Source organism: Enterobacter sp. HK169 (genome assembly GCF_001719105.1).
In the GTDB taxonomy this organism is placed as follows: domain Bacteria; phylum Pseudomonadota; class Gammaproteobacteria; order Enterobacterales; family Enterobacteriaceae; genus Enterobacter; species Enterobacter asburiae_B.
The window spans coordinates 3,700,001-4,160,052 of the sequence record NZ_CP017087.1 but is presented as its reverse complement, the minus strand read 5'-3'; the positions used below and the strand labels follow the sequence as shown (position 1 = coordinate 4,160,052).

419 protein-coding genes, 6 tRNA genes, 3 rRNA genes, 1 other RNA gene, 5 pseudogenes and 1 other annotated feature (2 of these 435 running past the window's edge) are annotated in these 460,052 nt (G+C 55.9%); of the genes and pseudogenes, 174 read left to right on the top strand and 260 right to left on the bottom strand.

The window, feature by feature from the left end; genetic code table 11:
• Both fepG and fepC read left to right on the top strand, forming a co-directional pair.
• On the top strand, positions 1-190 hold the end of the coding sequence (gene fepG / locus EnteroDNA1_RS19710) for an iron-enterobactin ABC transporter permease (protein ID WP_072196612.1). It extends 800 nt beyond the left edge of the window; 190 of the gene's 990 nt are visible here — the last part of the coding sequence; its start codon lies off the left edge, out of view; it ends in the stop codon at positions 188-190.
• Entirely contained in the window at positions 187-987 is an 801-nt protein-coding gene (gene fepC / locus EnteroDNA1_RS19705; RefSeq protein WP_033144891.1) for an iron-enterobactin ABC transporter ATP-binding protein, read from the top strand. Before fepG ends, fepC begins: the two co-directional genes overlap by 4 nt.
• A gap of 108 nt (positions 988-1,095) precedes the next feature.
• Here the strand turns inward: fepC and entF are convergent, their stop codons facing one another.
• The 3 genes from entF to fes are packed head-to-tail and all read right to left on the bottom strand — an operon-like array spanning position 1,096 to position 6,372.
• Positions 1,096-4,953: an enterobactin non-ribosomal peptide synthetase EntF gene (gene entF, locus EnteroDNA1_RS19700; RefSeq protein ID WP_069303798.1), complete on the bottom strand. Its 3,858-nt coding sequence runs from the start codon at positions 4,951-4,953 to the stop codon at positions 1,096-1,098.
• Positions 4,950-5,162, bottom strand: a complete 213-nt coding sequence (locus EnteroDNA1_RS19695; protein ID WP_064673619.1) for an MbtH family protein — start codon at positions 5,160-5,162, stop codon at positions 4,950-4,952. Before EnteroDNA1_RS19695 ends, entF begins: the two co-directional genes overlap by 4 nt.
• A gap of 10 nt (positions 5,163-5,172) precedes the next feature.
• The gene (gene fes / locus EnteroDNA1_RS19690; RefSeq protein ID WP_069303797.1) at positions 5,173-6,372 is read right to left on the bottom strand and encodes an enterochelin esterase; all 1,200 of its coding nucleotides are present in this window, start codon (positions 6,370-6,372) and stop codon (positions 5,173-5,175) included.
• A gap of 146 nt (positions 6,373-6,518) precedes the next feature.
• Here fes and EnteroDNA1_RS19685 point away from each other — a divergent pair, with 146 nt between their 5' ends.
• Positions 6,519-8,759: a TonB-dependent siderophore receptor gene (locus EnteroDNA1_RS19685; protein WP_069303796.1), complete on the top strand. Its 2,241-nt coding sequence runs from the start codon at positions 6,519-6,521 to the stop codon at positions 8,757-8,759.
• Positions 8,760-8,840: 81 nt separating this feature from the next.
• A complete protein-coding gene (gene entD, locus EnteroDNA1_RS19680) occupies positions 8,841-9,497 on the top strand; it encodes an enterobactin synthase subunit EntD (protein ID WP_069303795.1) in 657 nt (218 codons plus the stop codon).
• A 95-nt stretch (positions 9,498-9,592) separates the two neighbouring features.
• Here entD and nadS read toward each other — a convergent pair whose 3' ends face one another.
• From nadS to betT, 3 genes are all read right to left on the bottom strand, one after another.
• Positions 9,593-9,877 (bottom strand): NadS family protein, encoded by a 285-nt coding sequence (gene nadS, locus EnteroDNA1_RS19675; RefSeq protein ID WP_033144885.1) that lies wholly within the window; start codon positions 9,875-9,877, stop codon positions 9,593-9,595.
• A 40-nt stretch (positions 9,878-9,917) separates the two neighbouring features.
• On the bottom strand, positions 9,918-10,265 hold the full coding sequence (locus tag EnteroDNA1_RS19670) for a type II toxin-antitoxin system RelE/ParE family toxin (RefSeq protein WP_069303794.1): 348 nt from the start codon (positions 10,263-10,265) through the stop codon (positions 9,918-9,920).
• A gap of 137 nt (positions 10,266-10,402) precedes the next feature.
• The gene (betT, locus tag EnteroDNA1_RS19665) at positions 10,403-12,436 is read right to left on the bottom strand and encodes a choline BCCT transporter BetT (protein ID WP_029741651.1); all 2,034 of its coding nucleotides are present in this window, start codon (positions 12,434-12,436) and stop codon (positions 10,403-10,405) included.
• Positions 12,437-12,564: 128 nt separating this feature from the next.
• Between betT and betI the strand changes: the two genes are divergently transcribed.
• The 8 genes from betI to EnteroDNA1_RS19625 all read left to right on the top strand — a co-directional run bounded on the left by betI (position 12,565) and on the right by EnteroDNA1_RS19625 (position 21,265).
• Positions 12,565-13,152 carry a transcriptional regulator BetI gene (gene betI / locus EnteroDNA1_RS19660; protein ID WP_032662864.1) on the top strand — a complete coding sequence of 196 codons (588 nt, stop codon included), beginning with the start codon at positions 12,565-12,567 and terminating at the stop codon, positions 13,150-13,152.
• 13 nt (positions 13,153-13,165) lie between these two features.
• Complete coding sequence (gene betB / locus EnteroDNA1_RS19655; protein WP_069303793.1) at positions 13,166-14,638, top strand: betaine-aldehyde dehydrogenase; 1,473 nt, start codon at positions 13,166-13,168, stop codon at positions 14,636-14,638.
• Positions 14,639-14,651: 13 nt separating this feature from the next.
• Positions 14,652-16,316 (top strand): choline dehydrogenase, encoded by a 1,665-nt coding sequence (betA, locus tag EnteroDNA1_RS19650; protein ID WP_069303792.1) that lies wholly within the window; start codon positions 14,652-14,654, stop codon positions 16,314-16,316.
• Between the two features lie 345 nt (positions 16,317-16,661).
• The gene (locus tag EnteroDNA1_RS19645) at positions 16,662-17,225 is read left to right on the top strand and encodes a fasciclin domain-containing protein (protein WP_069303791.1); all 564 of its coding nucleotides are present in this window, start codon (positions 16,662-16,664) and stop codon (positions 17,223-17,225) included.
• A gap of 43 nt (positions 17,226-17,268) precedes the next feature.
• Complete coding sequence (locus EnteroDNA1_RS19640) at positions 17,269-17,823, top strand: RNA polymerase sigma factor (protein WP_069303790.1); 555 nt, start codon at positions 17,269-17,271, stop codon at positions 17,821-17,823.
• Entirely contained in the window at positions 17,820-18,467 is a 648-nt protein-coding gene (locus tag EnteroDNA1_RS19635; protein ID WP_069303789.1) for an anti-sigma factor, read from the top strand. Before EnteroDNA1_RS19640 ends, EnteroDNA1_RS19635 begins: the two co-directional genes overlap by 4 nt.
• Before the next feature lie 329 nt (positions 18,468-18,796).
• Positions 18,797-19,537, top strand: a complete 741-nt coding sequence (locus tag EnteroDNA1_RS19630; RefSeq protein WP_047648462.1) for an SDR family oxidoreductase — start codon at positions 18,797-18,799, stop codon at positions 19,535-19,537.
• Between the two features lie 33 nt (positions 19,538-19,570).
• Positions 19,571-21,265 carry a thiamine pyrophosphate-binding protein gene (locus EnteroDNA1_RS19625; protein WP_069303788.1) on the top strand — a complete coding sequence of 565 codons (1,695 nt, stop codon included), beginning with the start codon at positions 19,571-19,573 and terminating at the stop codon, positions 21,263-21,265.
• Positions 21,266-21,298: 33 nt separating this feature from the next.
• On the opposite strand, the gene EnteroDNA1_RS19620 is transcribed toward EnteroDNA1_RS19625, so the two are convergent.
• Entirely contained in the window at positions 21,299-21,997 is a 699-nt protein-coding gene (locus tag EnteroDNA1_RS19620; protein WP_069303949.1) for a GNAT family N-acetyltransferase, read from the bottom strand.
• A 201-nt stretch (positions 21,998-22,198) separates the two neighbouring features.
• Here EnteroDNA1_RS19620 and EnteroDNA1_RS19615 point away from each other — a divergent pair, with 201 nt between their 5' ends.
• The 5 genes from EnteroDNA1_RS19615 (at position 22,199) to EnteroDNA1_RS19595 (ending at position 27,278) form a co-directional block, all read left to right on the top strand.
• Positions 22,199-23,767, top strand: coding sequence for an ABC transporter substrate-binding protein (locus EnteroDNA1_RS19615; RefSeq protein WP_069303787.1), 1,569 nt, complete (start codon positions 22,199-22,201; stop codon positions 23,765-23,767).
• A gap of 144 nt (positions 23,768-23,911) precedes the next feature.
• Complete coding sequence (locus EnteroDNA1_RS19610) at positions 23,912-24,925, top strand: ABC transporter permease (protein WP_069303786.1); 1,014 nt, start codon at positions 23,912-23,914, stop codon at positions 24,923-24,925.
• Entirely contained in the window at positions 24,925-25,758 is an 834-nt protein-coding gene (locus tag EnteroDNA1_RS19605) for an ABC transporter permease (protein ID WP_069303785.1), read from the top strand. Before EnteroDNA1_RS19610 ends, EnteroDNA1_RS19605 begins: the two co-directional genes overlap by 1 nt.
• Positions 25,751-26,587, top strand: a complete 837-nt coding sequence (locus EnteroDNA1_RS19600) for an ABC transporter ATP-binding protein (RefSeq protein ID WP_069303784.1) — start codon at positions 25,751-25,753, stop codon at positions 26,585-26,587. Before EnteroDNA1_RS19605 ends, EnteroDNA1_RS19600 begins: the two co-directional genes overlap by 8 nt.
• Complete coding sequence (locus EnteroDNA1_RS19595) at positions 26,574-27,278, top strand: ABC transporter ATP-binding protein (RefSeq protein ID WP_069303783.1); 705 nt, start codon at positions 26,574-26,576, stop codon at positions 27,276-27,278. The genes EnteroDNA1_RS19600 and EnteroDNA1_RS19595 overlap by 14 nt, the downstream gene beginning before the upstream one ends.
• Before the next feature lie 69 nt (positions 27,279-27,347).
• On the opposite strand, the gene EnteroDNA1_RS19590 is transcribed toward EnteroDNA1_RS19595, so the two are convergent.
• From EnteroDNA1_RS19590 to budA, 4 genes are all read right to left on the bottom strand, one after another.
• Positions 27,348-27,821, bottom strand: coding sequence for a cold-shock protein (locus EnteroDNA1_RS19590; protein ID WP_023310683.1), 474 nt, complete (start codon positions 27,819-27,821; stop codon positions 27,348-27,350).
• A 131-nt stretch (positions 27,822-27,952) separates the two neighbouring features.
• On the bottom strand, positions 27,953-28,723 hold the full coding sequence (locus EnteroDNA1_RS19585) for a (S)-acetoin forming diacetyl reductase (protein WP_024906954.1): 771 nt from the start codon (positions 28,721-28,723) through the stop codon (positions 27,953-27,955).
• Positions 28,724-28,743: 20 nt separating this feature from the next.
• Positions 28,744-30,465 carry an acetolactate synthase AlsS gene (gene alsS, locus EnteroDNA1_RS19580; RefSeq protein WP_198922085.1) on the bottom strand — a complete coding sequence of 574 codons (1,722 nt, stop codon included), beginning with the start codon at positions 30,463-30,465 and terminating at the stop codon, positions 28,744-28,746.
• On the bottom strand, positions 30,437-31,216 hold the full coding sequence (budA, locus tag EnteroDNA1_RS19575) for an acetolactate decarboxylase (RefSeq protein WP_058841238.1): 780 nt from the start codon (positions 31,214-31,216) through the stop codon (positions 30,437-30,439). Before budA ends, alsS begins: the two co-directional genes overlap by 29 nt.
• Positions 31,217-31,321: 105 nt before the next feature.
• On the opposite strand from budA, the gene EnteroDNA1_RS19570 reads away from it, so the two are divergent.
• Together EnteroDNA1_RS19570 and EnteroDNA1_RS22100 are read left to right on the top strand one after the other, a co-directional pair.
• Positions 31,322-32,203: a LysR family transcriptional regulator gene (locus tag EnteroDNA1_RS19570; protein ID WP_038417608.1), complete on the top strand. Its 882-nt coding sequence runs from the start codon at positions 31,322-31,324 to the stop codon at positions 32,201-32,203.
• 248 nt (positions 32,204-32,451) lie between these two features.
• Positions 32,452-32,700: a hypothetical protein gene (locus EnteroDNA1_RS22100; RefSeq protein WP_071891613.1), complete on the top strand. Its 249-nt coding sequence runs from the start codon at positions 32,452-32,454 to the stop codon at positions 32,698-32,700.
• Positions 32,701-32,781: 81 nt separating this feature from the next.
• On the opposite strand, the gene gstA is transcribed toward EnteroDNA1_RS22100, so the two are convergent.
• Entirely contained in the window at positions 32,782-33,387 is a 606-nt protein-coding gene (gene gstA / locus EnteroDNA1_RS19565) for a glutathione transferase GstA (RefSeq protein WP_064673609.1), read from the bottom strand.
• A 109-nt stretch (positions 33,388-33,496) separates the two neighbouring features.
• Between gstA and EnteroDNA1_RS19560 the strand changes: the two genes are divergently transcribed.
• Positions 33,497-34,381, top strand: coding sequence for a LysR family transcriptional regulator (locus EnteroDNA1_RS19560; RefSeq protein ID WP_081273741.1), 885 nt, complete (start codon positions 33,497-33,499; stop codon positions 34,379-34,381).
• A 291-nt stretch (positions 34,382-34,672) separates the two neighbouring features.
• Entirely contained in the window at positions 34,673-35,128 is a 456-nt protein-coding gene (locus tag EnteroDNA1_RS19555; RefSeq protein ID WP_064673607.1) for a hypothetical protein, read from the top strand.
• A gap of 170 nt (positions 35,129-35,298) precedes the next feature.
• Here the strand turns inward: EnteroDNA1_RS19555 and EnteroDNA1_RS19550 are convergent, their stop codons facing one another.
• Positions 35,299-35,871 carry a flavin reductase family protein gene (locus EnteroDNA1_RS19550; protein ID WP_033144864.1) on the bottom strand — a complete coding sequence of 191 codons (573 nt, stop codon included), beginning with the start codon at positions 35,869-35,871 and terminating at the stop codon, positions 35,299-35,301.
• Positions 35,872-35,999: 128 nt separating this feature from the next.
• Here EnteroDNA1_RS19550 and EnteroDNA1_RS19545 point away from each other — a divergent pair, with 128 nt between their 5' ends.
• The 6 genes and pseudogenes from EnteroDNA1_RS19545 (at position 36,000) to EnteroDNA1_RS19520 (ending at position 39,428) form a co-directional block, all read left to right on the top strand.
• Positions 36,000-36,899, top strand: coding sequence for a LysR family transcriptional regulator (locus tag EnteroDNA1_RS19545; RefSeq protein WP_064673606.1), 900 nt, complete (start codon positions 36,000-36,002; stop codon positions 36,897-36,899).
• Positions 36,900-37,089: 190 nt separating this feature from the next.
• Positions 37,090-37,400, top strand: a pseudogene (locus EnteroDNA1_RS22500) (type II toxin-antitoxin system HigB family toxin).
• Positions 37,397-37,816 (top strand): helix-turn-helix domain-containing protein, encoded by a 420-nt coding sequence (locus EnteroDNA1_RS19535; protein WP_064673605.1) that lies wholly within the window; start codon positions 37,397-37,399, stop codon positions 37,814-37,816. The pseudogene EnteroDNA1_RS22500 and the gene EnteroDNA1_RS19535 overlap by 4 nt, the downstream one beginning before the upstream one ends.
• 69 nt (positions 37,817-37,885) lie before the next feature.
• Positions 37,886-38,296, top strand: a complete 411-nt coding sequence (locus EnteroDNA1_RS19530) for an Imm63 family immunity protein (RefSeq protein ID WP_069303948.1) — start codon at positions 37,886-37,888, stop codon at positions 38,294-38,296.
• Between the two features lie 111 nt (positions 38,297-38,407).
• Positions 38,408-39,001 (top strand): hypothetical protein, encoded by a 594-nt coding sequence (locus EnteroDNA1_RS19525; RefSeq protein ID WP_069303782.1) that lies wholly within the window; start codon positions 38,408-38,410, stop codon positions 38,999-39,001.
• Position 39,002: 1 nt separating this feature from the next.
• Positions 39,003-39,428, top strand: a complete 426-nt coding sequence (locus tag EnteroDNA1_RS19520; protein WP_039264037.1) for a VOC family protein — start codon at positions 39,003-39,005, stop codon at positions 39,426-39,428.
• A 16-nt stretch (positions 39,429-39,444) separates the two neighbouring features.
• On the opposite strand, the gene EnteroDNA1_RS19515 is transcribed toward EnteroDNA1_RS19520, so the two are convergent.
• From EnteroDNA1_RS19515 to EnteroDNA1_RS19505, 3 genes are read right to left on the bottom strand one after another with little or no spacing between them, the layout of a single operon-like run.
• A complete protein-coding gene (locus tag EnteroDNA1_RS19515) occupies positions 39,445-40,308 on the bottom strand; it encodes an efflux RND transporter periplasmic adaptor subunit (protein WP_069303781.1) in 864 nt (287 codons plus the stop codon).
• Positions 40,305-40,520, bottom strand: a complete 216-nt coding sequence (locus EnteroDNA1_RS19510; protein WP_048976666.1) for a DUF1656 domain-containing protein — start codon at positions 40,518-40,520, stop codon at positions 40,305-40,307. The genes EnteroDNA1_RS19515 and EnteroDNA1_RS19510 overlap by 4 nt, the downstream gene beginning before the upstream one ends.
• Positions 40,513-42,495 carry an FUSC family protein gene (locus EnteroDNA1_RS19505; protein ID WP_069303780.1) on the bottom strand — a complete coding sequence of 661 codons (1,983 nt, stop codon included), beginning with the start codon at positions 42,493-42,495 and terminating at the stop codon, positions 40,513-40,515. The genes EnteroDNA1_RS19510 and EnteroDNA1_RS19505 overlap by 8 nt, the downstream gene beginning before the upstream one ends.
• Positions 42,496-42,571: 76 nt before the next feature.
• On the opposite strand from EnteroDNA1_RS19505, the gene EnteroDNA1_RS19500 reads away from it, so the two are divergent.
• A complete protein-coding gene (locus EnteroDNA1_RS19500; RefSeq protein WP_069303779.1) occupies positions 42,572-43,366 on the top strand; it encodes an AraC family transcriptional regulator in 795 nt (264 codons plus the stop codon).
• Here the strand turns inward: EnteroDNA1_RS19500 and EnteroDNA1_RS19495 are convergent.
• The gene (locus tag EnteroDNA1_RS19495; protein ID WP_069303778.1) at positions 43,363-44,253 is read right to left on the bottom strand and encodes an oxidoreductase; all 891 of its coding nucleotides are present in this window, start codon (positions 44,251-44,253) and stop codon (positions 43,363-43,365) included. The genes EnteroDNA1_RS19500 and EnteroDNA1_RS19495 overlap by 4 nt on opposite strands.
• A gap of 105 nt (positions 44,254-44,358) precedes the next feature.
• Here EnteroDNA1_RS19495 and EnteroDNA1_RS19490 point away from each other — a divergent pair, with 105 nt between their 5' ends.
• On the top strand, positions 44,359-45,480 hold the full coding sequence (locus EnteroDNA1_RS19490; protein WP_069303777.1) for a YbdK family carboxylate-amine ligase: 1,122 nt from the start codon (positions 44,359-44,361) through the stop codon (positions 45,478-45,480).
• Here EnteroDNA1_RS19490 and EnteroDNA1_RS19485 read toward each other — a convergent pair.
• From EnteroDNA1_RS19485 to EnteroDNA1_RS19475, 3 genes are all read right to left on the bottom strand, one after another.
• Entirely contained in the window at positions 45,410-48,565 is a 3,156-nt protein-coding gene (locus EnteroDNA1_RS19485) for an efflux RND transporter permease subunit (protein ID WP_069303776.1), read from the bottom strand. The two genes, EnteroDNA1_RS19490 and EnteroDNA1_RS19485, sit on opposite strands and share 71 nt — an antisense overlap.
• Positions 48,566-48,574: 9 nt before the next feature.
• Positions 48,575-49,639: an efflux RND transporter periplasmic adaptor subunit gene (locus EnteroDNA1_RS19480; protein WP_069303775.1), complete on the bottom strand. Its 1,065-nt coding sequence runs from the start codon at positions 49,637-49,639 to the stop codon at positions 48,575-48,577.
• A 159-nt stretch (positions 49,640-49,798) separates the two neighbouring features.
• On the bottom strand, positions 49,799-52,507 hold the full coding sequence (locus EnteroDNA1_RS19475; protein WP_069303774.1) for a cation-transporting P-type ATPase: 2,709 nt from the start codon (positions 52,505-52,507) through the stop codon (positions 49,799-49,801).
• 478 nt (positions 52,508-52,985) lie between these two features.
• On the opposite strand from EnteroDNA1_RS19475, the gene EnteroDNA1_RS19470 reads away from it, so the two are divergent.
• Complete coding sequence (locus EnteroDNA1_RS19470; RefSeq protein WP_013097677.1) at positions 52,986-53,234, top strand: DUF1158 domain-containing protein; 249 nt, start codon at positions 52,986-52,988, stop codon at positions 53,232-53,234.
• Positions 53,235-53,316: 82 nt separating this feature from the next.
• Here EnteroDNA1_RS19470 and EnteroDNA1_RS19465 read toward each other — a convergent pair whose 3' ends face one another.
• Complete coding sequence (locus EnteroDNA1_RS19465) at positions 53,317-53,658, bottom strand: RamA family antibiotic efflux transcriptional regulator (RefSeq protein WP_029741711.1); 342 nt, start codon at positions 53,656-53,658, stop codon at positions 53,317-53,319.
• A 32-nt stretch (positions 53,659-53,690) separates the two neighbouring features.
• Complete coding sequence (locus tag EnteroDNA1_RS19460) at positions 53,691-54,794, bottom strand: MBL fold metallo-hydrolase (RefSeq protein ID WP_069303773.1); 1,104 nt, start codon at positions 54,792-54,794, stop codon at positions 53,691-53,693.
• 190 nt (positions 54,795-54,984) lie between these two features.
• Here EnteroDNA1_RS19460 and EnteroDNA1_RS19455 point away from each other — a divergent pair, with 190 nt between their 5' ends.
• The 6 genes from EnteroDNA1_RS19455 to EnteroDNA1_RS19430 all read left to right on the top strand — a co-directional run bounded on the left by EnteroDNA1_RS19455 (position 54,985) and on the right by EnteroDNA1_RS19430 (position 63,281).
• Complete coding sequence (locus EnteroDNA1_RS19455; RefSeq protein WP_039264021.1) at positions 54,985-55,575, top strand: TetR/AcrR family transcriptional regulator; 591 nt, start codon at positions 54,985-54,987, stop codon at positions 55,573-55,575.
• A complete protein-coding gene (locus tag EnteroDNA1_RS19450; RefSeq protein ID WP_064673593.1) occupies positions 55,565-55,933 on the top strand; it encodes an MmcQ/YjbR family DNA-binding protein in 369 nt (122 codons plus the stop codon). The genes EnteroDNA1_RS19455 and EnteroDNA1_RS19450 overlap by 11 nt, the downstream gene beginning before the upstream one ends.
• A gap of 120 nt (positions 55,934-56,053) precedes the next feature.
• The gene (gene nfsB, locus EnteroDNA1_RS19445) at positions 56,054-56,707 is read left to right on the top strand and encodes an oxygen-insensitive NAD(P)H nitroreductase (protein WP_024906901.1); all 654 of its coding nucleotides are present in this window, start codon (positions 56,054-56,056) and stop codon (positions 56,705-56,707) included.
• A gap of 404 nt (positions 56,708-57,111) precedes the next feature.
• Complete coding sequence (locus tag EnteroDNA1_RS19440) at positions 57,112-59,727, top strand: filamentous hemagglutinin N-terminal domain-containing protein (RefSeq protein ID WP_069303772.1); 2,616 nt, start codon at positions 57,112-57,114, stop codon at positions 59,725-59,727.
• Positions 59,728-59,820: 93 nt separating this feature from the next.
• On the top strand, positions 59,821-61,479 hold the full coding sequence (locus EnteroDNA1_RS19435; protein ID WP_064673591.1) for a ShlB/FhaC/HecB family hemolysin secretion/activation protein: 1,659 nt from the start codon (positions 59,821-59,823) through the stop codon (positions 61,477-61,479).
• Between the two features lie 86 nt (positions 61,480-61,565).
• Complete coding sequence (locus tag EnteroDNA1_RS19430; protein ID WP_166670499.1) at positions 61,566-63,281, top strand: O-antigen ligase family protein; 1,716 nt, start codon at positions 61,566-61,568, stop codon at positions 63,279-63,281.
• A 339-nt stretch (positions 63,282-63,620) separates the two neighbouring features.
• Here EnteroDNA1_RS19430 and EnteroDNA1_RS19425 read toward each other — a convergent pair whose 3' ends face one another.
• From EnteroDNA1_RS19425 to EnteroDNA1_RS19400, 7 genes are read right to left on the bottom strand one after another with little or no spacing between them, the layout of a single operon-like run.
• Entirely contained in the window at positions 63,621-64,595 is a 975-nt protein-coding gene (locus EnteroDNA1_RS19425) for a fimbrial protein (protein ID WP_071891611.1), read from the bottom strand.
• Between the two features lie 38 nt (positions 64,596-64,633).
• The gene (locus tag EnteroDNA1_RS22095; protein WP_083239562.1) at positions 64,634-65,164 is read right to left on the bottom strand and encodes a fimbrial protein; all 531 of its coding nucleotides are present in this window, start codon (positions 65,162-65,164) and stop codon (positions 64,634-64,636) included.
• Between the two features lie 9 nt (positions 65,165-65,173).
• Positions 65,174-65,713, bottom strand: a complete 540-nt coding sequence (locus tag EnteroDNA1_RS19420) for a fimbrial protein (protein WP_064673589.1) — start codon at positions 65,711-65,713, stop codon at positions 65,174-65,176.
• A 14-nt stretch (positions 65,714-65,727) separates the two neighbouring features.
• Positions 65,728-68,364 carry a fimbrial biogenesis usher protein gene (locus EnteroDNA1_RS19415; protein ID WP_073000845.1) on the bottom strand — a complete coding sequence of 879 codons (2,637 nt, stop codon included), beginning with the start codon at positions 68,362-68,364 and terminating at the stop codon, positions 65,728-65,730.
• A gap of 22 nt (positions 68,365-68,386) precedes the next feature.
• On the bottom strand, positions 68,387-69,118 hold the full coding sequence (locus EnteroDNA1_RS19410; RefSeq protein ID WP_231926982.1) for a fimbria/pilus periplasmic chaperone: 732 nt from the start codon (positions 69,116-69,118) through the stop codon (positions 68,387-68,389).
• Between the two features lie 6 nt (positions 69,119-69,124).
• A complete protein-coding gene (locus EnteroDNA1_RS19405; RefSeq protein WP_156779523.1) occupies positions 69,125-69,772 on the bottom strand; it encodes a fimbrial protein in 648 nt (215 codons plus the stop codon).
• On the bottom strand, positions 69,735-70,283 hold the full coding sequence (locus EnteroDNA1_RS19400) for a fimbrial protein (protein ID WP_064673587.1): 549 nt from the start codon (positions 70,281-70,283) through the stop codon (positions 69,735-69,737). Before EnteroDNA1_RS19400 ends, EnteroDNA1_RS19405 begins: the two co-directional genes overlap by 38 nt.
• Before the next feature lie 288 nt (positions 70,284-70,571).
• Here EnteroDNA1_RS19400 and EnteroDNA1_RS19395 point away from each other — a divergent pair, with 288 nt between their 5' ends.
• From EnteroDNA1_RS19395 to EnteroDNA1_RS19385, 3 genes are all read left to right on the top strand, one after another.
• The gene (locus tag EnteroDNA1_RS19395) at positions 70,572-71,246 is read left to right on the top strand and encodes a fimbrial biogenesis chaperone (RefSeq protein WP_231926981.1); all 675 of its coding nucleotides are present in this window, start codon (positions 70,572-70,574) and stop codon (positions 71,244-71,246) included.
• A gap of 12 nt (positions 71,247-71,258) precedes the next feature.
• Positions 71,259-71,816: a fimbrial protein gene (locus EnteroDNA1_RS19390; RefSeq protein WP_166670500.1), complete on the top strand. Its 558-nt coding sequence runs from the start codon at positions 71,259-71,261 to the stop codon at positions 71,814-71,816.
• Positions 71,817-72,115: 299 nt separating this feature from the next.
• The gene (locus EnteroDNA1_RS19385; RefSeq protein ID WP_158002599.1) at positions 72,116-72,724 is read left to right on the top strand and encodes a helix-turn-helix domain-containing protein; all 609 of its coding nucleotides are present in this window, start codon (positions 72,116-72,118) and stop codon (positions 72,722-72,724) included.
• 15 nt (positions 72,725-72,739) lie between these two features.
• Here the strand turns inward: EnteroDNA1_RS19385 and EnteroDNA1_RS19380 are convergent, their stop codons facing one another.
• Positions 72,740-73,609, bottom strand: a complete 870-nt coding sequence (locus tag EnteroDNA1_RS19380; RefSeq protein ID WP_064673585.1) for a helix-turn-helix transcriptional regulator — start codon at positions 73,607-73,609, stop codon at positions 72,740-72,742.
• A 107-nt stretch (positions 73,610-73,716) separates the two neighbouring features.
• Here EnteroDNA1_RS19380 and EnteroDNA1_RS19375 point away from each other — a divergent pair, with 107 nt between their 5' ends.
• Both EnteroDNA1_RS19375 and EnteroDNA1_RS19370 read left to right on the top strand, forming a co-directional pair.
• Positions 73,717-75,153 carry an MFS transporter gene (locus EnteroDNA1_RS19375; RefSeq protein WP_064673584.1) on the top strand — a complete coding sequence of 479 codons (1,437 nt, stop codon included), beginning with the start codon at positions 73,717-73,719 and terminating at the stop codon, positions 75,151-75,153.
• 65 nt (positions 75,154-75,218) lie between these two features.
• Positions 75,219-76,463 (top strand): mechanosensitive ion channel family protein, encoded by a 1,245-nt coding sequence (locus tag EnteroDNA1_RS19370; RefSeq protein ID WP_048978906.1) that lies wholly within the window; start codon positions 75,219-75,221, stop codon positions 76,461-76,463.
• A 104-nt stretch (positions 76,464-76,567) separates the two neighbouring features.
• Here EnteroDNA1_RS19370 and pheP read toward each other — a convergent pair whose 3' ends face one another.
• From pheP to EnteroDNA1_RS19330, 8 genes are all read right to left on the bottom strand, one after another.
• Positions 76,568-77,956 (bottom strand): phenylalanine transporter, encoded by a 1,389-nt coding sequence (gene pheP / locus EnteroDNA1_RS19365; RefSeq protein ID WP_047061279.1) that lies wholly within the window; start codon positions 77,954-77,956, stop codon positions 76,568-76,570.
• 103 nt (positions 77,957-78,059) lie between these two features.
• Entirely contained in the window at positions 78,060-80,243 is a 2,184-nt protein-coding gene (locus tag EnteroDNA1_RS19360) for a TonB-dependent receptor (protein ID WP_069303770.1), read from the bottom strand.
• Positions 80,244-80,428: 185 nt separating this feature from the next.
• Positions 80,429-80,704, bottom strand: coding sequence for a DUF1471 family periplasmic protein YahO (gene yahO / locus EnteroDNA1_RS19355; RefSeq protein WP_033144835.1), 276 nt, complete (start codon positions 80,702-80,704; stop codon positions 80,429-80,431).
• A 149-nt stretch (positions 80,705-80,853) separates the two neighbouring features.
• On the bottom strand, positions 80,854-81,885 hold the full coding sequence (locus tag EnteroDNA1_RS19350; protein ID WP_069303769.1) for an ABC transporter ATP-binding protein: 1,032 nt from the start codon (positions 81,883-81,885) through the stop codon (positions 80,854-80,856).
• A 1-nt stretch (position 81,886) separates the two neighbouring features.
• Complete coding sequence (locus EnteroDNA1_RS19345; protein WP_069303768.1) at positions 81,887-83,461, bottom strand: ABC transporter permease; 1,575 nt, start codon at positions 83,459-83,461, stop codon at positions 81,887-81,889.
• A 24-nt stretch (positions 83,462-83,485) separates the two neighbouring features.
• On the bottom strand, positions 83,486-84,502 hold the full coding sequence (locus EnteroDNA1_RS19340; RefSeq protein WP_039263996.1) for an iron ABC transporter substrate-binding protein: 1,017 nt from the start codon (positions 84,500-84,502) through the stop codon (positions 83,486-83,488).
• A 355-nt stretch (positions 84,503-84,857) separates the two neighbouring features.
• Entirely contained in the window at positions 84,858-85,688 is an 831-nt protein-coding gene (locus EnteroDNA1_RS19335; RefSeq protein ID WP_069303767.1) for a CPBP family intramembrane glutamic endopeptidase, read from the bottom strand.
• 102 nt (positions 85,689-85,790) lie between these two features.
• Positions 85,791-85,867: transfer RNA gene (locus EnteroDNA1_RS19330), tRNA-Arg, on the bottom strand.
• Positions 85,868-86,145: 278 nt separating this feature from the next.
• On the opposite strand from EnteroDNA1_RS19330, the gene EnteroDNA1_RS19325 reads away from it, so the two are divergent.
• The 3 genes from EnteroDNA1_RS19325 (at position 86,146) to fimZ (ending at position 89,030) form a co-directional block, all read left to right on the top strand.
• A complete protein-coding gene (locus EnteroDNA1_RS19325; protein WP_069303766.1) occupies positions 86,146-86,844 on the top strand; it encodes an EAL domain-containing protein in 699 nt (232 codons plus the stop codon).
• A 24-nt stretch (positions 86,845-86,868) separates the two neighbouring features.
• Positions 86,869-87,597: a helix-turn-helix transcriptional regulator gene (locus tag EnteroDNA1_RS19320; protein WP_048975481.1), complete on the top strand. Its 729-nt coding sequence runs from the start codon at positions 86,869-86,871 to the stop codon at positions 87,595-87,597.
• 800 nt (positions 87,598-88,397) lie between these two features.
• The gene (gene fimZ / locus EnteroDNA1_RS19315; RefSeq protein ID WP_033144828.1) at positions 88,398-89,030 is read left to right on the top strand and encodes a fimbria biosynthesis transcriptional regulator FimZ; all 633 of its coding nucleotides are present in this window, start codon (positions 88,398-88,400) and stop codon (positions 89,028-89,030) included.
• A gap of 51 nt (positions 89,031-89,081) precedes the next feature.
• Here the strand turns inward: fimZ and sfmF are convergent, their stop codons facing one another.
• The 6 genes from sfmF to fimA all read right to left on the bottom strand — a co-directional run bounded on the left by sfmF (position 89,082) and on the right by fimA (position 95,093).
• On the bottom strand, positions 89,082-89,603 hold the full coding sequence (sfmF, locus tag EnteroDNA1_RS19310) for a fimbria assembly protein (RefSeq protein WP_039263992.1): 522 nt from the start codon (positions 89,601-89,603) through the stop codon (positions 89,082-89,084).
• Positions 89,604-89,612: 9 nt separating this feature from the next.
• On the bottom strand, positions 89,613-90,620 hold the full coding sequence (gene fimH / locus EnteroDNA1_RS19305; RefSeq protein ID WP_033144826.1) for a type 1 fimbria D-mannose specific adhesin FimH: 1,008 nt from the start codon (positions 90,618-90,620) through the stop codon (positions 89,613-89,615).
• Positions 90,613-93,174, bottom strand: coding sequence for a fimbrial biogenesis usher protein (locus EnteroDNA1_RS19300; RefSeq protein WP_069303765.1), 2,562 nt, complete (start codon positions 93,172-93,174; stop codon positions 90,613-90,615). The genes fimH and EnteroDNA1_RS19300 overlap by 8 nt, the downstream gene beginning before the upstream one ends.
• Before the next feature lie 14 nt (positions 93,175-93,188).
• Positions 93,189-93,881, bottom strand: coding sequence for a type 1 fimbria chaperone FimC (fimC, locus tag EnteroDNA1_RS19295; RefSeq protein WP_032661434.1), 693 nt, complete (start codon positions 93,879-93,881; stop codon positions 93,189-93,191).
• A gap of 34 nt (positions 93,882-93,915) precedes the next feature.
• Positions 93,916-94,461, bottom strand: a complete 546-nt coding sequence (gene fimI, locus EnteroDNA1_RS19290) for a type 1 fimbrial protein subunit FimI (RefSeq protein ID WP_023310642.1) — start codon at positions 94,459-94,461, stop codon at positions 93,916-93,918.
• Positions 94,462-94,529: 68 nt separating this feature from the next.
• A complete protein-coding gene (fimA, locus tag EnteroDNA1_RS19285) occupies positions 94,530-95,093 on the bottom strand; it encodes a type 1 fimbrial major subunit FimA (protein ID WP_023310641.1) in 564 nt (187 codons plus the stop codon).
• A 310-nt stretch (positions 95,094-95,403) separates the two neighbouring features.
• On the opposite strand from fimA, the gene folD reads away from it, so the two are divergent.
• The 5 genes from folD to EnteroDNA1_RS19260 all read left to right on the top strand — a co-directional run bounded on the left by folD (position 95,404) and on the right by EnteroDNA1_RS19260 (position 99,923).
• Entirely contained in the window at positions 95,404-96,270 is an 867-nt protein-coding gene (folD, locus tag EnteroDNA1_RS19280; RefSeq protein ID WP_008499332.1) for a bifunctional methylenetetrahydrofolate dehydrogenase/methenyltetrahydrofolate cyclohydrolase FolD, read from the top strand.
• A gap of 1 nt (position 96,271) precedes the next feature.
• Positions 96,272-96,484 carry a ribosome-associated protein YbcJ gene (ybcJ, locus tag EnteroDNA1_RS19275; protein ID WP_023334767.1) on the top strand — a complete coding sequence of 71 codons (213 nt, stop codon included), beginning with the start codon at positions 96,272-96,274 and terminating at the stop codon, positions 96,482-96,484.
• 234 nt (positions 96,485-96,718) lie between these two features.
• On the top strand, positions 96,719-98,218 hold the full coding sequence (locus EnteroDNA1_RS19270; RefSeq protein ID WP_029741054.1) for a PTS transporter subunit EIIC: 1,500 nt from the start codon (positions 96,719-96,721) through the stop codon (positions 98,216-98,218).
• Positions 98,219-98,304: 86 nt separating this feature from the next.
• Complete coding sequence (gene malI / locus EnteroDNA1_RS19265) at positions 98,305-99,321, top strand: Mal regulon transcriptional regulator MalI (protein WP_023310638.1); 1,017 nt, start codon at positions 98,305-98,307, stop codon at positions 99,319-99,321.
• 74 nt (positions 99,322-99,395) lie between these two features.
• Entirely contained in the window at positions 99,396-99,923 is a 528-nt protein-coding gene (locus EnteroDNA1_RS19260) for a metal-dependent hydrolase (protein WP_069303764.1), read from the top strand.
• Positions 99,924-100,012: 89 nt separating this feature from the next.
• On the opposite strand, the gene cysS is transcribed toward EnteroDNA1_RS19260, so the two are convergent.
• A complete protein-coding gene (cysS, locus tag EnteroDNA1_RS19255) occupies positions 100,013-101,398 on the bottom strand; it encodes a cysteine--tRNA ligase (protein ID WP_047648512.1) in 1,386 nt (461 codons plus the stop codon).
• A gap of 174 nt (positions 101,399-101,572) precedes the next feature.
• On the opposite strand from cysS, the gene ppiB reads away from it, so the two are divergent.
• The 7 genes from ppiB to mnmH all read left to right on the top strand — a co-directional run bounded on the left by ppiB (position 101,573) and on the right by mnmH (position 106,284).
• Positions 101,573-102,067: a peptidylprolyl isomerase B gene (ppiB, locus tag EnteroDNA1_RS19250; RefSeq protein ID WP_023310635.1), complete on the top strand. Its 495-nt coding sequence runs from the start codon at positions 101,573-101,575 to the stop codon at positions 102,065-102,067.
• Between the two features lie 3 nt (positions 102,068-102,070).
• The gene (gene lpxH / locus EnteroDNA1_RS19245; RefSeq protein WP_069303763.1) at positions 102,071-102,793 is read left to right on the top strand and encodes a UDP-2,3-diacylglucosamine diphosphatase; all 723 of its coding nucleotides are present in this window, start codon (positions 102,071-102,073) and stop codon (positions 102,791-102,793) included.
• A 137-nt stretch (positions 102,794-102,930) separates the two neighbouring features.
• The gene (locus tag EnteroDNA1_RS19240) at positions 102,931-103,140 is read left to right on the top strand and encodes a YdgH/BhsA/McbA-like domain containing protein (protein WP_069303762.1); all 210 of its coding nucleotides are present in this window, start codon (positions 102,931-102,933) and stop codon (positions 103,138-103,140) included.
• Between the two features lie 68 nt (positions 103,141-103,208).
• The gene (locus EnteroDNA1_RS19235) at positions 103,209-103,394 is read left to right on the top strand and encodes a hypothetical protein (RefSeq protein ID WP_029741050.1); all 186 of its coding nucleotides are present in this window, start codon (positions 103,209-103,211) and stop codon (positions 103,392-103,394) included.
• A gap of 161 nt (positions 103,395-103,555) precedes the next feature.
• Positions 103,556-104,065: a 5-(carboxyamino)imidazole ribonucleotide mutase gene (gene purE / locus EnteroDNA1_RS19230; protein WP_014882834.1), complete on the top strand. Its 510-nt coding sequence runs from the start codon at positions 103,556-103,558 to the stop codon at positions 104,063-104,065.
• Positions 104,062-105,129, top strand: a complete 1,068-nt coding sequence (purK, locus tag EnteroDNA1_RS19225; protein ID WP_032661448.1) for a 5-(carboxyamino)imidazole ribonucleotide synthase — start codon at positions 104,062-104,064, stop codon at positions 105,127-105,129. Before purE ends, purK begins: the two co-directional genes overlap by 4 nt.
• A gap of 84 nt (positions 105,130-105,213) precedes the next feature.
• A complete protein-coding gene (mnmH, locus tag EnteroDNA1_RS19220; RefSeq protein ID WP_069303761.1) occupies positions 105,214-106,284 on the top strand; it encodes a tRNA 2-selenouridine(34) synthase MnmH in 1,071 nt (356 codons plus the stop codon).
• A 126-nt stretch (positions 106,285-106,410) separates the two neighbouring features.
• Here the strand turns inward: mnmH and EnteroDNA1_RS19215 are convergent, their stop codons facing one another.
• The 3 genes from EnteroDNA1_RS19215 to ybbA form a co-directional block, all read right to left on the bottom strand.
• A complete protein-coding gene (locus EnteroDNA1_RS19215) occupies positions 106,411-107,556 on the bottom strand; it encodes a porin (RefSeq protein WP_064673422.1) in 1,146 nt (381 codons plus the stop codon).
• Between the two features lie 183 nt (positions 107,557-107,739).
• A complete protein-coding gene (ybbP, locus tag EnteroDNA1_RS19210) occupies positions 107,740-110,154 on the bottom strand; it encodes a putative ABC transporter permease subunit YbbP (protein ID WP_069303760.1) in 2,415 nt (804 codons plus the stop codon).
• Positions 110,151-110,837: a putative ABC transporter ATP-binding protein YbbA gene (ybbA, locus tag EnteroDNA1_RS19205; RefSeq protein ID WP_033144812.1), complete on the bottom strand. Its 687-nt coding sequence runs from the start codon at positions 110,835-110,837 to the stop codon at positions 110,151-110,153. Before ybbA ends, ybbP begins: the two co-directional genes overlap by 4 nt.
• Here ybbA and tesA point away from each other — a divergent pair.
• The 3 genes from tesA to EnteroDNA1_RS19190 are packed head-to-tail and all read left to right on the top strand — an operon-like array spanning position 110,808 to position 113,143.
• The gene (gene tesA / locus EnteroDNA1_RS19200; RefSeq protein ID WP_069303759.1) at positions 110,808-111,431 is read left to right on the top strand and encodes a multifunctional acyl-CoA thioesterase I/protease I/lysophospholipase L1; all 624 of its coding nucleotides are present in this window, start codon (positions 110,808-110,810) and stop codon (positions 111,429-111,431) included. The two genes, ybbA and tesA, sit on opposite strands and share 30 nt — an antisense overlap.
• Before the next feature lie 28 nt (positions 111,432-111,459).
• Positions 111,460-112,230, top strand: coding sequence for an SDR family oxidoreductase (locus EnteroDNA1_RS19195; RefSeq protein WP_014882827.1), 771 nt, complete (start codon positions 111,460-111,462; stop codon positions 112,228-112,230).
• Positions 112,231-112,288: 58 nt separating this feature from the next.
• Positions 112,289-113,143, top strand: coding sequence for a co-chaperone YbbN (locus EnteroDNA1_RS19190; RefSeq protein WP_045887953.1), 855 nt, complete (start codon positions 112,289-112,291; stop codon positions 113,141-113,143).
• A gap of 49 nt (positions 113,144-113,192) precedes the next feature.
• On the opposite strand, the gene fetB is transcribed toward EnteroDNA1_RS19190, so the two are convergent.
• Complete coding sequence (gene fetB / locus EnteroDNA1_RS19185; protein WP_233456207.1) at positions 113,193-113,933, bottom strand: iron efflux ABC transporter permease subunit FetB; 741 nt, start codon at positions 113,931-113,933, stop codon at positions 113,193-113,195.
• Positions 113,934-113,967: 34 nt separating this feature from the next.
• Positions 113,968-114,639 (bottom strand): iron efflux ABC transporter ATP-binding subunit FetA, encoded by a 672-nt coding sequence (gene fetA, locus EnteroDNA1_RS19180; RefSeq protein ID WP_069303758.1) that lies wholly within the window; start codon positions 114,637-114,639, stop codon positions 113,968-113,970.
• Positions 114,640-114,782: 143 nt separating this feature from the next.
• Here fetA and EnteroDNA1_RS19175 point away from each other — a divergent pair, with 143 nt between their 5' ends.
• From EnteroDNA1_RS19175 to EnteroDNA1_RS19165, 3 genes are read left to right on the top strand one after another with little or no spacing between them, the layout of a single operon-like run.
• Positions 114,783-115,634, top strand: coding sequence for a hypothetical protein (locus tag EnteroDNA1_RS19175; protein ID WP_048975507.1), 852 nt, complete (start codon positions 114,783-114,785; stop codon positions 115,632-115,634).
• 44 nt (positions 115,635-115,678) lie between these two features.
• Entirely contained in the window at positions 115,679-116,593 is a 915-nt protein-coding gene (locus EnteroDNA1_RS19170; protein ID WP_023310620.1) for an SPFH domain-containing protein, read from the top strand.
• A complete protein-coding gene (locus EnteroDNA1_RS19165; RefSeq protein WP_033144807.1) occupies positions 116,590-117,042 on the top strand; it encodes an NfeD family protein in 453 nt (150 codons plus the stop codon). The genes EnteroDNA1_RS19170 and EnteroDNA1_RS19165 overlap by 4 nt, the downstream gene beginning before the upstream one ends.
• On the opposite strand, the gene cueR is transcribed toward EnteroDNA1_RS19165, so the two are convergent.
• Complete coding sequence (gene cueR / locus EnteroDNA1_RS19160) at positions 117,039-117,449, bottom strand: Cu(I)-responsive transcriptional regulator (RefSeq protein ID WP_039263976.1); 411 nt, start codon at positions 117,447-117,449, stop codon at positions 117,039-117,041. The two genes, EnteroDNA1_RS19165 and cueR, sit on opposite strands and share 4 nt — an antisense overlap.
• Positions 117,450-117,557: 108 nt before the next feature.
• Here cueR and copA point away from each other — a divergent pair, with 108 nt between their 5' ends.
• The 3 genes from copA to ybaK all read left to right on the top strand — a co-directional run bounded on the left by copA (position 117,558) and on the right by ybaK (position 121,580).
• A complete protein-coding gene (gene copA, locus EnteroDNA1_RS19155; RefSeq protein WP_069303757.1) occupies positions 117,558-120,056 on the top strand; it encodes a copper-exporting P-type ATPase CopA in 2,499 nt (832 codons plus the stop codon).
• A gap of 50 nt (positions 120,057-120,106) precedes the next feature.
• Positions 120,107-120,901, top strand: a complete 795-nt coding sequence (locus tag EnteroDNA1_RS19150; protein ID WP_069303756.1) for a TraB/GumN family protein — start codon at positions 120,107-120,109, stop codon at positions 120,899-120,901.
• Positions 120,902-121,100: 199 nt separating this feature from the next.
• Entirely contained in the window at positions 121,101-121,580 is a 480-nt protein-coding gene (gene ybaK, locus EnteroDNA1_RS19145; protein WP_023310615.1) for a Cys-tRNA(Pro)/Cys-tRNA(Cys) deacylase YbaK, read from the top strand.
• 121 nt (positions 121,581-121,701) lie between these two features.
• Here the strand turns inward: ybaK and ushA are convergent, their stop codons facing one another.
• Positions 121,702-123,354 carry a bifunctional UDP-sugar hydrolase/5'-nucleotidase UshA gene (gene ushA / locus EnteroDNA1_RS19140; protein ID WP_069303755.1) on the bottom strand — a complete coding sequence of 551 codons (1,653 nt, stop codon included), beginning with the start codon at positions 123,352-123,354 and terminating at the stop codon, positions 121,702-121,704.
• 169 nt (positions 123,355-123,523) lie between these two features.
• On the opposite strand from ushA, the gene EnteroDNA1_RS19135 reads away from it, so the two are divergent.
• Positions 123,524-124,732: an MFS transporter gene (locus EnteroDNA1_RS19135; RefSeq protein ID WP_069303754.1), complete on the top strand. Its 1,209-nt coding sequence runs from the start codon at positions 123,524-123,526 to the stop codon at positions 124,730-124,732.
• A 229-nt stretch (positions 124,733-124,961) separates the two neighbouring features.
• The gene (gene ybaL, locus EnteroDNA1_RS19130; RefSeq protein WP_047061258.1) at positions 124,962-126,638 is read left to right on the top strand and encodes a YbaL family putative K(+) efflux transporter; all 1,677 of its coding nucleotides are present in this window, start codon (positions 124,962-124,964) and stop codon (positions 126,636-126,638) included.
• 185 nt (positions 126,639-126,823) lie between these two features.
• Here ybaL and EnteroDNA1_RS19125 read toward each other — a convergent pair whose 3' ends face one another.
• From EnteroDNA1_RS19125 to EnteroDNA1_RS19085, 9 genes are all read right to left on the bottom strand, one after another.
• Positions 126,824-128,128: an inosine/guanosine kinase gene (locus EnteroDNA1_RS19125; RefSeq protein ID WP_069303753.1), complete on the bottom strand. Its 1,305-nt coding sequence runs from the start codon at positions 128,126-128,128 to the stop codon at positions 126,824-126,826.
• A gap of 62 nt (positions 128,129-128,190) precedes the next feature.
• Positions 128,191-129,153 (bottom strand): ferrochelatase, encoded by a 963-nt coding sequence (hemH, locus tag EnteroDNA1_RS19120; RefSeq protein ID WP_069303752.1) that lies wholly within the window; start codon positions 129,151-129,153, stop codon positions 128,191-128,193.
• Positions 129,154-129,277: 124 nt separating this feature from the next.
• Positions 129,278-129,922 (bottom strand): adenylate kinase, encoded by a 645-nt coding sequence (adk, locus tag EnteroDNA1_RS19115; protein ID WP_006809841.1) that lies wholly within the window; start codon positions 129,920-129,922, stop codon positions 129,278-129,280.
• Positions 129,923-130,116: 194 nt separating this feature from the next.
• Positions 130,117-131,991, bottom strand: a complete 1,875-nt coding sequence (gene htpG / locus EnteroDNA1_RS19110) for a molecular chaperone HtpG (RefSeq protein ID WP_039263967.1) — start codon at positions 131,989-131,991, stop codon at positions 130,117-130,119.
• A 110-nt stretch (positions 131,992-132,101) separates the two neighbouring features.
• Positions 132,102-132,707 (bottom strand): recombination mediator RecR, encoded by a 606-nt coding sequence (gene recR / locus EnteroDNA1_RS19105; RefSeq protein WP_008499298.1) that lies wholly within the window; start codon positions 132,705-132,707, stop codon positions 132,102-132,104.
• Entirely contained in the window at positions 132,707-133,039 is a 333-nt protein-coding gene (locus EnteroDNA1_RS19100; RefSeq protein ID WP_003858972.1) for a YbaB/EbfC family nucleoid-associated protein, read from the bottom strand. Before EnteroDNA1_RS19100 ends, recR begins: the two co-directional genes overlap by 1 nt.
• 54 nt (positions 133,040-133,093) lie before the next feature.
• Positions 133,094-135,022, bottom strand: coding sequence for a DNA polymerase III subunit gamma/tau (gene dnaX / locus EnteroDNA1_RS19095; RefSeq protein WP_039263966.1), 1,929 nt, complete (start codon positions 135,020-135,022; stop codon positions 133,094-133,096).
• Positions 133,700-133,764: a sequence feature (DnaX frameshifting element), on the bottom strand. (Overlaps the previous gene by 65 nt.)
• A gap of 88 nt (positions 135,023-135,110) precedes the next feature.
• On the bottom strand, positions 135,111-135,662 hold the full coding sequence (apt, locus tag EnteroDNA1_RS19090) for an adenine phosphoribosyltransferase (RefSeq protein WP_069303751.1): 552 nt from the start codon (positions 135,660-135,662) through the stop codon (positions 135,111-135,113).
• Between the two features lie 150 nt (positions 135,663-135,812).
• The gene (locus tag EnteroDNA1_RS19085; RefSeq protein ID WP_033144794.1) at positions 135,813-136,190 is read right to left on the bottom strand and encodes a DUF454 family protein; all 378 of its coding nucleotides are present in this window, start codon (positions 136,188-136,190) and stop codon (positions 135,813-135,815) included.
• A 50-nt stretch (positions 136,191-136,240) separates the two neighbouring features.
• Here EnteroDNA1_RS19085 and priC point away from each other — a divergent pair, with 50 nt between their 5' ends.
• Both priC and rsmS read left to right on the top strand, forming a co-directional pair.
• Positions 136,241-136,768 carry a primosomal replication protein N'' gene (priC, locus tag EnteroDNA1_RS19080; protein ID WP_047061255.1) on the top strand — a complete coding sequence of 176 codons (528 nt, stop codon included), beginning with the start codon at positions 136,241-136,243 and terminating at the stop codon, positions 136,766-136,768.
• Positions 136,769-136,782: 14 nt separating this feature from the next.
• A pseudogene (gene rsmS / locus EnteroDNA1_RS19075) lies at positions 136,783-136,981 on the top strand (pleiotropic regulatory protein RsmS).
• Between the two features lie 11 nt (positions 136,982-136,992).
• On the opposite strand, the gene mscK reads toward rsmS, so the two are convergent.
• On the bottom strand, positions 136,993-140,340 hold the full coding sequence (gene mscK / locus EnteroDNA1_RS19070) for a mechanosensitive channel MscK (protein WP_069303750.1): 3,348 nt from the start codon (positions 140,338-140,340) through the stop codon (positions 136,993-136,995).
• 113 nt (positions 140,341-140,453) lie between these two features.
• The gene (gene acrR / locus EnteroDNA1_RS19065) at positions 140,454-141,107 is read right to left on the bottom strand and encodes a multidrug efflux transporter transcriptional repressor AcrR (protein WP_033144791.1); all 654 of its coding nucleotides are present in this window, start codon (positions 141,105-141,107) and stop codon (positions 140,454-140,456) included.
• A gap of 141 nt (positions 141,108-141,248) precedes the next feature.
• Here acrR and acrA point away from each other — a divergent pair, with 141 nt between their 5' ends.
• The 6 genes from acrA to EnteroDNA1_RS19035 all read left to right on the top strand — a co-directional run bounded on the left by acrA (position 141,249) and on the right by EnteroDNA1_RS19035 (position 148,085).
• The gene (gene acrA, locus EnteroDNA1_RS19060; protein WP_029741963.1) at positions 141,249-142,442 is read left to right on the top strand and encodes a multidrug efflux RND transporter periplasmic adaptor subunit AcrA; all 1,194 of its coding nucleotides are present in this window, start codon (positions 141,249-141,251) and stop codon (positions 142,440-142,442) included.
• A 22-nt stretch (positions 142,443-142,464) separates the two neighbouring features.
• Positions 142,465-145,611 (top strand): multidrug efflux RND transporter permease subunit AcrB, encoded by a 3,147-nt coding sequence (gene acrB / locus EnteroDNA1_RS19055; RefSeq protein WP_029741964.1) that lies wholly within the window; start codon positions 142,465-142,467, stop codon positions 145,609-145,611.
• A 511-nt stretch (positions 145,612-146,122) separates the two neighbouring features.
• A complete protein-coding gene (gene tomB / locus EnteroDNA1_RS19050; protein ID WP_008499288.1) occupies positions 146,123-146,497 on the top strand; it encodes an Hha toxicity modulator TomB in 375 nt (124 codons plus the stop codon).
• Between the two features lie 27 nt (positions 146,498-146,524).
• Positions 146,525-146,743 (top strand): HHA domain-containing protein, encoded by a 219-nt coding sequence (locus EnteroDNA1_RS19045; protein ID WP_008499287.1) that lies wholly within the window; start codon positions 146,525-146,527, stop codon positions 146,741-146,743.
• 205 nt (positions 146,744-146,948) lie between these two features.
• Complete coding sequence (gene maa, locus EnteroDNA1_RS19040; protein WP_047061252.1) at positions 146,949-147,500, top strand: maltose O-acetyltransferase; 552 nt, start codon at positions 146,949-146,951, stop codon at positions 147,498-147,500.
• Positions 147,501-147,617: 117 nt separating this feature from the next.
• Entirely contained in the window at positions 147,618-148,085 is a 468-nt protein-coding gene (locus EnteroDNA1_RS19035; RefSeq protein ID WP_023310598.1) for a YlaC family protein, read from the top strand.
• On the opposite strand, the gene pdxR is transcribed toward EnteroDNA1_RS19035, so the two are convergent.
• The gene (pdxR, locus tag EnteroDNA1_RS19030; protein WP_069303749.1) at positions 148,057-149,517 is read right to left on the bottom strand and encodes a MocR-like pyridoxine biosynthesis transcription factor PdxR; all 1,461 of its coding nucleotides are present in this window, start codon (positions 149,515-149,517) and stop codon (positions 148,057-148,059) included. The genes EnteroDNA1_RS19035 and pdxR overlap by 29 nt on opposite strands.
• Before the next feature lie 101 nt (positions 149,518-149,618).
• On the opposite strand from pdxR, the gene EnteroDNA1_RS19025 reads away from it, so the two are divergent.
• Entirely contained in the window at positions 149,619-150,329 is a 711-nt protein-coding gene (locus EnteroDNA1_RS19025; RefSeq protein ID WP_048975521.1) for a GNAT family N-acetyltransferase, read from the top strand.
• Here the strand turns inward: EnteroDNA1_RS19025 and ykgO are convergent.
• On the bottom strand, positions 150,326-150,466 hold the full coding sequence (gene ykgO / locus EnteroDNA1_RS19020; RefSeq protein WP_003859006.1) for a type B 50S ribosomal protein L36: 141 nt from the start codon (positions 150,464-150,466) through the stop codon (positions 150,326-150,328). The genes EnteroDNA1_RS19025 and ykgO overlap by 4 nt on opposite strands.
• Positions 150,467-150,468: 2 nt before the next feature.
• Positions 150,469-150,729 (bottom strand): type B 50S ribosomal protein L31, encoded by a 261-nt coding sequence (locus EnteroDNA1_RS19015; protein ID WP_047061249.1) that lies wholly within the window; start codon positions 150,727-150,729, stop codon positions 150,469-150,471.
• Positions 150,730-150,948: 219 nt separating this feature from the next.
• On the opposite strand from EnteroDNA1_RS19015, the gene EnteroDNA1_RS19010 reads away from it, so the two are divergent.
• Entirely contained in the window at positions 150,949-152,514 is a 1,566-nt protein-coding gene (locus tag EnteroDNA1_RS19010; protein WP_069303748.1) for an EAL domain-containing protein, read from the top strand.
• Here the strand turns inward: EnteroDNA1_RS19010 and EnteroDNA1_RS19005 are convergent.
• Positions 152,507-152,779, bottom strand: a complete 273-nt coding sequence (locus EnteroDNA1_RS19005) for a metal-sensing transcriptional repressor (RefSeq protein ID WP_023310594.1) — start codon at positions 152,777-152,779, stop codon at positions 152,507-152,509. The genes EnteroDNA1_RS19010 and EnteroDNA1_RS19005 overlap by 8 nt on opposite strands.
• A 133-nt stretch (positions 152,780-152,912) precedes the next feature.
• Between EnteroDNA1_RS19005 and EnteroDNA1_RS19000 the strand changes: the two genes are divergently transcribed.
• Positions 152,913-153,752 carry a nickel/cobalt efflux protein RcnA gene (locus tag EnteroDNA1_RS19000; protein ID WP_069303747.1) on the top strand — a complete coding sequence of 280 codons (840 nt, stop codon included), beginning with the start codon at positions 152,913-152,915 and terminating at the stop codon, positions 153,750-153,752.
• Positions 153,753-153,790: 38 nt separating this feature from the next.
• On the opposite strand, the gene EnteroDNA1_RS18995 is transcribed toward EnteroDNA1_RS19000, so the two are convergent.
• The 3 genes from EnteroDNA1_RS18995 to yczE form a co-directional block, all read right to left on the bottom strand.
• Positions 153,791-156,880 (bottom strand): beta-galactosidase, encoded by a 3,090-nt coding sequence (locus tag EnteroDNA1_RS18995; RefSeq protein WP_069303746.1) that lies wholly within the window; start codon positions 156,878-156,880, stop codon positions 153,791-153,793.
• Positions 156,881-156,982: 102 nt separating this feature from the next.
• The gene (locus EnteroDNA1_RS18990) at positions 156,983-158,053 is read right to left on the bottom strand and encodes a LacI family DNA-binding transcriptional regulator (RefSeq protein WP_069303745.1); all 1,071 of its coding nucleotides are present in this window, start codon (positions 158,051-158,053) and stop codon (positions 156,983-156,985) included.
• A gap of 77 nt (positions 158,054-158,130) precedes the next feature.
• Positions 158,131-158,742, bottom strand: a complete 612-nt coding sequence (gene yczE / locus EnteroDNA1_RS18985; RefSeq protein WP_069303744.1) for a membrane protein YczE — start codon at positions 158,740-158,742, stop codon at positions 158,131-158,133.
• An 86-nt stretch (positions 158,743-158,828) separates the two neighbouring features.
• Between yczE and yczR the strand changes: the two genes are divergently transcribed.
• Positions 158,829-160,250, top strand: a complete 1,422-nt coding sequence (yczR, locus tag EnteroDNA1_RS18980; RefSeq protein WP_064673439.1) for a MocR-like transcription factor YczR — start codon at positions 158,829-158,831, stop codon at positions 160,248-160,250.
• 81 nt (positions 160,251-160,331) lie between these two features.
• Here the strand turns inward: yczR and EnteroDNA1_RS18975 are convergent, their stop codons facing one another.
• The 3 genes from EnteroDNA1_RS18975 to ffs all read right to left on the bottom strand — a co-directional run bounded on the left by EnteroDNA1_RS18975 (position 160,332) and on the right by ffs (position 161,152).
• Complete coding sequence (locus EnteroDNA1_RS18975; RefSeq protein WP_023310588.1) at positions 160,332-160,547, bottom strand: hypothetical protein; 216 nt, start codon at positions 160,545-160,547, stop codon at positions 160,332-160,334.
• On the bottom strand, positions 160,544-160,795 hold the full coding sequence (locus EnteroDNA1_RS18970) for a hypothetical protein (RefSeq protein WP_023310587.1): 252 nt from the start codon (positions 160,793-160,795) through the stop codon (positions 160,544-160,546). The genes EnteroDNA1_RS18975 and EnteroDNA1_RS18970 overlap by 4 nt, the downstream gene beginning before the upstream one ends.
• A 260-nt stretch (positions 160,796-161,055) precedes the next feature.
• An RNA gene (gene ffs / locus EnteroDNA1_RS18965) (signal recognition particle sRNA small type) lies at positions 161,056-161,152 on the bottom strand.
• A 170-nt stretch (positions 161,153-161,322) separates the two neighbouring features.
• On the opposite strand from ffs, the gene EnteroDNA1_RS18960 reads away from it, so the two are divergent.
• Positions 161,323-161,634 (top strand): MGMT family protein, encoded by a 312-nt coding sequence (locus EnteroDNA1_RS18960; protein ID WP_029741631.1) that lies wholly within the window; start codon positions 161,323-161,325, stop codon positions 161,632-161,634.
• A 33-nt stretch (positions 161,635-161,667) separates the two neighbouring features.
• On the opposite strand, the gene EnteroDNA1_RS18955 is transcribed toward EnteroDNA1_RS18960, so the two are convergent.
• Positions 161,668-162,195: a YbaY family lipoprotein gene (locus EnteroDNA1_RS18955; protein ID WP_008503301.1), complete on the bottom strand. Its 528-nt coding sequence runs from the start codon at positions 162,193-162,195 to the stop codon at positions 161,668-161,670.
• A gap of 200 nt (positions 162,196-162,395) precedes the next feature.
• Here EnteroDNA1_RS18955 and tesB point away from each other — a divergent pair, with 200 nt between their 5' ends.
• Complete coding sequence (gene tesB, locus EnteroDNA1_RS18950) at positions 162,396-163,256, top strand: acyl-CoA thioesterase II (protein WP_033144780.1); 861 nt, start codon at positions 162,396-162,398, stop codon at positions 163,254-163,256.
• A 190-nt stretch (positions 163,257-163,446) separates the two neighbouring features.
• Here tesB and amtB read toward each other — a convergent pair whose 3' ends face one another.
• From amtB to EnteroDNA1_RS18925, 5 genes are all read right to left on the bottom strand, one after another.
• The gene (gene amtB, locus EnteroDNA1_RS18945; protein WP_023310584.1) at positions 163,447-164,736 is read right to left on the bottom strand and encodes an ammonium transporter AmtB; all 1,290 of its coding nucleotides are present in this window, start codon (positions 164,734-164,736) and stop codon (positions 163,447-163,449) included.
• A gap of 35 nt (positions 164,737-164,771) precedes the next feature.
• Positions 164,772-165,110, bottom strand: coding sequence for a P-II family nitrogen regulator (gene glnK / locus EnteroDNA1_RS18940; RefSeq protein WP_008503304.1), 339 nt, complete (start codon positions 165,108-165,110; stop codon positions 164,772-164,774).
• Positions 165,111-165,330: 220 nt separating this feature from the next.
• On the bottom strand, positions 165,331-167,112 hold the full coding sequence (locus EnteroDNA1_RS18935) for a SmdB family multidrug efflux ABC transporter permease/ATP-binding protein (RefSeq protein WP_069303743.1): 1,782 nt from the start codon (positions 167,110-167,112) through the stop codon (positions 165,331-165,333).
• Positions 167,105-168,877, bottom strand: a complete 1,773-nt coding sequence (locus EnteroDNA1_RS18930) for a SmdA family multidrug ABC transporter permease/ATP-binding protein (RefSeq protein ID WP_069303742.1) — start codon at positions 168,875-168,877, stop codon at positions 167,105-167,107. The genes EnteroDNA1_RS18935 and EnteroDNA1_RS18930 overlap by 8 nt, the downstream gene beginning before the upstream one ends.
• Before the next feature lie 30 nt (positions 168,878-168,907).
• On the bottom strand, positions 168,908-169,366 hold the full coding sequence (locus EnteroDNA1_RS18925; protein ID WP_023310581.1) for an Lrp/AsnC family transcriptional regulator: 459 nt from the start codon (positions 169,364-169,366) through the stop codon (positions 168,908-168,910).
• Positions 169,367-169,478: 112 nt separating this feature from the next.
• Here EnteroDNA1_RS18925 and EnteroDNA1_RS18920 point away from each other — a divergent pair, with 112 nt between their 5' ends.
• Positions 169,479-170,528: a PLP-dependent cysteine synthase family protein gene (locus EnteroDNA1_RS18920; protein ID WP_231926980.1), complete on the top strand. Its 1,050-nt coding sequence runs from the start codon at positions 169,479-169,481 to the stop codon at positions 170,526-170,528.
• Positions 170,529-170,568: 40 nt separating this feature from the next.
• On the opposite strand, the gene cof is transcribed toward EnteroDNA1_RS18920, so the two are convergent.
• Positions 170,569-171,387 carry an HMP-PP phosphatase gene (gene cof / locus EnteroDNA1_RS18915; RefSeq protein WP_069303740.1) on the bottom strand — a complete coding sequence of 273 codons (819 nt, stop codon included), beginning with the start codon at positions 171,385-171,387 and terminating at the stop codon, positions 170,569-170,571.
• Positions 171,388-171,488: 101 nt separating this feature from the next.
• Between cof and EnteroDNA1_RS18910 the strand changes: the two genes are divergently transcribed.
• Together EnteroDNA1_RS18910 and queC are read left to right on the top strand one after the other, a co-directional pair.
• On the top strand, positions 171,489-173,189 hold the full coding sequence (locus EnteroDNA1_RS18910) for an SgrR family transcriptional regulator (RefSeq protein WP_069303739.1): 1,701 nt from the start codon (positions 171,489-171,491) through the stop codon (positions 173,187-173,189).
• A 66-nt stretch (positions 173,190-173,255) separates the two neighbouring features.
• A complete protein-coding gene (queC, locus tag EnteroDNA1_RS18905) occupies positions 173,256-173,951 on the top strand; it encodes a 7-cyano-7-deazaguanine synthase QueC (RefSeq protein ID WP_023310577.1) in 696 nt (231 codons plus the stop codon).
• Positions 173,952-174,011: 60 nt separating this feature from the next.
• Here the strand turns inward: queC and EnteroDNA1_RS18900 are convergent, their stop codons facing one another.
• The 9 genes from EnteroDNA1_RS18900 to bolA all read right to left on the bottom strand — a co-directional run bounded on the left by EnteroDNA1_RS18900 (position 174,012) and on the right by bolA (position 184,373).
• On the bottom strand, positions 174,012-174,410 hold the full coding sequence (locus EnteroDNA1_RS18900; protein ID WP_069303738.1) for a YbgC/FadM family acyl-CoA thioesterase: 399 nt from the start codon (positions 174,408-174,410) through the stop codon (positions 174,012-174,014).
• Positions 174,411-174,509: 99 nt separating this feature from the next.
• The gene (locus EnteroDNA1_RS18895; RefSeq protein WP_039263937.1) at positions 174,510-174,890 is read right to left on the bottom strand and encodes a helix-hairpin-helix domain-containing protein; all 381 of its coding nucleotides are present in this window, start codon (positions 174,888-174,890) and stop codon (positions 174,510-174,512) included.
• A gap of 147 nt (positions 174,891-175,037) precedes the next feature.
• On the bottom strand, positions 175,038-176,909 hold the full coding sequence (ppiD, locus tag EnteroDNA1_RS18890) for a peptidylprolyl isomerase (RefSeq protein WP_033144773.1): 1,872 nt from the start codon (positions 176,907-176,909) through the stop codon (positions 175,038-175,040).
• A 212-nt stretch (positions 176,910-177,121) separates the two neighbouring features.
• Complete coding sequence (hupB, locus tag EnteroDNA1_RS18885; RefSeq protein ID WP_002444653.1) at positions 177,122-177,394, bottom strand: nucleoid-associated protein HU-beta; 273 nt, start codon at positions 177,392-177,394, stop codon at positions 177,122-177,124.
• Positions 177,395-177,604: 210 nt separating this feature from the next.
• Complete coding sequence (lon, locus tag EnteroDNA1_RS18880) at positions 177,605-179,959, bottom strand: endopeptidase La (protein ID WP_023334706.1); 2,355 nt, start codon at positions 179,957-179,959, stop codon at positions 177,605-177,607.
• Between the two features lie 182 nt (positions 179,960-180,141).
• Positions 180,142-181,416, bottom strand: coding sequence for an ATP-dependent protease ATP-binding subunit ClpX (gene clpX / locus EnteroDNA1_RS18875; protein WP_023310570.1), 1,275 nt, complete (start codon positions 181,414-181,416; stop codon positions 180,142-180,144).
• 126 nt (positions 181,417-181,542) lie between these two features.
• Positions 181,543-182,166: an ATP-dependent Clp endopeptidase proteolytic subunit ClpP gene (clpP, locus tag EnteroDNA1_RS18870; protein WP_010428105.1), complete on the bottom strand. Its 624-nt coding sequence runs from the start codon at positions 182,164-182,166 to the stop codon at positions 181,543-181,545.
• 260 nt (positions 182,167-182,426) lie between these two features.
• The gene (gene tig, locus EnteroDNA1_RS18865) at positions 182,427-183,725 is read right to left on the bottom strand and encodes a trigger factor (RefSeq protein ID WP_023310569.1); all 1,299 of its coding nucleotides are present in this window, start codon (positions 183,723-183,725) and stop codon (positions 182,427-182,429) included.
• Between the two features lie 330 nt (positions 183,726-184,055).
• A complete protein-coding gene (bolA, locus tag EnteroDNA1_RS18860) occupies positions 184,056-184,373 on the bottom strand; it encodes a transcriptional regulator BolA (protein ID WP_021241655.1) in 318 nt (105 codons plus the stop codon).
• 305 nt (positions 184,374-184,678) lie between these two features.
• Here bolA and EnteroDNA1_RS18855 point away from each other — a divergent pair, with 305 nt between their 5' ends.
• The 8 genes from EnteroDNA1_RS18855 (at position 184,679) to EnteroDNA1_RS18815 (ending at position 193,551) form a co-directional block, all read left to right on the top strand.
• On the top strand, positions 184,679-185,257 hold the full coding sequence (locus tag EnteroDNA1_RS18855) for a lipoprotein (protein ID WP_023310568.1): 579 nt from the start codon (positions 184,679-184,681) through the stop codon (positions 185,255-185,257).
• A 46-nt stretch (positions 185,258-185,303) separates the two neighbouring features.
• The gene (gene ampG / locus EnteroDNA1_RS18850; protein ID WP_033144772.1) at positions 185,304-186,779 is read left to right on the top strand and encodes a muropeptide MFS transporter AmpG; all 1,476 of its coding nucleotides are present in this window, start codon (positions 185,304-185,306) and stop codon (positions 186,777-186,779) included.
• A 477-nt stretch (positions 186,780-187,256) separates the two neighbouring features.
• Positions 187,257-188,204: a cytochrome o ubiquinol oxidase subunit II gene (cyoA, locus tag EnteroDNA1_RS18840; protein WP_014882770.1), complete on the top strand. Its 948-nt coding sequence runs from the start codon at positions 187,257-187,259 to the stop codon at positions 188,202-188,204.
• Between the two features lie 16 nt (positions 188,205-188,220).
• Entirely contained in the window at positions 188,221-190,212 is a 1,992-nt protein-coding gene (gene cyoB, locus EnteroDNA1_RS18835; protein ID WP_014168864.1) for a cytochrome o ubiquinol oxidase subunit I, read from the top strand.
• A complete protein-coding gene (locus tag EnteroDNA1_RS18830; protein ID WP_023334703.1) occupies positions 190,202-190,816 on the top strand; it encodes a cytochrome o ubiquinol oxidase subunit III in 615 nt (204 codons plus the stop codon). The genes cyoB and EnteroDNA1_RS18830 overlap by 11 nt, the downstream gene beginning before the upstream one ends.
• Entirely contained in the window at positions 190,816-191,142 is a 327-nt protein-coding gene (locus EnteroDNA1_RS18825) for a cytochrome o ubiquinol oxidase subunit IV (RefSeq protein WP_006176899.1), read from the top strand. Before EnteroDNA1_RS18830 ends, EnteroDNA1_RS18825 begins: the two co-directional genes overlap by 1 nt.
• 11 nt (positions 191,143-191,153) lie before the next feature.
• Entirely contained in the window at positions 191,154-192,041 is an 888-nt protein-coding gene (gene cyoE / locus EnteroDNA1_RS18820; RefSeq protein WP_013095848.1) for a heme o synthase, read from the top strand.
• A 148-nt stretch (positions 192,042-192,189) separates the two neighbouring features.
• Positions 192,190-193,551 (top strand): MFS transporter, encoded by a 1,362-nt coding sequence (locus EnteroDNA1_RS18815; RefSeq protein WP_045887932.1) that lies wholly within the window; start codon positions 192,190-192,192, stop codon positions 193,549-193,551.
• A gap of 32 nt (positions 193,552-193,583) precedes the next feature.
• Here EnteroDNA1_RS18815 and EnteroDNA1_RS18810 read toward each other — a convergent pair whose 3' ends face one another.
• Positions 193,584-194,075, bottom strand: a complete 492-nt coding sequence (locus EnteroDNA1_RS18810) for a YajQ family cyclic di-GMP-binding protein (RefSeq protein WP_033144770.1) — start codon at positions 194,073-194,075, stop codon at positions 193,584-193,586.
• A 121-nt stretch (positions 194,076-194,196) separates the two neighbouring features.
• On the opposite strand from EnteroDNA1_RS18810, the gene panE reads away from it, so the two are divergent.
• Together panE and yajL are read left to right on the top strand one after the other, a co-directional pair.
• Positions 194,197-195,108, top strand: coding sequence for a 2-dehydropantoate 2-reductase (gene panE / locus EnteroDNA1_RS18805; protein WP_064673452.1), 912 nt, complete (start codon positions 194,197-194,199; stop codon positions 195,106-195,108).
• Positions 195,071-195,664 (top strand): protein deglycase YajL, encoded by a 594-nt coding sequence (gene yajL, locus EnteroDNA1_RS18800; RefSeq protein ID WP_069303737.1) that lies wholly within the window; start codon positions 195,071-195,073, stop codon positions 195,662-195,664. The genes panE and yajL overlap by 38 nt, the downstream gene beginning before the upstream one ends.
• A 132-nt stretch (positions 195,665-195,796) precedes the next feature.
• On the opposite strand, the gene thiI is transcribed toward yajL, so the two are convergent.
• Complete coding sequence (thiI, locus tag EnteroDNA1_RS18795; protein WP_069303736.1) at positions 195,797-197,245, bottom strand: tRNA uracil 4-sulfurtransferase ThiI; 1,449 nt, start codon at positions 197,243-197,245, stop codon at positions 195,797-195,799.
• 191 nt (positions 197,246-197,436) lie between these two features.
• On the opposite strand from thiI, the gene xseB reads away from it, so the two are divergent.
• The 4 genes from xseB (at position 197,437) to EnteroDNA1_RS18775 (ending at position 201,504) form a co-directional block, all read left to right on the top strand.
• Positions 197,437-197,679 (top strand): exodeoxyribonuclease VII small subunit, encoded by a 243-nt coding sequence (xseB, locus tag EnteroDNA1_RS18790; protein WP_069303735.1) that lies wholly within the window; start codon positions 197,437-197,439, stop codon positions 197,677-197,679.
• On the top strand, positions 197,680-198,579 hold the full coding sequence (gene ispA / locus EnteroDNA1_RS18785) for a (2E,6E)-farnesyl diphosphate synthase (protein WP_008503332.1): 900 nt from the start codon (positions 197,680-197,682) through the stop codon (positions 198,577-198,579).
• A gap of 24 nt (positions 198,580-198,603) precedes the next feature.
• Complete coding sequence (dxs, locus tag EnteroDNA1_RS18780; protein WP_069303734.1) at positions 198,604-200,466, top strand: 1-deoxy-D-xylulose-5-phosphate synthase; 1,863 nt, start codon at positions 198,604-198,606, stop codon at positions 200,464-200,466.
• Between the two features lie 63 nt (positions 200,467-200,529).
• Entirely contained in the window at positions 200,530-201,504 is a 975-nt protein-coding gene (locus EnteroDNA1_RS18775) for an aldo/keto reductase (RefSeq protein WP_069303733.1), read from the top strand.
• A 61-nt stretch (positions 201,505-201,565) separates the two neighbouring features.
• Here the strand turns inward: EnteroDNA1_RS18775 and thiL are convergent, their stop codons facing one another.
• The 5 genes from thiL to nrdR all read right to left on the bottom strand — a co-directional run bounded on the left by thiL (position 201,566) and on the right by nrdR (position 205,171).
• The gene (gene thiL, locus EnteroDNA1_RS18770) at positions 201,566-202,537 is read right to left on the bottom strand and encodes a thiamine-phosphate kinase (RefSeq protein ID WP_069303732.1); all 972 of its coding nucleotides are present in this window, start codon (positions 202,535-202,537) and stop codon (positions 201,566-201,568) included.
• A 77-nt stretch (positions 202,538-202,614) separates the two neighbouring features.
• The gene (nusB, locus tag EnteroDNA1_RS18765) at positions 202,615-203,034 is read right to left on the bottom strand and encodes a transcription antitermination factor NusB (protein WP_006809908.1); all 420 of its coding nucleotides are present in this window, start codon (positions 203,032-203,034) and stop codon (positions 202,615-202,617) included.
• 21 nt (positions 203,035-203,055) lie between these two features.
• Positions 203,056-203,526 (bottom strand): 6,7-dimethyl-8-ribityllumazine synthase, encoded by a 471-nt coding sequence (gene ribH / locus EnteroDNA1_RS18760; RefSeq protein ID WP_006176874.1) that lies wholly within the window; start codon positions 203,524-203,526, stop codon positions 203,056-203,058.
• An 87-nt stretch (positions 203,527-203,613) separates the two neighbouring features.
• Entirely contained in the window at positions 203,614-204,717 is a 1,104-nt protein-coding gene (gene ribD, locus EnteroDNA1_RS18755) for a bifunctional diaminohydroxyphosphoribosylaminopyrimidine deaminase/5-amino-6-(5-phosphoribosylamino)uracil reductase RibD (protein ID WP_069303731.1), read from the bottom strand.
• 4 nt (positions 204,718-204,721) lie between these two features.
• The gene (gene nrdR, locus EnteroDNA1_RS18750) at positions 204,722-205,171 is read right to left on the bottom strand and encodes a transcriptional regulator NrdR (protein ID WP_008503337.1); all 450 of its coding nucleotides are present in this window, start codon (positions 205,169-205,171) and stop codon (positions 204,722-204,724) included.
• 152 nt (positions 205,172-205,323) lie between these two features.
• Here nrdR and EnteroDNA1_RS18745 point away from each other — a divergent pair, with 152 nt between their 5' ends.
• Together EnteroDNA1_RS18745 and EnteroDNA1_RS18740 are read left to right on the top strand one after the other, a co-directional pair.
• On the top strand, positions 205,324-205,863 hold the full coding sequence (locus EnteroDNA1_RS18745; RefSeq protein ID WP_033146491.1) for a DUF3251 domain-containing protein: 540 nt from the start codon (positions 205,324-205,326) through the stop codon (positions 205,861-205,863).
• A 267-nt stretch (positions 205,864-206,130) separates the two neighbouring features.
• The gene (locus EnteroDNA1_RS18740; RefSeq protein ID WP_039264090.1) at positions 206,131-207,009 is read left to right on the top strand and encodes a nucleoside-specific channel-forming protein Tsx; all 879 of its coding nucleotides are present in this window, start codon (positions 206,131-206,133) and stop codon (positions 207,007-207,009) included.
• A gap of 145 nt (positions 207,010-207,154) precedes the next feature.
• On the opposite strand, the pseudogene EnteroDNA1_RS18735 reads toward EnteroDNA1_RS18740, so the two are convergent.
• The 7 genes and pseudogenes from EnteroDNA1_RS18735 to queA all read right to left on the bottom strand — a co-directional run bounded on the left by EnteroDNA1_RS18735 (position 207,155) and on the right by queA (position 213,820).
• Positions 207,155-207,834: pseudogene (locus tag EnteroDNA1_RS18735) on the bottom strand (helix-turn-helix transcriptional regulator).
• Between the two features lie 14 nt (positions 207,835-207,848).
• Positions 207,849-208,214 carry a VOC family protein gene (locus tag EnteroDNA1_RS18730; protein WP_033144761.1) on the bottom strand — a complete coding sequence of 122 codons (366 nt, stop codon included), beginning with the start codon at positions 208,212-208,214 and terminating at the stop codon, positions 207,849-207,851.
• Positions 208,215-208,356: 142 nt separating this feature from the next.
• Positions 208,357-209,328, bottom strand: a complete 972-nt coding sequence (secF, locus tag EnteroDNA1_RS18725; protein WP_023334689.1) for a protein translocase subunit SecF — start codon at positions 209,326-209,328, stop codon at positions 208,357-208,359.
• A gap of 10 nt (positions 209,329-209,338) precedes the next feature.
• The gene (gene secD, locus EnteroDNA1_RS18720) at positions 209,339-211,186 is read right to left on the bottom strand and encodes a protein translocase subunit SecD (RefSeq protein ID WP_071789390.1); all 1,848 of its coding nucleotides are present in this window, start codon (positions 211,184-211,186) and stop codon (positions 209,339-209,341) included.
• 27 nt (positions 211,187-211,213) lie between these two features.
• Positions 211,214-211,546: a preprotein translocase subunit YajC gene (yajC, locus tag EnteroDNA1_RS18715; protein ID WP_003859109.1), complete on the bottom strand. Its 333-nt coding sequence runs from the start codon at positions 211,544-211,546 to the stop codon at positions 211,214-211,216.
• A 22-nt stretch (positions 211,547-211,568) separates the two neighbouring features.
• Positions 211,569-212,696, bottom strand: coding sequence for a tRNA guanosine(34) transglycosylase Tgt (gene tgt, locus EnteroDNA1_RS18710; protein ID WP_003859110.1), 1,128 nt, complete (start codon positions 212,694-212,696; stop codon positions 211,569-211,571).
• A gap of 53 nt (positions 212,697-212,749) precedes the next feature.
• A complete protein-coding gene (gene queA, locus EnteroDNA1_RS18705) occupies positions 212,750-213,820 on the bottom strand; it encodes a tRNA preQ1(34) S-adenosylmethionine ribosyltransferase-isomerase QueA (protein ID WP_023310550.1) in 1,071 nt (356 codons plus the stop codon).
• 92 nt (positions 213,821-213,912) lie between these two features.
• Between queA and acpH the strand changes: the two genes are divergently transcribed.
• Together acpH and EnteroDNA1_RS18695 are read left to right on the top strand one after the other, a co-directional pair.
• Positions 213,913-214,494, top strand: a complete 582-nt coding sequence (gene acpH / locus EnteroDNA1_RS18700; protein WP_029741678.1) for an ACP phosphodiesterase — start codon at positions 213,913-213,915, stop codon at positions 214,492-214,494.
• A 127-nt stretch (positions 214,495-214,621) separates the two neighbouring features.
• Positions 214,622-215,224: a peroxiredoxin gene (locus EnteroDNA1_RS18695; RefSeq protein WP_014168840.1), complete on the top strand. Its 603-nt coding sequence runs from the start codon at positions 214,622-214,624 to the stop codon at positions 215,222-215,224.
• A gap of 43 nt (positions 215,225-215,267) precedes the next feature.
• On the opposite strand, the gene EnteroDNA1_RS18690 is transcribed toward EnteroDNA1_RS18695, so the two are convergent.
• The 7 genes from EnteroDNA1_RS18690 to phoB all read right to left on the bottom strand — a co-directional run bounded on the left by EnteroDNA1_RS18690 (position 215,268) and on the right by phoB (position 226,501).
• Positions 215,268-216,653, bottom strand: a complete 1,386-nt coding sequence (locus EnteroDNA1_RS18690) for a DUF3999 domain-containing protein (protein ID WP_069303729.1) — start codon at positions 216,651-216,653, stop codon at positions 215,268-215,270.
• Positions 216,650-219,265: a DUF2339 domain-containing protein gene (locus tag EnteroDNA1_RS18685; RefSeq protein WP_069303728.1), complete on the bottom strand. Its 2,616-nt coding sequence runs from the start codon at positions 219,263-219,265 to the stop codon at positions 216,650-216,652. The genes EnteroDNA1_RS18690 and EnteroDNA1_RS18685 overlap by 4 nt, the downstream gene beginning before the upstream one ends.
• A gap of 88 nt (positions 219,266-219,353) precedes the next feature.
• Positions 219,354-221,171: a maltodextrin glucosidase gene (gene malZ / locus EnteroDNA1_RS18680; RefSeq protein WP_069303727.1), complete on the bottom strand. Its 1,818-nt coding sequence runs from the start codon at positions 221,169-221,171 to the stop codon at positions 219,354-219,356.
• Between the two features lie 139 nt (positions 221,172-221,310).
• A complete protein-coding gene (gene proY / locus EnteroDNA1_RS18675; RefSeq protein WP_063429228.1) occupies positions 221,311-222,684 on the bottom strand; it encodes a proline-specific permease ProY in 1,374 nt (457 codons plus the stop codon).
• A gap of 81 nt (positions 222,685-222,765) precedes the next feature.
• Positions 222,766-224,085, bottom strand: a complete 1,320-nt coding sequence (gene brnQ, locus EnteroDNA1_RS18670) for a branched-chain amino acid transporter carrier protein BrnQ (RefSeq protein ID WP_024906795.1) — start codon at positions 224,083-224,085, stop codon at positions 222,766-222,768.
• Between the two features lie 409 nt (positions 224,086-224,494).
• A complete protein-coding gene (gene phoR, locus EnteroDNA1_RS18665; RefSeq protein WP_058841165.1) occupies positions 224,495-225,790 on the bottom strand; it encodes a phosphate regulon sensor histidine kinase PhoR in 1,296 nt (431 codons plus the stop codon).
• 21 nt (positions 225,791-225,811) lie between these two features.
• On the bottom strand, positions 225,812-226,501 hold the full coding sequence (phoB, locus tag EnteroDNA1_RS18660) for a phosphate response regulator transcription factor PhoB (protein WP_008503265.1): 690 nt from the start codon (positions 226,499-226,501) through the stop codon (positions 225,812-225,814).
• A 187-nt stretch (positions 226,502-226,688) separates the two neighbouring features.
• Between phoB and sbcD the strand changes: the two genes are divergently transcribed.
• Positions 226,689-227,894: an exonuclease subunit SbcD gene (sbcD, locus tag EnteroDNA1_RS18655; RefSeq protein WP_069303726.1), complete on the top strand. Its 1,206-nt coding sequence runs from the start codon at positions 226,689-226,691 to the stop codon at positions 227,892-227,894.
• A complete protein-coding gene (gene sbcC, locus EnteroDNA1_RS18650) occupies positions 227,891-231,058 on the top strand; it encodes an exonuclease subunit SbcC (protein ID WP_069303725.1) in 3,168 nt (1,055 codons plus the stop codon). Before sbcD ends, sbcC begins: the two co-directional genes overlap by 4 nt.
• A gap of 120 nt (positions 231,059-231,178) precedes the next feature.
• Here sbcC and mak read toward each other — a convergent pair whose 3' ends face one another.
• Positions 231,179-232,084, bottom strand: coding sequence for a fructokinase (mak, locus tag EnteroDNA1_RS18645; RefSeq protein WP_069303724.1), 906 nt, complete (start codon positions 232,082-232,084; stop codon positions 231,179-231,181).
• Positions 232,085-232,207: 123 nt separating this feature from the next.
• On the opposite strand from mak, the gene rdgC reads away from it, so the two are divergent.
• Positions 232,208-233,122 carry a recombination-associated protein RdgC gene (rdgC, locus tag EnteroDNA1_RS18640; protein ID WP_023310540.1) on the top strand — a complete coding sequence of 305 codons (915 nt, stop codon included), beginning with the start codon at positions 232,208-232,210 and terminating at the stop codon, positions 233,120-233,122.
• A 48-nt stretch (positions 233,123-233,170) separates the two neighbouring features.
• On the opposite strand, the gene ppnP is transcribed toward rdgC, so the two are convergent.
• From ppnP to EnteroDNA1_RS18615, 5 genes are all read right to left on the bottom strand, one after another.
• Positions 233,171-233,458 (bottom strand): pyrimidine/purine nucleoside phosphorylase, encoded by a 288-nt coding sequence (ppnP, locus tag EnteroDNA1_RS18635; protein WP_008503270.1) that lies wholly within the window; start codon positions 233,456-233,458, stop codon positions 233,171-233,173.
• Between the two features lie 71 nt (positions 233,459-233,529).
• A complete protein-coding gene (locus tag EnteroDNA1_RS18630) occupies positions 233,530-234,207 on the bottom strand; it encodes an AroM family protein (RefSeq protein WP_008503271.1) in 678 nt (225 codons plus the stop codon).
• 237 nt (positions 234,208-234,444) lie between these two features.
• A complete protein-coding gene (gene yaiA / locus EnteroDNA1_RS18625; RefSeq protein ID WP_032638425.1) occupies positions 234,445-234,636 on the bottom strand; it encodes a protein YaiA in 192 nt (63 codons plus the stop codon).
• A gap of 44 nt (positions 234,637-234,680) precedes the next feature.
• Positions 234,681-235,205 carry a shikimate kinase AroL gene (aroL, locus tag EnteroDNA1_RS18620; protein ID WP_032639634.1) on the bottom strand — a complete coding sequence of 175 codons (525 nt, stop codon included), beginning with the start codon at positions 235,203-235,205 and terminating at the stop codon, positions 234,681-234,683.
• Positions 235,206-235,348: 143 nt separating this feature from the next.
• Positions 235,349-235,807, bottom strand: a complete 459-nt coding sequence (locus EnteroDNA1_RS18615; RefSeq protein ID WP_010428006.1) for a YaiI/YqxD family protein — start codon at positions 235,805-235,807, stop codon at positions 235,349-235,351.
• A gap of 97 nt (positions 235,808-235,904) precedes the next feature.
• On the opposite strand from EnteroDNA1_RS18615, the pseudogene proC reads away from it, so the two are divergent.
• A pseudogene (proC, locus tag EnteroDNA1_RS18610) lies at positions 235,905-236,713 on the top strand (pyrroline-5-carboxylate reductase).
• 14 nt (positions 236,714-236,727) lie between these two features.
• Here proC and adrA read toward each other — a convergent pair.
• The 6 genes from adrA to EnteroDNA1_RS18580 form a co-directional block, all read right to left on the bottom strand.
• Positions 236,728-237,831 (bottom strand): diguanylate cyclase AdrA, encoded by a 1,104-nt coding sequence (adrA, locus tag EnteroDNA1_RS18605; RefSeq protein WP_047061223.1) that lies wholly within the window; start codon positions 237,829-237,831, stop codon positions 236,728-236,730.
• 102 nt (positions 237,832-237,933) lie between these two features.
• The gene (psiF, locus tag EnteroDNA1_RS18600; RefSeq protein ID WP_023334671.1) at positions 237,934-238,254 is read right to left on the bottom strand and encodes a phosphate starvation-inducible protein PsiF; all 321 of its coding nucleotides are present in this window, start codon (positions 238,252-238,254) and stop codon (positions 237,934-237,936) included.
• 89 nt (positions 238,255-238,343) lie between these two features.
• The gene (phoA, locus tag EnteroDNA1_RS18595; protein WP_069303942.1) at positions 238,344-239,759 is read right to left on the bottom strand and encodes an alkaline phosphatase; all 1,416 of its coding nucleotides are present in this window, start codon (positions 239,757-239,759) and stop codon (positions 238,344-238,346) included.
• 100 nt (positions 239,760-239,859) lie between these two features.
• Entirely contained in the window at positions 239,860-240,120 is a 261-nt protein-coding gene (gene iraP / locus EnteroDNA1_RS18590; RefSeq protein ID WP_069303723.1) for an anti-adapter protein IraP, read from the bottom strand.
• Between the two features lie 210 nt (positions 240,121-240,330).
• The gene (locus EnteroDNA1_RS18585) at positions 240,331-241,545 is read right to left on the bottom strand and encodes a multidrug efflux MFS transporter (protein ID WP_039263891.1); all 1,215 of its coding nucleotides are present in this window, start codon (positions 241,543-241,545) and stop codon (positions 240,331-240,333) included.
• 168 nt (positions 241,546-241,713) lie between these two features.
• Complete coding sequence (locus EnteroDNA1_RS18580) at positions 241,714-242,397, bottom strand: extensin-like domain-containing protein (protein ID WP_069303722.1); 684 nt, start codon at positions 242,395-242,397, stop codon at positions 241,714-241,716.
• A 103-nt stretch (positions 242,398-242,500) separates the two neighbouring features.
• On the opposite strand from EnteroDNA1_RS18580, the gene ddlA reads away from it, so the two are divergent.
• Positions 242,501-243,601 carry a D-alanine--D-alanine ligase gene (ddlA, locus tag EnteroDNA1_RS18575; RefSeq protein ID WP_064673467.1) on the top strand — a complete coding sequence of 367 codons (1,101 nt, stop codon included), beginning with the start codon at positions 242,501-242,503 and terminating at the stop codon, positions 243,599-243,601.
• Here ddlA and EnteroDNA1_RS18570 read toward each other — a convergent pair.
• Complete coding sequence (locus EnteroDNA1_RS18570) at positions 243,598-243,825, bottom strand: DUF2754 domain-containing protein (protein ID WP_033144741.1); 228 nt, start codon at positions 243,823-243,825, stop codon at positions 243,598-243,600. The two genes, ddlA and EnteroDNA1_RS18570, sit on opposite strands and share 4 nt — an antisense overlap.
• A gap of 249 nt (positions 243,826-244,074) precedes the next feature.
• Here EnteroDNA1_RS18570 and EnteroDNA1_RS18565 point away from each other — a divergent pair, with 249 nt between their 5' ends.
• Positions 244,075-244,374, top strand: coding sequence for a DUF2755 family protein (locus EnteroDNA1_RS18565; protein WP_008503287.1), 300 nt, complete (start codon positions 244,075-244,077; stop codon positions 244,372-244,374).
• Here the strand turns inward: EnteroDNA1_RS18565 and EnteroDNA1_RS18560 are convergent.
• The 3 genes from EnteroDNA1_RS18560 to EnteroDNA1_RS18550 form a co-directional block, all read right to left on the bottom strand.
• Positions 244,371-245,468 (bottom strand): DUF1615 domain-containing protein, encoded by a 1,098-nt coding sequence (locus EnteroDNA1_RS18560; protein ID WP_069303721.1) that lies wholly within the window; start codon positions 245,466-245,468, stop codon positions 244,371-244,373. The two genes, EnteroDNA1_RS18565 and EnteroDNA1_RS18560, sit on opposite strands and share 4 nt — an antisense overlap.
• Before the next feature lie 14 nt (positions 245,469-245,482).
• A complete protein-coding gene (sbmA, locus tag EnteroDNA1_RS18555) occupies positions 245,483-246,703 on the bottom strand; it encodes a peptide antibiotic transporter SbmA (protein WP_048975247.1) in 1,221 nt (406 codons plus the stop codon).
• Between the two features lie 115 nt (positions 246,704-246,818).
• A complete protein-coding gene (locus EnteroDNA1_RS18550) occupies positions 246,819-247,352 on the bottom strand; it encodes an isochorismatase family protein (RefSeq protein WP_033144738.1) in 534 nt (177 codons plus the stop codon).
• A 204-nt stretch (positions 247,353-247,556) separates the two neighbouring features.
• On the opposite strand from EnteroDNA1_RS18550, the gene ampH reads away from it, so the two are divergent.
• On the top strand, positions 247,557-248,717 hold the full coding sequence (gene ampH / locus EnteroDNA1_RS18545; protein ID WP_023310524.1) for a D-alanyl-D-alanine-carboxypeptidase/endopeptidase AmpH: 1,161 nt from the start codon (positions 247,557-247,559) through the stop codon (positions 248,715-248,717).
• A gap of 2 nt (positions 248,718-248,719) precedes the next feature.
• Here ampH and EnteroDNA1_RS18540 read toward each other — a convergent pair whose 3' ends face one another.
• Positions 248,720-249,343 (bottom strand): helix-turn-helix domain-containing protein, encoded by a 624-nt coding sequence (locus tag EnteroDNA1_RS18540; protein ID WP_033144736.1) that lies wholly within the window; start codon positions 249,341-249,343, stop codon positions 248,720-248,722.
• Between the two features lie 94 nt (positions 249,344-249,437).
• The gene (locus tag EnteroDNA1_RS18535) at positions 249,438-252,212 is read right to left on the bottom strand and encodes an autotransporter outer membrane beta-barrel domain-containing protein (protein WP_069303720.1); all 2,775 of its coding nucleotides are present in this window, start codon (positions 252,210-252,212) and stop codon (positions 249,438-249,440) included.
• Positions 252,213-252,663: 451 nt separating this feature from the next.
• Between EnteroDNA1_RS18535 and hemB the strand changes: the two genes are divergently transcribed.
• Positions 252,664-253,638 (top strand): porphobilinogen synthase, encoded by a 975-nt coding sequence (gene hemB / locus EnteroDNA1_RS18530; RefSeq protein WP_028017695.1) that lies wholly within the window; start codon positions 252,664-252,666, stop codon positions 253,636-253,638.
• 120 nt (positions 253,639-253,758) lie between these two features.
• Positions 253,759-255,483: a lysophospholipid acyltransferase family protein gene (locus EnteroDNA1_RS18525; RefSeq protein ID WP_069303719.1), complete on the top strand. Its 1,725-nt coding sequence runs from the start codon at positions 253,759-253,761 to the stop codon at positions 255,481-255,483.
• A gap of 69 nt (positions 255,484-255,552) precedes the next feature.
• Here the strand turns inward: EnteroDNA1_RS18525 and tauD are convergent, their stop codons facing one another.
• The 7 genes from tauD to EnteroDNA1_RS18490 all read right to left on the bottom strand — a co-directional run bounded on the left by tauD (position 255,553) and on the right by EnteroDNA1_RS18490 (position 262,100).
• Positions 255,553-256,404, bottom strand: coding sequence for a taurine dioxygenase (tauD, locus tag EnteroDNA1_RS18520; protein ID WP_033144732.1), 852 nt, complete (start codon positions 256,402-256,404; stop codon positions 255,553-255,555).
• On the bottom strand, positions 256,401-257,228 hold the full coding sequence (tauC, locus tag EnteroDNA1_RS18515) for a taurine ABC transporter permease TauC (RefSeq protein WP_010427972.1): 828 nt from the start codon (positions 257,226-257,228) through the stop codon (positions 256,401-256,403). Before tauC ends, tauD begins: the two co-directional genes overlap by 4 nt.
• Positions 257,225-257,992 carry a taurine ABC transporter ATP-binding subunit gene (tauB, locus tag EnteroDNA1_RS18510; RefSeq protein WP_069303718.1) on the bottom strand — a complete coding sequence of 256 codons (768 nt, stop codon included), beginning with the start codon at positions 257,990-257,992 and terminating at the stop codon, positions 257,225-257,227. Before tauB ends, tauC begins: the two co-directional genes overlap by 4 nt.
• A gap of 10 nt (positions 257,993-258,002) precedes the next feature.
• A complete protein-coding gene (tauA, locus tag EnteroDNA1_RS18505; RefSeq protein WP_069303717.1) occupies positions 258,003-258,965 on the bottom strand; it encodes a taurine ABC transporter substrate-binding protein in 963 nt (320 codons plus the stop codon).
• A 178-nt stretch (positions 258,966-259,143) separates the two neighbouring features.
• On the bottom strand, positions 259,144-260,076 hold the full coding sequence (mmuM, locus tag EnteroDNA1_RS18500; protein ID WP_069303716.1) for a homocysteine S-methyltransferase: 933 nt from the start codon (positions 260,074-260,076) through the stop codon (positions 259,144-259,146).
• Entirely contained in the window at positions 260,063-261,463 is a 1,401-nt protein-coding gene (mmuP, locus tag EnteroDNA1_RS18495; protein WP_023334652.1) for an S-methylmethionine permease, read from the bottom strand. The genes mmuM and mmuP overlap by 14 nt, the downstream gene beginning before the upstream one ends.
• 253 nt (positions 261,464-261,716) lie before the next feature.
• A complete protein-coding gene (locus EnteroDNA1_RS18490) occupies positions 261,717-262,100 on the bottom strand; it encodes a GFA family protein (RefSeq protein ID WP_069303715.1) in 384 nt (127 codons plus the stop codon).
• A 168-nt stretch (positions 262,101-262,268) separates the two neighbouring features.
• Between EnteroDNA1_RS18490 and EnteroDNA1_RS18485 the strand changes: the two genes are divergently transcribed.
• Complete coding sequence (locus EnteroDNA1_RS18485) at positions 262,269-263,378, top strand: AI-2E family transporter (RefSeq protein ID WP_069303714.1); 1,110 nt, start codon at positions 262,269-262,271, stop codon at positions 263,376-263,378.
• Between the two features lie 120 nt (positions 263,379-263,498).
• Complete coding sequence (locus tag EnteroDNA1_RS18480) at positions 263,499-265,283, top strand: diguanylate cyclase (RefSeq protein ID WP_069303713.1); 1,785 nt, start codon at positions 263,499-263,501, stop codon at positions 265,281-265,283.
• 12 nt (positions 265,284-265,295) lie between these two features.
• On the opposite strand, the gene EnteroDNA1_RS18475 is transcribed toward EnteroDNA1_RS18480, so the two are convergent.
• Positions 265,296-265,700, bottom strand: coding sequence for a helix-turn-helix domain-containing protein (locus EnteroDNA1_RS18475; RefSeq protein WP_029739732.1), 405 nt, complete (start codon positions 265,698-265,700; stop codon positions 265,296-265,298).
• 123 nt (positions 265,701-265,823) lie between these two features.
• Positions 265,824-266,468, bottom strand: coding sequence for a TetR/AcrR family transcriptional regulator (locus tag EnteroDNA1_RS18470; protein ID WP_048975098.1), 645 nt, complete (start codon positions 266,466-266,468; stop codon positions 265,824-265,826).
• Positions 266,469-266,647: 179 nt separating this feature from the next.
• Here EnteroDNA1_RS18470 and EnteroDNA1_RS18465 point away from each other — a divergent pair, with 179 nt between their 5' ends.
• The 8 genes from EnteroDNA1_RS18465 (at position 266,648) to catA (ending at position 275,889) form a co-directional block, all read left to right on the top strand.
• Entirely contained in the window at positions 266,648-268,144 is a 1,497-nt protein-coding gene (locus EnteroDNA1_RS18465; protein WP_134211242.1) for an efflux transporter outer membrane subunit, read from the top strand.
• 49 nt (positions 268,145-268,193) lie between these two features.
• Positions 268,194-269,336: an HlyD family secretion protein gene (locus tag EnteroDNA1_RS18460; protein WP_069303711.1), complete on the top strand. Its 1,143-nt coding sequence runs from the start codon at positions 268,194-268,196 to the stop codon at positions 269,334-269,336.
• A gap of 13 nt (positions 269,337-269,349) precedes the next feature.
• A complete protein-coding gene (locus EnteroDNA1_RS18455; RefSeq protein WP_069303710.1) occupies positions 269,350-270,894 on the top strand; it encodes a DHA2 family efflux MFS transporter permease subunit in 1,545 nt (514 codons plus the stop codon).
• Between the two features lie 49 nt (positions 270,895-270,943).
• Entirely contained in the window at positions 270,944-271,240 is a 297-nt protein-coding gene (locus tag EnteroDNA1_RS18450) for a hypothetical protein (RefSeq protein ID WP_048979327.1), read from the top strand.
• Between the two features lie 92 nt (positions 271,241-271,332).
• Positions 271,333-272,028, top strand: coding sequence for a potassium channel family protein (locus EnteroDNA1_RS18445; protein ID WP_069303709.1), 696 nt, complete (start codon positions 271,333-271,335; stop codon positions 272,026-272,028).
• A 676-nt stretch (positions 272,029-272,704) separates the two neighbouring features.
• A complete protein-coding gene (locus tag EnteroDNA1_RS18440; RefSeq protein ID WP_039263874.1) occupies positions 272,705-273,199 on the top strand; it encodes a molybdopterin-dependent oxidoreductase in 495 nt (164 codons plus the stop codon).
• A gap of 17 nt (positions 273,200-273,216) precedes the next feature.
• A complete protein-coding gene (locus EnteroDNA1_RS18435; protein WP_064673471.1) occupies positions 273,217-275,148 on the top strand; it encodes a putative bifunctional diguanylate cyclase/phosphodiesterase in 1,932 nt (643 codons plus the stop codon).
• A gap of 63 nt (positions 275,149-275,211) precedes the next feature.
• Entirely contained in the window at positions 275,212-275,889 is a 678-nt protein-coding gene (gene catA, locus EnteroDNA1_RS18430; RefSeq protein ID WP_069303708.1) for a type A chloramphenicol O-acetyltransferase, read from the top strand.
• A 458-nt stretch (positions 275,890-276,347) separates the two neighbouring features.
• On the opposite strand, the gene EnteroDNA1_RS18425 is transcribed toward catA, so the two are convergent.
• The 11 genes from EnteroDNA1_RS18425 to EnteroDNA1_RS22085 all read right to left on the bottom strand — a co-directional run bounded on the left by EnteroDNA1_RS18425 (position 276,348) and on the right by EnteroDNA1_RS22085 (position 283,734).
• The gene (locus EnteroDNA1_RS18425) at positions 276,348-276,818 is read right to left on the bottom strand and encodes a protein-export chaperone SecB (RefSeq protein WP_069303707.1); all 471 of its coding nucleotides are present in this window, start codon (positions 276,816-276,818) and stop codon (positions 276,348-276,350) included.
• The gene (locus EnteroDNA1_RS18420) at positions 276,818-277,126 is read right to left on the bottom strand and encodes a hypothetical protein (protein WP_069303706.1); all 309 of its coding nucleotides are present in this window, start codon (positions 277,124-277,126) and stop codon (positions 276,818-276,820) included. Before EnteroDNA1_RS18420 ends, EnteroDNA1_RS18425 begins: the two co-directional genes overlap by 1 nt.
• A 12-nt stretch (positions 277,127-277,138) precedes the next feature.
• A complete protein-coding gene (locus EnteroDNA1_RS22405) occupies positions 277,139-277,744 on the bottom strand; it encodes a hypothetical protein (protein WP_134934921.1) in 606 nt (201 codons plus the stop codon).
• Between the two features lie 634 nt (positions 277,745-278,378).
• Positions 278,379-278,870, bottom strand: coding sequence for a DNA-binding protein (locus EnteroDNA1_RS18410; RefSeq protein WP_069303704.1), 492 nt, complete (start codon positions 278,868-278,870; stop codon positions 278,379-278,381).
• 35 nt (positions 278,871-278,905) lie between these two features.
• Positions 278,906-279,691: a hypothetical protein gene (locus tag EnteroDNA1_RS18405; protein ID WP_045339030.1), complete on the bottom strand. Its 786-nt coding sequence runs from the start codon at positions 279,689-279,691 to the stop codon at positions 278,906-278,908.
• Positions 279,688-279,861, bottom strand: coding sequence for a hypothetical protein (locus EnteroDNA1_RS22495; RefSeq protein ID WP_197506917.1), 174 nt, complete (start codon positions 279,859-279,861; stop codon positions 279,688-279,690). Before EnteroDNA1_RS22495 ends, EnteroDNA1_RS18405 begins: the two co-directional genes overlap by 4 nt.
• A gap of 412 nt (positions 279,862-280,273) precedes the next feature.
• Complete coding sequence (locus EnteroDNA1_RS18400; protein WP_069303703.1) at positions 280,274-282,037, bottom strand: DNA primase family protein; 1,764 nt, start codon at positions 282,035-282,037, stop codon at positions 280,274-280,276.
• On the bottom strand, positions 282,034-282,348 hold the full coding sequence (locus tag EnteroDNA1_RS18395) for a DUF4222 domain-containing protein (RefSeq protein ID WP_069303702.1): 315 nt from the start codon (positions 282,346-282,348) through the stop codon (positions 282,034-282,036). Before EnteroDNA1_RS18395 ends, EnteroDNA1_RS18400 begins: the two co-directional genes overlap by 4 nt.
• A gap of 10 nt (positions 282,349-282,358) precedes the next feature.
• On the bottom strand, positions 282,359-282,562 hold the full coding sequence (locus EnteroDNA1_RS18390) for a hypothetical protein (protein WP_020686326.1): 204 nt from the start codon (positions 282,560-282,562) through the stop codon (positions 282,359-282,361).
• A gap of 115 nt (positions 282,563-282,677) precedes the next feature.
• Positions 282,678-283,553 carry a tyrosine-type recombinase/integrase gene (locus tag EnteroDNA1_RS18385; RefSeq protein WP_069303701.1) on the bottom strand — a complete coding sequence of 292 codons (876 nt, stop codon included), beginning with the start codon at positions 283,551-283,553 and terminating at the stop codon, positions 282,678-282,680.
• On the bottom strand, positions 283,546-283,734 hold the full coding sequence (locus EnteroDNA1_RS22085; protein WP_071788720.1) for a host cell division inhibitor Icd-like protein: 189 nt from the start codon (positions 283,732-283,734) through the stop codon (positions 283,546-283,548). Before EnteroDNA1_RS22085 ends, EnteroDNA1_RS18385 begins: the two co-directional genes overlap by 8 nt.
• A gap of 132 nt (positions 283,735-283,866) precedes the next feature.
• Between EnteroDNA1_RS22085 and EnteroDNA1_RS18380 the strand changes: the two genes are divergently transcribed.
• The gene (locus EnteroDNA1_RS18380) at positions 283,867-284,058 is read left to right on the top strand and encodes a toxin-antitoxin system HicB family antitoxin (RefSeq protein ID WP_032677338.1); all 192 of its coding nucleotides are present in this window, start codon (positions 283,867-283,869) and stop codon (positions 284,056-284,058) included.
• 48 nt (positions 284,059-284,106) lie between these two features.
• On the opposite strand, the gene EnteroDNA1_RS18375 is transcribed toward EnteroDNA1_RS18380, so the two are convergent.
• From EnteroDNA1_RS18375 to proB, 7 genes are all read right to left on the bottom strand, one after another.
• Positions 284,107-284,679 (bottom strand): BRO-N domain-containing protein, encoded by a 573-nt coding sequence (locus tag EnteroDNA1_RS18375; protein ID WP_047363604.1) that lies wholly within the window; start codon positions 284,677-284,679, stop codon positions 284,107-284,109.
• Between the two features lie 20 nt (positions 284,680-284,699).
• The gene (locus EnteroDNA1_RS22080) at positions 284,700-284,912 is read right to left on the bottom strand and encodes a helix-turn-helix transcriptional regulator (protein ID WP_071891605.1); all 213 of its coding nucleotides are present in this window, start codon (positions 284,910-284,912) and stop codon (positions 284,700-284,702) included.
• A 180-nt stretch (positions 284,913-285,092) separates the two neighbouring features.
• Positions 285,093-285,758, bottom strand: coding sequence for a hypothetical protein (locus EnteroDNA1_RS18370; RefSeq protein WP_063137843.1), 666 nt, complete (start codon positions 285,756-285,758; stop codon positions 285,093-285,095).
• 146 nt (positions 285,759-285,904) lie between these two features.
• Complete coding sequence (locus EnteroDNA1_RS18365) at positions 285,905-287,119, bottom strand: tyrosine-type recombinase/integrase (protein WP_069303700.1); 1,215 nt, start codon at positions 287,117-287,119, stop codon at positions 285,905-285,907.
• A gap of 166 nt (positions 287,120-287,285) precedes the next feature.
• A tRNA-Thr gene (locus EnteroDNA1_RS18360) sits at positions 287,286-287,361 on the bottom strand.
• 111 nt (positions 287,362-287,472) lie between these two features.
• On the bottom strand, positions 287,473-288,726 hold the full coding sequence (proA, locus tag EnteroDNA1_RS18355) for a glutamate-5-semialdehyde dehydrogenase (protein WP_069303699.1): 1,254 nt from the start codon (positions 288,724-288,726) through the stop codon (positions 287,473-287,475).
• Between the two features lie 11 nt (positions 288,727-288,737).
• On the bottom strand, positions 288,738-289,841 hold the full coding sequence (gene proB, locus EnteroDNA1_RS18350; RefSeq protein ID WP_069303698.1) for a glutamate 5-kinase: 1,104 nt from the start codon (positions 289,839-289,841) through the stop codon (positions 288,738-288,740).
• Positions 289,842-290,145: 304 nt separating this feature from the next.
• Between proB and phoE the strand changes: the two genes are divergently transcribed.
• Entirely contained in the window at positions 290,146-291,198 is a 1,053-nt protein-coding gene (gene phoE, locus EnteroDNA1_RS18345; RefSeq protein ID WP_048976529.1) for a phosphoporin PhoE, read from the top strand.
• A 150-nt stretch (positions 291,199-291,348) separates the two neighbouring features.
• On the opposite strand, the gene crl is transcribed toward phoE, so the two are convergent.
• The 3 genes from crl to gpt all read right to left on the bottom strand — a co-directional run bounded on the left by crl (position 291,349) and on the right by gpt (position 293,615).
• The gene (gene crl, locus EnteroDNA1_RS18340) at positions 291,349-291,750 is read right to left on the bottom strand and encodes a sigma factor-binding protein Crl (RefSeq protein WP_023310506.1); all 402 of its coding nucleotides are present in this window, start codon (positions 291,748-291,750) and stop codon (positions 291,349-291,351) included.
• A 57-nt stretch (positions 291,751-291,807) separates the two neighbouring features.
• Positions 291,808-293,052 carry an esterase FrsA gene (gene frsA / locus EnteroDNA1_RS18335; RefSeq protein WP_069303697.1) on the bottom strand — a complete coding sequence of 415 codons (1,245 nt, stop codon included), beginning with the start codon at positions 293,050-293,052 and terminating at the stop codon, positions 291,808-291,810.
• Between the two features lie 104 nt (positions 293,053-293,156).
• Entirely contained in the window at positions 293,157-293,615 is a 459-nt protein-coding gene (gene gpt, locus EnteroDNA1_RS18330) for a xanthine phosphoribosyltransferase (protein ID WP_010427903.1), read from the bottom strand.
• 260 nt (positions 293,616-293,875) lie between these two features.
• Between gpt and pepD the strand changes: the two genes are divergently transcribed.
• Positions 293,876-295,333 (top strand): cytosol nonspecific dipeptidase, encoded by a 1,458-nt coding sequence (gene pepD / locus EnteroDNA1_RS18325; RefSeq protein WP_048976531.1) that lies wholly within the window; start codon positions 293,876-293,878, stop codon positions 295,331-295,333.
• A gap of 77 nt (positions 295,334-295,410) precedes the next feature.
• On the opposite strand, the gene dinB is transcribed toward pepD, so the two are convergent.
• The 8 genes from dinB to EnteroDNA1_RS18285 form a co-directional block, all read right to left on the bottom strand.
• Entirely contained in the window at positions 295,411-296,469 is a 1,059-nt protein-coding gene (dinB, locus tag EnteroDNA1_RS18320) for a DNA polymerase IV (protein ID WP_069303696.1), read from the bottom strand.
• A 108-nt stretch (positions 296,470-296,577) separates the two neighbouring features.
• A complete protein-coding gene (gene nqrM / locus EnteroDNA1_RS18315; RefSeq protein ID WP_023615899.1) occupies positions 296,578-296,781 on the bottom strand; it encodes a (Na+)-NQR maturation NqrM in 204 nt (67 codons plus the stop codon).
• A complete protein-coding gene (nqrF, locus tag EnteroDNA1_RS18310) occupies positions 296,781-298,004 on the bottom strand; it encodes an NADH:ubiquinone reductase (Na(+)-transporting) subunit F (RefSeq protein WP_048979301.1) in 1,224 nt (407 codons plus the stop codon). Before nqrF ends, nqrM begins: the two co-directional genes overlap by 1 nt.
• Before the next feature lie 10 nt (positions 298,005-298,014).
• Positions 298,015-298,611: an NADH:ubiquinone reductase (Na(+)-transporting) subunit E gene (gene nqrE, locus EnteroDNA1_RS18305; RefSeq protein WP_008500255.1), complete on the bottom strand. Its 597-nt coding sequence runs from the start codon at positions 298,609-298,611 to the stop codon at positions 298,015-298,017.
• A 6-nt stretch (positions 298,612-298,617) separates the two neighbouring features.
• The gene (locus tag EnteroDNA1_RS18300; RefSeq protein WP_033144701.1) at positions 298,618-299,256 is read right to left on the bottom strand and encodes an NADH:ubiquinone reductase (Na(+)-transporting) subunit D; all 639 of its coding nucleotides are present in this window, start codon (positions 299,254-299,256) and stop codon (positions 298,618-298,620) included.
• On the bottom strand, positions 299,249-300,043 hold the full coding sequence (locus EnteroDNA1_RS18295; protein ID WP_064673481.1) for a Na(+)-translocating NADH-quinone reductase subunit C: 795 nt from the start codon (positions 300,041-300,043) through the stop codon (positions 299,249-299,251). Before EnteroDNA1_RS18295 ends, EnteroDNA1_RS18300 begins: the two co-directional genes overlap by 8 nt.
• A complete protein-coding gene (locus tag EnteroDNA1_RS18290) occupies positions 300,036-301,271 on the bottom strand; it encodes an NADH:ubiquinone reductase (Na(+)-transporting) subunit B (protein ID WP_029739701.1) in 1,236 nt (411 codons plus the stop codon). The genes EnteroDNA1_RS18295 and EnteroDNA1_RS18290 overlap by 8 nt, the downstream gene beginning before the upstream one ends.
• 3 nt (positions 301,272-301,274) lie before the next feature.
• On the bottom strand, positions 301,275-302,618 hold the full coding sequence (locus EnteroDNA1_RS18285) for a Na(+)-translocating NADH-quinone reductase subunit A (RefSeq protein WP_069303695.1): 1,344 nt from the start codon (positions 302,616-302,618) through the stop codon (positions 301,275-301,277).
• Positions 302,619-302,916: 298 nt separating this feature from the next.
• Here EnteroDNA1_RS18285 and dpaA point away from each other — a divergent pair, with 298 nt between their 5' ends.
• Positions 302,917-303,657 carry a peptidoglycan meso-diaminopimelic acid protein amidase gene (gene dpaA / locus EnteroDNA1_RS18280; protein ID WP_033144698.1) on the top strand — a complete coding sequence of 247 codons (741 nt, stop codon included), beginning with the start codon at positions 302,917-302,919 and terminating at the stop codon, positions 303,655-303,657.
• Here the strand turns inward: dpaA and EnteroDNA1_RS18275 are convergent.
• Positions 303,628-304,395, bottom strand: coding sequence for a class II glutamine amidotransferase (locus tag EnteroDNA1_RS18275; RefSeq protein WP_023310496.1), 768 nt, complete (start codon positions 304,393-304,395; stop codon positions 303,628-303,630). The genes dpaA and EnteroDNA1_RS18275 overlap by 30 nt on opposite strands.
• Before the next feature lie 48 nt (positions 304,396-304,443).
• Positions 304,444-305,022, bottom strand: a complete 579-nt coding sequence (gene lpcA / locus EnteroDNA1_RS18270; protein ID WP_069303694.1) for a D-sedoheptulose 7-phosphate isomerase — start codon at positions 305,020-305,022, stop codon at positions 304,444-304,446.
• Positions 305,023-305,261: 239 nt separating this feature from the next.
• Here lpcA and fadE point away from each other — a divergent pair, with 239 nt between their 5' ends.
• Complete coding sequence (fadE, locus tag EnteroDNA1_RS18265; protein WP_029739697.1) at positions 305,262-307,706, top strand: acyl-CoA dehydrogenase FadE; 2,445 nt, start codon at positions 305,262-305,264, stop codon at positions 307,704-307,706.
• 108 nt (positions 307,707-307,814) lie between these two features.
• Positions 307,815-308,585 carry an amidohydrolase gene (locus tag EnteroDNA1_RS18260; protein WP_047061183.1) on the top strand — a complete coding sequence of 257 codons (771 nt, stop codon included), beginning with the start codon at positions 307,815-307,817 and terminating at the stop codon, positions 308,583-308,585.
• Between the two features lie 51 nt (positions 308,586-308,636).
• Here EnteroDNA1_RS18260 and EnteroDNA1_RS18255 read toward each other — a convergent pair whose 3' ends face one another.
• The 9 genes from EnteroDNA1_RS18255 to dnaQ form a co-directional block, all read right to left on the bottom strand.
• Positions 308,637-310,238, bottom strand: a complete 1,602-nt coding sequence (locus tag EnteroDNA1_RS18255; protein WP_058842160.1) for a gamma-glutamyltransferase family protein — start codon at positions 310,236-310,238, stop codon at positions 308,637-308,639.
• A gap of 9 nt (positions 310,239-310,247) precedes the next feature.
• Positions 310,248-311,123 carry an ABC transporter permease gene (locus EnteroDNA1_RS18250; protein WP_029739694.1) on the bottom strand — a complete coding sequence of 292 codons (876 nt, stop codon included), beginning with the start codon at positions 311,121-311,123 and terminating at the stop codon, positions 310,248-310,250.
• A 2-nt stretch (positions 311,124-311,125) separates the two neighbouring features.
• Positions 311,126-312,067, bottom strand: coding sequence for an ABC transporter permease (locus tag EnteroDNA1_RS18245; protein WP_069303693.1), 942 nt, complete (start codon positions 312,065-312,067; stop codon positions 311,126-311,128).
• 18 nt (positions 312,068-312,085) lie between these two features.
• Positions 312,086-313,600 carry an ABC transporter substrate-binding protein gene (locus tag EnteroDNA1_RS18240; protein WP_023334604.1) on the bottom strand — a complete coding sequence of 505 codons (1,515 nt, stop codon included), beginning with the start codon at positions 313,598-313,600 and terminating at the stop codon, positions 312,086-312,088.
• Positions 313,601-313,602: 2 nt separating this feature from the next.
• Positions 313,603-314,685 (bottom strand): ABC transporter ATP-binding protein, encoded by a 1,083-nt coding sequence (locus EnteroDNA1_RS18235; protein WP_069303692.1) that lies wholly within the window; start codon positions 314,683-314,685, stop codon positions 313,603-313,605.
• Positions 314,682-315,695 (bottom strand): ABC transporter ATP-binding protein, encoded by a 1,014-nt coding sequence (locus tag EnteroDNA1_RS18230; RefSeq protein ID WP_033144691.1) that lies wholly within the window; start codon positions 315,693-315,695, stop codon positions 314,682-314,684. The genes EnteroDNA1_RS18235 and EnteroDNA1_RS18230 overlap by 4 nt, the downstream gene beginning before the upstream one ends.
• Entirely contained in the window at positions 315,692-316,411 is a 720-nt protein-coding gene (locus EnteroDNA1_RS18225) for a FadR/GntR family transcriptional regulator (RefSeq protein WP_023334601.1), read from the bottom strand. The genes EnteroDNA1_RS18230 and EnteroDNA1_RS18225 overlap by 4 nt, the downstream gene beginning before the upstream one ends.
• Positions 316,412-316,790: 379 nt before the next feature.
• Positions 316,791-316,867 (bottom strand) — tRNA-Asp (locus tag EnteroDNA1_RS18220).
• 132 nt (positions 316,868-316,999) lie between these two features.
• Positions 317,000-317,731, bottom strand: a complete 732-nt coding sequence (dnaQ, locus tag EnteroDNA1_RS18215; RefSeq protein ID WP_072196565.1) for a DNA polymerase III subunit epsilon — start codon at positions 317,729-317,731, stop codon at positions 317,000-317,002.
• A 64-nt stretch (positions 317,732-317,795) separates the two neighbouring features.
• Here dnaQ and rnhA point away from each other — a divergent pair, with 64 nt between their 5' ends.
• Complete coding sequence (gene rnhA, locus EnteroDNA1_RS18210; protein ID WP_023334599.1) at positions 317,796-318,263, top strand: ribonuclease HI; 468 nt, start codon at positions 317,796-317,798, stop codon at positions 318,261-318,263.
• Here rnhA and EnteroDNA1_RS18205 read toward each other — a convergent pair.
• Entirely contained in the window at positions 318,260-318,979 is a 720-nt protein-coding gene (locus tag EnteroDNA1_RS18205) for a class I SAM-dependent methyltransferase (RefSeq protein WP_023310484.1), read from the bottom strand. The two genes, rnhA and EnteroDNA1_RS18205, sit on opposite strands and share 4 nt — an antisense overlap.
• Positions 318,980-319,011: 32 nt before the next feature.
• On the opposite strand from EnteroDNA1_RS18205, the gene gloB reads away from it, so the two are divergent.
• Both gloB and mltD read left to right on the top strand, forming a co-directional pair.
• On the top strand, positions 319,012-319,770 hold the full coding sequence (gene gloB / locus EnteroDNA1_RS18200; RefSeq protein WP_069303691.1) for a hydroxyacylglutathione hydrolase: 759 nt from the start codon (positions 319,012-319,014) through the stop codon (positions 319,768-319,770).
• 68 nt (positions 319,771-319,838) lie between these two features.
• Complete coding sequence (gene mltD / locus EnteroDNA1_RS18195) at positions 319,839-321,203, top strand: murein transglycosylase D (RefSeq protein ID WP_069303690.1); 1,365 nt, start codon at positions 319,839-319,841, stop codon at positions 321,201-321,203.
• Positions 321,204-321,255: 52 nt separating this feature from the next.
• On the opposite strand, the gene EnteroDNA1_RS18190 is transcribed toward mltD, so the two are convergent.
• The 3 genes from EnteroDNA1_RS18190 to EnteroDNA1_RS18180 all read right to left on the bottom strand — a co-directional run bounded on the left by EnteroDNA1_RS18190 (position 321,256) and on the right by EnteroDNA1_RS18180 (position 324,217).
• Positions 321,256-322,029, bottom strand: a complete 774-nt coding sequence (locus tag EnteroDNA1_RS18190; RefSeq protein ID WP_033144687.1) for a class I SAM-dependent methyltransferase — start codon at positions 322,027-322,029, stop codon at positions 321,256-321,258.
• 75 nt (positions 322,030-322,104) lie between these two features.
• Entirely contained in the window at positions 322,105-322,905 is an 801-nt protein-coding gene (locus tag EnteroDNA1_RS18185) for an endonuclease/exonuclease/phosphatase family protein (RefSeq protein WP_024909448.1), read from the bottom strand.
• 136 nt (positions 322,906-323,041) lie between these two features.
• Positions 323,042-324,217, bottom strand: coding sequence for an MFS transporter (locus tag EnteroDNA1_RS18180; RefSeq protein ID WP_069303689.1), 1,176 nt, complete (start codon positions 324,215-324,217; stop codon positions 323,042-323,044).
• Positions 324,218-324,321: 104 nt separating this feature from the next.
• Between EnteroDNA1_RS18180 and yafC the strand changes: the two genes are divergently transcribed.
• Entirely contained in the window at positions 324,322-325,227 is a 906-nt protein-coding gene (gene yafC / locus EnteroDNA1_RS18175) for a DNA-binding transcriptional regulator YafC (RefSeq protein WP_069303688.1), read from the top strand.
• 29 nt (positions 325,228-325,256) lie between these two features.
• Here the strand turns inward: yafC and dkgB are convergent, their stop codons facing one another.
• From dkgB to gmhB, 8 genes are all read right to left on the bottom strand, one after another.
• Positions 325,257-326,060 (bottom strand): 2,5-didehydrogluconate reductase DkgB, encoded by an 804-nt coding sequence (dkgB, locus tag EnteroDNA1_RS18170; RefSeq protein ID WP_069303687.1) that lies wholly within the window; start codon positions 326,058-326,060, stop codon positions 325,257-325,259.
• A 160-nt stretch (positions 326,061-326,220) separates the two neighbouring features.
• Positions 326,221-326,297: transfer RNA gene (locus tag EnteroDNA1_RS18165), tRNA-Asp, on the bottom strand.
• A 55-nt stretch (positions 326,298-326,352) separates the two neighbouring features.
• Positions 326,353-326,468: ribosomal RNA gene (rrf, locus tag EnteroDNA1_RS18160) — 5S ribosomal RNA — on the bottom strand.
• 67 nt (positions 326,469-326,535) lie between these two features.
• Positions 326,536-329,440: ribosomal RNA gene (locus EnteroDNA1_RS18155) — 23S ribosomal RNA — on the bottom strand.
• 180 nt (positions 329,441-329,620) lie between these two features.
• Positions 329,621-329,696: transfer RNA gene (locus tag EnteroDNA1_RS18150), tRNA-Ala, on the bottom strand.
• 42 nt (positions 329,697-329,738) lie between these two features.
• Positions 329,739-329,815, bottom strand: a tRNA-Ile gene (locus EnteroDNA1_RS18145).
• 69 nt (positions 329,816-329,884) lie between these two features.
• A 16S ribosomal RNA gene (locus EnteroDNA1_RS18140) occupies positions 329,885-331,426 on the bottom strand.
• Together the 16S, 23S and 5S rRNA genes with 3 tRNA genes alongside form the textbook arrangement of a ribosomal RNA operon.
• A 367-nt stretch (positions 331,427-331,793) precedes the next feature.
• Entirely contained in the window at positions 331,794-332,360 is a 567-nt protein-coding gene (gene gmhB / locus EnteroDNA1_RS18130) for a D-glycero-beta-D-manno-heptose 1,7-bisphosphate 7-phosphatase (protein WP_069303686.1), read from the bottom strand.
• 188 nt (positions 332,361-332,548) lie between these two features.
• On the opposite strand from gmhB, the gene metN reads away from it, so the two are divergent.
• The 6 genes from metN (at position 332,549) to proS (ending at position 338,128) form a co-directional block, all read left to right on the top strand.
• Positions 332,549-333,580 (top strand): methionine ABC transporter ATP-binding protein MetN, encoded by a 1,032-nt coding sequence (metN, locus tag EnteroDNA1_RS18125; RefSeq protein ID WP_023310475.1) that lies wholly within the window; start codon positions 332,549-332,551, stop codon positions 333,578-333,580.
• Positions 333,573-334,226 carry a methionine ABC transporter permease MetI gene (locus EnteroDNA1_RS18120; RefSeq protein WP_014168730.1) on the top strand — a complete coding sequence of 218 codons (654 nt, stop codon included), beginning with the start codon at positions 333,573-333,575 and terminating at the stop codon, positions 334,224-334,226. The genes metN and EnteroDNA1_RS18120 overlap by 8 nt, the downstream gene beginning before the upstream one ends.
• A 40-nt stretch (positions 334,227-334,266) precedes the next feature.
• On the top strand, positions 334,267-335,082 hold the full coding sequence (gene metQ, locus EnteroDNA1_RS18115) for a methionine ABC transporter substrate-binding lipoprotein MetQ (protein WP_014168729.1): 816 nt from the start codon (positions 334,267-334,269) through the stop codon (positions 335,080-335,082).
• A gap of 106 nt (positions 335,083-335,188) precedes the next feature.
• Complete coding sequence (gene rcsF, locus EnteroDNA1_RS18110; RefSeq protein WP_008501883.1) at positions 335,189-335,593, top strand: Rcs stress response system protein RcsF; 405 nt, start codon at positions 335,189-335,191, stop codon at positions 335,591-335,593.
• Positions 335,590-336,297: a tRNA (N6-threonylcarbamoyladenosine(37)-N6)-methyltransferase TrmO gene (gene tsaA, locus EnteroDNA1_RS18105; protein ID WP_039260568.1), complete on the top strand. Its 708-nt coding sequence runs from the start codon at positions 335,590-335,592 to the stop codon at positions 336,295-336,297. The genes rcsF and tsaA overlap by 4 nt, the downstream gene beginning before the upstream one ends.
• A gap of 112 nt (positions 336,298-336,409) precedes the next feature.
• Positions 336,410-338,128 carry a proline--tRNA ligase gene (gene proS, locus EnteroDNA1_RS18100; protein ID WP_033144681.1) on the top strand — a complete coding sequence of 573 codons (1,719 nt, stop codon included), beginning with the start codon at positions 336,410-336,412 and terminating at the stop codon, positions 338,126-338,128.
• Positions 338,129-338,175: 47 nt separating this feature from the next.
• On the opposite strand, the gene nlpE is transcribed toward proS, so the two are convergent.
• The 3 genes from nlpE to EnteroDNA1_RS18085 are packed head-to-tail and all read right to left on the bottom strand — an operon-like array spanning position 338,176 to position 339,873.
• Positions 338,176-338,874: an envelope stress response activation lipoprotein NlpE gene (gene nlpE / locus EnteroDNA1_RS18095; RefSeq protein ID WP_069303685.1), complete on the bottom strand. Its 699-nt coding sequence runs from the start codon at positions 338,872-338,874 to the stop codon at positions 338,176-338,178.
• Between the two features lie 34 nt (positions 338,875-338,908).
• Positions 338,909-339,331 carry an alternative ribosome rescue aminoacyl-tRNA hydrolase ArfB gene (arfB, locus tag EnteroDNA1_RS18090; RefSeq protein WP_069303684.1) on the bottom strand — a complete coding sequence of 141 codons (423 nt, stop codon included), beginning with the start codon at positions 339,329-339,331 and terminating at the stop codon, positions 338,909-338,911.
• Complete coding sequence (locus tag EnteroDNA1_RS18085) at positions 339,328-339,873, bottom strand: YaeQ family protein (protein WP_033144678.1); 546 nt, start codon at positions 339,871-339,873, stop codon at positions 339,328-339,330. The genes arfB and EnteroDNA1_RS18085 overlap by 4 nt, the downstream gene beginning before the upstream one ends.
• 196 nt (positions 339,874-340,069) lie before the next feature.
• Between EnteroDNA1_RS18085 and EnteroDNA1_RS18080 the strand changes: the two genes are divergently transcribed.
• Both EnteroDNA1_RS18080 and rof read left to right on the top strand, forming a co-directional pair.
• Positions 340,070-340,270, top strand: a complete 201-nt coding sequence (locus EnteroDNA1_RS18080; protein WP_008501889.1) for a YaeP family protein — start codon at positions 340,070-340,072, stop codon at positions 340,268-340,270.
• Entirely contained in the window at positions 340,257-340,517 is a 261-nt protein-coding gene (gene rof / locus EnteroDNA1_RS18075; RefSeq protein ID WP_008501890.1) for a Rho-binding antiterminator, read from the top strand. Before EnteroDNA1_RS18080 ends, rof begins: the two co-directional genes overlap by 14 nt.
• A gap of 28 nt (positions 340,518-340,545) precedes the next feature.
• Here the strand turns inward: rof and tilS are convergent, their stop codons facing one another.
• The 20 genes and pseudogenes from tilS to rpsB all read right to left on the bottom strand — a co-directional run bounded on the left by tilS (position 340,546) and on the right by rpsB (position 364,027).
• Complete coding sequence (gene tilS, locus EnteroDNA1_RS18070) at positions 340,546-341,835, bottom strand: tRNA lysidine(34) synthetase TilS (RefSeq protein WP_069303683.1); 1,290 nt, start codon at positions 341,833-341,835, stop codon at positions 340,546-340,548.
• 58 nt (positions 341,836-341,893) lie between these two features.
• Positions 341,894-342,283 (bottom strand): VOC family protein, encoded by a 390-nt coding sequence (locus EnteroDNA1_RS18065; RefSeq protein WP_023334583.1) that lies wholly within the window; start codon positions 342,281-342,283, stop codon positions 341,894-341,896.
• Between the two features lie 65 nt (positions 342,284-342,348).
• Positions 342,349-344,480, bottom strand: a pseudogene (locus EnteroDNA1_RS18060) (lysine decarboxylase LdcC).
• 100 nt (positions 344,481-344,580) lie between these two features.
• Positions 344,581-345,540 carry an acetyl-CoA carboxylase carboxyl transferase subunit alpha gene (gene accA, locus EnteroDNA1_RS18055; RefSeq protein WP_023310466.1) on the bottom strand — a complete coding sequence of 320 codons (960 nt, stop codon included), beginning with the start codon at positions 345,538-345,540 and terminating at the stop codon, positions 344,581-344,583.
• A 12-nt stretch (positions 345,541-345,552) separates the two neighbouring features.
• Entirely contained in the window at positions 345,553-349,035 is a 3,483-nt protein-coding gene (gene dnaE, locus EnteroDNA1_RS18050; RefSeq protein ID WP_069303682.1) for a DNA polymerase III subunit alpha, read from the bottom strand.
• A gap of 38 nt (positions 349,036-349,073) precedes the next feature.
• Complete coding sequence (gene rnhB / locus EnteroDNA1_RS18045) at positions 349,074-349,670, bottom strand: ribonuclease HII (RefSeq protein ID WP_024907528.1); 597 nt, start codon at positions 349,668-349,670, stop codon at positions 349,074-349,076.
• The gene (gene lpxB, locus EnteroDNA1_RS18040) at positions 349,667-350,815 is read right to left on the bottom strand and encodes a lipid-A-disaccharide synthase (protein WP_069303681.1); all 1,149 of its coding nucleotides are present in this window, start codon (positions 350,813-350,815) and stop codon (positions 349,667-349,669) included. Before lpxB ends, rnhB begins: the two co-directional genes overlap by 4 nt.
• Positions 350,815-351,603 carry an acyl-ACP--UDP-N-acetylglucosamine O-acyltransferase gene (lpxA, locus tag EnteroDNA1_RS18035; protein ID WP_023310462.1) on the bottom strand — a complete coding sequence of 263 codons (789 nt, stop codon included), beginning with the start codon at positions 351,601-351,603 and terminating at the stop codon, positions 350,815-350,817. The genes lpxB and lpxA overlap by 1 nt, the downstream gene beginning before the upstream one ends.
• A 3-nt stretch (positions 351,604-351,606) precedes the next feature.
• Complete coding sequence (fabZ, locus tag EnteroDNA1_RS18030) at positions 351,607-352,062, bottom strand: 3-hydroxyacyl-ACP dehydratase FabZ (protein WP_010426706.1); 456 nt, start codon at positions 352,060-352,062, stop codon at positions 351,607-351,609.
• A gap of 102 nt (positions 352,063-352,164) precedes the next feature.
• Positions 352,165-353,190, bottom strand: coding sequence for a UDP-3-O-(3-hydroxymyristoyl)glucosamine N-acyltransferase (gene lpxD / locus EnteroDNA1_RS18025; protein ID WP_032644136.1), 1,026 nt, complete (start codon positions 353,188-353,190; stop codon positions 352,165-352,167).
• 3 nt (positions 353,191-353,193) lie between these two features.
• Entirely contained in the window at positions 353,194-353,688 is a 495-nt protein-coding gene (gene skp / locus EnteroDNA1_RS18020; protein ID WP_032644135.1) for a molecular chaperone Skp, read from the bottom strand.
• 122 nt (positions 353,689-353,810) lie between these two features.
• On the bottom strand, positions 353,811-356,228 hold the full coding sequence (gene bamA, locus EnteroDNA1_RS18015; protein WP_033144673.1) for an outer membrane protein assembly factor BamA: 2,418 nt from the start codon (positions 356,226-356,228) through the stop codon (positions 353,811-353,813).
• A gap of 29 nt (positions 356,229-356,257) precedes the next feature.
• Complete coding sequence (gene rseP, locus EnteroDNA1_RS18010) at positions 356,258-357,610, bottom strand: sigma E protease regulator RseP (protein WP_033144672.1); 1,353 nt, start codon at positions 357,608-357,610, stop codon at positions 356,258-356,260.
• Positions 357,611-357,621: 11 nt separating this feature from the next.
• Positions 357,622-358,479: a phosphatidate cytidylyltransferase gene (gene cdsA / locus EnteroDNA1_RS18005; RefSeq protein WP_023310457.1), complete on the bottom strand. Its 858-nt coding sequence runs from the start codon at positions 358,477-358,479 to the stop codon at positions 357,622-357,624.
• A gap of 12 nt (positions 358,480-358,491) precedes the next feature.
• The gene (ispU, locus tag EnteroDNA1_RS18000; RefSeq protein ID WP_024907522.1) at positions 358,492-359,250 is read right to left on the bottom strand and encodes a (2E,6E)-farnesyl-diphosphate-specific ditrans,polycis-undecaprenyl-diphosphate synthase; all 759 of its coding nucleotides are present in this window, start codon (positions 359,248-359,250) and stop codon (positions 358,492-358,494) included.
• Positions 359,251-359,436: 186 nt separating this feature from the next.
• Positions 359,437-360,636, bottom strand: a complete 1,200-nt coding sequence (gene ispC / locus EnteroDNA1_RS17995; RefSeq protein WP_069303680.1) for a 1-deoxy-D-xylulose-5-phosphate reductoisomerase — start codon at positions 360,634-360,636, stop codon at positions 359,437-359,439.
• 95 nt (positions 360,637-360,731) lie between these two features.
• Positions 360,732-361,289, bottom strand: a complete 558-nt coding sequence (frr, locus tag EnteroDNA1_RS17990; protein ID WP_003856180.1) for a ribosome recycling factor — start codon at positions 361,287-361,289, stop codon at positions 360,732-360,734.
• A gap of 167 nt (positions 361,290-361,456) precedes the next feature.
• Entirely contained in the window at positions 361,457-362,182 is a 726-nt protein-coding gene (pyrH, locus tag EnteroDNA1_RS17985) for a UMP kinase (protein WP_008501910.1), read from the bottom strand.
• A 150-nt stretch (positions 362,183-362,332) separates the two neighbouring features.
• Positions 362,333-363,184, bottom strand: coding sequence for a translation elongation factor Ts (tsf, locus tag EnteroDNA1_RS17980; protein WP_014882627.1), 852 nt, complete (start codon positions 363,182-363,184; stop codon positions 362,333-362,335).
• 117 nt (positions 363,185-363,301) lie between these two features.
• Entirely contained in the window at positions 363,302-364,027 is a 726-nt protein-coding gene (gene rpsB, locus EnteroDNA1_RS17975; RefSeq protein ID WP_003856207.1) for a 30S ribosomal protein S2, read from the bottom strand.
• Positions 364,028-364,348: 321 nt separating this feature from the next.
• On the opposite strand from rpsB, the gene map reads away from it, so the two are divergent.
• The 4 genes from map (at position 364,349) to EnteroDNA1_RS17955 (ending at position 369,237) form a co-directional block, all read left to right on the top strand.
• Positions 364,349-365,143 carry a type I methionyl aminopeptidase gene (gene map, locus EnteroDNA1_RS17970; RefSeq protein WP_069303679.1) on the top strand — a complete coding sequence of 265 codons (795 nt, stop codon included), beginning with the start codon at positions 364,349-364,351 and terminating at the stop codon, positions 365,141-365,143.
• 63 nt (positions 365,144-365,206) lie between these two features.
• Positions 365,207-367,882 carry a bifunctional uridylyltransferase/uridylyl-removing protein GlnD gene (glnD, locus tag EnteroDNA1_RS17965; RefSeq protein ID WP_048978987.1) on the top strand — a complete coding sequence of 892 codons (2,676 nt, stop codon included), beginning with the start codon at positions 365,207-365,209 and terminating at the stop codon, positions 367,880-367,882.
• A 32-nt stretch (positions 367,883-367,914) separates the two neighbouring features.
• Positions 367,915-368,739: a 2,3,4,5-tetrahydropyridine-2,6-dicarboxylate N-succinyltransferase gene (gene dapD, locus EnteroDNA1_RS17960; protein ID WP_008501915.1), complete on the top strand. Its 825-nt coding sequence runs from the start codon at positions 367,915-367,917 to the stop codon at positions 368,737-368,739.
• A 111-nt stretch (positions 368,740-368,850) separates the two neighbouring features.
• The gene (locus EnteroDNA1_RS17955) at positions 368,851-369,237 is read left to right on the top strand and encodes a DUF3461 family protein (protein WP_014168696.1); all 387 of its coding nucleotides are present in this window, start codon (positions 368,851-368,853) and stop codon (positions 369,235-369,237) included.
• Positions 369,238-369,329: 92 nt separating this feature from the next.
• Here the strand turns inward: EnteroDNA1_RS17955 and cdaR are convergent, their stop codons facing one another.
• The 3 genes from cdaR to dgt all read right to left on the bottom strand — a co-directional run bounded on the left by cdaR (position 369,330) and on the right by dgt (position 373,716).
• On the bottom strand, positions 369,330-370,487 hold the full coding sequence (gene cdaR, locus EnteroDNA1_RS17950; RefSeq protein ID WP_023310452.1) for a DNA-binding transcriptional regulator CdaR: 1,158 nt from the start codon (positions 370,485-370,487) through the stop codon (positions 369,330-369,332).
• A gap of 146 nt (positions 370,488-370,633) precedes the next feature.
• Positions 370,634-372,070: a serine endoprotease DegP gene (gene degP, locus EnteroDNA1_RS17945; RefSeq protein WP_024907518.1), complete on the bottom strand. Its 1,437-nt coding sequence runs from the start codon at positions 372,068-372,070 to the stop codon at positions 370,634-370,636.
• Between the two features lie 131 nt (positions 372,071-372,201).
• Positions 372,202-373,716 carry a dGTPase gene (gene dgt, locus EnteroDNA1_RS17940; RefSeq protein ID WP_069303678.1) on the bottom strand — a complete coding sequence of 505 codons (1,515 nt, stop codon included), beginning with the start codon at positions 373,714-373,716 and terminating at the stop codon, positions 372,202-372,204.
• An 82-nt stretch (positions 373,717-373,798) separates the two neighbouring features.
• Here dgt and mtnN point away from each other — a divergent pair, with 82 nt between their 5' ends.
• Genes mtnN through EnteroDNA1_RS17925 form a run of 3 tightly spaced genes read left to right on the top strand, consistent with a single transcriptional unit; the run spans position 373,799 to position 375,941 of the window.
• Positions 373,799-374,497, top strand: a complete 699-nt coding sequence (gene mtnN / locus EnteroDNA1_RS17935; protein WP_069303677.1) for a 5'-methylthioadenosine/S-adenosylhomocysteine nucleosidase — start codon at positions 373,799-373,801, stop codon at positions 374,495-374,497.
• Positions 374,490-375,290: a vitamin B12 ABC transporter substrate-binding protein BtuF gene (gene btuF, locus EnteroDNA1_RS17930; protein ID WP_058840558.1), complete on the top strand. Its 801-nt coding sequence runs from the start codon at positions 374,490-374,492 to the stop codon at positions 375,288-375,290. Before mtnN ends, btuF begins: the two co-directional genes overlap by 8 nt.
• Positions 375,291-375,317: 27 nt before the next feature.
• Entirely contained in the window at positions 375,318-375,941 is a 624-nt protein-coding gene (locus EnteroDNA1_RS17925) for a TRIC cation channel family protein (protein WP_059311937.1), read from the top strand.
• 93 nt (positions 375,942-376,034) lie between these two features.
• Here the strand turns inward: EnteroDNA1_RS17925 and erpA are convergent, their stop codons facing one another.
• A complete protein-coding gene (erpA, locus tag EnteroDNA1_RS17920; protein WP_023310446.1) occupies positions 376,035-376,382 on the bottom strand; it encodes an iron-sulfur cluster insertion protein ErpA in 348 nt (115 codons plus the stop codon).
• Positions 376,383-376,461: 79 nt separating this feature from the next.
• Complete coding sequence (clcA, locus tag EnteroDNA1_RS17915; RefSeq protein WP_039260615.1) at positions 376,462-377,862, bottom strand: H(+)/Cl(-) exchange transporter ClcA; 1,401 nt, start codon at positions 377,860-377,862, stop codon at positions 376,462-376,464.
• A 177-nt stretch (positions 377,863-378,039) separates the two neighbouring features.
• On the opposite strand from clcA, the gene hemL reads away from it, so the two are divergent.
• A complete protein-coding gene (hemL, locus tag EnteroDNA1_RS17910) occupies positions 378,040-379,320 on the top strand; it encodes a glutamate-1-semialdehyde 2,1-aminomutase (protein WP_064673252.1) in 1,281 nt (426 codons plus the stop codon).
• Between the two features lie 96 nt (positions 379,321-379,416).
• On the opposite strand, the gene fhuB is transcribed toward hemL, so the two are convergent.
• The 6 genes from fhuB to hrpB form a co-directional block, all read right to left on the bottom strand.
• A complete protein-coding gene (fhuB, locus tag EnteroDNA1_RS17905; RefSeq protein WP_064673251.1) occupies positions 379,417-381,399 on the bottom strand; it encodes a Fe(3+)-hydroxamate ABC transporter permease FhuB in 1,983 nt (660 codons plus the stop codon).
• The gene (gene fhuD, locus EnteroDNA1_RS17900) at positions 381,396-382,286 is read right to left on the bottom strand and encodes a Fe(3+)-hydroxamate ABC transporter substrate-binding protein FhuD (protein ID WP_033144664.1); all 891 of its coding nucleotides are present in this window, start codon (positions 382,284-382,286) and stop codon (positions 381,396-381,398) included. Before fhuD ends, fhuB begins: the two co-directional genes overlap by 4 nt.
• Positions 382,286-383,083, bottom strand: a complete 798-nt coding sequence (gene fhuC / locus EnteroDNA1_RS17895; RefSeq protein WP_033144663.1) for a Fe3+-hydroxamate ABC transporter ATP-binding protein FhuC — start codon at positions 383,081-383,083, stop codon at positions 382,286-382,288. The genes fhuD and fhuC overlap by 1 nt, the downstream gene beginning before the upstream one ends.
• 50 nt (positions 383,084-383,133) lie before the next feature.
• Positions 383,134-385,383 carry a ferrichrome porin FhuA gene (fhuA, locus tag EnteroDNA1_RS17890; RefSeq protein WP_069303676.1) on the bottom strand — a complete coding sequence of 750 codons (2,250 nt, stop codon included), beginning with the start codon at positions 385,381-385,383 and terminating at the stop codon, positions 383,134-383,136.
• A gap of 235 nt (positions 385,384-385,618) precedes the next feature.
• Positions 385,619-388,144: a bifunctional glycosyl transferase/transpeptidase gene (gene mrcB / locus EnteroDNA1_RS17885; protein WP_069303675.1), complete on the bottom strand. Its 2,526-nt coding sequence runs from the start codon at positions 388,142-388,144 to the stop codon at positions 385,619-385,621.
• A 188-nt stretch (positions 388,145-388,332) separates the two neighbouring features.
• Positions 388,333-390,762, bottom strand: coding sequence for an ATP-dependent helicase HrpB (gene hrpB / locus EnteroDNA1_RS17880; protein WP_069303674.1), 2,430 nt, complete (start codon positions 390,760-390,762; stop codon positions 388,333-388,335).
• Between the two features lie 73 nt (positions 390,763-390,835).
• Between hrpB and thpR the strand changes: the two genes are divergently transcribed.
• The 9 genes from thpR (at position 390,836) to panD (ending at position 397,774) form a co-directional block, all read left to right on the top strand.
• Positions 390,836-391,390 carry an RNA 2',3'-cyclic phosphodiesterase gene (thpR, locus tag EnteroDNA1_RS17875; RefSeq protein ID WP_069303673.1) on the top strand — a complete coding sequence of 185 codons (555 nt, stop codon included), beginning with the start codon at positions 390,836-390,838 and terminating at the stop codon, positions 391,388-391,390.
• Positions 391,380-392,084: a DNA/RNA nuclease SfsA gene (sfsA, locus tag EnteroDNA1_RS17870; RefSeq protein ID WP_033144658.1), complete on the top strand. Its 705-nt coding sequence runs from the start codon at positions 391,380-391,382 to the stop codon at positions 392,082-392,084. The genes thpR and sfsA overlap by 11 nt, the downstream gene beginning before the upstream one ends.
• A gap of 176 nt (positions 392,085-392,260) precedes the next feature.
• Positions 392,261-392,716, top strand: coding sequence for an RNA polymerase-binding protein DksA (gene dksA / locus EnteroDNA1_RS17865; protein WP_001155232.1), 456 nt, complete (start codon positions 392,261-392,263; stop codon positions 392,714-392,716).
• A 59-nt stretch (positions 392,717-392,775) separates the two neighbouring features.
• Positions 392,776-393,666 carry a tRNA glutamyl-Q(34) synthetase GluQRS gene (gene gluQRS, locus EnteroDNA1_RS17860; RefSeq protein ID WP_047060102.1) on the top strand — a complete coding sequence of 297 codons (891 nt, stop codon included), beginning with the start codon at positions 392,776-392,778 and terminating at the stop codon, positions 393,664-393,666.
• Between the two features lie 42 nt (positions 393,667-393,708).
• Positions 393,709-395,106 (top strand): polynucleotide adenylyltransferase PcnB, encoded by a 1,398-nt coding sequence (pcnB, locus tag EnteroDNA1_RS17855; protein WP_072162357.1) that lies wholly within the window; start codon positions 393,709-393,711, stop codon positions 395,104-395,106.
• Complete coding sequence (gene folK, locus EnteroDNA1_RS17850; protein WP_069303672.1) at positions 395,103-395,582, top strand: 2-amino-4-hydroxy-6-hydroxymethyldihydropteridine diphosphokinase; 480 nt, start codon at positions 395,103-395,105, stop codon at positions 395,580-395,582. The genes pcnB and folK overlap by 4 nt, the downstream gene beginning before the upstream one ends.
• 123 nt (positions 395,583-395,705) lie before the next feature.
• Positions 395,706-396,497, top strand: coding sequence for a 3-methyl-2-oxobutanoate hydroxymethyltransferase (gene panB / locus EnteroDNA1_RS17845; RefSeq protein ID WP_014882600.1), 792 nt, complete (start codon positions 395,706-395,708; stop codon positions 396,495-396,497).
• Positions 396,498-396,508: 11 nt separating this feature from the next.
• Positions 396,509-397,360 (top strand): pantoate--beta-alanine ligase, encoded by an 852-nt coding sequence (panC, locus tag EnteroDNA1_RS17840; protein ID WP_023310431.1) that lies wholly within the window; start codon positions 396,509-396,511, stop codon positions 397,358-397,360.
• A gap of 33 nt (positions 397,361-397,393) precedes the next feature.
• The gene (gene panD / locus EnteroDNA1_RS17835) at positions 397,394-397,774 is read left to right on the top strand and encodes an aspartate 1-decarboxylase (protein ID WP_006810068.1); all 381 of its coding nucleotides are present in this window, start codon (positions 397,394-397,396) and stop codon (positions 397,772-397,774) included.
• A gap of 3 nt (positions 397,775-397,777) precedes the next feature.
• Here panD and EnteroDNA1_RS17830 read toward each other — a convergent pair whose 3' ends face one another.
• The 4 genes from EnteroDNA1_RS17830 to EnteroDNA1_RS17815 all read right to left on the bottom strand — a co-directional run bounded on the left by EnteroDNA1_RS17830 (position 397,778) and on the right by EnteroDNA1_RS17815 (position 401,326).
• Positions 397,778-399,025 carry a polysaccharide deacetylase family protein gene (locus EnteroDNA1_RS17830; RefSeq protein WP_069303671.1) on the bottom strand — a complete coding sequence of 416 codons (1,248 nt, stop codon included), beginning with the start codon at positions 399,023-399,025 and terminating at the stop codon, positions 397,778-397,780.
• A gap of 62 nt (positions 399,026-399,087) precedes the next feature.
• Complete coding sequence (locus EnteroDNA1_RS17825) at positions 399,088-399,528, bottom strand: PTS sugar transporter subunit IIA (protein WP_033144654.1); 441 nt, start codon at positions 399,526-399,528, stop codon at positions 399,088-399,090.
• 104 nt (positions 399,529-399,632) lie between these two features.
• Positions 399,633-400,403 (bottom strand): ABC transporter permease, encoded by a 771-nt coding sequence (locus EnteroDNA1_RS17820; RefSeq protein WP_023310428.1) that lies wholly within the window; start codon positions 400,401-400,403, stop codon positions 399,633-399,635.
• Positions 400,400-401,326 (bottom strand): ABC transporter ATP-binding protein, encoded by a 927-nt coding sequence (locus EnteroDNA1_RS17815; RefSeq protein ID WP_032660633.1) that lies wholly within the window; start codon positions 401,324-401,326, stop codon positions 400,400-400,402. Before EnteroDNA1_RS17815 ends, EnteroDNA1_RS17820 begins: the two co-directional genes overlap by 4 nt.
• Positions 401,327-401,433: 107 nt before the next feature.
• Here EnteroDNA1_RS17815 and can point away from each other — a divergent pair, with 107 nt between their 5' ends.
• Entirely contained in the window at positions 401,434-402,096 is a 663-nt protein-coding gene (gene can / locus EnteroDNA1_RS17810; RefSeq protein ID WP_008501947.1) for a carbonate dehydratase, read from the top strand.
• A 62-nt stretch (positions 402,097-402,158) separates the two neighbouring features.
• On the opposite strand, the gene hpt is transcribed toward can, so the two are convergent.
• Positions 402,159-402,695, bottom strand: a complete 537-nt coding sequence (hpt, locus tag EnteroDNA1_RS17805) for a hypoxanthine phosphoribosyltransferase (RefSeq protein ID WP_008501948.1) — start codon at positions 402,693-402,695, stop codon at positions 402,159-402,161.
• 208 nt (positions 402,696-402,903) lie between these two features.
• Between hpt and EnteroDNA1_RS17800 the strand changes: the two genes are divergently transcribed.
• Complete coding sequence (locus tag EnteroDNA1_RS17800; RefSeq protein ID WP_059445810.1) at positions 402,904-405,294, top strand: glucose/quinate/shikimate family membrane-bound PQQ-dependent dehydrogenase; 2,391 nt, start codon at positions 402,904-402,906, stop codon at positions 405,292-405,294.
• Positions 405,295-405,399: 105 nt separating this feature from the next.
• Here EnteroDNA1_RS17800 and cueO read toward each other — a convergent pair whose 3' ends face one another.
• Positions 405,400-406,968 carry a multicopper oxidase CueO gene (gene cueO, locus EnteroDNA1_RS17795; protein WP_064673247.1) on the bottom strand — a complete coding sequence of 523 codons (1,569 nt, stop codon included), beginning with the start codon at positions 406,966-406,968 and terminating at the stop codon, positions 405,400-405,402.
• A 145-nt stretch (positions 406,969-407,113) separates the two neighbouring features.
• Between cueO and EnteroDNA1_RS17790 the strand changes: the two genes are divergently transcribed.
• The 3 genes from EnteroDNA1_RS17790 to speD all read left to right on the top strand — a co-directional run bounded on the left by EnteroDNA1_RS17790 (position 407,114) and on the right by speD (position 409,242).
• Complete coding sequence (locus EnteroDNA1_RS17790) at positions 407,114-407,461, top strand: YacC family pilotin-like protein (RefSeq protein ID WP_014882582.1); 348 nt, start codon at positions 407,114-407,116, stop codon at positions 407,459-407,461.
• Positions 407,462-407,577: 116 nt separating this feature from the next.
• On the top strand, positions 407,578-408,447 hold the full coding sequence (gene speE, locus EnteroDNA1_RS17785) for a polyamine aminopropyltransferase (RefSeq protein ID WP_023310424.1): 870 nt from the start codon (positions 407,578-407,580) through the stop codon (positions 408,445-408,447).
• Positions 408,448-409,242: an adenosylmethionine decarboxylase gene (gene speD / locus EnteroDNA1_RS17780; protein ID WP_032649781.1), complete on the top strand. Its 795-nt coding sequence runs from the start codon at positions 408,448-408,450 to the stop codon at positions 409,240-409,242.
• 31 nt (positions 409,243-409,273) lie between these two features.
• Here speD and yacL read toward each other — a convergent pair whose 3' ends face one another.
• Both yacL and acnB read right to left on the bottom strand, forming a co-directional pair.
• Positions 409,274-409,636 carry a protein YacL gene (gene yacL, locus EnteroDNA1_RS17775; RefSeq protein WP_023310423.1) on the bottom strand — a complete coding sequence of 121 codons (363 nt, stop codon included), beginning with the start codon at positions 409,634-409,636 and terminating at the stop codon, positions 409,274-409,276.
• Between the two features lie 190 nt (positions 409,637-409,826).
• The gene (gene acnB, locus EnteroDNA1_RS17770) at positions 409,827-412,424 is read right to left on the bottom strand and encodes a bifunctional aconitate hydratase 2/2-methylisocitrate dehydratase (protein ID WP_064673246.1); all 2,598 of its coding nucleotides are present in this window, start codon (positions 412,422-412,424) and stop codon (positions 409,827-409,829) included.
• Positions 412,425-412,823: 399 nt separating this feature from the next.
• On the opposite strand from acnB, the gene EnteroDNA1_RS17765 reads away from it, so the two are divergent.
• Together EnteroDNA1_RS17765 and EnteroDNA1_RS17760 are read left to right on the top strand one after the other, a co-directional pair.
• The gene (locus EnteroDNA1_RS17765) at positions 412,824-414,380 is read left to right on the top strand and encodes a DUF3300 domain-containing protein (protein WP_069303670.1); all 1,557 of its coding nucleotides are present in this window, start codon (positions 412,824-412,826) and stop codon (positions 414,378-414,380) included.
• 10 nt (positions 414,381-414,390) lie between these two features.
• Entirely contained in the window at positions 414,391-415,182 is a 792-nt protein-coding gene (locus tag EnteroDNA1_RS17760; RefSeq protein ID WP_064673268.1) for a DUF2950 family protein, read from the top strand.
• Positions 415,183-415,235: 53 nt separating this feature from the next.
• Here the strand turns inward: EnteroDNA1_RS17760 and lpdA are convergent, their stop codons facing one another.
• The 4 genes from lpdA to pdhR form a co-directional block, all read right to left on the bottom strand.
• Positions 415,236-416,660 (bottom strand): dihydrolipoyl dehydrogenase, encoded by a 1,425-nt coding sequence (gene lpdA, locus EnteroDNA1_RS17755; protein WP_003856313.1) that lies wholly within the window; start codon positions 416,658-416,660, stop codon positions 415,236-415,238.
• 175 nt (positions 416,661-416,835) lie between these two features.
• Positions 416,836-418,731, bottom strand: a complete 1,896-nt coding sequence (gene aceF / locus EnteroDNA1_RS17750) for a pyruvate dehydrogenase complex dihydrolipoyllysine-residue acetyltransferase (RefSeq protein WP_064673244.1) — start codon at positions 418,729-418,731, stop codon at positions 416,836-416,838.
• A 14-nt stretch (positions 418,732-418,745) separates the two neighbouring features.
• Entirely contained in the window at positions 418,746-421,409 is a 2,664-nt protein-coding gene (gene aceE / locus EnteroDNA1_RS17745; RefSeq protein ID WP_023310418.1) for a pyruvate dehydrogenase (acetyl-transferring), homodimeric type, read from the bottom strand.
• Positions 421,410-421,653: 244 nt separating this feature from the next.
• On the bottom strand, positions 421,654-422,418 hold the full coding sequence (gene pdhR / locus EnteroDNA1_RS17740) for a pyruvate dehydrogenase complex transcriptional repressor PdhR (RefSeq protein ID WP_008501960.1): 765 nt from the start codon (positions 422,416-422,418) through the stop codon (positions 421,654-421,656).
• A gap of 263 nt (positions 422,419-422,681) precedes the next feature.
• Here pdhR and EnteroDNA1_RS17735 point away from each other — a divergent pair, with 263 nt between their 5' ends.
• The 4 genes from EnteroDNA1_RS17735 (at position 422,682) to EnteroDNA1_RS17720 (ending at position 426,849) form a co-directional block, all read left to right on the top strand.
• Positions 422,682-422,909, top strand: coding sequence for a hypothetical protein (locus tag EnteroDNA1_RS17735; RefSeq protein ID WP_080934400.1), 228 nt, complete (start codon positions 422,682-422,684; stop codon positions 422,907-422,909).
• Positions 422,910-422,955: 46 nt separating this feature from the next.
• A complete protein-coding gene (gene aroP, locus EnteroDNA1_RS17730; protein ID WP_029739677.1) occupies positions 422,956-424,326 on the top strand; it encodes an aromatic amino acid transporter AroP in 1,371 nt (456 codons plus the stop codon).
• A 164-nt stretch (positions 424,327-424,490) separates the two neighbouring features.
• A complete protein-coding gene (locus EnteroDNA1_RS17725; RefSeq protein WP_033144647.1) occupies positions 424,491-425,888 on the top strand; it encodes a glycoside-pentoside-hexuronide (GPH):cation symporter in 1,398 nt (465 codons plus the stop codon).
• 10 nt (positions 425,889-425,898) lie between these two features.
• Positions 425,899-426,849 carry a glycoside hydrolase family 43 protein gene (locus EnteroDNA1_RS17720; RefSeq protein ID WP_064673243.1) on the top strand — a complete coding sequence of 317 codons (951 nt, stop codon included), beginning with the start codon at positions 425,899-425,901 and terminating at the stop codon, positions 426,847-426,849.
• Between the two features lie 18 nt (positions 426,850-426,867).
• Here the strand turns inward: EnteroDNA1_RS17720 and ampE are convergent, their stop codons facing one another.
• Together ampE and ampD are read right to left on the bottom strand one after the other, a co-directional pair.
• A complete protein-coding gene (gene ampE, locus EnteroDNA1_RS17715) occupies positions 426,868-427,722 on the bottom strand; it encodes a beta-lactamase regulator AmpE (RefSeq protein ID WP_033144645.1) in 855 nt (284 codons plus the stop codon).
• Between the two features lie 9 nt (positions 427,723-427,731).
• Positions 427,732-428,283 (bottom strand): 1,6-anhydro-N-acetylmuramyl-L-alanine amidase AmpD, encoded by a 552-nt coding sequence (gene ampD / locus EnteroDNA1_RS17710; RefSeq protein ID WP_024907473.1) that lies wholly within the window; start codon positions 428,281-428,283, stop codon positions 427,732-427,734.
• 87 nt (positions 428,284-428,370) lie between these two features.
• On the opposite strand from ampD, the gene nadC reads away from it, so the two are divergent.
• The 4 genes from nadC (at position 428,371) to hofC (ending at position 432,443) form a co-directional block, all read left to right on the top strand.
• Entirely contained in the window at positions 428,371-429,264 is an 894-nt protein-coding gene (nadC, locus tag EnteroDNA1_RS17705) for a carboxylating nicotinate-nucleotide diphosphorylase (RefSeq protein WP_064673242.1), read from the top strand.
• Positions 429,265-429,438: 174 nt separating this feature from the next.
• Positions 429,439-429,876 (top strand): prepilin peptidase-dependent pilin, encoded by a 438-nt coding sequence (gene ppdD / locus EnteroDNA1_RS17700; RefSeq protein WP_064673241.1) that lies wholly within the window; start codon positions 429,439-429,441, stop codon positions 429,874-429,876.
• A gap of 10 nt (positions 429,877-429,886) precedes the next feature.
• Entirely contained in the window at positions 429,887-431,269 is a 1,383-nt protein-coding gene (gene gspE / locus EnteroDNA1_RS17695) for a type II secretion system protein GspE (protein ID WP_069303669.1), read from the top strand.
• The gene (gene hofC, locus EnteroDNA1_RS17690) at positions 431,259-432,443 is read left to right on the top strand and encodes a protein transport protein HofC (protein ID WP_069303668.1); all 1,185 of its coding nucleotides are present in this window, start codon (positions 431,259-431,261) and stop codon (positions 432,441-432,443) included. Before gspE ends, hofC begins: the two co-directional genes overlap by 11 nt.
• A gap of 43 nt (positions 432,444-432,486) precedes the next feature.
• Here hofC and EnteroDNA1_RS17685 read toward each other — a convergent pair whose 3' ends face one another.
• On the bottom strand, positions 432,487-433,530 hold the full coding sequence (locus tag EnteroDNA1_RS17685) for a GMP reductase (protein ID WP_023310407.1): 1,044 nt from the start codon (positions 433,528-433,530) through the stop codon (positions 432,487-432,489).
• Positions 433,531-433,758: 228 nt separating this feature from the next.
• Between EnteroDNA1_RS17685 and coaE the strand changes: the two genes are divergently transcribed.
• The 3 genes from coaE to yacG are packed head-to-tail and all read left to right on the top strand — an operon-like array spanning position 433,759 to position 435,326.
• Positions 433,759-434,379 (top strand): dephospho-CoA kinase, encoded by a 621-nt coding sequence (gene coaE / locus EnteroDNA1_RS17680; protein WP_033144633.1) that lies wholly within the window; start codon positions 433,759-433,761, stop codon positions 434,377-434,379.
• Positions 434,379-435,122: a cell division protein ZapD gene (gene zapD / locus EnteroDNA1_RS17675; protein WP_023310405.1), complete on the top strand. Its 744-nt coding sequence runs from the start codon at positions 434,379-434,381 to the stop codon at positions 435,120-435,122. The genes coaE and zapD overlap by 1 nt, the downstream gene beginning before the upstream one ends.
• 9 nt (positions 435,123-435,131) lie before the next feature.
• Positions 435,132-435,326, top strand: a complete 195-nt coding sequence (gene yacG, locus EnteroDNA1_RS17670; RefSeq protein WP_023310404.1) for a DNA gyrase inhibitor YacG — start codon at positions 435,132-435,134, stop codon at positions 435,324-435,326.
• A gap of 34 nt (positions 435,327-435,360) precedes the next feature.
• Here yacG and mutT read toward each other — a convergent pair whose 3' ends face one another.
• The 22 genes from mutT to ilvI form a co-directional block, all read right to left on the bottom strand.
• Complete coding sequence (gene mutT / locus EnteroDNA1_RS17665) at positions 435,361-435,753, bottom strand: 8-oxo-dGTP diphosphatase MutT (protein WP_045888157.1); 393 nt, start codon at positions 435,751-435,753, stop codon at positions 435,361-435,363.
• A 57-nt stretch (positions 435,754-435,810) separates the two neighbouring features.
• Positions 435,811-438,516 carry a preprotein translocase subunit SecA gene (secA, locus tag EnteroDNA1_RS17660; RefSeq protein WP_023310402.1) on the bottom strand — a complete coding sequence of 902 codons (2,706 nt, stop codon included), beginning with the start codon at positions 438,514-438,516 and terminating at the stop codon, positions 435,811-435,813.
• A gap of 58 nt (positions 438,517-438,574) precedes the next feature.
• Positions 438,575-439,078, bottom strand: a complete 504-nt coding sequence (secM, locus tag EnteroDNA1_RS17655) for a secA translation cis-regulator SecM (protein WP_033146485.1) — start codon at positions 439,076-439,078, stop codon at positions 438,575-438,577.
• 279 nt (positions 439,079-439,357) lie between these two features.
• Positions 439,358-440,275 (bottom strand): UDP-3-O-acyl-N-acetylglucosamine deacetylase, encoded by a 918-nt coding sequence (lpxC, locus tag EnteroDNA1_RS17650; protein ID WP_008501977.1) that lies wholly within the window; start codon positions 440,273-440,275, stop codon positions 439,358-439,360.
• A gap of 101 nt (positions 440,276-440,376) precedes the next feature.
• Positions 440,377-441,528 (bottom strand): cell division protein FtsZ, encoded by a 1,152-nt coding sequence (gene ftsZ, locus EnteroDNA1_RS17645; RefSeq protein ID WP_008501978.1) that lies wholly within the window; start codon positions 441,526-441,528, stop codon positions 440,377-440,379.
• A gap of 63 nt (positions 441,529-441,591) precedes the next feature.
• Entirely contained in the window at positions 441,592-442,848 is a 1,257-nt protein-coding gene (gene ftsA / locus EnteroDNA1_RS17640; protein WP_023334508.1) for a cell division protein FtsA, read from the bottom strand.
• Positions 442,845-443,687, bottom strand: coding sequence for a cell division protein FtsQ (gene ftsQ, locus EnteroDNA1_RS17635; RefSeq protein ID WP_023310399.1), 843 nt, complete (start codon positions 443,685-443,687; stop codon positions 442,845-442,847). The genes ftsA and ftsQ overlap by 4 nt, the downstream gene beginning before the upstream one ends.
• A 1-nt stretch (position 443,688) precedes the next feature.
• Positions 443,689-444,609 (bottom strand): D-alanine--D-alanine ligase, encoded by a 921-nt coding sequence (locus tag EnteroDNA1_RS17630; protein ID WP_029741229.1) that lies wholly within the window; start codon positions 444,607-444,609, stop codon positions 443,689-443,691.
• Positions 444,602-446,077: a UDP-N-acetylmuramate--L-alanine ligase gene (gene murC, locus EnteroDNA1_RS17625; protein WP_033144631.1), complete on the bottom strand. Its 1,476-nt coding sequence runs from the start codon at positions 446,075-446,077 to the stop codon at positions 444,602-444,604. Before murC ends, EnteroDNA1_RS17630 begins: the two co-directional genes overlap by 8 nt.
• A 56-nt stretch (positions 446,078-446,133) precedes the next feature.
• Positions 446,134-447,198, bottom strand: a complete 1,065-nt coding sequence (gene murG / locus EnteroDNA1_RS17620) for an undecaprenyldiphospho-muramoylpentapeptide beta-N-acetylglucosaminyltransferase (RefSeq protein ID WP_047060136.1) — start codon at positions 447,196-447,198, stop codon at positions 446,134-446,136.
• A complete protein-coding gene (gene ftsW / locus EnteroDNA1_RS17615; RefSeq protein WP_023310395.1) occupies positions 447,195-448,439 on the bottom strand; it encodes a cell division protein FtsW in 1,245 nt (414 codons plus the stop codon). The genes murG and ftsW overlap by 4 nt, the downstream gene beginning before the upstream one ends.
• Entirely contained in the window at positions 448,439-449,755 is a 1,317-nt protein-coding gene (gene murD, locus EnteroDNA1_RS17610) for a UDP-N-acetylmuramoyl-L-alanine--D-glutamate ligase (protein WP_069303667.1), read from the bottom strand. Before murD ends, ftsW begins: the two co-directional genes overlap by 1 nt.
• Positions 449,756-449,757: 2 nt before the next feature.
• A complete protein-coding gene (mraY, locus tag EnteroDNA1_RS17605) occupies positions 449,758-450,840 on the bottom strand; it encodes a phospho-N-acetylmuramoyl-pentapeptide-transferase (protein ID WP_008501985.1) in 1,083 nt (360 codons plus the stop codon).
• Positions 450,834-452,192, bottom strand: a complete 1,359-nt coding sequence (gene murF / locus EnteroDNA1_RS17600) for a UDP-N-acetylmuramoyl-tripeptide--D-alanyl-D-alanine ligase (protein WP_069303666.1) — start codon at positions 452,190-452,192, stop codon at positions 450,834-450,836. The genes mraY and murF overlap by 7 nt, the downstream gene beginning before the upstream one ends.
• Positions 452,189-453,676 carry a UDP-N-acetylmuramoyl-L-alanyl-D-glutamate--2,6-diaminopimelate ligase gene (gene murE / locus EnteroDNA1_RS17595; RefSeq protein ID WP_048979011.1) on the bottom strand — a complete coding sequence of 496 codons (1,488 nt, stop codon included), beginning with the start codon at positions 453,674-453,676 and terminating at the stop codon, positions 452,189-452,191. The genes murF and murE overlap by 4 nt, the downstream gene beginning before the upstream one ends.
• The gene (locus EnteroDNA1_RS17590) at positions 453,663-455,429 is read right to left on the bottom strand and encodes a peptidoglycan glycosyltransferase FtsI (protein WP_033144627.1); all 1,767 of its coding nucleotides are present in this window, start codon (positions 455,427-455,429) and stop codon (positions 453,663-453,665) included. Before EnteroDNA1_RS17590 ends, murE begins: the two co-directional genes overlap by 14 nt.
• Positions 455,430-455,444: 15 nt before the next feature.
• Positions 455,445-455,810, bottom strand: coding sequence for a cell division protein FtsL (gene ftsL, locus EnteroDNA1_RS17585; RefSeq protein ID WP_008501989.1), 366 nt, complete (start codon positions 455,808-455,810; stop codon positions 455,445-455,447).
• Positions 455,807-456,748, bottom strand: coding sequence for a 16S rRNA (cytosine(1402)-N(4))-methyltransferase RsmH (gene rsmH / locus EnteroDNA1_RS17580; protein WP_021240527.1), 942 nt, complete (start codon positions 456,746-456,748; stop codon positions 455,807-455,809). The genes ftsL and rsmH overlap by 4 nt, the downstream gene beginning before the upstream one ends.
• A gap of 2 nt (positions 456,749-456,750) precedes the next feature.
• Positions 456,751-457,209: a division/cell wall cluster transcriptional repressor MraZ gene (gene mraZ / locus EnteroDNA1_RS17575; RefSeq protein WP_021240528.1), complete on the bottom strand. Its 459-nt coding sequence runs from the start codon at positions 457,207-457,209 to the stop codon at positions 456,751-456,753.
• Between the two features lie 598 nt (positions 457,210-457,807).
• A complete protein-coding gene (gene cra, locus EnteroDNA1_RS17570) occupies positions 457,808-458,815 on the bottom strand; it encodes a catabolite repressor/activator (RefSeq protein WP_008501993.1) in 1,008 nt (335 codons plus the stop codon).
• A gap of 179 nt (positions 458,816-458,994) precedes the next feature.
• Positions 458,995-459,486 (bottom strand): acetolactate synthase small subunit, encoded by a 492-nt coding sequence (ilvN, locus tag EnteroDNA1_RS17565; RefSeq protein ID WP_023310389.1) that lies wholly within the window; start codon positions 459,484-459,486, stop codon positions 458,995-458,997.
• A 1-nt stretch (position 459,487) separates the two neighbouring features.
• Positions 459,488-460,052, bottom strand: the final stretch of a protein-coding gene (gene ilvI, locus EnteroDNA1_RS17560) for an acetolactate synthase 3 large subunit (RefSeq protein ID WP_033144626.1). Its footprint extends 1,160 nt past the window's final position; the window shows 565 of its 1,725 coding nt (coding positions 1,161-1,725); its start codon lies beyond the right edge, outside the window; it ends in the stop codon at positions 459,488-459,490.

Genomic DNA, 460,052 nt, shown 5'->3' with positions numbered 1-460,052 from the left:
GCGACTTAGCGGCACGGCGCGCTGGGGATTAACCCAGGCGGCGCTGTGCGGCGCGCTGCTGCTGCTGGCCGCCGATCTCTGCGCCCAGCGGCTGTTTATGCCTTATCAACTGCCGGTGGGCGTGGTGACCGTCAGCCTCGGCGGGATTTACCTCATCGTCTTGCTCGTTCAGGAGTCACGCAGGAAATGACTGATTCAACCACCCGCTTGCGCGGCGAAAACTTAACCCTCTGCTACGGCAAAAAAATCATTGCCCGTGACTTATCCGTCGCCATTCCGGACGGCCATTTCACCGCGATTATCGGCCCGAACGGCTGCGGCAAATCGACCCTGCTGCGCACCCTGAGCCGCCTGATGACGCCGGCTGAAGGCAGCGTGTTCCTCGACGGGGAGCAGATCCAGCGCTTCGCCAGCAAAGAGGTGGCCAGACGCATCGGTCTGCTGGCGCAAAACGCCACCACGCCGGGCGACATCACGGTGCAGGAGCTGGTCTCGCGCGGGCGCTACCCGCATCAGCCGCTGTTTACCCGCTGGCGCAAAGAGGATGACGAGGCGGTGAACCGCGCGATGCTGGCGACGGGCATCACCGATCTTGCCCAGCAGAGCGTGGACACCCTCTCCGGCGGGCAGCGTCAGCGGGCGTGGATCGCCATGGTGCTGGCGCAGGAAACGTCGATCATGCTGCTGGACGAGCCGACAACCTGGCTCGACATCAGCCATCAGATTGACCTGCTGGAGCTGCTGAGCGAGCTGAACCGCACGCAGGGGTATACCCTGGCGGCGGTGCTGCACGACTTAAACCAGGCGTGCCGCTATGCGACGCATCTGATTGCGCTTCGCGACGGTGAGATCGTGGCGCAGGGCGCGCCGAAAGAGATTGTAACGCCGGAGCTGATCGAGCGGATCTACGGCATGCGCTGCATGATTATTGACGATCCGGTGGCGGGTACGCCGCTGGTGGTGCCGCTGGGCAAGCGTGCGGTCTGATGCCCTCACCCCGGCCCTCTCCCACAGGGAGAGGGAGCAAACCCAACAAACATCAACCACGGATGCGTAGGCCGGGTAAGGCGTAGCCGCCACCCGGCGCTTTTGACGTTACCCCAATATCTCCCTCAACACCGGCCCTATCTTCTCAAACGCCTGCGGTGAAATGATATCCACGTGGGCGCAGTCCTGGCTGTACACCTCAAGCTCCGCCACCCACGGCGCCCAGGCGACCTGCGGATCCATCGTTCGCGTGCGCTCGGCGACAAACAGCGTCGCTTTGCCGTCAAAGCGCGCGCTGCGCGCCGTGGTGAGCAGCCGCACCGCGTCGGCGTAGTTGCCCTCGATAGCGTTAAACAGCTCGCTGGAGCCCTGACCCTGCTGGGCGGCGATAAACGCCTGACGCTCGCGCTCGATTTCCGCCAGCACCTCGGGGTCGAGGCCGTTGGCCTCTTTCTCCGACCAGTTCTGGGTTTCCGGCGGCCAGGTGTCCAGCAGGCCGAGGAAGGCTACCGCTTCACCCTGCTCGCGCAGACGGGCGGCAATACCCTGCGCCAGCGTGCCGCCGAGGGAATAGCCGAACAGGTAATACGGCCCCTGCGGCTGCTGCTTACGCAGCGTAGCCAGGTGATGCTCAATCACCCCATCCAGATCCGCACGCTGCTGCATTGGACCGTCCGGACGCGGCGACTGAATGCCGACGATGGACCAGCGCGGGCTGAGGTAGCGTGCCAGGACGCTAAACTGCCAGGCAAAGCCGGACGCCGGATGGAAGCAGAACAGCGTCGGACCGTCGCTTTCGCGCAGCGGAAGAAGGGTTTCATACCCCAGACGCTGCGCCTGCTCGTCGCTCATCTGCGAGTCCAGCAGCGCGCTGAGCTTGCTCACCGTTGAGGCGACCATTATCTGCCCCGGCGTAACCTTGCGCTCGAACTCGCGGCTAAGCTGTGCCGCCAGGCGCATCGCCAGCAGCGAGTGTCCGCCGAGGGCAAAGAAGTCGGCGTCGATGTCGTTGACCTCGCAGCCCAGCAGGGCGGAAAACGCCTGCGCGACGGCGACTTCGGTTTCCGTCTCCGGCGCACGGCCGGAGGATTTACTCGTCAGCTCCGGCAGCGGCAGCGCCTTGCGATCCAGCTTGCCGTTCGCACTGAGCGGCAGCGCGCTGATTTGCAGCAGCACCACCGGCACCATATGCGGCGGCAGCTGTGCTTTTAGTGCTTCCATCAGCGCGTCGAGATCCAGCGGTAAGCCGGATTCGGAAACCACATACCCCACCAGCTGGCGGGCATCGCCGCCGGTGGCTGCCGCCTGGTTGAACACGCAGGCGTGCGCCACGGCCTGGGCCACGTCCGGCAGCGACAGCATCGCCCGGTCGATTTCGCCCAGCTCGATGCGCTGTCCGCGGATTTTTAACTGGTCATCGCTGCGGCCGAGATATTCCACCGCGCCGTTGTCCAGCCAGCGGGCAACGTCGCCGGTGCGGTACATCCGCTCGCCCGGGGCGAACGGGTCGGCAATAAAGCGGCTGGCGGTGAGGTCCGGACGGCCCAGATACCCCTGCGCCAGCTGAATGCCGGTGAGATACAGATCGCCCGCCACGCCGAACGGCACCGGGCGCATCATCGCATCCAGAATGCGCAGCCCCGTGTTCCACACCGGGAAGCCGATCGGCACGCTGTTGCCTTCCACCGCCGCCAGCTCGGGGCCAAACGCCGGATACCAGCTGACGTCCACCGCCGCTTCGGTTGGGCCATAGAGGTTGTGCAGCGGCGCACGGGTGAGCTGCTCCCACTCGCGGCACAGCCCGGTCGGCAGCGCTTCGCCGCTGCAGAACACCTGCTTAAGCGTCCTGCAGCAGTCGACGTTTTCCGGCGTCAGCGAGGCGACAAACGCCGCCAGCATCGACGGCACGAAGTGGGTAGTAGTCACGCCGTACTGCGCGAAGAAGCTCTGCATCGCCTGCGGGTCGCGGTGCGCGTCCGGCTCGGCCATCACCAGCTTCGCCCCGGCGATAAAGGGCCACCAGAACTCCCACACCGACACGTCAAAGCTGCACGGCGTTTTCTGCGCCACCACGTCAGTCGCGTCCAGCGGGTAGTGATCCTGCATCCACTTCAGGCGGTTAACGATGGCGGTATGGCCAACCATCACCCCTTTCGGACGCCCCGTCGAACCGGAAGTAAAGATGATGTACGCCGTCTGCTCCGGCTTCGCCAGTCGCAGCGGTTTTGCATCCGCAGCCGGTAAAAGGGTGTTGTAACTAAATGCACTAATCGGCAGATCGCTAAAGCGCGGAAGCTGCTCGTCGGTGGTAATGAGCAGGGATGGCTTCGCGTCCTCGAGCATCATCCGCAGGCGGTCGTCCGGGTAGCCGGTGTCGAGCGGCAGCCACGCGGCGCCGGCCTCGACGATGCCGTGCAGCGCCAGCGTCAGGAACACCGAGCGCGGCAGGGCCACCGCCACGCTGTCGCCCGGCTTCACGCCGCGCGCGCGCAGCAGGTTTGCCAGCGCCACCACCTGCTCGCGCATCTGGCGGTAGCTGAGCTCAATACGCGCGTCCGCCAGCGCGGGGGCGTCCGGCGTTTTGCTCGCCTGCTCCGCCACCAGATCCGCCAGCGTGGTGGCCGGCAGCGCCAGCCCGGTATCGTTGATGCGCGCAAGCCTCTGGTATTCCTGCTCTGAAACGGTTTCCACTTCGCCGCAGCGCAGGTCCGGGTTGGCCGCAAACTGCATCAGCATCGCGTTCAGGCGCGCGACGTGACGGGAAAGCGTCGCCTCATCGTAACGCTGCTTACTGGCGAGGATCTCAAGGCTCAATCCGCCCTGTTCGTCCGGGAACAGCGCCAGCTCAAGGTCGTTCACCGGGCCGGTGGCCAGCGTGTGGGTGATGGCCTCCACGCCGTCGATATCCAGCTGATAATCAAACACCTTCACGTTCAGCACCGGGCCAAACAGGGCTTCTTCGCCTGCGGCACGCCCGCTGTCGCGCACGATCTGCTCGGCGTCGTAGCGCTGGTGGCGGCGCATTTTTTTCAGCTGGTTGGCCAGGCGCAGCGCCAGTTCCGGCAGGCTCTCCTGCGGGTTGATATTCACCGCCAGCGGCAGGACGTTGAGCACCGGTCCGGTCGCGGTCAGCGCGGCGGAGCCCATGCGGCGCATAAAGATAAACCCGGCGGCGTAGTCCAGCCTTCCGGTCAGGCGGCCCAGCCACAGCGCCACCAGCGCAATAGCCAGATCGGTACGCTGCGCCTGCCCTGCCGCCTGCGCAAGCTGGCTAAAGGCGCGACCGTCGGCGGCGATTTTGAGGCGCAGAATATCGGTAGTGGCGGCGCGTCCCGGCAGCGGCGCGGAAGAGAGCGAGACCGGAGAAGGAAGCTGCCTGCGCTGCTCCGCCCAGAAGGCGCCGTCGCGCTGATACGCCTCGCTGTCGCGATAGCGCTGATACTCTTCCACCACTTCGGCAAATGGCGTAAACGGGGAGTCAGGAGTCGGTTCATCCTTTTTCCACGCGGCGTAAATCGCGGCGATCTGGCGGGTAATGGCCGGGAAGCTGAAGCCATCCACCACCAGATGGTGATAGCGCTGATACCAGTACCAGTGGCTTTCACCCACCTGAATCAGCTGGTGAAACGCCAGCGGCTGACCGCTGTCGACGCGCAGGTTCTGGTGGAGATCGGCCTCCATCAGCGCCACGGCATCTTCGTGAGAGGCAACGCGAACGATGGACGGCTCCGGCAGAATGAGGGTGTCATCCACCCACTGCCACACCTCGCCGTTATCCTCGGCAAAACGCATTCGCAGGGTATCGGCCTCCATCATGCCCTCAGCGATGGCTTTTGCCAGCAATGGCGCGTCGATATCGCCTTTTAGCTCGGTGTAGTGCGCCACGCTCCAGGCGTTTGGCAGGGAAGAAAGCTGTTCCGCCATCCAGATACCCGGCTGGGCGGCGACGAGGGGAAGACGGTTCATGCGCTCCCCTCCGCAAAATGGGACGGTTCAAGCGTGCGCCAGTGCCCGGTCAGCCACTGCTGGCACGCCTCCTGAGACTGCGCTTCGCACACCACGCGCCACCCCGCAGGCAGTTCGCACTGCTGCGGCCACAGGCTGTACTGCCCCTGGTCGTTTTGCAAAATGGCGAACTGTCCCTGCGGATTATCGAAAGGATTGCTGAATTCCATACAGACTCCGTTATTGAATGAGCGGCTGCCAGAGGGTCATCAGCCCCTGCGTCAGCCCACCGCGCCAGCAAAGCGCATCGTGTCCGCCGTCAACCTGACGCCAGGTAACCTGCTGCTGCGCGTGTAGTTCGGCGTAAATCGCCTGATTGGCATTGAAAATCAGCGGCTCGTTGCGCCCGGCTTCGAGGACGATACGCAGCCCGCTCGCGGTCAGCTCACCGGCTCTGAGCTGTTCGATGAGGCACCCTTCCTGCTGCCCACCGCGGTGCGGCCACCAGTACGAGCCGGACTGGCTCAGCACGCAGCCAAAACGCTGCGGCCAGCTGAGGCCAGCATAAAGCGAAGAGAGTCCGCCAAAGCTCTGGCCCGCCACCACGGTGCGGTCGGCGCGGTCGCAGAAGGGGGCGAGATGTTTTACAAGAGGGAGAAGTTCTTCCTGTACCGCCAGCCAGAAATCGGGGTTACAGGGCAATTCGCGGTTGCGGTGTTCCATGTCGATCGCATCGATTAATACGTAGACCGCAGGGGGCAGTTGGCGCCCGGTGGTGAGCGACGTCAGCGCAGGCCAGACGGGCATGCTTTCGGCCCAGAACTGCCCGTCGAGCAGCACCGCCAGCGGGCGCTCGGTGCCGTCGTCCCCGGTGGTAAAAATCCACACGCGGCGACGGTTGTTGAGACGCTCGCTGTTCCACTCAATGCAGACCGGCTGGTGATACTGCGTATCGGGATGGTCCCAGCCGGGCTGAACCGGCGCGTCCGGCATCTCCAGCGCAGAAACGGCATGACCGCGCCCGCCGCGCCAGCTCTGCCGATTCAGCGGGTCGGAAACCGCGTGCGGCAGCAGCCTGCGCCAGCCTTCGCGCAGCGCCATGCGGTCCGGCAGCTCGCCTTCAAACACGGTATCGGCAAAATCGTTTTCATTTACAGAAGGGATAAAACAGTAGCTCCCGCGCCACTCGGGGCTGAATTCGCCCTGCCACTGCCAGACGTCGGTATCCGGGATGCGCTCGAGGGACTGCGGGCGGGCATTTTGATGGTGATCGGTCACGCCGGTAACGTAGAGCCAGACGCGTTTGACCGATGAGGTTTTCTGCGTTCCTGCCGGATCCCGCCACCAGAAGGTGACGCGACAGTTCTCCTTCTGACGTTCCCATTCAGGTCCGTTTTTCGACTGCCACCACGCTTCACTTCCGGTTGTTAACGTCGTCACCCTTATAACCCCATGTTTCACAGTCTTTTTTGTTTTAGAGCAAATTTTATTGATAATATTATTGATAACTATTTGCATTTGCAATAGCGTAATGCCCGCGCTGTGGGAAGCGCGCTCATTAAATAACCATAAAAGCGGGACGTACAATGAATAAGAAGATTCACTCTCTGGCCTTGCTGGTCAATTTAGGGATTTATGGTGTCGCGTTGCCCGCCATGGCAGACGACAACACCGCCTCTGCGCAGCACGAAGATACGATGGTGATCACCGCCGCCGAGCAGAATTTACAGGCGCCGGGCGTGTCGACCATCACCGCCGACGAGATCCGCAAAAACCCGCCCGCGCGCGACGTGGCGGAAATCATCCGCACCATGCCGGGCGTTAACCTCACCGGGAACTCCACCAGCGGCCAGCGCGGAAACAACCGTCAGATTGACATTCGCGGCATGGGTCCGGAAAACACCCTAATCCTGATCGACGGCAAGCCGGTCACCAGCCGCAACTCTATTCGTCTGGGCTGGCGCGGCGAGCGTGACACCCGCGGCGATACCGGCTGGGTGCCGCCGGAGATGATCGAGCGTATCGAAGTGATCCGCGGTCCGGCAGCCGCGCGCTACGGCAACGGCGCGGCAGGCGGCGTGGTAAACATCATCACCAAAAAATTCGACGACCAGTGGCACGGCTCCTGGAACACCTACCTGAACGCGCCAGAACATAAGGACGAAGGTTCCACCAGGCGCACCAACTTCAGCCTGAGCGGCCCCCTGGGCGGCGACTTCAGCTTCCGCATGTTCGGTAACCTCGATAAAACCCAGGCCGACGCGTGGGATATCAACCAGGGCCACCAGTCCGATCGTACCGGTACCTACGCCAACACCCTGCCGGCTGGCCGTGAGGGCGTGGAAAACAAAGACATCAACGGCGTGGTGCGCTGGGACTTCGCGCCCATGCAGTCCCTGGAGTTCGAAGCGGGCTACAGCCGCCAGAACAACCTCTACGCGGGCGACACGCAGAACACCAACAACGACAGCGCGCTGGTGAAGAAGAATTACGGCAAAGAGACTAACCGTATCTACCGCCAGAACTTCGCGGTGACCTGGAACGGCGGCTGGGATAACGGCATCACCACCAGCAGCTGGGCGCAGTACGAACACACCCGCAACTCCCGCCTGGGCGAAGGTCTGGCGGGCGGGACGGAAGGCTTGTTCAACAGCAATAAATTTACCGACACCGACCTGGCCGACGTGATGCTGCACAGCGAAATCAACCTGCCGATTGATTTCCTCGTCAACCAGAACCTGACGCTGGGCACCGAGTGGAACCAGCAGCGCATGAAGGACTCCACCTCCTTCACGCAAACCCTGCAGGGCGGCACCGTTCCGGGCATGAGCAACGACCGCAGCCCGTACACCTCGGCGGAGATTTTCTCCCTGTTCGCCGAAAACAACATGGAGCTGACCGACAGCACCATGCTGACCCCTGCCCTGCGCTTCGATCACCACACCATCGTCGGCAACAACTGGAGCCCGTCCCTGAACCTTTCGCAAGGTCTGGGCGATGACTTCACGCTGAAGATGGGGATCGCGCGCGCCTATAAAGCGCCGAGCCTTTACCAGACCAACCCGAACTACCTGCTCTACAGCAAAGGCCAGGGCTGCTACGCCAGCTCGGACGGCGTGGGCTGCTACATGATGGGCAACGACGACCTGAAAGCCGAAACCAGCATCAACAAAGAGATTGGTCTGGAGTGGAAACGCGACGGCTGGCTGGCGGGCGTGACCTGGTTCCGCAACGACTATCGTGACAAGATTGAAGCGGGCTACGCGCCGATCGGTCACACCTCTTCCGGTAAAGTGCAGACGGATATCTACCAGTGGGAAAACGTTCCGAAAGCGGTCGTCGAAGGGCTGGAAGGCTCCCTGAACGTGCCGGTCAGCGACACAATCAACTGGACCAACAACATCACCTGGATGCTGCAGAGCAAGAACAAGGAGACCGGTGACCGTCTGTCGATCATTCCGGAGTACACGCTGAACTCGACCCTGAGCTGGCAGGTTCATCAGGACGTGTCGCTCCAGTCGACCTTTACCTGGTACGGCAAGCAGCAGCCGAAGAAGTACAACTACAAAGGTCAGCCGGTGACCGGGTCTGAGAAAGACGAAATCAGTCCGTACAGCATCGTTGGCCTGAGCGCGACCTGGGACATGACCAAAAACGTTAGTCTGACCGGCGGCGTGGATAACGTCTTCGACAAGCGTCAGTGGCGCGCGGGTAATGCCCAGACGACCGGAAATGCCACCACCGGTGCGTATATGTACGGTGCTGGAGCGTATACGTATAATGAGCCGGGCCGTACCTGGTACATGAGCGTGAATACGCGTTTCTGATTCAGGCAGTAACTCCCCCCTCTCCCCGTGGGAGAGGGCCGGGGTGAGGGCATCAGGCCGCACAATTCTGAAGGGAAAAACATGCACACAACCCACACCACGTTCATTATTGCCGGCCACACCGTCCACCACGTCACCTTCGCCCCCACCACCTTCACCGACGCCGACCTTCTCTGGCTCCCCCACTACGCTGAGCTTTTAAACGCCGGACGCAAACGCAAAGCCGAGCATCTGGCAGGCCGCATCGCCGCCGCGCATGCGCTCGGTGCGATAAATGAACGCGCGATCCCCGGCATCGGCCCCAGCGGCGAACCGCTCTGGCCGGAAGGGGTTTCGGGAAGCATTACCCACAGCGGCACGCAGGCGATGGCGGTTGCCGTCCGTCATCAAGATGCGCTCGTAGGTATTGATTGCGAAGCCATTCTTCCAGACCACGAAGCCCGCGAAATCCAGGACGGCATCGTTGATGCGCAGGAAGCGATGTACCTGACGCACTCGGGCTACCCTTTTGCGCTGGCGCTGACGCTGGCATTTAGCGCCAAAGAGAGTTTGTTTAAGGCGCTCTTTCCAAAGGCAAATACTTACATGGGGTTTGAGTGGGCGAGAGTCACAGAGTTAATGGAAAAAACAATCACGCTGGCGCTTTCGAACCCGGCTGGAGGCTATCCTGAGGGTAAACGCTTCATCCTCATCTGGCAGAATAATGATACGAGCGTGTTTACGCTGCTAAAAGCCTGATGGCGCTACGCTTATCAGGTCTTCGGTAAAGCGGTGTTGTAGGCCGGGTAAGGCATCGCCGCCACCCGGCATAAATTGTACAGATAGATATCAGCTCACTGCCCCGCAAGCGCTCTGAAAAACGCGGGATTATCTCTAATCACATTTAGCACTTTCGCCGCTAATCCCGTTGGGTTTCGCCGTTTCGACTCCCAGCTTTTAATCGTATCAACGCTTGTACCCAGAGCCTTCGCCATTTCGCTTTGAGTGACATTTAACTGCTCTCTTATCGCCCGAACGTCCGCGACTTCATAGCGAGTGACTCGTGATGGCGTTTTCTTACCACGTTGGATCTCGGCTGCCTCTTCAAGCGAAGCCTTCAGTTCATCAAAGATACTCATTGCCTGCCCCTTCTTGCCTGATGGAGTACATAGTACACCTTTAATTGACGGAACTGGAAGCGCTATTGGTGAGAATAGACGTGAGTTTTCTGAGTTCGGCTTTCTCTACATCGTTTAGGCTGTCCTTCATGCTTTTTGGATAGGCCATGAGGAAAAAAATCACCTCTTCAGTAGCCAGAAAGTAGATGACCCTGGCCCCGCCGCTTTTTCCCTTTGAGCCAACAGCCATTCTTATTTTACGTAGCCCGCCTGTATGCTGGATCAAATCGCCTTTATGAGGCCAGGCAATGAGTTCCTTTTGGAGATCCCTTAATTCATCATCCGTAGCAATACTTTTGAACTGCCGGGTAAAAAGTGATGTTTCGATAAATTCTATCGCGTGGCTCATGCATGATTCCTTCCCTGATGCAGCAAAAGCCTGAATGCTTCAGCATCAGGCTTTTGCTGCAATATGACTCTTCCATGAGTAATATCGCATTGAATAACTGTATTTATATACAGACATATTGTTATTTAAGAATCCGTTTAGACATCCGGGAACATCACGCTATTCCCCGGCGCTTCCCTGTGCAGATGGATAAAGTTCAGGTGCCGTTCATACTGGTCCAGAATGTCCGTAATCACCTGCTCCTTGCTGTAGTCCATCAAATCATTCCCCTGGCTCCCTTCCAGCAGGAAGGTCTCAAGCCGGTAGTAGGTCGATTTCCCGCTGCGCGCCCGGTAGGTAAACCCGGGTACCGAATACTGCTGCGGCCAGATCTGATAAACAAAGTTCTGCTCGTCGCCCATGTGCACCAGCAGATCCAGGTGCCCCAGGGTCTCGCCCTCCTCCGGCGGCAGGTTTTTCAGCTCCACGTACGCACCGCGCAGCTTCAGCTCCTGCGCGACCTCTTCCATCGCCGGGAAGCAGACCGTCTCCATCATCTGTTTGGTGTAGCGCGTGCCCGGGTAGTTCATCAGGCGCGAGAGACGTTTCTTCCAGCTCAGCCGGTCCTGCGCGCCCATCGGACGCGGCGCGGTGTCGCGGCTGGCGCTGACGCGGCGGTAGTCTTCCACCTTGAGCGATTTATACAGCCCGGCCATCACGAAGAAGATGACGAAGCTGAACGGCAGGCCCATGATCACCGTGGTGTTCTGCAACGCCGAAATGCCGTTGGTCATCAGCATGCCGAGCGTCAGCAGGCCGATGGCGACGGACCAGAAGATGCGCAGCCAGTTCGGCGCATCGCTGTTGATGTCTTTGAGCTTCGAGGTGAAGTTGCCCAGCACCAGCGCGCCGGAATCCGCCGAGGTGACGTAAAACAGCAGGCCGGTGATGGTCGCCACGGAGGCGCTAAAGGTAAACGCCGGGTACTGCGCCAGCAGGCTGTAGAAGCCGCGCTCCGGGTGCGCCATCGCTTCCTGCGCGAAGGTGGCATTGCCGTGGATGATCTCATGCAGCGCGCTGTTGCCGAAAATCGACAGCCACAGCAGGGTAAAGGTGAACGGGATTATCAGCGTGCCCATCACGAACTGGCGGATGGTGCGGCCACGCGAAATACGCGCCAGGAACAGGCCGACAAACGGCGACCACGCCACCCACCACGCCCAGAAGAACAGCGTCCAGTTGTTCATCCACTCTACCGGGCGGTCGAAAGCGAAGCTGTTCAGTGTCATGCCCATAAAGCGGTTTACGTAGTCGCCCACGTTGAGCACTAGGGCATTGAGCAGGAACGAGGTATCGCCCATAAACAGCACGAACAGGATCAGGCCCAGCGCCAGCGCCACGTTCAGCTCGGAGAGCACGCGGATGCCTTTATCCACGCCCGACGTCACCGAGATGGTGGCGATAATCACCGACAGCGCTATCAGCGCCGCTTTGGCCGCCATCGAATCCGGGATATCAAACAGCACGCTCAGCCCGTAGTTGAGCTGCACCACGCCAATCCCAAGCGTCGTCGCAATACCAAAGATGGTGCCGATCACCGCCGCGATATCGACGCTGTGGCCAATCGGGCCGTTAATCTTTTTACCGAAGATCGGGTACAGCGCGGAGCGGATGGTGAGAGGCAAATTATAACGATAGCTAAAGTATCCGAGCGCCATGCCCATCAGGGCGTACATCGACCAGCCCGTCAGGCCGTAGTGGAACAGTGTCCAGACCATCGCCTGGCGCGCGGCCTCCATCGTCTGCCCCGCCCCTTCCGGCGGCTGCATATACTGCGTGACCGGTTCCGCCACGGAGAAGAACATCAGGTCAATGCCGATACCCGCGGCAAACAGCATCGCGGCCCAGCTCAGCAGGCTGAATTCGGGCTTGGACTGCTCAGGCCCGAGCTTCACGGAACCAAAGCGCGAGCAGGCAATGCAGACCACGAAGACGATATAGAGCGTCGCGGCCAGCAGATAGTACCAGCCGAAGGTCTTCGACACCCAGTTCAGGGTGCGCCCAATCCACTCGGCAGAAAAATCACGAAAGAAGATGGTCGTCAGGGAAAACAACAAAATCAGCCCGGCGGACGTATAAAAAACGACCGGGTTGATTTTGTCTTTTTCTCTGTCTTGTGAAAGGTCTGTCATCCAGTATCCCCACTGTTTTTGTAACTATTGAAATCCAAATCCGCAACAATTAAGACACATTTTATATTGAACGTCCAATCAAAAACCGCTTTAATGTATTACCAACGCTGATGAATGGAGTGGCAAAAATGCCCAAAGTGGGGATGCAGCCGATCCGGCGCAGGCAGCTTATCGACGCCACGCTGGAAGCAATAAATGAAGTGGGAATGCACGACGCGACGATCGCGCAGATCGCCCGTCGGGCGGGCGTTTCCACGGGGATCATCAGTCACTACTTCAAAGACAAAAACGGTCTGCTGGAAGCGACCATGCGCGACATTACCGGCCAGCTGCGCGACGCGGTTTTGAGCCGCTTACGCGCCCTGCCGGACGGCAGCGCGGAGCAACGCCTGCAGGCCATTGTCGGCGGCAATTTTGATGAAACCCAGACCAGCGGCGCGGCAATGAAGGCCTGGCTGGCCTTCTGGGCGAGCAGCATGCACCAGCCGATGCTCTACCGCCTGCAGCAGGTGAGCAGCCGTCGCTTGTTGTCAAACCTGGTGTACGAGTTCCGCCGTGAGCTGCCGCGCGAACAGGCTGAAGAGGCGGGCTACGGCCTGGCGGCCCTGATCGACGGGCTGTGGCTGCGCGCCGCGCTGAGCGGCAAGCCGCTGGATAAGACCCTGGCGCAGTCGCTCACCAGCCACTTTATCAGCCAGCATTTACCGACCGAATAACCGAGGAGAATTTATGTCCCGAATGGCAGAACAGCAGCTTTATATCAATGGTGGTTATACCTCCGCCACCAGCGGTCGCACCTTCGAGACCATCAACCCGGCCAACGGTGAAGTTCTGGCGAGCGTACAGGCCGCCGGGCGCGAAGACGTCGACCGCGCCGTGGAAAGCGCAAAACGCGGGCAAAAAATCTGGGCAGCGATGACCGCCATGGAGCGCTCGCGCGTTCTGCGTCGCGCCGTTGATATCCTGCGCGAGCGCAACGACGAGCTGGCGAAGCTGGAAACCCTCGACACCGGTAAAGCGTACTCCGAAACCTCCACCGTCGACATCGTCACCGGCGCGGACGTGCTGGAGTACTACGCGGGGCTGATCCCGGCGCTGGAAGGCAGCCAGATCCCGCTGCGTGAGACCTCATTCGTCTACACCCGCCGCGAGCCGCTGGGCGTGGTGGCGGGCATCGGGGCGTGGAACTACCCGATCCAGATCGCCCTCTGGAAATCAGCCCCGGCGCTGGCGGCGGGCAATGCGATGATCTTCAAGCCGAGCGAGGTCACCCCGCTCACCGCCCTGAAGCTTGCGGAGATCTACACCGAAGCGGGCCTGCCGGACGGCGTATTTAACGTCCTGCCGGGCGTGGGCGCGGAGACTGGCCAGTACCTTACCGAGCATCCGGGCATCGCCAAAGTCTCCTTCACCGGCGGCGTCGCCAGCGGCAAGAAGGTAATGGCCAACTCGGCTGCCTCCTCCCTGAAAGAGGTAACGATGGAGCTGGGCGGCAAATCCCCGCTGATTATTTTCGACGACGCGGATCTCAATCTCGCGGCAGACATCGCCATGATGGCGAACTTCTTCAGCTCCGGCCAGGTGTGCACCAACGGAACCCGCGTGTTCGTACCCGCGAAATTCAAGGCCGCGTTTGAGCAGAAAATCGTTGAGCGCGTGGGCCGCATCCGCGCGGGCGATCTGTTCGATGAACGCACCAACTTTGGCCCGATGGTCAGCTTCCCGCACCGCGACAGCGTGCTGCGCTACATCGCCAAAGGCAAAGAGGAAGGTGCGCGCGTGCTGTGCGGCGGCGACGCGCTGAAGGGCGAAGGCTTCGACAACGGCGCGTGGGTCGCCCCGACCGTGTTCACCGACTGCACCGACGAGATGACCATCGTGCGCGAAGAGATCTTCGGCCCGGTGATGTCCATCCTCACCTATGAAAGCGAAGAAGAAGCCATTCGCCGCGCCAACGACACCGACTACGGTCTGGCGGCGGGCATCGTCACTGCCGACCTGAACCGCGCGCACGGCGCCATTCATCAGCTCGAAGCGGGCATCTGCTGGATCAACACCTGGGGTGAATCCGCCGCAGAGATGCCGGTCGGCGGCTACAAACACTCCGGCATTGGCCGCGAGAACGGCGTGATGACGCTGCAGAGCTACACCCAGGTGAAGTCCATCCAGGTTGAGATGGGTAAATTCCAGTCCATATTTTAACCGGGAGGTTTATTTGCAATTTGACTACATCATTATCGGGGCCGGCTCTGCCGGCAACGTACTGGCAACGCGACTGACTGAAGATCCGAATACCACCGTTCTGCTGCTTGAGGCGGGCGGGCCGGATTACCGCTTTGACTTCCGCACCCAAATGCCCGCCGCGCTGGCGTTCCCGCTGCAGGGCAAGCGCTACAACTGGGCGTATGAAACCGAGCCAGAGCCGTACATGAACAACCGCCGCATGGAGTGCGGGCGCGGCAAAGGTCTGGGCGGCTCGTCGCTGATCAACGGCATGTGCTACGTGCGCGGTAACGCCATGGATCTGGACAACTGGGCGAAAGAATCTGGCCTTGAGCACTGGAGCTACCTCAACTGCCTGCCCTACTACCGCAAGGCCGAGACGCGCGACGTGGGGCCGAACGACTACCACGGCGGCGACGGTCCGGTGAGCGTCACCACCTCTAAGCCGGGCGTGAACCCGCTGTTTGAGGCGATGGTGGAGGCGGGCGTGCAGGCGGGCTACCCGCGCACCGACGATCTCAACGGCTATCAGCAGGAGGGCTTCGGCCCGATGGACCGCACGGTCACGCCGCAGGGCAGACGCGCCAGCACCGCGCGCGGCTATCTGGACCAGGCCAAAAAGCGCCCGAACCTGACCATCCGCACTCACGCCATGACCGATCATATTATTTTTGACGGCAAGCGCGCGGCGGGCGTCGAGTGGCTGGAGGGCGAAAGCACTATCCCGTCCAGAGCGACGGCGAATAAAGAGGTGCTGCTGTGCGCGGGCGCGATTGCCTCCCCGCAGATCCTCCAGCGCTCCGGCGTGGGCAACGCGGAGCTGCTGAAGCAGTTCGATATTCCGCTGGTGCACGACCTGCCCGGCGTGGGCGAAAACCTGCAGGATCACCTGGAGATGTACCTCCAGTACGAATGCAAAGAGCCGGTCTCCCTCTACCCTGCCCTGCAGTGGTGGAACCAGCCGAAGATTGGCGCCGAGTGGCTGTTTGGGGGCACCGGCGTGGGCGCGAGCAACCACTTCGAGGCGGGCGGTTTTATCCGCAGCCGCGAGGAGTTCGAATGGCCGAACATTCAGTACCATTTCCTGCCGGTAGCGATTAACTACAACGGCTCGAACGCGGTTAAAGAGCACGGCTTCCAGTGCCACGTCGGCTCCATGCGCTCACCAAGCCGCGGGCACGTGTGCATCAAGTCGCGCGATCCGCACCAGCATCCGGCGATCCTGTTCAACTATATGTCTCACGAGCAGGACTGGCAGGAGTTTCGCGACGCGATCCGCATTACCCGCGAGATCATGCACCAGCCCGCGCTGGACAAATATCGCGGTCGCGAAATCAGCCCGGGTATCGAATGCCAGACCGACGAGCAGCTGGACGAGTTCGTGCGTAACCACGCCGAAACCGCCTTCCACCCGTGCGGCACCTGCAAGATGGGTTACGACGAGATGGCGGTGGTCGACGGCGAAGGCCGCGTTCACGGGCTGGAAGGGCTGCGCGTGGTGGATGCGTCGATCATGCCGCAGATCATCACCGGCAACCTGAACGCCACCACTATTATGATTGGCGAAAAAATTGCCGACGCGATCCGCGGGCGCGAGCCGCTGGCGAAGAGCACGGCGGCGTATTACGTGGCGAACGGGGCGCCGGTTCGACGCTGAGGGTATTTCCCCTCCTCTTAACCCTCTTCCATACGGGGGAGGGATCCCCACAAAACAATGCCTGTACGGACGACTCCCTCTCCCTTGAGGGAGAGGGCTGGGGTGAGGGGGAACATACGGCTGCGGTGGTCATTCCGTTCACTTGACGTTCCTTGCCACTCTGTAACGACGTAACTTGTGAACGTTCCAGGTTAAAAAATGACTGGGGATCTCTCACTCCATACGGGAGAGGGAGTTTATCTTCCCTCCAAAAATTTATTTTCATTTGCCTGCATCCAGTTTCCCCCTTGCCCTCGTATGTGAGTATGTGAGCAACGCCTTTGCTCCTTAATCCGAGGATAAATGATGAAAAAGCTACTCAGTGTTGCATTCGTATCCAGCGCCTTGCTCTTCTGTGCAGGCGCATCAGCGGCCATGACGTCTGGCTCCGTAATGGTGGGCGGAGCGGAAATGTTCCCGAGCAAAAACATTGTTGAAAACGCCGTGAACTCAAAAGATCACACCACGCTGGTGGCGGCGGTCAAAGCGGCCGGGCTGGTGGAGACGCTGCAGAGCAAAGGGCCCTTCACCGTTTTTGCGCCAACCGATGCGGCGTTTGCAAAATTGCCTGCGGGTACGGTGGACAATCTGGTGAAGCCGGAAAATAAAGCGCTGCTCACCAGTATCCTGACCTATCACGTGGTTGCGGGTAATTACGATATGAGAGCGCTGGAGCAGAAAATTAAACAGGGCGGCGGCCACGCGGAGCTGAAAACCGTTAACGGTCAACCGCTGTGGATCATGAGTAACGGCCCGCACAATATTCAGCTCAAGGATGGTAAAGGTAACGTGGCGAATATCAGCACCTATGACGTCCATCAGAAAAATGGCGTGATCGATGTGATCGATACCGTCCTGATGCCTAAGTAGTTGTCTATACTTCGGAAGTGTGACGTTGCCTTCCGGGAAAAACATGGATAACGCGCTGGCTGAACAGCAGTTGAAATTAATGCAGGCGGTCGCAAACGGCGATCGCCGCGCATTTGAACAACTTTACCGACTCACTTCACCGCATCTGTTTGCCGTCGCGCTGCGCATGCTGCGCCATCGCGCCTGGGCAGAAGAGATCCTTCACGACTGTTTTGTCACCGTCTGGAGTAAAGCCGACACCTATAACGCCGCCCTGAGCTCTCCGATGACCTGGCTTACGCATATTGTTCGCAACCGCTGTATTGACTGGCTGCGCAGTGGGCAAACCCGGGCTGCCGCCCGCGAGGAGTCGTATTCCGAAGAGAGTCTGCTTAGCGAAAACAATGAGCAAAACAACTGGTACGATGACGCGCAGGCAGCACGACTCAGGCATTGTCTGGAGCATCTGAGTCAGGAACAGCGCCAGAGCATTACGCTCGCCTACTATCAGGGCATGTCCCACAGCGACATTGCCGACTGGCTCCAGCAGCCCGTGGGCTCGGTAAAAAGCTGGATCCGCCGCGCGATGGATCATCTTCGGGAGTGCGTGGGCCTATGAATGACAGCGAAAAACGCGATGACATGCTGGCTGCGGAGTATGCCCTCGGCACCCTGCGCGGAGGAGCGCGGCTTCAGTTCCAGAAAAGGCTTGCCGCGGAGCCCGTTCTGGCCGCCCGCGTGGCGTACTGGCAGGAGACGTTCAGCACGCTCGACAGTCATCTCGCGCCCGTTCACCCACCCGAGACGGTGTGGAAGAGGATCGCCCTCGATCTGCCGCCCAGGAAGCCTTTGCGCCAAAGCCGGCCCTATCTCGGCTGGATGGTCGCTGCCGGCATTGCCGCCGTTACCGTCGTGACCTGGTATTCCACCCGAACGCCGGAACTCGCACCGCTGATGGTGCTCAACGATGCCCAACAGCACGGGCAATGGATCGTCAGTGCGGACAGCCGCCGCCAGTATCTGAGCATCACCCCTCTCAGACCGAACGCTATTGCGGCGCAAAACAGCCTGCAGCTTTGGCTTATTCCTGCCGGGAAGGCCCCGATATCCCTTGGGCTGCTGCAACGTGATATACCGACTGATGTTGCCCTCAGGAACAACACCCTTACCCCTGACGCGATGATAGCCATAAGCCTTGAACCTAAAGGGGGATCACCCACCGGTCAACCCACCGGCCCCGTGCTGTACAGCGGCAAGATTTAATCCTCCGGCCTTGTTCGCAGGGCCGCGCGCCTCTTAATCTGCCTTCTACGGATTTACGCCCGAACGATAAGAAAAGAGAGATTTTTCAATACTCAATCCTGTACATAATATTGGCTGTTACATATAAGAATTAAATATTAGCACCGCAATGAATTTTATTATTTGAAACTTTATTGACACTCTCCCTGCAACTCCATTAAGTTTAAATCGAATGCTATTTAATTCAATATATACAATATATTTTTAAAAAGAATTAAAGAATTCGTCATCATTCTTTAATCCTTCTCTGCATTTTATTTTTTTGAATCATACAACAGTGAGATAAGATCATGAATAATAGTGCAAACAAAGTTGTTGTTATCACCGGTGCCAGCAGCGGTATTGGTGAGGCCATTGCCCTTCATCTGGCAAATAAACCGTTTTCACTGGTGCTGGTTGCCCGTCGTCTGGAGAGAATTAACGCCCTGGTGGATCGCATTATTCAGCAGGGCGGCCGGGCGATTGCCGTAAAGGCGGACGTGACCCGACAGGAGGAGGTTCAGCGCGCGATTGACGCTGCCGTTGCCGCATACCAGCGCGTCGACGTGCTGATCAACAACGCGGGCTTTATGGCGATTGCTCCCCTCAGCGAGCTGAAAACCGATGAGTGGGACCGGATGATCGATACCAACATCAAAGGCGTGCTGTACGGTATCGCAGCGGCATTCCCGGTATTCCAGCGTCAGGGGAGCGGACACTTTATTAACGTGGCCTCCGTGGCGGGTATCAAGGTCCTTGCCCCCGGCGGCGTGGTGTACAGCGCCACGAAATTCGCCGTCCGCGCCCTGAGTGAAGGCTTACGTCAGGAAGCGGGGAAAACCGTTCGGACGACCCTTATTTCCCCCGGCGCCGTTGAAAGCGAGCTGCAGTTTGGCAGCTCTGATGCCCCGAGCAAACAGTTCCTGCATGAATTTTATAAGCAGGCTATTCCGGCAGAGTCGATTGCCAGAGCCGTATTATTTGCTATCGAACAGCCTGGCGACGTTGATGTAAATGAAATAATTGTCCGTCCTACGCAGGAAGAATTTTAGCATGAGTTAAATAACGCTGATTGAGGTGTCATTATGATTAAATCATTAACGTCCATATCAGATTTAAATATGCGATCGGGTGCCGATATTCTCCTTGAAGTGCTGGAGAGTGAAGGTGTGGAATATATTTTTGGCAACCCCGGAACCACCGAACTCCCGCTCATTGATGCCCTTCTTCGCCATGAAAATATTCACTATATTCTGGCTCTCCAGGAGAGCAGCGTGGTCGCCATTGCCGACGGCTACGCGAAAGCCTCCGGCAAGACCGGTTTTATCAATTTGCATACCGCCAGCGGTCTTGGGCACGGCATGGGGAATCTCATTAATTCGCGGATCATGAAAACGCCGCTGGTTGTCACCGTCGGGCAGCAGGATACCCGGCACTACGTGCGCGACCCGCTCCTGTACGATGACATTGTCTCCATTGGATCGCCGGTGGTGAAATGGGCGCAGGAGGTCACCAGCGCCGACCAGCTCCCGGTTCTTGTGCGCCGGGCCTTTCATGCCGCCAGCTACCCTCCCGCGGGTCCGGTGCTGCTATCACTGCCAATGAACGTGATGGAAGAGCTCAGCGACGCCGGGATACAAACGGCCTCTAAAGTGAACTACCACACCGTGGCGGGCTCTCTGGACGAGCTGGCGCAGGCGCTAAGCGCAGTCACCCCCGGCAGGATCATGATTGTGGCGGGGGATGAAGTTCACTCCAGCGGCTCGACGCAAGAGATTGTCCAGCTTGCTGAAGCGCTCGGCGCCCACGTCTACGGCTCCTCCTGGCCGCTGAATTTACCCTTCCCCACGCAGCACGCGCTCTGGCGAGGGAATATGCCCACCACCGCAAAGGAAATCGCCAGCGTCGTTAATGCCTACGATGTGGTGTTTATCATCGGCGGCAGAAGCCTGATTACCATTTTGTATAGCGAGGGCGAGGCCATTCCGGAAACCTGCGCGGTGTATCAGCTCTCGGCGGATATGAACGAACTTGGCCGCACCTACGCCACCCGCCTCTCGGTGATGGGGGATATAAAACTCTCCCTGAAGGAACTGCTGCCGAAGCTTGAGCAGCGCCGGGTGGCAAGCAAATTGACGCATCAGCGTCTGCTCAAAGCGGCACGCGCTGAACGTGAAAAAGAGTGGCAACTGCAGGAAGAGCGTCTGGCAGCCGAGCGGCTGCGCCCGGCGATTTCGCCGATGGTCGCGGCCTACGAGGTGATAAAGTCCGTTCCGCCGGGCACCACGATTGTCGACGAGGCGATTGCAACGGCCAGACACGTTCGCCGGTTTATTTCCGACCAGCAGCACCCGCGCTACTACTTTATGCGCGGCGGCGGTCTGGGCTGGGGAATGCCTGCGGCGGTAGGGCACTCGCTGGGGCTGGGACGCGAGCCGGTAGTGTGTCTGGTTGGCGACGGCGCCTCCCTGTACTCGCCGCAGGCGCTCTGGACGGCGGCGCACGAAAATCTGCCCGTCACCTTTATCGTGATGAATAACCTGGAGTACAACATCCTGAAAAACTTCATGAAAGGACAGCCGGGCTACAGTTCGACAAAGCTGGGTCGCTTTATCGGGATGGATCTGATTAACCCGCGAATTGATTTCCAGTCGCTGGGCGCCGCGATGGGTATCCGCTGCTGCCGGGTGACCCAGGCCGCGGACATCGCCACGGCGGTGACGCAGGGGCTACAGTCCGGAAAAACCAATTTGATCGAAATTGCCATTTCCGCAGATTGATCGACCGTTTCAGATGTACCCTACATAAAACACTTATAACCGAAACGCCTCAAGCCGCTTAATCTGCCGCCCTTCCCCGTCAAAATTCTTCGCCGCCAGCCAGGCGCGCAGCTCGGCGTCTCTTTGCGGCCACTCGCCGTCAATAATAGAAAGCATATCGCTGTCGCGGTTGCGCCCTTTGCGCACCAGCTTCTGGCGCAGGCGTCCTTCCCAGACAAACCCCAGCCGCTCCGCCGCATTGCGTGACGCAATGTTCATGGAGTCGCACTTCCACTCGACGCGCCGGTAGCCATGCTCAAACGCATTTTTCAGCAGCAGCCACACCGTTTCGGTGCCCATCCGGGTTCCTTTCATCCTGCGCGACCAGGTCACGTGCCCGATCTCCACTGACCCCAGCAGCCGCTCGTTAGCCATATAGCTCACCAGCCCCACCGCGCGTTCGGTGCGTAAATCAATGACGGCAAACGGCACCAGCTCATCGTCCATCACCTTAGCCACGATCCAGTGGGCGGTGGCTTCCACGCTCGCTGGCTGCGTGCTGGCAAGCCACGTCCAGTCGCTGTCGTCGCCCAGCGCGTAGGCCTCGTAGAGATCGGCCGCGTGGCGATCGGCATCCAGCGGCTCCAGGCGGCAATACTGGCCGAACAGCGGCGTGCGGGTTAATACGCGCGCGCCTCTCCAGTCTGGAACGATATCGTTAACGGTTTGACCATGTTGATTGATTTCGGGCACGGCGGTGACTCCCTGAAAGGTAAGGAGTTTGTTATAGCAGGTTAAAAAGCGGGCGAAAAGCAGCACATTTTAATAGCCCAAGCGCATGCGATATTCCCGAAAGGCATAAGCAAAGCTGAATTTCGACTTTGCGGAATGTCAGAGTCGCCCTAACGTAGCGGAGCATAAAACAATCACAATATATTCTTCTCAGGGATCGCTATGACGAAAAAACTGTTGCCGTTACTGGTGCTGGCTGCGCTCTCAGGCGCTGTCCACGCCGCTACACCGCCCACCACGCTGGTTGTTGCCCAGGGGCTGGATGACATCGTGAGCCTCGACCCGGCCGAAGCCAACGAGCTTTCCAGCATCCAGACCGTGCCGAGCCTGTATCAGCGTCTGGTACAGCCGGACCGCGATAACCCGGAAAAAATCACCCCGATTCTGGCAGACAGCTGGGAAGCGGACGCGGCAGCCAAAACCCTGACGATTAAGCTCAAGCCCGATGCCAAATTCGCCTCCGGCAACCCGCTGCGCCCGGAAGACGTGATTTTCTCTTACACCCGCGCCGTGACGCTGAACAAATCCCCGGCCTTTATCCTCAACGTGCTGGGCTGGGACGCGAGCAACATCGCCAGCCAGCTGAAAAAGGTGGACGACCATACCCTCCAGCTTCACTGGACGGCGGACGTTAGCCCGTCGGTGGCGCTGAATATTCTCTCCACGCCGATTGCCTCCATCGTCGATGAAAAGCAGGTTGCGGCGAACGTGAAGGATAATGACTTCGGTAACGCCTGGCTGAAAATGCACTCGGCGGGCAGCGGCGCGTTCAAAATGCGCGTCTATCAGCCGCATCAGGCTATCGTGCTGGAAGCTAACGAATCAGCGCCCGGCGGCGCGCCGAAGCTCAAAAGCATCATCATTAAAAACGTCCCCGATCCGGCTTCACGCCGCCTGCTGATCCAGCAGGGTGATGCGGACGTGGCGCGCGATCTCGGAGCAGATCAGATAAGCGCCCTGGACGGCAAGCCGGGCGTGAAGGTACTGAGCATTCCGTCCGCCGAGCAAAATTACCTGGTGTTTAACACCGGCAACAGCGCCAACCCGCTGCTGAACAACCCGGCGTTCTGGGAAGCCTCGCGCTGGCTGGTCGATTATGAAGGCATCACCAAAAATCTGCTGAAAGGCCAGTACTTTGTTCATCAGAGCTTCCTGCCGGTCGGCCTGCCGGGCGCGCTGGAAGACAACCCGTTTACGTTTGACCCGGCAAAAGCGAAAGCCATTCTCGCCAAAGCGGGCATTAAAGACGCGCACTTCACGCTGGATGTGGAGAACAAGCCGCCGTTTATCACCATCGCCCAGTCGATGCAGGCGAGCTTTGCCCAGGGTGGCGTGAAGGTCGATCTGCTGCCTGCCGCCGGGAGCCAGGTCTATGCCCGCGTGCGCGCAAAGCAGCATCAGGCGGCGATCCGTCTGTGGATCCCGGACTACTTCGACGCGCACTCTAACGCCAGCGCCTTCGCGTGGAACGACGGTAAATCCAGCACCGTGGCCGGGCTTAACGGTTGGAAAATTCCGGAGCTGAACAAAGCCACGCTGGCGGCGGTAGCCGAGCCGGATCCGGCGAAGCGTCTGGATCTCTACAAAAAGATGCAGGAACAGCTGCAGCAGAATTCGCCGTACGTGTTCGTCGATCAGGGTAAAACCCAGATCGTGGTGCGCGATAACGTGAGGGGGTATCAGCAGGGGCTGAACGCGGATATGGTCTGGTACGATCGCGTCACGAAGTAGCCCTTCTCCTTCTCCCGCTCCCGTGGGAGAGGGTTGGGGTGAGGGCAACATCGTGCAACAGAGCCACCTGTTCCCCCTCACCCCCGCACTCTCCCACAGGGAGAGGGGGTCGTCCGTGCATATTTTCAGGATAACGATTTTCCCATGCCACATCTTTCCACCCGCGTGATCCAGGGGCTGCTGACCCTGCTGCTCACGCTCTTCGGGCTGCTGCTCGTCACGTTTGCGCTCTCGGCGTTTTCACCGGTCGATCGCGTGCTGCAGATCGTCGGCGATCACGCCAGCCAGTCAACCTACGATCAGGTTCGCCACCAGCTTGGGCTGGATCGGCCTCTGCCCGTGCAGTTCTGGCACTACCTGCAAAACCTTGCCCACGGGGATTTAGGCACCGCCAGCGCCACCGGGCAGCCGGTGCTGCAGGATCTGCTGCACGCGTTTCCCGCCACGCTCGAGCTGGCGACTTTGGCGTTAATCATCGGCGCCGTGCTCGGCGTGATTGCCGGGGTGCTGTGCGCCCGCTACGCCGGTTCGCCGCTTGATTTAGCCATCAGAACGCTCACCCTGCTCGGCAACTCGGTACCGATTTTCTGGCTCGGCCTGCTGATGCTGGCCCTGTTCTACGCGAAGCTGCAGTGGAGCGCGGGTCCCGGCAGGCTGGATGATATCTGGCAGTTCACCGTCGAGCCGCGTACCGGCTTTGCGCTGGTGGATACCTGGCTTTCCGGCGACCGCGAGGCGTTCCGCAACGCCCTCAGCCACCTGGTGCTGCCGGTGCTGCTGCTGGCCTATTACTCGCTGGCGAGCATCACGCGCCTGACGCGTTCCGCCTGCCTGAGCGAAATGAACAAAGAGTACATCCTGCTTGCCCGCGCCAAGGGCGCCGGGGAGATGACCATCCTGCTGCGCCACGTGCTGCCGAACATTCGCGGCACCCTGCTGACGGTAATCGCCCTCGCCTATACCAGCATGCTGGAAGGCGCGGTACTGACCGAAACCGTCTTCTCCTGGCCGGGGATTGGGCGCTACCTCACCACCGCCCTGTTCGCCGGAGACACCACCGCCGTCATGGGCGGCACGCTGCTGATTGGCGTCTGCTTTGTGCTGATCAATAACCTTACCGACCTGCTTGTGCGGGCGACCGATCCCAGGGTGCGCTGATGCCGTTTTATCTTTTCTTACGCCGCCTGCGCCGCTCCCCCGCCGCGTTTTGCGGGCTGATTGCCATCGCGCTGCTGGTAGCTATCGCCCTGTTCGCGCCGTGGCTCGCGCCGCTTGACCCGAACTGGCAGGACGCCGCCGCGCGCCTGCAGGTACCGAACAGCCAGCACTGGCTGGGCACCGACAGCTACGGGCGCGATCTGCTTTCACGCCTGATTTACGGCACCCGTCCGGCGCTCGGGCTGGTGGCATTAGTTACCGTAATCACCCTGCCCGCCGGGCTGCTGGTGGGGATTTTGTCCGGCTACTACGGCGGCTGGCTGGAGCGCATCCTGATGCGTTTTACCGACGTGGTGATGTCGATGCCGCGCCTGATCCTCGCCTTCGCGTTTGTGGCGATGCTTGGCCCGGGGCTGGTCAACGGCGCGCTGGCGCTGGCCTTAACCACCTGGCCGGCCTACGCGCGTCAGGCGCGGAGCGAGATCCAGCGGCTGCGCCACAGCGACTACCTCGCCGCCGCCGAGATGATGGGCATTCGCGGCCCGCGCCTGCTGGTCGGCCATATTCTGCCCCTGTGCCTGCCGTCAGCGATTGTGCGGCTGGCGCTGGATCTGGCGGGCATTATTCTGGCGGCCGCCGGTCTGGGCTTCCTCGGCCTTGGCGCGCGTCCGCCGATGGCCGAATGGGGCGCGATGATCGCTGACGGCATGCAGGTGATTTTCGACCAGTGGTGGATTGCCGCCATTCCGGGCGGAGCGATTCTGTTTGCCAGCCTCGCCTTTAACCTCCTGGGCGACGGCCTGCGCGACGTACTGGAGCCACAGCATGACTGAACAACGCGTCATCGTCGATGCGCTGAACATCGACTATCCCGCCGCGCGCGTGGTCAACAACCTCAGCTTCACGCTGGGCAACGAGCGGCTGGCGCTGGTGGGGGAATCCGGCTCGGGCAAATCAATGTCCGCCCGCGCCCTGATGGGGCTGGTGCGTAAGCCCGGCATCGTGAGCGCGAACCGGCTTAACGTGCTCGGCAACGACCTGCTGACCCTGAGCACCCGCCGCTGGCAGGCGCTGCGCGGCAACGGGATTGCGATGGTCCTGCAGGACCCGCGCTACGCGCTGAATCCGGCGCAAAACGTCGCCGCTCAGCTCGATGAAGCGCTGACCCTGCACCAGCGCCTGCCCCGCGCCGAGCGCCTGGCGCGCATTCACGACATCATCCGCGCCGTCGGGCTCAACGAACACGTCCTCACGCGCTACCCCGGCGAACTCTCCGGCGGCATGGGCCAGCGGGTGATGATCGCCATTGCGCTGATCAACAACCCGCAGGTGCTGATTGCCGACGAACCCACCTCCGCGCTGGACGCCCGCCTGCGCAACCAGATCCTCGAACTGCTGGTGCAGCAGAGCGAAGAACGCCAGATGGCGATGCTGTTAATCAGCCACGATCTGCCGCTGGTGGCGGAGCACTGTGACCGCGTGCTGGTGATGTATCAGGGCGAGAAGGTCGATGAGATGGCGGCAAGCCGACTTCCGCAGGCGACGCATCCGTACACCCGCACCCTGTGGACCTGCCGACCCAATGCGCAAACGTTCGGCCAGATGCTGCCGACGCTGGACCGCACGCAGTCGTGGAAGGAGGCCGATAATGGCGCTCGTTGAGGTTAAGGATCTCCAGGTGAGATTCGGGGAGAAAACGGCGGTGTCCGCCGCCAGCTTTGGCATCGAGAAAGGTGAAACCTTCAGCCTGATCGGCGAATCCGGCTGCGGGAAATCGACTATTCTGCGCGTGCTGGCGGGATTGCAGCGCGAGTGGAACGGCCATATTTCGATCCTGGGAGACGCGCTACGGCAAGGACGGCGTTTTGAAGGCGAGCTTCGCCGCAACGTGCAGATGGTGTTTCAGGATCCGTGGGCGTCGCTGCACCCGAACCACACCGTTGCGCGCACCCTGTCGGAGCCGTTAAACATCCACGGCGAAACGCGGATTGCCGAAAAGGTAGCGGATGCGCTGCAGCAGGTGGGGCTTTCCGCCGACGCGGGTAAACGTTATCCGCACCAGCTTTCCGGCGGCCAGCGTCAGCGCGTGGCCATAGCCCGCGCGCTGCTGCTGCGCCCGCAGCTTCTGCTGCTGGACGAGCCGACTTCGGCGCTGGATATGTCCGTGCAGGCGGAAATTCTGAACCTGCTCAACCGCCTGAAGGCAGAGCACGGCATGACCTATCTGCTGGTGAGCCACGACGCGGACGTGATTGCCCATATGTCCGACCGGGCGGCGTTTATGGCGCACGGGGAGATCCAGAGGGTGTTTGACCGTGAGGCGATGTTGCGGGGTGAGCACAGGATGGGGTAAGTCGCGTGGCGGCGAGCGCCGCGCGGGTTTTCCAGGCCGGGTAAGGCGACGCCGCCACCCGGCAAAAAATCACTTCAGCAGCTTCACCGTGGCGTCGATGTCGATCTCATCTTCGGTGAAGATCAGCGTCGTATTCTGGAAGGTGGTGATCGCCAGCTTCTTCACCGTGCGCATTTCGCCCGGCTTTTTCTCGGATTTCGGCTTGATGCTGTTCATCAGCAGCCCCACCGACAGCACCGCGTTCTCTTTGTCGATTTTGGTATCAGCCGGCTCTTCTTCGTTAAACACCACGAAGGATTTGATGGAGGAGAGCTTCACGCGCTCGCCCGCAATAAAGAGATGTTTGCTTTCGGGGATCACCTTCACCGCGTAGGCGGAAAGGCCTTTGTTGTTGGTGGTTGGCTCAAAGGTCACCGCGGCATCTTTCTTAATCAGATCGGGGTTCGCGACCTTAATCACATGAAAATAGCGGTTGTCGCCGTTTTCATCTTTGATAAATCCAAAGCCTTTATCTTTAAACCACGTTGTGATTGTACCGTTCATCGCTGTTACCGCCTGTCAGATCGTAATGACTAAAGTTTTGCAGCGCGCAGTGTAATGCACAATGACGGAGGAGACAAAAAAAAGCCCCTGCACGGGTGCAGGGGAAAACTCATGTCAGAGCTTATTAGAATTTAATTAAACACCATCCCACCATCGATGAGCAGAGACTGGCCGGTCATGTAGTCGGAATCCGGTCCTGCCAGGTATGAGACGCAGGCGGCGACATCTTCCGGCTCGGACAGGCGGCCAAGCGTAATGCGTTTGGCAAAGGTTTCGGTCCCGTAGCCAAGCGGTTTACCCGCCGCCTCGGAGACCTGACGGTCGATTTCCGCCCACATCGGCGTTTTGACGATGCCAGGGCAGTAGGCGTTAACGGTGATCCCCAGCGGTGCGAGATCCCGTGCCGCGGTCTGGGTTAAGCCGCGCACCGCGAACTTGCTGGAACTGTAGACCGCCAGTTCCGGGTTGCCGGTGTGGCCCGCCTGGGAGCAGGCGTTGATGATCTTGCCGCCGTGCCCCTCTTTGCGGAAGGCGTCAATCGCGGCCTGGATCCCCCAGATCACCCCTTTCACGTTGATGTTGTAGACCTTGTCGACAATGTCCGGCGTGATGGATTCGATAGGGGTAGACGGCGCAATCCCGGCGTTATTCACGATAACGTTAAAGCCGCCCAGCGCGGTGCGCGCTTTCTCCACCGCAGCAAATACCTGTTCGCGGTCAGAGACATCGACCTTCACGGCGACGGCGTTGCCGCCGTTACGGATGATTTCATCGGCGACGGCTCTTGCCGTCTCGACGTTATAGTCGGCGATGGCGACGGCAAAGCCGTCTTTCACCAGGCGAAGCGCGATCGCTTTACCAATCCCCTGGCCTGAGCCTGTTACGAGAGCAACTTTTTGCATTTCTCTGTCCTTATATTGAGTCACAAAATCTGGCTGAGATGGAGCTGACCCATCAGCAGCGGGTTATCGCTGTAGTCGACGGGAATGGCCACCACGGCCGGGCCATCCACATCCATCGCCGCACGCAGCGTCGGCTCAAGCGCCTCGGCGCTCTCCACGGCAAAGCCTTTCGCGCCGAAGGCGTCGGCATATGCTTTGAAATCGACCGGGCCGAATTCGACGCCGGAAAGCCGCTGGTATTTTTTTTCTTCCTGAATCGCCACCATGTTGTAGGCGTTATCCACCCAGATGATGTGCAGCACGTTGGCGTTGAGGCGCACCGCGGTTTCCAGCTCCATGCTCGACTGCAGGAAGCCGCCGTCACCGGAGACCGAAACCACCTTGCGGCCCGGGTTCACCAGCCACGCGCCAATCGCCCACGGCAGGGCAACGCCCATGGTCTGCTGACCGTTGGAGATCATCACCTGACGCGCCCGGAAGCTGTAGAGGTAGCGGGCGATCCAGATGTGGAAGCTGCCCATGTCCACGGTGAGCGTCACGTCGTTATTCACGATGTCCTGCATGGCGCGCACGATGCGCAGCGGGTGCAGGGCAAACTGGTTGAGCGAGGCGCCGCGGCGGTCGAGGAGATCGCGCTGATGCTGGCGATCGACCAGAATTTCGGAGGCACGCTGGCTCAGCTCGAGCTTACGATCGATCCGGTTAGCGAGCAGGTTCAACGTCTCGGCGATGTCCCCCACCAGCTCCAGATCCGGGACGTAGTTACGCTCTTCATAGGCGGGCAGCACGTCGATATGCACCAGCGTCGCGTCGCCGCTGTTCCACATGGACGGCTCGTACTCCACCGGGCTGTAGCCGATGCAGATAATCAGGTCCGCCAGATGCAGCAGCCGGTCGCCCGCCTGGTTATTGAACAGGCCGACGCGTCCGGCAAAGCGGGTGAAGTGCTCCTGGTTTACCGCCCCGGCGGCCTGATAGGTGCTGGTGACCGGAATGCGGCTTTTCTCCAGCAGCTTGCGCAGCGCGGCGCTGTTCGCGGGCTGGCTGGCCATCAGGCCGAGTAAAATGACCGGATTTTTGGCGTTTTCGATAAGCTTCGCCACGTCGTTAATCGCTGACTCCGGTGCCGGGCCCATCAGCGCCGGGCCGCTGGCGGGTAAAATCGCCCCCGTCGCGGGCTGGTCGACGATATCCTGCGGCAGGCTGACGAATGCGCCCCCCGGCCTGCCGTGCTCGGCGGCGCGAAACGCATTCGATACCACCTCGGCAATCGCGTCCGGCGAGCTGACCTCCACGGCGTATTTAGTGACAGGGCTGAACATGGCGACGGTGTCCATACTCTGGTGCACCAGCTTGGCTTTATCCGCCCGCTTCACCGCCCCGCCCAACGCTACTACCGGGTCGCCTTCGCTGTTGGCGGTGGCGATGCCGGTGATCAGGTTAGAACAGCCCGGCCCGGAGGTGACCAGCGCCACCCCGGCCTTGCCGGTCAGCCGCCCGACCGCCGCCGCCATAAACGCCGCGTTGGCCTCGTGGCGTACCGGGATGATCTCGATGGAGGAGTCCAGCAGGGAGTCAAAGACCTTGTCGATTTTCGCACCCGGGATCCCGAACACCTGCTTCACGCCCTGCGCTTCCAGCTGGCCGACAACCATATCGGCGCCGTGCGCCCACTGACGTGACTGTTTCTCACTGTTCACGGTAGTTCTCCTGTTAGTTTTCGACGGAACGGATCGCTGCATCAAGATTGCTGGGGTGAAGGTTGGCCTGTAAGAACGCGCTGTCGGCGGGCAGATCAATCATCAGCTTGTGAATTTCACCGAAGGTGAGCACGCCGCTCTCCAGCTGATAGTCGAGCAGATGGCCCCCGCCCTGACGGTCGTCGGTGATGAAATGCTCGTGATAGCCGGCCACGTTAATGCCCTGCATATGCTGCGGCGTGCGGAACCCGACCAGCACCCCTTCGCGCTGGTTAAAGCGGAACACCGGCTGGTCGTCCAGCACGTCGGTCATCGCGCGGTACGGCGGCTTCTGGCGCGGTACCGTGCGGGTATGGGCGTGGCGGAAGTTGCCGTCGATGCGCAGCGCGCAGAACAGGTTGTCGGAGGGGATCTGCTGGTCGATAACGTCGTGGATCTGCTGACGGCTGACCGGTGCATCGAAGGTTTTGCGGTACTGCGGCTGGAACCAGGTCATCACCGCGAACGGCGTTTTCTGCTCCGGCTTCGCGGCCCGGGCGCTGCCGTCGGCGCGCAGCTGGTACACCTGGCTGCTGAAGGCAATCATTTCACCGTCCAGCTCGTTGAAGGTGCCCAGACCAAAATCACCATGTGCCAGCAAATCGGCGATGGTGGTCTCTCCTTCGTACACGCCGCTTAGCAGGGCGCTCATTAGCGATGTCTGATAGATCACGCTGTCAGGATGCCGGGCGGAGAACCCCCGCAGGGTCTCGCACAGGCTGGCCTCACAGTCGCAGGCAGATGAATGCATCATCGTGCTCGTCCTCTTCAACTTTATTTAGAAAGGTTAAATAAATGTTGACCCGATTCAGCAGAGAGTTCCAATATAGAAACCATGCTGGTTTGAGACGTTTTAGATATGGAACTTCGTTATCTGCGGTATTTTGTCGCGGTTGCACGCGAGCGACACTTCACCAGGGCGGCCGAAGCGCTGGGTATTTCACAGCCTCCTCTGAGTCAGCAGATCAAACGGCTCGAAGAGGAAGTGGGCACGCCGCTGTTCAGACGCCTGACGCGGGGCGTGGAGCTGACCGAGGCGGGAGAAGCCTTCTACGAGGATGCCTGCAAAATTCTGGCGCTGAGCGATGCCGCGCTGGAAAAAGCCCGCGGCATCGCGCGGGGGCTGAACGGCAATCTGTCGATTGGGATCACCAGCTCCGACGCTTTTCATCCCAAAATTTTCGCGCTGATCCGCCAGTTTCAGGTGCAGAACATGGCGGTGCAGGTTCACCAGGTGGAAGCCAATATGTCGTCGCTGACGACAATGCTGGCGGAGGGTGAACTGGATATCGCCTTCGTGCGCCTGCCGTGCGAGAGCAGCAAGGCGTTCGAGTTAAAAATCCTCGACCGGGAGCCGATGGTGGTGGCGCTGCATCGCGATCATCCGCTGGCGGCGTGCGATTCGCTGGCGTTAGAGCAGCTTCGGGATACGCCGGTGGTGCTGTTCCCGCAGGAGGTCGCGCCGGGGCTGTACGAACGGGTTCACGGCTGCTGCGAGCGGGCCGGAATTGACGTGCAGCACGCGCTGCAGTCGTCGCAGCTTTCCTCCTCCCTGAGCATGGTTTCCGCGGGCGGCGGGTTCGCGCTGGTGCCCAAATCCATGGCGGCCATTTCACCGCCGAATGTCACCTATCACGCGCTGAGCTCGCCGGAGCTTTATACCGATATCGCGCTCTGCTGGCGGCGCTTTGAACGCTCGCGGACGGTGAAGCGGTTTTTGATGATGATGAGCGAGGGGTGACGGCAATAGAGGGGTTTTGGTTTTTGTAGGCCGGGTAAGGCGCAGACGCCACCCGGCAATGCCAGCCTCTGTCGGTTCCTGGAACGGTAAAGGTCATGTTGATGCACGCTTAGGTACTACGTTTTCCTGGTAATTGTCTGCCGCAAACCATCTGTTACTCTGGCTGCACTCAAGGGATGACAAGGAAGAGAGATGCTGAATCCAGGCTGGCAAGATGCCTTGAAATACCCTGAACAATGGAGGTTTTGATGACTACACGAGTTATTGCATTTTTGCTCATACTCGGCGCATTCGCTGTAAATGCTGCCGATGGCGGTAATGGTGGGGATGGCGGAAACGGTTCGGATGGCACCGTCTCAGCTCCGGGCCGTGCGGGTTGTCCGGGCGGAACAGATCCGGACGCGTCGGGAAAATTTTATCTTCCAGGAACAAAACAGCAATGCAATCCGGGGAAGCAGGATGCAGTGAAAAGCGCCAGGCAATCAGATGCAGAGTGACAGTAAGCTAACGCATCCTGGTTCCACATCCTCACTTGCCTCCTGCTTCAGGCATTAATATATGCGGCGGAATACGCAGACCTAGACTTTCGCCTCCGCACGTAATGCGGCCTGCACCGCGGGACGGGCACTGATTTTTTCCCTGTACGCCAGTAGCGCGGGCCAGTCGTTGAGTTCAATTGAGAAGAACGTGCACCATCCCAGCACGGTGAAAAGATAGGCATCTGCCACGCTGAATACCGATCCCGTCAGATAAGCGCTTGTGGAGAGCGTTTCCTGAAGAAAATCGAACCGCCTGAAGAGCTTCTCACGAAAAATCGATTTGGCCTCTTCGGGCAGCGCACGATTAAAAAGAGGTGCCGATCCCGCGTGTATTTCGCTGGTGATAAAGTTTAGCCATTCCTGAAGCCGCACCCGCTCCCAGCCGTCTGCTCGCGGTGCCAGCCCACTTTCTGGCTTGAGGTCTGCCAGGTACTGCAAAATGGCTGGCCCCTCGGTCAGGATTTTCCCGTCATCCAGTTCAAGCGCAGCGACATAACCTTTGGGGTTGATGGTCAGGAAGTCGCGCCCGTCAGCGGTAATCTTGCTCCTGTTGTCCACTTTAACCAGTTCAAACTCAATCGCCAGCTCGCGAAGCACGATATGGGGTGAGAGTGAACAGGTGTCCGGGGCGTAATAGAGTTTCATAATCTCTCCGTTAAAGCGGTTGTGTGATTTACATACACTGTGCTTAAAGCCATTCTCACTGTAAAATTAATGATTCATAAAATAGCTATTAGCTGAGCTACTGATATCCATGATGAATCTTTTACACTGGCGCTTGCTGGTTGCAGTGGCCGATGCCAGTAATATTTCCCGTGCCGCTGAAGAGGTAGGCATGACGCAGTCGGGCGCCAGCCAGGCGATCGCTCAGTTAGAGGCCTCATTAGGATTTGCGGTATTCACGCGAGAGCGGCGCCACATCGGCGTAACGTCGCTGGGTGAGCGGGTTGTCAAAGAAGCAAGGAGTATGCTGGCGCGGCTGGATGCCATCCGTGCACTGGCAGATGAGAGCCGGGGGCTGAGCGGCGGGCGTATTCGTCTTGCCAGTTTTCCTTCGGTGACATCCACATTTTTGCCCGGGCTGCTGCGGGATTTTAAGCGCCTGCATCCTGAAATCGAGGTGGTCGTACTGGAAGGTACGGACCAGGAGGTCGAAGAGTGGCTGGCGGCAGATACGGTTGATGTGGGCGTGGTCATGAACCCTGTTCCCGGGCGTGCTGAAGCGATCTTAGGGCAGGATGCATGGGTCGCGGTGCTGCCAGCCAGTCACCGTCAGGCTCGTTATGCACGTACGCGCGGCATCACCCTTGAGGAACTGGCAGACCAGCCCTTCGTGCTCGCAACGGGCGGTTGTGCCGTCAATGGAAAAAGCCTGATGGAACAGGCTGGCTTGCAGCTGTCTGACGTGCGGGTGACCGTCCGCGACTGGATCAGCGCCTGCCTGCTGGTACGCGAAGGCATGGGCGTCGCGCTGATACCTGAATCCGCCCTGCCGGATGAATTACGCGGTTTGTGCGTCGTGCCCATAGCACCTTCGCTGTGCCGGGAGTTTGGGCTGGTTTGTTCGCAGGCTGGCAAATCCTCCCGCGCGACGCAGGCGTTATTAGAAGGATTGCTCAAAATGAAAAGGTCTGCGTGAAGGAGTAACGGCGGTGCAAACTGTGCCCGGCGGCGCTGCGCTTGCGCGTGCCTACGGGTTGTGTCGCGGGTTGGTTGGCGGTTTTGCCGGCCGGGTAAGGCGTAGCCGCCTCCCGGCAATGCCCCTCTGGAAGCCGCCTCGCAAACTTTCAAGCAACCTTATGTAATTCAGGGTGATCCCTTTCCTTCCCTTTTTCGCCGCCGTAAAGTGCCTGCGTTGCGGCACATCCGTAACCGGGCGTAGGAACCCGTTAGCATAACATGACGTTTTTTTGGACAAAGAGGATGCTAAATGGCGACTACCCCTGGATTTTCTTACGCGCTTTCTGAGGAAAGCGCAGTTCATCACCTCATCAACACTTCAATTTCCGATTCTGCGGATCTCTTCGAACTGGCCGATGCCTGCACTGCGTATGTCAGCGTGCTGGTGGAAACTGACGACGCGGTGACATTTGCCACGCTCTGTAAGAGATTGCTGGTTGCGCTTAAGCGACTGCGGGAGTGCTGTGACTCGGAACTTCCGCCGTACCTAGTTGAACAGTTGATTGCGGGTGAAAAGATAACCTCGTGTGTACCGGACTGCTGGCAGGAGACGACGCTGCAGGTGGATTATGCCGTAGCGTTAACGCTGGCGGTTATGGGCGGAACGTTGCCTGCGAGCGTGGCGAAAGAACTCACCGGGCTGCTGCATGATATGGTCTGGTTGCTGGCGGAATTTGTAAAGGAGCCTTATATTTCGGCACATTGAGGTGGGTGATAGGTGGCCGGAATCCTGCTGGTTAGAAGCAGGATTTCGACCTTACGCTAACGTTGAATGTCTGCTAAAAGCGAGGAGCGGACATCTTAAGTAAGTTGTTTTTTTATGCTACTACCACTATATAGCAATGTTATATGGCTACATTTATACAGAAGTAAGGATTAGTCTTTTCCCGGGCCATAATTGAATTTTGTACCTTTACCAATGGCGTAAAACTGTCCGCCAGCTACGTAATGGACAGTACGTAATTCATCTGGCGCATCATCAAAAATCCAGTGCCCATTTCTGAAAACGCGGTCATCACTCCATGCTCCGACAATTTCCCCCATAAACAAGTTGTGCTGCTTTTCATTTTCTTCATTAGGTATGACCTTACATACTAACCAGCCAGCGCAACCTTCAACTAAAGGCAGATCAAACTCTTTTTGATAAAATAGTGGAATTTTACTGTTTTTATCGGGTGTGTCGGAATAACTGTTGCCTCCAGCATATAAGACCATATCCATCTGATTTACTACTGGGATCTGTACAACGTAATATCCGCTTTTTTCTACAAGCCCGCGAGTAAATGCCTGTGGACCTATAAAAGCCATCACTTTGTTATTGCCTACTAATCCCACCCAAGCCGCTGCCATGACATTTTCAATGCCATCATTTTTAGCCGATATCATCGTCGTTGGCCCGATCTGTAATAGCCGATAGGCTTTGTTTAACTCTACTGGTTGAATTGACATAATTTACTCTTTTGATTTCTGATAAAAAGTAAGACAGGTTACTTATATTATTGTTCGATTATATGACTGGAATAGTTGCAAATTAATTGCTATTATCAAAATATATTAATGCAAATTTCACAACAATCATGAACAAACTTGATGCTCTAAAATTTTTCATCATCGCCTCTGAGACCTTGAACTTCCGCGAAGCAGCAATCAAGCTGTCGGTTTCACCATCAGTAGTAAGCCGAACAGTCGCTGAGTTGGAGAAACAACTTGGTGAACCTCTATTCAAACGCAATACGCGTTCGATCTTTCTCACCAGTTTCGGCGAACTATTTTTACCCCAAGCGAAGCGACTGCTGGAGGATTCAGAAAAACTATTTCAGACGGCAAAAGATGATAATGAAATGAAGGGCATTGTTCGTATCACATTACTTCGACTTCCAAATCATGAACAAATCTTGTATGAACTATTGACTGCACTACGTCCCTATCCTGAGTTATTTATCGACTGGCGTTTAGATATGATGAAACTTGATACTATCGAGCATCGTATCGATATAGGTATACGCGTAGGGCGAGAACCTAATCCAAACTTTATCATTAAAAATATTGGGCAAGTTGAACATATTTTAGTCGCATCCCCTGAACTCATTGCGCGCCTGGGGGCACCTACTGATTTAGAAGATCTTCGACAGCGTTATCCATTTAGTGGTTTAATTAATCCTGAGACGGGAAAATCATTTGAGTTTATGAGTGACGCAGTAAATACTTTTGTCCCTCGTCATATTGAATTTTATACTACAGATCCATATGCCGAAATTCAGGCCGCATTGGCCGGTAAAACGGTTGTACAGTCAAGCGACTTTATCTGTAGAGAGTACTTAGCAAGCGGCCAACTTGTTCCCCCACTGCCAGAATTGCGACAGGAGAAATGGCAATTTTATTTATACCGGCCTTACCAGCTGATTACTCCAAAAAGGGTGACGGTCGTTTTCTCGCTATTAGAAAAGATATTACGCAAATATTTCGAATCAAATTAACATTCTCCTCCACGTCCGCTTCTGGCACAAAGCGGACATTTTTTTCACAGTCACCTCATACAGTGTTCACACTCATTAAATGACCGCCGTCAGCACGAGCATTTGAAAACTGTACTCCATCACTTTTTCCATATTATCAACCCACCAACTATCACCTATTATATTTCCAATATGGAAACACGGGGCAAGGATGCACGTAGTCTCAAGAGCGCCTTTCGACGCGACTACCAGACAATTTCCTAATCAAGCACAAGCCCTGGACGATCTTTACCGAGTACTAAAGAGGAACACTACCCGTCACCGGACGATATGCGAAAACGCTTCCCCAGCCTGGACAGGATGAAGTACCGGGAGAAATGGTGGGTCATTGATGTGGGTGGCGGGCATTTAAGAGTGATGTTTTTTGCTGATTTTGAGCGAGGAAAGATTTTCATCAAACACATCAGCACACACGCAGAATATGACAAGCTCACGGACCTCTACCGGAGAACGAAAGAATGAATTATGCAGCAGCCATCAAAGCGGCAAACGATCTGACAAACGCGCTCCCTTTCCTGGGCTCAAGCCCGTCGCGGCATGATTACGAGGATGCGCTGGCGTTGGTGGAGTATCTGGTCGAACATGAACCCGATAGCCCGCTGGTAGAGATGCTCACCACCAAAATCGATAAGTACGAAAACGAGTCTCCGGAGTTTGCGGAATTTAACGCGCGTGTTGCCCGCATTCCGTCAGGCGTTGCGTTATTGCGAACGCTGATGGATCAATACCAACTCACTCAGAGCGACTTCGAGAACGAAATTGGCAAGAAGTCTCTGGTGAGTCGAATCCTTAATGGACAGCGCACGTTAACGCTGGATCATATGCGTGCGCTGGCGAAGCGTTTTAATTTGCCGGTGATTGCATTTGTGGGGAAGTGATCGAGAGCAGGCGCTTTGTACCCAATCCGCGATAATGCGTCGTTTACATACAAGAACAAAGAGCTATTTATGAAAACAATTGAAGAACTACGAAACGAGCTTCTAAAAATAGGTGAGCAACTAGGGGGAGGCACAAGGCCAAACCATTACTTCTTTATCCCTGACCAACCCGATGGGGCTGCAACTCCCTATCTTGAAATTCATGGCAAAGAATATCATTTTATCGTCAGTGAAAGAGGCCTTGAAATACAGCGAAAAGTAACGCTCAGTGACGATGAAATTCTGTATTGGTTTGTGGAGAGTGCCGTGGCGGGGCTGGCCTCAACCTATGCAGCAAGCCATTCATCTGAACGAGAATTTAGAGAGGTTTATTTCAGAAGGCAATACAGTTTAATGCTCTCTATCAAACCTGAATGGGCAACAAGAAAGCGCAAAGAAATCACTGAGCTCCTCCATTCGCAAAGAAGCGAACGTGGTTAACCCAACCGGCTCGTTACATTTACTTCCCTGTTGCCCTCTCTTTTCCTGGTAATTGCCTGCGACACACCCTCTGTTACTCTGGCAGGACGCAAGGGATGACAAGGAAGAGAGATGCTAAACCCTGGATTCGTTACCCGCAAAGCGCTTGCTCAGTGGAAAGATGTTCCCGCTTTTCTCCCCCAGTTCCAGTTTCATGAAAAACACCTGACGGTCATTCACACTAGCCGCCCTGAAAATATTCTGCCAATGATTGCCAGCTTTGACGTCCGGCAAGATGCCGTGATTCGGCGGTTAATGTCATTGCGTCAAATACCGCAAAAATTTCTGCGCAACCAGAAGCCACAGTCGATCGGCAACTTTGGTTTGCACAGTTTTACCCTTTTGAAGAACTCTGCATCTGAGCTCTGCTATGGCTTAAGAGGGCAATTCTGGCGTACCGATTTCGGTCTGGAAAACGTGCCGGATGCCAGTGTTTTTCAGACCCCAGCCGAGCCGGGCAGCGCGAAACTGTTGCTGCGCTACAAGGTAACGGAGCTGGCGCCCGGCAAACATGAGCTCTCTACGGAAACATTCATCTATTGTCCGGACAGACGCACTCGACTAAAAATGTCGGCTTACTGGCTGATAATACGGGCGGGAAGCGGCTGGATCCGTAAAAGGACGCTGAAGGCTGTTAAATCGAATATTGAAGGACGGGAGTCATAAGATGCTGGCTTATATCACAATAGGTACAAACAACTTTCAGCGCTCCGTGAATTTTTATGACGCAGTTTTTAACGTTCTGGGCTATTCACGTCTGCCGGCATGGACTGAAAGCTGGGCAATGTGGGGAGATGAAAATAATCCCGGCGAGGGCTTCAGCTTCTGTCTTTGTCCTCCTTTTGACCAGCAGCCCGCGACGGCGGGAAACGGGACAATGTTCGCATTCAGTGCAGATAACGCGGATCTTGTCAGACGGTTCCATGCAGCTGGCCTCCTTGCGGGAGGAACGGATGAAGGCGAGCCTGGTACGCGAAGCGCGTACGGCCCCGACTTTTATGTTGCCTATCTGCGCGATCCTGACGGGCATAAGCTCGCATGCGTTTATCAGCATTACTCTCCTGAAGCCGATAAGTTTGTAGAAAAGGAATAGTCGCTTCAATCCTTATCTACCGCCCCACCGCCACGCTCGCCGACAGCCCCGCCACCAGCTCAACCCCCTCCGGCAACCTGTCGATATGAATGCGCACCGGCACGCGCTGCGCCAGGCGCACCCAGCTAAAGGTGGGCTCGACGTCGGGCAGGCCCAGCCCGCCCGCCTCATCGTTGCTGTCCCCGATCCCATGCCCGATGCTCTCCACATGGCCCGTGATGACAGGCTCGTAACCCATCAGCACCACCTGCGCGGCATCCCCGACGCGAATATGGCGCAGCTTGGTCTCCTCAAAGTACCCCACCACCCAGAAGCTGTGGGCATCAACAATGGCGACCTTCGTCTCCCCCGCCGTCGCGTAGTCTCCGGGGCGAAGCCGCAGGTGCGTGACGTACCCCGAGACCGGCGCGCGCACGGTGGCGTGCGCCAGATTCAGCTCTGCCAGATCCAGCGCGGCCAGCGCGCCGTGATAATTGGCCGCCGCGACGTTCGCCGCGCTGCCGGTTTGCTGTAAATCCTCGCTCGAGATGGCGTTTTTAATCAGCGTGCGTCGGTGGGCCGCGTCCTGGCGCATCAGCATCTCATGGCGTTTCGACTCGACGTCCGCCTGCGCGCTGACCACCGCCAGCTTAAGCCAGCGCGGATCGATGGTGTAAAGCACATCGCCCCGGTTCACCCACTGATTGTCCCGCACGGCCACGCTGATGACCGGCCCGGAGACGTCCGGCGCAATCTGCACCACGTCCGCCCGCACGCGGCCGTCGCGGGTCCACGGCGTTTGCGCGTAGTGTTTCCACATCATAAAGGCCAGAAGCGTGGCCGCCGCGGCCGCGCTCAACGTCAGCGCATAGCGAGCCAGTAAAGAGAGCAGTGATTTCATGACAATAACCCCAACGCGATCAGACCCTGCATCAGCAGGAAAAAGGTGACAATCCAGGTTGAAACATCCATCAGCGGGCGAAACGGTAAGCGCCGGTAGAGCCTGCTGAGCGAGAAAAGCGCGACGAGGCCCAGCGTGCAGACCAGCGCCGCGAGGGCGACCATCAGCAGCCCCGGAATAAAAACGCCGCCGATATTGAGATCGTTAACCATGGTCTGGCCCCCGTAATGCACAGTGCAGATCCACCAGCCTGAAGACCAACTGGCGCGCGTGTTCATCTGCCGCAGGCAGATGGCGCGCGATAAGGGCAGCGATGCGTTCGCGTAAGGCGTGGCGGTCCCCGGCGTTTATCCGATGAAAAAGTGCGTCAACCTCCCTGCCGGGCGGTGCGTCACTGCGGCGTAAATGCATGACCGCCAGCCCCAGACGCAGCGCGTGCAACAGCCGATCGAGCGCCTGCTCCGGCGCGCGCGCGCTGCGCGGCAGGCGCGGCAGCAACAGGGCGGTTCGGTCCATCATCAGGTTGATCCAGTGCGTTTCATCAACCCGCAGCGTGCCCTTCACGCTGCGGCGAATGTCGCGCTGGCAGAGGTTCAGCAGACGCGCGATGGCGCCGTCCGCCTGCACGGTTTGCAGCAGGCTCATGCTGACGACGGCAAAGCCGGTGGCGGCAAAGAGCGCGATGGCGGTGTTGGCCGCAACGGCGAAGTCTCCGCTGTAGTGCGCCCCCAGCTCGCACAGAATGGGCAGCGTCAGGGTGATGCCCATCGCCATAAACGTGGTGGGCGGGCGCGCCTGAAGCGACCCGGCCAGCAGATACGCCGGGGCAAGCACCGCCACCAGCACCGGGAAATCGCTCACCAGCGGCAGCAGCGCAAAGCTGTAGAACAGGCTAATGACCACGCCCCAGAATGAGCCAATGATGTATTTCACGATATGCGGTGCCGGGGTGTCGAAGCTGCCAAACAGCGTGCAGCAGACGCCGAGTATCGAAACCGCCGTACCGCCATCCGCCCACGCTGAGAAGATCCAGACCAGACAGCCGCTCAGGATGATGCCGAAAGCCCCCAGCGCCGTGCGGGCGGCAGTAAGAGGATCGCGGTGGAAAACGTAGCCTTTCGCCGCGCGGGTTTGCACCTCACCAAACACGGGTTTTGCACGGTGGATGGCCCCGGAAAGACGTTCGCACTGCTGCAGAAGCGCGATCGCCTCCGAGAGGTAGCGGATAAAACTGACCTGCAGCGCGTCGTCAAACGTCTGCGCCTGCGCGGCATACCGATCGATGAGAAGCGTACAGCGGAGCCGCAGCGACTCTGCCGTACTGCCGGCATCAGCGCCTTCAGCGGCAAGCCAGGCCTGAACGTCGCCCATCAACGCCTGCACGTCGGCGGGCAGGGTTCCGCTCGCTGGCAGGCGATCGTGAAGTTCACAGTTGACGATAACCAGCCGCGCCAGCCGGTCGTGGATCGCTTTTCTGGCCTGCCGCACCGGGGCTGAAAGGGCAAAATCGTACGGAATATGGTGGCTGATGCCCTGCAGGAACTGCAGCGCCAGAGCCAGATGCAGGGGGCCGGAAGCCGCGTCGGGTTTGCCTGATAGGGTGTCCGCCACCCGCCCGCGCGCGGCCTGTAGCGTCTGGGATAATTTAGCGTTGAACTGGCCCGATACGCGCGCGGGCAGCACGTAGCGGTGGATCAGCGCCGCGCAGAAAATCCCAATCGAGATCTCCTGCACGCGGACAATGGCGACGTTAAAGATGCCGCCGGGATCGGACACCGCAGGAAAACCAATCAGGCTCGCGGTGTAGCCCGCCAGCACAAACGCGTAAGCCCGGGGCGTGCGTTCCAGCAGGGAGAGCCACAGGCAGAATACGATCCAGCCCGTCAGCACCACGCTGCACAGGACTGGCGTATTTGCGAAGGCAGGTACAATCACAACGGTCGCGCTGGCACCCGCCACGGTGCCGGCCAGCCGGTAGAGGCTTCTGCTCAGCGATGCGCCGACCGACGTCTGTGACACGATGTAAACCGTAATAATGGCCCACGAGGGGCGTTCGAGGCCGATCGACAGCGCAATATAATAAGCCAGCATCGCCGCGGCAAAACTCTTCGCAGAGTAGATCAGCGCGCCCGCATCGTTTCGCAGCGCGGCGGGGAGACGCACGGGATGAGAGAAAATGTTTTTCATGCCGGGATTATTACCGGCTTGCAGACCCGCTTAAATACTCTATTCTGTCAAAAAATACCTAAATGTTGCCAGAATCGTGAAGCCTCAACCCGCTACAACGCTGTATGACCCCGACTCTACCGCCAGCCCGGCGGTGGCGCGTCATCTGGACTTCGTGGACTACGCCGCGGAAGTGCCGCTGCATACCCACCGCAAGGGCCAGCTGATTATTGCCCGATACGGCGCGGTCAGCTGTTACGCGGAGAATGATATCTGGATCGTGCCGCCGGACTGCGCCGTCTGGATCCCCGGCGGGATCCCGCACAGCGCCAGGGCGACCTGGAACGCGCATCTTAACTATCTGTTTATTGAGCCCGGCGCGGCGGCGCTGCCGGAGAGATGCTGCACGCTGGCGATCTCGCCGCTGATTAAGGAGCTGGTCGATCGTCTGACGCGCGAAGGCGTGGATTATCCCCCCGACGGCCACGTCGCCAGATTGACCCGGGTCACGCTTGACGAGCTCGCCAGCATGCCGCAGCAGAAGCTAAGCCTGCCGGTCTCAACCGATCCGAAAATTCGCGCCATGGCGGACGCGCTGGTCAGCCGTCCTGAGGACAGAAGCACCCTGAAGGACTGGGCGAAACGGCTCGCCCTCAGCGAGCGATCGTTTGCCCGCCTGATGCAGCGCGAAACCGGGCTGAGCTTCGGGCGCTGGCGGCAGCAGCTGCATTTGATTATTGCCCTGCGGGAGCTGGCCAGCGGCGTGCCCGTCCAGAACGTGGCGGCAACGCTCGGGTATGAATCGGTGAATGCGTTTATCACCATGTTCAGAAAAGCGATGGGCAGCACGCCCGCCCACTACTTTGCCGAACGGAAAAACAGCGACCGTTAGCCCGGCCCCTCGCTCCCCGCCGCCAGCAGCGGCACCACCACGTCGCTGATGGGCACCGCAATCCCGTGCTTGCGGCCGTAGCGCTGGATCACGCCGTTGCGGATATCCCACTCCATCGGGCGATCGGCCTGACGGTCGGCCAGGATCGAGGTGCCCAGGTCTTCAGGCGCACGCTGAAAGTTTGCCAGGATCTCCTGCGCCACGTCATCGTCCAGCTTCGCCCCTTCGGCGCGGGCGACGGTAAGCCCCTCGCGCAGGTAGGCCAGCGCAAGCTCGCTGATATCTTCGCGCCTGAACATCCCGGCGCGGCGGTTAGAAAGCACCATCAGCCCGGCGACCGCGTTTTGCAGCAGCTTGCGCCAGGCGACGGAGGCGAAATCTGTCGAGAGCTCAACCGCGCAGCGCGTACCGCGAAGCGCCTCCACCACCCGCTGCGCCTGCGGCACGTCCGGCAGGGTCAGGCGCGGTTTGGCGCGCAGCCAGACGGAGGCATCCGGCTCGCGCTGGGCCGGGAACCAGACCACCGACGGCAGCACCGTCGCGCCGTTAACCCACGGCTCAAGCTGGGCTTTTTGCTCCACGCCGTTTTGCAGGGCGCAGACCACGGTGTTTTCATCGCACAGCGCGCGCAGCCACCCGGCGCTGTCGGCATTTTGCGTCGTTTTTACCGCCACAAAAACGAGATCGACGGGGCGCGTGATGACGGCCGGATCGGTTAATACCGGACCGGGCACCACGGTTTCCCCCTCGTCGTGGCGCAGGCGTAATTCCGCGTGCGCGGTGCGTCCGCACAGCAGCGGCGTGCGGCCCGCGTCATGCAGCACCGCGGCAATGGTGGTCCCAATTGCACCCGGTCCAATCAGCGCAATGGTTGGATAGTCAGACATGAATCACTCCCCTTTTGCTAAGCCTGCTAACAGTTATACCACCCTGAGACGAGCGCGCCACACCCGTTGTCTATACTCAACACACAACAGACAACGGAGTGCGCCATGCCTTTACCCGATTTTAAGTCCTCTGAACCTTTCACCCTCGGCATCGAACTCGAACTGCAGGTGGTTAACCCGCCGGGCTACGATCTGAGCCAGGACTCCTCCGCGCTCATCGCCGCCGTCAAAGACGACATCAAAGGCGGCGAGGTCAAACACGATATCACCGAAAGCATGCTCGAAATCGCCACCGGCGTATGCCAGAACATCGACCAGGCGGCGGCGCAGTTCTCGGTGATGCAGCAGAGCATCCTGCGCGCGGCGGCGGAGCAGCATATCCAGATCTGCGGCGGCGGGACTCACCCGTTCCAGAAGTGGCAGCGGCAGGAGGTGTGCGACGACGAGCGCTATAACGTCACGCTGGAGCGCTTTGGCTACCTGATTTTGCAGGCGACGGTGTTCGGCCAGCACGTGCACGTCGGCTGCCGGACCGGGGACGACGCGATTTACCTGCTGCACGGCCTGTCGCGATTCGTGCCGCACTTTATCGCCCTGGCGGCGGCCTCGCCGTACATGCAGGGCACGGACACGAAGTTCTCCTCGTCGCGTCTCAACATCTTCTCGGGATTTCCGGATAACGGCCAGATGCCGTGGGTCAACAGTTGGCAGGAGTTCGAGGGGCTGTTCCGCCGCCTGAGTTCGACCAGCATGATCGACAGCATTAAGGATCTGCACTGGGATATTCGCCCCAGCCCGCATTTCGGCACCGTTGAGGTGCGGGTGATGGATACGCCGCTGACGCTCGGCCACGCGATTAACATCGCCGGGCTTATTCAGGCGACGTCGCACTGGCTGCTGACCGCGCGGCCCTATAAGCATCAGGAAAAAGATTTTCTGCTGTACCGCTTTAACCGTTTTCAGGCCTGTCGCTACGGGCTGGAGGGAATATTGACGGACGTGCACACCGGCGAGCACAAAACCGTGTCGGAAGACATTGCGTGGCTGCTGGAGCAGGTTGCGCCGTCGGCCGAGAAGCTTGGCGCGACGAGCGCAATCAATGAAATTGCCCTGCTGTTAAAGCAGGGCAAGAGCGAGGCGCAGCGCATGCGGGAGTTTATCGCCGACGGCGGCTCGCTGATTTCTCTGGTTCAGAAGCACTGCGAGCTGTGGGCGACGAGTCCGTAAGACCGTGGCCCCACTCGCGCAGGCGCTGGAACAGCACGAACAGCGCGGGGATAAACACAATCCCCACCACGGTCGCTACCAGCATGCCGCTGAACACCGTGGTGCCGATGATCCGGCGGCTCTGGGCACCCGCCCCGGTCGCCAGCATCATCGGCAGGACGCCGATAATGAACGACACGGCGGTCATCATCACCGCGCGGAAGCGGCGCGAGGCCCCTTCTCTTGCGGCATCGACAATCGCCATCCCGTCCATGCGCCGCGCGCGGGCGAACTCCACGATAAGAATTGCGTTCTTGGCGGCGAGGGCTATCAATAGCACCAGACCTATCTGCACGTACACGTCGTTGGCATAGCCCGCCAGCCACAGCCAGACCAGCGCCCCGCCGATGGCGAACAGCACCGAGAGCATCACGCTCGCCGGGAGCGTCCAGCTCTCGTACTGGGCGACGAGGAACAGCCACGCCATCACTACCGCCGCCAGCACGATCCACATCGCCTGGTTGCCGGTCTGCTGCTCCTGATACGACATGCCGCTCCAGGCGTAGTCGTACCCGGCAGGCAGATTCTGCGCCAGAAGCTCGCCCATCGCCGCCATCGCGGTGCTGCTGCTCACCCCTTCCGCCGCCGAGCCGCTCACCGACACGGACGGGAACTGGTTGTACTGCTGCAGGAACGGCGCGCCGACGCTCGGCGTAATGGTGACGAGGTTGCTCAGGCGCACCCGCTCGCCGCTGTTGCTGCGCACGAACAGCTCGCTGATTTGCCCGGCGCGCTCGCGCCACTGCATCTCATTCTGCATCACCACGTGGTAGACGCGGTTGTTGACGCTGAAATCCCCGGCGCGCGTGCCGCCAAAGGCGGTTTGCAGGCTGCTGAAGATGCGCGACACCGGCACGTCGAGGCGCGCGGCGCGCTCGCGGTCAACGGTCAGCGTCAGCTGCGGCACGTTGCTGCTCCAGGTGGTGAACACGCGGCTCAGCTGCGGGTGCTGGTTGGCTTTGGCCAGCACCTCGCGCGTCACGCGCTCCAGCTCCGCCGGGCTCTGCCCCGCCTGCGCCTGGATGCGCAGGTCGAAGCCGGAGGCGTTGCCCAGCCCCGGCAGCGTCGGCGGGGCGAAGGTCATGATGGTCGCTTCCGGCAGGGCCAGCAGCTGGCGCTGCAGGGTACCCATCACCTCGTCCAGCGGCGGGCGCTCGCTCCAGTCCTTGAGCATGATGGAGATAAACCCGCCGTTGGAGGCGCTGGTGCCGTTGAGAATGTTAAATCCGGAGACCTGAATCACGTCCTCCACCGCCGGATTTTTTGCGATGAGTTCGCGTGCCGTGGTCATCACCGCTTCGGTGCGCTCCAGAGAGGCCGCCTCCGGCAGCTGGACGCTGGCAAAGAAGTAGCCCTGATCCTCCTGCGGCAGGAAGCCTTTTGGCATCGACGTAAAGCTGAACGCCACCACGGCCGCCGCGCCTGCGGTGGCCAGCAGCGCCAGCCACGGGCGAAGGTTGAAGATGGTCACGATGCGGGTGTAGACGCCACGCGTGGCCTCCAGCCCCCGGTTGAACCCACGGAAAATCGCCGCGGGCTTTGCCGGGCGCGGGCGCAGCAGCATCGCGTACAGGGCGGGCGTCAGGGTCAGCGCCACGAGGCTTGAGAGCGTGACGGCCGTCGAGAGCGTCACCGCAAACTGGCGGTACAGCTCGCCGACAATCCCCGGCAGCAGCGCCACCGGCACAAACACCGCCAGCAGCACCAGCGTCGTTGCAATGACCGGCCCGGCGATCTGGCGCAGCGCCAGCGCGGTCGCCGCCGTGCGGCTCTGCCCTTCCGCCATCAGCGTTTCGACGCTCTCCACCACCACGATGGCGTCATCCACCACCATGGTCAGCGCCAGAATAATGGCGAACAGGCTGAGCGTGTTGGCGGAGTAGCCGAGCGTGTAGAGCACCGCGAAGGTGCCCACCAGCGATACCGGAATGGCGAGCGCGACAATCAGCGTCGCGCGCCAGCTTTGCAGGAACAGGGACACCACGACCACCACCGCCAGCATCGTCAGCGCCAGCGAGACGCCGATCTCTTTAATGGTGGCGGCCACAAAGGAGGTGGTGTCGAATTTCACCTCGTAGACCAGATCGTCCGGGAAGCGCGTGGAGAGGCGTTCCAGCTCCGCGCGCACCGCGTCGGCCACGCGCAGGGCGTTGGCGGACGGCGTCGGGTAGATGCCGAGGTAGGCGGAGTCGTGCCCGTTCAGCTGCGCGCCGGAGCTGTAGCTGCGCGAGCCGAGCTCGATGGTGGCGACGTCCTTCAGGCGCACCAGCTGCCCCATCTCGCCCGCGCGGATGATGATGTCGGCAAAGTCTTCGGCCTGGCTTAAGCGCCCCAGGCCGTTGATGGTCAGGGTCTGCTGCTGGCCGTTAAACACCGGCGGCGTACCGACCTGGCCTGCCGCCCCCTGCACGTTCTGCTCGCGCAGCGCCTGCGCCACGTCGTCGGTGGTGACGTTCAGGGCGTTCATGCGGTCCGGACGCAGCCAGATGCGCATGCTGTAGTCGCGCGCGCCAAACATCTGCACCTGCCCGACGCCCGGCAGGCGCGAGAGCGCCTCGCGCACCTGGGTGCTGGCGTAGTTGCTGACGAACAGCGGCGTATGGGTGTTGTTCGGTGAGTAAAGACTTACCCCCATCATCAGGTTGGTGGCGCGCTTGCGCACCTGCACGCCGTTTTGCTGCGCTTCGGTCGGGAGCTGCGCCACGGCCTGCGAGACGCGGTTCTGCACGTCGATGGCGGCGAGGTCCGGATCGGTGCCCGCCGCGAAGGTGATGTTCAGGCTATACGAGCCTTCGTCCGAGCTGGTGGACTCCATGTAGAGCATGTGATCCACGCCGTTCAGCTGGGTCTCCAGCGGCGTGGCGATAGCCTCCGCCACGTCAGCCGAGCTGGCGCCCGGCCAGCTGGCAGACACATTCACCACCGGCGGCGCGATCTGCGGGTACTGCTCCACCGGGATAATCCTCAGCGCAATGGCCCCCAGCAGGGTGATGACAAGCGCAATCACCATCGCGAAGCGCGGGCGTTTGATGAAAAACGTCAGCATGATGGCTCCTTAATTCAGTATCTGGACGGCCGCGCCGCGCTGCACGCGCTGCGCGCCGTCAGTAATCGCTCGCTCACCGGGCTTCACGCCGGAGGTAATCCGGAACTGCTGGCCGATCTGTCCGGCGACCTTCAGCGGGCGCATTTCGGCTTTGCCGTCGGCGTTAACCACCCAGGCAAAGAACCCGTCGCCGTTCTGCTGGACCGCCGCGGCGGGCAGGGTCAGAGCCGGCTGCTCGCTGGCCGGGCGCAGCGTCACGTTCACGCTGCCGCCGGGCAGCAGCTGATGGCGCGGGTTGGCAAACTCGGCGCGCAGCATCACGCTGGCGGTGCGCGGATCGATGCGGTTGTCCACGGACGTCAGCTCGCCGCTGACGCGCTGGCCGTTGCTGTCAATGAACGTCTGCCAGGCCTGCTTCATGGCGCTGATATCCGCATGCTGTCCGGCTTTGGTGGCAAACGCGCCCTCTTCCAGCGCAAAGGCGATGCGGATGGGATCGAGCTGCACCACCTCCACCAGCACGCCGCTGGCAGGGTTGACCAGGCTGCCGACGTGGAACCGGCTGTGCCCCACGCGACCGTCAATCGGCGAGGTGATGCGGGTGTAGTTCAGGGTGACATTACGGGTTTCGAGACGGGCTTTGGCCTGCTCCAGCGCCGCGCTGGCGACGTCGCGCTGCATGCGGGCGTTGTCCACGTCGTGACGGCTAATGGCGTTGCTGCTGCCCAGGCTTTCAAAGCGGGACAGCTGCTGCTGCGCCTGGCGCAGCGTGGCTTCGGCGCTTCTCACCTCAGCCTGCGCCAGACGCAGGGCGGCGCGCGGCTCGGCGTCGTCCAGTTCGAACAGCAGGTCGCCTTTTTTCACGTACTGCCCGTCGCGGAAGTGGATTTTGGCGATCGCGCCTTCGGTACGCGCGCGCAGCTCAACGGTGTGGATGGCTTCGATGCGGCCCGGGATCTGGCGCTCGGCGGCGTGGGCGGTCTGCTCCACGGTGGCGACGCGAACGGGGATGGCGGCAGCGAATGCGGGTTGCAGGGTGCAGGCGAGGAGCGCGAACAGGAGTGGGAGTTTCATGGGAGTACCTCAGCGTTGTTTCTCCCCTCACCCCGGCCCTCTCCCCAAAGGGGCGAGGGAGAAAACCGAGCAGCCCCTTCACCTCAGAGCAGAGGGAGAAAACCGGGCGGTCCCCTCTCCCCTTAGGGGAGAGGGATAGGGTGAGGGGTAAGGTTTTGGTTATGCAGCCTTACGGAACCTGCGGGTCAGTCGCTTCTCGATTTCGACGACGAAGAACATCACGCCCGCTACCGCCAGGGTCACAAACCAGTAGCGCAGCGGCAGCGCTTCGGTGCCGAACAGCATCTGCATCAACGGCAGGTAGATAATCGCCGCCTGGAGCAGGAACAGCACGCCCGTCACCAGCCAGATCCCTTTGTTCGCCAGCAGGCCGCGGTTCAGGGAGAACCCTTCGGTGTTGCGGCAGTTAATCATGTACACCCACTGGGCGCAGACCAGCATCTGCAGCAGCACGGTGCGGATGAACTCCGCGCTGTGGCCGCGCGGGGCCAGCCAGGCTTCCAGCGCAAAGGCGGCGATGGCAATCATGGTGCCGACGAAGGCCACGCGCCACACGGCGTAGGCGTCCATCACGTGCTGCCCGGTCTGACGCGGCGGACGACGCATGATGTTGCGCTCGGCGGCTTCGAAGGCCAGGCCGAAGGAGAGCGTGGCGGAGGTGGCCATGTTCATCCACAGAATCAGCACCGGCGTCAGCGGAATGATGTTCCCCGCCAGCAGCGCAATCACAATCAGCAGCCCCTGCGCGAGGTTGGTCGGCATGATGAACAGGATCGTCTTCTTCAGGTTGTCGTAAACGCGACGCCCCTCTTTCACCGCGCTGGCGATGGTGGCGAAGTTATCGTCCGTCAGGACCATGTCCGCCGCCTCTTTGGTCACTTCCGTGCCCTTAATGCCCATCGCGATGCCGACGTCAGCCTGACGCAGCGCCGGGGCATCGTTCACGCCGTCGCCGGTCATGCCGACGATTTCACCCTTGTCCTGCAGCGCTTTCACCAGGCGCAGCTTATGCTCCGGGCTGGTACGGGCGAAGATGTCATACTTCACCGCCGCTTCCGCCAGCGCGGCGTCGTCCATTTTCTCCAGCTCGTAGCCGGTGACCGCCTGCTCGCTGTTGGCGATCCCCAGCATCTGGCCGATGCTCATCGCCGTCTGCGGGTGATCCCCGGTGATCATCTTCACGCGGATCCCCGCCTGCTGGCAGGCGTTAATCGCATCAATGGCTTCCGGACGCGGCGGATCCATCATTCCGGCGATGCCGAGGAAGATCAGGCCGTGGCTCAGGTCGTCATGGGTCAGTTCCTGCTCGCCGTTCGCTGGCTTAAACGCCGCGGCGACCATGCGCAGCCCCTGACGCGCATAGCGCTCCATCTCGCTTTCCCAGTACGCGCGGTTGAAGGCTTCCGCACCGTTGCGGGTCTGCTGCTGCGCGCACAGGGCGAAAATGACGTCCGGCGCGCCGGTGATCAGGATCTGCTCCTCACCGCCAATCTGGTAGTGGGTGCTCATGTACTTGTACTGCGAGTCGAACGGGATTTTGTTAACCAGCGTGGTCATGACCGGCTCAAGGCTGGCCTTCGCCGCCAGCACCTTCAGCGCGCCCTCGGTCGGCCCACCGGTGATGCCCCACAGGCCGCGCTCGTCCTGAATCAGCTGGCTGTCGTTACACAGGTCGATGGTGCGCAGGTACTGTTCCAGCACGGTGCCCGGCTGGATGTGGACCGGCTCGTCGCTGCCTTCCAGGTAGATGTTGCCCACCGGCTCGTAGCTGTTGCCGTCCACGCGGTAGCAGGCGTCAGCGGTGATAATGGCTTTAACCGTCATCTCGTTCATGGTCAGGGTGCCGGTTTTATCCGAACAGACCACGGTCATCGCGCCGAGCGTTTCCACCGTCGGCAGCTTGCGGATAATCGCCCGCTTGCGCGCCATCGCCTGCACGCCCAGCGAGAGGATGATGGAGATAATCGCCGGCAGACCTTCCGGCACGGAGGCCACCGCCAGGCTAATCAGGGAGAGCAGCAGCTCGCCCATCGGGATCTCGCGGAACACCAGGCTGAAGACAAACAGCGCGGCCATCATCGCCAGAATAATCGCGAAGATCGCTTTACCCAGCTTGTCCATCTGAACCAGCAGCGGCGTGCGGTGCTTTTCGATACCCGCCATCATCTGGTTGATGTGGCCGAGTTCCGTATCCTTACCGGTCGCGGTGACCACGCCGACGCCGCCGCCCGCGCTTACGGTCGTCCCGGAGAAGACCATATTGGTGCGATCGCCCAGCGGCAGTTCGCCGCTCAGCGGATTAATATGTTTATCCACCACGGTGGATTCACCGGTCAGAATCGCCTCTTCCACGCGTAAATTATGCGCTTCGATTAAACGCATATCCGCCGGAATACGATCCCCCGCGCGTAATACAATAATATCGCCCGGGACTATTTCAGTTGTGGGTAGAGTTTCGTGATTGCCGTTACGAATAACGCGCGCCTCGCTGGAGAGCATATTGCGAATACTCTTCAGGGATTTTTCCGCGTTGCTTTCCTGAATATGCCCAATTAAAGCATTGATTACCGCCACGCCCAGAATAACCAGCGTATCAACCCAGTGGCCCATTACTGCCGTTAATACGGCGGCGGCCAGCAGGACATAAATCAGCACATCATTAAAATGGGCCAGGAAACGCAGCCAGGCGGGTTTACCTTTTTTCTCCGGCAGCGCGTTCGGCCCTGTTTTTTGCAGACGCGCCTGCGCCTCTGCACGATCCAGGCCGCTGGCCTGGCTCTGCGTGTGGGTAAGCACCTGCTCTACGGTCTGCTGGTATGCCAGCCCGCCGGAAGGCGGCACGTTTGGGGACAATTTTTTTTCGGTCATCGTATTTTTCCTTCAATATCCGGTGAACAGAAGCCTGAATTCCTTTCTGGCTAAATAAATTCATTTTTAAGTCTTGCGGGTAAAATTGATCTACCGCAATATAATGACTTCTCGGTTATTCAAAACTGATTAAAACTATTTCGATGGCCTGATTTTTACAAAATATTTCTAAACCAACACTAAACGAGGGGGAACCATGTGGGGTATTTATCGCGGACGCCGACTGGTGTTATACGTTATCGCGGCCATTGTTATTGCCACGTTAATTGGTTATAGCACTTATACATTTGTAAAATTATTTTCCTGACAAAGACATTTATTTACATAACGCGATATTAATATAAATGCCGGGTCGTATTTTGTTATTTATTCCCCAAATAATATCTTGGTTTTTATTCAATAACGTCTTAGTCGCTGATATTGCTTTACGTTACAGGATGCCGGACAATGACATTTTTAACTGACGATTAACATTACGATGAAACACCCGTTAGAATCGCTGCTTACGGCAGGCGGCATTTTATTGCTGGCCCTGCTCTCCTGCCTGCTGTTGCCCGCGCCATCGCTGGGTCTGGTGCTGGCGCAGAAGCTGGTTCAGACCTTTCACATGGTCGATCTGAACCAGCTTTACACCATTCTGTTCTGCGTGTGGTTTTTACTGCTGGGTGCCATCGAATTCTTCGTGCTGCGTTTCGTCTGGCGCCGCTGGTTTTCACTGGCGTCGTAAGCCAATAAAAAAGCCGGGTGGCGACTTCGCCTTACCCGGCCTGTGATGGCAATTTTTGTGACCCGCCAGGGCGGAAAACAGCTCAGTGCGCCTGACTGTGGTTCTCCTTGCGGTACGCACCAGGCGGCTGGTTGAACGTGCGGGTGAAGATACGGGTAAACGTCTGCTGCGAGTCAAACCCGTAACGCAGGCAGATGTCGTACACCCGAGCGTCGGATTCACGCAGATCGCGCGCCGCCAGCAGCAGCTTGCGCTCACGGATATAACGCCCCAGGCTCTCCCCTTTGTACTGCATAAACAACCGCTGCAGGTGCCACTTCGAGTAGCCCGCGTGGCGGGCAATCTCTTCTATACGTAATGGCTGGTGCAGATTGTCGTCGATCCATTCGACGATAGTGTCGATGACTTGAGCGGAAATGGTCATGCTGCTGTCCCCCTCTGCTTCTCGCTTAAACATTATTCCCACCACGCGCGAAAGGTTTGCGTGGCGTCATTCACCCGGACGGGCTCGCCCAGCGCCGGTGTCAGTAGCCGATAGTTTTTATCCTTGCTGGCTTTAGCCAGCTGGATCAGCGGATCGTTCCACGTATGTTTCGCCAGCACGAAGCGTCCGTTATGCCCGGGCACTACGGCTTTCGCGTTCAGATCCACCGAGGCCTGCGCCGTTTCCTCCGGCAGCATGTGGATGTACTTCCAGTCCTGGTCGTACTGGCCGTTTTCCATGATGGCAACATCCACGCCATCAAACTGCTCGCCGATGGCCTTAAAGTGCGGGCCGTAGCCGGAATCCCCGCTGTAATAAACCTTCCGATCTGGCGTGACGAACATAAAGCTGCCCCACAGGGTTCGATCGCGCTTGATGCCGCGCCCGGAGAAGTGACGCGCCGGCAGAACATGCACCGTCAGTTCATCGCTGATGCGTACCGACTGGTTCCAGTCGCGTTCGTCAATAATCTCAGGCTTCATCCCCCAGTAGCGCAGATGGGATCCCACGCCCAGCGGCGTCACCACGCGCTTCACCTTCGGCAGTAGCGCCCGGATGGTGGCGTAATCCAGATGATCGTAGTGATCGTGCGAGATAATCAGCAGGTCGATTTCCGGCATGCTTTCAGCGCGCCACGGATATTCCCCGGCAAAGGCTTTATTCAGAAACGAGAACGGCGCGGCATAGTTGCCGAGCACCGGGTCAATCAGGATGCGTTTGCCCGCGAGCTGCAGGTACCACGAGGAGTGGCCGAGCCACACCAGGGTGTCCTGCTCCAGCGGCAGGCTCGCAAGATCGGTTTTCACCAGCGGCAGCGGCTGGGCCGGGCGCGCGTTTTCGGTTTTTTTGGTCAGAAAATCCCACGTCGCGACCAGCATGTTTTTGTCGCCGTTATAGCCCGGCGTCGGCAGCGTATTGTGGAATTTCCCGTCGCGATACTGGGGAGAGGCCTCCACTTCAGTGAGCTGCTCACCCTGCGGCGGCTGGCCGAATCCGGCATTCAGAACAAACGGTAAACTCGCAGCTGAAGCAATAATCATGATTAACACCACGCAGATGAAGAGAGGTTTTTTCATATCCAGACCCGAAAACGCGCCCCATCCGATAGTTTGCGCGGGGTAAACTTGATTATGAGTGAGTAAGCACTCATTATAGATATGATGATAAAGTCGTCAAGACGTTTTCGATCTTTGACATTCCGCGTTGCAGCGTGTCAAAGCACGTGTTTCAATCAGGGTTTTTATAATTGGCAGGGGGAAAAATTTAGTGGCACGTCCGAAGAGTGAAGATAAAAAACAGGCCTTACTGGAAGCCGCAACGGTGGCGTTTGCACAGTCAGGTATTGCCGCCTCAACGTCGTTAATCGCCCGTAACGCGGGCGTCGCCGAAGGGACCCTGTTTCGCTACTTTCCCACTAAAGACGATCTGCTGAATGCCCTCTATCTGCACCTGAAGCAGGATCTCTGCCAGGCCATGCTGGCAAACCTCGATCGCACCATCACGCTGCCCAAAGAACATACCCGCAATATCTGGAACAGCTACGTGGACTGGGGTATTCGTAACCCCGTTTCTCATGCGGCTATCCGCCAGATTGGCGTCAGTGAAAAGTTGAGCGCCGAAACGGAACAGGCGGTGAAAGAGATGTTCCCGGAACTCCATGAACTGTGCCGCCGCTCGGTGCGTCAGGTGTTTATGTCAGATGAATTTAAAACCTTTGGCGATGCGCTTTTCTTATCGCTGGCCGAATCCACGATGGAATTTGCCACTCGCGACCCTTCCCGCGCCGTTGATTTTAAAGCGCTCGGTTTTGAAGTGATGTGGCGCGGGCTGGCCCAGGAAGAGAGCGATGGACAGTAAATCCTTGCAGGAGCACGCAATGCGCGTGGCCCTTGAGTTGCCCTTCACCGAACACTGCTGGCCGTTTGGGCCGGAGTTTGACGTGTTTAAAGTGGGCGGAAAGATTTTCATGATCGCCGCGGTCGCGCACGGGCGACCGCACGTCAGCCTGAAGTCAGACCCGGAGAAATCGCTGTTAAATCAGCAGATCTATCGCGGGATCGAGCCAGGCTACCATCTGAGTAAAAAGCACTGGATTTCCCTTTACGGCACCGACGACGTGACGCCGGAACTGGTTACCGACCTCATCCGTGATTCCTGGAATCTGGTGGTGGATAAGCTGCCGAAAAAAGACCAGAAGTGGATCCGTCCGGTCTGATTGTTCGTCTGAGACGAACAGATTAAGCGCTCGAATTGCACTTATCTTTTTCCGCGTCCCGCTGTAATCTGCTTTCCTTTCGCGCCCGCGAGCGGGCGAATTTCATCACCAGGAGTTGTTATGGATATCATTTCTGTCGCCCTGAAACGCCACTCTACCAAGGCGTTCGACGCAAGCAAAAAACTGACCGCGGAAGAAGCGGAAAAAATCAAAACCCTGCTGCAGTACAGCCCGTCCAGCACCAACTCCCAGCCGTGGCACTTCATTGTAGCCAGCACCGAGGAAGGAAAAGCGCGCGTGGCGAAATCCGCTGCGGGCACCTATGTATTCAACGAACGCAAAATGCTGGATGCTTCCCACGTGGTGGTGTTTTGCGCGAAAACCGCGATGGATGACGCCTGGCTGGAGCGCGTTGTGGATCAGGAAGAGGCCGATGGCCGTTTCAACACGCCGGAAGCCAAAGCCGCAAACCATAAGGGCCGCACCTACTTCGCCGACATGCACCGCGTGGATCTGAAAGATGACGACCAGTGGATGGCGAAGCAGGTTTACCTGAACGTCGGCAACTTCCTGCTCGGCGTGGGCGCGATGGGTCTGGACGCGGTACCAATTGAAGGTTTCGACGCCGCTATTCTCGACGAAGAGTTTGGCCTGAAAGAGAAAGGCTTTACCAGCCTTGTGGTAGTACCGGTTGGGCACCACAGCGTGGAAGATTTTAACGCCACGCTGCCGAAGTCTCGCCTGCCGCTGAGCACGATTGTCACTGAGTGCTGATCTTCTCTGGCACGCTGGGTTCCGGCGTGCCTGTTTTCAATACCGCATACTCCCGTTGTGTATAGATGCATCCGTTAGCAGGCAAATTATTTGTAACAGCATAGAAATACTTATATCGGAAATTTCGCATACAATTTTATAATTAATAATTACGTTCTTTTATGTGATATCAACCAGTTACAGCCTCTCAGCACTCCAATCAATAACCCTCAAAAATATATCCATTTATTTTTTGTCACATTCACGTTAATTATTCCCTCCTGGTGCCGCATTAATTAATGCGCATTTTGTATGAATTGTTACATGTCCATTTTTGGAATCGGGGTTTTGCATGTTTTTATATGCACCCATTTCGCATTAAAAGAAATGGAAACACTTTTTCAAGGAATTACAAGGATAGATATATGAAAAATAAAAGTGCAGTGAGCACTCAGCCTAATACAAAGGTATTACACGCTAAACTGGCGCCGACCTGTTTTGCGACCATGCTTGCACTGGGCATGATCATGCCAGCTCAGGCTGCCATCGTGGCAGGTAATACCGATAAACCGGCCATTCATACGGATGCAAGTGGCGCTACCATTGTTGATATCAACAAGGCGAGCGCAGGTGGGGTTTCCCATAACGTTTATTCCGAATTTAACGTCGACAGCAACGGCGTGATCCTGAATAACAGCGGCACGGCAACCAACACCCAATTAGCAGGCCAGATCAATGGCAACGCTAATATGGCCGGCGGCAGCGCTAAGGTGATCCTGAACGAAGTACGTTCATCCGATCCGAGCCAGCTGAACGGCATGGTCGAAGTGGCAGGCCAGTCCGCACAGGTGATTATCGCCAACCCATCAGGCATCACCTGTGACGGTTGCGGCTTTATCAATACCAACCACGCTACGCTGACCACCGGTACAGCCACCTATGATAACAAGGGTAATGTTAGCGGTCTGGATGTGAGCAAAGGCCAGGTGACCATCACCGGTAAAGGGATGGATACCCGCTCTACGCAGTACACCGACATTATTGCCCGTTCAGTGAAGGTCAATGCGAAAGTTCAGGCTAACGAACTGAATATCGTCACGGGTAACAACCACATCGATAAATATGGTCGCGTGCAGAAGAAGTATGACAGCAGCAATGCCCCTGACGTAGCGCTGGATGTGTCTGCGCTGGGCTCCATGTACGCGAATAAAATCTATATGGAAGGCACTGACGCCGGCGTTGGCGTGCATATCGATCGTGCTGACCTGACGGCATCCGACACGCTGTCAATCAACGTTGAGGGTGTGGTCGAAAACAACGGGGGACATATCAGCGGTAAAAATGCAGCTACCGTAATGGGAAGTGATGTCCTGAACCATAACGGTCAGATTACCTCTGAGGGTATGGTGTCCGTTACCGCAGACAACACCCTGGACAACACTAACGGCGTCATTAAAGCCGCGATGGTGAATGTTTCCGGCAAAAATACCGTTAACAGCCATGGTTCCATTCAGGGCAGCCAGAATACCTTTATTACCGCTGACTCGCTGGACAACCGCGACGGTGAAATTCTCAGCAATGGCGATTTGACGATCGGCCGCGCCTCCTGGAATTACAACGCGCAGGGCGTGAATAATACCCATGGCCGCATTGTTGCTAAAGATGCCCTCAACGTAGATGCTGCCAGCCTGAACAACTCCGCTGGCCGCGTAGAAACCAACGGTGCGATGAGCGTCAATGTCGACACGCTGACGAACGACAACGGTCTTATTTCCGCCGGGAACGGCTGGAACATGATCAACGCCTCCATGCTGAATAACGATAACGGTGTGATTCAGTCTCTGGGGTCTGACAGCCAGCTTCAGGTGAGCGGCAACAACATGCTCTCTAACCGCAATGGTTCAATCCACAGCGACGGCTCTGTTTCAATCAATGGCGCGCTGGATAATATGTCCGGCACCATCGCAGCCGAAAAAGACCTCTTTATGTACGGCACGTCTTACTATTCTGACCTTGCCAGTAAGATGGAAGCAGGCGGCAATATCGACATGACCGTGACCGGTACGTTCCAGAACGCCGGAACCCTCAAGGCGGGTCAGGATATGATGTTAACCATCGGTTCTAATGGCTGGAATAGCTATGGCGGCCCGGCGCAGAACAGCGGTTCCATCGCGGCTGGCGGTCGCCTGGCGCTGCAGATGAACAGCAGCCAGTTCGACAACAGCGGCGACATCACCGCTAATCAGCTGGATCTTCAGCTGGCAGACCTGTCCAACAGCGGCTCGATCGCCAGCAAGAATGACATCAACCTGAACACCACTAGCCTGGAAAACCGGGGTAACGGTACGCTCGTCGCAGACCATAACATCAACATTACCGCCTCTTATCTGATGACCGATGCAGGCAGCCAGATTGCTGCCGGTTCTGATGCCATGCTGTTTGTCATGAACAATCTGGACAACAGCGGTGACATCCGCGCGGCGCATGACATTAATCTCGACGTAATGGGCAGCTACGGCTGGTCTCAGAGTACCGCCTATAACTACGGCACGATGACTGCGGGTAATAAACTCAACGCACAGATGGACCGTGTCAACCTCATTAACGGCGGTACGCTGTCTGCTGATAACGGTATTACCCTGGTCAGCAACTACCTGACCAACAGCGGTAACATCACCAGTGCAAGTGATATTACGCTGAATACTGCCAGCGGTATTAACAACGAAGCCAGCGGTAATATTACCGGCGATCGCGTTTCCACCACAGGTTATGTTAATAACATGGGCGTAATTAACGAGACCGGTGCAGCAAATCAAGACAACGGTAATAACAATAACACTGCTGATGACAACAATACCAAACCAGATTCAGATACCACAGCGGATAATAGTGGAAATACCACTGTTAAGCCAAACGGGACACCTGAAGGTAATGGCGTTTGGGAAAACGGCGTTGTCTATTATCCGGGCGATCTGTATTACGGGTATGTCATTCAGGATATCGTTTATTACCCTGGCGGTTACTCCATTTATACCGCGTAATCATTTGATGTAAACCAAAGCCCCATTCCTGGAATGGGGCTATCTATTTTTTCGCTATATTCAGGATCCTTCGCGGTCCATAAAGTTATTTACATGACTAATTATCGATCTGGCCTCGTTCTGCTATCACTGCTCGCGTCACTTCCCGACACTGTACATGCTGAACCGGCCACCACTCAGCAGCAGGATCAGGCGAGGCACGAACAGCTTGCACCGCCTGGGAAGTCAGTCCTTTCATCAGAAGGCATGCTCGCAACTGATGCGCTTGCTCTGCCACATGAGACAGTGTGCTACGACATTCAGCATCTGAACATCGACAATACGCAGTCGCTTCCTCACTGGCTCACTTTTCGCGATATCATTCGTCAGGCTGAGAATAACTGTATCGGCGTGAAGGGAATTAAAGCCATACATACGGCCGTGCAGAATCGATTAATATCCCACGGATTTATTACTACCCGCGTATTAATACCGGAGCAAAATTTGCACAAGGGAACGTTAACCCTGCGAATTCTGCCTGGACGCGTCAGTGATGTCATTATTCAGGATGAAAGCGGCCTCCCCGTTCATCGCTGGAATAACGTCCCACAAGGGCCGGACGATCTCCTCGATTTACGCGGTCTGGAACAGGGGCTGGAAAACCTGCAGCGTATTCCCGGTTCGCAGGCCAGTATTCGTCTGGTGCCGGGGGAAAATCCTGGCGATACCCGCGTTGAGATCAAGCGCGACCAGCGTAAAGCCTGGCGACTGGGCAGCTGGTTTGATGATTCCGGTAGTAAATACACCGGACGGTATCAGGGGGGCCTGGCGCTGTATCTGGATAACCCCACCTCGCTCAACGATATGTTTTATGCCGCGTATGGCGGTGGTTTCAAGAATGAAAACGGCAAGCGTAACGATAATACCTCGGCGTTTTACTCCGTTCCCTGGGGATACTGGGCGCTGGAACTTTATGCCAGCCAGTACAGAACGACGCAGACTCTCCATAGCGGTGATTTTAACTACCGGTACAGTAGCGATGAAAAGTTAATGACCGCCGCGCTTAAGCGCGTGGTTTACCGCAGCGCGAGCCAGAAAACCACGCTGGGCTTTAAAGGGATCAAGCGGGATTCCCGCTACGATCTTAACGACGTGGAGGTGGAGGTTCAGCACCGGGACACCAGCAGCTGGCAGCTTAGCCTGGAACATTTAGCCTATCTTCCCTTCGGTCAGCTTACGGCAAGCCTCGGTTATCAACATGCCGCACCGTGGTTTGGTGAAGAACCCGATGCTGAAGAGATGGTGGGCAGTGCCGACGCGCAGGCGCGCATTATTACGCTGAGTGCAGACGGTACTTTCCCGTTCAAACTGGGCAAGTTCGCCCTCAGCTATGAACCGCATTTCAAGCAACAGACCACTCCGGACAGGCTGACCCAGCCCGATAAGTTCACCATCGGCAACCGCTGGACGGTGCGCGGCTTTGACGGAGAGTCCTCGTTGTATGCCGACAAAGGCTGGTATCTGCGTAATGATATCAATCTAAATCTGCCGGTATGGGGAATGCAGCCGTATATTGGCGCAGACTATGGCGAAGTCAGCGGCTCAGAAAATGATTACTGGAGCGGGGAGCACATTGCCGGTGCGGTCGCAGGCATACGTGGGGTAAAAGGCCACCTGGGTTATGACCTTTTTGCGGGTGTGCCACTGGCAAAACCGGATGAGATGCATACCAGTCCCGTCACGCTTGGATTTTCGGTGCAATGGCAGTACTGACACTGAAAGTCTAAGAATGGACGCAGGAGCGTTAGCCCCTGTCGGAGGGGGTAAATACAATCATGATTTACCCTCTTCAGGCTCTAATGAACACGCTGACATCCTCCTTGATTACGCTGGCAAATATATTGCTAAAAGCCCGCACGATACGCGTGCTGATACTGTCCACTTTCAGCCTTTACTGGCTGGTGCTACTACATATCCCCTGGCCTAACAACGGAGATTACGGCATGAACCTGCCGATGAACCTGCTGAGCTGGGGCATTATCTCACTGCTGGGTTTGATGGTTTGGCTATTACAGCGGGAAAAAACGGTGCGCTTCACCCCTACCGGTTTGCTGATGCTGGCTAGCGCGATGCTGTTTACCGTTCCGGCTTTCTGGTCACCGCACGAGGCCTTACCCATCGCTCTACCGAGGCTTGTCGGCATCTGGGGCGGAGCGTTGGTTTATATCACGCTTCTGCAGCAACCCATTCGCGAAAATGAAACCGTTGCCCTCTTTTACCTGTTGACCGCCGCAGCTGTTATTGAGTGCACCCTCTCTCTGGCCGGGTTTTACTGTCCGCAATATTTGCCTTTTCCCCTCAATTCGCTGGCGGAAATATATGACGGGTACGCGCCCGGCGTCTTTCAACAGCTCAACGTGACCGCCTCGTTTCTCGCGACCGGGCTTGCCGCCCTGCTCTATCTTCTTGCCGATACGCGGCGCGCGCTTTATCTGCCGCAAGCCGAGCGTGTGCGGTTCGTGGCTATCAGCGTCGCCATTATCGTGATAACGGCGACGCTGGTGCTCTTCCATTCCCGTATTGGCTGGATTGGCGGGTTAACGTCGATAGTCTGCGCATCGGTGCTGTTCGCACAGGCACGTTTTCGACACCGCACTACACGCTGGCGGCGCACGCTGATAATCCTGCAGCCGGTGCTCGGCGGTCTGCTCGGCACGGCGATACTTCAGCAGTCGGTTGTGGCATCGCTCCTGCATGAAGGCTCTAACCAACAGCGCTGGCTGACCCTGGCGTACACGCTGCGCATGATCGGCGTCCACCCCTGGCAGGGCTGGGGGCTGGGGATGTTCGAATCAGCATTTCAGCACTTTATGGCCGCATTACCCGGTGACAACCCGAGCCGCGAAATGATGCAACACCCGCACAATGAGACGCTGTATATCTGGGCGGAGGGCGGCGTGATGGCGCTGGCGGGCGGGCTGTGTCTCCTGTGGGGCTGGATAATTCTTTTCCTGAGGCGAAAAAGCCTGTGGCAATGGGCGGCACTGCTCACCACCTTGCCGATTCTGCTGCACACTCAGGTGGAGTTTCCACTCTATTATTCCGTGGCGCACTATTTTGCCATTCTGATTTTAATGGCCTCGGCAGACGGAGAACTCCGCACACTTCAGGTTCGCAGTTCGCGGTTACGTTGGCCGCTGGTGTTCATCGCACTGTATGGCTTAGTGCTTTCTGCACAGCTTTTTTTTGCCAGCATTGTGCTGGGAAATTTTGAGACGGGCAGACTTGCTTTCCCTGAGAGCATTACCGGTTTACACGTGCCGGGACTCATGCAGATGCGCTATCAGCGTGACCTTAGCCAACTCCATTTGTGGCATTTCAACCAGGCGGGCGATATTGATGAACTGGAAAGATATGCCACAGAAAATGGCGAGTGGATTAGATGGCATATGGAAGAAGATGCCTGGAACGATGAGGTTAATATCTTATTATTTTTAGATCGTAAGATTGAGGCAGATAAATTAAAAAAACAGGCGCATCGGTTAATGCCGTGGGACGATCGCTTTAAACCATAGAGGGTAAAAATATATTCAGCCGCGCTTGTCACCTTGTTTTTTATACGGAAAGAAAAGACTTAAACAGAATTTTCCGTAATCCATCCTGTGAAAAATTGCCAAGGAAAATCAAGATGCTATGCAGTTTGCATGTTAATAAATAAAAACCAAGGGGCTCCTGATCGTAGGCTGCAAATCGACACGCCGCTGGAGATTGAGATCAATGAGAAAAGGGTGTTGGAAGTACTGACTAAGCAATAAATAAACGATGCCCGTTGAGGAATATTATAACTGATGTTCAGATAAATGAGGAGAAGCGTGAGTGAAAGAGCGAGACCGGGCTTCCTGCCCGGCTCAACATTACTGGTACGTCAGGTTAAGTACCGCAGTAGCATTTGCAATGCCCGGTTTAACCTTATCTTTAGTCTGAATATAACGCGCGGTGATAGGGAAGCTTTCTTGTCCTCCCTGGGATTGCTTGAGCACAATTCTACTATTTAATTTTAATGGCTCGTTATTGTATAGAAGTTGAACTCCAACACCTTCGGCAATACCCTCTTGTCCACCATCCGTTGTGAGACTCAATACACTACTATCACTTGTTTCATTGGACTGTACGCCGTTTAAAGTAATGTTAACATTAGCTCCAGCATCACAATCAAGCCCAAGATTTACAGTCCTTGCTTCCTTTGAAACAGTGCCTGGAGCAATAAATTGTCCAGCCATAACATCACCTATTGGAAATGCAAGTGATTCTCCGGAGACAATAGAGCATGCAACTTGGTTAATAGCAGATGATGAAACAATGCTCCATGTTACATGAGAGTTTGCATCAGTATTTTCATTATCAGCAGCTTCATATTTAACTGCCTCTCCGGTCAGCAATACACCAGATGTTATATTTTCAGTTTTAATTAATTCAGCGTTGGCTTCAGAAAAACCAAATCCCCCGGGTTCAGAGGCAGTGAACACGAAACCGCCTGGGGATGGTGCTGCGTAAGCTCCGCCATGATTCCAACTATTTAATCTTATACGAATACCTACCCCTGGAACATTTGTTTTATAAACGTTATCAACTCCAGAAGCTTGTGCACCATTATAGAGCATTACCACATACACACTACAACCATTACTTAAAAAGTAATGTGGATCGCCCGTCAATGTTCCTTTCGCAGAAGTAATTACACTTCCAACGGGAGTATCACGTTGAACTGTAATCGTAGGGTTAAATTTTATGGTTTCATTCGGACTACTAGCTACGTATGCGCTACAACCATATGAATATGTTGACATCATGATTAAAAGTAACGCCAGAGATTTTAGATATATACTCATAACACACCAATTAAATTTACACATAGTGAGGTATTGCGTTAAGAATAGTTCAAAACAAAGGTTGCAATAACATTGGCACTACCTCCAGAAACAACATTGGAAACAGATATATAACGAGCCGAGAAATTTAAATCAATAGAATCTTGCTCCGGATGAATTAGATATCCATTGCTTTTTTTATTTGGCGGTATTAAAACATCTTTATCATCATAAATACCTAAAGCGATTCCTTTTGATGATTCTGTTTCTGAATCAACCGAAAAATAATCAGCATTAAGAGAATTTACCTCTCCAGAAAAAGTTATACTTACCTCACTCGCTGCAGGGCCACAATTTTTAAGATTGATGATAAAAGGAATTGCATTAGATCGCGTACCTGCAATCGTGAATTCTTTGACAGGTACAGCTCCCATGTAAACAAATTTATCTTGTGATTCGCTGGAAATTTCACAGGTGTTATCCTCAATTGTGCCTGATATACTCACTACACCATCATGTGCATTTGCATTGCAAAAACATACCCCACAAAACAAAAATGCAAATAGATAAAAAACCTTCAGGTTTAACATGATTAACACTCACTGATAAGTCAAATCAAAATACATAACAGCAGAGGCTTCTCCAGGAGTTACCACGGCTTTAGTAGACTTGTATCTCATTAAAAATGACAGCGTATTTGTTTCCCCATCCAGTTCATAGATTAAAGGTTTCACACTATCAAAAGGCAATATTTTAAAACTGTTATCCAGTAACTCTATTCCTAATCCCGTTGCTAACAGTTTGCCCTTCCCAGTATCGGTTATTGCCAATAGTGTAGGATTATCACTGTCCGTTTTACCTGAAAAACTCACCTGGACATTCTTTAATTTTGGATAGCAATTTTCTAAATCAATATTCATCGCTTTGAATGAAGAGGTGCTTCCTACCGTAGGAAAATCTTTCCCAGAAAATGCACCGATCATTATAGATTGATCCGGAGATCGAACAGTACAACCACTGGCAGTAATACTACCCGCAATCGATAGCGTCGAATCGGCTGTCAATGCAAGTGGAACAAAAAAAAGATTACCCAAAAGCGTCAGCGTCACGACGTTAAGATATTTCAAATATAGTTTCATCGTTTGCATCCTCTTTAATGACAAAGCTCGTTCATCTGAGTAATGGCGGAATTCTCTGCATAAGCAGGGAACTGATATTTCACCCGGCACGTTTGCTCGGCCCCTTCCCCCCACTGAACCTGCAACTCACCTTTCGGAGCCAACCCGGATAAATAGACCTGCCCGTCATCTCCGACAATACTGCCCGCGCCATCATCATTACGTGTCACTGTCGCCCCAAACGGAACCGGTTTGTTATTGTTCATTAGTGTTAATAACGCCCGGATACCGACATGCGCTTTAAATGTTGCCCTAACCAGCGCGCCGCGCGTAGGCACAACGTCTACCACAGCGTTATCAAGATCAACGCTGTCACCTAAAGTCGTGGTGTCCAGGCCTATCCGGTTTTTACGATAGGTATTCGCGAAAGGAACAACAGCGAAACCACGCCAGTCGGTTTTCACGCCAGTGGAGTTTTCAACTTTAACGTTATCCGCACCCGGCGCTTCAATCAGGACGTTCGTCTCACCCAACGGCTGACTCAGGGTAATGCCGTGTCGATGCGCCACGATGCCCCCGGCAACGCCATAGGTCACCTGCTGAGAATCGCCGTTATCGGTATAGTTGTAACCCACGTTGGCGTTCCCGTACCCGCCCTGATAAGCAAGGCTGGCATTACCGCTATTACCTGTACCCTGATTACCGTAGCCCTGCTGAACGCTGTAGCTCAGGTTATTGCCTTCCAGCAGGGTACCGCTGATCCCGGCATTCTGGGTGACGCTACCGTCGTTATCCTGGTTCAAGCTGTATGTCGCAAACGTATTATTTGGCGACGTGGCACCCTGTGGAGAAAGCCATTTACCGATCGGTAATGACAGGTTGAATGCAATCATTTTGTCGGCTACGGGTTGGCCGGACATCTGGCTGTAGTTATAACTCACACCGATATTAATATCCTTCCAGGTGGTGTTATAACCAAATTGCACCAGCGTATCCTTACCATCGCTATGCCAGTAACTCTGCTGGCTTCCGCTGAGATAAATGGAGCCAAAACCACCCAGTTGTTGAGAAATATTGACCTGCAACTTTCCGCGCTTGGTGTAATAGAGGTTGTAGTAGTCGAACCAGTGCGGCACATCGTTGTTATCATCATCATCCTCGTTCAGCGGATTGCTGTTATAGCCATCCATGTGCTTGTACGTAGTATCCGTAAAGGTGTAATAGCCTGACGTTGAATAGCGATAGCCTAATAACTGGAAGTTAGTTCCTATTTCGTTTAACGATTTTGCATAAAGCAAACGCAATGACTGACCGCTATGCTCGGTCTCATCAATAAGCGTACTTTGGGCGTGAGTGACATCCGCAGACAGCGCGCCCCAGTGGCCCATATTGACCCCCGTCCCGATCGCCATTGCCTTGTAATTGTCAGACAGCTGTGCGCCGCCATACAGCGTAAAACCATGCGGCAAGCCACAGCTTAATGTTCCTTGTGCGAAAGAGACTTGATCTTGCTGTTCGTTGCTGGTGCGGTACTTCGCGGCCGTGGCAGAATATTTCAGACGACCTTCGCGCTGTAGTAACGGGACGGCGGAATAAGGGACAGAATAGGAGGTAATAGCACCATCCTGCTCTTTTACTTCTACCGTCAAATCCCCGCTTGAGGATGTCGGAAAGAGATCGTCTATTGCAAAGGCGCCAGGCGCTACGTAAGTCTGATAAATAACGTATCCGTTTTGTTTGATCGTCACCTGAGCGTTGCTTTTTGCAATACCGCGCACCGTTGGGGCGAAGCCTTTCAGGCTGTCCGGCAACATATTGTCGTCTGAGGCCAGCTGAACACCACGGAAGCTAACGCTGTCAAACACGTCACCACTGGTATAACTGTCCCCCACCGTCAGTTCACTTTTCAGCGAGATGATCGTGCGTTCCAGAAAACCACTAATGTGTTGCCACTGGCTGGTTGTCTCTCCATTACTACTGGTGCTACGGTTAAATGTAGAATAGTCACGATAACGCCATGCTCCCAGGTTAACACCGCCGTTTAGCCCCAGAAAATTGCTGCTACCTTCGCCGCTGCTGTCTTTTCGTCTCGAGCCATTCAGGTTGTAGTTCAGAAGCAGGGCGTTGATCCCCTGATCCCATTTTTCCGGAGGAATGTAGCCCCGTGCGCTATTTTTAAGCGCAACCTGTGGCACACTGAGATCCAGGCGCTGCTTGCTAAAATCAAAACTGGCTTTAGCCCCCTCAATCAAAGTCGCGATGTCGATACACTGCCCGTCTACAGACTGTTTTCGGTCTTGCGGAATACTTAGATCGATACCCAGACCATCCAATACTTTTCCGGATAAACAGGCGGTTAAACCTGTATCATCGGAGGATGACGGGGCGCTGGAATTCTGCGTTTGCCGGGCCTGAAACTCGACATCATGACTGGTGATAAAATCATTATTGAGATAAATGTCTACGCGATATACCCCAGGGGCCTGGCTGCCGTCGTTTTCAAAGCGGGATAGATCGGCAACCTGATTTTTGCCATCCGCTAAAAAAGCCGGATTAAAATAGTTCTCTGCATGCAAAACACTGGAAAATAAACCCGTTCCAATAACTAACGCTAATGGAGATAACCGCCAGCGGACTGCATTAATCATTCGAGCTTGTTTTCGAAGTTTCATAACAACTTATGACCTGTCTGCATTACGCATTGCATGTTAGTGCTGGGGTTACTGCGCCATAGTCATTCATGGTCTGGAAAGAAATACTGCCCTGGGCATTATCCGGCGCCGTTACCTGAAGGTTACCCATTGGGGGAACCATGTTGTTCGGCAATGCTTTCCCTCCAACGCTGAATTTCACCAGCGAAACAAAATAGGGAGAAGGGTTTGTAATGGTGATGCTTTTTCCACTACGCTGGCAACGCAGCGTTGCAGGTGCATCCATTGATTTCATTTTTAAATGCGCAGGGCGAACAAATAATTTGATCACACTTTGCGTAGCGATCTGTAAGGTATTACCCTGGAGTTGTTTTTTATCGAGTGAAGGTATTGCTTTGTTATTGAAGTAAAATACTGACTCGCGATCTTCCGGAAGTTTTGGGCCTACGTACATGATGCGCAGAACGTTCGCTTTTTCAGGCTTCATCACAAACAATGGCGGCGTCACGGTAAACTGTGTGGATTTATTACCCTGAAGATCGGACACCCAAGATTGCACCAAAAACGTCTCTTTCTTATTGGTGTTAACAACATTGATGCTGGTTTGTTTTTCACCCAGCGGATAAATGATTCGGGTGGCCCCCAGCGCGATCCCTTCTGCATAAACTAAATGACTATTTCCCAGGCAGATCATTAATAAGAGCAACGTTGAAATAAAGGTTTTCATTTTAAAAATCCAAAAAAATAAAAAGCATCCTGGTGAGTACTTATCCATTTTTACTTACTGATAAATCACCGAGAAAGTGACGGTCGCACTGGCATCCCCCGCCGTAACGGGCATCGATACAGAGCGATATCGGGCGGTAAACAGTAATGTGTTCTCTCCGGCAATCAGCGGCATTTTTGCGAGAGGTTGGCTATCAGGGATCACCTGGTTGCCTCTCATATCAAAAATACCAATTCCGACGCCCTTTGCAGCACCAGAGCCAAAACCTGCCTGAAAGACCTGTGGATCCTTAAGATCAGCCAGTCCGTTGAAGGTGACGCTTGCCGACTCGCTGGTTGAAGTGGCACAATTTTCAAGCTTAATCCAGAAGGTGACCGGTTCAGCCCAACTTCCTGGCCCTAAGAATGAACCGGTGCGGACTTGACCCATCATGACACTCTGGTCAAAACTCTGCGTATCAATTGAACATGAGCTATTAACCACAGCACCATAGAAATGCACTTTTCCCACGGTTGATATATCGCTACTAATACCTGGCTGAATCAATAGCAGTTGAACGAAAATTATCAGTGCTATCAGACGAAACATGTTTATCTCAATAAAAAAATAATGATGAAGCGCCCGAAATATCCCCCCGGCATTCCAGAGGGGATAAATAAAGCAATCAGGAATAGATGATCTGGAATGTTGCAACAGCTTCAACAGCACCCGCAGTTGGTTTATCGCCAGTTGTCAGATAATCAACACTCATAGGAATGGTGTTGTCGCCTTTTGACAGCGGAATGGTGTCAGATGCGGTACCAGAGTTAACGTCCATCTGCTTACCATCTGGCCCGAACAGGCGCAAAGCCACGCCAGTTGCTGCACCGGAACCTGCGGTGTTAGCCAGCGCACCTGCGGAAGCAGCGTCAGACTGGCCGCTGAAGGTGATAGCCGCATTGGTATAGGTGCTGACATCGCAGTTAGTCAGGGTCACGTAGAACGGCTTAGACTGGCCAGAAACGGCATCTTTAGCGCCGAGGCTTTTCAACGTAATTTGATCAATATGGACAACCTGGTCTTCAGATTCCAGGGCAACAGCGCACGGTGCGTCTACCACAGAACCCATAAACTTAATATTACCACCGTTAACGGTCGTAGTACTTGCCGCCTGTGCACAGGTAGCGCTTGCCATAATAGATGCCATAACTACAGCTAACATATGCTTCTTCATTTAAAACTCCAGATACCTATAATAAAAAAGAAAAATCCTGTTCTCACAAATAAAACATTATTTTTCAGCGAAAAAAAAACACTCAGCATGTTGTAACAATATTTTATTTACAAGGGTATTTTTACAATATTAACTTTTTAGTCAAAGTGAAACATGATCCTTTCTTGGATCCTAAATAGGATATTGTTTAGAAGGACAATACCCTTAGCGGCACTTAGAATTACAGCATCAGCATGGAGAACTGACTTTTCCATTAAGGAGACATATATTATCTCTCGGAGTTTTACCGTGAAAATTATTACTATTTTACTGCTTGGCTGCACTGTCGCCGCCACCTGCCAGATGGCTCACGCAACGGTCAATATTGGCGGAACACGCCTCGTCTATGCAGGTGCAAAAAAAGAAGTGTCACTCAGCGTTCGTAATCCAGACAGTAGTCCTTATCTTATTCAGACGGTTATCGATAATCTTGATAGTAGTCAGCAAAAACCGCCCTTCATCATCACCCCTCCGCTTTATCGCCTTGATGGAGGGAAAGAAAACCTAATGCGCGTTATCCAGTCAGGCAATCTTCCACAAGATAAAGAGTCCATGTTCTGGCTACGTGTTAAGGCGATCCCTTCAGCGCCACGTGAAAAAAATACGCTACAAATTGCGGTATCAACCAGCATTAAACTGATTTATCGCCCGGACTCGCTGAAAAACCTGGACGTAGAGAAAGAAAGCGACAAACTCAGCTGGCATATTTCCGGCAACCAACTGAATATCAACAATCCGACGCCCTGCTACATTAATTTCAATGAAATAAGTGTTGCCGGAAAAAAACTTACGAATGTCTCCTATGCATCACCGGGCAAAACAACATCGTTTACGCTCCCTGCGGGAGTTAATTCCGGAAATATTCAATTCAGCGTCATTAGCGACTTCGGCGCTGTGGGCAAGATGCACTCAAAATCTGCTTAAATGGCCATTACTATGTTCAATGTAAAAAAATTCTTTTTATCATCAACAGCCTGTATTTTTCTTACTGTCGGCTCGGCTCACTCCGCGTTTGCCGCAGACCCAGTACAAATTACCGTAACGGGCAATATTGTCGCCTCACCTTGCGTAATCGATACGGGAAGTGAGTCGTTAAATATTTCTCTAGGCGACCAGTTGCAAAGCGCCGATCTGAACGCAGCAGGAAGCAGTTCTGCATGGGTACCAATTAACGTCGTTTTCAAAAGCTGTCCGGCGGGTACGTCAACGATAACCGCAACATTCCATGGCACAGCCGATGCTGGCGATCCTAACACGCTGTACAGCAACACGGCGGTAGATGCGGGAGAAGACAAAGCGGCTAAAAATATCGCTGTTCAGCTTGAAGGTTTGGCTAATGAAGCTTACGGCAATGGCAAAACGGCGACTATTGATATTGCCTCCGCAGGCACGACACCCACCTTTAAGATGCATACTCGCGCTTTCAGTAAAGACGGTGGCGCGACACCGGGAAAAATCAGCTCCGTTATCACGATGTCATTCACGTATAACTAACAAACGGGTTTTTCTCTCGGATGCGGCTCAAGGATGGTCGTTTCCGGTCTTTTTTTCATTGTAGGGTGCTGAAAGGGATATCATGATTTTCTCTCGCTTTGCGTCTTTGCTGGCTGCATTCAACGCGGTTTCCTCATCGCCTGTACGTTAAACATCCTTCATCCTCTCAGCCTCTATAAGATAACATGTTATATATTGCGTGTGCCCATGGTGTCATTTATAACCTTGTTCTCACTTCCACTACTTTTATCAACCTCTGAAATACTCGTAGTGATATTTCTCAGGGTATGTTGTACGCTATGAAACCTGAAAATTATATTATAAAACTTATACATGAACTCTCTGAACCGGAGCGCGTCAGGGTAGGACACCAACGGCAAATCATTTCATTGGATCAGCATGAAAAACCAATGACATTCATACTCCATTCCGGCATCGTCGCCGTCTACCGCACGAGAGACCGGCTTCTGCTGAAGTTTATCGAAGCCCCGATGATCGTTGGTATGAATAATCTTATTGATACCAATGCGGGATTTTATATGCAGGCCTGCGGTGAAATTAGATATGAAATCAAACCGCTAAAATCTACATTTGCAATTATTAACAATCGCAATCTTTGGCAGGAGGCCGCCTATTCGTATATGTACGCCATTAAACGATTACTGGAAGCTCATGAAACTTCGGTTGGGTTGTCTACTTATGAGTTAATTCGCCTTAATCTTGTGTCACTGATGACAGAGAAGGAAGACCTTCGTCTGTCTGTTAATGCCTGTGACTACATACAGGAAAAGACTCATCTTTCGCGCAGTCGAATTATGAAGATCCTGAGCGATTTGAAAACAGGCAACTATATTAAAATTGAACGTGGGCTCTTAATGGCAATAAACAGGCTTCCGGATAACTACTGACCCGGTAAACCAGGTTTATTTGTTCTGCTCCGCCAACCATGCCATTGCCCTTTCTCCCGCCTCATCCACCGGTAAATACACCAGCAGCCGCGATCCGTTTCGCGGCGCGGAGTACCAGTACATCTGCTGCAGCGTAAAATCCCCCAGCTCGGGATGGGTAAACAGCTTGAGCTGGTTCTCCACGCCGCGCACGTCGTTGCGCTGGTGCCACAGGGTTTTAAACTCTTCCGACACCGCAAAGAAGCGCGCCAGTTTGGCCTCCCACAGCGGATCGCCCCGGTGCTCGGCCATCGCCGCCCGGAAATAGGAGACAAATATGGGCAGCACATCGTCACGTCTGCCGAGACGCGCGCGCCACGCCGGATGGGTGAGGAACAGGTAAATACAGTTACGGTCTTCCGGCGGAATTTCATTGAAATCGACGCCCATAAGGTGCCCGAAGCTGTCGTTCCACGCCACGATGTCGAAATTCGGTTTCTGAATGCTGGCGGGTTTAGGCATCAGCGTATCCAGCAGGCGGCGCGTGCCCTCGCTGATACCCTCGCAGCAGACCGCCTGCGGGGCTTCACCCGGCGGCAGCCCGGCTAACACGAACAGGTGTCGGGCCTCGGTCGGAGTGCATTGCAGCGCTTTTGCCACAGCCGCCATCACCGCGCTGGACGGATTGACGTCCCTGCCCTGCTCAAGCCAGGTATACCAGGTCACGCCCACGTCCGCGAGCATCGCTACCTCTTCCCGGCGCAGACCCGGCGTGCGGCGACGACCGCTGCGCGGCAGGCCGAGACGCTGCGGATCGAGGCTTTCGCGTCGCGCGCGTAAAAATGCCCCCAGCTGTTTTCGGGTGTCATCCTGAAGTGAGACGACGGGTTCAGACATCAAGGCCATAAATCCCCCTGCATGGTAGTGCCAGTACCAGTATAAGCAAGAACTGGTACCCGTTTATCAGATGGTTGATGCTACGACCATCTGTTGAATGACGCAATGGAGTTACCATGAATACGTCAGTTGTTTCACCGGGCCGCGCTGGCCTGATATTGCTGCTAACCGGCCAGATGCTGCCGATGATTGATACCTCAATCACCAACGTCGCGCTGGACGCCATCACCCATTCGCTGAACGCCACCGCCACCGAGCTGGAGCTGATTGTCGCCCTCTACGGCGTGGCCTTCGCCGTCTGCCTCGCGCTCGGCAGCAAGCTGGGGGACAACTTTGGCCGTCGGCATCTGTTCATGTGGGGCGTCGCGAGCTTTGGCCTGGCCTCGCTGCTGTGCGGGATGGCGGGGAACATTGAACAGCTGCTGACCGCGCGCATCGTCCAGGGGGCGGGAGCCGCGCTGATCGTGCCGCAAATTCTTGCCACGCTGCACGTGACGCTGAAAGGTACGGCGCACGCTAAGGCCATCAGCCTGTTTGGCGGCATCGGTGGGATTGCGTTTATCGTCGGCCAGATGGGCGGCGGCTGGCTGGTGTCGGCGGATATCGCCGGGCTGGGCTGGCGTAACGCCTTCTTTATCAACGTGCCGATCTGTCTGGTGGTGCTGGCGCTGAGTCGCCATTTCGTACCCGAAACCCGTCGCGAGACGCCGTCACGCATCGACTGGACCGGAACCGTGCTGCTGGCGATCATTCTTTGCTGCCTGCTGTTCCCGATGGCGCTCGGCCCCCAGTGGCACTGGTCGTGGCCGCTGAAGGTTATGCTTCTCGCCATTATTCCGCTGGGTTGGCTGACGGCGCTGAATGCGCGCAAAAAGGAGCGTGAGAATGCCCATCCGCTGATCCCGCCGCGCCTGCTGCAGCTTCGCAGCGTTCGCTTTGGCATTCTGATTGCGATGCTCTTTTTCAGCGTCTGGTCCGGGTTTATGTTCTGTATGGCGCTGACCATGCAAACCGGTCTGGGGATGGCACCGTGGCAGTCCGGAAACAGTTTTATCGCGCTGGGCGTAACTTACTTTATTTCGGCGTGGTTCGCGCCGCGTCTGATTGCTCGCTACAGCACCAGTACCATTCTGCTGACGGGTCTGGCGATCCAGATTGCCGGCCTGCTGGCGCTGATCGCCACGTTCCGCGTCTGGGGAATGGAGAATACCGCCCTGACGCTGGCACCCGCGACCGGGCTGGTCGGCTACGGGCAGGCGCTGATCGTGAACAGCTTCTACCGCATCGGGATGCGCGATATTCAGCCTGACGACGCGGGGGCTGCGAGCGCCATTCTCAGCACGCTGCAGCAGGCCGCGCTGGGGCTTGGCCCGGCCATTTTTGGCGCGATTTTGCTGCACGCGCTGCAAAACCATCACGGGGATTACACCCATGCGGTTAACGTCTTCCTGATGGTGGAAACGGCGATGATGGTGGTGCTTGCCCTGGCGACGCTGCGCATCCGCCATAGCCTGTGCCTGCCGGTGGTGAAGGTCTGCCAGGCCACCAAATAAGCCTGGGAATTTGCATAATAGATCCGCAGCCGCCATTATGGGGCTGCATCAATACAGGAGACGTTATGCAGGAATTAATTGCTCAGGTTGAAGAGTTAGGCATTGAAATTAATCACACCACCTCTTTAGTGATTATCTTTGGTATTATTTTTCTTACCGCCATCATCGTTCATTTTATTCTGCACAAAGTGGTGCTTCGCGCGTTCGAAAAACGCGCGCAGGCCAGCAGCCATTTATGGCTGCAGATCATTACCCAGAATAAATTATTTCACCGTCTGGCCTTTACCCTTCAGGGGATAATCGTCAATGTCCAGGCGGTACTGTGGCTGCAAAAAGGCAGCGAAGCGGCGGAAATTCTCACTACCTGCGCAAAGCTGTGGGTCATGGTGTATGCCCTGCTCTCCTTCTTCTCGCTGCTGGACGTGATTTTTAATCTGTCGCAGAAAATGGCCACCGCATCACAGCTCCCGCTGAAGGGGATCTTCCAGGGCATCAAGCTGGTGAGCGCCATCCTGGTGGGGATATTGATTATCTCCCTGCTGATCGGCCAGTCCCCGGCGATTCTGATCAGCGGTCTGGGCGCCATGGCCGCCGTGCTGATGCTGGTGTTTAAAGACCCGATACTCGGACTTGTGGCAGGGATTCAGCTTTCTGCCAACGACATGCTCAAGCTCGGCGACTGGCTGGAGATGCCCAAATACGGTGCCAACGGCACGGTAACGGACATCGGTCTGACCACCGTTAAAGTACGCAACTTCGATAATACGATTACAACCATTCCGACGTGGGCGCTGGTCTCCGACGCCTTTATCAACTGGAGCGGCATGTCCGCCTCCGGCGGGCGACGCATTAAGCGCAGCCTGAATATTGATACCACCAGCATTCATTTTCTCGACGAGCAGGAGCAGCAGAAACTTATTCAGGCGAAGCTGCTGAAGCCCTATCTGGCCGCGCGACATGAGGAAATTAGCCTGTGGAATCAGAAGAACGGTGAAGGGGAGTCAGTATTAAATCTGCGTAAGATGACCAATATTGGGACCTTCCGCGCCTACCTGAATGAATATCTGCGCAACCATCCGCGTATTCGCAAAGATATGACGCTGATGGTGCGCCAGCTAGCGCCTGATGCGAATGGTTTGCCGATTGAAATATATGCCTTCACCAACACGGTGGTCTGGGCAGAATATGAGGAGATTCAGGCCGACATCTTCGACCATATATTCGCGGTGGTGGATGAATTTGGGCTGCGTATTCACCAGTCCCCGACCGGGAACGATATTCGATCCCTGGCGGGCGTTATCGCCAGATAATCCGTTTGTAGGCCCGGTAAGCGAAGCGCCACCGGGCGTGAAAGCTGGTGCAGTCTGGTGCCCTCACCCCGGCCCTCTCCCACAGGGAGAGGGAGAAAAGCGGATCACTTTTTGCGGGAAAGCTTAAACGCCACAAACAGGAAGATAACCCACACCGGCAGCAGCATCGCCGAAAGACGCATCTCATCCATAGTGCACATCAGCACCAGAATCAGCCCGAGGAAAGCGATACAGATGTAGTTCCCCGCCGGGTAAAGCAGCGCTTTGAACTGCGTCTCGCGTCCCTTGCGGCGCATCGCGGCGCGAAAGCGCAGGTGCGCAAGGCAGATCATGATCCAGTTCAGCAGCAGCGTGGCAACAACCAGCGCCATCAGCAGGCCAAAGGCTTCTTTCGGCAGCAGATAGTTAATCAGCACCACCAGCGACGTAATGGCGCCGGAAAGTAACAAGGAATTCACCGGCACACCGCGACGGCTGACGCGGGTGAGGAACTTCGGCGCGTTGCCCTGCACGGAGAGGCCGAACAGCATGCGGCTGTTGGAGTAAACGCCGCTGTTATAGACCGACAGAGATGCAACCAGAATGACGAAGTTCAGCGCCGAGGCCACCACGTTGCTGTTCAGATCGTGGAAAATCATCACGAACGGGCTGCTGTCGGACTTCACTTCCACCCACGGATAGAGCGCCAGCAGCACCACCAGCGAGCCGATGTAGAACAGCAGAATCCGGTACACCACCTGGTTGACCGCTTTGGGAATGCTTTTATGCGGGTCGCGCGCTTCCGCGGCGGTAATGCCGATCAGCTCTAGTCCACCGAAGGAGAACATGATCACTGCCAGGGAGAGGATCAGCCCTTTCCAGCCGGTCGCCAGGAAGCCGCCGTGCTGCCACAGGTTGTCGATCGTGGCGCGCTCGCCGCCGTGGCCGGAGAACAGCAGCCACAGGCCAAAGCCGATCATCCCGATAATCGCCAGCACCTTGATCAGCGCAAACCAGAACTCGGTTTCGCCATACAGGCGCACGTTGACGAGGTTAACGGCGTTAATAATGATGAAGAAGGCCGCCGCCCAGATCCACGTCGGAACATCCGGCAGCCAGTACTGCATGTAAATGCCCGCGGCGGTCAGCTCCGCCATCCCCACCAGCACGAACATTACCCAGTAGTTCCAGCCGGACAGGAAGCCTGCAAACGGACCCCAGTATTTATAAGCAAAGTGCGCGAAGGAGCCTGACACCGGCTCTTCAACGACCATTTCACCAAGCTGGCGCATGATCAGGAAGGCGATAATCCCGGCGATACCGTAACCCAGCAGCACCGCCGGGCCAGCCATCTGAATAGCGGGGCCGATGCCGAGAAACAGCCCGGTACCGATCGCGCCGCCAAGGGCAATTAACTGAATATGTCGATTTTGCAAACCACGTTGCAGCGTCGGATTCTGATCCGACGAGGCTTCAGCGCTACCATGGCCTGAAGCGGATGACGCGTCTTTCACGTCCTACCCCTGTCTCTTTTTTAGAAGGGGCACGTTTTAACACTTCATGCTGGAGGTAGCAAGGGATTGGGGCATCCCTGCCCCGGATAACGAGATGGAACGCTTAAAACGCGTAGCCAACCGAAACCTTAAAGGTGCGCGGTTCGCCCTGCGTAATATAGGTACCGGAATCATCCACGCTGGCCCAGTAGTTTTCATTGGTCACGTTGTCGATGCCCGCACGAACCGTCATCTGGTTTTCATTGTGGTTCACCGCGAAGCGATAACGCATCCCCAGATCCAGCGTGGTGTAGCTGTCCAGCTTTTTGGTGTTTGCCAGGTCAGCGTACTGCGCGCCGGAGTGGTTCACGCGGGCGGTGGCGGTCAGGCCGTCAATCGGCTTGATGTCGTACTCAGCGCCCAGCACGGCGTAAAAGTTCGGGATCCCGATCGCATCGTTGCCCTGATTCACGCCATTTTTGGTTTTGGTCAGTTCGGCCTGCAGCCAGGTGGCGCTGGCGTTCAGACGCATCCCCAGCATTGGCTCGCCGAAGACGTTCAGCTCCACGCCACGGTTACGCTGCTCGGCGTCCAGGCCGTAGTGGCCGCTGTCGTCGAGGATCGCCGACGGCATTTTGATTTCGAACAGCGCAAGCGATCCGCCCACGCGGCCGAAGTCCGCCTTCACGCCCACTTCGTTCTGCTTAGAGTGAACGATACCGGTGCTCTGGCCGTAGTTGGTGGCGGTGTTAGGTGCGGTTTTGCCCGGCTGCAGCGCTTCGGTGTGGTTTGCATAAAGGGAAATCGCCTCCCACGGCTTGTAGACCACGCCGTAGGTGGGCATCCAGCGGCTGCCGTCGAAGCCGTCCGCCGCGTTTTCCGCACCGGTGACTTTGTTATACCCGCGAATGACGACTTTCTGATGGCGGGCACCTGCGGTGAACAGCAGCTTGTCGTCCAGCACGCCCAGCGTATCGCTCAGCAGCCAGCCCTGGGTACGGGTGCGCCCGCTGGTCAGCGGATCGCTGTACTTTCCGCCGGAACCGTTGAAGTTGGTGCTATCCGGCATGTCGACGCCGGTGTTGTGGTAGATGTTGGTGGTCGGGTTATCTTTCGTCGCCGACATTTTCCACGCGATTTTTTCATTTTTGGTCATCGCCGAATAGCCAACGTTGACCTTGTGCGAGACGAAGCCGGTATTGAAATTACCGCGAACGCCCGCCATGCCGCTGACGGAATCGCTTATGCGGTTGGTATCAAGACGGCTGACCGTTGCCTTGCCGCTTTTATCCACCAGCTTCGGCGCGCTGTAGATGCCTTCCTCGTGCGCGTGCTGCGCGCCAAGACCGGTATAGGCGGTCCAGCCGTCGGTGATGTCGTACTCGCTGCGCCACATCCCGAATTCGTTTTCGATGTTGCTGTAGGCCCACTTCTGCGAGAAGTTGCGATCGTTTTTCGGCGGCTCCGGAACGAAATCCACCGCGGAAATATTGACGCTGGTCGGGCTGCCGTGGAAGGTTTTCTTCTGATAGCCCAGATCCAGCGAGGTGCGGAAGCGGTCGCCGGTGTAATCCAGGCCGGTAGAGAGTAGCGTGGTGCGGCGGCGGTCATTCGGTATGCCGGTTTCCCCTTCGCGATGAACCAGGTTCACCCGCGCGCCGAACTGGTCGCTGTCACCGTAGCGACGGCCCGCATCCAGCGTGGTGCCAATCTGGGAATCCGAGGTGTAGTCCACGCCGACTTTCGCCTGCGGGAGTTCGCCCGCGTGTTTTGGCTCAAGGTTAATCATCCCGCCCACGCCGGAGCTTGCCGCGCCGTTCATCAGCGAGTTGGCCCCTTTAAAGATCTCGATGCGGTCGACCATCTGGGTATCCACCACCTGGCGCGGCAGCACGCCGGACAGGCCGCCAAAGGTCATGTCGTCGCCGTCGAACTTCAGGCCACGGATGCGGTAGGTCTCCGCGCTGTTGCCGTACCCCTGAACGAACTGCACGCCCGCGTCGTTCGCGACGACATCGGCAATGGTTTTCGCCTGCTGATCTTCCACCAGCTTCGAGGTGTAGCTGATGATGTTGAACGGCACGTCCATGGCGTTTTGCTGGCCCAGCATACCCATGCGCCCGCCGTTCGCCACCTGTCCGTCAAGGAAGGCCGGTACCAATTGGTCGCCGCCGGGTTTGAAATCGCTGGCTGGTGCAGCCTGGACAACGAGGGTGTCCTCTTTTTGATTGTCCGCCGCAAAGGCGGAATGTGTCGCCGCGCCAACGGCGAGCGCCAGCAGCGTCTTGTGTATTTTGGTGTTGTTCATCGTTAACTCATTTTAAAGTGCGCGCAAAAATGACCCGTTGTCGGGCCTTAGAATGTATTGAATGCAATGCAAATGAGAACTATACGCATTATCCATGCGTTAGCAAGCGTAACCGCGTTCATAAGGAGATTTGGCGAGAAAAGAGGGGGAACAGCCACCCCGTTTCGGGGATGGCTGCAATAACATTATTTTTTCTTGTAGATATTGGCCGTACCGTGAATTTTATTGTTGGTGTTCCCTGAAGTGAGCACCAGGACATCCGCACCTTGCTTATCGGCTTTCTCAATCAGTTCTTTTTTCGCATCATCCACCGATACTTCATTCGAGGTGTTTACCGTACCGATTTTTTTATATTGAGATGCAACTTTCTTGAACTCGCTTTTAGTGAGTAGCTGGGCAGCAAAAGCATTGGTCGTAAACAGTAACGCAGTTCCCAACAAAATAGCAGTCGTCTTTTTCATAACCTTTTTCCTTGAGATTAATCAGCAACTACGAAAAACCTCACGCATTGTGGTGAGGTTTTATGAGCATGGTAGAGAATCTCAGGAATTGCCATGCGTTCGGGAAAAATCTTTTATAACAACCCGTTGCATGAAATTACTAACGAATATTAAGAATATTCGAATACCCGCGCGGTGCCAGCAATATCAACGCGTACCGCCGTGCCCGGGTTCCATCCTGGCTGGCTTACGGTCTTCAGAATTACGGGCTGCTGCTGCCCGGCTAATCCCAGGGTGAGCGTCGACAGCTGGCCGGTGAAGTCCACGTCGAGAATCGAGATCGGGCTTTCATGCGCTGCACATGCCGTCACGCGTAATTGTTCAGGACGCATCATTACTCTGCCCTGTCCTGTCGCCTGCGCGTTGTCCGTCGGCACTTCACCCAGCGCGCACACGGCATACCCGGCAGCGAGCTGAGCAGGCAGGATCACGGCATCGCCAAGAAACAGCGCCGTCTCTTCGTCAACCGGACGGGTGTAGACGTCATAAGGCGTACCGACCTGCGTGAAGCGTCCGGAGCGCATGACGGCAACCTGCGTGGCAAAGGACAACGCTTCGTTCTGATCGTGGGTGACCAGAATCGAGGCCACGCCCGCTTCGGCCAGCAGATCGGCCGTTGCCTTACGTGTCATGGCGCGAAGGCCGGTATCCAGCGCCGAGAATGGTTCATCCAGCAGCATCAGTGAAGGACGCTGTGCCAGCGCACGGGCAAGCGCCACGCGCTGCTGCTGTCCGCCGGAAATCTCGTGGGGCCAGTGCGTTGCGAGCTGCCTGTCCAGAGAAACCATCTCCATCAGCGACTCAACGCGCTGGCGCTTCTCGTGGCGAGTGCCGTCCAGCCCCCAGGCGATGTTGTCTGCCACATTGAGGTGCGGGAACAGCGCCCCCTCCTGAGGCACAAAACCGATCCGGCGCAGGTGGGCGGGAACAAAACTGTTTTCATCGAACAGCGTTCTCCCCTGCATGACAATGCGCCCGGTGTCAGGCGTTTCGAACCCGGCCAGAATACGCAGCAGCGTGGTTTTCCCCGACCCGGACGGCCCGACAATCGCCGTCCTGCTCCCCGGCGCCACGCTCAGGTTTAAGCTGTCGAGCACCTGCACATCAGAAAACGATTTAGAAATGGCGGTTAATTCAAGCATGTCATAGCCCTGCAATTTTTTTCGACTGCATATAGAGAATGGCGGTCAGCGGGAGTGAAATCAGGATCATCAGCATCGCGTAAGGCGCGGCGGCAACATAGTCAATTTCACTGGTCAGCGCCCAGAATCCGGTGGAGAGCGTGCGCGTGCCCAGCGGAGAGAGCAGCAGCGTGGCGGTCAACTCGTTGCTGACGCCGAGGAAAACCAGCGCGGCCCCCGCCGCCGCACCCGGCGCGGCCAGCCGCATCGTGACGCTCCAGAGCGCCTTCGCGGGCGTGCTGCCCAGGCTGCGCGCCACGTTCTCCAGTTCGACCGGCGCCTGCGCAATCCCCGCCCGCAGGTTGATGAGCGCACGGGGCATAAACATCAGCAGGTAGGCCAGGAACAGGGTAATTTCCGTTTGGTAAATGGGACGAGCGTAATGAATGGTGACGGTGACCAGCGCCAGCGCCGTGACGATGCCCGGCAGCGAGCTGGTGATATAGATGCACCCTTCCAGCATCCGGAAGATGCGGTGCGGATAGCGGATACCGAGCCACGCGATGGGGATCACGCACGCCGTCGTCAGAAGCGCGCCGCCCACGCCGAGCATCAGCGTCTGGCGCAGGGAGTGCCAGAGATCGGCACTCATCCAGTTTTGCACGCCGCCGAGCCAAATCCAGCGACACAGGACAATTAACGGCACGCCCAGCGCCAGCACGATCAGCACGATGAAAAACAGCTGGCCCAGCGCGGCGGCAGCAGGCTTCAGCGGCCAGCGTTTCTGCTCGCGCGCGGCCCCGGCGCCAATGCGCGCGTAGCGTGCTTTTCCGCGCGTCACGCCCTCCAGCATTAATATAGCCAGACAGCATAAGGCCAGCACGCCCGCCAGCATGTTCGCCGCCGGGCCGCTGAAGGTAGACTGGAACTGGTCATAAATTGCCGTGGTGAAGGTATCAAAGCGGATCATCACGTACAGGCCATATTCCGCCAGCAGGTGCAGCGCCACCAGCAGCGCGCCGCCGCAGATAGCGAGCTTAAGCTGGGGAAGCACCACGCGGAAAAAGACCCGCCACGGCGGCGTACCCAGCGAAGCGGCGACATCTTCCAGCGTCGGGTCAAGGCGACGCAGCACCGCCGCAACCGGCATATAGATAAACGGATAGTAGGCAAGAACCGAGAGGAACACGCCCGCGGAGAGCCCGTGCATGGACGGGACAGCGCTCACCCAGGCGTAGCTTTGCACAAACGCGGGGATCGCCAGCGGGGCGACCGCCAGTGCGGACCAGATCCCTCGCCCGGCAAGCTGCGTGCGCTCCGTGAGCCAGGCGATTGCCACGCCCGTCATGATACACAGCGGAACCGCTAAAGCCGTCAGCCACAGCGTGTTGCTGAGCAACTCAGCAACACGCGGGCGAAACACCAGCGCCTTAATGGTTTCCCAGCCGGTCTCAATGCCAATGGCAATGATAAAACCCAAAGGCAGAAGCGCCATCAATGAAAACAATACAGCTAACGCAACCATCGGCAGTGCAGGACGCCTGCGGGCAGGCTCCTGCACTCTGTTTTTTCCGATGTCGAGACTCAGACCAGACATAAGACGTTCACTTCACTCTCAGGATCACAGCAGGCCGGCTTGCGTCATCAGCTCGATAACTTTTTTACTGTTGAGCGTTGAAGGTTCAACTTTCGGCGCATCAAGATCTTTCAGCGGGACCAGTTTCGGGTTTGAGGCCGCGTTCACGCCCACGGCATATTCAAAGGCGTTGTTGGTCCGCAGGCTTTCCTGGCCTTCTTTACCGGTAATGTACTTGATGAAGGCCTGAGCCTGCGCTTTGTGTTTGCTGGACGCCAGCACGCCGCCGCCAGAGAGGCTCACGAACGCGCCCGGATCCTGGTGTTTGAAGTAGTAAAGCTGGGTGTTTTTGCTGTTTTCACCGGTTTTGGACTGATCGACAAAACGGTAGTAGTGATAAATCACGCCGCCATCAATCTGACCGGCATTGACCGCTTTCATCACGGTGCTGTTGCCTTTATAGGCAACGAAATTGGCTTTCATCGCCTTGAGCCATTCCAGCGTGGCCTTTTCGCCTTTCAGCGCCAGCATCGCGCTCACGATGGCCTGGAAATCCGCGCCTGACGGTGATGCCGCCCAGCGCCCTTTCCACTCGGGTTTTGCCAGATCCATCAGCGATTCAGGCAGCTGCTTTTCGTTCAGCTTTTCCGGGTTATACACAAACACCGTGCTGCGGGCCGCGATGCCAATCCAGCGGCCGTGCGCCGGACGATATTCTGCCGGTACCTGCTTCAGGGTGTCTGCATCCAATGGCGCAAACAGGTTGGCATTATCCACCAGCACCATAGAAGGAGAGTTCTCCGTCAGGAACACGTCTGCCGGTGACGCGCTGCCTTCCTGAACCAGCTGGTTACCCAGCTCGCTGTCATCGCCATTACGCAGAGTGACTTTAATGCCGGTTTCTTTGGTAAAACCGTCAACCCACGACTTCACCAGGTTTTCGTGCTGCGCGTTATAAACAACGATACCTTCGTTGTTATCGGCGGCAACCGCTTGTGTGGAAAGGAAAAGGGATGAAGACAACAAGGCAAGCGAGAAGCAGGACAGCAGGCGAGAATTCATGAACATATCCTTTATAGACCAACGGGATTAACGACTCATAGCTTTGTGGGACAGGATTAAAGCATACAACAACGCTAATGATAATTAGTATCAATCGAATTTAGTCGTAAAAGTGTAAAATTTCTTTTTAGCAGATTTTAGAATGATAAAAATCCAAATTTTAATGAGAGATAATTTTTAGATTAAGAAAACCTTAAGCCTGCCTACAGTGAAATTCATTAGCCTTCTATTCATTATGACGCGAAGGTAAATCTGTTATTCATGCGCCCGGAAGATATAAAAGCCCCGATCTTGCGGGGCTTTTTATGCTTATCCGGAGGTCGCTAAATTTATAAGGCGACTAATTTAAAAAGCATCACATAACCGCATGAGGGGCATACATAGGATAGGTGAAGAACAATAAATGCACGCAGTTCAGCCCAAAATGGAATAACGTTGCAACCCAGAGCCTGCCGCTCCACATCCACGCCAGGCCGTAAATAATGCCGGAGAGGCTGGCAAAAATAATCAGTAGTAAACCGCCGCTATAATGCATCAGTCCAAAGATGACTGAGGCAATCAACAGCGCGACAACAGGATGAATAATACGGGACAAGCGTTGCTGCAGGTAGCCTCTGAACAAGGCTTCCTCAGCCAAAGAGACGAAAAAAATATTCGCAAGGGCAAATTGAGCGAACCATTCAGGCGCATGCGGCTCAATTCTAAGTCCGCCCAACGCAACAGCCAGAAGTAACAGCACGGGTATCGCAAGAACCAATATTCCCCAGCCGACCTTGCCCGCTTTATAGAGGGGTTTTGCGACGAATAACGTTGGCATGCACGTAATTAAAAAGAACGGCACCACTGCCTTGTCCATATTAAAGTACATACTGAACGGTATGCTTTGCGGACCAACGACGACTGCATCCAGCACTTTGGGGTTATGAAAACCCGGGATCAGATGCAAAACCAGGGCAACGGCGATGGCCACGCACAGGCCTTCGACCAGATAGGTATATTTATTATTTTTATTTCGTAGCCATTCAACAGCAGACCAGCCAACAACGATTGATGCAATAACCAGCAGCGCCGGGGCGTCAAGAATGCCCTGTTTCCAGCCGAGAAATGCCGTTAATCCCAGCATTAGATAAGCCAGGCTTTTATTAAGGGAGAGTGCGGCAAGCGAAGTTGCGAGTAGATACCACATAAATGTCCTTCTTGACCGGTAAATTTTAGGGGCGATGTCCCAAATATGTCCCACAACGGAAATCAGGAGGATGTGAAAGAGGCGTAACTCTATGAAATGAAATGGCACGCCCTGTAGGATTCGAACCTACGACCTACGGCTTAGAAGGCCGTTGCTCTATCCAACTGAGCTAAGGGCGCACTGATATGCGTGTACTTCGCGGTGGTGAAACGCGAAGAATTATACGGTCAATGGCAGGTGAGTCAATGCCTTTTCCGTTTTCAGGGCCAATTACCGCTAGCCGATTGTAAATACGGCTATTTTCTCAACATTTCGCCCTGTTTCACCGTAAAATTTAGCGCTGCGAAAAGGCTTAGTTGCATTTAAGTAACGCCTGCTGTTTTCCTGACCGTCAGCTCGTCACACTAGAGTCAGGTATCCCGGCCGCCTGGAGGCTGACAGACAACAGGACAATGGAGTGACAGCGCAAAACCTGATCGATACGCCCCCCCGGTTACAGTACATTTCTCAGGACATCGTCGGCATTAAGCTTGAGCCCATCGTCGCCCTTTCCTCCTTGCGCCAGGTTGGCGTGGAGGTCCTTAGCGTTCTGTCCGACACGCGGGACAGCGAGAACTTTTTTTGCGATCGCTCCGCAGAGTGGTCGATAACGCTGCTTGAAGCGCAGCTTGCCGCGTTAAAAAATACGCCGCACGGTCATAATCTTTTTATTAATCTGCCGATAACCGTCCTGACAGAGCCCGCGTCTTTTCAGCGACTTATCCGGTTGCCAGGCATGCCGCTCAATATTGAGATTGTCGACCTCGCGTCCTTTTTGGCGCTTTCCCTCGTAGAGAAGCAGCATGTCGTTCAAAATTTGCGGCAACTTTGCAAACAGGGACACGCTATCTGGCTTGATGACGTGGATGACGTCACAGTGCAGTCGTTTTTATCCTGCCGACTCCCGTTAAGCGGCATCAAAATAGATAAGGAAGCATTCTGGCGTTTACGCGACACCCCTGCGCTGAGGCAACTGGTTTCCCTTTGCTTTCAGCTTGCCGGGAAAGTGCTTATTGAAGGTATTGAGACTGAACGCGATCGTACCTGGGCACTGCAGGCAGGCGCAGACCTCGGCCAGGGATATTACTGGCCGTCCTGGACATGGCCGGAGGATTAAAAAGCCATTTCCAGGAGGGAGACCATGCGAATGACAGTGCGCCGTTACCGGCGGCGGCGTACAGGAAGTGATGCACTGGGATTTACGCGCTCACCTTTTGCTCCCCCCTTTTTCGACCGGCTCGAATTTTTGAGCCAGTCCATCAGCCAGCCCCGCAAAACCGACGCCCCGTTTATCCTTCTGGTGACGGAGGATCACTACCTGCGCACCGGTTTTCTCCACGGGCAGTTTCCCCTGAGCAGCTGCTGCGACTACGCCACGCTGGACGACGCCCTTATCGCTCAGACGCAGTGGCCCTCAGCCCGTCTGGTCGTGGATATTGAAAGCCGATCCACGGGGCTTCTGGAGAAACTGGATCAGTTGAGACGGCATAGCCTGTTTCCTCCGTTCCTGACGCCCTGGCTGTTGGTCCGGGCCGATAATTACGACACCCGCCTCTTCTGCAAAGCGGCAGGTCCCTTTCATGTACTCGAACGTCAGCTGAACGCCGCCGCGCTCCAGCACAGCCTGCAGGATCCCCTCCCTCCGCCGGGAACCGAGAAAGACTGGTTCTCGCGCAACGAATGGCCCATTCTGCAGGAGCTTTCCCGGGGCAAGACATTGCGTCAGATTGCCCTTATGCAGAATCGCCCCTATAGCCGCATTATCTATCGTCTCAGCTGCATCCTGCTGAAGCTGGGGCTAAGCCATCGCCAGGAATTGCTGCATCTTCTTAATAACCTCTCAGACTGCACGTTTTCACTCACGTCCTAACCCCTTATTTCCTAAAGCGGTTTAAGAATTTACTTACCACTTGCGTTGCGAAAATGTTAATTTTTAACAATATAATCGAATTTATAACTATTCCTAATTTATGGACGCGAACCTTGTGAAATGCCACAGATTAGCGGAACGGCAGCACTTTCCTCCATCCGTTAAGCGAATGCAGAAGGCGTTAACAAGATGATAATGATGTAAAAACAAGCAGCTTAGCGACAACTGCCAGGAGTAAAAAGCAAAGCGGGCAGCACGTTCTCCTGTGCACCAGACGCCGTTATCCGGATCGGCGCAAGCACTTTCAGATGAAGGTCAGACGGCCTGCGAGGGCAATTTTTAACCTCACTTTTGCGGGTTCGTCCCTTTCAAAGAGGCGTATTTTTGTTAACAATTAATCAACATACAGAGATATCTGTTATTTTTTGTTATTACATAAAGATGAAAATATGCGGTAAATGAGATAACAGGATATTTCCGCTAAATTTAAAAAAATAGCGATTAAGATCCAGAAGATAATACAAACCAATACCCTCATATTAATTTACAGGGTTTTCGGAAAAAACTTACCCTGTATAATAAGATGCGTATCAAATATGAATAAGAAAAACCTTTTTGCCAACACCAGCCTAATGAGATGACCGCGCTGAGGCATAGTTCTTTTCATTACGTAAACAAGGATGCTTTCGCTCTTTCCAGGGAAATACTACGGTATAGGGATCTGCACATTATATCCTTCCGGCATTTCGAGAGTTTTACCAAACTCTGCATAACGCTTTTAACAATCTGAGGCATTAAAAATGAAACCGGCATCCGTTATCATTATGGACGAACATCCTATCGTCAGAATGTCGATAGAAGTCCTGCTACAGAAAAATAAGAATATCACAGTCAAGCTCAAGTCTGGCGATAGCCATGAAGTCCTTGACTGTATCCGCAATCACCCTATCGATCTGGTGATCCTTGACATTGAACTCACGGGCACGGATGCTTTCGCTTTACTTAAGAGAATCAGAAACTTAAACAAGAACATTAAGGTTCTGTTCCTCTCGTCTAAATCAGAGTTATTTTACGCGGGTCGCGCCATTCGCGCCGGGGCAAATGGCTTCGTCAGTAAACGAAAAGATTTAGGGGAGATCTACAACGCCGTAGAAATGATCCTGATGGGCTATTCCTTTTTCCCGTCGGAAACGCTGAACTTTATAAACCACCTGGGTTCAGGGAAAGGGATGGCAGTAGATATGCCATTATCGAATCGCGAGGTCACGGTATTACGGTATCTGGCGAATGGATTATCCAACAAGGAAATTGCTGAACAGCTACTATTAAGCAACAAGACCATTAGCGCGCACAAATCCAATATTTATTCCAAGCTGGGTGTGCAAAGCATCGTGGAATTAATTGATTACGCTAAAGCCCACGAGCTGCTATAACCTGAATTCACTCCCTGCAGCTTATCTGAGCTGCAGGGAGTGCGGTCAGTGCTAATTATAATTAATCATGAAGGTGGCATCCGCATCAGCCCGTCCGGGCTGAGGGTTATCGGCAGTGGCAATATAATTGGCATAAAATGACAGAATCGCATTTCCCTGCGCATCAACCGAGACCGGCTGGCTGGCCTGCTGAAGCGCCAGCCGCGTTTTATCCGCATCCCTGATCTCAACGGCGACATGGCTTGCAGTACTGGCGTCATTCAGCGCCAGCAGGCCGCTATTACTTCCGTCGGCTTTACCCGAAAATGTAATGGACGCCGCGCCCGGCGGGCAGCCGGTCAGCTTCAGCGTAAACGGCATCGGCTGCGTGCGGCTCCCGGTGGTGCTGAGCTGTTTCGTGGGCCAGGTGCCCAGCGGGACGGCCTTGTCGCTGTCGCTGCCCTCGGCAACGCAGGTAAAATCGACGATATTGCCGTAGAGCCGAATGTTAATCTCGCCCAACGCGGTGTCCGCCTGAGCCTGCGTGCAAAGCGCAAAGAGCGCTACGGTGAGAAAACGGATCCTGTTTCGCATATCGGCTCCTTAGTCGTAATCCACGCGCAAATACCCGCGCGAGGTGAAACGCCCTTCCGCTGGCTTATTGCCCGTCACGCTCACCGGCCAGACCCGGATCCCGACCTGCGCCTGCGCGCTGTCGTCGAGGCGGAACGGAATTTTGCTCGTCAGGTTGTTGGGCGTCAGCGGCGCCCCGCTCTCGTTGGCGATGATGAACCCCACATCCGGGTTATCCGACACCAGCACATTATCAGAGACTTTTTCCGCCTCGACCCGCATCGTCAGCATGGCGTTCGCCTCCACGTTGGTGCATTTGATGGCGATGGTTTTGCTTTGCGATGAGACCCCCTCCGGCTTGTTACCCACGCCCGCCTTGCTGAACAAGGAGGCGCCAATGTCGCCGAAATCAAACTCCACCACGTTACCGGCATTGATGGCGCAGCTTTGCGGCACCTGAATGGTTCCGCTGTAGCTGATGGTATAGACCGGCGTGGTTAACGGATCGGAAGAGGTAGTGGTGACGTAAACGCGGAACATGGTGGCACGCGGGATCACCACCATGTTGATAAAACGCCGGGTCACCTTAAGACGGAAGACCAGGCTGGAGTCCTGAACGCCAAACGGTTTGTTTTTGGAGACGTTAGGATGGCTCCCCATCTGGATATAGCTTTTTGGCGGGTAAAACACGCCAGCATAGCTGTCCGTGATTTTCATCGCCCCGTCCAGATAGTCGTTAAGCTTCAGATACTGATAGCCATCGCTGGTCCCCGTGACCGGATAATCGGTCACATAGCTGCGCTTGGTGGTATTCCCGGTCGTGCCCTTCGGGCAGACGGCATTCACCCCTACCCACTGCGATTTCTCGCTGAGCGTCACGACCTGCCCAATCTGGTTATTCGAGCTGTTGAATTTATCCGTCAGGTCGTAATGCACTTCCGTCGGCACGCCTTTTTCATTGACGCACACGGTCGCTAATGCGTTTGTCGCGGGCAGTAGCGCCAGCAGCGACAAGGCAAAGAGTTGAGTTTTAATCACAGCCGATCCCCTTAAGTGTGATTGCCTGTTGCAGGCTCTGTTCAGACAAGCTGTAAGGTGCGCGACACTGGGACTGCGCCCCGTCGCCCCACTGGATCAGCAGTTCGCCCTCCAGCGGCAGCCCACTCAGGTAAATTTGCCCGTCATCCCCCACCATGCTCGTCACGCCGCTTTTGGTCTCACGCACCACCGCGCCGAACGGCACCAGCTGGTTGCCGCGCGTTACCGTCAGCAGGGCGCGCACGCCAATGCGGGTATCAAAGCTGGCGCGTACCAGCGCGCCTTTGGTCGGCACCACGCTGCTCACGTTGTTTTCGATATCGGTGTTGTTGCTCATGGTGTTGGTATCCAGCGCCACGCGGTTGTAACGATAGACGGTGGCATACGGCATCACCGCGTAGCCTCGCCAGTCGGTTTTCACGCCGGTCTGGTTTTCAATACTGACGCCCGATGCCCCCGGCGCTTTGATCAGCACGTTGGTGTCGCCCAGCGGCTGGCTGAAGGTCACGCCGTCGGCGTGGCCGACCACCCCGCCGGAGAGCTGCCAGTTGAGATCGTGCTGGTCGCGGGAATAGTTGTAGCCAACGCCCAGCGTGCCGTAGGTCGCCTGCCAGTTGGCGCTGGCGCTTCCGCTTGCGCCGTTGGTGCTGGCGTGTCCCTGGGTCACGCTGTAGTTCAGGTTGCGATCCTCCAGCAGCGTTCCGCTGACGCCGGTTTGCCAGCTTGTGTCGCCGTCGCTGTTTCGACTGGCGGATGCCGTAGCGTAGGCGCGGTCAATCGCGCTGTCCCGGCGATAGCCCTGACGGGTAAAGAGGCTGAACGGCACGGAGACGTTAAACGACGCGATCCGATCGGTGCCGTCTATCCCCACGGATTTGTTCCACGACCACGAGACGGAGTAGTTGATCCCCTTCACGCCGCCCGCATAGCCCAGCTGGTACCAGAGGTTCGTCTCGTCTGTTCCCCAGTAGGTCTGCTCGCTACCGGAGATATAGACCGAGCCGTAGTCCCCCAGCGACTGAGAAACGTTGAGCTGGAAGCGGCCTTTTTTATTCCACGTCAGGTTGTGATAGCTCTGCACGTCCGGCACATCGTTATCGTTCTGACTATCGGCATACTGATAGCCCTCCATTGAGCGCCAGGCGACATCGTCGAGGGTGTAAAACCCTTTTGTGGAGTAGCGGTAGCCCAGCAGCTGGAAGTTAGTGCCGAAGCCGTTAAGGGATTTCGCGTAGAGGAAGCGCAGAGACTGCCCTTCGTGCCTGCTGTCGTCCGCGAGCTGGCTGCGGGCGTGGGTGATATCGAGCGAGACCGCGCCCCAGTCGCCCAGGTTTTTCCCGGCCCCGACGGCCACCGCGGTATAGCGTGACGCCAGCTGCGTCCCGCCGTAGAGCGTGTAACCGTTGGCAAGACCGGTAATCAGGGTGCCCTGAGTGAAGAACGGCGTATCCTGATCGCTGTTCCCGCTGCGGTAATCCCCCGCGACGAGGTCATACTTCCAGCGCCCTTCACGCTGCAGGAGCGGCACGGTGGAGTACGGCACGGTATAGCGCTGCTGGGTGCCGTCTTTCTCTTCGACCGTGACTTCCAGGTCACCGCTTGAGGAGGTCGGGTTAAGATCGGTAATGGCAAATGCGCCCGGCTGCACATAGCTTTGATAGATAACGTAGCCGTTCTGGCGAACCATCACTTTGGCGGGCGTACGGGCGATCCCCCGCACGGTCGGCGCGTAGCCCTGCTGGCTGTCCGGGTACATGCTGTCAGACGAGAAGAGCCGCCCACCGCGAAAACCCATGCTGTCGAAGACGTCATTCCCGGTATTGCTGTCGCCCAGCACCAGTTCGCTTTTGAGCGGGATGACGGTGCGCTGCGCCCAGGTGCCAATATTCTGCCACTCGCTGTGCCGCTGCCCGTTATTCTGCGTGTACCGCCATGCGCCGTTGTTACGTAAACGCCAGGCGCCATAGTTCAACCCGCTCTGCAGGTTCAGATAATAGCTGTCGTCTTCGCTTCCCCGGTTACCGGTGAAGCTGTAGTTCACCAGCGCGGCGGGAATGCCTTCATCCCACTGTTCAGGCGGAATGTAGCCCCTGGCGCTGTTTTGCAACGCCACCTGCGGCAGGCTGACGTCCAGACGCTGAGAGGCAAAATTGAATACCGTTTCGCTGCCGGGTATGGCCGTGGTCAACGGAACGCAGGTGTCGCCCTGCACCTTAGCCAGCTCGGGAAACGCCGCGACATTGACGCCAAAGCGATCGAGCATCGCGCGCGTAATGCACGCCGACAAACCGCCCGCCACCGGCGGCGTGTTCTTGGCCTGCTCGAAACGCACGTCCTGGGTACCGATAAACTCATCGTTACGCCAGATATCCACGCGATAAACGCCGGGTGCCTGCTGGTGTCCTTGTTCAAAACGCGACAAATCCGCCACGCTGGCGGTGTCGTCGGACAAGAAGGCCGGGTTGAAATAACTTTCGCTCCAGCCAGCCTGCGGCCAGAGCGCAGCCATCAGCGCCAGTGCAACCGGGCAGTAACGTCTCTGGTGCTTTTTCATCGCCCTGACTCTGCTCACAGGTTGACGCTACGCGCCGGAGTGATGGCACCGTAGTCATTCACGCTCTGCCAGGAAAGCGTACCGCCAGCACCGGCTGGCAGCACCTGCTGAGCCGAGCTTTTCGGCGCAACCATCAGGTTATCCAGCTGCTGCCCGCCCAGCTTCAGGTTGACGAGGGTGATGTAATACGGGGAAGCGTTGCTGACTTTGAGATGGCTGCCCGCGCGCTCAAACCGCAGCTGGGAAAGCGCCTCTTCCGGCTGCATCGCCAGGTTGTTCGGGCGCACAAACAGCTTGATGCGTGAGAGGATCGCCAGCTGCAGCACGTTATTGTTTTCCGTTTTCGCTTTGTTCACCGACGGGATCGCCTTCACGTTCATGTAAAAGAGCGATTCGCGATCGGCAGGCAGCGCTGGCCCGGCGTAAATAATACGCAGCGTATTTTCACTGTTCGGCTCGCTGACAAACAGGGGCGGAGTGACGGCAAAGGTTTTTTCTTTTTGCCCGCTCGCATTTTCGATCCACGCGTTAATTAAATAGCGTTCCTGTTTGTTGCTGTTGGTGATCGCCAGCGACGTTTGCTTCGCCTCTGCGGGATAAATAACGCGCGTGGCCCCCAGCGCAATACCGCCGGAAGCATTTGCGCAGGCAGAAACCATCATCAAAATAAACGATAAAAAAAGTCCTGGTTTAATTAGGGTATTCATCACAACCGTACCTTTAATAATGTGTTCGCAGGTGTTATGGATAAATCAACGTAAACCAGACATCCGACTGAATTTTGCCTGGCTCGAGGTGTTCGGAAATAGCCCGATAGCGGGCGCTAAAATGGAACGCGAGCTCGCGGGTATCGATCGGCAGCCAGCTGACGGCCGTGGCATTTGGGATAATCTGACGCTGCTGTTCGTCAAAAAGCGCCAGCCCCACGCCGCTGCTGACGGGCGTTTCACCCGGCCGCGAGGTCGCCAGAAAGACCTGCGGATCTTCTGCGGGCGTCACGCCCTGAAACTGGATCCCCACGGTGCGCGAAACATCAACGCTGCAGTCCAGCAGCCGCACGGTAAAAGGCACGTTAACCGTGGAAAAACTGCCCACACCGGAAAATGAATTGGTTCGGTACTGCCCCATGTCGATGCGCATATTCTGGCTGTCGGGCGCCACGGCGCAGCCGCCGTTCACCAGTTCACCTCTGAGATGAACCTTGCCACCTTCGATCACCACGGTATGCGCCGATGCCGGGCAAGCCATCGCAAGGGTTAACAGCAGTAGTGTTCCAGTCCTTGTCATCCTTCGTTCCTGGCATTAGCGTATGACGGGCCTCGTCCGTGAGGCCTGAACATCCCTGTGCGGAGGAATTACTCGTATTTCATTACGAAGGTGGCGTCAGCGTTTGCCTGGCCTGGCTCAGTGGTGGCAGCCGTTGATTTGTAACGTGCGGTGAACTTCAGGGTGTTGGTCCCTTCGATCAGCGTCTGCGCAGCAGAGAAGGTCGCGCCGTCTGGGGTCAGAACGCTGGATTTGCTGTCGAGGATCTCGATACCCACGCCTTTTGCGGTGTTGTCGTTGTTACCGGAAGTCACGGCAAGCAGGGTTTTGTCGGTTGGGTCGATCTGACCGGTGAACGCAACAGCGGCAGTTTTGGCAACCAGCGGATCGCAATCATTCAGTTCAATGTTGAATGGAATATTAGAGGTGGTGTCGCCCACTTTGGTAAATTTCGCGGTGCGATACTGACCCAGATTAACGGTCTGCTCGGAAGAATCAGTATTTACTGAACAAGCCGCATTAACCAGCTCACCTTTAAAATGTACGGTACCGCCATTTACGGAAACCGGCGCAGCAGGATCTGCTGCATTTGCGGCACCTGCAACCAGGGCCAAAGTAGCAATAACAGTAGAAGCAATGTTGCTGAGTTTCATGTCTATTCCTTTAAAATGTAAATAACCCTTCCCGCGAATAATCGGGAATAAGAAATACGTTCAATTGATTAATTGAAAGCTTATTTCGGAGGAGACAAAGTAGCTCAGGACGCGTTTTTTAAATATGTCAAAACGCTGCCATTTCGCCAGGTCACATCCTAATCCCGCCTAAGAAATTGACCATCCCTTAAGAAGGGTTTTTGCGTCTCACTGATAAAAACGCGTAAAGGGTGACTGACAGCGACGCTCGCTTCTGACAAAATACACGCCATCCCCCCTTTCAAACGTTACAGACGGAATCTTCTCTCTGATGGCAGCAAAGATTATTGACGGTAAAACGATTGCGCAGCAGGTGCGCTCTGAGGTCGCGGAAAAAGTGAAGGCGCGTAAAGCTGCCGGAAAACGCGCCCCCGGGCTGGCCGTTGTGCTGGTTGGCAGCAACCCGGCATCGCAGATTTATGTCGGCAGCAAGCGCAAAGCGTGTGAAGAGGTGGGCTTCGTCTCCCGCTCTTACGATTTGCCGGAAACCACCAGCGAAGCAGAGCTGCTGGAACTTATTGACACCCTGAATGCCGACAAAGAGATCGACGGTATTCTGGTTCAGCTGCCGCTGCCGGCGGGTATCGACAACGTGAAGGTGCTGGAGCGTATCGCGCCGGATAAAGACGTGGACGGTTTCCATCCGTACAACGTTGGCCGCCTGTGCCAGCGCGCGCCGCGTCTGCGCCCGTGCACGCCGCGCGGCATTGTGACGCTGCTGGAGCGCTATAACATCGACACCTACGGTCTGAACGCCGTGGTTATCGGTGCGTCCAACATCGTGGGCCGCCCGATGAGCATGGAGCTGCTGCTGGCGGGCTGCACCACCACCGTGACCCACCGCTTCACCAAAAACCTGCGTCACCACGTCGAAAACGCCGATCTGCTGATCGTCGCGGTCGGCAAGCCGGGCTTTATTCCGGGCGAGTGGATCAAAGAGGGCGCGATTGTCGTGGACGTAGGGATTAACCGTCTGGAAAACGGCAAAGTGGTCGGCGACGTGGTGTACGAAGATGCCGCCGCGCGCGCGTCTTACATCACCCCCGTACCGGGCGGCGTAGGCCCGATGACCGTAGCAACGCTGATTCAGAACACGCTGCAGGCGTGCGAAGAATATCACGACGTAGAGGACGCGTAAGATGGCGACTTTTTCATTAGGTAAACACCCGCACGTTGAGCTGTGCGACCTGCTGAAGCTGGAAGGCTGGAGCGAAAGCGGCGCGCAGGCGAAAATCGTTATCGCCGACGGGCTGGTAAAAGTCGACGGCGTGGTAGAAACGCGCAAGCGCTGCAAGATTGTCGCGGGTCAGACCGTGAGCTTTGAAGGGCAGAGCGTAACCGTTACGGCCTGAGCCGTTTTATGCCCTTACCCTAACCCTCTCCCACAGGGAGAGGGGATATAAAATCCCCTCACACCCATCGCGGTTATTTATCGATCAACTTCAAATAATCACTATTTCATCTGTTGAAACATGAAAATTCTGTTGCGCGTTTTTCACTCTTTGCCCACGATAAGTAGAACGTTCTACTAAAACGTTATACTTACAATAACAGCGCCAGAAAAGCGCTACTCGGGGGAAATCAGCATGAGTCTGATATCAGGGTTTGTTAAATCGCTGTCTAAGTTATCGATGATTGGTCGCGCCTTGATGCTGCCAATTTCACTGCTTCCCGCTGCGGGCCTGCTGCTGGCCTTCGGCGATAAGTTCCATCTGCCGCTGATGATGAACGCGGGCGGGGTTATCTTTGATAACCTGCCGATGCTGTTTGCCATTGGCTCCGCCGTGGGTCTGGCGTCAGAATCTGGCATCGCGGCGCTGTCTGCGGCGGTGTCGGTGTTTGTCACGAATATCACCATCAGCACCGTGCTGAGCATCACGCCGGAAATGGCCTCCCAGGGTGGGAAATACGCCATGGTGGTCGGCATCCCGACGCTGCAGATGGGCGTCTTCGGCGGCCTGATCTGCGGTATTCTCGCGGCCTGGTGCTATAACCGCTTCCACACCATGCAGCTGCCGGAGTTCCTGGGCTTCTTCTCCGGCAAGCGCTTCGTGGCCATTGCAACGGCGTTTCTGTCGTTCCTGATGGGGCTGCTGCTGCCGTACGTGTGGCAGCATATTCAGGCCGGTATCGACGCGCTCTCCGTGGTGGTGAACGGCGATAATCAGGCGGCGTCGACCTTTATCTTCGGTCTGGTAGAGCGCGCGCTGATCCCGCTCGGCCTGCACCACATCTGGTATCCGTCCTTCTGGTATTCGTTCGGGGATTACACCACCCAGGCTGGACAGGTGATCCACGGCGACCAGACGATCTGGTTCAAGATGCTGGAAGAAGGAGTGAAGTCCTTCAGCAGCGACACCTACCAAAATGCCGGTAAATTCATGCAGGGCGAATTCCCGCTGATGCTGTTCGCGCTGCCCGCCGCGTGCCTGGCGATGTATCACGAAGCCCATACGAAGAATAAGAAAATCGCGGCCGGTATTCTGTTCTCTGCGGCGCTGACCTGCTTCCTGACGGGGATCACCGAACCGGTCGAGTTTACCTTTATCTTTGTGGCGCCGATCCTGTACGTCTTTAACGCCATCATGGCGGGCCTGGCCTACATGACCATGTATCTACTGCATGCGCATATCGCCAAGTCGTTCTCCGCAGGCTTTATCGACTATCTGTCATTCGGGATCCTGCCGTCCTTTAACGGCTACAAGACCAACTTCCTGAATGCGATTATCATCGGCATTCCAATGGGTCTGATTTATTACTTCACGTTCCGCTTTGTGATCCGTCGTTTCGACGTGAAAACGCCGGGCCGCACTGAAGTGACCGCCAACGCGGATGATAAGTCTGATTCAGAACTCGCGACCGAGATCATCACCCTGCTGGGCGGGGCGCACAACATCGACTCCGTCGGCGCCTGTATCACCCGCCTTCGCCTGGAAGTGGCAAAAAGCGAGGTGGTCGATAAGGACGGCCTGAACGGACTGGGTGCGCGCGGCGTGGTCTTCGTCGGCGACAACGGTATTCAGGTGATATTCGGTGCCAGAGCACAGTTTATCGCCCAGACCATGTCCACCATGATCGGCAAATAATAAGATGCCTGAACGACGCGTCTCCTGTAGTCTGGGAGACGCATTGTCGTATCTGACTGATAATCGGTGAATTTCAGGGAGCGGTTTTGAAGAAAGTCAGCATTATTGATGTCGCAAAGCACGCGGGCGTATCGGTCTCAACCGTCTCGCTGGTTTTGCGCCAGAAAGGGAAAATCTCAGAGGCAACGATCGAGAAGGTCAACGCTGCCATCAATACGCTGGGCTATGTTCATAACGTTGCCGCTGCCAATCTCCGCGCCAATACGTCCAATCTGATTGGCCTGATCCTCCGCGACTTTAGCGACAGTTTCTCCATCAAGGTGATGGCGAGCATCGTCCAGGATCTTGAAAAACAGGGGTATATGGTTTTTCTCGGCCAGCCCCAGAACGACCATGACCATCTTGAGCGCTGCCTGCTGTCGTTTAAGCAGCAGGGCGTCGCCGGGGTTATCTATCTGGCCTCGGATACCCGCACCTCCACCCTGCCGGAGCAAATTCGCCGCTGCCCGCTGCCGCTGGTGGTGGTTTCTCAGTCGCTGCTGGATGAAAAATGCAATCTGGTGATGCGCGATAACCGTCAGGCGGCAAACCTGGCGGTGCGTTATCTTATCGAGCGCGGCCATCGCAATATTGCCTACATTGGCGGGCGTGAAGGCTGCCTTATCCGCGAGCAGCGCCTGCTCGGTTTTCGCAGCGCGATGACGCAGAACGGGCTGGTCTGGCGGGATGAATACTCTCCGGCCTGCAGCGATGACACGCTGGCGGCGGGTTTCGCCACCCGCCAGCTGCTGGAAAAAAACAACACCATCACCGCCCTGCTCTGCCACTCTCCGGATGCCATGATCGGCTCCATCTCCGGTATTCATCAGGTTGGACGAACGGTGGGTAAAGATGTGTTTCTGACGCAGCAGGTCGCGCTGGTCGGTTTCGAAGATATGCTCCACGTTAACCTCACCTCGCCGTCCTTTACCTACGTCTCGTCCGCCAGCGAAGAGACCGGGCGCCAGGCTGCCGGGCTGATTATTCGCACGCTGAAGGAGCCGACGCTGCAAACCCAGCGCATTACGCTTTCCGGGCAGCTTATCGCGCGCGAGTCGGCGTAAAAATAAGAATTTGACGCGGGTCTGCTGGTGCGGGATTGCTGCTATATTTCCATGATTTGCCATGGATAATCGCAATGCCTACCGTTATTACACACGCTGCTGTTCCGCTTTGTCTGGGCTTAGGCCTCGGAACCAAAGTGATTCCTCCCCGCCTGCTGTTTGCCGGGATTGTCCTCGCCATGCTGCCGGATGCCGACGTGCTGGCGTTCAAGTTCGGCGTCGCGTACGGCAATGTTTTCGGCCATCGCGGCTTTACCCACTCCCTGCTGTTCGCCTTTGTGGTGCCGATACTCTGCGTGCTGACTGGACGACGGTGGTTCCGGGTCAGCCTGACGCGGTGCTGGCTGTTTTTGACCGTGTCATTGCTTTCGCACAGCCTGCTGGATTCGATTACCACGGGAGGGAAAGGCGTCGGCTGGCTGTGGCCGTGGTCAGATGAACGCTTCTTTGCGCCGTGGCAGGTCATTAAGGTCGCGCCGTTTGCGCTATCGCGCTATACCACGCCGTACGGGCATCAGGTGATCGTGTCAGAACTGCTGTGGGTGTGGCTGCCGGGAGTCGTGCTGATGGGGTTGCTGTGGTGGAGGAAACGTGCGCGCTGATGCCCTCACCCCGGCCCTCTCCCACGGGGAGAGGGAGAAAACCTAACAATTCCCTCTCCCTGCGGGAGAGGGTTAGGGTGAGGGGAAAATTACTTACGGCGCCAGGTGGTGCCCTGCGGGCCATCTTCCAGAATGATACCCATCTCGGTCAGACGGTTGCGCGCCGCATCTGCCGCCGCCCAGTCTTTTGCCTGACGCGCTTCCAGACGCGCTTTGATCAACGCTTCAATTTCAGCCACTTCACCGTCGTCCGCCTGCGCACCGCTCTGCAGGAACGCGTCCGGCTCCTGCTCCAGCAGGCCGAGCACGGAGGAGAGCTTACGCAGATGGGATGCCAGCGCATTCGCCGCGGCCATATCTTCTGACTTCAGGCGGTTCACTTCGCGCGCCATGTCGAACAGCACGGAGTACGCTTCCGGGGTGTTGAAGTCGTCGTTCATCACCTCAACAAAGCGGGCTTCGAACGCTTCGCCGCCTGCAGCAGGAACAGACCTGTCGGTACCGCGCAGCGCGGTATACAGACGCTCCAGCGCAGAGCGCGCCTGTTTCAGGTTCTCTTCGCTGTAGTTCAGCTGGCTGCGATAGTGGCCGGACATCAGGAAGTAGCGCACGGTTTCCGCGTCGTAATACTTCAGCACGTCGCGCACGGTGAAGAAGTTACCCAGCGATTTAGACATCTTCTCGCGGTCAACCATTACCATGCCGGAGTGCATCCAGTAGTTCACGTACTCGCCGCCGTGGGCGCAGGTGGACTGCGCGATTTCGTTTTCGTGGTGCGGGAACATCAGGTCTGAACCGCCGCCGTGGATATCGAAGTGCTTGCCCAGCTGCTTGCAGTTCATCGCGGAACATTCGATGTGCCAGCCCGGACGGCCTTCGCCCCACGGTGATGGCCAGCTTGGCTCGCCCTCTTTGGACATTTTCCACAGCACGAAGTCCATCGGGTTACGCTTCACGTCAACCACGTCAACGCGCGCGCCGGCCTGAAGCTGGTCCAGATCCTGACGGGAAAGCGAACCGTAGGTTGGGTCCGTCGGCACCGAGAACATCACGTCACCGTTGTCCGCAACGTAGGCATGACCGCGTGCGATCAGCTTTTCGGTGATCTCGATGATTTCGTGAATATGGTGGGTCGCGCGCGGCTCGCTGTCCGGGCGCTGAATATTCAGGGCGTCGAAATCTTTGTGCATTTCGACAATCATGCGATCGACCAGCGCAACAAAGCTTTCGCCGTTTTCATTAGCGCGCTTGATGATTTTGTCGTCGATGTCGGTGATATTACGCACGTATTTCAGGGTGTAGCCCAGAAAACGCAGGTAGCGTGACACCACGTCAAAAGCGACAAAGGTACGGCCATGGCCAATGTGACAGAGATCGTAAACCGTAATACCACACACGTACATGCCGACTTCCCCGGCATGGATAGGTTTAAATTCCTCTTTCTGGCGCGTCATTGTATTAAAGATTTTTAACATCGAAGATTCCATGTAAACACGTGTGTGGTTGAAAACCGGCTATTCTACCCGTAATTCAAACCCGAAGCAGCACACAATGCAAGGTGATCGCATCCTGTGGTTATGCTATAACAAGCCCCTATAGATGACCCGAACGCGGGTCGACGTACCACAATAACGGAACAGGATGCAAAAATGGTTACTTTCCACACTAATCATGGCGATATCGTAATCAAAACCTTTGATGACAAAGCGCCTGAAACAGTTAAAAACTTCCTGGACTACTGCCGCGAAGGTTTCTACAACAACACCATTTTCCACCGCGTGATCAACGGCTTTATGATCCAGGGCGGCGGTTTCGAACCTGGCATGAACCAGAAAGAGACCAAAGAAGCGATCAAAAACGAAGCGAACAACGGTCTGAAAAACACCCGCGGTACGCTGGCAATGGCCCGTACTCAGGCTCCGCACTCTGCCACCGCGCAGTTCTTCATCAACGTGGCTGATAACGACTTCCTGAACTTCTCCGGCGAAAGCCTGCAGGGTTGGGGCTACTGCGTATTCGCAGAAGTGGTTGAAGGTATGGACGTGGTTGACAAGATCAAAGCCGTCGCTACTGGCCGCAGCGGTATGCACCAGGACGTTCCTAAAGAAGACGTTGTGATTACAAGCGTGACCGTCAGCGAGTAATTCGTGGCGACACTCTTTATTGCGGATCTGCATCTGCAAACAGAAGAACCGGCGATAACCGCCGGTTTTCTGCGTTTTTTACGCGGTGAAGCGAAAAGCGCCGATGCGCTGTACATCCTGGGCGACCTCTTTGAAGCCTGGATTGGCGACGACGACCCTAACCCGCTGCACCGTGAAATGGCCGCCGCCATTCACGCGCTCGTGGATTCCGGCGTCCCCTGCTACTTCATTCATGGCAACCGTGATTTCCTGATCGGCAAGCGCTACGCCCGCGAAAGCGGCATGACGCTGCTGCCGGAAGAACAGGTGCTCGACCTTTATGGCCGCAGGGTTCTGATCATGCACGGCGACACGCTCTGCACCGACGATACCGGCTACCTGGCGTTTCGCGCCAAAGTCCACACCCCGTGGATCCAAAAGGTGTTCCTTGCGCTGCCGCTGTTTATCCGCAACCGTATCGCCGCCAGAATGCGCGCGGGCAGTAAAGCCTCCAACAGCAGCAAATCCATGACCATCATGGACGTGAACCCGCAGGCCGTGGTGAGCGTGATGGAAAAGCATGGCGTTCAGTGGTTGATCCACGGTCATACCCATCGTCCTGACGTCCATTCCCTTATCGCCAACGGCGAACCGGCCCATCGCGTGGTATTAGGTGCCTGGCACACCGAAGGTTCCATGGTCAAAGTCACGCCAGAGGGCGTGGAGCTGATCGCCTTTCCGTTTTAACCCCTCGCACCATCATTCTATTTTTTTGAACAATATCGGCAAATTGTTTCGATTTTAATCAGCCCGTGGGCGGCCTATTATTTATCACATCAGGGCAACACGCCCTATCCCAGATAAAACACTTAAGGAATACGACCATGAAATCCATCAAAACTTTCGTTGCAGCTGCCGCTCTTTTCCTGGTTTCTTTCGGTTCTTTCGCTCAAAGCGTGAGCGCAACCGCCTCTACCCTTGACCGCGCAGAAGCGAAAATTGCCGCGCAGGCCGCCGAGCAGAATGCCTCTTATAAAATCACGAGCGCGAAGGTCAACAACCGCGTGTACATGACCGCAGAACTGACTAAATAAAAACCCTGATTGCCGTGCCGCCAGCGAAGACGTGCGACAGCGACAATACGATGAGGAAGGAACAGAGAATGAAAAACATCAGCATCGTAAGTACCCTGCTGCTGGCAGTCGTGGTGTCCACTGGCGCACAGGCCGCGGAGAATCGCTTCTCCGTGCCAAAATCGGGCTCGAATGCCGACACCAGCATGGTGAATCATATCGATGTCAGCCGCGCGTTCGACAACGAGAACCTGTCCGCAGGGGATCTTCAGTAACATCATATAAAAGACCGCCATCGAGCGGTCTTTTTTGTTATCGCTTTCTCGCCATAACTGCTCGCCTTTTAACCGCGCAACCGTTTTCCTTGCCCGTATAACATGCTATTCTCTGTGCCCTCGAAAGCAGTGTGTTTCGCACCACAGGAGTTTTAAGACGCATGTCTTCCCGCAATAATCCGGCGCGTGTCGCCATCGTGATGGGGTCCAAAAGCGACTGGGCTACCATGCAGTTCGCCGCCGAAATCTTTGAAATCCTGAATGTTCCGCACCACGTTGAAGTGGTCTCCGCGCACCGTACACCGGACAAACTGTTCAGCTTCGCCGAAAGCGCCGAAGAGAACGGTTATGAGGTGATCATTGCCGGCGCGGGCGGCGCAGCACATCTGCCAGGCATGATTGCCGCCAAAACCCTGGTGCCGGTACTGGGCGTTCCGGTCCAAAGCGCCGCGTTAAGCGGTGTGGATAGCCTCTACTCAATCGTCCAGATGCCGCGCGGTATTCCTGTCGGCACGCTGGCGATTGGTAAAGCGGGTGCTGCCAATGCCGCCCTGCTGGCGGCGCAAATTCTTGCGACGCACGATAAAGCATTACACCAGCGTCTGGCGGAGTGGCGTAAAGCCCAGACAGACGAGGTGCTGGACAATCCGGACCCGCGGGGTGCGGCATGAAGCAGGTTTGCGTCCTCGGTAACGGCCAGCTAGGCCGCATGCTGCGTCAGGCCGGTGAGCCGCTGGGTATTGCCGTCTGGCCCGTCGGGCTGGACGCCGAACCGGAAGCCGTACCGTTCCACCAGAGCGTGATCACCGCCGAGATCGAACGCTGGCCAGAAACGGCTCTGACCCGCGAGCTGGCGCGTCATAACGCCTTCGTTAACCGCGACGTGTTCCCGATCATCGCCGACCGTCTGACGCAAAAGCAGCTGTTCGACAAGCTCGGTCTGCCGACCGCGCCGTGGCAGCTCCTGTCCGATAAAAGCGAGTGGAATGACGTTTTCGCGATGCTGGGCGAGCTGGCAATCGTGAAGCGCCGCGTGGGCGGCTATGACGGCCGCGGCCAGTGGCGCCTGCGTGCAGATGAAACGGCAGAACTGCCGGACGATTGCTACGGCGAGTGCATCGTTGAGCAGGGCATCAACTTCAGCGGTGAAGTGTCGCTGGTTGGCGCGCGCGGGCACGACGGGCATACCGTCTTTTATCCGCTGACGCATAACCTGCATCAGGACGGCATTCTGCGCACCAGCGTCGCCTTCCCGCACGCCAATGCTGACCAGCAGGCGCAGGCGGAAGATATGCTCTCTGCCATCATGCACGAACTCGGGTATGTGGGCGTCATGGCGATGGAGTGCTTTATCACCCCGTCCGGTCTGCTGATCAACGAACTTGCGCCGCGCGTGCACAATAGCGGCCACTGGACGCAAAACGGCGCGTCCATCAGCCAGTTCGAGCTGCACCTGCGCGCGATTACGGACCTGCCGCTGCCGCAGCCGGTGGTGAACAGCCCGTCGGTGATGATCAACCTGATCGGCACCGATCTGAACTACGACTGGCTGAAGCTGCCGCTCGTGCATCTGCACTGGTATGACAAAGAGGTACGCGCGGGTCGTAAGGTCGGTCACCTGAACCTGAACGACAGCGACACGGGCCGCCTGAGCGCCACCCTGGAAGCGATGATCCCGCTCCTGCCGCCGGAATATGCGAGCGGTATTGTCTGGGCACAGTCTAAGCTCAAGTAAGACATCTGCGCCGGGGAGTTGATCTTCCCCTTCCCCGGCGTACAATCCCCGCCCATTGCTGCTGAGTTTTCTTCTGGAACAACCATGAACGATGGAACGGACTATCGCGCGATCCTCGCGTCTGATACCCCTTTAATCGACGTTCGCGCGCCGATCGAATTTGCCCAGGGCGCGATACCTGCGGCGATCAACCTGCCCTTAATGAACGACAACGAGCGCGCCGCCGTCGGTACCTGCTATAAACGCCAGGGCCCCGAGGCCGCGCTGGCGCTCGGCCATCAGCTGGTAAGCGGCGAGACGCGTGAGGCACGCATCAACGCCTGGCGGGAAGCCAGCCTTGCCCATCCTGAGGGCTATCTCTGCTGCGCGCGCGGCGGCCAGCGCTCGCATATCTCGCAGGCCTGGATGAAAGAGGCGGGCGTTGACTACCCGCTGATCCGCGGCGGCTACAAAGCCCTGCGTCAGACGGCGATTCAGGTGACCATCGAGCAGTCGCAAAAGCCGATGGTGCTGATTGGCGGCTGTACCGGAAACGGTAAAACCCTGCTGGTGAAGCAGCACGCGCAGGGTATCGATCTGGAAGGGCTGGCGCACCACCGAGGTTCGTCGTTTGGCCGCACGCTCACGCCGCAGCTTTCCCAGGCCAGCTTTGAAAACCACCTTGCGGTTGAGCTCCTGAAAAAAGACGCCGCGCGCTGGGTGCTGGAAGACGAGGGCCGGATGATTGGCTCCAACCACCTGCCGGAGTGCCTGCGCGACCGCATGGCTGAAGCCCCTATCGTTGTCGTCGAAGACCCGTTTGACGTCCGCCTTGAGCGCCTGCGCGAAGAGTATTTCGACCACATGTGGGCGGACTTTTCTGCCGCATACGGCGAGGAAGCGGGCTGGAAAGAATACAGCGAGTATCTGCACCACGGCCTGTTCGCCATTCGCCGCCGTCTGGGGCTGCAGCGGTATGCAGAATTCACCGCGCTGTTAGATTCCGCGCTGCTGGAACAGCAACGCTCCGGCAGCACTGACGCGCACTTCAGCTGGCTTGCGCCGCTGCTGAAGGACTATTACGACCCGATGTACGGCTATCAGCTGGAGAAAAAGGCGGAGAAGATTGTGTATCGCGGGACGTACGAAGAAATTGCTGAGTGGCTTGATCGCTGAAAAATAAAGCCGGGTGGCGAGGTAAAAGCAAAACGGCAACCAGGGTTGCCGTTTTTAATGTTTGTTCCCTCTCCCCGTGGGAGAGGGTCAGGGTGAGGGCATCAGGCCGCAACCCTACAAGACGACTTAGAAGTCGTAACGCAGACGCACCAGGTTCATGTCGCCCAGGTTGTCGGTGCTGGAGGTGAACACGTGTTCGTAATCCACGCGGAAGCCGTAATCCAGCTGGAAGCTGATACCCACGCCGTTGTCGATGCGCTGGTAGTTACGGCCGTTCACGTACTGAATGCGGTCGCCCATGAAGTATGGCTGGATGGATTTAACCGCGTACTGACCGATTGGGAACTTATAGCCCGCAAAGTATTCAATACCCCATGCATCACCGGCGAAGTAGTCGTTAACCGACACCTTTTTGGTGGTCAGGAAGTTCTGGTACCAGCCGCCGCCAGCGGAGAAGGTCCAGTTGTCCGGGGTCCAGCTCAGCGCGGTACCGAGGATGTTCTGGTCGTAGGTTTTGCTGTCGCCGTTATCCGGGTTACGCATGTCCGCACGGGTGTAGTTCCACGCGGCGCCCCAGGTCAGGTCGGTGGTCAGGTGGTAATCCAGACCCAGCGAGCCGCCGCCTTTACGCTTGTAGCGCAGGCCGTTGCCCGGCAGGTATTCGCTGTCTTCAAACAGGTAGGATGCATAAATGTCGGCATCACCCACGGTTTTCTTATATTTCAGCATCTGGCGTGAACGGTAAGAACCGTCGTAATCGCCGTTGATCCCGTTACCTGGCGCCTGACCGATCATGTCGTAGTCCCAGATATCGGTTTTCGCGCCCACCACATCATAGTAAACGCTGTTCTGTTGACCGAAGGTCAGCGTACCCCAGGTGTCGCTCTTCAGACCGGTGTAGAGCATACGACGCGTGGTGTCGTGTGCGCCGTCGGCGTAGTGGTGATCCCAGTTGAACTGTGCAGGAATATTCACACCCAGCTCGTAGTAGCTGATCCAGCTGATGTCATCAAACAGGTAGTAATCAGCCGCGAAACGGAAACGGGTGCCGCCGTCAAAGCCGTTACGCTTGTAGCTGTTTTTACCGTCGTCGCCGGTCATGTTCTGGAACTGAGGACGAATACTGCCGCCAACGGTGAAGTTCAGACGGCTCAGCGGGTTACCCGCCTGAGGATCCTGCTTAAGAACGGTGATTTCCGCCTGAGAAGCGAAGGTAGTCAATGCCACTGCCGCGCCGATCGTTACCGCCAGCGCTGATTTTTTTATAGTCATTATTTTTCCTTAATAGACACGCTGCTAAATATTTAGCGGGTGAATATTAACTGGAAATAATCGGGCTGTGTGGTCGGGTTTTTAATGTTTTGTGCTACTAAATGAGTGGGTATTATCACTTTGTGCTATTTAAACGCTGCGCACCGGCATTAAAACCCGGTGCGCAACTATCACGGCTCTAAATCAACTCGCAAACTGACGGAACAGGGCTTTCCCCTTTAACAGCCGCGTGCCGAGCCAGCCTCCGCAAAGAGAAAGCAGCACCGCGCCGCTGAGAGGCAGGATCAACCAGAGGCGCCAGTCAGGCTCCCACGGGAAGTCGAAGACCTTTGTCTGCAGCACCGCCAGCGCCGTTTCCGCGCCAATGGCCGCTACCAGACCCGCCACCAGCCCCAGCAGCGCAAACTCGCTCCAGAGCGTCATCCGCAGCAGCCGCTTTCCAGCCCCCAGCGTGCGGTAGACCACCAGCTCCTGATGGCGCTGGCGCATGCCCACCTGCACCTGGGCCAGCAGCAACAGCACGCCGCAGATCGTCACCAGCACCACCATCACCTCCAGCGCGCGGCTCACCTGCTCCAGCACCTGCCCCACCTGCTTCAGGATCGCGCCAATATCCAGCAGGCTGACCGTCGGAAACTCCCGGTTGAGCTGGGTCAGCATGCCGTTGCCGTTTTCCCAGCGGAAGCTGGTCAGCCAGCTCTGCGGCTGACCGTCCAGCGCGCCCGGCGGGAAGATAAAGAAGAAGTTGGGCCGCAGGCTTTCCCAGTCCACCTTGCGCAGGCTGGTGACTTTCGCCGTGAAATCCTGGGTATCGCCGGTAAAGGTCACGCTGTCCCCGAGCTTCACGTTCAGCCGCGTCGCCAGCCCCTCTTCCAGCGACACCTCACCCGCTTTCGGCGGCCAGGTGCCCGCGGTTATCGGGTTGTGGTCAGGGCGTTTCTCCTGCCAGGTCAGGTTCAGCTCGCGGTTCAGCGACTCGTCCTTGTTTCCGTCCGTTGGCTGGCCGTTGATCTGCGTCAGACGCGCGCGCACGATGGGATAGAACGACTCAGGGATAATGTGATGCTCCGAAAGGAAGCCCTTCAGCGGCGTGACCTGCTCAGGGGCAATGTTGATCAGGAAATAGTTCGGGCTTTCCGGGGGAAGCTGCTGCTGCCAGCGATCGAGCAGATCGCCGCGCAGCACTAACAGCAGCGCCAGCAGCATAAACGACAGCGAAAACGCCGACAGCTGGCTGAGCGTTGACCACGGCTGATGCAGCAGGCGGTTGACCGCCAGGCGCACGGGCAGCGATTTCACCGTGAGCCGCTTCAGGACGTTGAGCAGTATCCAGCCCAGCACGCCGCACAGCAGCGCCAGCACAACCGCCCCGGCCAGTACCGCCCACAGCAGCGTGCTGCCCCCCATCAGCCACGCCAGCAGCCCCACCGCTACGGCAATAATCACCGGAAGGTAGAACTTCAGCGGCCAGACGTTCGCCACCACATCGTTGCGAAGCACGCGCAGCGGCTGCGTCGCGAGCAGCAGGCGGTAGGGGCGTAGCCCCACCAGCAGCGAAATCACCGTCATTGCGCCCATCGCCCACAGCCACGGCCAGAGGCTGGCTGGCGGCAAGGCGGCCGGGAGCACCGGTTTCAGCATCACCATCAGCAGTTTTTCAAACAGCAGCCCGATTATTCCGCCGGTCAGCGCGGAGAGGACCAGCAGCATCAGCCACTGGCCGACGATCAGCTTGCGCAGCTGCGCCCTGCCCGCCCCCAGGGTTTTGAGGATCGCCACCAGGTCGTAACGGCTGCGGCAGTAGTGCCCCATCGCCACGGCAACCGCCGCCACCGCCAGCAGCAGGGTCAACAGTGCCGAAAGCAGCAGGAACTGCTGAGAACGTTCAAGTGATTTACCGAGCGCCCCTTCGTCCTGCTCCAGCCCGTACCAGCGGTGCTCTGGCTTGAGCTGCGGCAGAAGCCATTTTTCGTACGCGTCAAGCTGGGCAGGCGTGCCGCCAAACTTATAGCGCCAGGTGACGCGGCTGCCCGGCTGTACAGCATGGGTTGCCGCGACATCCGCGGTGTTCATCAGCAGGCGCGGCGCGAGCTGGAAGGGGTTAAAGCCGGAATCGGGCTCCTGCACCACTTCCCCGGCAATGTTGAGGGTGGCGTCGCCGACGTCGATGCTATCGCCGGGTTTCAGGTTCAGAAGCGCCATCAGACGTGATGCCAGCAGCACCGTGCCGGGCTTTGGCTTCAGCCCTGGCGGGTTGGTCTGCAGTTCGCCGTACATCGGGTAGATATCATCGACGGCTTTAACGCTGGCGAGCTGCGGCGTGTCGCCCGCAAACGTCATGGTCTGAAAGCTTATCTGCTCCCCCACCTTCAGCCCTTGTTTACGTGCTTCGTCAATCCAGCCCGACGGCACCGGGCGGGAGCTTTGCAGCGCCCGGTCACCCGCCATAAACTCCCGGCTCTGCTGGCTAAGCCCTTTTTCCATGCGGTCGCTGACGCTGCCGAGCGCCAGCACGCAGGCCACCGCCAGGCTTAGCGCCAGCCAGACGATAAGCAACGAGGGCGAGCGCCACTCGCGCCAGAACCAGCGGGTAATCATGCCTCCTCCTGAAGAATACCGTTCACCAGCCGCAGGCGGCGGTCGCAGCGGGCGGCGAGCTGCGGATCGTGGGTGACGAGGATCAGCGTGGTGCCGTGCTCGCGGTTGAGCGAAAACAGCAGATCGGCAATCCGGTCACCGGTTTTACGGTCAAGGTTACCTGTGGGCTCATCGGCAAACAGGACTTCGGGACGACCGTTAAACGCCCGCGCCAGCGCCACGCGCTGCTGCTCACCGCCGGAAAGCTGTGCGGGAAGGTGGTCGAGACGCTTGCCCAGACCGAGCTGCTCCAGCAGCGCCTTCGCGTGCGCCCGGCTTTCACGGCTGTTTTCACCGCGCAACAGCGCCGGGAGTTCGACGTTTTCCAGCGCGTTCAGGGTTGGGATCAGCATAAAGGACTGGAAGACAAAACCAACGTGACGCGCGCGCAGCGCGGCCCGCGCCTCTTCATCAAGCTGGTGCAGCGGGTGCCCGACAAGGTGGACCTCGCCGCTGCTGCCGTCGTCCAGACCGGCCAAAATCGCCAGCAGCGTGGACTTGCCAGAGCCGGATTCGCCAATCAGCGCGATGGTTTCAGCGCGTTTGACAACGAGTTCAACTCCAGTAAGGATGGAAAGCTCGTGTTCCCCCTGACCGACGGACTTCTTAAGATGATGAACTTCAACACTGTTTTCCGCTGGCATTTGCCCTTCCTGTTTTTGATTCTGATGACCTTCCGCGCGGCGGCAGCGGACACGTTACTGGTTCTCGGCGACAGCCTGAGCGCAGGCTATCGCATGGCGGCCAGCGCGGCCTGGCCCGCGCTGCTCAACGACAAATGGCAGAGCAAGACGTCGGTAATCAACGCCAGCATCAGCGGTGATACCTCGCAGCAGGGCCTGTCGCGCCTGCCTGCACTGCTCAAACAGCATCAGCCGCGCTGGGTGCTGGTGGAGCTTGGCGGTAACGATGGATTGCGCGGTTTTCAGCTTCAGCAAACCGAGCAAACGCTGCGCACCATTTTGCAGGATATCAAAGCGGCAAACGCCCAGCCGCTGCTGATGCAAATTCGCCTGCCCGCTAACTACGGTCGTCGGTATAATGAAGCCTTTAGCGCGATCTACCCTAAGCTTGCCAAAGAGTTTGATATTCCGCTGCTGCCATTTTTCATGGAAGAGGTCTATCTCAAACCCCAGTGGATGCAAGACGACGGGATCCACCCCAATCGCGATGCTCAGCCGTTTATTGCCGACTGGATGGCAACGCGGCTGGCTCCTTTAGTTAAACATGACTCCTGATTAAGCGGAGATCCTGACAGGTAAAGTTATGCAAAAATCGGTCTTAATTACAGGATGTTCCAGTGGAATCGGCCTGGAAAGCGCGCTCGAACTGAAGCGCCAGGGGTTTCGGGTGCTGGCGGCGTGTCGCAAACCCGACGATGTCGAACGCATGAACGGGCTGGGCTTTACCGGCGTGCTGCTGGATATGGACTCGCCGGAGAGCGTTGAACGCGCCGCCGATGAGGTGATCGCGCTGACCGACAATCGTCTCTACGGGCTCTTTAACAATGCCGGCTACGGCGTGTATGGCCCGCTGGATACGCTCTCCCGCGAAACGCTGGAGAAACAGTTTTCGACCAACTTCTTCGGCGTGCATCAGCTCACCATGCGCCTGCTCCCCGCGATGCTGCCGCACGGTGAAGGGCGCATCGTGATGACATCGTCAGTGATGGGGCTGATTTCCACCCCGGGCCGCGGCGCCTACGCCGCCAGCAAATATGCGCTGGAGGCCTGGTCCGACGCCCTGCGCATGGAGCTGCGCCACAGCGGCATCAAGGTCAGCCTGATTGAGCCCGGCCCGATCCGCACCCGCTTTACCGAAAACGTGAACCAGACCCAGGCGGATAAGCCGGTCGAGAACCCCGGCATTGCCGCACGTTTTACCCTCGGGCCAGAGGCGGTGGTAGCCAAAGTGCGCCATGCTTTTGAGAGCGAACATCCTAAAATGCGCTATCCGGTGACGCTGGTCACCCATGCCGTAGGCTGGTTAAAACGCCTGCTGCCGGGCCGGATGATGGACAAAATTTTGCACGGTTGAGTTGAAGCGACGACGCTCATCCCCATGTAAAGAACAAACCGACAAAAGAGAAAGCCGCATGTCCGTACAGAATATCGTCAATATTACAGAAGCTAACCTGCAACAGACCCTTGAACAGTCGATGACCAAACCGGTCCTGTTCTACTTCTGGTCTGAACGCAGCCAACACTGCCTGCAGCTGACGCCGGTGCTGGAAAGCCTTGCCGCGCAGTACAACGGTCAGTTCATTCTCGCTAAGCTGGACTGCGACGCCGAGCCGATGGTGGCGTCTCAGTTTGGTCTGCGCGCCATCCCAACCGTCTATCTGTTCCAGAACGGCCAGCCCGTTGACGGTTTCCAGGGGCCGCAGCCGGAAGAGGCTATCCGCGCCCTGCTGGATAAAGTGCTGCCGCGTGAAGAAGAGCTGAAGGCGCAGGAAGGCATGGCGCTGATGCAGGAAGGTAAATACGACGAGGCGCTGCCGCTGCTCAAAGAGGCGTGGCAGCTGTCGAATCAGAACAGCCAGATTGGCCTGCTGCTGGCGGAAACGCAGATCGCCCTGCACCGTTCAGAAGACGCGGAAGCCGTACTCAAGACGGTTCCGCTGCAGGATCAGGACACCCGCTATCAGGGTCTGATCGCGCAGATTGAGCTGCTAAAACAGGCCGCGGACACCCCGGAAATTCAGCAGCTGCAGCAGCAGGTTGCCGACAACCCGGCCGACGCCGCGCTGGCAAGCCAGCTGGCGCTGCAGCTGCACCAGGTGGGGCGTAACGAAGAGGCGCTGGAGCTGCTGTTCAGCCACCTGCAAAAAGACCTGGCAGCCGCAGACGGTCAGGCGCGCAAGATGTTCCAGGAAATTCTGGCCGCGCTGGGCACCGGAGACGCGCTGGCGTCGAAGTATCGTCGTCAGCTGTACGCGTTGCTCTACTAACAAAAAAATGCCCGGTGGCGCTAACGCTTACCGGGCCTGGAAAACAGGCTTAACCCGTTTTCTTTAATTGCGTTACCACCAGCTGGTGGCGCGCGTTGTAGAACTTCCGATAGGTCAGGTAACAGGCAATGATGGTTGACAGGCTTGCCGTGGAGAGCAGCATAAACGTCACCATGATCTGATACTTAATCGCTTTGACCGGATCGATACCGGCAAAAATCAGCCCCGACATCATGCCCGGCAGGCTCACCAGCCCCACCGTTTTGGCTGAATCGACCGTTGGGATCAGCGATGAGCGAATGCTCTCACGGATCAGCCGCGCCGAGGCCACTTTAGGCGTCGCTCCCAGGCTTAATTTCTCCTGCAGCTGCTGCTGTTCACTGCTGAAGCGCTGGCCGAGATTGTTATAACACAGCCCAACGGCCACCATGGCGTTCCCCGCAATCATCCCGGAGATAGGGATAACCTGCATCGGCGTAAAGGCAATCGAGCCGGAGAGCACCAGCACCGCCAGCGTGAGCGCCGTCCCGGTGGTAATAGCGATAAACGACGAGATAAACGCCTTATCAATGTATTTACTGCGCTTTTTCGCATTCCACGCCGCGTTGAAACAGATAAAGAGCACCATCAGCAGCGTCAGCACAGCGTGGTTGACGTTAAATATATACTTCAGCACATAGCCGACGATGATGAGCTGAACCACCGCGCGGCAGATACTCCACAAAATATCTTTTTCCAGCCCCAGCTTTTCCCGGTAGCTGACCACAATCGCAATCAGCACCAGCACCATCGAAAACGCCAGTGATTCATTGGTAATGTTATGCTCACCCACGGTTAGCCTCCTGCATTTTCCCGCCGTGCGGCTGAAGCGTAATCACGTCATCCGCATGGGTTATTTCGCTAGCGTCGTGCGTCACCCACAGCACGGCAATGTTCTGCTCCCAGGCGTAGCGATGAATAATCTCGTTAACGTTGCGCTTGTTGACGTCATCGAGCGCGCTGGTAATTTCATCCAGCAAAAGCACCTTCGGTAAAAACTGCAGGTTGCGGATCAGCGAGACGCGCTGCTTTTCTCCGCCCGACAGCGCGGTGATGGATTTGGTTAACGTCTCCTGCGCCAGGCCAAAGCGGGCGAGATCGCTGATAAACTTTTCCGGCTCCGGCGTTTTATTGCGGATTTGCCACGGGAAAATCAGGTTGTCATAAACCGTATCGCCAAAAAGCGCGGGGGTTTGCACGCAGTAGGAGACCTGCTGGCGATAGCTTTCCGGGGAAAGCGACGCGATATCCTGTCCTTCAAACAGAAGGGTGCCCTCCGTCGGGCTGAGGAGTGAGGCCACAATTTTCAGCAGCGTGCTTTTACCGCAGCCTGAAGGGCCCGTGATTAATTTAAACTCGCCCGGCGACAGGCTAAACCCGACGTGCTGAAGAATAATGTTTTCTCCAACACGAAATCCGATATCCCTGAGATGTAATAGTTCTTTTTTATCGTTCATTACGCTTCCGTTAACCGCTTCGTGTAATAACCGCCTGTAGCATAATCCTTTCGTGCGCACAGAGCGAATAGCCTCACGCTAAAGCAAGTGTTAAACTTTTTGTTTGTCATTTGTCTCCACCATCACTACAGGAAGTAAGCAGCATGGCACATATCTTTTATGAGTTTCCTTCCCTGAAGCCTGGTGTTCCTGATGTCGAAACATTAATGGAAGTCATCAAATCGTCGGAACTCACGCGTTTTGTCATCGGTGCAGAGGTGGTGGATTTTGTTAAGAAGGCGCTTATCGTGAACACCACGATCGGCAGTTTCAAAAATTGCTATTTCGCCTTCGACAACGGGACACACTTCCTGGAATTTGACGGCAAGGGAAAATCCAAACGTTTCAATGAGGTACCCGACTGGTTCGTCTCTCCGGCTGAATTTTCTCGTACCCAGTGGCTTATCAACCACGATCTTGCGGATGTAAAGGCCACCCAATTCATTGACGTGCTGATGTCCTACCCGCTGAAAGAGCGCCGTGCGCACTGTAATTTGTTATTCGGGCTGGAGCTGGAAAAGGTGAATGCGGTTCCGGCCGCAGCGTCAGCCGCAGGGAAAATCGGCAATAAAAACGGTAAAACGACCAAACCGCGCGTGACCGATCTGGGATCGTTTGAATTGTTCAGCCAGTTCTTTGCGCGCATGAAAACCGCCGTGCTGGCCGATGAGTTTCCCACCCTGCAGGTTCTGACGGGCATGGATAACCTGACTAAAGCGCCGCATAATTTAAAGCAGGGTATCAGAACGTGGTTCAAGGCCATCGCGGGCGACCTTCCCCCTAATAACAAGCGCGTTGAAGCGGGGAATGCCGTTCTGTTCTGCGCCCCCATTCGCGAACAGATCCAGCGTATCGAAGCGCTGGGGCTGGAGAAGTACTACCAGGGATTATCCAAAGCCATTGCCGAAGCGGGTGATGGATTCATCTCTGACTTTACCTATACTTACGAGCAATAAACACACACTTTCACTCATCACAGCATGCAAAACAGGAGGTTTTTATGCTTATCGTTGTTCCTGTCCTTATTTTCGTTGCGCTGGTTATTGTGGGCGCAGGCGTCAAAATTGTCCCTCAGGGCTATCAGTGGACCGTCGAGCGTTTCGGTCGCTACACCAATACCCTCCAGCCAGGCTTAAGCCTGATTGTTCCGTTCATGGATCGGATTGGTCGCAAGATCAACATGATGGAGCAGGTACTGGACATTCCTTCTCAGGAGATCATCTCCAAGGATAACGCCAACGTCACCATCGACGCCGTCTGCTTTATTCAGGTGATTGATGCGCCGAAAGCGGCCTATGAGGTCAGCAACCTGGAGCTGGCGATCGTCAACCTGACGATGACCAACATCCGTACCGTGCTCGGCTCGATGGAGCTGGACGAAATGCTTTCCCAGCGCGACAGCATCAACACCCGCCTGCTGCACATTGTCGATGAGGCAACGAACCCGTGGGGGATCAAAGTCACCCGTATTGAGATCCGCGACGTGCGTCCGCCGGCTGAGCTGATCGCCTCCATGAACGCCCAGATGAAGGCCGAGCGAACCAAGCGTGCCTACATTCTGGAAGCCGAAGGGGTACGCCAGGCGGAGATCCTCAAAGCGGAAGGGGAAAAACAGTCGCAGATCCTGAAAGCGGAAGGCGATCGTCAGTCCGCTTTCTTACAGGCGGAAGCGCGTGAACGTTCAGCCGAGGCGGAAGCCCGCGCCACCCAGATGGTGTCCGAGGCGATTGCCGCCGGTGATATCCAGGCCGTGAACTACTTTGTCGCGCAAAAATATACCGACGCGCTGAAACAGATCGGCTCGGCGAACAACAGCAAAGTGGTGATGATGCCGCTGGAGGCCAGCAGCCTGATGGGCTCTATCGCCGGTATTGCCGAACTGATTAAAGACAGCGGAAACGAGCGTAAAAAATGATTGAGCTGATCGCTGCACATCCTCATGCCTTCTGGCTAAGCCTCGGTGGCTTATTGCTGGCGGCGGAGATGCTGGGCGGCAACGGCTACCTGCTCTGGAGCGGTGTTGCCGCCGTCATTACGGGCCTTCTGGTCTGGATCCTTCCCCTGGACTGGGCGTGGCAGGGTGCGCTATTTGCCGTGCTGACGCTGGTGGCCGCGTGGCTGTGGTGGCGCTGGCTAAACCGGCGGGTTAACGAGCAAAAACCGCTGGACGCGCACCTCAACCAGCGCGGACAGCAGATTGTCGGCAAGCGTTTTACGCTCGACACCTCGCTGGTGAACGGGCGCGGGCATATGCGCGTGGGCGACAGCTCGTGGCCGGTGGTCGCCGACGACGACCTCAGCGCCGGCACGCGGGTTGAGGTCATTGCGGTGGAAGGCATTACCCTGCGGGTGAAGGCCTGTTAGACAGAGGCCTTACGATGACAGCAGCCGGCAAGATTATCGATAATCGGGCAGTCGGCGCTGTCATCCCCCGGACAGGATTCAGCGAGCTGCAGCAGCTGTTCGCGCATCGCCTGCAGCTCGATGATGTGGCGTTCGATCTCGGCCACTTTTTCCAGCGTGCGTTTTTTCACGTCGGCGCTGTGACGCTTCGGATCGTTAAACAGGTTCACCAGCTCGCCGCACTCTTCCAGATTAAACCCCACCTGTCTTGCCTGGCGCAGCAGCGTCAGTTCATCCAGATGCAGCTGCGTGTAGCTGCGGTAGCCGTTTTCACTGCGCAGCGGTGGCGTTACCAGCCCCTTCTCTTCATAAAAGCGGATTGCCTTGCTGGTTAAGCCAGTTTTTTTTGCCACGTCACTGATATTCACATTTCCCCCTTGACCTTCCCCTTGATGGAAGGTTTAACCTTTATAACAGTCAGTGAAAAGCACTGTATCGGTCAACAACTGACCAGATCATTATACGGGAGTTTTACTATGTCTCACACTATCGACCTGACGCTGGACGGCCTCTCCTGCGGCCACTGCGTCAAACGCGTTAAAGAAAGCCTGGAACAGCGCCCTGACGTTGAAAGCGCTGACGTGACTATCGATCATGCTGCCGTGACCGGCAGCGCCAGCGCGGATGCGCTGATCGATACCATCAAGCAGGCCGGTTACGGGGCGGAGTTAAGCCACCCAAAGGCTAAACCGCTGGCAGAGTCATCATCCCCGTCGGAAGCACTGACAGCGGCCACTCCTGAGCTTCCGGCAGCTGATGATATTGACGACAGCCAACAGCTGCTGATCAACGGCATGAGCTGCGCCAGCTGCGTCTCCCGGGTACAAAACGCCTTGCAGGCCGTACCGGGCGTTGCGCAGGCACGGGTAAACCTCGCGGAGCGCACTGCGCTGGTGATGGGCAGCGCCTCCGCCGCAGATTTAGTGCAGGCCGTTGAGAAAGCGGGCTACGGGGCGGAGGCCATCGAAGATGATGCCGAGCGCCGCGAGCGCCAGCAGGAAACGGCTATCGCCACCATGAAGCGCTTCCGCTGGCAGGCGATTGTCGCCCTGCTGGTGGGTATTCCGGTGATGGTGTGGGGCATGATGGGTGACAACATGATGGTCACCGCTGACAACCGCACGCTGTGGCTGGTGATTGGTCTGATTACCCTTGCGGTGATGGTGTTTGCAGGCGGGCATTTTTACACCAGCGCCTGGAAGAGCCTGAAAAACCGCACCGCGACGATGGATACGCTGGTGGCGCTCGGAACCGGCGCGGCGTGGCTCTATTCGATGAGCGTTAACGTCTGGCCGCAGTGGTTCCCGATGGAGGCGCGCCATCTCTACTATGAAGCCAGCGCGATGATTATCGGCCTGATTAACCTGGGCCACATGCTGGAAGCCCGCGCCCGTCAGCGCTCCTCGAAAGCGCTGGAAAGATTGCTTGATTTAACCCCGCCGACGGCCCGCGTGGTCACGGACGAGGGAGAGAAAAGCGTCCCGCTGGCGGAAGTTCAGCCCGGCATGACGCTGCGCCTGACGACGGGCGATCGCGTTCCCGTTGACGGCAAGATAACCCAGGGCGAAGCCTGGCTGGATGAAGCGATGCTGACCGGCGAGCCCATTCCCCAGCAGAAATCAGACGGCGACGCCGTTCATGCGGGTACGGTGGTGCAGGACGGCAGCGTGCTGTTTACCGCCAGCGCCGTCGGCAGCCACACGACGCTGTCGCGTATTATCCGCATGGTGCGTCAGGCCCAGAGCAGCAAGCCGGAAATTGGCCAGCTTGCCGACAGAATCTCGGCCATTTTTGTGCCGGTGGTGGTCGGCATTGCCCTTCTGAGCGCGGCTATCTGGTATTTCTTCGGCCCGGCACCGCAGATTGTTTACACCCTGGTGATCGCCACCACGGTGCTGATCATCGCCTGTCCTTGCGCCCTTGGCCTGGCGACGCCGATGTCGATTATCTCCGGCGTAGGCCGCGCGGCCGAATTTGGCGTACTGGTGCGGGATGCCGACGCGCTGCAGCGGGCCAGCACCCTCGACACGCTGGTGTTTGATAAAACCGGCACGCTGACCGAAGGCAAACCGCAGGTGGTGGCCGTCACTACCGCAGGCATTGCGCAAGAGGAGGCGCTGCGCCTCGCCGCCGCGCTGGAGCAAGGCTCAAGCCATCCGCTGGCGCGCGCCATTCTCGATAAAGCAAATGCTTCTGCCCTGCCGCAGGTCAGCAATTTCCGCACCCTGCGCGGGCTCGGCGTCAGCGGTGAAGCAGAAGGCCACGCGCTGCTGCTGGGTAACCAGGCATTGCTCAATGAAAATGGTATTGATACCGCCGCGCTGGAAAGCGAGCTGAAAGCGCAGGCGTCTCAGGGCGCTACGCCGGTTCTGCTGGCGGTGGATGGCAAAGCCGCCGCGCTGCTGGCCGTGCGCGATCCGCTTCGCCAGGACAGCGTGGACGCCCTGCAGCGTCTGCACCGTGCCGGCTATCGTCTGGTGATGCTGACCGGGGACAATCCGACAACGGCCAACGCCATCGCGAAAGAAGCCGGAATTGATGAGGTCATTGCAGGCGTACTGCCGGACGGTAAAGCGGACGCCATCAAGAAACTGCAAAGTCAGGGCCGTCAGGTGGCGATGGTTGGCGACGGCATCAACGATGCCCCAGCGCTGGCCCAGGCGGACGTCGGGATTGCCATGGGCGGCGGGAGCGATGTCGCCATCGAAACCGCTGCCATTACGCTGATGCGCCATAGCCTGATGGGCGTTGCCGACGCGCTGGCCATTTCAAAAGCCACGCTGCGCAACATGAAGCAGAACTTACTGGGAGCGTTCGTCTATAACACCCTCGGTATCCCAATCGCGGCCGGTATTCTGTGGCCGCTGACCGGCACGCTGCTTAACCCGGTGGTCGCGGGCGCGGCGATGGCGCTCTCCTCCATTACCGTGGTGAGCAACGCCAACCGGCTGCTGCGCTTTAAACCGAAGGATTGAACCTTGTACCCGTACGCGCTAGCATGAACCTTTCCATTCATGGAGCGCGTATGGGTCTGTTTAATCGTATAAAAGCATCGTTTCGCGCCCTCTTTCCTCGCCGTTATGCATGGCCCGGTCTGGATATCTCTCTCCCCGGCGGGCAACACCTGCACCTGGTTGGCAGTATTCATATGGGTACGCAGGATATGTCTCCCCTGCCACCCGGGCTGATTAAACTGCTGAAACGCGCCGACGCGCTGGTCGTTGAGGCGGACATTTCGGGTCAGGAGTCGCCGTTTGTCGGGCTGGAAAGCGATCTCAGCCTGGCGGAACGTCTGGATGATGCCCGGCTTGCCGAACTGACGCGCGTCGCGGATGAAACCGGCGTGTCGCTCTCCATGATTGACACCCTGCCGCTCTGGCAAATTGCGATGGTGCTGCAGGCTACGCAGGCGCAGCGTCTGGGACTGCGCGGTGACTACGGCATTGATTACCAGCTGCTGAACGCGGCAAGGGCCCGCAGCCTGCCCGTCATTGAGCTGGAAGGGACGGACAGCCAGATTGCGCTTCTGCGCCAGCTTCCCGACGACGGCCTGATGCTGCTGGATGATACGTTGACCCACTGGCACACCAACGCGCGCCTGCTGCAGACCATGATTGGCTGGTGGCTGGACGCGCCGCCTGAGGACAGTAAGCTGGCTTTACCGTCGACGTTCAGCGAATCGCTGTATGATGTGCTGATGAATGCGCGCAACAAAGCCTGGCGGCAGACGCTGCATGCGTTACCTGCGGGGCATTACGTAGTAGCGGTTGGGGCGTTACATTTGTACGGAGAAGGGAATTTGCCGTCACTGTTGAAATAAAAAAATGGCCAATATTTCTATTGGCCCGTCAAAGAGGAATTTCATCGTTTTTATTATGCCGAAGGAGACCTTCGGTTGAGCCGATTGTCGCTCAAAGTGACCATCACTGCCAATACTATTGCGCAAGATGGTGCTATTTTTTAGACAAACGTCAGGCGTATGCTGATGGCATGATTTGTCTGTCGTAAGAAGGATAGCTATGACTCCCGCCGTTAAATTACTCGAAAAAAACAACATTTCTTTCCGGATCCACACTTACGATCACGATCCGAATGAAACTAACTTTGGTGATGAAGTGGTGCGCAAGCTGGGGCTGAACGCGGACCAGGTTTACAAAACGCTGCTGGTTGCGGTGAATGGCGATATGAAACACCTCGCCGTTGCGGTTACCCCGGTGGCGGGACAGCTGGATCTGAAGAAAGTCGCCAAAGCGCTGGGGGCGAAGAAGGTGGATATGGCGGATCCGATGGTGGCGCAACGCACCACGGGCTATCTGGTGGGCGGGATCAGTCCGCTCGGGCAGAAAAAACGCCTGCCGACGCTGATTGATGCCCCTTCGCAGGAGTTTGAAACCATCTTTATATCCGGCGGCAAACGCGGGCTGGATATCGAGCTGGCGGCGGGCGACCTGGCGAAAATGCTGGACGCGAAGTTTGCGGATATTGCGCGCCGGGATTGAGAAAATTGCCCGGTGGCGGCTGCGAGGTAAAAGCAAAACGGTAACAGGCGTTACCGTTTTTTGTGTTCGCGCCCTCTCCCGGTGGGAGAGGGTTGGGGTGAGGGCATCAGGCCGCACACCACTACTGCCAGCTCACCTCACCTTTCGGTTCATACGCATTCACATCAATCGGCGAATTCTGCTCGATGAACTGCTTCAGCACTTCCGCATCGATAAAGCCGGTATTCACGTATCCCGGTTTATTATCGATATGCGGATAGCCGTCGCCGCCGGTGGCGTTGAAACTTAAGGTCGCCAGACGGTACGTTTTAGCCGGATCAACCGGTTCGCCTTTGATCTTCAGGTCGTTAAGCTTGCCGTCTTTCGCCACAAAGCTGACGTTGGCAAACTGCGGATAGGCCCCGGAATCCGGCTTCATCTGCGCCACGGCGGTCAGGTAGTCAATCACCTCTTTCCCGCTCATGTCCGCATAGACCACCACGTTGCCGAACGGCTGCACCTTCAGGACGTCCTTATAGGTAATGTTTCCACCTTCGATGGAATCACGAATACCGCCGCCGCTCATCACGCCGAAGTCGGCGCCGGTGCGCGCCATTTGCGCCGCCAGCACCAGGTGGCCCATGTTGGTCTGCACGAAGCGAACTTTACTGCGGTCTCCCTCCAGACGACCGTTCAGCGTGCCGATTTTCACGTCCAGCTGCGCCTTGCCCTTGTTCTGGAACGGCGTCAGCAGGGAGAGCATCTGCTGGTTTTCAGCGATCTCCGGCGTGTAGAGTACGCGCTCACTTTTCCCGTCCGGGTAGGTGACTTTCTTCTTCAGGTTGACCGGGATGAGCTGATAGTGAACCAGCTTCATCTCGCCGTTACGGAACTCAAAATCCGCCCGGCCGACGTATTTGCCCCACTCGTGCGCCTGAACAATCCAGATACCGTTCTGACGGTCCGGCGCGCACGGCGTGCCCGGCACGTAGTCCACCTGCTTTTTGTTCTCCGAGGCCATACACACCGGATCCTGTGAGTGACCGCCCACAATCATTGCCAGCGAGCCCGCAGGCAGGCTGCGCGCCATTTCCACGTCGCCGGGCGCGTTAGCGCCGTGCTCGCCGTTGTCGTAGTGCCCCATGTGCGTGGTGGCGATAATCACGTCCGGCTTCTCGTTTTGCTGCAGCTCCTGAATCACCAGCTTCGCTTCGTCTGCCGGTTTGCGGAATTCGATATCGGTAAAGAACTCGGGGTTACCAATTTTCGCCGTGTCGTCAGTGGTTAAGCCGATGACCGCGATCTTCAGATCCTGACGCTTAAACAGCGCCCACGGCTTAAACAGGCGTTCGCCGGTGCTTTTCTGGTAAATATTGGCGGAGAGGAAGGGGAATTTGGCCCATTTTTCCTGCTGACGCAGCACGGTCAGCGGATTATCGAACTCGTGGTTACCCACGGCCATCGCGTCGTAGCCAATCAGGTTCATGCCGCGAAAATCAGGTTCCGCGTCCTGTAAATCGGATTCCGGCACGCCGGTATTGATATCGCCACCCGACAGCAGCAGCACGCTGCCGCCCTGGGCAGCCACCTCTTTGCGGATGCCGTCCACCAGCGTTTTTTGCGCCGACAGGCCATATTCGCCGTATTCGCTGCGCCAGAAATGACCGTGGTGATCGTTGGTATGCAGAATAGTGATTTTATAGGTTTTGTCTTTTTCATACGCCTGCGCGGGCAGGCTTACCAGGCCCCATGCGGCGATGAGCGCCAGCGCGACGCCCCGCTTCATTAACTTCATCTTCTCTCTCCCTGACCAATAGACAAAGGCAAAAATTACAGTGACTAACAAGAATAGACAAATAAGTTTTCAGAATTGCGACTTTCTTCAAATGTCCCGGACGGGTATGTTAGTCGGATAATAATTACACCCTGCATCTCTAATAACGAAAGACGTGGTACTTCTCTCTATGGCAATCAGTGAATCAACCCAGCCCGTTCCGGGCGCGCCGGCGTCGCGCACCTCCTTTAAAGTCTTAGGCGCAATCAGTCTCTCGCACCTGCTCAACGACATGATCCAGTCGTTGATTCTGGCAATTTATCCGCTGCTGCAGTCCGAGTTTTCGTTAACGTTCGTGCAGATCGGGATGATCACCCTGACCTTCCAGCTGGCTTCCTCACTGCTGCAGCCGGTGGTGGGCTACTGGACGGATAAATACCCGATGCCGTGGTCGCTACCGATCGGCATGTGCTTTACCTTAAGCGGGCTGGTGCTGCTGGCCATGGCGGGGAGTTTTGAAGCGGTGCTGATTGCCGCCGCGCTGGTGGGCACCGGCTCGTCCGTTTTCCATCCGGAGTCCTCCCGCGTGGCGCGTATGGCCTCCGGGGGACGTCACGGTCTGGCGCAGTCTCTCTTCCAGGTGGGCGGTAACTTTGGTAGCTCTCTCGGCCCGCTGCTGGCCGCGGTGATTATTGCCCCTTACGGTAAAGGCAACGTGGCCTGGTTTGTGCTGGCCGCACTGCTGGCCATTATCGTGCTGGCGCAGATCAGCCGCTGGTATGCCGCTCAGCATCGCGTGAATAAAGGGAAACCTAAAGCGAAGGTTATCAATCCCCTTCCGCGCAACAAGGTTATCCTGGCGGTTTCCGTGCTGCTGGTACTGATCTTCTCGAAATACTTCTATATGGCGAGCATCAGCAGCTATTACACCTTTTATCTGATGCAAAAATTCGGATTATCGGTACAGAATGCGCAGTTCCACCTGTTTGCCTTCCTGTTCGCCGTTGCGGCCGGCACGGTCATTGGCGGGCCCGTGGGTGATAAGATTGGGCGTAAATACGTCATTTGGGGCTCTATCCTCGGCGTGGCGCCGTTTACCCTTATTTTGCCGTACGCGAGCCTTGAATGGACGGGGATTTTAACCGTGATCATTGGTTTTATTCTCGCATCCGCGTTTTCCGCCATTCTGGTCTATGCCCAGGAGCTGCTGCCTGGCCGTATCGGTATGGTTTCCGGGCTCTTTTTCGGTTTCGCCTTCGGTATGGGCGGGCTTGGCGCGGCGGTGTTGGGGATGGTGGCGGATCACACCAGCATCTTCCTGGTCTATAAAATCTGCGCTTTCCTGCCACTTCTTGGGATGTTGACCATATTCCTGCCTGATAACCGTCATAAAGCGTAAATTACGGGTAGCCAAAGTTTAACTTTGGCTACCTGATACCCTGATGCCATAAGGGTTTCTTCTTCTTCCCCTCGCTGAATTTATCAAAACGCGCTTTTTTACGTGCATATTGCTGTTTTATTCAAACTTCAACAATAATTCATAAACATAAGGGTAAAAATTGTCATAAACTATTACTCGGTTTTTTGGTTTTCGCCAAAAAGGAACACCCACAACGAAAGGAGACGGAATGCACCACGCCACACCGCTTATCACCACCATTGTTGGTGGACTTGTGCTCGCTTTTATCCTCGGCATGATTGCCAATAAGCTGCGTATTTCTCCTCTTGTCGGCTATCTGTTAGCGGGTGTACTGGCGGGACCGTTTACGCCAGGCTTCGTGGCGGATACCAAGCTGGCCCCTGAGCTGGCGGAATTGGGCGTGATTCTGCTGATGTTTGGCGTCGGCCTGCACTTCTCCCTGAAGGATTTGATGGCGGTAAAGTCGATCGCCATACCGGGAGCGATCGCCCAGATTGGGGTGGCGACGCTGCTGGGGATGGCGCTTTCGGCGGTGCTGGGCTGGTCGTTAATGACCGGTATCGTATTTGGGCTGTGTCTCTCAACCGCCAGTACCGTGGTGCTGCTGCGCGCGCTTGAAGAGAGACAGCTGATAGACAGCCAGCGCGGGCAAATCGCGATAGGCTGGCTGATTGTTGAAGACCTGGTGATGGTCCTGACGCTGGTGCTGCTGCCAGCCGTCGCCGGGATGATGGAAAAAGACAACGTCGGCTTTGCCTCGCTGGCGCTGGATATGAGTATCACCATCGGTAAGGTGGTGGCATTTATCGCCATCATGATGCTGGTGGGACGCCGTCTGGTGCCGTGGATCATGTCCCGCAGCGCGGCAACCGGCTCCCGCGAGCTGTTCACCCTCTCTGTGCTGGCGCTGGCGCTGGGTATCGCTTTTGGTGCCGTAGAGCTGTTTGACGTCTCCTTTGCCCTGGGCGCGTTCTTCGCCGGGATGGTGCTGAACGAGTCCGAGCTGAGCCACCGCGCGGCGCATGACACTCTGCCGCTGCGCGATGCCTTCGCCGTGCTGTTCTTCGTCTCCGTCGGGATGCTGTTTGACCCGATGGTCCTGATTCACCAGCCGCTGGCCGTGCTGGGCACGCTGGCGATCATCATCTTTGGTAAGTCGCTTGCCGCCTTCTTCCTGGTGCGGATGTTCGGCCACTCCCCGCGCACGGCGTTGACCATCGCCGCCAGCCTGGCGCAGATCGGTGAGTTCGCCTTTATTCTGGCCGGTCTGGGCATGGCCCTGAACCTGCTGCCGCAGGCGGGGCAAAACCTGGTGCTGGCGGGGGCGATCCTGTCGATTATGCTGAACCCGGTGCTGTTTGCCCTGCTGGAAAAATACCTCGATAAAACCGAAACGCTGGAAGAACAGACGCTCGAAGAGGCCATCGAAGAAGAGAAGCAGATCCCGGTCGATATTTGCAACCACGCCCTGCTGGTAGGCTTTGGCCGCGTGGGCAGCCTGCTCGGTGAGAAGCTGATGGCGCAGGGCATTCCGCTGGTGGTGATTGAGACCTCACGCACCCGCGTCGACGAGCTGCGCGAGCGCGGCATTCGTGCGGTACTGGGCAATGCGGCAAACGAAGAGATCATGAATCTGGCGCACCTGGACTGCGCGCGCTGGCTGCTGCTGACCATACCTAACGGCTATGAAGCGGGCGAGATTGTGGCCTCCGCACGCGAGAAGTGCCCAACGATTGAGATTATCGCCCGGGCGCACTATGACGACGAGGTGGAGTACATTACCGAGCGCGGTGCGAATAAGGTGGTGATGGGCGAGCGCGAGATTGCGAATACGATGCTGACGCTGCTGGAGAAACCGCCGGTTGAAGAAGGGGTGACGGGGTAGGTTTGTGCGGCCTGATGCCCTCACCCTGACCCTCTCCCACAGGGAGAGGGAACGAACACTAAAAACGGCAACCAGGGTTGCCGTTTTGCTTTTACCTTGTGCGGTCTGATGCCCTCACCCTGGCCCTCTCCCACGAGGAGAGGGAACAAACACTAAAACGGCAACCACAGGTTGCCGTTTTGCTTTTATCTGTCCCAGTAGGCCTCTTCGAGGCTGTCTTCTCTTTCAGGCAGACCGCGCGTTAAGCGCGGAGAATGCTGGTTCAGCACCTGATAGCTCACGCGGTTGGCATATTTACACACCTGTGCCAGCGAGGAATAGGTCAGCCAGCTGAACTTGTGCTTGCTGGAGTTCGGCACGTTGGTTTTATGGTAGGCGTTAGCGGTGATGTCGTGCAGCAGTGCGGCCAGCGCGCCGTCGCCCGCACCGTTGGTGTTCATAATCTTCTCCGGCCCGCCCATATACGGCGCGATATGAGAGTAGATTCGCAGCGGATTCACGCAATCTTTGTAGCGCATGCCGCGGCTGAACTCGTACTGGTTGAACTCGGCAATCGCACCGGGCAGCAGCGGGTGCTGGGTTTTGCGCTTGCTCTCTTCTTCCGTGAAGCCCGCCATGTACAGCCCAACCGGGCCGGCGGTACAGAGCACCAGATCCACCCAGTCCAGCGCTTTGTCAGACGCCAGCAGCGGATCGCTTTCGCCGGTCAGCGCTTCGGCCTCTTCTTCGTTCATCGCCAGAATCGAGACGTGCTCTTTCAGGAATGCCTGCCACCACTCCGGGTTATCGGCGATAACGAATTTTGTGCCCAGCGTCAGAACGACCGGCACGTTGTATTTCTTCGCGTACTCGATCGCTTTCATGGTCGCTTCCGGCATCGGCTCGCCCGGCTTACAGCGCACCAGATAGGAAGTCAGCACCAGCGCCGAGGCGCCCGCGATCACCTCTTCCGGAATACTCTCGGCGCGCAGCTTGTTCATATGACCCGGGCTGATGGCAAAAGTACGCTCGCCGGAATCGCTAATCAGCGTAAAGCAGCGGCCAATAGGCCCGTCGACGCCCTGAAGGTAGTTCAGATCGGTACGGCTGGAGGTGTTGCAGAGATAGCGGTAGGCATAGCCACCGATTTCGATATTGCTGCACATCACGCCGAGCAGCACCGAGCGGTCGTCGGCCAGCACGGAGTAGTTATGCATGGTATTGCCGATGGTGCCACCGGCGAACTGATGGGTAATCAGGCTTTCGCGCACCAGCTCCTGATACAGCGCTTCGGCAACGTCGTCCTCAATCACCAGCGAGTGACCGGCGCTCAGACCGTAACGGGCGACAAACGCATCATCCACTTTCGCTTCAATGTCCACCAGCGTCTGATCGATACCGACGACCCATGCCGCGCTGGTTTCGTTTTCTGGCTGGATTTGCTGCAGGAGCGGGTCGCGGGCATCGACGGGGAAGTAGTGTTTGGATTTGCGTTTACCGGGAAATTTCATGGTCTGAACTGTACGAAGAATATGGGCCGGGAATGGTAGCACAAACCCGGCCCGGAGTGCGATCAGCGGCTGTTCGTTACCAGCGAGACCATCATGTCGATATGCTCAGGCGAGTCGTTAAGCGCCGGAATGTACTCGTACTTTTCGCCGCCAGCCTCAAGGAAAAATTCCCGGTTTTGCACCGCGATCTCCTCCAGCGTTTCCAGACAGTCAGCCGAGAAGCCCGGCGACATCACCTGAATGTGCTTCACGCCCTTCTCACCCAGCATTTTGAGGGTTTCATCGGTGTACGGCGTCAGCCACGGCTCGCGGCCGAAGCGCGACTGGAAGGTCATCATCACCTTATCCGGCGGCAGGCCAAGGGCAGAGACCAGCTCGCGCGTGGTATCGCGGCAGCGCTGTGGATAATCATCCCCTTCATTGGCGAAACGCTGTGGGATACCGTGATAGGAAAGGAGCAGCAGATCCGGCTCGCCGTGCTTTTCAAACGACGCGCGCGCGCTGTTGGCAAGCGCCTTGATGTAGAGATCGTTATCCGCGTAGTCGCGAATAAAGGTCACGCCCGGAATGCGGCGGCGGGTCGCCAGAATGCGGGCAAGCTCGTCCCAGACGGCGGCCACCGTCGAGCAGGAGTACTGCGGGTAGAGCGCCAGCACGACGATATGGTCCACGCCCTGCGCCAGCAGTGATTCCACCGCGCTTTGCAGGGACGGTTTTCCGTAGCTCATGCCGAGCGCGACGGGCATATCCGGCAGGCGGGCGGCCAGCGCTTTTTCCTGGCGACGGCTGTAAACCATCAGCGGCGAGCCCTCTTCCATCCAGACGGACTGATAGAGTTTGGCGACGCGCGGAGAACGAATCGGCAGAATGACGCCACGCAGCAGCGGCCACCACAGCAGTCTCGGGAAATCCACGACGCGCGTGTCGCTTAAAAATTGTCGCAGGTAGCGTTTTACCGCGTCTGATGTAGGTGCTTCTGGAGTGCCCAGATTGGCAAGCAGGATGCCGGTTTTCGCCTGACTCATTCACGCCTCTTAACCATTTGATAGGTTGTCAATTGTAGCGGAAATGCGTTTAAACGAAACCCATTGCTGTAATAGGTAAGATGAGAATATTTCTCACCCGGGAGCCCGGGTGAGAGGCGCGCGATTAGCCGAGGATTTTTTCCAGCTCTGCACGTACGTCAGCCACGGCTTTGGTGCCGTCAACTTTGGCGTATTTGGTGTTACCCGCCTGCGCTTCTTTGGTGTAGTAGCCGATCAGCGGCGCGGTCATCTGATGGTATTCCACCAGGCGTTTACGCACGGTCTCTTCCTGATCGTCTTTACGGGTGGTCAGCTCTTCGCCGGTCACATCGTCTTTGCCTTCAACCTTAGGCGGGTTGAATTTGATGTGGTAAACGCGGCCAGAAGCAGCGTGTACGCGACGGCCAACGATACGGTCAACGATCAGCTCGTCCGGTACGTCGAACTCCAGAACGTAGTCCACGTTGATGCCCGCTTCTTTCATGGCGTCAGCCTGAGGAATGGTGCGTGGGAAGCCGTCCAGCAGGAAACCGTTACGGCAGTCTTCCTGCGCAATGCGCTCTTTGACCAGAGCAATAACCAGCTCGTCGGTCACCAGCTTGCCTGCGTCCATGATGTCTTTCGCTTGTTTACCCAGCTCGGAGCCAGATTTAACAGCGGCGCGCAGCATGTCACCGGTGGAGATTTGCGGAATACCGTATTTCTCCATGATGAACTGAGCCTGAGTTCCTTTACCCGCGCCCGGAGCGCCAAGCAGAATAATACGCATTGCGAAAATCCCCTCAAAAGTCGTTTCAATTTTTCAAAAGCGCTAAACAATACCACCAGAACGGGCATCGCTCAAGGAAGGCGGGAAGGCTGAAACGGTTAACGGGGGGAGATTATTTGGGTTAGTGCGGTCTGGTGCCCTCACCCCGGCCCTCTCCCACGGGAGAGGGAGAAGACCAGGGGAGGCGTGTTCAATTACGCCAGCAGCAGCGCATTCACACGTTTAATGAACAGGTTAGGATCTTCCAGCGTGCCGCGCTCGGCCAGCAGGGACTGATCCAGCAGCAGTTCAACCCACTCGGCAAAGCGAGCGTCGTCCTGGGTATCCGCCGCGCGTTTCACCAGAGGATGATCCGGATTAAGCTCAAAGATATATTTCACTTCCGGCATCGCCTGGCCCGCCGCCGCGAACAGTTTCGCCATCTGGGTGCTCATTTCGTCCGCATCGGTAGTGACAATCGCCGGGGTGTCGGTCAGACGGTGCGTGAAGCGCACCTCTTTCACGCGCTCGCCCAGCAGGGTTTTCACGCGCTCAACGAACGGCTCCAGCGCCTTCTCGGCTTCTTTCGCGCTTTCGTCCACTTCATCCGCCAGCTTGTCGATGGACTCGTCGGCTTTGGCTACGGACTGGAAGGATTTACCGTCGAACTCGGTCAGGTAGTTCATCATCCACTCGTCGATGCGGTCAGAAAGCAGCAGCACTTCGATGCCTTTCTTACGCAGCAGCTCCAGGTGCGGGCTGCTCTTCGCCGCCGCGTAGCTGTCGGCGGTGATGTAGTAGATCTTCTCCTGCCCTTCTTTCATGCGGGAGACGTACTCTTCCAGCGACACGGTCTGCGCGGAGGAGTCGGTGTGCGTAGAGGCGAAGCGCAGCAGTTTGGCGATCGTTTCAACGTTCGCGGTGTCTTCTGCCGGGCCTTCTTTCAGCACCAGGCCAAACTGTTTCCAGAAGGTCTGATATTTTTCCGCATCGTCTTTCGCCAGTTTTTCCAGCATCTGCAGCGCACGTTTGGTCAGGGCGTTGCGCAGGTTACGGGTGACGGTGCTGTCCTGAAGAATCTCACGGGAGACGTTCAGCGGCAGATCGTTGGAATCTATCAGACCACGCACGAAGCGCAGGTAGTTCGGCATGAACTGCTCGGCGTCGTCCATGATGAATACGCGCTGCACGTACAGCTTCAGGCCGTGCTTGTGATCGCGGTTCCACATGTCCCACGGCGCCTGTGCCGGGATGTACAGCAGGCTGGTGTACTCCTGCTTACCTTCCACGCGGTTGTGGCTCCAGGTCAGCGGGTCGGTAAAGTCGTGGGCGATGTGCTTATAGAACTCGTTGTATTCGTCGTCTTTAATTTCAGACTTGTTGCGCGTCCACAGCGCCTGCGCCTTGTTGATCTTCTCCCAGGAAACCACGGTTTCACCGTCTTTCTCTTCCTGTTTTTCAATCTCTACCGGCAGGGCGATGTGATCGGAATATTTGCTGATGATGGAGCGCACGCGCCAGTCGTTCAGGAAATCATCTTCCCCTTCACGCAGGTGCAGGGTGATTTCGGTGCCGCGATCCGCTTTGGTGATGTCATCAACGGTATATTCGCCTTCCCCTTTGGATTCCCACAGGACGCCGTTCTCGGCGCTGTCGCCTGCAGCACGGGTACGGACGGTAACTTTGTCGGCCACGATAAACGCCGAGTAGAAACCGACGCCGAACTGGCCGATCAGCTGGCTGTCTTTCGCCTGGTCAGAGCCCATGGACTCAAGGAACGCTTTGGTGCCGGATTTGGCGATGGTGCCGAGGTGGTCGATCACCTCGTCGCGGTTCATCCCGATGCCGTTATCGGCGATGGTCAGGGTGCGGTTCTCTTTATTGAACGAGACGCGCACGCGCAGCTCGCCGTCGCCTTCATACAGGTCCGGGTTGGACAGCGCGCGGAAGCGCAGCTTGTCCGCCGCGTCCGAGGCGTTGGAAATCAGTTCACGCAGGAAAATTTCTTTGTTGGAATACAGGGAATGGATCATCAGGTGCAGAAGCTGTTTTACTTCTGACTGGAAACCACGGGTTTCTTGTCCTTTCATCTATGTCGACCTCAACAATGCCATTTAATGGGGTTTTAAAACGTTGAGTGAGAGATGGGGATAAGGGGGGAAATTTTCAAGCGGAGGCCGCGCGCGCAGCCTCCGTTTGGTCAGAAAATAATCTTGTGACGCCCGGCCAGAGAGTGCGACAGCGTGGTGCCGTCGACCATTTCCAGCTCGCCGCCCACCGGCACGCCGTGGGCGATGCGGCTGGCGTCAACGCCGTACTGCGAGCACAGTTCGGCGATGTAGTTGGCGGTTGCCTCCCCTTCCACCGTTGGGTTGGTGGCGAGGATCACCTCTTTGATGGTTTCTGACTCAAGACGCTGTTCAAGGCGGTCAAGACCGATATCATCCGGGCCAATACCGTCCAGCGGGGAGAGATGCCCCATCAGCACGAAGTAGCGACCGGAAAACTGCCCGGTTTGTTCGATGGCGTAGATGTCCGCCGGACTCTCCACCACGCAAATCTGACCGTTTTCCTGACGACGCGGGTTCGTACAAATGTTACACACGTCCTGCTCGGTAAAGGTGCGGCAATCCGCACAGTGACCAATTTCTGACATGGCGCGGGTTAAAGCCTGCGCCAGGCGCATCCCGCCGCTGCGGTCGCGCTGCAATAGCGTAAACGCCATGCGCTGCGCCGACTTCGGGCCAACGCCCGGCAGGCAGCGCAGTGCTTCCATTAACTGCGTGAGCAGCGGACTGGTTTGCATCAGAATGGCATCTTGAAGCCAGGCGGCAGCTGCATACCGCTGGAAACAGAGGCCATTTTCTCTTTCTGAGTTTCGTCGATACGGCGAGCGGCATCGTTAAACGCGGCTGCAACCAGATCTTCCAGCATCTCTTTGTCGTCTTCGAGCAGGCTCGGGTCGATTTCCACGCGACGGCAGTTGTGCGCACCGTTGATGGTCACTTTGACCAGACCGGCACCGGACTCACCCGTGACTTCCAGCTGAGCGATCTCTTCCTGCATCTTCTGCATTTTTTCCTGCATCTGCTGAGCCTGCTTCATCAGGCCACCCAGACCGCCTTTTCCACCAAACATAGGCTTCTCTCTTCTTTCACGTTTAAGGATTACAACCGTAAGTCAGACTCACGATCAAATGGGGCGAATACTCTCTTCATCCAGATCGGCGTCGAAGAACCGGCGCAGGGTCTGAATGTTGTTATCCGCAATAATCGCCTCGCGCGCCTGCGCGAGCTTTTCTTCATAAATGGCCTGACGCCACTCGAGCGGCGTTTTCACTGCCGGATTATCATCTTCAATGATAGTCAATTCAACCGGCGCACCCTGTAATGCAGTGAGCGCCTCGGCCAGCGCCTTTTGCGCGCCAGGGGAATTGAGGTGCCGCTGGCCCGGACGCAGGTGCAAACGCACCTGATTGCCGTCCTGCTCTTTCCAGGCATTCAGCGCGACCTGCTCGACCAGCTTCGGCAGCTGGAGTTTGCTGACCTCGGCGGCCCAGGCGTCGCGCGCAATGGACTCTTCAGCAAGCTTCGCGGAAAGCTCCGGCGTTTTCTCATGCTCCAGCGCCTTTTTCAGCGCTTTCGGCGTGGCGACCTCTTCCTTCACCTCTTCGGTGATAGTGGTTGCCTTCCAGCGGTAAGCCTCTTCTTTCACCGGGGCTTTCTGCTCAAGCGCGGACGGTGCCGGACGCGACTGTACGCGCTCCGTTACCGAGGCCAGTCGTTCAAGCGCGGCGTTGTTCACCGGCCGCGCTCTTCCTGGCGCTGCCGGTTCACTCTTTTTTGGTTTGGTTACTCCCTGCGCACGCTGCAGCTGGCTGCGTGCGGCAAGCACCGAACTGGTGGCATCCGACAGCGGCACGTTTTGCTGCGGCGGCGGTGTCGGCTGCGGTGGCACCTGCTGCGGCGACATCACCGCCGTAGGGGCGACCGGCGCGAAAGACTGCCGCGGCGCTTCCGGCTCCGGCAATGGCATGCGCGGGTGGAACGCCAGCGCGCGCAGCAGCGTCATTTCAACGCCCATTCGTGGATCCGGCGCGAACGGTAACTCTTTGCGGCCAATCAGCAGCGTCTGGTAGTACAGCTGCACGTCGGCAGGCGGCACGGTGCGGGCAAGTTCACGCATCCGCTGTTCAATGGCGGCCATATCCGCTCCGATGGCGGACGGTGAAAGCTGCAGCATCGCCACGCGGTGCAGCAGGCTGAGCATCTCAACCAGCAGTCCTTCCCATTCGATACCCCGGGCAGCGGCCGCGTTCACCTGCGACATCACGCGTTCGCCGTTGGCGGCAATCATCGCCTCGATAAGCGACAGCGCCTGATCGTCATCCAGCGTGCCGAGCATGGTGCTGACCGCCTCGGTGGAGAGCTTGCCGTCACCGCTGGCAATCGCCTGGTCGGTCAGGCTGAGCGCATCACGCAGGCTGCCGTCCGCCGCGCGTGCCAGCAGCTGCAGGGCGCGCGGTTCGTGGACAATTTTCTCTTCATCAAGAATGTGCTCAAGCTGCGCGCGGATCTGCTCAACGTCCAGCGCCTTCAGGTGGAACTGCAGGCAGCGCGACAAAATCGTGACCGGCAGCTTTTGCGGATCGGTGGTCGCCAGCAGGAACTTCACGTGCGCGGGCGGCTCTTCCAGCGTTTTCAGCAGGGCATTGAAACTGTGGCGCGACAGCATGTGCACTTCATCGATCAGGTAGACCTTGAAGCGGCCGCGTGCCGGGGCGTACTGCACGTTATCGAGCAGATCGCGGGTATCTTCCACTTTGGTACGCGAGGCGGCGTCGATCTCAATCAGATCGACAAAACGCCCCTGCTCGATCTCCCGGCAGTTATCGCACACGCCGCACGGCGTGGCGGTGATCCCGGTTTCGCAGTTGAGACCTTTTGCCAGCAAACGGGCAATAGAGGTCTTACCGACGCCGCGGGTGCCGGAGAAAAGATAGGCGTGATGGATGCGACCTAGCGACAAGCCGTTCGCCAGGGCCGTCAGCACATGTTCCTGACCGACAACGTCAGCAAAGGTTTGTGGTCGCCATTTACGGGCTAACACCTGATAACTCATGGGCAGGCTCTGCAACGCTGGAAGGTGAATTTATGGAGGGGAATGCTATCACAACCTCACCCATTGAGCGAGGTTGTGAAAACCGGGATTAATGACCCGGGAAAGGCACCAGGCTGTAGCTGGTGATGCCCTGTTTTTCCAGGCGCTGCTCACCGCCGAGATCGAACAGGTTGATGATGAATGCCGCGTCGGTCACTTCACCACCCAGACGACGGATCAATTTCACGGTCGCTTCAATGGTACCGCCGGTTGCCAGCAGATCGTCCACCACCAGCACTTTGTCGCCAGGCTTGATCGCATCAATGTGGATCTCCAGCTGATCGGTGCCGTACTCCAGCTCATAGCTCTCAGCAATGGTTTCACGCGGCAGTTTGCGCGGCTTACGCACCGGCACAAAACCCACGCCCATTGCCAGCGCAACCGGTGCGCCAAACAGGAAGCCACGGGCTTCGGTACCTACTACTTTGGTGATCCCGGCGTTTTTATAACGCTCGACCAGCAGTTCAATGCTGAGCGCGTACGCTTTCGGGTCTTCCAGCAAGCTGGTGACATCACGGAAAAGAATGCCAGGCTTTGGATAGTCCTGGATGCTTTTGATGCTGTTTTTCAGATATTCAAGCTGCTGTGCAGTTGCGGTCATCGGTTTTGCCTAAATGAAACAGTGTTACTCACAGCGCGCAACGAGTCGGCCAAGGCAACAATTGATTAACCTTTGACCAGGCGCACCTGTGCTCGAAAACGGTCGAATTTACTGGCTGCGCGTGATAATTGCAACAGCCATGATGAGGCTTCAGTGCTTTTGTTGCTTTTCATCAACCACGGGGATCCGCCACATGAAGAAAAGCAGGCAGGAGAGGATCGCCAGCAGCAGAATACGTACCCACATCATTTTCACCAGCCATAATGAAATAGCGAAGGTGATGAGGATCACCGCGATCGCGCGCGGCTTCGCGCCGGGCGGCATGGCCCGGTGTTTTTGCCAGTGCCGCAGATAGCCGCCAAACCACGAGCGATAGAGCAGCCAGTGGTGAAAACGCGGCGACGAGCGGGCGAAGCACCAGGCCGCAAGCAGGATAAACGGGGTGGTCGGCAGCAAGGGTAAAAACACGCCCAGCGTGCCAAGCACTACCGCGAGCCAGCCAATGATGATTAAAATAGTACGCTTCATAATGCGAATCGTTATCAAACTGAACGGCTACTTTACCACTGGAGAGCGCCTTGAAAACAGCACTGCTTCTTGAGAGGCTGCAAAATCAGCTTAGTGCTCTGCGGGAGCAGGCTACACCGCTGATGGGCCACGCCACGCTGAAACCGCGCTTTGACCGGCAGCTTTTTCGTACCCGCAGCACCGTCATTCAGGATTACCTGGCGGAAGCGCAGACGAACCTCGACGAGCTTCGCCATGCGGTTGAGAGTGAACAGCAGGAACAGGTGGCGTGGCTCGCAGAGCATCTCACAGAGCAGATCACCGCTCTGCATCGCGAAATCGCCGCCTGGCCGCTGCGCGCCTGGGACAGCGCCTCGCCGGGACTCGGTAAATGGCAGCGCAAGCGGCTGGAGAACCAGGAGTTTGAGCGCCGGCTGTTTGAGATGAAGCGCGAGCGCGAGACGCGGCTGAACAACAGCGAGACGCTGGAAGAGCAGCAGCTATTGATGCGCGAGATTAGCGCGCTGGAAGGACGTATCGTCCGCTGCCGTCAGGCGCGGGATGAGATTGAGCGCGTCATTGAACGTTTGACCCGTTAACAGGAGCCACACCCATGTCGCTGGAAAATGCACCCGATGAGGTCAAGCTGGCCGTCGATTTGATTATGCTGCTGGAGAATCATGAGATCCCGGCGGAGACGGTGCTGAAAGCGCTGGAGATTGTACGGCGGGATTTTGAAGGTAAATTACCCTCACCCCAGCCCTCTCCCTGAGGGAGAGGGGGAAAATCGCTCCCTCGCCCCTGAGGGCTGAGAGAAAATAGATTAAGCAGGTGTAGGATCGTCACCCTTAATGTCGCGCTTCACTTCCGTATGCTCATCACCCTTCTCGTTACGCAGGTGAACCTCAAGCTGGTTGAAGGCGATATTAATATCGTTTTCACGACACAGACGATCGATAGAGCGGTTGAGTTCATCCACCGTGTAGCTGCGGTCACGCAGCTCGCGCACGTATAAACGCAGCTCGTGATCCAGCGTACTCGGCCCAAAGGTGGTGAAGAAGACCGCCGGAGCCGGATCGTGCATGACTTTCGGGTGTTCTGACGCCGCCTTGAGCAGCACCTCTTTCACCTTCTCCAGATCCGATCCATAGGCTACGCCCAGGCGGATCACCACGCGCGTCACCGTATCGGAGAGCGACCAGTTGATCAGGCGCTCGGTCACGAACGCTTTGTTCGGGATGATCACCTCTTTGCGATCGAAGTCGGTGATGGTGGTGGCACGAATGCGGATCTTGCTGACCGTACCGGAGAAGGTGCCGATGGTGACGGTATCGCCGATTCGTACCGGACGTTCGAACAGGATGATCAGGCCGGACACGAAGTTACCGAAGATCTCCTGCAGGCCAAAACCAAGACCGACCGAGAGGGCGGCCGCCAGCCACTGCAGTTTATCCCACGAGACGCCAAGCGAGCCGAAGACCGTCATCGCTCCAACAATAATGATCACGTAGTTGAGGATCGTGGTAATGGCGTAGGACGCCCCCTGGCGGAGATTCAGACGTGACAGGAGCAGCACTTCAAGCAGGCCTGGCAGGTTGCGAATCAGCGCCCAGGCCACCACCGACGACACCAGCGCAAACAGCAGGCTACCCATGGTCACGCTTTTCATGACCGCCGCGCCCGCTTCGGTACCGTTGTATTGCCAGAGGGTAATACTGTCGAGATAGGCGAAAACGGTAATAAGATCGGACCAGATAGCCCAGAACATCACCGCAAACAGGGCGATCATCACCAGCATGGTGATACGCAGCGTCTGCTGGTTAACCTGCTCCAGGGCGATGGTCGGCTCTTCCTGCGGCTCCGCGCCTTCGGCCCCCTCTTTCACCTGATGCTGACGACGCGCGATAGCACGGCGATAGGCGATGCGGCGAGCCGCCACGCTCAGGCCGCGCAGCACGGTCTGATAGAGCAGGTTCCAGACGATCACCAGATAGACCGTTTCAATCCAGCGCCCGGACAGGCGCAGCGTGGTATAGAAGTAGCCCGTTGCCGTCAGCACCATTAGCGCCAGCGGAATGATCGCCAGCACCGTCACGGTGGCCAGGCGAATATTGTGGGACTCTTTATCACGCCAGCTGTCGCGGCACATCGGCCACATCAGGATCGCAATCAGCAGCAGGTTCAGCAGAATGACCAGCTGGCCCAGCACGTCATCCATCAGGTGCAGCGGAGAAAGCTCAGAGACAACCGACCAGAAGTGCAACGGCAGGAGCGCCAGGCTGATGCGCACAATCTGACGACGCCAGTGGCTGGTCAGCTGCGCAGGCATGTTGAAATGACGCACCGCCACGCCGTCTTTTTCCAGCACCTTCCAGCACACGCCAAAGACCAGCCAGAACAGCGCCAGTTTTTTACTGAACGCCCACAGCAGGTCGCTGACGTTGAGCTGCATCGTGAGCAGAATCAGGCCCACGGCCAGAATAATCAGGCACACCGGCAGGGCGCGGATGAGATCGATCAGAATCGCTTTTGGCGTATGGAGCTGGCTATCGTTGCGCAGCTGACCCACTTCGGAGGCCAGCTTCGCCTGGTATTTTTTCAGCCAGCCCAGACGCCAGCGGATCAGGCCTGCAATCAGCAGCAGCGGTAATCCAGCCAGCAGGGCAATCGTCACCGCAGGCCAGGCTTTCTCCCAGTTTACGGTGACCTTCATGCTCTTAATTTGCGTTTTCAGCGTCTCCGGGAAGGATTTGACCCAGTCCCAGTCCATCGGCTTGTTGCTGTTCACCCAGAAAATCTGCTGGGTCAGGATCTCCTGCAGACTTTTCGAGACGCTCACCAGCTGCTGCTGGTTGATTTGCAGGTTAATGGCCATCATCAGCTGGTTGCCCAGCTGTTTGTTGAGCTGGTCCAGCAGCTCGCGACGCATATCGACGACCTGGAGCAGTGCGTCATGCACTTCCGGGTTCACGTCGCTGGAATGCCCCTCTTCAATTTTGGCGACAAAGGCATCGCTCTGGAAAAGGGCATCGCGCTGCTGGTTGACGTCAAACTGTTCCAGACGTAAATCCGCAATGCGGTTGGTCATGTCCTCCAGCTCATCGGCGGACGGGAGCGTCTGCTGCTGCTGGTAGAGAATACGCGACAGCAGGAGGCTGCCCTTCAGGACCGCAATCTGCTCTTTGATGTTGCGCTCAGCCTGCAGCGCGCGATCCAGCCAGTTCTTCACTTTGATATTTTGCTGAACCAGCGAGTTGCCGTTTTCCGTCGCCAGTATCAGGCGCTGGCTAAGCTGGTGGTTGGCCTCGAGCTCCTGTTTCACCAGCGGATTCGCCTGAATGCGGGCGGTTTCGTCAGGCGATACGGCCTCCTGGGCGGTTTTTTCCGTCAGGGTCAGGCGTTTGCTGTTTACCGCCTCCTGCAACAGCTGAAGCTGGTGTTCCAGGCGGTTAATATTCGCGGTGACGTAATCACGCTGTTTCTGAAGCGTGTCCTGCAGCACCGTATTCCCTTCCAGGCTTTTACGCTGCTGTTCGATTTGCGCATTGAGCAAGGTCTGCTGTACCAGCAGCAGGGTTTGCTGCGTCGGGCGCAGCGTGCCTTCGCCTACCGTCGTGCCGTTCAGACGGTTGCGGATCTGCTGCAGCTGCTGAGACGCGGCGTACATCGCGTTTTGCACGCGCTCGGGCTGGGTCTGCAGCGAGACAAGCTGGCTGTTATAGGTTGCGAGATCCGACTGCGCGGTTTGCAGGTCGTCAAGCAGCTGCGCGACGCGGGACTCCAGCTGGCGTAAAGAGAGCGTCGAGAGCGTCTTGCGCGTCTCGTCATCGTTATCCACATCGCTGAGGGCATTCAGCGCGTCGGTGGCCTTACGCATGTTTTCAGGCGCCTGCGCCACCTTCTGGCGAAGCTGGACGGTTTCCGCTTTGATGCGTTCAATTTTATCCAGCGTTTCCAGCGTTTCCGTCAGATCCTGCTGGACGAGTTTCTCCTGAGGGGAGAGATCTTTTTGTTTGTTCAGCGTGTCGAGCTGCGACTGAACATCGCCGCGCGAGGGAATATCATTGCTGTTATCGGCGCGGGCCCAGGTCAGCGGCGCCGTGGCGAAGAAAAACAGCATCGCAAAGAGCAATGCAAAAACAGGATGTTGCGAGCGATTGATGGGCAGCATAGTTGTGAATGATGTCAGAAGATGACCGAAAATAGTCCGGCGTGAAGAATATCACGCTCGCTGAAAGCAGAATAGCGCGAACGTTATCCTCTGAGATAAATCCTGGAAAGGGATCAGGCCGTTAGCGAAGGCGCGTCGCTGCGCAGCGTGGGGCAGAGCTGTAGCATTTCCAGTAAAATCGCCACGTAGCTGCGGGCTTCCTCTTTGAGGTCAAAGGATTGCGGCGAGAAAAGCCAGTTTTCCATCAGACCTGAAATGTAGCTGCGCATCAGGATTGCCGCCCGTCGGGTCAAGAGATTGGCCGGTAAGAGTTTTGCCTGCATACACAGGTTCAGATTCTGTTCAATACGATCATAGCTCTCCAGGCTAAGGCTGCGTTGCGCCTGCTGCACCACCGCCATCTCGCCCACGAACTCGCATTTATGAAAAATAATCTCCATCATTAATCTGCGACGTTCTTCAACTACCGTTGCTTCAAGGATATATACTAATATTTCTCTCAATACTGAGAGTGGATCGTCAGGGAATTTTGCCCGATACTCACTCTCGAGATCGCTAATGCTGGACTCTGAAAGCTCCCAGATTTCACTGAACAGATCTGACTTATCTTTAAAATGCCAGTAAATCGCTCCTCGCGTCACACCGGCAGCCTGAGCAATCTGCGCCAGCGAGGTGGATGAAACACCCTGCTGCGAGAACAAACGTATTGCCACATCCAGAATGTGTTGTCGGGTTTCCAGCGCTTGTTGTTTAGTTTTTCGTGCCATAGGTGGGTGAATTTACAGGAGTCAGATTTACATACATTTGTGAATGTATGTACCATAGCATGACGATAATATAAACGCAGCAATGGGTTTTTAGACTCAGGACCCTTGATCAATTTGAAATCGGACACTCGAGGTTTACATATGAACAAAAACAGAGGGTTAACGCCTCTGGCGGTCGTTCTGATGCTCTCAGGCAGCTTAGCGCTAACAGGATGTGACGACAAACCAGCTCAACAAGGAGCTCAGCAGGCGCCAGAAGTAGGCGTCGTGACGCTCAAATCTGAACCTCTACAAATCACCACCGAATTACCAGGCCGTACCAATGCTTACCGCATTGCGGAAGTGCGTCCTCAGGTCAGCGGCATTATCCTGAAGCGTAACTTCACCGAAGGTGGTGATGTGAAAGCCGGTGAGTCTCTGTATCAGATTGATCCAGCAACCTATCAGGCCTCTTATGAAAGTGCGAAAGGCGACCTGGCGAAAGCACAAGCCGCAGCCAAAATTGCTCAGCTGACGTTGAACCGCTACCAAAAGCTGCTCGGCACCAAGTACATCAGCCAACAGGATTACGATACCGCCCTGGCAGACGCACAGCAGGCTAACGCGGCCGTGGTGGCAGCCAAAGCGGCCGTCGAAACCGCGCGCATTAACCTGGCCTATACCAAAGTGACCTCCCCTATCAGCGGTCGTATTGGTAAATCTTCCGTCACGGAAGGGGCGCTGGTGCAGAACGGTCAGACCAATGCGCTGGCAACCGTGCAGCAGCTTGATCCGATCTACGTTGACGTGACGCAGTCCAGCAACGATTTCCTGCGCCTGAAACAAGAGCTGGCTAACGGCACCCTGAAACAGGAAAACGGCAAAGCCAAAGTGGAACTGATTACCAATGACGGTATCAAGTTCCCGCAGGAAGGAACCCTGGAATTCTCTGACGTGACGGTCGACCAGACCACCGGTTCCATCACCTTACGTGCGATTTTCCCGAACCCTGACAAAAATCTGCTGCCAGGTATGTTCGTTCGCGCGCGTCTGGAAGAAGGAACGAATCCAACCGCACTTCTGGTTCCACAGCAGGGTGTGACCCGTACGCCACGCGGCGATGCGAGCGCGCTGGTTGTTGGGGCTGATGACAAAGTCGAAACGCGCAATATCACCGCCACCCAGGCGATTGGCGATAAATGGCTGGTGACGGAAGGTCTGAAAGATGGCGATCGCGTGATTGTTACTGGTTTGCAAAAAGTTCGTCCTGGCGCGCAGGTTAAAGCACAGGAAGTGAAATCTGACGATAAACAACAAGCTTCGGCCGCTGGCCAGTCAGAACAAACCAAGTCTTAACTTAAACAGGAGCCGTTAAGACATGCCTAATTTCTTTATCGATCGCCCCATATTTGCGTGGGTGATCGCCATAATCATCATGCTGGCCGGGGGACTTGCGATCCTGAAGCTGCCTGTTGCGCAATATCCAACGATTGCGCCACCGGCGGTGACAATTTCCGCAACCTACCCGGGAGCTGATGCGAAAACGGTGCAGGACACCGTCACCCAGGTTATCGAACAGAACATGAACGGTATCGATAACCTGATGTACATGTCCTCAAACAGTGACTCCACCGGTACGGTGCAGATCACCCTGACCTTCCAGTCAGGTACGGATGCTGACATTGCGCAGGTTCAGGTGCAGAACAAACTGCAGCTGGCAATGCCTTTGCTGCCGCAGGAAGTACAACAGCAGGGTGTGAGCGTCGAGAAATCGTCCAGTAGCTTCCTGATGGTTGTCGGCGTTATCAACACCAACGGCACCATGACGCAGGAGGATATTTCCGACTACGTGGGCGCCAACATGAAGGACGCCATCAGCCGTACTTCCGGTGTGGGTGACGTGCAGCTGTTCGGTTCTCAGTACGCGATGCGTATCTGGATGGATCCGAACAAGCTGAACAACTTCCAGCTGACCCCGGTTGACGTGATCAGCGCGATTAAAGCGCAGAACGCCCAGGTAGCGGCCGGTCAGTTAGGCGGTACGCCGCCGGTGAAAGGCCAGCAGCTTAACGCCTCGATCATCGCGCAGACCCGTCTGACCTCTGCCGATGAGTTCAGCAAAATTCTGCTGAAAGTGAATCAGGACGGTTCGCAGGTTCGCCTGCGCGACGTGGCGAAAGTTGAGCTGGGCGGTGAGAACTACGACATCATCGCGAAGTTTAACGGTAAACCGGCTTCCGGTCTGGGTATCAAACTGGCGACCGGCGCTAACGCCCTGGACACCGCCACGGCGATCCGCGCAGAGCTGAAGAAGATGGAACCGTTCTTCCCGTCAGGTCTGAAAATCGTTTACCCGTACGACACCACGCCGTTCGTCAAAATCTCGATTCATGAAGTGGTTAAGACGCTGGTTGAGGCGATCATCCTGGTATTCCTGGTGATGTACCTGTTCCTGCAAAACTTCCGCGCGACGCTTATCCCAACGATTGCCGTGCCGGTGGTATTGCTCGGGACCTTTGCGATCCTGTCGATATTCGGCTACTCGATAAACACCCTGACGATGTTCGGGATGGTGCTCGCCATCGGCCTGCTGGTGGATGACGCCATCGTCGTGGTCGAGAACGTCGAACGCGTGATGGCGGAAGAAGGTTTGCCGCCGAAGGAAGCGACCCGTAAATCAATGGGCCAGATCCAGGGCGCGCTGGTCGGTATCGCGATGGTACTGTCTGCGGTATTTATCCCGATGGCCTTCTTCGGAGGCTCTACCGGTGCGATTTACCGTCAGTTCTCCATTACCATCGTTTCCGCGATGGCGCTGTCGGTGCTGGTCGCGTTGATCCTGACTCCTGCCCTGTGTGCCACCATGCTGAAGCCAATTCAGAAAGGCGGTCACGGCGAGCACAAAGGGTTCTTCGGCTGGTTTAACCGCATGTTCGATAAGAGCACGCACCACTACACCGACAGCGTGGGCAACATCCTGCGCAGCACCGGTCGTTACCTGCTGCTCTATATCATCATCGTGGTGGGCATGGCTTTCCTGTTCGTCCGTCTGCCAAGCTCGTTCCTGCCAGATGAAGACCAGGGCGTGTTCCTGACGATGGCACAGCTTCCGGCGGGTGCCTCGCAAGAGCGTACCCAGAAAGTGCTGGATGAAGTGACGGACTACTATCTCACCAAAGAGAAAGACAACGTTGAGTCCGTGTTTGCGGTTAACGGCTTTGGCTTTGCGGGTCGTGGTCAGAACACCGGTATTGCCTTCGTTTCTCTTAAAGACTGGTCTGAACGTCCAGGCGAAAAGAACAAGGTTGAAGCCATCACCGGTCGTGCAATGGGCACCTTCTCGCAGATTAAAGATGCGATGGTCTTTGCCTTTAACCTGCCAGCGATTGTTGAACTGGGTACGGCGACCGGTTTCGACTTCCAGCTGATTGACCAGGGCGGTCTGGGTCACGAGAAACTGACTCAGGCGCGTAACCAGCTGTTTGGTGAAGTCGCTAAACATCCTGACCTGCTGGTTGGCGTGCGTCCAAACGGCCTGGAAGATACGCCGCAGTACAAGATCGATATCGACCAGGAGAAAGCCCAGGCGCTGGGCGTATCCATCAGTGACATCAATACCACGCTGGGCGCAGCCTGGGGCGGTAGCTACGTTAACGACTTCATCGACCGCGGTCGTGTGAAGAAGGTGTACGTGATGTCAGAGGCGCAGTACCGTATGTTGCCTAACGATATCAACAGCTGGTTCGTGCGCGGCAGCAATGGTCAGATGGTACCGTTCTCGGCGTTCTCAACCTCACGCTGGGAATACGGTTCGCCGCGTCTGGAACGCTATAACGGTCTGCCATCGATGGAGATCCTGGGTCAGGCTGCTCCGGGCCGAAGCACCGGTGAAGCCATGAACCTGATGGAAGAGCTGGCAAGCAAACTGCCTGCGGGTATCGGCTACGACTGGACCGGTATGTCCTATCAGGAACGTCTGTCCGGTAACCAGGCCCCTGCCCTGTACGCCATTTCACTGATTGTGGTCTTCCTGTGTCTGGCGGCACTGTACGAGAGCTGGTCGATTCCGTTCTCCGTTATGCTGGTGGTTCCGCTCGGGGTTATCGGTGCGCTGCTTGCGGCAACGTTCCGTGGACTGACCAACGACGTTTACTTCCAGGTAGGCCTGCTGACAACCATTGGCTTGTCGGCGAAGAACGCGATACTTATCGTTGAATTCGCCAAAGATCTGATGGAGAAAGAAGGCAAAGGTCTTATTGAGGCGACGCTTGAAGCGGTTCGTATGCGTCTGCGCCCAATCCTGATGACGTCGCTGGCGTTCATCCTCGGCGTACTGCCGCTGGTTATCAGCTCCGGTGCGGGCTCCGGCGCGCAGAACGCGGTAGGTACAGGCGTGATGGGCGGTATGGTTACCGCGACCGTACTGGCTATCTTCTTCGTACCGGTGTTCTTCGTGGTGGTTCGCCGCCGCTTTAGCCGCAAGAATGAAGATGTTGAACACAGTCATTCGGTAGAACCTCACTGATACCGGTTCCACATGATAAAAAGGCCGCATTAGCGGCCTTTTTCATTTTCAGAAAAAATCATAAATTACGCTTATTGTGGCTCTATTTATTTTCTGCCATCTTAAATAGACATATCATAATTAACTGATACCTTAATCGGTGAATTCAGGATTTTTTTAATTTCATTTCCCCGCTTAAGCTATTAGGAATATTCCTAATAAGAAGTTCTTACAAAGATAAGTCTGAATCTGAACTTTTCTCATCATTTTTGCTAAGCCGATGAAACGTAAGGAAGCGATAAAACCCCGTCGTTAATTTGGATAAAAACGTTGAGTCCAGGGTGACCATTTGCGTACACGCTCCCAGCCTGCGGTTTTTATTTGTAATTTTTCGTAATAGCGCGGTGAAATCCAGGAAGGAGTGGCTTATAGTTAGGTTATCAGGAACACAGCACTCATGTAGCTAAGTCAGTTGTATCCATCCCGACAATGATGTTCGGTGAGTAAGAAATCACTCAGAAGGGGATGCGCTATGGACGAGTACTCGCCAAAAAGGCATGATATCGCGCAGTTGAAATTTCTCTGCGAATCCTTGTACCATGACTGCCTTGCCAATCTTGATGAAAGTAACCATGGCTGGGTAAACGACCCAACATCTGCCATCAATTTACAGTTGAATGAGCTGATAGAGCATATCGCAACCTTCGCACTTAATTATAAAATTAAGTACAATGAAGATAATAAGCTCATTGAGCAAATTGATGAATACCTGGACGACACCTTTATGTTGTTCAGCAGTTACGGCATTAACGCGCAGGATTTGCAAAAATGGCGTAAATCGGGAAATCGGCTATTCCGCTGTTTCGTCAACGTGAGCAGAGCTAACCCGGTGAGTCTTTCCTGTTAAAATTATTACAATTACTAAGGTGAATTTATGTCTGATAAACCACTCACAAAAATCGATTATTTGATGCGCTTACGACGTTGTCAGTCAATTGATACGCTTGAGCGCGTCATTGAAAAGAATAAATACGAGCTTTCTGATAATGAACTGGCGGTATTTTATTCAGCCGCTGACCATCGTCTTGCTGAACTGACAATGAATAAACTGTATGACAAAATCCCTACTTCTGTGTGGAAATTTGTCCGTTAATCTTTGAAGGGTGTCTGTAGAGTTCTACGCCTCGTTCTGAGTATTTACCTGTCCCGTTATGCTCCCTGTGCCCAGGCCAGGTCTCCGTGTAAAACGTGTTCATCAGCAGCAATGTTGTGACGTCAGTCACATCGGCTTTTCGGGAACGTTCCCCTTCTGGCCTGTTCCGATTACCCTTCGGTAATAACATCCAGAGAGGTTTCCAATGAGCTTAGAAAAACAGAAAATGATTGCCGGTGAACATTACCGCCCCGGCGATGAGACGTTACGGGCTGACCGACTGCACGCCCGCCATCTGGTTTACCGCTATAACCACACCGCGCCTGATGAAAAAACAGAACGCCAGAACATTCTGGCGGAACTTCTGGGACAAAGCGCAGGCGCTTATATTGAGCCGAGCTTCCGCTGCGACTACGGATATAACATTTATCTGGGCAAAAACTTTTACGCTAACTTCGACTGCGTGATGCTTGATGTCTGCCCTGTTCATATTGGCGATAACTGCATGCTCGCGCCGGGTGTTCATATTTATACGGCTACCCATCCCCTGGACGCGGAAGAACGAAACAGCGGCGTGGAGTTTGGAAAACCCGTCAATATTGGCAATAACGTCTGGATTGGCGGCCGGGCTGTCATTAACCCTGGCGTCACCATTGGTGATAATGTGGTGGTGGCCTCCGGCGCCGTCGTGACGAAAGACGTCCCGGCTAACGTCGTCGTTGGCGGCAATCCGGCAAAAATCATCAAAACGCTGTAAGGTTGCGGGGAGTCAACTGTTATAGTCTTTTAGCGCCAGACTGTTACTTTTTTCAGCCTGATGGCTCCCCTAAAATTGGCAGACCCCCTGTATTGTCAACTCTTATGAAGGCAAAAAATGACCGAGATACAGCGCCTGCTTACCGCCACCATCGACGATCTTAACCTCCGCGAAAAGCGCGACAATCGCCCGCGCTTTAGCATTAGCTTTATTCGCAAACATCCTGGACTGTTTGTCGCCATGTATGCCGCCTGGCTGGCGACGCTGATTGTGATGCTGAAGTCCGAAACGCTGGTGGACTCCGTCTGGCTGCTGGTTGTACTGTTTGTCGTCTTTAACGCCTTTTTCTTTTTCGACGTGAATCCGCGCTACCGTTACGAAGATATCGACGTGCTCGATTTCCGGGTCTGCTATAACGGCGAATGGTACAACACGCGTTACGTGCCAGAGGAGCTGATCGAAAACATCATGCATTCACCGGCGGTAGAAGCCGGGCAAAAAGAGAAGCTGCAGAAAATGGTCTCCACCAAAGGTCAGCTCTCTTTCTATGATGTCTTTACCCTTTCCCGCCCTGCTGCTGCGTAATTAACGCCTGCAGACGTCGGATCCCCGGCGCAAACTGAGAAGCAGAGGTATTGCCGTAACCTAAAACCAGACCGGTTTGCCCCTGCTTCGCCTCCAGGTAGTACCCGCTCAGCGCAGCGGGTGCCAGCTGAAACGCCCTCGCCTGCTCCACCAGCTTCTGGTCGTCAATACCGTCTATCGCCAGCGTCAGATGCATTCCCCCTTCGCCTGCCAGAATGCGATGCGGAGAATGAAGCTCTGCGCTCAGCACCTCCCGCAGCTGGCGGTAGCGTTTACGGTAGAGCCGACGCATGGCGGCAAGGTGACGGGCGTAATGACCTTCTTCAATAAATAGCGCCAGGGTACGCTGCTCCGCACGATGTCCCCCGCGCAACAGCGAGCCGATGGCCGGACGAGCCGCTTTCGCCAGCGCTGGCGGTAGCACCATGAACCCCATTCTGAGCGAAGGAAACAGCGTTTTACTGAACGTCCCCAGATACACAACGGGCGCATTGTTGACCATTCCCAGCATCGCCGGTACGGGCTCACCGGCATAGCGGAACTCGCTGTCGTAATCGTCTTCAATGATCCACGCGTTGTGCTGCCGGGCCAGCTCCAGCAGCGCCAGCCGCCGCCGCGCGCTGAGCACGCTCCCGTAAGGGAACTGATGCGAAGGTGAGGTAAAAATCATTGAGGGCGCAGGCGCATCCAGCCCTTCCCAGCACATTCCCTCGTCATCTACCGGTATTCCCGTCATTGCCAGGCCAGTTTTAACAAACGCACTCTTTGCCCCGCTATAGCCGGGGTTTTCTACCCAGGAGACATCGCCAGGCTCGCTTAACAGCATCGTGCAGAGGTTGACGCCTTCAAGCGCCCCTTCGGTTATCGCAATCTGGCTGGAGTCGCAGTCGATACCGCGGGACAGGGCGAGATGCCGGGCAATCGCGGCGCGCAGCGACGGCTCGCCGGCCGGGTCGCCATAGCCTAACAGGGCGCTTCCCTCCTCGCGCAGGACACGATCGTACAATCGCCGCCACAGCGGCAAGGGGAAATAGTTAATGGCTGGCGTTCCCGGCGTAAACGCCATCACCGGGGTGTCGCGCGGCACGGGCGCGGGCAGCAGGGCGACCCGTTTTGTCAGCCTGATGTCAGGATCCGGCAATGCCCGGGCAATCGTACGATGAGCGAATTGCCCCACCCGCGTTCCCTGACGGTTACGCAGTAAATAACCTTCGAGCGTGAGCTGGTCCAGCGCGGCATTGACGGTGTTTCGGGAAACCGAGATCTGCTGCGCCAGCGTTCGCGAACCGGGCAGCTGGCTGCCGGACCGAAGCCTTCCGCTCAGTATGGCCTCCCGCAAAGCGAGATAGAGCGCGCGCTGAAGCGTCTCTTGCCCACGCTTTTTCAGCGCAGCATGGAGCAAAGTGTAAAGCTCATCACCCGGTATATTCATCTTCCCTCCTTGTGGTACCAGAAAAACATAGCCTGGTGGTTCTTTTTAAGGAACCAGCAATTCACTAATCTGGAGATCTTTTCAACGTCATGGAAATAAAGATGAATACATTCAACGAGTTTGGACAGCCTGTAGGCGAAGCCCTTATCGACTGGCAGCCTCGTCAGCACCCGTCCCGGGTGGTCCTTCAGGGTCACTATTGTCGGCTTGAGCCGCTGCGCGTGGAGCATGCCCACGCGTTGTTCTCCGCCTATTCCCTGGCCGAAGATACCCGCAGCTGGACGTGGCTGCTGCGTGAACCCGATGCCACCGCAGAGGAGTTTGCCGACTGGGTGGCGAGCGTAAGTGAGTTATCCGATCCCATCCACTTTACCGTTATGGATAACCGGACCCAGTCTCCTGTCGGGACGCTGTCCCTGATGCGGATCGATCCTAAAAACGGGGTCGTGGAAGTGGGTCACGTTCACTTCTCTCCTCTGTTAAGCCGCACGCCAGGGTCGACAGAAGCGCAGTATCTGCTGATGCGGTACGTGTTCGATACCCTGGGGTACCGGCGTTATGAATGGAAGTGCAATAGCCTGAACGAGCCTTCCCGCAAAGCGGCGCTGCGTCTGGGCTTTCAGTTTGAAGGGCGCTTTCGTCAGGCGCTGGTCATAAAAGGCCGTAACCGGGATACCGACTGGTTTTCGATTCTCGACAAAGAGTGGCCTGCGCTGGCGAGCGCCTTTGAAAGCTGGCTTGCCACCGACAATTTTACCGCCGATGGCAAACAGAAAAGATCCCTGGAAAGCTGGCGAGAAACGCGCGTTTAGCGTCTTTTTTTACGTCCCTGAACCGCCTTAAAGCGCGGATTAGATTTGCAAATTACGTATAAGCGTCCCTTGCGTTTGACTATCTGGCAATCCGGGTGACGCTGCTTTGCACTGCGTAATGAGTTAAGTACCTGCATGGTTAGCTCCGCTTCGCATTGAGAAAACCGCCAAAACGCTTGCGGAAGCGCGCTGCGCTGCCGTCCGTGGAGAACGTTTTCTGCTTACCGGTATAAAACGGGTGCGATTTTGAAGAAACCTCGATGGTGATGTACGGATACGTTTCACCGTCGAGTTCAATTTCGCGGTCGGTTTTAATGGTTGAGCCGACTTTGAAGTACTCATTAGCGCTGGTGTCGTGGAATACCACGGTGCGATAGGCTGGGTGGATATCGGGTTTCATCGTAAATCCTTTATGTTTTGTTATAACATAACAAAATAATATCCAGGCGAGGTTGAAAAAACAACCCCTCTCTTCTGACGATAATTTCTCGTATGCCTGAGATAAAATGAAAACCATGCCAACCTCGTGCTATAACTATATCATTTCGCGGTAAAATCTTTCTCTTCAGGCAGGGAACTCAATGCCCAGGAACGGGTATACGAGGAAGGACACGACAGCATGAAAACCCGACATCTGGTCAGTCTGGTGACTGGCGTACTTATCTTTTCTGTGCTGGTCCCCATTTGCCTGAGCATCTGGCTGGCCCACCGCCAGGCGGAAGATAAATTTGCCGATGCGCTGGATAACTATGCCTCCCGCGTGCTGGTACGCACCGACAGGGTTGTGGATCAGGCAAAAGAAGCGCTCGATCACCTGCAGGCTTTTGAGGGAGTGCCGTGTAGCCCCTTGCAATTGCGGGAAATGCGCCGGGTCGCTTTCTCGTGGCGATATGTCCAGGAAGTGATTTATATCGACAACCTTCGACCGCTCTGCTCCTCCCTGGAGCAAACCAGCCATGCGTCCCCTTTTCCCCCTCCAATGCGCATTACCGAAGATGGTTACAGCGCGTGGCTGACCACGCAAAACGATCTTGGGTTTAACCGCTACATGACGGTGCTGGGAAAAGGCCACTACCTTGTCATGATCGATCCTGCCTCGCTGGTGGACGTGATCCCTTTCGGCGAGATAGCGATTGATGCCGCCCTGGTAGGAAGCGCAACGCACCGCATATTCGCCAGCAGCAGCAAGCTCGACTCTCACATCCGCGACATGGTTCAGGAGCGGGGTGTGAAAAGCGTGCAGTACAACGGTTCAATGTACGTCATGAAGTCTGTACCTGAGCTTGGGTTTACCGTTGTCGCATGGGCAACGCTCAAACCGCTGGCTGAAACCTGGCACCGGCAGCTTCTTTTCTGGTTACCGTTCGGCATGTTGATAAGCCTGCTCGCCGCACTGTTTGTCCTGCGGATCCTGCGGCGTATCCAGTCGCCGCGCAATCGCCTGCTTGACGCAATTAACAGCCGGGATTTTGTGGTCCACTATCAGCCCATCGTGGCGCTCTGTAGCGGAAAAATTGTGGGCGCTGAGGCGCTAACGCGCTGGCCGCAGCCGGACGGAAGCTGCCTCTCGCCGGATATTTTTGTCCCCCTTGCCGAGCAAACGGGGCTCATCTCGAAGCTGACACAGTTAGTCATCGAAAAGGTGTTTGAAGATATGGGCCACTGGCTGCAACGCTATCCGGATCAGCATATCTCCATTAACCTCGCCCCTGCCGATTTAACCTCCGGCATCCTGCCGCCTCTGCTGAGCCAGCTCCTGAACAAGTGGCAAATCCACCCCCGGCAAATCGCCCTTGAGCTCACCGAGCGCGGCTTTGCCGATCCCAAAATTAGCGCACCGGCTATCGCCGCATTTCGTCGTTCGGGCCACCCTGTCTATATTGATGATTTTGGCACGGGCTATTCCAGCCTGAGCTATCTGCAGGATCTGGACGTCGATACGCTAAAAATTGATAAATCGTTCGTGGATGCGCTGGAGTATAAAAATGTGACGCCGCACATCATTGAAATAGCGAAGTCGCTGAAGCTAGCGATGGTAGCGGAGGGCGTCGAAACCGCAGGGCAACTCGCCTGGCTACACCGCCACGGCGTGCAGTACGGGCAGGGGTGGTACTACAGCAAAGCGCTGCCAAAGACGGAATTTATTCTTTGGGCAGAAAATAACCTCGGCATGCATTCTACTTAAGATAGGATTTCATCACCCGCAACACCACGCCAAGATCGGCTTCACGCTGCGCTTCTTCAGGCTCTTTCACCACATGATCGGTTAAATGCCCTTCGATCACCTGCATCATCATGCCATTGACCGCCCCGCGGATCGCCGCCAGCTGCTGTAACACCTCGGCGCATTCGTGATCGCTGTTGAGCATTTTTTCCAGCGCGGTGCTCTGCCCCTGAATTTTCTTCAGGCGAGTCAGTAGCATCTTCTTGTCTCGAACGGTATGTGACATCTCTGTACCCCTTATTTTTTGGCTTTTAAAGCATACCACGCGCTACTCCCCCTGAGTATTTTTCTACTGGGGGGTAGTATTACGCTACTGGGGGGAGTAGTATCTCCGCACGCTTTCCACTCCGGAATTTCCCATGACCGATTTTGCTTCACTCCTTCAGCAGGGCAACGCCTGGCTGTTTGTTCCCAGCGCTATCCTGCTCGGTGCGCTACATGGCCTGGAACCGGGCCATTCAAAAACAATGATGGCCGCCTTTATTGTTGCCATCCGCGGCACGCTGAAACAGGCGGTGCTGCTCGGCCTGGCGGCCACGCTCTCCCATACGGCGGTGGTCTGGCTCGTTGCGATGGCGGGATTATGGTTTTGTCGGGGCTGGGATGCACACACGTCCGAACCCTGGTTCCAGCTGATTTCCGGGGTGCTGATCGTTGCGATCGCCCTGTGGATGGCGTGGCGAACCTGGAAAGAGAGCCAGCCGCACGATCATCATCATCACGACCATGATCACCACCACCACCACCATGACCATGTCCATGACCACCATCATGATCATCATCACCATCACCACGAACACTCGCTGGTTGAAGAAGAGTGGCAGGACGCCCACCAGCGCGCTCACGCGCAGGATATTAACCGGCGCTTCAGCGGTCAAAACGTCACCACCGGACAGATCGTGATGTTTGGCCTGACCGGCGGGCTTATCCCCTGTCCGGCGTCCATCACCGTGCTGCTGATCTGCCTGCAGCTAAAGCATTTCGCCCTCGGCGCGACGCTGGTGTTCAGCTTCAGTATTGGTCTGGCGTTAACGCTGGTCGCTTCCGGCGCGATTGCCGCCTTAAGCCTCAAGCACGCGACCAAACGCTGGCCCGGGTTTAGCGAATTCTCCCGTAAAGCGCCGTGGATCTCCGCTGCGCTGATTACCGTAGTAGGGATTTACATGATCCTGCATGGCCTGAGCGGCATTCTGGCGTAAGACTGCGGCCACGCTCTGTGGCCGCATCTCTTGGTCAGTTAAGGGTTCTGCTGCCAGCTGAAGGTATAGCGAAGCTGGCGTGTCTGCAGGAGGAATTCCGGAGAGACGCTGGGGCTCCAGGAGTCGTCGCCGCCCACGCCCATATGGAACGCATCGAGATTGAGCCAGCATCCCGGCTCTTCGCGCAGCAGATGATGATGGGTTGTCTCACGCAGCTGCTGCTGGCCGTAGCGGCTCACCGAGAAATGGAACCGGCCGTTCAGCTGATGCGTTCCCACCACAAGTTCCCGGGTATCGCAGCGCAAACCATTTTCCGTCGGGAAGATATACGGCGTGTGCATGGCCTCGAGAGGTAATGTCCAGCGACCCTGCTGCGCCGCCAGCTTTCTGTCCGGGTAGTTTTCATGCGGCCCCAGCCCCAGCCAGTGAACGTTTTCCGGCGTTTCGGCAAGATGAACGCTCAGGCCAACGCGCGCGGGTTCAGGAATATCAGACGCAACATCAATCTGAATATCGCCATGCAGAACGCCCCGATCGTCCACCCGCCAGACTTTACGGCTCATGAACAAGGCTTTGCCGCGATACTCAAGCACGTGCTGGGTTGTGACCACCACGTCGCCTGCGTGCTGCTGCGCCTCACAGTGCAGAACGCGCGAGGTGAGTTCATACATGCCCGCCGCTTTCCAGCGTTCAACCCAGGCGTTCGGATCGATCTGCGTCGCTTCACTCACGCCAATGTCGTTATCCAGCGGCGCGCGGCTGACGTTATCCGTCAGAGGTGAAAGCAGCGTTTCAACGCCGTTTCGCCACCATTGGGACAGGTTTCCGGTTGCGCGATCGAACTGCCAGCGCTGTTGACGATGGGCGATCTCCAGGATGCGATCGTTTTGCGTTAACACCGGCGGCTCGCCCGCCGGGACTGGCGGAGCAATAAAAAGGGGAGCCGGAAGCGGCCACTGCTCCCACGCGCAGCGGTGGTCAGCCGGAGACCACGGCGTTGCCCGCGGCTGGCGTACTTCAACGTTCAGCCAGACCTCACCCGGCACGGCTTTCAGCGCCGGCAGGTCAATCTCCAGACGCTGGGTGCCTTCAGGCGCCATCGAGAGCGTCACCTCGCCCGCGGCCAGCACGTCCCCGTCCCGGGCAACCGTCCAGTTCAGCACTTCGTTATCGGTGTGGCGGAACAGGTAGCCGCTTTGCACCTCAATCACCAGCGGAGAGGTGCTGACCCGCGTAAAGGTAAAGAACTGCTGGGCACGCTGCGCCTCGTACAGCGCCGGATGCGGCGTGCGATCGGGGAACACCAGCCCGTTAAGACAAAACTGCCGATCGTTCGGCTTATCCCCGAAGTCTCCGCCGTAGGCCCAGAACGCGTTGCCCTTTTCATCCCGTTTCGTCAGGGCCTGATCGACCCAGTCCCAGACAAACCCGCCCTGCAGGCGAGGATGGCTGCGAAACGCTTCCCAGTATTTCGCAAACCCGCCGAAGCTATTTCCCATCGCGTGGGCGTATTCACAGAGGATCAGCGGGCGCGTTTCGTCCGGCATGCCGATCCATTTCTTGATTGACCATTTAGGCACTGCCGGGAAGGGCTGATCCCGATCGACCCGGGCGTACATCGGACAGACAATATCGGTCGCCGCCGTGTTCGCGCCGCCGCCTTCATACTGCACCGGACGCGTAGGATCGGTGGTTTTCAGCCAGCGGTACAGCGCATCGTGATTCGCGCCGTGGCCCGACTCATTGCCCAGGGACCAGATGATAACCGAGGGATGATTACGATCGCGCTGCACCATGCGGGTCACGCGTTCGCTCATGGCGGGCAGCCAGCGCGGATCGTCAGCAAGGCGGCTCATCGGCACCATGCCGTGCGTTTCGATATTGGCTTCGTCAACGACGTACAGCCCGTAGCGGTCGCAAAGCCGGTACCACATGGGATGGTTCGGGTAGTGCGAGCAGCGCACGGCGTTGAAGTTGTGCTGCTTCATGATTTCGATATCGCGGCGCATGGTCGCTTCGTCCATCACCTGGCCGTTTTCCGGATGATGCTCGTGTCGGTTAACCCCGCGGATTAGCAGCGGTTTACCGTTAAGCTTCAGCAGGCCATTGCCGATCTCAACGCGGCGGAAGCCCACGTCGCACGCCTCAACCTCCAGCACCTCACCCTGCGGGTTAAGAAGCGCAATCGTCAGGCGATACAGTTCTGGCGTTTCAGCGCTCCAGAGCGCGGGCTGGTCGACGGGGATCGCCGTCGTTAGCCGCTCTGCCCAGCTGCCGCGCTCGTCGACGATGGCAGATCCTGGCCGCCGGGAAACGCTGGCGCATTTTTCACCCCTGCGCCACAGGGTCATGACCACCTCGCAGTCTGCAAAGCCAGCGCCTGTCAGCGCGACATCCATCTTCAGCACCGCGCGGTCCAGCTCCGCATTCAGGTCCGTCACCACGTGATAATCGGCAATCTGCGTCTTGGGTTTATGCAGCAGCGTCACATCGCGGAAGATGCCGCTCATGCGCCACATGTCCTGATCTTCCAGATAGCTGCCGTCGCACCAGCGCAATACCATGACCGCCAGGCGGTTCTGCCCGGGGCGCAAGGCCGCCGAGAGGTCAAATTCGGCGGGCAATCGGCTGTCCTGGGAATAGCCCATCCACTGTCCGTTGCACCAGAGATGGAACGCGGAGTTCACGCCGTCGAAGATGATGCGGGTCTGCCCGCTCTGAAGCCAGGCGTCATCCACCTCAAATGTGAGCGAGTAACAACCGGTCGGATTTTCCTGCGGCACGAAAGGCGGGTTAACGGGAATGGGATAGGTGACATTGGTATAGATGGGCGTGTCGAAACCCTGCATCTGCCAGTTAGACGGCACGGGCATCGCAACGGCATCGGCGCAATCTTCGGTTACCCATGCCTGAGGAACCTGCTCCGGCGCGGTAAAGAAGCTAAACTGCCACACTCCGTTCAGAGAGTGCCTGCTGGTCGATCCAGCGTCCTCTCTGGCAGAGTGTTCATTGCGCCAGCTGTGCAACGGCGCGTGTGCGGCCAGACGGTTCCACTGGGTGACGCCAGGATTTTCCCAGTCCCGACGGGCCAGAATGGCGCTGAGGGTCAGCGGTGAAGTGGTGGACATAGTAACCTCTTTGCGAAGCGCTCACAATTTTGGTTAACATGCCCTGGCACCGGGCAACGGTAAAGCGTTCAATCGCGGGGTAGCGAGTCCGATCACAAAGTTTTATTTGCGGGCAATCTGCTCGGCAAGGAGTGCCAGGCTTCTGAGCTGCTGCGCCAGATCCTCGCGTTCGGCCTGCTTCGGATTGCGGCGCGCGCTGGAATGACGGGTAACCAGCGTCACCGGCAGCTGAACCTGCCGGCACGCTTCGCCCCCGGAAGGCGCCAGCAGCCACTCCACGCTGCGTTCGCCTGCCTCGCGAAACGCCTGACGAATGGTTGTCAGCGGCGGGGAAAACCAGGCGCTGTCGGCCGTATCGTCAAACCCAACCACCGAAAGCTGGCCAGGTATCGCGATCCCTTTTTCCGCGCAGGCGCGCATCGCCCCGAGCGCCATCTGATCGTTCGCCACCAGAATCGCGTCCGGTAATGCCGCACCCGACAGCAGCACGTGTCCCTTCTCATAACCGCTGGCCGCGCTCCAGTCACCGTAGGCCACAGCCGTCGCGTTAAGACCCGCCAGCGCCAGCGTCGCTTTCCAGCCCGCCAGGCGCGCCCGCGCAGAGACCGAGCTTTCCGGCCCGCTCAGCAGGGCAATGCGCTGATGCCCCAGAGAAAGCAGATGCTCAACGCCCAGACGCGCCCCCTGCTCCGCGTTAAACACGAGGCTGTTTACCCGCGCTGAGGGCGATACATCGAGGAACAGCACCGGGACGGGCGACGCCAGCGACCCGAGCTCTTCGGCGTGCGGATCGTCAAGCGGCACATTCACCAGCAGCGCGTCCACCCGCTGTGCCAGCAGCGCCTGAAGCGCGGCCTGACACTGCTGGGGTTGCTCCACCATGGAGATAAGGACGCTCGCCCCCTGTTCCGCCGCACGCGATTTGACTGCCGACACAATTTGCGAAGGCGCGTGCAGGGCCAGGTCGGTGGTGATGAGGCCCAACGTACGGGTGCGTTTCCCCGCCAGCTGCTGCGCCCGAAGGTTAGGAACGTAGTGCAGCTCCGCCATCGCCTGCTGCACCTTTTCTCGCGTGCGGGCAGACACATGTTCCGCGTCGTTAATGACGCGGGAAACGGTCTGATAAGAAACCCCCGCAAGGAGGGCGACATCATAGAGAGTGATTGCTTTCATGCTTTCTGGCATCGCGATTTTCGAAGCGTCTATTCTGGCACAGCGACGCCGTTAAAACATGTGAGCGCTTCGCAAAATTAAACAACCCGCTCCGGCTGGACTATTTCCGCAATGCGCGGCTTCTGGCGGAACCAGGGCAGGCAGAGCTGGATAAGCGGGCCAATGGTCAGTGCATACAGTACGGTTCCCACCCCAAACGTGCCGCCAAGCACGCACCCAATCAGCAGAACGGACACCTCAATTGAGGTACGCACGCTGCGAATGGACCACCCCAGTCGGGCGTGAATGCCGGTCATCAGGCCGTCGCGCGGGCCTGGCCCGAAACCGGCCCCGATGTACATGCTGGTCGCAATCGCGTTCATCACGATGCCCGACACCAGGAAAGCAATTCGAACGGGTAACGAATCCAGCTCCGGGATAAGCGCCATGCTGGCGTCCGCCGCCAGGCCGATACAAATCACGTTGCTGATCGTGCCAAGGCCCGGCATCTGGCGCAGCGGGATCCACAGCAGCAGCACCGCCGCGCCGGTCACAATGATCACCGTCCCGATAGTCATCCCCAGCTGCATCCCCACCCCGAGGTGAAACACATCCCAGGGATCGACACCCAAATCGGAACGAATAAACATTGCGGTGGAAAGGCCATACAGTCCTAAACCGACATAGAGTTGTAGCAGACGACGTACCATTTTTATCTTCTCCAGTGAACCAGGCTTTCATCCTGACCTAAAATGGCACTATGATTAATGTCCAGTTTTCAAATAGTGGACTGCATATGTCATCACGTCGCTTCGGAAGCCAGTCTCTGGTACGCCTTTTAGGCCACTGGCAGCAAGCCTCATCCCGCACCCCGCTCTGGCGACAGCTGGCCGACGCGCTGCGTTTGTTAATTCTTGATGGGCGTCTGGCACTGAATACGCGGCTGCCGGGCGAGCGTGAGCTGGCCACGGCGCTGGACGTGAGCCGAACCACCATCAGCAGCGCGCTCGCCCACCTGCGTGAAGAGGGGTACCTTGAAAGCCGCCACGGCAGCGGGTCACGGGTCATTCTCCCTGACACGCGCGCCGTTCCCACCCTTTCCGCGGCGAGCGCCGCACTGGATCTCTCCACTGCCGCCCTGAATGCCGGGCCGGAGATCCATCAGGCTTATGCCCATGCGCTCACGGCCATTACCCCGCTTCTCTCGCTGACGGGCTACGATCAGCTGGGGCTACCGACGCTGCGGGAGGCCATCGCTGCGCGCTATACCGCGCGGGGCCTTCCCACCCGCGCAGACGAAGTGATGGTGGTTAATGGCGCCGTCAGCGGCTTTGCGCTGGTGCTGCGGATGATGACCGGGCCGGGGGACCGCGTCGTGGTCGATCATCCCACCTATCCGCTGGCGATTGCCGCCATTCAGGGGGCGCAGTGTCGGCCAGTCGGGGTGTCGCTGCCGGAAACCGGCTGGGATACGGATGGCTTTGCCGCAACGCTTGCCCAGACGGCGCCGCGCCTGGCCTACCTGATGCCAGATTTTCATAATCCGACCGGGCGCTGTATGGATATCGCCACCCGTCAGGCCATCACGGATATTGCAGCCCAAACCCGCACGGCGCTGGTGGTGGATGAAACGATGGTGGATCTCTGGTTTGATGCGCCTCCCCCGCCACCGCTGGCCGCCTTTAACCCGCAGGCCACCGTCATCACCTTAGGCTCTGCCGGAAAAAGCTTCTGGGGCGGGCTGCGTCTCGGCTGGATCCGCGCCTCATCGCGCATCATCGCCACCCTTGCCCAGACGCGGGATACTCTGGATTTAGGCTCGCCGCTGCTCGAACAGCTGGCAATGCGGTGGCTCATTAACAACAGCGAGACGTTTCTGCCCGCACGCCGGAAGATGCTGGCGGAACGGCGCGATCGATGTGGTGACCTGCTGCGCGAACATTTCCCGGAGTGGAAATTCCACGAGGCGGAAGGCGGGCTCTCTTACTGGATAGAGCTTCCAGGCATGCTGGCGACACAGCTTGCCGCGCGGGCAGAAATAATCGGGATTAACCTGGGAACCGGGACGCGATTTGGTTTATCGGGGGCGTTTGACCGCTATTTACGTATGCCCTTCTCGCTGGAATCGACAGAGCTTGAGCAGGCGTTGCTTAGGATCAAACCGTTATGGCTCGCCCTGAATAAAAACGTGCCATCGTTAAAACGCAGCGTGATCTGATATTTAAATATTTGAAGCAGATCATAAAATAAAAACTGCTGACTGTAATATATGCAGTCAGCAGTTTTCACTGGTCAGGGTTTAATGCTGAGGAGGAATAGGAAAGCCTTTTAGTGAAATAACGAAGTTATCACCGTCTTTCTTTATTTTTGCACCGGTATCACACCAGTCAGACGCAATACGAAAGAACTCATCGCTTCCAACATTCCAGCCAAGACGTACATGCTTCACGTAGCCTGAACGCAACAGATCGCAGGCCTCGTTGTAGTCACTGGCGGTTGACAGTTGTTGTTTCATTTTCTCTTCTTCAGAAGTTTACGTAGAGCCTTGATTTCTTTAGGAGTAAAAGGAGAAACACTCTCTTCTTCCGTATGCTGATTATCAATATCCTCTTCCGATACTCCCGCCTCTTCTACTGCTTCGAACGCCAGCAGCAGCAGTTTCTCTGTCGTCACGCTTAAATTCTCGTTATTGACTTCCGCATAGTGGCGAAGTCTTTCTTTTAGAGCGTCATCAATCTTAACGTTTAATACCGCTGTAGCCATGTTTGTCACTTCCCTTCGGAATAAGTACTTTATTTAATACACGAACTTAACAATGTTATCCAGATATATATTTTTTTGAGTTATGGAAGAAAATAACCGTCCGATTATAAAATGACAGTCTATTATTACAGGTTTATGACAATAATATTTCAGTGCAATGAAATATATATTACACGATACAGGCGTAGTTTTATTGTGGAGTAATGCTTTGAGGGAGAGGTGAAGCTGAAGAATCTTAGGAGGTCACAAATGGGTGGGGGCCCTGCCAGCTACATCCCGGCACACACGTCGTCTGCCCTGGCTGCTTCCTTCCGGACCTGACCTGGTGAACAGAGTAGCGTTGCGGGAGAACCAACAGAGCCCCCATTGAGAGCGTTGATAACCAACGCGCTGGCGCATTATCCCTGTGCTAAAGCCCAATTGCAAGCGACCAGCAACCGGATGCTGGTTTCTTGCGCAAACAGGCGCAGCAATCATGAAGATCTTCGTTTACCATAGCTTTCCAGAAACTCCCCACAGGTAAAGGTATGGACGAACACGACTCCTTTCCACAGCGCGTATGGCAAATCGTGGCCTCAATCCCGGAAGGCTACGTCACCACCTATGGTGATGTCGCGCGTCTGGCCGGTTCCCCGCGCGCGGCGCGACAGGTTGGAGGCGTCCTGAAACGGCTGCCGGAAGGCAGTACGCTGCCCTGGCATCGGGTGGTGAACCGTCATGGCGCCATTTCACTCACCGGGCCGGATCTTCAGCGTCAGCGTCAGGCGTTACTTTCAGAGGGTGTGCAGGTGTCAGGGTCGGGTCAGATCGATTTGCAGAAGTTTCGCTGGGTATATTGACCCCTCTCCCGGAGGAGAGGGGAAATGCAGAAATTACATCTGAGTCGGTGGAGTTGGCAGAGACGGCTGATTGGTCTGCGGTGCGACCGGCACTTCGGTCTGCTGCACCGGCACCAGGTTCAGATCGATTTTTGTCCCACCGTTGTTGATCGCTTCCTGGACCGTATCGGTGATAAAGACCAGCTTGCCGTTGATGGTTACCGCTGCGCTCAGCAGGATACGGGCGTTAGGCTGCACGTCCGACGGGTTATACGGCAATACGAAGCTAAACGGCGCCTGCTTGCCTTCAGTACGAACGGCACGCTGGGCAACGACTTTCGACGGCGCGTCGGCCAGAGAAGCATCAGACAGCGTTACGGTTAATACCGCATCCGGCGGCAACGCCACTTTCTGTTTAATCCAGATGGTACCGGAAACATTAGGCTGCTGAATGGATTGCTGTGAAAGGGTATTAATCCCGTTCGGGTCGGCTGCTGGTACTGGCACTTGGGCGCTTTTACCGGCACAGGCGGACAACGCCACCGCAATAGCTACACCACTTAGCATGGGCACGAGTTTCATTGAAGTCTCCTTATCAATGCACCAGCGGGATCGATCCCATCCGATGTCGTTTCAATCACATAACGTATTCAAGTGTGGCACAGATCACCGATTTATGCCTGAAAACGTGCCGATATTCAGATTATTCTACCCATCGGACCACTTTCATTTCTGCGTTATACTCTGCCTATCTTTCGCTACGGCGTTTATTGAGGACAACTATGAGTCAGGCACTGAACAATCTGCTGACATTACTGAATCTGGAAAAAATTGAGGAAGGACTCTTTCGCGGACAGAGCGAAGATCTCGGCTTACGCCAGGTCTTCGGGGGGCAAGTCGTTGGACAAGCTCTGTACGCAGCAAAGGAGACTGTCCCGGCAGACCGTCTGGTGCATTCGTTCCACAGCTACTTCTTACGCCCTGGCGATAGCGCAAAACCGATTGTGTATGACGTTGAAGTCCTGCGAGACGGCAACAGCTTCAGCGCGCGCCGCGTAGCAGCCATTCAAAACGGCAAGCCGATCTTTTACATGACCGCCTCTTTCCAGGCGCCGGAATCCGGCTACGAGCATCAAAAAGTGATGCCCCCGGCTCCGTCGCCCGACTCTTTAAAATCAGAGACGGATATCGCCCGCGCGCTGGCGCATCTGCTTCCGCCGCAGGTCAAAGAGAAATTTCTCTGCGATAAGCCTCTGGAGATCCGCCCGGTTGAGTTCCACAACCCGATGAAAGGCCATACCGCCGAACCGAAGCGCCAGGTCTGGATCCGTGCCAACGGGACCGTGCCGGAAGATTTCCGCGTGCATCAGTATCTGCTCGGCTATGCGTCAGATTTCAACTTCCTGCCGGTGGCGCTGCAGCCGCACGGGGTTGGTTTCCTGGAAAAAGGGATGCAGGTCGCGACGATCGATCACTCCATGTGGTTCCACCGTCCGTTCAACATGAATGAGTGGCTGCTTTACAGCGTGGAGAGTACCTCAGCGTCGAGCGCGCGAGGGTTTGTGCGCGGGGAGTTTTATACTCAGGATGGCGTGCTGGTCGCGTCTACGGTGCAGGAAGGGGTAATGCGTAATCGCGGGTGATTGTGTGCGGCCTGATGCCCTCACCCTGACCCTCTCCCACGGGGAGAGGGAATACACATTAAAAACGGCAACCGAAGTTGCCGTTTTGCTTTTGCCTTGTGCGGCCTGATGCCCTCACCCTGACCCTCTCCCACAGGGAGAGGGGATACACATTAAAAACGGCAACCAAAGGTTGCCGTTTTGCTGTTTATCAGGCGTTATACGCATTCTCGCCGTGGCTGTTGACGTCCAGACCTTCGCGCTCCTGCTCTTCCGGTACGCGCAGACCCACCGTCATATCCGCCAGCTTATAGCCAATGAAGGCCACAACGGCAGACCAGACAACGGTGATTGCAATACTTTCCAGCTGCACCAGCACCTGATGAACCATGGTCACGCCTTCTGCGTAGCCCACGCCACCGAGCGACTTCGCGGCAAAGATACCGGTCATGATACAACCCACGATACCGCACACGCCGTGAACACCAAACACATCGCATGGGTCGTCAACGCGCAGCACACGTTTCAGTGCGGTCACGCCCCACAGACCCGCCAGACCGGACACCAGGCCGACAAGCAGCGCGCCACCCACGCCGACATAACCGCATGCTGGCGTAATGCCAACCAGACCGGCAATGGCACCCGAGCAGGCACCCAGCAGTGACGGTTTACCGCGTACCGCCCACTCGCCAAACACCCAGGAGAGGATTGCACCCGCCGTGGCCACAACGGTGTTCACGAAGGCCAGCGCGGCGATTTCGTTTGCTGCACTTGCCGAGCCGGCGTTGAAGCCAAACCAGCCAAAGTAGAGGATAGCCGTACCGGTAAACACCATCGGCAGGTTGTGCGGTTTGAACGCTTCTTTACCGAAGCCCACGCGTTTGCCAATCAGGTAGGCACCCACCAGACCCGCTACCGCGGCGTTGATGTGTACAACGGTACCGCCCGCGAAGTCCAGCGCGCCGTGCGTTGCCAGCAGACCGCCCCCCCAGACCATGTGCGCAATCGGCACATAGGAGAGCGTCATCCAGACCACCACGAAGATCAGCACGGCAGAGAAACGAATACGCTCGGCGAGCGCGCCCACAATCAGCCCGACGGTAATACAGGCGAAGGAGCCCTGGAACGCAACGTGGATGTACTGATAGAAACTGCCCATCAGCGCGGTCAGCTCAATATTTTTCAGCATCACCCAGTCGAAGTTACCAAAGAACGCGTTACCCGTGCCGAACGCCAGCGAGTAACCGTAAACCACCCACAGCACGCAGACCAGTGCGAACGTCACGGCAACCTGCGTCAGCATGGAGAGAACGTTTTTGCCACGGATCAGGCCGCCGTAGAACAGCGCAATGCCCGGAATTGACATGAACAGCACCAGCGCGGTGCTGATCATCATAAAGGCGTTATCGGCTTTGTCGACCACCGCAGGGGTAGCAGCCAGCGCCAGGCCCGGCAGCAGAGCCAGCGAACCCAGACCCGTTTTAAGTGTTGCTATCTTCATTTTCTCGATCCCTATCACTGTGTGCCAGGCGTTATTTACAATGCCGCTTCGTCAGATTCGCCGGTACGGATGCGAATGACGCGCTGCAGTTCGGCAACGAAAATTTTGCCGTCGCCAATTTTGCCGGTATAGGCCGCTTTGCTAATGACATCAATGACTTCATCAAGCTGATCGTCAGCAATCGCGACATCAATTTTTACTTTTGGCAGAAAGTTAACGCTGTATTCCGCCCCGCGATAAAGCTCGGCATGACCCTTCTGACGACCAAAGCCTTTCACTTCGGTGACAGTCAGTCCCTGAATACCCATTGAAGACAACGCTTCACGCACGTCTTCGAGTTTGAATGGTTTGATTACAACCGTAACCAGCTTCATAGATCCCCTCCAGTCAGAATTCGGTAATGGCCGTAGCTTACGCAGAAGGTATTGCAAGGGGTGTGCCAGAAATGAAAACGAGGGGGAACGGCGGCGCACAGAGCATTACGCGGCCGTAATAAACGAACAGGCGAAAAAAAACGCACCATGCCGGTGCACGGTGCGTTTCAGTTTTGCACCAACAGGAATGACTGTTAGCGCGTCGCCTCATTTTGGTGCATCAGGTGCTAAGCGACTCTTCATCACGCACGCTGGCCGCCAGCTCTTCGCCCGCCAGCTGCAGCTGGTACATCTGCCAGTAGCGCCCTTTTGCTTCCAGCAGTTCACGGTGCGTACCGCGTTCAACGGCCTGTCCGCGATGTAGCACCAGAATGGTATCGGCATCGACGATGGTGGAAAGACGGTGGGCAATCACCACCAGCGTCGTATGGTCGCGTACGGCGGCCAGCGCCTGCTGAATGGCCTGTTCGGTGCCGGAGTCAATACTGGCCGTGGCTTCATCCAGAATCAGTATCTGCGGCGTTTCAATCAGCACCCGCGCCAGCGCCAGGAGCTGCTTTTGCCCGACGGAGAGATTGTTCCCCTGCTCGCCCAGTTTGGTATTGATCCCATCGCTAAACCCGCGCGCCAGCTCTGCCAGCTGCACTTTTTCCAGCACGTCCCAGACCTGCTCCTGGGAGTAGTCTCGCCCCAGGGTCACGTTGGCGTAGAAGGTATCGGCCAGCACGACCGGATCCTGCTGCACCATCGCGACGCCTTTACGCAACACGGTGTGGCTGAGAGACGCGAGCGGGCGCCCATCGAGGCGGATTTCGCCGTGCGTGACCGGGTAATAGCCCATCAACAGGCTGGCAAGCGTGCTCTTACCGCTGCCGGTATGCCCTACCAGCGCCACGAAACCGCGCGACGGAACGTCAAGCGTGATGTCCTGCAGCACCAGCCGGTCTTCGCGATAGGCAAACGAGACGTTATCAAAGGCGATAGTCCCGCTTTGCAGAGGTCGCTCGTCATTGCCGTAGGCCTGGCGCGGCCTGTCCATCAGCTCAAACACGCGCTCACCGGCGACCACCGCCTGCTGCAGCATCGATTGCTGGGTGGTAAGCTCGATCAACGGCTCGTTAAGACGCCCGAGATAGCTGATAAAGGCGTACAGCACGCCCACTTCAATCGTACCGTTTGAGCTCAGCCCAAAGAGCATCAGCAGCCCGCAAAGCACCAGCGCCGAGAAAAGGCTCAGCAGCGGACGCAGCAGGAAACCATCAAGCCGCAGCGTCTGCATACGCGCCATGTAGTGCGAACGGCTGGCTTCACCCATGCGTTCGCCAAAGCGCGCCTGCTGGCGGAACTGCTGGATGACGCTCATGCCGTTGATCACTTCGTTGAAGCCATCGTTAATGTCGGCCAGATACGCGCGCACCCGACGCACGATCGGCGTGCTGTAGCGCTGGTAAATGACCATGACAATCAGCACCGCCGGGAAGATGGTGATCGCCACCAGCGCCATGCGCCAGTCGAGGCTGAACATCGCCACCAGCATCGCGCCAATCAGCGCCGCGCTGCGTAACACCGTCGCGACCACGGTAACGTACAGATCGCGGATCACCTCGGTATCGTTGGTCACGCGCGAAATCACCTGCCCGACCGGCTGGATGTCAAACTCGCTGAGCGGCTGGCGAAGCGCCGCGTCCATCACATCCGTACGCAGCTGCTGAACGACGCCCACGGCTGCGCGGTTAAACAGCAGCGACTGCGCATAGTGCAGCCCTGCCGCCGCCAGCTGCAGGCCAACGTAGGCCACGCCTAAACCCGCCACCAGCCCCAGCGGAAGGTAGCTTTTGGCGACCATGTTGTCGATAAAATAGCTGATGAGCAGCGGACCGCTCACTTCAGCAATCGCCGCAATCCAGAGTAGAAGCACGGCCACGGAGAGCGGTTTACGCCACGGCGAGCCGTAGGCCAGCAGACGTTTGAGCGTCGGCCACATCGTTCCGAGCTTACGCATTGGCGGCCTCCTCATCCTGCTCCGGCGCATCATCCAGCGCCGCCTCAAGCTGTTGATAGCGGTACATATCGCGATACCAGCCCGGCTGCTCGGCAAGCGTTTCATGCTGCCCGCGCTGGGCAATGTGCCCGTGCTGTAAGACCACAATTTCGCTGGCTTCGGTGAGCGCCGACAAACGGTGGGCGCTGATAATCACCGTGCGTCCGTCGCCCCACTGGCGCAGGTTATGCAGAATTTGATGCTCGGTACGGCCGTCCACGGCAGAAAGCGCATCATCCAGGATCAGAATTTCAGCATTCAGCAGCAGCGCGCGGGCAATCGATATACGCTGCTTTTGCCCGCCGGACAGCATGACGCCGCGTTCCCCGACTTCCGTTTCGTACCCCTGCGGCAGACGCAAAATATCATCATGAACGCTGGCCAGACGCGCCACATGTTCAATTTCTTCCTGCGTCGCCCCGGGGCGTCCCAGGGCAATGTTGTTCGCCACGGTGTCCGAAAATAAAAACGGCGTCTGGCTGACGACCGCCAGGCGACCGCGCCACTCGTCCAGCAGCAGTCTGGTCAGGGGAATATCGTGAAAGCGGATATCGCCCTCGGTGACGTCAAAGTGGCGCTGAAGCAGAGAGAGTACGGTACTTTTGCCGGATCCCGTCGGGCCGCAGATCCCCAGCATCTGGCCCGGCTGAAGCGTAAAGCTAACTTTCTCCAGCACCGGATGCTCCGTATGCGGGTAGACAAACTTGCGGACGTCGACGGTCATGGCGCCGCGCCCTTCCGGTACGGCCTCGCTACCGTCGATGACCACCGGCGCTTCGGCCAGCATGGCGCGAATGCGGCTGTAGGCAGCGCTGCCGCGCTCCACGATGTTAAACATCCAGGCCAGCGCCAGCATCGGCCAGATCATGAGCCCCAGATACATCGCAAAGCTGGTCAATTGCCCCAGGGTAAGCGTGCCCTGCACCACCATCCAGCTTCCGCCGCCAATGGCCAGCATATTTGCCATGCCGATTGCGATATAAATCGTCGGGTCAAAACGGGCGTCGATACGCGCGACGCGCATGTTTTTCGCCCCGGTGTCTGCCGCATCGGCGGCAAACAGCGCAGACTGACGGTCCTCCAGGCCAAACGCTTTGATCATGCGGATGCTGGTCATGCTCTCCTGGGTGCGATCGTTCAGAGACGAAAACGCCGCCTGCGCCAGCTTGAAGCGCTCGTGCAGCTGTTCGCCATAGCGATTGATCGCCAGCGCCATGATCGGCATCGGCAGCAGGGCGAGCAGGGTCAGCTGCCAGCTGATCTGCGTGGACATCACGATCAGCACCGCACAGCCCATCACCAGCGAGTCCACCAGCGTCAGCACCCCTTCCCCGGCGGCAAAGACCACGCGATCGACGTCGTTTGTCGCGCGGGCGATGAGATCCCCGGTGCGATGACGCAGATAAAATTCGGGATGCTGTCGGCTCAGCTGGCGGTAAAAATCTTCACGCAGCTCAACGGCCAGCTGATAGGACGCACCAAACAGCAGCACGCGCCAGACGTAGCGCAGCAGATAAACAATGACCGCCGTCAGCACCAGCGTGCCGACCCACATCAACACCCGTGCGGTGGTGTAATGCTGCTCGGTGACGCCATCCACGACGTACCCCACCACTTTCGGCGGGATCAGCTGCAGGATGGCAATAATAATAAGCAGGGCGACTGCACCGAGGTAGCGTTGCCACTCCCGACGAAAGTACCAGCTTAGTTGGGCAAATAATCGCACGCGGTTTGTTCCTGAAGGTATTTTACGAAGTTATTCAATGGGTAATGCTGTGGTGTATTTAATCTGTTCCATGGCGAAGCTAGAGGTGACGTCCGACAAACCCGGGACGCTGTTCACCAGCCGCTTGTAGAAATCATCATAGCGCTTCATGTCGGCCACCTGGACGCGCATCAGGTAATCATACTCTCCGGCCATACGCCAGAAACCGAGCACCTCGGGCATCTCAGACACCTGAGTAACGAAGCGGCAATACCACTCGCTGCTGTGATGCTGGGTTTTTATCAGCACAAATGCCGTCAGCCCAAGCCCCAGTTTTTCGGGATCTAACAACGCGACGCGCCCCAGAAGAATGCCGTCATCTTCCAGCTTCTTAAGCCGCTTCCAGCACGGAGTGGTGGTCAGATTAACGGCATCTGCCAGCGCCTGCAAAGAGAGGGTACAGTCATTTTGCAGCAATGAAAGGAGCTTGCGGTCAATTTTATCTAGCATACCCACCTCACAGAGAAAATTTTTCTCTCTTCATTCTATTTTAAAGGCCAGATAGCAACAATTTTTTCTGTGCTTTTCGCTATCCTAGGCACAAAATGACAAACGGATAACGATGATGAATAGCACCTGGGTTAAACATGCGATCAGCGAAATCAATGCCGACTATCAGCGCTCGGCGGATACGCACCTGATTCGCCTTTCCCTGCCGGGATTTGACGGCATTCAGCTCTATCTGAAAGATGAAAGCACCCATCCCACCGGTAGCCTGAAGCATCGCCTGGCGCGCTCTCTGTTTTTATACGGTTTATGTAACGGCTGGATTAAAGAAGGCACCACTATTATTGAATCTTCGTCCGGTTCAACGGCGGTGTCAGAAGCCTATTTCGCCCGCCTGCTGGGCCTGCCGTTTATCGCGGTAATGCCGTCCTGCACCGCAAAACGCAAAATCGAACAGATCGAATTTTACGGCGGACGCTGCCACTTTGTGGAAAGCGCCTGCGAAATCTACGCCGCCTCCGAAATGCTGGCCCGTGAGCTGAACGGTCACTATATGGACCAGTTCACCTTCGCCGAGCGCGCGACCGACTGGCGCGGCAATAACAACATTGCCGACAGTATTTTCCGCCAGATGACCCACGAACCGCATCCGGTTCCGTCCTGTATCGTCATGAGCGCCGGTACCGGCGGCACGTCAGCCACGATTGGACGCTACATCCGCTGTCAGGGATACGATACCCAACTGATGGTGGTTGACCCGCAGAACTCCGTGTTCCTCGACTACTGGCAAAACCGCAATGCGCAGCTGCGCAGCCCGGTGGGCAGTAAAATTGAAGGGATTGGCCGCCCGCGCGTGGAGCCCTCTTTCATCCCCGACGTCGTGGATGAGATGATGCGCGTGCCGGATGCCGCAAGCGTGGCAACGGCGCACTGGCTGGAAACGCAGCTGGGGCGCAAAGTGGGCGCATCGACGGGCACAAATATGTGGGGCGCACTGCAGCTTGCCGCCCGTATGCGCGAAGAGGGCCGTACCGGTTCCATCGTCACGCTGCTGTGCGACAGCGGCGAACGCTACCTTGAAACTTACTACAACGCGGAGTGGGTGCAGGCCAACATCGGCGATATCGCTCCGTGGAAAGCGCAGATTGCAGAACTGGTGAAATAAAAAAAGCCAGACCGAAGTCTGGCTTGCTGGAAGGGTCTCACTATTCGGGGGAATACGGGAGATTGTTGTTGTCCAGCCAATGCGTCAAAAAATGGGACACTGCTTCATTGCGGCAGTGGCCAATAACCGGCAGATGGGGAAGTTCTGCTTTCAGCTGCGCCATCGCATTCCCCATGATCAGACCGCGACCTACGCTACCCAGCATTTCGCGGTCGTTCATGGCGTCACCAAACGCCATACACTCCTTCAGCGTTAAGCCCAGGTGGTCGCTCAGCACCGCCAGAGCGGAGCCTTTGTTACAACCCACCGGCAGCACTTCCAGACAATCCACCGCCGAGAAGGTCAGGTGCGCCCGGTCGCCCAGCGCCTCATTCAGCTGAATCCTTAAGCGGCACAGATCGTCATGATCGCCGCAGAAGCAGATCTTGGTTACCGCATGAGCGGGGATCCGACGCAGATCGATAAGCTGATATTTGAAACCGCTGTATACATGCGCGTGCAGCAGTTCAGGAATTTCACGTCCGGTAAACCAGCCCCGATCGTTAAAGACGTGGATACTGGCCTGCGTGTCCCAGGTGCTGTGCAGCACGATGTCCGCCACTTCCGGGTTGAGATCCTGCCGGTGCAGCACATCGCCTTCTAAGGAGTGAATTCGCGTCCCGTTGCCGGTGATTAGAAAGGCGTCGAGGGAAAACGCGCCCAGCAAATGGCGCATCTCCAGCACATGGCGGCCAGTGGCAAACGTCAGGGTGACATCACGCTCGCGCAGGCGCTTCAGCGTGTTCAGGGTTTTTTCCCCTAAACGGTGATCCGGCATTAACAGCGTACCGTCCATATCAAATGCAGCGAGCCGAGCCATGATTACTCCCGAAATGTGATGCGGTTAACTTGTGCAACAGTATCGTGTGAGATATACGGAAGTAATAGTGAATAGATGAAAATTATTGTTCCGGGTTTCTTATGCGCCAGCTCAATCGACTCAACCAGTATCACCGCCTCTGGCAGCCTTCGCAGGGTGCAACGCAACAGGTCACCATCAGCGAGCTGGCCGCCCGCTGTTTTTGTAGCGAGCGGCATGTCCGAACCCTGCTGCGCCAGGCCCAGGAGGCGGGCTGGCTCAGCTGGCGAGCGCAGTCTGGCCGCGGTAAGCGCGGTGAGCTCACGTTCCATGTCGCCCCGGAGTCACTGCGCAATGCGATGATGGAAGAAGCGCTGAAAAGCGGGCAGCAGCACAACGCGCTGGAACTGGCGCAGCTTGCCCCTGAAGCGCTGCGGTCATTACTGCATCCTTTTTTGGGCGGGCAGTGGCAAAACGACACGCCGACGCTGCGCATCCCCTACTATCGCTCGCTGGAGCCGCTTCAGCCGGGTTTTTTACCGGGCCGGGCAGAGCAGCATCTGGCGGGAGAGGTCTTCTCAGGCCTGACGCGTTTTAACGGTAATAGCAGTGAACCTACGGGCGATCTGGCGCATCACTGGGATGTCTCTGCTGACGGCCTGCGCTGGCATTTCTACATTCGCTCCACCCTGCACTGGCATAACGGCGATAAAATAGAAACGCCGCAACTCCAGCGAAGTCTGACAGCGCTGTTGACGCTTCCTGCCCTGCGCACTCTGTTTCAGAGCGTCTTATGTATTGAAACAACGCATCCTCAGTGTCTGACGTTTACGCTGCATCAACCGGACTACTGGCTGCCGCACAGGCTGGCAACCTACTGCAGCCGTCTGGCGCATCCCGACCATCCTGTGGTTGGCAGTGGCCCGTTTCGGCTGGCCGCCTTTGAGCCCGACCTGGTTCGTCTGGAAAGCCATGAGCAGTATCACCTGAGCCATCCGCTGCTCAAAGCCATCGAATACTGGATCACTCCCCAGCTTTTTGATTACAGCCTGGGCACCAGCTGTCGTCACCCGGTGCAAATCGCGATTGGCGAGGCCGACGAGCTGGAAAGTCTGCGGCTGGTAAGCAGCAGCACCAGCCTGGGGTTCTGTTACCTCACGCTAAAACAGAGCGCGCACCTGAGTGAGATCCAGGCAAAGCGGCTTATCAATATCATTCATCTCTCCAGGCTTCTTCACACACTTCCGCTAAACGAAGGGCTCATCACGCCCACCCAGGAACTGCTTCCCGGCTGGACCATCCCCGAATGGCCTGATTTATCGGACGTCACCCTCCCTGAAGCGTTGACGCTGGTTTACCATCTCCCTGTTGAGCTTCACACCATGGCCAGCCAGTTGAAGGCATACCTGGCGCTACAGGGGTGTGAACTGACCGTCATCTTTCACGACGCCAAGACGTGGGACGGATGCCTGGAGCTTGCCGATGCAGACATCATGATGGGGGACAGGCTGATTGGCGAAGCGCCGGAATATACGCTTGAACAGTGGCTGCGCTGCGATGCCCTCTGGCCGCACGTTCTTAGCGCACCGGCTTACGCCCATCTGCAAGCCACGCTGGATGCGGTACAGACTCAGGCCGAGGCTCGGGATAGACACGCGGGACTGCAAGCCATCTTTAACCGGTTAATGGAGAGTGCGGTGCTGACGCCACTCTTTAATTATCAATACCAAATCAGTGCTCCGCCAGGCGTGAATGGTATACGCCTCAATACCCGCGGCTGGTTTGACTTTACCGAAGCCTGGCTGCCCGCTCCCAAATCGTGAAGAAGCTGGTCGCCGTCGTGGTCTGACGGTAACATAACGTTTTTACCGTAACAGTCGAGATGATTTATGAAACGTGCCGTCGTCGTGTTCAGCGGAGGACAAGACTCTACTACCTGCCTGGTCCAGGCCCTTCATCAGTACGATGAAGTTCACTGTGTCACTTTCGATTATGGTCAGCGTCATCGCGCTGAAATCGACGTTGCCCGTGAACTTGCCCTGAAACTGGGCGCACGCGCGCACAAGGTGCTGGACGTTACGCTGTTAAATGAACTGGCCGTGAGCAGCCTCACCCGCGACAGTATTCCTGTGCCAGACTATGAACCCGATGCCAGCGGCATTCCAAATACCTTCGTGCCGGGCCGTAATATCCTGTTCCTGACTCTGACGGCGATCTACGCCTACCAGGTAAAAGCCGAAGCGGTGATCACGGGCGTGTGCGAGACCGACTTCTCCGGCTACCCGGACTGTCGTGATGAGTTCGTGAAAGCGTTAAACCACGCCGTTAATCTGGGGATGGCGAAAGAGACGCGCTTTGAAACTCCGCTCATGTGGCTGGATAAAGCCGAAACCTGGGCGCTGGCGGACTACTGGGGCAAGCTGGACCTTGTTCGCAGCGAAACGCTCACCTGCTATAACGGTATCAAAGGCGACGGTTGCGGCCAGTGTGCGGCCTGTAATCTGCGCGCTAACGGGCTAAACCACTATCTTGCCGATAAATCCGGCGTGATGGCCGCGATGCAGAAAAAGACCGGTCTTAAATAGGGCTACTTGACCGTGCTGTCGCAAACAGGTGTCGACAGCACGAGTACGCCTTAACATGTCTTACACGATCATCAACTCCAGCTTTTCCCGCAATTCCCCTTCCAGCGGTAGCGCTTTCTGCGTTTTCAGATCGATACAGACAAAGGTGATCATTGCATCTGCGACCACCTGCCCTTCTGGATCGAGCGTCACCACCTGGCTTAAGACCCCGCTTTTGCCATTGATCTGTTGCACCTGGCTGGTGACCGTGAGCACGTCACCCAGCACGGCCGGACGGCGGTAGTTGATGTTGATATTGACGACCACAAACGCGATGTTGTGCGCGGTCAGCCACTGAAAGCTTTCGCTGTTTTCCAGCCCGTCCCAGCGCGCTTCTTCAAGAAACTCAAGATAGCGAGCATTGTTCACATGCTGATAAACGTCGAGATGAAAACCGCGTACTTTGATTTTTGTCTGCATAGCGCAATAGCCTTTACTGTTATTGTAGGAAGAGAGGTCATAACTGGTATGACCTCTTTATCCTGGCAAAATTTTGCCGCAGTGCAAGAAATTGCGTAATTACAGCGTCAGGTGTGAGAGGTTGCGCTCAACCAGCGCGCTGCCCATGCCCGGCACCTGCTTGAGATCGTCGACCGTTTTGAAAGGACCATACTCTTCGCGGTAGCTGACGATGGCCTGCGCTTTTTTCAGGCCCACGCCGTTCAACGCACGGGCGAGATCTTCCGCTGAGGCCGAATTGATACTGACCCGCGTACCTTCATCATCCGCATTTTTACCGGCATCTGTCGCTTTGGTTTGCCCTTGCACCGGCGCTGCCGCGTCGGACTTGCTCTGGGTAGCCTGTGCTTTGGCGGCAGGCGTCGCCGCCAGCGCGCCCGCGCTCATCCCGGTGGTGGCAATAGCCAGCGTAATTAACAGTGCTTTGATTCCACATTTCATGCTGTATCTCCTTGTTTGTTGACAGCCAGGTCACAATAGCCGCCAGATAAAACCGGCACAAACAGCAGATTGCAGAAATGGAAAAGGCCGCGAAAGCGGCCTTTAGTTTTTGCAGAGCGTTACGAAAATCTGCGAGCAGACACGTAATTACTGCTGCTGAGTCATTACATCACCCAGCTTGATTTTGGCTTCTTTACGCAGGTTGCTCATCATGGCTTCGAAGGCAATCTGAGCATTGTTCTGGGTAATCCCCTGAACCATCGCTTTCTTCTGCGCTTCTGGCAGGGTACCGGCTTTCACTTCATCCAGCGCCAGCAGAACAACGTTACCCTGCGTATCGGTGGTGGTACCAAAGCTTGGCTTGTCCTTCGCAGGCAGAGTCAGACCAAACGCGGCCTGGCTGATTGGGTCCTGGCCGGTACGGCTCAGCGTTTTCGCTTCACCGAAGCTCAGGCCAGCCGCTTTCAGCGCATCTTCTTTACCCGCTTTCAGATCGGACAGAATCTTCTCAGCATCCAGTTTCGCCTGCTGTTCCGCTTTGTTGTGCTTAACCTGAGCGACGACCTGATCCTTCACTTCCGCCAGCGGTTTGACCGCTTCTGGCTTGTGCTCGCTGACGCGCAACACAAACGCACGATCGCCGTCGACGGTAATGATGTCAGAGTTACTGCCCGGCGTGCCGTTTTCGCCCACCAGACCACCGTTGAAGATGGCATCGGAAACCGGTTTGAAGTTCAGCTCTTCCGGAAGGTTGTCACGACCAAACCAGCCCGTCTCAACCGCCTTCACGCCCGCCGCCTGCTCTGCACCTGCCAGAGATTCGTTGTCGTTGCTGGCAGCATCGCTTACCTTCTGCTGCAGCGCGTAGTAGGCATCCAGCGCTTTTTCCTGTTTCACTTTCGCCGCGATATCATCACGAACGTCAGCCAGCGGCTTGGTTTTCGCCGCGGTGATGTCGTCCAGACGCACGACCAGGAAACCAACGGAAGACTTAATGACGCCAGAAAGCTGGCCTTTCTCTTTCAGACCGGCATTTTTCAGCTCGTCAGGCGTGGTCGCATCTTCCAGCCAGCCCATATCACCGCCGTTCTTCGCAGAGATAATGTCGGTGGATTTCGCTTTCGCAACGGTCGCGAAATCAGCGCCTTTGTTCAGCTCATCCAGCGCCGCTTTAGCATCAGCCTCGGTTTTCGTCTGAATTACGCTGTAGCGGTTACGCTGCGGCTGAGTGAACTGATCCTGATGCTGATCGTAGTAAGACTGGATTTCAGCATCAGACGCGGTTTCCTGCAGCGCGGCCGCATCCAGCTTGATGTAGCTCACGCGGAACTGCTCTGGAGAAACAAAGGAATTCTTGTTCTGCTCGTAGTAAGCGTTAACGTCAGCGTCGCTCACCTGCTGTTTCGCCGCCAGGGCGTTCACATCAATGGTCGCTTCGCGTACAACACGCTGCTGCGCCACCAGCGCGGCCAGTTCATCCGTTTCACCTTTGAGCATGAAATCGGTGCCCACGACGGCATTGATGAGCTGCTGGGTGGTCAGCTGGTTACGCAGCGCCTGAGCGTACTGGTCGGCCGTCATCCCCATTTGATTGACGATGCTGTTGTAACGCGCGTTGTCGAATTTACCGTTAGACTGGAAGGCTTGCGTGGAGAAGATGGCTTTTTTCACCTGCTCATCGCTGATGCCAAGGCCCAGTTTTTTGGCATACTGATCAAGCAGCGCTTCGTCGATAAGACGGTTCAGTGTCTGTTGGCGCAGGGTCTTCATGTACCCTTCGTTCGCCGCCAGTTCAGAGAATTGGTCGCCCAGCTGTTGCTGCATACGGTTACGTTCACCGGCAAAAGCATTCTCGAACTGACCACGGCTGATTTCCTGGCCATTCACTTTTGCGGCATAGTTTGCGCCACCGCCAATAAGGTAACTGCTCACGCCGGTCAATATGAACGACACGATAATGATACCGAAAATAATCTTGAGCACGAGACTGTTAGCAGCCGTGCGTAAGCTGTCCATCATGGTGTAACAACACTCCGCTGTAGGTGACTGGTTACCTGACGCTGACGGAAAATCCTGCCCGTCGCGCGTGAAGGCGTATTGTGACAAGAAAACGGGGCGATTGTCAGCCCACAACTCGCATAAACTCGCACAAATCAGGTCTGGACAAACAAAAAAGGCACATCAAATGATGCGCCCTTGTACTTTCCGGCTTCCCTGAAACGGGAAAGCAATCAGTTTACTGCGTCTTTCAGCGCTTTACCTGCACGGAAACCCGGCACTTTAGCAGCAGCAATGGTGATCTCTTTACCGGTCTGAGGGTTGCGGCCAGTACGGGCAGCACGCTCTTTAACAGCAAAAGTACCGAAACCTACCAGTGCAACGTCGTCCCCAGCCTGCAGAGATTCAGTAACAGAAGCAATTAAGGCATCTAACGCACGTCCAGCTGCAGCTTTAGAAATATCAGCACCCGCAGCAATTTTGTCAATCAGTTGAGATTTATTCACTGTTCTCTTCCTCTCTTTATAATTTATATCGCGCCTGAATCCTTCACAACGCGACCGCGCAGCAGTTATATCAGGCCTGCCATGACCTTACAACACCCGTTGTTGATGACGGACCTAATCAGCAATCTAAATTAGCTATACAAAAAAAGGCTGGCAAGTGCGAAATGACTTACCAGCCTTGTTTTTATTGACGCTCTTTGCGCGAGGTCACTATTTTGCGGTTACAACCTGCATTCCGGAGGGTTCATTCTGAAGTGCGAGACTGAGAACTTCCTCAATTCGCTTCACAGGATGGATCTGCAGGTCGGCAATCACATTGTCCGGAATCTCTTCCAGATCGCGTTTGTTTTCGTAAGGGATCAATACGGTTTTGATCCCACCGCGGTGTGCCGCCAGCAGTTTTTCTTTTAAACCACCAATCGGCAGAACCTGACCACGCAGCGTAATTTCACCGGTCATTGCCACATCGGCACGCACCGGGTTACCTGTCAGGCAGGAAACCAGAGCGGTACACATAGCAATACCCGCGCTTGGGCCATCTTTCGGCGTCGCCCCTTCCGGAACGTGCACGTGGATGTCGCGTTTTTCGTAGAAATCAGGGTTGATACCCAGTTTCTCCGCGCGCGCGCGCACCACGGTCAGCGCTGCCTGGATGGATTCCTGCATCACTTCACCCAGAGAGCCGGTGTAGGTCAGCTTGCCTTTGCCAGGGACACAGGCGGTTTCGATGGTCAGCAGATCGCCGCCCACTTCCGTCCATGCCAGGCCGGTCACCTGGCCAACGCGGTTTTCGTTGTCCGCTCGACCGTAGTCGAAGCGCTGAACGCCGAGATAGGCATGCAGATTGTCGCCGTTAATCACAATGTGCTTCAGGCTCTTATCCAGCAGCAGCTGTTTCACCGCTTTACGACACAGTTTCGAGATTTCACGCTCAAGGCTACGCACGCCCGCTTCACGGGTGTAGTAGCGAATGATGCCGATAATCGCGCTGTCCTCGACGGTCAGCTCGTTGGCTTTCAGCGCGTTACGCTCAATCTGTTTCGGCAGCAGGTGCTGCTTAGCGATGTTCAGCTTCTCATCTTCGGTATAACCGGAGAGACGGATCACTTCCATACGGTCCAGCAGCGGGGCCGGAATGTTCATGGAGTTGGAGGTCGCCACGAACATCACATCGCTCAGGTCGTAGTCCACTTCCAGGTAGTGATCGCTGAACGCTACGTTCTGTTCTGGATCAAGCACTTCCAGCAGTGCAGACGCAGGGTCGCCACGCATGTCCGACGACATCTTGTCGATCTCATCGAGCAGGAATAGCGGGTTTTTAACCCCCACTTTCGCCATCTTCTGGATCAGTTTACCCGGCATAGAACCGATGTAGGTACGGCGGTGACCGCGGATTTCCGCTTCATCACGTACGCCACCCAGCGCCATACGGATATACTTACGTCCGGTCGCTTTGGCGATGGACTGACCCAGAGAGGTTTTACCCACCCCCGGCGGTCCAACCAGGCACAGAATTGGGCCTTTAATTTTGTTTACACGGCTTTGTACCGCGAGGTACTCAAGAATGCGGTCTTTCACGCGTTCCAGACCGTAGTGGTCGGTATCCAGGATTTCCTGCGCCTGACGCAGGTCTTTTTTGACCTTGCTGCGGGCGTTCCACGGAACCTGCACCATCCACTCAATGTAGCCGCGAACAACGGTCGCTTCAGCCGACATTGGAGACATCATTTTCAGCTTCTGCAGTTCTGCTTCAGCCTTCTCTTTCGCCTCTTTCGGCATCTTCGCCGCGTCGATCTTACGCTTCAGCGCTTCGTTTTCGTCCGGCGCGTCGTCCATCTCGCCCAGTTCTTTCTGAATGGCCTTCATTTGCTCGTTCAGATAGTACTCACGCTGAGATTTCTCCATCTGCTTTTTGACGCGGTTGCGAATGCGCTTCTCAACCTGCAGCAGATCGATTTCAGACTCCATCATCGCCATCAGGTATTCCAGACGTTCGTTAACGTCGGACATTTCCAGCACGGACTGCTTGTCAGCCAGCTTCAGCGGCATATGTGCAGCGATGGTGTCCGCCAGACGCGCAGGATCGTCGATGCTGTTCAGCGACGTCAGCACTTCTGGTGGAATTTTCTTGTTCAGCTTGATATAGCCTTCAAACTGGCTAATCGCGGTGCGAACCAGCACTTCCTGTTCACGCTCATCAAGCTCAGGCGAATCAAGGTACTCTGCCTTTGCAGAGAAGTGCTCGCCGTCGTCTGACAGAGTGGTAATACGCGCACGCTGCAGGCCTTCTACCAGCACCTTCACGGTGCCGTCAGGCAGCTTCAGCATCTGCAAAATAGAGGCCACGGTCCCGACGGTGAAAAGATCGTTTACACCCGGCTCATCCGTTGATGCTTCTTTCTGCGCGACCAGCATGATTTTTTTATCATGATCCATGGCGGCTTCGAGGCAACGGATAGATTTTTCCCGCCCTACAAATAAGGGTATGACCATGTGCGGATAAACCACCACATCGCGCAACGGCAATACGGGGATTTCAATGCGTTCAGAACGCTCAGGATTCATAGAGCTCTCTCTTAGTTAGTGTCCGCCAGGTAAGCTGGTCATGTCACTGTGCTTCACATAACCATTAACATGTATCCAGTATATGGGGATGTTTCCCACACATTCAACGCTATGAATACGGAAAAAGTAAAGGGGAGATAAAATCCCCCCTTTTTGATTAACTGCTTGTATGATTTGGTTAATTATTCGCCAGATGCCTGCTGCGCTTCCGGTTTGCCGTAAATCAGCAGCGGCTTGGTTTGACCGCTAATGACGGACTCGTCAATCACCACTTTCTCAACGTCTTCCATCGACGGAAGATCGTACATGGTGTCGAGCAGTGCCGCTTCAACAATTGAACGCAGACCACGGGCACCGGTTTTACGGACCATCGCTTTCTTGGCAATAGCATCCAGCGCTTCGTCGCGGAATTCCAGATCAACGCCTTCCAGATTGAACAGCGCCTGATACTGCTTGGTCAGCGCATTTTTCGGCTCTTTCAGGATCTGGATCAGCGCGTCTTCGCTCAGCTCATTCAGCGTTGCCACAACCGGCAGACGGCCGATGAATTCAGGGATCAGACCGAATTTGATCAAATCTTCCGGTTCAACCTGAGACAGCAGTTCGCCTTCGTTTGGTTTTTCGGACGTCGATTTCACCGTTGCGCCAAAACCAATGCCGGAGCCGGTTTCAACACGGTGGGAGATGACTTTGTCCAGACCAGCAAACGCGCCACCACAGATGAACAGGATCTTGGAGGTATCAACCTGCAGGAACTCCTGCTGCGGATGTTTACGACCACCCTGTGGCGGAACGGCAGCAACCGTACCTTCAATCAGCTTCAGCAGTGCCTGCTGTACGCCTTCGCCCGATACGTCACGGGTAATGGACGGGTTGTCAGATTTACGGGAGATCTTGTCGATCTCATCGATGTAAACAATCCCGCGCTGGGCTTTCTGTACGTCGTAATCGCACTTCTGCAGCAGTTTCTGAATGATGTTTTCGACGTCCTCACCCACATAACCGGCCTCGGTCAGGGTGGTGGCATCCGCCATCGTGAACGGAACATCAAGCAGGCGCGCCAGGGTTTCAGCCAGCAGCGTTTTACCGGAACCGGTTGGGCCGATCAGCAGAATGTTACTTTTACCCAGTTCTACGCCATTGCTGGTGTCGCCGTTACGCAGACGTTTGTAGTGGTTATAGACCGCTACCGCCAGCACTTTCTTGGCCTGCTCCTGTCCGATGACGTAGTCGTCAAGGTGATGACGAATTTCATGCGGCGTTGGCAGCGCGCTGCGCTCACGGTGCGGTGCGACTTCTTTAATCTCTTCGCGAATGATGTCGTTACATAAATCGACACATTCGTCGCAGATATACACGGACGGCCCGGCAATCAGTTTACGCACTTCATGCTGGCTTTTGCCGCAAAAAGAGCAGTACAGCAGTTTGCCCGAACCATCTTTGCGTTTATCTGTCATGAGTCCAAACCTCTTTTTAAGTTCTTTGTGCCGCACATGACGACGCAAATGCCATTCTAAGACGCAAGCTGCAATCAGCAGCGTGCCGCCCTACCTTAGTATAGCGGCACACTCGCGTCGCGGGCATCAATTACGATGGGTCAACACGGAGTCGACTAAGCCGTACTCAACTGCCTCTGGAGCAGAGAGGAAGCGATCGCGCTCGGTATCGCGCTCGATCTGCTCGAGTGGTTGACCCGTATGCTGCGCCATAAGTTCATTCATGCGCGCTTTTACTTTCAGAATTTCGCGGGCGTGGATTTCGATATCCGTCGCCTGCCCCTGGTAACCGCCCAGCGGCTGGTGAATCATCACGCGGGAATTTGGCAAGCAGAAACGCTTACCTTTCGCCCCTGCTGTTAACAGGAACGCGCCCATTGATGCAGCCTGACCCATACAGATAGTGCTTACATCAGGCTTGATGAATTGCATGGTGTCATAAATGGACATTCCTGCTGTAATCACGCCACCCGGGGAGTTAATGTACAGGTAAATGTCTTTTTCCGGGTTTTCCGCTTCCAGAAACAGCATCTGCGCCACGATCAGGTTAGCCATGTGGTCTTCCACCTGGCCGGTCAGAAAGATAACGCGTTCCTTGAGCAGACGGGAATAGATATCAAAAGAACGCTCACCACGTGAGGTCTGTTCAATAACCATTGGCACCAGAGCCATATGGGGTGCAAAGTTATCTCGTTCGCCACTGTATGACATTTCCGTCTCCTGGATCAAAATTGAAAACACCTGCTGTACTGATTGTAACCTTACGGACGGATTATCAGCCAGTCTCATTCATCATGATTACGTACTTATGGGGTTCACAGTGCCCTATTTCAAGCATAACAACCTTTTGTTGTTACGCTAACACCGAAAGGGCGTTTTAGCACTCTTCCTGGGCTATCGCTGCGATAAAAAAAACCCGCTGCCGCAAGGCAACGGGTTTTCTGTTCAAACTTTAAACCGTTGGGGCGAAATTACGCCTGCTGGTTCATCAGTTCGTTGAAAGAGGTCGCTTTTTCGGTCACTTTCGCTTTCGCCAGTACCGCTTCAACAGCCTGCTCTTCCAGGGCAACGTTGCGCATGTTGTCCATCAGCTCTTTGTTCTTACCGTAGAACTCGATCACTTCTGATGGATCTTCGTATGCAGAAGCCATCTCTTCGATCAGGCCTTTCACACGCTCTTCGTCAGCTTTCAGCTCGTGGGTACGAATTACTTCGCCCAGCAGCAGGCCAACAACAACGCGGCGTTTCGCTTGCTCTTCGAACAGCTCGCGTGGCAGTTCCATCGCTTGCTGCTGGTTGCCACCGAAACGCTGTGCAGCCTGACGGCGCAGAACGTCGATTTCGCTGTCGATCAGGGCAGCTGGAACGTCGATTTCGTTGGCTTTCACCAGACCTTCGATCGCCTGAGATTTCACACGGTTACGTACAGCGCCGTTCAGTTCGCGTTCCATGTTCTTACGCACTTCGGTACGCAGACCCGCTACGGAACCATCTTCCACGCCGAAACGCTTGATGAATTCTTCAGTCAGTTCTGGCAGTTCGCGCTCTTCAACTTTTTTCAGGTTGATAGCGAACTTCGCTGCTTTCCCTTTCAGGTTTTCAGCGTGGTATTCTTCCGGGAAGGTCACGTCGATGGTGAACTCTTCGCCAGCCTTGTGGCCTTTGATACCGTCTTCGAAGCCTGGGATCATACGACCCTGGCCCATCGCCAGTACGAAGTCAGACGCTTTACCGCCTTCGAACTCTTCGCCGTCTACAGAACCGGTGAAGTCGATGGTGACACGGTCTTCAGCGTCAACAGCGCCTTCTTTCTCTTTCCAGTTCGCCTGCTGTTTGCGCAGGGTATCCAGCATGCCGTCAACGTCTTCGTCAGTCACGGAAACAACTGGTTTTTCAACTTCGATAGATTCCAGACCTTTCAGCTCAACTTCCGGGTACACTTCGAACTCAACGGAGTAGGTGAAGTCTTCGCCCAGTTTGTATTCGCCTGGAACGTAGTTAGGCGCGCCGGCCGGATTGATTTTTTCTTTGATGATCGCATCAATAAAGTTACGGCTCATCAGTTCACCCAGCACATCCTGACGCACGGAAGCGCCATAACGCTGAGCAACAACATTCATTGGTACTTTGCCCTTGCGGAAGCCGTCAATACGTACTTTTTTTGCTACGTTGACCAGCTCGCTTTTCACAGCAGTTTCGATGCTGTCAGCAGCGATAGTAATCGTTACACGGCGGCCAAGGCCTTGAGTGGTTTCAACTGAAACTTGCATCTTGTTACCTCAAAAAAATCACAGTGCTCGGTCAACTCTGAATCTGTCTGTTATACCGGGATGCTCTCTTAGTGCAGATTCACATTCCCTGTCGCCAGAATCATCCCGAAGACATTCAATAAGACGCGGCATTATAGCGGCATCACTTAGGTGAGTCGAGAACGGTTGGGGCATGTTGCTGCGGCTTTTTTCACACTTTAAGGCTATTTTTAGTCTTAAAATCGCTCCATTCGCTCAAAACTCAGACAAAACAAAACGGCCCGGAGGCCGTTTTGAGGAAATCTGTAAGCAACATACTGGAAAAGCTCCAGCCGTTGCAAATCCGATTTATCAGGCGATAGTGCCTGCACCGCGACAGGGCGGCGATGCGAAAACCGTATCCTGCAGGCCTTCCCATTCCTTAATGGTGTAGGTATGCAGTGCCAGCGCATGCACGGTCGTGGAGAGCTCTTCCGTCAAGGTGCTGTAGATCAAGCGGTGTCGATTCAGGAAACGTTCTCCCGTGAAGCGATCGCTAACCAGAACCACTTTAAAGTGGCTTTCAGAACCTGCCGGCACGTTATGACGATAGCTTTCGTCGACGACTTCGAGGAACACAGGGTTGAACGCTGCCCTTAATTTATCTTCTATATGCTCACGTATCATCATGAAATTACTCCTCCGACAACGCCAGGATGTCACCCATCCCTTTAAATGTTAGCCGCTTTTACCGTTTCCATTACACCTTGACAACAAATATTTAGCTTTCGTCTGATTTTCTCATTCAAACGAATGAAGTTCACTGTGAGACTCATACGTTTTGTCATACACGGATTGGGAAAAAGGGTGATCTGGTCAGTTTTCGGACAAGGCGATGAATTTACATGCGTTGACCACTTCCCCTCGCCGTTGGCGATGTTATGATGGCGGCAATTTTTCTCTTTATATGCTTACGATTCGTTGAGAACCCGAAAATGTTAAAAAAACTCTTCTTTCCGTTGGTAGCCCTTTTTATGCTGGCAGGCTGTGCTACCCCACCTACCACCATTGATGTCTCACCAAAAATCACCCTGCCTCAGCAGGATCCAAGCCTGATGGGCGTCACCGTGAGCATTAACGGTGCCGATCAGCGTCAGGATCAGGCGCTGGCTAAAGTGACCCGCGATAACCAGCAGGTTACTCTCACCGCGTCCCGCGACCTGCGCTTCCTGCTCCAGGAAGTGCTGGAGAAACAGATGACCGCTCGCGGCTACATGATTGGCCCAAGCGGCGCGGTTGATCTGCAGATCATCGTGAATAACCTGTACGCTGACGTGTCTCAGGGCAACGTGCGCTACAACATTGCGACCAAAGCGGATATCGCCATCATTGCCACCGCGAAGAATGGCAACAAGATGACCAAAAACTACCGCGCCAGCTACTCTGTTGAAGGTGCCTTCCAGGCTTCTAACCAGAACATTGCTAACGCCGTGAACAGCGTGCTGACCGATACCATCGCCGATATGGCGCAGGACACCAGCATTCACGACTTCATCAAGCAGAACGCGCGTTAATCCCGCTCGCTGACCCGGTGTATCACCGGGTCAGTTTTATAAGAACATGTCCAGCCATTACTTACGCATTTTCCAGCAACCGAAATCAGCGATCCTGCTGATCCTCGGCTTCGCCTCGGGTTTACCCCTCGCGCTCACTTCCGGCACGCTTCAGGCGTGGATGACGGTTGAGAACATCGATCTTAAAACCATTGGTTTCTTCTCGCTTGTCGGCCAGGCCTATGTCTTTAAATTCCTGTGGTCTCCGGTCATGGATCGCTACACGCCGCCTTTCCTCGGACGTCGACGCGGCTGGCTAGTGATGACGCAGATCCTGCTGCTGCTGGCTATTGCGGCGATGGGATTTCTTGAACCCACCACCCAGCTTCGCTGGATGGCAGCGCTTGCGGTGGTGATTGCCTTCTGTTCCGCCTCTCAGGATATTGTGTTCGACGCCTGGAAGACGGACGTGTTACCTGCTGAAGAGCGCGGCGCTGGTGCAGCAATCAGCGTGCTGGGCTATCGCCTCGGGATGCTGGTCTCCGGCGGGCTGGCGCTGTGGCTGGCCGACCGTTACCTCGGCTGGCAGGGCATGTACTGGCTGATGGCCGCCCTGCTGATCCCCTGCATTATCGCGACGCTGTTCGCGCCCGAACCGAGTGACGTTATTCCGGTTCCCCGCTCGCTGGAGCAGGCCGTCGCCGAACCGCTTCGTGACTTCTTTGGCCGCAACAACGCCTGGCTGATCCTGCTGCTCATCGTCCTTTATAAGCTGGGCGATGCCTTTGCCATGAGTTTGACCACCACCTTCCTGATCCGGGGCGTCGGTTTTGACGCCGGTGAAGTGGGTGTGGTGAATAAAACGCTGGGGCTGTTTGCGACGATTGTCGGCGCGCTTTATGGCGGCGTGCTGATGCAGCGCCTGACGCTGTTTCGCGCGCTGCTAATTTTCGGCATCCTTCAGGGCGCCTCTAACGCAGGCTACTGGCTGCTGTCGATTACCGACAAACATACGATCAGCATGGCCGCGGCGGTGTTCTTCGAAAACCTCTGCGGCGGCATGGGAACAGCGGCGTTTGTCGCCCTGCTGATGACCCTGTGCAATAAGTCGTTTTCCGCTACCCAGTTCGCTCTGCTCTCGGCGCTTTCCGCAGTTGGCCGCGTGTACGTTGGCCCGATTGCCGGCTGGTTCGTGGAAGCCCACGGCTGGCCAACATTTTATCTCTTCTCGGTCGTGGCTGCCGTGCCGGGGATTTTATTGCTGCTGGTCTGCCGTCAGACGCTGGAATATACCCAGCGGACAGAACATTTTATGCCGCGCACCGAATATCGCCGCGCCTACCGTTTTGCGCTGCGTCTGTTAATGGCGGGTTGCATTGCTCTGGCGCTCTGGCTTGTGGTGCTTATTATCAATGCCAGCACCTCTCTGGTACTCCCTTTCGAAGCCCTTCTGCTGGACGCAGGCGCCCTGCTGGCTATCGCCGGGATCCTGACCGGAGGTCTGCTTGATTTCATGGCGTTGCGTAAAACGCAGATGACCTGAAGAAAAATGCGAAAGGTTATTTCCCGTTGTAATCACTAACCGAAATTATAACGGCGAAATAGCCGCCAGGCGCAAAAAAAATATTTGTTGTTTTGTGCGGGATAGGATTTGGAAATTATTGGCTCCAATTCCAAAACGCTATTTTTCATTAAACGATTCAGCATACGAGAGTTTGATTTTTCGTTTTTCAGATGTCTTTTAATTGATAATTAATTGTTAATTTTTTGTTTATTTTCAACAATGGTTATACCAATTGCCCCTTTTAGGGTATGCTTGGGGGTCCTTTCGTTATAAAGCCCATGCCATGCGGCTTCGGTCATAAAAACCGACATAATTTGCAACACTTGTGACACGTGCGGCAGAACCCGGTAACACCTTCCTGACACAGGCCTAATGATGTTTACAGTAATGTAACCTTCCCGTAAAATGCCCGCACACTTTAAACGCCACCAGACTCCGTGGAATTGAGGTCGTTAAATGAGACTCGGGAAATACAATAAAAGTTTGGGATGGTTGTCATTATTCGCGGGCACTGTATTACTCAGTGGCTGCGATTCTGCACTACTAGACCCCAAAGGACAGATTGGACTGGAACAACGTTCACTGATATTGACGGCTTTTGGCCTGATGTTGATTGTGGTTATTCCTGCCATTTTGATGGCTGTTGGTTTCGCCTGGAAGTATCGTGCGAGCAATAAAGATGCGAAGTATAGCCCTAACTGGTCACACTCCAATAAAGTGGAAGCTGTGGTCTGGACGGTACCTATTCTGATCATCCTGTTCCTTGCCGTACTGACCTGGAAAACCACTCACGCACTTGAGCCAAGCAAACCGCTGGTTCACGATGAGAAACCTATTACCATTGAAGTGGTCTCCATGGACTGGAAATGGTTCTTCATCTATCCAGAGCAGGGTATTGCTACCGTGAATGAAATCGCCTTCCCGGCGAACACTCCGGTTCAGTTCAAAGTGACCTCCAACTCCGTAATGAACTCCTTCTTCATCCCACGTCTGGGTAGCCAGATTTACGCGATGGCCGGTATGCAGACCAACCTGCACCTGATCGCGAATGAAGCAGGCACCTATGATGGTATCTCCGCCAGCTATAGCGGCCCGGGCTTCTCAGGTATGAAGTTCAAAGCTATTGCGACGCCAGACCGTGCCGCTTTCGACCAGTGGGTTGAAAAAGCGAAGCAGTCTCCAAACACCATGTCTGACATGGCGGCGTTCGAAAAAGTGGCTGCACCAAGCGAATACAACAAGGTGGAGTACTTCTCTAATGTGAAACCAGATTTGTTCAAAGACGTTATTGGCAAATTTATGGATCACGGCAAGAGCATGGACATGACCCAGCCTGAAGGCGAGCACAGCGCGCACGAAGGTATGGAAGGCATGGACATGAGCCACGCGGAAACCGCTCACTAAGGGGCCGAGGAAGAAAATGTTCGGAAAATTGACACTGGATGCAGTGCCCTACCATGAACCGATTATCGTGGTTACGGTGGCTGCAATTATCATTGGTGGCGCGGCCTTACTGGCCCTGATCACTTACTTCGGTAAGTGGAGCTACCTGTGGAACGAGTGGCTGACTTCGGTTGACCACAAAAAACTCGGTATCATGTACTGCATCGTCGGTATCGTCATGTTAATTCGTGGCTTTGCGGATGCGATCATGATGCGTAGCCAGCAGGCACTCGCTTCTGCGGGCGAAGCCGGCTTCCTGCCACCGCACCACTACGATCAGATCTTTACCGCCCACGGCGTTATCATGATCTTCTTCGTGGCGATGCCGCTGGTTATCGGTCTGATGAACGTTGTCGTTCCGCTGCAAATCGGCGCGCGCGACGTGGCGTTCCCGTTCCTGAACAACCTGAGCTTCTGGTTCACGGTTGTCGGCGTTATCCTGGTTAACCTGTCACTGGGTGTGGGCGAATTCGCGCAGACCGGCTGGCTGGCTTACCCGCCGCTGTCAGGAATTGAGTACAGTCCGGGCGTTGGCGTCGACTACTGGATTTGGGCGCTTCAGCTCTCCGGTGTCGGTACTACCCTGACCGGTATCAACTTCTTCGTGACCATTATCAAGATGCGTGCCCCAGGCATGACCATGTTCAAGATGCCGGTATTTACCTGGGCATCTCTGTGCGCCAACATCCTGATTATTGCCTCCTTCCCAATTCTGACCGTCACCATCGCGCTGCTGACCCTGGACCGCTACCTGGGCACCCATTTCTTCACGAATGATATGGGTGGCAACATGATGATGTACATCAACCTGATTTGGGCCTGGGGTCACCCGGAAGTGTACATTCTGGTTCTGCCTGTGTTCGGTGTGTTCTCCGAAATCGCGGCAACCTTCTCGCGTAAACGTCTGTTTGGTTACACTTCTCTGGTGTGGGCAACCGTGTGTATTACCGTTCTGTCGTTCATCGTTTGGCTGCACCACTTCTTCACCATGGGTGCGGGCGCGAACGTAAACGCCTTCTTCGGTATTACCACCATGATTATCGCCATCCCTACCGGGGTGAAGATCTTCAACTGGCTGTTCACCATGTATCAGGGCCGTATCGTGTTCCACTCAGCGATGCTGTGGACCATCGGCTTCATCGTGACCTTCTCCGTAGGTGGGATGACCGGCGTACTGCTGGCGGTACCAGGTGCTGACTTCGTTCTGCACAACAGCCTGTTCCTGATTGCGCACTTCCATAACGTTATCATCGGTGGCGTGGTCTTCGGCTGCTTCGCTGGCGTAACCTACTGGTGGCCAAAAGCGTTCGGCTTCACGCTGAACGAAAAATGGGGTAAACGCGCGTTCTGGTTCTGGATCATCGGCTTCTTCGTAGCATTTATGCCGCTTTACGTGCTGGGCTTCATGGGTATGACCCGTCGTCTGAGCCAGCAGATCGATCCGCAGTTCCACCCAATGCTGATGGTTGCAGCGGGCGGCGCCGTGCTGATTGCCTGCGGTATCGCGTCTCAGCTGATTCAGTTCTACGTGTCTATTCGCGACCGCGATCAGAACCGTGATCTGACCGGTGACCCATGGGGTGGCCGTACGCTGGAGTGGGCAACCTCTTCTCCACCTCCTTTCTATAACTTTGCCATCGTGCCGCAGGTTCATGAACGCGACGCATTCTGGGAAATGAAAGAGAAAGGTGAAGCGTACAAGCAACCAGCTCATTACGAAGAGATCCACATGCCGAAAAACAGCGGTGCGGGCATTGTCATTGCCGCTTTCGCAACGGTATTTGGTTTCGCAATGATCTGGCACATCTGGTGGATGGCGATTGTTGGCTTCGCCGGCATCGTAATCAGCTGGATTGTGAAGAGCTTTGACGAGGACGTGGACTACTACGTACCAGTCCGTGAAGTTGAGAAGCTGGAAAATCAGCATTTCGACGAGATTTCTAAAGCGGGGCTGAAAAATGGCAACTGATACTCTGGCGCACTCAACTGCCCACGCGCATGAACATGCGCACCACGATACAGGACCGACCAAAGTCTTCGGTTTCTGGATCTACCTGATGAGCGACTGCATTCTGTTCTGCTGTCTGTTCGCGACCTATGCCGTTCTGGTGAACGGCACGGCGGGCGGCCCGGCTGGCAAGGACATCTTTGAACTGCCGTTCGTTCTGGTTGAAACCGCACTGCTGTTATTCAGCTCCATCACCTACGGCATGGCGGCTATCGCCATGTACAAAAACAACAAGAGCCAGGTTGTGTCCTGGCTGGCGTTGACCTGGCTGTTTGGTGCTGGATTTATCGGGATGGAAATCTATGAATTCCATCACCTGATTCTGGAAGGTTTCGGTCCAGATCGCAGTGGCTTCCTGTCCGCGTTCTTCGCGCTGGTCGGTACCCACGGTCTGCACGTCACCTCTGGTCTGATCTGGATGGCGGTACTGATGTTCCAGGTATCCCGTCGCGGCCTGACCAGCACTAACCGTACCCGTATCATGTGCCTGAGCCTGTTCTGGCACTTCCTGGACGTGGTGTGGATCTGTGTGTTCTCTGTTGTATATCTGATGGGGGCGATGTAATGAGTCATTCAAACGATCATGGCGCTTCCCACGGTAGCGTAAAAACCTACATGACAGGTTTCATCCTGTCGATCATCCTGACGGTGATCCCGTTCTGGATGGTGATGAGCGGTTCTGCGTCTAAGCCGGTTATTCTGGGTGCAATCCTGGTGACCGCGGTGATTCAGATTCTGGTGCATCTGGTTTGCTTCCTGCACATGAACACCAAGTCCGATGAAGGCTGGAATATGACCGCCTTTATCTTTACCGTGATTATCATCGCTATCCTGGTAGTCGGTTCCATCTGGATTATGTGGAACCTCAACTACAACATGATGGTTCACTAAGAGCGGCGAGTATGTTTAAGCAATACCTGCAAGTAACGAAACCAGGCATCATCTTTGGCAACCTGATCTCCGTGATCGGAGGGTTCCTGCTGGCCTCTAAGGGCAGCATTGATTACACCCTCTTTATCTACACGCTGGTCGGTGTGTCACTGGTTGTTGCGTCCGGTTGTGTATTTAACAACTACATCGACATGGATATCGACAAGAAGATGGAAAGGACCAAAAATCGGGTGCTGGTGAAAGGCCTGATCGCCCCTTCCGTCTCGCTGGTGTACGCCACCTTGCTGGGTATTGCTGGCTTTATGCTGCTGTGGTTTGGTGCTAACCCGCTGGCCTGCTGGCTGGGGGTGATGGGGTTCGTGGTGTATGTGGGCGTCTACAGCCTGTATATGAAACGCCACTCCGTCTACGGCACGCTGATTGGTTCTCTCTCCGGCGCTGCGCCGCCGGTGATTGGCTACTGCGCGGTCACGAACGAGTTCGACAGCGGTGCGCTGATCCTGCTGGCTATCTTTAGCCTGTGGCAGATGCCGCACTCCTATGCCATCGCGATTTTCCGCTTTAAGGATTATCAGGCAGCGAACATCCCGGTTCTGCCGGTCGTGAAGGGCATTTCTGTTGCCAAGAACCACATCACGTTGTACATCATCGCCTTTGCCGTGGCAACGCTGATGCTCTCTCTGGGTGGTTACGCCGGGTATAAATATCTGGCGGTAGCGGCTGCGGTGAGCGTCTGGTGGCTCGGTATGGCGCTGCGCGGTTACAAAGTGGAAGATGACAAAGTCTGGGCGCGCAAACTGTTTGTGTTCTCGATTGTGGCCATCACCTCGCTGTCCGTAATGATGTCCGTGGACTTCATGGTGCCAGATTCACACAACCTGCTGACTTACGTCTGGTAAGCCAAACAGGTCAATAAAAGGGTGCTTCGGCACCCTTTTTTATTCACTGAATCTACTAATAACGCATGTAATATTTGTTAAATAACCCATTATTTACCACGCCCCTTCCCCGCACTACACTATGGCCTGCTTTTGAACTGAGGTGGTAATGAACGATTATAAAATGACGCCAGGCGAGCTACGCGCGACCTGGGGCTTAGGGACTGTCTTCTCGCTACGGATGCTTGGCATGTTTATGGTCCTGCCTGTTCTGACCACGTACGGTATGGCGCTGCAGGGGGCCAGCGAGGCGCTGATTGGGCTCGCGATCGGCATCTACGGTCTGGCGCAGGCGGTTTTCCAGATCCCCTTTGGCCTGCTGTCTGATCGGGTGGGCCGAAAGCCGCTGATCGTCGGCGGGCTGCTGGTCTTTGTGCTCGGAAGCGTGATTGCCGCCCTCTCCCACTCCATCTGGGGGATTATTCTCGGCCGCGCCCTGCAGGGTTCCGGCGCGATTGCCGCCGCGGTGATGGCGCTGCTGTCCGACTTAACCCGCGAGCAAAACCGTACTAAAGCGATGGCGTTCATCGGCGTGAGCTTTGGCGTGACCTTTGCGATTGCGATGGTGCTGGGCCCCATCATTACGCACACGCTGGGTCTGCACGCCCTGTTCTGGATGATTGCCGTGCTGGCGACCATCGGTATTGCCTTAACCCTGTGGGTCGTGCCGGACAGCAAGAACCACGTCCTGAACCGTGAATCGGGGATGGTAAAAGGCTGCTTCAGCAAAGTGATTGTCGAGCCGCGCCTGCTCAAGCTGAACTTTGGCATTATGTGTCTGCACATCCTGCTGATGTCCACCTTTGTCGCCCTGCCCGGCCAGCTTGCCGCAGCGGGTTTCCCGGCGGCTGAGCACTGGAAAATCTATCTGGTCACGATGCTGATTTCGTTTGTCTCCGTCGTGCCGTTCATCATCTACGCCGAAGTGAAGCGCAAAATGAAGCGCGTCTTCGTGGGCTGCGTGGCGGTCCTGCTGATTGCCGAAATTGTGCTCTGGGGTGCTGGCCCGCACTTCTGGGAGCTGATTGCCGGCGTGCAGCTGTTCTTCCTGGCCTTTAACCTGATGGAAGCGCTGCTGCCGTCGCTGATCAGCAAAGAGTCCCCCGCCGGTTACAAAGGCACCGCGATGGGCATCTACTCCACCAGCCAGTTTCTCGGCGTGGCGATCGGCGGCTCGCTCGGCGGCTGGGTGGACGGCCTGTTTGATTCACAAACCGTGTTTCTCGCCGGTGCGCTATTGGCGACAGTCTGGCTGCTGGTCGCCAGCACCATGAAAGAGCCGCGCTACGTGAGCAGCCTGCGCGTGGAAATCCCGGATGATGTGGAAATCAGCGATGTGCTGAAGCAGCGTCTGGAAGCCAAAGAGGGTGTGACAGAGGTGCTCATCGTCCCGGAAGAGCGCAGCGCTTACGTCAAAATAGACAGTAAAATGACCAACCGCTTCGAGGTCGAGCAGGCGCTCAAAGCGTGAAAAAAAGCCCGGTTAAACCGGGCTTTTTTATATCAATCGCGGAAGTTTTTAAACTGGAACGGTTGCCCCAGATCGCCGCCGCGCACCAGCGCCATTACGGACTGGAGGTCATCGCGGGACTTACCGGTCACGCGAATTTCTTCGCCCTGGATCTGCGCCTGCACCTTCAGCTTGCTGTCTTTAATAAGCTTAACGATTTTCTTCTGCACCGCGCTCTCGATGCCCTGCTTCAGCCTGGCTTCAACAAACCAGTTTTTACCGCTGTGCACAAACTCTTCCGGCACGTCCAGAGACGTCCCTTCGATGCCGCGCTTTAACAGCTTGGCGCGCAGAATGTCGAGCAGCTGATTCACCTGGAAATCAGACTCGCTCAGCACCTTAATGGTCTTATTTGCGTCGTTCAGCTCAAACGACGCCTCAACGCCACGAAAATCGAAACGTGACTCAACTTCGCGGGTTGCGTTCTCAACGCCGTTGCGAACTTCCTGGATATCAACTTCGGAAACAATATCGAAAGATGGCATCTTTTCTTCTCCCTTCACTTTTGTTGCGTTGCATAATACCCGCTACGAGGCATAACTCAACAGAAGCTTAGCTGTATAATTAAGCTGTAACACCTGGCGCAGTTGCAGGTGAGGAGGAACAATGAAAATTACGGTGCTCGGATGCGGAGCGCTTGGTCAGCTGTGGCTGACCGCGCTGTGCAAGCACGGACATGAGGTTCAGGGCTGGCTGCGCGTGCCCCAGCCCTATTGCAGTGTAAACCTGATTGGTGAAGACGGAAGCATCTTTAACGAATCCCTCACCGCGAACGATCCTGACTTCCTGGCGCAAAGCGACCTTTTACTGGTGACGCTCAAAGCGTGGCAGGTCTCAGACGCGGTAAAAACGCTGGCCGCGCAGCTCCCCCCCACTTCGCCCATACTGCTGCTGCATAACGGCATGGGAACCCTTGATGAGCTGAAAAGCGTCCCGCAGCCCCTGCTGATGGCGACGACCACGCACGCTGCGCGTCGCGACGGCAACATCATCGTGCATGTCGCCAGCGGCGTGACGCACATCGGGCCCGCCAGAACTCAGGATGGAGATTACAGCTATCTTGCCGATGTGCTGCAGAAGGTGCTGCCGGACGTCGCCTGGCACAACAACATCCGCCCTCAGCTGTGGCGCAAGCTGGCGGTAAATTGCGTGATCAATCCGCTGACGGCGCTGTGGAATTGCCCGAACGGGGAGCTGAAAAATCATCCGCAGGACGTTGCGATTTTGTGTGCGGAAGTCGCGGCGGTCGTTGAGCGGGAAGGCCTGCATACCTCGGCCGACGATTTACGCTGTTATGTCGAGCAGGTCATTGAGAGCACGGCAGAAAACATCTCCTCGATGCTGCAGGATGTTCGGGCTTTACGCCACACGGAGATCGACTACATTACCGGCTATCTGCTCAAACGCGCCCGCGCGCACGGCATTTCCGTGCCGGAAAACGCCCGTCTGTATGACCTTGTTAAACGTAAGGAGAGTGAATATGAGCGCGTCAGCACTGATCTGTCTCGCCCCTGGTAGCGAAGAGATGGAAGCGGTCACCACCATTGATTTGATGGTGCGCGGCGGCATTAAGGTCACCACCGCCAGCGTCGCCAGCGACGGTAATCTGGCAATCACCTGCTCGCGCGGGGTGAAAATCCTTGCGGATGCCCCCCTCGTTCAGGTGGCTGACGGCGATTACGACATCATCGTGCTGCCCGGCGGCTTAAAAGGCGCGGAATGTTTTCGCGACAGCCCGCTGCTGGTCGAGACCGTGCGTCAGTTTCATTTATCCGGCCGCATCGTCGCGGCAATCTGTGCCGCAGCAGGAACGGTTCTGGTTCCGCACGATATCTTCCCCATCGGCAACATGACCGGCTTCCCGGGGTTGAAGGATACGATCCCGGAAGAGCACTGGGTGGATAAACGCGTCGTCTGGGATCCGCGCGTCAACTTGCTGACCAGCCAGGGGCCAGGCACCGCGATTGATTTTGGCTTAAAGATTATTGACCTGCTGGTCGGGCGCGAGAAAGCGTACGAAGTGGCGTCGTCGTTGGTGATGCCGGCGGGGATTTATAATTACTATGAAGAGTAGTGCATAAAAAAGCCGGGTGGCGCGAGGTCAAAGCAAAACGGCAACCAAAGGTTGCCGTTTTTAATGTTTGCGCCCTCTCCCTGTGGGAGAGGGTCGGGGTGAGGGCATCAGGCCGCACACTTCCGCAAGAAACTACGGGCGATACACCTTCACATTCGCAAAGCCCTGCTCGCGCAGATACAGCGCCTGCAGGCGGCTCATCACCCCGCGCTCACACCAAAGCAGATACGTTTTGCTCTTGTCGAGATCGCCAAACTTCGTGCTCAGCTTGTAGAACGGCAGAGAAACTACCTCCACGCCTTCGACGTTCAGCGGGCTGGCGTCCTGTTCATCAATAGAACGAATATCCACAATCACATCGCTGGCACCAAAACCGCTCACGGTTTCAACTTCAACGACTTCCTGCTCGGTCTGCTGGGCAATCTCGCGGATGTCGATGTTGGACGCTTCATCCACCACTTTTTCCAGAATGCTGAAATCGAAGTTCTCTTCTTCCGCTTCGATCTTCGCCTTCACCGCCTTCACCGTTGGGCTTTTTGAGATCACGCCGCAGTATTCCGGCATGGTGCGGGCAAAATCTTCGGTGCCGATTTCGCGCGCCAGATCGATGATGTGCTCTTTATCGTGGGAGATCAGCGGGCGCAGGATCAGCGTATCAGACACGTTGTCGATCAGACGCAGGTTAGTCAGCGTCTGGCTGGACACCTGGCCCAGCGCTTCACCGGTGACCAGCGCCTGTACGCCGTAGCGCTCGGCAACTTTGGACGCCGCACGCACCATCATGCGCTTCAGCACCACGCCCATCTGGCCGTCGTCCACTTTTTCGAGGATTTCGCCGACCACAGGTTCGAAGTTGATCGCCACGAAACGCACGCGGTGGGAGCTGCCGAAGCGGTTCCACAGGTAATGCGCGACCTGACGAACGCCGATTTCGTGCGCCGCGCCGCCCAGGTTGAAGAAGCAGTAGTGCACACGGCAGCCGCGACGCATCAGCATATAGCTAGAGACGCCGGAGTCGAAGCCGCCGGAGATCAGGGACAATACGTCTTCCTGGGTGCCAATCGGGAAGCCACCGATACCTTCATAGCGCCCTTTCACCAGCAGCAGGCGATCGTTTTCGATCTCCAGGTTCACGGTTACGTCCGGGTTGGTCAGACGAACGCGCGCCGTTTCAACGTGCTGGTTCAAACCGCCGCCGACGTAACGTTCCACTTCAATAGAGCTGAACTCGTGCTTACCGCGACGCTTCACGCGCACGCAGAAGGTTTTGCCTTCGATCTGGTCGCGGTACTGGACCAGCGCTTTCTCGAAGATGTCGTGCATATCGCTGAACGGAACATCTTCCACTTCCAGGATATGGTGGATCCCCGGAATACGGGTCAGCGCGTCGCGAATATCCTGACGTTTATTTTCGTCTTTGGCGCGCACTTCAACGTGGTCCCAGTGGCGCACCACGGCGAGGGTTTCGTCGTAGTGCTTTAATACGTTACGAATGTTCCCGGTGAGAATTTTAATAAAGCGCAAACGCACAGATTGGCTTTTGATGGTGATTTCAGGGAACAATTTAATGATAAACTTCATGGCGGCAATGTTTCTTAGGCAAGCGTATTAAGGCTTGTAATGGAAAAGAGTACAGCAGCCCACACCCGTGGCTGCATCCAGGCGCGCAAGTATACCACCATCGCGCCGCTCCTGTGCACATTGCGCGTTATTTGATAATTGCCCTGAGTCCGTTACCATGTCGGGGCTGAGAATATAAGAGTCAATTCACTATGCCGAAGAAGAACGACGCACCGGCCAGTTTCGAAACTGCGCTGAATGAACTGGAGCAAATCGTTACCCGTCTTGAGAACGGCGATCTCCCGCTGGAAGAGGCGCTCAACGAATTCGAGCGTGGCGTACAACTGGCGCGCCAGGGGCAGGTCAAACTGCAGCAGGCCGAGCAGCGCGTGCAGATCCTGCTTTCCGACAGCGAAGACGCGAAAACCACGCCTTTCACACCGGACGCCGAGTAAATGGATTTTGCCAACGAGCTTCAGGCGCGTGTCGTACGCGCCAACGACGCCCTGCGCCGTTTTATTGCGCCACAGCCTTTTCAGAACACTCCACTGGTTGAAGCCATGCACTATGGCGCACTCTTGGGTGGAAAGCGCCTTCGCCCGTTCCTGGTCTACGCCACAGGCAATATGTTTGGCATCAGCGATAACACGCTGGACGCCCCGGCAGCCGCCGTTGAGTGCATCCACGCCTACTCGCTGATCCACGACGATCTCCCGGCCATGGACGACGACGATTTGCGTCGGGGTCAACCCACCTGCCATATCAAGTTTGGCGAGGCGAATGCCATTCTGGCGGGTGATGCCCTGCAAACGCTGGCATTCTCGATTCTGAGCGACGCGCCGATGGCGGAAGTGGCCGACCGCGACCGCCTGGCGATGATCTCCGAGCTGGCAATGGCCAGCGGCGTGGCCGGCATGTGCGGCGGACAGGCGCTGGATCTTGAAGCGGAAGGACGTCAGGTTAATCTGGAACAGCTGGAGCGTATTCACCGCCATAAAACCGGGGCGTTGATTCGTTCCGCCGTTCGCCTGGGCGCGCTGAGCGCGGGTGAACAAGGGCGCAAAGCCCTGCCGATTCTGGACAGATACGCAGAAAGTATCGGTCTGGCATTCCAGGTTCAGGATGACATTCTGGATGTGGTGGGCGATACTGCAACATTGGGTAAACGTCAGGGTGCGGACCAGCAGCTTGGCAAAAGTACCTACCCCGCCCTGCTGGGTCTTGAGCAAGCCCAACGTAAAGCCCGGGATCTGATTGACGATGCCCGCCAGTCGCTAAATGAACTGGCCGCGCAATCGCTGGATACCTCGGCACTGGAAGCGCTAGCGGACTATATAATCCAGCGTGATAAATAAACTATATATCTCGATGAGCCTTTGATGAGTTTTGATATTGCCAAATACCCGACACTGGCGTTAGTTGACTCCACCCAGGAGTTACGTCTGTTGCCGAAAGAGAGCCTGCCGAAGCTGTGCGACGAGCTGCGTCGCTACCTGCTCGACAGCGTAAGCCGCTCCAGCGGCCATTTCGCCTCCGGGCTTGGCACGGTAGAGCTTACCGTGGCGCTGCACTACGTCTATAACACGCCGTTCGATCAGCTCATCTGGGACGTGGGCCACCAGGCCTATCCGCACAAAATTCTGACCGGACGTCGCGATAAAATTGGCACCATTCGTCAGAAAGGCGGCCTGCACCCGTTCCCGTGGCGCGGTGAGAGCGAGTATGACGTGCTGAGCGTCGGCCACTCCTCCACCTCCATTTCTGCGGGCATCGGTATTGCCGTTGCCGCCGAGAAAGAGAACAAGCAGCGCCGCACCGTCTGCGTGATTGGCGACGGCGCCATTACCGCCGGTATGGCCTTCGAAGCCATGAACCACGCGGGCGATATCAAGCCGGACATGCTGGTTATCCTCAACGATAACGAAATGTCGATCTCAGAGAACGTCGGCGCGCTGAATAACCATCTGGCCCAGCTGCTCTCCGGCAAGCTTTACTCCTCGCTGCGCGAAGGCGGCAAGAAAGTCTTCTCCGGCGTACCGCCGATTAAAGAGTTGCTCAAGCGTACCGAAGAACACATCAAAGGCATGGTGGTGCCGGGCACCCTGTTTGAAGAGCTGGGCTTTAACTATATTGGCCCGGTTGACGGTCACGACGTGCTGGGACTGGTGACCACGCTCAAGAACATGCGCGACCTGAAAGGCCCGCAGTTCCTGCATATCATGACCAAAAAAGGGCGCGGTTACGAACCGGCGGAAAAAGATCCGATCACCTTTCACGCGGTACCGAAATTTGACCCGTCCAGCGGCTGTCTGCCAAAAAGCAGCGGCGGCATGCCGAGCTATTCCAAAATCTTCGGCGACTGGCTGTGCGAAACCGCAGCCAAAGACAACAAGCTGATGGCGATCACCCCGGCCATGCGTGAAGGTTCCGGCATGGTGGAGTTCTCCAGAAAATACCCTGACCAGTATTTTGACGTCGCCATTGCCGAGCAGCATGCGGTGACGTTTGCAGCGGGCCTGGCGATTGGCGGCTACAAGCCCGTTGTCGCTATCTATTCCACCTTCCTGCAGCGCGCCTACGATCAGGTGATCCACGATGTGGCGATTCAGAAGCTGCCGGTACTGTTTGCTATCGATCGTGCGGGCATCGTCGGTGCCGACGGCCAGACGCACCAGGGCGCGTTTGATCTCTCCTTCCTGCGCTGTATTCCGGATATGGTTGTCATGACGCCAAGCGACGAGAACGAATGTCGTCAGATGCTGTTTACCGGCTATCACTATCAGGATGGCCCAAGCGCCGTTCGCTACCCGCGCGGCAATGCGGTGGGCGTTGAGCTTCAGCCGCTGGAAAAACTGCCGATCGGTAAAGGGGTGGTTAAGCGTCGCGGTGAGAAAGTGGCGATCATGAACTTCGGCACGCTGATGCCCGAGGCCGCGAAAGCGGCTGAAGCGCTGAATGCCACCCTGGTGGACATGCGCTTTGTGAAGCCGCTCGACGACTCTCTGATCCTGAGTATGGCTGAGACGCATGATGTGCTGGTCACGCTGGAAGAAAACGCCATCATGGGCGGCGCGGGCAGCGGCGTGAATGAGGTGCTGATGGCGAACCGTAAAGCCGTGCCGGTGCTGAACCTCGGCCTGCCGGATCGCTTCATTCCGCAAGGTACTCAGGACGAAGCCCGTGCGGCGATTGGCCTGGACGCCGCCGGTATCGAAGCCAAAATCCGTACCTGGCTGGACTGACCCCTCCCCCTTTTCCGCTCCTGCTATGCTTAAACCTGGTGTTTAAACAGCAGGAGCGGAACCGTGCAATACACAACATTAGGAAAAACGGACCTTAAGGTTTCCCGACTTTGTCTGGGATGCATGACCTTTGGCGAGCCCGATCGGGGAAACCACGCCTGGACGCTACCGGAAGAGAGCAGCCGTCCGATTATCAAACGCGCCATCGAGGGCGGCATTAACTTCTTTGACACCGCCAACAGCTACTCAGACGGCAGCAGCGAGGAAATTGTCGGCCGCGCACTGCGCGACTTTGCCCGCCGTGATGACATCGTCGTCGCCACCAAAGTCTACTACCCGGTGGGCGACCTGGCTGAGGGCCTTTCTCGCGCGCAGATCCTGCGCTCCATTGATGACAGCCTCAGACGCCTGAACATGGATTACGTCGACCTGCTGCAAATTCACCGCTGGGATTACAACACGCCGATTGAGGAGACGCTTGAAGCGCTGAACGACGTGGTCAAAGCCGGGAAAGCACGCTACATCGGCGCATCGTCTATGCACGCGTCGCAGTTTGCTCAGGCGCTGGATCTCCAGGCGCAGCACGGCTGGGCGCGCTTTGTCACCATGCAGGATCACTACAATCTGATCTATCGTGAAGAAGAACGCGAGATGCTGCCGCTATGCCATCAGGAAGGCGTGGCGGTGATCCCATGGAGCCCGCTGGCGCGCGGTCGCCTGACCCGTCCGTGGGGTGAAACCACGGCTCGGCTGGTATCGGATGAAGTGGGAAAGAATCTCTATGGCGGTACAGAAGCCAGCGATGCGCTGATTGCCGAACGTTTAGCCGGAATCGCCGACGATACCGGTGCAACCCGCGCTCAGGTGGCGCTGGCGTGGCTGCTGGGCAAGCGCGGGGTCGCGGCACCGATTATTGGAACGTCGCGGGAAGAACAACTTGATGAGCTGCTGAATGCGGTGGATATCACGCTGACGCCGGAGCAGGTTGCCGAGCTGGAAACACCGTATCAGCCCCACCCGGTGGTGGGGTTTAAGTAAGCCCATCTTTTGTAGGCCGGGTAAGGCGAAACCGCCCCCCGGCAGTACAGCGCGCACAAACTCACGCGAAGTGATCGTATCCTTTCCAGTCCAGCGTAACGGGCGCACCGTCTTTCACAAACTTCAGCCCTTCACTCTCCGGCATGATCTGACCGATGCAGGTAAATTTCGCGCCGAGATGCGCTAACGCCACGTCCAGCGTTCCACGGTTGAGCTCTGGCACCGTGAAGCACAGCTCGTAGTCTTCACCACCGGACAGCGCCCAGCGCAGGGCCTGCTCAGGCTCTACATGGCGAAGCAGTTGCTCCGACAGCGGGAAGAGATCCAGGTCAACGCGCGCGCCTACGCCGCTGGCCTTCAGGATATGCCCGAGATCCGAGATCAGCCCGTCAGAGAGATCGATAGCCGAGCTTGCCCGTTCGCGCAGCGCCTGGCCGTGCAAAATACGCGGCGTTGGCCGCAGATGGCGTTTCACCAGATACGCCGCGTCGTCAGCATCATCAACCGTTAAACGGTTTTGCAGGATCGCCAGCCCTGCCGCGCTGTCGCCCGGCGTACCGGTTACGTAGATCCAGTCGCCCGGTTTTGCACCTGAGCGCTTCAACGCGCGGCCGAACGGCACGTAGCCGTGGATCGCCAGCGTCATCGACAGCGGACCGGCAGTCGTATCGCCGCCAATCAGCTGCATATCGTAATAGCTAAGCTGCTCAAACAGCGCATCGCTAAAGGCTTCCAGCCAGGCTTCATCCACCTCTGGCAGGGTCAGAGCCAGCGTCAGCCACGCGGGATCGGCACCCATCGCCGCCAGATCGCTGACGTTAACCGCCAGGGCTTTATACGCCAGATCGGCAGGATCGATATCCGGTAAGAAATGACGGCCGCACACCAGGGTGTCGGTGCTGATTGCCAGCGTCTGTTTTTCGGGAATATTGAGAAGTGCACAGTCATCGCCAATGCCGGTTTCAACATCAAGACGAGAGGTTCTGACACGGTCGAAATAACGGGCAATCAGGGAGAATTCGCCGCATGCCATACGTTATGCCTCAGCAAATAAAAGAAAAAACCGGAGCCGCACTGCCCGTCAGGCAATGCAGGACTCCGGTTTGCGGATCACTTTTTGTGGGGACGGATCGCAGGTGCTGCTTTATCAAGTACGCCGTTTACAAACTTGTGGCTGTCTTCAGCGCCGAAGGTTTTCGCCAGCTCGATCGCTTCGTTGATGGCCACTTTATACGGCACATCATCACGTTTAGACAGCTCAAACAGCGCGATACGCAACACTGCTTTTTCCACCTGGCCCAGCTCTTCGAGCAGACGGGACAGGTATGGCTTCATCAGGCCATCGAGATACGCGCTATTAGTCGCCACTCCCGACAGCAGTTCGCGGAAGTACAGAACGTCAACGTCTTTTACGTCCTGTTCTGACAGGAACTGGTATTCGACATCAGCGATGTCGTTCTGGGACAACTGCCAGGAGTAAAGTGCCTGGACGGCACATTCACGGGCGCGGCGACGAGCAGCAGGTTTCACGGAATTCCCCTTACAAAAAAATCAGGCCTTGATGGCTTTCAATACATTGATCATTTCAAGCGCGGTCAGTGCAGCTTCTGCACCTTTGTTACCGGCTTTGGTGCCAGCACGTTCGATGGCTTGTTCAATACTTTCGGTGGTCAGCACGCCGAACGCGACAGGAATTTCAGCATCCTGCGCAACGTGTGCCAGACCGTTGCTTGCACCGCCCGCAACGTATTCGAAGTGCGCAGTGCCGCCACGAATAACGGTACCCAGCGCAATCACCGCGTCGTATTTACCGGTTTTCGCCAGCGCGCCCGCCGCCAGTGGCAGTTCGTAAGCGCCTGGAACCCAAACAACGGTAATGTTGTCATCTTTAACCTGGCCGATACGTTTCAGGGCGTCAATCGCACCTTCCAGCAGGCTGTCGTTGATGAAGTTGTTGAAACGCGCAATGGTGATGGCGACGCGAGCGTCCGGGGTAGCTACAGCAGCTTCAATAATGTTCATACTCTTCCTTTACGGGTTCATTTGGCCCCGCAGGGGGGCGGATTTTATCATAATACTTTGCGCACTGCTTCCCTATTTCAGGAGCAATTACGCTGTCGTTAAGTGGAGGCAGACATCCGGGCCTACCGGACGAATCTCGCTAAATTTGAGTTGCGGTGCGTCGGCCAGTTTTTCAAGGCCGGGCAGCACAAACAGGCCGCGCGCGTCGTGACCTAACAGTTTAGGCGCAACGTAAACAATCAGTTCATCCACCAGTCCGGCCTGTAAAAGCGCACCGGCGAGCGTTGGCCCCGCTTCCACCCAGATGCTGTTCACCTGCTGCTTGCCGAGCAGCATCATCAGCACTACCAGATCCAGATGACCGTTATGCTCCGGCACCATAATGCTGCGCACGCCTTCCGGCCATTCGCGCGTATCTTCTTTAGTGCGGGCAATCCAGGTTTCACCCGGCTGCTGCACGATGCGGTGCTCCGGCGTCACGCGGTTCTGGCTATCAATGATAATACGCAGCGGCTGGCGCAGGTTCTCCTGCGGGTACAGCGCCTGGGTATCGGCATTCAGTTCGTCCCAGCGCACGGTCATGGCCGGATCGTCAGCCAGAACGGTTTCACTGCTGGTGAGGATAGCATGGCTTTGCGCGCGCAGACGTTGCACATCGCGCCTTGCCTGTGGAGAGGTAATCCACTGGCTTTCGCCGTTTGCCATCGCCGTACGACCGTCCAGCGAGGCGCCCAGCTTGAGCTGAATATACGGGAACCCCGTGCGCATGCGCTTCAGAAAGCCTTTGTTGATCGCTTCCGCGTCCTGCATCATCAGCCCATGGCTGACGTCGATGCCTTCCTGCTGCAGGCGATACAGGCCGCGTCCGGCAACCTGCGGATTCGGGTCCTGCATCGATGCGACCACGCGTGAAACGCCTGCCGCGATCAGCGCTTCGCAGCACGGCGGCGTACGCCCGTGATGGCTGCAGGGCTCCAGCGTGACGTAGGCTGTGGCGCCGCGCGCCTTCTCACCCGCCATGCGCAGCGCATGAACCTCGGCATGCGGCTCGCCGGCACGATAGTGAAACCCCTCCCCTACGATCTCGCCATCTTTAACGATAACGCACCCGACGTTCGGGTTGGGATGGGTGGTAAAACGACCGCGCTGCGCCAGCTTCATGGCTCGCGCCATGTAAATCTCATCCTGCATGAGCTTAATCCTGTAAGCGGGCGATCTCTTCGCCAAACTCTTTGATGTCTTCGAAGCTGCGGTAGACCGAGGCGAAGCGGATATAGGCAACCTTATCGAGCTTTTTCAGCTGCTCCATCACCAGGTTACCGATCATTTTGCTCGGCACTTCACGCTCACCCAAACCACGAAGGTAAGATTTTATGTGGTTTAACGCCATCTCAACGTCATCCGCGCTGACGGGACGTTTTTCCAGGGCCTTCAGCATCCCGCTGCGCAGTTTCTCTTCGTTAAACGGCTCGCGCACGTCGTTGCTTTTCACCACGCGCGGCATTACCAGCTCTGCAACCTCAAAGGTCGTGAAACGCTCGTTGCACACCAGACACTGCCGACGACGGCGTACGGATGACCCTTCGCCCACAAGACGAGAGTCGATGACTTTGGTATCCACAGCGGAGCAGAATGGGCAATGCATACGGTATCCCTGTTATGTGGTTAACTAATTTTCATTTTACCCTGATCTGGCCTGACAACAAAGGAAGAGCTTTTTGAGACAAAGGATCTATGTCTGAAACGTCGAGGCTGGCTACCATTAAGGCGATCCGTTATTTCAAGGAAATAAACGCAATGACAAGACGTTACCTTAAAATTTTGCTGGTGGGGAGCCTCTTCACCCTTAGCGCCTGTGCACAGCAAACCGAAGTCCGTCAGATGAAACAGAGCGTGAACACGCTCAATGCGGCGATGGACAAACTGAACAAAGAAACGGTGAAGATCACCCAGCAAAACGCGCTAAACGCCAAATCCAGCAGCGGGGTTTATCTGCTGCCGGGAGCGAATACGCCTGCGCGTCTCAATAGTCAGATTGGCACGCTAAAAATGTCTCTGGTGAATGTGGCGGCGAATGCAAATGGTACTCGCGCAACATTACGCATTCAGGGCGAGTCCAACGATCCGTTGCCTGCCTTCAGCGGCACCGTCGAATGGGGACAGATCCAGGGCACCACTGAGAGCTACCAGGAGGTGAATGTTAACAGTCAGCTGTTCACCGCACCGGCCAGCGTGCTGGCTCCGAGCGATGTTGACATTCCGCTGCAGCTTAACGGACTCACTCCGGATCGGTTAGGTTTCATCCGCATTCACGATATCCAGCCCGCCGCGCAATAACCCTCCCTTTAGCGGAGTGAAATGTCACTCCGCTAACATTTACATTTCGTATGGATTGGCAACATAAATGATTGCCGCTACAATCCCGCCCGTTTAAAGTACGCAAACGTGAACGCAATCGATTACGCGTATGAGAGATATGTGAAACAACACATATTTTTGTGAGCAGGGATTCCTATAATAGGCACCGCAGAAACACGAAATATTTAGAAACGCAATTCGCGCATTTTTCACTCCCGGAAGGGAATTTCAATCAGTGGCATGATTATGAAAAAAACATTACTCGCAGCCGGCGCTGTACTGGCACTCTCCTCTTCTTTCACTGTTAACGCAGCGGAAAACGATAAACCACAATACCTCTCCGACTGGTGGCACCAGAGTGTTAACGTGGTCGGCAGCTACCACACGCGTTTCGGACCTCAGATCCGCAACGATACCTACCTGGAGTACGAAGCATTCGCCAAGAAAGACTGGTTTGATTTCTACGGCTATATGGATGCACCGGTCTTCTTCGGCGGTAACTCGCAGGCTAAAGGTATCTGGAACCACGGTTCTCCACTGTTCATGGAGATCGAACCGCGCTTCTCCATCGACAAGCTGACCGGCACAGACCTGAGCTTCGGCCCGTTCAAAGAGTGGTACTTCGCGAACAACTATATCTACGACATGGGCCGCAACGAGTCCGGTCGTCAGAGCACCTGGTATATGGGTCTGGGTACCGACGTTGACACCGGCCTGCCAATGAGCCTGTCCCTGAACGTGTACGCGAAATACCAGTGGCAGAACTACGGTGCCGAAAACCAGAATGAGTGGGATGGCTACCGTTTCAAAGTGAAATACTTTGTGCCAATCACTCAGCTGTGGGGCGGTAACCTGAGCTATATCGGCTTCACCAACTTCGACTGGGGTTCAGAGCTGGGCGATAAGAGCGGTTACGCAGAGAACGGTATCAAGCAGCGTACCAACAATTCCATCGCCTCAAGCCACATTCTGGCGCTGAACTACGATCACTGGCACTACTCTGTTGTTGCGCGTTACTGGCACAACGGCGGTCAGTGGAACGACGACGCGAAACTGGTATGGATGAACGAAAACGTCCGTTCTACCGGTTGGGGTGGCTACCTGGTTGTAGGTTATAACTTCTAACCTGTTCGGGACTGTGCGGGCTGATGCCCTCACCCTGACCCTCTCCCACAGGGAGAGGGAACAAATACAAAAAACGGCAACATTCGTTGCCGTTTTACTTTTACCTCGCCGCCGGGCAAAAAAAGCCAGCTCAAGAGCTGGCTTTTTACTGCTTAACCTTCCGCAAAAAATCCGCCAGCGATCTGTCCGCACTCTCGCTAAACCGCCTCTCCGTCTGCACAATATTGAGACAGCGGTCGAGCCGGAAACAGCGATAGTCGTCGCGCCGTTCGCACCACGCCGCCAGCAGCCAGCGCTCCCCCAGAAGAACAAGCCCAGCGGCTGAACCTCGCGCTTTGAGAGCTGTCCGGCTTCATCACGGTAATGCAGCGCCAGCACGCGCTGGGCGGAAATCGCCTGATGGATCATGTCAAAATCGCTGCGGGAGTGGCTTTGCATGCAAAAATCCGGGGCGTAGATCCGCGTCTGCTCCGCCTTTCGACGACTCTCCTCGGGCAGGATAGCCAGCACCTTCTCCTGAGCCGACTCCAGCTCGCGCGAAAGCGATTCCCCTCCCCAGGTTTTGAGCAGGCGAATCGCGACGATCAGCGCCTCTGACTCCTTATTTGTCAGCATCAGCGGCGGCAGGTCAAAACCCGACATCAGCCGATATCCGCTCCCCGCCTCACCTTCCACCGGCACGCCGGAAAGCGACAGATCGCGGATATCGCGGTAGACCGTGCGCTCGGACACGCCAAGCCGGTCCGCCAGATGCGCTGCCGTTGTCAGACGCCTGCCCCGCAGGATCTGCACAATCTGAAACAAACGGTCAGCGCGTCGGGTCATATCTTATTCCGCTCTCAGGCAGGTTGATGGAGGCCGACGCGGTTACCCTCGCTGTCGGTAAACAATGCGATAGTGCCAATACCATGCGGCAGTTCCAGCGGGCCAAACACGCACTCGCCGCCCGCGGAGGCGATGCGATCGAGCGTGGCCGCCAGATTGTCAGTATGCAGGTAAATAATAGCGCCCTGCAAAGACGGTGTAACGCCGTCAAATTTTGCCAGCGCCCCGCCGGTATACGGATCCTCATGCGGGAAAACGGCCAGCTCCGCACAGTCCATTTTCTCGCGACGCAGCGCGAGCTGCATCACCGGCTCATAAAATTTGATGGCGCGATCCATATCGGCGACCGGAATTTCAAACCAGTTAATGACGCTTTTCATATATTCTCCTGCCAGTTGTTTGGGTTCAGAAGAAGTCTACGACAGGGCTCCTGACAGCATACTGTCAGGAGTGTTTGTCAGGAGCAGATAAAAAAAATCCCGGTCAACAGACCGGGATTTCGATAACGCGCTAAACGTCGCCTTACGGCAGAATGGACGGCTGATCCGCCCCTTCTTTCTCGACTTTCTGCTGGAGCAGGTGCTCGCGCTTCATGCCGAGTTTCAGTGCCAGAGCGGATGCGACGTAGATAGACGACGCCGTACCGATGGTGACACCAATCAGCATGGTCAGCGAGAAGCCTTCCAGTACCGGACCACCGAAGAGGAACAGCATCAGGATCACCATCAAAGTGGTACCGGATGTTATCAAGGTACGGTGCAGCGTCTGGGTCAACGACACGTTAAAGATTTCGTACGGCGTACCGCGACGGATCTTACGGAAGTTTTCACGGATACGGTCAGATACCACGATACTGTCGTTCAGTGAGTAACCGATAACGGACATCAGGGATGCCACAATCGTCAGGTCAATCTCAATGTGGAACAGCGACAGTATGCCCATGGTGATCACCACGTCGTGCGCCAGAGCGATAACCACACCGGCCGCCAGTCGCCACTCAAAGCGGAAACCGACGTATACCAGAATGGAGATCAGCGCCACCAGCAGCGCCATCGCACCGGTCTGCGCCAGGTCAGCACCCACGCTTGGGCCGACGAACTCAATACGCTTGACCGCCGCGTTCTGGCTGGTTGTTTCGTTAATCACGCTAACAACCTTGCTGCCCAGCTCCTGGCTGCCGTTGGCATCGTGCACCGGCGGCATACGCACCATGATGTCGCGGCTGCTGCCGAAGTTCTGCAGCAGCGGCTCTTCAAAGCCCGCTTTCTGCAGAGACAAACGCATCTGGTCCATATCGACCGGCTTTTCCAGGGAGATCTCAATGACCGTACCGCCGGTGAAATCCAGACCCCAGTTAAAGCCTTTCACGCTCATAATGCCGATGGACAGAATCAGCAGTAAACCTGAAATGCCGAAGGCCCAGTAGTCCCAGCGCATAAAGTCCCAGACTTTACGGCCGTGGTTCAATTGTTCAACAGTATATTCCTGTGCCACAACGCACTCCTCAGATAGACAGCTTTTTGACGCGCTTGCCGCCGTACAGCAGGTTCACGATGGCACGGGTGCCGACAATAGCGGTAAACATTGACGTTGCGACACCGATACCGGTTGTAATCGCAAAGCCTTTGATCGCGCCAGTACCCACTGCATACAGGATAAGAACCTTAATCAGTGTTGTTACGTTCGCATCGAAGATGGAGCTGAACGCGCCTTTATAGCCTTCGTCAATCGCCTGCTGAATAGAGCGACCGTTGCTCAACTCTTCTTTGATACGTTCGTTAATCAGTACGTTGGCGTCGACCGCCACCGCAAGGGTAAGAACGATACCCGCAATGCCCGGCATGGTCAGCGTCGCCCCCGGCAGCAGGGACATAATGCCGATGATCAGCACCAGGTTGGCGATCAGCGCGGAGGTCGCAATCAGACCAAACTTCTTGTAGAAGAAGATCATGAAGAGGATAGAGACCACCAGACCGGCCAGACACGCTTCCAGACCCTGCTGGATGTTTTGCATACCCAGAGTTGGACCAATGGTACGTTCTTCAACAATCTGAATTGGCGCAATCAGCGCACCGGCACGCAGCAGCAGAGAAAGCTGACGCGCTTCGTTCGGGTTGTTGATACCGGTAATACGGAAGCTGTTACCCAGACGAGACTGGATGTTGGCGATGTTAATCACCTCTTCCTCTTTCACCAGTACCGCACGACCGTTTGCATCTTTCTTGCCGCTGTCTTTGTACTCCACGAACAGGGTCGCCATCGGTTTGCCGATGTTGTCCTTGGTGAAGTTAGACATGATGTTACCACCCGCGCTATCCAGCGAGATGTTAACCTGCGGCTGGTTGTATTCGTCCTGGCTCGACGTGGAGTCGGTGATGTGGTCACCGGTCAGAATCACGCGTTTGTACAGCACTACTGGCTGACCTTCGCGGGTCTGTTTCACTTCGGAGTCACCCGGAATACGCCCTGCGGCGGCAGCGGACTGATCGACGTTGGAGTTCACCAGACGGAATTCCAGGGTTGCAGTCGCACCCAGAATCTCTTTCGCACGCGCGGTATCCTGGATACCCGGCAGTTCAACCACGATACGGTCAGCACCCTGACGCTGTACCAGCGGCTCAGCCACGCCCAGCTGGTTTACACGGTTACGCAGAATGTTGATGTTCTGCTGAACGGCATATTCACGCGCTTCTTTCAGACGCGCATCGGTCATCACCGCGCGCAGCTGGTTGCTGCCCTGAGAGGTGATCACCAGGTCACGGTGACGTTGAGTCAGGTAATCTACAGCCTGATCGCGCGCCGCGCTGTCGCGGAACGTGATGCTCATGCCGTAGTTATCTTCTTTACGCACGGTGGTGTAAGCGATGCCTTTGTCACGCAGATCGCTGCGCAGGCTGTCGATATTCTGTTCCTGCAGCTTGCCGAGCGCGGTATCCATATCCACTTCCATCAGGAAGTGAACGCCGCCACGCAGGTCAAGACCGAGTTTCATTGGCTCTGCTTTCATCGCAGCCAGCCAACGCGGGGTTGCAGGGGCAAGGTTAAGCGCCACGACGTATTTGTCACCCAGCACGCCCATCAGCGCTTCGCGAGCGCGGAGCTGCGTGTCGGTGGTGTCGAAGCGAGCAAGAATTGCACCCTCTTCCAGAGCCACAGACTTAGCGGTAATTTTTTCTTCTTGTAACGTTTTCTGGACCTGGATCAGCGTTTGCTCACTGGCGGCGACACCGCGCGCGCCAGTGATTTGAACAGCCGGATCCTCACCATACAGGTTGGGAAGCGCGTACAGCAGGCCGACGAGAATCACGACGACCAGCATGATGTACTTCCACAAAGGATAACGGTTTAACACGGCAGTTCCCTTTGGGAAAAGTTGGGATTACAGCGCCTTCATGGTGCCTTTCGGCAGAACGGCAGCTACGAAGTCACGTTTGATGACCACTTCAGTGGTGTCGTTCAGGGCGATAGCAATGTAGCCGTTTTCAGCCACTTTGGTTACGCGACCCACCAGACCACCGTTAGTCAGTACTTCATCGCCTTTCGCAATGGAGTTCATCAGGTTTTTGTGCTCTTTGGTGCGCTTCTGCTGTGGACGCAGGATCATGAAGTAGAAGATCAGACCGAACACAACCAGCATCAGAATCAGAGACATCGGGCTGCCCTGCGCTGGAGCACCTGTTGCCGCTACCGCATCAGAAATAAAAAAGCTCATTCAAATTCCCTCATTATTAAAATTAATCAACGTTCAACGGTGGAACATCCCGCCCCTGACGTTGGTAGAAATCGGTCACGAAGCTCTCTAATTTACCCTCTTCGATAGCCTTACGTAAACCAGCCATTAAGCGCTGATAATAACGAAGATTATGAATGGTATTGAGACGCGCGCCCAAAATCTCGTTGCAACGATCGAGATGATGCAGATACGCGCGAGAATAATTGCGACAGGTATAGCAATCGCACTCGGAATCGAGCGGGCTGGTGTCACTCTTATGCTTCGCGTTACGGATTTTCACCACGCCATCGGTAACGAACAAATGGCCGTTACGCGCGTTGCGGGTTGGCATGACGCAGTCGAACATATCAATGCCGCGGCGTACGCCTTCAACCAGATCTTCTGGTTTACCCACGCCCATCAGGTATCGTGGTTTATCCGCCGGGATTTGCGGGCAGACATGCTCAAGAATGCGGTGCATGTCTTCCTTCGGCTCACCCACAGCCAAACCGCCGACAGCGTAGCCATCAAAACCTATCTCTACCAGACCTTTAACAGAGATATCGCGTAAATCTTCGTAAACGCTGCCCTGGATAATGCCGAACAGTGCATTTTTGTTCTGCAGCGAGTCAAAACGGTCACGGCTACGCTTCGCCCAGCGCAGAGACATCTCCATGGAGCGTTTTGCGTAATCCCAGTCGGCCGGATACGGCGTACATTCGTCGAAGATCATCACGATGTCAGAGCCGAGATCGTACTGAATCTCCATCGATTTTTCGGGATCGAGGAAAATCGGATCGCCGTTGATCGGGTTACGGAAGTGTACGCCCTGCTCGGTGATCTTGCGGATATCGCCCAGGCTGAAGACCTGGAAGCCGCCGGAGTCGGTCAGGATTGGGCCTTTCCACTGCATGAAATCGTGCAGGTCGCCGTGGAGCTTCATGATCTCCTGACCCGGACGCAGCCACAGGTGGAAGGTGTTGCCGAGGATAATCTGTGCGCCAGTGGCTTCTACTTCTTCCGGCGTCATCCCTTTTACGGTGCCGTACGTGCCCACAGGCATAAACGCGGGGGTTTCCACCACGCCGCGATCAAACACCAGGCGACCGCGACGCGCGCGGCCATCGGTGGTATCGAGTTCAAATTTCATTTTTTCTCCGACGTCAGAAAAACAGTCCAACGTTGTAAAACGGTGCCGCGGACTTATTCCCCGACACGCTCATTCAAAGCCAGCGGATTGTACGTGATAAACATCGCGTCCCCGTAGCTAAAAAAGCGATATTTTTGTTCTACCGCAGACTTGTAGGCCGCCATCGTATGCTGATAACCGGCAAATGCCGACACCAGCATAATCAGCGTTGATTCAGGCAGATGGAAGTTGGTCACCAGCGCGTCAATCACTTTGTACTGATAGCCCGGGTAGATAAAGATCTGCGTATCGCCAAAGAACGGCTCGATAAGATCGCTCTTCGCGGCTTGCGCGGCGCTCTCGAGTGAGCGCACGGACGTTGTACCGACCGCCACGACGCGGCTACCGCGCGCTTTCGCCGCCAGCACCGCGTCCACAACATCCTGAGGCACTTCAGCATACTCAGAGTGCATGATGTGATCTTCAATGCTGTCCACGCGCACCGGCTGGAAGGTTCCCGCGCCGACGTGCAGCGTCACGAACGCCATCTCCACGCCCTTCGCGCGCAGTTTCTCCAGCAGCGGCTCATCAAAATGCAGGCCTGCGGTCGGCGCAGCGACGGCGCCAGGCTTCTGGCTGTAGACGGTCTGGTACAGCTCGCGATCGGCCTCTTCGTCCGGACGCTCAATATACGGCGGCAGCGGCATGTGGCCGATGGCGTTCAGGATATCGAGCACCGTACGCTCGTCGTCGAACGCCACTTCAAACAGCGCATCGTGGCGCGCGGTCATGGTCGCTTTGATGCTCTCATCATCGCCCAGCAGCAGTTCAGCGCCCGGCTTCGGCGCCTTAGACGCGCGAATATGTGCCAGAATACGTTTATCATCGAGCATACGTTCGACCAGCACTTCAATCTTGCCGCCGCTGGCTTTACGGCCAAACAGGCGCGCCGGGATCACGCGGGTATTGTTAAAGACCAGCAGATCGCCAGGGTTGAGCTTGTCGAGCAAATCGGTGAAAGTACCGTGCGTCAGCTCGCCCGTTGGCCCATCCAGTGACAGTAAGCGACAGCTGCTGCGCTCAGGCATGGGATAGTGAGCAATCAGGGATTCAGGTAGTTCAAAGGAGAAATCGGCGACGCGCATGACGTATACTCGTGACTTAAAAACAGGCGGCATAGTCTAGTGCTCACACCCTTTTGCTGCAACAACTAGCCGCCCCCGGACAAATAAAACGCATGAATTTTCTCGCTCACCTGCATCTCGCTCACCTCGCTGACAGCTCCCTGTCCGGCAATTTGCTGGCCGATTTCGTACGCGGCAACCCCGCTGAGGACTATTCCCCTGAGGTTGTCGACGGGATTTTTATGCACCGCCGCATCGACGTGCTGACGGATAAGCTGCCGGAAGTGACGGAAGCTAAAGCGTGGTTTCGCCCTGAAACGCGCCGCGTTGCGCCGATCACGCTCGACGTGATGTGGGATCACTTTCTGTCGCGCCACTGGGAACAGCTGTCGCCGGAGATGCCCTTGCCGGCGTTTGTGCGCTATGCCCACCAGCAGGTGTCGATCATTCTGCCCGACTCGCCGCCGCGCTTTGTGAATCTGAATAACTATTTATGGTCGGAACGCTGGCTGGAGCGCTATCGCGAGATGGATTTCATCCAAAACGTGCTGAACGGGATGGCGAGCCGCCGACCGCGACTGGATGCGCTGCGGGATTCCTGGTATGACCTGGATGAACATTACGATGCCCTGGAAGCGCGTTTCTGGCAGTTTTACCCGCGGATGATGGTGCAGGCGAAAAACAAACAGCTCTGACAGAATTCACATTGATAGGTAAAAGCTGGCGGAACGATTGTCACCACCTCTTTGTCTTATCCATGAACACTCTCTATACTGGCTCGCGTTGCGTTCCAAATAACCTTAGTATCTACAGGAGAATCATATGGTTCTGGTAACTCGTCCGGCTCCGGATTTTACAGCTGCAGCAGTTCTGGGCAACGGTGAAATCGTTGAAAACTTCAACTTCAAACAGCACACCAACGGTAAAGCGACCGTTCTGTTCTTCTGGCCAATGGACTTCACTTTCGTTTGCCCGTCTGAGCTGATTGCCTTCGACAAACGTTATGAAGAATTCCAGAAGCGTGGCGTGGAAGTTGTTGGCGTCTCCTTCGACTCTGAATTTGTACACAACGCATGGCGTAACACCCCTGTCGACAAAGGCGGCATCGGTGCGGTGAAATACGCAATGGTTGCGGACATCAAACGCGAAATCCAGCAGGCTTACGGTATCGAACATCCGGACGCTGGCGTTGCGCTGCGTGGCTCCTTCCTGATCGACGCAAACGGCATCGTTCGTCACCAGGTTGTGAACGATCTGCCGCTGGGTCGTAACATCGACGAAATGCTGCGCATGGTTGACGCGCTGCAGTTCCACGAAGAGCACGGCGAAGTGTGCCCGGCTCAGTGGGAAAAAGGTAAAGAAGGCATGAACGCGTCTCCAGACGGCGTGGCTAAATACCTGTCTGAGAACGTATCCAGCCTGTAATCGGCACGGTTTACGAAAAAGGCCCGCTTATGCGGGCCTTTTTTTATGCCTTACGCTGCGTCTCTCGCCAGATACGCCAGGCCATGCCCGCCAGCAGAATCACCCCCGCAATCAGCACGCCCCATACCAGAAGCGTGTTCATCCTGCTCTCCCGCTCAGCCGCAGAGGTAGCGGTCAGACGCCCCTCGCCGCCTAACGCAACATCATCCAGAATGTCGGCCTGCGGCAGGTTCGCCATATCATAGGTCTTGCGCAGGTCGGCCGGGATCAGCATGCCGGGCTCCACGCTGGCAGGCTTCGCGGCGCCGTTGCCCCAGGCGAGCACGTACGGCGCTTTCCCCTGCGCGTTGAACACCAGGTCATAGCGGTCGCGATGTCCCGTGACGCTCGGCAGGTATTCTGGCAGACGCGCATTCAGCGTCGTGATTTTCAAGGCCTGCACCAGCCCCCCGTTAAGCGAAACCGGTGGCGACGTTTTTCCCTCAAGACGGTAAAGGACCTCTTTCTTCAGAGGATGCCATGCGTCTTTTTCCGTACTCCGCCACGCGATCTCCACGGGAAGGACGCCATCGCCATTCAGTGAGAGGCTGACAGCACTCAGCGGCTGCGGGCGCGCCCAGTGCCACTGCGCTTCGCTTGTCGATAGCTGCTCCCCTTCGCCCTCAAGGTCGACCGCTTCCGGGCCTGCCTGCGCGGGTGCGCTGATTGCGTTTACGCCGGTCAAAGTTATCCCCTGGCTCTGCGCATTCAGCACCACCATGAGATAGCGATTTGCATCGGGAGATAAAACGGTATCGGTATCGATCCGATCGAGCTTAAGACGATCCTGACCGCTGACGACGTCCAGCAATGGCATATCCTCGCGTAGGGTATACCAGCGCTTAAGATCCTCGCTGTAATAGACCGACGCCGTTCCCTGCCACGGCGTCTGCGGGGTATTCCAGAGCAGCTGCAGCTGGGATATAGCGATCTCGCCCGTCGCCTGTTCCGGCAGGGTCAGCAGATAATGTTGCCCGGCTGCGGCGGCTTTTTGCCCCTCCAGCACAATCTCAACGCCGCTTCCGGAACGAAGCAGGATCTTATCGCTATCACCGGATCCTCGAGAAGCCACAAGCGGCGAGGCGTCCAGCGGGAAGAGGCGCAGCGCGGTGGATTGCGCTGGCACCTGCGGACGCGTCGCGCTGACCAGGCTGAAGGGAACCGCCTCGCCCGACTGGTTAAAGACGCGGACATCATGCAGATCCGGCGACGTGCTTTGCTCATAGACGGCGAGCGGCAGCATCACCCGATACCACTGGGAAGGAACAGACGTATCCAGTGAAAGACCAAAGGCATAGTCCCGGGGCGATTCCGTTTGTCCCTCGCCGCAGAACGCCGGGCCGGAAAGCGCCAGCAGTGCGGTACAGGCTACCGCTTTCATCCATTTCATTTTTCATCTCCTGTTTTGGGCGGTAGCGGTGAGAAATACCCCACGATCAGAACCAGTATCGCCACGCCGATAAACGCCACCGCGCGCGACAAACCGCCTCCGCCCGCGCTGTCCACCAGCATCAGTTTAACCATCACCACGCCCAGCAGCGCGGCACCGCAGAGCCACTCCTGCCGGGAAGCCCGACGGGTGGCATGGATCATGACCACCAGCGCGCTCAGCATCCAGAACAGGGCAAAACTGGTCTGGATAAGCCGCGAATCCCACAGCGATGCCATATTCCAGGCCACGTCGCCGTACCAGGCCAGGGCGCGCATCAGCGCACCATTAAGCCACCAGAAGCCAAACGCCATCATCGCGACGGCAGGCCACGGACGGGCCTGCGAGAGCCACGCCGGGTAGTAGCGATCCACCGCCCGATAAAAGACCACCAGCCCCAGCAATGCGAACGCCGCGCCTTCCTCAAGCGGGTTTACCACCGGCAGCCAGGTCTGACGATAGACCACGCCGTCCTGGAAATTGGTCACCACCAGCAGTACCAGCAGCGCCACGACCACGGGGATCGGTGCCAGGCAGGCGTAGAGCGCAGGCCACTCCCGGAACGGCCACCCCCGACGCCGTACGGCTGCAGAGAGCCCCATAATCACCCCGCCGCCTGCTGCCATCGCCAGTCCGCTGCCCCAGGCCGCCATGCCCCACGGCAGCGAACGGGTAAACCAGTAAAGCTCCGCGGCCAGCGCCAGCAAAATCATCCAGAACAGCGACAAATGCAGCCCCATCGCGATGCGCGGCGGGAGTCTTTCACCGTCGCGCCGAAGCAGCATCAGCGCGGCAGGAAGCGCAACGCACCAGGCGAGATTTGACCAGCCGGCGGCAACGATCTGCTGGTGCCAGAGCTGATAACCCACCATCAGCAGCATAACCGGCCACAGCAGCCATTTGCTGGCATCCAGCTCCCGCCACGCCAGACGAGCAGCCGCCTGCCGCCAGCCCCAGACCGACGCCGCCGTCAGCGCCAGCACGCCCGCCAGAATGGGTAATTCCTTCGTCAGTGCCAGCCGCGATGCGCCCAATAGCGCCACGAGCCAGAACAGCAGCCCACCTGCCAGCAGCGCCCGGCTGACCGGCAGAAAGAGAGTCCGCCACAGCCAGGCCGCAGCCAGCCAGCAAAGGCTGAGGATGGTGAAGATCAGCAGCAGGCTGAGGGACGTAACGCCGTTCGTCTGCGCCCACAGCGCGCTGCCGAGCGCCAGCACCAGCAGCGCCGTCCCGCTATAGCACATGCGACGCTGGTGCTGCTGTACGCCCAGCCAGAGGATACCCAGCCCTTCCAGCGCCCAGGCCATCGCCGTCCAGCGCGCCGACAGCGCCAGCGGAATGGCGAGCGTGGCAAATCCGCCGCCGATTGCCAGCGCCGCCATGACCAGCGGTCGTCCGATGGAGGGATAGCGCCGCAGCGCAAGGAACGCGAGGGTAAGATAAAATGCGCCGTATCCCAGCGCGCTCAGGGCCGGGCCATACTCCCAGTGCCGGGTCATGCCGTACTGCATCCCGAAACCGATCAGCGGCGGGGCAAACAGCAGCACGCCGTCAATAATTTGCTTCCCTTTCTCCTGCGCCCGCAGCGACAGCGCCACGCTCAGGACGCCGAATATCAGCGTATTGGCAATCAGGAACAGCTGACAGACCCAATAGTCTTCAGGCTGGTAGTCATTCAGCCCCCACAGGCCGCCCACGCCGAACGTAAACAGCAGCCCGAGCAGGTTCAGCTCGCGCCAGTGCTGCCAGATGCTGATAGCGAGAATGCCGATGGAAAGCAGGAGATAGAAAGAGAACAGCGCCACAAAGCTGCCGCCCCCGGTGGACAACAGCAGCGGCGCAAGATACCCGCCGAGGCTCGCCAGCATGGCAAGGCTCAGCGCTTTCTGCAACACGGCCAGCCCAACGCTCGCGGCGCAAATTACCACCAGCAGCGCAAAGGCCAGCGTCATCGGCAGCATTTGCCAGAGCCGGAATGCGCCAAACACCGTCAGGTAGAGCACGCCGGTCGCCCCGCCCTGGAGGATCAGCGCATAGACGCGCTGCTTATGCCGCAGCCGCCACCCCACCGCCAGCAGAACGATGGCAAACAGCGCCGTTGCCACGAGGCGCAGCTCAAGCGGGAACAGGGAATGTTCCACGGTATAGCGCAGCAGGAATGAAAGACCGAGGAAGAGAAGCAGGATCCCAAGCTTCGCCAGCGGGTTACCCTGCATAAACCAGCGCGCCAGCGACGTCAGGATACCGCCAAAGGCAGAAGGCTTTTTTGCCGCAGGCGTCGGGGCCGGAGCGGGTTCTGCCACGGCTGCGGGAGTATCGGAACGCCAGGGGTCGACAGGCGCGGGAGCATCTTCAACCACCGGCGCGGTCACGTCCGCCGGAGCGGCAGACTGCACCGGCTCTGGCGCTATCTCATTCGCGCCGCGCAGCTCAAGCGCCTCAATGCGCTGGCGTAGCCGGGCGATCTCCTGTCGAGCCGCCGTACTTCGGTTAAAGCCGATAACCGCAAGCACGGGTGCCACCACCAGCGCAAATACCAGGAACAAACAGCCAAGGATGTAAAGCTCGTCCATGTTTCCACCTTCACCGTAAACGATCCGTTAAGATTGACACAAATAGTTGCATTTGCGCCATCTTAAAAGGTGGAAACATTAGCAGGTCTTAACTGCCGAACCAGATCGTCGCGGATACCGCAGGCAGCGCCAGCACGCCGTCCTGTATCGTCGCCTTGCCCTCTTTATTCTTCCACGCAGCCACCTTCAGCAGCGGTGAATCATCCAGCACCACTTCGCAGGCCTCGCCCCGGTTAACGGCGACCAGCACGCGCTGCTGATTGTAGACGCGAGCAAACACCACGACGTTATCGTGCGCATAGACTACCTGACAGCCGCCGTAGCGCAGGGCAAGACTCTGCTTACGCAGCTTCGCCAGCCGCTGATACAGGCTGAACAGCACTTTGTCATGCTTCTCTGGCTCCCACGGGAAGGTTTTGCGGCAGAAAGGATCGTTGTTGCCGTCCAGCCCCACTTCGTCTCCATAATAGATGCACGGCACGCCCGGCCAGGTGAAGAGCCAGGTCACCGCCAGCGGTAGACGCGCAACATCCTTGCCGAGCAGGGATTTAAAGCGAGCGGTATCGTGGCTATCGAGCTGGTTGAACATCCGCAGCTGCTGCTGATGGGACAGACCGGCGCGATAGTTCTCCATCCACGCCATGCAGGTTTCAGCGTCGATATGATTCGGATCGTAGGAGATATCGGTGTTAGCGAGGAATCCCCACAGCGGGAAGGTAAAGCCGCGATAGTTCATCGCCGCATCTTCCGCATCGTTCTGCAGCCACTGGCGCGCGTCGCCAAAGTGCTCGCCAAAGACGAACGCCTCCGGCTGGGCCGCTTTCGCCGAGCGCGTAATCCCGGCGACGTGCTGAAGGTTATTCCGCGCTCCGCCGGCTTCACCGAGCATATGCACCACGTCCAGCCGCCAGCCGTCCATATTCCACGGCGCCTTCAGCCAGTGACGGACGATGCTGTCTTCACCGCCGTAGATTTCATTCACGAGCGTTGGCGACTGGAAATCCAGCTTCGGCAGGCTCGCGTAGCCCAGCCAGTCCAGCGCGCGGCCCTCCTCGTTAAAGCTGTACCAGTCGCGCTGCGGCGAGTCCGGGTTATGACACGCCCCGCCCATCGACTGGTTATGGCGGTCAAACCAGGCGTGCGAATCTCCACTGTGGTTGAACACGCCATCCAGAATCAGGCGCATGCCTTCGTTTTGAGTGTTCTTTCGCAGGCGCAGCAGCGCCTCGTCACCGCCAAACTGTTCGTCAACGTGGCGATAATCTTCGGTATCGTATTTGTGCACGCTCGGGGCTTTAAACACCGGGTTGAGATACAGCGCCGTCACGCCGAGCTTTTTCAGGTACGGCAGCTTTTCGCTGATGCCGTCGAGATCGCCGCCGTAAAACGTCGAGCCGCCAGCCTGCGCCGTCACCGGGTCATTCCACGCTTTCATAATGACGTCGTGACCCGCCGCGTGGTGGTAATAAACCTTATCCTGCTGCGCAGTACGCTTTTCGCTGCGCGCAAAACGGTCCGGGAAAATCTGGTAAAACACCTGATCGTTAACCCACTGCGGGCCGTTATCCGGGTAATCGACCGCAAACTGCTCCAGCCGTGCGGGCGGGAAACGGCTAAACCCCTGCGGGGTAAACCACAGCTGGCGGTTATTCCACAAAAGCTTAAAGCTGTAACGGCGGCGCGGCTGCCCAGTATTCAGGTCGATATTCGCCCGCCACGCCGTGATTCCCGGCTGCGGCTGGCTGCGCAGCTTGTGCATTTTCAGGCCGGTCTCTTCGTTATCTATTTCGGCGCGGAGCGTCACGCGTTCAGGCTGATTTTCCCCCGCCAGCCAGAGCGTAATCACAAGGTTGTCTTTGTTTTGCTTAACAAATGGGGCAACCGGAAGGTGCCAGGCGTTTAACATCACGAATCCCCTCTGATGAAATTGACGTCACCTTGCCACAGGGTGGTTAAGGATAGCTCATCACGTTCGGGATTATTGGGGGAGGAGAAAGGAGGATGAGGCAAAATTCCCTCTCCCAAGGGGAGAGGGGAAAAGGATATTACTGCGCTTCCGCCAGCTGACGGTCACGGCGGCATTTAAACATCCAGCCCACCAGCAGCAGGACGATCCACGCGCAGCCCACGTACAGGGAAATGCGGGTATCCGGATGGTAGCCAATCAGGCCAATGATAAACACCAGGAAGATCAGCCCGACGACGGTCGTCGCAACGCCGCCCGGTACTTTGAACTTCAGCGCTTTCGCCTCATCCGGCGACAGACGACGGCGGAACGCAATCTGCGACAGCAGGATCATAATCCACACCCACACCGTCGCGAAGGTCGCCAGCGATGCGATCACCAGGAAGACGTTCTCCGGCATGATGTAGTTCAGGTAAACCGAGAACAGCAGCGCTACGGTCATCACCACAACGGTTACCCACGGCGTGCCGCGGCGTGAGGTTTTGGCGAACACCTTCGGCGCACTGCCCTGCTCCGCCATGCCGTGCAGCATACGGCCCACGCCAAAGACGTCACTGTTGATCGCGGAGAGTGACGCGGTGAGCACCACAAAGTTCAGAATGCTGGCCGCAAAGGCAATTCCCATATGCTGGAAGGTCAGAACAAACGGGCTACCGTTGGTGCCGACCTGATTCCACGGGTAGATGGACATAATCACGAACAACGTGCCCACGTAGAACACCAGAATACGCATCGGCACCGAGTTGATGGCGCGCGGAATGGATTTCTCCGGATCTTTCGCTTCCCCGGCGGTGATACCGATAATCTCGATACCGCCATAGGCGAACATCACCATCTGCAGCGACATGACCATTCCGAGCCAGCCGTTACTGAAGAAGCCGCCGTTGCTCCAGAGGTTATGGATGCCGGTCGGCTGACCGCCGTTACCGATTCCCCAGATGATGATGCCGAAACCGGCCACGATCATGATGATGATGGTGGCGACCTTGAAGAAGGAGAACCAGAATTCGAGCTCGCCGAACACCTTCACGCTCATCAGGTTGACGGCGCAAATGATCAGCACCACGCTCAGCACCCAAATCCAGTGCGGCACCGCCGGGAACCAGACGCCCATATAGATGCCAAACGCCGTCACGTCGGCAATCGCCACAATCAGGATTTCAAAGCAGTAGGTCCAGCCGGTGATAAACCCGGCCAGCGGGCCGAGGTTTTCCTGCGCGTAGCGGGAGAAGGAGCTGGCGGACGGGTTGTGAACCGACATTTCGCCGAGGGCGCGCATGATGATATACGCCGCCACGCCGCCGATGATGTACGCCAGCAGAACGCTGGGACCGGCCATTTTGATGGCATCTGCCGAGCCATAAAAAAGACCGGTGCCGATAGCAGAGCCCAGCGCCATAAAGCGGATGTGGCGCGTGCTCAATCCACGTTTAAGTTTGTTAGTGCTTTCCATTTAAATCTTGCCATTCAACACGAAAAAAACAAAAAACCACGGGGCCTTAAGCCCCGTGGTTAAACAGTTTGTTGCCGTTGATTAATGAGCGTTCGATGCAACCTGACGCCCTGCAGCACGGTCCCAGATAATCGCCAGAACCAGTGCAACAACGGTAGGCATCAGCCAGGCCAGACCCTGCTCGGACAGCGGCAGACGCTGTGTCCATGCCGGCAGTATGTGCGCGAAAGCTGATGCTTTAATCCCGTCAAGGATACCAAAAATCAGGCTGATAAACATGGCTGGCGCAATAATTCGTGAAGAGTTGTTCCACCACGGGCGAGTAAAGCTCAGCACCACCAGCACGATACACGGCGGGTAAATAGCCGTCAGCACCGGAATAGAGACCTGAATCAGGTGGCTCAGACCGAGGTTGGACACCGCCATGGAGAAGATACCGAGGATAAACACCAGGGTGCGGTAAGAGAGCGGCAGATACTGTGCAAAGAACTCTGCGCAGGCGCAGGTCAGGCCAACCGCCGTCACCAGACAGGCAAGGAAGATGAGCGCTGCCAGCAGCATACTGCCCGCACCGCCGAAGGTGTGCTGAACGTAGGCGTGCAGGATAGCCGCACCGTTGGCGTTCTGATCGACCAGCATGGCGCTGTCGGAGCCCAGACGGAACAGCGCCAGATACAGCAGCGTCAGCCCCACGCCGGCCATCAGGCCAGCCCAGATGGTATAGCGGGTCAGCAGACGCGCTTCGGTCACACCGCGGGAACGCGCAGCGTTAACGATAACGATACCAAACACCATCGCGCCCAGCGTATCCATCGTCAGGTAGCCGTTCACAAAGCCGTTAGAGAACGCGGCATTTTTATAGGCGTCCATCGCGTCGCTAATCGGGCCCGCTGGCCAGACGATGGCCGCAACAGCCAGAACAATCAGCGCCACAATTTTCAGCGGAGCCAGGAAGTTACCCACGGTATCCAGCAGCTTGCCCGGATAGAGGGAAACCAGAATCACGATCGCGAAGTAGATCAGGCTGTAGATAAACAGCGGCATCGCACCGTCACCGGTCAGGGGAGCAATACCCACTTCGAAGGACACGGTTGCCGTACGCGGGGTCGCAAACAGCGGGCCAACGGCCAGATAGCAGACGGTTGCCAGCAGAACGCCCGCCACTTTGCCAATCGGGGTGCTGAGGCTATCCACACCGCCGCCGACTTTCGCCAGCGCGACGACGGTCAGAACCGGCAGACCCACGGCAGTAATCAGGAAACCAAACGCGGCGGTCCAGACGTGTTCACCCGCCTGTAAGCCAACCATTGGAGGGAAAATGATGTTGCCTGCGCCAACGAACAGCGCAAATGTCATAAAGCCCAGCGCGATGATGTCACGCGATTTTAAGTGATGGGTCATAAAACCTTACTGCCTGTGGATGTGGTGTTGAAAACATTGAGATTTTCGATATCCCTGACGGGACGATACAGCCGAAAATTTGCTCAATTTCAGCGGGAAATGCTCCCGTCCTGGCGTGGAGAAGAATAGTTTTTCGATTTACCACGCAAATACAGTCGGTCTGACAGTATCTGGGGCGCAATTTAAACGCTTATAACGTTTAAAGGCAAGGTGGGATCGTAAAACCAGAACAATATGCCAGCATGAAAATACACGTCAGAACAATACGCTATTTATAAGAAAAACCCATGGCTAATCATGCGAACAAAAAACAGTCAGCCGTATAAAATTCATCCGCGTTTCGCTTGACTGCAAAGCAAACGGGCCAGCAGACGCTGACCCGTGGAAAGGTAAAATGACACGCCTGCCGTCAGGCGATCTTTTTGGCAATTAATCGTTCCGGAATAACGAAACTGAAGCGGGTTCCTTTACCCAGCGTACTCTGAATATCGAGACGGCTTTCATGGTGATTCACCGCGTGTTTCACAATTGCCAGCCCCAGGCCGCTTCCGCCTGTTTGCCGGGATCGCGCTTTATCCACACGGTAAAAGCGCTCGGTCAGACGCGGAATATGCTCAGGCGCGATCCCCGGCCCGTTGTCTTCCACGCTAAACTCAGCCCCCGTTGGGGCATGGTGCCAGCGCACCACGATATTCGTCCCCTCCGGCGTATGATTCACCGCGTTATACACCAGGTTGGAAATGGCGCTCCGCAGTTCATCTTCGCTGCCCAGCACCTTCAGCGTATTGTCGACCTCAAAAGTCAGGTGATGCTTTTTGTGGCTTAACGTCTGCGCTTCACGCTCAACGACCCGCAGCATCATCGGCACATCAATGGTGTCATTTAGCGCGAGCGACGGCGCCGCTTCAATCTTCGAGAGCGTCAGCAGCTGCTTCACCAGCCCTTCCATCCGGTGCGTTTGCTCGCGCATGGTGTGCAGCGCTTTTTCACGCGGCGCGCCTTCAAGCGTTTGCTCCTGCATCATCTCCAGGTATCCCTGAAGCACGGTCAGCGGTGTACGCAGTTCGTGACTGACGTTGGCGAAGAAGTTGCGACGCGCCCCTTCCAGCTGGTGCATCTGGGTGACATCGCGCGCCACCATCAGCCACTGTTTATCGCTGTAGGGCATCACGCGGATTTCCAGATGGCGACCATTATTGAGCTTCAGATTATGCGGGCGGGTAAAATCACGCTTTTTCAGATACAGCGTAAATTCGGGATAACGCAGAAGGTTGAGGATATTCTGACCATTATCATCGGGCCAGCGCAGGCCCAGCAGCTGTTGCGCAAGGCCGTTACACCAGAAGATCGTCCCTTCTTCGGTCGTCAGAATAACGGCATCCGGCAGCGACTCTGCACCGCTGCGAAAACGCTTAATCAGGCTTCCCAGCTCGCGGCGACGCTTTTTATTACGCATCTGCATCTGATGCAGACCGTACAGCAGCGGCTCCCAGCTGCCGCTTCCCGGCGGCGGCGTCATACTTCGGTCAACCCACAGCCACCAGGAGAGGCGCAGCAGGTTCCAGAAATGCCAGATCAGCAGCCCGGTGACCGACGCCAGCAGAAACCACGGCAGGTGTCCAAGAAAGGCCCCCAGAAGGAAGGCCGGAATACAGCATAAGATCAGTTCAAAGACGAGCCTTTTCCATGACAGACGTTCCAGCACGCGTCACACTCCTGTCATTGTTCAGAAACGGGTAGAAAAACGATAACCCGTGCCGCGGACCGTCTGCACCATGCGATCGTGGCCGCTCAGTTCCAGTGCTTTTCGCAGGCGGCGAATATGTACGTCAACCGTCCGGTCTTCGACATACACGTTAGTTCCCCAGACGTTATTCAGCAACTGCTCGCGGCTGTAAACGCGTTCCGGGTGGGTCATAAAGAAGTGCAGGAGTTTAAATTCGGTAGGCCCCATGTCGAGGGGATTCTCACCGGTCATGACGCGGTGTGAGGTGGGGTCAAGGCTCAGCCCCTGCATCTCAATCACCTCTTCCACCGCCATCGGCGAAATACGGCGCATCACGGCTTTAATGCGGGCAACCAGCTCTTTTGGAGAGAACGGTTTAGTAATGTAATCGTCCGCGCCGGTCTCCAGACCGCGCACGCGATCCTCTTCTTCTCCGCGCGCCGTGAGCATCACAACCGGGATGTCGCGGGTCAGCGCTTCACGCTTCAGGTGTTTGATAAACTGCAGTCCGGAGCCGCCGGGCAACATCCAGTCCAGCAGAATCAGATCGGGCCAGGGTTCATTCAGCTGGTTCACTGCGCTGTCATAATCTTCCGCTTCAACCGGCTGGAAGCCGTTTTGCTCGAGCACGAAGCACACCATTTCACGAATTGGAGCTTCATCTTCTACGACCAGAATACGTCTCGCCATACTTTGCCCTGTCTTATCTTATTTAAGTTACAAGTTTGTAATTCGGCGCCATTATGCGTCAGATTTATGACAGATTTATGAAAAACAGTACCACGATAACGGGCAAACCGTTGTTTTATTACAGCGGTTATTTTCCCGTCTCTGAACGTTTATAATCCTGCTTTCTCTTTTTTGCCACGGATCAGCTATGCGCATACTTCACACCTCGGACTGGCATCTGGGTCAAAATTTTTACAGCAAAAGCCGTGCGGCTGAACATGAAGCCTTCCTGAACTGGCTGCTGAAAACGGCCCGGACGCACGAGGTGGACGCGATTATTGTGGCGGGTGACATCTTTGATACCGGCTCGCCCCCCAGCTATGCGCGTGAACTGTACAACCGCTTCGTGGTGAATTTGCAGCAAACCGGCTGTCATCTGGTGATTGTCGCCGGCAACCATGATTCCGTCGCGACGCTCAATGAATCTCGTGACATCCTGGCATTTCTCAATACCACCGTCGTCGCCAGCGCCGGGCACGCCCCGCAGATCCTGAAAAAACGCGACGGCACGCCGGGGGCGGTGCTGTGCCCCATTCCGTTTTTGCGTCCGCGGGACATCGTGCAAAGCCAGGCGGGGCTGTCGGGTGCGGAAAAGCAGCAGCATCTCCTGCAGGCCATCACCGATTATTATCACCAGCAGCACGCCGATGCCTGCGCCCTGCGCGGCGACCAGCCGATTCCGGTGATTGCGACCGGGCATCTCACCACCGTCGGGGCCAGTAAAAGTGACGCCGTACGTGACATCTATATCGGCACGCTGGATGCCTTTCCGGCGCAGAACTTCCCGCCAGCCGACTACATTGCGCTCGGACATATTCACCGGGCGCAGATCGTCGGCGGCAGCGAGCACATCCGCTACTGCGGCTCGCCAATTTCGCTCAGCTTTGACGAAACGGGCAAGGCCAAATCCGTCCATCTGGTGAGCTTTTCCGACGGAAAACTTCACGCCGTCGAGACGCTGGAGGTCCCGGTCACCCAGCCGCTGGCGGTGCTGAGGGGCGATCTTGCCGCCATTACCGCCCAGCTTGAGCAGTGGCGCGGAACAGCGCTTAACCCGCCCGTCTGGCTGGATATCGAAATCACCACCGACGACTACCTGCACGATATGCAGCGTAAAATACAGGCGCTGACGGAAGATTTACCCGTCGAAGTCTTACTGGTACGCCGCAGCCGCGAGCAGCGCGAGAAAATTCTGTTAAGCGCTCAACGTGAAACGCTCAGTGAGCTTCGGGTTGAAGAGGTGTTTGAACGCAGGCTCTCGCAGGAGGAAATTGACGACGCGAAGCGCGCAAGACTCAGCGAACTGTTCAGCCATACCCTGCATGCGCTCAATGATGAGGAAGAAAACGCATGAAAATTTTGAGCCTGCGCCTGAAAAATCTCAACTCCCTCAAGGGCGAGTGGAAAATTGACTTTACCGCGGAGCCGTTTGCCAGCAACGGGCTGTTTGCCATTACCGGCGCGACCGGGGCAGGTAAAACCACCCTGCTCGACGCCATCTGTCTGGCGCTTTATCACGAAACGCCGCGCCTGCAGAAGGTCTCTCAGGCGCAAAACGACCTGATGACGCGCGACACCGCCGAGTGCCTGGCGGAAGTGGAGTTCGAGGTAAAAGGCACCGCCTATCGCGCATTCTGGAGCCAGAACCGCGCGCGCAACCAGCCGGACGGCAACCTGCAGGCGCCGCGCGTGGAGCTGGCGCGCTGCGAAGATGGCAAAATCCTGGCCGACAAAGTGACGGATAAACTGGAGCAAACCGCTGCGCTCACCGGGCTGGACTATGGCCGCTTCACCCGCTCGATGCTGCTCTCACAGGGGCAGTTTGCCGCCTTCCTTAATGCCAGGCCGAGCGATCGCGCCGAGCTGCTGGAAGAGCTGACCGGCACCGAGATCTACGGACAGATTTCCGCCATGGTGTTTGAAAAACATAAAGCCGCCCGCAGCGTGCTTGAAAAGTGCGAGGCGCAGGCGGCGGGCGTCGTGCTGTTGAGCGAAGAGCAACAGCAGCAGTTGCAGCAAAGTTTGCAGGCGCTTACTGACGAAGAGAAAATCCTGCTGGTTCAGCAGCAAAGCCAACAGAAAGATTTTCAGTGGCTTACGCGCCATGATGAGCTCGTGCTTGAGCAACAGCGCGTCACCGCAATGCAGCAGCAGGCGCAACAGGCGCTGACGAACGCTGCGCCAGAGCTGGCAAAGCTCCAGCTTGCCCTGCCCGCCGCCCAGCTTCGACCGCTTTGGGCGCACCAGCAGGAGCAAACCGCGCGCCTGACGCAAACCCAGCAGCGAATTGTTGAAGTAAATACTCGCTTACAAGCCAAAACCGCACTGCGCGCGCGGATCCGTCATACCGCCCAGCGTAATCATGAGCAGCTTCAGACCGAACTGAAGGCGCTGGCGCAGTGGCTGGCGGAGCACGAGCGCTATCGCCTGCTGGGGCAGGAGATTGCCGGCTGGCGTGCCCAGTTCTCACAGCTTAACCGCGACAAAACGCAGTTAGCCTCGCTTGCTGCGCGGATGGGTGAACTACGCAACAGGCTGGCTGAGATGCCGGAAAATGCGCTGACGCTGACGGCGGATGAGGTCAGCGCGGCCATGGAGCAGCAGTCACGGTCACGCGCGCTGCGCCAGTGGCTAACGTCGCTGCATGCCCGCTATCAGCCGCTGCAAAAGCGCCTGCGCCAGAGCGGTGAAAGCGTGCAGAAGGCCCAGGCCGATCAAAACAAACTCAATGAAACGCTGACGCTGCGTCGCCAGCAGTACAAAGAGAAACACCAGCACTTTCTGGATCTTAAAGCCCTCTGCGAACGCGAAGCGACGATTAAAGACCTGGAAAGCTATCGTTCCCGGCTTGAGGCCGGCAAACCCTGTCCGCTGTGCGGCTCCAGCGAGCACCCCGCCGTTGCGCAATACCAGTCGCTTGAGCTGACGGATAACCAGCGCCGCCGCGATGTCCTGGAAAAAGAGGTCGCCGCCCTTAAAGAGGAAGGCCTGCTGGTGCTGGGACAGGTTAATGCCCTGACGCAGCAGATCCAGCGCGAGACAGACGAAGCGCAGACTCTCTCTCAGGAAGAGCAAGCACTCACTAAAGAGTGGATGGAAGCCTGCACTTCCCTGAACATCGCGTTGAATATTCAGGAAGATATCACGCCATGGATGAACGAGCAGGAACAGTACGAGCGCCAGCTTTATCAGCTCAGCCAGCGTCTGACCCTGCAAAACCAGCTAAACGAGCAGGAAGTGCAGGAGCGACAGTATCAGCAGCAGCTGACGGCCGCGCGCCAGGCGCTGGAAAACACCCTGCTCTCGCTATCGCTTAACGTACCTGAAGACGGCAATGAAGCCGCCTGGCTGCACGCCCGCGAAGCGGAATTCGCGCAGTGGCAGGAGAAACAAACGCAGCACGGCGTGCTTCTGGAACGCATAAACGCGCTGAAGCCGCTGCTCGACACGCTTCCGGAAACGAACGGCGAAGAGGCCGAACCGGCCATTCCTGACGGCTGGCGCGACGTTCACGATGAATGCGTGTCGCTACAAAGCCAGCTCAGCGCGCAGCAGCAGCAGGAAAAGCTGGAGCAAGAGCGCCTGCAGCAGTCGCAGACGCAGTTCACCACGGCGCTCGCAGCGAGCTGCTTTGCCGATCGGGACGCGTTCCTTGCCGCGCTGCTGGATGACGACGCTATTCGCCACCTCGAACAGCTGAAGCAGTCGCTGGAAAGCCAGATACAGCAGGCCGCGGCCCTTTCCGGCCAGGCTAACCAGCAGCTGCAGGCTCATCTGGCGCTGCGGCCGGAAGGGCTCAACGCAGATGCTCCTGCGCTGCAAAGCCAGCTGCAGCAGCTGGCGGAAAGGCTTCGCGAGAACACCACGCATCAGGGCGAGATCCGCCAGCAGCTTAAGCAGGACAGCGATAACCGTCAGCACCAGCTGGCGTTGATGCAGCAAATTGAAGAGGCCGCGCGCCAGGCGGACGACTGGGGTTATCTGAACGCGCTGATCGGCTCCAGCACCGGCGACAAGTTCCGTAAATTCGCGCAGGGGCTGACGCTGGATAATCTCGTCTGGCTTGCTAACCAGCAGCTTAACCGTCTGCACGGGCGTTATCTGCTGCAGCGCAAGGCCAGCGACGCGCTGGAGCTGGAAGTGGTCGATACGTGGCAGGCGGACGCGGTTCGCGATACCCGAACGCTCTCGGGCGGCGAGAGCTTCCTGGTCAGCCTGGCGCTGGCGCTGGCTCTTTCCGATCTGGTGAGCCATAAGACGCGGATCGATTCCCTGTTCCTGGATGAAGGGTTCGGCACGCTCGACAGTGAAACGCTGGATACCGCGCTGGATGCGCTCGACGCGCTGAACGCCACCGGGAAAACCATCGGCGTGATCAGCCACGTAGAGGCAATGAAAGAGCGCATTCCGGTGCAGATCAAGGTGAAGAAAATTAACGGGCTGGGTTATAGCAGGCTGGATAAGGAATTTGCGGTGGATGGAATGGTAGGTCGGTGCGGTCTGATGCCCTCACCCTAGCCCTCTCCCACAGGGAGAGGGTAAAAACACCAAAAACAGCAACTTGCGTTGCTGTTTTGCTTTTACCTTGCCCCACCCAGGCCCTCTCCCACAGGGAGAGGGAATAAACATTATTTGCTTTTATTCCGGCCACAGCCACGCCGCGCCGCGCACGCCGCTGGAGTCACCGTGGACAGCTTTGCGGATCGGGGTTTCACACTCGCCGCCAAACACCCACTGTTTCACCAGATTCGGTACCGTGGCGTACAGCCGGTCGACGTTGCTCATGCCGCCGCCGAGCACAATCACGTCCGGATCGAGAATATTCACCACGTGCGCCAGGGATTTCGCCAGCCGCATTTCGTAGCGGCTAAGGGCCAGCTCGGCGACCGGATCCTGTTCTTCGACCAGACGCATGATTTCGTTGCCCTTTAGCGGCTGGCCGCTTAAGCGGTGGTAGTCGGTCGCAAAACCGGTGCCGGAGATAAACGTCTCAATACAGCCCTGCTTTCCGCAGTAGCACGGCACCTCAGCGCGGTATTTAAGCTCGTCTTCATCCATCCACGGCAGCGGGTTGTGTCCCCACTCGCCCGCGGTACCGTTACCGCCGATATGGGCGCGCCCGCCGAACGCCACGCCCGCACCGCAGCCGGTACCGACGATCACGGCAAACACGGTCTGGGCACCGGCCGCCGCGCCGTCGATGGCCTCAGAGACCGCCAGACAGTTAGCGTCGTTGGCCAGACGCACTTCCCGGTTCAGACGTTGGCTCAAATCTTTATCTAACGGCTGACCGTTGAGCCAGGTGGAGTTGGCATTTTTAACCACCCCGGTATACGGGGAGATCGACCCCGGGATCCCCATACCGACGCTGCCGGTTTGGCCTGTCGCCTGCTCTGCCATCTCAACCAGGCTGGCAATCGTCTCGATAGTCTGGTGATAATCATCGCGCGGCGTCGGCAGACGGTGGCGGAACAGCTGCTCCCCCTGCTCGCTCAGTGCGATGACTTCTGTTTTGGTGCCGCCCAAATCGATCCCAATACGCACAAGACTCTCCTCATTATTTTGATTATCAACAGAGTAGAAGCACGCTTCCCGATTAGCAATGCAAGCGATGCGACAATTCGTTATCATGCCCGCTGATTTAACGACAAGGCCGTGGAAATTATCATGCTGTGGTTCAAAAATTTGATGGTTTACCGTCTCAGCCGCGACGTTTCGCTGCGTGCAGAAGAGATGGAAAAACAGTTAGCCGCTTATACCTTTTCCCCTTGCGGTAGCCAGGATATGGCGAAAACCGGCTGGGTTCCGCCAATGGGTTCACAAAGCGATGCACTGACCCACGCCAGCAGCACGGGTCAAATCATCGTCTGCGCCCGTAAAGAAGAGAAAATCCTGCCGACGCCGGTGGTTAAGCAGGCGCTCGAAGCGAAAATTTTCAAGCTGGAAGCCGAACAGGGCCGCAAGCTGAAAAAGACCGAAAAAGATTCGCTGAAAGACGAAGTGCTGCACTCCCTGCTGCCGCGCGCCTTCAGCCGCTTCAGCCAGACCATGATGTGGATCGACACCGTCAACGGGCTGATCATGGTGGACTGCGCCAGCGCCAAGAAAGCAGAAGATACGCTGGCCCTGCTGCGTAAAAGCATCGGATCTTTACCAGTCGTTCCGCTGGCGCTGGAAACGCCGATCGAGCTGACGCTGACCGAATGGGTACGCAGCGGCGCTGCGGCTCAGGGTTTCCAGATCCTTGATGAAGCCGAGCTGAAAGCCCTGCTGGAAGATGGCGGCGTGATCCGCGCGAAGAAGCAGGATCTGGTGAGCGACGAGATCGCCGTCCACATCGAAGCGGGTAAAGTGGTCACTAAACTGGCGCTCGACTGGCAGCAGCGCATTCAGTTCGTGATGTGCGACGACGGCTCCGTGAAGCGTCTGAAGTTCTGCGACGAGCTGCGCGATCAGAACGAAGATATCGACAGGGAAGATTATGCCCAGCGCTTTGACGCGGACTTCATCCTGATGACCGGCGAGCTGGCCGCGTTGATTCAGAATCTGGTGGAAGGTCTCGGCGGCGAAGCGCAAAGATAACAGGCAAAACGCAGGCCGGGTAAGCGTTAGCGCCACCCGGCTTATTTTTTATTTCAGGTAGCGGCACAGATAAGAGGTAGGTTCAGCGACCTGCAAATGGAACTCGCTGTGGCCAGGGACGTTGAAAACTTGCCCGGCAGCGTAAACTTTCCATTCCGTTTCACCCGGCAGTAAGACGTTCAGCGCACCGCTGACGACCGTCATTTCTTCAGCTTCCGCCGTGCCAAAGGTGTATTCCCCTTCCGCCATAACGCCGACACTGGCGCGGCCAGTGCTGCTGCTGGTAAAACCAATGGATTTCACTTTACCGGAAAAGTATTCGTTACTTTGAAGCATGAACTGGCCCTTATATTTATAGATAAAAATTCACTATAGGGGCCATGCTCATCACCTGTCACGCAAAATCATTACATGAGCAGTTCCGAGGCCAGGCGAGCCATCAGAACGTTGGATAACAGCACGGGCACATCCAGCGCTTTTTGCAGCAGATCACGATGGTGCTGATGGAAACCGAGGCAGTCCAGAATCAAGACATCTGCTCCTCTCTCAAGCAGTTCCTTCCCGGCAGCAATAAGTTTTGCCTCACTGTCCCAGAACGGATTTGCCAGCGCATACAAGGGCACTTTTTCCAGCACGTGCCATTTTGCTTCCTGGTTATCCATGAGCTCCTCAATGGGCACAATCACCCCCACCTGATGACCATCCACGATGGAGGCCACCAGCGGTGGAATGATCCGCATCGGCTCAAGCAAAATCGCATTACGCGCCGTAAGCCCCTTAATGGGCGCGGTGCTCATCAGCAAAATAACGTCATAACCTTGATTATCGAGCACTTCTATTACGCCCTGCAGCGAGCGCTCGATTTTCTGACGCGAAACGTGCGCCAGTTTACCGTCGCTTAATAACGTCGCCAGGGGATCCTCCCCCGCCTCGACAGCGTAGTCTTCCATGACCTCTTCCCGACTCATCTTCCCCAGCAGGCTAAGATGCGTTATCTGTTGTTCAGATACATGCTCGGTTAAGAGCGGTAACACTTCGCTTACAGGGACCACACCAATGGTGAGGATCGCCAACGTTGCCTTCATCTTGATCGCCTTCCATTACTCCAACATCGTGCACACAGGTACAGGCTCACTACGCTGCACAGTTCATTTTTTCAACAAAACAGCACCAAGCGTAGCAGGTGATCCCGACATCGAAATGTAAAGATCGCCTGCCGATACCGGAGTTACTTGTAATAACTAAATATTAACTCCTGCTTAACTTTCCCGATGAATAAAAAGTGTGATTCAGGCACGATACTGGAACGTTTAGGAAAAGGGTCAGGTTTTATCGGGATCTTCATAGCGCCGTTTCGCGTCCAGCGCTTCCTGTTCAGTCTCGTGTTCACTGATCAGCGAGTCCGGCTTGGGGTGATCGGCACGCAGTTGATACCAGGTCACGGTATGACCCGTCTGGCCTTTTTCAACGGTAACAATACGTGCTTCACGCGGATAGGGAGGTCTGGTTGGCATAGCTCATCCTTTTTTTATGTCTGAGCTATAAGTATAGACGCCGGTTAGCTGGCACAAGCCAAACGCAGGGCGGTAATAATCTGAATCACAACGTCTTCGGGAGAGGCTGACGCATCCACCACGTGGTGAGCCGCTTCGCGGTATAGCGCATCGCGTTCGGCCAGCACTTCGCTCACCTCTTCGTTGAGCGGCCTGGAGGTCAGCGCGGGACGTTGCCCCTCTTCCGGAAAGGCTTCCAGCCGCCCTACCAGAGCCGACACCGGCGCGCTGAGATAAATCACAATCCCCTTTTCGCGCATAAAGTGGCGATTACACTCCGCCAGAACGATGCCTCCGCCGGTCGCGATCACGGCTGACGGGGTCGTGACCGCTTTCAGCGCGGCGGTTTCGCGCGCGCGAAAGCTCTCCCATCCCTCTTGCTCAACAATCTCGGCGATGGTTTTTCCGGCCTCGGTTTGCAGCCAGTGGTCGGTATCAACAAACTGGCGATGACACACGCGTGCCAGCTCCAGGCCAACGGTGGTTTTCCCACAGCCGCGGGGGCCAACTAAAAAGATGGGTTGGGTCATGCCAGGTGTTCCCCTTGATGCCGAATGGCTGAAGAGTGTAAAGAAATAATTGCAGAAGATGTTGCGATTACTTTACTGCAAAGCGGTACGGGATGACAACCCTGTGGAGGCCACACTGTACCACAAATTGACAATAATTATCATTACGCTGTGCGGCGCTTCACTTCCAGCAGCCATTTATCCAGCTCGGCAGCGAACTGCTGGCGATCGCGCTGGGACAGGCTGTCCGGTCCACCGGTCTGCACGCCGCTGGCCCGCATCGTATCCATAAAATCGCGCATGGTGAGCTTCTCGCGAATGGTCGAAGGCGAGTAACGCTCCCCGCGCGGATTGAGCGCCGCCGCCCCTTTCTCCAGCACTTCGGCAGCCAGCGGAATATCCGCCGTGATCACCAGATCCTCCGCGCTGCACAGGCGAACAATTTCGTTATCCGCCACGTCGAACCCGGCCGGCACGCGCAAGGAGCGGATGAACCGCGAAGGCGGTACGCGAATATTCTGGTTCGCCACCAGCGTCAGCGGCATTTGAACGCGCTCGGCGGCGCGAAATAAAATCTCTTTAATCACGTTCGGACACGCGTCCGCATCAACCCAAATCGCCATATTGTCTCCCCATAATGAGTCTGCCGACTATTGTCGCCTGCATTTCGTTGTTAAGCTATCAATCAGAGAAAACAACGCATAATGACGGAGAATCGTGATGGACAAGAAAATCGGGTTTATCGGCTGCGGTAACATGGGCAAAGCCATCCTGGGCGGTCTGATCGCCAGCGGGCAGGTGCTGCCGGGTCAGATTTGGGTCTATACCCCGTCACCGGACAAAGTCGCCGAGTTGCGCGATCAATATGGGATCAACGCCGCCGAAAGCGCGCAGGAAGTTGCCCAGGTCGCCGATATCGTCTTTGGCGCCGTCAAGCCGAACATCATGATCAAAGTGCTGAGCGATATCACCTCCAGCCTGAATAAAGAGACGCTGGTCGTGTCGATTGCCGCAGGCGTCACGCTCGATCAGCTGGCGCGCGCGCTGGGTCACGATCGTAAAATCGTCCGCGCCATGCCCAACACCCCCTCGCTGGTCAATGCCGGAATGACCTCCGTCACGCCTAACGCGCTGGTGACCACAGAAGAAGTGGCCGACGTGCTGAATATTTTCCGCTGCTTCGGTGAGGCAGAAGTGATTGCCGAATCGATGATCCATCCGGTGGTCGGCGTGAGTGGCTCAGCCCCTGCCTATGTGTTCATGTTTTTAGAAGCGATGGCCGACGCCGCCGTGCTTGGCGGAATGCCGCGCGCGCAGGCGTATAAGTTCGCCGCGCAGGCCGTCATGGGCTCCGCCAAAATGGTGCTGGAAACCGGCAAACACCCGGGTGAACTGAAAGATATGGTCTGCTCCCGGGCGGTACCACCATTGAAGCGGTGCGGGTGCTGGAAGAGCGCGGATTCCGCTCGGCCGTCATTGAAGCGATGGCAAAATGCATGGAAAAATCAGAGAAGCTGAGTAAATCCTGATTTCTGACCGGGCGTCAGGCGGCCACTTCGGTGCGGCCGCGCCCGGCATTTTTCGCCCTGTACAGCGCCACGTCGGCCGCCTTCAGCCATTCCCGATAATGTCCAAACTGCGGCCCCCAGGGGGCAACGCCTACGCTGATGCGCAGCGCTTCTTTTGGCGCGCACGGCAACGTCAGTTTTTCCAGCCGCTCATGCAGTCGCGACATCACGGCGATGGCGCTTTCCGCCGCGGTCTGCGACATAATCACCGCAAACTCATCCCCGCCAAACCGACCGATCGCATCGCCTGACCGTACCGACCGCTGGAGCTGACGCGTAATAGCAATGATCGCCTCGTCGCCCACGTCGTGCCCCCAGGTGTCGTTGATGTTTTTAAAGTGGTCGATATCAATCAGCAATATCGTGGCGGTGCTGTGGTCGCGCCGACAATGCTCAAATTCATTTCGCAGCAGCATTTCCCAGTGCCGACGGTTAAAGACCCCGGTCATCCCGTCGCGGGTGCTCATCATTTCCAGCCGCTGCTTATGTTCCGCAAGCCTGACGGCGGTTCGGTGGCTGAGCCAGGCAAACAGCATGGGATACAGCACGAGCACGGGTAACGTTAAGCCCCACTCCACGAGGTCGGGGTTGAAGACGGCCACTTTCCCGACGAGTGGCAGGGTCACCAGCGCGGAGAGCAGCGTCAACGCGATCCCCGGGATAAACAGACGACAGCCGCCGGAACCCATCATATTCATCCCCACCATCATCACCAGCGCTGCGGTGGGTAACGCATTCATCCCCATCACGCCTATCCAGAGCCCGGCGATAATGGCATCGATTTTAAGATTGAAAATTTCCTGCTGATGAGGTGAAGCGGCACGGCAGGACAGCTGCCAGGCAAAATGGGGCCAGACGAACGACCACCCCACCAGTAAAAGCCACCAGCCACCGGGTAAAAAATGGGTGACCAGCATCCCCGCAACGGGGAAAAACATCGCCGCCAGCCCGACGGCGCGCGCCAGCCGAACTCGCCGGGCAAACTGAATGCCGGCGCGGTGAGGGTCATCCTGAGAAAGGGTTAGATTCCACTCTTCCCGAATGCGCTTTTTGTTGTAATACGTTTCATCATTCATCATTTTTGGGAATATTCTGAAACATTTTCCCAAATTATAGAGAGGGGGTCTGCGGGGAAAGTATGAAATTTCGGGTGAGCCGCCGGAGCCGCTCACCCGTTTGAACTACACTTTTTTCTTCAGGCACGCGCTCATGAACTTGCTGCGGTCGTCCCCCTTCAGGGACTGCTCGGTCGCTTTCGCATTACACTCGCGCATTTTTTGCTGCTGCGGCGTCAGGCTTTTTTCAGCCGGTTTCGCGGCGCCATTTTTAAGGCAGTCGCTCATGTAGGTCTTGCGGGCATCTCCCTTCAGACTCTGCGACGTCGCCTGTTGATTACAGGTGGTCATACGCTGTTGTTGCGGCGTTAGCGTCTTCTCTTCCGCGTTCGCCGATGCGACCAGGAACAGGCCGGAGAGCAGAGTAACCAGTAATGTTGTTTTCATTGCACCATCCTTTTGTGAACATTCCCTGTAAGTCTGGTTCGTGACAGGAAAAAAACCAGCCGACAGATGTGATTTCCGCCGGGATTTTATCATTTAAGACCCAGCGCCGCCTTCATGGTGTAGAACAGATCCGTTTGATCGGTCAGGCCTACCACATTTGCCGCGTGCGGACCGTAGGCTGCAATGCGCAGCTGGGTGCCGGTGTGCTCCATGGACTCTTCCTCAGAGTTGCCGTAGCTCAACACCATAACGGCGCCATCTTTGGTATTCAGCGCCTGCGTCAGGCCCGGGGCTTTGGTATCTGCCGGGATGATCTGGCTGGCGTGCGCATGGTCCGCGGTGACGATCACCAGGGTGTTACCGTCTTTTTTCGCGAACTCAAGCGCCTTCTGCACCGCTTCGTCCAGATCGACGGTTTCGCCAATCTGACCGCACGGATTCGCCGCATGATCCTGCTTATCGATCGACGCGCCCTCAACCTGCAGGAAGAACCCTTTTTCGCTCTTGCTCAGCAGAGAGATGGCTTTATCAGTCATCGCCGCCAGCGTCGGTACGCTGTCCGTGCGTTTCGGGTTAGGCGTACAGGTTACGGCAGGTTTATCGATATTGCCGTGATAAGAGGCTTTTGGTCCTTCCCAGCGCACGGGCATGTTGCCGTCAGAGAATAGCCCCAGCAGCGGCTTGTCCTGGTTCGCCTCGGTGATGGCTGCCAGCGAACTGGTGTCACTCACCAGCTGATAGCCGCGGGCCTGCGCCTGCTCGCGCAGCGTTTTGCCCTGCCACTCGCCCGCCGTCGCGGTTTCTGCGAAGGTTTTCGCGCCGCCGCCCAGGGTCACGTCAGGACGCGCGTTCAGCAGCTGTTCCGTAATCGAGCCTTTGCCGCCTTTTTCCAGCGCGTTCGTCGGGCATTTTTCGCTGGTCACTGACGGACCGTAGCATTTACGCGAGGTCACGTGCGCCACCAGCGCCGCGGGCGTTGCATCCTGAAGTTCAGCGGTGGAGACGTTGCCGGTCGCCAGGCCCGCCGCTTTTGCCATCTCCAGAAGGGTTTGATGATCTTTTTCGTGAATATCCACACCCAGCGCGCCATTATAGGTTTTCACGCCGGTGGACCACGCCGTAGCAGAGGCCGCGGAGTCCGTGACGTAATCCGGTTTACCGGTTTTTTTATCCAGCGCGTAATGGGTATATTGTCCGGTCAGCGGTAATGCGTCGATGCCTTTAAAAAAGCCGCCCGCACCCTCGGCATAATTTCGCGCCGCCGTGATTTCGGAATCCCCCATTCCATCGCCAATAAGCAGAATAATATTTTTCGCCGGCTTATCATTCAGCGAAGCGCGAATAGCGGCAGTTTGATCTTCTGATAAACGGCGTGCGCCGCCAGGCTGGGTGATATCCCCTTTTGCCGCGCGATTATCCAGCACGCTGGTTTGGGCAGTATCGGCATAAACGGCAGGGGTAATTAACAGGGGAAGTAATGCGATGAAAAGTGCGCTCTGTTTCAATTTATTTTCTCCATGTACAAATACATAAAAAATAAAAACAGAGCGACTATAGGCATCCTGCATGACAATTCTATGACACGTCGTTACGTCCTGTGACGGTTTAGCTGCGCGGATGCCTTAACAGCTTCTTTACGTACTGGTGGAGCATCTCGGCATCCTCAACCGGAACCTGCGATTCAGGCCTGACGCTGTCCAGCGCGCCTTCCACGCTCTCAATCAACGCCTGTTGTTCGGTTTTCGCCATTTGTCGCAGCAGCGCGGTGACCACAATTTCCAGCGCTTCGACCTGGGCTACCAGCTCTTTTGACTCCTCTTCCTTTTGTGCCAGCTTGACCAGCAATTCAGCAATGAGATTTTTCATCGTGCCAGTTCCTTTTTCAGTTTTGTCTGAAGTTAGCATTCTGAATCCATAATGCAAAGAGAAGAAATTTATTATGGTATGCAAAAGTGATGCAGGAATGGAAATAAAGGACCGCCGCGGTGAGCGAAACGTTTTTCTATAAAAAAGCGCCGCATTTTGTTATATAAAAATGCGGCTACCATAAGAATATATAATACATCAACGAAACGATTATCTCGCCGATTTCGCTTCCGCCATTTGTCTGCGGCGACGCAGCGCAATAGCCAGCTGGATAATATTGATTAAAACGACAATCGCCGTGGCCGCAAATACCCAACGAAAACCGGCCATCGCGGAAACGGATGCGCCTATAAGCGGACCGGCAACATTCCCCAGATACATAAATGACTGGTTATATCCAAAAATACGCCCCGTCACCTGGTCGCTGGAATATTTAACCAGCAGGGTCTGTACCGCAGGCAACATTGCACCATCAGCAAACCCGAGCAGGAATCGCAATACGCCAAGCTGAAGCGGAGAGGTGACAAACGACATCGCGAAGAAGAGCACGACCGCAAAGATCAGCGTCGCCATCAGGATGCGCGCCGTGCCGATCCTGTCACCCAGTTTTCCCAGACGCGGCGCGGAAATCAGAGCGGATACGCCCGGCACGGCGGCAATCATGCCGCTCAGAAAAGCGATATTTGTACTTTCCGGCTCCATCGACTTGATAAACAGCGCCAGAATCGGACCGACCGAACCGTTACAAAGCTGGATAACCATAGTGGTCACAAACAGGCTGATCATCAGTCCCGGATAGGGCAGCGAGGCGAAGACGGCCTTGCCGCTCAGGCGTTCAGATTTACTGATAACCGGGCGGCCCCCCTCTTTGATAAGAAAGAGCGTGACCAGAAAACTGACCACCAGCAGGATCGCGGTGATGATAAATACGGCGCGCAGCCCGACGTGGTCCGCCAGAAAACCGCCCAGCAGCGGACCGCCGATGACGCCGCTGATCTGGGCCGTGGAGAGCGTACTCAGCGCCCAGCCGCTACGCTCGCGCGGCACCTGAGAGGCGACCAGCGCCATGGCATTCGGAATGTACCCTGACGTCAGCCCCATCACCGCACGCAGGAAAAACAGCTGCCAGACGTTGGTGGCGAAGGCCTGGAGCAGAATAGCAATCGCCATCCCGAGCGAGGCGCGCAGCAGCATCAGTTTTCGGCCTTTCCGATCCGCCAGGCTGCCCCACATCGGTGACACAATAGCGGAGACCAGAAACGTGACGCTGAACGTCAGGCCGGACCACATGGAGAGCGCTTCATGCGAGGTCACCCCCAGCTGCGAGACGTACAGCGGCAGGAACGGCAGGATCTGGCTAATGGCCAGCCCGGTAAAGAAGCAGCCGAACCAGACCGAGATGAGATTAACTTTCCAGGATTCCATAAAGAAATAGTCTTCATTTTTAGGCGAATTCGCCGACAGATTAGCAAGTTACGCGTTTTGACGTCGCACCAGAGATGCGGCCCGACTGACTTTGGTGTTTTATCTTCCCAGTCATCATATTTGTGAAATAAGTCACAATTCATCCATTTTCTGGCGGAATATTATGCTTCACCGACAGAGTCCGAAACCGCGCATTCCCAGATGAAAATGGTTGGCATGCGCCGCGTTATACTCCGGCCCCAGGCCGTTTCCGTAGTAGCCGCAGCTTGCCGCCAGCATGGCCTTCAGCCATGGCTGCGTTGTTGCCGCCTTCCAGCCGTTCAGTACCGTGACGCGTTCCCCGTTCGCCAGCCGAAAGGCGGCGATATCCAGCGCCTCCGCCGTGGCATGCTCACTGCGTCGCGCGTCAGGGCGGTGGTAAATATTGCGGCAGGCAAAGCTGCCGAGGTGGTCGATACGCGCCAGGTCGCTGCCCGTATAGCGTTTTGTCAACGGCCGGGCCTGCTGGCTGATAAACAGCGCAGAGCTGAGCGCCAGCGGACAGCTGGCAAGAAAACTGCTGTTCAGGCCGACCGGGCCGAAGTCACGCACGCGCACGACGTTGTTGAGCGGACACGCGCCGCCGCTGTCGGCCACCGGCTGGGTGCGGATGAGAGCTCTTTGGTTAGCCTGCGAAAGCAGGCTTGCGCACGCCTGGGGTGTTAGGCGCCGAAGCTTATACTGGGTGATACGGCCCGGCGGGTCGTCAAGCGTCAGCGGCATAAAAGGGTTGTAGTAAGGCGGCAACCAGCGGTAACCCACCGTTGCAACGGCCACAATGATGAAAACGGTCAGCAGCGTTTTTCCTTTCACTCTCCCCCCTCAACATTCCCCAAAACATTATGGCAGAAGGCCGCGAAACCCGCCGGGCATCGTGGTATGTTATTGGCTTTTCGTCAGACTGGAAGAGAGTGAGATGGCTAAGCAGCGCGTAGGTATTGTCTTTGGGGGAAAATCAGCGGAGCACGAAGTGTCATTGCAATCGGCCAAAAATATCGTTGATGCGATCGATAAAAGCCGTTTCGACGTGGTGCTGCTGGGCATTGATAAACAGGGGCAGTGGCACGTTAACGATGCCAGCCAGTATCTGCTGAATGCTCACGATCCGGCGCACATCGCCCTTAATCCTTCGGAAGTGAGCGTCGCCACCGTACCCGGCGTCGTGAAGGGGCAGCTCATCGACGCCGGCAACGCGCAGGCACTCGCCCAGATCGACGTTGTCTTCCCTATCGTTCACGGCACCCTGGGCGAAGATGGTTGCCTGCAGGGGATGCTGCGCATGGCCAACCTGCCGTTCGTCGGCTCGGACGTCCTCGGCTCTGCCGCGTGCATGGACAAAGACGTCACCAAACGCCTTCTGCGCGATGCCGGGCTGAATATTGCGCCATTCGTGACCCTCACCCGCGCCAACCGCGACAAGCACAGCTTCGCGCAAATTAGCGGAGAGCTGGGTCTGCCGCTGTTTGTGAAGCCGGCAAACCAGGGCTCCTCCGTGGGCGTCAGCAAAGTCACCAGTGAAGCAGAGTTCACGCAGGCTGTCCGTCTGGCGTTTGAGTTCGACCATAAAGTGGTGGTTGAGCAGGGCATCAAAGGCCGTGAAATTGAGTGCGCCGTGCTGGGCAATGATTTTCCACAGGCGAGCACCTGCGGCGAAGTGGTCTTAAACAGCGACTTCTACTCGTACGACACCAAATACATTGATGACAAAGGCGCGCAGGTTGTCGTTCCTGCGGATATCGATCCGGCGATTAACGATAAGATCCGGGCGATCGCCATTCGCGCTTATCAGACGCTCGGCTGCTGCGGCATGGCGCGCGTGGATGTGTTCCTGACGCCGGAAAACGAAGTGGTGATCAATGAAATCAACACGCTGCCGGGGTTCACAAACATCAGCATGTATCCGAAACTGTGGCAGGCCAGCGGCCTGAGCTACCCGGAACTGATCACCCGCCTGATCGAACTGGCGCTGGAGCGTCACGCCGCCGACAGCGCGCTTAAAAGTTCCGTAAACGGTTAATCGGCGCGCTTCGCCTCATCCGCTGTCGTCTCTTCAGGACGACGGCGGATAATCAGCCCCGCCAGCCAGAAACTTATCACCCAGGTCACCAGCCCGACGGCATAGGTTTGCCATCCTTTAGCTTCAAAACCCAACAGGCCCACGACACCGTTAAGAATAAAGATCAGCCCGATGGCAAAGGCGTAGTAGTGCCAGTCACGGCGTAGTTTGGACGTGAGCTTCATAACAACTCCGGCAGGAAAAAAAGACATCCTCTCACAGTTTTACGGCCAGGTCTGTGGCAGATACGGAAATTCTGAAACGCGACGCAATTTCACTTAAGTGATGAAATTGTGATGTGCTGCAGAAATCGACAATCCAGGAGGATTCCGGCGCGTAAATTACCACGATTCTGATATTGACAAATGCGATGACCTGTCAAACTCACCCCGTAAGACGCGTATTAAAACAGAGTGATACCACGGGAGGTCAACATGGCTGACTTTACATTGTCGAAACCGATTTTTGGCGGCAAACCAAAAACCTCCACGGCGGGTAATATCGCTTATGCCCTGTTTGTCCTGTTCTGCTTCTGGGCCGGCTCACAGCTGCTCAATATGCTGGTCCATGCGCCGGGCGTTTATGAACACCTGATGCAGGTGCAGGATAACGGACGCCCGCGAGTTGAGATTGGCTTTGGCGTCAGCACCCTGTTCGGCCTGATCCCCTTCCTCGCGGGATGTATGATTCTGGGCGTTGTGGCGTTAGTGTTGCGCTTTCGCCGTCGCCGTTAAAGCCCCATACAGCGCGCCCGACGATCGTCCACGCGTTTTGCGAACCATGCGGTGGTCAGGTTACGCGTGATCTTCGGGCTTTCCAGCTGGATCCCCGGCAGGATCGCCCTCGGTAACGCTTTCCCACTCTTCTTCTCTGCAAGCGCAAACACCTTGTTGTACAGATCCGTTTTCTCAAAGGCCAGGCTGTCGCCTTTCTCAAGCTGACGGCGAATGTCGCTGTTGCTGAAGCCAAGCGTGGTGGATAATTTCCGTACTGCCAGCTCGGTGCTTCCCGCCTCGCTGCTGCCGTAAGCGATGAGATCGCCGTCCAGCGCGAGCTTAACGCCGCTTGCGCGGCTGACTGCACTCTGGAATGCCGCGTTACGGCTGGCGTACCAGCCCGCGTTAAAGTCGGCAAAGCGGTACAGCGGCTCATCATAGTTCGCCGGATAGTTCAGCAGATGATACGTGCCGAACCACAGCCCACCGCGCAGGGAGAAGACCTCCTGACGCACCGTACCGTCGATTTTCCACGGGTAGCCGTCGGTATGCTTCTCCGCGAACGCAATGCTCACCTGCATCGGGCCACCGGTATGTACCGGGTTCAGCGAGCCAAACAGCTTCTGCCCCATCGGGACCATACTGATGAAATCATCAAAGATGGCGCTAAGCTGTTTTTCGGTTTTCACCGCATCCAGCCGTTCGCTGTAGCTTTTTCCGTTCGGCGAGGTGATTTTAAGCGCGGTATGCACGAGGAAAACCGGGATATGCATGGATTCCGCGCGGCGGTCGATCTCTTTCCAGGCAATTTTGTTCAGGCCCGGCACCACCGGGTCTGACTGGTACATCGACTCCTGCTGCGCCACCGCCAGCACCGAGCAGATATTCTCCTCGGTCGGCGCGATCTTTTGGCTTTCAAAGGTTTTTGCCAGCGCATCTGCCCACGCGTTGCGATCCTTCACGCTGGCGGGCATTTTCTGCCGCACAACGCTCGCCACATCGACGGGCTTCTCCCCCTTTTTGAGCGGAGCGGCCCCTTTTTCGGCACAGCCTGCCAGCACAAGAGCGGCCAGCAAGGACAACGGTAACGCGCGCGGTACGGCAAAAGACATAGCAACTTCCTGTATTAGCTAAATGTGTTAGTGACTTCCTGCAGGTCACGATCGTCCAGCTCACGTTCAAAACTGCGCAGACGTTTGTAGATGGACATCAGTTCTACCAGGGTGGTCCAGGAGCTGATCAGGTACTGGAACGACCCGCGAACCTGACCGAAAACGTTGGTGATCTGCGTCATCAGACCGAGCGTAATCGTACCCGCAACAATCGACGGGAACAGCAGGAACAAACCGAAAACGTTATCGACCTGCAGATACAAAATACGGGCAATGTTGAAATACATATAGTGGAAGTAGAGTCGGAAGTAGTTACGACGCACGGCGCCAAACAGCTCGCGGACGGTTGGCGGCGAGGCGCGGTTGGCGTCATCTTCGCCGTAAACCAGTTCTTTACGGTAAGCGGCTTCCACGCGTTGATTTTTAAACTCCAGGCCCGGCAGTTTGATCCCCACCACCGCCAGCAGGCCCGTGCCCATCAGCGACCAGACGATCGCGGCAATCACCAGACCATAAGGAATATGGCCGACAATCGGCAGATCCGGCACGTGCGCCGAGAGCGTTACCAGCACGGGCAGGAAGGCGATCAGCGTCATGATGGCGTTGATAAAGCTGACGCCCATGTCTTCAAGGGTGGAGGCAAAACGCATGGTGTCTTCCTGCACGCGCTGCGCGGCGCCTTCGATATGGCGCAGGTGCTGCCAGTGCGCCATGTAATGTTCATTCATCGCGGTACGCCAGCGGAAAACGTAGTGGCTGACGAAGAAGTTGTTCATCACGCCGATGATCACCGCAATAAGGGCGATACCGAGGAAGATCCCGACTTCATGGTAGAACTGGTTGATGGTCACCTTATGCGGCGAGCTCAGCGCGGTCTGGATCAGATCGTAGAACGGCGCATACCAGGCGTTCACCGCCACGCCCACCTCCACGAGGAACCAGGTGACAAAGATAATTAGCGATGTGCCGAGGATAGACCAGTACTGCCAGCGGTGCGGAGAATACATAAACCAGAACAGCGCAAACAGCCCCACGCATACCGTGTAATAGGCGTAAAACAGCAGATAGCTCAGCGACCAGAAGCGCGCCGCGCTAATCGGCACCTCGCCCGTTGCTCCCGTGATGCGCGTCAGCCATGCGCCGCCGCCCGCCTGCCAGAAAATGACAGCGATGAGTGCCCAAATAAATGCCGACAGGAAAAAAGGCCCCGGCTTTGGGAAAAAAGACTTAAACATAATGCTTCCTTCTTGTTGTTATGGCTGTTGCTGTGCACAACACGTTACCACACGAAAAACCTGCCCGAGCCAGCCTCCCGACTCAGGCAAAAAGGTCAGACCCGAGGGTTGATTATTAGTTCGCTTTCCAGTTTTCGAGAATTGTTTCGGTGCGTTTCACCGCGAGAGGATTCGCCGGCGCGATGAAGTTACGCCAGACGTCGTTGTGGTGGTTAATCAGGATCCGCGCATCTGCCGCCGGGCGATTGGCGGTAGTATGGGCATCTTCCGCCACGGTGATGTGATAACCCCGGCTAACGCCGTTCTTGATCGTCGCATCGACGCAGTAATCGGTGGCGCAGCCGCAGATGACAAACTCGCGAATGCCCTGCTCACGCAGCAGCGCCTCAAGCACGGTGTTATAGAAGGCATCACAGGCGGTTTTGGTCACATATAGCGCGTCAGCTGGCTGATGGAGTTCAGGCAGTAGCGCAAACCCTTCACTTCCCTCTTCCAGGCCCCCTGCCTCGGTATGCTGAATAAAAATGACCTTGTCGGCTGCCTGCGTAAGCTGGTTGATCAGAGAGACACATTTTTCGCGCTGATGACGAGGGGTTTCAAATACCCCGTTCTGCATATCGACAACCATAACCACACGCTTCTCAGACATACCGTTCTCCGTAAGATTGAGTGACACTGGTGCCTATCATAAGCCCGATGTCACAAAATGGGAGATGGCTCGTAAGTAAATTGTTCATATTTACCCATGGTTACGTTTTTCTCGCTATCGTTATGCAATTCGGGGCATTGCGCGGTACCGATTAGTAGTATAAATACCCATTACTTTCTTCATTCACTTCATGGATGCTTTTCGTTGAAACGTTGTCTGCTCTCTTTTGCCGCGCTGTGTGCGGTGAGCTTTTCTACCGCCCAGGCAGCCCAACCGCTGACGGCGCCCGTTTTAGCTTCAGATATTGCCGATCGCTACGCGAACCTTATCTATTACGGCAGCGGCGCGACCGGGATGGCGATGGTCGTCATCGACGGCAACCAGCGTGTATTCCGCAGCTTTGGCGAGACGCGCCCAGGAAATAACGTTCACCCGCAGCTGGATTCCGTTATCCGCATCGCGTCCTTAACCAAGCTGATGACCAGCGAAATGCTGGTGAAATTGCTCGATCAGGGCGTGGTAAAACTCGACGACCCGCTCAGCAAATACGCGCCTCCAGGCGCCCGGGTTCCAACCTATCAGGGTACGCCGATTCGGCTTGTGAACCTTGCCACCCACACCAGCGCCCTGCCGCGTGAGCAGCCAGGCGGGGCGGCGCACCGTGACGTATTTGTCTGGCCAACGCGCGACCAGCGCTGGAGCTACCTGAGTACCGCCACGCTGAAGGCGGCGCCGGGTTCACAGGCCTCTTATTCAAACCTGGCCTTTGACCTGCTGGCGGACGCCCTTTCAACGGCGGCTGGCAAACCCTACACGCAGCTTTTTGAAGAGCAGATAACCCGTCCGCTGGGTATGAAAGACACCACCTTTACCCCATCTCCGGATCAGTGTCGTCGCCTGATGGTGGCGGAGAAAGGCGCTAGCCCCTGTAATAATACGCTCGCGGCCGTGGGCAGCGGCGGGGTCTATTCCACGCCTGGCGACATGATGCGCTGGATGCAACAGTTCCTTTCCTCAGATTTCTACGCACGCAGCAGCCAGGCCGATCGCATGCAGACCCTGATTTATCAGCGCACTCAGCTGCAACGCGTCATCGGGATGGACGTGCCGGGTAAAGCCGACGCGCTCGGTATGGGCTGGGTCTATATGGCTCCGAAAAATGGCCGTCCGGGTATTATTCAGAAAACCGGCGGCGGCGGCGGATTCATCACCTATATGGCCATGATCCCGCAGTCAAACGTGGGCGCATTTGTGGTGGTCACCCGCTCCCCGCATACGCGTTTCGTCAATATGAGTGACGGGATTAATAACTTAGTGGCTGAACTGAGCGCCAATAAAGCCCAGGTTCTCACCGCGTCTAACTAATTTTAATATTCCGTGGGCAAGCGGTTGATGCTGACCAGCTTGCCCCGGCTCATGTTGATATAATTTCCCTGCCTCAGGGCGGCAAGCACCTCGGCAACAACGGAACGTGAAATTCGTGTGCTCTGTTGAATATGATTCATCACACCGATTTTTGAACGCAGCGTTTCATCCCATTCCGCCATATTCAGCAGCATCGAGCGGATCTGATGATAGGAATTATTTCCCACCAGCTGCTTATCGCGTTTCTCGAGAATGTAAGTTATCCAGGATAACCAGCAGAAGGCCTCTTTCCAGAGTGAATACTGCTGGATGAGTTGACGGGTGGTTTCCGTGGGCAAATAAAAACCGGTACAGGCCGTTTTAGCAATCACCCTGTATTCGTGAGAGTGATTAATCACCACCGTAGACAGCCCGAATATAAAAGGGGCAGTCGCAATCCCCACCAGCAATTCATCAGAAGTTCGATAAACCTCAATAACGCCGGTTTGTAATACGATCGTACAAGGCTCATTCCATTCGCCTGACGTAATTAATTGCTGGGGCGCACATGTAAAAGGGGTACTGGCCGCTGTTAAATACTGTTCGAGCCGGCGTAATTCAGAAAGCGGTTTCGCATTAACGTTCATGCAGACCTCAAGTCATCCGTATTTGTCGGTCCAATATTATTTTTATTGCTTCTATAAAAAGCGGGGGAGATAACCACTCCCCCGCTTTTATTCATTACCAGGTATATTTCACGCCCAGATTTGCGCCCCAGTTCTGATCAACGTCGCCGCCGCCCAGATAAGTGGCATCGGTGTACGCACTGAAGTTCTTCGTGAAGCTAAACTGGGTGCCCAGCCCTACCCGCACAGCGGAGCCTTTCACGCCGTTATCAATGCTGTCACCGTTAATATCGGCATTGTTATCGGCATCGTCATAGACGTAGGCCAGTTTGAAGTAAGGCGTCAGAGCCTGTTCGCCGCCGTAGTTGAAGGTGTAACCCGTATCAACACCGAGTTCATAACGCAGGCTATCGTATGATTGTCCATCTACGCGCATGTCATTGCTCAGACGATAATCATCGCCAGACTGGAACAGGCCAGATACGGCTGCATATGGCGTAACGTAGCCAGAGAGGTTTGGTTTCCAGTCATAGCCCAGCTTCAGCCCAAAACCAACAGCATCATTCGTGGTATTGCCGTCAACATACTTACCGTTGCTCATGTTGGCAGAGAGATCGCTGTTGAAGCGGGTGTAGCTCAGGGAGCTGTCGAGGAACAGATCGTTCATGAACTTCGCTGACGCATAGATCATCGCAGTCTGGCTATCCTGATCGACCTGACCGGTACGATCGCTGATATCACCCTTCGCGAAACCTGCCGCACCACCGACGATCCACTTCGCGTTATTACCGTCAATCTGGGTGTCCAGACCCACCATAATGCCGCTCACGTCCTGATCGTAGCTGATAACGCCATTGTCACCGTCGAAGTTGCCACCGAAGTAGCTCACCCACGCCCCGCCGTTATCCGCCAGGCCGTGACGGCTGTTGGTCAGACGCGTGCCGACGGTATCCTGCTGCAGATTCCAGATATTGGTATTGGCAGATGGGATGCTCAGCGCCATATTGGCAGAGTCGGTCAGCTCTTTCTGCTGAAGGACAACGGCGTCACCCTGCTGCTGCGCCTGATAGGTGTAAGCACCTAAATCGGCTTTGTTTGCGGCAGTAAAGCTGGCTGTGGTATCCGCGTTATTGTCATAGACGCGAATAATCTCTTTGTTTTTGTAATCGGCAACGGAACCGGCACCGGTCGCATCGTCGATGCGCACCTGGTAGTTACCTGCAACGTCACCGTTTACTGACAGATGGCCATTAGAGTTAATCGCCACAACACCGTAGTCGTAATCGGCATTGTACTTATCGTTAGTGATATAGCGTGCGTTGTTCAGATCGCTGTTCAGGACGTAATCACGACTGGCAACGTTCAGCACCCCGCCATCGGTCAGTTCCATATTATGCGTATCAACCTGACCCAGCCCCAGCGCCAGCTCAGCACCGTTATCCACGGTGATGGTGTTGGCATACAGTTGGGCCGTTTCTTCCGTCAGTGCCGCACGGCTATAGCTGTCCAGATACAGATGGTCGGTCGCCACAGCACCGCTGTCTCCAATATTCATTGATGAAGCATTGGTCAGGGTGATGGAGTCCGCCAGCAGATCAGAGTCTTCAACGTTAACCTGAGACTGGTTGTTTACCGTCAGCGTGTCGATGTTTGAAAGCTTGCGGGTATCCCACTCAGAGCCATTATCCAGCGCGATGTTAAACAGCCCGCTCTGATATACCGCTTCACCCGTAACGTGTCCGTTGCTGTCATAAATGGAATCCGGCCAAATGCTGTTAGGGGATAAGCTACTCCAGTCTACGTTGCTGTAGCCCAGGCCATACATCTGCGCTGGGCCGATAGCCTCGACGCTGGACTGTGCTGCACCGACCCATTTGCTGCCGTTGGTCAGGGTGACATCCAGCTTATCGGTGCCATCCCAGCCGTTGGTGGTTGGGTTATAGACACCGTCTGCACTCGTATCCGTTGCCGGATCGCCGTTCGGATAGAAGTTGTTGTCGAAGGTGCTGGAGAACAGAATATCGCCAGTAACGGTGGAATGATCGAACGTGGCAGTGGTCTGCATCGCGTTATCAGACGCGCTAGCGGCAACGATCAGCGCCGCATCATCTGCTGGCGTGGCATTCGTTTCACCGTAGTCGCTCGGTTTCGCGGTTTGACCGTAGAACCCGCTGGTTCCCAGATCGCTGTACGCGCCTGAGGTCAGAACGGAGTCTTTCACCACCAGCGTGTCGGTAAATACTTTGCTGCTGTTGGCTACGCCTTCAACACCGTCGTAAGGAGTGTTATCCGACTCCTGATAACCCTGCGTCAGGGTAATACCGGCAATGTGGGAATTATTCTGGATAACAATATCGGACTCTACATCCAGGGTAATCGCATTACCCAGATTATACGTGTCCAGATAGTGTCTTTCCGTATTTTCCCCATTCACGACATCATACGCATAATGCTCATAGGTATCGTTAATGGTGGAATTATCTACGGTCAGGCTAAAACGATCGTATTGAGAATGGTTGGTGCCATCGGTATCCAGGCCGTCAGCACACGAGGGGGTCATACACTTAGAGGTAATCATGCCATTAATGGTACTGTTGGAAATGCTTAACGCATTCGCCCGCCCATTGATGCCATCATCCAGATAGTATGTTGAAATAACACCATTCACGGTGCTTTTATTAATCACCGGATAAATATCACCGTCATGGGTAGCGCCTGAGTAATCCCAGTCGGCATAGCCATAATACCAGGGGGTGGAAGCGGTATTATCGTATCCGAATGTATTATATGTCGTACCGGAAATATCCTTCGCATTTGCCTGAGAAGCGATAGCCAGGGTGCAGGCTAATGCAAGTTGAGATACAACGAGTTTCTTTTTCCATGTTTGCATTGGGTCATCCCTCCTCAGGGACGTAAGCAAGTTTGTCCATCAATGATTTTGCAATGTTTAATTGCGGAGGGAATTATGCATTTTCATTTCGAAAAGGTTCAATGAATGTTTCCATTAAGTCCGTATCCAGACTAATAACACATCAAAACCGAGAAAGCATCTGTCACTACAGATAAATATTATAAAAACAAAGCATTAAAATACAGACACAACAATAAGACACATATAAAAATATATAATGAATCATTTTCAATGATGTTTTCTATTTAATATAAAAACAATATGAATAACTCATCTCCATTTCGGCGTTATACTGCCCTGCATTATATATTGATGCCAGAAAGCCAGACCCATCACATTTTACAAAAATAAAATGCCCACTTTTACCAAAACACCTGTCTTCACTTTGAGGTACACTAGCCTTCTTTGTTCCACAAACATCAGGCATACCATGACCGATTTAATTGCACGTCCCCGCCGCCTGCGCAAGTCACCTGCACTGCGCGCTATGTTTGAAGAGACAACCCTGACCTTAAACGATCTGGTGTTGCCGATTTTTGTCGAAGAAGAGATCGATGACTACAAAGCCATCGAAGCCATGCCGGGCGTAATGCGCATTCCGGAGAAATATCTGGCGCGTGAGATTGAACGCATCGCCAACGCGGGGATCCGCTCGGTGATGACCTTCGGCATCTCTCACCATACCGATGCCACCGGCAGCGACGCGTGGAAAGAAGATGGCCTCGTTGCCCGCATGTCGCGCATCTGCAAAGAGACCGTGCCGGAAATGGTGGTAATGTCAGACACCTGCTTCTGCGAATATACCTCTCACGGCCACTGCGGCGTGCTGTGCGATCACGGTGTCGATAACGATGCCACCCTGCTGAACCTCGGCAAACAGGCGGTCGTGGCTGCCGCTGCGGGTGCGGACTTCATCGCGCCCTCTGCCGCAATGGACGGACAGGTTCAGGCGATCCGTCAGGCGCTGGACGCGGCGGGCTTTACCGACACCGCAATCATGTCTTACTCCACCAAATTTGCCTCCTCATTCTACGGCCCGTTCCGCGAAGCGGCCGGTACGGCGCTGAAGGGCGATCGTAAAACCTATCAGATGAACCCGCTGAACCGTCGGGAAGCGATTCGCGAATCCCTGCTCGACGAAGCCCAGGGCGCAGACTGCCTGATGGTGAAACCAGCGGGCGCGTATCTCGATATCCTGCGCGACATCCGCGAGCGCACCGAGCTGCCATTGGGCGCTTACCAGGTCAGCGGCGAGTACGCGATGATCAAATTCGCCGCGCTGGCCGGTGCGATTGACGAAGAGAAAGTGGTCCTCGAAAGCCTCGGCGCCATCAAACGCGCAGGCGCGGATCTGATCTTCAGCTACTTCGCGCTGGATCTGGCCGAGAAGAAAATTCTGCGTTAATCCGCTTTAGCGCCGGGTAGCGGCTTCGCCTTACCCGGCCTGCTCTAATCTTCACCAAACTGCAATACAACCGACATCTGCTCCTTCTACTGTCTTCGCAAGACGGCAGGAGGAGTAACCATGTTTAGCCTCGATAGCGTTCTCGACGATCTTTGGCCTCAGGCGAGGCCTGCACCCTGGCAAAAAAGTCTGTTAAAAAGACTGTTTTACGAAGACGAATTTCAGCAATTTGCCGCAGCACACCGCCACCTGAAAGGACTGGATATGGTGGAGCAAGTTCTGGAACACCTTGATATTCTCTGCACCGTTTCCGCCCGCGATCTTGAACAAATCCCCGAACATGGCCCGCTGGTCATTATTGCTAACCACCCGACGGGCACGCTGGACGGCCTGGCGCTGATGTACGCCGTCTCCCGCGTGCGACGCGACGTTAAAGTCGTGACCAACCGGATGCTGACCCACCTTGAGCCCCTCAGCTCGCTGTTTATTCCGGTGGATAATATGGGCGGCAGGACGGCGAAATCGTCCCTGGTGCAGATGGAACAGCATCTGCAAAACGCAGGCGTGCTGATCTTCTTCCCGGCCGGAGAAGTTTCCCGCCCCACGCGCAAGGGCATTCGCGATAAAAAATGGCACTCTGGCTTTATCAAACTCGCCAGCAAGCTGCGCGCCCCGCTGCTGCCGGTGCATATTCAGGCGCATAACAGCCTGCTCTTCTATGCCAGCACGCTGGTCTCCCCGACGCTGTCGATGCTGTTGCTGATGCAGCAGATGTTCCGCCGCCGCCACAGCCAGCTGCCGATTAAAATCGGCCAGCAGATTGCCTGGCATCACTGGCACAGCGCCACCCTTTCGTCGCGTGAGATGGCCGAACAGTGCCGTCAGCACGTGATGCGTCTTGGCAAGGGATTGCCTGGCGTCTTTAAAACCCAGTGCGCCATTGCCCGTCCGGAAGACCGGGCCACCCTGAAACGCGCGCTGGCGCAGGCCGAATGTCTGGGCAATACCAGCGACGGTAAAACCATCTATCTTTGGCAGCGCAACGGTCAGGAAGACGCTCCGCTGCTGCGCGAGCTTGGCCGCCTGCGCGAGATTGCCTTTCGCGCGGTCGAGGAGGGGAGCGGCAAACGCCGTGACACCGACTGCTACGATGATGATTATATGCATCTGATCCTGTGGGATGATGAGGATCTGGAGATCGTCGGCGCGTATCGCTTTATGCCGACCGCCAGACAGGTTGAACGTCGCGGTCTGGAAGGGTTGTATAGCTATAGCCTGTTCCACTACGACGACAAAATGCAGGACGTACTGGAGCACGGCATTGAGCTGGGGCGCAGCTTTATTCAGCCGCGCTACTGGGGACGCCGTGGCCTGGACTATTTATGGTCCGGCATTGGGGCCTACCTGGCGCGTTATCCGAACTACCGCTACCTGTTTGGCCCGGTCTCCATTTCCGGCGGCTTACCGCCTGCCGCGCGGGATCTGCTGGTGGCCTTTTACCGCCTGTGGTTCCCGGCAACGCATCCGCTCGCCGCGTCACGTCAGCCGTATCCCGCATCACTGCCGGACGTGCTCGCGCAGTTTGGCGGCGTGGATTACGTGGACGACCTGACAAAGCTGAAATCCCTGCTCGGCAATCTGGGCTGCGGCATTCCGCCGCTCTACAAGCAGTATTCCGAGCTGTGTGAACCCGGCGGCGTGCAGTTTATTGATTTTGGCAGCGACCCGGCGTTTAACGACTGCGTCGACGGACTGGTGCTGGTGGATTTGTGTTACCTGAAGGCGAACCGCTATCAGCGGTATATAGAGGCGCATTTAATACCCTCACCCCAGCCCTCTCCCTAACAGGGAGAGGGTGAAAACCGCACCGGGCAGTCCCCTCGCCCCTTTGGGGAGAGGGTTAGGGTGAGGGGATCAAGGCGCACGGTAGAACGGCTTATCCCCCAGGATCGTCGCCCGCTGCATAATCCGGCGCTGCGGAAGATAGTCCGCATTGGCGTAGTGCTGCGTCACGCGGTTATCCCAGATCGCCAGGTCATTCTCCTGCCAGCGCCAGCGCACCTGAAACTCGGGCCTGGTGATATGCGCGAAGAGGAAGCTTAACAGCGCCTCGCTCTCTTTCTCCGTCACATCCACAATGCGCGTCGTGAACCCTTCGTTCACGAACAGCGCCTGCTTGCCGGTGACCGGATGGGTCCGCACGACCGGGTGCAGCAATGGAGGATGTTTCGCAACCGCCTCCTGCCAGCGCTGATGCTCCTCTTCCGTTTTGCGGTACTTGTACTCCTGGAACGATTTTTTGAAGTCGTGCTCCGCCCGCAGCCCGCTCAGCAGCGTCCGGAACGGCGCGGAGAGCGCCTCATACGCCGCAATCCCGCTGGTCCACAGCGTATCCCCCCCGGTTTCCGGCAGCAGCTTCGCCGCCAGAATCGCCCCGGCGGGCGGCGTCTCGATAAAGGTCACGTCGGTATGCCAGTTGTCGTTGTCCGGCGGGTTATCGTTGTGGGTGTCCAGAACGATAATCTCCTCCACCCCCTCCGCATGCGGATAGACAGGGTGGATATGCAGATCGCCAAAGCGCAGGGCCAGAGCGCGCTGCTGCTGCGGGGTGATCGCCTGTTCGCGCAGGAAAACAACCTGATGGCGCAGCACCGCGTGGTACAGCTGCTCGAACTGGTTATCGCTCAGCGGACGGGTCACATCCAGGCCCGATACCTGCGCGCCAATGTACGGCCCCAGCGGGGTAATGGTCAGACGTTCACTCATTGTATTTCTCCATGCCAGGGCGTAAGGCGACGCTGTAACGCGCGCAGCCCCAGTTCTAATCCGAAGGCGATCGCGGCGATCACCGCGATCCCTGCCAGCACCACGTCAGTCGCCAGGAACTCTCCCGCCGACTGCACCATAAAGCCAAGGCCGCGCGTGGCCGCAATCAGCTCTGCCGCCACCAGCGTGGACCAGCCCACGCCGAGGCCGATGCGCAGCCCGGTTAAAATCTCCGGCAGCGCGCCCGGTAAAATCACGAACAGCAGCACCTGCGTGCGGCTGGCACCCAGCGACTGCGCCGCGCGGATCCGCACCTGCTGGGCGCTCTTCACGCCCGCCAGCGCCGACATGGCAACCGGGGCGAAAATGGCCAGATAAATCAGCAGGATTTTTGACGTTTCACCGATGCCGAACCAGATCACCATCAGCGGCAGATAGGCCAGCGGCGGCACCGGACGGTAAAGCTCAATCAGCGGATCGAGAATACCGCGCACCGTCGGGCTTAAGCCCATCGCGATCCCGACCGGTATCCCGATAATTACCGCTGCCAGCAGCGCCACCAGAATACGCGCCAGACTGGCTCCAAGGTGCTGCCAGAGCGTGGCATCCATAAAGCCCTGCGGCCCGGCGATGGTAATGAGTTTGGCCAGCACCTGGCCCGGCGGCGGCAGAAACAGCGGGCTGACCCACTGCTGGGCAGCAACCGCCCACCACACCGCCAGAAGCACCAGCAGCGTACCGACGCTCAGCGTGATTTGGCGCGAGAAAGGCCAGCGCAGCGCCAGACGCGTGCGGCGCGTTTTTTCACTGAAGACGATGCTCATGAGAAAGCCTCCCGTTGTTCAAACACGCGGCTTAAAACGTATTCACGCTGTTCGATAAACAGCGGATCGGATTTGATGCTGCGCACGGGCTCTCCCGCGACGTAGCGGCGGGCGAAATCCAGCGGCAAGCGCTCCAGCACGCGGCCCGGCCCCGGCGAGAGCAGCACCAGCTCCGTCGCCATAAACACCGCCTCTTCGATATCGTGGGTAATCAACAGCACCTGCTTGCCCGTCTCGTGCCACAGGCGCAGCAGCAGGGTTTGCATCTGCTCGCGGGTGAAGGCATCCAGCGCCCCGAACGGCTCGTCCAGCAGCAACAGCTGCGGATTCGCGGCCAGCGCGCGGGCAATACCGACGCGCTGACGCTGGCCGCCGGAAAGCTGCCAGATAAAGCGTTTTTCCGCCCCTTCCAGCCCCACTTTTTTCAGCATCGCCCGCGCCATTTCCAGCCGCTGTTCGCGGTTGATGCCCGCAAGCTGTAGCCCAAACGCCACGTTTTCCTGCACGTTGCGCCAGGGAAGCAACCCTTCGTTCTGGAAGACCACGCCGCGCTCGGCGCCCGGGCCTTCCACCTTTTTGCCTTCCAGTTGAATGGTGCCATGCTGATAAGGGACAAACCCGGCGATCAGATTCAGCAGCGTGGTTTTTCCGCACCCGGACGGGCCCAGCACCACCAGCAGTTCACCGCTGTCCAGCGTCAGGTTGATGTCCTCCAGCGCGGGCTTACCACCGTAATCGGCGTACAGGTTCGTAATATTCAGCATGGCGTACTCCTTATTTCACAAAACGATCGGTCACGTACTGGCTGTAATCCGCCGCTACCGCAGGCACTTTGCCCTGCTCTTTCAGGAAGGTGGCGGTATCCACAATCGCTTTGTTCACCGGCCCGGTCAGCTGCTGCACCTGCTGCGCGGGGGTCAGATAGGTATTGCCTTTCACCAGCCCCGGCACGTCCGCTTCCGGCACGCCGCTCAGGCGGGAGAGTTTTTCCAGGTTGGCGGGCTGCTTCAGCCATTCATCCGGGTTAGAGATGTACGGCTGCTGGGCGTCAATCGCGCTTTTGGCGAAGGATTTCACCACTTCGGGATGTTTCTCGGCGAAGTCCTTGCGCACGACCCACACGTCGAGGGTTGGCGCGCCCCACTGGCCCACTTTTTCAGAGTCGGTCAGCACGGTGCCGTCTTTTTCCAGTTCGTTCACTGCCGGAGCCCAGACGTAAGCCCCGTCAATATCGCCGCGCTGCCAGGCGGCGATAATCGCCGGCGGCTGCAGGTTGATGATTTGTACCTGACCCGGCTTGATGCCCCAGTGTTTGAGGGCCGCCAGCAGGCTGTAGTGGGTGGTGGAGATGAACGGCACGGCAATGCGTTTGCCGATCAGATCTTCCGGTTTGGTGATGTTTTTCTTCACCACCAGCGCTTCAGAGTTACCGAGCTGCGAGGCGAGCAGGAAAACCTCGATCGGCACCTGCTGGCTGGCCGCAACCGCCAGCGGGCTGGAGCCGATATTGCCGATCTGCACGTCGCCGGAGGCTAACGCACGCACAACGGACGCCCCGCTGTCGAACTTGCGCCAGTCGACTTTCGCGCCGCTCTCTTTCGCAAAGGTGTTGTCCGCCTGCGCGACTTTCGCCGGTTCCGCAGAGGTTTGATACGCGACGGTGACGTCCACCGCCTGCGCCTGAAATGCCCACAGCGCCAGGGCGCCGAGAAGTGTGATTCGCGATGAAATTGCCATAATGTCTGCTCCCCTTGTTGTTATGAGGGCAGTATTTCCGGCGCGGGAATTTTGATAAAGGAATAAAAATGAATCGCTCATAACGATTCGTTTTTAGATAAAAAGCGGGAAAGGATAGTTGGTTTTGTGCGGTTCGTTTTTTCCCCTCTCCCTGTGGGAGAGGGTCAGGGTGAGGGCATCAGCGCTGCGCGTTCAGCTCAGCAATATCCTTCGGCGTGGTGCGACAGCATCCACCAATCAGCTTCGCGCCGGCTTCCAGCCACTGCGGCAGATACCCCGCCAGCGTCTCGCACGCTTCACCGTGGTGGTGCCAGGTTTTGGTTACCGCGTCATAATGCTCGCCTGAATTCGGATAGACCACCAGCGGCAGCGACGTCAGGCTTTGCAGATGCTTCAGCGCCGCCGTAGTGTTTTCCAGGGCGATGCAGTTAATGCCCAGCGCGACAATCTGCGGAGAGTTTGCCAGCGCGCTGACCACCTCACGCAGCGGCGTGCCGTCGCTCAGGTGTTCGCTGTCGCGCAGGGTAAAGGAGAACCACGCCCGGGCGCGGGGGTACCCGGCCAGAAGCGCCGCCAGCGCCTTGATCTCCACAAACGAAGGCAGCGTTTCGCAGGCCAGCAGGTCAGCGCCCGCATCCAGCAGCGCTTCCACGCGCGGGCGGTGGAAGGCAGTAAACTCCCCGGCGCTGCGCACGTAGTCGCCGCGATATTCTGAGCCATCCGCCAGATACGCGCCGTACGGCCCCACGGAGCCCGCCACCAGCAGCGTGCCCGCGTGCGGGTTTTCGGCCAGGTACGCTTCGCGCGCCTTACGCGCCAGCTCCACGCTTTTACCGATCAGCGCGCGGGACTGCGCTTCGTCCAGACCGCGCGCCGCAAACCCCGCAGGCGTGGCCTGATAGCTGGCGGTGATCGCCACCTGTGCCCCAGCCCGGTAGTAATCGAGATGCACTTCACGGATGAGTTCCGGGTTTTCCACCAGCACTTTGGCTGACCAGAGGCTGTCTGCCAGGTTACAGCCGCGCGCTTCCAGCTCCGTCGCCATCGCGCCATCCAGCACCACAAACGGCTGTTTTTCAAGGATGGCGGTAAGCGGGTTATTCTGCGACATGTTCAGGCTCCTGCGATGTCATATTTCGGGTCAGGTAGTACGCACCATAACACAGGGCGACAAACGGAAGCCCGCAATAAAGGGCAATGCGCTGGCTTGGGTCAAACCACAGGCCGACACAGGCCACCACGCAGAGGATAAAACCGAGCACCGGCACCAGCGGATACCACGGCGCGCGGTACTGCAGCGCAGAGAGCGGCTGGCCGGACTGCAGATGACGGCGACGGAAAACGAAGTGCGACGCGCAGATGCTGATCCACACCGCCACCACCGCAAAGCCAGAAATCGCCGAGAGCGCGACAAACACCGTGTCCGGGGCCACGACGCTGGAGAACAGCGCCAGCACGCCGCCGAGCATAGAGACCGAGAGCGCCGTCAGCGGCACGCCGTTTTTGTTCACGCGGGCAAAGCAGCGCGGCAGCGTTTTCTCATTCGACAGCGACCACAGCATGCGCCCGGAAGCGTACAGGCCCGAGTTCGCCGCCGAGAGGATCGCCGTCAGGATCACGAAGTTAACGATGTCTGCCGCGTAAGGAATACCAACCTTTTCAAACACCAGCACGAACGGGCTCTTTTCCACGCCCGCCTGCTGCATCGGGATCAGCGCCGCCAGCACAAACACGGTGCCGATAAAGAAGATAATCAGGCGCGCAATGGTGGTGCGGATCGCAACCGGAATCACCTTGTGCGGATTTTCCGTTTCGCCCGCCGCGATGCCGATGAGCTCCGTCCCGGAGAAGGCAAAGTTCACCGCCACCATGGTCATCAGGATCGGCAGGCCGCCGTGCGGGAACCAGCCTTCGGCGGTGATGTTGCTTAAGCCCGGCGCGGGGGAACCGTCCTGCATCGGGATAAAGCCAAAGACCGCCGCCCCGCCAAGGATAATAAAGGCGATAATGGTGATGACTTTGACCAGAGAGAACCAGAATTCGCCTTCCGCAAAAAAGCGCGTAGAGATGACGTTCAGGCCAAAAATCACCACGCAGAAGACCACGCACCATGCCCAGACGGGCACCTGGGGGAACCAGTACTGCATGCAAAAGCCCGCGGCGGTGAAGCTGGAGCCGAGCGCCACCGTCCAGGTGAGCCAGTAGAGCCACGCCACGGTGTAGCCCGTCGCCGGGCCAAGATAGCGGGCGGCATAGACGTGGAACGCGCCGGTTTCCGGCATCGCCACGGAGAGCTCGCCCAGACACTGCATCACCAGCCAGACCACCAGCGCGCCTATCAGGTACGCCAGCAGCGTGCCCGCCGCCCCGGTCGTTGAAATGATGTATCCGGTATTGAAGAATAACCCTGTCCCAATCACGCCACCCAGCGAGAGCATAATCAGGTGGCGTGTTTTCATGGTGCGCTTAAGCTGCCCATTTTCTTGTTGTGTTTGCATATTACCTTCTATACGTATGGACATCTAAACATCCAAAGAGGGTGTGTTATACCGCGATTGTTAATAAAAAGCTAGATGACCAGACGCAAACGGGCACGCCTCGCGCTGAGTCTGGGGTGGGTCGTGAGGATCACATAGAGAATCGGACGCCAGGCCATAAGCACCTCCGCAAGCAGATACTTACAGCATGGTGCGGGAAGCGGCGATCTTCGGTCAGTCGAAAGTGGTAACGATGAACCCTCGGATCATACTTTTACGCTTCCCTCATGGTATGTCGCCACCAGGCAGGCATCATGTCGTCGAAGGAGTGATTTTCCGGGGCAAACTCCGGCTGGTCCGGATCGTCAAACACGCCAGTAAATAAGGCAACGGTGGGTGAATCATCAATCGCGCCAATTGAACTGCCGCAGGTGGGGCAAAACGCCCGGCTGGAGTAGTACGACGATCGCCATGTCGCCGGACGTCCGCCCGGACCGATCCACTGCACGTTTTCCGCCGGAAACTCAATCCATACGACGGTTTGTGCGCCGGTGTGTTTCTGACAGATATCGCACGAGCAGGTGTGCACATTGCCCCCATTCGCAGCGGTAAAGCGAACCGAGCCGCATAAGCACCCACCTGAAAAGACCTTTTCCATGCTGTCGTCCTGAGCTGTTTAAAATCTCATCAAAACATAACACATTATTGAGGTCTGTATGCCGGGTCAGACGCGAAGCCATCGCCCGGCACGCCAGCGGCAGAATTATTGGTAAATCCTCAAATCAGTTCTATAGTCGACTCTGCTTATTCGTTACCAGGAATCACTATGCGCTTTAATGGACTGACCAAAGGTTTCTTCATTTTTATTCTCGCCCTCGTCACCTGGGCCTTCTTCGACATACTGTCGCCCTACTTCTCCGCGATACTGTGGGCCGCCATTCTGACCGTCATCTTCAATCCGGTAAAAAACAGGCTGCGCGCCGCGCTGGGGGATCGCAACGGGCTCGCCTCGCTGTTGACCATTGGCATTATCTGCCTGATCGTTTTTATTCCGTTGATGGTGATCCTCTCCTCGCTCGCCATTGAGCTGAACGTGGTTTACACGAAGCTTCAGGAGAACAACACCCAGTTCCCGGAAGTGGTGGCGAGCATCTTTAACCATCTGCCTGACTGGGCCAGCGGCTTCCTGGCGGATCACAACCTGACCAACTCGGCGCAGATCCAGAAAAAACTCTCTGATGTCGCCCTGCAGGGCGGGCAATATCTCGCCGGCAGCGCGTTCCTGATTGGCAAGGGCACGTTTGGCTTTGCGATTAGCTTCGGCATCATGCTTTATCTGCTGTTCTTCCTGCTGAAAGACGGCCCGTATCTGGTGCGCCAGATCCTCGACTCCCTGCCGCTGTCTGATTTCGCCAAGCAACACCTGTTCGCCAAATTCGTCGGCGTGTCGCGTGCCACGGTAAAAGGAACGGCGGCGGTGGCGGTGGTTCAGGGCATCCTCGGCGGGATTGCGTTTGCTATTGCCGGTATTGACGGCAGCGTGCTCTGGGGCGCGCTGATGGCCTTCCTCTCGCTGGTGCCCGCCATCGGCTCGGCGATTGTCTGGGTGCCCGCCGCCATCTTCCTGTTCGCCACCCATCAGCTTTGGCAAGGGCTGTTTATTGTCGGCTTCTTCGTGATTATCGTCGGGCTGGTGGACAATATCCTGCGCCCGCTGCTGGTCGGGAAAGACACCAAAATGCCGGACTACCTGATTCTGATCTCCACCCTCGGCGGCATGGAGCTGTATGGCATTAACGGCTTTGTGATTGGGCCGCTCATTGCCGCGCTGTTTATCGCCTGCTGGAATCTCTTCTCAGGGCGCGATCACGAAGGTAACGCCGAAGAGCTGGACCCCGACTTCATCGAAGAAGGAAAAAATCCTCCAGAATTGTGAGGATGTGACGATATAGACCACACCAGGCGGCGCTGTGCCGCCTTTTTTTTCGCCTTAAATCAAACGTTTTCTATAATTTGAAAGAACGCCATCCTACTCATGTCGTAAAAGGATCATCAGGTGCGAATCGCAACGATAACAAACTGGGCCTACGGTGCCACGGTCTGCCTGACCATCGCCTCCGGCATCATCATGCTGATGGCGTCCAGTGCTGATACCCTCGAGCGTCAGGCCGTTGAACAACGGCAGAAATTTGATCAGCTAACGGAAGATATCGAAACCGATATCTGGGCCCAGTCTGATTTAGCACGGCTGTACGTCATTAAAAAAGATCCTCAGGTTCTCAAGGAATATGACCAGGCGGAAAACAGCCTGAAGAGCATCGAGCTTCGGCTGGAAAAGTTGCAGGATAACGGCGCATCGGATGAAGAACTGGCCCTGCTGCATGAAGGAATAAAGATCGTCGATGAGCTGCAGGACGAACAGCAAACCGCCCTTTCCAGCCTTGAGCGAGGAGAAGACGCGCAGGCCGTTGCGCTACTCTACGGTGCGCCCTATGAGCAGGAGCTGGAGCGCGCGCAGAACCAGCTCGATCACTTCCGCCAGATACTCGACAAACGCGTCATCGCCTCCGTTCAGGACGCGACAAAAAAATCGAAAGCGCTGCGTACGGCCTCTGAGCTGATGGTCGGCCTGACCGCCCTGCTGTTCCTGTTTGTTCTCGGCTTTATATTGAAGCGCCGCGTGCTGCGCCCCGTGGTGCGCCTGAGCGACGTGGTGCACCGCCTGGCATCCCAGGATTACGCGGTTGAAACGCCCAATTTCAACCAGATTGATGAGATTGGCGATATGGCCCAGGCCATCCGCATCTTCCGCGAAAACGGCCTGGCGCGACAGCGTCTGGAAAAAGAGCGCGATGCCGACTGGGCCATCCGCGAGCTGCTGGCGCGCATGACCCAGCGGCTGCAGGGGTGTGAGAACTTTAACGATGTGATTAACGTGGCGGAGCTGTTTGCGCCTAATATCGCGCCGGGGATCGCGGGGCGACTTTACGTCCTTGACCGGGAGCCATGGCAGATGCGCTGCGTCGCACACTGGCTTTCACCGGTTGGGGAAGAGACGAGCTTCCACCCGGACGAGTGCTGGGCCGTGCGCCGCGGGCAGAGCCACCCGCCGGTAAACGGTGAGCCGGATATCGCCTGCTACCATCTGCCGTCCTCCCAGGCGGAAAGCTCGCTGTGCGTGCCGCTTATCGCCCAGGGCGAGGCCATTGGCCTGCTCTCCTTCCAGAATATTACGGCGGACAACGCCCCTTCCCGCGCCTATCTGGAGCTGATGGCCGAAGCGCTCGGGCTGGCGCTGGCCAACCAGCGTCTGCGCGACGCGTTGCTGGAAAAAGCCTTGTTCGACCCGCTCACCGGCCTGCGTAATCGTCATCATCTGGAAGATACCCTGCAAACCCAAACGGCACAGGCGTTGCGCACCGGCGAACCGTTAAGCTGCATGATGATCGACATCGATCACTTCAAGAGCATCAATGACCGCTTCGGCCATGAAGCGGGCGATCAGGTGATTAAAAGCGTGGCGTCAATTGTTCAGCGGGCCGCACATGACAACGGACTCGCATTCCGCTACGGGGGCGAGGAGTTTCTGGTCCTGCTTCCCGGTGCCGATGAACCAGAGGCGCACGCCTGCGCGCAGAAGATTTACAATAGCGTGCATGAGCTGTCGCTTCGCTACGGGCTGACCGAGATTGGGCCGGTGGATGTGTCGATTGGCATTGCCAGCTACCCGCAACATGCCCAGACTGACAACCTGCTGCGCGCCGCGGATGTGGCCTTGTACCGGGCGAAAGAGCTGGGCCGCGCGCGGATTGTGAGCTTTGGGATGCTGGAGGCGGGTTAGCGGATTATCGCTTTATTCGCGCGTTACCTCAGTAATCAACATCGACAATCCATTCATGTAGTGACTTTTTTTAGCCTGCTCGCGGTATTTGGTTGGGGAGAGCCCATATTGATTCGAGAAGGCTCTGCTGAACGTTGACGGCTCCTCGTACCCTAACATCGTGAATATATCTGAAACAGAGAGCTGCGTATGTCTGAGCATATGCGCGGCTTTTTCAAGTTTCCGGCTTCGGATATAGAGACCTATACTTATGCCACACTCCTGGCGAAAGTTCCGTTGAATGTAAGCCAATGAATAACCGGATTTCCGCGCCACATCTAAAACGGTAATGGGTCTGTATAAATTCGAGTCAATCCAGTGAGTAAGAGACTTAATTACAGCTTCACGATCTTTTAAGAGAGTAAACTTTATACACATAAGTATCCACGAAATTTTATTTACAAGAAGGCCGTTGGCAAAGTCATCCAATGACAATTGAAAATAAATATTCCTAAAAGAAAAATCACCCTAATAATAGGGTGAAAGAACGCTTACTGTATTTTATAAAGATGTCTTTGCTACATCCTCAATTTTTTCAGGACCATACAGTTTCATAAACGCATTAACGGAGGCCTGCGCTTTCATGACGATTTCACTTTCGTCAGGCTGATCCTTTCTTGCTTTTAAAAGCAAGGGCTCCAGTATGTCGGCCTGGAGAAGAGAACGAAAATACTCGGCCGCCAGCACAGGATCATCTTTTCTTAAAATATTTTGATTCATTAAATCGGTAAAAAGCGCCGAAACATTTGAACGCAGTTTTTGCATTCGCGCATAATATAATTCTCCGATACCCGATCTTCCGGCCTCGGAAATCATTAATCTTTGCAAATCCACAATATCCGGAGAGCAAATATAGCGTAAAAAGGCAACGGCAAATTGCTCGATGACCAGCTGTGGTGATTTTCTGAAAAGGCGCACCTGCCCCGCAGTTTCAATAGTCATGCTCTTTATATACTGTTCAGTTTCTGAAGACATGCATTCTACAAATAGCTCTTCTTTCGAAGAAAAGTGACTGTAAATTGTCGATTTTGAGCCACCAACAATCGCGTTAATCTCCGAGATAGACGTGGCATCAAATCCCTTTTGTCGAAACAGTCCGGATGCGACTTCCAGAATCTGTTGCCGTTTAAGCGCTCTTTTATCCATATGTTTCCTCGTTAGTTTAGGTGTCTGGCCGGGGCCAACACTTTTTGTTCTCTGATTTCGGAATCACGTCAGATAGTAGGGTTCGTAATCGTACTGACGAGTACATTTTCATTTGACGGCGCTCAGAAGTCAAGATATAAAGTGTACCGTACTGTACAGTACTGCATTTGGACTTCCCTATGACCAGCATGACGAGCGTACTGATGAAAGGTTTTCAGGAGACACTTCCGAGGTGTCGTATTTCCGGTTTAACCCGGTCCAGGATAGTGATGAGCTGTGTTGTCATTTCCGCCATCAGTATGAGCGGATGCGCCATGATCCCCGATCCTGGCACCCCACCGCCTATGAAGACGGTCACACAACTTAAAAGCGATCAAAGTTTCCCGCACCAGAACGGCCAGTGGCCGAAAGATTACTGGTGGAAGAAATACGGTGACGAGCAGCTCAACGGGCTGATTGATGACGCGCTTAAAAATTCCCCCACGCTTAACATCGCCGAAGCTCGCGTGAAACAGGCGCAGGCGATGACGCAAAGTGCGAGCGGTTCGCTTTTCCCTGAGGTCACCGCAAACGCCAGCTTTATGCGGGACAAAATGAGTTACAACTATGTGACGCCTGAAAGCGCAACGCCTCAAAACTGGAACAGCTATGGGCGCACCACGCTTGATATGAGCTGGGAAATTGATTTTTGGGGTAAAAACCGCGCAGCGCTCGCGGCTGCGACGTCTGGTGAAATGGCGGCGGTAGCGGAAGAAGCACAAACAAGGCTGGTGCTCTCTTCTTCTATTGTTACCGTTTACGCGGAGCTGGCGCATTTATACACCGTTCGCGAAACGCTTAACGACACCCTCACTATACGAACCAGTACGCTCGCGTTGTTCCAGCAACGGCATGACGCGGGGCTTGAAGATTTATCCAGCCTGCAACAGGTTGAGACGCGTCAACTCAACGCAAAAGCAAACCTGGTGGCAATAGATGAAGCTATTGCGATCAAAAAACATGAGCTCGCTGCCCTGATCGGCGATGGGCCTGATAGATCGCTGGCAATAACCGCGCCTAAGGCAACGCTTTTAGCGCATGAGGAACTTCCTCCCAATATTGCGCTGGATCTGATTGGTCGCCGTCCTGATATTGTCGCGGCACGTTTACGCGCCGAGGCGGCAGCAGAGCAAATCAAACAGAAAAAAGCCGGTTTTTACCCCAGCGTTAATCTGGTTGCCTTTGCCGGGTTCCAGTCATTGGGTATTAACAACCTTACCCGGAGTGGCTCAGCAATTGGCAGCTTTGGCCCGGCCATATCGTTGCCAATATTTAATACGCAGAAGCTCCAGGGTGATTTGAAATACGCCAGCGGTGAATATGACATTGCCGTGCAGGTTTATAACGACACGTTAACGAATGCACTTCGGGAAGTGAGCGATGCGCTCACCAGCAGAGCCTCTCTTAAAGACGAGATGCTTTATTCTCAGGGCGCAGTCACGTCGGCAGAAAAGGCGTATTCCCTCACCAGACAAAGGTATGAAGGAAAGGTTGCTGATTATCTGGACGTGTTGTCCTCGGAAGATGAGCTGGTCGCGGCCCGCCGAAAATTAGCCGACGTAAATTCTCGCGCTTTTACGATTGACGTCGCATTAGCGCGTGCATTGGGCGGCGGATATACCTCGAGCAAACAGTGATTTTTTAACACCAGGTTAATTACTAAATAGTGGAAAGAAAGGAAATAAAATGAGTCATTCTGCAGCTATTGAAAATCAAAATATTGAATCATCCGATATCAAAAAGAAAAAAAGAAAACGTTTATTCTCTTATCTCGCATTAAGCATCGCGCTGGCAGGCGCAGGCTCGTTCGCCTATTGGGAATTAGTGGGTTCCCGATATGTTGAAACCGATAACGCCTATACCGATGTCGAGTCCGCGCAGCTCTCTTCTGCGATCACCGGTACGGTCAGTGCCATCCTGGTCACGGATTCTCAGGTGGTAAAAAAAGGCGATGTTCTGATCCAGCTGGATCCCACTGACGCAGAGTTAGCGCTTAATCAGGCGGAAGCAAACCTGAACCTGGCCATACGGCGGGTAAATGGATACAAGGCCACCGACACAAAACTCGGCGCAGAAGTTGTGGCGAATGAAAAAGAGCAAAAACGCCTGCTGGCCCAGGTTGATGCTGCAAACGCTGACTTCCAGCGCGCGACGGTTGACCTCAAGCGACGCGAAGCGTTAATGCAGACGGGTGCGATTTCAGGCGACGAACTGACGCGAATTCAAAACGTTTACGCTTCCGCACTGGCAAACCTGAATGCAGCTAAAGCGGCCGTGGCGCAAGCAGATGCAGCAAGACAGGCGGCTGTGGGCGCAAGACAGGCGAATGCCGTGATGATTGATGATGCAAATACCGAAACCAACCCGGAAGTTGCTCTCGCCAGAGCCAAGCGCGATCAGGCCAGACTGGATCTGGAAAGAACCGTGATCCGTTCGCCTGTCGATGGCGTGGTTGCTCGTCGCCAGGTCGAGCTTGGACAACGCGTCCAGCCTTCCACACCGTTATTGTCCGTGGTGCCGGTGCAGCAAATTCACGTCAATGCCAACTTCAAGGAAGTTCAGCTCCAGCATGTGAAAGTGGGACAGAAGGTAGAACTGGTAAGCGATCTGTATGGCGATAGCGTGCCTTTCCATGGAACGGTCGAAGGCTTTGATGGCGGCACCGGCGCAGCGTTTTCAATTATTCCTGCGCAAAACGCAACGGGTAACTGGATCAAGGTTGTTCAGCGTTTGCCGGTGCGCATCAAACTCAATGCTGATGAGCTTGCTGCACATCCGCTGCGGGTTGGTCTGTCCATGAAAGCGACAGTTAACTTAAAAAGTGAATAACGGAAACCAGGCCATGTCTACATTAGTTATCGATAATGAGCCGCCATCGCTGAAAGGCGGTATGTTATGGATTGGTGCCCTGGTACTTGCAATGGCTAACTTTTTAGCCGTGCTCAACATGACCATTGCAAACGTCACTCAACCCAACATGGCTGGTGCCCTGGGCGCAGGAACCAGCCAGGGCACGTGGATCATCACGGCCTATGCCGTGGCTGAAGCCATTACGGTACCACTATCAGGATGGTTAACCACACGGTTCGGCGGCGTACGCGTTTTCTCCGTTTCCGTGTTCATGTTCGGTATTTTCTCTTTGCTTTGCGGCCTTTCCACTTCGCTGGGAATGCTGCTGCTGATGAGGGTTTTTCAGGGCATGGCGGGAGGCCCCCTGATGGCCTTATCACAAACGTTACTGCTGCGTATTTTCCCGAAAGAAAAATCCATGCAGGCGACGGGATTATGGGCGATGACAACATTGCTGGCGCCCGTAATAGGCCCGGTACTGGGTGGCTGGATTTGCGATCATTACAGCTGGTCGTGGGTGTTTATCATCAACGTTCCGATGGCAATCGCTTTTTCAGTCGTGGCGTGGTCAGTACTGAAAATCTTCGAAGATACGCTGGTTAATAACTCTATTGATATCGTTGGGTTTATTTTATTGGTGATCTGGGTTGGTGCCCTGCAGATCATGCTCGATGAAGGGAAAGACCTTGACTGGTTTGCCTCAGAAGAAATTTGCGTTCTGGCGATTATTGCCTGTATCGGCTTTTTAAGTTTCTGTATCTGGGAGCTGACCGCTGAGCATCCGATCGTCGATATCAGAGTGTTTCGCCATCGCGGTTTTTCGGCCAGCATGTTTGTGCTCGCACTTGCGTTTGGATGTTTTTTTGGTCTGAATGTCCTCACGCCTTTGTGGCTACAATATAACTTAGGGTATACAACAACATGGGCAGGGATTGTGGTGGCCTGGGGCGGACTTTTGCAGGTGGTATTTTCTCCGGTTGCCGCTAACCTCTCCAACAAAATCGATCCGCGCATTCTTATCTTCTTTGGCTGCGCCTGGCTGGGTCTCGACACCTTCTGGCGATCCTATGCGACGACCGATATGGACTACTGGTCCATCTGCGTACCTTTGTTATTCATGGGCGTTGGAATGCCGCTGTACTATGTCCCGATTACGGGGCTTGCAATGGGCTCTGTAGATGAAACGGAAATGGCTTCAGCCGCGGGGCTAATGAACTTTGTTCGAACGTTATCGGGTGCATTTGCCACATCGCTCGTAACGACGTCATGGCAAGACCAGCGCTATATTGCGCATGACAAACTGGCGTCCGTCGTCGACCCTACTGGCGATGTTTCGCACTACATTAGTTCGGCCCCTCAGCAAGGTGGACAATTTGTGCGTGAGCTTTTTGACAAGATGGTAAACAGCCAGAGCATGATGCTGTCGACCAATAATCTGATGATGTCGATCGGCGTGATATTTTTTATCGCTGCATTTGCAATTGCATTAGCGCCTAAACCTTCGCGCGTGGTGGATGCCGCGTCTGTAGGACACTGATATTTATTCAGCACAAGGACGTGAGTATCAAAAAAACAGAGAAAATCTGATGGACAGTAAATCATATACGCCGGGCAGTCGGGATATTTTGTACAAGAAAATATTCCTTTCAATTTCCGAAATGAAATATCTTGAAAGGGAAATAAAAAAGTTCAACTGGCTAGAACGTACTTTTTTAAGGAAAAAAGAGTTCTATAAAATGCAATATCACAAAAGCAAATGTGACAGCAATTTCTTTAGATTTATCAACAGCGGGCAAGACAACCAGAATACGTTAATTCATATCCTTGAACAATTACCTGAGAACCATCCTGACCGAACATGGCTGACGGGCTTTCTGCTTTGAAACCATCGGGCAAGTAACGTAATAAGCCGTTTCCCGGCTGATTAACATTCCGGATGTGACATATATAAAAACGCTAAATTCAGGTTAACATCATGAAAATGAGTGACTTTCAATGTCTTATTGAAAAGAATAGCGATTATAAGGATGTTTGTCTCACCATTCTTCTAATACTGCAGGTTTTAACTATTTTTATCATTTCCCCTGTGACGGAGAGCGAACATAAAAACTATCACTGGCTAAACAATGCATTGTTCTCAGCGATGGCCTTGATTTCGGTATTCATTGTTTCGAAGGATATAAAAAGGTATCTGGCTATCCTCAGTTTTTCTTTTTGTCTGGTCGGGTTGGCCGTCGGGTCAACAACGACCACGCACAAAACCACAGGGATACTGGTTCTCCTGTCAGGGATTTTTTTCTGTCTCAACGTTAGCTGGATTGTGGCAAAACAGGTTTTCGATGAGGGTGTTGTGACGCTTCATCGCATTCGCGGCGCCATGGTTATCTATCTGAATATCTCACTTTTGTTTGCGCTGCTGGACTGTTTACTGGTGGGATTCATTCCAGATGCATATACAGGAATATCGGACGATAACTCAATTGAAACGATGCTTTACTTCAGCCTGACCATGCTAACCACCCTTGGCTATGGAGATATTCTGGCAATACATCCTTTTGCACGTAATCTGGCGATGCTTGAAGCGGTGATGGGTCAATTCTATATGGGTACGATGATCGCTATTTTAGTCGGTTTACATATAGCACAGAGGGCTCCTGCGTCAAAAAAATGAATAAACGCTATTTTTAACATGCCGGATATATATCTTTTTGCTGGCAGAAAAAAGTGGACGCTTCCCAGTGGAAGAAGCGTCCAAAAATCAGGCAATTATTCAGACACAGATTGAAACCGTAAACTGACGATCTCATCGATAATATCTCACACCCTCTTCTCTTCATTATTTACATTTTCTGCCATGGCATAAGAAAAAACTCATTCTGCAGGCGTTAGCGTTTTTAGCGGGCGTGTTACCCGCGCAAACCGGCAGGATAGTATTCATCCCGTCGGAGCTACGTAACCAGTGGCTTTTCACGTGAGGTGGACGAATTGTGCACAGCGCAGGCCGCACCACTTTCAGGAGGGCGATACCCGCGAAGGACAGATGCTGAGCGGTTGCACGCTCGCTGTTTCAACACAGGTAAAATCAATGGTGTAAGATGATTACAATCAATTAAAGCGATCATTTTTTAAACACAAGAGAGCTTATGCAAGCAACTTTAGCTTTTTTCAAAAAGTTAAGCGTCATCACACTGTCTTACACCCTCTCAACGCAAATCAATAACTTATTGATTTTATTGAAATAAAACCAATAAAAATTCTAAAAACCATTAGTACTCAACAAAATATATAAACTCGTGTGATATCTAAATTATAATTCTTATACTTATGTTCAAAAGGTGGAGGTCAAAATGCGATTAACCCTACTGCTGTTATGCTGTCTCGTACAAAGTGTAACCTGGGCTGGCGACCTGCCAAAACCAGTTGGTAAACCCATTTTAACGATTTACGGTAATATAGAAAATACCAATGAAAATGGAAAAGCAGTGTTTGATCTCGCCAGCCTTGAAAAACTCGGAGTAGTGAGTTTCGAGACGACATCTCCCTGGTATAATGGTCGTACGAAGTTTGAGGGTGTTCCAATGAACAAACTCATGGAGTATGTGGGTGCGAAGGGAACTAACGTTAATGTTATTGCGCTCAATGATTACTCAACCGTGATCCCTCTCAGCGACTTTAAAAAATACAACGCCATACTTGCCTTAAAGGTCAATGGCGAATATATGCGCATCCGCGATAAAGGCCCATCGTTCATTGTATACCCCTATGACAGTCTTCCTGAGTTGAATAATCAGATTTATTACTCACGATCAGCATGGCAGGTTAGCAAAATGAAGATTGAGTAGTCGTTCAGGAGAACATAATGAACAGGATACTGGTTGGTATCATTTTTTCTCTTTTTATCACGACAGGATATATTGCATTCCTTGTTTACGATCGCCAGCAGGAATTGCAAAAACTGACTCAATACACTGAGTCCTGGTCCGTGGCACAACTGGTATCAGAGTATTACCGTTTTGAATCATGGCTTGGTCTATACGCAACCGATACCGATGACGTTACGATAGACCAGGTCCGCATGCGTCTTGAAATTATGCTCAGCCAGAGCGATTTAATGAAAGGGGGTGATTTAGGTCGCTATATTGACAGTGATAAAGCGCATCAGGAGCTCGCTTTGCGCTTAGAGAAAATACTGGCCTATCTGGATAGCCATCTTGAAAAAATGAGCCACCCAGAACTACAGGCATACCTGACAAATATGCATGACCTTGATGCGCCGCTGAGCCAGCTTTCTGCAACGGCATTGACGAAAGATATTAACACGGTTAATGAATCCAACCATAAAATACAAATCCTGTATTATATTTATTCGGTACTTTCATTATTACTGGTGATATTAAGCTTTATTCTGGGTTTCTTAATGATCTACCAGAATAAAAACATTCTCAAAGCGCACATGCAGGTTAAAAGCCTTGCTGACGAGCTTCAGATATCAAAAGAAACGCTGCAAATTCAGAACTCGAAGCTGGAATATGATGTTTATCATGACTCCCTCACCGGCATGAAAAACCGCCTTTTCTTCTGGGACGATCTCAACAAAATTAATCTTCAGGCAGATAAAAACCACATCCCCGTCACGGTGATGTTATTTGATTTAGACCGCTTCAAAGAGGTCAACGATACCTATGGCCATGATGCCGGAGATTTGCTGTTGAATCAGGTATCCAGACGCCTCACCTCAATGAGCAGCGCCACTGATACCTTTTACCGTTTGGGCGGAGACGAGTTTGCCCTGCTTTCCAGTGGACTCACTGAAGCAGCCGCCGTTTCGCGTGCCAAAGAAATCAGCGAACATATCAGCCAGCCCTATACGATTAATAACCAGCTGATAAAAATCGCCACCTGTGTGGGTATCGTTTTATCTGATAATGAACGGCGCTCTGACTACCTTTATAAATTTGCCGATCTGGCGCTCTACGAAGCCAAAAAAGAGGGTTCACAGCAGATAAAAGTTTTCCGTCAGTGGATGCTGCAAAAGTTGCAGGAAAGCAGAACCCTTGAACATGATATGGCACTGGCGATCGATAACCATGAATTCGTTGTTTATTACCAGCCTATTGTCGATTCATTCAGCAATGAAATTTACGGCTATGAAGCGCTTATTCGCTGGATACACCCGGTGAAGGGGATACTGTCACCCGATTACTTTATTTCCGTCGCTGAAAAAACGGGGATGATCAACCAGATCGGCAAAACCGTGCTGGAGCTTGCCTGCCGGGAAGCGGTTTCCTGGGCGGTTCCGGCAAGGATCTCTGTGAACGTCTCACCCGTTCAGCTGGGCACGAAATCCTTTACGGCGATGGTACAGTCCATCCTGAAGGAGACAGGACTTCCGGCAAACCGTCTTGAATTAGAAGTTACGGAGTCATCGCTCTTCAGCGACAGCAACACGCCGCTCACTATTCTCAAAAAGCTGAGAACGCTGGGTGTAAGAATTTCAATCGATGATTTCGGAACGGGTTATTCGTCGCTCTCACGTCTGAGTGAACTGAATTTTGATAAAATTAAAATCGATAAATCCTTCGTGAACCCGATATCCACGCAGGATGATGCCCTTAATATCGTTAAATTGATAACCGGCATGGCGAAGAGCCTCAATATGAGGGTCATTGCAGAAGGTGTTGAAACCGAAGCGCAGCTTGAACGTCTTCAGGCGCTTGGCTGCGATCTCGTCCAGGGATACCTGTTCGGAAAACCACAGGCTGAGATTGACAGGAAGATTAGATACGGTTGAAATGGTTGCGCGGCTTTTTCTGGCCTAAAACCCTTTAGTCGATTGATAATCAAAGGTTAAACAATGAAAAAAACAGCCCCGGCCTATACACCTGTTGATTTATCTCGCTGGGCCAGGAAGGAGCATTTTGAAGTATTCCAGTCATTTGCTGAGTGTACCATTAACCAAACGGTTCTGATCGACATCACCGCGCTGCGAAAACATATCAAAGAGGTCGGCTGGAAGTTTTACCCGACGATTATTTTCCTCCTCTCTAAAATCATGAACCGGCATCCGGAATTCCGTATGGCCATGAAGGATAATGAGCTTGTCATATGGAATGAAATTCATCCCAGCTATACCATTTTCCACCCTGAAACAGAGACCTTTTCATCATTGTGGAGCCACTTCGACGGCAATATTCAGCACTTCCAGAATACGTATGCGGAAGACGTTGCCCGCTATGGCAATAACCTTTCTTACTGGCCGAAGGAAGAGTCCCGGGAAAATGTCTTTTTCGTATCGTCTATTCCCTGGGTAACGTTTACGAACTTTACGATGAACATTGCGCACATGAAGAACTTCTTTTCCCCGATGTTCACGTTTGGAAAATACTACGAACAGGATGGGAAAGTGCTGTTGCCGCTCGCGGTGCAGGTTCATCATTCCGTGTGCGATGGTTTCCATGTGGCAAGGATGTTTAATGAGTTGCAGGAGATGTGTGATGGTTTGCCGGAGCTGTCGGAGGGGCTAAATAGCTGATACGCCGAAGGCAATTTTAAAAGAAGGGATAATAGGAACAAATATAAACAAATAACATCATGATTTTTAAGTATTTATAAGGAAACGCAATCAAAGATACCCCCAAAAGTACCCCCAAACTCTTGTTTGCTATACTTTCAAGTCACTCTTCGATTACACATCTAATTTCATTTTTGGATAAGTAACTCCAACTTAGCTCATCTCCTAACTCTATGTTAAAAGAAAAATCTGGGATGATTTATTACAGCCAACCATAACAACAAAAATACTTGCCCCCTGCTTCAGAGGAAATTAGTTGTAATCAGTTCGTCAAAAGAACGCTTTTTGGGAGCAGCGACTCATTGAACTTATGTATGACATAACTAAAATCATTATCTTTTTAATAGGGGTGGCAGCAGGTCAATCGCGGAATGTATTAAAGGATTGAATTTTAACGAAAATGGCCCGTGTGTGGGCCATTATTTTTTGACGATTCTAAAAGAAGGAATCTCAAGGAGTGGCAGAAGCAGTGGTTTAATGCCCACACGAGTGGATAACCCATACACCTGTTCACGAACATATGGATAAATGATAAGAGGAGCGTTAAATTCAGCCCAATGAGGGATGTGTTCAACAGCGAATTCTTCAGTATCAACTGTAAAAACGCCTCCCACTTCAACCCATATAGAGACAGGTTGGTTCTCATACTCTTCGTTATCAGCCTCAGAATTATCTTCATCTACAGCAAATCTACCAGCACGAACCCTCATACTGACATGTATAGTTGATGTAGCTGTGTCAAAATCTGAATGGCCTGCTTCCATAGCGTAGCTACCGGCTTGATAGTCTGCCGAATGTGCAGTCTTAACGTCATGCACTTCAATACTCAGCTTCAAAACTTGCAACGAACGGAGCTGCACTGCATGCGCTCGAAATGACTTATTTGACATTAGGCCGCCAGTGCAAATTCAGGTTCTGATTCAATAGCTAAAACCGTTTCAGCGTTCAAGGATTTAGCAGCATTCAGCTTCACAGTAGCAAACAAAGTTACCAGATCTTCTGTCATGACTTCTGAAAAGTGCAAAGACAAAGGTTCCAGCATGTTCACATCAAAATCTTTGAACTTTTCGCTTTTTTTCAAAAAAGAGAAAACATCCCCTTCTCTACATTCCCTGGCTTCTTTAAGGAACTCTTCAGGTGTTAAAGACAAGATGTCTTGTAACGCCGCGTCCAATGCAGCCTTCATTCTACGGTTCATAGTGGAACCCCTCTAATTTTTAGTTATAGCAAGATAATCCAGATTTCTAACTATCACAGCAAACGGCGCTCCAACATACCCAGCCAGTTGGTCTGGCATTTTAGGTGGTTGCTGGACGGTGGCTAACACTACGCCAACTGGTATGCCTTCAGTTTCTTCAGTTCGATTGATGAGCATTTGGTGTACTGCACAAATGAGATCTTCTCTCTCATCAACATCCTGGGCATTTATAGTTGGCCAAAGACCATCGAGCGCTCTTCTTAAAGTTACTCTAAACTCGGGACTTTCTAGGTTTAAAACCTCTTCATCAGGTGCCTTGACGTACCCCCAAAGTACAGCGCAACCTTTGTCAGCTTCGTCTGAATACTCACCTCTTTTTTCAGCAGCAGCAAACCAACTTTCTGCAAGTTGAGTTGCATATTGGCATCCTTGTTCAGCAGCATGCCAAAGATAAGCTCCCACACCGCGCCGACCACCGTCTCCAACTCTGAAACCATGCTCCAGAATTGATGCAGCTCTTGAGCAGCAAGTTCCATGGGAGCCATGCGCTTCGAAGAAGGTAGTTTCAACTGATTCATCATTAGCGGCTTGATCGGAAACTAAACTTAACATATTCATTTAGTTACCATTTATCCGTTTCTTAGTGTTCTTAGCCAACTAACTGAACCTTCTTCAGTGGACGTTAGTAGACAAACTATAGGACAAGTTTATCCGATTATAAAAACAACACAAGCTATCTGATGAATAGGCTGATCCCGTTTTTAAGTAGCTAGGTCAGTAAACAACAATTACTTACTGAAGCAACTGTAACTTAGAGCGCGTTCTGCCAAAATTCCCCACTGACGCTGCCGGTGGGTGACAACTTTTGACAACTCAATCTGAACGCCAGCGTCCGGGCAAACCAGAGCAGCGACTTGAAAGAGGCTCGAGGATGGTTGCAAAGGGGGAGTGCTTAACACCTCCCCTCCTGTGTTCCCGCACCTGAAGTTTTCTGAAGCGGTAGCGGTTGACACTTTACCCCTAGTTTTCCCTAGTAAGGCATAACAAACCATAACAGGCTGGCACCTGCCCTGCTCCGCATCAGGATTAACAAAAGTTAACAGTCAAGGCTCAACAAATCTCAACGCCAGCCCTTTACACTTCTGCTGTAGATGCTGTTCGTAGGCGTCAGGATCCGTTAGGTTGGGTTGACACTTTTCCCTGTTTTTCACGAAAAAGTGTCAAGTTAGAGGAGTTAGGTTTGGCCGGGGGTTTACAGTTTTTCACCTGCCAGCAGACAGAGTGCCTTTAATCCTGTTTCGCTCCAGTCATCCTGGGTGTCGGGGTGCATTGTGGCAACGTAAGCCAGCTCAGAACGAAGAAACCGTAAAGCGCCTGCTGCATGGTCTTTGCCATAGAAGCTGTGGGTTTCTTCATCCTGCCGGAAGAGAATCAGCAGTTTTTCATCGGGCTCGTGCCGAACTTCAAAACCCAGCTCAGCGGCTGCGACCTCTATTCGCTGGCCAGCATTATTATCAGCCGGCAGCTCTTTCCCGCCGTCATGCCCCCATACCCACGCGGCGGCTTGCGCCCACGTCATCTCAGTCTGGTGTTCGCCAGCACCAGCAGAATTTTGTTTAGCCTGCGATGCGTCAACATCCACTTTATCGCCTGAAATTACAATTTCACCGCGGGCTATCCAGCCGTAAACAGTTTGCCGGCTGACGCCCATATGCCTGGCGTAGGCTGATTTACTTAATAGCATCGTGATGTTTCCCTCCGGGCAGAAAAAAGCCGCCCTCAGGCGGCCTGCTTCTCTTCTGAATGTGTCTGCCGCTGGCTGCCTTTGAGCATCGCGCTGACATGTTCGCTTAACTGATCAAGGCCGGTCATGCGGGGCAGAACTTCTGATGGATCGTCGTTCTTCCCGTAAACGAGATTGTTATACCAGGTTCGGACAGCTGTAATTTGTGCGACGTCCTTCCTTACCGCGTCGACCAGATCGGCAACCGCGCTAATTACCTGCCCGTTCTCTGATGCTATACGGGAAAAGCCGAGACGTTTTAGCTGTTCCGTATCGAGCCCCGAACACACCGCGTGCGCCCTCAGTAAGGCGTCCGCCAGCTCCTGATGCTTTCCACTGTGCATCGACAGCAGCATTTTTTCCTGGCTGCGGCGATCCAGTCGGGCGAATGCCTGGCGCATCTCGCTGTCACGCATGAATCCCTGAACATCATCAGATGCCAGTGGATTAACCGGAGCGAGCTTGTTCTTCAGGTAATCGAGAATATTTGCGGCCTGCTCGCTTACGGCTGCCACCCCGCGGGTAAAGTCTTTAAGCGTGTCCGGGTTCCGGGCTTCACCTGCCCTGCGGTTTTTTGCCTGTTCGTTCAGATCCGGATCGTTGCGGATAACATCCAGCAAATCCGCCTCAGCTTCGGCCTGCTGCGCCGTTGTCCTCAGGCTGGTGAGTTCGCCCGCCATGCCACGAAATAAAGCGGCCATCTGAGTATTTGGCGCAACAACCTTACCGGCATAACCCGCCAGCTCGATGCTGTGTTTCCCAATTTTGATTGAGTAGCTCACTGGCCAGCCTCCATTTTTGACAGCCCTGCATCAAATATCTTGCGTGCAACAGCATGGATTGACGGCGCGATCCCCATGCCCGACTTCTGGCGCTCCCTCTCCTGAATGGTTTTCAGAGCCTGAATCTGATCCCCGTTCAGCAGAACGGGCTTAACGTTAACCTTGCTCATGATGCCCCCACTAATAGCGACCGTTAAAGTTTCATTAATCGCAACAATCCAATAATCAATTGCGATTTATGAAACGATATTAATGAAATAGCAGGGGTTCACAACGTGAAAAAAGTGGATGCGTTTTAAAGAATTTGCCCTCAAGGTATACACGGTCTACATAAAAACGATAAAACTCATATAAAACATACAATTGAACCGTGTACACCAGTCTACACTTTGCCATTTCAGGTATGCACGGTATACACGTTTTTGCTTATTAACTAATCATTATAGAAATGTAATTGTGTAGACCGTGTATACCCTGTGTATACCCTATAACAAGGTATACACAGCATATATTATTGATTTTAATAACTTTTATTAGAGTGGTGTATACCGTGTATACTTTTCCCCATATTTAGTTAAACATTCATTCCTTTTTCTCAGCTAATGGGTGCGCCTGCGGCAGCCAGTCCTCCGCGCTTTCCGAAAGCTCAACGTTAGTCACCATGCCCCGATTCTTCCTCTCCTTACGATATTCATGATTAAACTCCCGCATGGCGCTTTCCATCCCCTCAGCGAATTTATTCAGCGTCAGCGGCTTGTCGAAACCGTTGGCCTCCAAGAATGCCAGGTAAGCGTGATAAAGATAAATGCGCGGATAGTGTGGCGGGTTACGGTTGCCCACCATCATTCCCGCACAATCAGCCAGCCGCTCAAGATGCGCGCAGAAGGCATACAGCGGATCCGTTTTCTGCTTCACCTCGAGTGCTTCTTCGCTGTTCCGTTGCTCCAGCAGCAGCACCCGCGCTTTTTCCGGGTTCGCAAAGTTCGCCAGCAGCCGGCGAACAATCACCGGAATTTCAGCGGATATCTTTTCTGCCAGGTCGGGATCCTTATCCTCTTCGCTGACGCGCCGGTTAAACTGGAAAATTACGCGGCGCCGGGAAACGCCGCCGGCACGTTCGGTGAAAATCATCGGCGTGTTGTTCGTGGCCACAACCACCGCCCGCAGAACAGCGGTGTACTGGTGCTCGTGTTTCGGGTCGATCTCCACCGCATCCCCGCCGGTTATCGCTTTTATCCCGGTACCCTCTCCTGAATATTTGGGCTGATCAGGTAGCGTTATCATGCTTTTCCCGACGAACTGCGCCCGCCCACGCGCGCTGTCGAGCGCCGCCATGTTCCCGCTGGCGGTGTTATGCGCACCGGCCAGCATCGTGGCGATGTGGGTAAAGACGCTTTTCCCGCTGCCGCCCTCCCCGGTTATCTCGAGGAACAGCTGCCAGTCATACCGGTTCGCCAGCACCATAAAGAGCGCTGCAGCGATGCGCTGCATCTTAATTGCGTCTCTATCTGATGCGTAACTTAGCCATTTATGGAAGTTCGGCGCGTGGTCGCGGAGGTTTTCGCCCGGCACCGCCGGCGTGTAGGTCACGCCGTTATGGTTGGTCAGCCAGTTATCCTGGCTGTGTTCGGAGAAAACGCCGGTTTCCATATCATAGACGCCGTTTGCAAAGGGGATCAGGCTGCGCCGCGGCTCCCCCATTACCGGGATAACGATTTTCAGGGCGTCGATAACGTTGTTGATCGCGCGCTTGCTGAAGTTAGTTTTGTTCTCGTTGTAGATAGCCACCATTTCGCGGCTCAGCTCGAGCAAAGACGTTTTCTCCCAGATGCCGGTACGGTAGACGTACACGCCTTCGCTGTTTTCATGGATCGCAATGCCGGTGTAACGCGCGGCCAGTATGAGCGCCTTTTCGTTATCAGCCAGGTCGCGAAGGTTTACATCCGTCAGCGGTTTGCCAATCACCATGCTTTTGCCAGCTTCCGCATCGGCTTTCAGGCGCGGCAGCTGTGGCGTCCAGTCCTCCAGAAGCTGATAACCCTCAGAGTAGAATTGCGCGCGCTCCACGCCGGCCACCGCCAGCTTTGTCGCGAGAATGGTTATCTGCCGTTCGGTCAGATGCCCGCCGCGGCAAACCCGGGCATAGACACGGCCATCATCAACAATGCGGATATTCTCCAGCTCCGCCAGCTGCTTTTTATCCAGCACAACCGGCGGTACCGTATCGCCAATCGGGTTCATTTCCTGCCATGCTTTGGCGAACGTCCAGGCATCGGCGCCGGCAAAGATAATTGACTCCTCCATGAGATCCGCCGGCTGCTTTTTAAGGTTTGGTGCATTCTTCATTTTCTGTTCCCTCGCTCCCTGATGATTTCCCGCATGACACGAATTCGCTCGATGCCCTGTACCCGCATAATCCGATCGATATCTTTTTCGCCGGCGACCGGTGCGGAAGAAACAAATTCAAATTCCCGCACCAGTCTTTCTGGCGTGCAAAAACACGGTGAGCTGTACCCCTCGCGGCAATATGTCACTCTGTCGAATCGGTAACTTTCGATAATTACGATGTTGCCCCGGCCGTCCTTCCATTTATCGCACGGCCTGATTTCAGGGTGAGCGCGGCCACCAGCAGCTAAGCCGGAATTTTTAATCGTCATATTTTTTACCTCACGCCGCTGGCGGGATTACCTGATAACCAATTTTCCTCAGAAAGCGCGCGGCACTCTCCACCGTAAAAATGATCTCGTCGTCCATAAGGGGGCGCATCGACTGCAGGCCATTTGACGTGTCCACCAGATAGCGGCCGCCGGCCGGGAAACTGAAAACGTTTTTGCCGTCGGCCCGGCGAACCAGATCGTAAACAGGAGTCATAATTTCCCCTCCCCGTCCCTTAATAACTGGCTGGCAAAAAAAAATCGCACGCTATTTAATTGCGCAGGGATGTGATCGGCGAAAGCACCGAGACAGCAAATTGGGATAACCGTTGTCATACAGATACCTCCATGGCCAGACGGGATTGAATGGCGGAGGCCTTGCTGCCTAACTGGAGGTAAGTTCGGGTGATTGCCGGGTTACTGTGCCCGAGCATTTCAGAGGCGACCAGCAAACCCTGTTCGCCCCCGGCGGACATGAGATTAAAGGCGGCAATCTTGCGGCTGGAATAGGCGCTCAGGCGCAGACGCGTGTTTACCACTCGGGTAAACCACACCATTACGTTATGCAGTTTCTTCCAGATCGTCTGGCGGCTCACGCTACCTTCCAGAGACTGGCAACGGTTACTTTCGATCTGGCTGCGGGAAAATACCAGGTCGTCACCGATAAGATTGCGCTCCATGCGTTCGCGCAGCCGCTTGATGATGCCCGGCGGCAGCTGTTTGGTATCGTGCTTAACTTCAGCCTTTGCCACCAGCTCAAACACGATCGCCTGTTCTTCTTCCGTCATGCCGGCGGCCAGTTCGTCGCAGCTCACGCTATCCCATTGCATGTAAGCAATGTGATCGCCAGCAAGCCGGGCGGCGTCCTTGCGCCGCTGGCGTACAATCTCGATCCCCTTCCGGGTCGCTCTGGCTTCTGCTGCTTTGGTCTGCTTCGCTACGATAATTGTTGCTATGCCGGTTTCCCAGTTGATGCAGGAGTAACGGAAGTTGCACACGTCGCTGGTACGCCAGCCGGTAACGGTCGCAATATCCCACCAGAGTAAAACCCAGTCCGGCTGGGTCTGCTGGATGCGCTCGCGCAGTTTGCGCTGCTCTTCCCGTTCGTAAACGGGGGTCATGGTGCGGGTGCCTTTCGTGGTAGTGGCTTTTACCACGTTACCGCGCAACTCGCGTGCTTTTGCTGTAAGGGTTTGGAGGTTAAACATGCTGTACCTCCTCAACGCGAAAACGACACGCCAGAATACAGACACATCCTGCGGGCGTTTTTTCGCGTGCTTCGCGCTCGGTGGAAGCAGTAACATTGACGATCTGATTTGTGAATTCGCCCAAGGTGAGAAAACGCCATGTAAATTCAGGGCGTGTTTGGGTAGACTTAGTGCAAGCCATAATGTTACCTCAACTAACGTTTTGGTTAGACGCCCCGGTACTGCTCCAACAGTCTGGGGCGTTGTCTTTTCAATGTACGCCGTGCTAACGTACGTACATAACAAAAACCATACTATGAGGTTATGTACGTACGTGTCAACTGCAAAACGAGATAAAACACCTAAGGGTGAGGGCTGGTCGCCTACTTTCCAGATTCGAATTAATCCAGAACTGCGCCAGCAATTGAATGAAGCAGCTGAGCGCGCAGGTATGAGCCTTGGTAATTGGATGAAGGAACTTGCCCGCGCTGAGCTCCGTAAACAAGGCATAGAGCCTAAAGGCTGATCCATCAGCCTTTGAGCCGGGTAATAATCCCGGCTTCTTCCTGCCTTTTTAATCATCGCTATTTTCCTTCAGTAACTCGGGTTGATACTTACGCCACAGCTGAATCTCCTCTTGTTCAAGAGCTTCTTTTGCCCCCTTACACTGCTGCAACTTATACCCGCGTTTGCTGGCCTCCTGCTGATAAGCCGCCATGCGCCGGCTAAAATCGTTCAGGAACGCGAACGGCACACCATAAGAGCCAGTCTTGCGGATAGAAGGGATAACCTCGCGAAATACCCAATTACTGAAACGATGGGCGAATGTGCCCGGCGTAATAGCTTTACGGCTGCGGGCGATCAGCTTGTAGAAACCAGATTCAGAGACAGCGCTATGATTTGGGTTCCCGCGAATACCGTAAGTTAAAGTTACGGTATTTCTCTCGTCATCATCCAGAGCCTGCAACGCCATGCGTGAATTGGATAGTTCCAGCGCCGCGCAAACATCTTTTGCAACGAACCACGGTTCACCGTTGATCTTAACAATACGGACTTTCGCGGCCTCAAATTTAATGACCGAAATATCATCGCTGCTGTTTTCAGGTTGAGCGAAACCCTGCCCGGCTAGGGCATTTTTGTTAGTCATAATAAATTTCCCGGTCTAAGTTACAGTTGAGGTTTTGTGGAAATTAATGCATCTCGTTCTTCGATACGCTGGCTTATCCAATCATCAACTTCACTTTCAACAAATGCGATGGCTCGAGAACCAATCTTGACCGATTTAGGAAAGCGATTGTCTTTAAGAAGACGATAGATCCAAGCCTTGCTATATCCAGTGCGTTTTTGTACTTCAGCCAATCTGATTAAAGAGTGGGACATATTTACCTCATAACGTCTATTGTGGTGTACGAGATAAATTCAACCAGATATCAGATTAGCTGTGTGGAAGTCGGTATGATTTTAATTGGAAGTGACAACTGCGAGAGTGGATCCGTTTTACAGGTTTTTTTAGAACCTGTAAAACAAGGTTTGGAAGTGCGGCGTCAGTTTTGGAAGTCTTTACTTCGAAATTTTGGAAGCGTGAAGCTCAAGAGCTTCATCTATCAACATAATCAGTGCCTTACTGGTTACATCGATACCGTCTCCATGATCATTAATCAGTTTAGTCGCAGTCCTTGCCACCTCAGATTTGTTTAATTTGCCACCACGTAGATATTTCCCCTGACTTTTCTCGAGAGCAATTGCCATTCCGGCTATCAATTTGAGTGCTGTGTCTTTGCCAGCGAAGTTGCCCCACTGGGTGGGTTCGTGTAAATCTTCATTGCACTGCTCGGAATCTAAATCAGCGGAGTGGCTATCAATCATCCTTAAACCACTCTCAATTTCATTAGCAACCCAAGGCCAGATATCCTTTGCGAGGAAGGTTGCATTAACAATCGGAGTATCCAGAGTTATAGATTCAACATCTACTTTTAATCTGACGGCCTCAGGTAGACCATATTTATAATCAGCTAACTTGAAAGCTTGAAGTGGCTTTAATTCCTTTAGCTGAATGGCTTGTATGATAGTTTCCTTGTAAATAGATGCCTGTTCATGTCCTATATAATTCCCTTCTACTGCTTTTTGTACGCTATCAACCTTTTCAGATATTCCAGCCATAACTAAGGCTGCCTGATCTAAAGATACAATTCGCAAGCGTCCAATATGCACCGGTAAATCGAACATTACGTCACCTCACGCCCTCTATTAATTGAGCGGCTATGCCAGCCCGCAGAGGTGTACGGGTTTTCGGGGATCAGCCTAGACATAGCCTATTCTTTGTTCGTCTACCGAAGTCTACTACTGTCAATTAGCACTGTCTATACATACAGTTAAGCGCTTTTTCCAAACGTTCCATGCACTACATTTTCGCCGTTTTCCAACGCTTCCATATAGTCGGCATACCACTGAAGCATTTCACGCCGGCCGTCTATGTACTGAGCGTGGTTGTACGTCCCTCGAATAGAGTTTTTATCGACGTGTGCCAGCTGCGTTTCTATCCACGCGGTGTTGTAGCCCTGTTCGTGCAGGATGGTACTCATAGTGTGCCGGAAACCGTGCCCGGTGACTTTTCCGTCATAGCCAATCCGCTTAAAGACTTGGTTTATGCTGGCTTCACTCATTGTTTTTCGCGGATCGTTACGGCCAGGGAACATAAGCGGGTAATTGCCTGTTAGCTCTTGGAGCTGGCCAATAAGCGTAAGAGCTTGACTGGACAACGGCACCACATGAGGGCGACGCATTTTCATGCGTGAGGCTGGTATTTCCCAGACCGCCTTACTGATATTGATTTCATCCCAAAATGCCCCGCGGAGTTCGCCGGTACGCAAGCCGGTGATAATCAGCAGACGAGCGGCCAAAACTACTAAAGCGCTTCCTGTATATACTGACAACGCCTTGAAGAAATCAGGCAATTCTTTCGGTGTGAGGAAAGGATAATGATTGGACTCATGCCCTTGCATGGCGCTGGTGAGATCCGGAGCGGGGTTATACTCAGCACGGCCGGTGACTATTGCGTAACGGAAAACTTCCCCGCAGCGCTGCCTAACTTTTTTGGCCTTTTCTGTAGCGCCGCGCCCCTCAATGCGCCGCAGCACATTCAACAGTTCAAGCGGTTTGATATCAGCTATTGGTTTTTTGCCAATGTAAGGGAACACATCTTTGTTGAAAGCCTCCAGGATGTCTGAAGCATACCCAGCAGACCATTTTTTTAGTTTGCTGCTGTGCCACTCAAGGGCAATATCTTTGAAGGTGTTGTTTAACTGCGTTTCGCGGGCGATCTTCTCTTCCCGTTTCGCTTCCATAGGATCGATACCCCCAGCGATACCCCTTTTGGCTTCTACACGTTTTGCCCGAGCATCGGCCAATGTGACTTCAGGATACACACCCAGCGCTAACAGCTTCTCTTTGCCGGCTACACGATACTTGAGCCGCCAGTATTTGCCGCCATTAGGTTTAATCAGGAGATACAAACCACCACCATCAGCCAGCTTGTAAGGCTTATCTTTAGGTTTGGCGGTGTCCACCTGCCGGGCGTTTAGTTTCACTTGGGGGTACCTCCTCTAGACCGAACAGCAAATACCCCCATAAGTACCCCCAAACGACCGTAGATTTCAGGGAACTTTAGTAGACGTAGAAATACTAAAAGGGGCTGCAAGTCGCAGAGTATAAGGGGTTTCAGTGAACTTTAGTAGACTTGGGGAGACGTTAGAATGGTGCCGATAATAGGAGTCGAACCTACGACCTTCGCATTACGAATGCGCTGCTCTACCAACTGAGCTATATCGGCCCTGAGAGGCCGGTTACGAGCGTAACCACGGGGCAAAAGGTTAGATCTATCCGGGTGATGCGTCAATGCCCTTTTGAATCAAACGGCTATTTTTGCATCACCCGTGATTATTTACGCACGAATCGTATCGTCACCGAAGCCGATCCACTTGTACGTGGTCAGCGCTTCCAGCCCCATCGGGCCGCGCGCGTGCAGCTTCTGCGTGCTGACCGCCACCTCAGCCCCGAGGCCGAACTGGCCGCCGTCGGTGAAGCGGGTGGAGGCATTCACATATACTGCTGAAGAATCCACTTCGTTCACGAAGCGATCGGCATTGCGCAGGGTACGCGTCAGGATCGCGTCAGAATGCTGCGTGCCGTGTTCACGAATGTGCGCAATGGCGTCGTCGAGATCGGCAACGATTTTCACGTTTAGATCCAGTGACAGGAACTCGTCGTCGTACTGCTCCGCTTTTACGGGAACAACGTTAGCCGGGCCATCCTGAAGCAGTGCGAGCGCGCTGGCGTCAGCATGCAGCGTCACGCCGCTCTCTGCCATCTGTTTGCTCAGGGCCGGCAGGAAGCTGTTCGCTATATCCTGATGCACCAGCAGCGTTTCTACGGTGTTACAGGTGCTTGGACGCTGGGTTTTCGCGTTAACGATAATCTTCAGCGCCGGTTCAATCTCCGCGCTGTCATCCACCACGATATGGCACACGCCGATACCGCCGGTGATCACCGGAATCGTTGACTGCTCGCGGCACAGCTTGTGCAGGCCCGCGCCACCGCGTGGGATCAGCATGTCGATGTATTTGTCCATGCGCAGCATTTCGTTGACCAGCGCGCGGTCTGGGCTCTCGATCGCCTGTACGGCCCCCGCCGGTAAGCCACACTCTTCCAGCGCCTGCTGAATGACTTTCACCGTCGCGGCGTTGGTACGCCAGGTCTCTTTCCCACCGCGCAGAATAGCGGCGTTACCGGTTTTCAGGCACAGGGAGGCGACATCCACCGTCACGTTTGGACGGGCTTCATAAATAACGCCGATGACGCCGAGCGGCACGCGGCGGCGCTCCAGGCGTAAACCACTGTCGAGCAGCCCGCCGTCGATCACCTGCCCTACCGGGTCGGCCAGATTGCAGACCTGACGCACATCGTCGGCGATGCCTTTCAGGCGTGCCGGGTTCAGCGCCAGACGGTCGAGCATCGCTTCGCTCAAGCCGTTGCGATGCGCTTCCAGCAGATCCTGCTCGTTGGCGAGCAAAATTTCCTGAGACTGGGATTCCAGATAATCAGCGATTTTTTCCAGCACGCGGTTTTTCTCGCGGCTGGAAAGGAGCGCCAGTTTGTAAGAGGCAGCCTTCGCGGCAGCGCCCATTTGTTCCAGCATGTTCTGGCTCCTTAACGAATAATCATGTCATCGCGATGCACGGCAACCGGGCCATATTCATAGCCCAGAATGGCGTCGATCTGCTGCGAGTGGTGACCCGCGATGCGGCGCAGCGCGTCGCTGTTGTAACGGCTTACGCCGTGGGCGATGTCGCGGCCTTCGAGGTTACGGATACGGATCACTTCACCACGGGAGAAGTTACCTGTCACGCTTTTAATTCCTTTAGGAAGTAATGAACTTCCTCGTTCCAGAATCGCGGCGGTTGCCCCTTCATCGACGACGAGTTCGCCAGCAGGAGGCGCGCCAAATATCCAGCGCTTGCGGTTTTCCAGCGGGGATTCCTGGGCGTGGAAGCGGGTGCCGACGGAGATGCCTTCCATTACGTCGCCAATCACGCCGGGGCGGCTGCCCGCCGCAATGATGGTGTCGATACCGGCGCGGCATGCGACGTCAGCTGCCTGCAGCTTGGTCCCCATTCCGCCCGTTCCGAGGCCTGAAACGCTGTCGCCGGCGATAGCGCGCAGCGCATCGTCGATGCCGTGAACGTCGGTAATCAGCTCGGCTTGCGGATTCGAGCGCGGGTCGGCGGTGAACAGCCCCTGCTGATCGGTCAGAAGCAGTAATTTATCGGCACCGGCCAGAATCGCAGCCAGCGCCGAGAGGTTATCGTTATCACCCACTTTGATTTCAGCGGTGGCAACGGCATCGTTCTCGTTAATGACCGGAACAATGTTGTTGTCCAGCAGCGCGCGCAGAGTATCGCGGGCGTTCAGGAAGCGCTCTCTGTCTTCCATATCCGCACGCGTCAGCAGCATCTGCCCGACGTGAATGCCATAGATGGAGAACAACTGTTCCCAGAGTTGAATGAGTCGGCTTTGCCCCACGGCGGCCAGCAGCTGTTTGGAAGCGATCGTCGCGGGGAGTTCGGGGTAACCCAGGTGTTCACGCCCGGCGGCAATCGCCCCGGAGGTCACAATCACAATACGATGCCCTGCGGCATGTAGCTGAGCGCACTGACGTACAAGCTCAACAATGTGGGCGCGATTTAGGCGGCGCGATCCGCCTGTTAAAACACTGGTACCGAGTTTTACCACCAGCGTCTGGCTGTCACTCATGATTCTCTGCCGTTCAACGATAAGGGAAAGTAATGTCGAACGAACGTTTTAACAGGAGTCAGCCCCGTTGCCAACTGCCTTAGCACATCGCGAAACACTTTGTTGCGCGGGATCAGGAAGCCTAGCGGGAAATTTTGACACTTTTATTACCGAAATAATAAATCACAGTTTTTTAAAATTATTCTTAGTTTGTCATAAAAGTTTCATTCCAGAACGATAAAACCCTTCCTGTTTTTTCACGGGACTTAAGCATGAGCTTATCGTCCAGCGAATTTTTTAGCGCGTTTATAAGACAGGATCGAAAATGAAAAAGAGCACTCTGGCATTAATGGTTATGGGCGTAGTGGCTTCTGCATCCGTTCACGCAGCTGAAGTTTATAATAAAGATGGTAATAAACTGGACGTGTACGGCAAAGTGAAAGCCATGCACTACATCAGTGATGATGCCACCAAAGATGGCGATCAGACTTACGTTCGTTTCGGTTTTAAAGGCGAAACGCAGATTAACGATCAGCTGACGGGCTATGGCCGTTGGGAATCTGAATTTGCAGGTAACAAAGCCGAGAGCGACTCTACTCAGAAAACGCGTCTGGCGTTTGCGGGCCTGAAGCTGAAAAACTTTGGTTCACTGGATTACGGTCGTAACCTGGGTGCCCTGTATGACGTCGAAGCATGGACCGATATGTTCCCTGAGTTCGGCGGCGACTCTTCCGCGCAGACCGATAACTTCATGACCAAGCGCGCTACCGGCCTGGCCACCTACCGCAACACCGATTTCTTCGGCGTGGTTGACGGTCTGGACATGACGCTGCAGTACCAGGGCAAAAACGAAAACCGTGACGCCAAAAAACAGAACGGTGACGGTTTTGGTACCTCTCTGACCTATGACTTCGGCGGCAGCGACTTCGCCGTCAGCGGCGCCTACACCAACTCTGACCGCACCAATGCTCAAAACCTGCTGGCGCGTGGCCAGGGTCAGAAAGCAGAAGCCTGGGCAACCGGTCTGAAATATGATGCGAACGATATTTATCTGGCTGCAATGTATTCTGAAACCCGCAATATGACGCCAATTTCCGGCGGCTTTGCAAATAAAGCGCAGAACTTTGAAGTTGTCGCACAATATCAGTTCGACTTTGGTCTGCGCCCGTCCCTGGGCTATGTCCAGTCTAAAGGCAAAGATATCGAAGGTATTGGTGACGAAGATCTGGTGAAATATATTGACGTTGGCGCGACCTATTACTTCAACAAAAATATGTCCACCTTTGTTGATTATAAAATCAACCAGATTGACGACAAAAATAAACTGGGCGTGAGCAGCGATGACATCGTTGCTGTAGGTATGACCTACCAGTTCTGATGACGTGAAATAAAAAAACCGGCTTGATGCCGGTTTTTTTATTGTCGGGATTAATGCGGTCTGGTGCCCTCACCCCGCCCCTCTCCCACAGGGAGAGGGGGAATTTGTAGGCCGGGTAAGGCGAAGCCGCCACCCGGCGCTGTGACACCATCAGGCAGTCAGCTTCACCGCTTCGCTGGAAAAGTCATCCGCCGGTTCGAACTTGAGATCCAGGGTAGCCAGCAGTGCACGTGCCTTATCGTGAAACTCTTTTAGCGTATATTCCAGGCGGTCAATCACTTCCTGATCTTTAATTGTGGTCGCCTGCCAGTTGCCGTCTTTATTAAACAGGCCAAACTGGTAGCTATACGTAAAGCGTTTTTCCTCTGCTTCCATTTCCATCCACCAGCCCCAGAATTCACGTTTTTCGGGTGCAGGCTTCACGTTGACGCATACAGCCAGGCAGTCGAAAAAAAAGCGATTCTCTTCACACTGCTCTTCTCGAATATACGGGCCGAGAGCCATAAACTTCTTAATCAGTCTACTTTTCGGGTGTCCACTCGGTAACGTCATTGCGATCTCCTTTTGTGAAGCCACTGTTTTACCAAACCAGCGAAATTTAGCAATCTATTAACACAATCTCTGAGCGATCCAGCGCGTAATCTCTTTCAGTGATTTGTCGAAATTCTGATAGACCGGGCTGAACGGCACCTCAAGCAATTTGCCATCCGCAGATGACGAAGTGATTAATCGCGACTCTTCTTCCGGGCTGAACGGATCGTTTTTCCAGAACCCTGACAGCATCGGCGTTGGGCAGCGACGTCCCAGCAACCCCTGCGTTTTTAACGAGTAGCGATTGAGCTCAACGCGCAGCGCTTCGTCTGATGCATCATGCATGCCAAGACGGCTGGCCAGCACATCAAGGTACATTTCAGGTACGCTCCCCTGGCGTGCAGGATCGCTGAGCAGAGCGTGTACGACCGGGCCGAGGCAGGCGACGGCTTTCAGACGAGAAGATTCAAGATAAGCCAGACGCACCGCGACGTTCGCGCCGAAACGGAAGCCGAATGCCGCCACGCGGGTGTGGTCAACCCACGGAATATTTTCCAGCGCTTTTAGCGCATGCTGGTGCAGCAGGCTGGAATCCTGAGTCAGTTTCCATTTGGATGAGAAACCAATTGAAGGCATATCAAGCGTCAGCATCGCGATCCCTTTTGGTGCGAAGTAACGCTCATACAGGCTGTAATAATCAATTTGCAGCGAATCCAGCCCGCCGCACATGAGGACGGTCGGGAACGGGCCGTCGCCTTCCGGCATATGCAGGAACCCGGTGACGGGTGCGCCACCTGGAATGCTGAACTCAAGCTCGCGCATTTGGCCCGGCAAACGCTGCGCCGCCTCTTCATAAGCACGGTTCGCCAGCGCCTGGGCCTGCTCCGCCAGTTCATCCCCTTTTAAATGGGGGTAAGCGGCAATGCCGTAAAGATTAGCAGCGTGCAGCCAGTGCTTGCCGCTGCGCGTGGCATCCTCTTCCTGGCTGGCTTTTTGCTGCCAGAGCATCGCCTGCTTAGACCACTCGTAGATCCAGTTTCCGCCACGGTAGCCCACCACCGTATCGTAAAGCTCGCTGTCGGTGCGTTCAGATTCACTCATCACGATACGTGCCTGCACATCAAGGATTTCACGGGGATCAATACCGCGCCAGATCCACATCAGACGGTTAATCATGCGATACCAGTGAGGCACGTTTTTACCGTCTAACGCGGACTGGACGGCAGGCTGGGTACCCGGATTAAAGCGACGCACCAGCGTCGACGTTTCAGGGTGTTTGAAACGGGGTTTGAAGAGAGTCTCGGTGAGATTCGCCTGCGTCATTGCGTTGCCTCCATGAATACGTCGTATAGAGACTATTGTAACGCGTGGCAGGCCAAAAAGAACAACGCCCGACATAGTCGGGCGTGTAAAGTTACGTACTGGTATTAACGGCCTGAAATAGGCGGTACGAAGACCACGCCCATATCCCATGGCTGTTCAATCCAGGTGTCCTGCGGGATATCAATCACGTAATCGTCAACCAGCGGGCGGCCAGCAGGCTTCGCGAAGATAGTGACGAAATGTGCTTTCGGATACATTTCGCGGATAGCGACCGCAGTACCGCCGGTATCCACCAGGTCATCAATAACGATGAAACCTTCGCCGTCGCCTTCCGCACGTTTCAGCACGGTCAGCTCGCGCTGGTTGTCATGGTCATAGCTGGAGATGCAAACGGTATCGACATGACGAATACCCAGCTCACGTGCCAGCAGCGCCCCCGGTACCAGACCGCCACGGCTGACGGCAATAATGCCTTTCCACTGTTCGGAAGGCATCAGACGCGCAGCCAGTTTGCGTGCGTGAATCTGCAACATGTCCCAGGTGACGACGTATTTTTCGCTCATGTGAAGTGTCCCAGCCTGTTTTTATACGGCTTAAAAAGTGTTCGAGGGGGAAATAGGTTGCGCGAGATTATAGAGATCTGACGCACTAAAAACCAGTGTTTAGCGCCCTCTGCCTGAGTTTTTACATGCTTTATGCTACCAGCCAGCAGAGAAAGTGGTATTCTCAGTTTCATCTCGCAAGCCTGACTTGTGGTAACTATTAACCTGCTAACCCTGTGACCTGCAACCCTGTTTGCAGCGCCTCGACAAGGAGACTTATCGTGTCTGAACTGTCTCAATTATCTCCGCAGCCGCTGTGGGATATTTTTGCGAAAATCTGCTCCATTCCACACCCTTCCTACCACGAAGAACAGCTTGCCGAACATATTATGGGCTGGGCGAAGGAAAAAGGTCTGCATGCTGAACGTGACCAGGTTGGCAACATTCTGATCCGCAAACCGGCTACCGCAGGCATGGAAAACCGCAAACCGGTTGTGCTGCAGGCGCACCTGGACATGGTGCCACAGAAGAACAACGACACCGTTCACGACTTCACCAAAGACCCGATTCAACCGTACATCGACGGCGACTGGGTGAAAGCACGCGGCACCACGCTGGGCGCGGATAACGGCATCGGTATGGCATCTGCGCTGGCCGTGCTGGCCGACGACAGCGTTGAGCACGGTCCGCTGGAAGTGCTGCTGACCATGACCGAAGAAGCGGGCATGGACGGCGCGTTCGGTCTGCAGGCGAACTGGCTGCAGGCGGACATCCTGATCAACACCGACTCTGAAGAAGAAGGCGAGATCTACATGGGCTGCGCGGGCGGGATTGATTTCATCTCTACCCTGCCGCTGAAGCGCGAAGCGATTCCTGCTGGCTTCCAGACCTTCAAGCTGACGCTGAAAGGGCTGAAAGGCGGCCACTCCGGCGGTGATATTCACCTGGGTCTGGGTAACGCCAACAAGCTGCTGGCGCGCTTCCTGGCAGGCCATGCGGCCGAGCTGGATCTGCGTCTGGTAGACTTCAACGGAGGTACACTGCGTAACGCGATTCCGCGCGAAGCCTTCGCCACCGTAGCGGTTCCAGCGGCAAAAGCGGACGAGCTGAAAAAACTCTCCACCGTGTACCTGGATATCCTGAAGAACGAACTGTCGGCGAAAGAGAAAAACCTGACCGTGGTGCTGGAATCTGTTTCTACAGATAAAGCCGCTCTGACCGCGCAGTCTCGTGACACCTTCGTTCAGCTGCTGAACGCGACGCCAAACGGCGTGATCCGCAACTCTGACGTGGCGAAAGGCGTGGTGGAAACCTCACTGAACGTGGGAGTGGTGACCATGAGCGACGACAGCGCGGAAATCATCTGCCTGATCCGCTCCCTTATCGACAGCGGTAAAGAGTACGTGGTGAGCATGCTTGAATCACTGGGCACGCTGGCGGGCGCAAAAACGTCTGCAAAAGGCAGCTACCCGGGCTGGCAGCCGGATGCAAGTTCTCCGGTGATGGCGCTGGTGCGTGAAACCTATCAGCGTCTGTTCAACAGCACGCCGAACATTCAGGTGATCCACGCCGGTCTGGAATGTGGTCTGTTCAAGAAACCGTATCCGGATATGGATATGGTGTCCATCGGGCCAACCATTACCGGTCCGCACTCGCCGGATGAGCAGGTTCATATCGAAAGCGTCGGTCACTACTGGACGCTGCTGACTGAGCTGCTGAAAGCGATCCCAGTTAAGTAATACCCTCGCCCCAGCCCTCTCCCACAGGAAGAGGGTGAAAAACGTAGGCCCGGTAAGCGTAGCGCCACCGGGCTTTTTTACAATCCCAGAACCAGCTGGCGCTCTAGCTGCGGATCCAGCAGCGTAACGTGTAATCCCACCAGCCTCACCCCTCGCCCGCCCCGGCGCTCTTCCCATGCCTTTTTCGCCGTCGCGATAAGATCGTCTTTATTCAGACGCGGCCAGACGTGTTCCTGCGTTGTCTGCTGGAAGTCGTTGAATTTAAGCTTGATGCCCTGACGGGCGATGAGCAGATCCGGCTTCACCTTGCTTAAGCGTCGTTCCAGCTCCGGGTAAAGCTGTTCCGTGATAATGGTTTCGCATTCGGACCAGTCATGAATATCTTCAATGAGGGTGCGCTCAACGCCGACGGATTTCCGTAGCCGTTCGCTGTTCACATCGCGATCGTCAATTCCCTGGCTGCGCTCCCACAGCACGCGGCCAAACTTTCCAAAGCGCTTGAGCAGCATAGCGAGATCGCTTCGCTGCACGTCTTCGCAGGTCCGTAGCCCCATGCTTTCCAGCTTTGCGGCGGAGACTTTTCCCACGCCGGGGATTTTGCCGAGCGGCAGCGTTTTCAAAAACGCCGGCACCTCGTCAGGCGTGATGACGTATTGACCGTTGGGCTTATTTAAATCGGAGGCGATTTTGGCGAGGAATTTAACGGGCGCGACGCCCGCCGATGCCGTCAGATTCAGCTCGTGGAAAATCCTCTGGCGGATCTCCTGCGCCATCAGCGTGGCGGAGCCGTGGCAGTGCACGCTGTCGGTCACATCCAGATAGGCTTCGTCCAGCGACAGCGGCTCTATCAGAGAGGTATAGCGGGAGAAGATTTCCCGAATATGGAGGGAAGCCTCTTTATAGGCTTCAAACCGGCCGGGCAGAAGCGTGAGATGAGGGCAAAGCTTTAAGGCCATCGCCGTCGGCATCGCGCTGCGCACGCCAAATTTGCGCGCAGGATAGTTGGCGGTGCTGATGACACCACGCTGAACGCGGCTGCCGCCAATGGCGATGGGAATATCCCGCAGCGCCGGGTTGTCACGCATCTCCACTGCGGCAAAAAAGCAGTCCATATCGACATGGATTATTTTGCGCATAGTAAGCCCTCACTCATCACTGGATAAGTATACAGTAAACAAATGAGGATTGAGAAGCAGATGTGAGAACGCCGGGTGGCGGCTTTGCCTTACCCGGCCTGCAAAAAATTAAATAATGCGCTGCTGCTCGCGGGCCATCCTTTTCTTCCGCGCATCGCACGGTTCCGGACAGTCGCAAACCTTTTCCATCCCAATAGAGGAAATACCGCCGCAGCTGCCCTGAATGCTTTTCCGCTTAACGATCCAGCCTAACGACATGCCGAAGATGACAAGCACAAACACCACAAAAGTTGCCAGAAACGTCAGCATCATCAGCCTCCAAAGTCATCGAGCATGATGTTCTCATCTTCGACACCGAGATCTTTCAGCATCTTAATCACGGCGGCGTTCATCATCGGCGGACCACACATATAGAACTCGCAGTCCTCAGGCGCCGGGTGCTGTTTGAGGTAGTTTTCATACAGCACGTTGTGGATGAACCCCGTATAGCCCGTCCAGTTATCTTCCGGCTGCGGATCGGAAAGCGCCACATGGAAGGTAAAGTTCGGGTTTTCACGCGCCAGCTGTTCAAACTCATCTTCATAGAACATCTCGCGCAGCGAGCGCGCCCCGTACCAGAAGCTGATCTTACGCTGGCTACCCAGCCGCTTGAGCTGGTCAAAGATGTGCGAGCGCATCGGGGCCATACCGGCACCGCCGCCGATAAAGACCATTTCCGCATCGGTATCTTTCGCGAAGAACTCCCCGAACGGGCCGGAGATCGTCACCTTATCGCCAGGCTTCAGCGACCAGATGTATGACGACATGACGCCCGGCGGTGCATCCGGCACATTCGGTGGCGGCGTGGCGATACGCACGTTGAGCATGATGATGCCCTTCTCTTCCGGATAGTTGGCCATCGAGTAGGCGCGCAGCGTCGGCTCTTTCACCTCAGATACAAAGCGGAAGAGATTGAATTTGTCCCAGTCGGCGCGGTACTCATGCGGCACGTCAAAGTCCGCATAGGCCACAGCGTGCTCCGGGCACTCGATCTGAATGTAGCCTCCGGCGCGGAACGGGACATGCTCGCCTTCCGGCACCCGCAGCTTCAGCTCTTTTATAAAGGTGGCTTTGTTATCATTAGAGATAACCTCGCACTCCCATTTTTTGACGCCGAAGATCTCTTCCGGCAGCTCAATCTTCATGTTCTGGCGCACCGCGACCTGGCAGGCCAGACGACAGCCCTCTTTTGCCTCACGCTTTGTGATATGCGCCAGTTCGGTTGGCAGAATATCGCCACCGCCCTCTTTTACCGTCACGCGGCACTGTCCGCAGGAACCGCCGCCGCCGCAGGCTGAGGAGACAAAAATGCCGTTACCGGAGAGCGTGTTGAGCAGCTTGTCTCCCGCCGGCGTGCGGATCTGATTCTGCGGCTCGTCGTTAATATCAATGACCACGTCGCCGGAATTTACCAGCTTCGCGCGCGCCGCCAGAATAAGCCCTGACAGCACAAGTACAATCAGCGTGAACATCACCACGCCAAGGATAATTTCCATCTGTTTGCCCTTATAGCTGCACACCGGAGAAGGACATAAAGCCCAGCGCCATCAGCCCGGTGGTGATAAAGGTGATCCCCAGGCCACGCAGACCCGCAGGCACGTTGGCATATTTCATTTTCTCGCGGATCCCCGCCATGGTGACAATCGCCAGCATCCAGCCGATGCCGGAACCAAAACCGTACACCACGGATTCGCTGAAGTTGTAATCACGCTGCACCATAAACGAGACGCCACCGAAGATGGCGCAGTTCACCGCGATCAGCGGCAGGAAGATCCCCAGCGCGTTGTAGAGCGACGGGAAATACTTATCGAGGATCATCTCGAGGATTTGCACCAGCGCCGCGATCACCCCGATAAAGGTGATGAAGTTCAGGAAGCTGAGATCAACCCCTTCCACCAGCGCGCCGTCCCGCAGCACAAAGTTGTACACCAGATTGTTGATCGGTACAGATAAGCCGAGCACCACGGTGACCGCGATACCGAGACCAAATGCCGTCGACACTTTTTTGGAAACCGCAAGGAACGTACACATGCCGAGGAAAAACGCGAGCGCCATGTTTTCAACAAACACCGCCCGCACAAACAAACTCAGGTAATGAGCCATCGTCGGTTACTCCTTTTCCTGCTGTTCTGGCTTCAGCGTACGAATCAGCCAGATCAACAAACCGATAATGAAAAATGCGCTAGGGGCCAGCAGGAACAGGCCGTTTGGCAGATACCAGCCGCCGTTCTGCACCGTGTCCAGCACCGTGATGCCAAACAGCTTGCCGCTGCCAATCAGCTCGCGCAGGAACCCCACGGTCAGCAGGATCACGCCGTAGCCCAGGCCGTTGCCGATGCCGTCCATAAAGCTCGCCAGCGGCGGCATTTTCATGGCGTAGGCTTCCGCACGCCCCATGACGATACAGTTGGTTATAATCAGCCCGACAAACACCGAGAGCTGTTTGGAGGTTTCATAGGCAAAGGCGCGCAGCAGCTGATCGACCACGATCACCAGCGAGGCGATGATCGCCATCTGCACGATGATCCTCACGCTGTTGGGGATGTGGTGGCGGATCATCGAGATAAACATGCTGGAGAACGCCGTGACCAGCGTGACCGCCAGCGTCATCACGACTGCCGTTTCCAGCTTGGTCGTCACCGCCAGAGCAGAACAGACACCCAGCACCTGGAGCGTGATCGGGTTATTGGCTAACAGTGGGCCAACGAGCACCTTTTTAACTTCTTTCAGTTCACCGGTATCAGCCATTGTTCAGCGCTCCTTCACGTACGTTTTTCAGGAAAGGACCAAAGCCCAGCTCGCCCATCCAGAAATCAAAACTGTGCTGCACGCCTTTTGAGGTGAGCGTGGCGCCGGAAAGCCCGTCAACGGCGTAGTCGTCACCGGGACGTGCCGCCCCTTTCATCACCTTCAGCGCAGGCAGGCCGTTATCGTCGAGCACTTTCTTGCCGACAAACTGTGCCCGCCAGTTAGGGTTTTCAACTTCGCCACCCAGCCCCGGCGTTTCGCCCTGGTCGTAATACGTAATGCCTTTGACCGTGCGCCCATCGGTATCAAGGGCCACAAAGGCATACATCATTGACCACAGACCGTTACCGTAAATAGGCAGTACCACTTCCTGAATACGTTTTTGGGGGTCGCGAACCAGATAGATTTCGGCCAGGTTGCTGCGACGCTTAATCCCGGCGGGATCTTGCGATGCCTCCAGCGTCAGGCTCATCTGCGGATCTTTCAGCGCCAGCGCCTGGTTGAATTTTGCCGGGTCTTTATCCAGCAGTTCACCCGTTTTTAAATCCACCAGACGCGCCGAAATACGTTCAGCAAAGACGGCCGAAACCTCGTCCGCGCTCATTCCTTCCTGCATCAGCCCGGCGACGGCCAGGATGTTGCGCTGTTTATCCAGCGCACGTTGCTCCTGCTGCAGGGGTTTTAACCCCACGGCAGAGCCGGCCACGACAATAGAACAGACCAGACAGAGCACCAGCACCACCAGCAGCGTTTTGCTGATGCTGTCGTTATTTTTAACCTCAGCCACGCGCCTTCCTCCGCTTGATATTGGCCCGCACCACCAGGTAATCGAAGAGCGGCGCAAACAGGTTGGCAAACAGAATGGCCAACATCATCCCTTCCGGGTACGCCGGGTTGACCACGCGGATCAGGACACACATCGCGCCAATGAGCACGCCATAGCTCCATTTACCTTTGTCTGTAAACGAGGCAGATACGGGGTCCGTCGCCATGAACATCATGCCGAACGCGAAGCCACCCAGCACCAGATGCCAGTACCAGGGCATGGAGAACATCGGATTGGTGGTCGAACCGATAACGTTGAACAGGGTGGCGGTCAGCACCATGCCGATCATCACGCCCGCAACGATCCGCCAGGAGGCCACGCGACCAAAAAGAATGATCGCGCCGCCAAGCAAAATCATCAGCGTGGAGACTTCACCGATGGAACCGGGAATGTTGCCAATAAAGGCATCAAACCAGGTGACTGGCTGACCCGTCGCGTTGTTAACCAGCGTTTCGCCGCCGTGTGCCGCCCACTGTGAAAGCGGCGTCGCGCCGGAAAAACCGTCTGCCGCAGTCCACACGAGGTCGCCCGAGATTTGCGCCGGATAAGCAAAGAACAGAAACGCGCGTCCCGCCAGCGCCGGGTTGAGGAAGTTCCGCCCGGTGCCGCCGAAGATCTCTTTGGCAATCACCACGCCGAAGCTGATGCCAAGCGCCGCCTGCCAGAGCGGTAGCGTCGGGGGAACAATCAGGGCAAACAGAATAGAGGTCACGAAGAAGCCTTCGTTGATCTCATGTTTACGGATGATGGCAAACAGCACTTCCCAGAAGCCGCCCACGACAAATACCGTGATGTAAATCGGCAGGAAGAACACGGCACCCAGCGTCATCATGCTCAGCCAGCCCGCGTCTGCAGCGAAGCTTACCCCTAACGACTGGGCCAGACGGTAGTGCCAGTCGGACTGGATCACCTGCGCCAGCTGCTGTGCATCGTACATGTGGTGCAGCGCCGGAATGGTCTGCAGGCCGACGTTGTACATTCCCCAGAACATCGCCGGGAAGACCGCAAACCACACCAGGATCATCATGCGTTTCAGGTCGATGGCATCGCGAACGTGCGCCGCCCCTTTCGTCACCAGCCCCGGCGTGTAGAAAATGGTCGTCGTTGCTTCATACAGCGGGTAGTACTTTTTGAGCTTTCCTTCGGTAAAGTGCGGCTCAATTTTTTCAAAGAGGTGTTTTAAGCCCATCGGTTATCCTTCCTGCTCAATGCGGGTTAACACCTCGCGCAATACCGGTCCATATTCATATTTGCCCGGACAGACATAGGTACAGAGCGCCAGATCTTCTTCGTCAAGCTCCAGACAGCCCAGCGCCTGCGCGCCGTCGGTATCGCCAGCAAGCAGATCGCGCAGCAGCACGGTGGGCAGAATATCCAGCGGCATGACGCGCTCGTAGTTGCCAATCGGGACCATGGCGCGCTCGCCGCCGTGCGTACTGGTTGAGAAGCTAAACAGCTTATTACGCAGGAAGTGTCCCAGCGTGGTTCGGGTGACGGAGTATTTTTCCGCGCCTGGCAGAACCCAGCCAAACAGCTCTTTCTCACGCCCTTCCTGCACAATGCTGACCTGCAAATGGAAGCGTCCCAGGTACGCGTGCGCATTGGCCGCATGGCGGCCGCTGAGGACCGAGCCGGAAATCAGGCGGTTTTCGCCCTCTTTCGTTTCCCCCACCAGCAGTTCGTTGATGTCAGCACCCAGCAGCGTCTTCACCAGGCGCGGATTTGCAGCCTGCGGTCCGCCGATGGCGATTATCCGTTCAGCGCAGAGCTCACCCGTAGTAAAGAGCTTACCGATGGCGATGACGTCCTGATAGTTAAGGTGCCAGACCTGTTTCGTCAGGCTGACTGGCTCAAGGAAATGGATGTGCGTCCCGACCAGCCCCGCCGGATGCGGGCCAGAAAATTCATTAAACGTGACCTGCCCCTGCGGATGCCCGCCAGGCTTGCCGCCGCCGGCCTGGCAAACGTGCACTTTTCCGGGCGTGAGGCGGGTTAGAATAGTGAGTCCTGCATCAAAAGCTTTTCGCTGCGCCAGGATAACCGGTTCCGGGTCCACGCTGAGCGGGTTGGTGTCGATGGCCGTGACGAAAATCGCGGCCGGTTCCGTGCCCGGAACAGGGGATTTGCTGAAGGGGCGCGTACGAAGCGCGGTCCATAAACCGGATGCCAGGAGCTGATCCTGAACGGCGTCGCGGTTCAGCGACGCGAGTTCTGCTATATCGTAATGGGCAAATTCACGCTTTTCATCGCCCTCAATGCGGATAACCACCGACTGCAGAACGCGCCGTTCGCCACGGTTGATGGCCACAACGGTGCCGCTCGCGGGGGCCGTGAACATCACGCCGGGATTTTTTTTGTCCTCAAAGAGCGCCTGTCCTTTGATAACGCGATCGCCCTCCTGTACCAGCATTGAAGGACGCATACCCAGGTAGTCTTCGCCCAAAATGGCGACATGACGGACACTTGCGCCTGTCGAAACGTGCTGCGCTGGCACGCCTGCAATCGGCAGATCAAGTCCTTTTTTAATTTTAAACATGTGGTTAGCAGGTTTCCATGAACAACAATCCAGTGGGCGCAAAGTGTAACATTTTCCCCTTCACGCGGGCAGGGAATCCGCCGTCACGCGCGCCAAATTGCGAGCTAATGCGCAAAGTTCCTGGAGCCATCGCAATTTTGATGGTTTATAAAGTAAAACTAATTTGTAAACTCACCGCCCGGCTCTTGCGAAAATCTATAGCGGTGCTAATGTGAGCGCTCCTAACAGAATAATCTGATTTCGGGTCTCTTTTGCCGTCCTGGCAAGTTGGTCATGGTTTTATCAAGGAACTAGTAGTATGCGTAAAATCGCATTGTTCATTGCGATGCTTCTGATGCCGTGCATGTCGTTTGCCGGACTGCTCAGCAGTAATAGCTCAACGACGCCGGTCAGCAAGGAATATAAACAGCAGTTAATGGGATCGCCGGTTTATATTCAGATCTTCAAGGAAGAGCGCACTCTCGATCTGTTTGTCAAAATGGGCGAGACATATCAGCTGCTTGATAGTTACAAAATTTGTAACTACTCCGGCGGACTGGGGCCAAAACAGCGTCAGGGCGACTTCAAAAGTCCGGAAGGGTTCTACAACGTTCAGCGCAGCCAGCTCAAGCCTGACAGCCGCTTCTATAAAGCCATTAACATCGGCTTCCCGAATGCCTATGACCGTGCACACGGTTATGAAGGTAAATATCTGATGATCCACGGCGCCTGCGTGTCTATCGGCTGTTATGCGATGACCGACTCCGGCATTGATGAGATTTTCCAGTTCGTGACGGGCGCGCTGGTCTTTGGGCAGCCTAACGTACAGGTCAGCATCTATCCGTTCCGCATGACGGACGCCAACATGACGCGTCACAAGTACTCATACTACGCGGATTTCTGGAAACAGCTGAAGCCGGGTTACGACTACTTTGAGCAGACCCACAAGCCACCAGTGGTCTCTATCGTCGATGGCCGTTACGTGGTCAGCAAACCGCTGAGCCACGAAGTCGTCCATCCACAGCTGGCGTCAAATTACACGGTCCCCGAGACAAAATAGCACCCACTCGCCTGGCATAATCTTTTGCCAGGTTTCGTTGCCCGTCAGCGGCTGCGTTGCGATAACAGTGACCACATCGTTCGGTGTGGTCTCCTTCTGAAAGTCTATCTCCACATCCTGATCGAGCAGCGTCGCAACGCCAAACGGCGCACGGCGGGTGATCCAGAACAGATTCGTCGAGCAGAACGCCATCACATAGCGGCCATCAGAGAGCAGCATGTTGAACACGCCTTTTTCACGCAGTTCAGACGCCAGCGTCGCGATGTATTTGAACACGGCAGTCATGTTGCCGGGCGTGCGGGGATAGCGCTCCGTCAGCTTGTGCAGCAGCCAGCAGAAGGCTTTTTCGCTGTCCGTCTCGCCGACCGGGCGGAAATTGCCCGTCTCCAGCGACTTATAGCCCGTGAGCTGCCCGTTGTGCGCATAGGTCCAGTTACGGCCCCACAGTTCACGGGTAAACGGATGGGTATTTTCCAGCGCCACTTCGCCACGGTTGGCCTGACGGATGTGGGCGATTACCGAGCGGGACTTGATCGGGTAGTCCTGAACCAGTTTGGCAATCGGTGAGTTAAAGCTGGGCTGTGGATCTTTGAACGTGCGACATCCTTTGCCTTCGTAGAAGGTGATGCCCCAGCCGTCTTTATGCGGCCCGGTTCCTCCACCGCGCTGAACCAGCCCGGTGAAGCTAAAGCAGATATCGGTTGGCACATTGGCGCTCATCCCGAGCAGTTCGCACATACAACACCTCCACAACAGCGGGGGGCACCGGAGCCCCCCAGCGAAGTCTTACTTAACCATCTCTTTTTCGATCAGCTGGATCAGGATGTGGATCACTTTGATGTGAATTTCCTGAATACGGTCAGCATAACCGAAGTGCGGAACGCGAATTTCGACATCCGCCGTACCGTCCATCTTACCGCCATTTTTACCGGTCAGGGTGATGACTTTCATCCCTTTTTCACGCGCGGCGGCGATCGCTTTGATCACGTTACCGGAGTTACCAGAGGTAGAGATCCCCAGCAGCACGTCGCCTTCACGGCCTACCGCTTCAACGTAGCGGGAGAAGATGTGGTCGTAACCGAAGTCGTTGCCTACGCAGGAGATGTGGCTCACGTCTGAAATCGCAATCGCCGGGTAGCCCGGGCGGTTTTCGCGATAGCGTCCGGTCAGCTCTTCTGCGAAGTGCATAGCGTCACAGTGGGAGCCGCCGTTACCGCAGGAAAGCACTTTGCCACCGGCTTTGAAGCTGTCGGCCAGCAGGACCGCTGCGCGCTGAATAGCGTGAATATTGGCATCATCTTTCAGAAAGTTCGCCAGCGTTTCCGCCGCTTCGTTCAGTTCGTTACGAATAAGATCCTGGTACATGAGGATAATCCTTCAGTATTGATGAAATAACACAGTGGAGTGTACCGGATAGCGGGAAAAGCGAGAAGCTAAAGCCATGCGAAACGTCCGGCGTTTTGATTTTTTGTGCCGGCTAAAACGCGAACAATGTGAACCAGGTTGTAATTATTTTGTAAACACATTGCTAAAGGAAATAACATCAACTACAACCATATCATCACAAGTGGTCAGACCTCCTACAAGCAAGGGAGCTTTTCTTTATGATGATTTTGAGCATTCTCGCAACCGTTGTTCTGCTCGGTGTGTTGTTCTATCACCGCGTAAGTTTATTCCTGAGCAGCCTGATTCTTCTGGCCTGGACGGCTGCGCTTGGCGTCGCAGGTCTCTGGAATATCTGGCTTTTAGTCCCTCTTGCCATCATCCTTCTGCCGTTTAACCTGGCCCCGATGCGTAAATCAATGATCTCTGCGCCGGTGTTCAAGGGCTTTCGCAAAGTGATGCCGCCCATGTCGCGTACTGAAAAAGAAGCGATTGACGCGGGCACCACCTGGTGGGAAGGCGATCTGTTCCAGGGCAACCCGGACTGGAAAAAGCTGCATAACTATCCGCAGCCGCGTCTGACCGCTGAAGAGCAGGCCTTTATTGACGGCCCGGTGGAAGAAGCGTGCCGCATGGCAAACGACTTTGCCATCACCCATGAAATGGCCGACCTGCCGCCGGAGCTGTGGGCGTATCTGAAAGAGCATCGCTTCTTCGCGATGATCATCAAGAAAGAGTACGGCGGACTGGAATTCTCCGCTTACGCTCAGGCTCGCGTCCTGCAAAAGCTGGCAGGCGTCTCCGGGATCCTGGCGATTACCGTTGGCGTGCCTAACTCCTTAGGCCCGGGCGAACTGCTGCAGCATTACGGTACCGAAGAACAGAAAGATCACTACTTGCCGCGTCTGGCACGCGGTCAGGAAATCCCTTGCTTCGCGCTGACCAGCCCGGAAGCGGGCTCCGATGCGGGTGCGATCCCGGATACCGGCGTAGTCTGCATGGGCGAGTGGCAGGGCGAGCAGGTGCTGGGTATGCGCCTGACCTGGAACAAGCGTTATATCACCCTGGCGCCAATCGCCACCGTGCTGGGTCTGGCCTTTAAGCTCTCTGACCCGGAAAAACTGCTGGGCGGCGAAGAAGATCTTGGCATTACCTGTGCGCTGATCCCAACCTCTACCCCAGGCGTTGAAATTGGTCGCCGTCACTTCCCGCTGAACGTGCCGTTCCAGAACGGTCCGACCCGCGGTCAGGACATCTTTGTGCCGATTGACTACATCATCGGCGGTCCGAAAATGGCCGGTCAGGGCTGGCGCATGCTGGTGGAATGTCTGTCAGTGGGCCGCGGCATTACCCTGCCGTCGAACTCAACCGGCGGTCTGAAGTCGGTCGCGATGGGGATTGGCGCTTACGCCCACATCCGCCGTCAGTTCAAAATCTCCATCGGCAAGATGGAAGGTATCGAAGAGCCGCTGGCGCGTATCGCGGGCAACGCCTACGTGATGGATGCCGCGGCTTCTCTGATTACCTACGGCATTATGCTGGGCGAAAAACCGGCCGTGCTGTCCGCGATTGTGAAGTACCACTGTACCCACCGCGCGCAGCAGTCGATCATTGACGCGATGGATATCGCGGGCGGTAAAGGCATTATGCTCGGCGAAGGCAACTTCCTGGCGCGCGGCTATCAGGGCGCACCGATTGCCATCACCGTGGAAGGGGCAAACATCCTGACCCGCAGCATGATGATCTTTGGTCAGGGCGCAATTCGCTGCCATCCGTACGTGCTGGAAGAGATGGCTGCCGCGCAGAACAACGACGTGGATGCCTTCGATAAGCTGCTGTTCAAACATATCGGTCACGTGGGCAGCAACAAGGTGCGCAGCTTCTGGCTGGGCCTGACGCGCGGTCTTACCAGCGCGACGCCGACCGGCGATGCGACCAAACGTTACTACCAGCATCTGAACCGTCTGAGCGCCAACCTGGCTCTGCTGTCTGACGTCTCCATGGCGGTGTTGGGCGGTAGCCTGAAGCGTCGCGAGCGTATCTCTGCCCGTCTGGGGGATGTGCTGAGCCAGATCTTCCTGGCCTCTGCGGTCCTGAAGCGCTACGACGACGAAGGCCGTCAGGAAGCGGATCTGCCGCTGGTGCACTGGGGCGTTCAGGATGCGATGTATCAGGCTGAACAGGCGATTGACGACCTGCTGGCGAACTTCCCGAACCGCTTCGTGGCGGGAGCCCTGCGCGCGGTGATCTTCCCGACCGGACGTCACCACCTTGCGCCGTCCGACAAGCTGGACCACAAGGTGGCGAAGATCCTGCAGGTACCGAGCGCAACCCGCTCCCGTATCGGTCGTGGTCAGTATCTGACGCCGACACCGCATAACCCGGTGGGTCTGCTGGAAGAGGCGCTGCTGGACGTGATGGCTGCCGATCCGATTCACCAGAAGATCTGTAAACAGCTGGGCAAAAACCTGCCGTTTACCCGTCTGGACGAACTGGCAAAACAGGCGCTGGCCGGCGGCATTATCAATAAAGATGAAGCCGCTCTGCTGGTGAAAGCCGAAGAGAGCCGTCTGCGCAGTATTAACGTGGATGATTTCGAGCCGGACGAACTGGCGACGCAGCCGGTAAAGCTGCCGGAGAAGCACCGCAAGCCTGAAGCGGCGTAACGCGTTTCGCTTATACAAACCCCGCCCCGCGCGGGGTTTTTTATTGCCACATTTTCTCGTAATGACGTGCTACAGTGTCAAAAAGCGGTCTTTTGAGGAGTCTGTATCGTGCCTGGTTTGAAGATTTCTATTTTGCAGCAACCTTTAGTGTGGATGGATGGCCCCGCCAACCTGCGCCACTTTGATCGTCAACTGGAAGAGATTACCGGGCGTGATGTGATTGTCCTGCCGGAGATGTTCACCACCGGCTTCGCCATGGAAGCGGCACAACAGTCAATGCCGCAGGATGAGGTGGTCGCCTGGATGCATGCCAAAGCACAGCAGACCAACGCGCTGATCGCGGGTAGTGCTGCGCTGCAAACGGATCGCGGGCCGGTGAACCGCTTCCTGCTGGTGGAGCCGGAAGGGAAAGTGCATTTTTACGATAAACGCCACCTGTTCCGCATGGCGGATGAGCATCATCACTATGAAGCGGGTCACGAGCGCGTGGTGTTCGAGTGGCGCGGCTGGCGTATTTTGCCGCTGGTCTGCTACGACCTGCGCTTCCCGGTGTGGTCGCGCAACCGCAACGATTACGACCTGGCGCTGTATGTTGCCAACTGGCCTGCACCGCGCTCCCTCCACTGGCAGTCGCTGCTGGTAGCGCGCGCGATTGAGAACCAGGCGTACGTGGTGGGCTGTAACCGCGTGGGAACCGACGGCAACGGGCATCACTACCGCGGCGACAGCCGGGTGGTGAATCCGCAGGGCGAGATCATTGCCACCGCCGAGCCGCATCAGGCGACGCGCATTGATGCCGAGCTGTCGTTGACGGCGCTGCAGGAGTATCGCGAGAAGTTTCCGGCCTGGCAGGATGCGGATCCGTTTAGCGTTGGGTGAAATTTTCCCCTCACCCCGCCCCTCTCCCAACGGGAGAGGGAGGATAAAACATTAACTCACCAGCGCCTGCCCGTCTTTACGGCTTTCCGTCGCAGCCACGTAGTGCCCTTCCGGCAGGCGATAAATCACCTGCGCCCCGCCGAAGTTGTAATCCTGAAGCGGATCTTCCACCACGATCTGATGACCGCGTTCGCGCAGCGCGGCGATGGTATTGCGATCGAAGGTCGATTCAACGATCACCTCCCTGCCCTGCACCACGCGCCAGCGCGGGGCATCGATTGCCGCCTGCGGGTTTTGCCCGTGCAGCATAATGCGCAGCGCCATCTGCATGTGCCCCTGCGCCTGCATCGGCCCGCCCATCACGCCGAAAGACATCAGCGGCTGGCCGCTGCCGTCCATCGCAAAGCCCGGAATGATGGTGTGGAACGGTCGCTTGCTGCCCGCCAGCGCGTTCGGGTGATTGGGATCCAGCACAAACCCGCAACCCCGGTTTTGCAGGCTGATCCCCGTATCCGGCACCACAATGCCTGAACCGAAGCCCATGTAGTTGGACTGAATAAACGAAACCATCATCCCGCTGGCGTCGGCGGTGCTGATGTAGACCGTGCCGCTCTGCGTCGGGGAACCGTAAACGAAATCAGAGGCGTGCTCGTGATTGATAAGCGCCGCGCGCGACTTCAGATAATGGTCGCTCAGCAGCTCTTGCGCCGCGAACGCCATATGGTCTTCATCCGCCACGTAGCGGTCGAGATCCGCCAGCGCCAGCTTCATCGCCTCAATGGACAGGTGCAGGGACTGCACGGAATCCGGGTGATGCTTCTCAATGCCGCACTGCTCCAGAATGCCGAGCGCAATCAGCGTGGCGATCCCCTGGCCGTTTGGCGGCAATTCCTGCACCGAACCGCCCGCAAAGTCGCGCGACAGCAGCTCTACCCAGTCCACGCGGTGGTTTGCCAGATCTTCAGCCGTCAGGTGCGCGCCGTGTTCTTTGGCAAAAGCGGCAATTTTCTGCGCCAGCTCGCCGCGGTAAAAGGCTTCACCGTTGGTGCGGGCAATCAGCTCCAGCGAGTTCGCCTGCGCCGGGTTACGGAAGATTTCCCCCACGCGCGGGGCGCGGCCTTCCGGCGCGAAGCAGGCGCTGAAGCCCGGCTGATCTTTCAGCTTGCTATAGCCGCGCTGCCAGAGATGGCCAATCAGCGGAGAAACCGGAAAACCGTTGCGCGCGTAGTCAATGGCAGGCTGCGCCAGCGTGGTCAGCGGCAGCGTGCCGAAGCGTTCCGCCAGCGCGACCCAGCCGGATACCGCGCCCGGCACGGTCACCGCGTCCCAGCCAATTTCCGGCACCGCGGTTTTACCGGCAAACAGATCCGCATGCCAGCTCGCAGGCGAACGACCGGACGCGTTCAGGCCGTGCAGCTTTTCACCGTCCCAGACGATGGCAAAGGCGTCGCTGCCGATCCCGTTGCCGGTCGGCTCAACCACCGTCAGCGCCATCGCGGTGGCAATGGCCGCATCCACGGCGTTGCCGCCCAGCTGCAGCATTTTCATTCCCGCCTGCGCCGCCAGCGGTTGCGACGTGGCGACGGCGTTACGGCCCATCATTGGCGGGCGGCGTGAAGCGTAACCGGATGTAAAATCAAGCGCTTTGGTCATCATGACTCCTTAGTCGTGGCGCGGATCGAGCGCATCGCGCAGCCCGTCACCGAGTAAATTAAAGCCCTGCACGGCAAGGAAAATCGCCACGCCGGGGAAAACGGACATCCACGGCGCCTGCTCCAGAAACCCTTTCGCGGTGTTGAGCATAGAGCCCCAGGAAGGATTGGGCGGCTGCTGCCCCAGCCCCAAAAACGACAGGCTGGCTTCGGCGATAATTGCCGAGGCGATGGCCAGCGTGGCCTGCACCAGGATCGGCGACATCACGTTTGGCAGGACGTATTTGATGATGATCCAGCGGTCCGGCAGGCCAATCGCCCGCGCGCCGTCGATGTACTCTTCGTTGCGAATGGCGATCACCTGCCCGCGCGTCAGGCGGGCGAAGATCGGCATCGCCGAAAGACCGATGGCAATCATGGCGTTGGTCAGGCTCGGACCCAAAAATGCCCCCAGCGCGATCGCCATGATCAGGAACGGACAGGCCAGCAGCGCCTCGATAAACCGCGAGATCACGCCGTCCCACATCTTCTGGAAGTAACCCGCCACCAGCCCCAGCGGCACGCCGATGACCACGGCAATCACCACAGACATACAACCTGCCATCAGCGAGGTGCGAGCCCCCCAGATAATGCGGGATAAAATGTCGCGCCCCAGCTCGTCGGTGCCGAACCAGTACATCGCCGACGGCGCTTTGCGCACCGCCAGGAAGTTGGCTTTGACCGGGTCGAACGGGGCAATCCACGGCGCCAGCAGCGCCACCAGCACAAAGAATCCCACCACCACCGCGCCAATCACCGCACTTTTGTTGGCAAGGAATTTCTTCAGCACCCGGTTCTGCGCGCGCGGCAGCGCGGGCGTAACGGTTTGCGTCGTCAGTTCCGCCATGGTTAACCTCGCATTTTCGGGTTGATAAGGACGTAGAGCACGTCGGCCAGCAGGTTGAGCATCAGGAAGCCGATCGCCACGATCAGCACCACGCCCTGCACCACCGCGTAGTCACGGTTAAATACCGAGTCGACGATCATCTTGCCGAAGCCCGGAATGGTGAAGACCTGCTCGGTCAGCACCGCGCCGCCCAGCAGCTCGCCGAACAGCAGCGTGGTGAGGGTGATGACCGGCACCAGCGCGTTGCGAAACGCGTGCTTCAGGATCACCGCCTTCGGCAGCAGCCCCTTAGCGCGCGCGGTGCGGATGTAATCCGCCTTCAGGACCGCAATCATCGAGGCGCGGGTATGGCGCATCAGCGTCGCCGCAAGGCCCGTTCCGAGCACGGACGCAGGCAGCAGCAGCGTGCGCAGGTTCTGGAGCGGCTCTTCACTGAACGGCACGTAGCCGGACGCGGGCAGCCACTGCAGGTTCACCGAAAAGACCAGAATCAGCAGGATCCCCAGCCAGAAGTGCGGGATCGAGATCCCCGAGATCGCCACGAAATTCGCCCCGTGATCGACCCAGCTATTTTTGTTCACCGCCGCGAGGATCCCCATGCTGATGCCAAACACCAGCGCGATAATCATCGCCAGCAGGGACAGCTCCAGCGTGACCGGCAGCTTGCTGGCGATCAGCTGCGTCACCGGTTCGTGCGTGCGTAAGGAGACGCCCAGATCGCCCTGCAGCGCGCGCGTCAGCCAGTGGAAATACTGCACGGGGATTGGCGCATCGAGGTTCAGTTCCGCGCGCAGCTGGGCGATGACCGCCGGGTCGCGCTCCTCCCCGGCCATGGCGATCAGCGGGTCGCCGGGCAGCAGCTTTTGCAGCCCGAAGACCATCATGCTCACCAGTAGCAGGGTTGGTATAGCCAGCAGCAGACGTTTGCAAATCAGTTCCAGCATGGGTTCTCCTCGGGACCTTTATTTCGCCAGCGTCAAACCCGCCAGACGCACGATGCCGTCCGGGTACGGCTTAAAGCCCTGCACGCTTTTGTTCAGCCCGAAAATGCGCGGCTCGAAGTAGAGGTAGGCAATCGGCATGTCGGTTTGCAGCTGCTTCACCACCTTGTCGTACAGCGGCTGGCGTGCGGCCTGGTCGGTGCTCTGGCGCGCCTGGGTCAGCCACTCATCGACCTGCGCGTTGCTGTAGCGGCCGTCGTTGAGCGTGCCTTTGCTGTTGATAAAGCCGTAGATGCTGCCGTCCGGATCCGGGCGTCCCGACCAGCCGGAGAAGCTCAGCTGATAGTCGCCGCTCTGCTGGCGGTCGAGCAGCGTGGCGAATTCGGTCATCTGCAGGTTCAGGTTAAATCCGGCCTCGGCGACCATCGCCTGCAGCACCTGGCCCACCTGCTGCGAGGTTGGGTTGTTCGGCACCAGCAGGTTGACGGTCAGCGGCGCGGTGACGCCTGCCGCCTTCAGCAGCGCTTTGGCTTTGTCAACGTCACGCGGCGGGACCGGCAGGTTAACGTGATACGGGCTGACCGGGGAAAACGCCTGGTTTGCCGGGGTGTAAAGCCCTTCGAAGACCACCTGGTTTAACGCATCGCGGTCGATGGCCTGAGAAAACGCCTCGCGCACGCGGGCGTCCTTGAACGGATCGTTGGCCGGCACCTTGCCGTTGTTGATGTTGAAGGTAATGCCCTGATAGCCGAGACCGGTTACCTTCGCCAGCGCCAGCTTGCTGTCGGCTTCGACCGTTTTAACGTCGCTGGCGGCGATGCCTTCGGTCAGGTCAAGATCGCCCGCGCGCAGGTTCGCGAGGCGCACGGAGGCGTCCGGGATCGGCAGATAGATAATTTTGTCGAAGTGGTAGGCGTCTTTGTTCCAGTAGTTGTCGAAGCGGGTCAGCACGATGCGATCCTGGGACACGCGGCTGTCGAACTTGTACGGGCCGGAGCAGACCGGGTGGGCGGCAAAGTCAGGCTTTTTCGCCGCCTCGGGGGCCATCATCGCGCCCGCGCGGTCGGTGAGCTGCATCAGCAGCGCGGCATCGGGGGTCTTCAGGTGCAGCGCAATCTGCATCGGGCCGGTGACCTCGACCGATTCAACGGAGGAGATCTCGCTCTTACGCAGGGAGCCTTTCAGGGTCAGGGCGCGGTCGAGGTTGTATTTTGCCGCGGCGGCATCGAATTTCTCACCGTCGTGGAAGGTGACGCCTTCGCGCAGATTGAGCGTCAGGGTTTTACCGTCGTCACTCCACGCCCAGTCTTTAGCCAGGCCGGGGACGACCTTCAGGTTTTCATCCACGTCCACCAGCCTGTCGCACAGGGAGGCAAACACGAAGCGGCCATAGTAGGTGCGCGCCAGATGCGGGTCGAGCATGTCCGGGTCAGCGCCCAGGCCGATTCGCAGCACGCTTTCAGAATGGGCGGGCAGCGCCGCGCCAAGCAACATAACACTTCCCAGTACGGTCAAAAGAGAATTACGCATTGTCATTATCATGAGTTCCTTGAAGGAAGGGACGAGTGAGTGGCCGCGTGTTCAAACAGCGCGCGGCGGCGCAGAAAGGCGGCGGATGGCGGTGCGATCTGAATAACGCTGCGATCGCGGTTGATCTCCTGCCAGCGATGACAGGCAACCTGACGCCCGCCGTCGAGCACCTGATTGATCGGCTCAACCTGGCGGCATTCATCGGTGACGTACGGGCAGCGGGTGTGGAAACGGCAGCCGGACGGCGGGCTGGCCGGGTTGGGCAGATCCCCCTGCAGCAGCAGTGCGTCGCGCTCAACGCCCGGCTGCATCTGCGGTGCCGAGGCGATCAGCGCCTGAGTATAGGGATGCAGCGGCGCGTCAAAAATCTCGTCGACGTTGGCAAGCTCGACGATTTGCCCGAGATACATGACCGCCACGCGGTCGCTCATATGGCGGATCACCGCCAGGCCGTGGGCGACAATCACCATCGTCAGCCCCAGCTGGTGCTTCAGGCTCTCCAGCAGGTTAACCACCTGCGCCTGAACGGAGACGTCCAGCGCGGATACCGGCTCGTCCCCCAGCAGCAGCTTCGGTCCCGAGGCCAGCGCGCGCGCAATGCCGATACGCTGGCGCTGCCCGCCGGAAAACTCGTGCGGATAGCGCCCGGCCCAGGCGGCAGGCAGGCCCACGGTTTTAAGCAGTTCGGCGACGCGGTACTGACGGTCCGCTTTTTTCATGTTCTGATGCAGCCACAGCGGCTCACCGACGATCTGCTCCACCGTCATGCGCGGGTTGAGCGAGGCGAAGGGATCCTGAAAGATGATTTGCAGCTCGCGCCGGAGCTGGTTCAGGCGGGCACCGGAGGCGTCGGTGATCTCCTCCCCCTGATAAAACACGCGCCCTTCGCTGGCGGCCAGCAGGCGCAGCAGCAGACGACCGAGCGTAGATTTCCCGGAGCCGGACTCGCCGACAATCGCCAGCGTTTCGCCCGGCATCACGGCAAGCGAAACGCGATCGACCGCCGTGACAAAGCGTGCCGGAGTAAAGAGTTTTTTGGGGCCGGGGAAAAGCTTGCTGAGGTCACGGGCTTCAAGAATGGGCGTGGTCATGCGGTCTCTCCCAGGGCAATGTGGTGTTCGAGCGGCACGCGGAAGCAGGCTACCTGATGGCCCGCGCCGAGCGCGGTGAGTTGCGGTTTTTCATCATGGCAGCGCGACTGCGCAAACGGGCAGCGGGTGGCAAAACGGCAGCCTTTCGGCATGGATTCCGGGAGCGGGACCGCGCCGGGAATTGTGGAGAGCTGGCCCTTGCGTGCGCCCAGCGAGGGGATCGACCCCATCAGGCCGATGGTGTACGGGTGCTGCGGGTCGGCGAATATTGCCTCCACGCTCCCCTGCTCCACCACCTGTCCGGCATACATCACGGCGACCTGCTGGGCGACTTCTGCCACCACGCCTAAATCGTGGGTGATCATCAGCACCGCCGTGCCGGTTTCCTCTTTTAAGGCGTTGAGCAAGGCGAGGATTTGCGCCTGGATGGTGACGTCGAGCGCGGTGGTTGGCTCGTCGGCAATCAGCAGTTTAGGGTGGTTAATCAGCGCCATGGCAATCATCACGCGCTGGCGCATGCCGCCGGAAAGCTGGTGGGGATATGCTTTCAGGCGCATCTCTGCCGCCGGGATCTGCACCTTCTCGAGGATCTGCAGCGCGACCTTCATCGCCTCTGCGCGCGAGACGTTCTGGTGTCGCATAACCGCTTCGCTCAGCTGATCCCCCAGCGTGAACGCCGGATTGAGCGAGGTCATCGGCTCCTGGAAAATCATCGCCAGCTCGCTGCCGCGCAGATCGGCATACTCGCGCGGTGAGAGCTTTCGAAGGTCGTGGCGGCGAAACTGCATCTCGCCGCTGACAATCTGCGCGCTGGCGGGCAGTAACCCCATCAGCGCCAGTGAGGTGATACTTTTCCCGCAGCCGGACTCCCCCACCAGCGCCAGCGTTTCGCCCGCCCTGACGGCCAGCGAGATACCATCAAGCACGCTAACCGGCGAGCCAGCAAACGTAACGTTGAGGTTTTGCACCCGCAATACGGGCGCGGCGTCCTTAAAGGGTATTGTCGTCATGGCGTGAAGTCGTCCTCAAGGTGGATCGCCTGAATCAGGGCGGTTTGCAGGCTGAGCAGGTGTTCGCGCATGGCGGCCGCGGCTTCATTAGGCTGGCGATGGATAATCGCAGACATGATCTTATGGTGGTGGTCGTTATAGCTGTCGACACGTTCGGGCGTGCGGGCTAATTCGCGCAGATGCTGCCAGCCCGGTTCGCGCCGAACGGCATCAATGGCATCAAACAGGCCGAGCATCAGACGGTTGCCCGCCGCCTCGGCAATCGCCCGGTGAAAGGCGCTGTCCCAGAGTTCGTTGAGATCGCGGTCGTCCGGGCTGACCTTGTCGATGCGTTCCAGCATGCGCTGCATAAGCGCGAGGTTTTCCCTGGTGGCACGCAGTGCCGCAAGCCGGGCTAAGCCGGGTTCGAGCTGTAGACGAGCTTCCATCACTTCCAGAAGGTTGGTCTGCTGAACCAATCCCTGAAGGGCCAGCGGTTCAACAGGTGCCGCCGGGCCAATAAAGGTCCCTTTGCCCTGCTTACGCCAGATGCGCCCCTCTTCTTCCAGCACGTCCAGCGCACGACGTACTTCGCGTCGTCCTACGCCGAGAGTGTCCGACAGCTCACGTTCCGTGGGCAGCGGTATGCCTGGTGTTGACTCATGCTGGTTGATAAGCCCGCGCAACTGCTCAAGCGCGGTGCTGGAATTGGCCAGAAACCGTGACGGTTTTTCCATATTGGTTCGCTCGCTTTCATCATGACTTTATTTTTATTAACGATAAGTTATTGATATGGAATGAAGCTTATCGTGCTAATGATTAAGCAATAACCAAACCAATACGCAATTGGTTCGGTATATTTTTGGAAAGCAGGAGATAACCAGATGATTCTGCGTGAATTATTTTTACAGAAAGAAACATTCTGAATGAGGTGCGAAGAGAGGAGTGATGGAGAAATGCACAATTACAGTGCAAATAATGCACTATATCCGTGCAATTGTTAATAAATTGCACTATGAGCATTAAATTTTTGTTAACGACAAGGGAGAGAATGAGATTACTGAAGGCTGAAACGACGAAAGCCTGAATCATTTCTGATTCAGGCTTTCTGAATAGTGGCGGAACGGACGGGACTCGAACCCGCGACCCCCTGCGTGACAGGCAGGTATTCTAACCGACTGAACTACCGCTCCACTGTTCCCGCTTGGGGAACGAGGCGCATATTACGGTGCGCCTCCGATCTCGTCAACGCTTTTTCTCACGTTTTGAATCGTTTGCTGCAAAAATCGCCCAAACGATGATTTTACAGGCATTAAGGCGTTTTTTCAGGCGCGCCACAAACAGCTGCCGCCCTTCTTCTGGACCAGATCAAGCCGGGATTCGTGGTTAAGAAGCTCTTCGTCACTGGCTAAAATAACCCGCAACCGACTGGCCTGACGGACAACGCGCTGAATGCCCGCTTCGCCTTGCGTCTGCTGGGATTCACTTTCCATACTGAACTTCATTGACGTCTGCCCGCCGGTCATCGTCAGATAGACATCGGCCAGGATCTGGGCATCGAGCAACGCCCCGTGGAGCGTTCGCTTGGTATTGTCTATCTCGTAGCGCGAGCAGAGTGCATCCAGGCTGTTACGCTTGCCGGGGAACATCTTCCTTGCCAGCGCCAGGCTGTCCGTCACCTTACAGAAGGTGTTCGTCTTCGGAATATCACGATTAAGCTTGCTGAATTCATAATCCATAAAGCCGATATCGAACGATGCGTTATGGATGACAAGCTCGGCACCCTTGATGTATTCCAGGAACTCGTCAGCGACATCCGCAAAAGTCGGCTTATCCAGCAAGAACTCATCGGCAATACCGTGAACGCCGAACGCTTCCGGATCAACCAGCCGATCGGGTTTGAGGTAGACGTGGAAGTTGTTCCCCGTAAGACGACGGTTCACCACTTCAACGGCGCCGATCTCGATGATCTTATGCCCTTCGTAGTGCGCGCCGATCTGGTTCATACCGGTGGTTTCGGTATCGAGGACAATCTGGCGAGTAATTGCAGTGCTCATAGCGGTCATTTATGTCAGACTTATCGTTTAACTGAACGTTTCGAATACAGGAAGTCTACCAGAGATGCGTAAACAGGTAGAAATTTTCACCGATGGATCTTGTCTCGGTAACCCAGGACCCGGCGGCTACGGCGCGATTATGCGCTATCGCCAGCACGAAAAAACCTTTAGCGAAGGCTATTTTCTGACCACCAACAACCGGATGGAGTTGATGGCGGCCATCGTGGCGCTGGAGGCGTTAAAAGAACATTGTGACGTGGTGCTAAGCACCGACAGTCAGTACGTGCGTCAGGGGATCACCCAGTGGATCCATAACTGGAAAAAACGCGGCTGGAAAACCGCCGATAAGAAGCCGGTCAAGAACGTCGATCTCTGGAAACGTCTTGATGCTGCGCTGGGCCAGCACCAGATTAAGTGGGAGTGGGTTAAAGGCCACGCAGGCCACCCGGAAAACGAACGCTGCGACGAACTGGCGCGTGCTGCGGCATCCAATCCCGCACATGAAGATGCGGGCTATCAGCCCGACGTCTAATCGGTTTTTTTGTACTGCCGCGTGGCGCCCACGGTCTGGCGGATGGGCGTTTTCGACTTGCTCTGCTTCATGGGGTTAAGCGTAAGGGGAATGGTTCGCTTACGCGCAACGATAAACTGCAAACAGCCCAACGCGGGGAGATGGGTGCTCAGTACCACGCCCCCCTGCCGCGCCCAGGGCAGCACCTGAAAACCACCGTAGCAGAGCACTTCAAAATTCAGCAGTGAAAGCCAGTCGAGCTGACGCATCATGGTGAACATCCGGCTGTTGTAAGGTGGAGTCCGGCGTAGCACCGGTACCAGCTTACGCAGGCCCATCAGGCTTAGCGGATTGAATCCGCTAAGTACCAGCCAGCCGTCATCAATCAGCACGCGATCGGCTTCGCGAAGCAGACGATGCGGATCGCTGCACCAGGGTAGCGTATGTGCGAGCAAACACGCATCGACGGATTTTTCCGCAAACGGCAGATGCAGCGGGTCTGCTTTCACCTGAACCGGCGATCCGCCGAGAGAGACGTTAACCTGATGCGAGATAGCGCAGCTTTCGGTATTGATTTCCGCGCTGAGATTGCCAATCTTAAGCAGGTGAAAGCCATACATTTTCGCGAGCCAGGGCTTCAGCTGCTGTTCTAACGCTTCGCGATAGTATTCACCCCAGGGCAATTCCGCCCAACGTTCCGGTGCTGCGACAGTCTGAGGTATCCTTGCCGGTTTCATCAAAACACCCGCCACGCTCTAAGAGGTAATGTATGAATCTTATCAGTATTCCAGCGTTTCAGGACAATTACATCTGGGTTTTGGTTGACGACGATCGCCGCTGCGTCATTGTCGATCCCGGAGAATCCGCCCCTGTACTGCACGCCATAAAAGAGAACGGCTGGCAGCCAGAAGCCATTCTGTTGACGCATCATCATAGCGATCACACTGGCGGCGTGCCTGAACTGCGCGCTCATTTTCCGCATCTTGTGGTTTACGGACCGGCAGAGGCACAAGATAAGGGAATCACGCATGTAGTCGAAGAAGGCGAAAATATCCTCATACGCGAGTGGGAGTTTTCCGTATTTGCTACACCGGGTCACACTTTGGGACATCTGTGTTTCTACAGTAAGCCTTATCTTTTTTGCGGCGATACGCTCTTCTCTGGAGGCTGCGGAAGACTATTTGAAGGCACGCCAGCTCAAATGTATCAGTCTTTACAGAAGATTAACGCGCTACCCGATGAGACGCTCATTTGTTGCGCCCATGAGTATACATTAGAAAATATGAAGTTTGCCGTGAGCCTCTTACCCGAGGATCGAGCGATTCAGGATTATTATCACAAAGTGAAGGAGTTACGTGCAAAAAACCAAAAAACACTCCCCGTAATTCTGAAAAATGAGCGCCAAATTAATTTATTTTTACGCACAGATGATATTGATTTAATTAATAAAATTAACCAAGAAACAAATTTGCAACAACCAGAACAGCGATTTGCATGGTTAAGGTCAAAGAAAGATAACTTCAGATAATTGCGGGTTGCCTTTTCAAAATTTCGCCGTTATCATCGCTCGTCTTTTAAGCAACTATTGACACACACATGAAGGCAAAAGCGATATTACTCGCCTCTGTCCTGCTTGTAGGTTGCCAGTCGCAAAACGGCAGCAACGTACAACAGCACGCACAGAGCCTTTCTGCAGCTGGTCAAAGGGAAGCAGGGAAGTTTGCAAGTTCGGCGCGTTGGATGGACGATGGAACATCTTACGCGCAGGATCAAGACTTGTGGACCTCTATTGGCGACGAGCTAAAGATGGGAATTCCGGAAAATCCCCGGATTCGCGAACAGAAACAGAAGTATTTAAGTAATAAGAGCTATCTCCACGATGTAACGTTACGGGCAGAGCCGTATATGTACTGGATAGCCGGGCAAGTTAAGAAACGTAACATGCCTATGGAGCTGGTACTCCTACCCATAGTGGAGAGCGCTTTTGACCCACACGCGACGTCTGGCGCCAATGCCGCAGGCATTTGGCAGATCATTCCGAGCACCGGGCGAAACTATGGTCTGAAACAGACCCGCAACTATGATGCGCGTCGCGATGTTGTCGCTTCAACGACAGCCGCTCTCGACATGATGCAACGTCTGAACAAGATGTTTGACGGCGACTGGCTGTTAACGGTCGCAGCGTATAATAGTGGCGAAGGTCGTGTACTGAAGGCAATGAAAGCGAATAAAGCACGGGGTAAATCCACCGATTTTTGGTCGCTCTCACTGCCACAGGAAACAAAGATTTACGTACCGAAAATGCTGGCATTGAGCGATATTCTCAAGAACAGCAAGCGTTACGGTGTACAACTGCCAACACCAGACGAAAGTCGTGCACTGGCGCGTGTTCGCCTCAGCAATCCAGTTGATATTCAACAGGTTGCTGATATGACGGGTATGTCGGTAAGTAAATTGAAAACCTTTAATGCTGGCGTTAAAGGCTCAACCCTGGGGGCAAGTGGCCCGCAGTATGTAATGGTTCCGCAGAAACATGCCGAGCAGTTACGCGAGTCTTTAGCTTCTGGTGAAATCGCCGCCGTTCAGTCAACGCTGATCGCGGATGCATCATCAGTTAACAGCCGCAGCTATAAGGTTCGTTCAGGTGATACGCTTTCGGGCATTGCGTCACGTCTTGGCGTGAATGCGAAAGATCTGCAGCAGTGGAATAATCTGCGCAGTTCCGGCCTGAAAGTGGGTCAGACTCTGACGGTAGGTGCAGGTAGCAGCGCACAGCGTCTTGCCAGCAACAGCGATAGCATTACCTATCGCGTACGCAAGGGCGATTCACTGTCCAGTATCGCAAAACGGCACGGCGTGAACATCAAGGATGTGATGCGCTGGAACAATGATACTGACAATCTGAAACCTGGCGACCAGCTGACGCTGTTTGTGAAGAACAGCGCGACGCCAGACTCCTGATAGCACGATCGAAAGATAAAAAGGCACCGATTCCCCTCGGTGCCTTTTTTGTTTATTCCGCTTTTTGCGCTTCAGCCATGATGGTATCGCTGGTAAACGAGCCATCGTCCTGCAGTTCAAAGTACGCCTTTACCTCCGCGGACGCACTCTCCTGATACAGTCTGATCGCCTGGCTCAATGCTTCCGGGGTGCGCATACGCGCGATCCAGGAGCTGAACTCCAGCGGTAAGCGATCGGTAATCAACGCGCGCGCGATCAGCCCCGCTTCAGTGATAAGCGACAACCACTCTCCGCTGGCGTAATTTTGCACGTGCGAGGTATCGCGCAGCGCTTCTACCGTCTGCAGCCAGATATTGCGCACCGGGTGTCCGGGAGACATCACATCCATAATGATGAAGGTGCCGCCCGGCTTCAGAACACGTTTGACCTCGCGCAATGCCTGGCCGACATCGTGCCAGTGGTGCGCGGAATAACGGCTGATCACCACCTCAAACGATGCATCATCGAACGGTAAGGATTCGGCATAGCCCTGGCGCGTATTGATGTTGTTCAGCCCTTTCGCTTTTGCCGCCCCGGCAACGACGTCCAGCATCTGGCTGGATAAGTCATACGCGGTAACGTGCGCGACCCGCTGCGCAGCGGTAAAGCTGGCATGCCCTGCCCCGCAGCCTAAATCCAGCACGTGTGCCTGCGGGAACGCCGCCAGACGTTCACCGAGACGCACCAGATCGCGGCCAGAAGCATGCACGGCGCTGCTCAAATAGGCACTTGCCTGAGAACCAAACTGTTTTTCTACGTTGTCATGATGGGAGCGTGTTGTTGTCATCGTACTGTCCTTTGTGAGTGAAAAATAAAGGGCAGCACCCGCACAGGCCTGCCCCACGGCAGACCTGACACACCATTATTTATCAGGTTTGCCGGGACTGAATTCGACTAGTAGAGGGTTATGATCCGAGGCGCGCGTCACCAGAACCGAGGCATCATGCACGCTCAAACCACGATAGAAGACAAAATCGAGAGGACGACCAAAGGCTTTTTTGCGCTGGTCATCGCTAAAACGAACTTCACGCAGCGACATTTCGCGCGCAAAGCGATACAGCGCATTCATGCGCGGACGACTCCAGGCATTGAAATCGCCGGCCATAATGATGGGCCCGCTGTGATGGGCAATCTGATCGCCGATCGGAAGTAACTGCTTACTGTAGACATCCACGCCCAGACTGAAATTTACCGCATGGATATTCACGACCATCAGCATTCGGGTATCCGGCAGCGGATAGACCGTCACCAGCGCCGATTTTGCCAGACGCAGGATAGGTTCACGTTCGCGCAGTGGACAACAATAGACCGGATGTGCTGCTGAAAGCGTCATCACACCTGAGGGGTGTTGTGGCAGGACAAACGCAGGCACCTGGTCGGCGGCAAGATAGTTCGTGGTGGCAAAGCGTACCAGTTCAGGGGTGGTTTGTGCCTCCTGGAGCAGAACCAGGTGGGCATCTTTTCCAAAATTCTTGAGTACCGATAACCATTCGGCACGCTGCTGCTTAAAGATATTCCACACCAGTACACGGATTTTCTCATCGCTGCTTAACGGTGTGCCGGCGGGTAATGCCTGGCTTATGCTCGCAAATGACCCCGGAGGCAAGATCCTCTCCGCGGGCATTCCGGCAACATAACGCATGGCATAGGTATTTTTTCGCACTTTTGGAAACAGCCTCTGTAACATGAACCAGCCCGGAAAACGGACTGGTTCTAATGTTATAGGGACTTTAGGTCATACTTTCAACGCAATTTCTGAGAAACCGCTTTCCAGTTTTGTAAGCAAGCACTTACTGATGTTAACCCAGCGCGTCCCTGGCTGGCTTATCGAGACGTCCACTCAGTCCAATCAGCAGGAAGGCGACCAGGACAATCACCGCGCCAATCCACGGGGTCTGGGCTAATCCAACATGCGCTACGGTTTTCCCGCCAATGATGGAGCCCAGCGCAATGCCGATATTAAATGCGGCAATGTTCAGACCGGACGCCACATCCACGGCATTTGGCGTATAGAGCTCGGCTTTCTGGACAACGTAAACCTGAAGCCCGGGGACATTACCAAAGGCAAAGATCCCCATGACCAGCACAGTGACCAGCGCGGCGTAGTGTACCGAAGCCGTGAACTGGAAAATCATCAGCAGAACCACCAGGGCGGCGAAGATGAATTTCAGCGCCGGTACCGCACCATGCTTATCTGCAAGCTTGCCGCCCCAGATATTGCCAATGGCAACGGAAATACCGTATCCCAGCAAAATCCAGCTCACGGCATTGGGTGAAAAGCCTGCCAGATCCTGCATCATCGGCGCCAGGAAGGTGAAAGCCGTGAATACGCCGCCATAGCCCAATGCAGTTACCGCGTAGATAATCAGCAAACGGGGATGCGTGAGCACCTTCAGCTGATCGCGCAGGCTGGCGCTCGCCCGGCCAGGGATGTTCGACGGTACCAGCAGCAGGCTGGTCACCAGGGCGATGACGCCCAGTAAGGAGACGGCAAGGAACGTTTCACGCCAGCCGAAGTGTTGTCCGATAAACGTTCCCAGCGGTACGCCCGTAACGAGTGCGACGGTCAGCCCACCAAACATGATCGCAATAGCTGAAGCCGCTTTCTCTTTGGGCACCAGGCTGGTTGCAATGGTGGAACCAATCGAGAAGAACACACCGTGTGCAAGGCCGGTTAACAGACGCGCAATCACCAGCGTGGTGTAGTCCGGCGCCTGCCAGGCCAGAACGTTGCCGGCGGTGAACAGCACCATCAGCGCGACTAACAGCTGCTTACGCGGAAAACGTCCGGTCAGGGCCGTCAGCACTGGCGCACCGACGGCGACGCCCAGGGCGTAGATTGATACCAGCAACCCCGCAGAGGGCAACGAGATCGCAAGCTGGTTAGCAATAGTGGGAACCAGACCCACGATAACAAATTCGGTCGTGCCAATTGCGAAGGCACTGATCGTCAGGGCAAGTAGCGCCAGTGGCATAAAATACTCCGTATCATCAGGATTAAGATGACAGGCAGTATGCGCCAGTGCTTAAATAACAAAAATGGTCAAAATATCAATAGAATTTTGCAGGTGGTGCAAAAATGAAAGCAACATCGGAAGAGCTGACAATCTTTGTCGCCGTCGTTGAAAGCGGCAGCTTTAGCCGCGCGGCCGAACAGCTGGGTCAGGCTAACTCAGCCATCAGCCGTTCGGTAAAAAAACTGGAGATGAAGCTTGGAGTGAGTCTGCTTAACCGAACGACGCGGCAGCTGAGCCTGACGGAAGAGGGAGAGCGTTACTTCCGCCGCGTGCAGTCGGTATTGCAGGAGATGGCTGCAGCGGAGACGGAGATTATGGAGACCCGCAGCACGCCGCGTGGTTTGCTGCGCATTGATGCGGCCACGCCGGTTGTGCTCCATTTTCTGATGCCGCTGATCAAACCTTTCCGCGAGCGCTATCCGGAGATGACGCTATCGCTGGTCTCCTCAGAGACGTTTATCAACCTCATCGAACGGAAAGTGGATGTGGCTATCCGGGCGGGAACCCTTACAGATTCAAGCTTGCGTGCCCGCCCTCTGTTTGCCAGCTACCGCAAAATTATCGCATCGCCAGAGTATATTGCCGAACATGGTAAACCGGAGACGGTTGAAGAACTGAAGCAGCATCTGTGCCTTGGCTTTACGGAGCCGGTGTCGCTGAACACCTGGCCTGTTGCCTGCCATGATGGTCAACTTTATGAAATTACCTGCGGATTATCGTCTAACAGCGGAGAGACGCTGAAACAGCTGTGTCTCGAAGGAAATGGTATCGCCTGCTTGTCAGACTATATGATTAATAAGGAGATAGCCCGGGGTGAACTGGTGGAGCTAATGGCCGATAAACGTCTGCCGGTCGAAATGCCTTTTAGCGCGGTGTATTACAGTGACAGAGCGGTGAGTACGCGCATTCGTGCCTTTATTGACTTCCTGAGTGAACATATAAAAACAGCTCCCGGAGGAGCTGTGTGAGGGTTCAGGTTACAGAGGGTGGGTCAAACTTAATCCCAGTCAGGAGCTAAACCTTCCGGGCTGACCAGGCGATCGTTGCACTCCAGCGCTGCGATCGCTTTTTTATCGTCTGCATCCAGATGAAGATCCGTTGCTAACAGGTTGCTGGCCAGGTTTTCACGCTTAGTTGATGATGGGATCACGGCATAACCTTCACCCATTGCCCATGCCAGAATCACCTGCGCAGCAGTCGCGTTATGCTTCTCTGCGATACGCGTAATCACTTCATTTTTCAGCGCCTTACCGTAGGCCAGCGTCATGTATGAGGTGATGTGGATCCCGTGCTGTTTTGCCCATTCCACGACTTTGCGGTTTTGCAGGTATGGCGACAGCTCAATCTGGTTGGTTGCAATATTTTCTGCACCAACAGCAGCAATGGCTTTTTCCATCAGCGGAATGGTGAAGTTGGAGATCCCAATTTCGCGGGTTAAGCCCTGCTTTTTCGCTTCCAGCAGCGCCTGCATGAATTCCTCTACTGAGACGGCATCATTCGGTGATGGCCAGTGGATCAGCGTCAGATCTACGTAGTCAGTACGCAGTTTTTTCAGGCTCTCTTTCAGGCTAGGGATCAGCTTATCTTTGCTGAGATTCTCAATCCAGATTTTCGTGGTGATAAACAGTTCGTTACGCGGCACACCACTCTCTTCGAGAGCTTGTCCAACGGCAGCTTCGTTTTCATAGATCTGTGCCGTATCAACTCCACGATAGCCCAGTTCGAGTGCGGTTTTAACCGATGCGATAACAACGTCGTCTTTCAGGCGGAAAGTGCCAAGACCAAATGCAGGGAGAGTCATACTATTCCTCAATCATTATGTTCGTAAACTGAGGAAGATTATCGCTGGCGTTGTTATAGAGAAAAAGATCGCAAAACGCAGAGGATTTTTGCTAATTTCGCAATAATTAAACGTCAGATAAGAAAAAAGCCCTGAGCGTGAGCTCAGGGCTTTTAATAAGTGGCGGAACGGACGGGACTCGAACCCGCGACCCCCTGCGTGACAGGCAGGTATTCTAACCGACTGAACTACCGCTCCACCGAAGACTGCTGTAACCACCGGATTTATGCACCGGCTTACTACTTAATTTGATGCCTGGCAGTTCCCTACTCTCACATGGGGAGACCCCACACTACCATCGGCGCTACGGCGTTTCACTTCTGAGTTCGGCATGGGGTCAGGTGGGACCACCGCGCTAAAGCCGCCAGGCAAATTCTGTTAATCTGTATCAGGCTGAAAATCGTGTCTGTCTTCGCCGAAACAGCTTCGGCGTTGTAAGGTTAAGCCTCACGGTTCATTAGTATCGGTTAGCTCAACGCATCGCTGCGCTTACACACCCGACCTATCAACGTCGTAGTCTTCAACGTTCCTTCAGGACCCTTAAAGGGTCAGGGAGAACTCATCTCGGGGCAAGTTTCGTGCTTAGATGCTTTCAGCACTTATCTTTTCCGCATTTAGCTACCGGGCAGTGCCATTGGCATGACAACCCGAACACCAGTGATGCGTCCACTCCGGTCCTCTCGTACTAGGAGCAGCCCCCCTCAATTCTCCAGCGCCCACGGCAGATAGGGACCGAACTGTCTCACGACGTTCTAAACCCAGCTCGCGTACCACTTTAAATGGCGAACAGCCATACCCTTGGGACCTACTTCAGCCCCAGGATGTGATGAGCCGACATCGAGGTGCCAAACACCGCCGTCGATATGAACTCTTGGGCGGTATCAGCCTGTTATCCCCGGAGTACCTTTTATCCGTTGAGCGATGGCCCTTCCATTCAGAACCACCGGATCACTATGACCTGCTTTCGCACCTGCTCGAGCCGTCACTCTCGCAGTCAAGCTAGCTTATGCCATTGCACTAACCTCCTGATGTCCGACCAGGATTAGCTAACCTTCGTGCTCCTCCGTTACTCTTTGGGAGGAGACCGCCCCAGTCAAACTACCCACCAGACACTGTCCGCAACCCGGATTACGGGTCTACGTTAGAACACCAGCCATTAAAGGGTGGTATTTCAAGGTCGGCTCCACGCAGACTGGCGTCCACGCTTCAAAGCCTCCCACCTATCCTACACATCAAGGACCAGTGTTCAGTGTCAAGCTATAGTAAAGGTTCACGGGGTCTTTCCGTCTTGCCGCGGGTACACTGCATCTTCACAGCGAGTTCAATTTCACTGAGTCTCGGGTGGAGACAGCCTGGCCATCATTACGCCATTCGTGCAGGTCGGAACTTACCCGACAAGGAATTTCGCTACCTTAGGACCGTTATAGTTACGGCCGCCGTTTACCGGGGCTTCGATCAAGAGCTTCGCGTTACCGCTAACCCCATCAATTAACCTTCCGGCACCGGGCAGGCGTCACACCGTATACGTCCACTTTCGTGTTTGCACAGTGCTGTGTTTTTAATAAACAGTTGCAGCCAGCTGGTATCTTCGACTGATTTCAGCTCCACCCGCAGGGGCTTCACCTACATATCAGCGTGCCTTCTCCCGAAGTTACGGCACCATTTTGCCTAGTTCCTTCACCCGAGTTCTCTCAAGCGCCTTGGTATTCTCTACCTGACCACCTGTGTCGGTTTGGGGTACGATTTGATGTTACCTGATGCTTAGAGGCTTTTCCTGGAAGCAGGGCATTTGTTACTTCAGCACCGTAGTGCCTCGTCATCACACCTCAGCGTTAATAAGGTACCGGATTTACCTGGAACCTCCGCCTACATGCTTAAACCGGGACAACCGTCGCCCGGCTAACATAGCCTTCTCCGTCCCCCCTTCGCAGTAACACCAAGTACAGGAATATTAACCTGTTTCCCATCGACTACGCCTTTCGGCCTCGCCTTAGGGGTCGACTCACCCTGCCCCGATTAACGTTGGACAGGAACCCTTGGTCTTCCGGCGAGCGGGCTTTTCACCCGCTTTATCGTTACTTATGTCAGCATTCGCACTTCTGATACCTCCAGCATGCCTCACAGCACACCTTCAACGGCTTACAGAACGCTCCCCTACCCAACAACACATAGTGTCGCTGCCGCAGCTTCGGTGCATGGTTTAGCCCCGTTACATCTTCCGCGCAGGCCGACTCGACCAGTGAGCTATTACGCTTTCTTTAAATGATGGCTGCTTCTAAGCCAACATCCTGGCTGTCTGTGCCTTCCCACATCGTTTCCCACTTAACCATGACTTTGGGACCTTAGCTGGCGGTCTGGGTTGTTTCCCTCTTCACGACGGACGTTAGCACCCGCCGTGTGTCTCCCGTGATAACATTCTTCGGTATTCGTAGTTTGCATCGGGTTGGTAAGCCGGGATGGCCCCCTAGCCGAAACAGTGCTCTACCCCCGAAGATGAGTTCACGAGGCGCTACCTAAATAGCTTTCGGGGAGAACCAGCTATCTCCCGGTTTGATTGGCCTTTCACCCCCAGCCACAAGTCATCCGCTAATTTTTCAACATTAGTCGGTTCGGTCCTCCAGTTAGTGTTACCCAACCTTCAACCTGCCCATGGCTAGATCACCGGGTTTCGGGTCTATACCCTGCAACTTAACGCCCAGTTAAGACTCGGTTTCCCTTCGGCTCCCCTATACGGTTAACCTTGCTACAGAATATAAGTCGCTGACCCATTATACAAAAGGTACGCAGTCACACCACAAGGGTGCTCCCACTGCTTGTACGTACACGGTTTCAGGTTCTTTTTCACTCCCCTCGCCGGGGTTCTTTTCGCCTTTCCCTCACGGTACTGGTTCACTATCGGTCAGTCAGGAGTATTTAGCCTTGGAGGATGGTCCCCCCATATTCAGACAGGATACCACGTGTCCCGCCCTACTCTTCGAGTTCACAGCCTGTGTGCTTTCGTGTACGGGACTGTCACCCTGTACCGTGCGACTTTCCAGACGCTTCCACTAACACACAAGCTGATTCAGACTCTGGGCTGCTCCCCGTTCGCTCGCCGCTACTGGGGGAATCTCGGTTGATTTCTTTTCCTCGGGGTACTTAGATGTTTCAGTTCCCCCGGTTCGCCTCGTTAACCTATGTATTCAGTTAACGATAGTGCAACGAATTGCACTGGGTTTCCCCATTCGGACATCGCCGGGTCAAAGGTTCATATCACCTCGCCGGCGCTTTTCGCAGATTAGCACGTCCTTCATCGCCTCTGACTGCCAGGGCATCCACCGTGTACGCTTAGTCGCTTAACCTCACAACCCGAAGATGTTTCTTTCGATTCATCATCGACTTGCGAAAATTTGAGAGACTCGAACACACATAACATATGTGTCGTTTCAATTTTCAGCTTGATCCAGATTTTTAAAGAGCAAAACTTCGCAGTGCACCTTTTCAGGTTCACTCTGAAGTTTTCTTGTGTTCGCAGTAAAAGATGGTGGAGCTATGCGGGATCGAACCGCAGACCTCCTGCGTGCAAAGCAGGCGCTCTCCCAGCTGAGCTATAGCCCCATCGTTTATCATCTCTGTACCGCTCATCCTTTAAAAGGAGTTTGGTAGGCCTGAGTGGACTTGAACCACCGACCTCACCCTTATCAGGGGTGCGCTCTAACCACCTGAGCTACAAGCCTGCAGAGATTTTTACTGCTGTTTTTCATCAGACAATCTGTGTGAGCACTGCAAAGGCAGGTTCTTTAAGGTAAGGAGGTGATCCAACCGCAGGTTCCCCTACGGTTACCTTGTTACGACTTCACCCCAGTCATGAATCACAAAGTGGTAAGCGCCCTCCCGAAGGTTAAGCTACCTACTTCTTTTGCAACCCACTCCCATGGTGTGACGGGCGGTGTGTACAAGGCCCGGGAACGTATTCACCGTAGCATTCTGATCTACGATTACTAGCGATTCCGACTTCATGGAGTCGAGTTGCAGACTCCAATCCGGACTACGACGCACTTTATGAGGTCCGCTTGCTCTCGCGAGGTCGCTTCTCTTTGTATGCGCCATTGTAGCACGTGTGTAGCCCTACTCGTAAGGGCCATGATGACTTGACGTCATCCCCACCTTCCTCCAGTTTATCACTGGCAGTCTCCTTTGAGTTCCCGGCCTAACCGCTGGCAACAAAGGATAAGGGTTGCGCTCGTTGCGGGACTTAACCCAACATTTCACAACACGAGCTGACGACAGCCATGCAGCACCTGTCTCAGAGTTCCCGAAGGCACCAATCCATCTCTGGAAAGTTCTCTGGATGTCAAGAGTAGGTAAGGTTCTTCGCGTTGCATCGAATTAAACCACATGCTCCACCGCTTGTGCGGGCCCCCGTCAATTCATTTGAGTTTTAACCTTGCGGCCGTACTCCCCAGGCGGTCGACTTAACGCGTTAGCTCCGGAAGCCACGCCTCAAGGGCACAACCTCCAAGTCGACATCGTTTACGGCGTGGACTACCAGGGTATCTAATCCTGTTTGCTCCCCACGCTTTCGCACCTGAGCGTCAGTCTTTGTCCAGGGGGCCGCCTTCGCCACCGGTATTCCTCCAGATCTCTACGCATTTCACCGCTACACCTGGAATTCTACCCCCCTCTACAAGACTCTAGCCTGCCAGTTTCGAATGCAGTTCCCAGGTTGAGCCCGGGGATTTCACATCCGACTTGACAGACCGCCTGCGTGCGCTTTACGCCCAGTAATTCCGATTAACGCTTGCACCCTCCGTATTACCGCGGCTGCTGGCACGGAGTTAGCCGGTGCTTCTTCTGCGGGTAACGTCAATCGACAAGGTTATTAACCTTATCGCCTTCCTCCCCGCTGAAAGTACTTTACAACCCGAAGGCCTTCTTCATACACGCGGCATGGCTGCATCAGGCTTGCGCCCATTGTGCAATATTCCCCACTGCTGCCTCCCGTAGGAGTCTGGACCGTGTCTCAGTTCCAGTGTGGCTGGTCATCCTCTCAGACCAGCTAGGGATCGTCGCCTAGGTGAGCCGTTACCCCACCTACTAGCTAATCCCATCTGGGCACATCTGATGGCAAGAGGCCCGAAGGTCCCCCTCTTTGGTCTTGCGACGTTATGCGGTATTAGCTACCGTTTCCAGTAGTTATCCCCCTCCATCAGGCAGTTTCCCAGACATTACTCACCCGTCCGCCGCTCGCCGGCAAAGTAGCAAGCTACTTTCCGCTGCCGCTCGACTTGCATGTGTTAGGCCTGCCGCCAGCGTTCAATCTGAGCCATGATCAAACTCTTCAATTTAAGTTTGATGCTCGTGAATTAAACTTCGTAATGAATTACGTATGTTCACTCAGAGACTTGGTATTCATTTTTCGTCTTGCGACGTTAAGAATCCATGTCACTTTGAGTGCCCACACAGATTGTCTGATAAATTGTTAAAGAGCAGTGCAACGCGGCTTTCGCTCACCGTTGCGAGGTGGCGTATATTACGCTTTCCTCTTTCAGAGTCAACCCGTTATTTCAGAATTTTTCTCTTCAACCGACCGCGTTGTCTGTGAAGTGATTCACATCCGCCGTGTCGATGGAGGCGCATTATAGGGGGCCGCCGAGGAATGACAAGCGGAAAAATGCATTTTTATTTCAACCGCTCATCTTTTCACCAAAAAGGCTATTTTTGGTGCTTTTTAATCTCTTTTGGCAGATCGGCCAGACTATTAATCACCCAATCCGCTGCATTTTCTGCTTCTGGCGTCACTGGCTTACCGGTGCGAACTAATATTTTGGTTCCTACATCCGCTGCGGCGGCTGCCTGCATATCTTCCAGTTTATCGCCCACCATATAAGAAGCAGACATATCAATGTGCAGGAACTCCTGTGCAGAGATGAACATCCCGGGATGCGGCTTACGGCAGTCACAGGTCTGGCGATACGCATCAACGGTTCCCTGCGGGTGGTGCGGACAATAGTAGATGCCGTCGAGATCCACACCGCGGTCGGCCAGCGACCAGTCCATCCATTCCGTCAGCGTCTCGAACTGCGCCTCGGTGAATTTACCGCGTGCAATACCGGACTGGTTCGTCACAACCACCAGCGCATAACCCATCTCTTTCAGCTGGCGCATGGCATCTATTACGCCCTCGATAAACTCGAACTCATCAATCTCATGAACATAACCGTGATCCACATTAATAGTGCCATCACGATCGAGAAAAATTGCGGGTACTGATTTTGCCACCGGTTTGCTCCTGAAAAAGGCATGTTCGACTAGTATCTCATGAATCGCAGCGCAATAAAGTGCTCATCGTACAGAGTTGGATTGATTTAGACGTCTGGATGCCTTAACATCCGTTTTGTTTACGGTCATCACCCGTATCTGGCAGAAGAAAATGCCACGGCTAACTTACATACGATAAAAATAATCTAATGATTAAACTTTCCAATATCACCAAAGTGTTCCAGCAGGGGAACCGAACCATTCAGGCGCTGAACAACGTCAGCCTGCATGTTCCTGCTGGTCAAATTTATGGCGTCATTGGCGCATCGGGTGCAGGTAAAAGCACGCTGATTCGTTGTGTTAACCTGCTTGAGCGCCCAACCCAGGGCAGCGTAGAAGTTGGCGGCCAGGAACTTACCGCCCTCTCAGAGAAAGAACTCACCAAAGCGCGTCGTCAGATTGGCATGATCTTCCAGCACTTTAACCTGCTGGCTTCCCGCACCGTGTTCGGCAACGTTGCCCTGCCGCTTGAGCTTGATAACACGCCAAAAGAAGAAGTGAAGCGTCGCGTCACCGAGCTGCTCGACCTCGTAGGTCTGGGCGACAAGCATGATAGCTACCCGGCAAATCTGTCCGGTGGGCAAAAGCAGCGTGTGGCCATTGCCCGCGCGCTGGCAAGTAATCCTAAGGTACTGCTGTGCGATGAAGCCACCAGCGCACTGGATCCGGCAACCACGCGTTCGATTCTGGAACTGCTGAAAGACATTAACCGTCGCCTGGGCCTGACGATCCTCCTTATTACACATGAGATGGACGTGGTGAAACGCATCTGCGACTGCGTGGCGGTCATCAGCAACGGTGAACTGATCGAGCAGGACACGGTAAGTGAAGTCTTCTCGCATCCGAAGACGCCGCTGGCACAGCAGTTCATCCAGTCCACGCTGCATCTGGATATTCCGGAAGATTATCTGGAGCGTTTGAAAACCGAACCCGCAGCAGACAGCGTCCCGATGCTGCGCATGGAGTTCACCGGTCAGTCCGTTGACGCTCCCCTGCTTTCCGAAACCGCGCGTCGCTTTAACGTAAACAACAACATCATCAGCGCGCAGATGGATTACGCCGGTGGCGTGAAGTTCGGCATCATGCTGACAGAAATGCACGGCACACAAGAAGAAACCCAGGCCGCGATTGCCTGGCTGCAAGAACACCACGTAAAAGTAGAGGTACTGGGTTATGTCTGAGCCGATGATGTGGCTGCTGGTTCGCGGCGTTTGGGAAACGCTGGCAATGACCTTTGTCTCTGGCTTCTTTGGTTTTGTGATTGGCCTGCCGGTCGGCGTACTGCTGTATGTGACGCGTCCGGGTCAAATCATTGAGAACGCGAAACTGTACCGTACGCTCTCTGCGCTGGTGAACATCTTCCGTTCTATTCCCTTCATTATTCTGCTGGTGTGGATGATTCCGTTTACCCGCGTGATCGTCGGAACGTCTATCGGTCTGCAGGCGGCCATTGTTCCGCTAACCGTGGGGGCTGCGCCGTTTATCGCCCGTATGGTGGAAAACGCCCTGCTGGAGATCCCAACCGGTTTGATCGAAGCCTCACGCGCGATGGGCGCAACGCCGATGCAGATCGTCCGCAAAGTCCTGCTCCCGGAAGCACTGCCGGGCCTGGTGAACGCGGCAACCATCACGCTCATCACGCTGGTCGGTTATTCCGCAATGGGTGGCGCAGTTGGCGCTGGCGGTTTAGGCCAGATTGGTTACCAGTACGGCTATATTGGATATAACGCTACCGTGATGAATACCGTTCTGGTATTGCTGGTTGTTCTGGTTTATTTAATCCAGTTCTCTGGCGATCGCATCGTCCGGACCGTTACTCACAAATAACGTTACACACAACACAAACTCTACGAGTTAAGGATAAAACATGGCGTTTAAATTAAAGACCTTTGCAGCAGTAGGCGCGCTGATCGGCTCTCTGGCACTGGTGGGTTGCGGTCAGGACGAAAAAGATCCAAACCACATTAAAGTGGGCGTTATCGTGGGTGCAGAACAACAGGTTGCTGAAGTTGCTCAGAAAGTGGCGAAAGAGAAGTATGGCCTGGACGTTGAGCTCGTGACCTTCAACGATTACGTTCTGCCGAACGAAGCGCTGAGCAAAGGCGATATCGACGCTAACGCCTTCCAGCATAAGCCATACCTGGATCAGCAGATCAAAGATCGTGGCTATAAACTGGTGGGTGTTGGTAACACCTTCGTTTATCCAATTGCCGGTTACTCTAAGAAAATTAAATCGCTGGACGAGCTGCAGCCGGGCTCTCAGGTTGCCGTGCCTAACGACCCAACCAACCTTGGCCGTTCCCTGCTGCTGCTGCAGAAAGTGGGCCTGATCAAACTGAAAGACGGTGTTGGCCTGCTGCCAACCGTTCTGGATGTCACCGAGAACCCGAAAAATCTGAAAATTGTTGAACTGGAAGCACCGCAGCTGCCACGTTCTCTGGACGATGCGCAGATTGCCCTGGCCGTGATCAACACCACTTATGCCAGCCAGATTGGCCTGACGCCGGCTAAAGACGGTATCTTCGTTGAAGATAAAGACTCCCCGTACGTTAACCTGATCGTGACTCGCGAAGACAACAAGGACGCGGAAAACGTGAAGAAATTCGTTCAGGCTTATCAGTCTGATGAAGTTTACCAGGAAGCCAACAAAGTGTTTAACGGCGGCGCTGTTAAAGGCTGGTAATCTCACCTCAGTGTAATATCATCAGGACGGGCTTATGCCCGTCTTGTCATTTGTGCAGTCAACTGATTCAATATCTGACGTTTTGATTATCCATTGAGGAACTATTATGCGTGCTTTACCGATCTGTCTTTTAGCACTCATGCTGAGCGGCTGTTCTATGCTAAGCAGATCTCCCGTTGAACCTGTTCAAAGCACGGCAACCCCGCCAAAAACCGAGCCTGCAAAACCGAAAGTGGTTCGCCCTGCGCCGGTTCGCATTATCACGAAAGCAGACGAACTCGTCGGTAAACCGTTCCGTGAACTGGGCGAAGTGAGCGGCGAATCCTGTCAGGCAACCAATCAGGACTCACCACCGAATATTCCGACAGCGCGTAAACGTATGCAGATTAATGCCGCAAAAATGAAAGCCAACGCGGTTCTGCTGCACAGCTGCGAAGTCACCAGCGGCACGCCGGGCTGCTACCGTCAGGCGGTTTGCATCGGTTCAGCGCTGAACATCACGGCGAAATGAGTGCATTTCAGTTCGAGCAGATAGGCGTTATCCACTCTCCTTATAAAGAGAAGTTCGCCGTCCCCCGCCAGCCCGGTCTGGTCACCAGCGGAAGCGGTGAGCTTCACCTGATTGCGCCTTACAATCAGGCCGATGCGGTACGCGGGCTTGAGGCTTTCAGCCATTTATGGGTGGTGTTCGTGTTTCACCAGACGATGGAAGGCGGCTGGCGTCCGACCGTGCGCCCTCCTCGTCTCGGCGGAAATGCGAGAATGGGCGTGTTTGCAACTCGCTCGACTTTCCGCCCAAACCCGATTGGAATGTCGCTGGTTGAACTGAAAGGCATACGCTGCCAGAAAGATCGGGTGATACTGGAGTTAGGTAGCCTGGACCTGGTAGACGGCACGCCGGTAATCGACATCAAACCCTATTTGCCCTTCGCCGAAGCCCTCCCGGACGCGCGTGCAAGTTATGCTCAGGACGCGCCACAGGCGGACATGCCTGTTTATTTTACGCCTGAGATAACCGCGCAGCTCGGTCAGCTGGAGAAACGCTATCCTCGCTTACGGGATTTCATCACTGAAGTTCTGGCACAGGACCCGCGTCCGGCCTACCGTAAAGAAGAGGAAGAAGGAAAAACGTACGCCGTCTGGCTGCTCGATTTCAACGTTCGCTGGCGCGTCACCGGGGCAGGTTTTGAAGTGTTTGCCCTTGAACCCAGGTAATTTTGTTCTCCTCTCTTTTGGCATCTTTGCCACACTGGTAAACTAAACCACTTTTTTTGTGTCAGGCTGGTGTTTCAGCCTGTTCCAATCGTCGAAATGGAACCGTAACAACATGCGTACTAGCCAATATCTGCTCTCCACTCTGAAGGAGACGCCTGCCGACGCCGAAGTGATCAGCCATCAGCTGATGCTGCGCGCCGGGATGATCCGCAAGCTGGCCTCCGGGTTATATACCTGGCTGCCGACCGGCGTGCGCGTCCTGAAAAAAGTCGAAAACATCGTGCGTGAAGAGATGAACAACGCCGGTGCTATCGAGGTGTCCATGCCTGTGGTTCAGCCCGCTGACCTGTGGCAGGAGAGCGGCCGTTGGGAACAGTATGGTCCTGAACTGCTGCGCTTTGTCGATCGCGGCGAGCGTCCGTTCGTTCTCGGCCCAACGCATGAAGAAGTCATTACCGACCTGATTCGTAATGAGCTGAGCTCTTACAAACAGCTGCCGCTGAACTTCTTCCAGATCCAGACCAAGTTCCGTGACGAAGTTCGCCCACGTTTCGGCGTCATGCGCTCTCGCGAATTCCTGATGAAAGATGCTTACTCTTTCCATACCTCTCAGGAATCACTGCAAGAGACCTACGACGCAATGTACGCGGCGTACAGCAAAATCTTCTCTCGCATGGGTCTGGATTTCCGTGCTGTGCAGGCTGATACCGGCTCCATCGGCGGTAGCGCATCCCATGAGTTCCAGGTCCTGGCGCAGAGCGGTGAAGACGATGTGATCTTCTCTGACTCTTCAGACTACGCGGCGAATATCGAATTTGCAGAAGCGCTGGCGCCAAAAGAACCACGCGGGGCGGCAACGCAAGAGATGACGCTGGTTGATACGCCAAACGCTAAAACCATTGCCGAGCTGGTTGAGCAGTTCAATCTGCCTGTCGAAAAAACCGTGAAAACGCTGCTGGTGAAATCCACCGAAGGCAGCGCTTACCCGCTGGTTGCCCTGCTGGTGCGTGGCGATCACGAGCTGAACGAAGTGAAAGCCGAGAAGCTGCCGCAGGTAGCCAGCCCGCTGACCTTCGCAACGGAAGCGGAAATCCGCGCCGTGGTGAATGCGGGTCCAGGTTCACTGGGTCCAGTCAATCTACCGGTGCCTGTTGTCATTGACCGCACGGTTGCGGCAATGAGCGACTTCTCCGCAGGTGCGAACATCGACGGTAAACATTACTTTGGCATCAACTGGGATCGCGACGTGGCGACGCCGGAAGTGGCTGACATCCGTAACGTGGTTGCAGGCGATCCAAGCCCGGACGGCCAGGGTACCCTGATGATTAAGCGCGGCATCGAAGTGGGTCATATCTTCCAGCTGGGTGATAAATACTCTCGCGCGCTGAACGCGGCCGTTCAGGGTGAAGATGGCCGTAACCAGATCCTGACCATGGGTTGCTACGGTATCGGGGTGACGCGCGTGGTGGCTGCGGCGATTGAGCAGAACTACGACGAACGCGGCATCGTCTGGCCGGACAATATTGCGCCGTTCCAGGTGGCTATTCTGCCAATGAACATGCACAAGTCTTACCGCGTGCAGGAGCTGGCCGAGAAGCTGTATGCCGAGCTGCGCGCTCAGGGTATCGAAGTGCTGATGGATGACCGTAAAGAGCGTCCGGGCGTGATGTTTGCCGATATGGAACTGATCGGTATCCCGCACACCGTCGTCATCGGCGACCGTAACCTCGACAGCGATGAGATTGAATACAAATACCGTCGCAGCGGCGAGAAACAGATGATCAAGACCGGCGACATTCTTGATTACCTGGTGAAAGCCATCAAAGGCTAAACAAAAAACCCCGCTCAGGCGGGGTTTTTTAATGGCTCAGCGTCGGCTTATTTACTGTTACAGTCTTTACCCGCAACAAACTTCGCGTCTTTATCTGCCACCAGCGTTTTCACCATCTCCCCGCTATCCGGGTTTGGCTCCAGCGTAAAGTGACCGTCAACCGTCAGCAATACCGGCTTGCTGTCATTGCCGCGTGCCACAGCGTAATCACGTTCAAGCTGCGCATTGTTTGCCACGCTGACCTTCCTGCCGGTTGCGCAGTCGGTAAAGATCGCCGCATCCGCCATATAGAAGTACATCCCCCGCATTGCCATCGGCGTGGCAGGCAGAGCCGCTTTTACCGGCGCAAGCGTGTAGTTGAACTGGGATTCAATCGGGTTGCCTTCGCGGTCGAGCATCTCCATCCCCTCACCTTTGGCGCGGAAAAAGGTTTTCTCACCGGAGGTATCCGTCAGGACCAGCTTCTCCGCCGTACGCGCCCAGGTTCCATAAGTGGCAAAAGAAGAAGGCTCTTTAGCGCCCTGATAGCGCTGATTCATCACCCAGGTGCCATCTTTTTGCAGGAACAGAGACGTTTCAATGCCTTCGCAGTCCGCGCAAGGCAATACGCCGCGCCAGCTTTGCTGCATCGGTTTTAATTCTTCCGTTTGCGTGGGTTGTAAAACCTGCGTTTCGGAGCGGTTGTTACACCCAAAAAGCGCAAACAGCGTACTCACTGCCAGCGCTGACCATAATGCTTTTTTCACAATGAATTCCTTATGAAAAGTGTGTTCCCTTTCGTCACTCTGTCGGGCGACGAACTTTACCGCGTAGTGCTTTCACTGTGGATTTTTGGGCCTTCGAGGACAACCGACGCTCTTTCGATGCGCGGGTCGGCCGCGTTGCCCGGCGGCTTTTTTGTACTGCCGTTAGCTCTTTGATTACCGCCACCAGCCTGGCTATCGCCGCTTCCCGGTTGAGCTCCTGGCTGCGGTACTCCTGGGCTTTGATCACAATCACGCCATCGCTGGTGATCAGGTGATGGCTGGCGGCAAGCAGGCTTTCTTTATAATACTCTGGCAGGCTTGAGGCCCGAATGTCAAAACGCAAATGGATAGCCGTCGACGCCTTGTTGACGTGCTGCCCGCCTGCTCCCTGCGCACGGATGGCGATGATCTCGAGCTCGCTGTCAGGGATGCTGACGTTTCGGGACAAGACGATCATGACGCGGGTTGCCACGCCGTTAAATGAATTTCCAGATTATTCTGAGAATCAGAGAGCCAGATGGCGCCATCCTGAATCGTCGCCTGCAAAACCATGGTCCGGCTGGCAAATTCGCTCAACTGCGCCAGCTGCTCATCATCCAGATACCAGACCGTGAGATTTTTAAACTGTCCGCACTTGCTCTTGTTTTGCTGCCACCAGATCTCCGCAGCGCGCTGATTATATGCGAATAAGGCCACTTCAGCGGACTGGGTGCAGGCCTTCTTAATTCTGCGCTCGTCAGGTAGGCCGAGTTCGATCCACAAATCGATACCCAGATGATCGTTGCGCAGCCAGGCTTCAGGCTCGTCTTCTGCGCTTAACCCACGGGAAAACTGCAGACGCTCGTCGGCATACTTAATCCACGCCAGCAGGCGCAGCATCATGCGCTCCTGGGTTTCGGAGGGGTGGCGTGCCAGCGTAAGCGACGCGTCGAGGAACTGGTTGCGATCCAGATCGGCCACATTGACCACAGCTTTATAAATTGTCGCTTTCAGCGCCATGAGAGAACTCCATTCGAATCAGGCGCACATTGTAGCGAAAACCGCGGCAAAAGGCTGTTACAGGGTGTTAAATACACCGCTATCAAGGCCCTGATATTGCTTAAATGAGTATGGTATAGTCACCTTGCTAAACCGAGTTTATCTTCGTAGGCTTAATGATATCTCACAGTAAGTCAGTGCGCTGGCGGGAGGGGATGTGAATAATTATTGTGAGTTAATTCGCAAACGGTATGCGGAAATCGCCAGCGGAGATCTGGGGTATGTCCCGGACGCGTTGGGCTGTGTATTGAAGGTGCTTAATGAAGTGGCCTCTGATGAGAGCCTTTCAGAGTCGGTCAGGGAAAAAGCAGCGTATGCTGCGGCGAATTTACTGGTGAGCGATTATGTCGATGAATGATACTTATCAACCCATCAATTGTGATGACTATGACAACCTCGAACTCGCCTGCCAGCATCATTTATTACTGACGCTGGAGCTAAAAGATGGCGAAGTGTTGAAGGCGAAAGCCAGCGATCTGGTTTCACGAAAGAATGTGGAATACCTGATAGTGGAAGACGCCGGGGCGACGCGTGAGCTGCGTCTGGACAAAATAGCCAGCTTCAGCCACCCCCAAATCGGCACCGTCGTGGTGAGCGAATCCTGATGACACTAACGGGCAGCCTGGCTGCCCGTTACGCTTTCTTCCACTCAAAACGGACACCCTCTTCTGACCACCCCTCTTCCGTAATGAACACCCCTGCCGCAGCGATCAGCGTTTCACCGTAGAACAGTAGCGGCGTGGTGTCGCGCAGCCACGGCGGCACGTTGCACTCCTGCCATATTTTCTTCAGCTTTCGTCCCCCGTTGCGCCCGACGATATGCAGCAGGCCGCCAGCCTTAAAGCGCACGGTGACCGGTTCACCGGGCTTCGGCAGCCGCACATGACCAGACGACAGAAGAGAAACGCGTCCTGCCTCACAGGGCAATATCAGGGGCGCGTCAGGAGAAAGCCAGTCGAGCACCACATCGGTCAGCGAGGGCATGGATTTTATCCACCAGAGCTCCCCTTTATAGCGTCTAACCTCAAAACCGTTCAGGTGGACGCACGGAGAAGCATCATCCCGCGCCAGTGCGACTTCGTCCCAGATACGGCTCAGCATTGTCCTCGACGGCATCGCGGCGCGATGAAAGGCCAGCCAGCGCCGTAACAGCGCGGCGCGACGTACCGGGCTCATCGCTTTCATCGGTGCGATCGCCAGCGCCCCGTCTGCAGAAATAAGCCCAGCCAGCTCGTCTCTCAACAGCTCATCCAGCAACGACTCCTGTTCGGCGCACAGCATGGCGCTTCTTGCCGTCGCGTCGGCGAAATGCGGCCAGCGCTCGCTGAGCAGCGGGAGAACGCGCAGACGCAGGAAGTTACGGTCGTAGCCGTCATCCTGGTTACTCTCATCTTCGATCCAGTTCAGCTGATGTTCTCGCGCCCAGGCTTCCAGCGAGGCACGCGTCTCGCCAAGCAGCGGACGCAGTAGCGTTGTGTCGGCAAATTCAGAACGCGCCGGCATGGCAGAAAGCCCCGCCGGCCCGCTGCCCCGCTTAAGAGCCAGCAGAAAGGTTTCACACTGGTCATCAAGATGCTGAGCCGTGACCAGCGCTTCTCCAGTACGTAATGCCCCGGCAAATGCGGCATAGCGGGCTTTCCGCGCCTGCGCTTCGATGCCCAGCCCCTCCTCCGCAAGCGTGACGCGCTCAACGATGAGCGGGATCGCCCAGGCCGCACACAAGGCTTCACAGTGCACCACCCACGCCTCTGCGTGAGGACTTAATCCGTGGTGAATATGCATCGCCCGAAGCTGGACGTCAGGTTCCCGATCGCGCCAAAGCTTAAGGCGATGCAGCAACACGGTAGAATCCAGGCCACCGCTAAACCCCACCAGCAGCTGGCGGTACGGTGAAACGGCTTGTGCGATAGCGGGTAAGGTCATAGGAGATTACACATAAAAAATGCCCAAACTGAGCGGGCATTATCACACAGGACAACCATTACTGCTGATAAAGCTCCAGCGGCAGGCCGTCCGGATCGTTGAAAAAAGTAAAGCGCTTGTCGGTGAACGGATCGACGCGTATCGCTTCGCACGTCACGCCGTGCGCTTCCAGATGCTTAACTGCGCTATCCAGGTCATCGACGCTGAAGGCAAGATGACGCAGGCCGCAGGCTTCCGGGCGGGAGGGACGCGCAGGCGGAAAAGGAAAAGAGAACAACTCAATCACATATTGCCCGTTTAACGCCAGATCGCCCTTCCATGAATCGCGCTCCTCGCGGTAGGCCTCGCTCATGAGCGTAAAGCCCAGGATGTCGCAGTAGAAGGCCTTACTTTTCGCGTAATCGGTCGCAATGATCGCAATATGATGAACAGCTTTTAAACCCAGCATAGCTTCTCCTTTTTATGATGCCTGAACGTTACAACCGAAAACCCGCGCCAGGCAAGCGGTCACCCTTATTTTAGGACTCGCACCCAGTAAACGCCGCTCTCGTCGCGCTTCGCACCGTGGATATCCGTCTCAAAACCGGGATAGTGCCGCCCTACCGAACAGAGCATCAGCAGGAAATCAAGCACCGCCCGACTCTCTTCGGTAATCATCTCTCCCGGCATCAGGAGCGGAACGCCCGGCGGGTAAGGCAGGATCATGTTAGCCGATACGCGGCCGACCAGGTTTTCCAGCTCGACGGTTTCGACCTCCCCTTTCACCTGGCGCTGCCATGCCTTGTGCGGGGTAAACTTCATCTCCGGTAAGACATCGAACGCCTGAAGCATCAGACGCGGCAGATCGTGCTGACGGATCAGCCTGTGGATCCCCTGGGCCAGATCCTGAATGCGCATATTTCGATAGAAGTCGGGATCCTCCGCGTAGAGATCCGGCAGCATGTTCTTTACCCGCAGGTTAAGATCGTAGGCCCGCTTAAACTCCATCAGGCCGCGCAACAACCCCATCGCCCGGGTTTTGTCGATCCCGATGCTGAACAGGAACAGCAGGTTATAGGGACCGGTTTTCTCCACCACCACGCCACGTTCATCAAGGAATTTCGCGACCAGCGCGGCCGGAATACCTTCATCGCTCATCTTGCCCTGCTCATCCATGCCCGGCGTCAGGATCGTCACTTTTACCGGGTCGAGGAACATATGGTCGCTATCGGCATCCCGGAAGCCATGCCAGCCTTCGCCGGGCGAGACGGGCCAGCATTCTGCTTCATCAATCTCTTCCGGCTGCCAGATATCAAAGAACCAGCCGTCGGCTTCATCTTTAAGCCGCTGAACCTCTTTGCGGAAATGCAGCGCGCGTTCCACCGAACGATTGATGAGACGCTTACCGGGATTGCCGCGCAGCATCGCCGCGGCCGTTTCAATAGAGGCCACCAGCGGGTAGCTCGGCGAGGTGGTGGTGTGCATCATAAAGGCTTCGTTGAACGTGTCTTCGTCGTACTCGCCTTTGATGTGAATAAGCGAAGCCTGGGAAAACGCCGCCAGCATTTTATGCGTCGACTGCGTTTCGAAGAACACTTTACCCGGCACGCGTTCACCGCTCATGCCGCTTTTACCGGCGTAAATCGGATGGAAATTAGTGTAAGGCACCCATGCGGAATCGAAGTGGATCGACGGCACGTCCAGCGTCTCTTTGATCCAGTTTGTGTTGTACAGCAAACCGTCGTAGGTGGAGTTGGTAATCACCGCATGGACAGGCCAGCTTGCGCCAGGAATTACCGCGACCTTACTTTCAATGGCGTCATGGGTGAACTCACGGCGCGGAATGCCGCCAAGAATACCGAGCGCGTTACGCGTGGGCGACAGCCAGAGCGGTACGACGTCGCTCATCATCAGCAGGTGTGCCAGCGATTTATGGCAGTTACGGTCAATCAGCAAGGTGCTGCCAGCAGGCGCAGCGTACATCCCGACAATTTTGTTCGAGGTCGACGTGCCGTTGGTCACCATATAGCTCTGCTCGGCGCCAAAGGTGCGGGCGATATACTCTTCGGCTTCAAGATGCGGGCCGGTGTGATCCAGCAGGGAGCCTAGTTCGGTGACTGAAATCGACACGTCCGCTTTTAGCGTGTTGCCACCGAAGAAATCATAGAACAGGCAGCCCACCGGGCTTTTTTGATAGGCCGTTCCCGCCATATGACCAGGCGTACAGAAGGTATATTTGCCCTCCTTCACGTAGGTGAAGAGCGCGCGGGTAAAGGGGGGGTGATGTTATCGAGATATTCATTCGTGTATTGCTGAATGCGGGTCGCAATATCTTCCGCCACGCCGAGCGAATATTCAAAGAACCACAGCGCCATACGCATATCATTGGCGCTGACGTCCATGGTTGAGTGAGTATTAATAAACGCGTACAGCGGGAGGTATTCGTTCAGCTTGTTGATATCGCTGCACAGTTCGAGATCGTATTCGTCCCAGTCGAAGATCACGCCGCAGATACGAGGGTTATGCTCGATGAACTTCAGCAGGTCGGCGCTGTTGTGCGGCCAGATTAGCTGATACCCGCGCGACTGCAGGGCTTGCTCAAGCTCCTTGATGGGCTCGTCTTTATAGAAGACGCCGTGTGGCCCCATAATGGCAATGATATTCATGGGCTTCCTCCTTAAAAAACATTAGCTAAGCATAGTCCGGCTAAACCGCAGGTATAAAAAAAGCCGCAACATTGTGCGGCTTTTCAGATAATTGTGAAGCTTACGCGTAACCGTAGGTCATCAGACGCTGGTAGCGGCGGTTGAGCAGATCGTCTTTGCTCAGCACGTCCAGATCCGCCAGGTCAGCCAGCAGCTGCGCTTTCAGAGAAGCCGCCATTACTTCCGGCTTACGATGCGCACCACCCAGCGGTTCCGGAATGATGGAATCGATCAGCTTCAGCTCTTTCAGGCGTGGCGCAATGATGCCCATTGCTTCTGCAGCCAGCGGCGCTTTGTCGGCGCTTTTCCACAGAATGGACGCACAGCCTTCCGGGGAGATAACGGAATAGGTGCTGTACTGCAGCATATTCACTTTATCGCCCACGCCAATCGCCAGCGCACCGCCGGAACCACCCTCACCGATAACGGTACAGATGACCGGCACCTTCAGACGAGACATCTCGCGCAGGTTGCGCGCGATGGCTTCAGACTGACCGCGCTCTTCCGCGCCCACGCCAGGGTATGCACCCGGGGTATCGATGAAGGTGATGATTGGCATGTTGAAACGCTCAGCCATCTCCATCAGACGCAGGGCTTTACGGTAGCCTTCTGGTGCTGGCATACCGAAGTTACGACGGATTTTCTCTTTGGTTTCACGACCTTTCTGATGACCAATGATCATCACCGGGCGTCCGTCCAGACGCGCGATACCACCAACGATAGCTTTATCGTCAGCGTATGCGCGATCGCCTGCCAGTTCGTCAAATTCGTCAAACGCCAGGCGGACATAATCCAGGGTGTACGGACGCTGTGGATGGCGAGCCAGCTGGGCCACCTGCCATGCGCCGAGATCGGCAAAGATTTTGCGCGTCAGCTCTACGCTTTTCTCGCGCAGACGATGCACTTCTTCGTCGATGTTAATATCCAGTTTTTCATCCTGACGGCTTACCGCTGTCAGAGAATCGATTTTCGCTTCCAGCTCAGCAATCGGCTGTTCGAAATCAAGGAAATTCAGACTCATAGTATTCCTGTATTAGTCAAACTCCAGTTCCACCTGCTCCGAACCAATGAGGCCACGGAGATCGTTCAGTAAACGATCGCTCGGAGAGACACGCCACGTTGCACCAAAGCGCAACCGCGCACGTGCATCCGCCCTCTGATAGTAGAGATGTACTGGAATTGTCCCCGAGCGGTGGGGTTCCAGAGACTGACGGAGTCGGTTTAAAAGCTGGTCATCAATTTGCCTGTCCGTCAGCGAGATAGCAAGCCCGCGAGCATATTTTTCCCGGGCTTCGTCAATGTCCATCACTTCGCGGGCGGTCATTTTAAGCCCCCCACTGAAGTCATCAAAGCTGACCTGTCCGCTGACGATAAGTATGCGGTCTTTTTCCAGCAATTGCTGGTATTTATCCAGCGCGTCGGTGAACAACATCACCTCCAGACGCCCGGAACGGTCATCCAACGTACAGATGCCGATACGATTGCCGCGCTTGGTGACCATAACCCTTGCGGCAATCACGAGCCCCGCAGCCGTGGTGATTTTACCACGTTCTGTCGGATGCATGTCTTTAAGCCTGTGGCCGCCGACATAGCGCTCAATTTCTTTGATGTACTGGTTGATTGGGTGCCCCGTCAGGTACAAGCCTAACGTCTCACGCTCCCCATCCAGTACCACCTGTTCTGGCCACGGCTGGCAGTTGGAATAAGATTGTTCGATCTGCTCTGGCTCTTCCGCCAGCACGCCGAACATATCCGCCTGACCAATGGCTTCCGCTTTTGCGTGCTGATCCGCCGCTTTCAGGGCGTCGCCGAGGGAATTCATCAGCGCGGCGCGGTGCGGCCCCAGCCTGTCAAACGCGCCGGACATGATCAGTTTTTCCAGCACGCGACGGTTCAGTTTTTTGGTGTCGGTACGGGCGCAAAGATCGAACAGCTCGCGGAAATACCCGCCGTTGTTACGCGCTTCGATGATCGCCTCGATCGGACCTTCGCCCACGCCTTTGATCGCGCCGATCCCGTAAACGATCTCTCCGTCGTCGTTAACGTGGAAGTGGTAGAGCCCTGAGTTAATATCCGGCGGCAGGATCTTAAGCCCCATGCGCCAGCACTCATCCACCAGGCCAACCACCTTCTCGGTGTTGTCCATATCGGCCGTCATTACCGCCGCCATAAATTCAGCAGGATAGTGCGCTTTCAGCCACAGCGTTTGATACGACACCAAAGCATAGGCGGCGGAGTGGGATTTGTTAAATCCGTACCCGGCGAATTTCTCCACCAGGTCGAAGATTTTCATCGCCAGCTCGCCGTCAACGCCGTTTTTCTTCGCCCCGTCTTCAAAGATGGAGCGCTGCTTGGCCATCTCTTCCGGCTTTTTCTTACCCATCGCGCGACGCAGCATGTCCGCGCCGCCGAGCGTATAGCCGGAAAGCACCTGAGCAATCTGCATGACCTGTTCCTGATACAGGATGATGCCGTAGGTTGGTTCCAGTACTGGCTTCAGGCTTTCATGCTGCCACTGAACGTCCGGGTAAGAAATCTCTTCGCGACCGTGCTTACGGTCGATAAAGTTATCTACCATCCCTGACTGCAGTGGGCCCGGACGGAACAGGGCGACCAGTGCGATCATATCTTCGAAGCAGTCGGGCTGCAGGCGTTTAATCAGATCTTTCATGCCGCGGGATTCAAGCTGGAAGACTGCGGTGGTCTCCGAGCGCTGCAGCATGTCGAAACTTTTCTTGTCATCCAGCGGGATGGCGGCAATGTCTATCGGCTCAAGGCCCTGCTTTTCCCGGCGCGGGTTGATCATCTTCAGCGCCCAGTCGATGATCGTCAGCGTACGCAGGCCGAGGAAGTCAAACTTCACCAGCCCGGCGTATTCTACGTCGTTCTTATCAAACTGAGTAACCGGGTGCTCACCCGCTTCATCGCAGTAGAGCGGCGCGAAGTCGGTAATTTTGGTCGGGGCGATAACCACGCCCCCCGCATGCTTGCCGGCGTTACGCGTGACGCCTTCCAGCTTGCGCGCCATGTCGATCAGCGCTTTCACTTCTTCGTCAGCTTCGTAGATTTCCGGCAGCTGAGGTTCGGCTTCAAACGCTTTTGCCAGCGTCATGCCCGGATCGGGCGGCACCAGCTTCGAAATACGATCGACAAACCCGTACGGGTGGCCCAGCACGCGGCCGACGTCACGAATAACCGCCTTCGCCGCCATCGTACCGAACGTAATAATCTGCGATACCGCATCACGGCCGTACATATCGGCAACGTGCTCGATCACCTGGTCGCGTTTCTCCATGCAGAAGTCGACGTCAAAGTCGGGCATGGAAACACGTTCCGGGTTAAGGAAACGTTCGAACAGCAGGTCGAATTCCAGCGGATCGAGGTCGGTAATTTTAAGCGCATAGGCCACAAGCGATCCCGCACCGGAGCCACGTCCCGGTCCAACCGGTACGCCGTTATCCTTCGACCACTGGATAAACTCCATTACGATCAGGAAGTAGCCCGGGAAGCCCATCTGGTTGATGACCTGGAGTTCAATATCCAGGCGTTCATCGTACGGCGGCCGCTTCTCTTTGCGAACGGCCTCATCCGGGAACAGGAATTCCAGACGCTCTTCCAGACCTTCCTTTGATTTCACGACCAGGAAATCTTCCGTGGTCATGTCCCCCGTCGGGAACTGCGGCAGGAAGTATTCACCGAGGCGGACGGTAACGTTACAGCGCCTGGCGATCTCTACGCTGTTTTCCAGCGCTTCGGGGATATCGGAGAAGAGTTCACACATCTCCTCCTCGCTGCGCATGTACTGTTGAGCGGAGTAATTACGCGGCCGTTTCGGATCGTCGAGCGTGAAGCCATCGTGGATCGCCACGCGAATTTCGTGAGCGTCAAAATCTCCCGGCTCGAGGAAGCGTACATCGTTTGTCGCGACGACGGGCAGCCCGCGTTCTTCCGCAAGTGCGACCGCCGCATGGAGATAGCTCTCTTCGTCCTGGCGACCGGTGCGGATCAACTCCAGATAATAACGATCCGGGAAATACTCCTCATAGAACGAGACGCACTGATCCACCAGCGCGCTATTGCCGCGCAGCAGACATTTACCGACATCGCCCATACGGCCGCCAGAGATCAGCAGCAGCCCTTCGTTCAGCTCAGCCAGCCAGTTCCTGTCGATCCACGGGCCCAGCGCACCATATCCGCGCTGATAAGCTTTTGAGATAAGCAGAGTGAGGTTTTGATAGCCCGTGTTGTTCATTGCCAGCACGGAGATTTGCGTCATTTCATCGCCGACAAGATCGCTCTGGACATGAAAATCTGCGCCGACGATAGGCTTCATTCCCGCACCGTGCGCCGTTCCGTAGAACTTCACCAGGCCACACAGGTTGGTAAAATCGGTGATCGCCAGCGCGGGCATGCCAAGGGAGGCAGCCTTTTTTACCAGCGGCCCGGTCTTCGCCAGCCCATCGATCATGGAGTAGTCGCTATGCACCCGCAGGTGTACGAAACGTGGTTCAGCCATCTTCAGATTCCGCGTTACTTAATTGCTTGCGTATTGATTCAGGACACCCGTCCCAGCGCGCGTTTCACCGGGCCAAAACTGCGCCGGTGGTGTTCGGTTGCGCCATGTTCAGCCAGCCTTTCCAGATGGAAAGGTGTGGGATAACCCTTATGCTGGGCGAAACCATACTGAGGATAAGTGAGGTCCAGCGCGGCCATTTCGGCGTCGCGCGTCACTTTGGCAATGATAGAAGCTGCGCTAATTTCTGCGACCCGACTATCGCCTTTGACGACCGCCATTGAAGGCATGGGCAATGCCGGACAGCGGTTGCCGTCAATCAGGACATATTCCGGGGAAATTTTCAGACCTGCTACCGCACGCTGCATCGCCAGCATCGTGGCATGCAAAATATTCAGCTCGTCTATTTCATGCGGTTCAGCGCGCCCCAGGCTCCAGGCCAGCGCCTTCTCCTGAATCTCACTGAACAGCGCCAGACGGCGTTTTTCAGACAATTTTTTTGAGTCGTTCAGCCCGATAATCGGGCGAGCCGGATCGAGGATCACCGCGGCAGTCACCACAGCCCCGACCAACGGGCCACGACCCACTTCGTCCACGCCCGCCACAAGGCGAGTGTGAGGATAAACAAATTCCATCATTTTGCTAACTCCAGCACCGCATCAGCCGCTTGCTCATCAGCATTACAGCGGATCAGTTGATGCAGTTCGCGGAAGGTATTGTGCATCTGGTGGCTGGTCTTGCCGTTGGCGAGCAGCGGCAGCAGTGCATCGGCAAGCGCCTGCGGCTGGCACTCATCCTGCAGCAGCTCTTTCACCAGCTCGCGCCCGGCAAGCAGGTTTGGCAGGGAGACATAATCCGTTTTAACCAGACGTTTTGCCAGCCAGAAAGTGAACGGCTTCATGCGATAACCGACCACCATCGGGCATTTCGCCAGCATGCATTCCAGCGCCGCCGTGCCGGAGGCCAGCAGCGCGGCATCGCTCGCATACATCGCTTCCCGCCCTTTCCCGTCCAGAAGACGGACGTGAAGATCCGGGGCGACTTCCGCTTTGATGCGCTCAAACTGCTCACGGCGTTTGGCATTTACCAGCGGAACAACCACTTCAAGATCCGGATAGGTCTGGCGAAGAATTTGCGCAGTTTTGAGGAAATCGGCGCTCAGCATCTCAACTTCTGCGCCACGGCTGCCCGGTAGCAGTGCCAGACAGTGCACATCGTGCGGGATGCCCAGCGCGTCGCGCGCCGCGTTTTTATCCGGATCCAATGGCATCGCATCCGCCATGGTATGACCGATAAAACGGCACGGAACATTAAATCTGTCGTAAAACGCTTTTTCGAAAGGCAGGAAAGCCAGCACCAGGTTGGTGGACCGTCCGATTTTGAAAACGCGTTTCTGTCGCCACGCCCAGACGGACGGACTGACGTAGTGAATCGTTTTGATACCCTGCTTTTTCAGATTCCCTTCGAGGGTAATGTTGAAATCAGGTGCATCAATACCGACAAACACATCGGGTTTGAGTTCGGTAAAACGGCGGGTGAGATCGGCGCGGATGTGCAGCAAACGGCGTAGCCGTCCCAGCACCTCAACGATGCCCATCACGGCGAGTTCTTCCATTTCATACCAGGCTTCACAGCCTTCGGCCTGCATCAGCGGGCCAGCAACGCCGACAAAGCGAGCATTGGGTACACGCGCCTTAAGCGCGCGGATGAGACCGGCACCAAGAATATCGCCGGAGGTTTCTCCGGCGACCAGGGCTATCGTAAGCGGACGACTGTCGACCATTAACGAATCAGACCCCTTGTTGAACGGTCAAAGAATTCCATGAACGCGTTCACTTCCGGGTGCTTATTCGCCAGCTCGGCAATTTCCGGCTTCGCCTCTTCCAGCGTTTTACCGCTACGGTACAGCAGTTTGTACGCGTTGCGGATGGCAGTAATCGCTTCGCGACTAAAACCACGACGCTTGAGGCCTTCGATGTTCACGCCAAACGGCGTGGCATGGTTGCCCTGCGCAATCACATACGGTGGGACGTCCTGCGCCACACCGGAGCATCCGCCAACCATCACGTGCGCACCAATGATGCAGAACTGATGGACTGCGGTCATGCCGCCAATAATTGCGAAGTCATCAACCGATACGTGTCCTGCCAGCGTTGCGTTGTTGGCAAGAATACAGCGGTCACCCACGGTACAGTCGTGCGCAATATGCGCATTAACCATAAACAGGTTATCGCTGCCCACCTTCGTCAACCCACCACCCTGTACTGTTCCACGATGAATAGTGACGCTTTCGCGAATACGGTTACGATCGCCAATTTCCAGACGGGTCGACTCACCAGCATATTTCAGATCCTGGTTAACTTCGCCGATGGAAGCGAACTGATAGATCTCGTTATTGCAGCCAATGGTCGTGTGACCATTCACGACAACGTGAGATTTCAGTACTGTACCCTCACCAATTTCGACATGGGGTCCAACAATACAAAACGGGCCAATGTGGACGTTAGCGCCAATGATGGCACCGGTTTCCACAATAGCGGTAGGATGAATAAAGGCGGATTTATCAATCACGTATCAGGACTCCCGGCTACGAGCACACATCATCGTCGCTTCGCAAACAACTTTGCCGTCAACCAGCGCTACGCCTTTGAAGCGAGTCAGGCCACGACGCGTTTTTTCAAAAGTGACTTCCATGATCATCTGATCACCAGGCACGACAGGGCGCTTAAAGCGCGCTTCATCAATACCCGCGAAGTAATACAGCTCACCTGGCTCCAGTTTGCCAACGCTTTTAAACGCCAGAATACCGGTAGCCTGAGCCATCGCTTCCAGAATCAACACACCCGGGAAGATAGGCTTACCAGGGAAGTGTCCCTGGAAAAACGGCTCGTTCACGGAAACATTTTTCACTGCGCGCAGAAAACGACCTTCTTCAAAATCCAGCACACGGTCTACCAGCAGAAACGGGTAGCGGTGCGGCAGAAGTTCTAAAATCTCTTCAATATGCAGAGTATGAGTGTCAGTAGTCAAAATACTCTTCCTGTCAAAATGTACTGATAACAATAATAACACGGCCTGCCGGTTTATTAGAAAGCCGACAGGCCGGGAAAAATAGCGTTAAACGGATGACGCTTAATCTTGTTGATCGATCTTACGCTCAAGGGACTTGAGGCGCTTGCTCATATCATCAATGTTCATCACCAGAGCTGCTGTTTTACGCCATACCTTGTTGGGTTGTAGCGGAATACCTGAGGAATAGACGCCAGGTTCAGTGATAGGACGCATTACCATGCCCATTCCCGTCACAGTCACCTTGTCGCATATTTCCATATGGCCATTAATCACGCTCGCGCCGCCAATCATGCAATAACGGCCAATTTTCAGGCTGCCTGCCATAATGACGCCACCCGCAACCGCGGTATTGTCGCCAATCACAACGTTATGCGCAATCTGGCACTGGTTATCGATGATAACACCATTGCCAATGATCGTGTCGTCAAGCGCGCCACGGTCAATGGTGGTACAGGCGCCGATCTCTACGCGATCGCCAATAATAACGCGACCAAGCTGCGGGATCTTAACCCAGTTACCACGATCGTTAGCGTAACCAAAGCCATCAGAACCAATAACGGTGCTGGACTGGACGAGGCAATTTTCGCCAATTTCAACATCATGATAAACGGACACATTGGCCCATAAACGGGTTCCGGCGCCGATTTTCGTATTTTTCCCAACGAAGCAGCCCGGGCCAATGACGACGTTATCGCCCAGCACAACGCCGGATTCGATAACTGCATTCGCGCCAACGGCGACGTTGTTACCAAGCCTGGCCGTCGCATCAATCGCTGCACTGGCCGCAATGTTCTGGGCCGGCTGCGGCGTGGTATCAAGAATTTGAGCCATGCGTGCATACGTCAGGTAGGGGTTTTTCACTACCAGCGCGCTTACAGTGGCAAATGGAAGATCGTCCTGCGTCAGTACAACAGCTGACGCCTGGCATTGAGCCAGTTGCTCACGGTACTTAGGGCTTACCATGAAGGTAATCGTGCCAGCTTTAGCAGATTGCATGGACGCAACAGCGGTGATGACGATATCGCCATCACCGTGTAATTCTGCATCCAACTGCTGAGCTAAATCAGCCAGTCGAATTGAAGGCATTACTTATTTAACCTGTTTCAGAACATCAGCAGTGATGTCTTTAACATCTTTGCTGTTATAAGCAACGGCGTTCGCATCTACAACCAGATCGATACTCTGATCGGCAGCCACTGCTTTAACAGCAGTCTGAATGCGAGTTACCAGCTTGCCGCGTTCTTCGTTAGAACGACGCTGACGATCCTGCTCGAAAGCCTGCGCTTTCTGGGAGAACGTCTGGCGCTGAGCCATTACGTCTTTTTCCAGCTTGCTACGGTCGCTTGCTTTCATGGTAGAACCATCACGCTGCAGACGCTGCATTTTGGACTGAAGATCGTTTTCCATACCCTGCAGTTCGCTTGCACGGCCTTTGAATTCGTTTTCCAGAGTCGCAGAAACACCCGTTTTCTGTGCAACCTGCTGGAACAAATTACCCATGTTGACGATTGCAATTTTGTCTGCTGCCTGAGCAGAAGTTGCCATCGCTAAACCGAGACCTGCAGCTAATAACCACTTTTTCACAATTAACTCCTTACCATCCCATTGGCACCAGAAGGTACCGTTCTTTGCGTGGCAAGGCGACCGTGTAACCGATCGCCAGTTGTCAGCGCTACACTGCCAACGCATTCCTTTGCAGCGGATTATTACCAGGTTTTACCAATGTTAAACTGGAATTGCTCCGCTTTGTCTCCATCATATTTCTTAAACGGCTGGGCGTAGGAGAAGACCAACGGCCCCAGCGGTGACATCCATTGTAATGCGATACCGGCAGACATGCGAATATTGCTCGGATCGCTGTAGTCAGGAATGCCTTCTGCGCGCATCTGGGCAGTATTCTGCCAGTTGGTATCCCACACGGTACCGGCATCCCAGAAGAAGGACGTACGGACCGAGTTCGCATATTTATCACTGATAAACGGCGTTGGCGTGATGAACTCCAGGCTGGCAACGGCCATGGCGTTACCGCCCACCGCGTCATTGGAGCTACAGACTTCTGACGAGGAAGACTTATCACAGTTATCTTTGTCGTTTCCGCCGTAGTAAACCGCTTTCGGACCAATGTTGTTGGACTGGAAACCACGAACGGTGCTGGAGCCACCCGCATAGAAGTTTTCATAGAACGGCAGTTCTTTGCTACCCAGACCATCGCCATAGCCCCAACGGGTACGACCCAGAACCACCCACTTATGATCGTCATCGATCGGGAAGTAGGACGCGGTATCCAGCGTGACCTTATAGAACTCGTTATCGGAACCCGGCACGGTAACTTTACCGTTCAGGTTGACGCGAGAACCTTCCGTTGGGAAGTAACCACGGTCGAGACGGTTATAGGTCCAGCCGTAGTTAAAGGTGAAGTCATCCGCCGCGAAGCCATTGTCATTACCATTTTTACTGGTTGACTGGCCGATAGAGTCCAGATAACGCCACATCGCCACCTGCGGTTGCATGTTGGACAGGTCGTTATGCACGTAACCCAAGCCTGCACGCAGGGTGTTGTATTCGTTAACCGGGAAGCCAAGCGTACCGTCTACACCGTAACTCTTGTTGGTGTATGAAGACAGGTCCGCGTCATCTGCTTTAAAGTCGTTATAGAAGATACGACCGCCCAGGCTCACACCGTCTACGGTGAAGTATGGGTTAGTCACAGAGAACTCAGAGTAGGTCTGGTAGTCGTTTTTGGTGCCGTTAATACCGACAGAGTAACCCGTACCCAGCCAGTTATCCTGCTGTACGCCGACCTGGAAGCTGACGCCGCTTTCAGTACCGTAACCCACACCGAAGTTGAAGCTACCGGTGTTGCGCTCTTTCACTTTATAAACGACATCAACCTGATCCGGGCTGCCCGGTACGCGCTGGGTATCGGTATCCACCGTTTCAAAATAGCCCAGACGGTTCAGACGCTCTTTACCCTGATCAACGAGGTCGCTTCCCAACCATGCGCCTTCCATCTGACGCATTTCGCGACGCAGAACGGAATCTTTGGAGGTGTCGTTACCGACGAAGCGGATCTTACGCACGTAGAAACGGTTGCCCGCATCAACATTCACGTGCAGCTTAACGGTTTTATCTGCGTCATTGATTTCCGGCTGAGTCTGTACGCGCGGATAGGCATAACCGTAGCGGCCGAGCAGCTTCTTAATGCTGTCTTCCATTTTGGTTACCTTGGAACCGCTATACAGATCGCCCGGCTGAATTTTGGTCAGCGATTCGATTTCAGCAGAATGCCCCGCCAGGTTACCACTCACTTCAACACCAGAAAGCTTGTACTGCTCGCCTTCAGTGATGTTAACCGTAATGTAGATACCTTTTTTGTCCGGAGTCAGACTGACCTGAGTCGAGTCGATGTTGAAACGCGCATAGCCACGATCGAGATAGTAGCTGCGCAGGGTTTCGAGGTCGCCCGCCAGTTTCTGTTTCTGGTATTTGCGATCGCCCACCACGTTCCACCATGGCACTTCATCGCGCAGCTGGAAGGTGGAGATCAGTTCGTCGGTGCTGAACGCGTGGTTGCCGACAATGTTGATCTGCTGGATCTTCGCAGAAACACCTTCCTGGAAGACCAGCTTCAGGTCAACACGGTTACGTGGCAGCGGAGTGACAACCGCTTTCACGCTGGCGCTGTATTTACCGACGCTGTAGTAGAAGTCTTCCAGACCTTTTTCAATGTCTGAAAGGGTTGTGCGGTCCAGGGACTCACCCACACGAACACCAGATGCTTCAAGGTTCTGCTTGAGCATGTCATCTTTCACCGACTTGTTACCGGAGAAAGTGATACTGGCGATCGTCGGACGTTCTTTTACCTGTACCAGCAGCGTATCACCATCGCGCAGGACGCGGACGTCCTCAAAGTTGCCGGTGGCAAACAGAGCACGGATGGTGTTACTGATATCATCATCATTAACCGTATCGCCGGGGCGTACAGGCATACTGAGGAGGGCCGCACCAACGGCGACACGCTGGAGGCCTTCGAAATGAATGTCTTTCACTACGAACCCGTCAGCACCGTATACGGTGGCGCTGCTAAACAGCAGCGACGCTATGAGCAACTTTTTCATCGCCATCGTTATTATGCGTTCTTCCTAACACTCTCTTACAACCGAGAGAAATCATTGAAAAGTGCAAGCCCCATTAACAGCACCAGCAAAATCGAGCCAATGCGATAACTAAAGTCTTGAACTCGCTCGGATACCGGTCCGCCTTTTAGCTTTTCAATCGCCAAAAACAGCAGATGACCCCCGTCTAAAACGGGAAGCGGGAACAGGTTGATTATCCCAAGGTTCACGCTAATGAGCGCGAGGAACATGAGATAGTAAATCACCCCGAATTCCGCTGACATCCCAGCCCCCTGAGCAATCGAAATTGGCCCACTGAGGTTGTTCAGTTTCACATCACCGGTTATCAATTTCCCCAACATGTTGACCGTCAGCTTCATCAGTTGCCATGTTTTATCCGTGGCTTCAAGGATGGCGCTGAACGGCCCATACTGGCGTATTGTCTTGTACTCATCTGGCAGCGGGATCACTTTTGGCACAACGCCTGCAAACCCTTCTGCCTTTTTGCCGACCGACTTCGTATCCGGGATCAGCGTCAGCGAAAGCGGACTGCCCTGCCTTTCAACTTCCAGCGCGAGAGACGTTCCCGGATTATCGCGCACCAGAGTAACAAAGGTCATCCACTCTGTTAATGGTTGACCATCGACTTTAACGATCCTGTCGCCCGCTTGCAAACCCGCTTTGCTCGCCGCCGAATTTGCCTGTACTTCGGCTAATACCGGCTCAATCTGCGCGCCGCGTGGACGAATGCCCAGCGCAGCGACGGGATCCTCTTTGTCTGGCTCGAAACGCCAGTGACGTAAATCGAGTACTTTGTCCTGACGCGTATCTGAACCAAACGGCGATACGCTGATGGTGGTCTGCGCATCGCCAATTTTGGCTACCAGCTGCAGTCGCACGGCATCCCAATCAGGGGTTTCGATGCCATCAATCGCTTTAAGTTCCATCCCGGATGTAATTTGCGCACTCGCCGCGATGGAATTGGGGGCAATTTCACCCACCACCGGACGTACGCCAGGGACGCCGATGATAAACACCAGCCAGTAAGCGAAAATCGCAAAGATGAAGTTGGCTACCGGTCCGGCAGCAATGATGGCGGCGCGTTGTCCAACGGTTTTATTGTTGAATGCGCTGTGTCGCAGCTCAGGAGCGACAGGCTCGACGCGTTCGTCGAGCATTTTGACGTAGCCGCCCAGCGGGATAAGGGCGATGACAAATTCCGTGCCGTGGCGGTCGGTGCGCGTCCAGAGTGATTTACCAAAACCGATGGAAAATCGCTCTACGCGCACGCCACAGCGGCGAGCAACCCAGAAATGGCCAAATTCATGCACGGTAATCAGTACACCCAGTGCAACAATGAACGCCGCCAGATTCCAGAGAATGCTCAGCATAAAACCTTCCGTTAAATCGTCCCGAATACCAGTAAAAGCAAACACGCAAACACTGGAACAGCCGCTGTCAGGCTATCAATGCGATCCAGTATACCGCCATGCCCTGGAATCAGGTGTCCGCTGTCCTTAATCCCTGCTTCACGCTTAAACATACTTTCGGTTAAATCACCGAGCACGGAGGCAAGCGCAGCAAAAATTGAGCACACCAGCAGTATTGACGGTGCCACTTCAAGATTCGCCCAGACGCCGTAGCCCCAGGAGATGATCGCTGCCGTAAACAGGCCGCCGATGAATCCTTGCCAGGTTTTGCCCGGAGAAACCTTCGGTGCCAGCTTATGTTTGCCAAACAGTTTACCAAACATATAGGCCCCGGAGTCAGCCCCCCAGACCAGAATCATCACATAAAGCAGCCAGATCGCACCGCTGTAGTGGTTTTCGTCGTAGTGCCAGGCTCGCAGCGCAACCATACCCCAGAAAAAAGGAATAATTGTGAGCAAGCCAAAAATCAGTCGCAGCACTTTTGAATTACGCCACAATGCCGCGGAACCCGGATAAAAAAGAACCAGCAACAGCGCGGCAACCCACCAGGCCAGCGATATCCATAAAGAACCGGCAACCAGGGGCTGATGAATATCATGGTGATATTCAGGCAACGTAAACAGCATTATGGCCAGGATAAAGCCACAAAGTACCGCAAGCCATACTCGCTGAGTGCGCGAGGTAAAGCCGCTAAACTGTCCCCATTCCCACGCGGCGAGCATGCACACCACCAGCGTGACAATAGCGAATCCCACCGGGGGCAGTAAAAACAGCGCCGCAATGACAATGGGTATTAATACAAAAGCGGAAATCAGGCGATACTTCAGCAAAAGCTACCCCCATCAGGCTTTGTCGCCACCAGGCTCGGTGCCGCCGAAACGACGCTCTCGATTGGCAAAGGCATGCAGCGCACCTTCAAAGTCTTGTTCATCAAAATCGGGCCAAAGAACATCCGTAAAGTAAAGTTCGGCATAGGCAATTTGCCATATCAAAAAGTTACTTATGCGATGTTCCCCCCCTGTCCTAATTACCAAATCCACAGGTGCCTGTTCATTCATGCAGATTTGCTTGCTCAGCGCCTCTTCATCAATTTGGTCGGGTCTCAACAGCCCTTCCTGAACCTGTTCGGCCAGATGCCGAACGCCCTGGATAATATCCCAGCGTCCGCCGTAATTCGCCGCAATATTCAGCGTCAAACCGGTATTATTTTCCGTCAGCGCTTCAGCTTTGCGAATCCGTTCCTGCAAACGTGAGTTAAAACGACTGGTATCGCCAATGATACGCAGGCGGACGTTGTGGCGGTGCAGGCTTTTTACTTCGCTGTCTAGCGCCCACACAAACAATTCCATCAACGCAGTCACTTCCTGCAGAGGTCGATTCCAGTTTTCACTGCTAAAAGCATAGAGCGTTAACGCATCAATGCCGTTGTTGGCGGCAAAAGAAACGGCGCGACGAACGGATTTCGCCCCCGCTTTATGCCCAAAGGCTCGTATCTTCCCTTGTCTTTTCGCCCAGCGGCCATTGCCATCCATAATGATTGCTACATGACGGCAGCCATGAGCTGGCAAATTTTCGCTTATTGGTTGATTCGCAGACAACATAACGCGTTTTTTGTCCCTGAAAAGGATTTAACGGTACTCAGGAATACTGAAGCCTATACATAAAAAAGCCGTGTCAAACCACGGCTCACCTGACCACATTAAGTCAAATACCTGCGATCAGGTGGCGCAGACTATATCACTGAAGCCCAACGCTAACAAATAGCACGACGACTAGTGCTTGCTTTATCACCAGCTTGCGAGACGTGTCACCTGTTGGCGCGCAATATTACGCGCAGCTGCATCCACCGCCAGCACCTCTTCCACGCTTTGTGGTTCGCGCAAATCCATCATCTCAAGTACCGATAAATTAAGCGACGCGATATCGGTAAAACGAATTTGCTGATTCAGAAATGCCTCAACGGTAATTTCATTAGCTGCATTAAGTGCCGTCGTCGCCGCCTGCCCCTGGTCAAAGGCATTCATCGCAAGCTTCAGACAAGGATAGCGGTCGTAGTCTGGTTCACTGAACGTCAGGGAACTTAGCTTGCAGAAATCAAGCGGCTTCACGCCGGATTTCACTCGATTTGGCCACGCCATTGAATGGGCAATCGGCGTACGCATGTCCGGCTCGCCCAGCTGTGCCAGCACGCTGCCATCCTGATAACGCACCATCGAGTGAATCACCGATTGCGGGTGAATCAGTACTTCCATCTGTTTCGCTGACGCATTAAACAGCCAGCGCGCTTCAATGTATTCCAGACCTTTGTTCATCATGGTGGCAGAATCAACGGAGATTTTACGCCCCATCGACCAGTTCGGATGACGGCACGCCTGATCCGGTGTCATCGCACGCAGTTCAGACAGTGGCGTTTCACGGAACGGGCCACCAGACCCGGTAAGCAGAATAGACACCACGCCATTCTGCTCCAGGTCAGCGTACCCCAGGTTCTGTTGAAAAGGTTGCGGTAAACTCTGAAAAATCGCGTTGTGTTCGCTGTCGACCGGCAGAAGACGCGCGCCGCGCTGCTTCACCGCATCCATAAACAGGCGTCCACAGGTGACCAGCGACTCTTTATTGGCCAGCAAAACATCCTTACCGGCATCAATCGCAGCAAGCGTGGGCAGCAGCCCTGCCGCGCCGACAATGGCCGCCATGACCTGATCCACCTCATCCAGCGCCGCCATCTCGCAGGCCGCCTGCTGGCCGCTCAGCACCTCGGTTCGACTGCCCTTTTCACGCAGCTGTGCTTTCAGCAGACGCGCGCTCTCTTCGTCATCCATCACCGCATAGCGGGGCGCAAACTCCAGGCACTGTTCGACCATTCGCTGCACATTCTTACCGGCCACCAGCGCTGTCACGGTGTAAAGTTCAGGATTATGGCGAACGACGTCGAGAGTGCTGCAACCGATAGAGCCGGTTGAGCCGAGGAGTGTTAAATGCTTCATGAGATGCCCGAAAAAAGTTAGACCAGATAAAAGCAAAACGCCGCCAGCAAGACCCAAAGTCCTTCTGAACGGCGTTTATCAGTGTACGACAGAAATCAGAACTGCATCAGTTCCGCTTCTTTTTCTGCCAGCGCCGCATCAATTTTCTTGATGGCCGCGTCGGTCATTTTCTGAATGTCGTCCTGAGAACGACGATCGTCATCTTCGCTGATCTCTTTTTCTTTCAGCAGTGCTTTCACTTTATCGTTCGCGTCGCGACGGACGTTACGCACGGATACACGACCCTGCTCAGCTTCGCCACGAACCACTTTGATAAGATCTTTACGACGCTCTTCCGTCAGCGGAGGCAGTGGAACGCGGATGTCTGCGCCCGCAGAGCTTGGGTTCAGTCCAAGGTCAGAGGCCATAATCGCTTTCTCAACGGCCGGGCTCATAGAGCGGTCGAAGACGTTGATTTTCAGCGTACGGGTATCTTCAACCGTCACGCTCGCCAGCTGGCGCAGAGGGGTTGGCGTACCATAATATTCTACGATGATGCCATCCAGCAGGCTTGGGGAAGCACGGCCAGTACGGATTTTGCTGATTTGGTTTTTGAACGCTTCTACGCATTTGTCCATGCGTACTTCAGCATCTTTTCTGATGTCGTTAATCACGTTACGAATCCTTGAAAACTTGTCTCAGGCAGACTATCCGCCAGCACAGCGCTACAGGTGTGCTAAGTATAGTCGCGTTTAATTCATGACAGCGCCAAAGGCGCGTCCGGGTAAGATACCACTACAAAATAAAGCGGAATCTTACCTGTATTTATCGTCAACGGAAATTATTCCGTGATCAAAGTGCCTTCTTTTTCGCCCATGACCACGCGACGCAGTGCGCCAGGCTTGTTCATGTTGAAGACACGGATCGGCAGTTTGTGGTCGCGAGCCAGCGTGAAGGCGGCAAGATCCATCACTTTCAGCTCTTTATCCAGCACTTCGCTGTAGCTCAGCTGATCGTACATGGTGGCAGAAGGATCTTTTGCCGGGTCGGCAGTAAACACGCCGTCTACTTTGGTCGCTTTCAGTACCACATCGGCTTCGATCTCGATACCGCGCAGGCAGGCAGCGGAATCGGTCGTAAAGAACGGGTTACCCGTACCGGCGGAGAGGATCACCACGCGGTTATTGCGCAGCAGGCTGATGGCTTCTGCCCAGCTGTAATTATCGCAAACGCCATTCAGGGGAATCGCGGACATCAGGCGGGCATTCACATAGGCGCGATGCAGTGCATCACGCATTGCCAGGCCATTCATGACGGTTGCCAGCATACCCATGTGGTCGCCCACAACGCGGTTCATCCCCGCTTTCGCCAGACCAGCACCACGGAAAAGGTTGCCACCGCCAATGACCACGCCAACCTGGATACCCAGTTCGACCAGTTCTTTGATTTCCTGTGCCATGCGATCAAGGATGCTTGCGTCAATACCGAAGCCTTCCGATCCCTGCAGCGCTTCGCCACTCAGCTTAAGCAGAATGCGTTTGTACACGGGTTTTGCATTGGTAGCCATGTTTCTTTCCTGAGACTGTCAACGATTAAGATGGGGGTTAATTCTGGCGACATGATATGCCGCAAATCAGCACAGCGATACTGGAGCCTGTCTGATTTCCTGTGACGGGTGACAAAAAGAAGCCGCCCTCAGGCGGCTCCTTTTCAATCATTAAGACTGCTTGGACATTGCAGCAACTTCTGCTGCGAAGTCAGTCTCAACTTTCTCGATGCCTTCGCCCACTTCGAAGCGGATGAAGCCAGTTACGTCAGCGTTGTGCTCTTTCAGCAGCTGCGCAACAGACTTGCTTGGGTCCATTACGAATGGCTGGCCAGTCAGAGAAACTTCGCCGGTGAATTTCTTCATGCGGCCTTCAACCATTTTCTCTGCGATTTCTTTTGGCTTACCAGACTGCATCGCGATGTCCAGCTGAACCTGGTACTCTTTCTCTACCACTTCAGCAGACACGTCTTCTGGCTTAACGAATTCTGGTTTGCTTGCAGCGATGTGCATAGCCAGCTGTTTAACCAGCTCTTCGTCAGCGCCTTTAGCCGCAACCAGAACACCGATACGTGCACCGTGCTGGTAAGAGCCCAGAACGTCGCCTTCCAGAGAAGATACGCGACGGATGTTGATGTTCTCACCGATTTTAGCAACCAGCGCAACACGTTCTTCTTCGAACTGTGCTTTCAGAACTTCAACGTCAGTGATTTTACCCGCAACAGCTGCGTCCAGAACTTTGTTAGCAAATGCCTGGAAACCGCCATCTTTAGCAACGAAGTCAGTCTGGCAGTTAACTTCCAGAATGATGCCGTAGTTGCCGTCGATCTTAGTGATGATCACGCCGTCAGCAGCAACGTTGCCTGCTTTTTTAGCTGCTTTGATCGCACCGGATTTACGCATGTTTTCGATTGCCAGCTCGATGTCGCCGTTCGCTTCAGTCAGCGCTTTTTTGCAATCCATCATGCCTGCGCCAGTACGCTCGCGCAGCTCTTTTACCAGGGATGCGGTAATTTCAGCCATTCTTAAATCCTCGGGAGATGTGAACTGCCCGGCCGGGGGCCAAACAGTGTAAATTGAAAAAAGGGGCCGGTAATGGGCCCCTATTCATACACGGTACTAATAAGGGGTAAAACCTTATTATTCAGCTTCTACGAAGCTTTCTTCCGCCTGAGAAGCCAGATCCTGGGAACGGCCTTCACGAACGGTAGCAGCTACAGCGCTCAGGTACAGGCTAACAGCACGGATTGCGTCGTCGTTACCCGGGATAACGAAGTCAACACCGTCCGGATCGGAGTTGGTATCAACGATAGCGAATACCGGGATACCCAGGTTGTTAGCTTCTTTGATTGCGATGTGCTCGTGGTCTGCATCGATTACGAACAGCGCATCTGGCAGGCCGCCCATATCTTTGATACCGCCCAGGCTGTTTTCCAGCTTGTCCAGTTCACGAGTGCGCATCAGCGCTTCTTTCTTAGTCAGCTTGTCGAAAGTACCGTCCTGAGACTGGGTTTCCAGATCTTTCAGGCGTTTGATGGACTGACGAACAGTTTTCCAGTTGGTCAGCATGCCGCCCAACCAGCGATGGTTCACGAAGAACTGGTCGCAGCTGTTAGCAGCATCTTTCACAGCTTCGCTTGCAGCGCGCTTAGTACCAACGAACAGAATCTTACCTTTACGGGAAGAGATCTTGTTCAGCTCAGCCAGGGCTTCGTTGAACATTGGTACAGTTTTCTCAAGGTTGATGATGTGAACTTTGTTACGCGCGCCGAAGATGAAAGGCTTCATTTTCGGGTTCCAGTAACGGGTCTGGTGACCGAAGTGAACACCAGCCTTGAGCATGTCGCGCATGGAAACAGTTGCCATGTTTAAAACCTCTATATTGAAAGTTGGGGTTATGCCTCCACGTATCCCATATTACCGACCCCGAAGGGCACCCCGGAATATGTGCCGATACGTGTGTGTTGTTACACAAAGTGAGATTTGTCGCTTCCGTCCAGCCTGTGTATCTGAGATGGATCGGAAGTCCGGCGCGCTTTATACCACAAAACACGACCAGAAACCAACAGTTGTTGGCGGAGTGTGCTGTTAATGATTCTCAATTTGGCACGGAGCGTGCCTGACTGATACCATTGACGACACTTAGACTAGTATTGTCGAAAAAATCGACACCGATGGACAGATTACATGGCTATCTCTATTAAGACACCTGAAGAAATTGAAAAGATGCGCATCGCCGGTCGTCTGGCCGCGGAAGTGCTGGAAATGATCGAGCCGTTCGTGAAGCCGGGCGTCAGCACCGGTGAACTGGACCGTATCTGTAACGACTATATCGTGAACGAGCAGCACGCGGTTTCCGCCTGCCTCGGCTACCACGGTTTCCCGAAATCCGTCTGCATCTCTATTAATGAAGTGGTGTGTCACGGCATCCCGGACGATGAAAAACTGCTGAAAGATGGCGACATCGTCAACATCGACGTAACCGTCATTAAAGACGAGTACCACGGTGACACCTCAAAAATGTTCATCGTTGGCAAGCCGTCGATTCTTGGCGAGCGTCTGTGCAAAGTGACGCAAGAGAGCCTCTACCTGGCGCTGAAAATGGTTAAACCGGGTATTCGCCTGCGTACCCTCGGTGCGGCAATCCAGAAGTTTGTGGAAGCCGAAGGTTTCTCCGTGGTGCGCGAGTACTGCGGTCACGGCATTGGTCGCGTCTTCCATGAAGAACCGCAGGTCCTGCACTATGATGCAGATGACGGCGGCGTGGTGCTGCAAAAAGGCATGACCTTTACCATTGAGCCGATGGTCAACGCGGGTGATTACCGCATCCGCACCATGAAAGACGGCTGGACGGTGAAAACCAAAGACAGAAGCTTGTCTGCGCAGTACGAGCATACTATTGTGGTAACAGACAACGGCTGCGAAATTATGACGTTGCGCAAGGATGACACCATCCCGGCGATACTGACGCACGATGAATGATAAAAAAGCCGGCAAATGCCGGCTTTTTTAATGGCTATAGCTTTTTCTTATGGGTGGCGCACGATGAGTAATCTTTTACCCGAACAGTATGCTAACACAGCACTTCCCACCCTCCCCGACCAGCCCGATAACCCGGGCGTCTGGCCGTCGCACGAGCTGACCTGCGCGCATATTAAAGCCCATATGGATGTTTTCCATCGCTGGCTGGGCAGCGCGTTTGACGCAGGCGTGTCGGCCGAGCAGCTCATTGAAGCGCGCACCGAATTTATCGACCAGCTGCTGCAGCGCCTGTGGATCGATTACGGATTTGGGCAAATCAGTGATGTTGCGCTGGTTGCCGTCGGGGGCTATGGCCGCGGTGAGCTGCATCCGCTTTCCGATATCGATCTGCTGATCTTAAGCCGCAAAAAGCTGCCGGACGAACAGGCGCAAAAAATTGGCGAACTGCTGACGCTGCTCTGGGACGTAAAGCTGGAAGTCGGCCACAGCGTGCGTACCCTGGAAGAGTGTCTGCTGGAAGGGTTATCGGACCTGACCGTCGCCACCAACCTGATTGAAACCCGCCTGCTGATTGGTGACGTCGCCCTGTTCCTGGAGCTGCAAAAACACATCTTCAGCGACGGCTTCTGGCCGTCAGAAAAGTTCTTCGCCGCGAAGGTCGAGGAGCAAAATCAGCGCCACCAGCGCTACCACGGCACCAGCTATAATCTTGAACCCGATATTAAAAGCAGCCCCGGCGGCCTGCGCGACATCCACACCCTGCAGTGGGTCGCCCGCCGCCATTTTGGTGCCACCTCGATGGACGAGATGGTCGGCTTCGGCTTTTTAACCGAGGCCGAGCGTAACGAGCTGAACGAGTGCCTGCACCTGCTGTGGCGCATCCGGTTTGCCCTGCATCTGGAAGTCACCCGCTACGATAACCGCCTGCTGTTTGACCGTCAGCTCAGCGTGGCTCAGCGCCTGAATTATCAGGGCGAAGGCAACGAGCCGGTTGAGCACATGATGAAGGATTTCTTCCGCGTCACCCGCCGGGTGAGCGAGCTGAACCAGATGCTGTTGCAGCTGTTCGACGAGGCCATTCTGGCCCTGACGGCGGACGAAAAACCGCGCCCGATTGATGACGAATTCCAGCTGCGCGGCACGCTTATCGACCTGCGCGACGAAACGCTGTTCATCCGCGAGCCGGAAGCGATTCTGCGGATGTTCTATACCATGGTGCGCAACAGCACCATCACCGGGATCTACTCCACCACTCTGCGCCATCTGCGCCATGCGCGCCGTCATCTGACGCAGCCGCTGTGCTATATCCCGGAAGCGCGTTCGCTGTTCCTGAGCATGCTCCGCCACCCGGGCGCCGTCAGCCGCGGCCTGCTGCCGATGCACCGCCACAGCGTGCTGTGGGCCTATATGCCGCAGTGGTCGCACATTGTCGGGCAAATGCAGTTCGATCTGTTCCACGCCTACACGGTGGATGAACACACGATCCGCGTGATGCTAAAGCTGGAAAGCTTTGCGAGAGAAGAGACGCGCTCCCGCCACCCGCTCTGCGTCGAACTGTGGCCGCGCCTGACCCATCCGGAACTGATCCTGATTGCCGCCCTGTTCCACGATATCGCCAAAGGTCGCGGCGGTGACCATTCGGTGCTGGGCGCGCAGGACGTGCTGAAATTTGCCGAACTGCACGGCCTGAACTCGCGTGAAACGCAGCTGGTGGCCTGGCTGGTGCGCCATCACCTGCTGATGTCGGTCACCGCGCAGCGTCGTGACATTCAGGATCCGGAAGTGATCAAGCAGTTCGCTGAAGAGGTTCAGACGGAAAACCGTCTGCGCTATCTGGTCTGCCTGACGGTGGCCGATATCTGCGCCACCAACGAGACCCTGTGGAACAGCTGGAAGCAGAGCCTGCTGCGCGAGCTGTACTTCGCCACCGAAAAACAGCTGCGTCGCGGGATGCAAAACACCCCGGACATGCGCGAGCGCGTGCGTCATCACCAGCTGCAGGCGCTGGCGCTGCTGCGGATGGATAATATTGATGAAGAGGCACTGCATCAGATTTGGGCCCGCTGCCGCGCCAACTATTTTGTCCGCCATAGCCCAAACCAGCTTGCGTGGCACGCGCGGCATCTGCTCAAGCACGATCTGTCCCAGCCGATGATCCTGCTGAGCCCGCAGGCCACCCGCGGCGGGACGGAGATTTTTATCTGGAGCCCGGACCGACCTTATCTGTTTGCTGCGGTCTGCGCCGAGCTGGACAGGCGTAACCTGAGCGTTCACGACGCGCAGATTTTCACCACCCGCGACGGCATGGCGATGGACACCTTTATCGTGCTTGAGCCGGACGGCAGCCCGCTCTCGTCGGACAGGCATGAAGGGATACGTTTTGGTCTGGAACAGGCGATTACCCAGCGCAGCTGGCAGCCCCCGCAGCCGCGTCGCCAGCCGGCGAAATTGCGCCACTTTACCGTCGATACCGAGGTCAATTTCCTGCCGACCCACACCGACCGTAAATCGTTCCTGGAGCTGATCGCGCTCGACCAGCCAGGGCTGCTTGCCCGCGTCGGCCAGGTTTTTGCCGATCTGGGAATTTCGCTCCACGGCGCCCGAATTACAACGATTGGCGAGCGAGTAGAAGATTTATTTATAATCGCAACAGCGGACCGGCGTGCCCTTAATAATGACCTGCAGCTTGAAGTGCAACAACGGTTGACAGCAGCCCTCAATCCAAACGATAAAGGGTGATATGTTTTTTAGTGAAATGGAAAGAGTAAACAATGCAGCAGTTACAGAACGTTATTGAGTCCGCTTTTGAGCGTCGCGCCGAGATTACCCCGGCAAATGTGGATACCGTGACCCGTGAAGCGGTAAACCAGGTGATTTCCCTTCTGGATTCCGGCGCGCTGCGCGTGGCAGAAAAAATCGACGGTCAGTGGGTCACTCATCAATGGCTGAAGAAAGCCGTGCTGCTCTCTTTCCGTATCAACGATAACCAGGTTATCGACGGAGCAGAAAGCCGCTACTTCGATAAAGTGCCAATGAAATTCGCTGACTACGACGAAGCGCGTTTCCAGAAAGAAGGCTTCCGCGTGGTACCGCCTGCGGCGGTTCGTCAGGGCGCGTTTATCGCACGCAACACCGTGCTGATGCCATCCTACGTGAACATCGGTGCCTACGTTGACGAAGGCACCATGGTTGATACCTGGGCGACCGTCGGTTCCTGCGCGCAAATCGGTAAAAACGTTCACCTTTCCGGCGGCGTGGGCATCGGTGGTGTTCTGGAGCCACTGCAGGCTAACCCGACCATCATCGAAGACAACTGCTTCATCGGCGCGCGTTCTGAAGTGGTTGAAGGCGTGATCGTTGAAGAAGGCTCCGTGATCTCCATGGGCGTTTACATCGGTCAGAGCACCCGTATTTACGACCGTGAAACCGGTGAAGTTCACTACGGTCGCGTTCCGGCGGGCTCCGTGGTGGTTTCCGGCAACCTGCCGTCAAAAGATGGCAAATACAGCCTGTACTGTGCGGTTATCGTGAAGAAAGTGGATGCGAAAACGCGCGGTAAAGTGGGCATCAACGAATTGCTGCGCACCATCGATTAATCGGGTATAACAAAAAGCGGGGGCAACCCCGCTTTTTTTATATCTGAGGGTGGCGAAAATAGATTTTTTCGTTAATTATTCAAAGGTTATGTTGAGATCAAGGGTACCGCTATGTACGATAATCTGAAAAGTCTGGGCATTACCAATCCTGATGAAATTGATCGTTACAGCCTCCGTCAGGAAGCCAATAACGATATTCTGAAAATCTATTTTCACAAGGACAAAGGAGAGTTTTTCGCCAAAAGCGTGAAGTTTAAATATCCACGCCAGCGTAAGACCGTTGTGGCTGACGGTGTAGGACAGGGCTACAAAGAAGTACAGGAAATCAGCCCTAACCTGCGCTATGTGATCGATGAACTCGATCAGATCTGCCAGCGCGACCGCACCGAAGTCGATCTCAAGCGTAAGATCCTTGACGATCTGCGTCACCTTGAAAGCGTTGTAACAAATAAGATCAGCGAGATTGAAGCGGATCTTGAGAAATTAACGCGGAAATAAAAGCAAAACGGCAATCTTTGATTGCCGTTTTTAGTGTTTGCGCCCTCTCCCAGTGGGAGAGGGATGGGGTGAGGGCACCAGACCGCACTCAGTCATCTCTGTTCGTCCAGCTGCAGCGCCACATACAGCAGCAGCCTGTCGTCAAAGTTTCCCAGATCCAGACCCGTCAGCTCTGAAATCCGGTTTAACCGATACTCAAGCGTATTGCGGTGAATAAACAGCGCCTTCGAGGTCGCCAGCGGCTGCACGTTATGGCGGAACCACGCCTGCAGCGTCCGGCGCAGCAGGCCATTGTTGTCCATGGCTTTCAGACGCGCTAATGGCCGCGCCAGCTCATTGGCCTGCCAGCCCCCGCGCAGGCTGTCGAGCAGCACCGGCAGCATCAGATCCTGATAGAAATAGCTGCGGCTCTCCGGCATCCGCTGCTTGCCCACCATCATGGTGGTGCGCGCGGTACGCCAGGAGCGGGCGATACTGCCCGGCCCGGTAAAGTAGTTGCCCAGCGCAACGCGAAAACGCAGCTGGCCGTTCTCCTCCATCCGGGAGATCAGCTGCTCCACGCGACGACGATGATCGTCGGCATCCCAGCGGCCGAACGCATTGAGCGCCGGTTTGAGGACCACCATTTCCGTCAGAGAAACGATCGCCACCAGGTTATCGCGCTCCGGCGTCGCCAGCGCATTTTGCAGCTGCTGCAGCTCGGCCATCGCGCTGTCCACGCCAAGCTGGCCGCTATCGACCTCAATGACCGCCACCACGCGCGGCTGGTTTAAATCGATCCCCAGACGCTGCGCCCATTCGCTGAGCGCAGGCGTATGCTCTTCCGCCTGAATAAGGTTCATTACCAGCTCTTCACGCAGGCGGCTGTCCTGAGCGAGCAGGTGCATCAGGCGCGACTGCTCCAGCATCATCTCTGCCGTCATACAGACCAGCTCACCGTATTTTCGCAGTGACTCGGGCTCGCCGGTGAGGCCGATTACCCCCACAATTTCGCCTTCAAGACGCAGCGGTAAATTGATGCCCTGACGTACGCCGTGCAGGTGTTTCGCTACCGCATCGTCGATATCCACGACCCGCCCCTGAGAAAGCACCAGCAGCGCGCCTTCGTGCAATTCCCCAATACGCTCGCGATCGCCGCTGCCAATAATGCGCCCGCGGGCATCCATCACGTTGATATTGGTATCAATGATGCGCATGGTGCGCGCCACGATATCCTGCGCCATTTTGGTATCAAGATGCCAGCCAGCCATGTAACCCTCCCGTGAGCAGAGCTCAAGCATAGGGAAGTTCAGCGACGACTGCATTGTGCGAATGCACAAAGAGAGAGGAAGAAGTATGGAGTTGTGGCAAGAATCACAGAAACGAGAAAGCCCCCGCGAACAGGGGCTTCAGAGGATTACTGCATCAGCAGATAAAGAGAGGTATCACCACGCTGGATATTCAGCGCCAGCACGGAAGGCTTGCTGTCGAGAATTTTGCGCAGTTCAGCGATATTTTTCACCGGCTGCTGGTTAGCGCCCATGATCACATCGCCTTTTTTCAGGCCGATACGGGCTGCCGGTGAATTCGCTTTCACGTTGTTCACCACCACGCCTTTGTCTGCGCCTTTATTGCTCATCTCGGCACCTTCAATACCGCTGAAGATGGTGCTGGAATCCACCTGATTCTGGCTGCTCTGCTGCAGCTCCAGGCTCACGTTAACCGGCTTACCGTCGCGCAGCAGGCCGAGGGTCACTTTACTGCCAATCGGCATCGAGCCCACTTCGGCACGCAGGGCGGCAAAGCTGCTGATCGGTTTACCGTTCAGGGAGGTGATCACATCCCCCGCTTTAATGCCCGCTTTCGCCGCAGAAGAATTCGGCATCACCTGGCTGACGAATGCCCCGCGCTGAGCGTCAACTTTCATCGCCTTAGCCAGTTCGGAGTTCAGCTCCGTACCGAGGATACCCAGCTCGCCGCGTTTCACCTGGCCATACTGCACCATCTGCGCGGTCAGGTTTTTCACCATGTTACTCGGGATAGCAAAACCGATGCCGATGTTGCCGCCGTCCGGTGCCAGTATAGCGGTGTTGATACCGATCAGCTCACCGTTCAGGTTCACCAGCGCACCGCCGGAGTTACCGCGGTTGATAGCCGCATCCGTCTGGATGAAGTTTTCGTAGTTTTCCGCGTTCAGGCCGCTACGACCCAGCGCTGAGACGATACCGGATGTCACGGTTTCACCCAGACCGAACGGGTTACCGATCGCCACGGTATAGTCGCCCACGCGCAGCGCGTCGGAGTCGGCAATTTTAATCGCCGTCAGGTTTTTCGGATCCTGAATCTGGATCAGCGCAATGTCGGAGCGCGGGTCTTTACCCACTACTTTGGCGTCGAACTTACGGCCATCGCTCAGCTGAACCTTAATGCTGTTCGCGTTATCGACAACGTGGTTGTTAGTGACGACGTAGCCTTTCGCCGCATCAATAATTACCCCCGAGCCAAGCGCCATGAATTTCTGCTGCTGGCCGCCGCCCTGGCTGTCATCCCCGGCACCGCCGCCCTGACAGAACGGAGAGCTCTGGAATGGCGAACCGTCCTGGCAGAACGGCGAGTTGTCGCCGAAGAACTGCTGGAAGTTACGCGGCATACGCGGCGTATTGACGGTCGTGCTGCCCTCAACGTTAATACTCACCACCGATGGCATCACTTTTTCGAGCATCGGTGCCAGGCTTGGCATCTGCTGCGCGGTTGCTGCCGACGACGCGGTCTCGGCTGCAGTAGCAGTCAGAGGAGACAGCGCTAAACCTAAACTCAGAGCCAGTGCACTCATTGCTAATGTGGTTTTTTTCATGTTTCTCAATCTCGATTTACAGGTAACGCAAAATTGCTGTGTAACTCAGATTCGTTTTATACCGCTTAGTTCCGGCGATAAGTTTATGGAAAAGGTAAAAATTTATTGGCCGTCTTTACAAAACTCCGGAATTATTCCACCGCCATCAGCTTGCGGTATTCATCCCAGGCATACAAATCCGTCATGCCGCTGATATAGTCCTGGATAAGACGGCAGCGATAATAATATTCCATCACCGGCCATTGGGGAGAGTGGCGTTCCAGCTTGCCAATCGCTTCGACATACGCCAGACGATGCCGGGTAGAAAGTTTCTGATAAAGCCGCGATTCGATGGGTATTCTGCGCACGCGCTCGTGTTCCACCAGTTCGCTGAATTCATCGACCGACAGCTGAAGCAACGGGGAATAAATTTCCAGTAACCCACTGATTACCCGATAGCCCTGCAATTCCAGCTGCTCGACATCCGGATGGCTGAATACATGCCGCATCGCCACATGTTTATAAAGCTCAAGGAGTTGACTGAAACTACTGTCATCTTCCAGCAGCGCGTGGTTGAATTCCCCGCTGAAAATGAGCGGCAAATTATCAATAAAACGCGACGCCGCATACGGCACCAGTTTATTTAATGTATTGACCCGCAAATACATAAAGAACTGGTCTTCCGTACTGCGGCTTAATGTATTTGAGCGCGATTTTTCCCAGGCATTTTCGACAACCTGCGCAAACAGCGAACCTTTTTCATGGGTACCCCAGGACGCATAAAGATGTTGATAAAGCTCCTCGACGCTGAAGATTCTTTTCTCCACGGCATCTTCCAGATCGGCAACGCAATAGGAAATATCGTCGGCGGCTTCCATAATCCAGGTCAATGGAAAGCGGCCGTTTGGCGTCAATGAAAGTTCTTTACGTAACCGTTCAATATAGGCCTCTTCGGAAAGGTAATAGCCCGGTTTTTTCATTAAATAGCTGTGGGACGCGGGCGTATCCCCCATCCACCACGCGGGACGCGTGTATTTCAGAATGCAGCCGACCTGTGCCCAGGTCAGGTTCATGCGCATCAGGGAATGAACCAGCCGGATCCCCTGCGCGTTGCCCTCGAAGTGACACAAATCCTGGCGCACTTTGCGGCGCAGATCGTTCAGCCCCTCTTCACCTTCACGCAGGCGTAAATCGCGTACGATGCAGCGGTCATCGCTAAGGGGCTGGCTTACCGCATCCGAAGGATAAAGCCGCTGCTTAAACCAGTCATTGATAGCCGCCTCACCAAAGTGGCCGAAAGGCGGGTTGCCGATGTCATGCATCAGGCAGGCCATCTCAACAATGCTCTCGAAGGGCCCCGTCAGCTCGTCCAGACCATAGGCTTCCAGTAAACGCTGCTCTTTGAGACGGCTCAAAATCTCTTTGGCAATGTAGCGCCCGACCTGCTGCACTTCCATCGAGTGGGTTAAGCGCGTGCGCACCGCGGCGTTACGCTCCAGCGGGAACACCTGAGTTTTTTGCTGCAGACGGCGGATGGCAGGCGAGTTAACGATCCGCCCGCGATCGCTTTCGAAGATACGCAGGATCTCATGTTCGCTCTTGTCGCCCTGCGGCGAACGGAAACGTCGGTGCCAGTTTATTTTGGTGCGAAAATCGATTGGTGACATGTGCTCCCCCGCGTGAGAATGCGTTTCCCCTTAACCGCATGATAGACTATGCATCTTAACAAGGCACATCGCGAGTAAATCTATGAAAATCGGCATTATTGGTGCAATGGAAGAAGAAGTTACGCTGCTGCGTGACAAAATTGAGAACCGTCAGACCCTCTCTCTGGGAGGTTGTGAGATCTATACCGGCCAGCTGAACGGTGTTGACGTGGCTCTGCTGAAATCAGGCATCGGTAAAGTGGCTGCTGCGCTGGGTGCAACCCTGCTGCTTGAGCGCTGCAAGCCGGACGTGATCGTGAATACCGGCTCTGCGGGTGGCCTGGCGCCGACGCTGAAAGTGGGCGATATCGTTGTTTCCGACGAAGCGCGTTACCACGATGCCGACGTCACCGCGTTCGGTTACGAGTACGGCCAGCTCCCGGGCTGCCCTGCTGGTTTTAAAGCTGACGACAAACTGATTGCGGCGGCAGAGACCTGCATCGCAGAACTCAACCTCAACGCGGTACGCGGTCTGATTGTCAGCGGTGATGCCTTTATCAACGGCTCCGTTGGGCTGGCGAAAATCCGTCATAACTTCCCTCAGGCGGTTGCCGTTGAGATGGAAGCGACCGCGATCGCTCACGTTTGCCATAACTTCAGCGTACCCTTCGTGGTGGTTCGCGCCATCTCTGACGTGGCAGACCAGCAGTCCCACATCAGCTTCGACGAGTTCCTGACCGTTGCGGCAAAACAGTCCACCGTGATGGTGGAGCGCCTGGTGCAGAATCTGGTACGTGGCTAAACATACCGTCAGGGCGCTGGCCGCCCTGCTTCTTCTCGCACCGCTGTGGCTCTATGCGTTACCGCGCGTGATTACTCTCTCTCCCGCAAATACGGAACTGGCGTTTGCCGCCGGGATCACGCCCGTTGGCGTGAGTAGCTTTTCGGATTACCCACCGCAAGCCGCGGGTATTGAACAGGTGGCAACCTGGCAGGGGATGAACCTTGAGCGCATCGTGGCGCTTAAACCGGATCTCGTGCTGGCCTGGCGCGGCGGCAACGCCGAGCGGCAGGTCAACCAGCTCACCTCGCTTGGCATAAAGGTCATGTGGATTGATGCCGTCAGCATTGAGCAGGTCGCTCAGGCGCTACGCGCCCTGGCACCCTACAGCCCTACGCCCAAAAAAGCCGAGTCTGCGGCGAAACAGATGCTGAGCGACTATGCCGCGCTGAAATCCCGATACGATACCCCTGTTAAAAAGCGCATCTTCCTGCAGTTTGGCAGCCAGCCGCTGTTCACCACCGGAAAAGGGTCGATTCAGAACCAGGTGCTGGAAGTCTGCGGCGGTGAAAATATCTTTGCTGCCAGCCGGGTACCGTGGCCTCAGGTGAGCCGCGAACAGGTGCTGGCGCGCCAGCCGCAGGCCATCGTCGTGGTCGGAAATGCGAGCGAGATTCCTAAAATTGAACAATTCTGGCAAAAGCAGCTAAAAATTCCGGTGATCCCGCTCAACAGCGACTGGTTTGAACGCGCCAGCCCGCGTATTATCCTCGCCGCAAAACAGCTCTGTGCCGCGCTGGCAGAGAGTCACTAACATAAGACCCTTTTCGAGGATTTAACGATGCTCGTTTATTGGCTGGATATTCTTGGCACAGCCGTTTTTGCTATCTCCGGCGTTCTGCTCGCCGGAAAACTACGCATGGATCCGTTTGGCGTGCTGGTGCTGGGCGTCGTGACCGCCGTCGGCGGTGGGACTATCCGCGATATGGCGCTGGCAAATGGCCCGGTGTTTTGGGTGAAAGATCCTACCGATCTGGTGGTCGCGATGGTCACCTGCCTGTTGACCATTGTGCTGGTTCGCCAGCCCCGCCGCTTACCCAAGTGGATATTGCCGGTACTGGATGCCGTGGGTCTGGCCGTGTTTGTCGGTATTGGCGTCAATAAGGCGTTTAATGCCGGTACCGGCCCGATGGTGGCAATCTGCATGGGCGTATTAACCGGCGTGGGCGGTGGGATCATACGCGACATTCTGGCGCGTGAAGTGCCGATGATCCTGCGTACTGAAATTTACGCGACGGCCTGCATTGTGGGCGGGATTGTTCACGCTACCGCGTACTACACCTTTGCCCTCCCGCTGGAAAATGCCGCGATGCTGGGGATGCTCGTGACGCTGGTGATACGCTTAGCGGCGATACGCTGGCACCTTAAGCTGCCGACGTTTGCGCTGGATGATAATGGCAGGTAAAAGCAAAACGGTAACCGCAAGGTTACCGTTTTTAGTCTTTTCTCCCTCTCCCTGTGGGAGAGGGACGGAGTAACGGCATCAGCCCGCACTCTTTTAGATGCTGAACGAAGATCCACACCCGCAGGTGCTTGTCGCATTCGGGTTCGTGACCACAAAGCGCGAACCTTCCAGACCCTCGGTGTAATCCACCGAGCCACCCACCAGATATTGCAGGCTCATCGGGTCAACCACCAGCGCGACGCCCTGTTTCTCGATAGTCATATCGCCATCGTTAACCTGATCGTCAAAGGTAAAACCATACTGGAAGCCGCTGCAGCCGCCACCGGTAATATAAACACGCAGTTTCAGATCCGGATTGTCTTCGTCGGCAATCAGGACTTTCACTTTGTTGGCTGCTGCTTCGGTAAATTCGAGCGGTACAGCTACTACGTCATCACTCATCTTATGCTCCCATGAATACTGCCATTGGGTAAAATTCACCCAATTCTTTGTCTCATTATCTAATACCCTGGTAATTCATTCAAGTATTCTGCGTGGCGGCCCGTTCAGCCTCTTGTTTCGCCAGGGTACGCGCGAGGATGGTGGAGTATAGCGGTTTTCCACCCAGGAACTGGGCTAATAGTGTCGCGCCGAGACAGGTAATGATCATTGGCAAAATGAGCTGGTAATTGTCCGTCATCTCCAGCACCAGTACGATCCCGGTCAAGGGCGCGCGCAGGGACGCGGCCAGCAGCGCCCCCATTCCGGCCACCGCAAAGGTCCCGGCTTCAAGATGATAGGCGGGAAAGCCCACTTCAGCCGCCATACCAAACGCGGTGCCGAGCAGCGTACCCAGCGCCAGCATCGGGGCAAAAATCCCCCCGGGCGCGCCGGAAGAGAAGCACAGTACCGTCGTGATAACCCGGGAGATAAACATAAACAGCAGCAGACCCACGCTGAAATTCCCCGCCGCCGCAATGGGAATCAGCCCGAACCCGCCGCCTGCGGCATTCGGCTCGATAAACCCGAGTACGCCACACATTCCGCCCAGCAGACCGCCCATCAGCACCCATTTCGTGGTGTTCCCGCCGTGAATGCGCTGGAACATATCCTGAGCGCGCAGGATAAAGGTGTTAAACAGCGGCCCCACCACGCCAAAAATCATGCCGAGGATCAGGTAAAGCCACAGGGTGTTGACCGGCGCGTTGGTCAGTTTACCCACCTCAATGACCGCGCCCTCGCCATTAAAGATGCGAAACACGATGCTCGACATAATGACGCCGGTGAATACCGCTTTAATTGAGATCAGGTTGTAGCGGAACTGCGCGCGCATCTCTTCGATAATGAACAAAATGCCTGCCAGCGGCGCGTTAAACGCGGCGGAAAGCCCCGCCGCCGCGCCGGTTGCCAGCAGCGTATGGCGCGCTTCGGCGCTTCGCATCCGAAACAGATCGCCCACCATGCGGCCGACGTTTCCCCCCAGCTGTACCGTGGGTCCTTCCCGTCCAAGCACCATTCCCGCGCCCAGAGTCCCCATGCCGCCGATGAACTTAACCGGAATCACCCGCCACCAGCGCACCGGACGCAGCTCCTCAAGCGCGCCTTCAATTTCAGGGATGCCCGATCCCCCCGCTTCCGGCGCGAATTTACGCACCAGAAAATACCCCACCATGGCAAACAGCGCGGACAGCCCGAATGCCCACACCCAGACCAGCCATTCGCTGTCGGCGAAACCGGCCACGGTGCCCACTCGCCAGTTGAGTACGGCATTAACCGCTTTTTCAAACGCTACGCCAACCAGGCCCGCGAGAGTGCCCACCACGGCAGCGGCCAGCAGGATCGCCAGCGGCGTTTTATCGCGATTGAGCAGCCGCCGAATGCTGATTCGGTGCTGGGCGCGCGTAAACTGTTGTTCTTCAAAAGACGGAGAATCTGATTTCATGTCCTGTTCTTATTTGTCACACAAAAAGCCGCGAGGATTTTACCAGAGACGGCCCTACCGTCTCCTGAAAATTACTTAACAAATCTTAAAGCATTGCCCGGCTAAAAATTTCATAACCTTCCCCGAATCACATAGAATAGTGGGCTTAACCATTTTATTCGAACCAGGAACGACGCCATGAGCAAGTCTGAAAACCTCTACAGTGCAGCCCGCGAGCTTATTCCGGGTGGCGTGAACTCACCTGTGCGCGCCTTCACCGGCGTGGGCGGTACGCCGCTGTTTATCGAACGTGCTGACGGCGCGTATCTGTATGATGTCGATGGCAAAGCCTATATCGATTATGTGGGTTCCTGGGGACCGATGGTGCTGGGGCACAACCACCCGGCCATTCGTAACGCGGTAATTGAAGCCGCCCAGCGCGGCCTGAGCTTCGGTGCGCCAACCGAAATGGAAGTGAAAATGGCGGAGCTGGTGACCGAACTGGTGCCTACCATGGACATGGTGCGTATGGTGAACTCCGGTACCGAAGCCACCATGAGCGCCATCCGCCTGGCGCGCGGTTTTACCGGCCGCGATAAAATCATCAAGTTTGAAGGCTGTTACCACGGTCACGCCGACTGTCTGCTGGTGAAGGCCGGTTCCGGCGCGCTGACGCTCGGCCAGCCGAACTCGCCTGGCGTACCGGCAGATTTCGCGAAGCACACCCTGACCTGCACCTACAACGATCTTGCTACCGTTCGCGCGGCGTTCGAGCAGTATCCGCAGGAAATCGCCTGCATCATCGTTGAGCCGGTTGCCGGCAACATGAACTGCATCCCACCGCAGCCTGAGTTCCTGCCGGGCCTGCGCGCCCTGTGCGACGAATTCGGCGCGCTGCTGATCATCGATGAAGTCATGACCGGCTTCCGCGTGGCGCTGGCGGGTGCCCAGTCTTACTACGACGTCGTGCCGGACCTGACCTGCCTCGGCAAAATCATCGGCGGCGGCATGCCGGTCGGAGCATTCGGTGGTCGTAAGGACGTGATGGAAGCCCTGGCGCCAACCGGCCCGGTTTACCAGGCGGGCACGCTTTCCGGTAACCCTATCGCCATGGCGGCGGGCTTTGCCTGCCTGACCGAAGTGGCTCAGCCGGGCATTCACGAAACCCTGACCGACCTGACCACGCAGCTGGCAAACGGTCTGCTGGAGGCCGCAGAAGAGGCCGCTATCCCTCTGGTGGTTAACCACGTGGGCGGCATGTTCGGGATTTTCTTCACCGATGCGAAAACCGTGACCTGCTATCAGGACGTGGTGAAGTGCGACGTTGAACGCTTCAAGCGCTTCTTCCACCTGATGCTGGAAGAAGGCGTGTACCTGGCGCCGTCCGCGTTCGAAGCGGGCTTTATGTCCGTGGCGCACAGCGAAGATGATATCAACAACACCATCGACGCGGCGCGCAAGGTGTTTGCGAAGCTCTAAGGGCATTGCCGGGTGGCGCTAACGCTTACCCGGCCTACGATGTTCTCCCTCTCCCCGTGGGAGAGGGTCGGGGTGAGGGCAACAGGCCGCACCTGACTACCGACTCTGCTTTCTCAACAGATAAATAAAGTACGGCGCACCGATAAAGGTCGACAGCAGACCCGCCGGGATCTGATACGGGAACAGCACCATTCTTCCGCACCAGTCCGCGAACACCAGCATCACCCCGCCCGTCAGGGCCGACATGACGATATGCGGCATCGTCCGCCGGAATCCCATCATTCTGGCAATGTGCGGCGCCATTAATCCGACAAAACTCAGCGGTCCAATCGTCAGGGTTGCCACAGCCGTCAGGCACGCCGCCAGCAGCAGCAGGGCCACGCGCGCTGGCGTCAGCGCCATTCCCACCGCGCGCGCGGTTTCGCCGCCGAGCGGTAGAATGGTCATCCAGCGGCGGCACAGCGGCACCATCGCCAGCAGCACGAGCATCGCGATCCCGGACCAGACCACCTGGCTGCCGGTGGCGTTGTAGGTTGAGCCGGAAATCCAGGTCAGGATCTTCGCCATACGCGGATCGCCGCTGGCCTGCAGCATCATCAGCAGCATGGTAAATGCGGTGCTGAGCGCCATCCCGGCCAGCAGCATGCGGTGCGGCGAAAATCCGCCGCGACCGGCGGCAATCAGGATAATCATCAGCGTGACTGCCGCACCGATACTGCCGGCTGGCATCAGCCAGCCAAACGCATTCCCCGGCACAAAGAACAGCATCAGCACCACGCCAAAGGCGGCGCCAGAGCTGATCCCGAGCACTTCAGGGCTTGCCATCGGGTTGCCGGTCAGACGCTGAATAATGCACCCCGCCACTGCCAGCATCACCCCTGCGATCAGCGCAGCGAAGATACGCGGCCAGCGCCATTGCACCAGTTCATTGAGTAAATCACCCGTTGCCCAGTGCCAGCCCATGGCATCGCGTCCGAATGAGAGCGCCGCGAACGAGGCGATAATCAGCACCGCCAGACCGGCAAGGCTAAACCACAGCACCGACTGACGTTCAGCGTAGACTTTATCGCCGGCGTCCATCGCCGGTGCGCTCATGCTGCGCAGGCGCGGCAGCAGCCACAGCAGCAGCGGCGCCCCGATAAGCGCGGTCACAGAGCCGGTGGACACTTCCCTCCAGACCTGCGCCAGCCAGAGAATAAGCTGATCGGAAAGCCAGAGGATCAGCGCTCCAATCAGCGGCGCCAGCATCAGACGCGCCAGCAGGCGACGCGCCCCGAGCATTTTCGCCAGCAGCGGCGCAAACAGGCCGATAAACCCGATGATGCCAACCGCGTTGACCAGCAGGGCACTCAATACAATCGCCAGCGTCAGCGCCGCCAGACGAGCCAGCGACAGCGCCAGCCCCAGGTTACGCGCCACGCCATCATCCAGCCCCATGAGCGTCAGAGGGCGCAGGAGCAGCAGCGTCAGCACGACGCCGCCAGCCAGCTGCGGCCAGAGGTGCTCTACAACGCTCCAGTCGGTCTGGGTGAGCGTGCCGGTACTCCACAGGAACATGCTTTGCAGCCGATCGTGATGGAACAGCACCAGCAGCTGGTTAATCGCCCCGCAGTACAGGCTCACCACCAGCCCGGCCAGAATAAGCGTCACAGGAGAAAGGCGCTTGCCCCAGGCCACGCCAAAGACCAGCGCGCCCACCACGCACGCCCCCGCGAGTGCCGCAAACTGCGAGGTTAACGCTCCCGGCAGCGCCCACAGCGTGGTGATGGTGATCCCAAGCTGCGCGCCGGTCGCGACGCCGAGCGTGGTTGGCTCTGCCAGCGGGTTACGTAAAACCTGCTGGAACAGCACGCCCACCAGCCCTAAGCCGGCCCCGACCAAAAGGGAGATCGCCAGACGCGGCAGCAGGCTGTAGTGGAACAGCATCTGCTGAATATTGTCGATATCCGGCGAGGCCAGAGCGGCCCCCCACTGCGCGCGCGGTAAGGCCGCGGAGAGATTGAAGCCGGTTAATACCAGCGCAACCAGAAAAAGCAGGGATAACAGCAGCGCCGGGAAGCGGGCGATACGCGTACTCATGCTTTACCTCCCAGGGCGTTATCCAGCACGCGGGCAAAATGCATGGCCGACAGCGTCGCGCCGTAGAACCAGACAGCCGGGGCGCGCTGGAAGCGCTTCTCGCGTACAAACGGCATCGCCTGCCAGAGCGGGGTCGCCATCAGGGTTTGCATGTCGCGTTCATTACCGTGGTCGAAACAGAGCACGTCCACATCGCGAAACGCCGCCAGGCGGTCGATACCCACGGCGGTACTGCCCCAGAAGGTCATCTCCCCTTCCCAGGCGTTGCGAATGCCGAAGCTGTCCAGCACCTCCTGGAAAAGACAGTTTTTACCGAAGACCAGCATATGGCGGGCATCCAGCAGCGTCACCATCAGCAGCGGACGATCGCCCCGGTGAGCAAAGCGCGGCTTCAGGGAGTCTATCAGGGCATCAAATTCGTCGAGATGCTTTTTGGCCTCCGCTTCGCGGTTGAGGAAATGCGCCATCTCGTTAATCGAGTTTTTCGCCACGGCCAGCGGTTTTTTACCGTCGCTGAAAGCAAATCCACGTCCAGGCGCAATGCGCGCCATGGTCTCCTCTGACGGGCCGTAGCCCGCTGACCAGAACAGGAACGAGGGTTTCATCTGGGTCAGCAGCTCAAGGTTTGGCTCCGTACGCAGGCCGACGTCGATTACCGAGTCCGGCAGCTTTGGCTCGTTCACCCAGAGGTTATAGTTAGGAATGTCCGCCACGCCATAGGGCGTGACGCCGAGCGCCATCATCAGTTCGACCGGCAGCCACTCCAGAGCCACAATACGATGCGGATCGACGGCGGCGGCACGCGCCGTATTCATTTTTAACAGCAGCGGCGAGAGCGCCATCGCCGTCAGCAGGCGACGGCGGCTAATGCGTGTGTTATTCAGCATCAGTAGACAAAGCTCACCGGTGCAGCCCCGGCCGGGTGAGGCAGAATACCCATCGGAATACCGTAAATATGTTCCAGCGTTTCGCTGCGCATCAGCTCTGCCGGTGTCCCCTGAGCAATCATCTCGCCCCCGCGCAGCGCGACGAGGTAGTCACAATAGCGCGCGGCCATGTTGATATCGTGCAGAACCGCGATGACCGTCAGGCCACGCTGCTGGCTCAGGCGATGCACCAGAGCCAGGACGTCGACCTGATGGGCGATATCCAGCGCAGAGGTCGGTTCATCCAGCAGCAGACAGCGGCTGTCCTGCGCCACCAGCATCGCGATCCACGCGCGCTGACGTTCGCCGCCGGACAGGCTATCCACCAGACGGTGCGCCAGCGGTTTTAGCCCGACCAGCGCAATCGCCTCTTCCACCTTCTCTCTGTCGGCGACGCCGAAGCGCCCAAGCGCTCCGTGCCACGGATAACGCCCAATCGCCACCAGCTCGCGCACCGTCATCCCTTCCGCCTGCGGCAGCTGCTGCGGCAGATAGGCCACTTTGCGGGCAAAGGCTTTACTGCTCCAGCTCTCCAGCGGTTGGTCATCCAGCAGAATATCGCCTTCTGAAGGCGGCTGATGGCGCCCCAGCATCTTGAGCAGCGTGGATTTACCGGAACCGTTGTGACCAATCAGGCCCGTCACTTTACCGGCCGGAAACGTCAGAGAGAGCGGATGCAGCAGCGTGCGCCCGGGTACGCGAAATGAGAGATGGTTGAGCGTAAAGGTGGTGTCGGGTTGCGTTTGAATATCCTGCATATCAGCCAACTTAAATAAAAAGGGCACGGCGAACCGTGCCCGAAGAGAGATTAGAAGCGGAAGGTCGCGGTGGCAACAACCTGACGTTCAGCACCCCAGAAGCAGCCGTAGGTATTGAAGCAGCTGGCAACGTACTCACGATCGAACAGGTTGTTCACGTGCAGCGCCACGTTTGAGCCCGCCATGCCAACGCGTGCCAGATCGTATCTGACCAGCGCATCGACAACGGTGTAGCTGCCCACCTTGAAGGAGTTCGCCGGATCGCCATAGCTTGAGCCCGTGTAACGCACGCCGGTACCCAGCGTCAGACCCGACAGCGCACCGTCAAACAGGGTGTAATCACCCCACAACGATGCCATGTGTTTTGGCACCTGAGCAGGCGTGTTGCCTTTGTAGGTGGTGTCCGTGGTGTATTCCGCATCGGTGTAGGTATAAGAACCCACCAGGTTGACGCTTGCAGACAGGGCCGCTTTCGCTTCCAGTTCTACGCCACGCGCGCGGATTTCACCGCCCTGAACCGAGAAGAAGGAGCCCGCCGGGTCCGCCATCAGGTTGTTGGTTTTGGTCAGCTGGTACAACGCACCGGTGACGACGATCGGACGATCGTTAGGCACGTATTTCACGCCCGCTTCGTACTGTTTGCCTTTAGACGGGGAGAACAGCTTGCCCTGGGCATCGGTCTGCGAAGCCGGTTCAAACGATTCGCTGTAGCTAAAGTACGGAGTTACGCCGTTATCAAACAGATAGTTAACGCCACCGCGCCAGGTGAACTGGGTATCATCACGTTTGGAGGTGGTGTTCGTCACGCGGTTGTAGGATTCCTGATCGGCCCAGTCATAACGGCCGCCCAGGGTTACCAGCACTTTATCCCACTGCGCCTGATCCTGAACGTACAGCCCCGTCTGTTTCTGACGGTTGAGGATCTGATATGGGCCGGAGGTCGCGGGATCTTTTGAGCCGAAATCAAAATCGCTGTTCACCGGGTTGTAGAGATCCAGCAGCGGAACAGAGTCGTCGTAACCGAACCAGGAGTTGATGTCATTCCGCATGCGCATAAAGTCAACGCCGGTCAGCAGGATGTGGTCCACCTCGCCGGTTGAGAATTTGCTCTGCAGCTGGGTATCAACGGTAAAGTTCTGCAGCTTTTCGTTATCGACAACGTATTTACGCGCCAGATAATGGCCTTTGTCCGATGGCGCTAGCGCGGCACACTGTTTGTTGCCGCTGTTTGCCGGATCGGTACAGACGCCATAGCCATATACGCTGTTTTGCGAGGTTTTGTTCTCGGCAAAGCGCAGGTTCTGACGCACGGTAAAGGTATCGTTGAACTCGTGGTCGAAGCTGTATCCCACCATTTTCTGGTTACGGGAATAGGTATTGTTCTTCGCGCCTTCGTTGAAGTTCGTCGGCAAACGATCGCCGTTCGGCAGCGGCTCAACCGTTCCCTCTTTTGGCAACCAGCCGTAGTAGCCCGTTTCAGGCTCGTTCTGGAAGTAGGAGAGGAACGTGAAGGTGGTTTTATCATCCGGACGCCATGAGAACGATGGCGCGATGGCGTAACGCTGCTCTTCCGCACGCTCCTGCTGAGCGTTATTAGAACGCGCAACGCCCGTTAAGCGATAAGAGTAAACGCCGTCGTCGTCGATCGCATCGCTAAAGTCAAACCCGGTCTGGAACAGGCTATCCGTGCCGACTTTGAACTGGATCTCTTTCAGCGGCTCGGTTGTTGGGCGCTTACTGACCATGTTCAGCAAACCGCCCGGGCTGCTTTTGCCGTACAGAACGGAAACCGGACCGCGCATGATTTCGGCGCGCTCCAGCATGTAAGGATCAATTACCGCGTCGTTATAGAAGTTCCCCTGCATTTTCATGCCGTCGAGGTAGTTATTCTGCGTCTGGCCATCGGCCGCGAAGCCGCGGATGATCAAATAGTCATAGGTGTTAGACGCGCCGCGCGTGCCTACCGCAACGCCCGGCGTGTAGCTCAGGGCTTCTTTCACCGAGCGCGGCTGATGCAGCGCCATCTCTTCGGCCGTGACCACAGAAATAGACTGCGGAACCTTTTGAATAGGGGTATCCGTTTTGGTTCCGGTCGCGGATTGCCGTGCGGCGATGGTCGCAGCAGGCCCCCAGGCACTTTCCTGTGCCGCAGGTGCTGCGGTAACCGTAATGGTTTCTTCTTTTTTCGGGGTTTCGGCCGCGTGAGCATAAGCAGACATGCCGGCAACCGCTGTGGCGACGACGACCGCGAGCTTACGCAGCGACGTGTTCATTGGCTGAGCAGTATTGGAAAGCGCCATGTTGAATCTCTGATGTGAAAGTGAATGATAACGTAAACGAGAATTATTATTATGAGCGCCAGAATAATATGCGAAACGCTGGTTGCATAGCAAGCAGTAAGCGGCCCTATGAGAATTAAGGGTTTAAGAAATCATCAAGAGAAAACGAAGGGTTAATCAGAGTTAAAGAGAGGGTTAACGAAATGAGGTTTACGGGTAAAAAAAGCCCCCTTCCAGGGAAGAGGGCTTTAAAAGCTTAGTTACCGCCGAACATGTCTTTAATCCAGCCCGCGACACCGTCGCTGTCTTTCTTCTCATTCTGCTGCTGCGGCTGTTGCTGCTGCGGCTGCTGTGGCTGAGAAGACTGGTCGAACGGATTACCCGTTGGCTGTTCTGGCTGGCTTTGCTGGCACAGCGAGTCCGGGTTTGCGGTCCAGACAGGCAGCGTACGCATCCCGCCGCCGCAGACGAAGTTACCGGAGCTGTCCACGCCCATATCGACGATATCTTCCGGCGCAACCAGATTCAGCGGCACAGGAGACTGATTTGCCAGATAGCGCTGGTAAATCGACATCGCCCCGCTCGCGCCGTACAGCTTGGTTGGCTGGTTGTTGTCGCGGCCTACCCAGGTGATCACCACTTCACGGCCATCAATACCGGCGAACCAGGTATCGACGTTGTTGTTGGTGGTCCCGGTTTTACCCGCCAGATGCAGACCCGGATACTTCGCGCCCAGCTGACGGCCGGTACCGCGCTGCACGACCTGCTGCATCGTCCACAGCGTCATATAGGCGGCCTGAGCGGGAACGGCACGCTCCGCCTGCGGGAAGCTCTGATAAAGCACGGAACCATCTTCGGCAATCACTGAGCGCAGGGCAGACAGCGGCGCGCGGTTGCCCCCGCTGGCAATGGTCTGGAACGCCTGCGCCACTTCGATCGGCGTCAGGTTAAGCGCGCCGAGGATCATCGCCGGCACCGGATGCAGCTGATCTTTCGCCACGCCCAGCTTTTGCCAGGTATCGACAATCGCCGGCAGTCCCAGCGACATGCCCAGGTTCACCGTTGGCACGTTCATGGAACGGGTCAACGCATCCACCAGCATGACCTGACCGCTGAACTGTTTATCATCGTTCTGCGGTGACCAGACCTGGCCGTTAGGCTGGCGCAGGGAGATCGGCGCATCCGCAATCCAGGTATTCAGGCGATACTGATTTGGCTGGCTCAGGGCTGTGAGGTAGGTTGCCGGTTTTGCCAGAGAGCCGATTGAGCGACGCGCCTGCATCGCACGGTTGTAGCCTGCAAACTGCGGCTCGGCCCCGCCCACCATCGCGCGCACTTCGCCGGTGTTACGGTCAACCACCACCATCGCGGTTTCAAGATCGGAGAGCTTACGCTGTTTCTTCAGCGCCGGAATGCCTTCCACAGCCGCCTTTTCGGCCGCATCCTGCGCCACGGAGTCAAAGGTGGTGAAGATCTTCACGCCGGAGAGATCTTTGACCTTATCGCCGAGCTTGCTTTGCAGCTCCTGACGCACCAGCTGCATAAACGCAGGCTGAGGCGAAATCACGCCGCCGCGCGGCTGAACGCCGAGCGGACGCGCGCTCAGCATGTCGTACAGCTCCTGGTCAATCACCTGCTGCTGTTGCAGCAGACGCAGAACGAGGTTACGACGCTCCAGCGCCAGTTTCGGGTTACGCCACGGGTTATAAATGGACGCCCCTTTCACCATGCCCACCAGCAGCGCCTGCTGGTCCAGGCTCAGCTCTTCCACCGGACGGCCAAAGTAGTACAGGCTCGCCAGCGGGAAGCCGCGGATTTCGTTATCGCCGCTCTGACCGAGGTACACCTCGTTCATGTACAGCTCAAGGATACGATCCTTGCTGTAGCGCGCATCCATCAGCACGGCCATGTAGGCTTCGTTCGCTTTACGCCAGTAAGAGCGTTCGCTGGAGAGGAACAGGTTTTTCACCAGCTGCTGGGTCAGCGTACTCGCTCCCTGCACGGTGCGACCGGCAGTCAGGTTAGCCAGTACCGCACGGCCAATCGAGTAGAGGCTAATGCCATCGTGCTCGTAGAAGTGACGGTCTTCGGTTGCCAGCAGGGTATCAACCAGCAGATCCGGGAAGCCGTTACGCGCCACGAACAGGCGCTGCTCGCCGTTTGCTGACGAAAGCATGGTGATCAGACGCGGATCGAGGCGGAAGAAACCGAACTGACGGTTGTTATCCATGTTCTCGATGGTGTCCAGACGATCGCCGTCAAAGGTCAGACGCGCGCGCACCTGCCCCTCTTTGCTGTCCGGGAAATCAAACGGACGACGGATCATCTCAATGCTGTTGGACTGCACGGTAAATTCGCCAGGACGGGTCATTTTAGACACCTGACGATACTGGGTGGCTTCCAGCAGTTTAACCATCTCGTTTTTGGTGATGGACATATCTGGCTCAAGGTTCACCATACGGCCATACACTGCCGCAGGGAGCTGCCAGACTTTACCGTCGATACGGCTGCGGATCTTCTGATCCAGATACACGCCGTAAATTGCCATCAGGACAACAAAAACAATAAACAGCTTCAGCAGCAGCCAGAACCAGCCGCGCTTGCCCCGAGGCTTACGCCCTTTGCCTTTTCCATTACGCGGCATCGGTTCTTCATCCTCATAATCGTCTTCATAGTCATCGTCATAGTCCTCATCTCTGAGGCGACGACGGCTTACCTTTTCTTTCGCCGGACGCGCTGGTTTTCCCTTACGTCCTATTGGCTCGCGGTCATTCCCCGCCATGCTTTTTCTCCGCAACTTTCAGGCGCAAAGGCCAGATTTTCTTTTCTTTCACAGGCCTGTGAAAGAAGAAATCTCTCAAAATAAACAGCAAGACTTTCCTGTCAGGAAAGTCTTTAGTGTTTTCTCCCTCTCCCCGTGGGAGAGGGCCGGGGTGAGGGCATCAGGCCGCACTCCCTCTTTCACCTAACCTACGAATATTTCTTCGTTCGCCGCGTCGGCGCCGTATTCGCCGGATCGTCCGGCCAGACATGTTTGGGATATCGCCCCTTCATCTCTTTCTGCACTTCACGGTAGCTTCCCGCCCAGAACGCTCCCAAATCTCGGGTGATTTGTAATGGACGATGCGCAGGCGACAGCAGTTCAAGCACTAACGGCACACGCCCTTCCGCAATGGACGGCGTGGTGGCTTCACCAAACATCTCCTGCATCCGAACCGCCAGCGCCGGCGGATTATCCTCATGATAACGGACGGCAATCCGGCTTCCAGTCGGCACAGTGTAATGCCCTGGCAGTTCACTATCCAGACGTTGACGTAATGACCAGTCCAGTAAATTCTGTAACGCGGTCTTAACATCAAGCGCCTTAAGGGCTCGCAGAGAGTGTACGCCGCTCATTTGCGGCAGTAGCCAGCGCTCAAGCGTAGCGAGCAGCGTCTCGTCATCCACCGCAGGCCAACCGTATTCCGGTAGCCACTTCGCGGCGCAGTGCAGACGAATGCGGTACTGCTCCGCTTCCGGCGTCCAGTTCAGGGCGCTCAGCCCTTTTTCCCGAATACCGTTCAGCATCGCCTGATGAAGCTCGTCTTCCGACGGCTTCGCCAGCGGCTTCGTCCCAAGCGTCAACTTGCCAATCTGGCTGCGACGAAAGGCCTTCAGCGTGCCCTGGGCGTCATCCCATTCCACGGTATCAGATTGCTGAAGCAGCTGCGGACAGGCACGCGTCAGGGCGTCAATATCTACGGCTATCGCCAGCAGGATACGCGCATCCGGAGAATGGCTGCCCTGCAGCAACAGCGGGGCGATCAGCCATTCGTGACGCGTCAGCGCATCATCGCTGTCCAGCATCGCTCCCATGCCGTTTGCCAGCTGGTAGCGACCATCCAGCCCGCGCCGACGCGCGATCCTGTCCGGGAAAGCCTGGGCCAGCAGGAAGGCAATCTTATCGCTGTCAGGCGCACCTCCCCGGCTATTCAGGCGTTTGCCCAGCTGCTGCGCCCGCTGCTGCCAGTTCCCCTGGTTGCGCGAAAACGCCTGACCCAGATCGCTGCTGCCACCGCGAGGCGGCTCCTCAAGAATAGCCGCCAGTTTTGCCGCCGTGGCAATTTCATCTTCCCCTTGCGCGGCCACCAGCATCGCGGCCAGACGCGGATCGTTGCCCAGCGCCGCCATTTTCTGGCCGCGCGCCGTCAGACGCTCGCCTTCCAGCGCGCCAAGCTGCGTCAGCAACGTGCGCGCAGCGGTGAGGTTTACGACAGGAGGAGGATTAAGCCAGGTGAGCTGCTCAGGGTTCGGGCAGCCCCACTGGAGCAGATCCATCACCAGACCAGACAAATCGCTTTGTAAAATTTCCGGCGTGCTTTGCTGTGCGGCGCGTTCAGCCTGCTCCGCGCTGGTCAAATGCAGGCAGATGCCCGGCTCAAGACGCCCCGCACGGCCCGCGCGCTGCACCATCGACGCCTGGCTGATGCGCTGCGTCAGGAGTTTAGTCAGCCCGGTACGAGGGTCAAAGCTTGCCACCCGCTCCTGCGCGCTATCCACCACCAGGCGAATACCTTCAATGGTCAAACTGGTTTCAGCAATGTTGGTTGCCAGCACCACCTTGCGCTGCCCCGCCGGCGCGGGAAGGATCGCTTTACGCTGATCCTGTAGCGACAACGCGCCGTAGAGCGGGCAAAGCAGCACGTCGCCGCCTGCGCGGGTAGAAAGCTGCTCCTGCACGCGCTGAATTTCACCGACGCCCGGCAAAAACAGCAGCAGGGAACCGGCTTCCTGGCGCAGCAGCTCAGCGGTGGCAATGGCGACGGCCTCGTCAAAACGCTGGTGGGAGGGAAGCGGCTGATAGCGGCGTTCAACCGGAAACGCCCGCCCTTCTGAGCTGATGACCGGCGCACCGGGTAATGCCTGTCGTAGCCGCTCGTTATCCAGCGTGGCCGACATAATAAGCAGCCTGAGATCGTCGCGTAGCCCCTGCTGCACGTCCAGCAACAGGGCGAGGGCCAGATCCGCCTGCAGGCTGCGCTCGTGGAATTCATCGAGGATCACCAGCCCGACGCCGTTCAGCTCCGGATCGTTTTGCAGCATGCGGGTGAGAATACCCTCGGTGACTACTTCAAGACGCGTGTTCGGACCAACGCAGGCCTCGGCACGCATCCTGTAACCTACCGTTTCGCCCGGTTTTTCATTCAGCAGTTCCGCCAGACGCTGCGCCACGTTGCGCGCGGCCAGCCTGCGCGGCTCCAGCAGGATAATTTTCCCGCGGATATTTCCGTCTTTCAGAATCTGCAGCGGCAGCCAGGTGGACTTGCCCGCGCCCGTAGGGGCATTCAGCAAAACCTGTGGGGAATGGCGTAAGGCAGCGAGAAGCTCAGGAAGAATGACGGCGACCGGCAATGAGGACACTAACAGCTCCAGAGGGTTAACATTAGTCGGCGTACATTGTAGCATCGGCGCATATCATTACCGAGTCCTCCGTATGCCTGAGTCGAAACGGCTGTTTTTTGCCATTGAATTGCCCACCACCATACAGCGTCAAATTGTTCGCTGGCGCGCCGATTGCTTTTCGCCGGAAGCGGGCCGCCCTGTCGCGGCGGCCAACCTGCACATGACGCTGGCCTTTTTGGGCGACGTTAGTGCCGAAAAACAGCGGGCGTTAGCCGCAATGGCCGGGCGTATTGCCCAGCCGGAATTTACGCTGCATCTCGACGACGCGGGTCAGTGGCCGCGTTCGCGCGTGGTCTGGCTGGGAACGCGCCAGCCGCCGCGCGGATTATTGCAGCTGGCGAATATGCTGCGCGCCCAGGCGGCGCGCAGCGGCTGTTATCAGAGCCCACAGCCGTTTCATCCACATATCACGCTGCTGCGCGATGCCGGTCAGGCCGTTGCCATCCCGCCGCCGGGTTTTCACTGGGCCTTTCCGGTCAACGCATTCGCGCTTTACGAATCCGTCTTTGCACAGGGACGCACCCGCTATACGCCGCTACAGCGCTGGACGCTGGGCAATACTGAAAGGAATTCTGATGAAGTTTAGTCCTCCCCTGCAGCACGCTACGCTTATCCAGCGATACAAACGCTTCCTCGCCGACGTGATCACCCCCGAAGGGGTTCAGCTCACCCTGCACTGCCCCAATACCGGCGCCATGACGGGGTGTGCGACGCCGGGTGACAGGGTCTGGTATTCCACTTCAGAAAATAGTAAACGCAAATATGCCCATACCTGGGAAGTGACCGAAACCCAAAACGGGGCATTTATTTGCGTTAATACCCAGCGCGCAAATCAGCTGGTTAAGGAAGCGCTGACCCTTGGCGCCATTCCCGAACTGGTGGGATATGGCACGCATAAAAGTGAAGTGAAATATGGCGATGAAGGCAGCAGAATTGACTTCATGTTACAGGCGGAAGACAGGCCCGAGTGCTATATTGAAGTAAAATCAGTGACGTTAGCGGAACAGGAAAATGGCTACTTCCCGGATGCGGTAACGCTGCGTGGCCAGAAGCATCTGCGAGAGCTAATGAGTGTTGCGGCGGCGGGCAAACGCGCCGTATTGCTGTTTGCGGTGTTGCATTCAGCCATTGAACGTTTCTCCCCTGCCCGCCATATTGATCCTAAATACGCGCAATTGTTGCATGAGGCACAAAAGCAGGGGGTAGAGGTTTTCGCTTATAAAGCGGAACTTTCTGCCGATAATATGACTCTGAGATCCTCTCTTCCCATTGTCTTGTAAGGGATTAGACGATTGTCGAATAAGTGTTCTGGCCGCGTGCGCAAATACGCTTTTCCTCACAGGCTTGTCAAGTGTTACGTTTAGATAATTGCCTTACGGAAAAGCATCTGCTATTTATAGCGACCTGATTTTTCCCCCAACACGGGGATCGATAGTGCGTGTTAAGGAGAAGCAACATGCAAGAAGGGCAAAACCGTAAAACATCGTCCCTGAGTATTCTCGCCATCGCTGGGGTGGAGCCGTATCAAGAGAAGCCGGGCGAAGAGTATATGAACGAAGCCCAGCTGTCGCACTTCAAGCGTATTCTTGAAGCATGGCGTAATCAACTCAGGGATGAAGTCGATCGCACCGTTACTCATATGCAGGATGAAGCTGCCAACTTCCCGGATCCGGTAGACCGTGCCGCTCAGGAAGAAGAGTTCAGCCTCGAACTGCGTAACCGTGACCGCGAACGCAAACTGATCAAAAAGATCGAGAAAACGCTGAAAAAAGTCGAAGACGAAGATTTTGGCTACTGCGAATCCTGCGGTGTTGAAATCGGTATTCGTCGCCTGGAAGCGCGTCCAACCGCCGATCTGTGCATCGACTGTAAAACGCTGGCCGAAATCCGCGAAAAACAGATGGCCGGTTAATACCAGCGCTGTTTACACACTCCAAAGGCGGGAGTCTCTCCCGCCTTGTTACTGTTGATATGTCTGAATCACACTATATTGGGCGCTTCGCGCCATCCCCTTCCGGTGAATTACACTTCGGCTCATTAATTGCCGCGCTCGGCAGCTACCTGCAGGCTCGCGCCCGCCTGGGAAAATGGCTTGTCCGCATTGAAGATATTGACCCTCCGCGTGAAGTTCCCGGTGCTGCAGACACTATTCTGCGTCAGCTGGAACATTACGGTCTTCACTGGGATGACGAGGTGCTCTGGCAGTCAAAACGTCACGATGCCTATCGGGAACGTCTGGCCTGGCTTCGCGATCGGGGGCTTTCCTATAACTGCACCTGCACCCGCGCGCGTATCCAGAGCGTGGGTGGCGTCTATGACGGCCACTGCCGCACGCTTAATCTTCCCCCGGAAAATGCCGCCGTACGTATAAAGCAGCGCTCCCCGGTGACGCACTTTAACGATCTCCTCTCCGGTGAGATTCATGCCGATGAACGTCTGGCGCGTGAGGATTTTATTATTCACCGCCGTGACGGCCTTTTCGCCTATAACCTGGCGGTGGTCGTCGACGATCGTTTTCAGGGCGTGACGGAAATTGTGCGCGGGGCGGATCTGGTCGAGCCGACCGTGCGACAAATATCGCTGTATCACCAGTTTGGCTGGACGGCCCCGGACTACATTCATCTGCCGCTGGCGGTCAATGCGCAGGGCTTTAAATTGTCAAAGCAGAACCACGCCCCGGCCCTGCCAGACGGCGATCCGCGTCCTGTTTTGATCGACGCGCTGCGATTTCTCAACCAGAATGTAACCAACGAATGGCAGGATCTGCGTATTGACGAACTGCTGAAAATGGCCGTTGCCAACTGGACGCTCGCGGCAGTGCCAAAAATCCAGCATTCTCAAATGCGTTGCGCTGAGCTATGATTAGCCGCTTTTTTCATAACAAAACACACTACGAGGTGTACCATTTTTACCCGAGTCGCTAATTTTTGCCGTAAAGTGCTAAGCCGCGAAGAGAGCATGGCGAACGATGCTATTGCACAGCCACACATGTCGGTTATTCCGCGTGAGCAGCACACTATTTCCCGCAAAGATATCAGTGAAAATGCCCTCAAGGTGCTCTATCGTCTGAATAAAGCGGGCTACGAGGCCTATCTCGTGGGCGGTGGAGTACGTGATTTACTGCTGGGCAAAAAACCAAAAGATTTCGACGTGACGACCAGCGCCACGCCTGAACAGGTGCGCAAATTATTCCGCAACTGCCGTCTCGTTGGCCGCCGTTTCCGTCTGGCTCACGTGATGTTTGGGCCGGAAATTATCGAAGTGGCGACCTTCCGCGGCCACCACGAAGCGGGCGCATCCGATCGCACCACGTCACAGCGCGGCCAGAACGGCATGCTGCTGCGCGACAATATCTTCGGCTCTATCGAAGAAGATGCCCAGCGTCGCGACTTCACCATCAACAGCCTTTATTACAGCGTGGCGGATTTCACCGTGCGTGATTACGTCGGCGGCATGCAGGACCTGAAAGAAGGTCTGATCCGTCTGATTGGCACGCCGGAAACGCGCTATCGCGAAGATCCCGTGCGTATGCTGCGCGCCGTGCGTTTCGCCGCCAAGCTCAATATGCGCATCAGCCCGGAAACGGCAGAGCCGATTCCGCGCCTGGCGACGCTGATTAACGACGTGCCGCCTGCCCGCCTGTTTGAAGAGGCGCTGAAGCTGCTGCAGGCTGGCCACGGCTTTGAAACCTACAACCTGCTGCGCGAATACAACCTGTTCCAGCCCCTGTTTCCGACCATTACCCGCTACTTCACCGAAAGCGGTGACAGCCCAATGGAGCGGATGATTGCGCAGGTGCTGAAAAATACCGATACCCGTATTCGCAACGACATGCGCGTCAATCCGGCGTTCCTGTTTGCGGCGATGTTCTGGTATCCGCTGCTGGAAACGGCCCAGCGAATTACCCAGGAGAGCGGGCTTGCCTATTATGACGCCTTCGCGCTGGCCGCAAACGACGTGCTGGACGAAGGGTGCCGTACGCTCGCTATTCCAAAACGCATTACCACGCTGGTGCGCGATATCTGGCAGCTTCAGCTGCGCATGTCCCGTCGTCAGGGCAAACGCGCCTGGAAGCTGATGGAGCATCCAAAATTCCGCGCCGCCTTCGATCTGCTGTCGCTGCGTGCTGAAATTGAACGCAACCAGGAGCTGCAGCGCCTGGCGCAGTGGTGGGCCGAATTCCAGGTTTCCGCACCGCCGGAGCAAAAAGATATGCTCACCGGGCTGGATGAAGAGCCGGAACCGCGTCGCCGCCATCGTCGTCCGCGCAAACGCGCGCCGCGTCGTGAAGGGACAGCATGACCCTCGCGTATATCGCCATCGGCAGCAATTTAGCCTCTCCGCTGGAGCAGGTGAACGCTGCCGTACAGGCGCTGGGGGAGATCCCGCAAAGCAAGCTCGTGGCGGTCTCCTCTTTCTACCGCACGCCGCCGCTGGGCCCGCAGGATCAGCCTGATTATCTCAATGCCGCCGTGGTGCTGGAAACTGCCCTTGATGCCGAAACGCTGCTGGATAACACCCAGCGCATCGAACTGCAGCAGGGCCGCGTACGCAAAGCCGAGCGCTGGGGACCGCGCACGCTGGACCTCGACATTATGCTGTTTGGTCACGAAACCATTAACACTGAACGTCTCACCGTTCCGCATTACGACATGAAAAACCGCGGGTTTATGCTCTGGCCGCTGTTTGAAGTCGCACCCGATCTCATCTTCCCGGATGGCATCCCACTCCGGACCATTCTGGACAACCTCAACGCGGAAAGACCCGCCCGCTGGTGATCCGGTTCCCCTGCCTATTAGCCTCAAAATAATTGTGGCTAATCGGTTACCTAAAATCATTGTTCCCCCGAATGTTACTGTTAGAATGCGCAAAGATTCGCTTTTGGGCTATCAGGAAACAGTATGAAACCAACCACCATCTCCTTACTGCAGAAATGCAAACAGGAAAAAAAACGCTTCGCCACCATCACCGCGTATGACTACAGCTTCGCCAAACTCTTTGCCGAAGAGGGTATCAACGTCATGCTGGTCGGAGATTCGTTAGGGATGACGGTACAAGGACATGATTCCACCCTGCCGGTCACGGTTGAGGATATCGCTTACCACACCCGTGCGGTGCGCCGCGGGGCTCCAGCCTGCCTGCTGCTCTCCGATCTGCCGTTTATGGCCTATGCCACGCCGGAGCAGGCATTCGAAAACGCGGCAGCGGTCATGCGTGCTGGCGCTAACATGGTCAAAATTGAAGGCGGTGCCTGGCTGGTGGATACGGTGAAGATGCTCACCGAGCGCGCCGTGCCGGTGTGCGGCCATTTGGGCTTGACGCCGCAGTCCGTCAACATCTTTGGTGGATATAAAGTGCAGGGCCGCGGTGACGCCGCCCAGACGCTGTTTGATGATGCCCTGGCGCTGGAAGCCGCAGGCGCCCAGCTGCTGGTGCTGGAGTGCGTGCCGGTTGAGCTGGCGAAGCGTATTACTGAAGCCCTGTCGATTCCGGTGATTGGTATTGGCGCAGGCAACGTGACCGACGGTCAGATCCTGGTGATGCACGACGCCTTTGGCATCACCGGCGGGCATATTCCGAAGTTTGCCAAAAATTTCCTCACCGAAGCGGGCGACATGCGCGCTGCGGTCAGGCAGTATATTGCCGACGTTGAATCCGGTGTTTACCCGGGTGAAGAACACAGTTTCCATTAAGGAGTCTCGTTGTGCTAATCATTGAAACCCTGCCGCTGCTGCGCCAGCATATCCGTCGCGCGCGTCAGGAAGGTAAACGTATCGCACTGGTCCCGACCATGGGCAACCTGCATGACGGCCATATGAAGCTGGTTGACGAAGCAAGAGCCCGTGCAGATATCGTGGTGGTCAGTATCTTCGTTAACCCAATGCAGTTTGACCGCGCCGACGATCTGGCACGCTATCCGCGCACCCTGCAGGAAGATTGCGAGAAGCTCAAAAAACGCCATGCGGATATTGTCTTCTCTCCGGCACCGGCGGATGTCTATCCTCAGGGTACCGATGAGGCCACCTACGTTGACGTACCGGGCATTTCCACCATGCTGGAAGGCGCAAGCCGCCCGGGTCATTTCCGCGGCGTATCGACCATCGTCAGCAAGCTGTTCAACCTGGTGCAGCCGGACGTTGCCTGCTTCGGTGAGAAAGATTTCCAGCAGCTGGCGCTGATCCGCAAGATGGTTGCGGATATGGGCTACGATATCGAGATTGTCGGCGTACCGATTGTACGCGCGAAAGACGGTCTGGCGCTCAGCTCGCGAAATGGCTACCTGACCGCGGACCAGCGTAAAATCGCGCCGGGCTTAAGCAAGGTCATGAACACCATGGCAGAACAGCTGCTGGCGAAAGAGTTAACGGCCGAAGAGATTATTGCTCTGGCTGAACAGGCGCTGAACGATAAAGGCTTCCGCGCTGATGATATTCAAATTCGCGATGCCGACACGCTTCTGGAGCTTACACAGACCAGCAAACGTGCGGTCATTCTGGTGGCGGCATGGCTCGGTCAGGCCCGCCTAATCGACAACAAAGTGGTTGAACTGGCGTAGGTTTCTCTACCCGGAAGATGAAAGGTAAACGTAATGATTCGCAAAATGCTGCAAGGTAAGCTTCACCGTGTGAAAGTCACCCAGGCCGACCTGCACTATGAAGGCTCCTGCGCCATCGACCAGGATTTCCTTGATGCTGCGGGCATCCTTGAAAACGAAGCGATTGATATCTGGAACGTTAACAACGGCAAACGTTTCTCCACCTACGCCATCGCCGCCGAGCGCGGGTCTAAAATCATCTCCGTTAACGGCGCGGCAGCGCACTGCGCGGACGTGGGCGATATTGTGATTATCGCCAGCTTCGTGATGATGTCTGATGAAGAAGCGCGCCGCTGGCAGCCGAAAGTTGCATACTTTGAAGGCGACAACGACATGAAACGTACCGCGAAGGCGATTCCGGTTCAGGTTGCATAAGCACTATCCCTGCGGCTGATTGCTGATCAGCCGCGACATGGTCTCCAGCGAATCCGTTCTTAAGATGTACAGGCGTTTCAGTAAGAACGGATTATCCCCCGGCTTCACCTTCCCTTTCACCGTCGTCACCGCCAGATGGAAACCGGCATCATTCGCCGCCTTTATCGCTTTATTGTCGTAGCCGCCAAACGGATAGGAAAGATAGAGCACGCGTGGATTAAACTGCGCCAGCGCGCGACGCGAGCGTTCAAAATCAAACAAAATCACGTGATAGCTGCGGCTCAGTAAAATCGGGTGCTTATACCCATCCACGCGGTGCAGGAAGTGGGTGTGGGACTGAATATCGAACACATCCTGAATCCCCTTAATCTCCTGCACGCTCATAAACTGCAGCGATTTTGGATCCCACTTCTGCGGATGGCCTTTTATGCGGGAAGAGATAATAAACGCGGTTGCCTTGAAGCCGTACTCTTTCAGCACAGGATAGGCATAGCGGCTGACGGATTTCAGGCCATCGTCAAAGGTAATCACCACCGATTTTGCAGGCAGGTTCATTTTGTTACGCACGTACCCTTCAAGCTGATACATCGTCAGGGTGGTATAGCCCTGATCGCGTAGCCAGGCCATCTGGTTGTTGAACGCACGTACGCTTGTCGTTGTGGACGTATGTCGAAAGCGCGTGTTTTCTTCATCACGCAAAATATGATGGTAGGTCAGAACCGGAAGGCCGTTATCTTCCTGCGCGTCCAGGCTGCTGATCCACGCCAGACGATTGCCGATGCGGATTTGGAACCAGGTCTGATTCAGACGGTCTTTCAGTTTATTCAGTATGGGGTAGCGCAGATTGGCGCTTAACGTGCCGAAAGGCGCGCTGCCGCTCGACGGCGCGTTATACACCGGCGTGTCTTTCCAGGTAATGAGGTTCTGATTGCTCAGGGGCTTATTGAGATCCCCGAGGCTGTCCTCGACGCGCTGTTTCCCCTGAACCGGCTCCAGGTGGCCCTTGTCGATAAACCCCGTGCCAAAACCGAAGCGAAATTCGTAGTAGTCCGCCGCCGCGGGCACAACGGCCAGGATCTGCCCGGCGCGCACGTTACCGACGTTGATCAGGCTGTTCCCCACCTGCGCCCAGATCGCCGCGTCTTCGGTGGTTTGCATGTACTGGGCAGGCAGCGTGTGCTGACTGAGTAAACTGGCTGAGCTGACGCCGGAAATGAGCATCAATAGCAAGAAAAGAATGCGCGGTAGCATGGTGTCTTAATCGGTGCGGAAAACTGCCGCTATTGTAACAAATGAGACATCAATACCTACGTTTAATTCTTATACAAATCGTGGAGCAGGACGAAGGGAGGATTTTTTTGCTGCTGATGCCACAAGCTGCTGACGCCCGGAACGCCCTGCGCCACGATGGCCTGGCGAAACTCTGCGCTGCTTAAGGATCCACGCTGCGGATACATTAACGCCAGCAGGGAGAAGTTAATACCCGAGATCACTTCACAGCACGCGTGCTTATGACTCAGCAACGCGGCTGCGCGGTAAGGCGCCGCGCCCGATTTATCGGTAAGAAAAATCACGCCATCCCCGGTGTCCGTTTCATGCAGGGCATCGCACATCATGCGGCTCAGCATATTGGTGCTCAACCCGCGCCAGTAGTTTACCGCCCGGCATTGCACCAGCGGGCCAAATCTGGCTTCAAGCTTATCCAGCATTTCCTGCGCCTGTTCATCGTGGCAGGTGATAACCCATCCCAGCATAACTCCCTCCTTAGCAGGCAAGTAGTTTAGCGGAGTGAAGGTTAGCTTACGGTGATAACTGTCAAAGAAAGTGCCCGGCAAACAGAGCGTCGCCGGGCAAAAGATTAGCTGCGCAGCCCGCGTCCGCGCTGGATCAGCGACCAGCAGAGCAGGTAGAAGGCGATGATGAACACCACCAGTACCGCCACCGTGGTAAACAGCGGCACATCGGTGATGCCGAGGAAGCCAAAGCGGAACCCGCTGATCATGTAGACAATCGGGTTCAGGTGCGACAGCGCCTGCCAGAACGGTGGCAGCAGCGTCAGGGAGTAGAACACCCCGCCGAGATAGGTCAGCGGCGTCAGCACGAAGGTCGGGATCAGGCTGATATCGTCAAACGTTTTGGCGAACACGGCGTTCAGCAGACCGGCCAGCGAGAAGAGGATCGCCGTCAGAAGCAGCGTCAGCGCGACAAACAGCCACGAGTGGACCTGGAACGGCACGAAGAACAGCGAAATCGCCGTGACCAGGATCCCCACGCACAGCCCGCGCGCCACGCCGCCGCCGACATAGCCCGCGATAATAACGTGCGTCGGCACCGGCGCGACCAGCAGCTCTTCAATATTGCGCTGGAACTTGGCGCTAAAGAACGACGACGCCACGTTGGCGTAGGCATTGGTGATCACCGCCATCATGATCAGGCCCGGCACGATAAACTGCATATAGGTAAAGCCGTGCATCTCACCAATTCGGGAACCAATCAGGTTACCGAAGATAATGAAATAGAGCGTCATCGTGATAACCGGCGGCACCAGGGTTTGCACCCAGATACGCATAAAGCGGTTGATCTCTTTCGCCCAGATACTTTTCAGCGCGACCCAGTAAAGATGCGTCATGCCTTGTCTCCTTGTTTGTCATGTACCAGAGAGACAAACAGCTCTTCCAGTCGGTTCGCTTTGTTACGCATACTTAAAACCTGAATCCCCTGCGCGCTCAGCTGTGAGAACACGCTGTTAATCCCCTGCTCGCGCAGCACTTCCACTTCCAGCGTTGAGGTATCTACCAGACGATAGTTGTAACCTTCAAGTTTTGGCAGCGCGCTTTTCGCCGCCAGATCGAGAATGAAGGTTTCGGATTTCAGCTTGGAGAGCAGATTCTTCATCGAGGTGTTTTCCACCAGCTCGCCGTTCTGAATGATGCCGATATTGCGGCACAGCATTTCAGCCTCTTCCAGATAGTGGGTGGTCAGAATAATGGTGGTGCCTTTGTCGTTGAGATCTTTCAGGAAGCCCCACATGGAGCGACGAAGTTCGATATCAACACCCGCTGTCGGTTCATCGAGGATCAGCAGCTTTGGCTCGTGCATCAGCGCACGGGCAATCATCAGGCGGCGCTTCATCCCGCCGGACAACATGCGCGCGCGTTCGTTACGCTTTTCCCACAGATCGAGCTGCTTAAGGTATTTTTCGCTACGCTCGAGGGCCTCTTTACGCTCAACGCCGTAATAGCCCGCCTGGTTAACGACAATTTGCTGCACCGTCTCGAATGGGTTGAAGTTGAACTCCTGCGGAACCAGCCCCAGCTGGCGCTTGGCGTTCACCACGTCTTTTTGCAGGTCGTACCCAAAGACGCTCACCCGGCCGGACGTTTTATTGACCAGCGAGCTGATAATCCCAATGGTGGTCGATTTCCCCGCCCCGTTCGGCCCCAGAAGCGCGTAAAAATCGCCGGCCTCTACTTTCAGATCTATTCCGCGTAGCGCCTGAACGCCACCCGGATAGGTTTTTTTAAGCTGCTCAAGCTCCAGTGCAATTGCCATGAAATTAACTTACCTTCAGTTCTTACACACGTTGTGTGGTTTCATTAAAAGTCGGGTTACCCTATAGTAGCGCAACGCAATAACTCGGTTACAGGTCGCTAACCTCCATGAACAACATAGATACACTCATCAGCAACAATGCACTATGGTCAAAAATGCTGGTGGAGGAAGACCCCGGATTTTTTGGAAAACTCGCGCAGGCTCAGAACCCACGCTTTCTCTGGATTGGATGTTCCGACAGCCGCGTACCGGCGGAGCGCCTGACCGGCCTTGAACCCGGCGAACTGTTTGTTCACCGCAATGTCGCCAATCTCGTGATTCACACCGATCTCAACTGTCTTTCTGTTGTTCAGTATGCCGTGGACGTTCTGCAAGTCGAGCACATCATCATTTGCGGCCATTATGGCTGCGGCGGCGTGCAGGCGGCGGTTGAAAACACGGAACTGGGGCTCATTGATAACTGGCTACTGCACATCCGCGATATCTGGTTCAAACATAGCTCACTGCTGGGCGAAATGCCGCAGGAGCGTCGCATGGATACCCTTTGCGAACTCAACGTGATGGAGCAGGTGTATAACCTGGGCCACTCAACGATCATGCAATCAGCGTGGAAACGCGGGCAGAAGGTCTCTATCCACGGCTGGGCGTACGGGATTCACGATGGCCTGCTGCGCAATCTGGAAGTGACCGCCACCAACCGCGAAACGCTGGAGCAGCGTTACCGTTCGGGGATTGCCAACCTTCAGCTTAAGCATGTAAATCATAAATAAAGCCGGGGATTTTCTCCCTCTCCCTGTGGGAGAGGGCCGGGGGTGAGGACATCAGCCCTCGATTACTCGTCCAGCAGTACCACTTTCCCCACATACGGCAGATGACGATAACGCTGCGCGTAGTCAATGCCGTAACCGACGACGAATTCGTCAGGAATCGAGAAGCCCACGAACTCTACCGGCACCTGCACTTCGCGACGGTCAGGTTTATCCAGCAGCGTACAAATCGCCAGAGATTTTGGCTCGCGCAGGCTCAGGATCTCGCGCACTTTTGACAGCGTGTTGCCGGAGTCGATAATGTCCTCAACGATCAACACATCTTTGCCACGAATATCTTCATCCAGATCTTTCAGGATTTTCACATCACGGGTAGTGGACATGCCGCTGCCGTAGCTGGAGGCGGTCATAAAATCGACCTCATGGGGCACATGCACCTCACGGCACAGGTCTGCCATGAACATGAAAGAGCCGCGCAACAGACCGACCAGCACCATTTCGCTGCCGCTGTCCTTGTAATGTTCGGTGATTTGACGACCCAGTTCGGCGATACGCGCTTTGATCTCGGCTTCCGGGATCATCACTTCAACAGTATGTTTCATATTACTAACCAAATGATTTTAGTGAAAATCTCTCAATACGGATGAGTTAATATCCAGCACTGATACGCAAGCCAGCCATTATATCAGCAAATGGATAAGCCTGGCGTATGAGTTATAAAAAGCAAATATTGTGATTCCGATCACACTTGTTAATACCTATAATTAGTTGCTAGCAAATTATTAACAAAAACTGACGAGTACACTTTCTATGGCTGAAACAAACTCTAAACAGCCGCGTCTACTGGTGACATTAACAGCCGCATTCGCAGCCTTCTGCGCGCTGTATCTGTTAATCGGTGGCGTCTGGCTGGTCGCTTTAGGCGGCTCCTGGTACTACCCGATTGCGGGTCTGGTTATGGTTGCCGTAACCGTCCTGCTGTTGCGTAGAAAACAATCTGCACTGTGGCTGTATGCCGCCCTCCTTCTTGCCACCATGATCTGGGGCGTCTGGGAAGTCGGGTTCGACTTCTGGGCACTGACGCCGCGCAGCGACATCCTGGTCTTCTTCGGTATCTGGCTGATCCTGCCGTTCGTCTGGCGTCGCCTGATTGTGCCGTCCAGCGGTGCGGTGGCGGGCCTGGTTGTTGCCCTGCTGATTACCGGCGGCATTCTGACCTGGGCCGGTTTTAACGACCCACAGGAGATCAACGGTACGCTGAACGCAGAATCCACGCCTGCTGCGGCTATCTCGCAGGTCGCTGACGGCGACTGGCCTGCGTATGGTCGTAACCAGGAAGGTCAACGCTACTCTCCGCTGAAGCAGATCAACGCGGACAACGTTAAAAACCTGAAGGAAGCCTGGGTATTCCGTACCGGCGATGTGAAGATGCCGAACGATCCGGGCGAGCTGACCAACGAAGTGACGCCGATTAAAGTCGGCAACATGCTTTATCTGTGTACGGCGCACCAGCGTCTGTTCGCGCTCGACGCGGCCACCGGTAAAGAGAAATGGCACTTCGATCCGCAGCTGAATTCCAACCCGTCCTTCCAGCACGTCACCTGCCGCGGCGTCTCTTACCACGAAGCGCGCGCCGATAATGCCAGCCCGGAGGTCATTGCCGACTGTCCTCGCCGCATTATGCTGCCGGTGAACGATGGTCGTCTGTTCGCCATCAATGCCGAAACGGGCAAGCTGTGTGAAACCTTTGCCAACAAAGGTATCCTGAACCTGCAGACCAACATGCCGGACACCACGCCGGGTCTGTATGAGCCAACCTCACCGCCAATCATCACCGATAAAACCATCGTGATTGCCGGTTCGGTAACGGATAACTTCTCCACGCGTGAAACCTCCGGCGTAATCCGTGGTTTCGACGTGAACACCGGTAAACTGCTGTGGGCCTTCGACCCGGGCGCGAAAGATCCCAACGCGATCCCGTCGGACGAGCACACCTTTACCTTTAACTCGCCAAACTCCTGGGCGCCAGCGGCGTATGACGCGAAGCTGGACCTGGTCTATCTGCCAATGGGTGTGACCACGCCAGATATCTGGGGCGGTAACCGCACGCCGGAGCAGGAGCGTTATGCGAGCGCTATCGTGGCGCTGAACGCGACCACCGGTAAGCTGGCATGGAGCTACCAGACCGTTCACCACGATCTGTGGGATATGGATATGCCGTCCCAGCCGACGCTGGCGGACATTACCGTTGACGGCAAAACCGTTCCGGTGATTTACGCGCCGGCCAAGACGGGCAACATCTTCGTGCTGGATCGCAGCAACGGTAAGCTGGTTGTGCCAGCACCGGAAAAACCGGTTCCGCAGGGCGCGGCGAAAGGCGATTACGTCAGCAAAACCCAGCCGTTCTCTGACCTGAGCTTCCGTCCGAAGAAAGACCTCAGCGGTGCGGACATGTGGGGCGCCACCATGTTTGACCAGCTGGTGTGCCGCGTGATGTTCCACCAGCTGCGCTATGAAGGCATCTTCACGCCGCCGTCTGAGCAGGGCACGCTGGTCTTCCCGGGTAACCTGGGGATGTTCGAGTGGGGCGGGATCTCCGTTGACCCTAACCGTCAGGTGGCGATTGCCAACCCGATGGCGCTGCCGTTCGTTTCCCGCTTGATCCCACGCGGTCCGGGCAACCCAATGGAGCAGCCGAAAGACGCGAAAGGCAGCGGTACCGAAGCCGGCATTCAGCCGCAGTACGGCGTGCCGTTTGGCGTGACGCTGAACCCGTTCCTGTCGCCGTTTGGTCTGCCGTGTAAACAGCCTGCCTGGGGTTATATCTCCGGTCTGGATCTGAAGACTAACCAGATCGTATGGAAAAAACGTATTGGTACGCCACAGGACAGCATGCCGTTCCCGATGCCGGTTCCGGTGCCGTTCAATATGGGTATGCCAATGCTGGGTGGCCCAATTTCCACCGCCGGTAACGTGCTGTTCATCGCGGCAACCGCAGATAACTACCTGCGCGCGTACAACATGACCAACGGTGAAAAACTGTGGCAGGGCCGTCTGCCGGCGGGTGGCCAGGCCACGCCGATGACCTATGAGGTGAATGGCAAGCAGTACGTTGTCATCTCAGCGGGTGGTCACGGTTCGTTTGGCACCAAGATGGGCGACTACATCGTCGCGTATGCGTTGCCTGACGAAGGCAAATAAAAGCAAAACGGCAACTTCGGTTGCCGTTTTTGTGTTTGTTCCCTCTCCCTGTGGGAGAGGGTCAGGGTGAGGGCATCAGGCCGCACCTGCGACCACCCGGCTTTTTTATACCGTGAACCCCAGCATCATCCCCGTATCCTCATGCTCCAGCAGGTGGCAGTGCGCCATATAGGCAAACTCCTTCGGCGCCTCGTGGTCAAACTTCACCAGCACCTCGCTGACGCCGCCTTCCACTCTCACCGTATCTTTCCAGCCCGCGCGATGCGCATCCGGCGCTTTGCCGTTCTCTGTGAGAATGCGGAACTGGGTGCCGTGGATATGGAACGGGTGCAGCATCATGTCCCCTTCGCCTGAAATCACCCAGCGCTCGAGCTGACCTTTTGTCGCTGCAAACATCGGCGTGTTCATGTCGAACGCTTTGCCGTTGATCATGTTGGCGTTGTGGAAATCAAAGCCATGGTCGCCGTGATTCATATTCCCCATGCCGCCCATTTTGCCGTGGTCCATATTCATGTGGCCCATCATCTGGCCGTGCTGCATCCCCGCCATCGCCTTATCGCCATATTTCGCCATCAGCGCCTGCATGCCCATCATATCGAGCATCGGGTTCATGGAGAGCTGCAGCTTGCGCTGCGTAAGCCCCTCCAGCGACGGGAGGGCTGGCAGGGTGGTTAACGTATCAGGCAGCGTGCCGGATGCGGCCACCAGCAGCGGCTGAATACGCAGCACCGGATGCGGCTTATCAAACGGTGCGACCGCCATCCCCATCTGGCTCACCGGCAGCGTCACGAGGTCAAACGGCTTACCGTCGCTGATATCCACCAGCACCTCAAAGCGTTCGCCCATGAGCATCGGCAGCTCGCTCACCTTCACCGGCTCCGGCAGCAGGCCGCCGTCGCTGGCTACCACATACAGCGGGCGTTTATCGCTGGCGGCGAAATTCAGCGAGCGCGCGTTACAGCCGTTGAGCAGGCGCAGGCGCAGCCAGCCTTTCGGCGCGGCATGCTGAGGGTAAATGGCGCCGTTGGTCAGCAACGTGTCGCCAAACCAGCCTACCGCCGCGCTCATCACGTCCAGCTGGTAGTCAATTTGCCCGTCAGCGTTGAATTTCTTGTCCTGCACAATCACCGGTACGTCGTCGATGCCCCACTGTTTCGGCAGGCGCAGCAGGCGGCTTTCGTCGTCTTCAATCAGCACCAGCCCCGCCAGCCCCATCGCCACCTGATGGCCCGTTTTGCCATGCTGATGCGGATGGAACCAGCAGGTCGCCGCGCGCTGATCGGGCGTAAAGGTCACGCTGCGCGTACCGCCCGCTTTGATGATGCCCTGCGGCCCGCCGTCCACCTCGCCCGGCACTTCCAGCCCGTGCCAGTGCAGCGTCGTCTCTTCGACGAGCGTGTTGTGGATATCCACCGTCACCGCTTTCCCTTTACGTAGCTGAAGCGCCGGACCGAGCAAATTGCCGTTATAGCCCCACGTCGTGGCGTTGTGCTCGCCGAACGTCGTTTGACCGGCCTGAACCACAAGCTGGATACGGCTGCGGGCGTCAGCGGTCAGTAAGTCAGGAATGGGTAAGGCAGGCCTGTCGGCCGCGAAAACCGCGCGGCTCCAGAGAGGTAATGCGCTGGCAGCCCCCAGCACAGCGGAATATTTTAAAAAATCACGACGTTGCATGTTCATTTCCTTATTTCCAGCAGGCGATCTTTTGAGCATAAACCCTCCCCTTACCGGAAGGTCAAGTAAAGCGGCAATAATAAAGATCGTCGCACCGGCATCAAGTATGCTAACGTTAATTTTCCGTGAAGAAGTGGTAGAAGCAATGAAGACGTTTTTCAGGACAATTTTGTTCGGAAGCCTGATGGCAATGTGTGCGAACAGCTATGCGCTAAGTGAAAATGAAGCGGAAGATATGGCCGATTTAACGGCGGTTTTTGTATTCCTGAAAAATGATTGTGGCTACCAGAATTTACCCAACGGGCAGATTCGCCGCGCGCTGGTCTTTTTTGCCCAGCAAAACCAGTGGGATCTCAGCAACTACGACAGCTTCGACATGAAGGCCCTCGGCGAAGACAGCTACCGTGACTTGAGCGGTATTGGTATTCCCACTGCCAAAAAATGTAAAGCGCTGGCTCGCGACTCACTCAGCCTGCTCGCCTACGTCAAATAACCTTCCCGACGCCCCCCTGTTGAACCTATAGCCGTGCAACCACGGTTATAGTTAGCTATCATGTTTCGCTCATTTTTTGTGAGCGTAACGGATGTTAACAAAGGAGGAGTCCGCGTATGGCCGACCACACGTTGTGGCATGAAACACTGCATGACCAGTTTGGTCAGTACTTTGCCGTTGATAACGTGCTCTATCATGAGAAAACCGATCACCAGGATCTCATCATCTTCGAAAACGCCGCCTTTGGCCGCGTGATGGCGCTGGACGGCGTCGTGCAAACGACCGAGCGCGACGAGTTTATCTATCACGAAATGATGACCCACGTTCCGCTGCTGGCGCACGGTCACGCGAAGCATGTCCTGATTATCGGCGGCGGCGACGGCGCAATGCTGCGTGAAGTGTCCCGCCATCGTTCCATTGAAACCATCACCATGGTGGAAATCGATGCGGGCGTCGTCTCTTTCTGCCGCCAGTATCTGCCCAACCACAATGCCGGTAGCTATGACGATCCGCGCTTTAGCCTGGTGATTGACGACGGCGTTAACTTTGTTAACCAGACCTCGCAGACCTTTGACGTCATTATCTCCGACTGCACCGACCCAATCGGCCCCGGCGCGTCGCTGTTTACCTCCTCCTTCTACGAAGGCTGCAAGCGCTGCCTGAACCCGGGCGGGATCTTCGTCGCACAAAATGGCGTCTGCTTCCTGCAGCAGGATGAAGCGCTCGACAGCCATCGTAAGCTGAGCACCTATTTCGATGATGTCAGCTTCTATCAGGCCGCTATTCCGACGTACTACGGCGGGATCATGACCTTTGCCTGGGCGACGGATAACGACGTATTACGCCATCTCTCCACCGAAATTATTCAGGCCCGCTTCCATCAGGCCGGTCTTCAGTGCCGATACTACAATCCGGCAATTCATACCGCAGCGTTTGCCCTGCCGCAGTACCTGCAGGACGCATTATCCACTAAGGGGGTGAGCTAATTGAAAAAGCTTAAACTGCATGGCTTTAACAACCTGACGAAAAGCCTGAGTTTTTGTATTTACGATATCTGCTATGCCAAAACAGCGGAAGAACGCGATGGTTACATCGCCTATATCGACGAACTCTACAACGCCAACCGTCTGACCGAGATCCTGTCAGAAACCTGTTCCATTATCGGCGCAAACATCCTGAACATCGCCCGACAGGATTATGAACCTCAGGGCGCCAGCGTGACTATTCTGGTCAGCGAAGAGCCGGTCGACCCGAAGCTTATCGACAAAACTGAACATCCGGGCCCGCTGCCGGAAGTGGTCGTGGCCCACCTGGATAAAAGCCATATCTGCGTGCACACCTACCCGGAGAGTCACCCGGAAGGCGGGCTGTGCACGTTCCGCGCCGATATTGAAGTGTCGACCTGCGGCGTGATTTCCCCGCTGAACGCACTGAACTATTTAATCCACCAGCTGGAATCGGACATCGTCACCATTGATTATCGCGTGCGTGGTTTTACCCGCGATATCAACGGCATGAAGCATTTCATCGACCACGAGATCAACTCCATCCAGAACTTTATGTCCGAGGACATGAAATCGCTGTACGACATGATGGACGTGAACGTGTATCAGGAAAATATCTTCCATACCAAGATGTTACTTAAGGAATTCGACCTTAAGCACTATATGTTCCACACGAAGCCGGAAGATTTGAGCGAAGAAGAGCGTAAGGCGATTACTGACCTGCTCTGGAAAGAGATGCGCGAGATTTACTACGGCCGCAATATTCCGGCCGTGTAAGAGCAAGCCGGAGCAGGGATGCTCCGGGCTGTTATTTCTGTTTCATAAAGTCGCGGTAGGCATTTACCACCTGAAGGAAATCCTCTACGCCGCACATCGACAGGCTTTCTTCGTCATAGTAGCTCATCCCCTCTTCCATCTCGTCACCTGAAAACTCGAGCTGGTTGGCACGCACCATGACCTCTTCACCGTCCATCCACAGCGTATATTCATGCCCGGCGCGCTGCCAGGATCGTTCACTGCCTTTCACCGTATTTGCCGCCTGTTCAACCTCATCAAGAAGTGCGAGATTTTCTTTCACCTCTTCGTTAAACCAGTGTCCAACGGCTTCGTGGCCCATCGACATACGCACTTTCACCACTCCAGTGATGTCGCGCAGAAATTCGTAATCCATAGTGTTTTCCTCTGCAAAGCCATTACGGTAATTATCGCAGCAGCGAGGAAGAAAAAAAGCGTGAGAGGTGGGAGGAATGAAAATAAAAAGGTGAGAGCAAGACCCTGCGGCCTGATGCCCTCACCCCGCCCCTCTCCCACGGGAGAGGGTGCAAACACTAAAAACCGTCTCATGGAGACGGTTTTGCTGTTTATACCGCCGTCTGGAAGATAACCCCGTCGGCCTTCTCGGTGTACTGAGAAAGCTGGTCGAAGTTCAGATAGCGATAGGTATCCACCGCGGTCTTATCCACCTGAGCCACAAAGGTCTGGTACTCTTCCGGCGTTGGCAGTTTGCCAATCAGCGCCGCAACCGCCGCCAGCTCCGCAGAGGCCAGGAAGACGTTCGCACCGGTACCTAAACGGTTCGGGAAGTTACGGGTAGAGGTGGAAACCACCGTCGCACCGTCGGCTACGCGCGCCTGGTTGCCCATACACAGGGAACAGCCAGGGATTTCGATACGCGCCCCGCTCTTACCAAACACGCTGTAGTAGCCCTCTTCGGTCAGCTGAGCCGCGTCCATACGGGTTGGCGGCGCCACCCACAGACGGGTTGGCAGCTGGCCTTTGTGGGTATCCAGCAGCTTACCGGCAGCACGGAAGTGACCGATGTTGGTCATACAGGATCCGATGAACACTTCGTCGATCTTCTCGCCCTGAACCTCAGACAGCGGACGCGCGTCGTCCGGATCGTTCGGCGCACACAGGATTGGCTCTTTGATATCCGCCAGATCGATGTCGATCACCGCCGCGTACTCTGCGTCAGCATCGGCTTCCAGCAGCTGCGGATCGGCCAGCCATTTTTCCATGCCCTGGATACGACGCTCCAGCGTACGACGGTCGCCGTAGCCTTCTGCAATCATCCACTTCAGCAGCACGATGTTGGAGGTCAGATACTCAATAATCGGCTCTTTGTTCAGCTTGATGGTACAGCCAGCCGCAGAGCGCTCGGCGGAAGCATCGGTCAGCTCGAACGCCTGCTCCACTTTCAGATCCGGCAGACCTTCAATTTCCAGAATGCGGCCAGAGAAGATGTTTTTCTTCCCTTTCTTCTCAACGGTCAGCAGGCCCTGTTTAATCGCATACAGCGGGATCGCGTGAACCAGGTCGCGCAGGGTAATACCCGGCTGCATTTTACCTTTGAAGCGCACCAGCACCGATTCCGGCATATCCAGCGGCATCACGCCGGTCGCAGCAGCAAACGCCACCAGACCGGAGCCCGCCGGGAAGGAGATACCGATTGGGAAACGGGTATGGGAGTCACCGCCGGTACCGACGGTATCCGGCAGCAGCATGCGGTTCAGCCAGGAGTGGATTACGCCGTCACCCGGACGCAGGGAAACGCCGCCGCGGTTCATGATGAAGTCTGGCAGCGTGTGGTGCGTGGTCACGTCAACCGGCTTCGGATAGGCCGCCGTGTGGCAGAAAGACTGCATCACCAGATCAGAAGAGAAGCCCAGGCACGCCAGGTCTTTCAGTTCGTCACGGGTCATTGGGCCAGTGGTGTCCTGAGAGCCCACGGAGGTCATCTTAGGCTCGCAGTACGCGCCAGGACGAATACCGGCTACGCCGCACGCGCGGCCCACCATTTTCTGCGCCAGCGAATAACCGCGGTTGCTTTCAGCAACGTCTTTCGCCTGACGGAAAACGTCAGAGTGCGGCAGACCCAGCGCTTCACGCGCTTTGGTAGTCAGACCACGACCGATGATCAGCGGGATACGGCCACCGGCACGCACTTCGTCGATCAGCACGTCGGTTTTCAGCTCGAAGCTTGCCAGCAGCTCGTTGGTCTCGTGGTTGCGCACTTCGCCTTTGTACGGGTAAACGTCAATCACGTCGCCCATGTTCAGGTTAGAAACGTCCACTTCGATCGGCAGGGCGCCCGCATCTTCCATGGTGTTGAAGAAGATTGGCGCAATTTTGCCGCCGAGGCACAGGCCGCCGCCGCGCTTGTTCGGCACGTGCGGAATGTCGTCGCCCATGAACCACAGCACGGAGTTGGTTGCGGACTTACGGGAAGAACCGGTACCCACAACGTCACCCACATAGGCCAGCGGGAACCCTTTTTTCTGCAGGGCTTCGATCTGTTTGATCGGGCCGACGCTGCCCGGCTGATCCGGCTCAATACCTTCACGGGCGTTTTTCAGCATCGCCAGGGCGTGCAGAGGGATATCCGGGCGAGACCACGCGTCCGGTGCCGGAGAGAGGTCATCGGTGTTGGTTTCACCGGTCACTTTAAAGACGGTAACGGTGATTTTTTCAGCCAGGGCTGGACGGTTCAGGAACCATTCGGCATCAGCCCAGGACTGCATCACCTGCTTCGCATAGATGTTGCCCGCTTTGGCTTTTTCTTCCACATCGTAGAAGTTATCGAACATCAGCAGCGTGGAAGAGAGCGCTTTAGCGGCAATCGGTGCCAGCTTGTCGTTATCCAGCGCGTCAATCAGCGGATGAATGTTGTAACCACCCTGCATGGTGCCGAGCAGTTCAATGGCTTTTTCAGGAGTAACCAGTGGGGAGGTGGCTTCGCCTTTGGCGATAGCAGCAAGGAATCCGGCTTTTACGTAGGCAGCTTCATCTACGCCAGGCGGTACGCGGTTGATCAGCAGATCTAACAGGAATTCTTCTTCGCCCTTAGGCGGGTTCTTCAGCAGCTCGACGAGCGCGGCCATTTGGGTTGCATCTAAAGGTTTGGGTACAATTCCCTCGGCGGCACGTTCTGCTACGTGCTTACGGTATTCTTCTAGCACGACGGTTCTCCTCGCTCTCATTGTCATATGCGGCGGGCGTTCTCTTCACGCTCCTGTGAGACAGCAGTTTGTAGGGTAAATGCCCGATACCGCGTCGGGCAGCATAGCAGGATTTCTGCACAGTGTTAATCCGTTTACAAAAAAGCAACATTAAAAAATTTGCTGAATCGTTAAGCATGGTGTAGCGGGGATTCAGGGCATCTTTTTGCGGTATCTTCGGCACCGTGACGCTTCAGTTTTTTCTTCATCAGATATAATTGTGTAATAAATACTCACACTCTTTATCCGGACGTACCGGACGCTTCCCAATAAAAGTCAAAACAGTAAAAGACGGGTGAATAATACTCACGCCAACCGTAACGCCTCACGGCACAGCGCTTGTCTCGTTGGAGTCATTTTATGAAGTTGCCCTTTAAGCCACATCTGCTCGTCCTTCTGTGCAGTGCCGGGCTGTTTGCCGCCTCGGGCGTCATGTTTGTCAAAGGCCGCGCCACGGAGCCCGCTGCGCCGACTCCCGTCGCACAACAACCGGCTGCACCAGCGCCTGCCGCAGCCCAGCCCGCACCTGTTGTCGCGCCAGCCTACACTGCCGCGCAAATCGATCAATGGGTTGCTCCCATCGCGCTCTACCCGGATGCCCTGCTGTCGCAAATTTTAATGGCGTCGACCTATCCGGCCAACGTGATCCAGGCGGCGCAGTGGTCCAAAGACAACCCTAAAATGGAAGGGGATGCCGCGATTCAGGCCGTTGCCAGCCAGCCCTGGGATCCCAGCGTAAAATCGCTGGTCGCGTTTCCTCAGCTTATGTCCCTGATGGGTGAAAACCCGCCGTGGGTACAAAATCTGGGTGATGCGTTTCTCGCGCAGCCGAAGGACGTGATGGATTCCGTACAGCGCCTGCGCGCGCTGGCGCAGAAGACCGGCGCTTTACAATCCACGCCCCAGCAGACGGTCACCACCGTGACTAAACCGGCGCCAGCGAAAACCAGCACCGCCGAGGCGACGACCGCCACGACGTCCGCGCCCGCCCCAACGGTAATCAAAATTGAATCTGCCGATCCGCAGGTTGTTTACGTCCCGACCTATAACCCCAATACGGTTTATGGGACCTGGCCAAACGCCGCTTATCCGCCCACCTATCTCCCGCCTACGCCCGGGGAGCAGTTTGGCAACAGCTTCGTAAACGGTTTAGGCTTCAGCCTGGGCGTCGCCACAACCTATGCCATCTTCAGCAACATCGACTGGGATGATGACGATGACTGGGATCATCACCATGGCGACTGGGATAATCACGGCGGCTATAACCGCAACGGCGATAACAATATCAATATCAACGTTGAGAACTTCAATAAAATCAGCGGACAGCGCCTGACGGACACCAACCGCACCTGGCAGCACAACCCGGCCTATCGGGAAGGCGTGCCCTATCCGACTAACCAGCTCAACACTCGCTTCCACTCCACCAACGCGGCGACAGGGCTCAGCTCAACGCAGCAAAAACCGGTTAACCGCGATAGCCAGCGTCAGGCCGCGCTAAGCCAGATGGCGAAATCCACGGGTAAAACCTTCCCCCAAACGGCGCGCTCCGGAACGAAAGACGTGCAGCGTCAGGCCTCAGGTGAACAGCTGAAGCAGATTTCACAGCGCAATAACTACCGCGGCTACGACACTAAACCGCAGACGGCGAAGCGGAGCACCGCGCAGCAGCGAGAAAATCGCCAGACCAACGCGCAGAGACAAGAGAAGCGGGCTTCGCAGCCCGCGCAGCAACGCTCTCTCCAGCAGCGAAGCAGCCAGCCCCGGGCCAATGCGCTGAGCGGTAACGACAGCCGCTCGGCGAACTGGCAGGCGCAGCAGCAGCGCGGTGCGCAAAGCAGACAGCTCGCTGCGCGCCAGCAGCAGCCACGTCAGGCGTCTGGTGGACGTGCTGAACGCCGTGAAATTCGACATCGCTAAGGGAACCGACATGAAACGTAAACTACTCAGCGGAATGGTGTTATTTATGCTTTCGGCCTCGGTGATGGCGCAGCAGTCTTTTAGCACACCCGCTCAGGCAACCGATGCGCTGACCAAAGCCATCCGTGAGCAAAACGAGAGCGCGATGACCAACCTGCTTGGAGAGAACTGGCGCGATTTTCTGCCGCCTGAGGGCGTTGATCCGGATGCTGTCGATCGCTTCCTGCGCGACTGGAACGTCCGTCATACCACGGTTGTCGAAGGAGATACGGCACACCTGGTTGTCGGAGACAGCGGCTGGCAGCTTCCCATCCCGGTGATCAAAACCTCGGCAGGCTGGCAGTTCGACATCAAAGAAGGGGCAGAAGAGATCCTGACCCGCGAAATCGGGCGTAACGAGCTCGCCGCCATTGAAGCCTTACATGCCTATGTTGATGCGCAGCAAAGCTATTTTGCGATGAACCAGAAATACGCGCAGAAGATTGTCAGCTCGAAAGGCAAAAAAGACGGTTTGTACTGGCCAGCCTCGCCCGGCGAAGCGCCCAGCCCGCTCGGCCCGGCATTTAGTCCGAAAGAGCCAGGTACCGGCTATCACGGCTATCGCTTCCGCATCCTGCCGGATAATCACGGTTTCGCGATGGTGGCCTGGCCGGTCAGCTACGGTCAGACGGGCGTCATGAGCTTTGTGATAAACCAGGACGACAAGGTGTACCAGTCCGATCTCGGCAGCGATTCAGAGCAGAAAGCCCGGGCGCTAGCCGCCTATAGCCCTGATAAAACCTGGCAGCCTGTGGCCCCCTGAACGCAGCGCATAAAAAAAGCGGCCATTGGCCGCTTTTTTTCATCTGAAGAAACTTATTTCTTCTTCGCTTTCGCGTTTGGCAGGTCAGTGATGCTGCCTTCAAACACTTCTGCCGCCAGGCCCACGGACTCGTGCAGAGTCGGGTGAGCGTGGATGGTCAGCGCGATGTCTTCAGCGTCACAGCCCATTTCGATAGCCAGACCGATTTCACCCAGCAGCTCGCCGCCGTTGGTACCGACAATCGCACCACCGATGACGCGGTGAGTCTCTTTGTCGAAGATCAGTTTGGTCATACCGTCAGCGCAGTCGGAAGCGATAGCACGGCCAGAAGCAGCCCACGGGAAGGTGGCGGTTTCGTAGCTGATGCCTTTCTCTTTCGCTTCTTTCTCAGTCAGACCGACCCATGCCACTTCTGGCTCGGTGTACGCGATAGATGGAATGACTTTCGGATCGAAGTAGTGCTTCATGCCGGCGATAACTTCAGCGGCAACGTGACCTTCGTGGACACCTTTGTGCGCCAGCATTGGCTGACCGACGATATCGCCGATAGCAAAGATGTGCGGCACGTTAGTGCGCAGCTGCTTGTCAACGCGGATAAAGCCACGGTCGTCCACTTCCACGCCAGCTTTGCCCGCGTCGAGGTTTTTACCGTTCGGCACACGGCCGATAGCCACCAGCACGGCGTCGTAACGCTGTGGTTCGGATGGGGCTTTTTTGCCTTCCATGGAAACGTAAATACCGTCTTCTTTCGCTTCAACGGCAGTCACTTTGGTTTCCAGCATCAGGTTGAATTTCTTGCTGATGCGTTTGGTGAAGACTTTAACGATGTCTTTGTCGGCAGCCGGGATAACCTGGTCGAACATTTCAACCACGTCGATCTCTGAACCCAGCGCATGGTACACGGTACCCATTTCCAGACCGATGATACCGCCGCCCATGACCAGCAGACGCTTAGGAACGGTTTTCAGCTCCAGCGCATCGGTGGAATCCCACACGCGTGGATCTTCATGCGGAATGAATGGCAGTTCGATTGGGCGAGAGCCTGCCGCGATGATCGCGTTGTCGAAGTTGATCACGGTTTTGCCGTTTTCGCCTTCCACTTCCAGGGTGTTCGCACCGGTGAATTTACCCAGACCGTTTACCACTTTCACTTTACGGCCTTTGGCCATACCCGCCAGACCGCCGGTCAGCTGAGTGATAACTTTCTCTTTCCAGGTACGAATTTTGTCGATATCGGTTTTCGGCTCGCCGAAGACGATACCGTGTTCAGCCAGCGCTTTGGCTTCTTCGATAACTTTCGCTACGTGCAGCAGCGCTTTAGAAGGGATACAGCCGACGTTCAGACAAACACCGCCGAGGGTGCTGTAACGTTCTACGATGACGGTTTCCAGACCTAAATCCGCTGCACGGAATGCTGCGGAGTAACCTGCCGGGCCTGCCCCAAGTACTACGACCTGAGTTTTGATTTCTGTGCTCATCATGACCTCTTAATTTATACCCGTCGTCCACCGGGTCGTTCTATCCGCCCGCAGTTTACAAAATTGTTAACAATTTTGAAACAACAAACGGCTCACGAATTGTCGCTTTCGCCAATAACCTCACAAACACCATGAGATTATCAGAAAAAAGCCGGCCGACTGGCCGGCTTTTCGATTACATCACCAGGCGGCGAATGTCGCTCAGCATGTTGTTGATGATGGTGATGAAGCGCGCACCATCAGCACCGTCGATCACGCGGTGGTCGAAGGAAAGAGAGATTGGCATCATCAGACGCGGCACGAACTCTTTGCCATTCCACACCGGCTCCATCGCGGACTTGGACACACCGAGGATAGCCACTTCCGGCGCGTTAACGATCGGCGCGAAGTGGGTGGTACCCAGGCCGCCGATGCTGGAGATAGTGAAGCAGCCGCCCTGCATTTCGCCGGCAGTCAGCTTACCATCACGCGCTTTCTTGGAGATCACGGTCAGTTCACGGGACAGCTCAGTGATGCTCTTCTTGTTCACGTCTTTGAAGACCGGAACAACCAGACCATTTGGCGTATCAACCGCAACACCGATATTGATGTATTTCTTCAGCGTCAGCTTCTGGCCGTCTTCGGACAGGGAGCTGTTGAAGCGTGGCATCTGCTCAAGGGCAGCGGCAACGGCTTTCATGATGAAGACCACTGGGGTGAATTTCACGTCCAGTTTGCGCTTCTCAGCTTCAGCGTTCTGCTGTTTACGGAACGCTTCCAGATCGGTGATATCGGTTTTGTCGAAGTGCGTAACGTGCGGGATCATCACCCAGTTACGGCTCAGGTTAGCACCAGAGATTTTCTGGATGCGGCCCAGCTCCACTTCTTCGATTTCGCCGAACTTGCTGAAGTCCACTTTCGGCCATGGCAGCATGCCCGGGATACCGCCACCGGCGGCTGCAGCTGGTGCAGCTTCGGCGCGTTTCACCGCGTCTTTCACGTAGGTCTGAACGTCTTCGCGCAGGATACGACCCTTACGGCCGGTTCCTTTCACTTTCGCCAGGTTCACACCGAATTCGCGCGCCAGGCGACGAATCAGTGGGGTAGCGTGGACGTAAGCGTCGTTTTCAGCGAACTCAGATTTTTCTACTTTAGCAGCAGGGGCAGCGGCTGGTTTAGCAGCCTGAGCCGGTGCAGCAGCCGGTGCTGGAGCAGCCGCGGCAGCCGGAGCTGCGGCAGGCGCAGCGCCTTCCACTTCGAAGACCATGATCAGAGAGCCGGTAGACACTTTGTCGCCGGTGCTGATCTTAATCTCTTTAACGGTACCCGCGAACGGCGCTGGCACTTCCATAGAAGCTTTGTCGCCTTCAACGGTGATCAGTGACTGTTCAGCGGCAACTTTGTCGCCCACTTTCACCATCACTTCGGTCACTTCAACTTCGTCACCGCCGATGTCCGGTACGTTAACGTCTTTCGCGCCGCCAGCAGCTGCTGGTGCAGCAGCCGGAGCCGGAGCAGCGGCCTGCGCAGGCGCGGCAGCGCCTTCTGCACCCGCCACTTCGAAGACCATGATCAGGGAGCCGGTAGACACTTTATCGCCGGTGTTGATCTTGATTTCTTTAACGGTACCCGCGAACGGAGCCGGCACTTCCATAGAGGCTTTGTCGCCTTCTACGGTGATCAGTGACTGCTCGGCCGCAACGGTGTCGCCCACTTTCACCAGGATTTCAGTGACTTCAACTTCGTCACCGCCGATGTCAGGCACGTTCACTTCTTTCGCGCTCGCGGCAGCTGCTGGAGCAGCGGCGGCCGGAGCGGCTTTCTTCTCTTCCTGCGCAGGTGCAGCAGCTGCTGCACCGTCGGCGGAATCGAAAATCATGATCAGTTTGCCGGTCTCGGTTTTATCGCCAACAGAGACTTTGATCTCTTTAACGATGCCAGCCTGAGGAGACGGGACTTCCATAGAGGCTTTATCGCCTTCTACGGTGATCAGCGACTGTTCAGCTTCAACTTTGTCGCCTACTTTGACCAGGATCTCGGTGATTTCAACTTCATCAGCCCCGATGTCCGGTACATTGATTTCGATAGCCATTATTCTTTTACCTCTTACGCCAGACGCGGGTTAACTTTTTCTGCATCGATGTTGAATTTGGTGATTGCGTCCGCAACCACTTTCTTATCGATTTCGCCACGTTTAGCCAGTTCGCCCAGTGCTGCTACAACCACGTAAGAAGCATCAACTTCGAAGTGGTGACGCAGGTTTTCGCGGCTGTCAGAACGACCGAAGCCGTCAGTACCCAGTACGCGATAATCATCAGCTGGAACGTAAGTACGAACCTGCTCAGCGAACAGTTTCATATAGTCAGTAGACGCCACCGCTGGCGCGTCGTTCATCACCTGAGCGATGTACGGCACGCGTGGAGTTTCCAGTGGGTGCAGCATGTTCCAGCGCTCACAATCCTGACCATCACGCGCCAGTTCAGTGAAGGAGGTCACAGAGTACACGTCGGAACCCACGCCGTAGTCTTTCGCCAGGATCTGCGCTGCTTCACGTACGTGACGCAGGATAGAGCCGGAGCCCAGCAGCTGAACTTTACCTTTGCTACCTTCGATGGTTTCGAGTTTGTAGATACCTTTACGGATACCTTCCTCGGCACCTGCTGGCATTGCCGGCATGTGGTAGTTTTCGTTCAGGGTGGTGATGTAGTAGTAAATGTTCTCTTGCGCTTCACCGTACATGCGCTGCAGACCGTCATGCATGATGACTGCCACTTCGTACGCGTAAGACGGATCGTAAGAGATACAGTTAGGGATCGTCAGAGACTGAATGTGGCTGTGGCCATCTTCGTGCTGCAGACCTTCACCGTTCAGAGTCGTACGACCGGAGGTACCGCCTACCAGGAAGCCGCGAGCCTGCTGGTCGCCTGCCTGCCAGCACAGGTCACCGATACGCTGGAACCCGAACATGGAGTAGTAGATGTAGAACGGGATCATCGGCAGGTTGTTGGTGCTGTAAGAGGTCGCAGCAGCCAGCCAGGATGCGCCTGCGCCCAGCTCGTTGATACCTTCCTGCAGGATCTGACCTTTCTCGTCTTCTTTGTAGTATGCAACCTGCTCACGGTCCTGCGGGGTGTACTGCTGGCCGTTCGGGCTGTAGATACCGATCTGACGGAACAGACCTTCCATACCGAAAGTACGCGCTTCGTCAGCGATGATTGGAACCAGACGATCTTTGATCGACTTGTTCTTCAGCATCACGTTCAGGGCACGAACGAAAGCGATAGTGGTAGAGATCTCTTTGTTCTGCTCTTCCAGCAGCTGAGAGAAGTCTTCCAGCGCTGGCAGTTCCAGCTTCTCGGTGAAGTTAGGCTGACGAGCTGGCAGGTAGCCTTTCAGCGCCTGACGACGTTCGTGCAGGTACTTGTGCTCTTCAGAACCTTCCGGGAAGGTGATGTAAGACAGGTTTTCTACCTGCTCATCGGTCACTGGAACGTTGAAACGGTCGCGGATATAACGCACGCCGTCCATGTTCATTTTCTTAACCTGGTGAGCGATGTTTTTACCTTCTGCGGTATCACCCATGCCGTAACCTTTGATGGTATGGGCCAGGATTACAGTCGCTTTACCTTTGGTTTCACGCGCTTTTTTCAGTGCAGCGTAGACTTTCTTCGGATCGTGACCACCGCGGTTCAGAGCCCAGATCTGCTCATCAGTCCAGTCTGCAACCAGTGCTGCGGTTTCAGGGTATTTGCCGAAGAAGTGCTCACGCACGTAGGCACCGTCTTTGGATTTGAAGGTCTGGTAGTCACCGTCAACGGTTTCGTTCATCAGCTGGATCAGCTTACCGCTGGTGTCTTTACGCAGCAGCTCATCCCAACGACCGCCCCACATGACTTTGATCACGTTCCAGCCAGCACCAGCGAAGATGCCTTCCAGTTCGTTGATGATCTTGCCGTTACCGGTTACCGGACCATCCAGACGCTGCAGGTTACAGTTGATGATGAAGCACAGGTTGTCCAGCTTCTCACGGGTAGCGATGGTGATCGCACCTTTGGATTCTGGCTCATCCATTTCGCCGTCGCCCAGGAAGGCGTAAACGGTCTGCTCAGAGGTGTCTTTCAGACCACGGTGTTCCAGGTATTTCAGGAATTTAGCCTGATAGATCGCACCGATTGGGCCCAGACCCATAGATACGGTCGGGAACTGCCAGAATTCAGGCATCAGTTTAGGGTGCGGGTAAGAAGACAGACCTTTACCGTGTACTTCCTGACGGAAGTTGTTCATCTGCTCTTCAGTCAGACGACCTTCCAGGAATGCACGTGCATAGATGCCCGGAGAGATGTGGCCCTGGAAGTACACCAGATCGCCGCCGTCTTTCTCGTTCGCTGCACGGAAGAAGTGGTTGAAGCACACTTCGTAAACGGTCGCAGAAGACTGGAAGGACGCCATGTGGCCACCCAGTTCCAGGTCTTTCTTGGATGCGCGCAGAACGGTCATGATGGCGTTCCAGCGGATTGCAGAACGGATACGACGTTCCAGATCCAGATTGCCCGGGTATTCCGGTTCGTCTTCGACGGCAATCGTGTTTACGTAGTTGCTAGCCCCTGCACCTGAAGCAACCTTCACACCGCCTTTGCGGGCTTCAGAAAGCAGCTGATCAATCAGATACTGAGCGCGCTCAACACCTTCTTCACGGATGACCGATTCGATCGCCTGTAGCCAGTCGCGAGTTTCGATCGGATCCACGTCATTTTGGAGACGTTCTGACATGGGGGTATTCCTTATCTATCTAATACGTTGATTTGTCTGGAACCTGTCCCATTGTGCTCTTTGTTCTTAATATTTCGGGTTATCTCTTTGTTGGCTGCGCTTTCTCACCCCGGTCACATAGTTCGCTATGCTCCCGGGGATTCGCGCGCTTGCCGCCGCGATATAACCCGAACTATTTGAACAACCAAAAGCACAATAAGACAGGTTCTGCGTTTAGTTGCCGCGCTCTAAAAGTACCTGGCGCTTAATCCTTTCGTTGCTGTATGCGGCGTAATGAACGTTCGCGACGCGATTGTTCACGGCTGCGGTCCAGCAAGATTTCCTCAATGAAAGCCAGATGTCGGTGCGACGCTTCGCGCGCCTGCTCCGGTTCCCCGGCCATTATCGCCTCGAATACTCGGGTGCGATGGTTGCTTACCAGTGGGAGCATGTCCCGACGGGCATACAACAATTCAAAATTCTGACGAACGTTCTGGGCCAGCATCGGCTCCATGCAGCGTAGCAGATGGAGGAGCACCACGTTGTGGGCCGCTTCGGTGACGGCGATTTGATACTGGACGACGGCGCTGGACTCGGCGTCTAGATCGCCGGACTGCTGTGCCCGTTCAATGGCCTGATGCAGTTCGCGGATACGCACGCGATCTTCATCAGTGCTGCGAAGGGCGGCGTAATAGGCCGCAATACCTTCAAGCGCGTGACGGGTCTCAAGCAGGTCAAACTGGGATTCTGGGTGGTCAGAGAGAAGTTCTACCAGCGGATCGCTGAAGCTCTGCCACAGGCTGTTTTGCACAAAGGTTCCGCCGCCCTGGCGACGAAGCAGCAAGCCCTTTGCTTCGAGACGCTGAATCGCCTCACGCAGAGAGGGACGTGAAACGTCGAACTGTTTTGCCAGCTCGCGTTCTGGCGGAAGTTTCTCACCCGGGCGCAGAGTCCCTTCGAGGATTAAAAACTCCAGCTGCTGCTCAATCACATCAGATAGTTTTGGTTGGCGAATTTTGCTGTAGGCCATATTCCCTGTCTTACGCCTTTTTGCCCGGAGTCAATTGGTCTTACCAATTTCTATTTCGTATCGCTAAAGTAACAAAGTATTCACCTTCTGTCCATATTGGTTTTGATTGAAATCAGTAAACCCTGCACATTTTAACAACCTTACAGAAATAACGTTTCAGAAATGTAACTTTGCACAAATGAGTTGATTACTCCTTAAGAGGGAGTTTTAACCATAATGAAACGAGGGTTTTTGCAATCTGAAGCGATTCAACAAGGCAAATAATGAAAATTCGCCCACTTACGGAGCATTTCTATTCTATAGGTTGGGTTAGGAAGAATGAGCGGGCCGATTTACAAATGCTTTCTTTTTATTCAAGTCGTCATCACCCCTTCATAAAGCAGGTGCATTCGCAGGCGCTTACCACTATTCTTGCGCTTACGGAAGTCATGTCCGCTTTTTTCGGTCTCGTTAACCGTAAAGAAATAAATACAGAATATGGATTTTCATAATTACACACGCACAGCGTGAACATAACAACCACACACGAGGTTTCAAATGGAAGCTCAACAGCACGGCGATCAGCTAAAGCGCGGGCTTAAAAACCGCCATATACAGCTGATCGCACTGGGCGGTGCGATTGGTACCGGCCTGTTTCTGGGCAGCGCATCCGTTATCCAGTCAGCCGGTCCCGGCATTATTTTGGGTTACGCGATTGCCGGCTTTATTGCCTTTCTGATTATGCGCCAGCTGGGTGAAATGGTCGTTGAAGAGCCGGTCGCAGGCTCCTTCAGCCACTTTGCCTATAAATACTGGGGCAGCTTTGCCGGTTTCGCCTCGGGCTGGAACTACTGGGTGCTGTACGTTCTGGTTGCCATGGCCGAACTTACCGCCGTCGGGAAATACATTCAGTTCTGGTATCCCGAGATCCCAACCTGGGCCTCCGCAGCGGCTTTCTTCGTCATTATTAACGCCATTAACCTGACCAACGTAAAAGTGTTCGGTGAGATGGAGTTCTGGTTCGCTATCATCAAGGTCATTGCCGTTGTGGCGATGATTATCTTCGGCGGCTGGCTGCTGTTCAGCGGCAACGGCGGCCCGCAGGCAACCGTGCGCAACCTCTGGGAACAGGGCGGCTTCCTGCCTCACGGCATGACCGGTCTGGTGATGATGATGGCCATCATCATGTTCTCCTTCGGCGGCCTGGAGCTGGTGGGCATCACCGCTGCTGAAGCCGACAACCCGGAGCAGAGCATTCCAAAAGCCACTAACCAGGTTATCTACCGCATTCTGATCTTCTATGTGGGCTCGCTGGCCGTGCTGCTCTCCCTGCTGCCGTGGACGCGCGTGACCGCCGACACCAGCCCGTTTGTGCTGATCTTCCACGAGCTGGGCGATACCTTTGTAGCAAACGCACTCAACGTGGTTGTTCTGACAGCAGCGCTCTCCGTTTACAACAGCTGCGTATACTGCAACAGCCGTATGCTGTTCGGCCTGGCCCAGCAGGGCAACGCGCCTAAAGCGCTGCTCAACGTCGATAAACGCGGCGTGCCGGTAAACACAATTCTGGTTTCGGCGGTTGTGACCGCGCTGTGCGTGCTCATTAACTACATGGCTCCGGAATCGGCGTTTGGCCTGCTGATGGCGCTGGTGGTCTCTGCCCTGGTCATCAACTGGGCGATGATCAGCCTGGCGCACATGAAGTTCCGCCGCGCCAAGCAGCAGCAGGGCGTCACCACCCGCTTCCCTGCCCTGCTCTATCCGCTGGGCAACTGGGTGTGCCTGGTGTTCATGGCGGCCGTGCTGGTGATCATGCTGATCACGCCGGGTATGGCGATTTCCGTCTACCTGATCCCGGTCTGGATTGCGATCCTTGGCGTGGGCTATCTCTTCAGCCAGAAAAGCCGTAATGCCATGAAAGCACACTAAGCCTCTCTCCGCGGCGCCTGCTTTTGCGGGTGCCGCGCGTTGTTACCTCCCTCACACTTTCACGCCCACAGCGCATTTATCCATATCACCGCCCTGATACTGCAACGCATATATTCCTTTGCCAGCAAATAATTCTCTCCATACCGTAAACCGGAGAGCTGTCGATGGATAACAACACACTGTCAGTAAAAGAAAAGATCGGCTATGGGATGGGCGACGCGGGATGCAATATCATCTTCGGCGCCATCATGCTGTTTGTTAACTATTTTTATACGGATATTTTTGGCCTCGCCCCTGCGCTGGTCGGCGTGCTGCTGCTTTCCGTGCGCGTGATTGACGCCGTAACGGACCCGATCATGGGCGCGATTGCTGACCGTACCCGCAGCAAATATGGTCGGTTTCGTCCATGGCTGCTGTGGATCGCTTTCCCCTACGCGCTGTTCAGCATTCTGATGTTCACCACGCCGGAGTGGAGCTATAACAGCAAAGTTATCTATGCGTTTGTCACCTACTTCCTGCTCTCTTTAACCTATACGGCCATCAACATTCCCTACTGCTCGCTGGGCGGGGTGATCACCAACGATCCAAAAGAGCGCGTGGCCTGCCAGTCGTATCGCTTCGTGCTGGTCGGCATCGCCACGCTGCTGCTCTCATTAACGCTGCTGCCGATGGCCGACTGGTTTGGCGGGGATAACAAAGCCAAAGGTTACCAGATGGCGATGACCGTCCTGGCGCTGATTGGCACCTGCATGTTCCTGTTCTGCTTCGCCACCGTGCGCGAGCGCGTGCGTCCGGCGGTACAGACCAACGACGAGCTGAAAAACGATCTGAAAGACGTGTGGAAGAACGACCAGTGGGTACGCATTCTGCTCCTGACCCTGTGCAACGTCTGCCCGGGCTTTATCCGCATGGCGGCCACCATGTATTACGTCACCTGGGTGATGGGCCAGAGCACCCATTTCGCCACGCTGTTTATCAGCCTGGGCGTGGTCGGCATGATGCTCGGCAGCGTGCTGGCAAAAGTGCTGACCGACCGCTGGTGTAAGCTCAAGGTCTTCTTCTGGACCAATATCGTGCTGGCGATTTTCTCAACCGCCTTTTATTTCTTCGACCCGAAAGCCACCGCCACCATCGTGGTGCTCTACTTCCTGCTGAACATCTTGCACCAGATCCCGTCTCCGCTGCACTGGTCGCTGATGGCCGACGTGGACGACTACGGCGAGTGGAAGACCGGTAAGCGCATCACCGGGATCAGCTTCTCCGGCAACATCTTCTTCCTGAAGCTGGGGCTGGCGATTGCCGGGGCAATGGTCGGCTTCCTGCTCTCCTGGTACGGCTATGACGCGGGCGCAAAAGCGCAGAGCGCGGACGCCATTAATGGGATCGTGCTGCTCTTTACCGTCATTCCCGGCATTGGATACTTAGTTACCGCTGGCGTAGTGCGCCTGCTGAAAGTGGACCGCGAAACCATGAAGCAGATCCAGTCCGATCTGGAAAAGCGTCGCAATAACTACCGCGAGCTGAATGATTATCAGGAACTCAAAGCCGCAGAGACAAAATAAGGAAAGCCGAATGCAAACCTGGCCAAACCCGTTTATTGAACAACGCGCCGATCCGTACATTTTACGCCACGAGGGGCAGTATTATTTTATCGCCTCCGTGCCGGAGTACGACAGGCTGGCGATCCGCCGCGCAGAGTCTCTGGAAGGCTTACGTAATGCCGAAGAAGTGGTGGTCTGGCGCAAACCCAACACCGGCCCGATGAGCCAGCTGATCTGGGCGCCGGAACTGCACCACATCGACGGGAAGTGGTACATCTATTTTGCTGCGACGCACACCCAGGCGCTCGACGCGCTCGGAATGTTCCAGCACCGTATGTTCGCCATTGAATGTGCCGACGGCGATCCGCTCACCGGCACGTGGGTGGAGAAAGGGCAAATCAAAACGCCTTTCGATACCTTCGCTCTGGACGCCACCACCTTTGTTCATCAGGGGAAACGCTGGTATCTGTGGGCGCAAAAAGCGCCGGACATCACCGGTAACTCCAATCTTTATCTGTGTGAAATGGAGAACCCGTGGACGCTGAAAGGCGAGCCGGTGATGCTCAGCAAGCCTGACCACGACTGGGAGCGTCGCGGGTTTTGGGTCAACGAAGGCCCGGCGGTACTGGTTCACGGCGATAAGCTGTTTATCAGCTATTCCGCCAGCGCTACCGACGAGAACTACTGCATGGGTCTACTGTGGATAGACCTGAATGCCGATCCGCAAAAACCGGCAAACTGGCACAAATCCCCCCATCCGGTGTTCGTTACCAGCTACGAAAATCGTCAGTACGGCCCGGGCCACAACAGTTTTACGCAAACGCCGGAAGGGGAAGATGTGCTGGTGTATCACGCGCGGAATTACACCGAAATTGAGGGCGACCCGCTGTACGATCCGAATCGCCATACCCGACTGAAGCTTGTCCGCTGGAATGAAAACGGGATGCCTGATTTCGGCATCCCGCCCGCGGATACGCTTTAGCCTTTGCGGCGCGCTGGCCTACACCAGCGTGCCGTAAATCGTCAGTAGCGCCACGATCACCACCACCACAAACGACGTTTTCTTCGCCATGGAGACAGCGGCTTTCGGCGTTTCAATCTTGTCGGTATGCGGCTCACGCGCCAGCGAGAACTGCGCCAGACGCGTTAGCACCTGGTACTGCGACGTATGGCGATCGGCAAGAGAAGCGAACCATGCGGGCAGCGCTTTTTCACCGTGACCAATTAACGCGTACACCACGCCGACCAGACGCACCGGGAGCCAGTCGATCACGTGCAGGATGGCGTCAATACCGGACTGCAGGCGTTCATGCGGCGTCAGATAACGGGCAAGCCAGGTCTGCCAGGCGCGCAGGAACGCATATCCCATCAGCAGTACCGGCCCCAGCGGACCACCCACTACAAACCAGAACAGCGGCGCAAGGTAGTAACGGAAGTTAATCCACAGCAGCGCGTTTTGCAGCTCGCGCAGGAATTCGCGCTCGTCACAGTCCGGCGGCACGCCGTGGATCATCGTCAGCTCGCTCGCCATGGCACCGCGCGCATGGGCATCGTCACGGGAGGCGGCTTTCAGGTATGCGTGATAGTGTAAACGCACCTTGCCTGCGCCAATGCACAGCACCCCAAGCAGGATCCACACCACCAGCAGCGGCACGTTGAAAAAGAGTCCGTACAGCGAACGCAGGAGCAGGAACGTAATGACCATCACCCCTGCCATCATCAGCAGCGTGCGCAGCATGGAAAAATGTTTGATACGGCGGAATAATACCTCCAGCCGGTGATCCAGATGCCAGTGCTCGCCGAGCTTGAACAGGCGTTCAGCGATGATAACCAGCAGCATGGTAAACAACGTCATGGTATCTCCTTATTCTGACGACGCGGTGAGCATGGCGCGAAACCGGGGCCAGTCAAAGGCCGGGCCGGGATCGGTTTTTCTCTCCGGGGCTATATCACTGTGTCCCGTGATATTGTCGGCGATAGCCGGGTAGAGTCCGATAAGCGTGCGGGTCACTGCCGCTAGCTGTTGATACTGTGAATCGGTGTAGGGCGTCGTATCCGTGCCTTCCAGTTCGATCCCGATAGAAAAATCGTTGCACCGTTCGCGCCCGTGATACATCGACACGCCGGCATGCCAGGCGCGCTTATCAAAGGGAACATACTGAACCACTTCACCATCGCGACGAATCAGGCAGTGAGCCGATACGCGCAGATGTGCAATTTCAGCAAAGAAGGGATGAGCATCGGGATCAATCGTTCCCGTGAATAACGCATCGATCCACGGGCCGCCAAATTCACCCGGCGGGAGACTAATATTATGAACCACCAGCAGTGTGGGCTTTTCATCCTCCGGGCGGCAATCGTGGTGCGGCGAGGGCACGTGCCGCGCATCCACCAGCCATCCGTTTTCTAACAACATGCTGGAACTCCTTCTGTATGGTGCAATGACTCGGTTCAGAGTAGCATGTTTCAATATTATGATTCGTTACCAATTTGGAGTTTTATCATGCCGCCTCGCCGCTACAACCCCGACCACCGACGTGAAGCGCTTCTGGAACGTATTAATATGGATATTCCGGCAAGCGTCTCCCATGCTTTGAAAGAAGATCTGGGCGGTGACGTTAACGCTGATAAGGATATTACCGCACAATTGTTGCCAAAAGAGACGCGCTCGCACGCGGTCATTATCACCCGTGAAGACGGCGTTTTTTGCGGCAAGCGTTGGGTTGAAGAGGTCTTTACCCAGCTGGCGGGTGATGATGTGCAGATTATCTGGCACGTTGAGGACGGCGAGGCAATTACGGCAAACCAGCCGCTGTTTGAACTGGACGGTCCTTCCCGCGTCTTGCTGACCGGCGAACGTACCGCGCTCAATTTTGTACAAACGCTCTCTGGCGTGGCCAGCGAAGTGCGTCGCTACGTTGACCTGCTGGTCGGTACCCGCACCCAGCTGCTGGATACCCGCAAAACGCTGCCGGGCCTGCGCACCGCGCTGAAGTATGCGGTGCTGTGCGGCGGCGGCGCAAACCATCGCCTGGGCTTATCCGACGCCTTCCTGATTAAAGAGAACCACATTATTGCCTCTGGCTCCGTGCGTCAGGCGGTGGAGAAAGCCTTCTGGCTGCACCCGGATGTGCCTGTCGAGGTAGAGGTCGAAAGCCTGGAAGAGCTGGAGCAGGCGATCAAGGCCGGGGCCGATATCATCATGCTCGATAACTTCGAAACAGAGCAGATGCGCGAGGCGGTAAAACTGACTAACGGCCGGGCCCAGCTTGAAGTATCCGGGAACGTCACTTTCGAAACGATCCGTGAATTCGCCGAAACCGGCGTGGATTACATCTCCGTCGGCGCGTTGACTAAACACGTTCGCGCCCTCGACCTCTCAATGCGCTTCAAATAACGCATTCTCCCCTCTCCACCCGGAGAGGGGAATTTCAGCCCCGCTCGCAGATCCGCTGTTCTTCCCTGCAACACTGAATAAATTCTCTGAAGCCTCCTTCCCGTTCCCTTTTTTTCCTCTCGTTTCTCCTCTTTCCCGCTGACAAAGTAGCGCCACTTTGCATAAGGAGCAGATATGAACAGACAACAAGGCTTCACACTCATTGAGCTGATGGTGGTCATTGGCATCATTGCGATTCTGAGCGCTATCGGCGTTCCCGCCTATCAGAACTACCTGCGCAAGGCGGCGCTGACCGATATGCTGCAAACCTTCGTTCCCTACCGCACGGCCATCGAGCTTTGCGCGCTGGATCACGGTGGCGTGGAGAGCTGCGACGCCGGCAGTAACGGTATCCCTTCCCCCACCACGACACGCTACGTTTCAGGAATGAGCGTGGCGAAAGGGACCGTGACCATAACAGGACAGGAGAGTCTTAACGGGCTGACGGTAACCATGACGCCACGGTGGAGCGACGGCAACGGTATGACGGGCTGGACGCGCGACTGCAACATCAGTGCTGACAGCGCCCTGAAACAGGCCTGCGAAGACGTTTTCCGCTTCGACAATAACTGAGGAGCGGATAATGAATACCGATCAACTCGTGGCGCTTTGTCAGCGCCATCACGCACTGCTGCTCACCAGCGACAGTGACATGGTCAGCATCGCCGTCGTGGGCAGCCCCGCGGCTGAACTCATGGAGGCGCTGCGCTTCGCGACCCAGAAACGGATTGATATTGAGTGCTGGAGCGCTGAGCGCATGGAAAAACACCGGCAGCTAACGTCACAATCGCATCTGCCCGTCGTTTCGCAAACACACTCGACGGTGGATATCCTCAACCACACGCTGCAGCAGGCAATCAACCAGCGCGCCTCCGACATTCATATCGAACCGATGGAGCATGCATGCCAGATTCGGTTACGCATCGACGGGGTTCTTTGCCCCCAGCCTCCGCTTTCCGCCTCGCTTGCAAGCCTGTTCAGCGCACGTTTAAAGGTGCTGGGTAATCTGGATATTGCAGAACGTCGTTTACCTCAGGACGGTCAGTTTACGATTGAGCTGGCAAACGAGCCGGTCTCGTTTCGGATCGCGACGCTTCCCTGCAGCGGTGGTGAGAAAATTGTGCTGCGTCTCCTGCATCAGGTTCAACAGGCTCTTGAGCCGAAAGCGCTTGGCATGAGCGCAGAACAACTGGCCTGTTTCAATGAGGTTCTCCACCAGCCGCAGGGGCTCATTCTGGTCACCGGCCCCACCGGCAGCGGCAAAACCGTGACGCTGTACAGCGCGCTGCAGGCGCGTAACACCCCAGACGTCAACATCTGTAGCGTGGAGGATCCCATTGAGATCCCCCTTGCGGGATTAAACCAGACGCAGATTAATCCCCGGGCGGGTTTAACATTCCAGAGCGTGCTGAGAGCGCTGCTGCGTCAGGATCCAGACATCATTATGGTCGGCGAAATCCGTGACGGTGAAACGGCAGAAATTGCCATTAATGCCGCCCAGACCGGTCATCTGGTGCTGTCAACGCTGCACACCAACTCGACGACGGAAACCCTGATTCGCCTGGAGCAGATGGGCGTCGCGCGCTGGATGATATCTTCCGCGCTGTCGATGGTGATTGCCCAGCGGCTGGTCCGGCGTTTGTGCCCGCACTGTTGCCGGGAAGCCAGCGAGCATGCTGAATTACCGCGCGCCGTATGGTCAAGACCGCTTCCACGCTGGCAGCCCACCGGCTGCGATCGCTGTTATCACGGTTTTTATGGCCGCGTTGCCATTTTTGAAGTACTGGCGATCGACAATGCCCTGCGCCAGGCCATTGCCAGCGGGGCGGGAATCGAAGTGATAGAGGCGAGCGCCCGGCAGGCGGGAATGATTTCTCTTTTTGAGCACGGCTGCATGGCCGTCGAAAAAGGGCTGACCACGATCGAAGAGCTGGTGCGCGTGCTGGGAATGCCGGATGGCTGCTAATCAGCTCTGGCGCTGGAGAGCGCTCACCAAAGAAGGTGAACCCCAAAGCGGAACACTCTGGGCCACAGACCGCAATGCCGCCTTCACCAGGCTGATGCGTAGCGATCTCCATCCTCTGGCGCTGACCCGATGCGCTCAGCGGCACCGCTGGCGGCCGCATCACTGCTACGAGATGTTTCGCCAGCTCGCGACTCTTCTGCAGGCGGGGCTGACGTTGTCCCACAGCCTGCAGATGCTGGCAGAGCAACATCCGTTAAAACCGTGGCAGGCGCTGCTGCAAAGCATTGCCGATGAGCTCAGTGAGGGATCCCCCTTTTCTGAGTCGCTAAAAAAGTGGCCAGCGGTGTTTAGCCCACTGCATGTCTCGATGGTGAAAACCGGTGAGCTCACAGGGAAACTGGAGGAGTGCTGCCGCCAGCTCGCGCAGCAGCAAAAAGCGCAGCAGCAGCTCAGAGAGAAGGTGAAAAAGGCCCTGCGCTATCCGGCGATCGTCCTGACGCTGGCCGTACTCGTGGTGCTGGCGATGGTCATTCTGGTCTTGCCCGAATTTGCCGCGATCTACAAAACGTTTAACACGCCGCTTCCGATGCTGACACAAATGGTCATGGGGATGGCCGCATTTATCCAGTCCTATGCCCTCGCGTTGTTCGTCGCGTTATTAATGCCCTTAGCCGCCGCCTGGGCTCTGAGGCAGAACCCTCGCTGGCAGCGCATACTGATCCATACGCCCGTGATGGGCGCGCTGGCAAAAGGCCAAAAGCTGGGACACATCTTTACCGTGCTGTCACTCACGCAGCAGGCAGGTATCCCCTTTTTACAGGGCCTGGAGAGCGCAGAGGAGACCGTTGAAAGTCGCTATTGGCGGGGAATACTCCGCAGCGTTCGCGAGGACATTGAAAAAGGTCTCCCCGTCTGGTCATCCTTTCAGAAAGCGGCCATCTTTACCCCGCTGTGTATTCAGCTTTTACGAACCGGCGAAATGTCAGGTGCGCTGGACATCATGCTGGAAAATCTCGCCCGGCACCACACGGAACAGACCTTTCAACGGGCAGATAATCTGGCGGCACTTCTCGAGCCAGTGCTTCTGATTGTGACAGGGGTCATCATCGGCACGCTGGTAGTGGCAATGTACCTACCGATTTTCCATCTGGGAGATGCGATGAGCGCGGGTTAGGGCTAAACAGTGCTGGCGCACGGGCATGCGCCAGCAGAAGCCATTACAGGCTATTGAATACGCGGTTTTCCTGTTCCTGAACGCGAATAAACGTCGTACGTTTCGTCAGCTCTTTCAGGCGGGATGCCCCAACGTAGGTGCAGGCCGAGCGCAGGCCGCCGAGGATATCGCGCGCGGTGTATTCAACCGGGCCGCGCAGAGGTAGCTTCACGGTTTTGCCTTCTGCCGCACGGTATTTTGCCACGCCACCGACGTGACGGGTCATCGCGGATTCAGAGCTCATGCCGTAGAACAGCATAAATTTCTCTCCATTTTCTTCAACAACGGTACCACCGCTCTCTTCGTGTCCAGCCAGCATACCGCCGAGCATTACGAAGTCTGCGCCGCCGCCGAAAGCTTTCGCAACGTCGCCCGGCATGGTGCAGCCGCCATCGCTGATGATCTGGCCGCCCAGACCGTGCGCCGCGTCGGCGCATTCAATGACTGCAGAGAGCTGCGGATAACCGACGCCGGTTTTGACGCGGGTCGTGCACACGGAGCCCGGGCCAATACCCACTTTCACGATATCTGCACCGGAAAGGATCAGCTCTTCACACATTTCACCGGTCACCACGTTGCCCGCGATGATGGTTTTCGTCGGCCAGGCTTCACGCGCCTTGCTGACGAACTGCACGAAGTGCTCGGAGTAACCGTTCGCCACGTCAATACAAACGAAGTTGAGCGCCGGGTTCGCGTTCAGGATCTGTTTGGTCTTCTCGAAATCCGCATCGGAGGTCCCGGTAGAAACCATCACATGCTTCACCACGTCAGCAGACGCGGACGCAACAAACGCATTCCACTCTTCAGGGCTGTAATGTTTGTGCACGGCGGTAAGAATGTCGAACTGTGCCAGGGCGGTTGCCATCTCAAAGGTTCCCACAGTATCCATGTTGGCAGCGATGATCGGCACGCCAGACCAGGTCTGACCGGAATGCTTAAAGGTGAATTGACGTTCGAGTTCAACGTCTGAGCGACTTTTCAGTGTAGAGCGTTTAGGGCGGATAAGAACGTCTTTGAAACCTAACTTCAGATCTTCTTCGATACGCATGTGCGGATTCCTGGGGTTAGAGGCAAATATGTTAAAAGCACAACTCCAGTGACGTTATCATACGCACTAATACCTGCTCCGCAAGACTGCGAAATTCTCTTTTTTTACGCTACAATCCTATAAATTTACCTGGTAAAAAGCCGGTAAACAGGGCCAAACAGTTGCCAGCGCACCTAATAGTTTTAAACAACTGATTTTAATAATGAATAATTCCCAGGATTTGAATTAATGGGGTATATCGTCGCATTAACCGGCGGCATCGGTAGTGGCAAAAGTACCGTTGCGGACGCGTTCTCTCGTTTGGGTATCACGATTATTGATGCCGATATCATTGCCCGCCAGGTGGTAGAGCCCAATACACCCGCGCTAAAGGCCATCGCAGAACATTTTGGTCAGGCAGTCATCAGTGCCGATGGCACACTGAATCGCCGTCAGCTTCGAGAATGTATTTTTTCTGATTCTGCGGAAAAAGCCTGGCTTAATGCCCTGCTCCACCCCATCATCCACCAGGAAACTCAACGTCAGATAGCCGCAGCCCGCTCGCCCTATGTCCTGTGGGTGGTTCCGCTACTGGTTGAAAATCAGCTGCAGAAGAAAGCCGATCGTGTGCTGGTGATTGATGTCGCGCCCGAAACGCAAATCCAGAGAACCATGACGCGCGATCGCGTCTCTCGGGAGCATGCTGAACAAATTCTTGCCGCTCAGGCTACGCGCGCTCAGCGCCTTGCCGTGGCGGATGATGTTATTGATAATAACGGCGCACCAGATGCCATTGCATCGGATGTTGCCCGTCTGCACGCGCAGTATCTGACGTTCGCCGCGCAGGCCGTTGCACAGGAAAAACCATAATGTCGACACACATCCTTTTTGAGCATCCGCTCAACGAAAAAATGCGCACCTGGCTGCGCATCGAATTCCTTATTCAACAACTTTCACAACATCTGCCTGTTAACGATCATGCCACCGCGCTGCACTTCTTCCGCAACGTAGGCGATCTGCTGGATGTGATTGAACGCGGCGATGTCCGCACAGAATTACTCAAAGAGCTGGAGCGCCAGCAGCGTAAATTGCAGGCATGGACAGAGGTCCCCGGCGTAGATCAGAGCCGTATCGACGCGCTCCGCCAGCAGTTGAAAAGCAGCAGCGCCGTCCTGATGGCCGCGCCGCGCGTCGGGCAGTTTTTGCGTGAAGACCGCCTGATTGGCCTGGTGCGCCAGCGTCTGAGCATTCCTGGCGGCTGCTGCAGCTTCGACCTGCCGACGCTGCATATGTGGCTACATATGCCACAGGCGCAGCGTGACGCACAGGTGAACAGCTGGCTGGCAAGCCTGGAGCCAATGCACCAGACGCTATCGTTGATCCTCGATCTGATCCGTAACTCTGCGCCGTTCCGCAAGCAAACCAGCCTGAATGGTTTCTTCCAGGATAACGGTGATGATGCCGATCTTCTGCGTCTCAATCTGTCTCTCGGCGAACAGCTTTACCCACAGATTTCCGGGCATAAGAGCCGCTTTGCGATTCGCTTTATGCCGCTGGACAGTGAAAATGGCACCGTGCCGGAACGTCTCGATTTTGAACTGGCCTGTTGTTAAGGAGTGCCGATGTCTGATGTCACCACCGTAAGCTGCCCAACCTGTGGCAAAACCGTTGTCTGGGGCGAAGTCAGTCCGTTCCGCCCATTCTGCTGCAAGCGCTGCCAGCTCATTGACCTGGGCGAATGGGCGGCGGAAGAGAAACGCATACCTAGCGAAGGCGATCTCTCGGACAGCGATGACTGGAGTGAAACCCAGCAGTAATCTGTAAAGCCTGCTGGCGCTTCGCTCAGCAGGCCTACGGTTGTGCGACTAACCGCAGGATCACGGGTTCATTAGCTGGCGGGAATTTTTCAGCATCACTTGCCTGAAGTTCCACCCAGTTACCCGGCTGTCCCTCTTTTCCCCAGGGTTCTCCCTCCCAGTTTTCCACCAGCCAGAACCACAGCGTAATGTGCCTGTCCGGAAACTGGTACTCAAGCTTATCAAACAGCGTTGCGCTAAGCGGGGTGATCCCCACCTCTTCCTGAAGCTCCCGAACCAGCGCCTCTTCCGGCGTTTCACCTGACTCGATTTTACCGCCTGGAAACTCCCACTTGTTCGCCATATGGGCATCGGCAGCGCGCTGAGTGATGAAGATTTGGTTTTGCGGGTTGCGAATAATCCCGACGGCAATTTGCAGTATTTTCATATTGTCACTTCCATAAAAAAGGCGCAGATATCTGCGCCTTTTTGTTTTTTTATGAACTTAGCTCAGGCGGCCGTGGCACGCCTTGTACTTTTTACCGGAACCACACGGGCAAGGATCGTTACGACCCACTTTACGATCGCCGGTCTGCGCGGCGATCGCCGCTGCGGCTTCGCTGTCGTCGGTCTGATGACTCAGCTGTTGCATCTGTGCCAGACGCTCGGCTTCTTCACGACGCTGCTGCTCCATCGCTTCCACTTCTTCCGGCATACGCACCTGAACCTTGCTCAGGGTGCTGATCACTTCGTACTTCAGTGATTCCAGCATCGAGGCAAACATGGAGAAAGATTCACGCTTATATTCCTGCTTCGGATCTTTCTGCGCATAGCCACGCAGGTGAATACCCTGACGCAGGTAGTCCATCGCCGCCAGGTGCTCTTTCCACAGGGAGTCCAGCGTCTGCAGCATCACGCCTTTTTCGAAGTGACGCATCATTTCAGCGCCAACAACCTCTTCCTTACGCTTGTAGACGTCCAGCGCGGTTTCAAAGATACGTTCACGAAGGGTCTCTTCGTGCAGCTCAGGCTCTTTATCCAGCCACTCTTTGATTGGCAGATCGAGGTCAAAGTCATTTTTCAGACGTTCCTGCAGGCCTTCGATATCCCACATCTCTTCCAGAGACTGCGGTGGAATATGCGCGTCGATGGTGGCTTTAAACACATCTTCACGAATGCTGTTGATGGTTTCGCTCACGTCGGACACGTCCAGCAGTTCGTTACGCTGGGTGTAGATCGCGCGACGCTGATCGTTAGCCACATCATCATATTCCAGCAGCTGCTTACGAATATCAAAGTTGCGGCTTTCCACTTTACGCTGTGCGTTAGCGATCGCTTTAGTCACCCACGGGTGCTCGATGGCTTCGCCAGGTTTCATCCCCAGCTTACGCATCATGCCGGACACGCGGTCGGAGGCGAAAATACGCATCAGCGCATCTTCCATAGACAGGTAGAAGCGGGATGAACCGGCATCACCCTGACGACCCGCACGGCCACGCAGCTGGTTATCGATACGACGAGACTCGTGACGCTCTGTACCGATAATGTGCAGACCGCCGGAAGCCAGGACGGCGTCATGACGAACCTGCCAGTCGGCTTTGATCTGCGCAATCTGTTCTGGCGTTGGGTTTTCCAGCTCCGCCACTTCAGCCTGCCAGCTACCGCCCAGCATAATATCGGTACCACGACCCGCCATGTTGGTGGCAATGGTTACGGCAGCCGGATAACCCGCCTGCGCAACAATGTCCGCTTCTTTGGCGTGGAATTTGGCGTTCAGAACGTTATGTTTGATACCTGCTTTAGTCAGCTCGTGAGAAACCACTTCAGATTTCTCGATGGAGATGGTCCCCACCAGAACCGGCTGGCCATTGGCAGTGCGGTCGCGAATATCTTCGATGATCGCCTGAATTTTTTCCGCTTCGGTCATGTACACCAGATCCGGCATATCCTTACGGATCATCGGACGGTTGGTTGGAACGACCACGGTATCCAGCTTGTAGATGGAGCTGAATTCAAACGCTTCGGTATCAGCAGTACCGGTCATCCCCGCCAGCTTCTCGTACAGACGGAAGTAGTTCTGGAAGGTGATAGACGCCAGCGTCTGGTTTTCATTCTGAATATCCACACCTTCTTTGGCTTCCACAGCCTGGTGCAGACCGTCAGACCAGCGACGTCCCTGCATGGTACGGCCGGTGTGTTCATCGACGATGATCACTTCACCGTCTTTAACGATGTAATCGACGTCGCGGGTGAACAGCGCGTGGGCGCGCAGTGCAGCGGTCACGTGGTGCATCAGCATAATGTTGCTCGGAGAGTACAGGGACTCGCCCTCTTCCATGATGCCTTCAGCTACCAGCAGCTCTTCAATTTTCACCAGACCACGTTCGGTCAGGTTCACCTGGCGCGCTTTTTCATCTACGGAGAAGTGACCTTCACCCTGGAAGGTATCCGAGTCCTCTTTCTCCTGGCGCAGCAGGTGTGGAATGATTTTGTCGACTTTACGGTACATCTCGGAGCTGTCTTCAGCCGGGCCGGAGATGATCAGCGGGGTACGCGCTTCATCGATCAGGATGGAGTCAACCTCATCCACCAGCGCATAGTGCAGCTTACGCTGTACGCGCTCTTCCGGGCTGAACGCCATGTTGTCACGCAGGTAGTCGAAGCCGTATTCGTTGTTGGTGCCGTAGGTAATATCCGCGTTATACGCTTCGCGCTTGGCTGGCGCAGGCAGGCCGGACATGTTGATGCCGACGGTCATACCGAGGAATTCGAACAGTGGACGGTTGTTTTCGGCGTCACGCTGCGCCAGATAGTCGTTGACGGTAACCACGTGAACGCCTTTACCAGTCAGCGCGTTCAGGTAAGCCGGCAGCGTTGCGGTCAGGGTTTTACCTTCACCGGTACGCATTTCCGCGATGCAGCGCTCGTTGAGCACCATACCACCCAGCAGCTGGACGTCGAAGTGACGCATGCCGAATACGCGCTTACTCGCTTCGCGCACGACAGCAAACGCTTCCGGGATCAGACTTTCTAAGGTTTCACCTTTTTCCAGACGCGCACGGAATTCCGCCGTTTTCGCTTTTAGCTCGTCATCAGAGAGCTTCTCCATCGCCGGTTCCATACCGTTGATGACGGCAACAGCTTTGCGCATACGGCGCAGGGTACGATCGTTACGACTACCAAAAACTTTAGTTAACAATTTGATTAGCATAATAAATTCTCAAACGCCCCATTGTGGGCAGATAAATTAAGGTATTGAAAAAGTTAATTTAGCTGAGGCGTTGCGGCCCGGCGCGAATGCCGTGAGCCTGGCTAATCCAGGTTGAAACAGAGAATGAAGCTGGTGAAACAAACGCACGCTGCGTTGTCTGACGAACCATGACCGGCGGCTGGCTGTCCTGCGTGAGCAGCGCGTTGAGCGTGTCCAGCAGGGCAAGATGCTGAGCCTGCACCGGCAGCGCCTCTTCCGCAACAGGCATGGCCTGCGGTGCCATCGCAAAGGACAGATGGCGGATAACGGTGCGGATAGCGTGCTGGTGCCAGTAATCGACGGTGAAGTTTGGGCGGCGACTGGCTTCAAGCCACGCGAGGTTAGTGAAGTTAACCCGCGTGCTGAGATCGTGTTTAGTGGTGGAGGTTTTTGCGGGCGTCGCCGCTTCGGCACTGTTGCTGAGCGCAGGCAAGCCGAAACTCGCCGCGACCATCCCTAATAAGAGATGCGGCCAGAAGTAACGTCTGCCAAATTGTCGCCAGCGCGTCAGTATTCCGCTCACCTGCTCCACCCAATAAGCCAGCCTTGCAGAGGCTGAGTTCAGTTATTCATTTTAGCGCCCAGATAGTACCACTAAAGCCAATATACATCAGCAGGAATGAGGTGCCGCCGCGGAGAAAAACGGTCAAGAATGCAGCTAACGCACATATTTTCTGAGTAAGACAAACGAGAGATACCGCAGGGGTAAACGAAGAAGGGTAAAAATAAAAACGACTGGTCTTCCTGGTCGGAGAGAGTACCAGGTTAACCAGTCGATTTTTTTACGAAACGGTTTGAACCGTTACGCCAGAACCATGCTTGGTGCTTTGAAAGCCAGCGGCAGTTCAGCTTCGTCTTCGAAGGTCACATATTCCCAGGCTTCCTGTTTTGCCAGGACGGCCTGCAACAGTTTGTTGTTCAGCGCATGACCGGATTTGAACGCGGTAAATGCACCAATGATGTTGTGACCACACATGAACAGGTCGCCGATAGCATCCAGCATTTTGTGACGAACGAATTCATCTTCGAAACGCAGGCCGTCTTCGTTCAGTACGCGATAATCGTCAACAACGATGGCACAATCGAAGCTGCCGCCCAGGCACAGGCCGCGGGACTGCAGATATTCGATATCACGCATGAAGCCAAATGTACGGGCTCGGCTGATCTGGCGCATAAACGCATCGGCAGAGAAGTTCATCGCATAGCGCTGGGTGCTGGAGTCAATCGCCGGATGGTTAAAGTCGATGGTAAAGTCCAACGAGAAACCATTGTACGGTTTGAATTCAGCCCACTTGTCGCCATCTTCGACGCGAACGGTCTCTTTGATGCGTACAAATTTCTTCGCGCAGTTCAGTTCTTCGATGCCGGCATCCAGCAACAGATAGACGAACGGTGCAGCACTGCCATCCATAATCGGGATTTCTGGCGCATCGACTTCAACAATAATGTTGTCGATACCCAGACCCGCCAGGGCGGCGTTCAGGTGCTCTACGGTAGAAATCCGCACGTCATGCTCGTTCACCAGACAAGTACAGAGCATAGTATCACGCACAGATTTGGCATCGGCCGGAAAATCTACCGGTGGATTCAAGTCGGTGCGACGATAGATGACCCCGGTATTGGCCGGCGCAGGGCGTAACGTCAGCGTGACTTTCTTGCCGGTATGTAAACCGACACCAGTCGCCTGAACGATACGTTTAAGTGTCCTTTGTTTGATCATCGTATAATCTCGCCAAATTAACTATCCAACCGAGAGTGTATATCACTAACGGTGGGCCAGTTTAGCACAAAGAGCGCAAATCCCCTAATTCCAGCCAATTCTTAGTCAGCTTGCTTACGCAGGAACGCCGGGATATCCAGATAATCTGGCTCTTTCGCCGTTTGCGGCGTTGGGTCGTTCACCACTTTCGCGGCCGGTTTCTGCTCCTGAGTCAGAGGAGACATACCGTGCTGCTGGTAACGATCCATTACCGGTTGCTGAGTCTGCTTGTTGGTCACCAGGGTGATCTCAGGACGCTTGTCCATACCGATACCGGTCGCAACAACGGTAACACGCAGCTCGTCGTTCATTTCAGGGTCAAGGGAAGTACCGATTACCACGGTAGCGTTGTCAGAGGCGAACGCACGGATGGTGTTACCCACGGTTTCGAACTCATCCAGACGCAGGTCAAAGCCAGCGGTAATGTTGACCAGCACGCCGCGCGCACCAGACAGATCGATATCTTCCAGCAGTGGAGAAGAGATAGCCATTTCAGCCGCTTCTTCAGCACGGTCTTCACCGCTCGCCACGCCAGAGCCCATCATCGCGTAGCCCATTTCGGACATCACGGTGCGAACGTCTGCAAAGTCAACGTTCATCAGGCCAGGACGGGTAATCAGTTCAGCGATACCCTGAACCGCGCCTTTCAGCACGTCGTTTGCTGCACCGAATGCGTCCAGCAGGGAAATACCGCGACCCAGAACTTTCAACAGTTTGTCGTTCGGGATGGTGATCAGCGAGTCCACATGCTTGGACAGCTCGGTGATACCCTGCTCCGCGAAAGCCATACGCTTCTTGCCTTCAAAGTTGAAAGGCTTAGTCACGACAGCAACGGTCAGGATACCTAAATCTTTTGCCACTTCAGCCACAACAGGTGCTGCGCCGGTACCGGTACCGCCACCCATACCTGCTGCGATGAAGACCATGTCCGCACCTTCCAGTGCAGCGCGCAGCGCTTCACGATCTTCTTCAGCCGCATTGCGACCGACTTCCGGGTTAGCCCCTGCTCCCAGCCCTTTGGTGATACCACCGCCGATCTGGATAGTCTGGCCTACAGCCGTCTTACGCAGTGCCTGCGCATCGGTGTTAACTGCGAAGAATTCAACACCTTCAATGCGTTCACGCACCATATGCTCTACGGCGTTACCGCCGCCGCCACCGACGCCGATGACTTTAATCACCGCGTCGTTGGTCAGTTCCATAGGTTCAAACATAATTTCTCTCTCCGTTGTGCCTGTCGCCCGAGACCGCTAATTCTCTCCGGTCTCTTAAAAAAATTAAAACTCTTTTCGCAACCAGTTGTTCAGTCGTTTGACCCACGACCCCACTGAGACGCGTTTTTCCACTTCTGCTTCACCACTGAGATGAGATTCCTTCCCGTAGTGGAGCAGGCCCACAGCCGTTGAATAATACGGCTCCTGAGCATAATCCGTTAAACCGGTGATATTCAGCGGCGCACCAATACGCACCTGCGTATGGAATACGCGCTGAGCACAGGCAGCAAGACCTTCAATTTGCGCTGCACCGCCGGTTAATACAATCCCCGCCGCAAGATGATGTTTAACGCCCTGCTGACGAAGCTGTTCCTGTAACTGTAAAATCTCTTCGTTGACCAGGTTGAGCAGCTCGGTATAGCGCGGCTCAATGACCTCTGCCAACGTCTGGCGCTGCAGGCTACGAGGTGGACGACCACCGACGCTCGGCACTTCAACGCTCTCATCTTTGCCAACGATAGACCCCAGCGCACAGCCGTGGCGCACTTTGATCGCTTCTGCATCGCTCGGCGGCGTACCAAAAGCGTAAGCAATATCGCTGGTCACAACGTTCCCGGCATAAGGGATCACTTTCGTGTGGCGCAACGCACCGCCGGTATACACGGCGATATCCATTGTACCACCACCAATATCGACCACACAGACACCCAGTTCACGTTCATCTTCGGTCAGCACGGAATAACTTGCCGCCAGACCCGCGAAAATAAGTTGGTCAACTTTCAGGCCACAACGTTCAACGGCTTTTACAATGTTCTTCGCCATATCGTTGTGACATGTGATCAGGTGCACTTTTGCCTGCATACGTACGCCAGAAAGGCCGACCGGGTTCTTAATCCCTTCCTGGTAGTCAATCGCATATTCCTGCGGAATGACATGCAGCACGCGATGCTCGTCGCGGACACGCACGGATTTCGCCGTGTGCACGACGTTTTCAACGTCTTCCTGCGTCACTTCTTCTTCGGAAATCGGCACCATACCGATTTCGTTCTGGCAGCTAATGTGCTTACCAGAAAGGGCCAGATAGACAGAAGAAATCTGGCAATCTGCCATCAGTTCAGCCTGATCGATGGCGCGCTGAACGCATTTCACCACCGATTCAAGATCGTTTACCCCACCTTTATCCATACCACGGGACGGGCAACTGCCTACGCCAATGATATTGACCATACCGTCGGGCAGAACTTCCCCTACTAAAGCGGCAACCTTCGCGGTGCCAATCTCCAGTCCAACTACCAGTTTTCTGTCCGTCGCCTTGATCATTGTTGTTCTGCCTGTACCTGTGCCTGATTCTGTTGCTGATTAGGTTCCTCGACCGGAGCCGGTACCCAACCGACTGCTGCGCCTGAGTCATAGCGCAAATCAACGTAGCTTATCCGTTTGCCGTCAGTCTGTGCCTGCTGCTGTAAAACCGGGTAAAGTTCGACAAAACGCGCCAGACGCTTCATTGTGTCGCCGCGTCCCAGGTTGAGCTTAATGCCGTTCGTTAACGTCAGCTGCCAGGAACGGCGCGCCGTCATGGCAGCATCTTTTAACGTAAACCTGTCCTTCGCCAGCACCTGACCCATTTCGCGAAAACCTTGTAACACCTCGTTTTCGCTACCTTCCGGGCCATACAACATCGGTAAATTTTGCTTGTTGACACGATCGGCCGGGACGCTGAAGGAGTTTCCGTCTGCGTCAACCATGTGCTGATCATTCCAACGCGCAATGGGCACATATTCAACCAGATGAATCTTCAATTCATCAGGCCATTGCTTTCTTACGCTCGCCTGTTTTATCCATGGCAGACGTTCTATCTGGCTCTGGATAATATTGACGTCCTGCGTCATAAAGGTGCCAGGTGACCCCAGCGCCAGTATTGACTGGCGAATATCGTCGTTACGCGTGTAGTGACGCTCACCGGTGACCACCAGCTTAGAGAGCGGCAACCGCTGCGCATCTTCCATCCAGCCCAGGACCATCCAGCCGCTGATAAACACGGTGCACAGCACCCCGAGCAGGAAAATGATGCCTGCAAGACGCGTTCCATTACTGCGGCGTGAAGAGGCGTATTCGTCCTCATCATCGCGGTTGCGCGTGTTCAATGCAGCCTGAGACATATCAGCCCGCCTGGTCCAGAATGCGTACGACTAACTGCGAGAAGCTCATCCCCGCCTGACGCGCGGCCATCGGCACAAGGCTGTGGCTGGTCATTCCCGGAGAGGTATTCGCTTCCAGCAGATAAAATTGTCCGTCACTGTCCTGCATCACGTCGATGCGTCCCCAGCCCTGACAACCCAGAACATGCCAGGCTTTAAGCACCAGGGACTGTAAATCTGCTTCACGCTCAGCTTCAAGACCACAAGGGCAGAAATATTGCGTCTCATCAGAGAGATACTTCGCCTCATAATCATAGAAGGTTCCGGCCGGTTGGATACGGATTGACGGTAAAATTTCTTCGCCAAGCATCGCCACGGTAAATTCCGGCCCGCTGAGCCATTTTTCAATCAGAACTTCTTCATCATGTTGAAATGCCAGTGCTAAAGCGGACGAAAGATCTTCAGCTTTGTCGACTTTGGACATTCCCACGCTGGAGCCTTCCCGGCTGGGCTTTACAATAACCGGTAAGCCCAGTTCAGCAATGCGTGTATTAACGCTATCCGGCAGGCCCAATTCAAATTCGCGACGCGTCAGCGCAACCCATGGCGCAACGGGTAACCCCGCGCCCTGCCACAGAAGCTTGCTGCGCAGTTTGTCCATAGAGATAGCGGAGGCCATCACGCCGCTGCCGGTGTAAGGCATGCCGATCAAATCCAGAAGCCCCTGCAGGGTGCCGTCTTCGCCGCCGCGACCATGCAAAGCGATAAAGACTTTATCGAAACCCATGGCTTTTAATTGCGTCACGTCGACCTCTTTTGGGTCGACCAGATGCGCATTGACGCCACCTTCGCGCAGTCCCGCCAGCACAGCCGCGCCGGAATTCAGGGAAACCTCGCGCTCGGCGGAGGTGCCGCCAGACAGGACAGCAATCTTATCAGCCATGATGCTCATCCTCCTGGGTTTGCGGCTTCAGTTTGATTTCAGCTAAGGTACGGGCGATTTTGCCGATATTTCCCGCGCCCTGAATCAGAATCAAATCGTTACCTGTCAGAACAGGTGCCAGAATTTCCGCCACCTGTGCAGGGTCAGAAACCAGAATAGGGTCAACTTTACCGCGTCCACGGATGGTACGACACAGAGAGCGGCTGTCGGCCCCCGGAATCGGCGTCTCGCCTGCGGCGTACACGTCCAGCATTAACAGGGTGTCTACCTGTGACAGGACGCTGGCGAAATCGTCGTACAGATCGCGCGTACGCGTGAAGCGGTGCGGCTGGAAGACCATCACCAGATTTTTGTCCGGCCAGCCTGCACGTGCGGCTTTAATGGTGGCGTCGACTTCGGTCGGATGGTGGCCGTAGTCGTCCACCAGCATCGCAGTGCCGGCTTTACCGTTCACGGCGTCCAGTGGGAATTCACCGAGGAAGTCGAAGCGACGGCCGGTGCCCTGGAAGCTTTCCAGCGCGCGCAGAATGGCATCATCATCAATGCCTTCTTCCGTCGCGACGGCCACAGCCGCTGCGGCATTGAGGGCGTTATGGCGACCTGGCGCATTCAGCGTGACGTGCAGCAGTTCTTTGTCCTGACGCGCCAGCGTGAAATGCCCCTGCGCACCAATCTGTTTGTACTCTTCCACGCGGACGTCAGCGTCTTCACTGAAGCCGTAAGTGGTGATTTGACGACCCACGCGCGGCAGCAGCTCGCGGATCACCGGATCGTCTACGCACATCACCGCGCGTCCATAGAACGGCAGGTTGTGCAGAAAGTTGATGAAGGTCTGCTTTAAGTTCTCGAAGTCGCCCTGGTAGGTATCCATATGGTCAGCTTCGATGTTAGTGACAATCGCCACCATCGGCTGCAGGTGCAGGAACGACGCGTCGCTCTCATCCGCTTCGGCAATCAGATAACGACTGTGGCCCAGACGCGCGTGTACGCCCGCGGCTTTGACCAGACCGCCGTTGACGAACGTCGGGTCGAGACCCGCTTCCGCATAAATACTGGAGACCATCGCCGTGGTCGTGGTTTTACCGTGAGTCCCGGCAATGGCGATGCCGTGACGGAAACGCATCAATTCCGCCAGCATTTCTGCCCGGCGGATCACCGGAATGCGCGCTTCATGCGCGGCAACGATTTCCGGATTGTCAGAGGAGATGGCGCTTGAGACCACCACCACGCTCGCATCGCGCACGTTTTCCGGACGATGGTTGAAATAGATAGTCGCCCCAAGCGACGCCAGCTGCTGCGTAACAGGGTTTGGCGCCAGGTCAGACCCGCTGATCTGATAACCTTCGTTAGCTAACACTTCGGCAATACCGCCCATGCCAGCACCACCGATGCCAACAAAGTGAATGTGCCGGACGCGACGCATCTCGGGCACGATTGAACGCAGTTTTGCCAGTTGTTGTGTATTCATTCTCTAAACGCCATCGACTACTTAAAATTCGTGCAGCGCAACACGCGCTGCGAGGGTTAAGCCTGGGCTGCCAGGCTCACTTCTTTTGCCACCCGTTCCGTCGCATCAGGGATAGCGGCCGCGCGTGCGCGTTGCGCCATCTCCAGCAGTGCGTCTCTGTTCCAGCCCGCCAGGGTGGTGGCGACCGCGTCGGCGGTAAATTGTGGCTGTTCAAAAATCTTCGCGGCACCGGCTTTCTCAAGCGGCAGCGCATTCCAGTACTGCTGTCGGTCTTTGTGCTGGAACGGCACAAACAGGGCCGGCAGACCCGCGGCGGCGATCTCGCTCACCGTCAGCGCGCCTGAACGACAAACCACGACATCGGCCCAGGCATACGCCGCCGCCATGTCGTCGATAAATTCTGTGACTTTATGCTGCGGCTGCCCCGCCTCGGCGTAAGCTTGCTCAACGGTCTGCTGAGCGCCTTTTCCGCTCTGGTGCCAGATGGTCACGGTATCCCCCAGCTTTGCGGCAACCTGCGGCATCGTCTGGTTTAAAATGCGTGCGCCCTGAGAGCCGCCGACGACCAGTACACGAACCGGCCCTTCACGGCCCGTCAGGCGAGCGTCCGGCAGCGGGAGCGCCAGCACGTCCACGCGCACCGGGTTACCCACCACGTCCGCTTTCGGGAACGCACCGGGAAACGCCTGCATAACTTTGGTAGCGATTTTCGCCAGCCACTTGTTGGTCAGACCAGCAATACCGTTCTGTTCATGTAGCACAACGGGAATGCCTAACGACCACGCCGCCAGCCCGCCAGGACCAGAGACATAGCCGCCCATGCCCAGCACCACATCTGGCTTAAAGCGCTTCATGATGGTGCGCGCCTGGCGCCAGGCGTTAAAAATACGCACCGGTGCCAGCAGCATTGCCTTGAGGCCTTTGCCCCGAAGGCCGGAAATACGAATAAAGTCGATCTCGATACCGTGCTTCGGTACTAGATCGGCTTCCATGCGGTCTGCGGTTCCCAGCCAGCGTACCTGCCAGCCCTGATCCATTAAATGGTGCGCAACAGCCAGCCCCGGGAAAACGTGTCCGCCGGTACCGCCTGCCATCACCATTAACCGCTTCGGTTGATTCATCGTGAACCTCGTGTAAACGCCTGGGCTTTTTCCAGACGCGTCTCATAATCTATACGCAACAAAAACATGATGGCCGTCGACATAATCAACAGACTCGAACCACCATAACTGATCAACGGCAGCGTCAGACCTTTGGTCGGCAGCATACCCGCTGCGGCCCCGACGTTAACCAATGCCTGGAAGCTAAACCAGATACCAATTGAACAGGCTAAGAATCCTGAGAAGCGGTGATCGATCTCCAGCGCTTTCCGGCCGATAGACATGGCGCGGAAAGCGACGAAGAATACCATTAATAGCGCTAATACCACACCGATATAACCCAGTTCTTCCGCAATAATGGAGAAGATGAAGTCAGTATGCGCTTCCGGTAAATACTCCAGTTTCTGTACCGAGTTACCCAGCCCCTGCCCCCAGACTTCACCGCGACCAAAGGCCATCAGCGACTGCGTCAGCTGATAACCGCTGCCGAACGGATCTTCCCACGGGTTCCAGAATGAGGTCACACGGCGAATACGGTAAGGCTCGGCGAGGATCAGCAGCACAACCGCCGAAATCCCCATCCCGATAATAGCGATGAACTGCCACAGCTTCGCGCCCGCCAGGAACAGCATCGCCAGGGTGGTAACGAACAGCACGACAACGGTACCGAGGTCAGGCTGCGCCAGCAGTAATACCGCCAGCACCAGAATCACACCCATCGGTTTTAAGAAGCCGCGCAGGTTGTTACGCACTTCATCTACCTTACGCACCAGGTAGTTTGCCAGGTAGCAGAACAGGGAGAGTTTGGTAAATTCCGCAGGCTGAATACGCAGCGGGCCAAAGGCGATCCAGCGTGATGCCCCGTTAACAGAGCTCCCCACCACCAGTACGATCAGCAGCATAATAATCGAGGCGATCAGCATCGCCGTACTGTGGCGCTGCCAGAACTCCATCGGCAGACGCAAGGTCACCAGCGCCAGACAGAACGCCAGGATGATGTAAAGACCATCACGCTTGGCAAACAGGAAAGGATCGTTCGCCAGACGCTGTCCGACGGGCATTGACGCTGACGTGACCATAATAAAGCCTACCGCCGCCAACCCCATCGTGAGCCAGAACAGCGTGCGATCGTACATGACCAGGCTGTCGTTATCTTTTTGACGAGAGCCCATCACCCAGCCTTTGAGCGCCGCAAATACCCATGCCAGGATCCCAAATCCTGGCAGGCGCGGCATTTTCAGGCGAGGGAGAGATAAACGCATTAGCCTAACTCCTTCGCCAGGCGGGTAAAGACATCACCACGCTGTTCGAAATTCTTGAATTGATCGAGACTGGCACAGGCCGGAGAGAGCAGCACCATATCGCCTGGCTTCACGCGAGGGGCAATCAGCCGCATCGCCTGTTCCATGGTTTCGGTTTGCTCGGCAACCTCAGGGCGCAGTTCAGCCAGCTCGCTGCCGTCACGGCCGAAGCAGTACAGGCGGATGTTATCTCCGGCGAGATACGGCTTCAGGGAGGAGAAATCAGCTGATTTACCGTCGCCGCCCAGCAGTAAATGCAGGGTGCCGTCAACGTGCAGACCGTTCAGCGCGGCCTCCGTGCTTCCGACGTTGGTGGCTTTGGAGTCGTTAATCCAGCGCACGCCGTTGTGCTCCAGCGCCAGCTGGAAACGGTGCGCCAGACCAGAAAACGTGGTTAACGCTTTCAGGCTGGAGGATCGCGGCAGCCCTACTGCATCCGCCAGCGCCAGCGCCGCCAGGGCATTGGTATAGTTGTGCTGACCAGAGAGCTTCATCTCTTTCACGTTCAGCACTTTCTCACCCTTCACGCGCAGCCAGGTTTCGCCCAGCTGACGGTTCAGGTGGTAATCCCCCATCGTGATACCGAAGCTGATACAGCGATCGTCTGCGCCACGCACCGGCATGGTCAGCGCGTCATCGGCGTTAACAACGCAGACTTTGGCATTTTCATAAACGCGGAGCTTGGCGGCACGGTACTGCTGCAGACCAAATGGATACCTGTCCATATGATCTTCAGTCACGTTGAGGATCGTCGCGGCCGCAGCATGCAGGCTGGAGGTGGTTTCCAGCTGGAAGCTGGAAAGCTCGAGAACATACAGCTCGCAGCCTTTATCCAGCAGCATCAGAGCGGGTAAACCAATGTTACCGCCAACGCCGACGTTCATGCCCGCCGCTTTCGCCATTTCCCCCACCAGGGTGGTGACGGTGCTTTTACCGTTAGAACCGGTAATGGCGATAATAGGTGCCTGCGCTTCGCGGCAGAACAGCTCGATATCGCCGACAATCTCAACGCCCGCATCCGCAGCAGCGCTCAGCGAAGGGTGCGCCAGCGCCATACCCGGGCTGGCGACAATCAGATCGGCTGCCAGCAGCCAGTCATCATTCAGACCACCAAGGTGGCGTTCAACCTGTTCCGGCAGTTTGTCCAGACCCGGCGGAGAGACACGCGTATCCATCACGCGTGGCGTCACGCCGCGTGCGAGGAAAAAGTCCACGCAGGAGAGCCCCGTGAGGCCCAACCCGATGATAACGACTTTTTTACCCTGGTAATCTGCCATGATTAACGTACCTTCAGCGTTGCCAGGCCAATCAGCACCAGCATCAGCGAAATAATCCAGAAGCGCACAATCACGCGCGGCTCCGGCCAGCCTTTCAGTTCATAGTGGTGGTGAATCGGCGCCATACGGAAGATGCGCTGACCGCGCAGCTTGAAGGAACCGACCTGCAAAATCACCGACAGGGTTTCAACCACAAACACGCCGCCCATGATCACCAGCAGGAACTCCTGACGCAGCAGTACGGCGATAATGCCGAGCGCACCGCCCAAGGCCAGAGAACCGACGTCACCCATAAAGACCTGCGCCGGATAGGTGTTGAACCACAGGAAGCCCAGCCCCGCGCCGACAATCGCCGTACAGACGATCACCAGCTCACCCGCGTGGCGCAAATAAGGGATGTGCAGGTAGTTCGCAAAGTTCATGTTACCGGTCGCCCACGCCACCAGCGCAAAACCGGCGGCCACAAAGACGGTTGGCATAATGGCCAGGCCATCCAGACCGTCGGTCAGGTTAACGGCGTTGCCGGTACCGACAATCACAAAGTAGGCCAGCAGGATGTAGAACAGCCCCAGCTGTGGCATCACGTCTTTAAAGAACGGCACGACCAGCTCGGTGGCTGGCGTATCTTTCCCGGCCAGATACAGAGCGAAGGCCACGCCCAGCGCGATCACCGACATCCAGAAATACTTCCAGCGCGCGATCAGGCCTTTGGTATCTTTGCGGACGACTTTGCGGTAATCATCCACAAAACCGATGATCCCGTAACCCACCAGTACCGTCAGAACGCACCAGACGTACGGGTTGGAGGGATAGGCCCACAGCAACACGGAAACGACGATGGCGGTCAGGATCATGATCCCGCCCATGGTCGGCGTGCCGCGCTTGCTGAAGTGCGATTCCGGACCGTCGTTACGCACAACCTGGCCGAAAGAGAGTTTTTGCAGACGGGCAATCATGCGCGGGCCCATCCACAACGAGATGAACAGCGCAGTCAGCAGGCTGACGATGGCGCGAAACGTCAGATACGAAAAGACGTTAAAGCCTGAATAATATTTGACCAAATGTTCGGCCAGCCAAACTAACATGTCCCGTTCTCCTGTAATGCGTGCACAACCTCTTCCATGGCGGCACTACGTGAACCTTTCACTAACACAGTCACAATTTGTTTTTCGGTAATCAACGCCTTAAGGCGCGCTATCAACGCGGTTTTATCAGCAAAATGCTCGCCAACGCCGCTGGCTTGGCTAATCGCCTGGCTCAGTTTTCCTGCGCTCAGCACGCAGTCCAGCCCTGCCGCTTTCGCCGCTTCACCGACCTGGGTATGGCAGGCTTCGCTTTCGTCGCCCAGCTCTGCCATATCGCCCACCACCATGATGCGGTAGCCCGGCATTTCAGATAACACCTGCACCGCCGCCGTCATCGAGCCCACGTTCGCGTTGTAGGAGTCATCCAGCAGCAGCTTGTTTTCCGAAAGCTGAATCGGGAACAGACGCCCCGGCACGGCTTTCAGGTTCGCCAGCCCGGTTTTAATCGCTTCATGCGACGCGCCCACTGCCGTCGACAACGCCGCCGCCGCAAGCGCATTGGCGATGTTATGGCGACCCGGCAGCGGCAGCAGCACATCTACGCCACCCGTTGGGGTGGTGAGGGTGAACTCCGTACCGTGCGACGTCACATGGATATTGGTCGCGGTAAAATCACTGTTGGCCGCATTCGGCGAGAAGCGCCAGGTTTTACGCGAACCAATAATGCTTTGCCAGTTCAGCCAGTCGTTGTTGTCGGCGTTCAGAATGGCGATACCGTCATCCGGCAGACCGGTGTAAATCTCACCTTTGGCTTTCGCTACGCCTTCCAGCGAGCCAAAGCCTTCCAGATGCGCCGCCGCGAGGTTATTCACCAGCGCGGCTTCCGGGCGAGTCAGGCTCACGGTCCAGGCGATTTCGCCCTGGTGGTTTGCCCCTAACTCGATTACCGCAAATTCATGTTCTTTGGTCAGGCGGAGTAACGTCATCGGCACGCCGATGTCATTATTGAGGTTGCCCGCGGTATAAAGCGTATTCCCGCACTGGCTGAGGATCGCCGCCGTCATCTCTTTCACCGACGTCTTGCCTGATGAACCGGTCAAGGCGACAACGCGCGTAGGGACCTGCTGGCGAACCCAGGCGGCCAGCTCACCGAACGCGAGACGCGTATCTTTCACCACAATTTGTGGCAGATCGATATCGAGCTTGCGGCTGACGAGCAGCGCACCGGCGCCGTTCTCTTTGGCCTGTTCTGCAAAATCATGCGCGTCAAAACGCTCGCCTTTCAGCGCCACAAACAGACAGCCTGCGGTAATCTTGCGGGTGTCCGTCGTTACGGCATCAATGGTCAGGTCTTGCCCGTGCAGGTCGCCCTGCAGGATGGCAGCAGCCTGGCTTAACGTGATGCTAATCATGCCACGACTCCCAGCAGGCGTGCTGCCGTTACGCGGTCCGAGTAGTCCAGACGGCGATTGCCAACGATCTGATAATCTTCATGGCCTTTGCCCGCCAGCAGGACAACATCATTCTCCTGCGCCTGCATGATGGTGTTGGTCACGGCTTCCGCACGCCCTTCCACCACGCGAGCGCGGCCCGCGTCCAGCATGCCCGCCAGAATGTCATTAATGATGGCGCGCGGCTCTTCGGTACGCGGGTTGTCATCGGTCACAACCGGAATATCTGCGAACTGCTCGGCAATAGCCCCCATCAGCGGGCGTTTGCCTTTATCGCGATCGCCGCCACAGCCAAACACGCACCAGAGCTTACCGGCGCAGTGCAGGCGCGCCGCTTCCAGCGCTTTTTCCAGCGCATCCGGCGTGTGGGCATAATCAACCACAACGGTCGGCTTGCCCGGCGCGCTGAACACTTCCATACGGCCGCAAACCGGCTGCAGACGCGCTGAGGTTTTCAGCAGTTCAGCCATTGGATAACCCAGCGCCAGCAGCGTTGCCAGCGCCAGCAGAAGATTGCTGACGTTAAAGGCGCCCATCAGGCGGCTTTCAATTTCGCCTTCACCCCAGGAAGAGGCAAAGCGGATTGTCGCCCCGCTGTCGTGATAATTCACCTCAACCGCCTTCAGCCAGCGGCCGTGGCAGTTCGGATTGATATGGTCTTCCATCGACACCGCAACCGCATCCGGCAGCTTCGCCAGCCAGCGGCGGCCCACTTCGTCGTCGGCGTTGATGATGGCTTGTCCGTAATGGTGAGTAGAGAACAGCAGCCATTTCGCGGCTTCGTAATGCTCCATATCACCATGATAATCAAGATGATCGCGGCTCAGGTTGGTAAACACGGAAGCGGCAAATTTCAGCGCCGCGACGCGGTGCTGAACCAGACCGTGCGAAGAGACTTCCATCGCAGCAAAGGTTGCCCCCTGCCCTGCCAGACCGGCAAGCACATGCTGTACGTCTACGGCCGAGCCGGTGGTGTTTTCCGTCGGGCTCACTTTGCCCAGCAGGCCGTTACCCACGGTACCCATCACCGCACCGGTTTCACCCAGCAGCTGGGCCCACTGCGCCATCAGCTGCGTGGTAGTGGTTTTACCGTTCGTACCCGTGACGCCTACCAGGCGCAGCTGGTCGGAAGGTTCGTGATAAAAACGTCCCGCCAGCGCGGAAAGACGCTCGTTTAACTGGCTGAGATAGATGACCGGCACCCCGTGCATTTCACGGATCTCACCGTCGGTTGCCTCATCTTTCGCCTCAGCAATAATGGCAGCCACACCTTGCGCAATCGCCTGCGGGATATAACGACGCCCGTCCGCCTGATGACCGACCACCGCCACAAAAAGATCGCCAGAAGCAGCCACGCGGCTGTCCAGTACCATCTCTCGCAGTGCTCGCTCCGGTGCATTTGGCACCCACGGAGCGAGAAGGTCGCGCAAATTACGATCTGCCACCTGTACCCTCGCCTTGATTAATTACAAATTCACTTTTTTCGCCCGTCGCCAGCGCATCCGGTTCGATGTTCATGGTGCGTAACACGCCGCCCATGATAGCCCCGAACACAGGCGCGGAGACGGCGCCGCCGTAGTATTTACCCGCCTGTGGATCGTTTATCACGACCACCAGCGCAAAACGCGGATTGCTTGCAGGCGCAACGCCTGCGGTATAGGCAATGTATTTGTTGATATAGCGGCCGTCCGGCCCTACTTTTTTCGCCGTGCCGGTCTTGATGGCGATGCGATAACCTTTGATTGCCGCCTTCACGCCGCCGCCGCCGGGCAGCGCCACGCTTTCCATCATATGAACAACCGTACGGACGGTTGATTCCGGGAAGATACGCTCGCCGGGAACCGGTGGATCAACTTTGGTAATCGACAGCGGACGATAAACGCCATAGCTGCCGATCGTTGCGTAGACTCGCGCTAACTGTAACGGTGTCACCATTAGCCCGTAGCCGAAAGAGAAGGTGGCCCTCTCTATGTCAGACCACCGTTGTTTTTGAGGATATAAGCCACTGCGTTCTCCGACCAACCCCAAATTGGTCGCCTTTCCAAGCCCAAAACGTGAGTAAGTCTCTACTAACGCTGAGGACGGCATCGCTAACGCCAGCTTTGAAACACCGACGTTACTCGACTTCTGTAACACCCCGGTCAGGGTCAATTCGCTGTAGCGCGCCACGTCTTTGATCTCGTGGCCGTTAATTCGGTATGGAATGGTATTCAGGACGGTGTTTTCATTGACGATACCGCGCTGAAGGGCAGTCATGACCACCATCGGCTTAACGGTCGAACCCGGTTCGAACACGTCGGTGATGGTACGGTTACGCATAATATCCTTCTGCGTACCGGTAAGATTGTTAGGGTTGTAGGACGGGCTATTGGCCATCGCCAGCACTTCACCCGTGTTGACATCGACTAACACGGCACTGCCCGATTCCGCTTTGTTGAAGGCCACGGCATTGTTCAGCTCGCGGTAAACCAGCGCCTGTAACCGCTCATCAATACTCAGGGCCAGATTGTGTGCGGCCTGGCTGTCCGTAGAGGAAATATCCTCAATTACGCGACCATAGCGGTCTTTACGCACGATGCGCTCACCGGGCTGGCCGGTGAGCCATTTATCAAAGCTTTTTTCAACGCCTTCAATCCCCTGGCTATCAACGTTAGTAAAGCCAATGAGGTGAGCAGTCACTTCGCCGGATGGATAGTAACGACGGGATTCTTCACGCAGATGGATCCCAGGCAGCTTCAATTTTTTGATGTAGTCCGCCATGTCAGGGTTCACCTGACGTGCCAGATAGATAAAGCGCCCTCGCGGGTTCGTATTTACGCGTGAAGCTAACTGGTCCAGCGGCATCTTCAGCGCATCCGCAAGCGCCTTCCAGCGGTTATCAAGCGTGATACCGCCAGCGTCGTGCAGCTCTTTAGGATCGGCCCAGATCGCCTTCACCGGCACGCTCACCGCCAGCGGACGACCCGAACGGTCGGTGATCATCCCGCGGGATGTCGACACTTCCTGGACGCGCAGGGAGCGCATGTCGCCCTGACGCACCAGCATGTCAGGGGCGATGATTTGCAGCCAGGCCACGCGTCCCAGCAGAAAACCCAGAGCGAGTAAAATGCAGCCGCAAAGCAACGCAAAACGCCAACTGACAAAGTTGGCCTGTTCTTCCTGACGTTTTGGTTTTAGCGTTTTTGCCGCTGCTTTCATGCGTCGCGTTTTCCCTTATTTTTGTACTACGATATTTTCCTGCGAAGGATCAACATGCTGCAGCTGCAGCTTTTCCGTTGCGATCCGTTCAACCCGGCTGTGATCGCCGAGCGCGTTTTCTTCAAGGATCAGATTTCGCCATTCAATATCCAGCGCATCGCGTTCCAGTACCATCTGCTCGCGTTGCGCAGTCAATAAACGTGTATGGTGGGCGGTGGTCACCACCGTAACTGCCGTGACAATGATGCAAATGAACAGACAGAGTGGCAGTTTCCCAAACCGCAAAAGATCGTCGCCGATCACGCCAGGCAAGGCATGGCGCTCGTTGCTTCCTAACGAATCCTTAACTTTGCTTAGGGTCTCTGTCACTCTGCCGATCATGCGTTCGTCCTCTCTGCAACACGCAGCACTGAACTACGGGCGCGTGGATTCTCTGCCACTTCTTCTTCGCCCGGCATCAACTTGCCTAATGCTCGCAACTGACGGCCACCCAGTTTCCTGAGTTGTTCTTCCGTCATCGGCAGCCCCGCTGGCACCTGTGGACCGCGGCTTTGTTCACGCATAAAGCGTTTCACAATACGGTCTTCCAGCGAATGGAAGCTGATGATGGATAACCGCCCACCCGGGGCCAGCACGTCGAGCGAGCTTTTTAGCGCCAGCTCTATTTCCTCCAGTTCACTGTTTACCCAGATGCGAACCGCCTGGAAGGTACGGGTCGCGGGATGTTTGTGCTTATCCTTCACCGGTGTCGCCGCCGCGATCACTTCGGCCAACTCTTTGGTACGGGTCATGGGCTCAATGCGATTGCGCTCAACGATGGCGCGCGCAATACGTTTGCCAAAGCGCTCTTCGCCAAACGTTTTGATGACCCATGCAATATCTGCTTCGTCAGCGGTCTGTAACCACTCAGCGGCAGACTGACCGCGCGTCGGGTCCATACGCATGTCCAGCGGACCATCACGCATAAAGGAGAAACCACGTTCAGCGTCATCAAGCTGGGGTGAAGAGACGCCAAGATCGAGAAGAATCCCGTCGATCTTGCCCGTCAGGCCACGCTCGGCAACATAATCCGCGAGCGCAGAGAAAGGTCCATGCACGATGGAAAAGCGTGGGTCATTGATGGTTTGTGCAACGGCAATTGCCTGCGGATCGCGATCGATTGCCAGCAGACGTCCTTCCTCTCCAAGCTGGGAGAGAATCAAACGCGAGTGACCACCGCGACCAAACGTGCCATCAATGTAGATGCCATCCGGACGAATATTCAGACCGTTTACGGCCTCGTCCAGTAACACCGTTTTGTGTTTATAATTTTCCATCATATTTATAGAGACAAGTCCTGCAGCCGTTCCGATAATGTCGCGGAATCAGACTGCTCAGCGTCGATATCTTCCTTGACCTGTTGATACCAGGTCGTTTCATCCCACAGTTCAAACTTGTTGAACTGCCCGACCAGCATCACTTCTTTGGTCAGACCGGCATGTTGCCGCAACACAGGGGCAATCAGTAACCGCCCTGCGTTATCCATCTGACATTCACTGGCATGTCCCAATAACAGCCGCTGCACGCGGCGTTCCTGCGGATTCATGCTCGACAGTCGCGACAGCTTTTGCTCAATAATTTCCCATTCAGGCAAGGGGTAAAGCAGCAGGCAGGGGGAGTTAATGTCAATGGTGCAAACCATTTGACCCGCAGCGTTCTCAATCAGCTGGTCGCGGTATCGGGTTGGTACCGATAAACGCCCTTTGCTGTCGAGATTGACTAACGTAGCTCCACGGAACATGCCAGTCTCACCCCTCCTCACCACTTTAACCCACAAATTCCCACCTAAAGGAGTTTACGGAGCGAGGGAAAAGCTTGTCAAGCCAGGACTCTCCCTATAAGGACCCGAAAGCCCTCTATTTACAGAGATAAACAGTCCTGGTTAATAACTGCACAACTGGCGAGGCAAAATTAACGTTATGAATATTTGTAAGAAAAAAACCGAATATGCACACTAGCGTTAAAGCTCACTCAATATCATCGCAGATAAATATAAAGTGTCAGTTTGCGACGCGGACAGCATTTTATGACAGATTCTCAGGGGATAACAGCGCCAGATTCATCCAGGTGCCCGGTAAGCGCGGAGGTTGCCACGTAAGCTGAAGCAGTAAGAGGAAAAACGTCTGAATATTCATCGACCGAAGAGGGTTTGTAACAAAATAATACAAAGATAGCTGTTTAAAATCGCCCGCATGTTCTTTAAAAGGACAATTTAAAAGCCAGAATGAATTAAAAAAATAGGCGATTACGATCCCGCAAGAATTATCCTAATTTCTCTCCGGGAATTATCTGCACGAATAATCACAGCAAAATGGGGCAGATTTCTCCGCCCCGTCATTTCATTTTTGGCGGCTTAAAATTCCGCGATGGTAGAGATTACGTTTGATACGCGTCAGACCCGGCTTCGGTTTGCGCGGCTCATCCAGGCTTGCCAGCACAATCTCAAGCACGCGTTCAGCCACATCGCGGTGACGCTGTGCTACCGCCAGCACCGGGCACTGCAGGAAGTCGAGCAGCTCATTATCCCCGAACGTGGCAATCGCCAGGTCGGAGGGCAGTTTACCTTCACGACGTAAGGTCACATCCATGACACCCTGCAACAGCGCAAATGACGTGGTGAACAACGCCTGAGGCATCGGATGCGTTTCCAGCCATTTCTCAAACAGCTGCGCTGCGGCTTCGCGTTCGTAGCTGTTGGCATAGAGGTAGTGAACCTCGCGCGGATCGTCTTTCCAGGCGGTTCTGAATCCCTGCTCACGCAGGAAGCTCACGGAAAGCTCGGGCAACGCGCCAAGATACAGCACTGTTTCAGCGGGGAACGTTCTGAGCTCTGCGGCCAGCATTTCGGCATCATCCTGATCCGCACCCACGACGCTGGTGAAATGCTCGCGATCGAGCGCGCGATCCAGCGCCACGATTGGGAACGGGTCGTTCGCCCAGCGCTGGTAGAACGGATGCTCTGGCGGCAAGGAGGTCGACACGATGATGGCATCCACCTGGCGCTGGAGCAGATGCTCAATGCAACGCATTTCGTTGTCGGGCTGGTCTTCCGAGCAGGCAATCAGCAATTGATAGCCGCGCTGGCGCGCCTGACGTTCAAGATAGTTGGCGATACGGGTATAGCTGGTGTTTTCCAGGTCAGGGATCACCAGACCAATAGAGCGGGTACGCCCGGCACGCAGACCGGCTGCGACAGCATTCGGATGGTAGTTATGCTCACGAACCACCGCCATAACTTTTTCAACGGTCTTGTCGCTGACACGGTACTGCTTTGCTTTACCGTTAATCACATAGCTGGCCGTTGTTCGTGACACGCCGGCTAGCCGGGCGATTTCATCCAGTTTCACAATTGCCCCTTAAAAAAAGAAAAGAGTCCATGGCCCTGTCAAGGTTATGGTTAAATCTTTTAACATCTAAACGCAGAAAAGACTTCGCGGCAACCGCTTTTATCTGCGTTGTCGGCTGATTACGCAAAAAAAAGCCCGGCTTTGGTGACCGGGCAGAAAGAGGCGAACCTTTTTGACAACTAACGCATGATTTTCTCGCCGCGTGACAGACCTACGACACCCGATCTCGCCACCTCGACAATTTTTGCAACGTCCCGCACGGACGCGAGGAAAGCATCCAGCTTGTCGCTTGTCCCGACCAGCTGCACAGTATAAAGAGAAGGCGTGACGTCGATAATTTGTCCGCGGAAAATATCCGCATTGCGTTTGACTTCATCACGCCCGTAGCCGCTGGCCTGGATTTTCACCAGCATGACCTCACGCTCAACGTAGGCCCCCTGCCCCAGCTCGCTCACGCGCAGTACGTCGACCAGCTTATGCAGCTGTTTTTCAATTTGCTCAAGCACTTTGGCATCGCCGACGGTTTGGATCGTCATGCGCGACAGCGTCGGGTCTTCCGTTGGGGCAACGGTCAGGCTTTCAATGTTATAACCGCGCTGCGCAAAAAGGCCAATGACGCGAGACAGTGCGCCAGACTCGTTTTCCAGTAAAACAGATAATATCCGGCGCATATCAGGTTCTCTCCGTTTTGCTTAACCACATTTCATCCATACCACCACCACGAATATGCATCGGATAAACGTGCTCGGTCCCATCAACAATCACATCCATAAAGACGAGGCGGTTGTTTTTAACGTGCTCAAGCGCTTGCGCGAGCTTCGTCTCCAGCTCAGCCGGATCGGTCACCCGCATGCCTACATGGCCGTAAGCTTCAGCAAGACGAACAAAATCCGGCAGCGATTTCATGTATGACTGAGAGTGGCGGCCAGAGTAGATCATATCCTGCCACTGCTTCACCATACCGAGATACCCGTTATTCAGGTTCAGCACCAGTACCGGCAGTTCATATTGCAGCGCGGTAGACAGCTCCTGAATGTTCATCTGAATACTGCCGTCCCCCGTCACGCAGACGACGGTTTCATTCGGCAGCGCCAGCTTCACGCCCAGCGCGGCAGGCAGACCAAAGCCCATAGTTCCCAAACCACCGGAGTTGATCCAGTGTCGCGGTTTATCAAACGGGTAATACAGGGCGGCAAACATCTGATGCTGCCCCACGTCTGAGGTCACGTACGCCTCA

Excerpts from the sequence above, each read along its gene's own strand:
- fepC (WP_033144891.1), top strand. The coding sequence starts at position 187 with ATGACTGATTCAACCACCCGCTTGCGCGGCGAAAACTTAACCCTCTGC.
- entF (WP_069303798.1), bottom strand. The coding sequence starts at position 4,953 with ATGAACCGTCTTCCCCTCGTCGCCGCCCAGCCGGGTATCTGGATGGCG.
- EnteroDNA1_RS19695 (WP_064673619.1), bottom strand. The coding sequence starts at position 5,162 with ATGGAATTCAGCAATCCTTTCGATAATCCGCAGGGACAGTTCGCCATT.
- EnteroDNA1_RS19685 (WP_069303796.1), top strand. The coding sequence starts at position 6,519 with ATGAATAAGAAGATTCACTCTCTGGCCTTGCTGGTCAATTTAGGGATT.
- entD (WP_069303795.1), top strand. The coding sequence starts at position 8,841 with ATGCACACAACCCACACCACGTTCATTATTGCCGGCCACACCGTCCAC.
- nadS (WP_033144885.1), bottom strand. The coding sequence starts at position 9,877 with ATGAGTATCTTTGATGAACTGAAGGCTTCGCTTGAAGAGGCAGCCGAG.
- EnteroDNA1_RS19670 (WP_069303794.1), bottom strand. The coding sequence starts at position 10,265 with ATGAGCCACGCGATAGAATTTATCGAAACATCACTTTTTACCCGGCAG.
- betT (WP_029741651.1), bottom strand. The coding sequence starts at position 12,436 with ATGACAGACCTTTCACAAGACAGAGAAAAAGACAAAATCAACCCGGTC.
- betI (WP_032662864.1), top strand. The coding sequence starts at position 12,565 with ATGCCCAAAGTGGGGATGCAGCCGATCCGGCGCAGGCAGCTTATCGAC.
- betB (WP_069303793.1), top strand. The coding sequence starts at position 13,166 with ATGTCCCGAATGGCAGAACAGCAGCTTTATATCAATGGTGGTTATACC.
- EnteroDNA1_RS19645 (WP_069303791.1), top strand. The coding sequence starts at position 16,662 with ATGAAAAAGCTACTCAGTGTTGCATTCGTATCCAGCGCCTTGCTCTTC.
- EnteroDNA1_RS19640 (WP_069303790.1), top strand. The coding sequence starts at position 17,269 with ATGGATAACGCGCTGGCTGAACAGCAGTTGAAATTAATGCAGGCGGTC.
- EnteroDNA1_RS19635 (WP_069303789.1), top strand. The coding sequence starts at position 17,820 with ATGAATGACAGCGAAAAACGCGATGACATGCTGGCTGCGGAGTATGCC.
- EnteroDNA1_RS19630 (WP_047648462.1), top strand. The coding sequence starts at position 18,797 with ATGAATAATAGTGCAAACAAAGTTGTTGTTATCACCGGTGCCAGCAGC.
- EnteroDNA1_RS19625 (WP_069303788.1), top strand. The coding sequence starts at position 19,571 with ATGATTAAATCATTAACGTCCATATCAGATTTAAATATGCGATCGGGT.
- EnteroDNA1_RS19615 (WP_069303787.1), top strand. The coding sequence starts at position 22,199 with ATGACGAAAAAACTGTTGCCGTTACTGGTGCTGGCTGCGCTCTCAGGC.
- EnteroDNA1_RS19610 (WP_069303786.1), top strand. The coding sequence starts at position 23,912 with ATGCCACATCTTTCCACCCGCGTGATCCAGGGGCTGCTGACCCTGCTG.
- EnteroDNA1_RS19605 (WP_069303785.1), top strand. The coding sequence starts at position 24,925 with ATGCCGTTTTATCTTTTCTTACGCCGCCTGCGCCGCTCCCCCGCCGCG.
- EnteroDNA1_RS19600 (WP_069303784.1), top strand. The coding sequence starts at position 25,751 with ATGACTGAACAACGCGTCATCGTCGATGCGCTGAACATCGACTATCCC.
- EnteroDNA1_RS19595 (WP_069303783.1), top strand. The coding sequence starts at position 26,574 with ATGGCGCTCGTTGAGGTTAAGGATCTCCAGGTGAGATTCGGGGAGAAA.
- EnteroDNA1_RS19590 (WP_023310683.1), bottom strand. The coding sequence starts at position 27,821 with ATGAACGGTACAATCACAACGTGGTTTAAAGATAAAGGCTTTGGATTT.
- EnteroDNA1_RS19585 (WP_024906954.1), bottom strand. The coding sequence starts at position 28,723 with ATGCAAAAAGTTGCTCTCGTAACAGGCTCAGGCCAGGGGATTGGTAAA.
- alsS (WP_198922085.1), bottom strand. The coding sequence starts at position 30,465 with ATGCAGCGATCCGTTCCGTCGAAAACTAACAGGAGAACTACCGTGAAC.
- budA (WP_058841238.1), bottom strand. The coding sequence starts at position 31,216 with ATGATGCATTCATCTGCCTGCGACTGTGAGGCCAGCCTGTGCGAGACC.
- EnteroDNA1_RS19570 (WP_038417608.1), top strand. The coding sequence starts at position 31,322 with ATGGAACTTCGTTATCTGCGGTATTTTGTCGCGGTTGCACGCGAGCGA.
- EnteroDNA1_RS22100 (WP_071891613.1), top strand. The coding sequence starts at position 32,452 with ATGACTACACGAGTTATTGCATTTTTGCTCATACTCGGCGCATTCGCT.
- gstA (WP_064673609.1), bottom strand. The coding sequence starts at position 33,387 with ATGAAACTCTATTACGCCCCGGACACCTGTTCACTCTCACCCCATATC.
- EnteroDNA1_RS19560 (WP_081273741.1), top strand. The coding sequence starts at position 33,497 with ATGATGAATCTTTTACACTGGCGCTTGCTGGTTGCAGTGGCCGATGCC.
- EnteroDNA1_RS19555 (WP_064673607.1), top strand. The coding sequence starts at position 34,673 with ATGGCGACTACCCCTGGATTTTCTTACGCGCTTTCTGAGGAAAGCGCA.
- EnteroDNA1_RS19550 (WP_033144864.1), bottom strand. The coding sequence starts at position 35,871 with ATGTCAATTCAACCAGTAGAGTTAAACAAAGCCTATCGGCTATTACAG.
- EnteroDNA1_RS19545 (WP_064673606.1), top strand. The coding sequence starts at position 36,000 with ATGAACAAACTTGATGCTCTAAAATTTTTCATCATCGCCTCTGAGACC.
- EnteroDNA1_RS19535 (WP_064673605.1), top strand. The coding sequence starts at position 37,397 with ATGAATTATGCAGCAGCCATCAAAGCGGCAAACGATCTGACAAACGCG.
- EnteroDNA1_RS19530 (WP_069303948.1), top strand. The coding sequence starts at position 37,886 with ATGAAAACAATTGAAGAACTACGAAACGAGCTTCTAAAAATAGGTGAG.
- EnteroDNA1_RS19525 (WP_069303782.1), top strand. The coding sequence starts at position 38,408 with ATGCTAAACCCTGGATTCGTTACCCGCAAAGCGCTTGCTCAGTGGAAA.
- EnteroDNA1_RS19520 (WP_039264037.1), top strand. The coding sequence starts at position 39,003 with ATGCTGGCTTATATCACAATAGGTACAAACAACTTTCAGCGCTCCGTG.
- EnteroDNA1_RS19515 (WP_069303781.1), bottom strand. The coding sequence starts at position 40,308 with ATGAAATCACTGCTCTCTTTACTGGCTCGCTATGCGCTGACGTTGAGC.
- EnteroDNA1_RS19510 (WP_048976666.1), bottom strand. The coding sequence starts at position 40,520 with ATGGTTAACGATCTCAATATCGGCGGCGTTTTTATTCCGGGGCTGCTG.
- EnteroDNA1_RS19505 (WP_069303780.1), bottom strand. The coding sequence starts at position 42,495 with ATGAAAAACATTTTCTCTCATCCCGTGCGTCTCCCCGCCGCGCTGCGA.
- EnteroDNA1_RS19495 (WP_069303778.1), bottom strand. The coding sequence starts at position 44,253 with ATGTCTGACTATCCAACCATTGCGCTGATTGGACCGGGTGCAATTGGG.
- EnteroDNA1_RS19490 (WP_069303777.1), top strand. The coding sequence starts at position 44,359 with ATGCCTTTACCCGATTTTAAGTCCTCTGAACCTTTCACCCTCGGCATC.
- EnteroDNA1_RS19485 (WP_069303776.1), bottom strand. The coding sequence starts at position 48,565 with ATGCTGACGTTTTTCATCAAACGCCCGCGCTTCGCGATGGTGATTGCG.
- EnteroDNA1_RS19480 (WP_069303775.1), bottom strand. The coding sequence starts at position 49,639 with ATGAAACTCCCACTCCTGTTCGCGCTCCTCGCCTGCACCCTGCAACCC.
- EnteroDNA1_RS19475 (WP_069303774.1), bottom strand. The coding sequence starts at position 52,507 with ATGACCGAAAAAAAATTGTCCCCAAACGTGCCGCCTTCCGGCGGGCTG.
- EnteroDNA1_RS19470 (WP_013097677.1), top strand. The coding sequence starts at position 52,986 with ATGAAACACCCGTTAGAATCGCTGCTTACGGCAGGCGGCATTTTATTG.
- EnteroDNA1_RS19465 (WP_029741711.1), bottom strand. The coding sequence starts at position 53,658 with ATGACCATTTCCGCTCAAGTCATCGACACTATCGTCGAATGGATCGAC.
- EnteroDNA1_RS19460 (WP_069303773.1), bottom strand. The coding sequence starts at position 54,794 with ATGAAAAAACCTCTCTTCATCTGCGTGGTGTTAATCATGATTATTGCT.
- EnteroDNA1_RS19450 (WP_064673593.1), top strand. The coding sequence starts at position 55,565 with ATGGACAGTAAATCCTTGCAGGAGCACGCAATGCGCGTGGCCCTTGAG.
- nfsB (WP_024906901.1), top strand. The coding sequence starts at position 56,054 with ATGGATATCATTTCTGTCGCCCTGAAACGCCACTCTACCAAGGCGTTC.
- EnteroDNA1_RS19440 (WP_069303772.1), top strand. The coding sequence starts at position 57,112 with ATGAAAAATAAAAGTGCAGTGAGCACTCAGCCTAATACAAAGGTATTA.
- EnteroDNA1_RS19435 (WP_064673591.1), top strand. The coding sequence starts at position 59,821 with ATGACTAATTATCGATCTGGCCTCGTTCTGCTATCACTGCTCGCGTCA.
- EnteroDNA1_RS19430 (WP_166670499.1), top strand. The coding sequence starts at position 61,566 with ATGAACACGCTGACATCCTCCTTGATTACGCTGGCAAATATATTGCTA.
- EnteroDNA1_RS19425 (WP_071891611.1), bottom strand. The coding sequence starts at position 64,595 with ATGAGTATATATCTAAAATCTCTGGCGTTACTTTTAATCATGATGTCA.
- EnteroDNA1_RS22095 (WP_083239562.1), bottom strand. The coding sequence starts at position 65,164 with ATGTTAAACCTGAAGGTTTTTTATCTATTTGCATTTTTGTTTTGTGGG.
- EnteroDNA1_RS19420 (WP_064673589.1), bottom strand. The coding sequence starts at position 65,713 with ATGAAACTATATTTGAAATATCTTAACGTCGTGACGCTGACGCTTTTG.
- EnteroDNA1_RS19415 (WP_073000845.1), bottom strand. The coding sequence starts at position 68,364 with ATGAAACTTCGAAAACAAGCTCGAATGATTAATGCAGTCCGCTGGCGG.
- EnteroDNA1_RS19410 (WP_231926982.1), bottom strand. The coding sequence starts at position 69,118 with ATGGATAAGTACTCACCAGGATGCTTTTTATTTTTTTGGATTTTTAAA.
- EnteroDNA1_RS19400 (WP_064673587.1), bottom strand. The coding sequence starts at position 70,283 with ATGAAGAAGCATATGTTAGCTGTAGTTATGGCATCTATTATGGCAAGC.
- EnteroDNA1_RS19390 (WP_166670500.1), top strand. The coding sequence starts at position 71,259 with ATGTTCAATGTAAAAAAATTCTTTTTATCATCAACAGCCTGTATTTTT.
- EnteroDNA1_RS19385 (WP_158002599.1), top strand. The coding sequence starts at position 72,116 with ATGAAACCTGAAAATTATATTATAAAACTTATACATGAACTCTCTGAA.
- EnteroDNA1_RS19380 (WP_064673585.1), bottom strand. The coding sequence starts at position 73,609 with ATGGCCTTGATGTCTGAACCCGTCGTCTCACTTCAGGATGACACCCGA.
- EnteroDNA1_RS19375 (WP_064673584.1), top strand. The coding sequence starts at position 73,717 with ATGAATACGTCAGTTGTTTCACCGGGCCGCGCTGGCCTGATATTGCTG.
- EnteroDNA1_RS19370 (WP_048978906.1), top strand. The coding sequence starts at position 75,219 with ATGCAGGAATTAATTGCTCAGGTTGAAGAGTTAGGCATTGAAATTAAT.
- EnteroDNA1_RS19360 (WP_069303770.1), bottom strand. The coding sequence starts at position 80,243 with ATGAACAACACCAAAATACACAAGACGCTGCTGGCGCTCGCCGTTGGC.
- yahO (WP_033144835.1), bottom strand. The coding sequence starts at position 80,704 with ATGAAAAAGACGACTGCTATTTTGTTGGGAACTGCGTTACTGTTTACG.
- EnteroDNA1_RS19350 (WP_069303769.1), bottom strand. The coding sequence starts at position 81,885 with ATGCTTGAATTAACCGCCATTTCTAAATCGTTTTCTGATGTGCAGGTG.
- EnteroDNA1_RS19345 (WP_069303768.1), bottom strand. The coding sequence starts at position 83,461 with ATGTCTGGTCTGAGTCTCGACATCGGAAAAAACAGAGTGCAGGAGCCT.
- EnteroDNA1_RS19340 (WP_039263996.1), bottom strand. The coding sequence starts at position 84,502 with ATGAATTCTCGCCTGCTGTCCTGCTTCTCGCTTGCCTTGTTGTCTTCA.
- EnteroDNA1_RS19335 (WP_069303767.1), bottom strand. The coding sequence starts at position 85,688 with ATGTGGTATCTACTCGCAACTTCGCTTGCCGCACTCTCCCTTAATAAA.
- EnteroDNA1_RS19320 (WP_048975481.1), top strand. The coding sequence starts at position 86,869 with ATGCGAATGACAGTGCGCCGTTACCGGCGGCGGCGTACAGGAAGTGAT.
- fimZ (WP_033144828.1), top strand. The coding sequence starts at position 88,398 with ATGAAACCGGCATCCGTTATCATTATGGACGAACATCCTATCGTCAGA.
- sfmF (WP_039263992.1), bottom strand. The coding sequence starts at position 89,603 with ATGCGAAACAGGATCCGTTTTCTCACCGTAGCGCTCTTTGCGCTTTGC.
- EnteroDNA1_RS19300 (WP_069303765.1), bottom strand. The coding sequence starts at position 93,174 with ATGAAAAAGCACCAGAGACGTTACTGCCCGGTTGCACTGGCGCTGATG.
- fimC (WP_032661434.1), bottom strand. The coding sequence starts at position 93,881 with ATGAATACCCTAATTAAACCAGGACTTTTTTTATCGTTTATTTTGATG.
- fimI (WP_023310642.1), bottom strand. The coding sequence starts at position 94,461 with ATGACAAGGACTGGAACACTACTGCTGTTAACCCTTGCGATGGCTTGC.
- fimA (WP_023310641.1), bottom strand. The coding sequence starts at position 95,093 with ATGAAACTCAGCAACATTGCTTCTACTGTTATTGCTACTTTGGCCCTG.
- folD (WP_008499332.1), top strand. The coding sequence starts at position 95,404 with ATGGCAGCAAAGATTATTGACGGTAAAACGATTGCGCAGCAGGTGCGC.
- ybcJ (WP_023334767.1), top strand. The coding sequence starts at position 96,272 with ATGGCGACTTTTTCATTAGGTAAACACCCGCACGTTGAGCTGTGCGAC.
- EnteroDNA1_RS19270 (WP_029741054.1), top strand. The coding sequence starts at position 96,719 with ATGAGTCTGATATCAGGGTTTGTTAAATCGCTGTCTAAGTTATCGATG.
- EnteroDNA1_RS19260 (WP_069303764.1), top strand. The coding sequence starts at position 99,396 with ATGCCTACCGTTATTACACACGCTGCTGTTCCGCTTTGTCTGGGCTTA.
- cysS (WP_047648512.1), bottom strand. The coding sequence starts at position 101,398 with ATGTTAAAAATCTTTAATACAATGACGCGCCAGAAAGAGGAATTTAAA.
- ppiB (WP_023310635.1), top strand. The coding sequence starts at position 101,573 with ATGGTTACTTTCCACACTAATCATGGCGATATCGTAATCAAAACCTTT.
- EnteroDNA1_RS19240 (WP_069303762.1), top strand. The coding sequence starts at position 102,931 with ATGAAATCCATCAAAACTTTCGTTGCAGCTGCCGCTCTTTTCCTGGTT.
- EnteroDNA1_RS19235 (WP_029741050.1), top strand. The coding sequence starts at position 103,209 with ATGAAAAACATCAGCATCGTAAGTACCCTGCTGCTGGCAGTCGTGGTG.
- purE (WP_014882834.1), top strand. The coding sequence starts at position 103,556 with ATGTCTTCCCGCAATAATCCGGCGCGTGTCGCCATCGTGATGGGGTCC.
- purK (WP_032661448.1), top strand. The coding sequence starts at position 104,062 with ATGAAGCAGGTTTGCGTCCTCGGTAACGGCCAGCTAGGCCGCATGCTG.
- mnmH (WP_069303761.1), top strand. The coding sequence starts at position 105,214 with ATGAACGATGGAACGGACTATCGCGCGATCCTCGCGTCTGATACCCCT.
- EnteroDNA1_RS19215 (WP_064673422.1), bottom strand. The coding sequence starts at position 107,556 with ATGACTATAAAAAAATCAGCGCTGGCGGTAACGATCGGCGCGGCAGTG.
- ybbP (WP_069303760.1), bottom strand. The coding sequence starts at position 110,154 with ATGATTACCCGCTGGTTCTGGCGCGAGTGGCGCTCGCCCTCGTTGCTT.
- tesA (WP_069303759.1), top strand. The coding sequence starts at position 110,808 with ATGAACTTCAACACTGTTTTCCGCTGGCATTTGCCCTTCCTGTTTTTG.
- ybbA (WP_033144812.1), bottom strand. The coding sequence starts at position 110,837 with ATGCCAGCGGAAAACAGTGTTGAAGTTCATCATCTTAAGAAGTCCGTC.
- EnteroDNA1_RS19195 (WP_014882827.1), top strand. The coding sequence starts at position 111,460 with ATGCAAAAATCGGTCTTAATTACAGGATGTTCCAGTGGAATCGGCCTG.
- EnteroDNA1_RS19190 (WP_045887953.1), top strand. The coding sequence starts at position 112,289 with ATGTCCGTACAGAATATCGTCAATATTACAGAAGCTAACCTGCAACAG.
- fetB (WP_233456207.1), bottom strand. The coding sequence starts at position 113,933 with ATGGTGCTGGTGCTGATTGCGATTGTGGTCAGCTACCGGGAAAAGCTG.
- fetA (WP_069303758.1), bottom strand. The coding sequence starts at position 114,639 with ATGAACGATAAAAAAGAACTATTACATCTCAGGGATATCGGATTTCGT.
- EnteroDNA1_RS19175 (WP_048975507.1), top strand. The coding sequence starts at position 114,783 with ATGGCACATATCTTTTATGAGTTTCCTTCCCTGAAGCCTGGTGTTCCT.
- EnteroDNA1_RS19170 (WP_023310620.1), top strand. The coding sequence starts at position 115,679 with ATGCTTATCGTTGTTCCTGTCCTTATTTTCGTTGCGCTGGTTATTGTG.
- EnteroDNA1_RS19165 (WP_033144807.1), top strand. The coding sequence starts at position 116,590 with ATGATTGAGCTGATCGCTGCACATCCTCATGCCTTCTGGCTAAGCCTC.
- copA (WP_069303757.1), top strand. The coding sequence starts at position 117,558 with ATGTCTCACACTATCGACCTGACGCTGGACGGCCTCTCCTGCGGCCAC.
- EnteroDNA1_RS19150 (WP_069303756.1), top strand. The coding sequence starts at position 120,107 with ATGGGTCTGTTTAATCGTATAAAAGCATCGTTTCGCGCCCTCTTTCCT.
- ybaK (WP_023310615.1), top strand. The coding sequence starts at position 121,101 with ATGACTCCCGCCGTTAAATTACTCGAAAAAAACAACATTTCTTTCCGG.
- ushA (WP_069303755.1), bottom strand. The coding sequence starts at position 123,354 with ATGAAGTTAATGAAGCGGGGCGTCGCGCTGGCGCTCATCGCCGCATGG.
- EnteroDNA1_RS19135 (WP_069303754.1), top strand. The coding sequence starts at position 123,524 with ATGGCAATCAGTGAATCAACCCAGCCCGTTCCGGGCGCGCCGGCGTCG.
- ybaL (WP_047061258.1), top strand. The coding sequence starts at position 124,962 with ATGCACCACGCCACACCGCTTATCACCACCATTGTTGGTGGACTTGTG.
- EnteroDNA1_RS19125 (WP_069303753.1), bottom strand. The coding sequence starts at position 128,128 with ATGAAATTTCCCGGTAAACGCAAATCCAAACACTACTTCCCCGTCGAT.
- hemH (WP_069303752.1), bottom strand. The coding sequence starts at position 129,153 with ATGAGTCAGGCGAAAACCGGCATCCTGCTTGCCAATCTGGGCACTCCA.
- adk (WP_006809841.1), bottom strand. The coding sequence starts at position 129,922 with ATGCGTATTATTCTGCTTGGCGCTCCGGGCGCGGGTAAAGGAACTCAG.
- htpG (WP_039263967.1), bottom strand. The coding sequence starts at position 131,991 with ATGAAAGGACAAGAAACCCGTGGTTTCCAGTCAGAAGTAAAACAGCTT.
- recR (WP_008499298.1), bottom strand. The coding sequence starts at position 132,707 with ATGCAAACCAGTCCGCTGCTCACGCAGTTAATGGAAGCACTGCGCTGC.
- EnteroDNA1_RS19100 (WP_003858972.1), bottom strand. The coding sequence starts at position 133,039 with ATGTTTGGTGGAAAAGGCGGTCTGGGTGGCCTGATGAAGCAGGCTCAG.
- dnaX (WP_039263966.1), bottom strand. The coding sequence starts at position 135,022 with ATGAGTTATCAGGTGTTAGCCCGTAAATGGCGACCACAAACCTTTGCT.
- apt (WP_069303751.1), bottom strand. The coding sequence starts at position 135,662 with ATGACCGCAACTGCACAGCAGCTTGAATATCTGAAAAACAGCATCAAA.
- EnteroDNA1_RS19085 (WP_033144794.1), bottom strand. The coding sequence starts at position 136,190 with ATGAAGCGTACTATTTTAATCATCATTGGCTGGCTCGCGGTAGTGCTT.
- mscK (WP_069303750.1), bottom strand. The coding sequence starts at position 140,340 with ATGCTGCCCATCAATCGCTCGCAACATCCTGTTTTTGCATTGCTCTTT.
- acrR (WP_033144791.1), bottom strand. The coding sequence starts at position 141,107 with ATGGCACGAAAAACTAAACAACAAGCGCTGGAAACCCGACAACACATT.
- acrA (WP_029741963.1), top strand. The coding sequence starts at position 141,249 with ATGAACAAAAACAGAGGGTTAACGCCTCTGGCGGTCGTTCTGATGCTC.
- acrB (WP_029741964.1), top strand. The coding sequence starts at position 142,465 with ATGCCTAATTTCTTTATCGATCGCCCCATATTTGCGTGGGTGATCGCC.
- tomB (WP_008499288.1), top strand. The coding sequence starts at position 146,123 with ATGGACGAGTACTCGCCAAAAAGGCATGATATCGCGCAGTTGAAATTT.
- EnteroDNA1_RS19045 (WP_008499287.1), top strand. The coding sequence starts at position 146,525 with ATGTCTGATAAACCACTCACAAAAATCGATTATTTGATGCGCTTACGA.
- maa (WP_047061252.1), top strand. The coding sequence starts at position 146,949 with ATGAGCTTAGAAAAACAGAAAATGATTGCCGGTGAACATTACCGCCCC.
- EnteroDNA1_RS19035 (WP_023310598.1), top strand. The coding sequence starts at position 147,618 with ATGACCGAGATACAGCGCCTGCTTACCGCCACCATCGACGATCTTAAC.
- pdxR (WP_069303749.1), bottom strand. The coding sequence starts at position 149,517 with ATGAATATACCGGGTGATGAGCTTTACACTTTGCTCCATGCTGCGCTG.
- EnteroDNA1_RS19025 (WP_048975521.1), top strand. The coding sequence starts at position 149,619 with ATGAATACATTCAACGAGTTTGGACAGCCTGTAGGCGAAGCCCTTATC.
- ykgO (WP_003859006.1), bottom strand. The coding sequence starts at position 150,466 with ATGCAGGTACTTAACTCATTACGCAGTGCAAAGCAGCGTCACCCGGAT.
- EnteroDNA1_RS19015 (WP_047061249.1), bottom strand. The coding sequence starts at position 150,729 with ATGAAACCCGATATCCACCCAGCCTATCGCACCGTGGTATTCCACGAC.
- EnteroDNA1_RS19010 (WP_069303748.1), top strand. The coding sequence starts at position 150,949 with ATGAAAACCCGACATCTGGTCAGTCTGGTGACTGGCGTACTTATCTTT.
- EnteroDNA1_RS19005 (WP_023310594.1), bottom strand. The coding sequence starts at position 152,779 with ATGTCACATACCGTTCGAGACAAGAAGATGCTACTGACTCGCCTGAAG.
- EnteroDNA1_RS19000 (WP_069303747.1), top strand. The coding sequence starts at position 152,913 with ATGACCGATTTTGCTTCACTCCTTCAGCAGGGCAACGCCTGGCTGTTT.
- EnteroDNA1_RS18995 (WP_069303746.1), bottom strand. The coding sequence starts at position 156,880 with ATGTCCACCACTTCACCGCTGACCCTCAGCGCCATTCTGGCCCGTCGG.
- EnteroDNA1_RS18990 (WP_069303745.1), bottom strand. The coding sequence starts at position 158,053 with ATGAAAGCAATCACTCTCTATGATGTCGCCCTCCTTGCGGGGGTTTCT.
- yczE (WP_069303744.1), bottom strand. The coding sequence starts at position 158,742 with ATGGTACGTCGTCTGCTACAACTCTATGTCGGTTTAGGACTGTATGGC.
- yczR (WP_064673439.1), top strand. The coding sequence starts at position 158,829 with ATGTCATCACGTCGCTTCGGAAGCCAGTCTCTGGTACGCCTTTTAGGC.
- EnteroDNA1_RS18975 (WP_023310588.1), bottom strand. The coding sequence starts at position 160,547 with ATGAAACAACAACTGTCAACCGCCAGTGACTACAACGAGGCCTGCGAT.
- EnteroDNA1_RS18970 (WP_023310587.1), bottom strand. The coding sequence starts at position 160,795 with ATGGCTACAGCGGTATTAAACGTTAAGATTGATGACGCTCTAAAAGAA.
- EnteroDNA1_RS18960 (WP_029741631.1), top strand. The coding sequence starts at position 161,323 with ATGGACGAACACGACTCCTTTCCACAGCGCGTATGGCAAATCGTGGCC.
- EnteroDNA1_RS18955 (WP_008503301.1), bottom strand. The coding sequence starts at position 162,195 with ATGAAACTCGTGCCCATGCTAAGTGGTGTAGCTATTGCGGTGGCGTTG.
- tesB (WP_033144780.1), top strand. The coding sequence starts at position 162,396 with ATGAGTCAGGCACTGAACAATCTGCTGACATTACTGAATCTGGAAAAA.
- amtB (WP_023310584.1), bottom strand. The coding sequence starts at position 164,736 with ATGAAGATAGCAACACTTAAAACGGGTCTGGGTTCGCTGGCTCTGCTG.
- glnK (WP_008503304.1), bottom strand. The coding sequence starts at position 165,110 with ATGAAGCTGGTTACGGTTGTAATCAAACCATTCAAACTCGAAGACGTG.
- EnteroDNA1_RS18935 (WP_069303743.1), bottom strand. The coding sequence starts at position 167,112 with ATGCGTAAGCTCGGAACGATGTGGCCGACGCTCAAACGTCTGCTGGCC.
- EnteroDNA1_RS18925 (WP_023310581.1), bottom strand. The coding sequence starts at position 169,366 with ATGCTAGATAAAATTGACCGCAAGCTCCTTTCATTGCTGCAAAATGAC.
- EnteroDNA1_RS18920 (WP_231926980.1), top strand. The coding sequence starts at position 169,479 with ATGATGAATAGCACCTGGGTTAAACATGCGATCAGCGAAATCAATGCC.
- cof (WP_069303740.1), bottom strand. The coding sequence starts at position 171,387 with ATGGCTCGGCTCGCTGCATTTGATATGGACGGTACGCTGTTAATGCCG.
- EnteroDNA1_RS18910 (WP_069303739.1), top strand. The coding sequence starts at position 171,489 with ATGCGCCAGCTCAATCGACTCAACCAGTATCACCGCCTCTGGCAGCCT.
- queC (WP_023310577.1), top strand. The coding sequence starts at position 173,256 with ATGAAACGTGCCGTCGTCGTGTTCAGCGGAGGACAAGACTCTACTACC.
- EnteroDNA1_RS18900 (WP_069303738.1), bottom strand. The coding sequence starts at position 174,410 with ATGCAGACAAAAATCAAAGTACGCGGTTTTCATCTCGACGTTTATCAG.
- EnteroDNA1_RS18895 (WP_039263937.1), bottom strand. The coding sequence starts at position 174,890 with ATGAAATGTGGAATCAAAGCACTGTTAATTACGCTGGCTATTGCCACC.
- ppiD (WP_033144773.1), bottom strand. The coding sequence starts at position 176,909 with ATGATGGACAGCTTACGCACGGCTGCTAACAGTCTCGTGCTCAAGATT.
- lon (WP_023334706.1), bottom strand. The coding sequence starts at position 179,959 with ATGAATCCTGAGCGTTCTGAACGCATTGAAATCCCCGTATTGCCGTTG.
- clpX (WP_023310570.1), bottom strand. The coding sequence starts at position 181,416 with ATGACAGATAAACGCAAAGATGGTTCGGGCAAACTGCTGTACTGCTCT.
- clpP (WP_010428105.1), bottom strand. The coding sequence starts at position 182,166 with ATGTCATACAGTGGCGAACGAGATAACTTTGCACCCCATATGGCTCTG.
- tig (WP_023310569.1), bottom strand. The coding sequence starts at position 183,725 with ATGCAAGTTTCAGTTGAAACCACTCAAGGCCTTGGCCGCCGTGTAACG.
- bolA (WP_021241655.1), bottom strand. The coding sequence starts at position 184,373 with ATGATGATACGTGAGCATATAGAAGATAAATTAAGGGCAGCGTTCAAC.
- EnteroDNA1_RS18855 (WP_023310568.1), top strand. The coding sequence starts at position 184,679 with ATGTTAAAAAAACTCTTCTTTCCGTTGGTAGCCCTTTTTATGCTGGCA.
- ampG (WP_033144772.1), top strand. The coding sequence starts at position 185,304 with ATGTCCAGCCATTACTTACGCATTTTCCAGCAACCGAAATCAGCGATC.
- cyoA (WP_014882770.1), top strand. The coding sequence starts at position 187,257 with ATGAGACTCGGGAAATACAATAAAAGTTTGGGATGGTTGTCATTATTC.
- cyoB (WP_014168864.1), top strand. The coding sequence starts at position 188,221 with ATGTTCGGAAAATTGACACTGGATGCAGTGCCCTACCATGAACCGATT.
- EnteroDNA1_RS18830 (WP_023334703.1), top strand. The coding sequence starts at position 190,202 with ATGGCAACTGATACTCTGGCGCACTCAACTGCCCACGCGCATGAACAT.
- EnteroDNA1_RS18825 (WP_006176899.1), top strand. The coding sequence starts at position 190,816 with ATGAGTCATTCAAACGATCATGGCGCTTCCCACGGTAGCGTAAAAACC.
- cyoE (WP_013095848.1), top strand. The coding sequence starts at position 191,154 with ATGTTTAAGCAATACCTGCAAGTAACGAAACCAGGCATCATCTTTGGC.
- EnteroDNA1_RS18815 (WP_045887932.1), top strand. The coding sequence starts at position 192,190 with ATGAACGATTATAAAATGACGCCAGGCGAGCTACGCGCGACCTGGGGC.
- EnteroDNA1_RS18810 (WP_033144770.1), bottom strand. The coding sequence starts at position 194,075 with ATGCCATCTTTCGATATTGTTTCCGAAGTTGATATCCAGGAAGTTCGC.
- panE (WP_064673452.1), top strand. The coding sequence starts at position 194,197 with ATGAAAATTACGGTGCTCGGATGCGGAGCGCTTGGTCAGCTGTGGCTG.
- yajL (WP_069303737.1), top strand. The coding sequence starts at position 195,071 with ATGAGCGCGTCAGCACTGATCTGTCTCGCCCCTGGTAGCGAAGAGATG.
- thiI (WP_069303736.1), bottom strand. The coding sequence starts at position 197,245 with ATGAAGTTTATCATTAAATTGTTCCCTGAAATCACCATCAAAAGCCAA.
- xseB (WP_069303735.1), top strand. The coding sequence starts at position 197,437 with ATGCCGAAGAAGAACGACGCACCGGCCAGTTTCGAAACTGCGCTGAAT.
- ispA (WP_008503332.1), top strand. The coding sequence starts at position 197,680 with ATGGATTTTGCCAACGAGCTTCAGGCGCGTGTCGTACGCGCCAACGAC.
- dxs (WP_069303734.1), top strand. The coding sequence starts at position 198,604 with ATGAGTTTTGATATTGCCAAATACCCGACACTGGCGTTAGTTGACTCC.
- thiL (WP_069303732.1), bottom strand. The coding sequence starts at position 202,537 with ATGGCATGCGGCGAATTCTCCCTGATTGCCCGTTATTTCGACCGTGTC.
- ribH (WP_006176874.1), bottom strand. The coding sequence starts at position 203,526 with ATGAACATTATTGAAGCTGCTGTAGCTACCCCGGACGCTCGCGTCGCC.
- ribD (WP_069303731.1), bottom strand. The coding sequence starts at position 204,717 with ATGCAGGATGAGATTTACATGGCGCGAGCCATGAAGCTGGCGCAGCGC.
- nrdR (WP_008503337.1), bottom strand. The coding sequence starts at position 205,171 with ATGCATTGCCCATTCTGCTCCGCTGTGGATACCAAAGTCATCGACTCT.
- EnteroDNA1_RS18745 (WP_033146491.1), top strand. The coding sequence starts at position 205,324 with ATGACAAGACGTTACCTTAAAATTTTGCTGGTGGGGAGCCTCTTCACC.
- EnteroDNA1_RS18740 (WP_039264090.1), top strand. The coding sequence starts at position 206,131 with ATGAAAAAAACATTACTCGCAGCCGGCGCTGTACTGGCACTCTCCTCT.
- EnteroDNA1_RS18730 (WP_033144761.1), bottom strand. The coding sequence starts at position 208,214 with ATGAAAAGCGTCATTAACTGGTTTGAAATTCCGGTCGCCGATATGGAT.
- yajC (WP_003859109.1), bottom strand. The coding sequence starts at position 211,546 with ATGAGCTTTTTTATTTCTGATGCGGTAGCGGCAACAGGTGCTCCAGCG.
- tgt (WP_003859110.1), bottom strand. The coding sequence starts at position 212,696 with ATGAAATTTGAACTCGATACCACCGATGGCCGCGCGCGTCGCGGTCGC.
- queA (WP_023310550.1), bottom strand. The coding sequence starts at position 213,820 with ATGCGCGTCGCCGATTTCTCCTTTGAACTACCTGAATCCCTGATTGCT.
- acpH (WP_029741678.1), top strand. The coding sequence starts at position 213,913 with ATGAATTTTCTCGCTCACCTGCATCTCGCTCACCTCGCTGACAGCTCC.
- EnteroDNA1_RS18695 (WP_014168840.1), top strand. The coding sequence starts at position 214,622 with ATGGTTCTGGTAACTCGTCCGGCTCCGGATTTTACAGCTGCAGCAGTT.
- EnteroDNA1_RS18690 (WP_069303729.1), bottom strand. The coding sequence starts at position 216,653 with ATGAAATGGATGAAAGCGGTAGCCTGTACCGCACTGCTGGCGCTTTCC.
- EnteroDNA1_RS18685 (WP_069303728.1), bottom strand. The coding sequence starts at position 219,265 with ATGGACGAGCTTTACATCCTTGGCTGTTTGTTCCTGGTATTTGCGCTG.
- malZ (WP_069303727.1), bottom strand. The coding sequence starts at position 221,171 with ATGTTAAACGCCTGGCACCTTCCGGTTGCCCCATTTGTTAAGCAAAAC.
- proY (WP_063429228.1), bottom strand. The coding sequence starts at position 222,684 with ATGGAAAGCACTAACAAACTTAAACGTGGATTGAGCACGCGCCACATC.
- brnQ (WP_024906795.1), bottom strand. The coding sequence starts at position 224,085 with ATGACCCATCACTTAAAATCGCGTGACATCATCGCGCTGGGCTTTATG.
- phoB (WP_008503265.1), bottom strand. The coding sequence starts at position 226,501 with ATGGCGAGACGTATTCTGGTCGTAGAAGATGAAGCTCCAATTCGTGAA.
- sbcD (WP_069303726.1), top strand. The coding sequence starts at position 226,689 with ATGCGCATACTTCACACCTCGGACTGGCATCTGGGTCAAAATTTTTAC.
- sbcC (WP_069303725.1), top strand. The coding sequence starts at position 227,891 with ATGAAAATTTTGAGCCTGCGCCTGAAAAATCTCAACTCCCTCAAGGGC.
- rdgC (WP_023310540.1), top strand. The coding sequence starts at position 232,208 with ATGCTGTGGTTCAAAAATTTGATGGTTTACCGTCTCAGCCGCGACGTT.
- ppnP (WP_008503270.1), bottom strand. The coding sequence starts at position 233,458 with ATGCTTCAAAGTAACGAATACTTTTCCGGTAAAGTGAAATCCATTGGT.
- EnteroDNA1_RS18630 (WP_008503271.1), bottom strand. The coding sequence starts at position 234,207 with ATGAAGGCAACGTTGGCGATCCTCACCATTGGTGTGGTCCCTGTAAGC.
- yaiA (WP_032638425.1), bottom strand. The coding sequence starts at position 234,636 with ATGCCAACCAGACCTCCCTATCCGCGTGAAGCACGTATTGTTACCGTT.
- aroL (WP_032639634.1), bottom strand. The coding sequence starts at position 235,205 with ATGACCCAACCCATCTTTTTAGTTGGCCCCCGCGGCTGTGGGAAAACC.
- EnteroDNA1_RS18615 (WP_010428006.1), bottom strand. The coding sequence starts at position 235,807 with ATGGCGATTTGGGTTGATGCGGACGCGTGTCCGAACGTGATTAAAGAG.
- adrA (WP_047061223.1), bottom strand. The coding sequence starts at position 237,831 with ATGATGAATGATGAAACGTATTACAACAAAAAGCGCATTCGGGAAGAG.
- psiF (WP_023334671.1), bottom strand. The coding sequence starts at position 238,254 with ATGAAAACAACATTACTGGTTACTCTGCTCTCCGGCCTGTTCCTGGTC.
- iraP (WP_069303723.1), bottom strand. The coding sequence starts at position 240,120 with ATGAAAAATCTCATTGCTGAATTGCTGGTCAAGCTGGCACAAAAGGAA.
- EnteroDNA1_RS18585 (WP_039263891.1), bottom strand. The coding sequence starts at position 241,545 with ATGGAATCCTGGAAAGTTAATCTCATCTCGGTCTGGTTCGGCTGCTTC.
- ddlA (WP_064673467.1), top strand. The coding sequence starts at position 242,501 with ATGGCTAAGCAGCGCGTAGGTATTGTCTTTGGGGGAAAATCAGCGGAG.
- EnteroDNA1_RS18570 (WP_033144741.1), bottom strand. The coding sequence starts at position 243,825 with ATGAAGCTCACGTCCAAACTACGCCGTGACTGGCACTACTACGCCTTT.
- EnteroDNA1_RS18565 (WP_008503287.1), top strand. The coding sequence starts at position 244,075 with ATGGCTGACTTTACATTGTCGAAACCGATTTTTGGCGGCAAACCAAAA.
- EnteroDNA1_RS18560 (WP_069303721.1), bottom strand. The coding sequence starts at position 245,468 with ATGTCTTTTGCCGTACCGCGCGCGTTACCGTTGTCCTTGCTGGCCGCT.
- sbmA (WP_048975247.1), bottom strand. The coding sequence starts at position 246,703 with ATGTTTAAGTCTTTTTTCCCAAAGCCGGGGCCTTTTTTCCTGTCGGCA.
- EnteroDNA1_RS18550 (WP_033144738.1), bottom strand. The coding sequence starts at position 247,352 with ATGTCTGAGAAGCGTGTGGTTATGGTTGTCGATATGCAGAACGGGGTA.
- EnteroDNA1_RS18540 (WP_033144736.1), bottom strand. The coding sequence starts at position 249,343 with ATGAACGTTAATGCGAAACCGCTTTCTGAATTACGCCGGCTCGAACAG.
- EnteroDNA1_RS18535 (WP_069303720.1), bottom strand. The coding sequence starts at position 252,212 with ATGCAAACATGGAAAAAGAAACTCGTTGTATCTCAACTTGCATTAGCC.
- hemB (WP_028017695.1), top strand. The coding sequence starts at position 252,664 with ATGACCGATTTAATTGCACGTCCCCGCCGCCTGCGCAAGTCACCTGCA.
- EnteroDNA1_RS18525 (WP_069303719.1), top strand. The coding sequence starts at position 253,759 with ATGTTTAGCCTCGATAGCGTTCTCGACGATCTTTGGCCTCAGGCGAGG.
- tauD (WP_033144732.1), bottom strand. The coding sequence starts at position 256,404 with ATGAGTGAACGTCTGACCATTACCCCGCTGGGGCCGTACATTGGCGCG.
- tauC (WP_010427972.1), bottom strand. The coding sequence starts at position 257,228 with ATGAGCATCGTCTTCAGTGAAAAAACGCGCCGCACGCGTCTGGCGCTG.
- tauB (WP_069303718.1), bottom strand. The coding sequence starts at position 257,992 with ATGCTGAATATTACGAACCTGTACGCCGATTACGGTGGTAAGCCCGCG.
- tauA (WP_069303717.1), bottom strand. The coding sequence starts at position 258,965 with ATGGCAATTTCATCGCGAATCACACTTCTCGGCGCCCTGGCGCTGTGG.
- mmuM (WP_069303716.1), bottom strand. The coding sequence starts at position 260,076 with ATGTCGCAGAATAACCCGCTTACCGCCATCCTTGAAAAACAGCCGTTT.
- mmuP (WP_023334652.1), bottom strand. The coding sequence starts at position 261,463 with ATGCAAACACAACAAGAAAATGGGCAGCTTAAGCGCACCATGAAAACA.
- EnteroDNA1_RS18490 (WP_069303715.1), bottom strand. The coding sequence starts at position 262,100 with ATGGAAAAGGTCTTTTCAGGTGGGTGCTTATGCGGCTCGGTTCGCTTT.
- EnteroDNA1_RS18485 (WP_069303714.1), top strand. The coding sequence starts at position 262,269 with ATGCGCTTTAATGGACTGACCAAAGGTTTCTTCATTTTTATTCTCGCC.
- EnteroDNA1_RS18475 (WP_029739732.1), bottom strand. The coding sequence starts at position 265,700 with ATGTGTATAAAGTTTACTCTCTTAAAAGATCGTGAAGCTGTAATTAAG.
- EnteroDNA1_RS18470 (WP_048975098.1), bottom strand. The coding sequence starts at position 266,468 with ATGGATAAAAGAGCGCTTAAACGGCAACAGATTCTGGAAGTCGCATCC.
- EnteroDNA1_RS18465 (WP_134211242.1), top strand. The coding sequence starts at position 266,648 with ATGACCAGCATGACGAGCGTACTGATGAAAGGTTTTCAGGAGACACTT.
- EnteroDNA1_RS18460 (WP_069303711.1), top strand. The coding sequence starts at position 268,194 with ATGAGTCATTCTGCAGCTATTGAAAATCAAAATATTGAATCATCCGAT.
- EnteroDNA1_RS18455 (WP_069303710.1), top strand. The coding sequence starts at position 269,350 with ATGTCTACATTAGTTATCGATAATGAGCCGCCATCGCTGAAAGGCGGT.
- EnteroDNA1_RS18450 (WP_048979327.1), top strand. The coding sequence starts at position 270,944 with ATGGACAGTAAATCATATACGCCGGGCAGTCGGGATATTTTGTACAAG.
- EnteroDNA1_RS18445 (WP_069303709.1), top strand. The coding sequence starts at position 271,333 with ATGAAAATGAGTGACTTTCAATGTCTTATTGAAAAGAATAGCGATTAT.
- EnteroDNA1_RS18440 (WP_039263874.1), top strand. The coding sequence starts at position 272,705 with ATGCGATTAACCCTACTGCTGTTATGCTGTCTCGTACAAAGTGTAACC.
- EnteroDNA1_RS18435 (WP_064673471.1), top strand. The coding sequence starts at position 273,217 with ATGAACAGGATACTGGTTGGTATCATTTTTTCTCTTTTTATCACGACA.
- catA (WP_069303708.1), top strand. The coding sequence starts at position 275,212 with ATGAAAAAAACAGCCCCGGCCTATACACCTGTTGATTTATCTCGCTGG.
- EnteroDNA1_RS18425 (WP_069303707.1), bottom strand. The coding sequence starts at position 276,818 with ATGTCAAATAAGTCATTTCGAGCGCATGCAGTGCAGCTCCGTTCGTTG.
- EnteroDNA1_RS18420 (WP_069303706.1), bottom strand. The coding sequence starts at position 277,126 with ATGAACCGTAGAATGAAGGCTGCATTGGACGCGGCGTTACAAGACATC.
- EnteroDNA1_RS22405 (WP_134934921.1), bottom strand. The coding sequence starts at position 277,744 with ATGAATATGTTAAGTTTAGTTTCCGATCAAGCCGCTAATGATGAATCA.
- EnteroDNA1_RS18410 (WP_069303704.1), bottom strand. The coding sequence starts at position 278,870 with ATGCTATTAAGTAAATCAGCCTACGCCAGGCATATGGGCGTCAGCCGG.
- EnteroDNA1_RS22495 (WP_197506917.1), bottom strand. The coding sequence starts at position 279,861 with ATGAGCAAGGTTAACGTTAAGCCCGTTCTGCTGAACGGGGATCAGATT.
- EnteroDNA1_RS18400 (WP_069303703.1), bottom strand. The coding sequence starts at position 282,037 with ATGAAGAATGCACCAAACCTTAAAAAGCAGCCGGCGGATCTCATGGAG.
- EnteroDNA1_RS18395 (WP_069303702.1), bottom strand. The coding sequence starts at position 282,348 with ATGACGATTAAAAATTCCGGCTTAGCTGCTGGTGGCCGCGCTCACCCT.
- EnteroDNA1_RS18390 (WP_020686326.1), bottom strand. The coding sequence starts at position 282,562 with ATGACTCCTGTTTACGATCTGGTTCGCCGGGCCGACGGCAAAAACGTT.
- EnteroDNA1_RS18385 (WP_069303701.1), bottom strand. The coding sequence starts at position 283,553 with ATGTTTAACCTCCAAACCCTTACAGCAAAAGCACGCGAGTTGCGCGGT.
- EnteroDNA1_RS22085 (WP_071788720.1), bottom strand. The coding sequence starts at position 283,734 with ATGGCTTGCACTAAGTCTACCCAAACACGCCCTGAATTTACATGGCGT.
- EnteroDNA1_RS18375 (WP_047363604.1), bottom strand. The coding sequence starts at position 284,679 with ATGACTAACAAAAATGCCCTAGCCGGGCAGGGTTTCGCTCAACCTGAA.
- EnteroDNA1_RS22080 (WP_071891605.1), bottom strand. The coding sequence starts at position 284,912 with ATGTCCCACTCTTTAATCAGATTGGCTGAAGTACAAAAACGCACTGGA.
- EnteroDNA1_RS18370 (WP_063137843.1), bottom strand. The coding sequence starts at position 285,758 with ATGTTCGATTTACCGGTGCATATTGGACGCTTGCGAATTGTATCTTTA.
- proA (WP_069303699.1), bottom strand. The coding sequence starts at position 288,726 with ATGCTGGAACAAATGGGCGCTGCCGCGAAGGCTGCCTCTTACAAACTG.
- proB (WP_069303698.1), bottom strand. The coding sequence starts at position 289,841 with ATGAGTGACAGCCAGACGCTGGTGGTAAAACTCGGTACCAGTGTTTTA.
- phoE (WP_048976529.1), top strand. The coding sequence starts at position 290,146 with ATGAAAAAGAGCACTCTGGCATTAATGGTTATGGGCGTAGTGGCTTCT.
- crl (WP_023310506.1), bottom strand. The coding sequence starts at position 291,750 with ATGACGTTACCGAGTGGACACCCGAAAAGTAGACTGATTAAGAAGTTT.
- frsA (WP_069303697.1), bottom strand. The coding sequence starts at position 293,052 with ATGACGCAGGCGAATCTCACCGAGACTCTCTTCAAACCCCGTTTCAAA.
- gpt (WP_010427903.1), bottom strand. The coding sequence starts at position 293,615 with ATGAGCGAAAAATACGTCGTCACCTGGGACATGTTGCAGATTCACGCA.
- dinB (WP_069303696.1), bottom strand. The coding sequence starts at position 296,469 with ATGCGCAAAATAATCCATGTCGATATGGACTGCTTTTTTGCCGCAGTG.
- nqrM (WP_023615899.1), bottom strand. The coding sequence starts at position 296,781 with ATGATGCTGACGTTTCTGGCAACTTTTGTGGTGTTTGTGCTTGTCATC.
- nqrF (WP_048979301.1), bottom strand. The coding sequence starts at position 298,004 with ATGGAAATTATCCTTGGCGTGGTGATGTTCACGCTGATTGTACTTGTG.
- nqrE (WP_008500255.1), bottom strand. The coding sequence starts at position 298,611 with ATGGCTCATTACCTGAGTTTGTTTGTGCGGGCGGTGTTTGTTGAAAAC.
- EnteroDNA1_RS18300 (WP_033144701.1), bottom strand. The coding sequence starts at position 299,256 with ATGGCTGATACCGGTGAACTGAAAGAAGTTAAAAAGGTGCTCGTTGGC.
- EnteroDNA1_RS18290 (WP_029739701.1), bottom strand. The coding sequence starts at position 301,271 with ATGGGCTTAAAACACCTCTTTGAAAAAATTGAGCCGCACTTTACCGAA.
- EnteroDNA1_RS18285 (WP_069303695.1), bottom strand. The coding sequence starts at position 302,618 with ATGTTTAAAATTAAAAAAGGACTTGATCTGCCGATTGCAGGCGTGCCA.
- dpaA (WP_033144698.1), top strand. The coding sequence starts at position 302,917 with ATGCGTAAAATCGCATTGTTCATTGCGATGCTTCTGATGCCGTGCATG.
- EnteroDNA1_RS18275 (WP_023310496.1), bottom strand. The coding sequence starts at position 304,395 with ATGTGCGAACTGCTCGGGATGAGCGCCAATGTGCCAACCGATATCTGC.
- lpcA (WP_069303694.1), bottom strand. The coding sequence starts at position 305,022 with ATGTACCAGGATCTTATTCGTAACGAACTGAACGAAGCGGCGGAAACG.
- fadE (WP_029739697.1), top strand. The coding sequence starts at position 305,262 with ATGATGATTTTGAGCATTCTCGCAACCGTTGTTCTGCTCGGTGTGTTG.
- EnteroDNA1_RS18255 (WP_058842160.1), bottom strand. The coding sequence starts at position 310,238 with ATGACCAAAGCGCTTGATTTTACATCCGGTTACGCTTCACGCCGCCCG.
- EnteroDNA1_RS18250 (WP_029739694.1), bottom strand. The coding sequence starts at position 311,123 with ATGGCGGAACTGACGACGCAAACCGTTACGCCCGCGCTGCCGCGCGCG.
- EnteroDNA1_RS18245 (WP_069303693.1), bottom strand. The coding sequence starts at position 312,067 with ATGCTGGAACTGATTTGCAAACGTCTGCTGCTGGCTATACCAACCCTG.
- EnteroDNA1_RS18240 (WP_023334604.1), bottom strand. The coding sequence starts at position 313,600 with ATGACAATGCGTAATTCTCTTTTGACCGTACTGGGAAGTGTTATGTTG.
- EnteroDNA1_RS18235 (WP_069303692.1), bottom strand. The coding sequence starts at position 314,685 with ATGACCACGCCCATTCTTGAAGCCCGTGACCTCAGCAAGCTTTTCCCC.
- EnteroDNA1_RS18230 (WP_033144691.1), bottom strand. The coding sequence starts at position 315,695 with ATGACGACAATACCCTTTAAGGACGCCGCGCCCGTATTGCGGGTGCAA.
- EnteroDNA1_RS18225 (WP_023334601.1), bottom strand. The coding sequence starts at position 316,411 with ATGGAAAAACCGTCACGGTTTCTGGCCAATTCCAGCACCGCGCTTGAG.
- dnaQ (WP_072196565.1), bottom strand. The coding sequence starts at position 317,731 with ATGAGCACTGCAATTACTCGCCAGATTGTCCTCGATACCGAAACCACC.
- rnhA (WP_023334599.1), top strand. The coding sequence starts at position 317,796 with ATGCGTAAACAGGTAGAAATTTTCACCGATGGATCTTGTCTCGGTAAC.
- EnteroDNA1_RS18205 (WP_023310484.1), bottom strand. The coding sequence starts at position 318,979 with ATGAAACCGGCAAGGATACCTCAGACTGTCGCAGCACCGGAACGTTGG.
- gloB (WP_069303691.1), top strand. The coding sequence starts at position 319,012 with ATGAATCTTATCAGTATTCCAGCGTTTCAGGACAATTACATCTGGGTT.
- mltD (WP_069303690.1), top strand. The coding sequence starts at position 319,839 with ATGAAGGCAAAAGCGATATTACTCGCCTCTGTCCTGCTTGTAGGTTGC.
- EnteroDNA1_RS18190 (WP_033144687.1), bottom strand. The coding sequence starts at position 322,029 with ATGACAACAACACGCTCCCATCATGACAACGTAGAAAAACAGTTTGGT.
- EnteroDNA1_RS18180 (WP_069303689.1), bottom strand. The coding sequence starts at position 324,217 with ATGCCACTGGCGCTACTTGCCCTGACGATCAGTGCCTTCGCAATTGGC.
- yafC (WP_069303688.1), top strand. The coding sequence starts at position 324,322 with ATGAAAGCAACATCGGAAGAGCTGACAATCTTTGTCGCCGTCGTTGAA.
- dkgB (WP_069303687.1), bottom strand. The coding sequence starts at position 326,060 with ATGACTCTCCCTGCATTTGGTCTTGGCACTTTCCGCCTGAAAGACGAC.
- metN (WP_023310475.1), top strand. The coding sequence starts at position 332,549 with ATGATTAAACTTTCCAATATCACCAAAGTGTTCCAGCAGGGGAACCGA.
- EnteroDNA1_RS18120 (WP_014168730.1), top strand. The coding sequence starts at position 333,573 with ATGTCTGAGCCGATGATGTGGCTGCTGGTTCGCGGCGTTTGGGAAACG.
- metQ (WP_014168729.1), top strand. The coding sequence starts at position 334,267 with ATGGCGTTTAAATTAAAGACCTTTGCAGCAGTAGGCGCGCTGATCGGC.
- rcsF (WP_008501883.1), top strand. The coding sequence starts at position 335,189 with ATGCGTGCTTTACCGATCTGTCTTTTAGCACTCATGCTGAGCGGCTGT.
- tsaA (WP_039260568.1), top strand. The coding sequence starts at position 335,590 with ATGAGTGCATTTCAGTTCGAGCAGATAGGCGTTATCCACTCTCCTTAT.
- proS (WP_033144681.1), top strand. The coding sequence starts at position 336,410 with ATGCGTACTAGCCAATATCTGCTCTCCACTCTGAAGGAGACGCCTGCC.
- arfB (WP_069303684.1), bottom strand. The coding sequence starts at position 339,331 with ATGATCGTCTTGTCCCGAAACGTCAGCATCCCTGACAGCGAGCTCGAG.
- EnteroDNA1_RS18085 (WP_033144678.1), bottom strand. The coding sequence starts at position 339,873 with ATGGCGCTGAAAGCGACAATTTATAAAGCTGTGGTCAATGTGGCCGAT.
- rof (WP_008501890.1), top strand. The coding sequence starts at position 340,257 with ATGTCGATGAATGATACTTATCAACCCATCAATTGTGATGACTATGAC.
- tilS (WP_069303683.1), bottom strand. The coding sequence starts at position 341,835 with ATGACCTTACCCGCTATCGCACAAGCCGTTTCACCGTACCGCCAGCTG.
- EnteroDNA1_RS18065 (WP_023334583.1), bottom strand. The coding sequence starts at position 342,283 with ATGCTGGGTTTAAAAGCTGTTCATCATATTGCGATCATTGCGACCGAT.
- accA (WP_023310466.1), bottom strand. The coding sequence starts at position 345,540 with ATGAGTCTGAATTTCCTTGATTTCGAACAGCCGATTGCTGAGCTGGAA.
- dnaE (WP_069303682.1), bottom strand. The coding sequence starts at position 349,035 with ATGGCTGAACCACGTTTCGTACACCTGCGGGTGCATAGCGACTACTCC.
- rnhB (WP_024907528.1), bottom strand. The coding sequence starts at position 349,670 with ATGATGGAATTTGTTTATCCTCACACTCGCCTTGTGGCGGGCGTGGAC.
- lpxB (WP_069303681.1), bottom strand. The coding sequence starts at position 350,815 with ATGGTCGACAGTCGTCCGCTTACGATAGCCCTGGTCGCCGGAGAAACC.
- lpxD (WP_032644136.1), bottom strand. The coding sequence starts at position 353,190 with ATGCCTTCAATTCGACTGGCTGATTTAGCTCAGCAGTTGGATGCAGAA.
- bamA (WP_033144673.1), bottom strand. The coding sequence starts at position 356,228 with ATGGCGATGAAAAAGTTGCTCATAGCGTCGCTGCTGTTTAGCAGCGCC.
- rseP (WP_033144672.1), bottom strand. The coding sequence starts at position 357,610 with ATGCTGAGCATTCTCTGGAATCTGGCGGCGTTCATTGTTGCACTGGGT.
- ispU (WP_024907522.1), bottom strand. The coding sequence starts at position 359,250 with ATGTTGTCTGCGAATCAACCAATAAGCGAAAATTTGCCAGCTCATGGC.
- ispC (WP_069303680.1), bottom strand. The coding sequence starts at position 360,636 with ATGAAGCATTTAACACTCCTCGGCTCAACCGGCTCTATCGGTTGCAGC.
- pyrH (WP_008501910.1), bottom strand. The coding sequence starts at position 362,182 with ATGGCTACCAATGCAAAACCCGTGTACAAACGCATTCTGCTTAAGCTG.
- tsf (WP_014882627.1), bottom strand. The coding sequence starts at position 363,184 with ATGGCTGAAATTACCGCATCCCTGGTAAAAGAGCTGCGCGAGCGTACT.
- rpsB (WP_003856207.1), bottom strand. The coding sequence starts at position 364,027 with ATGGCAACTGTTTCCATGCGCGACATGCTCAAGGCTGGTGTTCACTTC.
- map (WP_069303679.1), top strand. The coding sequence starts at position 364,349 with ATGGCTATCTCTATTAAGACACCTGAAGAAATTGAAAAGATGCGCATC.
- glnD (WP_048978987.1), top strand. The coding sequence starts at position 365,207 with ATGAGTAATCTTTTACCCGAACAGTATGCTAACACAGCACTTCCCACC.
- dapD (WP_008501915.1), top strand. The coding sequence starts at position 367,915 with ATGCAGCAGTTACAGAACGTTATTGAGTCCGCTTTTGAGCGTCGCGCC.
- EnteroDNA1_RS17955 (WP_014168696.1), top strand. The coding sequence starts at position 368,851 with ATGTACGATAATCTGAAAAGTCTGGGCATTACCAATCCTGATGAAATT.
- cdaR (WP_023310452.1), bottom strand. The coding sequence starts at position 370,487 with ATGGCTGGCTGGCATCTTGATACCAAAATGGCGCAGGATATCGTGGCG.
- degP (WP_024907518.1), bottom strand. The coding sequence starts at position 372,070 with ATGAAAAAAACCACATTAGCAATGAGTGCACTGGCTCTGAGTTTAGGT.
- dgt (WP_069303678.1), bottom strand. The coding sequence starts at position 373,716 with ATGTCACCAATCGATTTTCGCACCAAAATAAACTGGCACCGACGTTTC.
- mtnN (WP_069303677.1), top strand. The coding sequence starts at position 373,799 with ATGAAAATCGGCATTATTGGTGCAATGGAAGAAGAAGTTACGCTGCTG.
- EnteroDNA1_RS17925 (WP_059311937.1), top strand. The coding sequence starts at position 375,318 with ATGCTCGTTTATTGGCTGGATATTCTTGGCACAGCCGTTTTTGCTATC.
- erpA (WP_023310446.1), bottom strand. The coding sequence starts at position 376,382 with ATGAGTGATGACGTAGTAGCTGTACCGCTCGAATTTACCGAAGCAGCA.
- clcA (WP_039260615.1), bottom strand. The coding sequence starts at position 377,862 with ATGAAATCAGATTCTCCGTCTTTTGAAGAACAACAGTTTACGCGCGCC.
- hemL (WP_064673252.1), top strand. The coding sequence starts at position 378,040 with ATGAGCAAGTCTGAAAACCTCTACAGTGCAGCCCGCGAGCTTATTCCG.
- fhuB (WP_064673251.1), bottom strand. The coding sequence starts at position 381,399 with ATGAGTACGCGTATCGCCCGCTTCCCGGCGCTGCTGTTATCCCTGCTT.
- fhuD (WP_033144664.1), bottom strand. The coding sequence starts at position 382,286 with ATGCTGAATAACACACGCATTAGCCGCCGTCGCCTGCTGACGGCGATG.
- fhuC (WP_033144663.1), bottom strand. The coding sequence starts at position 383,083 with ATGCAGGATATTCAAACGCAACCCGACACCACCTTTACGCTCAACCAT.
- fhuA (WP_069303676.1), bottom strand. The coding sequence starts at position 385,383 with ATGGCGCTTTCCAATACTGCTCAGCCAATGAACACGTCGCTGCGTAAG.
- mrcB (WP_069303675.1), bottom strand. The coding sequence starts at position 388,144 with ATGGCGGGGAATGACCGCGAGCCAATAGGACGTAAGGGAAAACCAGCG.
- thpR (WP_069303673.1), top strand. The coding sequence starts at position 390,836 with ATGCCTGAGTCGAAACGGCTGTTTTTTGCCATTGAATTGCCCACCACC.
- sfsA (WP_033144658.1), top strand. The coding sequence starts at position 391,380 with ATGAAGTTTAGTCCTCCCCTGCAGCACGCTACGCTTATCCAGCGATAC.
- dksA (WP_001155232.1), top strand. The coding sequence starts at position 392,261 with ATGCAAGAAGGGCAAAACCGTAAAACATCGTCCCTGAGTATTCTCGCC.
- gluQRS (WP_047060102.1), top strand. The coding sequence starts at position 392,776 with ATGTCTGAATCACACTATATTGGGCGCTTCGCGCCATCCCCTTCCGGT.
- folK (WP_069303672.1), top strand. The coding sequence starts at position 395,103 with ATGACCCTCGCGTATATCGCCATCGGCAGCAATTTAGCCTCTCCGCTG.
- panB (WP_014882600.1), top strand. The coding sequence starts at position 395,706 with ATGAAACCAACCACCATCTCCTTACTGCAGAAATGCAAACAGGAAAAA.
- panD (WP_006810068.1), top strand. The coding sequence starts at position 397,394 with ATGATTCGCAAAATGCTGCAAGGTAAGCTTCACCGTGTGAAAGTCACC.
- EnteroDNA1_RS17830 (WP_069303671.1), bottom strand. The coding sequence starts at position 399,025 with ATGCTACCGCGCATTCTTTTCTTGCTATTGATGCTCATTTCCGGCGTC.
- EnteroDNA1_RS17825 (WP_033144654.1), bottom strand. The coding sequence starts at position 399,528 with ATGCTGGGATGGGTTATCACCTGCCACGATGAACAGGCGCAGGAAATG.
- EnteroDNA1_RS17820 (WP_023310428.1), bottom strand. The coding sequence starts at position 400,403 with ATGACGCATCTTTACTGGGTCGCGCTGAAAAGTATCTGGGCGAAAGAG.
- EnteroDNA1_RS17815 (WP_032660633.1), bottom strand. The coding sequence starts at position 401,326 with ATGGCAATTGCACTGGAGCTTGAGCAGCTTAAAAAAACCTATCCGGGT.
- can (WP_008501947.1), top strand. The coding sequence starts at position 401,434 with ATGAACAACATAGATACACTCATCAGCAACAATGCACTATGGTCAAAA.
- hpt (WP_008501948.1), bottom strand. The coding sequence starts at position 402,695 with ATGAAACATACTGTTGAAGTGATGATCCCGGAAGCCGAGATCAAAGCG.
- EnteroDNA1_RS17800 (WP_059445810.1), top strand. The coding sequence starts at position 402,904 with ATGGCTGAAACAAACTCTAAACAGCCGCGTCTACTGGTGACATTAACA.
- cueO (WP_064673247.1), bottom strand. The coding sequence starts at position 406,968 with ATGCAACGTCGTGATTTTTTAAAATATTCCGCTGTGCTGGGGGCTGCC.
- EnteroDNA1_RS17790 (WP_014882582.1), top strand. The coding sequence starts at position 407,114 with ATGAAGACGTTTTTCAGGACAATTTTGTTCGGAAGCCTGATGGCAATG.
- speE (WP_023310424.1), top strand. The coding sequence starts at position 407,578 with ATGGCCGACCACACGTTGTGGCATGAAACACTGCATGACCAGTTTGGT.
- yacL (WP_023310423.1), bottom strand. The coding sequence starts at position 409,636 with ATGGATTACGAATTTCTGCGCGACATCACTGGAGTGGTGAAAGTGCGT.
- EnteroDNA1_RS17765 (WP_069303670.1), top strand. The coding sequence starts at position 412,824 with ATGAAGTTGCCCTTTAAGCCACATCTGCTCGTCCTTCTGTGCAGTGCC.
- EnteroDNA1_RS17760 (WP_064673268.1), top strand. The coding sequence starts at position 414,391 with ATGAAACGTAAACTACTCAGCGGAATGGTGTTATTTATGCTTTCGGCC.
- lpdA (WP_003856313.1), bottom strand. The coding sequence starts at position 416,660 with ATGAGCACAGAAATCAAAACTCAGGTCGTAGTACTTGGGGCAGGCCCG.
- aceF (WP_064673244.1), bottom strand. The coding sequence starts at position 418,731 with ATGGCTATCGAAATCAATGTACCGGACATCGGGGCTGATGAAGTTGAA.
- aceE (WP_023310418.1), bottom strand. The coding sequence starts at position 421,409 with ATGTCAGAACGTCTCCAAAATGACGTGGATCCGATCGAAACTCGCGAC.
- pdhR (WP_008501960.1), bottom strand. The coding sequence starts at position 422,418 with ATGGCCTACAGCAAAATTCGCCAACCAAAACTATCTGATGTGATTGAG.
- EnteroDNA1_RS17735 (WP_080934400.1), top strand. The coding sequence starts at position 422,682 with ATGAAAATTCGCCCACTTACGGAGCATTTCTATTCTATAGGTTGGGTT.
- aroP (WP_029739677.1), top strand. The coding sequence starts at position 422,956 with ATGGAAGCTCAACAGCACGGCGATCAGCTAAAGCGCGGGCTTAAAAAC.
- EnteroDNA1_RS17725 (WP_033144647.1), top strand. The coding sequence starts at position 424,491 with ATGGATAACAACACACTGTCAGTAAAAGAAAAGATCGGCTATGGGATG.
- EnteroDNA1_RS17720 (WP_064673243.1), top strand. The coding sequence starts at position 425,899 with ATGCAAACCTGGCCAAACCCGTTTATTGAACAACGCGCCGATCCGTAC.
- ampE (WP_033144645.1), bottom strand. The coding sequence starts at position 427,722 with ATGACGTTGTTTACCATGCTGCTGGTTATCATCGCTGAACGCCTGTTC.
- ampD (WP_024907473.1), bottom strand. The coding sequence starts at position 428,283 with ATGTTGTTAGAAAACGGATGGCTGGTGGATGCGCGGCACGTGCCCTCG.
- nadC (WP_064673242.1), top strand. The coding sequence starts at position 428,371 with ATGCCGCCTCGCCGCTACAACCCCGACCACCGACGTGAAGCGCTTCTG.
- ppdD (WP_064673241.1), top strand. The coding sequence starts at position 429,439 with ATGAACAGACAACAAGGCTTCACACTCATTGAGCTGATGGTGGTCATT.
- gspE (WP_069303669.1), top strand. The coding sequence starts at position 429,887 with ATGAATACCGATCAACTCGTGGCGCTTTGTCAGCGCCATCACGCACTG.
- hofC (WP_069303668.1), top strand. The coding sequence starts at position 431,259 with ATGGCTGCTAATCAGCTCTGGCGCTGGAGAGCGCTCACCAAAGAAGGT.
- EnteroDNA1_RS17685 (WP_023310407.1), bottom strand. The coding sequence starts at position 433,530 with ATGCGTATCGAAGAAGATCTGAAGTTAGGTTTCAAAGACGTTCTTATC.
- coaE (WP_033144633.1), top strand. The coding sequence starts at position 433,759 with ATGGGGTATATCGTCGCATTAACCGGCGGCATCGGTAGTGGCAAAAGT.
- zapD (WP_023310405.1), top strand. The coding sequence starts at position 434,379 with ATGTCGACACACATCCTTTTTGAGCATCCGCTCAACGAAAAAATGCGC.
- yacG (WP_023310404.1), top strand. The coding sequence starts at position 435,132 with ATGTCTGATGTCACCACCGTAAGCTGCCCAACCTGTGGCAAAACCGTT.
- mutT (WP_045888157.1), bottom strand. The coding sequence starts at position 435,753 with ATGAAAATACTGCAAATTGCCGTCGGGATTATTCGCAACCCGCAAAAC.
- secA (WP_023310402.1), bottom strand. The coding sequence starts at position 438,516 with ATGCTAATCAAATTGTTAACTAAAGTTTTTGGTAGTCGTAACGATCGT.
- lpxC (WP_008501977.1), bottom strand. The coding sequence starts at position 440,275 with ATGATCAAACAAAGGACACTTAAACGTATCGTTCAGGCGACTGGTGTC.
- ftsZ (WP_008501978.1), bottom strand. The coding sequence starts at position 441,528 with ATGTTTGAACCTATGGAACTGACCAACGACGCGGTGATTAAAGTCATC.
- ftsA (WP_023334508.1), bottom strand. The coding sequence starts at position 442,848 with ATGATCAAGGCGACGGACAGAAAACTGGTAGTTGGACTGGAGATTGGC.
- ftsQ (WP_023310399.1), bottom strand. The coding sequence starts at position 443,687 with ATGTCTCAGGCTGCATTGAACACGCGCAACCGCGATGATGAGGACGAA.
- EnteroDNA1_RS17630 (WP_029741229.1), bottom strand. The coding sequence starts at position 444,609 with ATGGCTGATAAGATTGCTGTCCTGTCTGGCGGCACCTCCGCCGAGCGC.
- murC (WP_033144631.1), bottom strand. The coding sequence starts at position 446,077 with ATGAATACACAACAACTGGCAAAACTGCGTTCAATCGTGCCCGAGATG.
- murG (WP_047060136.1), bottom strand. The coding sequence starts at position 447,198 with ATGAATCAACCGAAGCGGTTAATGGTGATGGCAGGCGGTACCGGCGGA.
- ftsW (WP_023310395.1), bottom strand. The coding sequence starts at position 448,439 with ATGCGTTTATCTCTCCCTCGCCTGAAAATGCCGCGCCTGCCAGGATTT.
- murD (WP_069303667.1), bottom strand. The coding sequence starts at position 449,755 with ATGGCAGATTACCAGGGTAAAAAAGTCGTTATCATCGGGTTGGGCCTC.
- mraY (WP_008501985.1), bottom strand. The coding sequence starts at position 450,840 with ATGTTAGTTTGGCTGGCCGAACATTTGGTCAAATATTATTCAGGCTTT.
- murF (WP_069303666.1), bottom strand. The coding sequence starts at position 452,192 with ATGATTAGCATCACGTTAAGCCAGGCTGCTGCCATCCTGCAGGGCGAC.
- EnteroDNA1_RS17590 (WP_033144627.1), bottom strand. The coding sequence starts at position 455,429 with ATGAAAGCAGCGGCAAAAACGCTAAAACCAAAACGTCAGGAAGAACAG.
- ftsL (WP_008501989.1), bottom strand. The coding sequence starts at position 455,810 with ATGATCGGCAGAGTGACAGAGACCCTAAGCAAAGTTAAGGATTCGTTA.
- rsmH (WP_021240527.1), bottom strand. The coding sequence starts at position 456,748 with ATGATGGAAAATTATAAACACAAAACGGTGTTACTGGACGAGGCCGTA.
- mraZ (WP_021240528.1), bottom strand. The coding sequence starts at position 457,209 with ATGTTCCGTGGAGCTACGTTAGTCAATCTCGACAGCAAAGGGCGTTTA.
- ilvN (WP_023310389.1), bottom strand. The coding sequence starts at position 459,486 with ATGCGCCGGATATTATCTGTTTTACTGGAAAACGAGTCTGGCGCACTG.